Below are 461373 nucleotides of genomic sequence, written 5' to 3'. Positions count from 1 at the left end.
CATGTCGGCGCGGGCGAACTGGACGGCGCCCTGGCCGTGGCCAACATCAAGGACACCGCGCGCCTGCACCGCTGGAAGCCGGACCAGGTGCAGGGCCTGCGCCTGAAGCTCGACGACCTGTTCCAGGCGCCGCGCGTCGCCTGGCAGATCGCCGGGCAGCTCAAGGGCGAGGACTTCTATGCCCGCGACTGGACCCGCACCCACGGCAACCTCTACCAGGCCATCCGCATGGAGAAGACCATGATCGGCCTGCTGCTGCTGCTGATCGTCGCCGTCGCCGCGTTCAACATCATTTCCACCCTGGTCATGGTGGTCACCGACAAGAAGGGCGACATCGCCATCCTGCGCACCCTCGGCGCCACGCCGGGGCAGATCATGGGCATCTTCATGGTCCAGGGCACGGTGATCGGCGTGGTCGGCACCGCCATCGGCTGCGTGCTGGGCATCCTTGCCGCCCTCAATGTCAGCGCCGCCATCTCCTGGCTGGAGGACGTGCTCGGCCACAAGTTCCTCAGCGCCGACGTCTACTTCATCGACTACCTGCCCTCTCAGCTGATGCTGGAGGATGTGGTGCTGGTCTGCGGCGCCGCGCTGGTCCTGAGTTTCTTCGCCACCCTTTACCCGGCCTGGCGTGCCGCGCGCACCCAGCCCGCAGAGGCGCTTCGTTATGAGTGACGTGAAAGATCGCGCGGTACTGAGCTGCCGCAACCTGGGCAAGAGCTACGAGGAAGGCCCGCAATCGGTACAGGTGCTGTCCGGCGTCGAGCTGGAGCTGCACCCGGGCGAGCGCATCGCCATCGTCGGCAGCTCGGGTTCGGGCAAGAGCACCCTGCTGAACATGCTCGGCGGGCTCGACACCCCCAGCACCGGCAGCGTCTGGCTGGCGGGCGAGGAGCTGTCCGCCCTCAACGAGAAGGCCCGTGGCCTGCTGCGCAACCGCGCGCTGGGCTTCGTCTACCAGTTCCATCACCTGCTGCCCGAGTTCACTGCGCTGGAGAACGTCTGCATGCCGCTGCTGATCGGCCGCACGCCGATCGCCGAGGCACGCCAGCGCGCCACGGCCCTGCTGGAGCGCGTCGGCCTCGCCCATCGCCTGTCGCACAAGCCGGCGGAGCTCTCCGGCGGCGAGCGCCAGCGCGTGGCCATCGCCCGCGCCCTGGTCAACAACCCCGAGCTGGTGCTGCTCGACGAGCCCACCGGCAACCTCGACAAGCACACCGCCCAGAGCATCCAGGAGCTGATGCTGGAGCTCAGCGGTTCGTTGCGTACCGCCTTCCTGGTGGTGACCCACGACCTGCAACTGGCCCAGCAGATGGACCGGGTGCTGCGCCTGGAAGAAGGCCGGCTGGTGGCTGCCTGACATGTTCAGACCCCTGGCGATATTCATCGGCGCGCGCTACACCCGCGCGAAGCGCCGCAACCACTTCATCTCCTTCATTTCGCTGACCTCGATGATCGGCCTCGCCCTGGGCGTGCTGGCGATGATCGTCGTGCTCTCGGTGATGAACGGCTTCCAGAAGGAGATGAGTTCGCGGATCCTCGGCATGGTGCCCCATGCCACCCTCGCCGCCGACCGGCCCCTGGATGACTGGCGCAGCGTCGCCAGCACGGCCATGAAACACCCCGAGGTGACCGGCGCGGTGCCCTTCGCCGAGCTGGAGGGGATGCTCTCCTACAAAGGCATGATGCAGCCGGTGCAGATCAACGGCATCGACCCGGCGGAGGAGCCCAAGGTCTCCATCATCGGCAAGCACATCGTCCAGGGCGCGCTGGAAGACCTGGTGCCTGGCGAGTTCGGCATCGTCGTGGGCGAGATCACCGCGCGGCGTTTCCACCTCAATGTCGGCGACAAGCTGACCCTGATCGTGCCGGAGGTCAGCAGCGCGCCGGGCGGCATCACCCCGCGCATGCAGCGCCTCAACGTGGTGGGGGTGTTCAAGGTGGGCGCCGAGCTCGACAGCTCCCTGGCGCTGATCAACGTCGCCGACGCCGCGGCCATCCAGCGCCTGCAGGAAGGCCAGGTGCAGAGCGTGCGCATCGCCCTGAAGGATCTCTACGAGGCGCCGCGCGTCTCCGCGCAGATCGTCAAGGCGCTGGGCGCGGGCTACCGCGCCGATGACTGGACCCACACCCAGGGCAGCCTGTTCAGCGCGATGAAGATGGAGAAGACCATGATCGGCCTGCTGCTGCTGCTGATCGTCGCCGTGGCCGCGTTCAACATCATCGCCACCTTGATCATGGTGGTCGCCGACAAGCGCGCCGACATCGCCATCCTCCGTACCCTGGGCGCCACGCCCCGGCAGATCATGGCCATCTTCATGGTCCAGGGCAGCGTCATCGGTGCGGTCGGCACTCTGATCGGCACGGTGCTGGGCATCGTCACTGCGCTCAATGTCAGCACCTGGATCGCCGCACTGGAGCGTGCCAGCGGGCAGCACATCTTCAGCTCCGACGTGTACTTCGTCAGCTACCTGCCTTCCGACCTGCAGGTGGCGGACGTGGTGTTGATCTGCGGTGCTGCGCTGCTGCTGAGCTTCCTCGCGACCCTCTATCCGGCCTGGCGCGCTGCCCAGACCCAGCCGGCGGAGGCGCTGCGCTACGAATAGGGCCCGACCCTGCACCATGAAAAACGCCGCTCGAAAGCGGCGTTTTTTCGTTTCAGGCCTGGAAACTGGCGCTACTGGTGCCCGGACTGCTGGCGGCGCTTCTGACGTTTGCGCCAGCTGTGGCCGACCCACCAGCGCCAGTAGAGCATGGTCAGCATGTAGCCCAGTGCGCCGACGAGGATGCCGCAGACGATGGAGCCGAGCAGGAAAGGCTGCCAGACGGTCGAGAGTTCCTGGGTGATCCAATGGAAGGTCAGCTCGTCGGGCAGGGTGCGCGGCGGCACACCCATCAGCCAGGCGCCCATCTTGTAGGTGCAATAGAAGACCGGCGGCATGGTGATAGGGTTCGTCAGCCAGACCAGGCCGACGGAGATCGGCAGGTTGGCGCGCACGGTGATGGCCAGGCCGGCGGCCAGCAGCATCTGCAGGGGCAAGGGTATGAACGCGGCGAACAGGCCCATCGCCATCGCCCGCGAGACCGAGTGGCGGTTGAGGTGCCAGAGGTTCGGATCATGGATCAGGGCGCCGAGGAAGCGCAGCGACTTGTGTTCCCTGATCAGGTCCGGGTTTGGCATGTAGCGTTTGAAGAGGCGACGCGGCATGAGGGTTCTCTGGCAGGCTGAAGCGCCGACATTATGCATTCATGGTTATGACATCGCCGGGTCAGTTTGTGTCGATAAATGAATGGAACCGCTCCGATCGACGGTCATTGGCCGTGTCGCGTGGCGGGGCTTCCCAGGGAGGGGAGTGCGATGGCGTGGGCGTTGGTGGCGCTGGGCAGTGGCCTGGCCGCGGTGCGGTTCATGCCGGCGTTGCCGCCGACCGCCTGGTTGCTCGTGGCGGCGGCACTGGGGCTGGCATTGTTGGCTGGACGCGGGCGGGCGCCCGGTCTGTTCCTGCTGGGGATCGCCTGGGGGTGCTGCTGTGCCCAATGGGCCCTGGATGATCGGCTGGACCCATCCCTCGATGGCGAGACCCGCTGGCTGGAGGGGCGGGTCGTCGGTCTGCCGCAACGGGGCAGCGGGGTGGTGCGCTTCGAGTTGGACGATCCGCAGATGCCGGGCACCGAATTGCCGTCGCGTATCCGCCTGTCCTGGTACGGCGGGCCACAGCTGCGCGGCGGGGAGCGCTGGCGCCTGGCCGTGACCCTCAAGCGCCCGCGTGGCCTGGTCAACCCGCATGCCTTCGATTACGAAGCCTGGCTCCTTGCCCGGCATACAGGCGCCAGCGGTTCGGTGAAGGCCGGCAAGCCGCTGGCGTCGGGCACCGGCCCCGCCGCCTGGCGTGACCGCTTGCGCCAGGGCATCGACCAGGCGCCGGCCCATGGGCGCAACGGCGGCATCTCGGCGCTGGTGCTCGGTGACGGCTCGGGACTGACCCCTGCCGACTGGCGGTTGCTGCAGGACACGGGGACGGTGCACCTGATGGTGATCTCCGGCCAGCACATCGCCCTGCTCGCCGCTGTGCTATACGGCGCCGTCGCGCTGCTGGCGCGGATCGGTCTCTGGCCCGGGCGCCTGCCCTGGTTGCCCTGCGCCTGTGCGTTGGCGCTCGTCGGATCGCTGGGCTATGGCTTCCTGGCCGGCTTCGATGTGCCGGTGCAGCGCGCATGCCTGATGACCGCCATCGCACTGCTCTGGCGCCTGCGTTTCCGCCACCTCGGGGTGGTGCGGCCGTTGCTGGTGGCCTTCTGCGTGGTGCTGGCGGCGGACCCGCTGGCTTCCCTGCAGGCAGGATTCTGGTTGTCCTTCGGCGCCGTGGCGTTGCTCATCCTGATCTTCGCCGGGCGGATGGGCGTGCCGCCCTGGTGGCTCAGTTGGTGGCGCGCGCAATGGACCATGGGGCTGGCGCTGTCACCCTTGCTGCTGGCGTTGGCGCTGCCCATCAGCCTGAGTGGCCCGCTGGCCAACCTGGTCGCCGTGCCCTGGGTCAGTCTGGTCTCGGTGCCGCTGTCCCTGCTCGGGGCTGCGCTGCAGGGCGTGCCCTGGTTGGGCACGGGGTTGCTGTGGCTGGCCGGTGGATCGCTGGAGCTGTTGTTCCGGCTGCTGGCCTGGATCGCCGCGTGGATTCCGGCCTGGCAGGCGACGGCCGTTCCTCCATGGGCCTGGCTGCTGGGCATGGGCGGCTGCCTGTTGCTGGTTCTTCCGGCGGGCGTGCCGGTACGCGTCCTGGGCGTGGCGTTGCTGTTGCCGGCATTGTTCCCCCCTCTCGAGCGGCCGCCCTGGGGGAGGGCGGACATCTGGCTGCTGGATGTCGGGCAGGGGCTGTCGGTGCTGGTGCGTACCCGGGAGCACGCGCTGCTCTACGACACGGGCGCCCGTCGCGGCGACTTCGACATGGGCGAGCGGGTGGTGCTGCCGAGCTTGCTGGGTCTGGGTGTGCGGCAGCTGGACCAGTTGCTGCTCAGCCATGCCGACAACGACCACGCCGGCGGTGCCGGAGCGGTGCTGCGTGGCATGCCGGTGGAACGGGTGGTCAGCGGTGAGCCGCTGCGCCTGCCGGCTGCGCTGGGCGCCCAGGCCTGTGGCAACGAGGCGTGGGAGTGGGACGGCGTGCGCCTGCGTACCTGGCGCTGGGACCAGGCACGCAGCGGCAACGACCGGTCCTGCGTGCTCAGCGTCGAGGCGCAGGGCGAGCGCATCCACCTGACCGGCGACATCGGTATCCAGGCCGAGGCCGCCTGGATCGCCAGCGGCGAACCCCTGCGCGCCGACTGGCTGCTGGCACCGCACCACGGCAGCGCCAGCTCTTCCTCGGCGGCGTTGATCGAGGCGGTGTCGCCTCGTGGTGCGTTGATCACCCGGGGCAGCCACAACGCCTTCGGTCATCCGCATCCGTCCGTCGTCGCCCGCTACCGTGCCTCTGGCGTCGCGATCCACGACACCGCGGAGTCCGGTGCGCTGCTGATCCGCCTCGGCGAACGTGACGAGGTGCGTGGACTGCGGACACAGGCACGTTTCTGGCGGGAAAAATGAGAACGGCGACGGTCGGCGGGGCCCTGACCCTGTGCTAGAGTTGCGCCACTTTTTTCAAGGGGATTTGCCACCGTGTGGGAGCTGGTCAAAGCAGGCGGCTGGATGATGCTGCCTATCATTCTGAGTTCCATCGCAGCCACCGCCATCATCGTGGAGCGCCTGTGGACGCTCCGTGCCAATCGCATCGCACCGCCGCAATTGCTCGGCCAGGTGTGGCGGATGGTCAAGGACAAGCAGCTCAACGCGCAGAAGCTCAAGGAGCTGCGTGCATCGTCCCCGCTGGGTGAGATCCTCGCCGCCGGCCTGGCCAATTCCAAGCATGGTCGCGAGATCATGAAGGAGTGCATCGAGGAGGCTGCATCCCGCGTCATTCACGAGCTGGAGCGCTACCTCAATACCCTGGGCACCATCGCGGCCATGGGCCCGCTGCTGGGCCTGCTGGGTACCGTGTTCGGGATGATCGAGATCTTCAGCGGCTTCATGGACAACGGCATGGCCAATGCCCCGGCCCTGGCCGGCGGTATCGGCAAGGCGCTGATCACCACCGCAGCTGGCCTGATGGTCGCCATCCCCGCCGTGTTCTTCCACCGTTTCCTGCTGCGCCGTGTCGACGAGCTGGTGGTGACCATGGAGCAGGAGGCGATCAAGCTGGTGGAAGTGACCCAGGGCGATCGTGAAGTGGACTTCGCAGAGGAAGCCAAAGCGTGAAGTTCCGTCGCCGGGCGGGCAACGTCGCCCGTGAGGAAGTCTTCCTCAACCTGACTTCGTTCATCGACGTGATCTTCGTGCTGCTGCTGTTCTTCGTGGTCACCACCACCTTCAGCCGCCCCAGCGAGTTGAAGATCGAATTGCCGGAAGCCGTCAGCGGCACGCCGGCCCAGGCCACCGAGGTGAAGACCCTGGAGCTGTCCATCAGTGCCGATGGCCAGTACGCGCTCAATGGCCAGGTGCTGGTGAAGAACGACCTGGCGACGGTGATGACGGCGCTGAGCAAGGAGTCCGGTGGTGACAACAGCCTGCCGATGATCATCAGCGCCGACGCCAAGACCACCCACCAGTCGGTGATCACCGCCATGGATGCGGCCGGCAAGCTGGGTTTCAGCAAGCTGCGCATCACCACGGTCGAGGCCCAGCCGGAGAAGCCCTGATGGCCTTCTCCGATCGCCTGCTGGACGCCTGGTACCGGGGGCATCCGGCCCTGGTGCTGCTTCGCCCCCTGGAGGCGTTGTTCCGCCTCGTAGTGCGGCGCAGGCGCGAGGCTTTCCTCGCCGGTGCGGGCCCCATCTACCGGTCCCCGGTGCCGGTCATGGTGGTGGGCAACATCACCGTCGGCGGCACCGGCAAGACCCCCATGATTCTCTGGCTCATCGAGCACTGCCGCGGCCTCGGCCTGCGCGTAGGCGTGGTCAGTCGTGGCTACGGTGCCAACCCGCCGAGCCTGCCCTGGCGGGTGCGGGCGGAGCAGGGGGCCGATGTCGCTGGCGATGAGCCCCTGCTGATCGTGCAGCGCACAGGCGCGCCCCTGATGATCGACCCCGATCGGGGCCGCGCCGTGGCGGCGTTGCTGGCCGACGGGCCGCTGGACCTGGTGCTCAGCGACGATGGCCTGCAGCACTATCGCCTGGCACGGGACATCGAACTGGTTCTGATCGACGCTGCCCGTGGCCTGGGCAATGGTCGTTGCCTGCCGGCCGGCCCCCTGCGCGAGCCGGCGCAGCGCCTCGAGAGTGTCGACGCGGTGCTCTACAACGGCGCCGACGCTGGCCCCGGGGGTGCCTATGGCTTCCGCCTGCGGCCCACCGCGTTGGTCAACCTGCTGAGTGGCGAACGGGTCGGTCTCGAGCATTTCCCCCCTGGACAGGCGCTTCACGCGGTCGCCGGCATCGGTAATCCACAGCGTTTCTTCACCACGCTCGAGGCGCTAAACTGGCGCCCGATTCCGCATGCTTTCGCCGACCACGCCAGCTTTGGTGCCGCCGAGCTGCAATTCAGCCCGGCACTGCCCCTGGTGATGACCGAGAAGGACGCGGTGAAATGCCGGGCCTTCGCCGCTGGCGACTGGTGGTACCTGGCCGTCGATGCCGTGCCCACCGAGGGCTTCGTCGCATGGCTCGACGCGCGCCTGGCACGCCTGGCCAGCGAACGCTCGTAACCCCATCAGCCACCCCTGTAGGTGGCCTCCAAGGACTCCCCATGGACACCAAACTGCTCGATATCCTCGCCTGCCCTCTGTGCAAGGGCGCGCTGAAGCTCGCCGACGACAAGAGCGAGCTGGTCTGCAAGGCCGATGCTCTGGCCTTCCCCGTCCGCGAAGGCATCCCGGTGATGCTGGAGAGCGAGGCGCGCACCCTCAACGTCGATGAACGGCTGGACAAGTGATGGGCCAGGCATTCACCGTCGTCATCCCCGCTCGCTACGCTTCCACGCGCCTGCCCGGCAAGCCGCTGCAGGACATCGGCGGCAAGCCGATGATCCAGCACGTCTGGGAGCAGGCTCGACGCAGCTCGGCGGAACGCGTGGTGGTGGCCACCGACGATCCGCGCATCGTCGAGGCCTGCAAGGCGTTCGGCGCCGATGCGGTGCTGACCCGTGTTGACCACAACTCCGGCACCGACCGCCTGGCCGAGGTCGCCACCCAGCTGGGGCTCGGTGACGATGCCATCGTGGTCAACGTGCAGGGCGACGAGCCACTGATTCCGCCGTCGATCATCGATCAGGTGGCAGCCAACCTGGCCGCCCATCCCGAGGCCGGCATCGCCACCCTGGCCGAGCCGATCCATGAGGTTGAGGCGTTGTTCAACCCCAACGTGGTCAAGGTGTCGACCGACGCCCAGGGCCTGGCCCTGACCTTCAGTCGCGCACCGCTGCCCTGGGCCCGGGACGCCTTCGCCCAAGGGCGCGATGCACTGCCCGAAGGGGTGCCTTACCGCCGGCATATCGGCATCTACGCCTACCGCGTGCGGTTTCTCCATGACTTCGTCGCATGGGGCCCCTGCTGGTTGGAGGACACCGAGTGCCTGGAGCAGCTTCGCGCGCTCTGGCACGGTGTGCGCATCCATGTGGCCGATGCACTCGAGGCGCCGGCTGCGGGGGTCGATACCGCCGAAGACCTGGAGCGGGTCCGCCGCTTGCTGGGGGCCTGATGAAGGTCCTGTTCGTCTGCCTCGGCAATATCTGCCGCTCGCCCACCGCCGAGGGTGTGCTGCGTCACAAGCTGCGCAAGGCGGGCCTGGATGGACGGGTGGAGGTCGACTCCGCCGGCACCGGCGACTGGCATGTCGGCAAGGCGCCGGACATGCGTACCCGCCAGGCGGCCCAGCGCCGTGGCTATGACCTTTCCCTGCTGCGCGCGCGCCAGGTGAGCGTGGACGATTTCGCCCGTTTCGACCTGGTTCTGGCGATGGACCACAGCAACCTGCGCGACCTCGAGGGGCTGCGTCGCGGCGGCAGTGAGCCGGACCTGTTCCTGCGTCGCTACGGCCTGGTGCCCGAAGAGGTTCCGGATCCCTACTACGGGGGCGAGGAGGGCTTCGAGGAGGTGCTGGACCTGATCGAGCAGGCCTGTGACGGCCTGGTCGCCGAGATACGGGGGCGCCTGTGAGCCTGGTCCTTTCCGAGAATGTCTCCCTCAAGCCTTTCAACACCTTTGGCATCGATGTCCGGGCGCGGTTGTTCGCCGAAGCCCGTGACGAGGCCGAGGTGCGCGAGGCGCTGGCACTGGCGGCGGAGCGTGGCGTACCGCTGCAGGTGTTCGGCGGCGGCAGCAACCTGTTGCTGACCCGGGATGTCGACGCGCTGGTACTGCGCATGGCCAGCCGTGGCGTGCATATCCTGAGTGACGATGGTGATTCGGTGGTGGTCGAGGCGGAGGCCGGGGAGGCCTGGCACCCCTTCGTGCTCTGGACCCTGGAGCAGGGCCAGGTGGGGCTGGAGAACCTCAGCCTGATTCCCGGTACGGTCGGCGCGGCGCCGATGCAGAACATCGGTGCCTATGGGGTGGAGATCAAGGACGTGTTCGCCGGGTTGACCGCGCTGGATCGCCAGACCGGCGAGCTGCGTGAGTTTGCTCTGGAAGAGTGCGCCTTCGCCTACCGGGACAGCCTGTTCAAGCGTGAAGCGGGCCGCTGGCTGATCCTGCGAGTGCGCTTCCGCTTGAGCCGCAATGCGCGTCTGCACCTGGACTACGGCCCGGTGCGCCAGCGCTTGCAGGAACAGGGCGTGGATGCCCCGACGGCGCTGGATGTGAGCCGTGCCATCTGTTCCATCCGCAGCGAAAAGCTGCCCGACCCGGCGCAACTGGGCAACGCCGGCAGCTTCTTCAAGAACCCGCTGGTTTCCGCAGAGCTGGCCGAGCGGCTGCGCGGCGAGCACGTGGATCTGGTGGCCTATCCGCAAAGGGGTGGGCAGGTGAAGCTGGCGGCGGGCTGGCTTATCGAGCGCGCGGGCTGGAAGGGCTTCCGAGACGGCGATGCGGGTGTCCACCGTTTGCAGGCGTTGGTGCTGGTCAACTACGGCGGTGCCACCGGGCAGCAGCTTTGGGCTCTGGCGCAGCGCATCCAGGCCGATATCGCCGAGCGTTTCGGCGTGGCGCTGGAGATGGAGCCGAACCTGCTCTGAGGCGGGCTGAACGGCTATGAAAGGGATGCTTCTGCATCCCTTTTTTTTGGCCTGCAGGAGGGCGGGGTGCCGCGCCGTGGCCTGTGCCCGACCCGCAGGCGCGATTGGCGTCATGTGGATCGGGGCCTGGATACCTTTTCCGGCCCAAAGAAAAAGGGATGCCGAAGCATCCCTTTTTCATTCAGGCAGGGCCTCAGACGGTCGGTTTGGACTCGTCCTTGGCTTCTTCCTCTTCCTTCGCTTCTTCAGCAACGGCTTCCTCGGTGGTGCTGCTGGCCTGGGTCACTTCGACCTTCGGCTCTTCAGCGACTTCCGGGGCTTCCACGCTGGCTTCGACGGCAGGCTCGACCTGGGCTTCAGCCACCGGCTCCTGCTCAGCGGCGACTTCGACCACGGCCGGGGCGGCTTCTTCAACCACCGGGGCTGCCACGGCCGGAGCGGCAGCGGCTTCACGTGCCAGGCGCTCGGCTTCCTGCTGGCGACGACGCACTTCACGAGGGTCGTTCGGTGCGCGGCCACCGGCGCTGACCGGCGCAGCGGCGGGAGCGGAGACCGGTTCGGCTTCAACCGGGGCTTCGACCGGGGCCGGAGCCTCGACTTCCGCGACGGTTTCGGCAGCCGGTGCGACGTCAACCGGGGCTTCGACGGCGACGGTTTCGACGGCCGGTTCGGCAACCACGACGGACACTTCGCTTTCGATGACGGCCGGGGCGCTGGTCTCGACCACTGCGGCGGGTTCCTGCTCCTGGGCGATGGTTTCGGCGATGGTTTCGGCAGCCGGGGCTTCGCTGGTGGCGTTTTCGACCGGGGTCGGTTCGCTGCTGGCCTGGCCTTCGGTCTGCTCGGCGATGATGCCGGCAGCGACGGCGGTCACGGCGACGGCGGCGGGAACGCTGCCTTCGACAGTGGCTTCTTCGCTACCTTCCACGCCTTCTTCGCCTTCGACTTCACGCTGGCGCTCGCGGCGGTTGCTGCGACGACGCTGGCCGCGGGAGCGACGACGAGGACGTTCGCCATCGGCGCCTTCCTGATCATCGTCCAGCAGCTCTTCGTTATTCAGCAGTTCTTCTTCGCTGGGCTCGGCAGCCTGCTCGGTGCGCGGTGCGCGCTCTTCACGGGGCTGGCGCTCCTCGCGCGGCGGACGCTCGCCACGTTCGCGGCGGTTTTCCTGGCCTTCGCGGGGCTCGCGCGGCTCACGAGCTTCGCGAGGTGCACGTTCTTCACGCGGTTGGCGCTCTTCACGAGGTTGACGCTCCTCGCGAGGCTCACGCGGTGCGCGCTCTTCACGGGGCTCGCGCGGTTCGCGGGCTTCGCGAGGCTGGCGATCTTCACGCGGTTGACGCTCCTCGCGCGGCGGACGCTCGCCACGTTCACGGCGGTTTTCCTGGCCTTCGCGCGGCTCACGCGTCTCGCGGGCTTCGCGCGGCTGGCGCTCTTCACGTGGCTTGCGCTCTTCGCGACCTTCACGGCTGTCACGACGGCGGTTCTGCTGACGACCGTTACGGCGCTCCTCGGTGCGGGCGGTGCGCTCGCTGGAGGTGCTCTTTTCGGTGGCGGCGGGTTGGGCTTCTTCCTTGCCAGCGAACAGGCCTACCAGCGACTTCACCAGGCCCTTGAACAGGCTCGGTTCGGCCGCGGCGACAGCGGCGGTCGGAGGGGCCAGGGGGGCCGGGGCGGGGCGCTCGGGGGCGACGGTCTTCACCGCGGCTTCCTGGCGGACCAGGGTGCGGGTGGCGGCGGCCGGCTGGTGATCCTCGGTTTCGGTCGGGGTCATCTCGTAGCTGGACTGGCCGTTCATCACTTCCGGGCTGTCATCGCGCAGGCGCTGCACTTCGAAGTGCGGCGTCTCGAGATGGTCGTTCGGCAGGATGACGATGCGGGCGCGGGTACGCAGCTCGATCTTGGTGATGCTGTTGCGCTTCTCGTTGAGGAGGAAGGCGGCAACCGGGATCGGCACCTGGGCGCGAACTTCCGCGGTGCGGTCCTTCAGGGCCTCTTCCTCGATCAGGCGCAGGATCGCCAGCGACAGGGACTCGACGTCACGGATGATGCCCTGGCCGTTGCAACGGGGGCAGACGATGCCGCTGCTCTCGCCGAGGGACGGGCGCAGGCGCTGGCGGGACATTTCCAGCAGGCCGAAGCGGGAGATGCGGCCGACCTGGACGCGGGCGCGGTCGGCTTCCAGGGCTTCGCGGACCTTCTCTTCCACGGCGCGCTGGTTCTTGGCCGGGGTCATGTCGATGAAATCGATGACGATCAGGCCGCCGATATCGCGCAGGCGCAGCTGACGGGCGATTTCCTCGGCCGCCTCCAGGTTGGTCTGCAGGGCGGTTTCTTCGATGTCACCGCCTTTGGTCGCACGCGCCGAGTTGATGTCGATGGACACCAGGGCTTCGGTCGGGTCGATGACGATGGAGCCGCCGGACGGCAGCTTCACTTCGCGCTGGAAGGCGGTTTCGATCTGGCTTTCGATCTGGAAGCGGTTGAACAGCGGAACGCTGTCCTGATAGAGCTTGATCTTGTTCTGGTACTGCGGCATCACCTGGCGGATGAAGCTCAGGGCTTCTTCCTGGGCTTCCACGCTGTCGACCAGTACTTCACCGATGTCCTGGCGCAGGTAGTCGCGGATGGCGCGGATGATGACGTTGCTTTCCTGGTAGATCAGGAACGGGGCGCCGCGTTCGCCGGAGGCTTCCTTGATGGCGCTCCACAGCTGCAGCAGGTAGTCCAGGTCCCACTGCAGCTCTTCGCTGGAGCGGCCCAGGCCTGCGGTGCGTACGATCAGGCCCATGTCGGCCGGGGCGTTCAGGCCGTTCAGGGCTTCACGCAGTTCGTTGCGCTCTTCGCCTTCGATGCGACGGGAGATGCCACCGGCACGTGGGTTGTTCGGCATCAGCACCAGATAGCGGCCGGCGAGGCTGATGAAGGTGGTCAGGGCTGCGCCCTTGTTGCCGCGTTCTTCCTTCTCGACCTGGACGATGACTTCCTGGCCTTCGTTGAGCACGTCCTTGATGTTGACGCGCCCCTCGGGGGACTTCTTGAAGTACTCGCGGGAGATTTCTTTCAGCGGCAGGAAGCCGTGACGATCGGCGCCGAAGTCGACGAATGCGGCCTCGAGGCTAGGCTCGATGCGGGTGATGCGGCCCTTGTAGATGTTGGCCTTTTTCTGTTCACGGGCGCCCGACTCGATATCCAGGTCGTACAGGCGTTGGCCGTCGACCAGGGCAACACGCAACTCTTCGGGCTGAGTTGCGTTAATCAGCATTCTTTTCATGTAGTACCGTCGGTTTCCGGGGCTGCCGGAAACGGCGATCAGCACACACGACTCTCGCGGTCGGTGTCAGGTGCGCGTCAGGAGCGGCATGCCACTCCCGTGTCCAGCGACATCCAGGCCAGTAGGGCCGGGGTCGCGACGACGTCTCCTGCTTGCTGTTGTCGTAACAGAAGCACGTTGTCAGGAGGAGGAATCAGCCATCGGTAGCGGACGAGATAAAGCGTCTTGATTGAAGCGTTTGCTACGCAGTCCGACGGTTGTGCATCTCCACCCTACACTTGTCCCTTGAAAATCGGGTGCCGCTCGCAGAATCCGTAGCGGGTTGCATTTACCGCGACTGCCCCTAGGGGATTGTCGCGCGTCATGGCTCAAGGCGTTTTTCTCTGGATATTCGCGCTCTGTGCGGCGAGATATTCTGAAGGACGGCCTGACGTCCTGAATGGGTTGCACGTGGCTGGGATGGCAGTTTTGGCGATCATCCGGGGCACGGCCGCTTTTGGCGGCGTTCGCGACTATAGCAGTAATCATTAAGTGCTTCAATTCCATAAAAAATTGTTATGATGCCCGCCATGACTACTCCTCCCTCCCCAACCTCCAGCGTCCAGCTGCTTGAGGTTGCGCCGGAATATGCCGGCCAGCGAATCGATAATTTCCTGCGCACACAGCTCAAGGGTGTTCCCAAGACGCTGGTCTACCGCATCCTTCGCAAGGGTGAGGTGCGGGTGAACAAGGGGCGGATCAAGCCCGAGTACAAGCTCCAGGCCGGTGACATCGTTCGTGTGCCGCCCTTGCGGCTGGCCGAGCGTGATGAGGCGGCGCCCGTGGCGCAGGGCATGCTCGAGCGCCTGGAGGCGGCGATCGTCTACGAGGACAAGGGCCTGATCGTGCTCAACAAGCCGGCCGGTATTGCCGTGCACGGCGGCAGTGGGTTGAGCTTCGGTGTGATCGAGGCGTTCCGCCAGTTGCGCCCTGATGCCAAGGAGCTGGAGCTGGTGCACCGGCTGGATCGGGATACCTCCGGCCTTCTGATGATCGCCAAGAAGCGCAGCATGCTTCGTCATCTCCACGAGGCCCTGCGCGGCGATGGCGTCGACAAGCGCTACATGGCACTGGTTCGCGGAAGCTGGCCGACCTCGAAGAAGAAGGTCAGCGCGCCGCTGCTTAAGAACAATCTGCGCTCGGGTGAGCGCATGGTCGAGGTCAATGACGAGGGCAAGGAAGCGCTGACCGAATTCCGTGTGCTGCGCCGCTTCGGCGAGTTCGCCACGTTGGTCGAGGCGAGTCCCATCACCGGGCGGACCCACCAGATCCGCGTACACACCCGTCACGCCGGCCATGCCATCGCGGGTGACCCCAAGTATGGGGACGAGGATTTTTCCCGCGAGATCCGTGAGCTGGGCGGCAAACGCCTGTTCCTGCACGCCTACGCGCTATCGCTGGTGTTGCCGGATGGCGCGCCGCTGCAGGTCGAGGCGCCGGTAGATGAGATGTGGGAGAAGACCCTGGAGCGCCTCGGTGCCTGACTATCGCCTGCTGGTATTCGATTGGGACGGCACGCTGGTGGATTCCATCTCGCGCATCGTTGAATCCCTGCAAGTCGCAGCCGAGGCTTGCGGGTTGCCGCAGTTGGGCGAGTCGGCCCTGAAAGGCATCATTGGCCTCGGCCTGCCCGAGGCGATTCGCGTGCTTTATCCCGGGTTCGACGACCCCGTGGCAGTCCAGCGCTATCGAGAGGTCTACGGAGCCCATTACAGTCGGCTGGAGGCGCAGCCTTCCGCGTTGTTCCCAGGTGTGCTGGGCGCTCTCGAAGGCTTCCGAAATGAGGGATATCTGCTGGCGGTCGCTACCGGCAAGACCCGGCGCGGCCTGGATCATGTGCTGGCTGGTCGTGGCTGGCTCGATTACTTCGATATCACCCGTTGCGCGGACGAGACCGCGAGCAAGCCGGATCCGCGCATGCTGCACGAGATTCTCCAGCATTGCCGTGTGGATGCCGGGCAGGCGTTGATGGTCGGTGACTCGCCCTTCGATCTGCGGATGGCTCGCCGGGCGGGGATGGATTCTGTGGCGGTGGGGTACGGCGCCCAGTCCCTGGATGTGTTGCGTGGGGAGTCGCCGCGACTGGCGATCGAGCATTTCGATGAATTGCGTCACTGGCTCGCTGGTGGTGCGAACAAACACACTATGAAGGTGGATCTGCATGTCGGATGAATGGAAGGCTTCGACGCCTGCGGGCGGTGACGATGACAAGAGCTGGAAGTTGCTGGAAAAGGCCGTGCTGGCGGGTGTTCAGGAGCAGCGTCGCTCGCGTCGCTGGGGCATTTTCTTCAAGGTACTGACCTTCCTCTACCTGTTCGTGGCGCTGGCGCTCTTCTCGCCGCTTTTCGATCTGCAGAAGACTGCGGCGCGGGGCGAGAACCACACGGCGCTGGTCGAAGTGAAGGGCATGATCGCCGATGACGAGGCTGCCAGTGCCGACAATATCGTCGGCAGCCTGCGCGCTGCCTTCGAAGATCCTAAGACCAAGGGCATCGTCCTGCGCATCAACAGCCCGGGTGGTAGCCCGGTGCAGTCCGGCTATATCTACGACGAGATCCGGCGGCTGCGTGGGGAGCACGCGGATATCAAGGTCTATGCGGTGATTACCGACCTGGGGGCCTCTGGTGCCTACTACATCGCCAGCGCCGCCGATGAGATCTATGCCGACAAGGCCAGTCTGGTCGGTTCCATCGGTGTTACTGCCGCGAGCTTCGGTTTCGTCGACCTGATGGGTAAGCTGGGTGTCGAGCGTCGTGTCTACACCTCGGGTGAGCACAAGGCCTTCCTCGATCCCTTCCAGCCACAGAAGGCCGAGGAGACCCAGTTCTGGCAAGGCGTGCTCGATACCACTCACAAGCAGTTCATCGAAAGCGTGAAGAAAGGTCGTGGTGATCGCCTGAAGGTCGAAGGGCATCCGGAGCTGTTCAGTGGCCTGGTCTGGTCCGGAGAGCAGGCCCTCGAGCTGGGCTTGGTGGACAAGTTGGGTAGCACCAGCTTCGTTGCGCGCGAAGTGATCGGCGAAAAGGAGATCGTCGACTACACCAAGCAGGAGACGCCCTTCGATCGCTTCGCCAAGCGGCTCGGTGCCAGCGTGGCGGAGCGCCTGGCCCTATGGATGGGGTTCCAGGGGCCGAGCCTGCGCTGACCCATCGCTGCCTATATATAAGGAAGAGCCCGGCCCGTGCCGGGCTTTTTCGTCAGGGTAGCGCCAGGCCTTCTTCGAGCAGCATGTCGACCAGGCGGATCAGCGGCAGGCCCACCAGGCTGGTGGCGTCCTCCCCCTGGGTGGAACGGAACAGGCTCACGCCCAGTCCTTCGGCCTTGAAACTGCCGGCGCAGTCGTAGGGCTCTTCGGCATGGAGGTAGCGCTCGATGGTTGCTTCGTTCAGGGAGCGGAAGTTCACCGTGAAGGGCACGCAATCCACTTGGCAGCGGCCGCTGCGGGTGTTCAGCAGGGCGAGGCCGGTGAGGAAGGTGACGCTGGTGCCGCTGGCGGCCAGCAGCTGGCTGCGGGCGCGCTCGAACTCCAGGGGCTTGCCGAGTATCTGCTCGCCGAGGACGGCTACCTGGTCGGAACCGATGATCAGGTGCTGGGGGTGCAGGTCGGCCAGGGCGCGTGCTTTTTCTTCGGCCAGGCGGCGTACCAGTTGTTCGGCTGTTTCGTGAGGGTGGCGGGTTTCATCGATGGCCGGCGCGCTCCATGTGAAGGGCAGGCGAAGGCGTTCAAGAAGCTCGCGGCGGTATGGCGAGCTGGATGCGAGCACCAGAGGTGGCATGCTGATCTCCCAGTCAGGAAGCGGGAATTCTATAGCCCTAGCCGCATGGCGGACAGGGCGGAATTTGTTTTGACAGGTGCTGGGTGCATCCCTAGAATGTCGCGCCTATGTTGAATGGGCCGATTCCACCTCACGTCGATCCGCGCAAGATGGCTGATCGCGGCGTAACCCTCCAGGGCGAGCTGCAACTCTCCAGTCTTGAGCGTCTCTGCGACCCGCTTGCCGATAATGCAGGCATCGTACGCACGAAACTTGTTTTCGGGCGCGACGAGCGCAGGACTGCGATTATTCGCAGTGAAATCGATGTCGAGGTCAAGATGGTGTGCCAGCGTTGTCTGGAGCTGGTCGTGCTGCCGATCCACAGTGAATGCACGTACGCCGTGGTGAAGGAAGGCGCAGACAGCGAGTCACTGCCCAAGGGCTATGACGTGCTGGAAGTGGGTGAGGATCCTCTGGATCTTCTGACTCTGGTCGAGGATGAGCTCTTGCTCGCCTTGCCCATTGTTCCGGCCCATGACCCTGAAGATTGCCAGCAGCCGGAGGGGCTTGATGAGCCCGAGCCGAGTGAGAACGAGGTGACGCGGTCCAACCCGTTCAGTGTATTGGCGCAGTTAAAGCGTGACCCAAACGTTTAGGAGTTAATTGATTATGGCTGTTCAGCAGAACAAAAAATCCCGCTCTGCCCGCGACATGCGTCGTTCCCACGATGCCCTCGAGGCCAACGCCCTGTCCGTCGAGAAGAGCACCGGTGAAGTGCACCTGCGTCACCACGTATCCCCGGAAGGCGTATACCGTGGTCGCAAAGTGATCGACAAGGGCGCTGACGAGTAATCCTTGTCCGCTCCGATCATCGCGATTGACGCAATGGGCGGGGACTTCGGTCCCCGTTGCATTGTTCCTGCCAGCATCGCCTGTCTGGCTGAGTTCCCCTCGCTCCATCTCATTCTTGTCGGCCAAGCCCATCTGCTCGAAGAGCTGATCGCCCGTGAAAACGGTGTCGACCGTCAGCGGCTTTCCGTCGAGCATGCATCCGAAGTTGTCGGCATGGACGAGCGCCCGTCCCAGGCGCTGCGCGGCAAACCCGACTCCTCCATGCGCATTGCCCTCGACCTGGTTCGTGCAGGTCGTGCCCAGGCTTGCGTCAGCGCCGGCAATACCGGTGCGCTGATGGCGCTATCCCGCTACATGCTCAAGACCCTGCCGGGCATCGATCGCCCTGCGATGGTCAGTGCCGTGCCCACGGCCAAGGGGCATTGCCATCTGCTGGATCTCGGTGCCAACGTCGATTGCAGTGCCGAGCACCTCTATCAGTTCGCCGTCATGGGCTCGGTCGCGGCCGAAGCGCTCGGGGTGTCGCGCCCGCGTATCGCGTTGCTCAACGTCGGCACCGAGGACATCAAGGGCAATCAGCAGGTCAAGCTGGCGTCCAGCCTGCTGCAGCAGGCCGAGGGCCTGAATTACATCGGCTATATAGAAGGCGACGGTCTGTACCGTGGCGAGGCCGATGTGGTGGTATGCGACGGTTTCGTCGGCAACATCCTGCTCAAGTCCAGTGAAGGCCTGGCGTCGATGATCTCCGCCCGTATCGAGGCGCTGTTCACCGACAACCTGGGCTCGCGCATGGTCGGCGCCCTGGCGCTGCCGTTGCTGCGGCGCTTGCAGGGTGACCTGGCGCCTGCCCGGCATAATGGTGCGAGCTTTCTCGGCCTGCAGGGCATCGTGGTCAAGAGTCACGGCGCCGCTGGCTCCGACGGTTTCCAGAGCGCCATCCGCCGCGCGCTCATAGAGATCCGCGAGAACCTTCCCCAGCGCCTGCACGGGCGTCTCGAGGATCTGTTGCTCTAGGATGTGACCGCCGTCTGCGGCCTGTCATCCAACTGTCAGTTCCTTGCGCTTGGCTATGCCCGGCGCTCCCGTACACCGATCAAGGCAAACAAGGGAATAGTTCCGATGTCCGCATCCCTCGCATTCGTTTTTCCCGGCCAGGGCTCACAGTCCCTGGGCATGCTGGCCGAGCATGGCGCTTCGCAGAAGCTGGTCCTGGATACCTTCGCCGAAGCCTCCGAAGCCCTGGGCTACGACCTCTGGGCTCTGGTCCAGCAGGGGCCGGAAGAAAGCCTGAACCAGACCGACAAGACCCAGCCTGCCATCCTCACCGCCTCCATTGCACTCTGGCGCCTGTGGCTGGCCGAGGGGGGCGCGCGCCCGGCCTATGTCGCCGGTCACAGCCTGGGTGAGTACTCGGCGCTGGTCGCCGCCGGCAGCCTGGGCTTCGCCGATGCGGTGAAGCTGGTCGAGCGTCGCGGCCAACTGATGCAGCAAGCCGTTCCGGCAGGGCAGGGCGGCATGGCCGCCATCCTCGGCCTGGAAGATGCCGACGTGCTCGCTGCGTGCGACGAAGCTGCGCAGGGGGATGTGGTCAGCGCGGTCAATTTCAACGCACCCGGCCAGGTGGTGATCGCCGGTAGCGCCGTTGCCGTCGAGCGTGCCATCGACGCCTGCAAGGCCCGTGGTGCCAAGCGCGCCATGGCGCTGCCGGTCAGCGTACCCTCCCATTGCGCACTGATGCGCCCGGCCGCCGAACGCTTCGCCGAGTCGGTCGAAGCCATCGCCTGGCAGGCTCCGCAGATCCCGCTGGTGCAGAACGTCAGCGCCGCTGTCGTGGCTGACCTCGGCGTCCTCAAGGGCGACCTGCTGGCCCAGCTCTACAGCCCCGTTCGCTGGGTCGAGTCCATGGTCCGCCTGTCGGAGCAGGGCGTGACCGAGTTGGTCGAGTGCGGCCCCGGCAAGGTTCTTTCCGGCCTGAACAAGCGCTGCGTGAAGGGCATCGGTACGCACAATCTGGATACCCCCGACGCTTTCGCAGCCGCTCGTGCTGCGTTGGCCTGAGCAAGGAGAAGACTATGAGTCTGCAAGGTAAGGTCGCCCTGGTCACCGGTGCGAGCCGTGGCATCGGTCAGGCCATCGCGCTGGAACTGGGTCGCCTGGGTGCCGTCGTCATCGGCACCGCCACCACCCCGAGCGGTGCCGAGCGCATCGCCGAATACCTCAAGGAAAATGGCGTCCAAGGCGCCGGCCTGGTGCTCGATGTCAGCAATGACGAGTCCGTCGCCAGCACCCTTGAACACATCCAGCAGCACCTCGGCCAGCCGTTGATCCTGGTGAACAACGCCGGCATCACCCGCGACAACCTGATGCTGCGCATGAAGGACGACGAGTGGTTCGACGTCATCAACACCAACCTCAACAGCCTCTATCGCCTGTCCAAGGCCGTGCTGCGCGGCATGACCAAGGCGCGCTGGGGTCGCATCATCAACATCGGCTCGGTGGTGGGTGCCATGGGCAACGCCGGGCAGGTGAACTACGCCGCCGCCAAGGCCGGCCTGGAAGGCTTCGGCCGCGCACTGGCCCGTGAAGTCGGCTCCCGCGCCATCACCGTGAACTCGGTGGCGCCCGGTTTCATCGATACCGACATGACCCGCGAGCTGCCGGAAGCCCAGCGCGACGCACTCCTGGGGCAGATTCCGCTGGGTCGCCTGGGACAGGCCGAGGAGATCGCCAAGGTGGTCGCATTCCTCGCTTCCGATAGCGCATCCTACGTGACCGGGGCTACTATCCCTGTGAACGGCGGCATGTACATGAGCTGAATGTGACGATTCCCTTCAGGAAACTGTCATAGGAGCTGTCTAAAATCCGGTACATACGTGCAATTGGGTTATGGACGGGTCCAGACGGGGCCTGGAGGGGTTGGCATCCCGCTTGAAATGCGGAAAACCCTTTCTATACACTGCAGCCCAAGCTGCACGGATTTTTCCATAGGAGTGAAAACAAGGTATGAGCACCATCGAAGAACGCGTCAAGAAAATCGTCGCCGAGCAACTGGGCGTTAAAGAAGACGAAGTAACCAACAGCGCTTCCTTCGTCGAAGACCTGGGCGCCGACTCCCTTGACACCGTTGAGCTGGTGATGGCTCTGGAAGAGGAATTCGAGACCGAGATCCCGGACGAGCAAGCTGAGAAGATCACCACCGTTCAGGAAGCCATCGATTACATCAACGCGCACGCGCAATAAGTAATCGTCGATTCCCGACTCGGAAAAGCCGCACGACCGTCAGGTCGTGCGGCTTTTCTTTAAGTGTCATCCAACCGCCGTGTAGAAATTGAGGAGAGCACAGTGTCGCGTAGACGCGTCGTGATCACTGGCCTTGGCATGCTGTCGCCGCTGGGCACCAACGTCCCGGACAGCTGGCAGGGCATTCTGGCTGGCCGCAGTGGCATCGGCCTGATCGAGCATATGGACCTTTCCGCCTACTCCACCCGCTTCGGTGGTTCGGTGAAGGGCTTCGATGTCGAGCAGTACCTGTCCGCCAAGGAAGCTCGCAAGCTCGACCTGTTCATCCAGTACGGCCTCGCTGCCAGCTTCCAGGCTGTGCGTGATTCCGGCCTGGAAGTCACCGACGCCAATCGTGAGCGCATCGGTGTGGCCATGGGCTCCGGTATCGGCGGCCTGACCAATATCGAGAACAACTGCAAATCGTTGATCGAGCAGGGGCCGCGGCGTATTTCGCCTTTCTTCGTTCCCGGTTCGATCATCAACATGGTGTCCGGCTTCCTGTCGATCCACCTGGGGCTGCAGGGGCCGAACTACGCCATCGCCACCGCCTGCACCACGGGCACTCACTGCATCGGCATGGCCGCACGCAACATCGCCTATGGCGAGGCCGACGTGATGATCGCCGGCGGTTCCGAGATGGCCGCCTGTGGCCTCGGCCTGGGTGGTTTCGGTGCCGCGCGGGCGCTGTCCACGCGCAACGATGACCCTGCCGCCGCCAGCCGCCCCTGGGATCGTGGTCGTGATGGCTTCGTGCTTTCCGACGGCGCCGGTGCGCTGGTCCTCGAGGAGCTGGAGCACGCCAAAGCCCGCGGCGCCACCATCTATGCCGAGCTGGTCGGCTTCGGCATGAGCGGCGACGCCTTCCACATGACCTCGCCGCCGGACGATGGCGCCGGCGCCGCGCGCTGCATGCGCAACGCCCTGCGCGATGCCGGCCTGAACGGTGACCAGGTGCAGTACATCAATGCCCATGGCACCTCCACCCCTGCCGGCGACAAGGCGGAGGCCGCAGCGGTCAAGAGCGTGTTCGGCGATCATGCCTACAAGGTCGCGGTGAGCTCCACCAAGTCCATGACCGGCCACCTGCTGGGTGCCGCCGGTGCCGTCGAGGCGATCTTCAGCGTGCTGGCGATCCGCGACCAGGTGGCACCGCCGACCATCAACCTGGATGACCCGGACGAGGGGTGCGACCTGGACTTCGTGCCCCACGAAGCCCGCTCCATGCCCATCGACGTGGTCCTGTCCAACTCCTTCGGTTTCGGTGGCACCAACGGCTCCCTGGTGTTCCGCCGGTTCGCCGATTGATGCTGGCCTGGGTCGACGGCCTGCCGGCCGGCTCGCTGTCTCTCAAGGATCGCGGGCTGGCCTACGGCGACGGGCTGTTCGAGACCATCGCCGTGCGCGGTGGTCGACCCGGGCTGCTGGAGCGTCATCTCGCGCGCCTTGCCGAAGGTGCGCGTCGCCTGTCCCTCGAACTCGACCTGCACCTCGTGCGTGAAGAGCTGCTGGCGTTCTGCGCCCAGCAGGGCGAGGGCGTCGCCAAGCTCCTGGTGACCCGCGGCGACGGCCTGCGCGGCTATGCACCGCCCAGCACGCCGCCCCGGCGCATCCTCATGGGCAGTGCCCACCCCGCTTATCCCGAAGCCAATGCCCAGCAAGGCGTCGAGCTCTTCCCCTGCGCCACGCGCCTGGCCGAGCAGCCCCTGCTTGCAGGCCTCAAGCACCTCAACCGCCTGGAGCAGGTGCTGGCCCGAGCGGAATGGCAGGACGCTCGCTTCGCCGAAGGGCTGATGCGTGACGTATCCGGTCGGGTCATCGAAGGGGTGTTCAGCAACCTCTTCCTGGTCAGTGGCGGCGTAGTGATCACCGCCGATCTCACGCGCAGTGGCGTGGCCGGCGTGATGCGGGCCGAGCTGCTGGAACAGGCATCGGCCCAGGGCATCGCCACGCACGTGCGTGATATCGAGTACGAGGAACTGCTGGGAGCCGACGAAGTCTTCCTCTGCAACAGCCTCTACGGCGTCTGGCCCGTGCGTGCCTTCGCCGGGCGCGACTGGTCGGTCGGGCCGCTCACCCGTAAACTGCAGGCCCTTGCCCGCGCCCTACTGGATTGCTGATTCGTGATACGCAAATTGCTCGTGCTGCTGCACAGTGGCCTGATCCTCGGCGGCCTGGTGTTCGCCTATGCCGGTTGGCAGCAGCGTGAAGCCCTGAAGCAGCCGCTCGTTCTCGCCGGGGAGCAATTGCTCGATGTGCCGGCCGGGTCCACCCCCGGTGGCCTGCTCAACCGGCTGGAAGAGGAGGGCGTGATCCAGGATGCGTTCTGGTTGCGCCAATATTGGCGCTTCAACCTCGCGGGGCAGTCGCTGCACAGCGGCGAATACCGCATGACGCCGGGGATGGACGCCGCTCAATTGCTGGGCCTCTGGCAGCGTGCCGACGTGGTGCAGTACAGCCTGACGCTGGTGGAGGGCTGGAATTTCCGTCAGCTGCGTGCGGCCCTGGCCAAGCAGCCCAAGCTGGAGCAGACCCTGGCGGATGCCAGCGATGCCGAGCTGATGAAGCGGCTCGGCCTGGAGGGGCAGCACCCCGAGGGGCGTTTCTTCCCCGATACCTATCGCTACGTGCGCGGCATGCGTGACATCGACCTGCTCAAGCAGGCCCACCAGCGTCTCGAACAGGTGCTGGAGAGCGAATGGGCGAAGCGGGCGGATGACCTGCCCTACGCCGACCCCTACCAGGCGCTGATCATGGCGTCGATGGTGGAGAAGGAGACCGGCGTGCCCAGCGAGCGCGGCCAGATCGCCGGTGTCTTCGTGCGTCGCCTGAAGCTCGGCATGCTGCTGCAGACCGACCCCACGGTGATCTACGGCCTGGGCGAGCGCTACGCCGGCAAGATCACCCGTGCCCACCTGCGTGAAGCCACGCCTTACAACACCTACGTGATTGCCGGCATGCCGCCGACCCCCATCGCCATGGTCGGTCGCGAGGCGATCCATGCCGCCTTGCACCCGGTGGATGGCAAGAGCCTCTACTTCGTGGCCCGTGGCGACGGCAGCCACGTGTTTTCCGAATCGCTCGCCGACCACAACCAGGCGGTGCGTGAATACCAGTTGAAGCGGCGCGCGGACTATCGCTCCAGCCCCGCTCCCATCACCAACAAGGACACACCGTGAGCGGCCTGTTCATCACGCTCGAAGGTCCCGAAGGGGCCGGCAAGAGCACCAATCGCGACTTCCTCGCCGAGCGCCTGCGCAGCCACGGCATCGACGTGCTGCTGACCCGCGAACCCGGTGGCACGCCGTTGGCCGAGCGCATCCGTGAACTGCTCCTGGCGCCCAGCGATGAAGCCATGGCCGCCGATACCGAGCTGCTGCTGATGTTCGCTGCCCGCGCCCAGCACATCGCCGGGGTGATCCGCCCGGCGCTTGCCCGGGGCCAGGTTGTGCTTTGCGACCGTTTCACCGATGCCACCTACGCCTACCAGGGCGGAGGGCGAGGGCTGCCCGTCGAGCGCATCGCGTTGCTGGAGAACTTCGTCCAGGGCGAACTGCGTCCTGACCTGACCCTGGTCTTCGACCTGCCCGTGGATGTCGGCCTCAGCCGTGCCGCCGCACGCGGTCGCCTGGACCGTTTCGAGCAGGAAGACCGCAGCTTCTTCGAGGCCGTGCGGCAGACCTACCTGCAGCGGGCCGCCGCAGCACCTGAACGCTACCGTGTGCTGGATGCCGCCGCCCCGCTGGCCGACGTCCAGCAGACCCTCGAAGCCCTGCTGCCCGAACTGCTGGAGCGTTGCCGTGGCTGAAGCCTATCCCTGGCAGGAATCGCTCTGGCAGCACCTCGCCGGTCGTCCGCGCCATGCCCACGCCTATTTGCTGCATGGCCCGGCCGGCATCGGCAAGCGGGCCCTGGCCGAGCGCCTGATGGCGCGTCTCCTGTGCCAGAAGCCCGAGGGCCTCGATGCCTGCGGCCAGTGCAAGTCCTGCTACCTGCTGGCCGCCGGTACCCACCCGGACAACTTCGTGCTGGAGCCGGAAGAAGCGGACAAGGCGATCAAGGTCGACCAGGTCCGCGAACTGGTCGAGTTCGTGGTGCAGACCGCACAACTCGGTGGGCGCAAGGTCGTCCTGCTCGAACCCGCCGAAGCGATGAACCTGAACTCCGCCAACGCCCTGCTCAAGAGCCTGGAAGAGCCTTCGGGCGACACCGTGCTGCTGCTCATCAGCCACCAGCCCAGCCGGCTGCTGCCGACCATCAAGAGCCGCTGCGTGCAACAGGCCTGCCCACTGCCGGGCGAGGCCGACAGCCTGGCCTGGCTGGCGAAGGCACTGCCGGATGCCGACGAGCAGGTCCGTCGGGACCTGCTGGTGCTGGCCGGCGGCTCACCGCTCACCGCCCAGCGCCTGCACGGCCAGGCGGTGCTGGAGCAGCGCGCCCAGGTGGTGGACGGGGTGAAGAAGCTGATCAAGCAGCAGGCGGGGGCGAGCCAACTGGCCGAAGGCTGGAACGCCGTTCCGCTGATCCTGCTGTTCGACTGGTTCTGCGATTGGGCACAACTGATGTTGCGTTACCAACTGACGGGCGATGAAGACGGCCTGGGCATGGCCGACATGCGCAAGGTCGTCCAGTACCTCGCCGGCAAGGCACCCCAGCACAAGGTGCTGGGGTTCCAGGACTGGTTGCTGCAGCAGCGGCAGAAGGTGCTGGGCAAGGCCAACCTCAACCGTGTCTTGCTTCTCGAAGCCTTGCTGGTGCAGTGGGCAAGCCTGCCCGGACCGGGCTAGAATCCACCGCTGAGCCAGCTAGCCAGGAAAGCCGCATGAGCCTGCCACCCAATCTGGGCCCGCGTAACGGGATCCTGTCCTTGACCATCAAGGACAAGTCCGTGCTGTATGCCGCCTATATGCCCTTCATCAAGAACGGCGGCCTGTTCATCCCGACGAACAAGAGCTACAAGCTCGGCGACGAAGTGTTCATGCTCCTCAACCTCATGGACGAGCAGGAAAAGATCCCGGTGGCCGGCAAGGTCGTCTGGATCACCCCGAAGGGCGCCCAGGGCAACCGTGCCGCCGGCATCGGCGTGCAGTTCAACGATGGCGACACCGGTGCGCGCAACAAGATCGAGACCTACCTCGCAGGCGCCCTCAAGTCGGACCGCCCCACCCACACCATGTAAAGCCGCGCCGGCCCCTCGTTGGCCGGCGCCTGCTGACGTCAAAGTGATCCGAACCATGCTGGTCGATTCCCACTGCCATCTCGATCGCCTCGATCTCGCCGCTCATGGCGGTTCCCTCGATGCGGCGCTCGAGGCTGCCCGTGCCCGCGGTGTCGGGCAGTTCCTCTGTATTGGCGTCAGCGCCGACAACGCCGCCGCGGTCAAGGACCTGGCCAGCCGCTATGCCGACGTGCATTGCTCCGTTGGCGTGCACCCGCTGGACCTGGCCCCCGGTGAAGCACTGGCGCTGGACTGGCTGCTGGGTGAGCTCGACCATCCCCGCGTTGCCGCCATCGGCGAGACCGGCCTCGACTACCACTACGAGCCCGAAGCCGCCGAGTTGCAGCAACAGGCCTTCCGCCTGCATCTCGAAGCCGCCCGCATCACCGGCAAGCCGGTGGTCGTGCACACCCGCGAGGCGCGCGCCGATACCCTGGCGCTGCTGCGCGAGGCAGCGCTGCCCCAGGCGGGCGTGCTGCACTGCTTCACCGAGGATTGGGAAATGGCCAAGGCGGCCCTGGACATCGGCTTCTATATCTCGCTGTCCGGCATCGTCACCTTCCGCAACGCCGAAGCGCTGCGCGAAGTCGCCCGGCAGGTGCCGGCCGACCGCCTGCTGGTCGAGACCGATTCGCCCTACCTGGCCCCCATTCCCCATCGAGGCAAGCCCAACCTGCCCGAGTACGTGCGGGAGGTCGCCGAGTTCCTCGCCCAGCTGCGCGGGGTGGAGTTCGAGCGCTTCGCCGAGCAGACCACCGCCAACTTCCGGCGCCTGTTCCCCTTGGCGCGCCTGGCGGGTTGAAACTCGCGGGCAAAAAAAACCCGGGTTCTGGGGGATGAATCCGGGTCAAGACCATTAGGAGTAAAACAAAGGTACGCGATCCTCGGTACCTTGACTGGTGGGGCACTTGGGGGGAGATGCCGCACGCCAGTCAATTGAGTATTGGTCAATATCCCCTACCGTCCAGACGCGATTGCTCGTTTTTTAAACAGATTTGGAATACGCGCAGGGCGTCTGAGTCCTCAAGCGTCTGCCGACTGGGCCTGTGCCTGCTGGTGACGGCCTTGCCTCTTCCTGACCGGGCTGCGCTCAATGGTCGCACCCCGAATCCATGCGCTGGCGTGCGTCATCTTATGCGGGTGGTGTGGCGTTGTGATCCGAAAGCCTACTGCGGGCGCGCTTCGCGTTCATCGGTATTACCGCTGCAAGCCATCTGGTTCGCGGTTTCCAGAGCGTTCGAGCGCGCCCTGAAACATGTCGAACCCATCTGGCAATAGGCTCATAGTCGGATGTTCCGTGCATTTTGGCGCTAATTAGGCATAATACGCGGCTTGATTTTTGACCCTACAGTCCCTTTATGCAGAAAGAACCCCGTAAAGTCCGTGAGTTCCGCCGTCGCGAGCAGGAAATCCTCGACACCGCCCTGAAACTGTTCCTGGAACAGGGTGAAGACAGCGTCACCGTCGAGATGATCGCCGACGCGGTGGGCATCGGCAAAGGCACCATCTACAAGCACTTCAAGTCGAAGGCGGAGATCTACCTGCGCCTGATGCTCGATTACGAGCGTGACCTGAACGAGCTGCTGCATTCGGCGGATGTGGACCGTGACAAGGAAGCGCTGTCGCGCGCCTATTTCGAATTCCGCATGCGTGACCCGCAACGCTACCGCCTGTTCGACCGCCTGGAAGAGAAGGTGGTGAAGAACAGCCAGGTGCCCGAGATGGTCGAGCAACTGCACAAGATCCGTGCGTCCAACTTCGAGCGCCTGACCCAGCTGATCAAGGGTCGCATCGCCGAAGGCAAGCTGGAGGACGTCCCGCCCTACTTCCACTACTGCGCGGCCTGGGCCCTGGTGCATGGCGCCGTGGCGCTCTACCACTCGCCGTTCTGGAGCAACGTCCTCGAGGACCAGGAAGGCTTCTTCCAGTTCCTGATGGACATCGGCGTGCGCATGGGCAACAAGCGCAAGCGCGAGAATGACGCTCCATCGGGCTGAGTGATCGCGCCCAGCCGGATGGCAAATGCATGGGACTGGCGATGGGGCGGCGATATACTTCGCCCCATTCCCCGTCGGAGCGTCCCATGATCGTCGACCGCCAAGGCAGGCGCTTCCGCAACCTGCGCATCAGCCTGACCGCCGCCTGCAACTACGCCTGCACCTACTGCGTGCCGGACGGCAAGCGCCTGGTCGCGGCACAGGACGAGCTTTCCGCCGAGGCCATGGTGCGCGGCGTGTCCTACCTGATGGAGGCCGCCGGCATCGAGCGCCTGCGCATCACCGGCGGCGAGCCGCTGGTGAGCCCCAAGCTCGATCACTTCCTTCGCGGCGTCAGCGGCCTCGGCCTCGATGACATCAGCCTCACCACCAACGGCCAGCTGCTCTCGCGCAAGCTGCCGCTGCTGGTCGATTGCGGCATCCGCCGCCTCAACGTTTCCCTCGACACCCTGGATGCCGATGCCTTCCGGGGAATCGCCCGTGGCGGTGACTTGAAGACCGTGCTGCAGGGGCTCGCCGAGGCCCGGGCGGCGGGGCTGAAGATCAAGCTCAACATGGTGCCCCTGCGTGGACAGAACCTGGACCAGGTCATGCCGCTGCTGGAGTACTGCCTGGAGAACGGCTTCGAGCTGCGCTTCATCGAGCTGATGCGCATGGGCCACCTGGCTCGCGATGGCGTCGGCTTCCAGCAGCAGTTCGTCGGCCTCGACGAGCTGCTCCGGCTGATCGGCGAGCGTCACGAATTCGTCCAGGCCGAGGCGCCGGTGGATGCCACCGCGCTGCGCTATGCGATTCCCGGCCAGGGGCATTTCGGCATCATCGCCAACGAGAGCGTGCCGTTCTGCCGGACCTGCTCGCGCCTGCGCCTGTCCTCCACCGGCTGGCTGCATGGCTGCCTGTCATCGAGCAACCGTCACTACGTCGGCGACCTGCTGGACAAGCCTCGCCACCAGGCCCTCCCGGGCCTGCAGCGGCTACTGGTCAAGGCCCTGGCGGACAAACAGGACATCGCCTTCTCCGGCGGCGTCACCGTCATGAAGATCATCGGCGGCTGAACGCCCGATCCCGATGGGCGCGGCGCCGCAGTTCAGGTCGCATGCCTGCGCTCCTCGTAGGCATCGTCCTCCACCAGCAGCGCCTCGATGGCGGGGAAGCAGCTCTCCATCGCGGCGACGAGCGTCGGATCGAAGTGGCTTCCCGCCTGCTCGCGGATGAAGGCCTGGGCGCGAGCGCTCTCCCAGGCCCGCTTGTAGGGGCGGTCCATGCGCAGCGCATCGTAGACATCGCAGAGGGCGACTATCCGCGCCGAGAGGGGGATGGCCTCGCCGACCAGGCCACGTGGGTAGCCGCTGCCGTCCCACTTCTCGTGGTGGCAGTAGGCGATCTCGGCAGCCATCTCGCTGAGCTCGGTGCCGGGGTCCTCGTGCAGGATGGTGTAGCCGATCACCGGGTGTTCCATCATCTGGCTACGCTCCTCCGCCGTCAGCGTGCCCTGCTTGAGGAGGATGCCGTCGCTGATGCCTATCTTGCCCAGGTCATGCATCGGGGCTGCCAGCCGTATCGTCTCGCACCAGGCGCTGGGCATGCCCAGCTTGGCGGCCACCATCGCGGCGGATTCCCCGATGCGCATGATGTGATCGCCAGTGTCGTTGTCGCGGTAGCAGGCGGCCCTGCCCAGCGCGCGTATGGCCGAGCGGTAGCTTTCCTCCAGCTGGGCCGTTCGGGCCTGTACCTTGCTCTCCAGGTCCCGATTGAGCTGCTCGAGGCTGGCGGTGGCGTGCGCCAGGCTCAGGCAGTTGCGCATCCGCAGGAGCAGTTCGGGCAGGTCCACCGGCTTGGTCAGGTAATCGTTGGCACCCAGTTCGAGACCACGCCGACGGTTTTCCGGGTCGTTCAGCGCGGTGAGGATTATCACCGGGCAGCGCGAACGGTTCCGGCCACCCAGATGGCCAAGGATTTCAAAGCCATCGGGTGCCGGCATGTCCAGGTCGAGCAGCAGCAGGTCCCATGGATTGGACCTCAACCATTCCAGGCCCGCTGCGGAATCGGTGAAGCTGGTGACATGGCGCAGGCCGAACGCCTTGACGCTGGATTCCAGGAGCCGGAGGTTGGCCGGGATGTCGTCGATGATGACGATGCGGGTTTCCGGGGGGATGCTAGAGAACATCTGACTCCTCCTGAATCATCAGCGCGCTGACCAGCTCGCGCATCTCGTCGATGTTGATCGGCTTTCTCAGCACCGCCTTGAAGGCGTAGTGCTGCAGGGCGCGATGATCCGGTGCTTCGCTGAGCAGGATGACGGGGATGTCGCCGCCTCCGGGGAGCGTCTTCAGGCGATCGGTCGCTTCGGCGCCCGGCACCGTGCAGTCCATCAGGAGCAGGTCCGGGAGCTCCTTGTCCAGCGCCTGCGCAAGCCCGTCGCCATGCTCGAACGGTGTCACCCGGGCGACACCGCGAAGCGCCTGCGCCACCCGTTGCTGGCTGGCCGGCTGATCATCGAGGTAATACACGCTCAGTGGCCTTGGCCCACACTGCCTGGGCGTCTCCTCGGGAGCGAGGGAGAGCTCGATCCAGAACCGGCTGCCCACGCCCGGCTCGCTGTGCAGGCCCATGCAGCCCTGCATCAGTTCGGCCAGCTCGCGACACAACGACAGCCCGATCCCGGTGCCCTGGATGGACGTGTTCTCCTTGCCCAGGCGCTGGAAGGGTTCGAACAGCGCTTTCTGCAAGGCCGGCTCGATGCCTTCGCCGCCATCTTCCACGTAGAGGCGCAAGCGGCCGCCGATGGTTTCCGTGCCCATCGCCAGCAGGCCGGCAGGGCGGTTGTACTTGATGCCGTTGGACAGCAGGTTGATCAGCACCTGGCGCAGGCGCCTCGCGTCGGCCATGACGTGCACCGGCCCGTCCGGCAACTGCACGTGCAGGTCGAGGCCCGCCGTCTCCGCCTGTGCCCTGATCATCTCGGAGCATTCGAGCATCAGTGCACCGATCTCCACCGAGCGCAGGGTGAGCCGGGGGGCCTCGGCCTGCAGGCTGGACCAGTCCAGCAGATCGTCGACCAGTTGCCCCAGGTGTCCGCTGGCCAGCAGGATCTCGTCCAGGGGCTGCGTATCCGCCTGCTCCTCCTCGGCCTTCATGCGCAGCAGCTGTGCGAACCCGTGGATGGCGTTGAGCGGCGTGCGCAGCTCGTGGCTGATGCTGGAGATGAAGCGCGATTTCGCCTGGCTGGCGGCCTGGGCCTCGCGGGTGCGATGACGGAGGTCCTCCTCCACCTGCTTGAGTACCTGGATGTCCACGAAGGTGCCGGCGGCAAGGCGTCTGTCGGGCTCCTGCTCCAGATGGAGTATCCGGCCGCGGCAGAGCATCCAGATGATCGACTCGTCAGGCCCGAGCACACGCAGCTCGAGATCGATGCGGGTGAGGTTGCCGATCCGCAGCCCCTGCAGTGCGGCGTCGAGCCTGGGAACGTCCTCGGGAGCGATGCGGGAGAACAGGTCCGCCCGGGCCAGCTCGCTGTCAGGCAGTTTGAAGCGTTTGCCGAACTCCCCGCGAAAAAGCAGGCGGTCCTTCGCCAGGTCGTACTCCCAGAGCCCGGCGGTGACGCTTTCGATCACCAGCTCCAGGCGTTGCTGGGTCGAGCTGCGCTGCATTTCGCTGAGATTGAGCTGCTCGCCCATGACCATCACGGATTCGGCCATCTGGTCCAGTTCATGGATAGAGGACACCGCACGCCTCGGGTGCCATTCACCCCTGCCGATCCTTCTCAGCATCTCGGCGATGCCGTCGATCGAGTCCCGCAGCTTCTCGCTCAGGCTTCTCGCCCTTATCCACATGTAGGTGAAGAAGCAGAGATAGAAACCGATCATCCCGGCGATCAGCAGGTAGCCGATCGCCTGGTAGTGGCCGGCCAGCGAGTTCGTCGCCGCCATCACTTCGCTCTTGTCCGCCAGGGCGACCAGGCGCCATCCGGCGGGTTGGATCTCGTCCCAGGCAACCAGGTGCGTCTTGCCGCGCAGGGTGATCTCCGCATGGCCGCCGGGATTTTCCGCGAGCAGCCCGGCCAGGGCCCTGGTATCGGGACGGCGGTCCAGGTTGAAGTCGTCCGGCTTGAAGCGTTCGGTGCGGACCGCCTCCCGGTAGGTGTGCCCCGTCAGTTCCCGCAAGTCGAAGTCATGCTCTGCCGCACGGGGCAGCGCCAGGATGTTCATGTCCTTGCTGACGAGCACCAGATAGCCGCCCCAGCCGATATGCAGCTTGCCGATCTCCTGGAGGATGCCGTCCACCGTGAGGTCCATCCCGACCACCCCCTCCAGGAAGCCGTCGCGGTAGACGGGGAAGATCGAGGATGCCATCCAGCCGTTGCCGGCCGGGTCGAGGTAGACGTCGGTCCAGCGCTGCAGGCGATCCGGGTTGTGGGCCGCATCCGCCAGGTAGTAGAAGTTGTAAGCGGGGATGCGCATGTTGTGCGGGTACAGCAGGTCGGTGCGAAACCACGGGTAGATCCTGTTGTAGCTGTCCCAGGCATTGAAATAGAGGCTGGAGATCAGCGGCTGGTGACGCTTCATCTCCTTCATCAATGGGTCGAGCATCGAGAGCCGTCGCGCCCTTTCCTGGCTGGCCTTGCCGGCGGACGAAAGGCTGGAGTAGAACGATGCCGCCCCGCCCAGGTCCTCGGGGCTGTAGCGGGCGCCATCCTCGGTGGTGGCGAGCTGCTCGATGGGCGCGAGGGAGGCAGTGGAAAGTGCCAGCTCGGCCAGGTGGCCGAACAGTTCGGTGTTGCTCGCGATGTGCGCCAGGTGGTCCTGGATGATCTGGGCGTTCTGGTTGGCCGTAGCCTCCAGGCTGTCGAGTGCGTTCTGCTGCAGGTAGGTGATCTGGGCGTCGCGCATCTGCTGGTTGCTCAGCAGGTAGCAGGCGATCAGTACGGTTTCGACCAGGATCAGCGGCAGCAGCGCGCTCTGCACGAAGGCTTTCCAGATCCACTGGCGCAGGCCGATCTTGCGGGTGATTCCACTCATCTACCTTTCCTTGCGCGGTGCGCCGGGCATTGCCGTATCCACAGGCTAGGCCAGGCGGTCCCCTACCGGGGTGGCGCCGATCCCGAGCGATCAGAACGACTCGAGATAAGCGCAGCGGCGGCTATTGCGATCCGTCACAGGCGGAACGAGGCGACGGCAGACTTGAGCTCCACGGCCAGGCGCGACAGGTTCTGGCTGGAGGCGCGGGTCTGGTTGGCTCCCGCCGAGGTCTGGGTGGACAGGTCGCGGATGTTCACCAGGCTGCGGTCGACCTCGCGTGCTACAGCTGCCTGTTGCTCGGCAGCGCTGGCGACCTGGACGTTCTGTTCGTTGATCGAGGCGATGGTCCGGGCGATGTCGCCCAGGCTGCCATCGGCGGCCTGGGCGAGGTCCACCGTTGTCTGGGCCAGGCGCGAACTGCTCTGCATCGTGGCGACTGTGGCGCTGGCCTCCTGCTGCAGCTGGTTCACCATCTGCTCGATTTCCTGGGTGGATTGCTGGGTGCGCTGTGCCAGCAGGCGAACCTCATCGGCCACCACCGCGAAGCCGCGCCCCTGCTCGCCGGCACGGGCGGCCTCGATGGCGGCGTTGAGGGCCAGGAGGTTGGTCTGCTCGGCGATCGAGCGGATCACATCGAGCACCTTGCCGACGTCCTGCATCTGCCGGGCGAGCTTCTCGACACGCTCGGCGCTACCGGTCACGTCGGTCGCCAGGGCGTTGATCGAGCGCACCGTCTCACCCACCTGCTCGCGGCCATGGCGCGTGGCGGTGTCGGCCTGGCGCGAGGCGTCCATGGTCGTGGCCGCGTTGTGCGCCACCCCATCCACCGCCGCACTCATCTGGTTGCATGCCGTGGCCGCCTGCTCGATTTCCTGGTTCTGCCGCAGGAGGTCCCGGCTGGTGTCTTCGGTCACCGCATGCAGTTGCTCGGAGGCCGAGGCGAGCTGGGTGGAGGAGTCGGCGATGAGGCTGATGGTCTGCCGCAGGTTCTGCTGCATGCCGCGCAGGGCGCTCATGAGGGAGGTCGCCTCGTCGTGCCCTTCAACCGGAATGTCACGGCTCAGGTCGCCCTGGGATACCTGGCTCGCCACTTCGACCGCCTGGTTCAGCGGCCTCACGATGCTGCGCGAGAGGAGGAGGGCAAGGATGACGGCCAGGCCGACGGCCCCGGCGAGGATCAGCCAGACCAGCAGGTTGGCGTGTTGGAATGCGGAGTTGCTGGCCGTCGAGGCCTGCCTGGCTCCCTCCTCATTGATTTCGATCAAGGCCTTGAGGTCGGTGCTGAGCGCACTGCCCAGTTCATTGAGCCTGGTGGTGACGATCGATTCGGCTTCTTCCCGCTCACCGGCTGCCAAGCGTTCTATCACTGCGCGGCGGACCTCCAGGTAGCCGCGCAGGTGCTCGACATAGCGATCGAAGAGCTTCTGCTCCTCGTCGCTCGAAATCAGTTTGATGTAGGTGTCCTGGGCTTTTTGCAGGGTGGCTTCGTCCGTGACGAGGCGGGCTTTGGCCGCTTCATCGAATGTCACCAGGGCCCGCAGCGTGGAGGCTCGAAGCTGGAGGGTCGCCTCGTCCATGTGGCTGATCGCGACGATGCTGGGCAGCCAGTTTCCATCGACCGCTTGGGAGCTGTCATGCATCTGGTGCATCTGCATCAGGGAGCCGCCCCCGACCAGCATCAACAAGGTGACCAGCACCGCAAAGCCTGCATTGATGCGGGTGGAGACACGCAAAGAGCGAATCAGCATGATGATCTCCCACGTTGCACGGGTGTAGCGATGGGTATGCCCGGTAGAAGGTTTAGGTCATGGGCGGATGTTTAACGAGCCGTTCGTGAAAAGTGCGTGAATTCAAGAATACGGCCATCTCAGGGTGACGTTACCGCGATAGCAAGTTCATATGCCTGAGTCACTGATGGCAAAGTGCTTTTAGCGTATTTCCAGTTGTTCCCATGGTATTTCCATTGGCGACAGGCGGTATCAGACTTTAGTGGCTAGTTGAATTGTCGATAATAATTCGCACTGGAATTCGCTTGCCGTTATTGATTGCAGGTAGCGCTCTATTGCGCAGGGCCCGTCTTGTCGAGCTGTGTCGCATCGGCGATTTCAACAGCGCGTTCAATCTTCCAGGCCCTTGTGATCCTTGCACCGCTAGCCTTTCTTGATACCCGAACCACTCGCTGGCAATAACGCTGCAAGTTCGATGTTCCTGAATCGGCTGCAATCCCGTCCCGCTTCCTTGGCCTCGTACAAGGCGGCATCCGAAAACTCGAGAAGCCTTGCGATATCCGGTACGACTTCATTGCTTTCACTGGAATGCGGCCAACTGGGACTTTCTTCATCGAAACTGGCGACGCCGATTGAAACAGTCACTTTCCCGTGGGGGCTGTCGAGATGAGGGATATTCAAGTGCCTGACGCTGTCCCCCAGTTGGTCGGCTATACGGCAGGCACCGACATGGTCGGTTTCGGGCAATAGCACGGCGAACTCTTCGCCGCCATAACGGGCCACCAGGTCGGCGGGCCTGTTGATGCAGGCACGCAGGGCGTGCGCGGCGGCGATCAGGCACTGGTCGCCCTGCAGGTGGCCGTTGCGGTCGTTGTAGCGTTTGAAATAGTCGATATCCATCAGCAGCAACGAGAAGGGTTGCCCGTTGCGGCGGGTCCTGAGCCATTCACGTTCGATGTTCTGGTCGAGGAAGCGGCGGTTGGCCAGGCCCGTCAGGCCATCGGTCTGCGCCAGCAGGTTGAGCCGGTCCATGGCCAGCTTCAGGTGCAGGTGCGTCTTCACCCGCGCGTTGACGATGGCGGGGCGTATCGGCTTGCCGATGAAGTCCACCGCGCCCAGGGCGAGGCCCGCTTCCTCCATGCTCGCCTCGGTGTGGCTGGTGATGAAGATGACCGGGACGTCGCGCAACCCCATTTCGGTCTTCATCCGTTCACAGACCTCGAAGCCGCCCATTCCGGGCATTTCGGCATCCAGCAGGACCAGATCGGGCATTTGCTCCTGTACCGCCCGGAGTGCATCGGGGCCGTTGGTGGCGAAGCGGACCTTGCCGAGGCTGCCGATCGCCTTGCTGAGGATTCGGATCGCCGAAGTGTCGTCATCGACGATCAGCAGGGAGGGTGTGTAGTCCATGGGTGTCACTCCTTGGCCACGAGGCCTGCGGACTCGAGCAGGTGCAACGCCTGTTCGAAGTCCAGGTTGTCGATCGCCTGCCAGACCTGTTCGGCCAGCGCCTGGCTGGAAATCCGGATGGCAGGGTATGCCTGGGCGAACTGCTCCAGCGCGGCCATGTCGTGGTCGCGCAGGTGGTCGATCAGCCTCGCCAGCGCGGGGCCTGCTGCCAGGTGGTCCGCGTCGCTGCGGGGGAGGGTGATCGCCTCGATGACGCCCGTCTGGCGTTCGAGTTCGAGATAGGCCTCCACCAACTGCCCGAGCAGTGCCGGCAGGTGTGGGGCGTCGGGTTCGACCCGCAGCAGGGTCTCCGCCTCACCTGCAAGCTTGTGAAGGCGCCGGGCACCGAGCATGCCCGCCGACCCCCTGAGCTTGTGCAGGCGCGCTGTCAGCCCGGGCGGGTCGTCCTGCAGGCGCCGCCGGGTCGCTTCGTCGTCGCGGAATTCGCCGAACTCGCTGAACAGCCGCCGCAGCGAGGAGTTGAACAGCTCCAGGTCGTGACTCATGCGCTGGGCGACTTCAACGGTATCGATGCCTTCTATCGTCGGCCAGGGGCGGGAAGGCCCGGTGGGCGCCTCGATCGGACGTATGGGCAGGGGAGCGCCCCGGGAGTCCTGGACCGCCCGGCGGATGGCGCGGATCAGCACCTTGGGTTCCAGGGGTTTGCTGAGGAACTCGTCAATTCCGGCCGCCTTGGCCTGGCGACGTTCTTCCGGCAGCGCTCCGGCGGTCAGGGCGAGCACGGGCAGTCGTTGCAGGCCGAGTTCGCCACGCAGTCGGCGGGTGGCCTCGAACCCGTCCATTTCCGGCATGTGCAGGTCCATCAGCACCACATCGAAGGCGGTGGTGTCCTCGCGCAGACAATCCAGCGCCTGGCGGCCGTTCATGCAGGTCTGCACCTCGGCGCCCTGCTGCTGGAGCATGAGACTGGCCACCTCGAGGTTGATGTCGCTGTCATCCACCAGCAGCAGCCTTATGCCCTCCAGCCACCGGGCCTGGGTGATGTCCAGCTCGGTGGCGTGGATCAGTTTCTCGCCGTGGCCGTTGGGATGCCCGAGGCTGGCGGCAGCGATGGCGTTGTAGAGATCGGAGCCGTCCAGTGGCGTTCGGGCGTGATGGTCCACCAGTGCATCTTCCAGGGTGGGTGCAGCCGATGTCCGTGGCGCCGAGAACACCACGCTGCTGGGCATGCGTTCGCGTCCCAGCAATGCCCTGAGCTGTTCGAGCGTCTCCAGCACATCGGCGCCGGCCAAGTGGTCGAGTAGCAGGACATCGGCCAGTGGATGGCGGCGTGCGAGCCGTTGCCCGAGGTGTTCGAGCAGGTCTTCCCGTCTGAAGAATGGGGTGGCTCGCCAGCCCAGCGAGCGGCACAGCTGGGTGAGCCGCTGGCGTTCGCTCTCGTCCTGGCTCACCACCAGCACATCCAGGCTGGACGTGTTATCCGACAGGGCCTGTTCGTCGATGACCGGATCGAACGGCAGGCGTACCCAGAATTCGCTGCCCACCCCGAGGGTGCTGCGCACACCGACCGTCCCGCCCATCTTCTCGGCCAGGCCGCGTACCACCGACAGGCCCAACCCCGTGCCGCCGAAGCGACGGGTGGTGGAGGTGTCTGCCTGGGTGAAGGGGGAGAACAGCCGCTCGATCACCTTGGCATCGATACCACAGCCGGTGTCCCGGACGCTGATGCAGAGCCAGCAGCGTACGTCGGTCTCGTGGGTGCACTCGACGTTGACCTCGATGCTGCCGGCGGCCGTGAACTTGAGGGCGTTGCCGATCAGGTTCATGAGGATCTGATTGAGTCGCAACGCGTCGCCGGCAAGTTGTTCGGGCAGCGCATCGGCCTTGACCTCGAACCGCAGGCCCTTGGCTTCGGCCTGGGGCGCGAACAGTTCGGCGAGGTCACCGAACAGCCGATGGGGACGGAACGGGCTGTTCTCCAGAAGCATCTCGCCGGCCTCGATCTTGGCGATGTCGAGGATGTCGTTGATGATCCCCAGCAGGGAGCGCCCGGCGATCTGCAGCTTGCCGAGCAGTTTCTCCTGCTGCTCGTCCAGGCGCGTGCCCTGCAACAGGTGGGCGATGCCGATGACCGCGTTCATGGGGGTGCGGATCTCATGGCTCATGTTCGCCAGGAACAGGCTCTTGGCGGCGTTGGCGCTTTCGGCCGAGGCTTTGGCCGCAAGAAGCTCGGCGCTGTTGCGCAGGCGCTCGGTGATGTCCTGGGCGATGGCCAGGTGACCGATGAGCGCACCGGTTTCCGTGCGAATGGAGGTGATGACCATGGACACCTGGGTCTGCGAGCCCCCCTTGCGGATGTAGGTCCACTGGCGTGTTTCCGCGCCTTGCTCGTCGGGTTTGCAACGGAATACCTCCATCCCCTCGATGGGGCGGCCGTATTCGCGGCTGAGTTCGACCGCACGTGCCTGGACTTCCTCTGGCAGGTGGAAGTCCAGGAGATTGCGGATGCCGATCATCTCGGCGGCGGTATAGCCCAGCAGCAGTTCCGCGCCTCGGTTGAAGACGACGATCTCGCCCTGCATGTCCACCGCAATGATGGACACCTCGGAGGAGGCGTCGAGCACCGCTTGCAACAGGCCTGCGACCCGGGAGAGCTCGGCGGTGCGTTCGCTGACCTGCTGCTCGAGGCTGGCGTTGAACTGGCGCAGGTAGTCCTCCGCGCGCTTGCGGTCGCTGATGTCGTGCATCAGCTTCGCCGCGCCGAGGATGCTGTCGTCGGCCTCGCGGATCAGGCTGCAGGTGATGGTCACATCGATCAGGCGACCCTCCTTGTGCAGGCGCTGGGTCTCCAGCGTCGGGCCGCGCTCCCCCCGCGCCACGCGTTCGAGCAGCGCTTCGTCCTCGGCCAGGCGCTCCTGCGGAACCAGCAGGGGGGCCAGGGGGCGGCCGAGGATCTCCGCCTCGGTGTAACCGAACATCTGCTCGGCGGCACGGTTCCAGGTGATGATCCGGCCATCCAGTGCCTCGCCGATGATCGCGTCGCTGGAGTTCTCGACGATGGTCGCCAGCCGCGCCTGGCCGGCCATCACCTGGTACTGGCGCTGGCGTGACAGCAGCAGGGTGCCGACCATGCCGGTGACCAGGAGGCTGGCCAGCAGCCCGACCACGAACACCCTGGCGGGATGCACGGGGTCCAGGGACTCGACGAAGGCGGCGTAGGCGCTGACCTCGAACAGCCAGGTCCGCCCGTAGACCTCCCGTTCGAAACTGTAGGTCTGGACCCGCTCGCCGTCCGGGCTCTGGTGGTGGGTTTCGAAGATGAGCTTGCGCTGCGGGGCGTCGGTCTTGTCGTAGATCGCCAGGTGGAGGCTGTCCACGGGCAGGTCGAGGTCGGTCATCACCTCGCTCATCGCCAGCGGGGCATAGCTCCATCCGAGGATTTCCTCATGGCGGGACGGGAGATCGGCAGGGGTATCCGGGGTGCTGTAGACGGGCAGCAGGAACAGGAAGGAGCGATAGGCCTCCCTGGATTCGTTGATGAAGGTGATGGGGGCGGTGAGCGTGGCCTTGCCGCTGAGCATCGAGCGCTGCGCGGCGATCCGGCGCAGGGGCTCGGAGGCGATGTCCAGGCCGATGGCTTCGATATTGACCTCCGGCGGATCGATGTACTGGATCACGTAGCGCTCGCCCTGGGAGGGGGCGAACTGGTGCAGGGTGAAGTTCGGCTGGCCGTCGGCCCTGACCCGGCGCAGGAAGTCCGCCTCCTCGCTGACCTTGACCCGGCGGATGAAACCGAAACCGCGGGCCCCGGGGAACTCTTCCTGGAGGTTGCGCGCCCGGCTGTAGCGGGTGAACAGGTCGAGGGTGACGTTGCCTATGCCCAGCATGTGGATGGCGCCGCGCCAGCCCCTGAGGCGGAACTCGTAGATGCGCAGGCGCGACATGAGGTCGCCTTCGACCTCGCGGCTTTCATCCTTCAGGGCCTGCTGCACGTGGTTGTCGATGGAGCGGACCTGCTGGAGGCTGGCCAGCGCGCTGAGCAGCAGGCCCAAGAGCAGTACCGCTGCCATCCAGATGGCGATGTAAGTCCATGACTTTGCCTTCATCCACTCGGGTCTCTCGCCGGTTGGAGGCCGAGGCGAGCTTGGCGGCGCGCATCGAACCCTGACTTTCCTGTCTTTTTCCGTAAAGGCGGCAGCGTACTTATGCCCAATGTCACGATGACATCATTGGCTCTATGGAGAGGAAGCCGACTCGCTGTTGCCTCCTCACTATAGATGGCCCTTTGCCTGGCTTCCCGGCCAATGACGTCGCCTGCGGCCGACCTGCCGTCGGCCCGGGCTCGCTTCAGACTCCATTCAGATTGGCTGCGGATACTCGCCCCCATCGAAACGCACGTTGGGGGCCAGACATGATCCAGTCGCAATGGGAATCGTTGTTCCCGCTTCACTTCGGCAGCCTGGGGGAGCGCCACGCCTTCCTGGACCTGCACCTGCAGGGGGACCCGGGGCGCGCGGAGCTGGAGCTGTTCGTCCAGCGTGGCTTCAAGCAGGCGCATGGTGCGGATATCCAGCACTTCCTGCCGGAGATGCTCGGCCTCTACGACGGCCGGGCCACCCTCGACGCCGCCGTGGGCATCCGTCTGGCCAGCACCGGGCAACTGTTCCTGGAGCAGTACCTGGATGAGCCGATGGAGGCTGCGCTGGCGCCGCGGGTGGGCGAGGTGTCCCGGGCGGCCCTGGTCGAGGTCGGCAATCTTGCGTCGCTGTCGGCCGGTGGCGCACGGCTGCTGATCATCGCCGTGACCTGGCTGCTGGCCGCAAGAGGCCTGCGCTGGGTGGCGTTCACCGGCACCTCCACCCTGGTCAACAGCTTCCACCGCCTCGGGCTCGAACCCATGGTGCTGGGCCACGCCGATGCCGAGCGCCTGGACGACCCGGGCAGCAACTGGGGCACCTACTACGAGCAGCGCCCGCAGGTGTTCGCCGGGGACATCCAGCACGGCCATTCCGAGCTGGAGCGTCGAGGCATCTTCCAGCGCCTGGGTTTCCCGCTGCTGCAGGGGGAGAACGGTAATGCGGCCTGATACCCGCTGGTTCCGCCAGCTCCTGGAACAGCATGCCGGGAGCGAGCCGCAGCGCTGCGCGATACGTGGCATCGAACACCGCTACACCTATGCGCAACTGCTGGATGAGCTGGCCGTGCGTGAGTCGCGGCTCCGCGCGCAGCCGGCGGGGCCCATCGCGCTGCTCCTGGACAATGGCCCCGAGGCCCTGTTGTGGGACCTGGCCGCGTTGCTCAGCGAGCGCCCCTGCATCGTGCTGCCGCCGTTCTTCACTGCGTCCCAGCGGGCCCATTGCCTGCAATTGAGCCAGGCGCCGCTGGTGCTCGCTGGCGAGGCGCTGACCGACGAGCTGCATGCGCTGGGCTACCTGTTCAGCGAGGGATTCTGGAAGCGCCCGGTCAGCGCGCCGGCGATGCTGCCGGCGGCCACCGCCAAGATCACCTACACCTCCGGCAGCACCGGCACGCCCAAGGGTGTATGCCTGTCGGCCGAGTCGCTGCTGCGTGTCGCGCGGGAGCTCGAAGCCGCCAGTCGCTCCACGGGGCCGAGCCGCTACCTGGCGGTGCTGCCGCTGGGCGTGCTGCTGGAGAACCTGGGCGTCTACGCGGCGCTGATCGCCGGCGCCGAGGTGACGCTGCTGCCCCTGGACCAGTTGGGCATGAGCGGGGCCAGCGGCATCGACCTCAAGCGGCTGCTGAGCTGCATCCTGCTCAGTGGCGCGCAGAGCCTGATCCTCGTGCCGCAGCTGTTGCTGGGCCTGGTCACGGCCATCGAGCGCGGGCTCACGCAGGTCGGTGCATTGCGCTTCGTCGCGGTGGGCGGGGCGCGGGTCTCGGCGAGCCTGCTGGCGCGTGCCCAGGCCATCGGCTTGCCGGTGTTCGAGGGCTACGGCCTCTCCGAGTGCGCGTCCGTGGTCTGCCTCAATCGCCCGGAGGCCAACCGGCTCGGCACGGTCGGGCGTCCGCTGCCCCATGTCGAGGTGCGCCTTGCCGAGGATGGCGAGGTGCTGGTGCGGGGCTCGACCCTGCTCGGCTACCTGGGCGAGCCGCCGCCGGTGTCCGCCTGGTGGCCGACCGGCGACCTGGGGCACTTCGACGCCGACGGCTACCTGCACATCCTGGGTCGCAAGAAGAACCAGTTCATCACTAGCCTCGGTCGCAACGTCAACCCGGAGTGGGTCGAGGCCGAGCTGACACAGGACGGCACCATCCTCCAGGCCTACGTCCAGGGGGAGGGGCTCGCCCACAACCTGGCGCTGCTCTGGCCGCTGTCCCCGGAGACGACCGACGCGCAGCTGGAGGCCGCCGTGCAGCGCTGCAACCGTGCGTTGCCCGACTACGCCCGGGTGCACCGCTGGGTGCGGCTGGCCGAACCCTTTACATCCGCCAACGGCCTGCTCACCGGTAACGGCCGGCCGCGTCGCGAAGCGATCTACGTCCGCTACCAGACCCTTCTCAACCAACTCGCCAACGAATGAGGCCCACCATGTCTTTCTTCGACTCGCTGCACGCTGCAACCCATGAGGAACGCCAGGCGCTGTTCGGCGTCCCGGTGATCCGCGATGCCCTGGGCGGAACCGTCAGCCTGGAGGGCTACATCGCCTTCCTGACCCAGGCCTACCACCACGTCCGCCACACGGCGCCCCTGATGATGGCCTGCGGTGCGCGCCTGCCCAGCCGGCTGGAGTGGCTGCGCAAGGCGGTGTGCGAATACATCGACGAGGAGTACGGCCACGAGCAGTGGATCCTCAATGACATCGAGGTCTGCGGCGGCGACCCCGAGCAGGTGCGCAACGGCAGCCCGTCGCTGCCCATCGAGCTGATGGTGGCCTACCTCTACGACACCATCGCGCGGCACAACCCGGTCGGGCTCTTCGGCATGGTCAACGTGCTGGAGGGCACCAGCATCGCCCTGGCCACCCACGCGGCGGGCAGCATACGCACGTCCCTCGGCCTGCCCGCCAATGCCTTCAGCTACCTGAGCTCCCACGGCGAGCTGGACCAGGACCACATGGCCACCTACCGCCAGTTGATGGACCGCCTCGACCAGCCGGAGGACCAGCAGGCCGTCATCAGGACCTCCAGGGTCGTCTACGGGCTCTATGCGGACATGTTCCGTGGCCTGCCGCGCGCCAGCGTCCGCGACGAGGTGCGTCATGCGCTTGTCTGACTGCCGTGCCGTGCTCACCGGCGCCAGCGGGGGGATCGGCCTGCAGTTGGCCGAGCAGTTGTGCGAGGCGGGGGCCCAGGTCCTGGCGGTGAGTCGCCACGAGGGCAGCCTGGCGGCGCTGCGGCAGCGCTTCCCTAACCAGCTGCGCTGGCAGGAGGCCGACCTCAACCAGGCTTCCGGACGCCAGGACGTGCTGAGCGCTGCCTGGCAGATGGGCGGGACCAACCTGCTGATCAACGCAGCGGGGATCAACCACTTCGCCCTGTTCGAGCAGGCCAGCGAGGAGGGCATCGCGGAGCTGCTCGACCTCAACGTCAAGGCGACCCTGCAGCTGACCCGCCTGTTGCTGCCGCTGTTGCGCCGGCAGGAGCACGCGCTGATCACCAACATCGGTTCCACCTACGGCTCGATCGGCTACCCCGGCTATGCGGCCTATTGCGCCAGCAAGTTCGCCCTGCGCGGCTTCTCGGAAGCCCTGCGCCGCGAGCTGGCGGACACGGCCGTGGATGTCCTCTATGTCGCGCCGCGCGCGACCCGCACCGCGATGAACGGCGCTGCCGCCAGGGCGCTCAACGATGCCCTCAAGGTCGGCACCGACGACCCCGGCGACGTCGCCATCGCGGTGCTCGAGGCGATCGAGCGCAATCTGCGCGAGCTCTACCTGGGCTGGCCGGAGAAGCTGTTCGTGCGCCTGAACCACCTGCTGCCGGGGCTGGTCGACCGCGCCCTGCGCAAGCAACTGCCCTTGATTCGTCACCACAGCCGCCCGGGGGCGGGGGAGATCGGCAAATGAAACGACTGATGCTCATCGGCCTGCTTTTCGCGTCATCCTTCGCCTTCGCCCTGGACGGTGCCGGGCAGCAGCGCCTGGCGGATATCCAGACGCGCTGGGCGCAGATCCAGTACCGCACGGCCGAGTCGGAGCGCGCGGCGGCGTTCGCCAGGCTGGCCGCCGACACCCAGGCCTTCACCCGCCAGCAGCCGACCGCCGCCGAGGCCTGGATCTGGAACGGCATCGTCACCAGCAGCTGGGCCGGCGCCGAGGGTGGCCTCGGGGCGCTGGGCAAGGTGAAGGACGCCCGGGCCAGCCTCGAGAAGGCGCTGGCGCTGGACCCCAAGGCCCTGCAGGGTTCCGCCTACACCAGCCTGGCCGCCCTCTATGACCGGGTCCCCGGCTGGCCCATCGGCTTCGGCGATGCCGAGAAGGCCGAGACGTTGTTGCAGGAGGCGCTGCGCCTGAATCCCGATGGCATCGACAGCCTGTATTTCTGGGGGGACCACCTGTACCGTCAGGACCGCTTCGCCGAGGCGAGGCAGGCCCTGGAGCGCGCGTTGCAGGCCGCTCCCAGGCCTGGTCGCGAGCTGGCTGACCAGGGGCGGCGGGAGGAGATCGATGCTTTACTCAAGACCCTCAAGGACAAATAGGACTGGGCATGCGCCTGTTGCTGGTTGAAGACGACACTGCGTTGGGGGAGGGCCTGCGGACGGGCCTTCGCGAGGAGGGGTACACCATCGACTGGCTGCAGGATGGCGCCAGCGCATTGCATGCACTGACCCAGGAGAACTTCGACCTGGTGATCCTCGACCTCGGCTTGCCGCGGATGGATGGCATCAACGTGCTCAAGCGCCTGCGTGGCAGCGGGTCGGTGCTGCCCGTGCTGGTGCTCACGGCGCGCGATGGCATGGAGGATCGCATCGCCGGGCTCGACGCGGGGGCCGACGACTACCTGATCAAGCCGTTCGACCTCAACGAGCTCAAGGCGCGGTTGCGTGCCTTGCTGCGTCGCAGCAGCGGCCGTGCCAAGGTGCTGATCGAGCATGGCGGAGTCAGCCTCGACCCCGTCTCGCAGCAGGTCCACTACCAGGGCCGGCCGGTCGTGCTGACCCCGCGCGAATACCTGCTGCTGCACGAGCTGCTGGCACAACCGGGGAAGGTGTTCAGCCGCGAGCGCCTGACCCAGCTGTTGTACGGCTGGGACGAGGAAGCGGAGAGCAACACCCTCGAGGTGCACATCTATCACCTGCGCAAGAAGCTGTTCAGCGAGCTGATACGGACCGTCCGCGGGATCGGTTACCTGGTGGAAAACAGACTATGACGTCGTTGCGGCAACGCACCCTCTGGCGGGTGGTGATCCTGCTCATCCTCGGTACCGGCCTCCTGGCGCACTACAACTACCGGGACAGCAGCCACGAGATCGCCGAGGTCTACGACGCCCATCTGGCCCAGAACGCCCGCCTGCTGCAGGGCGTGATGAGCCTGCCGCTCGCGCCCGCCGACCGGGGGCGGCTCTACGATGCCTTCGACGAGGCCCTGCGCCAGGCCGGCAGGCCGGGTGTCGGGCACCCCTACGAGAACAAGCTGGCGTTCCAGGTCTGGCGCGACGGTGGCGAGCTTCTGGTGCATACGCCCAGTGCGCCACGGATCGATCCGTCGCAACGCCTTCCGGGGTTCTCCGACATCGTCATCGAGGGCAAGCAGTGGCGTGGCTTCCTGCTGCCGGTGCCGGCGCAGCAGGTGTCGATCTGGGTGGGCGAGCGCAAGGATGTCCGCGGTGACCTGGTCGGGCGCATCGTCCGCCATACCCTGTTGCCGTTCCTGTTCGGCGCTCTGGTGCTGGCACTGCTGGTGTGGTTCGCCATCGGCTGGGGGCTGCAGCCTCTGCAGAACATGGCGAACGTCATCCGCGGGCGCCATGCCAAGTCGCTCGAGCCCTTGCAGCTGGCGCCCCTGCCCAGCGAACTGGAGCCGATGCAGGCCGCCATCAACCGGCTGCTCAGCCAGGTCGCCGACCTGCTCAGGCGCGAGCAGCGCTTCATCGCGGATGCGGCCCATGAAATGCGCACGCCGCTGGCCATTCTCCGCCTGCATGCGCAGAACGTGGAGGAGGCCCGGACCGAGGAAGACCGGGCTCGGGCGCTGGGCTTTCTGATCGGCGGGGTGGATCGGCTGAGCCGGGTGGTGAACCAGTTGCTCACCCTGGCGCGGATCGAGCCGCGGCTCGGCCAGCGCCACCTGGAGGATGTCGACCTGGCCAAGGTGGCCATGGACACGCTGGTGGAGATGACGCCCTGGATACTGGAGCGCAACGTGGAGCCCGTGCTGGACATCGAGCCGGGCGCCTGCCATGTCCGGGGCGACGCCATGAGCATCGGCATCGCACTGCAGAACCTGGTCAGCAATGCGGTCAATTTCTCCCCGGTCGATGGCGTGGTGAAAGTCGGCCTCACCGTTCGCGAGGGGCATGTCGAGCTGTCGGTGGAGGACGAGGGACCCGGTGTTCCGGCCGATCGCCTGGCGGTGGTGTTCGAGCGCTTCTTCAGCGATGGCCACGAAGGAGGCGCCGGCCTCGGGCTGCCCATCGTGCGGACCATCATGGAGCACCTGGGCGGTGCCGTCCGCCTGGAAAACCGGCCCGGCGGCGGAGCCCGGGCCACCCTGGAGTTTCCCTTCACGGGGGCGGCCGGGCGGCCCGCAGCCTAGTGGGGCTCGTCGTCGCCCGGTAGCGGGCGGCGGCGACCGGTGATCATCGAAAGCGGCAGGTTGTCGCGCACGCGCAGGCTTTCGAACACGGCGGCGGCCATGTGCAGCGACACGAGCAGGGCCAGGCCGTTGGCGATCCAGCGATGCGCATCCTCCGGCCATTCGGCGCCCCACAGCGCATCGACTTCCTGCATCAGGTAGCCGGTGAGCCCGAGCAGCGCCATGGACAGCATCATCAGGATCATAACCAGCGCGCCGAGGGGCGAATGCCCCAGGCGGTGGTGCGGCGCGCGGTTGCGCAGGGCGCGCAGGTGCGCGGCGAGGCGCCCGGGGGTCGGCCAGAAGTCGCGCCAGCGGGCGCTGCGTGGGCCGATGAAGCCCCACGGCACCCGCACCAGCAGGCAGAAGCAGGCGTAGTAGCCCAGCCAGGTGTGCCAGGCGTCGCCTTCCTCGGTGAACAGGTAGTTGGCGAAGAAGGCGCCGGCGACCGAGGCATGGAACAGGCGGACGACGGGGTCCCAGAGCCGGATGGTCGCCCCGCCCATCAGTTTTCCACCCGGCTCTTGACCGGCTGGCCGGTGACCGGGTCGTGATAGATCTCGACCTTGCGCTTGTCCTTGTCGAAGCCGTAGATCTCATAGCAGTTGCCGGAGGTGATCTTGAACTTGCTGATCTGGTAGCCCTGTTCCTTCAGCTGTGCCTGGAATTGCTCGGGGTCCTTCCAGGTGGAGCGTTCGGCGGTGGTGCACTGGGGGGAGGCGAGGGCCGCGGTGCTGGCGATGAGCAGGGCGGGAAGCAGCAGGTAGCGCATGATGAAGTCCTCGATGGAGTTGGGAGGCTTCACTCTGCGCGCCGAAGCTTAAGGGATTCTGAGGGGCGCTATATCGACATTCGGGCGCGGTTGATGGAGGCTGTGCCGCCTGCATCTCTCCTGGCTCCCGGGGTCTGCTCTTGCAGGGGCCGATTCGCGCCAGGGTTTCGACGGTGCCGCGCCCCGGATGGAAAGCCCGCTGCGCACCCTGGCGCAGGGCCGCAATGCGCGGGAGCGGCTTGCGCGGGCGCGCTGGCAGGCGCTCGAGGGGCTGTGCCGGGCTACGGGGGCGACCCGGATTGGCGGCGTGGTACGTGATGGCGCGGAAGCTGCATCGCTGCGCCGAGTGCCGGTTTTTCGTCGCCGGCCGTGGAGGATTTGAGAATGCGTAGTTTGATGCTGTTGCTGGCGCTGCTGGCACTCGGGGGTTGCATGAAGGTCAGCGACATGACCCTCGGCGCTCGCGAGCAGATGAGCGACGCCGGGCTGCTGGATCACAGCGAGACCTATCGCTCGATGTCCTGGCGGCTGCAGCCGGATTCGTTCATTTATATCGCCCAGAGCAGTTTCATGCCCCAGGGCGGCACTCACACCAGGGCGAACGTGGTGGCCGAGGAGGCCTTCAAGGGGTTCGTCGAATACTTCCCGCTGGTGCGCCGTGCGAGCCAGCCGGTGAGCCTGGAGCAGGCGATGAGCGAGGCCCGTTCGCTCGGGGCCAACTACCTGCTCTACAGCCGCTTCGCCGATGCCGATGATCGCATCGGCACGGTGGAGGAGTGGGAGGATCAGGAGGCGGTGGATCGGCTCGGTGTCGATAACGGCGTCATCCAGTTGATGCTGATCGAAACCGGTAACCGCTATCTGGTGGACACGGCACGGATCACCCACCGGGGTGGCCTGTTCACCTTTCATGACCAGAAGCCCGAGGATCTGATCGGGCCGCCGTTGAGACAATACGCGCGCAGCCTCATGGGGCTGGGCCGCTGAGGAGGATGTGATGAACGACCCGGGCAAGGCAGGCGATCTGCTGGCGCAGATTCCCAAGGAGAAGGGGCTGCCGCCGGTGCACCTGTGGAACCCCGATTTCTGTGGCGATATCGACATGCGCATCGCCCGCGACGGGACCTGGTACTACCTGGGCACGCCCATTGGCCGCAAGCCGATGGTCAGGCTGTTCTCCACCATCATCCGCCGCGATGGCGACGACTATTTCCTGGTCACGCCGGTGGAAAAGGTCGGCATCACCGTCGACGATGCGCCCTTCGTGGCGGTGAGCGTCGAGGTGAGCGGGGAGGGCGAGGCGCAGGTGTTGCGCTTCGTCACCAATGTCGAGGACGAGGTGGAGGCGGGCGCCGAGCACCCGATCCGGGTCGAGACCGACCCGATCACCCAGGAGCCGGCGCCCTACGTTCATGTGCGCACCAACCTGGAGGCGCTGATCCATCGCAATGTCTTCTACCAACTGGTGGAGCTGGCGGTGGTGCGCGAGCTCGATGGGCGCAACTGGCTGGGCGTTTGGTCCGGCGGGCAGTTCTTCCCGATCGGCGAGGAGCCTTGACAGGGGCTTTTCGCAGGCAACAAAAAAGGCCCCGAGGGGCCTTTTTCGTTCATCGCGTTTACATGTTGGGGTAGTTCGGGCCACCGGTGCCTTCCGGCGCCACCCAGGTGATGTTCTGGGCCGGGTCCTTGATGTCGCAGGTCTTGCAGTGGACGCAGTTCTGCGCGTTGATCTGGAAGCGCTTCTCGCCGTCTTCCTGGGTCACGACCTCGTATACGCCGGCCGGGCAGTAACGCTGCGCGGGCTCGTCGTAGAGCGGCAGGTTCTTGGCGATCGGGATGCTCGGGTCGGTGAGCTTCAGGTGGCAGGGTTGTTCCTCTTCATGGTTGGTGTTGGAGAGGAATACCGAGCTCAGCTTGTCGAAGCTGAGTTTGCCGTCGGGTTTGGGGTAGTTGATCTTCGGTGCTTCGCTGGCCTTCTTCAGGCAGGCGTGGTCCGGCACGTTGTCGTGCAGGGTGAAGGGGATCTTGCCGCCGAAGATGTTCTGGTCGAGCCAGTTGATGCCGCCGCCGATGACCGGGCCGAACTTGTGCAGCGCGGCACCGAAGTTGCGGCTGCGGAACAGCTCGTCATACAGCCAGCTGGCCTTGAACGCGTCGACGTAGGCAGTCAGCTCGTCGCCGCCTTCCTTGCCGCCCAGCAGCGCTTCGGCCACGGCTTCGGCCGCGAGCATGCCGGACTTCATGGCGGTGTGGCTGCCCTTGATCTTGGCGAAGTTCAGGGTGCCCAGGTCGCAGCCGATCAGCGCGCCGCCCTTGAAGACCATCTTCGGCAGCGAGTTCAGGCCGCCCTTGCAGATGGCACGGGCACCGTAGGCCACGCGCTTGCCACCTTCCAGGTACTGCTTGATCACCGGGTGGTGCTTGTAGCGCTGGAATTCGTCGAAGGGCGACAGGTGCGGGTTGGAGTAGGACAGGTCGACGATCAGGCCGACCACCACCTGGTTGTTCTCCAAGTGATAGAGGAAGGAGCCACCGGTATTGTCGGTGCCCATGATCGACAGCGGCCAGCCGGCGGTGTGCACCACCAGGCCCTGCTCGTGCTTGGCCGGGTCGATGTCCCAGATTTCCTTGATACCGATGCCGTAGTGCTGGGCGTCGGCTTCGGAGTCCAGGTTGTACTTCTTGATCAGTTGCTTGCCGATGTGGCCACGGCAGCCTTCGGCGAACAGGGTGTACTTGCCACGCAGTTCCATGCCGGGGGTGTAGTAGCCTTCCTTCGGATGGCCTTCGCGATCCACGCCGAGGTCGCCGGTGATGATGCCGCGTACCACGCCGTTCTCGTCGATCAGCGCTTCCTGGGCAGCGAAGCCCGGGTAGATCTCGACGCCCAGGCCTTCGGCCTGCTGGGCCAGCCAGCGGCACAGGTTGCCCAGGGAGATGATGTAGTTGCCCTCGTTGTGCATCGTCTTGGGCACGAAGAGGTCGGGGATCTTGATCGCGCCTTCGGCATCCTTGAGCATATAGATGTCGTCGCGCTTGACCGGGGTGTTCAGCGGAGCGCCGAGTTCCTTCCAGTCAGGGAACAGCTCGTTCAGCGCACGCGGCTCGAACACGGCACCCGAGAGGATGTGGGCGCCGACTTCGGAACCTTTCTCGACCACGCATACGCTGATCTCCTGACCAGCTTCGGCGGCCTTCTGCTTCAGTCGGCAGGCGGCGGACAGGCCAGCAGGGCCGGCGCCGACGATGACGACGTCGAATTCCATGTATTCGCGTTCCACAGTCATTCTCCTCAAGGCTCTCTTCGATGTTTTATGTGGGAGGGCTAGGCTCGATCCCTGACCAGAGCTGGCGCATTATATCCACACCCTTTGGCCGGTCCAATACAAACGTTTGTTTGAATTTTGTAGAAGCCTGATAGGATAAGGCTCTGCGGCTTATGGCGGGGTATTTTCCCGTATTGACCGGAATAGGCGTTACGGTCAAGATACGGGCGGTTTTGCGCTCGCCGTATGGGCTGACCGTCGGTTCCGGCCGACGAGCATCACCCGCCAGAGGCTCGTCCTTGGCGACATTCTTATTCACCGGAGAGTAACGAGGAATCCATGAAGGTTCTTGTAGCTGTCAAACGAGTGGTCGACTACAACGTCAAGGTTCGCGTCAAGGCGGACAACTCCGGCGTCGACCTCGCCAACGTCAAGATGTCGATGAACCCCTTCTGCGAAATCGCCGTGGAAGAAGCCGTCCGTCTGAAGGAAAAAGGCGTGGCGAGTGAAATCGTCGTCGTCACCATTGGCCCGGCCACTGCTCAAGAGCAGCTGCGTACCGCCCTGGCCCTCGGTGCTGACCGCGCCATCCTGGTCGAAAGCGCAGAAGAGCTCAGCTCCCTGGCCGTCGCCAAGCTGCTGAAAGCCGTCGTCGACAAGGAACAGCCCCAGCTGGTGATCCTTGGCAAGCAGGCCATCGACAGCGACAACAACCAGACCGGCCAGATGCTGGGCGCCCTCACCGGCTACGCCCAGGGCACCTTCGCCTCCAAGGTCGAAGTCGCCGGCGACAAGGTCAACGTCACCCGTGAGATCGACGGCGGCCTGCAGACCGTAGCCCTGAACCTGCCGGCTATCGTCACCACCGACCTGCGCCTGAACGAGCCGCGCTACGCGTCGCTGCCGAACATCATGAAAGCCAAGAAGAAGCCTCTGGACACCGTCACCCCGGACGCCCTGGGTGTTTCCACCGCTTCCACCGTCAAGACCCTGAAAGTCGAAGCGCCTGCTGCCCGCAGCGCCGGCATCAAGGTCAAGTCCGTGGCTGAACTGGTCGAGAAACTGAAGAACGAGGCGAAGGTAATCTAAATGACTATCCTGGTTATCGCTGAACACACCAATGCCGCCCTGGCCGCTGCCACGCTGAACACCGTTGCCGCTGCCCAGAAGATCGGTGGCGACATCCACGTCCTGGTCGCTGGTGCCGGTGTCGGCGCCGTTGCCGAAGCTGCCGCCAAGGTCGCTGGCGTTTCCAAGGTCCTGGTGGCCGACAACGCCGCCTTCGCTCATCAGCTGCCGGAAAACGTCGCGCCGCTGATCGCCGAACTGGGCAAGGGCTACAGCCACATCCTGGCGCCCGCCACCACCAACGGTAAGAACTTCCTGCCGCGCGTCGCCGCCCAGCTGGACGTCGACCAGATCTCCGAGATCATCGCGGTCGAGAGCGCCGATACCTTCAAGCGCCCGATCTACGCCGGTAACGCCATCGCCACCGTGCAGTCCTCGGCTTCGGTCAAGGTCATCACCGTGCGCACCACCGGTTTCGACGCCGTTGCCGCCGAAGGCGGTTCCGCTGCCATCGAAGCTGTCGGTGCCGGTAGCGACGCTGGCAAGTCCGCCTTCGTTGGCGAAGAACTGGCCAAGTCCGACCGTCCGGAACTGACCGCAGCCAAGATCGTCGTTTCCGGCGGCCGCGGCATGCAGAACGGCGACAACTTCAAGCACCTGTACGCGCTGGCCGACAAGCTGGGCGCTGCCGTCGGCGCTTCCCGCGCTGCCGTCGACGCCGGTTTCGTGCCGAACGACATGCAGGTTGGCCAGACCGGCAAGATCGTCGCTCCGCAGCTGTACATCGCGGTCGGCATCTCCGGTGCCATCCAGCACCTGGCGGGCATGAAGGACTCCAAGGTCATCGTCGCCATCAACAAGGACGAAGAAGCCCCGATCTTCCAGGTGGCTGACTACGGCCTGGTGGCTGACCTGTTCGAAGCCGTACCGGAGCTGGAAAAACTGGTCTGACCCAGCTTTCCGCACCCACGAAAAACCCGCTCATCGAGCGGGTTTTTTGTTGCCCGGGGAATCACCGCGAATCGAGGAAGGCCTGGTAGTGCGCGGCTGTCTCGGCGGGGCGTTCGATCATCGGCACGTGTCCGCAGTCCTTCATCACCACCACGCTGGGCTTGGCCAGCAATGGCTTCATCACCTCGATGCTGGAGACATCCAGGACGCGGTCGCGGTCGCCCCAGAGCAGCAGGGTAGGGGCGGTGATCTTCGGCAGCTCCGGTTCCAGCGGCACATAGCGCTGCACCAGATGCTGGAATACCTGATCGTAATGTTCGCGGTTGGCCGCCGCCTGCTCGGCGAGATAGCGCTTGAGGGGGCCGGGTAGCGCCGGTTTCTCGACGAAGATGAAATCCATCAACGGGTCGTAGTCCGCGACCGATGCCACCACCAGCGGGTTGGCATCGCCGCGCTCCAGCCGCTCGTACAGCTCGCTCTTGTGCGGGGCGGTGATCCCGGCGTTGTCGAACAACGCCAGCGAGCGCACCTGCTGTGGATAGCGCGCGGCGTAGAGGGCGACGATGTGTCCGCCCATGGAATTGCCCACCAGGTGCACCTTGCCCGCGCCCAGCGTGGCGATGAAGGAGGCCAGGCGCTCGGCCTGGGTGCCGACGTCGTAGCTGCCGGCCGGGCGGCTGCTGTCGCCGAAGCCCGGTAGGTCCGGGACGATCACGTGGTAGCGCTCGGTGAAGTGTCGCGCCATGCGCAGCCAGTTGTCCTTGTTGGCCCCGAAACCGTGGACCATGACGATGGTTTCGCCGCTGGCCGGGCCACCCTCGTAATAGGTGATATCCAGGTCGCCGACCGTCACGTCGCGGGTGGAAAGCCCCGCCAGCTGGCACTCCACGAAACGTGCCGTGGTCATCAGGGCGGCGGGGGAGAAGTACAGGGTGGCAGCCAGGGCTGCCAGCACCGTCACAAGTCCGACAAGCAGTTTTTTCATGGCGCGTCCTTATCGCAAAAAATTATTGCAGTTCGCCTAAGCTAGCATGACGCTAGAGCGACGCAGCGCAGTCGCTGCATCGCCCAAACCAAGGTCCGGTCCAGGAAGTCCCTGATGCACATACGCCCCTTCATCGCCCCGTTGTTGCTGGTCCTGGCCACGCTGCCGGGGCTGGCTCATGCAGCCGGCAAGTGCGAGCGCCTGGTCGCCACGGGCAACCCGGAATATCCGCCCTACCTGTGGCGCGACCCGCAGAACCCCAAGCTGCTGGTCGGCGCCAACGCCGATCTGCTCAAGCGCGTGGGCGACGAACTCGGATTGAAGATCGACATCCTCTATACCGGCCCCTGGTCCCGCGCCCAGGATGAGGTGCGCACCGGTCGCGTGGACCTGATCGCCGGCGCCTTCCTCACCCTGCCGCGCCTGGAGACCATGGACTACATCCACCCGGCCTTCCTCGACACGCCCAGCGTCGTATGGGTCAAGCGCGGCCACGGCTTCCCCTACACCCAGTGGCAGGACCTGCTCGGTCATACCGGCGGCACCCTGGTGAACAACAGCTTCGGCCAGGCCTTCGACGCCTTCGCCAAGGCGAACCTGACCCTCGAAGAGGTCCCGAGCCTGACCCAGGCCTACCAGAAGCTGGTGCTGGAGCGCACCGAGTACGTGCTCTACGAGCATTACCCGGGCCTCGCCCTGGCCGACACCCTGGGCATGGCGGACGACCTCGAAGCGCTGGAGCCGCCGATCTCCAGCGAGGGCCTGTACCTGACCCTGTCCCACAATTCGGCCTGCAACGATCCCTGGCTGCGCGGACAACTCGCGAAAAAAATGACAGAATTGACCGCCGCAGGTGTGCCGCAAGTCCTCTTGCAGCGCAATCTCGAGCGTTGGAAGGCCCAGCAGTTGCAGCCGGCCAGCGCCCCGAAACCCTAGGAATCCCTCGTGATCGAACAACGCATTCTGGCCCTCGGCCTGGCCGTCCTCGCCCTGGCCGGCTGTGCCAACGACCCCGCTCCCGTGGAGCAGCTCCGCCTCACCGAGCAGGCCGTGGCCCAGGCCCGTGCCGTGGGTGCGAGCGCCGAGCAGAGCCCCGACATGAAGCTGGCCGAAGAGAAACTCGCCCGCGCGCAGAAGAACATGGGCGAGCAGGACTACAAGCGTGCCCGCATCTTCGCCGAGCAGGCCGAACTGGATGCGCGCCTGGCCGAGTCCAAGGTGCTGACCGAGAAGAGCAAGGCCCAGCTGGTCGACCTCAGTGCCCGCATCAATCGCCTGCGCAAGCAACTGGGAGAGATGCAATGAGCCCTCGCATCGCCCTCGGCGGCCTCCTGCTGAGCCTTGGCCTGTTGGCCGGTTGTGCCAACCCGCAGCGCGCCGAAGACAGCCTGGAAGCCGCGCGTACCCGCTTCCAGCAGGTGAAGGAAGACCCGGACGTGCTGCGCAGTGCGCCCAAGGACGTGATCCGCGCCGGCGAATCCCTGGCCCGCGCCGAGCGCCTGTCCAACTACCTGGGCAACGACCAGGACGTCGAGCACTACGCCTACCTCAGCCAGCGCTACAGCGAGATCGCCAGCCAGCACAGCGAGCTCAACCTCAACCAGGAGCGTGCCGCCAAGCTGCAGATGGACCAGGAGCGCCTGCAACTGGCCCTGCGCGAAGCCAAGCTGCTCAGCGTCCAGCAGCAGGGCGACTGGATGGAAGAACAGATGGTCAGCCTCGCCGCCACCGAGACCGACCGCGGCCTGGTGATGACCCTGGGCGACGTGCTGTTCGACACCGGGCGTGCGGAACTCAAGGCCTCGGCCAACCGCACGCTGCTCAAGCTGGTGCAGTTCCTCCAGATCAACCCGCGTCGCGTCGTGCGCATCGAGGGCTACACCGACAGCAGCGGTGCCCGCGAAGAGAACCTCGCCCTGTCCCGCGATCGCGCGCAGGCGGTGGCCGACGTGCTCGGCGACCTCGGCATCGATGCCAAGCGCATGGAAGTGGTGGGCTACGGCGAAGCCTTCCCCGTTGCCGAGAATGCCTCCTCCCACGGGCGGGCGCAGAACCGCCGCGTCGAGATCGTGTTCTCCGACGAGAAGGGCAAGCTCGGCGAGCGCCGCTGACGGCAATCGTTCGAAAGACCCCGGCGGCTTCGGCCCCCGGGGTTTTTTATTGCCCGTACAGCTGCGCCGGAAGCGGCGGGCCCGTTGGAGTGACACGATACAGTCACTGGCGAAAGCGCACTGTATGGCCCACAATTCAACGCTCTGTACCGGTGCAATTTGTTACTGCTCGGGTACTGTTTCGGTCCAGTGAACCAGGTGCCGCCGCCATGACCAATCTGTTGCTCTATCAACGCATCGCCCAGCAACTGGCCGAAGACATCCGTCGCGGCGTGTACCAGCCTGGCGAGCGCGTGCCCTCGGTCCGCAAGATGAGTTCGCAGCTCAATGTCAGCCACGCCACCGTGCTGCAGGCCTACGCCAACCTGGAGGACCAGGGCCTGATTCGCGCGCGGCCGCAATCCGGCTTCTACGTGCACCAGACCCCGGCCCTGACTGCCTCCACCCCGGACATCGCCCGTGTCGAGCGCCCCGGCCTGGTCACCCGCGCCAGCATCATCAACCAGGTGCTCACCGAGTCCCGCCGCGAAGGCGTGTTCCCCCTGGGCGCCGCCGTGCCCCACGTGGACTACCTCCCCGTGCGCGCCCTGCACCAGCAACTGGCCAAGGTCACCCGCTTCCACAGCCCGCGCGCCTTCAGCTACATGTTCAGCCCCGGCTTCGAGCCGCTGCGCCGGCAGGTGGCGATCCGCATGCGCGACGCCGGCGTGGTGGTCAACCCCACCGACGTGGTGATCACCCATGGCTGCGTGGATGCGCTGCAGATGAGCCTGCGCGTGCTGACCCGTCCCGGCGACCTGATCGCCGCCGAGTCCCCCACCTACTACGGCCTGCTGCAGCTGGCGGACCTGCTCGGCCTCAAGGTCATCGAGATCCCCAGCGACCCCACCACCGGCATCAGCCTCGAGGCGCTGCAGCTGGCCGCCAACCAGTGGCCGATCAAGGCGCTGGTGCTCACCTCGCGCCTGAGCAATCCCCTGGGCGGCACCATCCCCGAGGAGCGCCAGAAGCAGCTGCTGCGCCTGGCGTCGGACTTCGACATCCAGATCATCGAGGACGATATCTACGGCGAGCTGATGTTCGAACAGGGCCCCTCAAAGGCGCTCAAGGCCCACGACCGCGAAGGGCGCGTGGTCTACTGCTCCAGCTTCTCCAAGACGCTGTCGCCGGGCGTGCGCATCGGCTGGATCATCGCCGGCAAGTACCAGGACGAGATCCAGCGCCTGCAGACCTTCAGTACCCATTCCGCCTGCAGCGTCACGCAGATGGGCGTCGCCGCCTACCTGGAGAACGGCGGCTACGACCGGCACCTGCGCTACATCCGCCAGGAGTACCGCAAGAACCTCACCGCCTTCCAGCTGGGGGTGCAGCAATACTTCCCCGAAGGCACGCAGATGAGCCGGCCCAACGGCGGCTTCATCCTGTGGATCAGCCTGCCCGCCAAGGTCAACACCAAGGACCTGCACGTCCGCGCCTTGCAGCAGGGCATCAGCATCGCGCCGGGGCTGATCTTCAGTAACACCGAGCAGTTCAACCACTGCGTGCGGCTCAACTGCGGCATCCCGTGGAACCGCGAGGCGGAGCGCGCCATCATGACCCTCGGCATGCTCGCCAAGCAGCTGTGCCAGGAGGCCGGCAGCTTCTTCTGACACCAGGCGCGCCCCGGGCTGAAGCCCGGTGCCCCTATTGCGGGAGCGGTTTCAGCCGCGATGGCCTGGCACGGCGATCGCGGTTGAAACCGCTCCCACGCCCCGCGCCCAGCCCGGAAATAATTTCATCACCCCTTTAACCCGACCTGATCGCCGCCCCCGTCTACTGGTGCGTATGGACATTCCGTCCCCAGGAGACACGCCATGACCACCCCCGCCGCACTGCTCCGCCAACCCCTCGCCGCCGGTTTCGCCGCCGGCCTGCTGCTCGCCCTGGCCGCCTGCCAGGGGCATGAATCCGGCACCACGCCCGGTGCGAGCGAGACCAAGGCCGAAGCCGAGGTCAGCGGTTCGGTGAGCGCCAACGACGACGCGCGCCTGCAGGAACTGGCCAAGCCCGCCGCCGAGCCGAACGCCGCCTATGCCCCCGCGACAGTGGCCAAGCGCTCGGCCCCGATCGCGGTGGCGGGGTCGATGGCCATGCCCGTGGCCCCCGCGCCCATGAGCGACGCCCTGGCCGCCGGCTACCGCGACGAGGGCCGCGAGCGATACGCGCACCTGGCCGACAACCCCATCCACGCCGTGGCCAGCGACCCGGTTTCCACCTTCAGCATCGATGTCGACACCGGCGGCTACGCCAACATCCGCCGCTTCCTCAACGACGGCCAGTTGCCGCCCAAGGACGCGGTGCGCCTGGAAGAGCTGGTCAACTACTTCCCCTACGCCTACCCGCTGCCCCAGGGCGACGTGCCCTTCGGCATCGGCACCGAACTAGCGCGTTCGCCCTGGAACCCCGAGGCGCGCCTGCTGCGCATCGCCATCAAGGCCTCCGACACCCAGGTCGAGCAGCTGCCGCCGGCCAACCTGGTGTTCCTGGTCGACGTCTCCGGCTCCATGGACCGCCGTGACGGCCTGCCCATGGTGCAGGGCACCCTCAAGCTGCTGGTGGACCAGCTGCGCGCCGAGGACCGTGTCTCCCTGGTCACCTACGCCGGCGAGGCCCGCTTGGTGCTCGAATCCACCCCCGGCAGCGAGAAGGCGAAGATCCGCGCCGCCATCGACCAGCTCGCCGCCGGCGGTTCCACCGCAGGCGAGTCCGGTATCCAGATGGCCTATGCCCAAGCGCAGAAGGGCCTGCTGAAGAACGGCATCAACCGCATCCTCCTGGCCACCGACGGCGACTTCAACGTCGGCATCAGCGACTTCGAAAGCCTCAAGCAACTGGCCGCCGAGAAGCGCAAGGGGGGGGTCTCGCTGACCACCCTGGGCTTCGGCACCGACAACTACAACGAACAGCTGATGGAGCAACTGGCCGATGCCGGCGACGGCAACTACGCCTACATCGACAGCCTGCGCGAGGCGCGCAAGGTGCTGGTGGACCAGCTCAGCTCGACCCTCAAAGTGGTGGCCAAGGACGTCAAGCTGCAGGTCGAGTTCAACCCCGCCCAGGTCAGCGAATACCGCCTGCTGGGCTACGAGAACCGCGCCCTCAAGCGCGAGGACTTCAGCAACGACAAGGTCGACGCCGGCGAGATCGGCGCGGGCCACACCGTCACCGCGCTCTACGAGATCGTCCCGGCCGGCGGCAGGGGCTGGCTGGAGCCGCTGCGCTACCAGCAGGCGCAGAAGGCCGATGGCAAATCCTCCGAGCTGGCCTGGCTGCGCATCCGCTACAAGGCGCCGGGCAGCGAGCAGAGCAAGCTGCTGGAGCGTCCCATCGCCGCCGCCGAGGTGCCCGCGATCGCCGGGGCCAGCGAAGACCTGCGCTTCGCCGCCGCCGTGGCCGCCTTCGCCCAGCAGCTCAAGGGCGGGCAGTACACCGGCAGCTTCGGCTTCAACGACACCCTGGCGCTGGCCCGAGGTGCCCGTGGCGATGATCGCTTCGGCCTGCGCGGCGAATTCGTGCAACTGGTCGAACTCGCACAAAGCCTGCAAAATCCAACTCCTTCACAGGCACGGATCGAGTGACTTGAGCGAACCCATCACGGATGACGACGCCGCGCTGCTGCGGCGCTACCGACACGGCGATGCCGAGGCCTTCGGCGTGCTCTACGCACGCCATCGCCTCGGCCTCTACCGTTTTCTCTGCGGGCTGTGCGGCGACGCCGGCCTGGCCGAGGAGATCTTCCAGGAAACCTGGCTGAACCTGATCCGCAGCGCCACCGAGCAGCGCGAACAGGTGGCGTTCAAGACCTGGCTCTACCAGATCGCCCGCAATCGCCTGATCGACCATTGGCGCAAGCACGGGCGGCTCCATGGCCGCGTCGAGGAGTTCGACGAGCAATTGCACGGCGATGCCCTGCCGGGCAGCAGCGACGACCCGGAGGAACAGTTGAGCCTCAGCCGTGATCGCCAGCGCCTGCAGGCCGCCCTGGAGGAATTGCCCGGTGAGCAGCGCGAAGTCTTCCTGCTGCGCGCCCATGGCGACCTCGAAGTGCACGAGATCGCCAAGATGACCCGCACGCCCGCCGAGACGGTGAAGAGCCGCCTGCGCTACGCGTTGCAGAAGCTACGTCGGTTGCTGGCCGATCCGGCTGCCACCGAGGAGGTATCCACATGAACCAGGAGCCACGCAAGCCGGATGGGCTGGAGCGCGATCTGCTCGCCCACTTCCGTGCCCATGATGCCGGCGAGCCTTCCGCCGAGCTGGATGCGCGCATCCTCGCCGCGGCCCGCGATGCCGTGCGGCCCGCCAGGCCGGGCCTGGGCGAGCGCCTGCACGCCTGGCTGTTCGGCCCCGGTGGCCGCCAGCGCTGGTCCGTGGCCTTCGCCGGCCTGGCCTGCCTGGGCATCGGTGTCAGCCTCACCTGGCGCAACCTCGATCGCCCTGACCTCGACTACGGCAACAGCGCCCCGGCCCCGGCGGCGATGATGATGCCGGCGCCCATCGTGCCCGCCGCGCCCGCTGCTGCACCGATGGCCCGCTCCAGCGTCGCTGCCGGCGACACCGCCGTTGCCGGGAGCATGGAGAGTGCCCCGGAGCCGTCCATCCAGGCCTACGCCGCTCCGGCGCCGGCCGAGGCACCGCAGATGGCCCGCGAGGCGAAGAAGATGGCGGCCTCGCGCCTGGCCGAAGAGGCCCAGCGCCAGGCGCCGGTGGCGGCCCTGAGCGATCAGGCCGACGCGCACGAGCAGGCCGCCGAGGCGCTGAAGGCCGAAGCCTCCACCCTGGCCGCCAAGCCGCGCATGGCACCGGGCAAGGCCAAGGAAGCCACCCTGGTGGAGCAGCTCGAAGAGCTGCTGCAACTGCGCGAGCAGGGCGACACCCAGGCCGCCGACGCGCTGCTGGCGCGCCTGCGCCAGGATCACCCGCAACTGGATATCGAGGCCGAGCTGGAACGGCTCGGGGAACGCCGCTAGTCCGGCTTCGGCGGTGAACCAGCACCGCCGGGACCGCGACCGGAGCAAGGAGCGCGTGATTGTCCCTTTCATCTTCCGGGCACGACGAAAAGAGTCTCGGCCGCCTGCTGCTGGAGCTTTGCGTCCAGCTCGCGCTGACCCTCCTGCCCATCGTCCTCTGCGCCATGCTGCCCCTGCCGCTGTCGGCGGCCCTGGTGCTGCTGCACGTTCTCGCCCTCGGCCTGGCGGCATGCACCGGGCGCGAGGCGCTGGCCCGGCGCATCAGTGCGCAACTGTCCTGCGCCATGATCGGCTTCGGCATCGGTGTGGGGCGGCTGCTGCCTGGCTACTGGGGCATCTTCGCCGGCATCGCCGCGGTCGTCCTCGGCCTTGCCGCAGTGGCGGCGTGGGAGCGTCGCCTGGGCCTTGCCGAGCCCGAGCCGGGCGCCAACGCCTGGGGCAGCGGCGGCCCGTTGCTGACGCCCGAAGGCGAGCCCGTGCGCAGCTTCAACTGGGGCGAGATCGCCATGGGCGGGCCCGCCTGGTGCGACTACCTGCTGCCCGACGGCGTGGTGCTGGAGGGGCTGGGCAGCTCGCTGTGCTTCTCCAGCGACGGCCGCTACCTGGCCGCGCCCATCCCCTCCCGGGGCGAGTGGGGCCTGGTGATCTTCGACCGCCAGCTGCGCCGCCTGCATCACTGCACCAACGCTCCGCAGTTCTGGGAGCTGGATGCCTTCGATGGCGAGGTGCTGCGCGGTCGCCACAGCCCACTGGTGTCCAACCAGGCCGTCGTGGCGCGCCTCGATACCTTGCTGGCCGATGCCCGCAGCGAAGACTTCATCGCCGTGGGCGATCTCTGGCTCAGCCCGGACCGGGCCGCACACCTGCCCGCCGCGCGCGACTTCCCCGCCCCGACGGGCAGCCACCGCCTGCGTGGCGTTCCCCACCTGCCGGGCACCCTGCGCGAGCTGGACAACCCCCTCGCGCCCCTGGCCAACCCCGCCTGCGAACTGGTGCTCGACGACGAGCCCAGCGGCCTGCTGCTGGCCGACGGCGAAGCGGTCATCTGGCGAGAGGATGGCAAGGCGCTGGTATGCCGCGCGCGTCCCGTTGCCGAGCTGGAACGGGGCTGGAGCAACGACTGCTGGTTATGGGCGGAGGGCGAGGGCTGGCGCCTGCTCGACGAGCCCTGGCAATCCCTTGAGGGCGAGCCCCGTCTCAACCTGGGCGCGCCGCTGCGCCTCGACGGTCGCCGCACCTGGCGCGCGGCCTACCTCGACTATGCCGGCACCGACCGCTTGGGCTTCGGCTATGGCCTGTACAGCATCCACGGCGACAGCGAGATCCTGGCCGGGGTCGATGAGCTGGGCCGTGCGCTGGCCGGCGAGCACCGGCTGACGCAACTGTGCCTCGGCGTCTCGCTGGACGGCGCGGGGCGCAGCGGCGCCAGCCTGGAGCTGCAGCCCATGGCCAATGGCGAGGTGCCGCGCCTGGAGTGGCTGCGCGAGGGTACGGACGGCCGTCAGGGCGCATTCGCCTGCCGCATCGGCGACTGGCTGCTCGACGGTGAATGGTGCCTGGATCACCGGGTTTCCGACTGCGGGCGTTACCTGGCCCTGGTGGCGTTCGCCGAGGCGCCGGCCGCTCCCCATCGCCTGGTGGTGGCGGATGTCCGCGAGCGTCGCCTGCTGGCGCTGGAGCGCCCCTTGGCGATCGCCCGGCTGCACGACTTCCGCGAGGGCATCGTCAGCCTTGCCCATGTGCTCGGGCGCCTGCCCGAGGGGTGCGAATCCAATCCCCTGCAGCGTTTCACCGAAGCGGCCCCGGACGCACGGCGGGCTGCCGCCTTCATGGCCGCTGGCGGCGAGCGTTTCTACTACGAGGTGGCGCGGGTGGCGGTCGACCCGGATGCGCTGCGCCTGGTGCCGACCTGGCGGCTGGCCGAGCGCCCGCCGGTCGCCAATGCGCTGGGGGATTTCGTCCTGCCTGCGCCCGGTGGCGTGGATGCCGCCTGGCTGTTCGGCTGCGAGAACCGTTTCGCCGACAGCTACCTGCGCGAGCAGGAGCCCCGCATGGGTGGGTGCCTGCTCACCGCCTCCGGCTGCGCGATCGCCGACCTGGGGCCGGCGATGATCTGGTCGGCCGATGGCCGCTTCCTGGCGCTGACCCGCTTCGGCGAGTACCACGATCCACGGGCCGGCAGCCATCCGCTCTGGCACCTGCTGGTGCTGGATACCCACGAACACCGCCTGTATCGCTGCGCCGACCCCATCGGCCTCATGCCGCGCTTCGAAGGCTTCGATGGCGCGGGCCTGTGCATGCGCGTCCACGCCTACGCCCATGAGGTGGAAGACGATGCCGGCGAGCCGAGTCGTTTCAGCCTCGATGAGCTGCTGGCGCTGCGAGCGGAACCGCTGCGCCGCGAAGGGGGCCTCTGGCTGCCCGATGCGGAGCGGGAGCGCATCGACCTCTGGCAGCACCTGGATTCCACCCACCTCGACCCCTGGAGAGCCCCATGACCGACAGCCCTTCCGCCATCTTCTCTCTGCTCAGCTCCATCGGCCTGCTGCCCCTGGTTGTGACCTGGCTCCTGGGCTGCGCCATGGCCGCGCGCTTCTGGCGTGCCCAGCCCCGCGCCGCCGGCCTGTGCCTGGCCAGCATGCTGATCCTGCTGGTGTGGCAGGGCATGACCATCGGCCTGCACGCGCTGATCCCGATCCTGGCCTTCGATATCTGGCCCGACGCGGAGCCCATGTATTTCTACGCGGCCATCAACCTGCTCGGCAGCCTGGTTCACACCCTGGCCTTTGGCCTGCTGATCTGGGCGGTGTTCACCGGCCGGGAAGGGGTGTAAAACTTTGGCAAGTTCCCGGCCCCGGGGTTGCCAGGGCGGGATCGAGGGGCGAGCATGGCCCTTCATGCCTTGCCCTGCACACTGCCCATGACCCGTTTTCCCTTCTACCTGCCGTTGCTCCTGGGCCTGCTCGCCGGCTGCGAGCAGGACGCACCGCCCCCGCAGAAACCACCCGCCAGCCCGCCTCCGGTGACCGAGGTCGCGAAGCCCGAGCCTGCCGCCCCGGCCAGGGAGGCACCTGTGGCCAAGCCGGCCAGCGAGCCCCCCAGGGTGGCGAGTGAGGCGCCCAAGCCCGTGGCCAAGGCCGAGTCCAAACCCGAAGCCAAACCCGAAGCCAAGTCGCAAGCCAAGCCGCAAGCCAAGCCCAAGGCCGAGGCCAAGCCCGTGGCCAAGGCAGCCCAGCCCGCCACCAGCCCGGCCGGCAATGCGCGCAAGCCGGAGAAGACCGAACTGCCCAAGGCCCAGCTCGACCTGCGCCTGCCCAGGCACCTGGTGGAAAAGCTCGAGCCCGAGATAGTCGAGGAACGCAAGGCCGAGGAGCCCCTGCTGCCGCCGATGTTCACCGAGAAGGCGCCCGAGCAGGGCCCCTTCCAGCTCAACGGCAAGCTGCTGACCAACGAGAAGGAAGACGACTACTGGCGCTCCGTGGAAGGCGCCGAGCTGCAGTTCGAGTTCAAGCAGTAACGGCGCTAGTCGCAGCGCAAGGTGGACCCCGTTTCACCGGTCCACCTTTCGTGCTCGCCGGCGACCCCGCTGGTGGATGGAAAGGGCGCCATCCACCCTACACGCCGGTTGGCACTGGGGTTCGGGTTGGGCGCGGTGCCGTAGGTTGGCGCCGAGCGCAGCGAGGCCCAACACAGCCAGGTCCGGTCTTGCGGCGGGCTCTCCCTGTGGGAGCGGCTTGAGCCGCGAAAGATCTGCAGCCGGCACAGGGCGGCGAGTCGCCGGGTATTGCATCGCGAACGGATTCGCTCCCACGAGGCGGGCGCCGGTGCTTGCTGCAGGATCTCCTGGTGGATGAACAGAGCGTCATCCACCCTACGTCCGGCCCAACTCCGCGTTGCCAGCCCTGGCCCGCGAACCCGCGTCGAAGGGTGGGGTCAGAAGCGGTACTCCCCGCTCTGGATCGCCTGGTGCAGCGTGCTGTCCAGGGGGCGGAACGCGTCTTCGCCGGGCAGGCGCACGAACAGCGGTTCGCTGACCTGGTTGGGGTCGAAGCCGTTCTTCTTGAGGTCGGTCTTCTTGTACTTGAAGGTCCCGGTGGTCTCGATTTCCTCCAGCAGGCGGATGAACAGCGGCGCCGCGTAAGGCGGCAGTTCACGGTCTAGGTGGGCGGCCACGGCCTGGGCGTCGAGCTGCGAACCGCTGCCCAGGCGTAGCGCGGCCATGCCGCAGCGACCGTTGGTCCCGGGGATCTCCACGCCATAGACCACCGCGTCCTCGACGCCGCCGAAGGCGCCCAGCACGCTTTCCACCTCGGTGGTGGAGACGTTCTCGCCCTTCCAGCGGAAGGTGTCGCCGAGGCGGTCGACGAACTGGGCGTGCTTGCAGCCGATGTCGCGCATCAGGTCGCCGGTGTTGAACCAGGCATCGCCCTTCTTGAACACGTCCCGCAGGATCACCGACTCGCTCTTGGCCGGGTCGGTGTAGCCGTCGAAGGGCCATTTGGCGCTGATCTCGCTGATCAGAAGGCCCGGTTCGCCCTTGCCGACCTTCTCCAGGTAGCCCTTGTGGTCGCGCACCGGCCGGTCGTTTTCCAGGTCGTAGCGGACGATGGCATAGGTGGCCGGCGAGAAGCCCACGGTGTTGTCGAAGTTGAAGACGTTGGTGAAGCCGATGTTGCCCTCGCTGGAGGCGTAGAACTCGGTGATGCGCTCGATGCCGAAGCGCTCCTTGAACTCGGCCCAGATGGCCGGTCGCAGGCCGTTGCCGATCATGCAGGTGAGGGTGTTGTTGCGTTCCTCCTCGCTGGGCGGCTGGTTCAGCAGGTAGCGGCACAGTTCGCCGATGTAGCCGAAGCAGGTGGCCCGGTACTGCGCGACGTCCTTCCAGAAGCTGCTGGCGGAGAACTTGCGGCGCAGGGCGATGGCGGCGCCACCGGCCAGCACCGAGGCCCAGCTCACGGTGACCGCGTTGTTGTGGTAGCAGGGCAGGGTCAGATAGAAGACATCGCTATCCGTCAGCCCCAGGCCGGAGTGGCCGAAGCCGCCATAGGCCTTGATCCACTTGCCGTGGCTGAGGATAGAGGCCTTGGGCAGGCCCGTGGTGCCCGAGGTGTAGATGTAGAAGCAGGGGTCCTTGAGGCGCACCCTGGCGGTTTCCGCCGGATTGTCGGCGCTGTGCTCGCCCGCCATGCGCATCAGGTTGTTCCACCCGCGCGGTGCCTGGCCCGGGTCGCGACGGGTGTCGGCGTCGTCGATCCAGTAGCGACGCCCGCTCGTATTGCCCAGTTCGGCCTCCACTTCCTCGAAGGCTTCGCGCAGCTCCTCGCCGACCAGGTAATGGGTGGCCTTGACCAGGGTCAGGCTGTGGGCCAGGACCTTGCCGCGCTGGGTGGTGTTGACCAGCGCGCCGATGGCGCCGAGCTTGGCCAGCGCCGCCAGCAGCGCGAGGACCTCGATGCGGTTCTCCAGCATCACCGCCACCACCTTGCCGTGGGACATGCCCTCGGACTTGAGCGCGTGCGCCAGGCGGTTGGCCCAGGCGTTGAATTCGGCATAGGTCAGGCGCCGGGTCTCGTCGATCACCGCCGGGCGCTGGGGGAATTTCTGCGCGGCACGCTCCAGGGCCCAGCCCAGGGACAGCGACTTCTCGCGGTTGCGGATGCCGGTGTAGTACAGGCCCAGCAGCATGCGCGGTACACGTGGCAGATTGCCCGGGAGGCGGGCGAGGAAGCGGAACGGGGAAATCAGATCGGCCTGGGTCATGGCTCTCGCACTTTGTCGTTGTTGTGGGCAGGCAATGGCGCTTTCACGACTGTAGAAGCCGCTCGGGCAAAGCGGTATGACCGTGGCGCGGGGAACGCCGGGCAGATGGGCAAATAGCGACGCCCGCCCCGCGCGGCGTCCGGCACGGGGCAGGCGTGGCCCGGGCGTCAGTCGAGGAACAGGTCCGGCACCAGGCTGCCGCCCTCGGGATCGAAGCGGTAGCGCTCGAAGTCGGTCTGGCCCTGTTCGCGGAGGATCTCCTCGTCCACCAGCAGGCGGCCGGTGATGCTGCGGCCGGTGCTGGAGAGGATGGCGTGGGCGGCGTCGGCCATGATCGCCGGGGTGCGCGAGCGCTTGAAGGCGTCGCGGCTGCCCAGCTCGAACTCGATGGCGGCGGTGGCGATCATGGTCTGCGGCCACAGCGAGTTGACGCTGATGCCGTACTTCTTGAACTCCTCGCTCATGCCCAGGGTGAGCATGCTCATGCCGTACTTGGTGACGGTGTAGGGGCCGTGCTGGGCGAACCACTTGGGCGCGAGGTTGAGCGGCGGGGAGAGGTTGAGAATGTGCCCGCCCGCGCTCTGCTTCAGGTAGGGCAGGGCGGCCTGGCTGCAGACCATCACCGCGCGGGTGTTGATCTGGTACAGCAGGTCGAAGCGCTTGGGCTCCAGTTGCTCGACGCCCACCAGCTTGATGGCACCGGCGTTGTTCACCAGGACGTCGATGCCACCGAAGTGCCCGGCGGCCTGGGCCATGGCATCACGCACCGCGGCTTCGTCGCGCACGTCCAGTTGCAGGGCCAGGGCCTTGCCACCAGCGGCCTCGACCTCCTCGGCCACGCTGAAGATGGTCCCGGCCAGCTTGGGATGGGGCTCGGCGCTCTTGGCGGCGATGACGATGTTGGCGCCATCGGCAGCGGCGCGCAGGGCGATCTCGCGACCGATGCCACGGCTGGCACCGGTGATGAACAGGGTTTTGGCAGAAAGGCTCATTGCAGTGCTCCTGAATTGTTGTTGTCGGGTATGAAAGCCGGAAGCCGGAAGCTAGAAGCTAGAAGCTAGAAGCTAGAAGCCCGCCCGCACCAGCCTGCTCTTGTCTTCCAGCTTCAGGCTTCAAGCTTCAAGCTGCTCTTCCACTTCCACCAACACCTGGCGGCTCTTGACCTGGTCGCCGGCGGTGGCCTGGACGCGGCGGACGATGCCGTCCACCCCCGCCTTGAGCGGGTGTTCCATCTTCATCGCTTCCAGCACCACCAGCAGTTGGCCCTTGGCGACGCGATCGCCTTCGCCCACGAGGACGTCGACGATGGCGCCGTCCATGGGGGCCTTGACGGTGCCGGAGCCGGCGCCGCCCTGGCCGCCGGCGGGTTCGTGGGTGATGTCCAGCAGTTCGACGTTGCCCTGCCGCCCATGCAGCCACAGGCGCGGGCCGTCCAGGTGGTAGGCCAGGCGGCGGCGAATACCGTCCAGCTCCAGGGTGGCCCAGCGGCCATCGCTGGCGAGCAGGTGCAGGGCGATGGCCTGTCCGCCGATACGGGCCAGCAGGCGCGGTTGCGGGCCGCTGGCTTCGACTTCCAGCTCCACCGCCAGCTTCTGTTCGCCCTGGCGCAGGACGAAGCGCCAGGGCGCGCTGCCGGCGCTGCGCCAGCCGGCGAGGCCGGGCTGGTGGGCGCGGGATTGGGCGGAGGCCTGGTAGAGCAGAGCGGCCGCGACGGCCAGCTCGCCGGCCGGCAGCACCTGCGGGGCGAGGCTCGGGTCGTTGGCGAAGTGCTCGCCGATGAAGGCCGTGGTGGCGTGGCCGGCGGCGAACTCCGGGTGGGCCAGCAGGTTGGCGAGGAAGCGCTGGTTGCCCTTGACGCCCAGCAGCACGCAATCCTCGACGGCGCGTACCAGCTTGCGTCGGGCTTCGTCGCGGGTGGCGCCCCAGGCGATCACCTTGGCCAGCATGGGGTCGTAGAAGGGCGTCACCGGCTGGCCTTCCACCAGGCCGTGGTCGATGCGGATGCCCGGCAGGAGGGCAGGCTCCCAGCGCAGCACGTCGCCGGTCTGCGGGAGGAAGTTGCTGGCCGGGTCCTCGGCGTACAGGCGCACCTCCATGGCGTGGCCGTCGAGGCGGATGTCGTCCTGGGCCAGGGGCAGCGGCTGGCCGGCGGCGACCTGGATCTGCCAGGCCACCAGGTCGAGCCCGGTGACCAGCTCGGTGACCGGGTGCTCCACCTGCAGGCGGGTGTTCATTTCCAGGAAGTAGAAGCGGCCCTCGGCGTCGAGGAGGAATTCCACGGTGCCGGCGCCGGTGTAGTTGACCGAGGCTGCGGCCTTGACCGCGGCCTCGCCCATGGCACGGCGCAGTTCCGGGGTCATCACCGGACAGGGTGCTTCCTCCACCACCTTCTGGTGGCGGCGCTGCACCGAGCAATCGCGCTCGCCCAGGTAGAGGAGGGTACCCTGCTGGTCGCCGAACACCTGGATCTCCACGTGGCGCGGGCGGATCACCGCGCGTTCGAGGATCAGCTCGCCGGAGCCGAAGGCGTTCTGCGCTTCGGAGCGCGCGGTGCGGATCTGCGCGGCCAGCTCGCCGGCTTCGTGCACCAGACGCATGCCGCGACCGCCGCCACCGGCGCTGGCCTTGATCATCAGCGGGTAGCCGATGCGCTCGGCCTCGCGGGCGAGGGTCGCGTCGTCCTGCTCGGCACCCTCGTAGCCGGGGATGCAGGGCACGCCGGCTTCGAGCATGGCGATCTTCGACAGGCGCTTGCTGCCCATCAGGTGGATGGCTTCGACGCTGGGGCCGATGAAGACGATGCCGGCGGCCTCGCAAGCGCGGGCGAACTCGGCGTTCTCGGAAAGGAAGCCGTAGCCGGGGTGCACGGCGTCGGCGCCGGTGCGCCGGGCGGCGTCGATGATCGCCTCGACCTTGAGGTAGGACTGCGCCACCTGGGCCGGGCCGATGCACACCGCCTCGTCGGCGAGCTGCACGTGGCGGGCGTCGCGGTCGGCTTCGCTGTACACCGCCACGGTGCGGTAGCCGAGCGCTTGCGCGGTGCGCATCACCCGGCAGGCGATCTCGCCCCGGTTGGCGATCAGGATCTTGTTGAATGCGGGCATCTTCGTGCTCCTGCTGGGGGCCGGAGGGTGTCCGGGGCCCGGGCTGTGTGCGTTCGGTGTTGCGGTGGATGTGAAGAGCGACATCCACCCTACGGGGTGCCTCGGTGTTGCGTGGGGATCGGGTTGGGTCGATCCGCCTGTTGTGTTCGGTGTTGCGGTGGATGTGAAGAGCGACATCCACCCTACGGGTGCCACGGTGTTGCTTAGGGTGGGTCGCGCTTTATCGATCCACCGCTGGTGTTCACTGGGCCCAGGTCGGTTTGCGCTTTTGTACGAAGGCCATGGTCCCTTCGGCGCCTTCGGCACCGGTCACGGCGTCGGCGAACCATTGGGCGGCGTCGTCCAGCAACGGGCCCAGCTCGCGTTCCTCGGTGGCCAGCAGCAGTGCCTTGGTCCGTGCGTTGGCCCCGGGGGCGCAGCGGCGCACCTGCTCCAGGGTGGCGCCGAGGCGTGCGTCGACGGCGGCGTCGTCGGCCTCGGCGAAGTGCACCAGGCCCAGGCGCAGCGCCTCGTTGCCGTCGAAGCGCGCGGCGGTGAGGGCCAGGCGGCGGGCCTGGGTCAGGCCGATGCGCTTGACCACGAAGGGGGCGATCTGCGCGGGCAGGATGCCCAGGCCGGTTTCCGGCAGGCCGAATTGCGCGCCCTGGTGGGCGATGGCGATGTCGGAGATGCAGGCCAGGCCGAAGCCGCCGCCGAGCACGGCGCCTTCCAGTACGGCGATCACCACCTGCGGGGCGGCCTGGGCTTCCTCCAGCAGGCTACCGAAGGCACGGTTCAGCTCGCGGTAGGCCTCGGCACCGGCGGCGCGCGCCGAGGCCATGTCCTTGATGTCGCCACCGGCGCAGAAGTGCCCATCGGCGCCACGCAGCACCAGGGCGCGCACGTCACCGCCCTGGCGCACGGCGGCCAGCACCGCGCGCAGTTCGCCGACCATGGCCAGGCTCATGGCGTTGCGCGCGTCCGGGCGGTTGAGGGTGACGTGGAGCACGCCGCCCGCCTGCTCCAGCAGCAGGGTTTCGCAGGCGGGCAGGCTCATTTCTTCTTACCGGGCAGGATGCCCATCAGCTTGCTGATGATGCCCAGCATGATCTCGTCGGCGCCGCCGCCGATGGAGACCAGGCGGGTGTCGCGGTAGGCGCGGGAGATGTGGTTGTCCCACATGAAGCCCATGCCGCCCCAGTACTGCAGGCAGGAGTCGGTGACTTCGCGGCCCAGGCGCCCGGCCTTGAGCTTGGCCATGGAGGCGAGGCGGGTGACGTCCTTGCCCTTCACGTACATTTCGGTGGCCTGGTAGACCAGGGCGCGCAGGCATTCCACCTCGGTCATCATCTCGGCCATGCGGAAGTGGATGACCTGGTTGTCGATCAGCGCGTTGCCGAAGGTCTTGCGCTCCTTGCAGTACTCGATGGTGGCGTCGATGCAGTGCTCCAGGCCCTTGATCATGTTGGCCGCGCCGAACAGGCGCTCTTCCTGGAACTGCAGCATCTGCATCATGAAGCCGGCGCCTTCGTGGCCGATGCGGTTGCGCTGCGGCACGCGGACGTTGTCGAAGAACACCTGGGCGGTCTCCGAGCTGCGCATGCCGAGCTTATCCAGGTGCGGGCTGACGCTGACGCCGGGGGTGTTCATCGGCACCATGATCAGCGACTTGTTGACGTGGGGCTTGTCGTCGGAGGTATTGGCCAGCAGGCAGATGAAGTCGGCGGACGGGGAGTTGGTGATCCACATCTTGCTGCCGTTGATCACGTAGTCGTCGCCGTCCTTGCGGGCGCTGGTCTTGAGGCCCGCGACGTCGGAGCCGGCGCCCACTTCGGAGACGCCGATGCAACCGACCATCTCGCCGGCGATGGCCGGGCGCAGGAACTCCTCGCGCAGCTCGTCGGAGCCGAAGCGCGCGAGCGCCGGGGTGCACATGTCGGTCTGCACGCCGATGGACATGGGGATGCCGCCGCAATGGATGGTGCCGAACTCTTCGGCGGCGACGATGGAGTAGCTGTAGTCCAGGCCCATGCCGCCGAATTTCTCGGGCTTGGAGATGCCCAGGAGGCCCAGCTCGCCGGCCTTCCTGAAGATGTCGTGGATGGGGAAGCGACCTTCCTTCTCCCACTGGTCGACGTGCGGGTTGATTTCCTTGTCGACGAAGTTGCGGACGGTACGGCGAAGCTCTTCGTGTTCCTGGGTAAAGATCATCCTGTCGTTCTCCTCTTGGGGTGCGTCGTGCGCACCGTGATCGTTCGGTTCAGAAACGGGCGACGCCGAAACTGTTGGCTTTCAGCGGTCGCCGCTGGGCTTCCGCGCAGATGTCCAGCAGGTAGCCCAGCAACTGGCGGCTGTCGCGGGGGTCGATCAGGCCGTCGTCCCAGAGGCTGGCGGTGCCGTAGAGCGCGGTGGACTGGCTGTCGAGCTTCTGCGCGGTGACCTGTTCGAGCATGTCGAGCATCTTCGGGTCGGCTTCCTTGCCCTCCTTGGCGTGCTTCTCCTCGGTGACGATGCGCAGCACCTTGCCGGCCTGGGCGCCGCCCATCACGGCGGTGCGGCTGTTGGGCCAGGCGAAGATGAAGCGCGGGTCCAGCCCGCGGCCGCACATGGCGTAGTTGCCGGCGCCGTAGGAGCCGCCCACCACCAGGGTGAGCTTGGGCACGGTGGCGTTGGCCACCGCCTGGATCATCTTCGAGCCGTGCTTGATCACCCCCAGCTGTTCCGACTCGGTGCCGACCATGAAGCCGGTGGTGTTGTGCAGGAACAGGATGGGCGTGTTGCTCTGCTCGCAAAGCTGGATGAACTGCGCCGCCTTGGCGGCGCCGCGCGGGGTGATCGGGCCGTTGTTGCCGATCAGGCCGCAGGGCTGGCCCTCGATGCGCAGGTGGCCGCAGACGGTCTGGCTGTCGAACTCGTTCTTGAAGTCGAGGAACTCCGAGCCGTCGGCGATGCGCGCGACGATCTCGCGCACGTCGTAGGGCTTCTTCGGATCGGCCGGCACCAGGCCCAGCAGGTCGCTGGCCGGGTACAGCGGCTCGCGCCACTGGCGCTGCTCACGCGGCGGCAACTGGGCGTTCCACGGCAGCATGGCGAGGATGTCGCGGGCGATGCGCAGGGCGTCGGCGTCGTTCTCCGCCAGGTACTCGGCGGTGCCGGCGACCTGGGCGTGCATCTCGGCACCGCCCAGCTCCTCGTCCGTGGCCACCTCACCGGTGGCGGCCTTGAGCAGGGGCGGGCCGGCGAGGAACATCTTGGCCTTGCCGCGTACCACCACCACATAGTCCGAGAGGCCCGGCTGGTAGGCCCCGCCGGCGGTGCTGGAGCCGTGCACCACGGTGATCTGCGGCAGGCCCATGGCGGACATGCGCGCCTGGTTGGCGAAGCCGCGCGCACCTTCGACGAAGATCTCCGCCGCGTAGTTGAGGTTGGCGCCGCCGCTCTCGGTCAGGGCGATCACCGGCAGCTTGTTCTCGAAGGCGATCTGCTGCAGGCGCAGGGTTTTCTTCAGGCCGGTGGGGGAGATGGTGCCGCCCTTGATGGCGCTGTTGCTGGCGGTGACCAGGCAGCGCACCCCGGCCACGTAGCCGATGCCGGCGATGATGCCGCCGCCGGCCTGGGTGCCGTCCTTGTCGTCATGCAGCTTGTAGCCGGCCAGCGACGAGAGCTCGAGGAAGGGCGCCCCGGGGTCAAGCAGCAGGTTGAGGCGCTCGCGGGGCAGCAGCTGGCCACGCTTCTCGAACTTGGGCTTGGCCTCGAAGGCCTTGTCCAGGACCTTGCGCTCGACATCGCGGAAGCTGTCGATGGCGGCGAGCATGGCCTGGCGGTTGCGGGCGAACTCTTCGCCCTGGGTGTCCAGTTCGGAGTGGATGACGGCCATGGCTTACTCCTCGTCCTTGAACACGGCGGGCATGTAGGCCCGGTGGAAACCGTTGTAGGACTCGCTGGCGCGGGCCTTGCCCAGGGTCCAGGCGCGGGTGCCCTGGCTGGCGGCGCCGTCGATGCGGATGGTGTTGCCGCTGATGAAGTTGGCGCCGGGGGTGAGCAGGAAGACGATGGCGGCCGCCACCTCGGATTCGGTGCCGATGCGCTGCAGCGGGACGTGGTCCTTGAGGGAGCGGATCATCGACTTCATGGATTCAGGGTAGGTGTCCATGCCGCTAGAGGCGATCCAGCCCGGCGCCACGGCGTTGACCCGCACCCCGGCGTGGCCCCACTCGTAGGCGGCGGTCTTGGTGAAGTTCTCCATGCCGGCGCGGGCGGCGCCGGAGTGGCCCATGCCGGGCATGCCGCCCCACATGTCGGCGAGCATGTTGACGATGCTGCCGCCGGTCTTGCTCATGCTCTGCAGGAAGACCTCCTTGGCCACCAGGAAGCCGCCCACCAGGTTGGTGCGCACCACGGTCTCGAAGCCCTTCTGGTTGATGCCGATGAGCGGCGCGGGGAACTGGCCGCCGGCGTTGTTGACCAGGTGGTGGATGGGGCCGCGCTCGGCCACCACGGCCTTGACCATGGCCTTGACCGCTTCTTCGTCGCGGATGTCGCAGGCCTGCCAGCTGGCGCTGCCGCCGTCCTCGATGATCTCGCCGGCGGTGGCTTCGAGCTTTTCCGCCTTGCGCCCCACCAGCACCACGTGGGCGCCGAGGTGGGCGAGCTCGTGGGCCACGCAGCGGCCGATGCCGCTGCCGCCGCCGGTGACGAGGATGGTCTGGCCGCTGAACAGGCCGGGTTTGAACACGGAATCGTAGGCCATCGCGTGCTTATCCTTTCAGGCTGTCGGCCAGGGCGCGGGGCACCGGGACCGGGAATTCGAGCAGTTGCTGGGCGAAGGCCTTGCCTTGCGGGTCGATGCGCAGGCTGGCGACGCCACCGCCGCCCAGGGCGTTCTCCAGGAGGAAGTTGAGGCTGTGGCTGCCAGGCAGGTACCAGCGCGCCACGCGGCCGATCTGCGGGTCGAGCACATGGCCCATCCAGTCGACCACCGCCTCGGGGGTCAGCGCCTCGGCGATCCAGGGCAGGTAGTCGCTCTGGCGCGCCATGACGCCGATGTTGCTGTGGTTGCCCTTGTCGCCGGAGCGCGCCACGGCCAGCTTCACCAGCGGCACGCTGGCCTCTGCCGGGCCCTGGGGCGCGGGCGGGGCGATGTCGTCGGCCAGGCTGGCGGCGTCGAAGGCTTCCAGCACGGGCAGGGCCACGGGGTGGCGTTCGCCGGCCAGTTCCACGTCCAGGTCGCAGGCGGCCTTGTCCACCAGGAAGGAGAACAGGCGGATCACCGGGTACACGGTCGGGCGCCCGCCGACGATGCCGGTGAGGCCCGGCGCCATGCCGGTGGCGGCCTGGGCGATCTCGCGGGAGAAGAGGATCAGTGCTTCCTTCTTGGCGTGGCGCACGGCCAGCTTGACCACGATCTCGCGGCTGTCCTGCCTCCGGCCGTGCGGCCCGTAGGTGGCCTCGCTGCCGAGCAGCTCGATGCTCACCTCGCGGTAGGGGCCCCAGCCGCGTGCGGCGAAGATCTCCTCGGTCTTGGCGATGATGGCGCGGCTCACGCGGTCGGCCTTCTTCACCGCGTCGATGCCGGCGATCAGGCAGCTGGCGGTGCAGCGGAAGCCGTCCGGGTGGGTGGCACTGACCTTGTACTGGTCGGTGGGCGGCAGGCCATGGGCACCCTCGACGCTGACGCGGTGCTCGCCGACCTGGGCCAGGCGCACCCGGGTGAAGTCGCAGACCACATCCGGCAGCAGGTAGGCACGGGGGTCGCCGATCTCGTAGAGCATCTGCTCGCCGACGGTGAAGGGCGTCACCAGGCCGCCGGTGCCGGCGGGCTTGGTCACGGTGAAGCGGCCATCGGCCTCGACTTCGACGATGGGGAAGCCGATGTGCTCGTAGTCGGGCACCTGCTCCCAGTCGGTGAAGTTGCCACCGGTGCACTGGGCGCCGCATTCGATGATGTGGCCGGCGAGGGCGGCCTGGGCCAGGCGGTCGTAGTCGTTCCAGCTCCACTTGAATTCATGCACCAGGGCGGCGCTGACCACCGCGCTGTCCACCACCCGGCCGGTGATGACGATATCGGCGCCTTGCTCCAGCGCGGCGACGATGCCCGGCGCGCCGAGGTAGGCGTTGACCGAGACGCACATGGGCGGCAGCGGCGCGCCGCTGAACATCTCGGTGACGCCGGCCTTGGCCAGGGCGGGGAGCTTGGGTTGCAGGTTGTCGCCATGCAGCACGGCGATCTTCAGGGTGACGCCGGCCTTCTCGCAGGCGGCGGCGAGGGCGGCTGCGCAGGCCTGGGGATTGACCCCGCCGGCGTTGCTGATCACCCGGATGCGTTTATCGGCGATGGCCGGCAGCAGTGGCGCCAGGACCTCGACGAAGTCGGTGGCGTAGCCCTCGTCGGGCTTCTTCATGCGAGCGCCGGCGAGGATCGACATGGTGATCTCCGCCAGGTAGTCGAATACCAGGTAATCCAGCGGCGCACCGTTCACCAGCTGTGCGGCTGCGGTGGAGGTATCGCCCCAGAAGGCGGAGGCGCAACCGATGCGTACGGTTCTAGTCATTGTTCGGGCCCGTATCACTCGAAGGAGGTGTTGGTGACATTACCAAGCAAGCGCTTGGTTGAAAAGTATGCCCGAGCAGTTTTTTACCCAAGCGCTTGCTTGGGCGGCGGGTGCAGCATAGATTTCACGAATCAAGACAGAGACTTGCGCCCCATTCTTAAGTTGGATGGGCAAGCGCCGTGCAGCCGAGGTAGTGGGGATAGATGAGCCTGGACGACCAAAAAGCCCAAGAAGTGATGCGCGAACTGGTGGCCACCGGGCAGGTGACCGATCCCGAGAGCGCCCGCGGCAAGCTGCTGCAGACCGCCGCTCACCTGTTCCGCAGCAAGGGCTACGAACGCACCACGGTGCGCGACCTGGCCGGCGCCGTGGGCATCCAGTCGGGCAGCATCTTCCATCACTTCAAGAGCAAGGACGAAATCCTCCGCTCGGTGATGGAGGAGACCATCCTCTACAACACCGCGCTGATGAAGGCCTCCCTGGCCGATGCGACCAACCTGCGCGAACGGGTGCTGGCGCTGATCCGCTGCGAGCTGCAATCGATCATGGGTGGCACCGGCGAGGCGATGGCGGTGCTGGTCTACGAATGGCGCTCGCTGTCGGAGGAGGGCCAGCGCTACATCCTCGAGCTGCGCGATGCCTATGAGCTGCTCTGGCTGGATGTGCTGGGCGAGGCCAAGGCCCAGGGCTACTTCAATGCCGATCCCTTCATCCTGCGGCGCTTCCTCACCGGCGCGCTGTCCTGGACCACCACCTGGTTCCGCCCCGAGGGCGCGATGTCCCTCGACCAGCTCTGCGAGGAAGCCTTGTCGCTGGTGATCAAGGAAGTCTGAAGGCCCTTGAGCTAGTCTTGCCAGCGTGCGGGTTTCCTCTTCTCCGGGGCTTCGATGTCTGCCGTTCGGCTTGTGTTTTCGGGTGTTGTACTGCTTGCGTTGTGCCTTTGCTGCACCAGCGCGTCAGCGGCACGGCCCCGGGAAATACTGGTCGGCGGCTACCACTTCCCGCCCTACCTGATAAAGCCCGAAGAGCAGGGCCAGGGCCTGGTTCCCGACCTGGTGGCGCAGCTCAACCGGCTCCAGGGGCGGTTCCACTTCAGCATCGTGCCCACGTCGGCCGCTCGCCGTTACCGCGATCTGGAGCAGGGCCGCTATGACCTGATGCTGTTCGAGGACCCGGACTGGGGCTGGAACGGCGTGCGCTACCAGGGCATCGACATGCGCACCTCCGACGCCGAGGTCTACATCGCACGCAAACAGCCGGGGCGCGGGCAGGCTTTTTTCGATGACCTGGCCGGCAAGCGCCTGGCGCTCTACAGCGGCTATCACTACGGTTTCGCCGGCTTCAATGCCGATCCCGAGTACCTCTTCAAACGCTTCTCCGCCACGCTGACCTACTCCCACGACAGCAATCTGCTAATGGTTTTGCACGGTCGTGCCGATATAGCCGTGGTCACGCGCTCCTACCTGGATCTGTTGTTCGCCAGGGAGCCGGCGCTGCGCGACAACCTGCTGGTTTCCCGTCGGATCGATCAGGAATACCATCTGCACGCGATGCTGCGTCCGGATGCGCCGATCACCCGCGATGAGATGGCCGGCTTGCTCCAGAACTTGCAGGACGACGAGGCATTCCAACGGCTGCTGGCCAAGTACCAGCTGACGTTCAAGAAAAACGACCGACGATGAACGAGCGGCGCGATATCGGGGACACCATGGTTTTTGCATCAGCCTGCCAGGCAGGCCTTCGCTACGGATCGGCGAGATGGGGATTTAGGGATTCTTTCTGCCATGCACTGTTGGCCGTGCTGTTTCTGGCCGCTTGTGGCAGCGCCCAGGCGACCGAGCTGGTGCGGGTCGGCGGCGCGCACTTTCCACCCTATGTGATCAAGCCCGAGTCCGCCGAGGCCACCGGCCTGCTGCCGGAGTTGCTGGCGGCGCTCAACGGTCAACAGCACGAGTTCGAATTCGTCATGCTGCCGACGGCCATCCCCCGGCGCTTTCGCGACTTCCAGGCCGGTCGCATCGACATGGCGGTGTTCGAGAACCCCGACTGGGGCTGGCAGGACATCCCCGGCGCGCGCATCGACATGGGCCTGGAGGATGCCGAGGTGTTCGTCGCCCAACGACGCGTCTCCCGTGACCAGGAGTACTTCCGCACCCTGGTGGACAAGCGCCTGGCGCTCTACAGCGGCTATCACTATGGGTTCGCCGGCTTCGATGCCGACCCCGAGTACCTGACCCGCGAATTCAACGCGCTGATGACCTATTCCCACGACAGCAACCTGCTGATGGTGCTGCGGGGCAGGGCGGACATCGCCCTGGTCACCCGGTCCTACCTGGGCATGTACCTGGAGAAGAACCCCGATCAGGCCGGGCAGTTCCTGGTGTCCACCCGTGTCGACCAGCATTACCGTCACTACGCGCTGCTGCGCCCCGGCGCGCCGATCAGCCCCGAACGCTTCACCGCGCTGCTGGAGCAATTGCGCGCCAAGGGCGACCTGCAACGCATCTTCGGGCGCTACCAGATCCAGGTCAGCCCAGCTTCACTGGATAGCTCAGCATTGCCAGATGGCAGAGATTGACCGCCAGGTGCAGCGCGATCGCCACCCCCAGTCGCCCGCTGAAGTGGAAGGCCAGCCCGTAACCCAGGCCTGCCACGGCTGCCACGGCCGCGAACAGCGGGCTGAACGGCAGGTGCACCGCGCCGAACAGCAGGGCGGTGATCGCCACCCCTGCCGACGCGCCCAGGCGTGACACCAGCGCGCTCTGCAGCAGGGCGCGGAACAGCAATTCCTCCGCCAGCACCACCGCCAGCAGGTTGACCGGCAGCCAGCGCCACACCAGCTCCGGCCATTTCGGCATCCAGTCCACCAGGCCAAGCCCCAGGGCCAGCACCGGCACCGCCAGCAGCGTGGCCACCGCTGTCAGCGCCGTGGCGCGCCAGCGAGCCGCCATCACCTGCGGCGGTCGGCCCAGCCACCAGGCCAGCAGCGTCATGCCCACCAGCGTCTTGTCCCAGGACAGGCGCAGCGCGTAGAGCGGCGCGTCGGCACTCAGGCGCAGCGGCTCGGCCAGCGGCAGGGGCGAGAACCCGGGGACCAGATGCGCGGCGAAGGCGATGCTGCCCAGCAGGGTGACGGGGAACCACAGGCGCGCCGGGAGTTTCGGCGCGGCCAGGACCCAGAAGGCATAGGCCAGCCCGCAGGCCAGCCCGTTAGTGGACAGCTGCCCGAAGCCGTGGCCCAGGGCGAGGGTGAAGAGCGGAAGCAGGATCTGCAGATGGAGCGGCATGGCACCTCCTTGTAGCGGTGCCGCACTGTAACCGCCGAGCGGGCGGGTGTCAGCGCTCCTTGGCTTCCTTGGCATCCATCTCGGCATTGCGTTCATGGATGCGCTTGAGCTGCTCCTCGGTCAGGGGCAGTTTCTTTGCCGTGTCGCGCAGCATCATCAGGCCGCCGACTATGGAGCCGATGGCGAGAATCAGGATCAACCAGGCATACCAGGGCATGGGAATCTCCTTCGAGGTGGGGCCGCTACTGTAATTCGAACGCGCCGCGCTTGCCGCGTTCCCTTGGCGACCGATGATTGCTTGCACGACCGATCGCGAATGAATTCCCACGAAGAGCGGGCGAATGAATTGGCTCTGTCTGCGTTAAGTGTTGCTAGAAGAATTGAGCCCTGCTGATTGCCGAGCTCTGGTGATGTTTCTGGTTTCGCCCCCCGGGCGAGTCTCTTTTGGCAGTCGCCCCAAAAGAAACCAAAAGGGCTTGCCCCATCATCCGGCCCCGGCTTCGCCGGGGTTCCCTCACTCCATCGTCGCTCTGGGGGCCGGCGCGATGGGCCATCCATGGCCTGGCGCGCCTCTCGCGGCATCCATGCCGCTCGTCCCCCGGCGCAACGACTGCGTTCGGCCTCCTGGAGGGGCGTTGGCGGCTGCTCCAACTTCTTCGTCCAGCGCATCGCCACGTGGTGCGCACGGGCTTTCGTAGGATGGTGTAGAGCGAAGCGAAACCCATGGGGTGGCGGTGGCGCGAACCCTTGGGCGCCCGGAAAGCACCGTGCTTGAGCGCTTGCATCAAAACCACAACAGCTAACGCAGACAGAGCCAATGAATTCGCCCCTACAGGAAGCCGCCAGGACTGCGTGCGCACACCCTGTTCTCCAGATCCAGCGACGCGGGCCGGGCAGGTGGGGGGGCCGCCTTAGTCCAGTTGCGCCACCGGCTGCAGGTTGCTGTCGTCCTTCAGGCTCACCCCGGACAGCTGCAGGCGCAGCGCCTCGCGGGCCAGGTAGTCGAGCTTGATCGCCGCCAGGGCATAGGGCAGCCCCTCGGGGCGCACGTTGGAGATGCAGTTGCGTTCGCTGTCCATGCGCCCGACGCGGGGCTGGTAGGTGAGGTACAGGCCCAGGCTGTCCGGCGAGGTGAGGCCCGGGCGCTCGCCGATCAGCACCGCCACCAGTTGCGCCCGCAGCGCTTCGCCGATGCCATCGCCGATGGCCACCCGACCCTGTTCGGCCAGCACCACCGGGGTATTGGCCCAATCGGTGGAAAAACGTTCGCGGAAGGCTTCCAGCAGGGGCAGGGCATGGCGCTGCACGGCGATGGAGGAAAGCCCGTCGGCGATCACCACCGCCAGCTCCGGTGCCGGGGCCTCGGCCTGCAGGCGGGCCTGGCAGTCGTCGTGCAGGCGGCGGCCGCGGTCCGGGCGCAGCAGGTAGGCCTGGCGGTCCTCGGCGTCGCTGCGCACCTGCAGGGTGCGGAAACCGGCGGCCTTGAGCTGCGTGTCGAGGGCGGCGAAATCCAGCGGGTGGTGCACCGCGTCGCGGGCCTGGGCGTGGGCCAGGCCGAAGCGCAGCACCTCGGCGGTGGGCAGGCTGGAGCCGACGCGGCCGAGGGCGATGCGTGCGGAGGTGTGGGCACGGAGTTCGTCCCAGGGGTTGTGCTGCACCAGTTTCATCAGGCGGCTCCCAGTCGTGGCAGGTCCTTGAGCAGGGCGTGGCCCTTGCCGATCTCGCGCAGGCGCCCGGAGGGCTCGGTGATGGCCATGCGCAGCAGCCAGTCCTCGTACTCCGGCGCGCGCTTCAGGCCCAGCACGGAGCGCAGGTAGAGGGCGTCGTGGAAGGAGGTGCTCTGGTAGTTGAGCATGATGTCGTCGGCACCGGGGATGCCCATGATGAAGGTGATGCCCGCTGCGCCCAGCAGGGTCAGCAGGGTGTCCATGTCGTCCTGGTCGGCTTCGGCGTGGTTGGTGTAGCAGACGTCGCAGCCCATGGGCACGCCGAGGAGCTTGGCGCAGAAATGGTCCTCCAGCCCGGCACGGATGATCTGCTTGCCGTCGTAGAGGTACTCCGGGCCGATGAAGCCGACCACGGTGTTGGTCAGCAGCGGGCGGAACTCCCGGGCCACCGCATAGGCGCGCACTTCGCAGGTCTGCTGGTCGACGCCGTGGTGGCCGCCGGCGGAGAGGGCGCTGCCCTGGCCGGTCTCGAAGTACATGACGTTGTCGCCCAGGCTGCCGCGCCCCAGCGAAAGCGCCGCTTCGTGGGCTTCCTTGAGGATGGCCAGGGAGACGCCGAAGCTCGAGTTGGTCTTCTCGGTGCCGGCGATGGACTGGAACACCAGGTCGATGGGCGCGCCGGCCTCGATGGCCTGGATCTGCGTGGTGACGTGGGTGAGCACGCAGCTCTGCATGGGAATGGCGAAGTGCTCGCGCACCTCGTCCATCATCTGCCACAGGCGCATCAGGGTCGGCAGCGAGTCGCTGGCCGGGTTGATGCCCACCACCGCGTCGCCCGAGCCGTAGAGCAGGCCGTCGAGCATGCTGGCGGCGATGCCGCGCACGTCGTCCGTGGGGTGGTTGGGCTGCAGGCGCACCGAGAGGTGGCCCGGCAGGCCGATGGTGTTGCGGAAGCGGGTGACCACGCGGCATTTCTTCGCTACCAGGATCAGGTCCTGGTTGCGCATCAGCTTGCTCACCGCGGCGACCATCTCCGGGGTCAGGCCCCAGCGCACGGCCTCCAGGGCGGCGGAATCGGTGCTGTCGAGCAGCAGCCAGTCGCGCAGGTCGCCCACGGTCAGGTGGCTGATGGGGGCGAAGGCGGCGGTGTCGTGGCGGTCGATGATCAGCCGGGTGACCTCGTCCTCCTCGTAGGGGATCAGCGCCTCGTCGAGAAAGCGCTTGAGCGGCACCTCGGCCAGGGCCAGCTTGGCGGCCATGCGTTCTTCATAGGTGGCGGCGGCGACCCCGGCCAGGTAGTCGCCCGAGCGGGCGGGGCTGGCCTTGGCCAGCAGGGTCTTGAGGTCGGCGAAGCGGTAGACCTGGGCGCCGACTGTGGTCTGGTAAGGCATCACGGCCTCCGGCGGTTGCAACGGGGCAGAAAAGACGAGGCCCGGCGGACCGGGCCTCGCGGGTTCAGCATAGAGGCTTTGTCAGGCGGCATCACCTGTCAGCAATGCATCGGCCGGCGCGTTGGCGCGGTGGTGGGCGGTGAACTGGAACCAGACGAAACCGACCGCCATGAAGCCGAGGAAGATCAGGCCGATGGTGGTGTTGAACCAGGCCATGGCGATCAGGCACACCACCGCCAGCACCAGGGCGATGCCCGGGACGATCGGGTAGCCCGGCGCGCGGAAGGTGCGCTCCAGGTTCGGCTCGCTCTTACGCAGCTTGAACAGGCTGAGCATGCTCATGATGTACATCACGATGGCGCCGAACACGCTCATGGTGATCATCGCGGCGGTCAGGCTCATGCCCTGCAGGTTGATCAGGCCGTCGCTGTAGATCGCGGCGATGCCCACCAGGCCACCGGCGATGATGGCGCGGTGCGGGGTCTGGAAGCGCGACAGCTTGGCCAGGCCACGGGGCAGGTAGCCGGCGCGGGCCAGGGCGAAGAACTGCCGCGAGTAGCCGAGGATGATGCCGTGGAAGCTGGCCACCAGGCCGAACAGGCCGATCCACACCAGCATGTGCAGCCAGCCGGAGTTCTCGCCCACCTCGGCCTTCATGGCCTGGGGCAGCGGGTCGTTGATGTTCGACAGTTGGGTCCAGTCGCCCACGCCGCCGGCGAAGATCATCACGCCCATGGCCAGGCTCACCAGGGTGAGGATGCCGGCGATATAGGCCTTGGGAATCGTGCGTTTCGGGTCCTTGGCTTCCTCGGCGGCCATGGCCGCGCCCTCGATGGCGAGGAAGAACCAGATGGCGAAGGGGATGGCGGCGAAGATGCCGGAGATGGCCGCGCCGCCGAACTCGTTGCTGCCGGCCCAGCCATTGAGCACGAAGTTGCTGAAGCTGAAGCCCGGCGCCACCACGCCCATGAACACCAGCAGCTCCGCTACGGCGAGCACGGTGACCACCAGTTCGAAGGTGGCGGCGATGCTGACGCCGAGGATGTTCAGGGTCATGAACACGAAGTAGGCACCGACCGCCGCGTGCTTGGGATCGAGCCCGGGGAACTGCACGTTGAGGTAGGCGCCGATGGCCATGGCGATGGCCGGCGGGGCGAAGACGAACTCGATCAGGGTGGCGAGGCCGGCCACCAGCCCGCCTTTCTCGCCGAAGGCGCGACGGCTGTAGGCGAAGGGTCCGCCGGCGTGGGGGATGGCGGTGGTCAGCTCGGTGAAGCTGAAGATGAAGCAGGTGTACATGGCCGCGACGATCAGCGCGGTCACCAGGAACCCGAGGGTCCCCGCCACGCCCCAGCCGTAGCTCCAGCCGAAGTATTCGCCGGAAATCACCAGGCCGACGGCGATGCCCCAGAGGTGCAGGGTGCCGAGGGTCGGCTTGAGTTGCAGGGTCATAAAGCCTCCATGGATGGAATGAACGCAGACGAGGCTGTGTTTGCAGTGCCCATGCCAGGTCCCCGAACGGCGTCGCAAAGTCCCGTGAAACGTCGTTTGCGGGATGCTTCGCGACCTGATCGCCGCCGTTCGTGACTCGCAATGGTGCGCGCAAGGGATGTAACCAATCGTTTCGGTGCACTGGTCTAGGCCAGTGTGACGGTTGTGTGACTGCTACATGGCGGCTACCCGGTAACCCTGTAGGGACGAATTCATTGGCTCTGTCTGCGTTAGCTGTTGTGGTTTTAATGCAAGCGCTCAAGCACGGTGCTTTCCGGGCACCAAAGTATTTCTGCCACCGCCACCGCATGGGTTTCGCTTCGCTCTACGCCATCCTACGAAAGCCGCCGCTACGTGCACGTTGGGTTGGTGCGCACATCAATGTGTGGATTTGAGCGAAGAAAGTTGGAGCAGCCGCCAACGCCCCTCCAGGAGGCCGAACGCAGTCGTTGCGCCGGGGGACGAGCGGCATGGATGCCGCGAGAGGCGCGCCAGGCCATGGATGGCCCATCGCGCCGGCCCCCGATAGCGACGATGGAGTGAGGGAACCCCGGCGAAGCCGGGGCCGGATGATGGGGCAAGTTTTTTGGTTCCTTTTCACCGGGCTGGCGTTCCAGCGATTGGAAAAGGGACTCGCCCGGGAGGGCGAAACCAGAAACATCACCAGAGCTCGGCAATCAGCTGGACTCAAATCCTCTAGCAACATTCGCCCGAGGGTACGGAGCGATCCTCCGGCTGGGAGGTGTTTGCAGGGGCAGCATGGGTTTCGCTTCGCTCTACCCATCCTACGGACTCGCCATCATTCGTAGGATGGGTAGAGCTCCGCGAAACCCATCGATGCAGGCATGCCAGGTCCCCGGGAGACCAGGAAAATCGCGTTCTTTACGCTTTCTTTATGCCCCGTCCCGGGTCCCCGTCTCGTCCCTTTACGCCCCTGATGCCGAGAATTCCTCCAAAGCGGCGCAGTCCGCATACCGGAGCAACAGTCATGAGCATTCTCGACGGGTTGTCCCTGGCAATGGCCACGGGGCTTTTCATCTACTTGCTGGTCGCGCTGCTGCGCGCCGAACGCAGCTAGGGGGCGTCATGCAAGTACAGGACTATGGGCTGATTCTGGCCTTCTTCGTGCTGGTGCTGGTGCCAGCGCCTTTCATCGGCCGCTTCATCCACCGCGCGATGGAGGGGCAGCGCACCTTCCTCACGCCGCTCTTCGCTCCCGTCGAGCGTTTCTGCTACCGCATCGCCGGGGTCGATCCCCATAGCGAGCAGGACTGGAAGACCTACACCGTCGCGCTGCTGCTGTTCAACGCAGCCGGCCTGGCGCTGCTGTTCGCCATCCTCATGCTGCAGGGCATGCTGCCGCTCAACCCGCAGAAGCTGCCGGGCCTGGAATGGACCCTGGCGTTCAACACCGCCGTGAGCTTCGTCACCAACACCAACTGGCAGGCCTACAGCGGCGAGGCGAGCCTGAGCTATTTCAGCCAGATGGTCGGTCTGGGTGTGCAGAACTTCGTCAGCGCCGCCGTCGGCCTCTGCGTGCTGGTGGCCCTGGCGCGTGGCATCAGCCGTCGCAGCACCGACAAGCTCGGCAACTTCTGGGTCGACCTGACCCGCGGCACGCTCTACGCGCTGCTGCCGCTGTGCCTGCTGCTGGCGCTGTTCCTGGTCTGGCAGGGCGTGCCGCAGACCTTCCTCGACTACGTCAGCGTCCACACCCTGGCCGGCACCGACCAGGTGGTCCCGCTCGGCCCGGCGGCCAGCCAGATCGCCATCAAGCAACTGGGCACCAACGGGGGTGGTTTCTTCGGCGTCAACTCCGCGCACCCGTTCGAGAACCCCAGCGCCTGGAGCAACCTGCTGGAAATGGCGTCGATCATCCTGATCCCCGCCGCCCTGGTGTTCACCTTCGGCCACTACGTCAAGGATCTGCGCCAGAGCCGCGCGCTGCTGGCGACCATGCTGATCCTGTTCGTCATCGGCCTGGGCGTGACCCTGTACAGCGAGTTCCAGCCCAACCCGGCCCTGGCCGCTCTGCCCATCGAGCAGTCCGGTTCCCTGGAGGGCAAGGAGAGCCGCCTCGGCATCACCGCCTCGGCACTCTGGGCGGTGACCACCACGGCTGCGTCCAACGGCTCGGTGAACTCGATGCACGACAGCTTCAGCGCCATCGGCGGGATGATCCCGATGTTCAACATGATGCTCGGCGAGGTGATCTTCGGCGGCGTCGGCGCGGGCCTCTACGGCATGCTGCTGTTCGTGCTGATCGCCGTGTTCCTCGCCGGCCTGATGATCGGCCGCACCCCTGAATACCTCGGCAAGAAGCTGGAGGCCCGCGAGGTGCGCCTGCTGGTGGCGACCCTGCTGGTGATGCCGATCGGCGTGCTGGTGTTCTGCTCCCTGGCGGTTAGCCTGCCAGGCCCGGCGGCCTCCATCACCAACCCCGGCGCCCACGGTTTCAGCCAGGCGCTGTACGCCTACACCTCGGGCTCCGCCAACAACGGCTCGGCCTTCGCCGGCTTCGGCGCCAACACGCCGTTCCACAACCTCATGATCGGCCTGGCGATGCTCCTCGGCCGCTTCGGCTACATCCTCCCGGTACTGGCCATCGCCGGCAGCCTGGCGGCCAAGCAGCGCGCGCCGGTGGGCGGCAACAGCTTCCCCACCCACGGCCCGCTGTTCGTCACCCTGCTGACCCTGACCATCCTCCTGGTCGGTGGCCTGACCTTCCTCCCGGCATTGGCCCTGGGGCCGATTGCCGAACACCTCGCGCTGATCGGCCTTTAAGGGAGACCCGCATGAACGCCCCTATCCAGGCGCCGAAGAATGGCGCCAAGCAGCAACAACCCCGTACCGCCATCGCCGCGCTGTGGAAGCCGGCGCTGGTGCAGGCCTTCGCCAAGCTCGACCCGCGCCAGCTCAAGCGCTCGCCGGTGATGCTGGTGGTGGAACTGACCGCCGTGGTCACCACGGTGCTGTGCTTCATCCCCAACCCGGCGGTGTCCACCGGCCTGGCGGTGCAGATCGCCCTGTGGCTGTGGTTCACCGTGCTCTTCGCCAACTTCGCCGAGGCCCTCGCCGAAGGCCGTGGCAAGGCCCGCGCCGACAGCCTCAAGGCCGGCAGCCAGGGCCTCAGCGCCCGCCGTCGCGCTGCCTCCGGGCAGTTCGAGACGGTGGCCGCCAGCAGCCTGCGTCGTGGTGACGTGGTGCGCGTCGAGGCCGGCGAGCTGATCCCCGGCGACGGCGAGGTGGTCGAAGGCATCGCCGCGGTCAACGAGGCCGCCATCACCGGCGAATCCGCGCCGGTGATCCGCGAGTCCGGCGGCGACCGCTCGGCGGTCACCGGCAACACCCGCGTGGTCTCCGACTGGCTGCTGGTGAAGATCACCGCCAACCCGGGCGAGTCGACCCTGGACCGGATGATCGCCCTGGTGGAGGGCGCCAAGCGCCAGAAGACCCCCAACGAGGTGGCGCTGGACATCCTGCTGATCGGCCTGACGCTGATCTTCCTGCTGGTGGTCGCCACCCTGCAGCCCTTCGCCCGCTTCGCCGGTGGCGACCTGCCGCTGGTGTACCTGGTGGCGCTGCTGGTGACCCTGATCCCCACCACCATCGGCGGCCTGCTTTCGGCCATCGGCATCGCCGGCATGGACCGCCTGGTGCGCCTCAACGTCATCGCCAAGTCCGGCCGTGCCGTGGAGGCGGCGGGCGACGTGCACGTGCTGCTGCTGGACAAGACCGGCACCATCACCTTCGGCAACCGCCGTTGCAGTGCGCTGGTCAAGGCACCGGGCGTGAGCGGCAAGGAACTGTCCGATGCCGCGCTGCTGGCATCGCTGGCCGACGACACGCCGGAAGGCAAATCCATCGTCGAGTACCTGCGCGCCCTCAGTGCCATGGTCGAGCCGGCTCGCGATGAGGTCACCGCCATCGCCTTCAGTGCCGAGACCCGCCTCTCCGGGGTGGACTGGAACGGCCGCAGCTACCGCAAGGGTGCGGTGGACGCGGTGCTGGCCTGGGTCGGCATGAGCCGTGCCGAGATGCCCGAGCAGCTGTCCCGCGAGATCGACCGGATCGCCCAGAGCGGCGGTACCCCGCTGCTGGTGGCGGCCGATGGCAAGCTGCTGGGCGGCATCCACCTCAAGGACGTGGTCAAGCCCGGCATCCGCGAGCGCTTCGCCGAGCTGCGGCAGATGGGCATCCGCACCGTGATGGTCACCGGCGACAACCCGCTGACCGCCGCCGCCATCGCCGCCGAGGCAGGTGTGGACGACGTGATCGCCGAGGCCACGCCGGAGAAGAAGCTGGCGCGCATCCGCCAGGAACAGGGCGAGGGCAAGATGGTCGCCATGTGCGGTGACGGCGCCAACGACGCCCCGGCGCTGGCCCAGGCCGACGTCGGCCTGGCGATGAACGACGGCACCCAGGCCGCCCGCGAGGCCGCCAACCTGGTGGACCTGGATTCCGACCCGACCAAGCTGCTGGACGTGGTGCAGGTGGGCAAGGAGCTGCTGGTGACCCGTGGGGCACTGACGACCTTCTCGGTGGCCAACGACGTGGCCAAGTACTTCGCCATCCTCCCGGCCCTGTTCGCCGGCATCTACCCGCAGCTGGGCGTGCTCAACCTGATGCAGCTGCACAGCCCGCAGAGCGCCATCCTCTCGGCCATCGTGTTCAACGCGCTGATCATCATCGCGCTGATCCCCCTGGCCCTGCGCGGGGTGCGCGTGCAAGCCGCCGACGCCGCCAGCCTGCTGCGCCGCAACCTGCTGATCTACGGCCTGGGCGGGCTGGTGGCGCCCTTCATCGGCATCAAGCTGATCGACATCCTGCTCACCGCCCTGCACCTGGTCTGACGCCTTTCCCCTCTCCACGGAGAGGGGACTTAATCCGAGGAACTGAATATGCTTACGCAACTCCGTCCCGCCCTGAGCCTGCTGGCCCTGATGACCCTGATAACCGGCGTTGCCTACCCGCTGTCCGTCACCGCTGTCGCGCAACTGGCCTTCCCGGCGCAGGCCAACGGCAGCCTGGTGCGCGACGCCAAGGGCGATGCACGCGGCAGCCTGCTGCTGGCGCAGCAGGTGGAGGGGGCCCAGTGGTTCCAGCCACGCCCCTCGGCCGGTGGCTACGCCACGGTCGCCAGCGGTGCCAGCAACCTGGCCCCGAGCAACCCGGCGCTGGCCGAGCGCATCGCCAAGGACGCCGCCGAGCTGGGCGCGCTGGGGCAGGGCCCGGTGCCCATGGCCCTGGTCACCACTTCCGGCAGCGGCCTCGATCCGCACCTGCCGCTGGCCGCTGCGCGCTACCAGATCCCGCGCATCGCCGAGGCGCGGGGCATTCCTGCCGCGACCCTGGAGCGCCTGGTGGAACAGCAGGCCGAGCGCCCGCTGATCGGGCCTGCGGTGGTCAACGTGTTCGCCCTCAACCTGCGACTGAACGAGATGCCTGAATGAGTGATGCCGGCCGTGCCGATGCGTTGTTGGCCGAACTGCCGCGCGAGGGGCGCGGCCGGCTGAAGGTCTTCCTCGGCGCCGCACCGGGCGTGGGCAAGACCTTCGCCATGTTGCAAGCCGCCCAGGCGCAGTTGCGCCAGGGCGTCGACCTGCGTGTCGGCGTGGTCGAGACACACGGCCGCGCCGAGACCGAGGCGATGCTCACCGGGCTGCCCCAGCAGCCGCTGCGGCGCCTGGAATATCGGGGCGTGCCGCTGACCGAGATGGACCTGGACGGCATCCTCGCCGCGCCGCCGAAGCTGGTGCTGGTGGACGAGCTGGCCCACAGCAACGCCCCCGGCAGCCGCCACGCCAAGCGCTGGCAGGACGTGCAGGAGCTGCTCGCGGCCGGCATCGACGTCTACACCACCGTCAACGTCCAGCACCTGGAAGCCCTCAACGACCAGGTGTTCGACATCACCGGCGTGCAGGTGCGCGAGACCCTGCCGGACTGGGTGCTGCAGGAGTCCGACGAGATCCTCCTCGTCGACCTGCCGCCCCGCGAGCTGCTGGAGCGCCTGCGCGAGGGCAAGGTCTACGTGCCCGAGCAGGCCCGCGCGGCCATCGACGCCTTCTTCTCCCAGACCAACCTCACCGCCCTGCGCGAGCTGGCCATGCAGACCGCTGCCGCGCGGGTCGATGCCGATCTCAACCGCCGCTACCGCCAGCAGGGCCAGGAGGCGCCGACGGTGCGTGGCCGCCTGCTGGTGGGCGTGGACGGCAGCGAGCAGGCCGAGCGCCTGGTGCGCCACGCCTGCCGCGTGGCCGAGCGCCGCCACCTGCCCTGGAGCCTGGTGCACGTGGACACCGGCGGCACCCAGAGCGAGGAGGCCCGTACGCGCCTGCAGGCGGCCCAGCAACTGGCCGAGCGCCTGGGTGGCGAAGTGGTGACCCTGCGCGCCGAGGGCGTGGCCAGCACCCTGATCGAACACGCCAACGAGCGCCGCGCCAGCCTGCTGCTGGTGGGCCGCAGCCGCCAGCGCCTGCGCCGTCGCTGGCTCGGGCGTGGGGTGGCGGAGCGCCTGCTGCGCCAGGCCGAGGGGCTGGAGATCAGCGTGCTGGACACGGACGCCGACGCGAGCGCCCCCAGCGCCCGGTCGCGTCACCCGGTGCCCCTGGCCGACTACGGCATGGCCCTGGGCGCCGCGCTGGCGGCCACTGCCCTGGCCTGGGGCGCCTACCAGGTGCTGGCGCTGCCGAACATCTCCCTGGTGTTCCTCGCCGCCGTATTGCTGGTGGCGGTGCGCAGCAGCCTGGGCCCGGCACTGCTCTGTGCCGGTGTATCGTTCCTGGCCTACGACTTCCTGTTCATCCCACCGACCTTCTCCCTGACCATCGCCCGCCAGGAAGACGTGCTGACCCTGCTGTTCTTCCTGCTGATGGCCGGGCTCACCGGCAACCTGGCCTCGCGCCAGCGCCGCCAGTTGCAGGCCCTGCGTGCCACCCAGACGGAAACCACCGCGCTGCTCGACCTCTCGCGCAAGCTCACCGCCGCCACCGACCGCCAGGCCGTGCTCAGCGTCGCGGCACAGCAGTTCATCCCCTGGACCGACGTCGAGGTGTGCCTGCTGGCGCGCAGCCGTGACGGCGTGTGGAAGGTCGAGGCCGGCGTGCAGCGCCTGCTGGCCGACCAGGAGCGTGCGGCGGCGGAGTGGTCCTGGCAGCACGATCAGGTAGCCGGGCTCGGCACCGGCACCCTGCCCAGCGGGCGCTGGTGGTGGCTGCCGCTTTCCGGCGAGGAGGGCCCGCTGGCGTTGCTCGGGGTCAGCCCGCGCGACGGTGCACCGTTGCCCGCCGAACGCCGCCGTTTGCTGTCCGCCCTTGGCCAACCCCTGGCCCAGGCGCTGGCACGCGCGCAGCTCGCCGAGGACCTGGAGGCTGCGCGCCTGCATGGCGAGACCGAACAGCTGCGCAGCGCGCTGCTGGCCTCCGTGTCCCACGACCTGCGCACGCCGCTGACCGCCATGCGCGGCTCCATCGACAGCCTGTTGGCCCTGGGCGAGGCGATCCCCCTGGAGGACCGCCGCGAGCTGCTGGAAGGCACACGGGATGAGGCCGAGCGCCTCGACCGCTACATTCAGAACCTGCTGGACATGACCCGCCTCGGCCACGGCGGCCTGAAGCTGGCCCGCGACTGGGTCGCCCCGGTGGACATCGTCGCCAGCGCGCTGCAGCGCCTGCGTCCGGTGCTGGCGCCGCTGAAGGTGGAAACCGAACTGCCCACCGAGTTGCCCCTGCTCTACGTCCACGCCGCACTGATCGAGCAGGCGCTGGTCAACGTGCTGGAGAACGCCGCGCGCTTCTCGCCGACCCAGGGCCGCCTGCGCGTGGCGGTGACGGCCGACACCGAGGAGCTGCGCTTCGCCGTCAGCGACCAGGGGCCCGGCATCCCGGCCGCGGAGCGGGAGAAGATCTTCGACATGTTCTACACCGCCGCCCGTGGCGACCGGGGCGGGCAGGGCACCGGCCTGGGCCTGGCCATCTGCCAGGGGATGGTCGGCGCCCACGGTGGCCGGGTGACGGTGGGCGAGGGGCTGGACGGCAAGGGCACCACGCTCACCCTGCACCTGCCGCTGCACCCGCAGCCGGTGCTGGAGGAGGAGGCGAGTGATGGCCCGCTGTAGGGGCGAATCCATTCGCCGTGCGGGCCCCAGGACCGCCGCGTGCGACCCGGTGCGGCGTTGCCGCCCTGGGCGAATGAGTTCGCCCCAACACGATGCGGTAGCCAACGGATGTCGAAGGACAAGATGACGACCAACCAACCGACCCTACTGGTCATCGACGACGAAACCCAGATCCGCAAGTTCCTGCGCATCAGCCTCGCGGCCCAGGGCTACAAGGTGCTGGAGGCCGCCAACGGCACCGAAGGCCTGGCCCAGGCGGCCCTGGCGCGGCCGGACCTGGTGGTGCTCGACCTGGGCCTGCCGGACATGGACGGCAAGACGGTGCTGGCCGAGCTGCGCGAGTGGTCGACGGTGCCGGTGCTGGTGCTTTCCGTGCGCGCCAGCGAAGGCGAGAAGGTGCTGGCCCTGGACGGCGGCGCCAACGACTACGTGACCAAGCCCTTCAGCGTGCAGGAGTTCCTCGCCCGCGTACGCGTGCTGCTGCGCCAGGCCGGTGGCGGCGAGCAGCAGGAGGCCGTGGTCGAAAGCGGCCCGCTGAGCGTCGACTTCGCCTACCGCCGGGTGACCCTGGACGGCGCCGAGGTGGCGCTGACCCGCAAGGAATACGCGGTACTCGCCCAACTGGCGCGGCACCTGGGACGGGTGGTGACCCAGCAGCAACTGCTCAAGGACATCTGGGGCCCGACCCATGTCGAGGACACCCACTACCTGCGGGTGGTGGTCGGCCACCTGCGGCAGAAGCTCGGCGACGACCCGACCGAGCCGCGCTTCATCGTCACCGAGGCTGGGGTCGGCTATCGCCTGCGCGAGGGCTAGCAGGATTCACTTCATAGGTTGGCGCCGAGCCTGCAAGGCCCAGCGCCGCGAGGCAGTGCCCCCACCGATGAGGCCCCACTTGCGTGGGAGCGAGCTCTGCTCGCGAAGCTTCACGACGGGCACGATGACGGACGCTGCGTAGAGTGGATGGCGCTTCTTGCATCCACCAATCGGCGCTTCACCTCACGCATTCCCTGAGGGCGAACGCCTTGTCGAGCCCGCTTCAGCCCACTGCTCCGCTTCGACGGTGCCTTTGCCGCCTGGCCCACCTTCACCCCCCATTGCGAGCTGCACCTCATCTGCCTGTGTTGCGCGGCGCGAATCCGTCGTCTAGCGCTTAATCCAGGCGCCTGGCGCCATTCGTTGCCGGAAGGAAGACATGCAACAACTGCTCGACGAGATCCTCGATGAAGTCCGCCCGCTGATCGGGCAGGGCAAGGTGGCCAGCTACATCCCGGCACTGGCCGGGGTGCCGGCGAACCAACTGGGCATTGCGGTGTACAGCAATGAGGGCCAGCTCTATTGCGCCGGTGACGGGCGCACGCCGTTTTCCATCCAGAGTATTTCCAAGGTCTTCAGCCTGGTGCAGGCGATCCAGCATTCGGGCGAGGACATCTGGCAGCGCCTGGGCCACGAGCCGTCGGGGCAGCCGTTCAATTCCCTGGTGCAGCTGGAGTTCGAGCGCGGTGTGCCGCGCAACCCCTTCATCAACGCCGGGGCCTTGGTGATCTGCGACATCAACCAGTCGCGTTTCGCCGCGCCGGCGCTGTCGATGCGCGATTTCGTGCGGCGCCTGAGTGCCAACCGCGACGTGGTGGCGGACGAGGTGGTGGCGCGCTCGGAGTACCAGCACCGCGCGCGCAACGCCGCGGCGGCCTACCTGATGCAGTCCTTCGGCAACTTCCACAACGATGTCGAGGCCGTGCTGCGCAGCTACTTCCACCACTGTGCGTTGCGCATGAGCTGCGCGGACCTGGCCCTGGCCTTCAGCTTCCTGGCCAACGAGGGGGTGAGCCCGCACAGCGGCGAGGCGGTGCTGAGCGGGCGGCAGACCAAGCAGGTCAACGCGCTGATGGCCACCAGCGGCCTGTACGACGAGGCCGGCAACTTCGCCTACCGGGTCGGGCTGCCCGGCAAGAGCGGGGTGGGGGGCGGCATAGTCGCCGTGGTGCCGGGGCGCTTCACCGTCTGCGTGTGGTCGCCGGAGCTCAATGCGTCCGGCAATTCGGTGGCGGGCATGGCGGCGCTGGAGAAGCTCTCCGAGCGCATCGACTGGTCGATCTTCTGACTCAGTCCTGCTCGTACTTCTCCAGGGTGTCGCGGGCGATCTGGCGGCCCAGCTGGATCAGCTCCGGCGCCTTGTAGAACTCGAAGAAGCGGCATACGCGCTTGGGCACGTTGATCAGCACGTCCGGCGGGTAGCCGGCGATCTTGTACTGCGCGAGCGAAGTCTGCATCACCTCGAAACTCTGGTTCACCAGGTCCAGCAGCGAGGCCGGGCCGACGCTGGCGACCACCTGCGAGCCGCTGGCCGAACTCGGCGCGCCTTCCTTCTGCGGCGCTGCGGCCGGCTGCTGGGCGCCGGGTGCCGCAGCGTCCTCGACCCAGGGATTGGCGATGGGCGCGGTGGCGCCCTCGAGCAGCAATTCCTCTTCGATGCCGCGCTTGCGGAAGGGCAGGCGCTCGCCGAGGGAGCTCATCATCTGGTCGATGCGGCCCTTGAAGGCCGGTGGCCGTTCGATCACCGGCAGCTGGTACTGCTTCTGGTTGGTGGAGTTGAGGTTGACGGCGATGATCAGGTCGCAATGGCTGGAAACCACCGGCACGATCGGCAGCGGGTTGAGCAGGCCGCCGTCCACCAGCATGCGCGAGCCCTGCATCACCGGGGTGAACAGGCTGGGAATGGCCGCCGAGGCGCGCATGGCCTGGTGCAGGCAGCCTTCCTGGAACCAGATTTCCTGCTGGTTGGTGAGGTCGGTGGCGACGGCGGTGTAGGGGATGGCCAGGTCTTCGATATCGATCTCGCCGACGATCTCGCGGATGCGCCCGAACACCTTTTCGCCCCGGATGGCGCCAAGGCGGAAGCTGACGTCGAGCAGGCGCAGCACATCGAGGTAGTCGAGGCTCTCGGTCCATTCGCGGTATTCATCCAGCTTGCCGGCGGCGTAGATGCCCCCGACCACCGCGCCCATGGAGCAACCGGCGATGCAGGCGATCTCGTAGCCCCGCGCCTCGATTTCCTGGATCACGCCGATATGGGCATAGCCCCGGGCCCCGCCGGAGCCGAGGACCAGTGCGACACGCTTGCTCATGACTTCACCTTTTCCTACACAAGGGGCAGACGATACCTGTGGGAAAGGGCGAGGCCAAGTGAATGGACGTCTCTGTGTCGCGCGCATGCGACGACGGCCTGGAAAGCGTCGGAGGAAGGGCACTGCGCGGAATTTTTCCTGTTCCGTACCGTCTTAACCCCCATTAGACTCATGGCCATTTCACATCCCGAGGAGAACCCCCATGAAAGCCTGGATCAGCCTGCCCTTGATCGTGCTGGTGCTCGCCGGTTGCGCTGGCAAGACGGCCTACCGCGACAGCTGCGGTTCCCAGCTCGACGCTGCCTGGAGAGAGCTCGACCTGGCCAAGGCCGAAGGCTTCGCCGGCACCGTCAGCTACTCCAAGGCGCTGGGCCTGCTCACCGCAGCCAAGACCGAACAGCAGTTCGAGCGCTTCGAGGGCTGCACTGCCAAGGCCGACAAGGCGCGCTTCTACATCCGCGAGTCCCGCGCCGGGCGCTGAGGCGCCGGGGTGGCAAGAGCCGGGGCATGCCCCGGCTTTTTTGTGGGCGCCTGCCGGCCTGAGAACGCGGGGACGCAGTGGAACCTCTCGCCTCAGTGCCCGCCGGCATCGCGCATAGCCCTTTCCTATCCGTATTATCAAAGAAATATCTTGTTTAATTTGTCACCTTGCTCCTAATATCCAAGTCATTACTTGTGTAAATGCCTGGAGAGACACCTGATGGACACCACTGCCTCCCTCGATTCCCAGCCCACCGCCAGTTGGGGCGAACTGCTCAGCGGGCGCAACGGCCTGATGGCGGTGGCGCTCACCGGCGGTGTCGCGCTGCACGCGATCAACGTGCACATCGTCACCACGGTGCTGCCCTCGGTGGTGCGCGAGATCGGGGGGCTGGACTGGTATGCGTGGAATACCACCCTGTTCGTGGTGGCCTCCATCGTCGGTGCCGCGCTGGCATCGCGCCTGCTCGCCGTCGGTGGGCCGCGTGGCGCGTGCCTGGCGGCGCTGGTGGTGTTCGCCCTGGGCTCGGTGGGCTGCGCGACGGCGCAGACGATGCCCTGGATGCTCGCTGCGCGGGCGGTGCAGGGGTTGGGCGGTGGCCTGCTGGCGGCCCTGAGCTATGCGCTGATCCGCGTGGTGTTCGCACCGCCGCTGTGGCCGCGCGCGGTGGCGCTGGTGTCCGGCATGTGGGGCGTGGCGACGCTCTGTGGCCCGGCCGTGGGTGGCTTGTTCGCCGAGGCCGGGCACTGGCGCTGGGCCTTCTGGTCGCTGCTGCCGGTGGCCCTGTTCCAGGTCCTGCTGGTAATGGCCCAGTTGCGCCCGCGCGCCGATGACGCCGAGGCGGACGCGCTGCCGGGCATCCCGGTGCTGCAGATCGGCCTGCTGGCCGCCTCTGTCCTGGCGGTGGCGGCGGGCAGCCTGTCGCCGCAGCTGCCCCTGCAAGCCCTCGGCGTGGCCGTGGGGCTGGCCCTCGGGGCGCTGGCGCTGGGCTGGGATCGTCGCGCGACCGTGCGCCTGCTGCCGTCCGGTGGCGCTTCGCTGGGCAGCGCGCTGGGCGCCGTCTATGCCTGCGTGGCCTTGCTGCTGGCGGGCACCACCACCGAGATCTTCGTGCCCTATTTCCTCCAGGTGCTGCACGGCCAGACACCGCTGCTGGCGGGCTACCTGACGGCGGCCATGGCCGGGGGCTGGAGCCTGGGGTCGCTGCTGTCGTCCGGACACCACGGCGCCGGGGCGGCGCGCCTGCTGCGCGGCGGGCCGCTGCTCTGCGTGGCCGGGCTGCTGGCCCTGGCCTTGCTGATTCCGCTGGCGGGGGAGCTGGCCCATGCGCTGCGTACCCTGCTGGTGGGCGTTGCACTGGCGGCGGTGGGTGCGGGCGTGGGTATCGGCTGGCCGCACCTGCTGACCCGGGTGCTGGAGCTGGCGCCGCGTGGCGAGGAGAGTGCGGCATCCACCGCGATCACCACGGTGCAGCTCTACGGCATGGCCATCGGCGCGGCGCTCGCCGGCCTGGTGGCCAACGCCTCCGGGCTCAGCGTGCCGGGGGGCGTGGCCGGCGCCCAGTCGGCGGCGGTCTGGCTGTTCACAGGCTTCGCCCTGGCACCGCTGCTGGCCGCAGTGCTGGTCCGGCGCGTGGTCGGGCGGGCGCACTAGCAGGCTGCGTCGTCGGCATGCTTCAGCGGCCTGTTAGACGATCGCCGACTTTCCACGCGGGGGAGGGCGCGGGGCATAATCCACCCATCCCCCTCTCGCTTCCCCGGAGCCCCCGATGCAGCTCGACTTCACCACCCTCAGCCCGCTGGACGCCTATCGCTGGCTGGCGTCCACCGTCACTCCGCGCCCCATCGCCTGGGTTTCCAGCCAGGCCGCCGATGGCACCCTGAACCTCGCCCCCTTCAGTTTCTTCCAGGTGATCAGCGACGCGCCGCCGACATTGATGGTGAACGTCAACAACCGCGCCGACGGCAGCCTCAAGGACACCCTGCGCAACGTGCAGGAGACCGGTGAGCTGGTGATCCAGCTGGTGTCCCATGCGCTCGCCGATGCGATGAACGCCAGCTCCGCGCAGTTGCCGAGCGAGGTCAGCGAGTTCGAGGCCTGCGGCATCGCCAGCGAGCCTTCCGTGCGCGTGGCCCCGCCCCGGGTCAAGGGCGCGCCGGTGGCCTTCGAGTGCCGGCTGGTGGACGTGCAGCCCTACCCGCGCGAGAACCCCAACTGCCACCTGATCTTCGCCGAGGTGCTCCTGGCCCATGTCGACGAGTCGGTGCTCAACGAGCAGGGACGTGCCGACCCACACAAGCTGGACCTGGTGGGCCGTCTGGGCGGCAGCGCCTATGTACGCACCCAGGACACCTTCAACCTGGTGCGTCCGAGCTGAACGGGCACCGTCTTCGGGCGCCGGGGTGATGATTCTGGCGCCGATTCCCTGGCGTTCGCTCTGAAAGCGACCTCGACTTAGCTAAAACCTCCAATCGACCGGCCCCTGGCAGGGTTATGGCTTGTCGCCAGCATGGTCTCGCTCCTAAGTTCACGCTGTTGTCCCGGCAGCCTGTGAGGCGAGGCCGGCCATCCGGCGAGGAGGAGTCTCCATGGCATCGGTTCTGCAACGTGGTATCGCCAGCCTCGGTACGGCGAAGAAGCTGACCCTGGGGTTCGGCGTGGTGCTGCTGCTCACGGCGGTGGTGGCTGCCACGGGCTTCTCCGCGCTGCGCAGCGTGGCCGACGGCGCCGCCCTGCTGGAGCGCACCAACGCACTGGGTGGCGAGGTGCTGCGCATCCGCCTGATCGAGAAGGACTACGCCCTGACCGGCGATGCCAAGCAGGCCGAGGCGCTGCGCCAGGCGACCCAGGCGTTGCAGGAGCACGGCCAGGCCTTGGGGGCTGACCTCGGTGGCGCCAGCCAGCAGACGCTTGGGCAGGTGGAGCAGGCGGTGACCACCTACCGCGCGGCCTTCGACCGCTATGTGGAGCTCACCGACAACATGCGCCTGTCCCTGGAGGCGGCCAACTGGCTGGTGGTCAGTGCCTCCAACAGCCTCGACGTGCTGCAGTCGGGTCTCAACGAGGATGGGGTCGACCTGCTGAAGAGTTCCCAGGGCGCGGAAGGCGCCGAGATGGTCGCCCAGGGCGGCGAGATCAGCCGTGTCTACCAGTCCCTGCTGCTGGCGTTGAACCAGGCCCGCGTGCGCCTGGAGCAGAGCCGCAGCAGCGGCGATATCGACGAGAGCGCCATCCAGGAGGCGCTGGACGCACAGAAGCTCGCAGGCGAGCTGCGCGAGAGCATGAAGGACCCGGGCTACGCCGCGGTGCTCACCGAGGTGATCGGCAATATCGATTCGTTCAACGACCGACTCAAGGAATACACCGGCCACCTGCGCCAGCAGAAGGTGGAGTACCAGGCCCTGGTCGGCGCCGCAGAGCTGATAGTCGGCGCCGTCGACCAGGCCTATGGGCAGCAGAAGGAGGCGATGCTCGCCCAGCAGCGCGCGAGTTCCCTGCTGATCCTCTCGGCTAGCGCCCTGGCCCTGCTCATCGGCCTGGCGGCCACGGTGCTGATCGCGCTGCTGATCGTGCGGCCGTTGCAGCGGGTGATCGCGGTGGCGCGGCAGATTTCCGCCGGCGATCTGAGCGTCGAGATCGAGGTCGATCGCAGCGACGAGGTGGGCCAGTTGCTGGAGGCCATGCGCGGCATGTCGGCCAATCTGCGCGACATGGTCGGGCGCTTGCAGGGCGGGGTGGCGCAGATTTCCTCCTCGGCCCAGGCATTGTCCTCGGTCACCGAGCAGACCCGCGTCGGCGTCAACGGCCAGAAGCTGGAGACCGACCAGGTGGCCACCGCCATGAGCCAGATGACCGCCACGGTGCATGAGGTGGCGCGCAATGCCGAAGCGGCCGCCGCCTCGACGCAGAGCGCGGACAGCAAGGTCAGCAGCGGCAGCGAGGTGGTGCGCCAGACCCTGGGGCGGATCAACCAGCTGGCGGCGGCCATGCAGGCGGCGACCCAGAGCATCGAGCACCTGAGCCATGAAACCCAGAGCATCGGTTCGGTGCTGGACGTGATCAAGAGCGTGGCCGAGCAGACCAACCTGCTGGCCCTCAACGCCGCCATCGAGGCGGCACGTGCCGGCGAGCAGGGGCGCGGCTTCGCCGTGGTGGCCGACGAGGTGCGCGCGCTGGCCAAGCGCACCCAGCAGTCCACTGCCGAGATCGAGCGCCTGGTCGTCACCCTGCGCGATGGCGTGCGGCGCTCGGTCGAGCGCATGCAGGAAAGCGGGACGCTGGTGGAGATGACGGTGCAGGACGCCAACCACACCGAACTGGCCTTGAGCGGCATCGCCGAGGCGGTGTCGGTGATCCACCAGATGAACCAGCAGATCGCCGCCGCCGCCGAGCAGCAGAGCGCCGTGGCCGAAGAGATCAACCGCAGTGTCACCAGCATCCGTGACATCGCCGACCAGTCCGCGCTGGCCATGGAGGAAACCGCCAATTCCAGCACCCAGCTCGCCTCCCTGGGTCGGGACCTGCAGGCGATGGCGGGGCACTTCCGCCTCTGATACCCGGGCTGAAGCCCGGGCTACGGGCTGCCTGGTGGGAGCGGTTTCAACCGCGAATGGCAGGGTGGCTGGACCCTCGCGAATGCATTCGCGCTCTCTGCGTCAGCTGTTGTGGCTGTGAAGAAAGCGCTCAAGCGCGGTGTTTTCCGGGCATCCAGGAGTCTCAGCCACCTCTACCGCCCGGGTTTGCTTCGCTCTACACCACCCCAAGGAAGCCGCCAGCCTCGGCGCACGCAAGCGGTGATGCGCATATCAACGCAAAGCATGAGCATCCGTGACGGACCTGGCGCACGGTTTCGTCAGCAAAAATTGCAGGGCGCTTTGCCATCCCCGTGCCCACCGGTAGCATCGGCCCATTGTTTCGGGAGCCTGCGATGCGAACCAGACTGGATGCCTGCCTCAACGCCGTGAACCAGGTCGTGCTGGGCAAGGAGCCCCAGGTACGCCTGGCGCTGACCTGCCTGCTGGCCCGCGGTCACCTGTTGATCGAAGACCTGCCCGGCATGGGCAAGACCACCCTCAGCCATGCCTTGGCACGGGTGCTGGGGCTGAGCTTCCAGCGTATCCAGTTCACCTCGGACCTCTTGCCCGGCGACATCCTCGGTACTTCGGTGTTCGACAAGGACACCGGCCAGTTCGTCTTCCACCCCGGCCCGGTGTTCGCCGAGCTGGTGCTGGCCGACGAGATCAACCGCGCCACCCCCAAGAGCCAGAGTGCGCTGCTCGAAGCCATGGAGGAGGGCCAGGTGACCATCGAGGGGGCGACCCGGCCGCTGCCCGAGCCCTTCTTCGTCATCGCCACGCAGAACCCGGTGAGCCAGGGCGGCACCTTCGCCCTGCCGGAGTCGCAGCTGGACCGTTTCCTCATGCGCCTGTCGCTGGGCTACCCGGCCCGCGCGGCGGAAAAGGCGTTGCTGCTGGGCGAGGCGCGCCGCGAGATCCTGCCACGCCTGGACCCGGTGCTGGATCACGCCGAGCTGGCGCTCCTCCAGGCCGAGGTGCCGAAGATCCGCGTCAGCGACGCCCTGGTGGACTATGTGCTGCGCCTGGTGGAGGCGACCCGTTCCCACACCCGGTTCGCCTGGGGCCTGTCGCCACGGGCCAGCCTCGCACTGCTGGCCGCTGCCCGGGCCTGGGCGCTGCTGGCGGGGCGCGACTACGTGATCCCGGAGGACGTGCAGGCCGTGCTGCCCTCGGTGGTCGGCCACCGCCTGCGTGAACAGGCCGACCCGGCCGGCCACGGCGGCGGCGCCCTGGTGCAGTGGCTTCTGCGCGAAGTCCCGGCGCTCTGATGCTCAAGCAGCGCGTGCGGCCGCGCTGGAACCGCTGGCTGGCGAAGCGGATCCCGCCTGCGGCCGAGGTGCGCCTCAACCAGCGGCGCATCTTCATCATCCCCACGCGCACCGGGCTGGCCTTCGGCATCGCCCTGGTGCTGATGCTGCTGGCGGCGATCAACTACCAGAACAGCCTGGCCTACGGCCTGACCTTCCTGCTGCTGTCGGTGTTCATCCTGACCATCCTCCACACCTTCCGTAACCTCGCCGGCATGACCCTGCGCGCGGCAGGAGCCCCGGCGGTGTTCGTGGGCGAGCGTGCGCGCTTCCAGGTGCGCCTGGAGAGCGAGCGCCAGCCGCACCAGGCGATCGCCCTGGGCTGGCCCCCGGCCGAGCTGCAGGCGCAGGATGTGCCCGCCGCCGGTTCCTGCGACTGCGAGGTCGACCTGCCGGCCGAGCGCCGTGGCTGGCTGCGGCCCGGGCGCCTGCGAGTGGAAAGCCGTTTCCCCCTCGGCCTGCTGGTGGCCTGGAGCTGGGTGGACCTCGACCAGGCGGCGCTGGTCTATCCGCGCCCGTTGCCCGGCGACCTGCCCATGGGCACCGGTGGCCGCCGGGATGACGAAGAGGACGGCGTGCGGGTGCTCGGTCGCGGCGCAGACGACTACCAGGGGCTCAAGCCCTATCAGCCCGGCGACTCGCGGCGGCGCCTGCACTGGAAGGCCTATTCCCGGGGCCAGGGCCTGTTCATCAAGGATTTCGCCGTCCTCGCCGGGGCCGATCTGTGGCTCGACCTGGACGGCCTGGAGGGCGAGCTGGAAAGCCGCCTCTCGCTGCTCTGCCACTGGGTGCTGACCTTCACCGAACGCGGCCAGCCCTTCGGCCTGCGCCTCGGCGGCGAGGAGTTGCGCCCGGCCACCGGCGAGCCGCACCGCGATGCCTGCCTGCGCGCGCTGGCGCTCTACGGGGTGGCGCGATGAGCACGGTGCAGCCGATCCCGCGCATCGCCCTGACCTGGTTGCTGGTGGCCCAGGTGCTGGTGATCCTGCCGCACCTGTTCCACCTGCCGTTGTGGATCATCGGGCTTTGGCTGGTCTGCGCCGGCTGGCGGATACAGGTGTTCCGCATGCGCGCGCGCTACCCCAGCGGCCTGGCCAAGGTGCTGATGATGCTCGGTGCCGGCGCGGGGGTGCTGCTGTCCCGGGGCAGCCTGATCGGCCTCGATGCCGGCGTGGTGCTGCTGGTGGCGGCCTTCATTCTCAAGCTGGTGGAGATGCGTACGCGGCGCGATGCGCTGGTGTTGATCTTCCTCGGCTTCTTCACCGTGGTGACGGCCTACCTCTTCGACGACGGCATGCTCGCCGCCCTCTACAGCCTGCTGCCGGTGATTGCGTTGCTGGCCGCGTTGATCGGCCTGCAGCAGAGCGCCTTCGCCGCCCGCCCGCTGGCCACCCTGCGCCTGGCGGCGACGCTGCTGGCCCAGGCACTGCCGCTGATGCTGCTCTTGTTCCTGTTCTTCCCGCGCATGGGGCCGCTGTGGTCCCTGCCGCTGCCCAGCGACAAGGGCGTCACCGGGCTGTCCGACAGCATGGCGCCGGCCGATATCGCCGAGCTCAGCCAGTCCGCCGAGCTGGCTTTCCGCGCCAGCTTCGAGGGCGCGCCGCCGCCGCGCCGCGAGCTGTACTGGCGTGCGCTGACCCTGGAGCGTTTCGACGGCCGTCGCTGGTCGCAGTCCGAAGCCAGCCAGTTCAACTCCCCCGCGCAGTGGGTAAAACGCGGCGAGCCGCTGGACTACAGCGTGGTGATGCAGCCCAGCGCACGGCCCTGGTTGTTCACCCTGGACGTGGGCGAGACCCGCCTCGAAGACACCCGCCAGATGATCGACTACCACCTGCAACGGCGGCTCCCGGTGGACCGCTCGCTGTTGTACCGGGTGACCTCCTGGCCCGAGGCGGTGCGTGACCCGGAGCTCGACGAGCGCGTGCGCCGGCGCACCCTGCAGTTGCCGGAACAGGGGGACCCGCGCAGCCGCGCCTGGGCCGCCGAGCTCAAGGCCCGGCACCCGGCGACGGAGGACCTGGTGCAGGCGCTGCTGCAGCATTTCAATCGCGAGCCCTTCGTCTACACGCTGAAGCCACCGCCGGGCGGGGCGAACAGCGTGGACGAATTCCTCTTCGACAGCCGCCGCGGCTTCTGCGCCCACTACGCCGGCGCGATGACCTTCGTGCTGCGTTCCGCCGGTGTGCCCGCGCGGATCGTGGCCGGCTACCAGGGCGGCGAGATCAACCCGACGGGCAACTATGTGGCGGTGCGCCAGTTCGATGCCCACGCCTGGGTCGAGTACTGGACCCCGGAGAAGGGCTGGAGCAGCGTCGACCCGACCTTCCAGGTGGCGCCCAACCGCATCGAGCAGGGGCTGGAGGAGGCGGTGGCCGGGGAGCAGAGCTTCCTCGAGAACTCGCCCTTCTCGCCGCTGCGCTATCGCCAGGTGAGCTGGGTGAACCAGCTGCGCCTGACCTGGGACCAGCTCAACTACGGTTGGCAGCGCTGGGTCCTGGGCTACCAGGGCGAGGTGCAGATGCAGGTGCTGCAGCGCTGGTTCGGTGCCCTCGACGGCCGCACCTTCGCGCTCTTGCTGGTGGGCGGTGGAGGCGTGCTGGTGGGCCTGGTGGCGCTGTTCATGTTCAAGCCCTGGCGCCGCGAGCGCGACCCGCAGCTGCGCCTGTTCCAGGGATTCGAGCGTGCGCTTGGCCGCCAGGGGGTGCGTCGGGGCAAGGGCGAGGGCCCGCGTGACTACGCCGCACGTGCGGCGCGGGCGCTGCCGGCACAGGCCGGGCTGATCGAGGAATTCGCGCGCCGCTACGAGGCTCTGCGCTATGCTGGCGAGCCATTGCCACCGGCAGAGCTCGCGCAGGCGCTGAAGGCCTTGCGCAGGGCGCTGCCCTGGCGCCTTACCCGCGTGGAGCGCTGATCGGAAGCGCGCCCGCCTGCCCGGATGACCCTTCCATGCCTGCCATGCTCGACGACCTGATCGCCCAGGTGCTGACCCTCGAAATCAAGCTGCTGTCGTGCCGTGCGCGCCTCGAAGCCGGCACCGATGGCGAGGCCCTGCACGACCTGCGCATCAACACCCGGCGCCTGCGCAGCCTGCTGCGCCCCCTGCGGGACCTGCCCGCTGCCCAGGTGCTGAACGAGGCGGCCCGCGAGGTCGGGGCACTGAGCACGCCGCTGCGTGACCTGGAAGTGCTGATCGTCGAACTGGAAAGCCAGGGGCTCGCCGCTCTGGCCGAGCCGCGCCGCCAGCGGTTGCGCGAAGGCCATGCCGCGCTGCTGGCGAGCCCGGCCCTGGTGCAGTTGTTCCGCGTGCTGGATGCCTGGCCGCAACTGCTGCGCATCTCCCATCGCGAAGGGTTGCTGGTGAAGCCGCGCAAGACCGTGCGCAAGCACCTGGCCCGGGACTGGAAGCGCCTGGAGCGGGCGCTGGCCGACCCGGCCCACGACCGCCATCGCCTGCGCCTGCTGATCAAGCGCGTGCGCTACGGTGGCGATGCCTACCCGCAGTGGGTGGAGGCTTCCGCCAAGGCCCAGCGCCTGCTCAAGGGCGCGCAGGCCGCTCTCGGCAAATGGCATGACCGCCTGCAATGGCTGCTCATCGCCGAGCAGGAGCCTGACCTCGCCCCGCGGGTGAAGGCCTGGCGCGTCGCCATGCACGCCGCCGAGGTGCGTTCGGACCGGGTGCTGGACAAGCTGCAGGCGAGCCTGGGCTGATCCCTTCCTCGCCGTTGATTCCTTTGTAGGTCGGGTGCAACCCGACTGCTCCCTGCAGGGTTGCTTCGTGGGTTCACCCGCCCGGCGGTGGGTGTTCCGGGAGGCCCCGCATCGATGGGATTCGCTTCGCTCTTCCCATCCTGCGTCGCGGGTGCGATCCCGAAGGCGCCATCAGCGCGCCTGATGCCCTGGCATTTTTCCCCTCCCCGTTGTCGCTACCCGCTTGAAGGTCGGCTTTCTAGCGCCTGGGCAATCCCCTAACATCCCTCCACTTTCGAATTCAGCGGGTGAGTGGACCATGAAGTTTTCCCAGTTGATCCAGGCCGTTCGCAACAATCCTGGCGAGGTCCTGGTGCCCAGCGCCTGGGCCCAGGGCCGAGCCAGTTTCGGTGGCCTGGTGGCCGCGCTGGCCTATGAGGCGATGAGCGCCAAGGTGGGTGAAGGACGCCCGGTGCGGTCGCTGGCGATCACCTTCGTCGGCCCGCTGGAAGCCGAGGTGCCGGCGAGCTTCGAGGCCGAGGTGCTGCGCGAGGGGCGGGCGGTGAGCCAGATGTTCTGCCGCGCGGTGCAGAACGGCCAGACGGTGGTGGTGGTGCAGGGCAGTTTTGGCGCCTCGCGTGAGTCGGCCATCGATGTACAGGCCGACCCGGCACCGGTGATCAAGCCGGCGGAGGAGTGCCAGGAGCTGCCCTTCCTGCGTGGCGTGACCCCCGATTTCACCCGTTTCCTGGCCATGCGCTGGGGCATCGGCAGCATGCCGTTCACCAACAATCCGGCTCGCGAGATGGGCGGCTGGGTGCGCTTCCGGGGCGAGCTCGAGGATGAGCCGGCCGGAATCGCCCACCTGCTGGCGCTGGTGGACGCCTGGCCGCCGGCGGTGCTGCCGCACCTGCGCAGCCCGGCACCGGGCAGTTCGCTGACCTGGACCATCGAGTTCGTGCAGCCGTTGCCGACCGTGGGCACCCTGGACTGGTGCCTGTACCGCGCCGAGATCGACCACGCCCGTGACGGCTATGGCCATGTCTCGGCGCGCCTCTGGTCGCCTTCCGGCGAGCTGGTGGCGCTGAGCCGGCAGACGGTCACCGTCTTCGGTTGAGGCGTCAGAGGGACGCCACCTCCACCCGGTTGCGTCCGGCCTGCTTGGCGGCATAGAGCGCCGCATCGGCGCGGCCGAGCAGGGATTCCAGGGTTTCTCCGGGGCGCTTCCCGGCGATCCCCAGGCTGAGCGTCAGGCGCAGTACATCACCCCCGGCGAGGTCCACGCGCAGGGCCTCGACTCCGGCGCGAAGGCGCTCGGCCACCAGCGCGGCCTTGCCGTCCCCGGTCTCCGGCAGGATGGCCGCGAACTCCTCGCCACCCAGGCGCCCGAGGACATCGACGCCGCGCAGGCATTCACGCATCACCCGTGCGACGGCGCGCAGCGCTTCGTCGCCGATGGCGTGGCCATGGCCGTCGTTGACCGACTTGAAGTGGTCGATGTCCATCATCAGCACCGAGCACGGATGGCCGAAGCGTTCGGCCTGGCGCAGCATGTCTTCGGCGCGCTGCATGAAGGCGCGGCGGTTGTCGAGGCCGGTGAGGCCGTCGGTGGTGGCCAGGGTCAGCAGCTCGTGCTCCATGCGCTTGCGCAGGCTGATGTCGTAGCTCCAGACCAGGTGCGCAGGCTCGCCCTCGAGCTCGACGATACGGCCGAACACCACGCCCCAGTAAGGGGCGGTCTTGCCCAGCAGCGCCTCCCAGTCATCGATCTGGCGACGTGCCTCCAGGGCGGCGCGGAAGCGATGGGCTTCGGATTCGGCGGCGAACAGCCGGTCCAGGGAGAACTGCGAGCCACGCTGCAGGCCCTGGCGGACGATCAGGCGCTGGTTGACGAAATGCACCCGGCCGGATTCCGCGCCGATCAGGGCGACGTCGCTGGGGCTGGCCTCGAGGATGTGCTTGAGCAGTTCGCGGCCTTCGCTGAGGGCGAGGGTGCGCGCCTCGACGCGGCTTTCCAGGGTGTGTGCGAGTTCGCCAAGGCTCTCGCTCAGGCGCCGGGCCTCGCGGAAGCTGTAGATCAGGTGGGTGACCAGCAGGGCGCCGCCCACCAGCAGGCCGAGCAAGGCCCAGGCGAGCTTGCTGAAGTAGCCGTAGAGACGCTGGCGTTCTTCGTCCAGTTCGTTGGCCAGGGAGATGTTGGCGGCCACCATGACCTCGTGCATGGCGCGTTGCAGCGGCGGCAGCTCGCTGAGGATTTCGGCGCTGGTGGCGCGGGCCGAGGCCTGGTCGTTCCAGTCGACGCGCTCCAGCCAGCGCTGGCTGAGTTCGGAGACGCGTTGCAGGGTGCGGGTTGTTTCCGGGCGCGCCGTGGGCAGGAAGTCGAACAGGTGATGGCCTTCGACGGGGCGCGACAGGCTGCGCAGCACACCGAGGCGGACCACCAGTTGCGTGGCGCCGCTGTGGCCCTGTTCGATGTGCTGCGCTTCCTCCAGCAGGCGGTCCATGCCGTTGCGGATCTGGTAGACCTGCCACAGCTCGCCATGGGAGCCGGGGCGGCCGAGCTGCCGTGCCTCGTTCACCACCAGCCACAGCGAGCCCCCGGCGGTGATCGCCATGACCAGCATGAGAACCAGGAGGACCGCCATCACCAGCCGCTTGCGCGGCAGGGAAATACTGTCGGCAAAACTGTCGGGCATGGTCGCTACTCGATGTAGATATCGCTCAGTTGCCAGATGGCACGGTTGTAGTACTTCTGCACGCGCAGTTCGGCGTGGGTATCGAAGGGGTACATGAGGAAGAGCGGCCCATAGGCTTCCACGGCCATGGGTTGGCCATCGCGGGAGTAGGCGATCACCGGCTGGTAGCGCTCGATGTCGCTGGCGGGGATCACCACCGAATAGTCGTTGAGGGCCCGCAGGTGCAGTTCGGCGGTGTGCCGCGCAACCGGCAGCCGCTCGAGGAGTTGGCCCAGGGGCACGCCGTGCCAGTCGGACACCCGGTCATCACTGGGGCCGCGGGCGCGCAGGGTGACGCTGGGCATGGCCTGGAGATCGCGCAGGGTGAACACCTGGGGAGCGGTGCCGGGCAGGTGAAGACGCAGGGCGGGTATATCCAGGGGGTAGGCGGACTGCTCCCCCCGGGCGAGGGCGCTCAGGGTGACTGCCAGGAAAATGGTGCCAAATATCTGTCGCTTTGACGGCATGCGACGACCCTCATACAGCGTGGTGCCAGCATATCGTCATTCCTTTGGCGAGCTTGAATATTTTCCGACGAAAGTAATGGCTCTTTGCTGGCAGGTGGAGGTCAGTGGCGGTTCCGCCAGTTGCGCCACCAGGCGCCGCTGAGGAAAAAGCGTGGGAAGGTGACGAACTGTTCGGTGAGCAGGCGGCCCACGGCGTCCTTGCGATCGGCGAACGGCTCCGGTGCCTCGGCTTCGAGTCGGTGCCCGTGGGATTGCAGGCCGAGGGAGGCGGCCAGGCCGATGACGCCGAGGGCGATGTTCAGGACGCTCAGGGTGAACAGGCCGTCGAGCAAGACCAGGGTGGCGACGATGAACAGCGGCACGGCCAGCAGGTGCAGCACCAGGTTGGTGGGGTGGCGGTGGTTCCTGGCGTAGGTCTTCCACTGCCAGGCGCGGAGGTTGGGATGACGTTTGCCCATGGTGCGGATTCCTCTGAGGATTGCGGGCAAGTCTAGGCCGGCCCTGGAGGGGCCGGCGAATGGGTTGTGTCTATGGGCGGGATAGCCAGCTCAGAGCTTGAGCTGACGAATGGCGCGGGAGAGTTCGCTGGCGAGGCTGGCCAGTTCGGCGCTGGTGGAGGCGGAGCCGAGGGTCTGGCTGACGGTGAGTTCGGTGACGTCGCGGATGCCGACCACGGCGCGGGTCATCTCCTCGGCGACCTGGCTCTGCTGTTCCGCTGCCACGGCGATCTGCGTGTTGCTCTGGCGCATCTGCGCCACGGCGCCGGTGATGGCGGCCAGTGCTTCGCCGGCTTCGTGGGCCTGTTGCACGCAGCTGTCGGCCTTGAACGAGCTTTCCTGCATGAACTCCACGGCGTCGCGGGTGCCGGACTGCAGGGCGAGGATCATGCTGGTGATCTCGTCGGTGGAATCCTGGACGCGCTTGGCCAGGTTGCGCACCTCGTCGGCCACCACGGCGAAGCCACGGCCCATCTCGCCGGCGCGGGCGGCCTCGATGGCGGCATTGAGGGCGAGGAGGTTGGTCTGCTCGGCGATGCCATGGATGACGCTGACCACGCTGCTGATCTTCTGGCTGTCCTCGGCGAGCTTCTCGATCATCTCGGCGGTCTGCTGCACGCCGCTGGAGAGCCCGGCGATGGACTCGCCCACGCGGCTGACCACGCTCTGGCCGGCTCCGGCGAGCTGGTCGGCGGTCTGCGACTGGTCGCGGGTGTCGGCGGCGTGCTGGGCGATGTGATGCACGGTGGCGGACATCTCGTTGATGGCGGTGGCGGCCTGGTCGGTCTCGCTCTGCTGGCCGAGCATGCCCTGGCGCACCTCGCCCATGCTCGAGGCCAGTCGCGCGGCGCCTTCGTCGAGGCGCTCGGTGACCTGGGCGACGGTGCCCACCACGCGCTGGAAGCCCGCCTGCATGGCGTTGAATGCGCTCGCCATCTGGCCCACCTCGTCGCGGCTGTCCAGCGGCACGCGGGCAGACAGGTCGCCGCTCTTCTCCACGTGCAGCATCACGTCCTTGAGGGTGTTGAGGTGGCTGAGGAGGAAGCGGATCAACAACTGCGAGGACGCCAGCAGCGCCATCATCAGCAGGAAAACGGTGACCGCGTAGTTGAGCATGCGCGAGGTGAACACCTCGGCGAAGCTCGGCGCATGGGCGAGTACGGCGATGCGCGGGCCGTCGGCGGTGTCCTGCACCTGGGCACCCACCACCGGATCGCTGCCGAACAGGGCGTCGTGGTCCAGGTCGACCCAACCGGTGGCGCGGCTCAGCGCGCTGGTGTCGATCCCCTGCAGCTGCGGGGCGCTGCCGGCCGCGAAGCGCACGATCTCCTTGCTGGCAGGCAGCGCCTGCCCGGCGGGCCAGGCACGCAGCAATGCTGCCTGCGCCACGGCCGCATCGCGGGCCGCCTCGACGCGGGCATCGCGCTCGAGGCTGATGGCGTGCAGCACCAGCAGCAGCGTGGTGACGAAGGCGACGGCGTTGACCGCCCAGAACTTGTACTTCAGGGAAAGATCGCGCATCCAGTTACCCATGTTCTGTTCTTTTTTCTCTGAGGCTTGGCAAGGTGCCAGCATTGTTTCGCAGCACTGTGACCGGATCGTTGATCCGTATCAATCAGCCTCTTTACTGGAACAGGTTAGGCGATGTTCGGCAGCCCGAAAAACGCGCGTGCGCAGGCGGTGGTGTGCTGGGCCAGGTGCTCGGGTGTTTCGCCCCGGTGGCGGGCGACTTCATGGAGCACCTCGGGCAGGAAGGCCGGCTCGTTGCGACCGCTCTTGGGCTTCGGTCGCAGGCTGCGGGGCAGCAGGTAGGGGGCGTCGCTTTCCAGCATCAGCCGGCCCGCCGGGATTTCACGCACCAGCGGGTGCAGGTGGGTGCCCCTGCGTTCGTCGCAGATCCAGCCGGTGATGCCGATGTGCAGGTCCAGATCGAGGTAGGCGAAGAGGGCGCGCTTCTCGCCGGTGAAGCAGTGCACCACGGCGGCCGGCAGGCGATCGCGGAATGGCCGCAGGATGGCCAGCAGGCGCTCGTCGGCGTCGCGTTCGTGGAGGAACACCGGCAGGCCCAGCTCGACGGCCAGGGCCAGTTGTTCCTCCAGGGCCTTCTCCTGCTGCGGGCGCGGGGAGAAGTCGCGATTGAAGTCCAGGCCGCATTCGCCCACGGCGCGTACCTCCGGCTCGGCCAGCAGTGCCTGCAGGTGGCGGGCGCTGTCGGCATTCCACTGGCTGGCTTCGTGGGGGTGCAGGCCGGCCGTGCTGAACAGGCGGCCGCCTTCGGGGTCGAGCTGGCGGACCAGGGCCAGTGCTTCTTCGGCATCGGCGATGCTGGTGCCGGTGAGTACCAGTTGCGCCACGCCTGCGGCGAAGGCGCGTTCGAGCAGTGCTTCACGCTCTGCCGCAAAGCTTGAATGGGTCAGATTGACGCCAATGTCGATGAGTTGCATGGTGCTACCTCGGACGCGAGCGGAGCAGCATAGCAAAGCTCGATTCATTAAAGAAAACTCAATAAATACAGTTAGTTATGGTTGTTTGTTGAAGTTGTTACAGCGTTTTGGCTGGTGTCGACGGCCGAGCTGTGACACTCTCCGCGCCCCTCGCACCGCCCGGAACTCCGTCCGGGGGCTGCGTTCTCAGACGGTCGGCTCGCTTCTTGCGGCCTGATCCCGGAGATTCGATGACCCGAACGCTGCTGCTTCTGTTGTGCCTGCTCGCCCTGTCGCCGTTCCCGGCTGCAGCGCGCCTGGCCGGCCCGCCGGAAGCCTGGCAGCAGCCGAGCGAGGCGCGTGACCTGGCGCAGATCCGCCGCAGTGGCGTGCTGCGGGTGCTGGTCAACCAGAGCCGCAACAGCTCCGGCGAGGTCAAGGGCGAGGCCATCGGCATCGAATACCACCGCATCCGCGCCTTCGAGCAGTACCTCAACCGCAACGCCCGCGACGGCCGCGAGCTGGACGTGAAGATCATCCCCAGGGCCAAGGACCAGTTGCTCGCCGCCCTGCAGCGCGGCGAGGGCGACCTGGTGGCCCCCGGCGAGCTGGTGGACCCGCGCAGCGGCGGTGAGGTCAGCGCCAGCGCCCCCATTCGCCGTCATGTGCCGCTGCTGCTGGTCAGCCGCAGTGGCGACCGCCGCTACCAGCGCCTGGAGCAGCTCGCCGGGCGCAGCATCGCGTTGCCGGCCGGCAGCGCGGCGGCCGAGGCGCTGCGCCGGGTCAACCAGCAGTTGGCGCAACGCAAGCTGGCGCCGATCGTCATCGAGTGGGTCGACCCGACCCTGGCGGTGGAGGATGTGCTGGAGATGGTCCAGGCCGGCATCTTCCCGCTGACCGCTGTCGAGCAGCCCATCGCCGAGCGTTGGGCCAAGGTCATGCCCAAGCTGCGTATCGAGAAGCACCTGGTGCTGGACAACCAGCGCGACATGACCTGGTTCGTCCGCCGCGACGCGCCGATGCTGCGCGCCAGCATCGACCGCTTCCTGGCCGGCTACAACGCGCCTTCCGACCAGGACGCCACCTTCCAGCGCGTGTACCGCCGCCTGTACAAGGTGCACAGCCCCCTGGCCCGGGCCGATCGGCAGCGCCTGGAGAAGGTGCGCCCGGTGCTGCAGCGCTTCGCCGACCAGCATGCCTTCGACTGGCTGAACCTGGCCGCCGTGGCCTTCAAGGAATCCAGCCTCAACCCGGCCGCCCGCGGCGCCAGCGGTGCCACCGGGCTGATGCAGATCACCCCCGGCGCAGCGCGTACCGTCGGGGTCGGCAACATCCATGCGCTGGAGAACAACGTGCAGGCCTCGGCCAAGTACCTGGCCATGCTGCGCAAGGGCTTCTTCAACAGTTCGCAGCTCAATGAGCGCGAGCGCATGGCCTTCACCCTGGCCGCCTACAACGTGGGGCCGCAGCGGGTGCAAAGCCTGCGGGCGGAGGCGCGGCGCCGCGGGCTCAATCCCAACCAGTGGTTCTTCCAGGTCGAGCGTATCGCCGCCGAGCAACTGGGCATGGGTGTGGTCAGCTATGTCAGCGCAGTGAACAAGTACTACCTGGCCTATGACCGGGAGCGTTATCTGCTGGAACCGCAGAGAAAAGTCGCAAGCAGGGGTAAATAATCGATTTTATCGATTTCAATTCTGCATTTTTTGCGGTTTTCATATCGAAAAAATCAACTAAGATTGCTCTCGTCTGAACCAACACCTCCTCACTCGAAAGGAAACGCGACATGAGCAACCCGATCAAACGCCTTCTCTCCACCAACGCCGGCATCGGCATCACCCTGCTGCGCGTGGTGACCGGCCTGACCTTCGCCGCCCACGGCTCGCAGAAGCTCTTCGGTCTCTTCGGCGGCTATGGCCTGGAAGGCACCGGCCAGTGGATGGAAAGCATCGGCCTGGCGCCCGGCTACCTGCTGGCCCTGATGGCGGGCAGCGCCGAGTTCTTCGGTGGCCTGGCCCTGGTGATCGGCCTGCTGGTACGTCCCGCCGCCGCGTCGCTGATCGTCGCCATGGTGGTCGCCATCTTCAGCGTGCACTGGGCCAGCGGGTTCTTCATCACCAACGGTGGCTACGAGTACGCGCTGATCCTCGCCCTGATCTCCGGCACCTTGCTGATCGAGGGCGCGGGCCGCTTCTCCCTGGACCGCTCTTTCAGCCAGTAACCACTGCGAACCCGAAGAAGGCCCGCCATGAGCGGGCCTTCTGCGTTTCAGGGCTGCTGCGCGCGCGCTGCGGCCAGTTCCAGGGCGGCGTCCAGGCGTTGGCGCTCGTGCTCGTCGAACTTCTCCTCGGCCAGGCGCTGGATCGCGGCACGGCGATCGCCATCGCTGAGCCCGGGGTTGGACTCGATGCGCGCCTTCTCGGCCTGGAAGGCGCCGATCCGCTGCTTCCAGCCCTGGCGACGCTGGTCCAGGGCCTCCAGGCGCTCGGTGGCTTGGGCACCGACCAACTGCTGGCGCAGGCGGCGGATCTCGGCGGGCGTGGCGCCCTGTGCCTGCAATTGAGCGGTCTGGGTGCGGAGTTCGGCCTGCAGCTGCGGCAGCACGCTGTCCTGCAGGGCCTCGGGCAGGCCCTGGCGCAGGCGGTCGACGGCGGCAGCCTTGGCGGCATCGTCGAGGGAGGCGTCATGGGCGATGGCCAGGCGCTCCAGGGTGAAGCGGTTGTAGGTTTCCTCGCCAGCGAAGAACACCTGGTGCACCTCGGCGCTGAACAGGCGCGCGCGCAGGGCGCTCACCGCGGCTTCGCGCTGGCGCATGGCGTCCAGGTCGGCCATCTGTGGCAGGTCCTTCTCCAGCTGCACCAGCTGTCGCTTGTAGTCCAGGTACTGTTCCAGCAGCGCCAGGGCCTGGCCTTCGGCCGGCTCCTGCAGCTGGGCGGTGATGTAGCCGCGCAGGCGCTGGATGGAGATGCCGATGGGCTCCTCGCCGATGGCGCTGAGGAAGTAGTCGAAGATGCGGCGGATGTCCTCGGTGATCAGCAGGTTGCCCGCTGCGTCCAGCTGGAAGCGGCCGTCGACCTGGGTGCCGGCGAAGGAGGCGGGCAGGGCGGGCAGTTGCGCCGGCAGGGCGGGTGCGACGCCGGGGCCTTGTATCGGGTCGTCGGCAGCGGCGGCATCGGGGAGCGGCTGTCGGGGGCTGTCGGGAGCCTGCGGCGCCGGGCTGTCGGTGGCGGATTGCAGGTAGAGGATCGCGGCCAGGCAGCCGGCGAACACCAGGGGCAGGGACAGCAGGAATTTCTTCACGGTGGCCTCTCGTCAGGGGGCGGGGCCCGCAGGCCCCGCCGGGGCGGCTTACAGGCCGTCGTTCTTCAGGCGGTTGGCGTGCTGGCGGTAGACGGTCACCGGGTCGGTCTCGAACAGGCTGGTGAGGCCGAAGGTCTGGTTGACCTCGTCGAGGTGGTTCATCCGGTAGTTGTCACGCACCACCTTGCCCAGGTGGGAGCTGCAGCGGCCGACCAGGCCGTCGGTTGCTTCGCCCTTGAAGGTGAGGGAGGTGGCGCCGAGCAGTGCATCGCTGACGTCGAGCACATTGGTCAGCGGGCTGGTGCCGCTCCAGGAGTAGTAGCGCACGCCATTGACCTGGTAGGCGCCCTCGCCGCAGGCGCTCGTGGGGATGCCCTGGGGGAACTTGGCGTTGAACCGGGCCGCGCCCTGGCTGTTGAGCGATTCCAGCGAGCCGAGGCCGTTCTGCGGCAGGGTGCTCCTGCTGCCGGAGAGGAAGTTGATCAGCGAGCCGAGGCCGTTGACGATGCCGGCGACGATCGTCTCGCCTGCCGAGCCGGGCGGGATCTGCCGCAGGAAGTCGGCGGTGGCCGAACCCTTGTGCGGGCCGCCGACGCTGGTGGCGGAGGCGACCAGGTCCGGACGCACGCCGGCGACGTAGCGGATGGTCGGGCCGCCGTGGCTGTGGCCGATCAGGTTGACCTTGGGTTTGCCGCTGATGGCGACGATTTCCTCGACCTGCTCCAGCAGCTCTTCGCCGCGGGCTTCGGAGGTATTCAACTGGCTCACCTCGGTGACGTAGACCGAGGCGCCGTCGCGGCGCAGGGCCGAGGGGATGCCGTACCAGTAGTCGATGCCGAGGATGCTGTCGAAGCCGAGCATGCCGTGGGCGAGGACCACGGGGTACTTGGTCTGGGTGTAGCCGGTGGCGGCGAGGGCTTCGCCGGAGGCGGCGAGGCCGACTCCAAGGGCGAGGGCGAGCAGGATCTTGTTGTTGTTCATTGGTTGCTCTCGGTGATGGTGGAACAGGCAGTGGGTGCCTCCCTGCGAAGCCGCCGCGCCCATCCTGGGCGCGTACATCAGCGGATGGGCAGGGGCAGGAACCATGCCAGCGTCGCGATTGGCACGAAATGGCGTCTGCGCCGCAGGTTTCACCGTTGTTTACAGCCGTTCACCGAATGTTCGCGGGCGTTTCCCTGTTACTGAGTGAAACGCTCGTTTGAGGCCCGAGGCAGCAGTGGCCAGTGCGCGAGGGCGCGGTAGTGCGCGCCGGACGCGGTATTTTCCGAGGCGAAGAGGGTGAACTGGTTCACAGGCCAATCGAAGGTTGGGGCGGCTGCGGCCGGCAGGTGGGCGCAGTGGCGCGCGAGCGTCAGGTGTGGGTGGAAGGGCCTTCGCTCCAGCGCGAAGCCTGCGCCCCGCAATCTGTCCTGGAGGCTGGCGGCGAGGCTCATCAGGGCCAGCGGTGGATGGGCGGGGGCGAGGTGCAACAGGCCGTTCTGCCAGCAACGGAGGTGGTCGAGGCGCAGTTCGAAGGCTTCGCCGACGAGGCTCGCGGCCAGGTTTTCGAGTTCGCCGACGCAGCCCCGAGGCTGTTCGCCGAGGAAGGCGAGGGCCAGGTGCAGGTTGCGCCTCGCCACGGCTTTGCCACCGCAGGAGGCGGCTTCGCGCCACAGGGCTATGCTCGTTGCCAGCGGCTCGCTGCAAGGCAGGGCGAAGAACAGGCGCAAGGGAGGTGTGGACATGGTCGCGGAGGCTCCAGGACGACGTCTTGGTCGTATTGACAGTATTGCGGGCGCTTCTCTAGGATGCCGCCCCATGCGCCGATTTAAGACAGCTACTTGCGGGGCGCGGAGATGGAGTCCATCTCGAAATACCGCTAAAGCGCTGGTTCGGTGTCGCCTCTCACCGCTGCCCAGCGGGATCAACGAGGCGGAGACATGACACCATGACCTGTCCCCAACCGCTCATTCGCCTGGCGCCCATCACTTCGGGCCCGGTATTGCGCAACCCCAGGGTTCTTCTCAGCGGCCCCCACCAGCCGACCATGCTGCGTTATCTCGACGGCTGGCCGAAGCGCTGGGCCGGCCCGCGCAACCTGCTCATCCAGTTCGCCGTCGATGCCGGGTCCTTGCAGCGCTATGCCGCCGACAGCTTCGACATGGCCGTGGTGCAGGCGCCCGCCCGGGAGGACGTTGCGCTGATGGTGCGCGAGCTGGTGCGCGTTTCGCGCCAGGGCCTGATCACCCTGCGCTGAGGCGCATCAGGGGTATTCGATCTCCACCACGTACCAGCTCTTCTCGCCGGTCGGCGTGTGCACCAGCACCTCGGCGTCCAGCGCCTTGCCCACCAGGGCACGGGCCAGCGGCGAGTCGATGCTGATGTGGTTCTGCTTCAGGTCGAGCTCGTCCGGGCCGACGATGCGGTAGCGCGATTGCTCGCCGTCGTCGTCCTCGAGGGTCACCCAGGCGCCGAAGTAGACCTTGTTCGGGTCGGACGGGCGTTCGCTGACCACCTTGAGGCTTTCCAGGCGCTTGGTGAGGAAGCGCACGCGGCTGTCGATCTCCCGCAGCATCTTCTTGCCGTAGGTGTATTCGGCGTTCTCGGAACGATCGCCCTGGGCGGCGGCCTCGCTCACCGACTGGGTGACCTTGGGCCGCTTCACGTGCCATAGCTCGTGCAGTTCGGCGCGCAGGCGGGCTTCGCCTTCGGGGGTGATCAGTGGGGTGCCGGCGGTACGTGGGGGGCGATAGCGACTCATGTTCGGGGCAGCGGCTCTGTGCGCGACGGGAGGGGCCGGAGTCTAGCAAGAGGCCGGCCCGCCTTGTACAGGCGGGCCGGGCGATCAGGCTTCGCGCAGTACCTGCAGCGGGCTGGCGTTGAGCGCGCGGCGGGTGCCGATCACACCGGCGCCACCCACCAGCAGCGCGCCCAGGGGCGGCAACAGCAGCAACCAGGGATGAGGGTGCCATTGCAGGTCGAAGGCCAGGGTGTAGAGCAGGGCGCTGACCAGCTCGCAGCCCAGGGCGGCGAGCAGGCCGGCAGCGGCGCCGAGCAGGGCGAACTCGGCGCGGCGAGCCCGCTGCAGCAGGCTGCGTTCGGCGCCCAGGGCCCGCAGCAGCGCGCCCTGGCGGATGCGCTCGTCGAGGGTCGATTGCAGGCCGGCGAAGAGCACGGCGAGGCCCGCTGCGAGCACGAACAGCAGGACGAATTCCACCGCCACCGTGACCTGGGCGAGGATGCTGCGCAGCTGCGCGAGGATGGCTTCCACTTCCAGCAGGGTCACCGCCGGGAAAGCGCGGGCCAGCTCCACCAGCTCACGGTCATGCTGCGGCGGCAGGTAGAAGCTGGTGAGGTAGGTGGCGGGCAGGTCGGCGAGGGAGCCGGGGGCGAAGATCATGAAGAAGTTCGGCTGGAAGTTGTCCCAGTCGACTTCGCGCAGGCTGGTGATGCGCACGTCACGGCTGATGCCGCCGACGCTGAAGCTCAGACGGTCGCCCAGTTGCAGGCCGAGGTTGCCGGCGAGCTTGGCCTCCACCGAGACGCCGGGCAGGTCGCTGGCCGGGGCCTGGTCCCACCATTGCCCGGCCACCAGGCGGTTGCCATTGGGCAGGTCGGCAGCCCAGGTGAGGCTGAGGTCACGCTGCAGCGCGCGTTCGCCCTGGGACTCCTTGCTCGCATGTTCCTTCGCCGGTTCGCCATTGATGGCGGTGAGGCGGCCGGGCACCACGGGGAACAGCGGTGCCGGGTGGGGCGAGAGCTGGGCGAGGCGTTCGGCGAAGGCGTCCTTCTCGCCGGGCAGGACGTTGAGCACGAAGTAGTTCGGTGCGTCGGCGGGCAGCTGGTCCTGCCAGGTGTCGAGCAGTTCGCCACGTAGCAGGGCGATCAGCGCCATCGCCAGGAGGATCAGACCGAAGGCCAGGGATTGCCCGGCGGCGGCCAGGGGGTGGCGCAGCAACTGCCCGAGGCCGAGACGCCAGGGCAGGGCGGCACGGGCCAGCAGGCGACGCAGGGCATTGAGGCCCAGGAGCATCAGGCCGCCAAGGATCAGGGTGGCGAGCAGGCCGCCGCCGAGCAGGGCGAGGGTGAGCTTCAGGTCCAGGCTCAGGCGCCACATGATCAGCCCGAGGGCGAGCAGGGCTGCGCCGTACACCAGCCAGGAGCTGGGCGGTACGGGCAGCAGGTCGCGCCGCAGCACGCGCAGCGGCGGTACGCGGCCGAGGGCGGCCAGCGGCGGCAGGGCGAAGCCGGCGAGGGCCACCAGGCCGGTGGCGATGCCGGCGAGTGCGGGCAGTACGCCGCCGGACGGCACTTCCGCCGGCAACAGTTCGCGCAGCAGGTGGAACAGGCCGAGCTGGGCGAGCCAGCCGATCAGCGCGCCGAGGAAGGCGGCGGCGATGCCGAGCAGGCCCAATTGCAGGGTATAGAGGAGCAGCGCTTCGCGACGCGACAGGCCCAGGCAGCGCAGCAGGGCGCTGGCGTCGAAGCGGCGTGCGGCGAAGCGGGCCGCCGACAGGGCCACGGCGACCCCGGCCAGGAGTACGGCTGCGAGGCTGGCGAGGTTGAGGTAGCGCTCGGCGCGGCTGAGGGCGCCGCCGACCTGGCGGTTGCCGTCGCGGGCGTCCTCGATGCGCTGGTTGGCAGCCAGGGTGGGCTCCAGGGTTTCGCGGTAGCTCTTCAACGCTTCAGCCGGGCCGCTCCACAGCTCCCGGTAGCGCACCCGGCTGCCGGGCTGTACCACGCCGGTGGCGTCGAGGTCGGCGAGGTTCATCAGGAGGCGCGGGGTGAGGCTGTAGAAGTCCCCGGCGCGATCGGGCTCGTAGGTGAGCACGCGGGTCAGGCGCAGGGTCTTCTGGCCGACGTCGACCGTGTCACCGGGCTTGATGTCCAGGGCGGTGAACAGGCGCGCCTCGGCCCAGGCTTCGCCGGGGGCTGGGCCGGCGCCTGGTTCTTCGGGCGCATAGGGGGCGGGTGCGCTCTTCAATTCGCCGCGCAGCGGGTAGGGCTCGTCTACCGCCTTGACGCTGGCGAGCTGGATGCCGGCGTCACCGGCGATGACGCTGGAGAATTCGACGGCACGGGCATGACGCAGGCCGAGCTGTTCGCCCGCCGTGATCTGCTCAGGGGTCGCGGGGGAGGAGCCGCCGAGCAGCAGGCCGGCGCCGAGGAATTCGGTGGCGCGCAGGAGCATGGCGCCGTTCAGCCGGGCACCGAAGTAGCCGATGGCGCTGCTGGCGGCCACGGCGACCACCAGGGCGAAGAACAGCACGCGCAGCTCACCCGCGCGGGCATCGCGGAGCAGTTGCCGGGCCGCCATGCCCAGCAGGCGCGTGAGCGGCAGGCGCATCAGGGTTCCACCTGGTCGACCAGGCGCCCGGACTCGAGGCGGATCAGTCGGCGGCAGCGATGGGCGAGGCGCTCGTCGTGGGTGACCAGCACCAGGGTGGTGCCGCGTTCCTGGTTGAGCTGGAACAGCAGGTCGCTGATGCGCTCGCCGGTGTGGCTGTCGAGGTTGCCGGTGGGCTCGTCGGCGAACAGCACGTCGGGTTCGGCGGCGAAGGCGCGGGCGATGGCGACGCGCTGCTGCTCGCCACCGGAGAGCTGGCGCGGGTAGTGCCCCAGGCGCTGGCCGAGGCCGACGCGATCGAGCAGGTGGCGGGCGCGTTCGCGGGCGTCCGCGCGGCCTTCGAGCTCCAGCGGCAGCATGACGTTCTCCAGGGCATTGAGGCTGTCGAGCAACTGGAACGACTGGAAGACGAAGCCGACGTGCTCGGCGCGCACGCGGGCACGCTGGTCCTCGTCGAGGTGGGCGAGGGCGTGGCCGGCCAGGCTGATGTCGCCGGAACTGGGCAAATCGAGCCCGGCGAGCAGGCCGAGGAGGGTGGATTTGCCGGAGCCGGAACTGCCGACGATGGCCAGGCTGTCGCCCTGGGCCAGGTCCAGATCCAGGTCGTGGAGGATGGTCAACTCGCCTTCCGCGCTGGGAACCACTTTGCTAAGGTTCCGCGCATTGAGAATGCTTGCGCTCATGGAGAATCCGATGCGTGCTTGGTTGTTGGGCAGCTGCCTGGCGTTGATGGTGATGGCTCAGGAGGCGGCGGCGGGGACCGTGCTGGTCGTCGGCGATAGTATCAGCGCCGCTTTGGGGCTGGAAACCAGCCAGGGCTGGGTCTCCCTGCTGCAGAAACGCCTGGATGACGAGGGGTTCGAGCACCGTGTGGTGAACGCGTCCATCAGTGGCGACACCAGTGCCGGCGGTGCTTCCCGGCTGCCTGCGCTGCTTGGCGAACACAAGCCTGCGCTGGTGATAATCGAGCTCGGTGGCAACGATGGCCTGCGTGGCCAACCCCCCGCACAATTGCAACAGAATCTTGCCGGTATGGTGGAGCGGTCGCAGCAGGCAGGGGCCAAGGTGCTGCTGCTGGGCATGCGCCTGCCGCCCAATTACGGCAAGCGCTATACCGACGCCTTCGCCCGGGTCTACCAGGATCTGGCGGCCTCCCGGCAGGTGCCGCTGGTGCCGTTCTTCCTCGAAGGCGTGGGGGGCGTCGAGGGGATGATGCAGGCCGATGGCATCCATCCGGCGGCGGGTGCCCAGGGCAAGTTGCTGGATAACGTCTGGCCGAGCCTGAAACCGCTGCTCTGAGCCCTGTCGGAAGGCTTTTCCAGGCCTGGCCTTTCGGCTAATGTTGCGCACCCGTCCTGGAGTCCTTCATGCCGCGCCCCGCCTGGTCCCTGCATGCCTACAAGCTGATCGAGCCCGATGAGCAGCTCGACCTGTTCGCCTGTCGCGAGGTGCGCCTGCACCTGGTCGCGCGCCAGCTCGAACTGGGTGGTCATGCGGACAGGACCCTGTGCGGCGGCCTTCTGCCGGCCCAGCCGCGCTGGTGCGAACTGGAAAGGCCGCAACTGCAGGATCGGAGGTTGTGCCCTGCCTGCCGGGCCGAGTTGAACGCCCAGCGTGACGGCCAGCGGCCCGAATGGTCCGACGGCTGAGCCCTCCCGGCGCATTGTGTGCCGGTGTACAATCCCGAGTCTTTTAATCAGCCACTTTTTGCCAAGGATTACCGGATGTTGTCGCGCGTTCCCGCCGTCGCCCGTTCCCTGTCTCTGGCCGCGTTCGCGCTGGCCGGTCACGCCGCAGCACTGGAGCTGCCCCTGCCGCCCCCGGGCGAGGATATCGTCGGCCAGGTCCAGGTGATCAAGGCCAAGTACGAAGACACCTTCGCCGACATCGGCGTGGCCAATGACCTGGGCTATCTGGAGATGGTCGCCGCCAACCCGGGCGTCGATCCCTGGCTGCCGGGCACTGGTACCGAGATCCTCCTGCCGACTCGTTTCATCCTGCCGCCGGGCCCGCGCGAGGGCATCGTGATCAACCTGGCCGAGTACCGCATGTACTACTTCCCGAAAGGGGAGAACGTGGTGCACACCTTCCCGCTGGGCATCGGTCGCGAGGGCTGGGGCTCTCCGATCAACACCACCAAGATCACCGCCAAGACGCCCAACCCGGCCTGGTACCCGCCGAAGTCGATCCGCGAAGAGCACGCCGCCGACGGCGACCCGCTGCCCACCGTGGTGCCGCCGGGCCCGGATAACCCGCTGGGGCCGTTCAAGTTCACCCTGGGCCTGCCCGGTTACCTGATCCACGGCTCCAACAAGAAGTTCGGTATCGGCATGCGTGTCAGCCACGGCTGCTTCCGCATGCTCAACAACAACGTGCTGGAGCTGGCGAAGATGGCGCCGGTCGGTACCCCGGTGCGGATCATCAACGAGCCCTACAAGTTCGGTGTGAGCGGCGGCAAGGTCTACATCGAGGCACACACTCCGCTGAACGACCATGGCGATCCGTCGGTGGTGGACAAGCACACCGCGGTGATCAACGCGCTCCTCAAGCGTGAGGACCTGGTCAACAGCATCCGCCTGGACTGGGAAGTGGTGCGTGAAGTCGTGGCGGCCGAGGATGGCCTGCCGGTGGAGATCGCCGAGCCTTCCGCCGCCGTGGCCACAAGCGCCCCCGCGCCCAGCTTCTGATCCCCATCGAGAAGCCCGCCGCGCGCCCTTGGCCCGGCGGGCTTTTTCATGCCTGGCGAAAATCCCGGGAGAGCAGGGCGTTGATTCGCAGGCACAAAAAAACCGACCCAGTGAACTGGGTCGGTTTCGAGTAAAAGCCTTGTGGGCTATTACTTGCGGCTGGCTTTTTCCAGCATACGCAGAGCGCGCTCGTTAGCCTCGTCAGCGGTTTGCTGGGCTTTCTGAGCGGCGGCCAGAGCTTCGTCAGCCTTGCGGTAGGCTTCATCGGCACGGGCTTGAGCGCGAGCGGCTGCATCTTCAGTTGCAGTCAGACGGGCTTCGGTTTCTTTGGAGACGCTGCTGCAACCGGTGGCCAGAACTGCTGCCAGAGCCAGAGCAGAGAATTTCAGAACGTTGTTCATCGTGTTCCCCTTAAGGTGGACATTTCCATAAAAGCAATTCCCCGAGCTTGGGAAATTAGCCGGCGTACATACTACCCATAACTTGTAGTAAGTAAACTGACGCGGTGCAAGGAGGCGAGTTTTTTTTCACCTGATCCGCTATTCCCTTGCGCAAGTCCTGGTGCATCTGTGCAAAAAGCATCCAGTTGGATAGTCCTTGAGCAGGCGAAGTTCAAAGTTTAGCCGCCGGTGGGGAAAGTGCCCTGGCGACCCCGGCCCGGTTGGTGGGGTGGAAGTAGTCGGGATGTGATTGGTGAAGGTCGCTTTTGCATCTTCGCTCGCTTGCGGGATGTAAAGCCCACAACTTCCCAATCGTTACAGTGAACTGGTTCTTCATATTGTAGGAAATGCCGTGGAAGGCCTTCAGGCGCACTGATAAGCTGCGCCGATTTCCTCCCGCATTCCAGGACATCAAGGACGGCGTTATGGCAAGACTACTTAAGTGGGTGGTGCTCGCAGCGCTCGCGCTGGCGTTAATCATCAAACTCTCTCTGTACCTCTCGGTCAGGTCGATCATGAATGATGCGATCCAGCAGCTTTCGCCGATCATGGACATCAGCTACGGCGGGATCACCTCCTCCTTCGACGGCCGTGTCGGCCTCGAGAACCTCAAGCTCCGCGTCCCCGCGCTGAACGACAGCGTGCAGGTGGCCCATGCCGAGCTGAAGTTCAATGGCCTGCGCGAGCTGCTCAGCTTCAAGGAGCGCCTGGACGAGGGCAAGTTCCCGAAGCAGATGGCCGTGCGCCTGAAGGGCGTGATGCTGGAAGTACATGGCCCCTTCATGCAGCAGCTCTACGACGCGCCGACCGAACGCAGCATCTTCACCGCGATGAGCGAAGTGGCGTGTGGCAAGGTCAGCCACATCGGCACCAACGAACTGCTCGACATGGGCTATCGCACCTTCGAGACGGATGCCGAATTCTCCTACCTGTTCGAGCCGGGCGCGCAGAAGCTCACGTTCAATCTCACTTCCGATACCCGTGACATGGGCGAGACGCGCGTCAGCATGGCGCTGTCGAACATGTCCGAGAAGCCGGGTGACTTGCGCGTCAACCCGCCGCGCCTGTCCAGCGTCGTCTTCGAGCTCAACGACAACCAGTATCAGCGCAAGGTGCAGGAGTACTGCGCCGGTAAACTCGGGCAGTCGACGGACGTCTACCTGAAAACGGCAGTGGAGCAACTCGACCGCGTGCTGCGTTCGCAGAAGATCGCCCTCGACCAGTCGCTGCTGGATGCCTATTCGCGCTACCTGAAGGACCCGCAGTCGCTGCGCGTCGAGCTGACACCGACCGAGGGCATGAGTTGGGACGGCCTGCAGTTCTTCGAGCCCAAGGATGTGGTCGGCATGTTGCGCCCGGCGCTGCTGGTCAACCAGCAACCGGTGCAGCCGATCGCCTTCGCCTGGGTCGACCCGGACAAACGCGCCGAAATGGGCGTGAACGAGAAGGTCTCGGTGACGGCGGAAAAAGCCGACGATGCCGGTGCCTCGCCGCAATACGAGTTCGTCAACGTATCCAGCCTGCAGGACTACGCGGGCAAGCGCTTGCAGTTCATCACCTTCGATGGCGCCTATTACCAGGGTGTATTACATAAGGTGGAGAACGGTAAGGCTTTCCTGAGTGCCCAATTTGGCTCCGGCTCCGCCGAAATGTTTCTTCGGCTGGAAAAGATAGATAAGGTACGGGTGTTGTTCTAAAAACCCCCTGAGGAGTTGCGATGAGCGAGGCGCTGTCCATCCACCATGACCAGGCAGGTCATCAGTTCGAGACCACCGTGGACGGTCATCGTGCATACCTTGCCTACATGGACCTGGGCAAACAGACATTGGACATCTATCGCACCTTCGTGCCGAACGCGCTGCGTGGCCGGGGCATCGCCGCAGCGCTGACCGAGCGCGCACTGGGCTTCGCCGAAGACCAGGGCTATACGGTGATCCCCTCCTGTTCCTACGTGGAGCGCTACATCGAGCGCCGCCAGCGCCACGCCCCCAAGGGCTGAGCTGGGGCCGAAACGAAAACGCCGGGCAGATGCCCGGCGTTTTTCGTTGTGCGGTCGATCAGCCGCGCTGGCGCTTGGGCAGCACGTCCTTGAGCTTGGCGTGCATGCTGCGCAGGGTCTTCTCGGTGGTTTCCCAGTCGATGCAGGCGTCGGTGATGGAGACGCCGTACTTGAGCTGGTCCAGGTCCTTGGGAATGGACTGGCTGCCCCAGCCGAGGTGGCTCTCGACCATCAGGCCGACGATGGAACCGTTGCCTTCGAGGATCTGGTTGGCGACGTTGTCCATCACCAGCGGTTGCAGGGCCGGGTCCTTGTTGGAATTGGCGTGGCTGCAGTCGACCATGATGTTCGGCTTGATGCCGGCCTTGGTCAGTTCCTGCTCACAAATGGCAACGCTCACCGAATCGTAGTTGGGCTTGCCGTTGCCGCCGCGCAGCACGACATGGCCGTAGGCGTTGCCCTTGGTGGTGACGATGGAGACGCCGCCTTCCTGGTTGATGCCGAGGAAGCGGTGCGGGCTGGAGACGGACTGCAGCGCGTTGATCGCCACGGTCAGGCTGCCGTCGGTGCCGTTCTTGAAGCCGACTGCCGAGGACAGGCCGGAGGCCATCTCGCGGTGGGTCTGGGATTCGGTGGTGCGGGCGCCGATGGCGGACCAGCTGATCAGGTCCTGCAGGTACTGCGGGGAAATCGGGTCAAGCGCCTCGGTGGCAGTGGGCAGGCCTTTTTCGGCCAGGTCGCGCAGCAGTTGGCGACCGATATGCAGGCCGTCCTGGATCTTGAAGGAGTCGTCCAGGTACGGGTCGTTGATCAGGCCTTTCCAGCCGACGGTGGTGCGCGGCTTCTCGAAGTACACGCGCATGACCAGGAACAGGGTATCGGACACTTCGGCAGCCAGGCCCTTGAGGCGATCGGCGTACTCGTGGGCGGCCTTGATGTCGTGGATCGAGCAGGGGCCGACCACCACGAACAGGCGATGATCCTTGCCATCGAGGATGTTGCGCACCACTTCACGGCCATTGGCCACGGTACGCAGGGCAGCGTCGGTGAGCGGAATCTCGCGTTTCAGTTGCTCCGGCGTGATCAGGGTCTCGTTGGAGGCAACGTTCAGGTCGTCGATCGGTAAATCAGCCATCGTGCTAGTCATCAGGTCAGTCGTCAGGTCACAGGTGCGGGCCGCCAGCCATCCCGGAGCTGCGGGGCACGGCATTTGAGTGCGCGTCGGGGACGCGGAACCTTAACGCGTTACACGCTGGCTCGACAATGGCACCAAGGGGGCAAATAGGCGGAAAATGCTCAGTTCAGGCTGGCTGCGGAGAACTCGGCGGCGTGACGGGCGATCCATTCCTGGGCGATGCGCTCGATCGGCAGCTCCTCGCCGGCCTCGAGTTCGCGTTGCTTGCGGTAGACCTCGATCTGGCAGACCTGCTCGACCATGCGGGCGCGGAACAGGGTTTCCTCGTCGGTGAAGCAGATGCCCACCAGGTAGTCGTCGGGCTGCTTGCGGCACCAGGCGACGATGCCGGCGTAGCGTGCCTCGTCACCCAGCAGGGGGATGCGCAACTCGATCGCGGTGCCCTTGCGAAAGCCTCGGATCGAGTTGCAGGCAACGCCGCCGAGACTGATATTGTGCAGCCGCTGTCGCGGCAGGAAGCTGTGCTTGCGCAGTACCAGCTCTACAGGCATATCGCTGGGGTGACGCAGGAATCGACGCATTTTTCATGGACTCCGGGTGCCATTTTTCCGGCATCGCTAAGGGCAGTATAGTGCGCGAACTCGAACTGACTGATTTCGATGCGGACCAGCAACTGCTGGCTCTGCCGGGTATCTCGCTCATCGTATTCACGAGCATAGGTTGTGCCAGTTGCCGCTGGGCGCGGCGCCACTTGTCGCAGATGCCCCTGGGCGTCGACAGATTGTGCTGGATAGACGCCGGCAATAATGGTGGCCTGGTGCAGCGCTACGAGGTATTCCACCTGCCCGCGCTCTTCGTGGTGCGGGACGGACAATTTCTTGGCGCCCTGCGCAGCACGCTGCAGGGCGAGGACCTGAACCACAACCTGGACGACGCCCTGGCCCGCCAGGCAGAGGAGCTTCCCTGATGACCCAACCCTCGCAGCCACGCATCGGCATCATCGGCACCGGTGCCATCGGCGGCTTCTATGGCCTTTTGTTGGCCCGCGCCGGCTTCGACGTGCATTTCCTCTTGCGCAGCGAGTACGAGGCGGTGCGCGCCAACGGCCTGCAACTCAACAGCGCGGTGCACGGCGCCCTGGCGCTCGAGCCCGTGCAGGCCTATCGCGAGGTGGCCGAGATGCCGCCCTGCGACTGGCTGCTGGTGGGCGCCAAGACCACCAGCAACGCCGATCTGGCGCCGCTGATCGCACGGGCCGCCGCGCCGGGCGCCAAGGTGGTGTTGCTGCAGAACGGGCTGGCGGTCGAGGACGCGCTGCGCCCGCTGCTGCCGGATTCGCTGCATCTGCTGGGGGGGCTCTGCTACATCTGCGTCCATCGCCATGCGCCGGGGGTGATCGAACACCAGTCCCTGGGCGCAGTGAACCTTGGTTACCACTCCGGTCCGGCTGGTGATGACGCTGCACGCCAGGCGCTGGTGGAGGAGGGCGCCGGACTGTTCCGTGCGGCAGGACTGGACTCCACCGGGATGCCCGACCTAGAGCAGGCGCGTTGGCAGAAGCTGGTGTGGAACGTGCCTTATAACGGCCTCTCGGTGCTCCTTGACGCGGGCACCACCGCGCTGATGCGCAACGCCGACAGCCGCGAGCTGATCCAGGCGATCATGCAGGAGGTGGTGGAGGGTGCACTGGCCTGCGGTCATAGCCTTCCGGACGGCTTCGCCGGTAAATTGCTGGCGGCCACCGACCGGATGCCCGACTACCTGCCGAGCATGTACCACGACTTCGCCCAGCGCCGCCCGCTGGAGCTCGAAGCCATCTATGCTGCACCCCTGGCAGCGGCCGCTGCGGCGGGCCGGGACCTGCCGCGCATCCGCGCGATGTACCAGGCCCTGCGCTTCATCGACGCGCGCAACCAGGAGTAAGGAGACAGGCATGGCGGGAGGACTGGCGGACAAACTGGTGCTGGCGATTTCCTCGCGGGCGCTGTTCGACCTCAACGAAAGCCATCGGGTCTACGAGTCCGAAGGCATCGAGGCCTACCGCCAGTACCAGATCGACCATGAGGACGAGGTGCTCGACCCAGGCGATGCCTTTCCCCTGGTGCAGAAGCTCCTCGGCCTCAACAGTGCACTGGGCCAGTCGCGCGTCGAGGTGATCCTGGTGTCGCGCAACAGTGCCGATACCGGGCTGCGTGCCTTCAACTCCATCCAGCAGCACGGCCTTGCCATCTCCCGCGCAGCCTTTTCCGGTGGCCGCAGCCCCGGGCCCTATCTCAAGGCTTTCGGTTGCCACCTGTTCCTTTCCACCCATGTGGACGATGTCCGTGCGGCGCTGCAGAGTGGTTTCGCTGCGGCCACCATCCTGTCCGGCGGGCCGCGCCGAGCCGCCAGCAACGAACTGCGTATCGCCTTCGATGGGGATGCGGTGCTGTTCTCGGACGATTCCGAGCGGGTCTACCAGCAGGGCGGGCTCGAGGCCTTCCAGGCCTACGAGCGTCAGGCGGCGTTGACCCCGCTGGACGGCGGCCCCTTCAAGCCATTCCTTTCAGCGCTCAACAGCCTGCAGCAGGAGTTCCCCGCCGACGCCTGCCCGATCCGCACGGCGCTGGTCACCGCACGCTCGGCGCCGGCCCATGAGCGGGTCATTCGCACCCTGCGCGAATGGAACATCCGCCTCGACGAGTCCTTCTTCCTCGGCGGGCTGGAGAAATCCTCCATCCTCGACGCCTTCGGCGCCGACGTGTTCTTCGACGACCAGGCGGGACATTGCGAGAAAGCCCGCGAAGTGGTCGCCACCGGCCACGTTCCCCACGGCGTGAGCAACGAACCGCTGATATCTGACTAAGCTGAGACGAGGCCCGCCACCCAGGCAGTAGGAGGCCTCATGATCCGTTCGATTCTCTACGCCACCGACCTCGGTCTGTACGCCCCCTATGTGCTGCAGCACGCCCTTTCGCTTGCCCGGGTCTACCAGGCCGAGCTCTACGTGGTGCACGCCGTCGAGCCGCTCGGGCTGTTCGCCGAGTCCGTCCTGCAGACCTACCTCGATGAAGAGCGCCTTGCTGAACTACGGACCAAGGGGCTGGGCACCGTCATGGCCAGCATCGAGCTGCGTGTGCTGGAGGGGTTCCGCGATGAGATGGGGGACGCGCAGAGCGAGCTGGAAATGATCCGCGCGGTGCGTGTGGTGCAGGGGGACCCGCCGCAGGTGATTCTCGAGGAGGCACAGAAACTCGGGGTGGATTTGCTGGTCGTAGGCAGTCACAGCCATGGCGCTGCACTCGATACGCCCCTGGGGCGGACCTCGGCACGCCTGGTGCAGCTGTCCGACGTGCCCGTGTACCTGGTGCCCATGCTTCAACACCGTGGGCGGGGCGAGCTGTGACGACGACTACGAATGGCGTGCAAAACTGAAAAAAACGTCTAGTTTTATCCATCAAACCATTAATATGGTTATAAACGTCGCTGACCATCCAATGCGTCGTCATTTGCTTTGAGGGATATCTATGAAGCTTCAGCAATTGCGCTACATCTGGGAAGTGGCGCACCACGACCTCAACGTGTCGGCCACCGCGCAAAGCCTTTACACCTCGCAACCGGGTATCAGCAAGCAGATCCGCCTGCTCGAGGATGAACTGGGCGTGGAAGTCTTCGCCCGCAGTGGCAAGCACCTGACCCGGGTCACTCCCGCAGGCGAACGCATCATCACCACTGCCGGGGAGATCCTGCGCAAGGTGGAGAGCATCAAGCAGATCGCCCAGGAGTTCTCCAACGAGAAGAAGGGCACCCTGTCGATCGCCACCACCCACACCCAGGCTCGTTACGCACTGCCGTCGGTGATCAGCGGCTTCATCCGCCAGTACCCCGACGTAGCGCTGCACATGCACCAGGGCACGCCGATGCAGATCGCCGAGATGGCCGCCGACGGCACCGTCGACTTCGCCATCGCCACCGAGGCGCTGGAGCTGTTCGGCGACCTGGTGATGATGCCCTGCTACCGCTGGAACCGCTGCGTGATCGTGCCCCAGGGGCACCCGCTGGCCAAGCTGCCGAAGCTCACCCTGGAAGCCCTCGCCGAGCACCCCATCGTCACCTACGTATTCGGTTTCACCGGCCGCTCCAAGCTGGATGAAGCCTTCAGCCATCGTGGCCTGACGCCGAAGGTGGTGTTCACCGCGGCCGACGCCGACGTGATCAAGACCTATGTACGCCTGGGCCTGGGCGTGGGCATCGTCGCCAAGATGGCGGTCGATCCCAAGCTGGACAGCGACCTCGTGGTGCTGGACGCCAGCGAGCTGTTCGAGTCCAGCGTGACCAAGATCGGCTTCCGCCGCGGCACCTTCCTGCGCGGCTTCATGTGCGACTTCATCGAGAAGTTCGCCCCGCACCTGACCCGCGACATGCTGGCCAAGGCGGTGCAATGCCACAACAAGGCCGAGCTGGACGAGCTGTTCCACGACGTCGAGCTGCCGACCTACTGAGTCGGTCGCGGTAACGAAAAGCCCGGCATCCGCCGGGCTTTTTCATTGCGCTTCGAGCACCTGGTGCAGGAACTCGTGGAACACGGTGTAGACCTGCTCGCTGCCGTCGTCGTGGCGCACCACGAAGAAGGGCGCGGTGTCGACGCCATAGTGCTGGGCGACCATCCAGCCGGCACTGGCCGGATTGCGTTCGTCGGCCACCATCACCCGGTCGATGCGTTGCAGATGGCCGCCGCGCTCCAGCAGGCGCTGCACGTCCTTGCACTTGTCGCAGTCCTCGCCGTCGGCCAGGACCTTCTTCACCAGGGTGATCTTCATCGGCTCAGTTCTTCGCGATCAGGTTGCCGGCATGCAGCCCGCATTCCTTCTGGGTCGCTTCTTCCCACCACCAACGGCCTTCGCGCTCGTGCTGGTTGGGCAGCACGGGGCGGGTGCAGGGCTCGCAGCCGATGCTGATGAAGCCGCGCTCGTGCAGCGGGTTGTAGGGGATCTCCAGCATGCGGATATAGGCCCAGACTTCGTCGCTTGGCATCTGCGCCAGCGGGTTGAACTTGTACAGCGGGTTGTCGGGCGTGGAGAAGGCGCCGTCCAGCTCCACCACCGCCACATTGCTGCGGGTGCCAGGGCTCTGGTCGCGGCGCTGGCCGGTGGCCCAGGCGCGCACGGTGGACAGCTTGCGGCGCAGCGGCTCGATCTTGCGGATGCCGCAACACTCCTCGTGGCCGTCCTTGTAGAAGCTGAACAGGCCCTTCTCGCGGACGAAGGGTTCCAGCCGGGCTGCGTCGGGGGAAAGCACCTCGATGGCGATGCCGTAGTGCTCACGCACCTTCTCGATGAAGCGGTAGGTTTCCGGGTGCAGGCGGCCGGTGTCGAGGCTGAACACCTTCACGTTCCTGTTCAGTTTCCAGGCCATGTCCACCAGCACCACATCCTCGGCGCCGCTGAAGGACAGCCACAGCTCATCGCCGAAGTGTTCGAAGGCGAGCTTGAGGATGTCCTGGGGGGACTTGCTGGCGTAGGCCGCAGCAATCTCGGCGACGTCGAAAGGTTGGCTCATCAGGCGGTTTTCCTAGTTGAAATGGCGCTACGCGCTCTGTGGCGCGGATGGTAGCAAAAGCAACTTATGCGCCTAAATAACCAGAAGGAAGGTGGACTGCCATGTTCGGATATAAGCGCCGCGTTGCGTGGCTGCGGGTGAAAAGCTAGAGTGCCGCCTCCCCAACAAACCAATACCGAGGAATGTCTCGTGGAAATCGCCTGTCTCGACCTGGAAGGTGTGCTGGTTCCGGAAATCTGGATCGCCTTCGCCGAAAAAACTGGAATCGACGCGCTCAAGGCCACCACCCGCGATATTCCCGACTACGACGTGCTGATGAAGCAGCGCCTGCGCATCCTCGACGAGCATGGCCTGAAGCTCTCCGACATCCAGGAAGTGATCGCCACCCTCAAGCCGCTGGAAGGTGCCGTCGAGTTCGTCGATTGGCTGCGCGAGCGTTTCCAGGTGGTGATCCTCTCCGACACCTTCTACGAATTCTCCCAGCCCCTGATGCGCCAGCTCGGTTTCCCGACCCTGCTGTGCCACAAGCTGATCACCGACGAGACCGACCGCGTGGTGGACTACCAACTGCGCCAGAAGGACCCGAAGCGCCAGTCGGTGATCGCCTTCAAGAGCCTCTACTACCGCGTGATCGCCGCCGGCGACTCGTACAACGACACCACCATGCTCTCCGAGGCCCATGCCGGCATCCTCTTCCATGCCCCGGAGAACGTGATCCGCGAGTTTCCGCAGTTCCCGGCCGTGCATACCTACGAAGACCTCAAGCGTGAGTTCCTCAAGGCCTCCAACCGCTCGCTGAGCCTCTGAACCCAGCCATGAAAAAGCCCGCGACAGCGGGCTTTTTCATTTCCGTGCCTGCAGGGCACCAGGCGATGATTCAGCCTTACAAACCTTCCAGCGTCCGCAACAGCACCTGCACCTTGGTGATGGATTCGCGGTACTCCGCTTCCCAGTCCGAGTCGGCGACGATGCCGCCGCCGCCCCAGCAACTGGCCACGCCGTCCTTCACCAGCAGGGTGCGGATGGCGATGGAACTGTCCATTTCCCCGCGCACGTCGAGGTAGAGAAGCGAGCCGCAGTAGATGGAGCGACGGGTCGGCTCCAGCTCGTCGATGATCTCCATGGCGCGGATCTTCGGTGCGCCCGTGATGGAGCCGCCGGGGAAGCTGCCCATCAGCAGGTCCAGCGCATCCTTGCCCTCGGCCAGCTCGCCGCGAACGGCGCTGACCAGGTGGTGCACGTTGGGGTAGCTCTCCAGCGCGAACAACTCCGGCACCTTCACGCTGCCGGTGCTGCAGCTGCGGCCCAGGTCGTTGCGCAGCAGGTCGACGATCATCAGGTTCTCCGCCCGGTCCTTCGGGCTCGCCAGCAGTTCCTGCGCCTGCTCGGCGTCTTCCTCGGGCGTGCGTCCGCGTGGGCGGGTGCCCTTGATCGGGCGAGTCTCCACCTGGCCCTTGCTGAGCCTGATGAAGCGCTCCGGCGAGAGGCTGAGGATGGCGCCGCCGTCGGCCAGGGCCTGGTAGGCGGAAAAGGGCGTGGAACAGGCCTCGCGCAAGGCGAGATAGGCGCTCCAGGGGTCGCCCTGGCACTGCGCCTGAAAGCGCTGGGCGAAATTCACCTGGTAGCAATCACCGGCTGCAATGTAGGACTGGATCCGCTCAATCGCGTTTTTGTAAGCCGCCTGAGTCAGATCCGCCTGAAAGGCGCTCTTAAGGCGAAATTCATCGACTTTGTAGGGATTTTCCGAACAGCTGAACAGGTCTACCAGGCGTTGGCGCTCGCTCTGAGCGAGGCTCGGATGGAATACCAGTTGGCTGGTGCGCTGCTGGTGGTCACTGACGAGGGCCCAGGCGTAGAGGCCGAGCTGGGCGTCGGGCAACCGGCGGTCATCGCGCGCCCGGGCGGGCAGCGCTTCCAGGCGGCGGCCGAAGTCATAGGAAAAATACCCCATCAATCCGCCCGTGAATGGCAGTTCCACGGCATCGGGCGTTTCGGCGAATCCCAACTGCCGCAAGGCCTCGCGAAGGCGGTGGATAAAGTCGTTGGCCGATTCGTCGGGTCCCGGCGCCAGTTCTGCCAATGGCCAGGCGCTGAATAGGTCATAGCGTCCACGACTGGCAATGGGCCTGCCGGCGTCGAGCAGCACCGCTCCGGGTGCATGGCGGACGAGGGCGAAGCGCTGTCCCGGGTGTTCGTGGTAGGGCAGGGGGTGTACGAGGCTATTGGGCATGATGGACGCAAAGAGGGCGCGAGTGAGGATTCTAGACCGCCTAAATTGTCGATCCTAGAGCCGTTTCTTAAGTTTACGCAGGAAATGCATTCTGATAATTATGGATAAATCCCGCGGGGTCATATCCCCGTCCCACAACGATAAAGATACAGGGATACAGGCCGTGGATGCAGTTCTCGACCCCGCAGCCGGCAGCCTACTGCGCTCAAAACTGATGACGCCCCAGGCGTCTGCCGACTATTTGCCACGACCGCAGGTGCAGGCGGTGTTGGCAGCACATCCCCATGCCAGGCTTCTGCTGTTCTCGGCACCCGCCGGCTTTGGCAAGACCACCGCCCTCGCGCTCCTGGCCGAACAGCGCCGCGCGGCGGGCTCCGCCGTTGCCTGGTTCTCCCTTGGCAAGGAGGACGACAATCCCTCGCGTTTCTTCCAGCAACTGATCAAGACCCTGGGCGCCGCCGTGCCCGGCCTCGGTACGCACGCTTCGGGCTTCCTGCAGAACACCATGCAGGTGCCGGTCGCAGCGGTGCTGGAGAGCCTGCTGGTGGAACTGACCGGCCTGGAAGGGCCCCTGCTGCTGGTGCTGGATGATCTGCACCTGCTCAGTGACGCGGAAATCTTCGGCGCCCTCGGCCGCCTGGTGAAGATGGCCCCGGCCCATTTCACCCTCGCCATCGGCAGCCGCTCCCTGCCGCCGATGAACCTTGCGACCCTGCGTGCCAAGGGCTGGTTGCTGGAAATCGGGCTGGACGAGCTGCGCCTGACCGAGGAAGAAACCCGCCACTACCTGGACCGCAGCGGCCTCGCGCTGGACGAGGCGACCCTGGCCGCGCTGCACAGCCAGACCGAAGGCTGGCTGATCGGCGTGCACCTCGCCAGCCTCTGGCTGCGCCACCAGCCCCAGGCTTCCGACCAGGTCCTGGCGATGGGCGGTGACCAGGCCGCAGTGGGCGACTACCTGCTGACCACCGTCTTCGAGCAGTTGCCGGCGGACCTGCAGGACGCCCTGCTGGCCCTCGGCATCGCCAGCCAGCTGAGCGGCGACCTGGCCAACGCGCTCACCGGGCGCAACGATGGCCAGGCCCTGCTGGAGCGGCTGGAGACCATGCAGCTGTTCCTCCTGCCCCTGGACCGCGAGCGCCAGTGGTACCGCTTCCACCACCTGTTCGCCGACTTCCTCCGTGCGCGCCTCCAGTCCCAGGACCCGGAGCGTTTTCGCCAACTGCACTTCAACGCCAGCCTGTGGTTCACCAACCACCACATGCAGAACCTCGCCATCGAGCACGCCTGCCTGGCCGAAGACCCGGAGATGCTCGCGGCGCTGGTGGACGGCTGTGGCCTGGAACTGATCAACCGTGGCCAGTTGAACCAGATCTACCGCTGGCGCCAGTTCGTGCCCGACGACATCGCCGAGCGCTACCCGACGCTGATCCTCGCCGACGTATGGAACCGCGCCACCGAGCTGGCGCTGCCCGAAGCCAACCAGATGCTCGACGAGCTGCTGGCGCGCTGGGGCGGCGCCGGTGTCCAGGCGCCGTTGAGCGACAAGTACCTGGCGGCGCTCGCGGTGAAGGCCGCGATCGCCCTGCAGAAGGATGACCTCGACCTGTGCGTCAACCTGGCGCGCAAGGTGGAGGGCCTGCTCGGCCAGCACGAGGCCTTCCTCGAAGTGGCCATGCTGGTCATCGGTGCCCTGGCGCTGGTGATCCTCGCCCAGCCGGAACAGGCGCGCCGCCTGCTGGCGCTGGCGCAGCAGCGCAACCACTTCCTCGAGGGCCGCTACCTCGACATGCAACTGGGCAATGTGGAGATCCTCCTGTCTCTGGAGCAGGGCCAGGTCAAGCAGGCCCAGTTGCTCCACGAGCAGATGCGTGCCCAGTTGATGCCGTTGTTCGGTGAGAAGTCCCGGGCGCTGGCCCTGCCGGTGATCATCGAGTCGCTGATCGCCTACCAGCAGGGGCGCCTGGATGGCCTGGAGGAGCGCCTGCGCTGGGCGCTCAATCATGTCGACGTGATCAAGCCCATCGATATCTACGCCCAGGGCATGCTGTTCCTCGCGCGCATCCAGCGCATGCAGGACAAGCCCAAGGAAGCCCTCGCCAGCCTGGTGCTGATGCAGAACCTGGCGGCGCGCAACCAGTCCTGGCGCTTCTACGTCCAGGCGGTGGCCGACGAGGTGACGCTGATCCTCCAGGAGCCGGCGACCGACCGCATCAAGCGTGCCGAACTGCGGCTGAAGGCGGTGGATTGGGCCAAGCTCGCCGCCGACTATGCCAAGCGGGGCTTCAACCCGGTGCTGTGGACCCAGGGCCTGATCCGCGTACGCCTGCAGCAGGCGCGCGGGCATTACAGCGAGGCGCTGCACGAGATCAACCAGTTGCGTGCCCAGCTGCAACCCGGCTGGCATGGCCTGCAGCGCCTGCGCCTGGACCTGCTGGCGGCCCTCAGCTACCAGCGCCTGGGTTACCAGGAGCGTGCCCAGAGCCTGCTGGTGCAGTGCCTGCTCAGCGCCGAGCGCGAGGATGTGCGCAGCCTCTTCGTCGAGGAGGGTGACGCCATCCGCCTGCTGCTGCAGCAACTGGAAGCCGCCGAGCGCCAGCCGGCATTGCAGGGCTTCATTCGCAGCCTGCTGGCCATTTGGCCGGGTCAGGACATACGCAAGTCACAGGATGTGCTGGAGGAAGGGCTGACCGATCGCGAGCGCGAGGTGGTCCTGCTGGCTGCCAAGGGGCTTTCCAACGAGGAGATCGGCCAGCAGCTCTCGCTGGCCCTGGGGACCGTCAAATGGCACCTGCACAACATCTACGAGAAGCTCAAGGTGCGCAATCGCACCCAGGCGATACGCCGTGCCCGGGAACTGGGGTTGCTGGAGTCATGAGCACCCCCTCCACCGATGCGCTGCCGTTCCCGATACTGCGCACCAAGCTGTTCCCGCCGGACTCAGGTGGCCGCCCGCGCCTGGCGCGACAGGCCCTGATCGACCGCCTGTTCGAGGCGCGCGGCCAGCGCGTGCTGGTGCTCAGTGCGCCCGCCGGCTTCGGCAAGAGCACGGTGCTCAGCCTGTTCCGCGAAGCCCTGCAGCGCGCCGGGGCGCGGGTCGCCTGGCTGTCCTGCGATGATTCCGACAGCGAGCCCCAGCGCCTGCTGCAGTACCTGGTGGCCGCGGTCGAGGCGGTCACCCCGGGCTTCGGCAGCAACACCGCCGGGCTCCTGCGCGGCGAGGTGAACTGGCCGGTGGAGGCGATCATCGATGCCTTCGTCAGCGACCTGCAGCGTCTCGACGGCGAACTCTACGTGATGCTCGACGACTTCCATCGCATCCGTCACGCCAGCCTGGAGCAGGGCGCCCGCCACCTGGTGGAGCGCCTGCCGAGCAACGTCCACCTGATCAGCGCGACCCGCTTCACCCCGCGCAGCCTGTTCGTCGAGGGCGATGCCTTCATGCTCCAGGCCGAGGACCTGCGCCTGTCCCTGGAAGAGGCCGAGGCCTATTTCCGCGAAGTGCGCGAGCTGGAACTGAGCCGCAGCGAGCTCAAGCAACTGCATGCGCGCACCGAGGGCTGGATCACCGCGCTGCACCTGGCCAGCCTGGCGCTGGCGCGGCACCCGGATCGCGCGGCCTTCCTCGCCAGCCTCTCGGGGACCGAGCGCAACATTGCCGACTACCTGGCCGAGGACGTGGTCAACAGCCTGCCCCTGGCCCTGCAGCAGTTCCTCGACCAGACCTCGGTGCTGGACGAGTTCTGCGCCGACCTGTGCAACGCCCTGACCGGCCGCCGCGATGGCCTGGACATGCTGATGCGCCTGCAGCGCGAGCAGTTGTTCGTCATCCCGCTGGACGAGCAGGGTGAATGGTTCCGCTATCACCACCTGTTCGCCGAGTTCCTCCAGGGCCGCCTGCAGCGCCATACCGACAGCGCCACGCTGCTGCACGCCGCGGCCCGCTGGTGCGAGAGCCACGACCTGCCGGACCGTGCCATCAAGTACGCCCTGCGCGGCCGCGACTACGGCTTCGCCGCCGAGTTGCTGGAGCGCCAGGGCGCGCGGCTGATCGCCGGCAATCGTGTCTACGGCATCCTGTCCATGCTCAAGGAAGTGCCCGCCGAGGTGATCCGCGAGCATCCCGTGTTCCAGATCTTCTATGCCTGGCAACTGGCCTTCGAGCAGAAGTTCGCCGAGTCCGAGGCGCTGATCGAAGAGGTCAGCACCCGCCTGTTGCAGGGGCGCGGCAAGGTCATCCACTTCGGCCTCGGCGAACTGCTGGCGGCCTCCCAGGTACTCAAGGCGCTGGTGCTGCTGTACCAGGACAAGCTGGAAAGCTGCCTCAAGGTCGCCCGCCAGTGGCTGGCCATGGTGCCGGACAACCAGCCGGTTTTCCGCGCCAGCCTGTCCTGCGTGCAGGCGGCGGCCTATGCGCTGCTCGGCGAGTTCGGCGATGCGGCGAAATCCATCGCCACCGCGCGCGATTGCCTGCGCATCGTCGACAGTGAATACCTGCACGTGATGACCAGCCTGATCGAGTCGCTGATCTGCAAGGAGAGCGGCGAACTGGAGCGCGGGCGCTCCATCGCCGAGATCGCCCGGGGCCGGGTCGAGCGGGTGTTCGGCCGTCGCAGCCGTGTTGGCGGACCGCTGGTGCTGGCCTACGCGGACCTGCTCTACGAACAGGACCGCCATGCCGCAGTGCTCGCCGAGCTGCCCCTGGCCACCACCTGGCGTGACGTGGCGACGCCGGTCGAACTGATCAGCCGGGGCCAGTTGGTGATGGCCCGCGCGCGTTTCTTCGCCGGCGAATCCGAGCAGGCCCTCAATCAGCTGGACGACTGGCTGGCCGGCCTCCAGGGCCCGGGTTACGAGCGGGTCTTCGCCCATGGCATGGGCTGCAAGGTGCAGTTCCTGCTGTGGCTGCGTCGCCCTAATGAGGCCGAGCGCGTCTGCCTGCAGCTGGAGCGCCACTTGTCGGCTCTGCCACTGGCGCGCTATGCCGATGCCCACACGGCGCTGGCGCTGTCCGTCGCCCGCCTGGCCCTGGCCGAGCGGCGCCCGGAGAAGGCACAGAGCGCGCTGGAGACCTGCCTCGCCCGGCAGGGGGCCGAGCACCAGCGCGACCGGCGCCTGCGCCTGTCCCTGTTACTTTCCGTGGCCTACTGGCGCAAAGGTAACAGCGACAAGGCCTTCGCCCTGTTCCTGCCCACCCTCGAGGAAGCCTGGAACCGTGGCTACCGGCGCCTGTTCCAGGACGACGCCCTCTGGCTGCTGCCGCTCTGGGAAGCCTGGCGCGCCGCCGAGCCCAAGAAGGCCGGGGCCTGGCAGGGCATCGCCGAGACCTTGCGCGAGCAATGCCGGCGCCTGGCGGTGGACCCGGAAACCTTCGACGAGAACCAGGACGTGAGCCACCGCGAGCGGGAAATCCTGCGTTTCGTCGCGGCGGGCCTGTCCAATCGGGACATCGCCCAGGCGGTGCACCTGTCGGAAGCGACCATCAAATGGCACCTGCACAACCTGTTCGCCAAGCTGGGCGTGCGCAGCCGTACCCAGGCGGTGCTCAAGGGCAAGAGCCTGGGCCTGCTCAGCGAGGCCTGATGCCATTAAATAACTAGCGACTTGCCATCCTCCATCCCTTGGATGGGCTGGCAGCGAGGCGGGGCCTCAGTAACGTAAGAACCAGGTCGAGGAGCCTTGCGCTTCACGAGTCCAGGGCGGCGCGCATAGGGAAGCAGCGTTCGTTCTGGAGGTCGGCGAAAGCCGGCTCAACTGTCGCTGACAGGAGGTAGGCGGCAGGCCCCCGGGGCAACCCACCTGTGAACCTTGGAGATAACAACAATGAAAAGCTTCAAACAACTGGCTCTCGCCGCTGCTGTGCTCGCTGCTCCGTTCATGGCCCAGGCCGACCTGAAAGCCATGGATGACTCCGCTCTCTCCAGCGTTACCGGTCAGGATGGCATCAGCATCTCCGGTAACTTCAACGGCACCATCGGCAGTGTGGTCTACAACGACAAGGAAGGCAGCGCCACCGGCAGCCTGCGCCTTGAGACCATCGCCTTCTCCGGCTTCAACATCTCCGACAGCGCGCCGATCCTGGTCGACGTGATCGACGGCGGCTCTGGCGCCGGCGCCAGCGACAAGCTGCAGATCACCCTGCCGACCATCACCGGCGAGCTGAGCGTGGGCGCCATCCGCATGGGCGACGCCTCCGCCGCCAGCATCGGTTCCCTGGCCGTCAGCGATCTGAACCTGGCCGGTACCACCATCAAGGTTTGGGGCCACTGACAGGTCGCTCCACCCCGTGATGTGGAAGGTCCCGTCGGCTTCGGCCGGCGGGCCTTTCTTTCGTCAGCCCTGCATTCGGAACGGCAATGATCGAGATCCTGGTCGGCAGTCTGCTGGGGTTGTTCGGGTTCACCCAGGCCGTGGATACCAAGCCACAGCCCAAGGGCTCCGTGAACATCACCCAGGCCATGGTGCCCAACGGTCCCTACCGGGAGACCGTCAATCCGGAGCCCATGAGCCAATTGCAGTTCCGCAACGTCATCCGCCAGGCCTACGACTACAGCTGCGGTTCCGCCGCGTTGACCGGCCTGCTGGATTACTACCTGGGTCGCAACCTCGAGGAGCGCCAGGTGATGGAGGGGCTGTTGCGTTATGGCGAGGCCGACAAGATCGTCGAGCGACGCGGTTTCTCGCTGTTGGACATGAAACGCTTCGTGGCCGCGCTGGGCTACAAGAGCGGGGGCTTCCGGGCCGAGTTCGAGGACCTCGACCAACTGGAGCATCCTGCGCTGGTGCCCATTCACTACGGTGGCTTCAAGCACTTCGTGGTGGTGCGCGATGTGTACAACGATCACGTGTTCATCGCTGATCCCGCCCTGGGAAACATCAGCTTCACCCGCACCCGGTTCGAGGAGGTGTGGGATGGGAACGTGCTGTTCGTGATCTACCCGACTGGAAACGAGCCGCCCAACGCCATGGCCCTGACCGAGCGTGACCTGCGCCTGGTGGACGATCGCACCGTCAGCCTGCTGGCGTTCCAGCAGTTCCCGCAGATCACCAAGTTCACCGAGAACCAGATCGACCAACTGGGCTCGGGAGGCGACATCCAGTACATCAGACGCAAATAGAAAAACCCGCATAAGTAAGAATAAAACCAGGGGTAAAAGTGCCATGGGAGTGAGGGGATACGCATGGCTGGCCGTGCTGGCGCTGGGCGCCTGCGGGCCGCTGTGGGCCGAGGAGAGCTCGGTGGACGATGCGCGTGAGGCGCTGACCAAGAAGGAAGGGGATGCCGACAGCGCCAAGGCGCTGGAGCAGGTATTCCAGGCATCGGAGAAGAGCTACACCCTGCTGAAGAAAGGCGAGCGCACGCTCACCTACGGCTTCGACTATTCGCTGGTGCGCGACGTGCAGATCGAGCAGGTGCGCACGGGCAGCAACGTCTACAGCGTGATCCCCCGCAGCGAAGCCCAGCACACCTTCACCAACTCCTTCACCTTCGACTACGGCATCTGGGACAACCTGACCTTCAGCGTGCGCCTGCCCTTCGTGGCCAAGTACGACACCGAGCGCGACGTCAACGTCTACAGCCTCGGCGACATCTCCGGCAGCCTGCGCTGGCAGCCCTGGTCCGCCACCCGTGGACGGCCGGTCACCACCCTGTTCGCCACCCTCGGCCTGCCCACCGGCGAGAGCCCCTTCGACATCAACAACGAGACGGACCTCTCCACCGGCAACGGCTACTACAGCCTGGGCGTGGGGGCCAACACCTCCTATGTCATCGACCCGGTCGTGCTGTTCGGCTCGGTCGGCTACACCTACAACATGCCGGTGCACGGCATCCACCAGAACCGTGGCGGCCGCCTGCTGGAAGATGTCGACCCGGGCAATACCCTGTCCCTGAGCATGGGCTTCGCCTATGCGCTGTCCTACGACGTGTCCCTGGCCACCTCCTACCAAATGGCCTACACCACCAAGCCGACCTACACCTTCGGCGACACCGAGTTCGAAGGCACCGAGCAGACCAGCGCGATCATGAACTTCTCGCTCGGCCTGCGGACCTCTCCCGATTACATCGTCAACGTCAACGCCGGTTTCGGCATGACCGAGGACTCCCCGGACGTGATGCTGGGGTTCTCCGTACCTCTGGACATAAAAGGCCTGAAGGCCCAGTAACCGGCGAGGCGACGACATGACGATGCGAATTTCGCCGCTGGCCCTGGCGCTGGCGGGGTTGGGGGCCGGTTGGGCGGGCGGCGTGCAGGCGCAACTGGCCAACGACCTGACCATTGGCAACCCCAAGGCGATGGCCATGGCCAATGCCGTGACCGCCGACTCCACCGGGATCGACGCGGTGCACTACAACCCGGCGGCGCTGACCAAGCTCAAGGGCCGCCAGACCACGGTGAAGATGATCGCCGGGGTGATGGATATCCGCGCCGAGTTCGATGCGCCCGAGGGCTACAACGTCATGGGCTACCGTGACGACCCGGTGAGTGGCGCCAGCAGCCGTACCCTCACGCCTGCCATGTACCTGCCGGGCATGGGCGGCATGACCGACATGCCACTGCTGGTGGCGCCCCTGGCGGGCCTGTCGATCAACCCGCCGGGCTCCAAGTTCACCTTCGCCACCAACGTCTACGCGCCCATGGCCCTGGGCTATTCGCGGGACTCGGACAGCGACCCGGCGCGCTTCCAGGGGCGCGAGGTGGCGATCCAGCGCATCACCTACTTCTCGCCGTCGGTGGGCTACCAGGTGAACGACGAGCTGTCGGTGGGCCTGTCGGTCGGGTTCTCGCACCAGGCCCTGGCACTGAACGAGGATTTCCGTAACCCGAGCATGCTCACCGGCCTCGCTCGCATGCTCAACGAGGTGCTCTGCCGGCCAGGGATGGACGAGATGATCGGTCCGATCTTCAACGTCTGCGGCGGTCGAATCGGCCCCTACGATAGCCTGGCCAATATCGATCTGGACCTGCAGCAGTCACTGTCACCCACTTGGAACATCGGTGTGCTCTGGGAGCCCACCGACTGGTTCGCCTGGGGCGCCACCTACCAGAGCGAGGCGCGCATGCACCTCCAGGGCAAGTACCGGGTGGATTATTCCAAGGATTGGCAGGGCTTCTGGACCGGCTTCCAGGGGGCGGTCTTCGGGCAGATCCTCAGCCCGCTCTTCCCCTATGGCAATGTCGACGAGGAAGTGGGCAACGCCAGCCTGACCATGACCTACCCGGACAACTTCTCCACCGGGATCAAGATCAGGCCCTTCGAGCGCTGGCAGTTCAACGCCGACCTGAAGTGGAGCGACTACAGCGACTGGAACGAGTTCGAGATCGAGTTCGACCGCGAGCTGGACGTGCTGCGCATCGCCAAGATCTTCGGCGGTGGCAAGGCCACCGCCACCACCCTGACCCTGGACCGCGGCTACCGTGCGACCTGGAGCTGGGCGCTGGGGGCGCAGTACGACGTGACCGACCGCCTGGCCCTGCGCGCCGGCTACGAATGGCGCCCTTCGGCCATTCCCGACGACAAGGCCGATGTGCTGGCGCCCATCGGCGACGCCCAGCTCTACGGCCTCGGGCTGGGTTACCGCTGGGACAAGGACACCACCATCGATATCGGCTTCAACTACTTCGTCACCTCGCAGAGCACCAAGGCAGATACCAGCTGCAACCTCAACTGCACCGGCATCGACAACCTGGTCTACAACCCCTACGCGGGCCAGGATGTGAAGACCTCGGTAAAGGCCTACATCGTGGCCATGACCTACACGACGACATTCTGATGAAGACCCACGCCGCGCTTTGCCTCATCACCGCCCTGGCGGCCCACACCCAGGCCCAGGCCGCCAGCGGCCGCTACCTGACCTGGATCGACGACAACGGCCGGGTGCACAACAGCTTCGTCGGCGAGCGCTACGGCGAGCAGCAGCGCCAGGCGGCCCAGCGCATCAGCCGCAGCGACCTGGCACGCCTGCAGGAGCAGGGCGCAGCGGGCGGGACGGGCGGCAACACCGGTGGTGAGCAGAAGCGCCGTTACTTCACCTGGGTGGATGCCAGCGGCAACCTGCAGAACAGCTTCTACGCGGCGGGCCAGGTGCCGGCCGGGGAGCGCGACTACCTGCTGCCCAGCGGCAAGCGCTCGACCGAGTACATCGACGCCGATGTACTGGAAGGGCGCGGCTACTCGCGGCCCGAGAACGGTGCGGCCTACTTCACCTGGGTGGACGAACAGGGCCGCACCCACAACTCCAGGGTCCCGGCCAAGGGCAGTGAGCCGCAGGCGGAGGAGGGCATTGGCCAGCCCGTGGCCTACACCGAGAGCCGCCAGGTCGAATTCGAGCGCAAGGCCGCCATCCTGCCGTCGCTGGACGGCCAGCCCAGCGAGGCGATGAAGGCCCTGCTGGAAGGCAGCGAGGAGCGCAGCCAGTCGCTGTACCAGGGGCTGGTCGACCAGTGCTGCGGGCAGCTGCCGGAGGGGGATTTCACCGAGTTGTCCGCCGAGGAGCCGCGCTACGAGGAGCTCAACCGTTTCTCCCCCAGCTTCGCCTTCCCCATGGGTCGCAGCTACTACGCGGCCCTCAAGCTGCCGCGCTCCGGACGTGCCTACGGCCTGCGCATCCGCAGCTTCGCCAACCGCCAGGTGGTCTATCCTTCGATCCTCTTCCTCGACGAGGCCAAGCGCCCGACGCGCCTGGTGAGCGACGCCGTCTACCAGCTGCATGGCGAGACCTGGTACCGCTACGCCTACATCGAAGGCACCGTGCAGGTCCGCGCCAACCAGGGCGAGCGCTACGCGCTGCTGCTGACCACCGACGAGGACCGCAGCCTCAACACCCTGGACAACAAACCCTTCAAGCGCCCGATGCAGGACCTGGCCGTCAGCGAGGCCGGCATGCAGGTGCACGAGCACGTGGACGAGGGCGCATTCGAGCTGGCGATCGTCAGGTAGTGGGGCTGAGGTGGATGGCGTAGGTCGGGTGCAACCCGACGAGCTCGCAGCGATGGGTTTCGCTCCGCTCGCGGAACGCCGCCCGACCCATCCTACGGACTACCCATCCCACGGATTGAGCACCTCTACCCCGAATCCCTGGCATGAAAAAGCCCGGCACATGGCCGGGCTTTTTTGTTGCCGCAGGGCGGATCAGAGTTCGGCGGGGTGCACGTGGCCGAACAGTTCCTGGGAGAAGCGCACGCGTTCCTCCGGGGTTTCCACGATGCCTTTTTCCTGCAGCTCGGCGATGCGGGCTTCCACCGCGTGGGCGCGATGGGTCAGCCCGCAGTCGTTGGCGATCTGGATGTTCAGGCCGGGGCGGGCGTTGAGTTCGAGGATCAGCGGGCCCTTTTCCTGGTCCAGCACCATGTCGACACCGATGTAGCCCAGGCCGCACAGCTCGTAGCAGCCGGCCGCCAGCTTCATGAAGCCGTCCCAGTTGGGCAGCTGCACGCCGTCCACCGCGTTGGTGGTGTCCGGGTGCTTGGCGATCTTGTTGTTCAGCCAGGTGCCGCGCAGGGTGACGCCGGTGGCGAGATCGACGCCCACGCCGATGGCGCCCTGGTGCAGGTTGGCCTTGCCGTTGGACTGGCGGGTGGGTAGGCGCAGCATCGCCATCACGGGGTAGCCCATGAGCACGATGATGCGGATGTCCGGTACGCCTTCGTAGCTGATGCTCTTGAAGATCTGGTCCGGGGTCACGCGGTACTCGATCAGCGCGCGGTCGCGGTGCCCGCCGAGGGAGTAGAGGCCGGTGAGGATCGAGGAGATCTGATGCTCGATCTCCTCGTGGCTGATGATCTTCCCGGAGACCGTCTTGTAACGGCCTTCGAAGCGGTCGGCGATCACCAGGATGCCGTCGCCGCCGGCGCCCTGGGCGGGCTTGATCACGAAATCGTTGCGCTCGCCGATGATCTCGTCGAGCTTGTCGATCTCCTTCTCGGTGGAAATGATCCCGTACATTTCCGGCACGTGGATGCCCGCCTCGATGGCGCGCATCTTGGTGATGATCTTGTCGTCGACGATCGGGTACAGGTGCCGTTTGTTGTACTTCAGCACGTAGTCCGCGTTGCGACGGTTGATGCCCATGATGCCTTTGGCTTCGAGGGCTTTCCACGTCTTGATCAGGCCGAACATGGCTCAGTCCTTCAGGAAGGCTTTGAAGCGGAACAGCTCCGTCAGGCGGTAGCCGCGGTAGCGACCCATCGCCAGCATGAAGCCCACCATGATCAGCAGCACGGCCGGGAAGGTGAAGATGAAGTAGGTCAGCTCCGGCACGGTCATCAGCAGGTGCGCCAGGGTGGCGGCGAACAGCGTGCCGATGGCGACCTTGAAGGCATGGCCACCGCCGCGCTCTTCCCAGGTGATGGACAGGCGTTCGATGGTCATGGTCAGGATCACCATCGGGAACAGCGCCACGGACAGGCCGCGCTCCAGGCCCAGCTTGTGGCTGAGCAGGCTGATCACCGCGATCAGGATCACCACGAACGTCAGCACCACCGACAGCCTGGGCAACATCTGCAACTTCAGGTGTTCGAGGTAGGACCGCAACGACAGGCCCAGCGCCGTGATGATGGTGAACAGGGCGATGCCGAAGCCCAGTTGCGTCTCGCGGAAGGCGAGGGCGATCAGCACCGGGGTGAAGGTACCCAGGGTCTGCAGGCCGCCGAGGTTGCGCAGGATGAGGATCACCAGCACGCCGATCGGGATCATGATCATGATCTGGTAGGTCTGCTGGGTCTGCAGCGGCAGGCCGTAGAGCGAGTATTCGAGGAAGTCGGCGTCGGTGTTCTCGTCGGTCAGCTTGGCCAGGCGGATGGCGTTCATCTCGCTGTTGTTCAGGCTGAAGGTCACCTGGGCCTTCTTGCCGCCGTCGACGGTGATCAGGTTGTCGTCACCGGTCCACCACACCAGGCGGTCGGCCGGCAGGCCCTGCTCGCCGGTCTCGGGGTTGAAGTACAGCCAGTTCTCGCCGTTGAAGCTGCGCAGCCAGAGCTCGGGGCTCTGCGGCTGGTCGGCGGCGAGGCGGATGGTGTGCACGCGCTCCATCGGTACGTGGGCGATGGACAGCAGCAGCTCGATGGCCTTGGCCTTGTTCTGCGTGCTCTGGTCGCCGGCGAGGAGCAACTTGACGTTGTCGTCGTTCAGGTTGTTGGTGCGCTTGATGGTTTCGCTGATGAAGGTCTCGACGTCGGCCGAGTGCTGGCGGATGGGCGCCAGCAGGGCTTCGGCGGCGATCTTCTCGGCCCCTTCGACCGGGATGCTGTCACGGAAGATCGGCCCCTTGTCCTTGGGCTTCTCGCCGCTGTAGCGCTTGGTCAGCACCAGGCGGTAGTAGAGGGTCTGGTTGCCGCTGGCGCGGCGGGCGGACCAGGTCACCTTGCGGTTGCCGTCCACGCGATTGATGCTCACGCCGTAGTTGTTGGAGATGAAGCTCTCGTTGAGGCTGACGTAGTCCCGGTTCAGCGGCGGCACGAACATCTGCACCTTGATCGGGTCGCGCGGGCTGGCCTGGAATTCGACCTTGGCGTCGATGTTCCAGAGGTCGTCGGTCTCATCCTCGGTGATCGGGATGCCCTGAATGAAGATCTGGTAGGCCGTTATCAGAATGCCCAGGCTCACCAGCAGGGTGATCAGGACTTTCAGATGCAGGGTAAGAGAGCGCATGTGAGTTACTCGGCAGAGTTTGCGTCAGTGGCACAGCCGGGTTGGCCGGCAGCGTATTTAAGGCTCGGGTCGACCAGTGCATCGAAGCGCTTGAGCGCCTCGGAACCGATCAGAAGCGGGTATTGGAAAGCGCTACGGTCGGTGAGGTTCACTTCGATCGTGCGCAGGGCGCTGCCCATGCAGACGTCGAGTTCGATCACCGGGCGTGCCGTGTAGGTCTTGTCTTCATCCGGATCGTAGTCGCCGGCACGGCGCTTGATCTTGCTGATGCGCGCCAGGGGCCGCTCGATGGGATGCGCGTGGGCATCGTCGATGGCCAGGTAGAAGCGTACCCAGGTTTCGCCATCACGCTTGAAGCGCTTGATGTCGCGGGCACTCAGGGAGGCTGTCTTGGCGCCGGTGTCGAGCTTGGCGGCGACCACCAGGTCGAGGCCGGAGAGACGGGCGTATTCGTTCAGGCCATAGATGGTCTTGTCGGCGGCAAGGCTGAGGCCTGGCAGTGCTAGCAGGCATATGAGCAATGCGAAGGGCTTGAGAGTCATGGGTCCTTGGAGAACGTTCGAGGTCCTGATGCCCGATGCCTGGCCTGATGGCCTCGGCGCCTGGCGTACGAGTCTAGCAGCGCCCCGCCAGGCGCATGAGCGGCGCATTCTAACACGCAGGTTTTCCGGGGCGACAGACGCTTATGACGCTTTGTTAAGGCTGTGACGGGTTCAAATGAATTTTTTGCGATCTACGACGATTGTCGACAATGGCTGTGTTTTGGTTTGACTGAAATGGTCTGCGGCGGTAGTTTGTCGATGTTAATTTTCAATGTGTCGACAATCATGCTGGATGCCGCTGAAGAACCCGTCGCCCAAACCGAAGATTCGGAAACCCTGTCCGAGCACGTCTTCCGGCGCATCCAGGCGGCCATCGTCAAGGGCGAGATCGCGCCCGGCAGCAAGATTTCCGAGCCCGAGCTGGCGCGTGCCTACGGCATCAGCCGCGGCCCGCTGCGCGAGGCGATCCATCGCCTGGAAGGGCAGAAGCTGCTGGTGCGCGTCCCCCACGTCGGTGCGCGGGTGGTGTCCCTGAGCCATGCCGAGCTGATCGAACTCTATGAAATCCGTGAATCCCTCGAGGGCATGGCCTGCCGCCTCGCGGCCGAGCGCATGACCCAGGCGGAGATCGACGAGCTGCGCGCGGTGCTGGAGACCCATGAGCGCGACGAGGCCTTCCAGGCTGGACGTGGCTACTACCAGCAGGAAGGCGACTTCGACTTCCACTACCGGATCATCCAGGGCAGCGGCAACCAGACCCTGACCCGCATGCTCTGCGGCGAGCTGTACCAGCTGGTGCGCATGTACCGCCTGCAGTTCTCCAGCGTGCCCAATCGCCCGCGCCAGGCCTTTGCCGAGCACCACCGCATTCTCGATGCCATCGCCGACCGTGACGGTGAACTGGCCGAGCTGCTGATGCGCCGTCACATCGGCGCCTCCAAGCGCAATATCGAGCGCCACTACCAGGGCGCCGTCGCCAACCCCTCCCAGACCCGAGGTGATTCATGACCCAGCTCTCCGCCGGCCAGCGCTTCCGCCAGGCCCTTGCCGAAGAAAGCCCGCTGCAGGTGATCGGTGCGATCAACGCCAACCATGCGCTGCTGGCCAAGCGTGCCGGCTACAAGGCCATCTATCTTTCCGGTGGTGGCGTGGCGGCGGGTTCGCTGGGCCTGCCGGACCTGGGCATCAACACCCTGGACGACGTGCTCACCGACGTGCGCCGCATCACCGATGTCTGCGACCTGCCGTTGCTGGTGGACATCGACACGGGCTTCGGCCCGAGCGCCTTCAACATCGAACGCACGGTGAAGAACCTGATCAAGGCCGGCGCCGCCGCGGCCCACATCGAGGACCAGGTCGGTGCCAAGCGTTGCGGCCACCGCCCGGGCAAGGAGATCGTCTCCTGCGAGGAGATGGTCGACCGCGTGCGCGCCGCCGCTGACGCCCGGACCGACCCGGACTTCTTCCTCATCGCCCGCACCGACGCCATCCAGGCCGAGGGCGTGGACGCCGCCATCGAGCGCTGCAAGCGCTACGTCGAAGCCGGCGCCGACGGCATCTTCGCCGAGGCCGCCTACGACCTGCCCACCTACGCGCGCTTCGTCAAGGAGCTGAACGTGCCGGTGCTGGCCAACATCACCGAGTTCGGCGCCACCCCGCTGTTCACCCGGGACGAGCTGGCCTCGGTTGGCGTGGCCATCCAGCTCTACCCGCTGTCGGCCTTCCGCGCGGCCAACAAGGCGGCGGAAACCGTGTACACCGCCATTCGCCAGAGCGGCCACCAGAAGGACGTGATCGAGCTGATGCAGACCCGCGCGGAGCTGTACGACCGCATCGGCTACCACGCCTTCGAGCAGAAGCTCGATGCGCTGTTCGCCGCCGGCAAGAAGTAATCAGGGCAGGGTGGGCCGGGCGGCGATCCGCTTCAGCCCACCCCATCAGCGTCGCTGGTAGGGCTTCATCGGATCACCTTCCGGCCCGCCATACAGCGCAACAGAACAAAAAGACTCGAGGAGATACCGATGAGCACCACCGAAACCACCACTCCGGGCTTCAAGCCGAAGAAATCCGTGGCCCTTTCCGGCACCGCCGCCGGCAACACCGCCCTGTGCACCGTGGGCCGTACCGGCAACGACCTGCACTACCGGGGCTACGACGTGCTGGATTTCGCCAATCGCTGCGAATTCGAAGAGATCGCCCACCTGCTGGTCCACGGCAAGCTGCCCAATGTGGCCGAACTGGCCGGCTACAAGGCCAAGCTCAAGGCCCTGCGCGGCCTGCCCGCTGGCGTCAAGGCTGCGCTGGAGCAGCTGCCGCCTTCCGCCCACCCGATGGACGTGATGCGCACTGCCGTCTCCGTGCTGGGCTGCCTGTCGCCGGAGAAGGACGACCACAACCACCCTGGCGCCCGCGACATCGCCGACAAGCTGATGGCCTCCCTCGGTTCCGCGCTGCTGTACTGGTACCACTACAGCCACAACGGCAAGCGCATCGAGGTGGAGACCGACGACGACTCCATCGGCGGCCACTTCCTGCACCTGCTGCATGGCGAGAAGCCCCGCGAATCCTGGGTGCGCGCCATGCACACCTCGCTGAACCTGTACGCCGAGCACGAGTTCAACGCCTCCACCTTCACCTCGCGGGTGATCGCCGGCACCGGCTCGGACATGTATTCCTGCATCGCCGGCGCCATCGGCGCGCTGCGCGGGCCCAAGCATGGCGGCGCCAACGAAGTGGCCTTCGAAGTGCAGAAGCGCTACGACAGCCCGGATGAGGCCGAGGCCGACATCCGCGCCCGTGTCGAGAAGAAGGAAGTGATCATCGGCTTCGGCCACCCGGTCTACACCGTCTCCGACCCGCGCAACAAGGTGATCAAGGAAGTGGCTCGCGAGCTCTCCGTGGAGCAGGGCAACACCAAGATGTTCGACATCGCCGAGCGCCTGGAAAGCACCATGTGGGACATCAAGAAGATGTTCCCCAACCTCGATTGGTTCAGCGCCGTCAGCTACCACATGATGGGCGTGCCCACCGCCATGTTCACCCCGCTGTTCGTGATCGCCCGCACCTCGGGTTGGTCCAGCCACGTCATCGAACAGCGCATCGACGGCAAGATCATCCGCCCGAGCGCCAACTACACAGGCCCCGAAGACCTGAAGTTCGTGCCGCTCAAGGACCGTAAATAACAATGACCACGACCGTGAACAGCCAATACCGCAAGCGCTTGCCCGGCACCGCGCTGGATTACTTCGACGCCCGCGAGGCGGTCGAGGCGATCCAGGCCGGCGCCTGGGACAAGCTCCCCTACACCTCCCGCGTGCTGGCCGAGCAGCTGGTGCGCCGTTGCGAGCCCGCCGACCTGACCGCATCGCTGGAGCAGCTGGTTTATCGCAAGCGCGACCTGGACTTCCCCTGGTACCCGGCGCGCGTGGTCTGCCACGACATCCTCGGGCAGACCGCGCTGGTGGACCTGGCCGGCCTGCGTGATGCCATCGCCGAGCAGGGCGGGGACCCGTCCAAGGTCAACCCGGTGGTGCCGACCCAGTTGATCGTCGACCACTCCCTGGCAGTGGAAGCTGCCGGCTTCGACCCGGATGCCTTCGAGAAGAACCGCGCCATCGAGGACCGCCGCAACGAGGACCGCTTCCACTTCATCGAGTGGACCAAGACCGCGTTCAAGAACGTCGACGTGATCCCCGCCGGGAACGGGATCATGCACCAGATCAACCTGGAGAAGATGAGCCCGGTGATCCAGGCGCGCGGCGGCATCGCCTTCCCCGACACCTGCGTCGGCACCGACTCGCACACCCCGCACGTGGACGCCCTGGGCGTGATCGCCATCGGTGTCGGCGGCCTGGAAGCCGAGACCGTGATGCTCGGCCACCCGTCGATGATGCGCCTGCCCGACATCGTCGGCGTCGAGCTGACCGGCAAGCGTCAGCCCGGCATCACCGCCACCGACATCGTCCTGGCGATCACCGAGTTCCTGCGCAAGGAGCGTGTGGTGGGCGCCTACGTCGAGTTCTTCGGCGAGGGGGCGGACAGCCTGTCCATCGGCGACCGCGCGACCATCTCCAACATGTGCCCGGAATACGGCGCCACCGCCTCGATGTTCTACATCGACGAGCAGACCATCGACTACCTCAAGCTCACCGGCCGCGAGCCGGAGCAGGTGGCGCTGGTGGAGCACTACGCCAAGACTCTGGGGCTGTGGAGCAGCGCGCTGAAGACCGCCGAGTACGAGCGCGTGCTGAGCTTCGACCTGGGCAGCGTGGTGCGCAACATGGCCGGCCCCTCCAACCCGCACCGCCGCCTGCCCACCTCGGCGCTGGCCGAGCGCGGCATCGCCGACGAGGCCAAGCTGCAGGCCGGTCGTGACGAAGAGGCGAAGGGCCTGATGCCCGATGGCGCGGTGATCATCGCTGCCATCACCAGCTGCACCAACACCTCCAACCCGCGCAACGTGATCGCTGCCGGCCTGGTGGCGAAGAAGGCCAATGCCCTCGGCCTGGTGCGCAAGCCCTGGGTGAAGACCTCCTTTGCGCCGGGCTCCAAGGTCGCCAAGCTGTACCTGGAGGAAGCCGGTCTGCTGCCGGAGCTGGAGAAACTCGGCTTCGGCATCGTCGCCTACGCCTGCACCACCTGTAACGGCATGTCCGGCGCGCTGGACCCGGTGATCCAGAAGGAGATCATCGACCGCGACCTGTACGCCACCGCCGTGCTCTCGGGCAACCGCAACTTCGACGGGCGCATCCACCCCTACGCCAAGCAGGCCTTCCTCGCCTCGCCGCCGCTGGTGGTGGCCTATGCCATCGCCGGCACCGTGCGTTTCGACATCGAGCAGGACCCGCTGGGCACCGATGCCCAGGGCAACCCCGTCACGCTGAAGGACCTGTGGCCAAGCGACGAGGAGATCGACGCCATCGTCGCGGCCTCGGTGAAGCCCGAGCAGTTCAAGCAGATCTACATCCCGATGTTCGACCTGGGCAGCGTGCAGGAAGCGGAAAGCCCGCTGTACGACTGGCGTCCGATGTCCACCTACATCCGCCGCCCCCCGTACTGGGAAGGCGCGCTGGCCGGCGAGCGCACACTCAAGGGCATGCGGCCGCTGGCGATCCTGCCGGACAACATCACCACCGACCACCTGTCGCCGTCCAACGCCATCCTGGCGGACTCGGCCGCCGGCGAGTACCTGGCGAAAATGGGCCTGCCGGAGGAGGACTTCAACTCCTACGCCACCCACCGTGGCGACCACCTGACGGCCCAGCGCGCCACCTTCGCCAACCCGCAGCTGGTCAACGAGATGGCCGTGGTCGACGGGCAGGTGAAGAAGGGCTCGCTGGCCCGCGTGGAGCCGGAAGGCCAGGTGATGCGCATGTGGGAAGCCATCGAGACCTACATGAACCGCAAGCAGAACCTGATCATCGTGGCCGGTGCCGACTACGGGCAGGGCTCGTCCCGCGACTGGGCGGCCAAGGGCGTGCGCCTGGCGGGTGTGGAAGTGATCGTGGCCGAAGGCTTCGAGCGCATCCACCGCACCAACCTGGTGGGCATGGGTGTGCTGCCGGTGGAGTTCAAGCCGGGCACCACGCGCCTGACCCTGGGCCTGGACGGCACCGAGACCTACGACGTCGAAGGCGACATTTCGCCGCGCTGCGACCTGACCCTGGTGGTCAATCGTCGCAACGGCGAGGTGGTGCGGGTGCCGGTCACCTGCCGCCTGGACACTGCCGCCGACGTCAGCGTGTACAAGGCCGGTGGCGTGCTGCAGCGCTTTGCCAAGGACTTCCTCAAGGGCGAGGTCGCCTGACTGCGTGGGGTGGAGGGCGCCTCATCGATCCACCGTGGTGCTTGCCATTGGTGGACGGAAAAGCGCCATCCACCCTGCGGCTCATCGAGGACTTAGCCCGGATGCAATCCGGGGAGTACCGAACATGGTCATGCCCGGATGGCATCCGGGCCCTTTCTCAGGACTGCACTCATGGCTCATCTGCCGCAAGTGAAAATCCCCGCCACCTACATCCGTGGCGGCACCAGCAAGGGCGTGTTCTTCCGCCTGCAGGACCTGCCCGAGGCCTGCCAGGTGCCGGGCGAGGCCCGTGACCGGCTGTTCATGCGGGTGATCGGCAGCCCCGATCCCTACGCTGCGCACATCGACGGCATGGGCGGGGCGACCTCAAGTACCAGCAAGTGCGTGATCCTGTCGAAGAGCAGCCAGCCCGGGCACGATGTCGACTACCTCTACGGGCAGGTCTCCATCGACAAGGCCTTCGTCGACTGGAGCGGCAACTGTGGCAATTTGTCCACCGCGGCGGGCGCCTTCGCCATCCATGCCGGGCTGGTGGACCCGTCACGCATTCCGGCCAACGGCACCTGCGTGGTGCGCATCTGGCAGGCCAACATCCAGAAAACCATCATCGCCCACGTGCCGGTCACCGATGGCCAGGTGCAGGAAACCGGCGATTTCGAGCTGGACGGGGTGACCTTCCCGGCGGCGGAGATCGTGCTGGAATTCCTCGATCCGTCGGATGACGGGGAGGAGGGCGGTTCGATGTTCCCCACCGGCAACCTGGTGGATGAGCTGGACGTGCCGGGCGTGGGCACCTTCAAGGCGACCCTGATCACTGCCGGCATTCCCACGGTGTTCGTCAACGCCGAAGACATCGGCTACACCGGCACCGAGCTGCGCGAGGCCATCAACGGCGACCCCGAGGCGCTGGCGCGCTTCGAGAAGATCCGTGTCGCCGGCGCGCTGCGCATGGGGCTGATCAAGGCCCCCGAAGAGGCGCTGACCCGCCAGCACACGCCGAAGGTGGCGTTCGTCGCGCCGCCCAGGGACTACCGGGCCTCCAGCGGCAAGACGGTGAAGGCCGACGAGATCGACCTGCTGGTGCGGGCGCTGTCCATGGGCAAGCTGCACCACGCGATGATGGGCACGGCGGCGGTCGCCATTGGCACCGCGGCGGCCATCCCCGGCACCCTGGTGAACCTGGCGGCCGGCGGCGGCGAGCGCACGGCGGTGCGTTTCGGACACCCTTCGGGCACCCTGCGCGTGGGCGCCGAAGCCCGGCAGGTGGACGGCCAGTGGCAGGTGACCAAGGCGATCATGAGCCGCAGTGCGCGGATATTGATGGAGGGAGTGGTAAGAGTTCCGGGGGAGGCGCTCTAGAGCATTAGCTGGAAGCCTGAAGCTTGAAGTCGAATGCTTTCCAGCTTCCAGCTTCCAGCTTCCAGCTTCCAGCTTCCAGCTTCCAGCTTCCAGCTTCCAGCTTCCAGCTTCCAGCTAAAGACTTACTTGAGCCTCCGCTCGACGCCTTTCTCGACGAGGATCTTCGCCGAGATTTCCTCGACCGAGAAATGCGTGGAGTTGATGAAGTTGATGTTCTCGCGGCGGAACAGGTTCTCCACCTCGCGGACCTCGAACTCGCACTGGGCGAAGCTGGCGTAGCGGCTGTTGGGCTTGCGCTCGTTGCGGATCGCGGTGAGGCGATCGGGGTCGATGGTCAGGCCGAACAGCTTGCTCTTGTACTTCTTCAGGGCGGCCGGCAGTTGCAGGCGCTCCATGTCCTCTTCGGTCAGCGGATAATTTGCCGCACGAATTCCGTATTGCATTGCCATATACAGGCAGGTCGGCGTCTTTCCGCAGCGGGATACGCCAACGAGGATGAGGTCGGCCTTGTCGTAGTAATGGGTGCGGGCGCCGTCGTCGTTGTCGAGGGCGAAGTTCACGGCCTCGATGCGCTCCATGTAGTTGGCGCTGTGGGCGATCGAGTGCGACTTGCCCACCGAGTACGAGGAGTGCGAGGTGAGTTCCTGTTCCAGCGGGGAGAGGAAGGTCGAGAAGATGTCGATCATGAACCCGTTGGACGTGGCGAGAATGTCACGGATTTCCTGGTTCACTATGGTGTCGAAGATGATGGGCCGGGCCCCGTCCGCCTCGGCAGCTATATTGATTTGCTGTACCATGGCGCGCGCTTTTTCGACGCTGTCTATATAAGGCCGCGTGAGCTTCGCGAAGGTAATGGTCTCGAACTGCGCCAACAGGCTCTGCCCGAGGGTTTCAGCGGTGATGCCGGTACCGTCGGAGATGAAAAAAGCGGTTCGTTTCATGCGCCAAAGGCCTTAAGTCGGGATCGATTCTTGGCTATCATAGGCCCGTTTTTGCTGGCCCATTGCCGGCCCGCATTGTGACTCATTTTTCCGGCCTCGCGCCAGAACACGGCGGAACCGCTCCGCACGAGCTTTTCCAACAGATAGTGGAGAGATCACCTTGGTAGAGTACGTAGTTTCCCTCGATAAGCTCGGCGTCCACGATGTTGAGCATGTGGGGGGCAAGAACGCATCCCTGGGCGAGATGATCAGCAATCTGGCTGGCGCCGGGGTATCCGTTCCCGGTGGTTTCGCCACTACTGCGCAGGCCTATCGCGACTTCCTCGAGCAGAGCGGCCTCAATGATCAGATCCACGCCGCGCTGGATGCCCTCGATGTCGATGATGTCGCTGCCCTGGCCAAGACCGGTGCGCAGATCCGCCAGTGGGTGATGGACGCCGAGTTCCCCCCGCGCCTGGATGCCGAGATCCGTTCCGCCTTCGCCACCATGGCCGGTGGCAATGACAACATGGCCGTGGCCGTGCGCTCCTCCGCCACCGCCGAGGACCTGCCGGATGCGTCCTTCGCCGGCCAGCAGGAAACCTTCCTCAACATCCGTGGCGTGGACAACGTGATCCGTGCCGCCAAGGAAGTCTTCGCTTCCCTCTTCAACGACCGCGCCATCGCCTACCGCGTGCACCAGGGTTTCGACCACAAGCTGGTCGCCCTGTCCGCCGGCGTGCAGCGCATGGTGCGCTCGGAAACCGGCACCGCCGGCGTGATGTTCACCCTGGACACCGAGTCCGGCTTCCGTGACGTGGTGTTCATCACCGGTGCCTACGGCCTCGGCGAGACCGTGGTGCAGGGCGCGGTGAACCCCGACGAGTTCTACGTGCACAAGCACACCCTGGAAGCCGGCCGCCCCGCGATCCTGCGCCGCAACCTGGGCAGCAAGGCGATCAAGATGATCTACGGCGACGAAGCCAAGGCCGGCAAGTCGGTGAAGACCGTCGACGTCGACCGCGCCGAACGCGCCCGCTTCTGCATCACCGATGCCGAGGTCACCGAGCTGGCCAAGCAGGCCATGATCATCGAGAAGCACTACGGTCGCCCGATGGACATCGAATGGGCCAAGGACGGTGACGACGGCAAGCTGTACATCGTGCAGGCCCGTCCCGAGACCGTTAAGAGCCGCGCCAGCGCCACCGTGATGGAGCGCTACCTGCTGAAGGAAAAGGGCACCGTCCTGGTGGAAGGCCGCGCCATCGGCCAGCGCATCGGCGCCGGCCCGGTGAAGGTGATCCACGACGTTTCCGAGATGGACAAGGTCCAGCCGGGCGACGTGCTGGTCTCCGACATGACCGACCCGGACTGGGAACCGGTGATGAAGCGCGCCAGCGCCATCGTCACCAACCGTGGCGGCCGTACCTGCCACGCCGCGATCATCGCCCGTGAACTGGGCATCCCGGCTGTCGTCGGCTGCGGCAACGCGACCCAGGTGCTGAAGGATGGCCAGGGCGTGACCGTCTCCTGCGCCGAAGGCGACACCGGCTTCATCTTCGAAGGCGAACTGGGCTTCGACATCCGCAAGAACTCCGTCGACGCCATGCCCGAGCTGCCGTTCAAGATCATGATGAACGTCGGCAACCCCGACCGCGCCTTCGACTTCGCCCAGCTGCCCAACGAGGGTGTCGGCCTGGCGCGCCTGGAATTCATCATCAACCGCATGATCGGCGTGCACCCCAAGGCGCTGCTGAACTTCGCCGGCCTGCCCAGCGAGATCAAGGACAGCGTCGAGAAGCGCATCGCCGGCTATGACGATCCGGTCGGCTTCTACGTCGAGAAGCTGGTCGAGGGCATCAGCACCCTGGCCGCGGCCTTCTGGCCGAAGAAGGTCATCGTGCGTCTCTCGGACTTCAAGTCCAACGAATACGCCAACCTGATCGGCGGCAAGCTCTACGAGCCGGAAGAAGAGAACCCGATGCTCGGCTTCCGTGGCGCCTCGCGCTACATCAGCGAATCCTTCCGTGACTGCTTCGAGCTGGAATGCCGTGCGCTGAAGAAAGTGCGCAACGACATGGGCCTGACCAACGTCGAGATCATGGTGCCCTTCGTCCGTACCCTGGGCGAAGCCAGCCAGGTGGTCGAGCTGCTGGCCAGCAACGGCCTGAAGCGCGGCGACAACGGCCTCAAGGTCATCATGATGTGCGAGCTGCCGTCCAACGCGCTGCTGGCCGAGGAGTTCCTCGAGTTCTTCGATGGCTTCTCCATCGGTTCCAATGACCTGACCCAGCTGACCCTGGGCCTGGACCGTGACTCCGGCATCGTCGCCCACCTGTTCGACGAGCGTAATCCGGCGGTCAAGAAGCTGCTGGCCAATGCCATCGCCGCCTGCAACAAGGCCGGCAAGTACATCGGCATCTGCGGCCAGGGCCCGTCCGACCATCCGGACCTGGCCAAGTGGCTCATGGAGCAGGGCATCGAGAGCGTGTCGCTGAACCCCGACTCGGTCCTCGATACCTGGTTCTTCCTGGCCGAAGGCCAGGCGTGACCTTCTAACCGCAACCAGAAGAAGGGCGGGCTGCAAACCCGCCCTTTTTCGTGCAAGTAGCATTCATGCAAAGCAGCAGTGATCTATTCCCCGTCGCGCTGATCAGCGCGGAACTCCGTGGCGACATCACGGAAGACGTCTATCGCCTCAAGCCCGGAAACAGCCCCGACTCCAGTGTCGAGCTGGTCATCACCCGGCTGGGGCTGCCCGGCCACGAGGAGCAGCGTGGCGTACCCGTGGTCCTCCTGCACGGCAGCTTCTCCAATCGTCGCTTCTGGTACTCGCCCAAAGGCCTCGGGCTCGGCCCGCACCTGGCCCGTGCCGGCTTCGACGTGTGGATCGCCGAGATGCGTGGCCACGGCCTGTCGCCGCGCAACCAGGACTACCGGCGCAACCGCGTCGCCGACTACGCGCGCTACGACCTGCCGGCCATCGGGGCCTTCGTCCGCGAACAGGCGGCGCAGGCGCCCCACTGGATCGGTCATTCCCTGGGCGGGATCACGCTTGCGGCGGCGTTGGGCGGTCATTACCTGGCGGGGGAGCACGTTGCGTCCGTCGCATTGTTCGGCAGCCAGATCAGTCGCGTCTACTGGCCCCTGAAGGTTCCGCCGGTGGAGTGGAGCGGACGCTTCCTGCTCAAGCGCCTGGCCGTGCTGTCCGGGCCTGGCCTCAAGCGCGGGCCCGAGGACGAGCCCATCGGCATCGGCCTGGAAAGCCTGCGCTGGCACGGCCTGTTCGGTCGCTTCGGCGATGCCGAGCGCGACTGGTGGAAGGGGCTCGCCGAGGTGAATGTGCCGGTATTGGCCGTCGGTGCTGCCGGCGACCGGCAGGACCCGGCCTGGGCCTGCCGCAAGCTGCTGGAGCAGTTCGGCAGCGAGGCGAAGCAGTTCCTCTGCCTGTCCCGAGAGAATGGCTTCGCCGACGACTACGGTCATATCGAGATGCTGGTCAGCAAGCATGCCCAGCAGGAGGTCTGGCCGCTGGTGGAGCACTGGCTCGGTCAGTTGCAGTTGCCCGGCTCGTTCGGCCAGGCGGTGCCCGCCGTCTGAAGCCCCATTCCAGGCGCTATGGCGCTGTGCTAAAGATGCAGGGGCCGTATCGAGGCGGAGGGTGCAGGCTCGTCGCGCTGGAGCGCCGGATCGATCAGCAGGATGGCCAGTGCGGGACTTGCCAGCCGAGTGGCCGTCAATTGCTGCTGATCGTCGGTGATCAGCAGGGCATCATCCTGGAAAACCCACGCCGGCGCAGGGGCGCGCCCTTGCACAACGGCACGCTCGAAGGTAGGGTGCTGCGCTGTTCCCGCCACGGGATCGCCTTCGATCCGGACAGTGGCCGCGCCCTCGATGCGGCCTGTTCGCCGCCGCTTCGGCTGACGCTGGCTCATGACGGTGATCGTGTCGGCCTCGACCTGTAAACCCATCAAGGAGCCTTGCCATGCAATACGTCACCCCTGATCTGTGCGACGCGTACCCGGACCTGGTGCAGGTCGTCGAGCCGATGTTCAGCAACTTCGGCGGCCGCGATTCCTTCGGTGGCGAGATCGTCACCATCAAGTGCTTCGAGGACAACTCCCTGGTCAAGGAGCAGGTCGACCTGCCGGGCCAGGGCAAGGTGCTGGTGGTGGACGGCGGCGGCTCCCTGCGTCGCGCCCTGCTGGGCGACATGCTGGCCGAGAAGGCGGCGAAGAACGGCTGGGAAGGCATCGTCGTATACGGCTGCATCCGCGACGTCGACGTCATCGCCCAGACCGACCTGGGTGTACAGGCCCTGGCCAGCCATCCGATGAAGACCGACAAGCGCGGTATCGGCGACCTCAACGTGGCCGTCACCTTCGGCGGCATCACCTTCCGCCCGGGCGAATTCGTCTATGCCGACAACAACGGCATCATCGTCTCTCCGCAAGCCCTGAAGATGCCGGAATGACCGGACGGGGTACTCGCTGAGGATGGTCGAGGAACGCAACGTACGCTGGGGGCTGGTGCACGCCTATGTCCTGGATGGCCGGGGTGGGGCGCGCTCCATCACCAAGGACGAGCTGGATGTCATCGAGCTGCAGGAACCGGAAAGCCTCTGGCTGCACTGGGACCGCGGCCACGCGCTGGCGCGCCAGTGGCTGCGCGAGGCCAGCGGGCTGAGCGAGTTCGCCTGTGACCTGCTGCTGGAGGAAAGCACCCGCCCGCGCCTGGTGAGCCTGCCGGAGAACCAGCTGCTGCTGTTCCTGCGAGGCGTCAACCTCAACCCGGGTGCCCAGCCCGAGGACATGGTCGCGGTGCGCATCTTCGCCGATGCGCAGCGCGTCATCTCCCTGCGCCTGCGACCGCTGCACGCCACCGACGAGCTGATCGAGCAGTGGAATGGCGGCACCGGGCCGAAGACCGCCTCCGAGGTGCTGCTCTACCTGGCCGAGCACCTGACCGACAAGGTCGATGCCCTGGTCGCCTCGCTTTCCGAGGAGGTCGACGAGCAGGAGGAGCGCCTGGATGCCAGCGAGCGCTACAACCCCGATCACGACCTGATGCTGCACATCCGTCGTCGCGCCGCCGGCCTCAAGCGTTTCCTGGCGCCGCAGCGGGACATCTATGGCCAGCTGATGCGCAACCGCATGAGCTGGTTCGCCGCCGACGACACCGATTACTGGAACGAGCTGAACAACCGCCTCACCCGCTACCTGGAAGAGCTCGAGCTGATCCGCGAGCGCGTCGGCCTGGTGCTGGAGTCGGAGAACCGGCGCATGAGCGAGCGCATGACCCGCACCATGTACCTGCTGGGCATCATCACCGGTTTCTTCCTGCCGATGAGCTTCATCACCGGCCTGCTGGGTATCAACGTCGGGGGTATCCCTGGTGCCGACGCGCCCTATGGCTTCGTCGTCGCCTGCCTGCTGATTCTCGGCGTCGCCGCGTTCCAGTGGTGGCTCTTTCGTCGCCTGCGCTGGCTCTGATGTGACCCGCTGATCGCTGGCCTCGTCTAGCCGACATATCCACGTGAGGTGCGCATGCACGATCCGTTCGAAGAATCCCTGCGGGACCTGCTCAAGCGTTCGTCATCCGAGCACGATGACAACGCCGCGCTGGGCCGCGTGCTCAAGACCGCCAACCGCCAGGTTGGCGTCGGCGACCTGTTCAGCCTGCTCGGCCATTGGGCCGAGGCACTGATGATCGCCCTCAACAACGGCTCGGCCCACGTGGCGCCGGTCTCTCGTCGTACCTCATCGAAACGCTCCGCTGACAAGGCTGATTGAACATGGAATTCGACCCCTGGACCCAAGGTATCGTTAACGCCATGACCACGGTGTGGACACCGGTGGCCGGCTTCATCCCGCGCCTGTTCGGTGCCCTGGTCGTGGTCCTGCTGGGCTTCGTCGTGGCCAAGCTGCTCGACACCCTGCTGTCCAAGCTGCTGGCCAAGCTCGGCCTCGATCGCCTGATGGGCGGTACCGGCCTGACCAAGATTCTCGCCCGCGTCGGCATCCAGGTGCCGGTCTCCACGCTGATCGGCAAGATCGTCTACTGGTTCGTGCTGCTGATCTTCCTGGTTTCCGCCGCCGAATCCCTCGGCCTCGACCGCGTCTCAGCCACCCTCGACATGCTCGCCCTCTACCTGCCCAAGGTGCTCGGTGCAGCCCTGGTGCTGCTGGCCGGCGTGCTCCTGGCGCAGCTGGTCAGCGGCATCGTCCGTGGCGCCGCCGAAGGGGTGGGGCTGGACTACGCCCACGGTCTGGGGCGCATCGCCCAGGGCCTGGTGATCATCATCAGCATCTCGGTGGCCATCGGGCAACTGGAGGTCAAGACCGACCTGCTGAACAACGTCATCGCCATCGTGCTGATCTCCATCGGCCTGGCCGCCGCGCTGGCGCTGGGCCTTGGCAGTCGCGACATCGCCGGGCAGATCATCGCCGGCATCTACGTGCGCGAGCTCTACCAGGTGGGGCAGGACGTGAAGGTGGGTGACGTCGAGGGGCAGATCGAGGAAATAGGCACGGTGAAGACCATCATCCTCACCGACGAGGGCGACCTCGTGTCGGTGTCCAACCGGACATTGCTCGACCAGCGGGTAACGAGCCGCTAACGCGGCTCCTCAACCCTTGCTAATGTATGCCGCCATAGCGGAGCGCTGCCTCGCGTTCCGGCGGCTCCTGACCTGACTGTCGGCCCGACCCGTTTTGAACAAGCCCCAATCGCTTTCCTTGCGCTACGACCCTCGCGAGCTCTCCGATGAAGAGCTGGTGGAGCGCGCCCATGTCGAGCTGTTTCATGTCACGCGCGCCTATGAAGAACTCATGCGTCGCTACCAGCGCACCCTGTTCAACGTCTGTGCCCGATATTTGGGGAACGAACGAGACGCCGACGATGTCTGTCAGGAGGTGATGCTGAAGGTGCTGTATGGATTGAAGAACTTCGAAGGGAAGTCCAAGTTCAAGACATGGCTCTATAGCATCACGTATAACGAATGCATTACCCAATATCGGAAAGAGCGTCGTAAACGTCGCTTACTTGATGCCTTGAGTCTCGATCCTCTCGAGGAGGCCTCGGAGGAGAAGGCACCCAAGCTCGAAGAGCGTGGGGGCCTTGAAAGATGGCTGGTGCATGTGAACCCGATCGATCGTGAAATCCTGGTGCTGCGCTTTGTCGCAGAACTGGAATTTCAGGAAATTGCTGACATTATGCATATGGGTCTGAGCGCGACGAAGATGCGTTACAAGCGCGCGCTGGATCGCTTGAGAGAAAAATTTTCAGGTCTGACCGAAACTTAGTTGGGCAAAATTAATCTCTTAGATCAGCGAGTTCTGGTAAACTTGCCGACCAAGTTGTCTTCCGAGATTGTTCGACAACTTACTGACAACCAAGATGGGGATTTACGGATGAAACTGAAAAACACCTTAGGCGTAGCCGTTGGCTCTCTCGTTGCCGCATTTTCTCTGAACGCGCTGGCGCAAGGCCAAGGCGCTGTCGAGGTGGAGGCTTTCGGCAAGCGCTACTTCACCGACAGCTCGCGTGATCTGTCCAACGGCAACCTGTTCGGTGGTTCGGTTGGTTACTACCTCACTGACGACGTCGAACTGGCTCTGTCCTATGGCGAGTTTCACGACATTCGTTCCGAAAACGACACCGGTAACAAGAACATCAAGGGCAGCCAGGCTGGCCTCGATGCCATCTACCACTTCGGCACCCCGGGTGTCGGCCTGCGCCCGTACGTTTCCGCTGGCTTCGCTCACCAGAGCATCAGCAACGTGCCGGCCCGTACCGGTCGTGACCACAGCACCTTCGCCAACATCGGCACCGGCCTGAAGTACTACTTCACCGAGAACTTCTACGCCAAAGCCGGCCTGGACGGCATGTACAACATCGATGTGGGCGAGTCCGAGTGGGCCGCTGGCGTAGGTGTTGGCGTGAACTTCGGTGGTGGCTCCAAGCCCGCTGCCGAGCCGGCCCCGGCTCCGGTTGCCGAAGTCTGCTCCGACAGCGACAACGACGGCGTCTGCGACAACGTCGACAAGTGCCCGGACACCCCGGCCAACGTCACCGTTGACGCCGATGGCTGCCCGGCCGTTGCCGAAGTGGTTCGCGTCGAGCTGGACGTCAAGTTCGACTTCGACAAGTCCAAGGTCAAAGAAGAAAGCTACGGCGACATCAAGAACCTGGCTGACTTCATGAACCAGTACCCGTCGACCACCACCACCGTTGAAGGCCACACCGACTCCGTCGGCACCGACGCCTACAACCAGAAACTGTCCGAGCGTCGTGCCAACGCCGTTCGTGAAGTCCTGGTCAACCAGTACGGTGTAGGTTCCGAGCGCGTCAACTCGGTTGGTTACGGTGAGTCCCGCCCGGTTGCCGACAACGCCACCGACGCTGGCCGCGCTGTCAACCGTCGCGTAGAAGCTGAAGTAGAAGCCCAAGCCAAGTAATTGGTCTGAGCTTTGGAAAAACCCGGCCTCGGCCGGGTTTTTCTTTGCCTGGAGAAAAGTGCCGAGAGTCCTGGTTTGGCTCGTTGGGCCTCGCACGCTCGGCACCAACCTACAGGGAACACGTAGGTTGGGTAGAGGTACGAAACCCAACGTTGCGATGCCGAGCCGTGGAATGCCGCCCGATCAGGCGCTCAGCGCCTCGGACACTGCCACGGCCTCACCGGCCACCTCGCCGATCACCAGGATCGCCGGGCTCTTGAGCTGGAAGGTGCCGGCGTCGGCCTGCATCCGTGCCAGCGTGCTGCGGCATTCGCGCTGATGGGGCAGGGAGGCGTTCTCGATCATCGCCACCGGCATATCCGCCGCCATGCCGCCGGCCAGCAGGCCTTCACGGACCGCCGCCAGGCGCGCCACGCCCATGTACACCACCAGCGTGGTGCCGCTGCGGGCCAGGGCCTGCCACTCGGGTTCGCTGTCGTCCTGGGTGTGGGCGGTGACCAGGGTTACGCCCCGGCTGATGCCGCGCAGGGTCAGGGGGATGCCGCACTGTGTGGCCCCCGCCAGGCCGGCTGTGATGCCGTTGACCAGTTCGCTCTCTACCTCACGTTCGGCCAGCCACTGCGCCTCCTCGCCGCCCCGGCCGAAGATGCAGGGGTCGCCGCCCTTGAGGCGCACCACGTGCCTGCCCTGGCGTGCGTAGCGCAGCATCAGGCGATGGATGAAGGCCTGCGGCGTCGAGCGACAGCCCCCACGCTTGCCGACGCGGATCACCCGGGCGCCCGGGCAGTGCTCCAGCACCGCCGGGTTGACCAGGTCGTCGATCATCACCACCTCGGCGCCGTTGAGCACCCGCACCGCTTTCAGCGTCAGCAGCTCCGGGTCACCGGGCCCCGCACCCACCAGCCAGACCTTGCCATTCATGGGCGTCTCCTCAGGCGTTCACTGCGGTCGGCACCGGTGGCGCCGCCAGCATTCTCTTGATTTCCGGTACGCAGGAGCCGCAACGCGTGCCGCACCCCAATGCTTCTTTCAGCCCCGCCAGGTCCAGCCCCTGGGCGATGCCCGCCTGCACGGCTTGCAGGCTGACGTTCATGCAGTTGCACAGGGTGCGATTGGCGCCGGCCGCAGCACTGGCACCTGGCGGTGCACTCAGGGGGGCCAGCAGCCAGCGCCGCAGTTCCGCGTCCATGCGGCCTTCCTGCCACAGGCTCTTTAGCCAGCCCCAGGCGGCGGTTTCGCCAGCCAGGCGCAGCGCAGTGATGCGCCCCTGCTCGATAAGCACGCGCTTGCCCACCGCGCGCTGCGGGTCGTCGTAACTCATCACCGGCCCCTGATCCAGTTGCAGCAGACGGTCGATATGCGCCAGTAGCTCCGTATCCGGTGCCTGCCCGTGGGCCGCGCGCAGCACCAGGGCAGGGCGCTCACGCCCGGCCAGGGCCAGGTTGGCGTAGGTGAAGGCCTCGCACAGTGGTCGGAGGGCTTCGAAGCGCGCTTGCACATCACCTTCCACCAGTACGAAGAGCTGCCAGGGCAGGTCTGCCCGCTCCACCTCGACACCGGCGTGCTTGAGTTCCGGCTGCTTCGAGAGCGGATCGCAGGCCGGCGTGGTCAGCACATTGACGCCCAGCCCCTTGAGGAAGCGATCGCCCCAGTGCATGGGCAGGAAGGCCTGGCCGGGGCGCAGGGCCTCGTCGCCCATGACCGGCACCACCAGCTCGCCGCGACGGCTCCTCACCCGCACCAGATCACCATCCTCGAGCCGGCGGCGGCGCATCTCCACGGGGTGCAGCCCCAGTTGCGCCTGCTCCACGTGGCCGAACAGCTGGGCGGCGGTGCCGGTGCGGCTCATGCCGTGCCACTGGTCGCGCAGCCGGCCTGTGTTCAGGGTCAATGGGTAGCGCAGTTCGCGGCGCTCCTGGGGGGCGAGGTAAGGGTCGGCGACGAACTGTGCACGACCGCTCGGCGTGGGAAAGCGGCCGTCGCAATAGAGGCGCGCTGTGCCTTGCCGGGCGCCGGCGGGGTAGGGCCACTGCTGCGGGCCCTGGGTGTCGATCAGGCCGTAGCCGATGCCGGTCAGGTCCAGGTCGCGGCCGGCGGTGAGCGGCTTGTACTCTTCGAACAGCGCTTCGGGGCCTGCGAAGTCGAACAGGCTGGGCTCGCCCGGGCGCAGGTGGTGTTCCAGGCGCCGGGCGAAGTCGCAGGCGATGGCCCAGTCCGGGCGCGCCTCGCCCGGTGCCGGTACGGCGCGGCGCACATGGCTGATGCGGCGCTCGGAATTGGTCACGGTGCCTTCCTTCTCGCCCCAGCTGGCGGCGGGCAGCAGCAGGTCGGCGTGGCGGCAGGTCTCGGTGGTGAAGAAGGCCTCCTGGACTACCACGAAGGGGCAGGCGGCCAGCGCCGCGTGCACCCGCTGCTGGTCGGGAAGGGACTGGGCCGGGTTGGTGCAGACGATCCACAGCGCCTTGATGCGCCCCTCGCCCACGGCGTCGAACAGGTCGATGGCCGACAGCCCCGGCGTCTCTGGCAAGCGCTCCACCCCCCAGTAGGCCGCCACCTCGGCGCGGTGTTCGGCATTGCCCGCCTCACGGTGGCCGGGCAGCAGGTTCGACAGGCTGCCCGTCTCGCGGCCGCCCATGGCGTTGGGTTGGCCGGTGAGGGAGAAGGGCCCGGCACCCGCTCGGCCGATCTGCCCGGTGGCCAGGTGCAGGTTGATCAGCGCGCTGTTCTTGGCGCTGCCGGCGCTGGACTGGTTCAGGCCCATGCACCAGAGCGAGAGGAAGCTCGGCGTGCGGCCGATCCACTCGGCGCAGCGCAGCAGGTCGGCGCTGTCGATGCCGCACAGCTCGGCCACCCGTGCCGGGCCGAAGTCGCGTACGCGTTCCTTGAGCGCATCGAAGCCTTCGGTGTGGCGTTCGATGAAGCGCCGGTCCACCCAGCCCTCCCACAGCAGGATGTGGAGGAGGCCGTGGAACAGCGCCACGTCGCTGCCCGGGGTGATGGCCAGGTGCAGGTCGGCCAGCTCGCAGGTGTCTGTGCGGCGCGGGTCGACCACGATCACGCGCATGTCGGGGCGCCTGGCCCTGGCTTCCTCCAGGCGGCGGAACAGCACCGGGTGGGCGAAGGCCATGTTGCTGCCGGCGATCAGCACGCAGTCGCTCTGCTCGATGTCCTCGTAGGAGCAGGGTGGCGCGTCGGCGCCCAGGCTGCGCTTGTAGCCGACCACGGCGGACGACATGCACAGCCGCGAATTGCTGTCGATGTTGTGGGTGCCCACCAGGGCGCGGGCCAGCTTGTTGAAGGCGTAGTAGTCCTCGGTCAGCAACTGGCCGGAGACATAGAAGGCCACGCTGTCCGGCCCGTGCTCGGCGATGGTCTCGGCGAAGCGGGCGGCGGCGTGGTCCAGCGCGCTGTCCCAGTCCATCCGGGTACGTGCCAGGCCCTTGCCCAGGCGCAGTTCCGGGTACAGCGCGCGGGCCTGGAGGTCGCCCGTCAGGTGCAGTGTGGAACCCTTGCTGCACAGGCGGCCGAAGTTGGCCGGGTGCGTCGGGTCGCCGGCGACGCCGAGGATGTGCGTGCCGTCGTGCTCGATCAGCACGCCGCAGCCGACGCCGCAGTAGCAGCAGGTGGAGGCGGTGGTCTGGCTCATGGCGAAGGCTCCCTTGGAGAGAAGGTCAGGCGCTCTGCAGAAGGCGCACCGGAACGCGCGCAGGCTCGGCGCGATGGGGGCCGGCGGCCGGCTCGACCGCCTGTGCGGCCACGGCCTCGCCGAACATCAGGCGATCGCGGATGCCGCTGATATCGGCATGCTCCTGCACCTGGCGGAAGTACCAGCCACCGTCGGCGGTGTCGCCGAACAGGCAGGCGCCCACCAGCACGCCGCCCCTGATCACCAGCTTCTTGTAGATGCCGCCGATGGGGTCGGAGAGGGTGATGCTCTCGGTGCCTTCGCCGCCCATGAAGTCGCCGGCGGAAAACAGGTCGATACCGGTGACCTTGAGCTTGGTGGAGACCACCGAACCCTGGTAACGGGCGAAGCCGAGCCGCGCCAGGTGGTTGGCGCACACCTGCGCCTGTTCGAACAGCGGCGCCACCAGGCCGTAGGCGATGCCGCGGTGGCTGGCGCATTCGCCGATGGCATAGATGCGCGGGTCGTTGGTCTGCAGGGTGTCGCTGACCAGGATGCCGCGCTCGCAGGGCAGCCCGGCGCGTTCGGCCAGGGCGATGTTGGGGCGGATGCCGGCGGCCATCACCACCAGGTCGGCGGGGATCACCTCGCCGCCGCGCACTTGCACCGCGCAGACGTGGCCGGTGCCGTGGTCCAGCAGCTCCTCGGTCTGGGTGCCCAGGCGGAAGTGGATGCCGCGCGCCTCCAGCGCCTGTTGCAGCAGGCGGCCGGCGGTGCGGTCCAGCTGGCGCTCCAGCAGCCAGTCGGAGATATGCACCACGGTCACCTCCATGCCGCGCTGGCGAAGGCCGTTGGCCGCCTCCAGGCCGAGCAGGCCGCCGCCGATCACCACCGCGTGGCTGCGGGTACGGGCGCTGTCGATCATCTGCCGGGTATCGGCGATGTCGCGGTAGCCGATCACCCCCGGCAGGCGGTTGCCCGGCACGGGCAGGATGAAGGGCGAGGAACCGGTGGCGATCACCAGGCGATCGTAGCCCGCCTCGGTGCCATCCTCGGCGATGACCAGGCGACGGCGGCGATCGATCTTCACCACGGTGCGGTTGAGCAGCAGGCGGATGCCGTGCCCGGCGTACCACTCCAGGTCGTTGAGCACGATGTCCTCGAAGGCCTGCTCACCGGCCAGCACCGGCGACAGCATGATGCGGTTGTAGTTGGGGTGGGGCTCGGCGCCGAACACCGTGATGTCGTAGAGATCCGGGGCGAGCTTGAGCAGCTCCTCCAGGGTACGGACCCCGGCCATGCCGTTGCCGATCATCACCAGCCTGGGTTTGTTCATGGTCACGCTCCTGCATGAATGCCGGGCAAACAAAAAAGGCGTCCCGCTGTTGCCAGCAGGACGCCTTTGTCCAAGTCCCGTTCTATCGGGAAAGTGCCATCTCTACGTTGAGGTGGGCGCTTTTGTAGATTGTGATCGAGTCTTTGCAGGGCCTGTGCCAACTCCTTCGGGCCCCGCTTTCCGGGGTTCCGCCGAGCCTGCACGGGGCGGGCGGGAGCCGCTGGCGCACCGCTTCGGGGCGGCGTGCCCGGCAACGGTGCGTCAACCGTGCAGGCAGAGCACCAGCAGCGCCAGGTTGCCCAGCAGGGAAAGCAGGGCGATACCGCGCCAGACCTTCAGCGGCTCGCGCTCCAGCAAGGGGCGCGGGTTTACCGACAGGGCCCTGCGCTCGCCCTGTTCCAGGGCCAGCAGCCATTCTTCTGCCGTCTCGTAGCGTTGCGTGGGCTCGCTGGCCAGGGCGCGGGCGAGGCATTCGTCGAGCCAGGCGGGCAGGTCCGGGCGGTAGCGGCTGGCGGGCGTCGGTGTGCCGAAGCGCGGGCGCTGGAAGGCCTCGATCTCGCCGAAGGGGTAATGCCCGGTCAGCAACCGGTAGAGGGTGACGCCGGCGGCGTAGAGGTCCTGGCGCGTGGTGGGCGGCGCGCCATCGAAGGCCTCGGGGGCGATGTAGCTGGGCGTGCCCGGCAGGCTGTGCGCCTCGTCCTGGGACAGGCCCGGGCAGTAGGCCAGGCCGAAGTCGAGCAGGCGCAGCTCGCCGTCTTCGCCGCGCAGCAGGTTCTCTGGCTTGATGTCGCGGTGCAGGATGTTGCGCCGGTGCAGCATGCCCAGGGCCTTGAGCAGGCGCGGGGCGAGGTCCAGCCAGTCGGTCAGCGCCAGCGGCCCATCCTCGCGCAGCTGCTGGGCCAGGGTGCGGCCCGGGTATTCGCGCTGCAGGTAGTACAGGTGCTGGCGCTGCGGCAGCGGATGCACCTCGGCGAAATGCCGTCCCGCCACGCGCCGCAGGAACCATTCCTCCTGCAGCAGTGCGGGCCCGGCGCCGGGGTCGGCGTGCCGGGCGGGCGGCAGGGTCTTCAGCAGCCAGGGTTGGCCGGCCTCGTCGAGCACGCGGTAGAGCAGCGACTGGCGCGACTCGACCAGCCGCCCCTGTACCCGCCAGCCCTCGAACAGCTGGCCGGGGCGCAGTTCCGGCGGCAGCGGCCACGCCTCCAATTGCGCCAGGGCGTCGGCCAGGCCACTGGGCGGCAGCCCGTCGACCCGTACCAGCAGCGCGCTGGCATTGTCCTGGCCGCCCGCCAGGTGCGCGGCGGCCACCAGGGCGCGGCTGGCCGCCCCGGGCTCGGGTTCGTCCTGGAGGATGCGCAGGATGCCGGCATCGCCCAGCACCGCCCAGATGCCATCGCTGACCAGGAGGAAGTGCTCGTCCTCCTGCAGCTCGCCCTCCAGGTAATCCACCACCAGGTGCTGGTCCAGCCCCAGCGCGCGCTTGAGCACGTGCTGCATGCCGGGCTGCTCCCAGACGTGGTCTTCGCTGAGGCGGTCGAGCTGGCCGGCGTGCCAGCGGTAGGCACGGCAGTCGCCGACATGGGCGAGGGTGAAGCGGCGGCCGCGCAGCACCAGCGCGGTGAGGGTGGTCAGCAGCGGCTGGCCGCCGCCGTTGGCCTGCAGCCAGCGGTTGTGGGCCAGCAGCAGGCGGTCGAGGGATTGCGCCACCGCCCAGGTTTCCGGCGTGGCGTAGTAGTCCAGCGCCAGCGCCTGCAGGGTGGCGCGTGCGGCCAGGCCGCCGTCGGCGCACTGGCTGACGCCATCGGCCAGGGCGAACAGGTAGCCCTTGCTGGCGGCCAGGGCCGGTGCGGGCGTCACCACCCGCAGGGCGTCCTGGTTTTCGCGGCGCGGGCCGATGGCGCTGGCCTCGCCGAAGCTCAGTTGCAGCCCCATGGCGCTCAGACGCGCGCCGCGGTGACGGCCGCCGAGCCCCAGGTGGTGCGCCAGCGCAGCTTCACGCCGTAGAGACCGAACCAGGCCAGCACGCCGAGGCTGGCGAACAGCCACAGGCCCAGCTGGTAGTCGCCGGTGTGCTGCTTGATGGCACCCAGGCCTGCGGTGAGGCAGAAGCCGCCCATGCCGCCGGCCATGCCGATGAGCCCGGTCATCACGCCCATTTCCTTGTGGAAGCGCTGCGGCACCAGTTGGAATACCGCGCCGTTGCCGGCGCCGAGGCTGAGCATGGCCACCACGAACAGGGCCAGCGCCGCCGTGGCGCTGGCGATGTGGAAGCCCACCGCCGCGATGCAGAGGGCGGCCAGGGTGTAGACCACCAGCAGGGTGCGGATGCCGCCGATGCGGTCGGCGAAGGCGCCGCCCAGGGGGCGCATCAGGCTGCCGGCGAAGACGCAGGCGGCGGTGTAGTAGCCGGCGGTCACCGGCTCCAGGCCGTACTGGTCGTGGAAGTAGCCGGGCAGGGTGCTGGCCAGGCCGAGGAAGCCGCCGAAGGTGACGCTGTAGAAGAACATGAACCACCAGCTGTCACGGTCGCCCAGGGCCTTCATGTAGTCGGCGAGGGATTTCGGCGCGGGGCGGTCGGGGGCGTTGCGCGCGGCCAGGGTGAAGATCGCCAGGGTCAGCACCAGCGGGATCAGCGCCAGGCCGAACACGTTGTTCCAGCCGAACAGCGCGGCCAGGCCCGGGGCGAACAGCGCCGCCAGCACGGTGCCGGAGTTGCCCGCGCCGGCGATGCCCAGGGCCTTGCCCTGGTGCTGCGGCGGGTACCACTGCGAGGCCAGCGGCAGCGCCACGGCGAAGGAGGCCCCGGCGAAGCCGAGGAACAGGCCCAGCAGCAGCGCCTGCTCGTAGTTGTGGATGCCCAGTTGCCAGGCGGTGAACAGCGCGGCGATCACCACCACCTGGCCGAACAGCCCGGCGGATTTCGGTGAGGTGCGGTCGGCCAGCAGGCCCAGCAGGAAGCGCAGCACGGCCCCGGCGAGGATGGGCGTGGCGACCATCATGGCGCGTTGCTGGGTGGTCAGCTGCAGGTCGGCGGCGATCTGCACGCCCAGCGGGCCGAGCACGTACCAGACCATGAAGCTCAGGTCGAAATAGAGAAATGCGGCGAACAGGGTGGGGGCGTGGCCGGCCTTCCAGAAACTCGTAGTCATCGAACACCTCATCTGCGTCAGGGGGCCGGAAGGGCGCGCCGCGGGACAGCCCCGGCGGTCGCACCCTCCCGGAACACGTCGCGCTCGTGGCGCTTCGTGCCACGGCCTTGGCCGTGGCTGGGTAGGGTGGGTCGCATGCGGGCGCCCGGATCACGGCACGCCTGCCGCCCCATCGCTGGGGCCGGAACGAAAAAAGCGCCGCGCACTGGCTGCATTTCTGCGCAGTGACGCGACGCCTTTGTCGTTCAGTCGGGCAACCGCCGTTGGCTACCTGTGCAGGCGATGGAGCAAGAGATGGGCCAAGCAGGGCACGGGGCGGGTCCCCCACGGGGTGGGCAGGGGCAAGTGCCTGATTCGACAGGCCCTTGCCGGCGTGGGCGCGGTTGTGGAGTGGTGCGCGTCATCCCCGTTCAGGCCGTGGATGACGCCGGGGGCCGATGCAAAAGGGGGCGCGATGCGGTGGCCATGCACCGGGTCGGGGCCAGGTAGCTCGTCGCTCAGTCCAGCCAGTTGACCTTGGGGAAGGTGCTGCGGAATTTCTCCGGCATCTCCACCACCTTCGACTGGCGGTAGTCGAAGAACACGAAGCCGGACTTGGCCATGGCCACCAGCTTGCCGTCGGCGGGGCGGGTGATGCGGAAGGTGATGTCGCCGCCGTAGCGGTTGAAGTCCATCACGCCGACTTCGAACAGCAACTGGTCGCGGGCGTGGGCCTCGGCACGGTAGGTGGTGGCCAGGTCGGTGACGATGATGCCGGTGCCGTCGCCCTCGGTCTCGGTGATGCCGAAGTCGAAGAGGAAGCGCGCGCGGGCCTCGGAGATCATCGAGATCATCGAGTCGTTGCCCAGGTGGTTGGCGCCATTGATGTCGGTGACCCGCACGGTCAGGTGGGTGGAGTAGCAGAACTGGTCTTCGGGGAAGTTCAGGGTCAGGCGGGCCATCGGGGTGCAAACCTCGTACGTCGGTAGGGAAGGGGCCGTGGCAACGGCGGGCGGATTCTACCCGCGCCGCCGCCGCTATGTGGCCATTCGCCGACTGAATGAGGCTTAGCGGTGCAGGCCGTTGAGCCAGTAGAAGGTCACCCGGCCGCCTTCGTTGCTCGGCCCGCGGTTGTCCTGGATATAGGCGCCGGCCTTGAAGTAGAGCTGCTGGTTGCCCCAGTAGCCGCTCAGCTGGCGGAACAGGCCACCGTCGTCGCCCTTGCTGGTGACGGTGATGCCCAGGCGCCCGCTGGGGGTGAGGCGCAGGTCGTAGCCGAAGCGCTCGCCCAGGTCGACATTCTCGGCCAGCAGGATGTTCTCCACCTCCTTGTCGCCGGGGCGCTTGCGCAGCAGGGCCTCGAGGCGGCCGGTGCCGTCCTTGTAGTGGTACTGCAGCTTCAGCAGCGGGTCGTTCTCGCTGCCGGCTTCGTCCTTGCTGTGGATCTGCCCGATGATGATCTTGTTCTTGCTTGGCACCTGCTGCACCGAAAGCACCGCGCTCAGGTAATTGTCGGCGCTCTGGTAGTTCCAGTAGCTCAGGGTGCCGTCGGCCTGGGTCTCGCGCAGCTCGCTGCGGGGGTAGCGGGCGTCTTCGCTGGTGCTGCCGGTGACGGGCACCCAGAAGGTCACGCTGCCGTCGTCGTTGTGGCGGAAGTACTGGCTTTCATAGCCGTTGTTGAGGCGCTGGGTGGTGATGAGCGTGGCGGATTGGTGGGCGGGGATGTCGAGTTTCCAGGTGCTGAGATCGATCACGGGCTGTCCTTGAGGCCGGGGGAATAAGCCCCTGTTGGGACCGGCACGATCCCGGAAGTTCAGCGAGGTTCCACTTAGGCGACGAACTGCATCGTCGCGGGCCAGTGAGGCGGCACGGTGCCATCAGCCGGGCGGTGCTGGACCGCCCGGCCACAGGCCGGCGGCCGGCAACCCCTTACAGCGTCAGGCGGTAGACCCGCAGGCGGTGGCCGTCGGGGTCGATGCCGCTGAAGGTGTAGCCGAAGTCCATGGCCTCCGGCGCCTGGACGATCTCCACGCCCTGCTCCTGCCAGAGCCGATGCAGGCGATGCACGTCGTCGTCGCTGTCGACGTGGAAGCACAGCTCGCCGCCCCCGCCCGGCACGGTGGTCGCCGGCTTCACGCCGTCGCGGGCCCAGAGGCCGAGCTTGAAGCCGTTGTCGAAGACGAACAGGGCGAAGCCCGGGCTGTGCTCGACGGTCTCGCGCGCCAGCAGGCGCCGATAGAAAGCGGCGCTGCGCACGGGGTCGTCGACGTACAGGTTGAGCAGGTTGGGGGCGATCATCGGATGGGTCTCCGTTGCGGAGCGACGGGTGTCGTCACTCGATACGCGCAGGCTAGGCCCACCCCCTGTCAGTTTCTGGCAGCAGCTTCACTGCTCGGCGATGCCATGCAGCGCGCGCCACTCTCGCAGCAGCACCTGGCGCCGCCGTGGGTAGCGCCGGCCCAGGTCGAGCAGCTCGGCCACCCGGTCCAGGCGGAAGTGGCGCATGCCCTGGCGCAGCTCGCACCAGGCGGCCAGCACCCGGGTCTGCTCGAAGTAGCCCAGGGCGAACGGCCAGACCACCCGTTGCGACGCCTGGCCCTCGGCATCGCGGTAATCGAGCTGCACGCGGTGCTCGAGGCGGATGACCTCGCGTACCTGCTGCAGCAGCGCATCGGGGATTTCGCTGGCCGGTGCCGGGCCGATCAGCAGGGTGCTGGTCTCCAGCTCCTCACGCAGGGCCGGGGGCAGCACCGCGCCGACCTTGGCCAGCACATCACGCGCGGCACCCATCAGTTGGCGGTCGCCCCGGCGGGCGACCCAGCGCATGCCGAGCACCAGGGCCTCGATCTCGCCCAGGGAGAACATCAGCGGCGGCAGCTCGAAGCCGGGCCGCAGCACGTAGCCCAGCCCGGCGCCCCCTTCGATGTTGGCGCCCTGCTGCTGGAGCGTGGCGATGTCGCGGTAGAGGGTGCGCAGGCTGATGCCGAGCTCGGCGGCCAGGGCATGCCCGGCGACGGGGTAGCGGTGACGGCGGAGGATCTGCAGCAAGTCGAGCAGGCGCTGGCTTCGGGACATGGTGCTAGCCGGCTCAGAGACTCAGCAGGCCGACGCTGCGCAGGAAGCGTTCGACGTCGGCGGTGTAGCCATTGTCCTGGCCGAGTTCGTGGTTGATCTGCCGGTGCGACATGTCCACACCCATCACTTCCACGCGCTTGCCCAGGTCGCGGCCCTTGGCGGCGAAGCCACGGGCCTGGGGGCAGGCGTCGTCGCGACGGGTGGAGCACACCGCCAGCAGCGGCGCGCCGGCCCGTTCCAGGCGCAGGGTGGGGGAAGCGGCGCGCCAGGTGGCGGGGTCGTCGCCGAAGGCGCGGTCATAGAGCTTCAGGTGCGGGCCGCGCATCACCGTCTCGACGTTGAAGGCGGCGCTGTCCAGCGCCACGGTGCCGATCCACGGGCGCGCGCCCTGCTGGGCGGCGATCTCCGGCGCGGCGTCGATCAGCGCCACCAGGTGGGCGCCGGCGGAGTGGCCCATCAGCACGAAGCGCGCCGGGTCGGCCTGCCAGCCGCTGGCCAGTTGCTGGGCCTGGGCGAGGGCGCGGGCTACGTCGTCGGCCTGGGCCAGCGGCGGGGTGTCGGGGAGCATGCGGTAGTTGGTGGAGACCAGCACCACGCCCTGGGGCACCCAGCGCAGGGCCTTGTTCAGGGCGACGCTGCCGTTGTCCTTGTCGCCATTGGCCCAGCCACCGCCGTGGACCATGAAGATCACCGGGGCGGGTACGCGCGGCGCCACCTTGGGCAGGTAGACGTCGAAGCGCTGGCGCTCGTCGTTGCCATAGGCGACATCGCGCTGCACGCGGATGCCGGCGTCGTCGAGCTGGCGGGCTTCGCGGCGCTCCTGGAGCAGGCCGGCACTGGCGGTCTGCAGCGTGAGGGCGCCGAGCAGGGCGGCGCAGAGGAACAGCAGGCGGCTGGGCTTCATCGTTGGGTCCTTCGCTGATGGGCCGGGACGGCGCCCGGTACAGCCTTGATACGCCGCCGGGGCACTAACCCCTGCGGGGAAATGAAAACGGCGCCCCGTGGGGCGCCGCTGCCTGTCACTCGGCCTTGCGGGGCTTGCCCGGCTGGATCAGCCCGTCGGCGCGGAACATCGCCTTGATGCCGCGGATGGCCTGGCGAATGCGGTCCTGGTTCTCGATCAGGGCGAAGCGCACGTGGTCGTCGCCGTATTCGCCGAAGCCGATGCCGGGGGAGACGCAGACCTTGGCCTCGGCCAGCAGCTTCTTGGCGAACTCCAGGGAGCCGAGGTGGGCATAGGGCTCGGGAATCTTCGCCCAGATGTACATCGAGGCCTTGGGGTTCTCGACCATCCAGCCCGCCTCGTGCAGGCCCTTGACCAGCATGTTGCGGCGCTGGCGGTACTGCTCGGCGATGTCGCGCACGCACTGCTGGTCGCCTTCCAGCGCGGCGATGGCGGCCACCTGCAGCGGGGTGAAGGTGCCGTAGTCGTGGTAGCTCTTGATCCGCGCCAGGGCGCTGACCAGCTCGGGGTTGCCGACCATGAAGCCGATGCGCCAGCCGGCCATGTTGTAGCTCTTGGACAGGGTGAAGAACTCCACCGCGATGTCCTTGGCGCCGGGCACCTGCATGATCGACGGGGCCTTCCAGCCGTCGTAGACGATGTCGGCGTAGGCCAGGTCGTGGATCACCAGTACGTCGTACTGCTTGGCCAGGGCCACCACGCGTTCGAAGAAGTCCAGCTCCACGCACTGTGCGGTGGGGTTGGAGGGGAAGCCGATGATCATCATCTTCGGCTTGGGGATGGATTCGCGGATGGCGCGCTCCATCTCGGCGAAGAAGTCGACGCCTGGCACCAGCGGCACCGAGCGCACTTGGGCGCCGGCGATCACCGCGCCGTAGATGTGGATCGGGTAGCTGGGGTTGGGCACCAGCACCGTGTCGCCGTGGTCCAGGGTGGCCAGCATCAGGTGCGCGAGGCCTTCCTTGGAGCCGATGGTGACGATGGCTTCGCTTTCGGGGTCGATCTCCACGTCGTAGCGGTCCTTGTACCAGCGCGAGATGGCGCGGCGCAGGCGGGGAATACCGCGGGAGGTGGAGTATCCGTGGGTGTCTTCGCGCTGGGCGACCTGCACCAGCTTCTCGACGATGTGCGGCGGGGTGGCCCCATCGGGGTTGCCCATGGACAGGTCGATGATGTCCTCGCCACGACGGCGCGCGGCCATCTTGAGTTCGGCGGTGATGTTGAAGACGTAGGGGGGGAGACGATCGATGCGCGCGAAACGGCGCGGAGAACGCGTGTCAGCCATGCTTTCCTCGGATACGTAAGCGCCCGGAACCGTCCGAGCGACGTTGGCCACATGGGTGGCCTGGCGGCGAAGATAAGCGCAGCGGCGGGGCGTTGTCGAGAAAAATCCGAGGCGTTGCGGGGCGTTTTCTTTCAGGGCGAATGGGTGTGCCACAGGGCGGCGCGTATCGCGGATGAATCCGCTCCCACATGGCGTCAGCCTGCACCGGGTGCCGACCCGGGCGCCGTTGCGGTGGGCCGGTACAGGCTCCACCGCAACGATTGCCTGGCGTTATTGCGAGATGAGGATGGAGAACTTCTTGTGGTGGGTGCTGCCGTTGACGTCACGCACCTGGGCCACGAACCAGTGGGCGGTGGTGGAGGCGGTGCCGGCCTCCGGGGTGCCGCTGACCAGGCCGTCGGCGGCCAGCGTCAGGCCGGCCGGCGGGTGGCCGCTGACCAGCTTCCAGGTGGCGCCACCGAGGCCGCCGGTGGCGTACAGCTGGGCCTGGTAGGGCTGGCCGACGCGGGCTTCGGGCAGGGCGGCGGGGCTGTTGACCAGGAGGCCGTCGTTGGGGTGGCTGGCGGCCAGGCGGTAGAACTTCACCCGCGCGCCTTCGGTGGCGCTGTCGCCGTGCATGTGCAGGTAGGCGCCGGCCTTGAAGTAGAAGGTCTCGCTGTTCCACGCCGGGTCCATCGCCATGGTCGCCACCGGGCCGCCGTTGGCCGAGGCCATGGCGACGTTGTGGCTGACCTTCATCTGGTAGCTGAAGGTTTCGCCCAGGGCGATGTCCGTGGCCAGCACGTGGTTGGTGAAGGGCGGGCCCTGTTCCGGCAGGCCCTGCAGCTTGGCGATGACGCGGCCGGTCTTTTTGGCGAAGTCGTAGCGGTAGTAGAGGAGGATCAGCGGCGCGCTGCCGTAGCCGTGCACCTGGCCGACGATGACGAGGCCGTCGCTGGGCACCTGCATGACCTTGAGCAGGGCGTCCTGCACCGATTCGCCGGCGCCGCTCCAGGTCAGCCCGAGGTTGCTCGGGTCGAGCATCTCGCGCAGTTCCGAGCGCGGGCTGCTGGAGCCCCCGGCGGTGGCGCCGTTGAGCGGGGTCCAGAAACTCATGGAGCCGTCGGCCGCGTCGGTGCGGAACCAGCGCGACTGGTAGCCGTCGGGCCCGCTGAGCTGGTCGGGGCGCACGGTGATGGCCTTGCCCTCGGTGCCGCCCTCGGCGTCCTGGGGCACGGTGATGTTCCAGTTCTCCAGGGCGAAGTTGCCGCCCGGGGCGACGCCCTTGTAGAGCTCGGCCTGGGCTTCGCCGAGCAGCAGGCAGCCCAGCAGGCCGAGCCAGTGGGTGTTGCGGTGGCGGTGGGGGACGGGGTGGAGCGATTGAAGCCTGTGCATGCCTTGCATCCTCGTTGTCGGGCCGCACTCCGCTCGAGACCGCCTTCCTTCGACGCGTACGTGCCTTCCCTGTGCTTGTTCAGGGCCTGCCGCGTGGCAGGCCTTTCACAGACTCGTCGTCTTCAGGGAAGGTTCTGCCGCTGCGTTGCAGCGGCGACCGGTGGCGCACTGGCAGCGGTGCATCGGGCGGGCCTGTCAGGCCGTGTGCCGGGCCTTGAGGGCGATGAGCAGCTCGGCGAGGCGCTGGATATCGGCGTCCGTGGTGCGCCAGGAGGAAACGCTGAGGCGGAAGGCCGGGCGCCCCTGCCACAGGGTGGGGCCGAACCAGACATCGCCCGAGGCCTGGGCGGCGAGGCGGATGGCCAGGGTCTGTTCGTCGCTGTCGGCGCGCACCAGCACCTGGTTCAGCACCACGCGGTTGAGCACCTGGTAGCCGGCGCCGCGCAGGCGTTCGGCGAGGTACGCGGCCTGGCGCAGGTGGCGGTCGATCAGCTCGCGCAGGCCGTCGCGGCCGAGGCTGGCCAGGGCTGCCCAGATGGGCACGCCACGGGCGCGGCGGGAGAATTCCAGGTTGAGGTTCTTCTGCGCATCGCGGGAGGCGCTGGCATAGGCGGCGTCGCTGTTCATCGCCGTGGCCAGGGCCTCGGCGTCGCGGCAGATGGCCATGGCGCCGTCGTAGGGGGTGTTCAGCCACTTGTGGCCGTCGGTGGTCCAGCTGTCGGCCTGCTCGACGCCTTCGGCCAGCGCGGCGGCGGAGCTGGCCCGGGCCCAGAGGCCGAAGGCGCCGTCCACATGCACCCAGGCGCCAGCGGCGCGGGCGCGGGGGATGAGCTCGGCGAAGGGGTCGAATTCGCCGGTGTTGACCTCGCCGGCCTGCAGGCAGAGGACGGTCATGTCGTCCAGCGGCGGGAGCTGCGCCGGGTCGATCCGGCCCAGTTCGTCGACGGGCGCCACCCGCAGGCGATTGATGCCGAAGCCGAGGATGCGCAGGGCTTTCTTCACGGTGATGTGCACGCTGGCGGAGACCACCACACGCACCTCGGGCGCGCCCATCAGGCCGTCGCCGTCGAAGTCCCAGCCCTTGCGTGCGAGCAGGGCGCGCCGGGCTGCGCTGAGGCAGGCCAGGGTACAGGCGGTGGCGCTGGTGCCGAAGCCCACGGCGCTCTCTGCGGGCAGGCCGAGGCTCTCCAGCACCCAGCGCGCGGCGGCCTTCTCGATGCGGTCGGCGGCGGGGGAGTTGTCGAAGGAGGAGGCGCACTGGTCCCAGGCCAGCACCAGGCGTTCGGCAGCGGCGGCGGCCGGCAGGGTGGCGCCGATGACGAAGCCGAAGTAGCGCCCACCGTTGGAGGCGGTGGTGGCGGGGGAGCCCAGCTCATCCAGCAATTGCAGGGCCTGGTGGGCGGGCAGGCCCTGGGTGGGCAGGGGGCCGTCGAAGCCGGCCAGGGCGGCGATGGCGTCGGCATCGGGAAATACGCGGCGCCCGGGGATGCCGTCGAAGTAGGCGAGGGCGCGGCGGTCGGCGTCTTCGAGGAGCTGGCGTTCGGTGTCCATGGGCGTGTCCGGGCGGTGGCTGCGATGGGCCTACCTTAGCCGTCGCCACGGCGTGCCAGCAGATACACGCCACGCCCGCGATGGCCGTACAGTCGCGGTCGACGGACCCCGGACAGCAGAACAGTTACAACTCCCACCCGTACAGTTGCCCCTCAGTGCCCCAACATGTCGTGCATGGCGATGATCTGTTCGGCCACCTGGATGAGCTTCTGCTGGCGGCTCATGGCCTGGCGGCGCATCAGGGTATAGGCCTCTTCCTCGTTGCAGCTCTTCATCTTCATCAGCAGTCCCTTGGCCAGCTCCACGCGCTTGCGCTCGGCGAGCTGCTGCTCGCGGGCGTTGAGCTGCGCGCGCAGGGCCTGGTCGCTCTCGAAGCGGGCGATGGCGACGTCGAGGATCGGTTGCAGGCGCTGGGCGTGGATGCCTTCGACTATGTAGGCGCTGACGCCGGCCTGGATGGCCTGGCGCATGACGCCGAGGTCGTGCTCGTCGGTGAACATGACGATGGGGCGGGGCTGGTCGCGGCTGACCAGCACCACCTGTTCCATGACATCGCGCCCCGGGGATTCGGTGTCGATGAGCACGACATCGGGGCGCACGGCCTCGACCCGTGCGGGCAGGTCGATGGTCAGCCCGGATTCGTCGATGACCTCGAAGCCGGCTTCGACCAGGGCGGTGCGAAGACGACCGACTTTCTTCGCGGTGTCGTTGATCAGCAGGATGCGCAGCATAGGGTGGCCGTCCGGTTACAGGGCGAGGGCGGAGGGTGTGCCGGCGAGGGCGTGCAGGCGGAAACCGCGCGCGTAGCCGGCCGGGTCGCTGCCATCCCAGGTGATGCCGTCCATCAGCGTGGCGCTGCGCATCGGCCCGGGGACTTCGATGCCAAGGGCCTCGGCGGCCTGGCGATAGAGGTCGAGGCGCTGCACCTGGCGGGCGACGCCGAGGTAGTCCGGGTCATCGCGCAAGAGGCCCCAGCGGCGGAACTGGGTCATGAACCAGATGCCGTCGGAGAGGTAGGGCATGTTGACCCGGCCACCGTCGAAGAAGCGCAGCGGGTGGGCGTCTTCCCAGGCGTTGCCCAGGCCGTCGCGGTAGTGGCCGAGGAAGCGCGGCTCGATGGCCGAGAGCGGTGCGTCGACGTACTCGGCGCCGCTGATGAGTTGTGCCGCGCTGCGGCGGTTTTCCTCGCTCTGTTCGATGAAGCGGCTGGCTTCGAGCACGGCCATGGTCAGGGCGCGGGCGGTGTTCGGGTAGGCCTCGGCGAAGGCGGCGGTGACGCCGAGGACCTTCTCCGGGTGGTCGGGCCAGATCATCTGGCTGGTGGCGAGGGTGAAGCCCTGACTCTGGTCCACCGCCAGGGCGCCCCAGGGGCCGCCGGCGCAGAAGCCGTCGATGCGCGCGGCCTGGAGGTGGGCGACCATCTGCGAGGGTGGCACCACCACGCTGTTGACGTCGTGCAGCGGGTGGATGCCATGGGCGGCCAGCCAGTAGGCGAGCCACATGGCGTGGGTGCCGGTGGGGAAGGTCTGGGCGAAGGTCAGCCGTGCACCACCCTGGCGCACGTGGGCGGCCAGTGCCTCGGCAGTGGTCACGCCAGCGCGCCGCAGGGGTTCGGAGAGGTTGATGGCCTGGCCGTTCTGGCACAGGCCCATGAGGATGGCCATGGCGGTGGCGCTGCCGCCGATGCCCAGGTGGATGCCGTAGACCTGGCCATAGAGTGCCTGGGCGGCGTCCAGCTCGCCGGCCAGCAGCTTGTCGCGCAGGGTGGCCCAGGAGGCCTGGCGCTTGAGGTTGAGGGTCAGGCCATAGGGTTGGGCGAAGCCCTGGGTGGCGGCGACGACCAGCGAGGCCGAGTCGGTGAGGGCCATGAAGCCGAGATCCAGCGTGCTCTTTTCCGGTGCATCGCTGCCGGTGACCCAGGCCAGGTTGTCATTGCGTGTGTGCAGTCGGTCGTCGCTCATGCTGTCGCCATCCCATCAACGAAAAGGCGCCGCCCCGGTCTATCGCGGGGTGCGATGACCGATGACGACGCCATTGTCCGGCGGCCCGCCCCGCCGTTGGAGCGGGCCTGATGCGAGTGACGAAGCAAGCGATGTGCCAGGGGCAGAAAGCAAAGCCCCCGCCGGAGCGGGGGCTGAGTGGAGCGGGGCGGATCAGCGTTCGATGATCTGCTTCACCTGGGTCTGCGGGATCTGCTGCTTGCGGCCTTCGCTGTCCTCGAATTCGAGCATGCCGGTGTCTTCGTCCAGCTGCGGCTTGCCATCGCTGGTGAGCATCTGGCCGTCGGTGGTGTTGATCAGGTATTCGCTGGAGCAGCCGGAGAGGCCGACCAGGCAGAGGGCGATGAGGATCCAGTGCTTCATGGTGTTACTCCTTGGAATGAGCGGTTGGGCGCTTCTCCTTGGAACATAGCCGCTGGCGGTGGGCTGGCAAGGCGGGGGAGGGCGAATTCGTGGTGTGCGGCACGGTTCGGCGAGGTGGCGTTTCTTCGGTTCGGTTCTCGGTTCGACGGACCTGGGGCAGCGAAGCGTTTCGCGAATGAATTGGCTATGTCTGCGTTAAGTGTTGCTAGAAGATTTGAGTCCAGCTGATTGCCGAGCTTTGCTGGTGCTTCTGGTTTCGCCCCCCCGGGCGAGTCCCTTTTCCAATCGCTGGAACGCCAGCCCGGTGAAAAGGAACCAAAAAACTTGCCCCTCCATACGGGTCTGGCTTCGCCAGACTCCCCTCGCTCCATCATCGTTACTCGCTACGCTCGCCCTTCGGGCCAGCCTTCGGCTGTTACTACGCTTCGCTTCGTTTCACGACGATTCGCTCGGCCTCCTGGGAAGGGGCGTTGGCGGCTGCTCCAACTTTCTTCACTCGAATCCTCACATCGATGTGCGCATCACCAGCGGGTGTACACCGCGGCTGGTGGCTTTCGTAGGATGGTGTAGAGCGAAGCGAAACCCATGCGGCGGAGGTGGCACGAACCCTTGGGCGCCCGGAAAGGGCCGTGCTTGAGCGCTTGCATTAAAACCACACCAGCTAGCGCAGACAGAGCCAATGAATTCGCTCCCACGGGGTTTGTGAGTGTGGTGCTCGGCGCAAATCGCGCCCATGAAAAAGCCCCGCACGGGGCGGGGCTTCTTCATGGCCGGTGAGGCTTAGGCTTGAACGACCGGGATCTTGGCGTTCGCAGCGGCTTCGCGGTACTCGGCGATCTGGTCGAAGGACAGGTAGCGGTAGACGTCGGCCGCCATGCTGTCGATGTTCTTCGCGTACTCCATGTACTCCTCGACGGTCGGCAGCTTGCCCAGGATGGACGCGACTGCCGCCAGTTCGGCGGAGGCCAGGTAGACGTTGGCGCCATCGCCCAGACGGTTCGGGAAGTTGCGGGTGGAGGTCGAAACCACGGTGGAGTTCGACGCCACGCGTGCCTGGTTACCCATGCACAGCGAGCAGCCCGGCATTTCCATGCGCGCGCCGGCCTTGCCGTAGATGCCGTAGTAGCCTTCCTCGGTCAGCTGGTGCTGGTCCATCTTGGTCGGCGGCGACAGCCACAGGCGGGTCGGAATCGAGCCCTTGACCTTGTCCAGCAGCTTACCGGCAGCGCGGAAGTGGCCGATGTTGGTCATGCAGGAACCGATGAACACTTCGTCGATCTTGTCGCCGGCGACGGTGGAGAGCAGGCGGGCATCGTCCGGGTCGTTCGGAGCGCAGAGAACCGGCTCCTTCACGTCGGCCAGGTCGATCTCGATGATCTCGGCGTACTCGGCGTCCTTGTCGGCTTCCATCAGTTGCGGGTTGGCCAGCCAGGCTTCCATCGCCTGGGCGCGACGCTCCATGGTGCGGGCATCGCCGTAGCCTTCGCCGATCATCCAGCGCAGCAGGGTGATGTTGGACTGCAGGTACTCGGCGATGGCCTTTTCCGGCAGCTTGATGGTGCAGCCCGCAGCGGAACGCTCGGCGGAGGCGTCGGACAGCTCGAACGCCTGCTCGACGGTCAGGTCGTCCAGGCCTTCGATCTCGAGGATGCGGCCGGAGAAGATGTTCTTCTTGCCCTTCTTCTCGACGGTCAGCAGGCCCTTCTGGATGGCGTAGTAGGGGATGGCATGGACCAGGTCACGCAGGGTGATACCGGGCTGCATCTTGCCTTTGAAACGCACCAGGACGGACTCGGGCATGTCCAGCGGCATGACGCCGGTGGCGGCGGCGAAGGCCACCAGGCCGGAGCCGGCCGGGAAGGAGATGCCGATCGGGAAGCGGGTGTGGGAGTCGCCACCGGTGCCGACGGTGTCCGGCAGCAGCATGCGGTTCAGCCAGCTGTGGATGATGCCGTCGCCAGGACGCAGGGACACGCCGCCACGGGTGCGGATGAAATCCGGCAGGGTGTGGTGGGTGGTGACGTCGATGGGCTTCGGATAGGCCGCGGTGTGGCAGAAGGACTGCATGACCAGGTCGGCGGAGAAGCCCAGGCAGGCCAGGTCCTTCAGCTCGTCGCGGGTCATCGGGCCCGTGGTGTCCTGGGAACCGACGGTGGTCATCTTCGGCTCGCAGTAGGTGCCCGGACGGACGCCGGCTACGCCGCACGCCTTGCCGACCATCTTCTGCGCCAGGGTGTAGCCCTTGCCGCTGTCGGCGGGCTGTTCCGGCTTCTTGAACAGGTCGGAGGAGCCCAGGCCCAGTTCGGCACGGGCCTTCTCGGTCAGGCCACGGCCGACGATCAGCGGGATACGGCCGCCAGCGCGGACTTCGTCGAGCAGCACCGGGGTCTTCAGTTCGAAGGTGGTGATGACTTCGTCGGTGCCGTGCTTGCACACCTTGCCGGCGTGCGGGTAGACGTCGATCACGTCGCCCATGTTGATGTTCGACACGTCGAACTCGATCGGCAGGGCGCCGGCGTCTTCCATGGTGTTGTAGAAGATCGGGGCGATCTTGGAGCCGAAGCAGAAGCCGCCTGCGCGCTTGTTCGGCACATAGGGGATGTCGTCGCCGAAGAACCACAGCACCGAGTTGGTGGCGGATTTGCGCGAGGAGCCGGTGCCGACCACGTCACCGACGTAGGCGACCGGGAAGCCCTTGGCCTTGATCTCTTCGATCTGCTTCAGCGGGCCGATGGCGCCTTGCTGCTCGGGGACGATGCCGTCACGGGCCATCTTCAGCATGGCCAGGGCGTGCAGCGGGATGTCCGGGCGGGACCAGGCGTCCGGAGCCGGGGACAGGTCGTCGGTGTTGGTTTCGCCGGTGACCTTGAACACGGCCAGGCTGTATTTGTCGGCGATGGCGGGCTTGGCGGTGAACCACTCGCCGGCGGCCCAGGATTCCAGGACGGCCTTGGCGTGGGCGTTGCCAGCCTTGGCTTTCTCGGCGACGTCGTGGAAGGCGTCGAACATCAGCAGGGTGTGCTTGAGCTGTTCGGCAGCGGTGGCTGCCAGCTCGGCGTCATCCAGCAGCTCGACCAGGGTGGCGATGTTGTAGCCGCCCTGCATGGTGCCGAGGAGTTCGGTGGCGCGTTGCTTGGAGATCAGTGGGGACTTGGCTTCACCCTTGGCGAGGGCGGAAAGGAAGCCGGCCTTGACGTAGGCGGCTTCGTCCACGCCCGGCGGAACGCGGTTGGTGATCAGGTCTACGAGGAATTCTTCTTCGCCGGCCGGCGGGTTCTTCAGCAGCTCTACCAGGCCTGCGGTCTGTTCGGCGTTCAGCGGCTGGGGCACGATACCCTGGGCGGCACGCTCTTGTACGTGTTTGCGATAGGCTTCAAGCACAGTTTTACCCTCATCAGTGGTCCCAAGGAGTTGTCCGGGACGCTCATCCAGGAATCCAGCGAACCCGTGCGCCGCGCAGCTTTGTGAGCTGCCTGGCCAGGGTTTCGATGGTTCCATCCAGAAGCTGTTTTCAAAGTTTTACGCCGGAAGGAAGGCCTGATGAGGGCTGGCGTTGGACACTCGCCGGGGAGTGCCCAGCGCCAAGATTTCCTGCCGGGTGGACTGTGCTCGTGACGCTTTGAAAACAGCTTCCAACGGACATTGGCGCCTAAAATGGCGGGCCGATTCTAAAGGAAAGCTGAGCCGAAGTTAAGACAAAAGCCCCGGGTTTCTTGGGGTGACCCTGCTTAGACAAAGGGCTAAGATGCCGCCCTGTTCGTGCTTTTCCAGACCTTCCCGCCATGTCCAATCAGCGCATCAAGACGCCTTGCGTCGGCCTCTGCTCCACCGTTTACGGGGATCTCGTATGCCGTGGCTGCAAGCGCTTCCACCATGAAGTGGTGAACTGGAACCTCTACAACGAGGAGGAAAAGCGCGCCGTCTGGCGGCGCCTGGAAATCCTCCTGGTGCAGGTGATGACCGCCAAGCTCGAGGTTTTCGACGAAGATCGCCTGAGAATGCAGCTCGAGCAACGCCAGGTCCGCTTCGTTCCCGAGCAGTCGCCCTATTGCTGGGCCTACCAGTTGATCGCCCGCGGCTCGCGCATGATCAATCGCCTGGATGCCTATGGCGTGGCGCTGCTGCCGGAGTTCCGCGGCTGGGCCTTGCCGGAGCTGCGCGAGGCCATCGATCGGGAGTTCTTCCTTCTGTCGGAAGCCCACTACGAGCGCTACATCGCCCCGCGTTTCCTGCTGGAAGGGATGGAGATCCGCGTCTGAGCGCATCCCCACCCTCGGTGAACGCCAGGCATGAAAAAGCCGCCCATCGGGGCGGCTTTTTCGTTCGGGGGTTCAGCGTTGGGCGACCAGTTCCTCCAGGTGGGCGATGATCTCGTCCGGCTTGAGCACCAGCACATCGCTTTCCAGGGAGTCCAGCACCACCTCGGCGGTGTTGCCGATCAGGGCACCGGAGATGCCGGTGCGGGCGACCGTGCCGATCACCGTAACCGCCGCCTTGAGCTTGTGGGCGACATGGGGGATGAGTACGTCGGCCGGCCCTTCCTCCACATGCAGGCGCTCGTCGCTGATGTCGAACTCTTCCTGGAAGGCCCGGCATTCGGCGCGGTAGCGCGCCTCGATGCTCTCCTTGAGCTGGAAGGTCGGGTCTGCCGCCGACAGCATCGGCGAGGGGTGGGCGCTGATCACGTGCAGGGTGCCCTTGGCCAGCCCGGCGATGTCGTAGCCGTGGCTGATGATGCTGGCGTGCAGGGTGCGGTGCTCGCCATCGCTGTTGCCGACGTCCACCGCCGCCAGGATGACGCCATTGGTCCAGGGCGAGTCGGTCTTGACCATCAGCACCGGACCGGGGCAGTAGCGCAGCAGTTTCCAGTCGTCCGGGGTGAGCAGGAAGCGCTTGAGCGGGTTGTCCGGCACATGCTGCTTGATCACCAGGCCGCAACCCTCGGCCTGCTGCACGGCGATCACGGTCTGGTGCAGGTTCTCGTTCCAAGCCTGCTGGGTGGTGACGCTGTAGCCTTCGCTGGCGAGCGAGCCGGACAGGTCGGCAAGGTAGGCGGCGTGGTCCGCCTTGCGGTCGCAGACCAGCAGGTGCAGGTGCGATTGAGTCACCCCGGCGATGAGCTTGGCGCGCTTGAGCGCCAGGCCGCCGGGGTGGTTCGGATCAACTACCACGAGGATGCTGCGGATGGCTTGCATGGTCGTGCTCTCCCTGGAAGACATATAGCTGGATCCACTGTAGCTGCCCTGGGCGCCCGGTGTTCTTGACATATATCAGTGCATCACGCTGGCTGCGCCCTGCAGCCCCCGTATAATGCTCCGCCATTGCCCGCCCGACCAGATCGCCATGCCTGCATCCGCCCTGTCCGCCGTTCCGTTTCCCCCCGTCATCGCCCGCCAGGGAGCACCACGTCCATGAACCTCCCGGAAATCCACGACTTCCTCGGCTGCCGCACGCCCTCGGCCTGGGTGGAGGCCGCGCTGGCGGACCAGGAAACCCTGCTGATCGATCACAAGAACAACGAGTTCAAGGCCGCCTCGACGGCCATGGCGTTGATGGCCAAGTACAGCCTGCACCTGGACCTGATCAACTTCATGTCGCGCCTGGCCCGTGAGGAACTGGTCCACCACGAACAGGTCCTGCGCATCATGAAGAAGCGTCGCGTGCCGCTGCGCGCCGTATCCGCCGCGCGCTACGCCTCCGGCCTGCGCAAGGTGGTGCGCAACCACGAGCCGGCCAAGCTGGTGGACACCCTGGTGGTGGGGGCCTTCATCGAGGCGCGCTCCTGCGAGCGCTTCGAGGCGCTGGTGCCGCACCTGGATGAGGAACTGGGCAAGTTCTACTTCGGCCTGCTCAAGAGCGAGGCGCGTCACTACCAGGGCTACCTGAAGCTGGCCTACCAGTACGGCGAGGCGGCGGACGTGGATGCGGGGATCGAGAAGGTGAGGGCCGTGGAGCGTGAGCTGATCGAGAGCCCGGACGAGGCGTTCCGCTTCCACAGCGGTGTGCCGGCCTGAGTCCGGCCTTAACTGAAAAGCGCCCCGAGGGGCGCTTTTTTTGTGGCCGGGGAGGGCTCAGTCCTTCACTTTCAGGTCCAGTGCCAGGTCGCGGGCGGCCTTGGTGGCGAGCACGCCCATCAACTGGCCGATCTCGTCCTGGCGACTGCTGGCGCCATTCTGCCCGGCACCCATCATCACGCTGGGGACCGGCGCCTGGGCGGCGGCCTCGGCCCAGACCTTGTTGATGGCGATCAGCGCGTCGAGCTTGGGCTGCAGCGCGCCGTCCGCCTTGATCACCGCTTCACGGGCATAGGCCTCGGCGTCGGCGGTGATCTTGGTGGCCTGGGCGGTGATGCTGGCCTTGTCACGCAGCAGCTCGGCGGTCTGCTTCTCGATCTCGGCGCGACCCTTCTCGCGTTCGGCGTTGATGCGCGCCAGCTGCTTCTCGGTCTCGGCCTGGGTGGTGCGCTCGATCTGGTCGCGCAGGGTTTCCTGGCGGCGGGCTTCCACTTCCTTCTCGCCGCGGGCGGTGACCAGCAGCTTCTCTTCCTCTTCCTTCAGGCGGTTCTGCCGGGCCACGGCCAGCTCGGCCAGGGCTTGCTGAACCTTGACCATGCGCTGCTTGTACTGCGGGTTGGGGTCGACGTTGGTGATGCGGGCCTCGACCACTTCGACGCCGTACTTGCGGAACTGCTGCTGCTTGCGCACCGGCATGCCCTTGGCGTCGATCACCTTCTCGGTGACGAACTGGCTGGCGTTGTTGTCGCCGAAGGTGCCCTGCTCGGTGCCGGCCTGGAGGATGGCGGTCTGCTGCGGCACGTGGCCACGCGGGCCGCGGACTTCCTTGCGCTTGATCAGGTAGAGGCCGTCGTTGAGCTGGTTCTCGAACTCGGCGGCGAATTCGCTGCGGGCGCCGGCGTAGAAGTCGTCGGCGGTCATCAGGGATGCGGTGGCCTGCAGGGTTTCCTTGATCGCCGGCACCAGCGCGGTGCGGATGAAGTTCTCCGGGTTGCGGTATTCCTGGGCGATCTTGAGGAACTGCTCGCCGCTGGGCAGGCGGAAGCGTGCGGAGGACTCGACCTTGGCGTCGACGTTGCCGAGGAAGACGATGGGGAAGGCCTCGATGGTAGCGCCGAGGGAGTCGTTGTCGCTGGTGTCGTCGATCTGGTTGAGCGCTTCGGTGAGCACCGACTGTACGCTCAGGGCCTTCTTCCAGGGGGTGGCGCGGCCGAACCACTTGGTGGCGTAGCCGACGTCGTCCACCACTTTCTCTTCGCCGAAGATGGTGCGCACATGGGTGGCGAAACCGGCTTCGTTGTAGAAGAAGATGCCGTTGAACAGCACGAAGGCGGCGGCCGTGCCGGCGACGGCGCCGACCAGGTACTTGATATAGGGGGAATCGCTGAACGGCATGGTCGCTCCTTGACGGGTACAGGTGAGCGGCGATGCTGCTGGCCGCGTGCCATCCCGTCAAGGACAGCTGGTGCGGCCTGCGGAGGAGTTCGCGTTGCGCGGCTCAGTCGAGGGCGAACGGTGCCTGGCGGAAGCCATTCTCGTCGACTTCCAGGGCCCAGCCCTGGCGATCCCAATCCCCGAGGACGATGCGCTGGGCGGGCAGGCCGCCGGCCTGCAGTTCGTGCACGGCGGGGCGGTGGGTATGGCCGTGGATCAGGGTCGGCACGCCCTGTTCGGCCAGCAGGCGCGGGATCTCTTGCGGGGTGACGTCGGTGATCTCCGCCGCCTTCTGCCGGGTCTGCATGCGGCTCTCGCTGCGCAGCTTGCGCGCCAGCTTGTGGCGGGTGGCCAGCGGCAGGTGGCGCAGTATCCACAGCACGACGGGGTTGCGCAGGAAGCGCCGCATGCGCATGTAGGCCTCGTCGCGGGTGCACAGGCTGTCGCCGTGCATCAGCAGCACCGGGTGGCCGGCCAGCTCGACGCGGCTCGGGTCCGCCAGCAGGGTGCAGCCGGCCTCGCGGCAGAAGCGCGTGCCGATCATGAAGTCTCGGTTGCCGTGCATCAGGAAGATGCGCGTGCCGCCATCGGCCACCTGGCGCAGGGCCTGGGCGATGGAGCGCTGGAAGGGGGTCATGGCGTCGTCGCCGATCCAGGCCTCGAAGAAGTCACCCAGTATGTAGAGCGCTTCGGCCTGGCTGGCGCGGGTCTGCAGGAAACGAAGAAACGCCCGGGTGATGTCCGGGCGCTCCTCTTCAAGATGCAGATCGGAGATCAGCAGGATCACTCGACGATCTCGGCCTTCTCGATGATCACGTCCTCGACCGGTACGTCCTGGTGGCCGGACTTCATGGTGGTGGCCACGCCCTTGATCTTGTTGACCACGTCCATGCCTTCGGTCACTTCGCCGAATACGGCATAGCCCCAGCCCTGCACGGTCGGTGCGCTGTGGTTGAGGAAGCTGTTGTCGGCGACGTTGATGAAGAACTGCGCGGAGGCGGAGTGCGGCTCCATGGTGCGGGCCATGGCGACGGTGCCGACCTTGTTCGACAGGCCGTTGTTGGCCTCGTTCTTGATGGGGGCGCGGGTGGTCTTCTGCTTCATGCCCGGTTCGAAGCCGCCGCCCTGGATCATGAAGTTGGAGATCACGCGGTGGAAGACGGTGCCGTCGTAGTGGCCGGCCTTCACGTATTCCTTGAAGTTGGCCACGGTTTCCGGGGCTTTGTCTTCGAAGAGTTCCAGGGTGATGACGCCATGGTTGGTGTGCAGCTTGATCATTTCGGTATCCGCTCGGTCGAGAATTCGAAGGCCTGTCAGGGGGTTGACAGCTTCGGCTATGATAAGCGCTTTGATTTGACCGGCCTACCCTGTGCCGCGCACCCGTAGACCTAAGGATCCCATGAGCAAGCCTGAGACCCCCGCCGCCGCGAACTTCCTCCGCCCGATCGTCCAGGGTGACCTGGATGCCGGCAAGCACGCCAAGATCGTCACCCGCTTCCCGCCGGAGCCCAATGGCTACCTGCACATCGGCCACGCCAAGTCGATCTGCCTGAACTTCGGCCTGGCCCAGGAATTCGGCGGCGACTGCCACCTGCGCTTCGACGACACCAACCCGGCCAAGGAAGACCAGGAGTACATCGACGCCATCGAGAGCGACGTGAAGTGGCTGGGCTTCCAGTGGTCCGGCGAGGTGCGCTACGCCTCCAACTATTTCGACCAGCTGCACGCCTGGGCCATCGAGCTGATCAAGGCCGGCAAGGCCTTCGTCTGCGACCTCAACGCCGAGGAGATGCGCGAGTACCGCGGCAGCCTGCACGAGCCGGGCAGGAACAGCCCGTTCCGCGACCGCTCCGTCGAGGAGAACCTGGACCTGTTCGCCCGCATGAAGGCCGGTGAATTCCCGGACGGCGCCCGCTCCCTGCGCGCCAAGATCGACATGGCCTCGCCGAACATCAACCTGCGCGACCCGATCCTCTACCGCATCCGCCACGCCCATCACCACCAGACCGGCGACAAGTGGTGCATCTACCCCAGCTACGACTTCACCCACGGTCAGTCGGACGCCATCGAGGGCATCACCCACTCCATCTGCACCCTGGAGTTCGAGGACCATCGCCCGCTCTACGAGTGGTTCCTGGCCAACCTGCCGGTGCCGGCGCAGCCGCGCCAGTACGAGTTCTCGCGCCTGAACCTGAACTACACCATCACCAGCAAGCGCAAGCTCAAGCAACTGGTGGACGAAGGGCACGTCAGCGGCTGGGACGACCCGCGCATGTCGACGCTCTCCGGCTACCGTCGTCGCGGCTACACCCCGGAATCGATCCGCAACTTCTGCGAGATGGTCGGCGTCAACCGCGCCAGCGGCGTGGTCGACATCGGCATGCTGGAGTTCAGCATCCGTGACCACCTGGACGCCACCGCATCCCGTGCCATGTGCGTGCTCAAGCCGCTCAAGGTGGTCATCACCAACTACCCGGAAGGCCAGGTCGAGAACCTCGAACTGCCGCGCCACCCGAAGGAAGACCTCGGTGTACGTGCGCTGCCCTTCGCCCGCGAGATCTACATCGACGCCAGCGACTTCGAAGAAGTCCCGCCGGCCGGCTTCAAGCGCCTGATCCCAGGTGGCGAAGTGCGCCTGCGCGGCAGCTACGTGATCCGCGCCGACGAAGCCATCAAGGACGCCGCCGGCAACATCGTCGAGCTGCGCTGCTCCTACGACGAGAACACCCTCGGCAAGAACCCCGAAGGCCGCAAGGTCAAGGGCGTGATCCACTGGGTGCCGGCCGAGGCCAGCGTCGAGTGCGAAGTGCGCCTCTACGACCGCCTGTTCCGTTCGCCGAACCCGGAGAAGTCGGAGGAGGGCGGCAGCTTCCTCGACAACATCAACCCCGAGTCGCTGGTGGTGCTCACCGGCTGCCGCGCCGAGCCGTCCCTGGCCAATGCGCAGCCCGAGGAGCGCTTCCAGTTCGAGCGCGAAGGTTACTTCGTCGCCGACATCAAGGATTCGCAGCCCGGCAAGCCGGTGTTCAACCGCACCGTCACCCTGCGTGATTCCTGGGGGCAATGATGGCGCTGTCGATCTACAACACCCTCACCAAGGTCAAGGAAGCCTTCCAGCCGCTGGAAGGCAACAGCGTGCGCATGTACGTGTGCGGCATGACCGTGTACGACTTCTGCCACATCGGCCACGCCCGCGTGATGGTCGCCTTCGACGTGGTCACCCGCTGGCTGCGCGAGCGCGGCTATGACGTGACCTACGTGCGCAACATCACCGACATCGACGACAAGATCATCCGTCGTGCCCAGGAGAACGGCGAACCGTTCGAAGCCCTGGTCGACCGCATGATCGCCGCCATGCACGAGGACGAGGCGCGCCTCGCCGTGCTGCGTCCGGACATCGAGCCCCGCGCCACCGGCCACATCGGCGGCATGCACACGATGATCCAGACCCTGATCGACAAGGGCTTCGCCTACGCCCCCGGCAACGGCGACGTCTACTACCGCGTGGGCAGGTTCGAAGGCTACGGCAAGCTGTCCCGTCGTCGCATCGACGAGCTGAAGATCGGCGCGCGCATCGAGGTCGACGAATCCAAGGAAGACCCGCTGGACTTCGTGCTGTGGAAGGGCGCCAAGCCCGGTGAGCCGAGCTGGGAATCCCCCTGGGGCCCCGGCCGTCCCGGCTGGCACATCGAGTGCTCGGTGATGTCCACCTGCTGCCTGGGCGAGACCTTCGACATCCACGGCGGCGGCCCGGACCTGGTGTTCCCCCACCACGAGAACGAGATCGCCCAGAGCGAGGCGGCCACCGGCAAGCTCTACGCCAAGGCCTGGATGCATGCCGGCGCGGTGCGCGTGGACGGCGAGAAGATGTCCAAGTCCCTGGGCAACTTCTTCACCATCCGCGAGGTGCTGGAGAAGTACCACCCGGAAGTGGTGCGCTACCTGCTGGTTTCCAGCCACTACCGCAGCCCGATCAACTATTCCGAAGACAACCTCAAGGAAGCCAAGGGCGCGCTGGAACGCTTCTACACCGCCCTGCGCGGCCTGCCCGAGGCGCCCGCCGCCGAGGGCGAAGCCTTCGTCGAGCGCTTCAATGCCTCCATGGATGACGACTTCAACACCCCCGAAGCCGTCGCCGTGCTGTTCGACATGGCCCGCGAGGTCAACCGCCTGCGCGACACCGACACGGCCGCCGCAGCGGCCCTGGCGGCCCGTCTCAAGGCGCTGGGCGGCCTGCTCGGCCTGCTCCAGCTGGATCCGGACGCCTTCCTCCAGGCCGGCGCCACCGGCAAGGTCGATGCCGCCGAGGTCGAAGCCCTGATCCAGGCCCGCCTGCAGGCGCGCGCGGAGAAGAACTGGGCCGAGTCCGACCGCATCCGCGACCAGCTCACCGCCCTGGGCGTGGTGCTGGAAGACGGCAAGGGTGGCACCACCTGGCGCCTCGCCGAGTAGTCGCATGCGTCATGAACGAGGCCGCTTCCGAGCGGCCTTTTTCTTGGGCGCCGGAACCTTCATCGAAACTCCACGGCAACTCCATCTGCGGTCCACGCAGCCAGCACGGCGCGCGTGCATAAAGGCGTCCCGCCCCGAGCAAAAGGACGTCGCCGTGGACATCACCCTGATCAACCCGCCCCACACCGCCATCGGCAGTCGCATGCCCCGCGAGCACCTGCCGCCCCTGGGGCTGCTCGCCATCGGCGGGCCGCTGCTGGACGCGGGCTTCCACGTCTCGCTGCTGGATGCGGACCGCGAGGGACTGAGCGTCGCGCAGATCGTGGCGCGCATCCAGGCGACGGCGCCGGATGTGGTGATGCTCGGGCACTCCGGTTCCAGTTCGGCGCACCCGACGGTGGTGGACATCTGCCGCGCCCTCAAGGCCGTGCTGCCCGGGCTGGTCATCGTCTACGGCGGGGTGCACCCCAGCTATCACTGGGACGAGATCCTCCAGCAGGTGGCGGAAGTTGATTTCATCGTACGCGGGGAGGGCGAGCAGACCGCCCTCTCGCTGATACAGGCGCTGGCGCAGGGGGGCTCGCCGCTGGAGGTCCACGGCATCGCCTTGCGCTACCTGGGCGAACCCTACGCCACGCCCGCTGCCGCCATGTTGCGCAACCTCGACGACTACCGTGTGGGCTGGGAGCTGATCGACCACGCCGACTACGCCTATTGGGGTGGCAAGCGGGCGGTGGTGGTGCAGTTCTCCCGGGGGTGTCCCTACCTGTGCAACTACTGCGGGCAGCGCGGGTTCTGGACCCGCTGGCGGCACCGCGACCCGGTGCGCCTGGCCCGGGAGCTGGCACGCCTGCACCGGGAGCAGGGCGTGGAGCTGATCAACTTCGCCGACGAGCTGCCCACCGGTTCGCGCAGGATGTGGAAGGCCTTCCTCGAGGCCCTGATCGCCGAGGACGTGCCGCTGCTGCTGGTGGGTTCCACCCGTGCCGGGGACATCGTCCGCGACGCCGACATCCTCCACCTGTACCGCAAGGCCGGGGTGATCCGCTTCCTGCTGGGCATCGAGAGCTACGACGAGGGCACCCTGGAGGCGATTCGCAAGGGCGGCACCACCCGCGAGGACCAGGAGGCGATCCGCCTGTTGCGCCAGCACGGCATCGTCTCCATGGCCACCTACGTGATCGGCTTCCAGGAGGAGACCGACCTGGACTACTGGCGCTCCCTGCGCCACCTGCTGCGCTACGACCCGGACCAGATCCAGCTGCTCTACGTCACCCCGCACCGCTGGACGCCCTTCTACGAGACGGCGGCGCAGCGCCGGGTGATCCAGACCGACACCCGCCGCTGGGACTACAAGCACCAGGTGCTGGCGGTGCAGCGTGTGCCGGCCTGGCGGGTGTTCCTCTGGTTCAAGGCCATCGAGGTCTGCATGCAGGCCCGCCCACGGGCGCTTGCCCGGCTGGTGTTCCATCCCGATGCCGACTTCCGTCACGCCATGCGCTGGTACACCCGCATCGGCCGGCGGGTCTGGTTCCACGAGGTGGCGGAGTTCCTCTTCGCCACCCGGCTGATGAAGATGGGGCCGACGCTCAGGGAGTTTTTCGGCGCCTCCCTGGTGGATCGCGAGTACCTGCTGGACAAGCGCAAGGGCCGTGCAGTGGAGGTGATTGCGCGGGGATGAGCGTCATGGCGCGCCGGGTGCAAGGCCCTGCCGTCGTGTGGAGCCCGGCATCGCTGTGGTGGGCAATCGCGCTTGAATCCGTTCCCACGAGGTCGCTGCCCCTGGGATTGTCCAAACCGTATCCGCGCGGTGCACCGGCATCAGCCGCCCGGATACAGGCCCTGTTCCCGCAGGCGCTTGTACAGGGTGTTGCGGCTGAGGTTGAGGCGCCGGGCGAGGTCGGAGATGTTGCCGCCGCAGGCCTGGAGCTGGGCGGCGAGGCTTTCGTCCGTTGGCTGCGCTGGCGTGGCGCCGGGGTTGGGCTGCGGGGCGTCTGGCAGATCGGCGAAGAAGTCATCCGGCAGGTGCTCGCGGCGGATGGGGTGTTCCTCGGCCATGGCCAGGGCGACCTGGATCACGCTGCCGGCCTGGCGCAGGTTGCCGGGCCAGGGGTGGGCCATGAACAGCTCCAGCACGTCGCGGCTGAAGCCGGCCCATTGGCGCGGCTCGCGGTGCTGTTCCCAGAGGCGGAGGAACAGTTCGCCACGGTCGCTGCGTTCGCGCAGGGGCGGCAGTTCGAGGTTGAGGCCGCTGACACGGTAGTAGAGGTCCTGGCGGAACAGCCCGGCGTCCACATCCTGGCGCAGCGGGCGGTTGGTGGCCGACACCAGGCGGATGTCCACCGGGTAGGGCTCGCCGCCGCCGAGCGGCTGCACGCTGCGTTCCTGCAGCACCCGCAGCAGGCGGGCCTGGACGTTGAGGGGCATGTCGCCGATCTCGTCGAGGAACAGGGTGCCCTGGTGCGCCTTGCGGATCAGGCCGACGCTGCCCTTCTGGTTGGCGCCGGTGAAGGCGCCCTTTTCGTAACCGAACAGCTCCGACTCCACCAGTTCGGCCGGGATGGCCGCGCAGTTCACCGCCACCAGCGCCTTGCCGGCGCGGGAGCTGGCCTGGTGCAGGGCCTTGACGAACACCTCCTTGCCGACGCCGGTTTCGCCCTGGATGAGGATGGGGATGTCCTTTTCCAGCAGCCGTTGTGCCTGTTGCACCACGCGGTCGACGCGGGCATCGCCGAGGCTGATGGCGCCCAGGGCCAGCTCGCCGGTCGGCGCTTCGCCCGATGCGGCCGGGGCCGGGCGGAAGTCGCGGGCCTCGATGCGCGGCTTGCGCGGGCGCAGCAGGCGGCCGTGGAAGCGGTAGCGGCCGGCGGCGCGAAGCGGGAAGGGCAGGTTGTCCGGTTGCGCCAGCAACTGCGGCAAGCTGAGGTCGAACAGGCTCTCGATGTTCATCCACGACAGGCCAATGCCCAGCAGCGAGTCGGCGCGGCGGTTGGCCGAGACCACCTGGCCGGCCTCGTCGAACACCAGCAGCCCGGCCCACTGGCTGTCGAGGTTGTCCAGGCTGGTATTGAAGCTGAGCTGGAAGTAGTCGTCCTTGAAGCGCCCGAGGATCAGCCGGTTCTCCACCGACTGGCTCATCATCTTGACCATGCCCAGGGTGTGCGAGGGCGGCAGGTAGCTGTCGCTGGAGACGTCGAGCACGCCGATCATCTGCCGCGTGGCGTCGAAGATCGGCGAGGCGGAGCCGGTCATGAAGCGGTTGGCCTTGAGGAAATGCTCGTCGCGCTGGATGTGCACGGCCTGGCCGCAGGCCAGCGCGGTGCCGATGGCGTTGGTGCCGGTGGTGCGCTCCTGCCACAGGGCACCGGCGACGAAGCCGGCGGCCTGTGAGGGTTCGACGAAGCGGCGGTCGCCCCAGGACTGCAGCAGCTGGCCCCGGCTGTCGGCGAGCATGATCAGGCAGTTGGAGTTGGCGAGGATGTTTTCGTAATAGGGCAGGACCTCCTGATGGGTGGTCTGCACCAGGAAGTGCCGGCTTTCCAGCAACGCCGAGACATCGCCCGCAGCCGCGTCGCCGAAGCTCGGCCGGCTCTGGTGGGTAAGGCCGAAGTCGCGGCAGCGGTTCCACGAGTCGCGGACGATCGCATCGTGGTTCGGCGCCGGGGCGGGCGCCTGGGCAGGAGTGGCCATGTGAGCCTCGCAGCGTTCTTGTTGTTATGGGGCATTCGCTCTGCGGCGATCCGAGCAGTGTTGTTCATGACTGTTCAAAGTCAACGCCCGAGATGTTCAGTTGTTCACATTCGAATGTTCAATTCTGTTCAAGTGAACATCCCTGCGGGGCGCTGATTGCGCTCTAAGTTCTTATAAATCAACGGGATGAAGTGGATTTTCGTGTCCTGGCACGGAAGTCGCCTTGTGGTAGTGCGGCCCAGAGCCGCCAATGGCTGAGAACAACCACAAGGACACGCCATGTCGTTAACGCTGGAGCATGTCTGCCGCGTCGTCGACCACCAGGTCTACATCGACGACGCCTGCCTGAGCTTCGAGCCGGGCTCCTTCAACGTGCTGGTCGGCCGGACCCTGGCCGGCAAGACGTCGCTGATGCGCCTGATGGCCGGGCTGGACAAGCCCAGCAGCGGGCGCATCCTGCTCAACGGCGTCGACGTGACCGGTGTGCCGGTGCGCCGCCGCAACGTGTCGATGGTCTACCAGCAGTTCATCAACTACCCCAACCTCACGGTGTTCGAGAACATCGCCTCGCCGTTGCGGCAGAACGGCGTGGGCCGCGAGGAGATCGAGCGCAAGGTGCGCGAGACGGCGCAGATGCTGCGCATCGAGAAGTTCCTGCAACGCCACCCGCTGGAGCTTTCCGGCGGCCAGCAGCAGCGCACGGCCATGGCCCGCGCGCTGGTCAAGGATGCCGACCTGGTGCTGTTCGACGAGCCCCTGGTCAACCTCGACTACAAGTTGCGCGAGGAGCTGCGCCAGGAGATGCGCGAGCTGTTCCGTACCCGTCGCAGCATCGCCGTGTACGCCACCACCGAGCCCAACGAGGCGCTGGCCCTGGGCGGCACCGCGACCATCCTCCACGAGGGGCGGGTGATCCAGAGCGGGCCGACCACCGAGGTCTACCAGCGGCCGCAGCAGGTGCTGGCCGCCGAGCTGTTCTCCGAGCCGCCGATCAACCTGGTGGACGGGCGCATCAGCGAGGGCGAGGTGAGCTTCCGCGACTTCGTGCACTTCCCCCTGACCACCGAGCTGCGCGAGCTGGGCGAGGGCGCCTACCGCTTCGGCGTGCGCCCCGGCCACATCGGCCTGGTGCCGTCCAACGACGACGACCTGGAACTGGCGGTGAAGGTGGAGCTGGCCGAGATCAGTGGCTCCGAGACCTTCCTCCATGTGCGCAGCGAGCACTTCGCCCTGGTCCTGCACCTGCAGGGCGTGCACGAGTACGACGTGGATGCGCCGATCCGCATCTACATCCCCACCCACAAACTCTTCGTCTTCGACGCCCAGGACCGCCTGGTCCTGGCGCCGAGCCGTCGTACCTGAGGAGCCGCCCATGGCCGAGATACGCCTGCAGAGCCTCGCTCACAGCTACGCCAGCCAGCCGAAGGGGCCGGAGGACTACGCCATCCTGGCGATGGACCACGTCTGGGAGCAGGGCGGCGCCTATGCGCTGCTGGGGCCTTCGGGCTGCGGCAAGTCGACCCTGCTGAACATCATCTCCGGGCTGCTCAGCCCGTCCGAAGGGCAGGTGCTGTTCGACACCCGCGAGGTCAACCTGCTGCCGCCGGAGGCACGCAACATCGCCCAGGTTTTCCAGTTCCCGGTGGTCTACGACACCATGACGGTGTTCGACAACCTGGCCTTCCCGCTGCGCAACCAGGGCCTGCCCGAGTCGCGGGTGCTGAGCAAGGTCAGCGAGATCGCCGAGGTGCTCGACCTGCACCACCTGCTCAAGCGCAAGGCGCGCAACCTGACGGCGGACGAGAAGCAGAAGGTGTCGATGGGGCGCGGGCTGGTGCGCGACGACGTGTCGGCGATCCTCTTCGACGAGCCGCTGACGGTGATCGACCCGCACCTGAAGTGGAAGCTGCGGCGCAAGCTCAAGCAGATCCACGAGCAGTTCAACATCACCATGATCTACGTGACCCACGACCAGTTGGAGGCCTCGACCTTCGCCGACAAGATCGCGGTCATGTACGAGGGCCGCATCGTCCAGTTCGGCACCCCGCGCGAGCTGTTCGAGCGGCCGCTGCACACCTTCGTCGGCTTCTTCATCGGCAGCCCTGGGATGAACCTGATCGAGGTGCGCCCGGAGGGTGAGGCGCTGGTCTTCGGCGCCACCCGGGTGCCCCTGGCCCCTGCCATGGCGGCGCACCTGGCCAGGGGTGGCTGGAGCAGCCTGAAGCTGGGCATCCGCCCGGAGTTCGTGCACGTCAGCGACGAGCCTTTCGTCGACGCCCTGGCCGGCGAGGTGACCCACGTGGAGGACCTGGGCACCTACAAGATCCTCACCCTGAACCTGGATGGGCAACGCCTCAAGGCGCGTATGCAGGAAGACCAGGCGGTACCGCGCGGCACGGCGTGGATCGGCTTCCCCTCGCAGTGGCTGATGCTCTACGCCGATGACTTGCTGGTGGAGGTGGCGCCATGACCGACAAGGTGATCAACAACAAGGCCTGGTGGCTGGTGCTGCCGGTGTTCCTGCTGGTGGCCTTCAGCGCCATCCTGCCGATGATGACTGTGGTGAACTATTCGGTGCAGGACATCTTCGATGCCTCCACCCGCACCTTCGTCGGCACCGAGTGGTACAAGCAGGTGCTGCAGGACCCGCGCCTGCACGACTCGCTGTTGCGCCAGTTCATCTTCTCCGCCTGCGTGCTGCTGATCGAGATCCCGCTGGGCATCGGTATCGCCCTTTGCATGCCGACCCGGGGGCGCTGGGCTTCGGCCAGCCTGATCGTGATGGCCATCCCGCTGCTGATCCCGTGGAACGTGATCGGCACCATCTGGCAGATATTCGGCCGCGCCGACATCGGCCTGCTGGGCTGGGCCCTGAGCAAGCTGGGCATCAGCTACAACTACGCCTCCAACACCATGGATGCCTGGGTGACGGTGCTGGTGATGGACGTGTGGCACTGGACCTCGCTGGTGGCGCTGCTGTGCTATTCCGGCCTGCGCGCCATCCCCAATGCCTACTACCAGGCGGCGCGCATCGACCGTGCCTCGGGCTGGGCGGTGTTCCGCCACATCCAGCTGCCGAAGATGAAGAGCGTGCTGCTGATCGCCGTGATGCTGCGCTTCATGGACAGCTTCATGATCTACACCGAGCCCTTCGTGCTCACCGGCGGCGGGCCGGGCAACGCCACCACCTTCCTCAGCCAGACGCTGACCAAGATGGCGGTGGGGCAGTTCGACCTGGGACCGGCGGCGGCATTCTCGCTGGTGTACTTCCTCATCATCCTGCTGGTGTCCTGGCTGTTCTACACGGCCATGACCCACGACGACTCGAAGAGCTGAGGCCGCCCATGACGCCACGCAAAACCCTGGTGCTGCTCGCCTACATCCTGTTCCTGCTGGTGCCGATCTACTGGCTGCTGAACATGTCGTTCAAGAGCAACACCGAGATACTCGGCGGCCTGACGCTCTGGCCCCACGAGTTCACCCTGCGCAACTACCAGGTGATCTTCACCGACCCGAGCTGGTACGAGGGCTACCTCAACTCGCTCTACTACGTGTGCCTGAATACGGTGATCTCCCTGGCGGTGGCGCTGCCGGCGGCCTACGCCTTCTCGCGCTACCGCTTCCTGGGGGACAAGCACCTGTTCTTCTGGCTGCTGACCAACCGCATGGCGCCGCCGGCGGTGTTCCTGCTGCCGTTCTTCCAGCTGTATTCGTCCATCGGCCTGTTCGACACCCATATCGCCGTGGCCCTGGCCCATTGCCTGTTCAACGTGCCGCTGGCGGTGTGGATCCTCGAGGGCTTCATGTCGGGGGTGCCGAAGGAGATCGACGAGACGGCCTATATCGACGGCTACAGCTTCCCGCGCTTCTTCGCCAAGATCTTCATCCCGCTGATCGGCTCGGGCATCGGCGTGACGGCGTTCTTCTGCTTCATGTTCTCCTGGGTCGAGCTGCTGCTGGCACGCACCCTGACGTCGGTGAATGCCAAGCCGATCGTGGCGGTGATGACCCGCACCGTGTCCGCCTCGGGGATCGACTGGGGCGTGCTGGCGGCGGCGGGGGTGCTGACCATCCTGCCGGGCGTGCTGGTGATCTGGTTCGTACGCAACCACGTGGCCAAGGGCTTCGCCCTCGGCCGGGTATGAGGTGACTTATGGAATGGATGGCCTGGACCCTGCCCACCGCGACCTTCTTCGGCAGCATCGCGCTGGTGCTGTTGCTGATGGGTATCTGGGAGCTGCGTTCGCCCTGCGTCGAGCGCAAGGGCTTCCTGCCGATCGTCACCACCCGTGGCGACCGGCTGTTCATCGGGCTGCTCGGGAGCGCCTACCTGCACCTGCTGGTGATAGGCGCGACCAGCTGGAACCTGTGGGTAGCGTCTGCGCTATCCGTCGTGTGGTTGTTGGTCGTGATGCGCTTCGGCTAGTTGCGACCGTTCAAAATCCCCAAGGAGGTGTCTATGTTCGAAAACAATTACAAGACCCGACATAGCATGGCGATGGCGGCCCTGCTGGCGTTGTCTGGATTGAGTGGCGCGGCCTGGGCCGATGCCTATGAGGATGCGGCGAAGAAGTGGATCGACGCGGAGTTCCAGCCCTCGACCCTGAGCAAGGAGCAGCAGCTGGCGGAGCTGAAGTGGTTCATCAAGGCCGCCGAGCCGTTCCGCGGCATGGAGATCAACGTCGCCTCGGAGACCATCGCCACCCATGAGTACGAGTCCAAGGTGCTGGCCAAGGCCTTCAGCGAGATCACCGGCATCAAGCTCAAGCACGACCTGATGCAGGAAGGCGACGTGGTGGAGAAGCTGCAGACGCAGATGCAGTCGGGCAAGAACATCTATGACGGCTGGGTCAACGACTCGGACCTGATCGGCACCCACTTCCGCTACGGCAAGGCGGTCTCGATCACCGACATGATGGCCAACGAAGGCAAGGACGTGACCTCGCCGACCCTGGACCTCAACGACTTCATCGGCATCTCCTTCACCACCGGGCCGGACAAGAAGATCTACCAACTGCCCGACCAGCAGTTCGCCAACCTCTACTGGTTCCGCGCCGACTGGTTCGAGAAGCCGGAGCTGAAGGCCAAGTTCAAGGAAATCTACGGCTACGAGCTGGGCGTACCGGTGAACTGGTCCGCCTACGAGGACATCGCCGAGTTCTTCAGCAAGCACGTGAAGGAGATCGACGGCAAGCGCGTGTATGGCCACATGGACTACGGCAAGAAGGACCCGTCCCTCGGCTGGCGCTTCACCGACGCCTGGTTCTCCATGGCCGGCGGCGGCGACAAGGGCCTGCCCAACGGCCTGCCGGTGGACGAGTGGGGCATCCGCGTCGAGGGTTGCCGCCCGGTGGGCTCCAGCGTCACCCGTGGTGGCGATACCAACGGCCCGGCGGCGGTCTATGCGACCCAGAAGTACGTCGACTGGCTGCACCAGTACGCGCCGCCGGAAGCCCAGGGCATGACCTTCTCCGAGGCTGGCCCGGTGCCCGCGCAGGGCAACATCGCCCAGCAGATCTTCTGGTACACCGCCTTCACCGCCGACATGACCAAGCCCGGGCTGCCGGTGGTCAACGCCGACGGCACGCCGAAGTGGCGCATGGCGCCGTCGCCCAAGGGCCCGTACTGGGAGGAGGGCATGAAGCTGGGCTACCAGGACACCGGTTCCTGGACCTTCCTCAAGTCCACCCCCGAGAAGCAGCGCCTGGCGGCCTGGCTCTACGCGCAGTTCGTCACCGCCAAGACCGTTTCGCTGAAGAAGACCCTGGTGGGGCTGACGCCGATCCGCGAATCGGACATCAACTCCCAGGCGATGACCGACGCGGCACCGAAGCTCGGCGGGCTGGTGGAGTTCTACCGCAGCCCGGCGCGCCTGCAGTGGTCGCCCACCGGCACCAACGTCCCGGACTACCCGCGCCTGGCGCAGCTGTGGTGGCAGTTCATCGCCGAAGCCGCCAGCGGCGACAAGACCCCGCAGGAAGCCCTGGATGGCCTGGCCGCCGCGCAGGACACCATGATGGCGCGCATCGAGCGCTCCGGCGTGCAGGGCGAGTGCGGGCCGAAGCTCAACGAGGAGCGTGACGCCCAGTACTGGTTCGACCAGCCGGGTGCGCCGAAGCCGAAGCTGGCCAACGAGAAGCCGAAGGGCGAGACCGTGAGCTACGACGAGCTGGTCAAATCCTGGCAGAAGAAATAAGGCGGGAAGGCAGGTCCCGGACGCCCGGGGCCTGTTCGCTGAAACGAGAAACGGCACCCGAGGGTGCCGTTTTTCATGGTGCTGCCGCTGCTCAGTCGTGCAGGGTTTCCGCCGCGTGGAGGGTGTTTTCCAGCAGGCAGGCGCGGGTCATGGGGCCGACGCCGCCCGGGACCGGGGTGATCCAGCTGGCGCGTTGCAGGGCCGGCTCGTATTCCACGTCGCCCACCAGCTTGCCGTCTTCCTGGCGGTTGATGCCGACGTCGATGACGATGGCGCCTTCCTTGATCCACTCGCCCTTGACCAGGCCCGGCTTGCCGGCGGCGACCACCACCAGGTCGGCGCGGCCCACGTGGCCGGCCAGGTCCTTGGTGAAGCGGTGGGTGACGGTGACGGTGCAGCCGGCCAGCAGCAGCTCCAGGGCCATGGGGCGGCCGACGATGTTGGAGGCGCCGACGACGACCGCGTCCATGCCGTAGAGATCGGCCCCGGTGCTTTCCAGCAGGGTCATGATCCCCTTCGGCGTGCAGGGGCGCAGCAGCGGCATGCGCTGGGCCAGGCGGCCGATGTTGTAGGGGTGGAAGCCGTCCACGTCCTTGTCCGGGCTGATGCGTTCGAGCAGCAGGGACGCGTCCAGGTGCGCAGGCAGCGGCAGTTGCACGAGGATGCCGTCGATGGTCGGGTCGACGTTGAGGCGGTCGATCAGCGCCAGCAGGTCTTCCTGGCTGGTGCTGGCCGGGAGGTCGTGGGCCTCGGAGATGAAGCCGACTTCCTCGCAATCCTTGCGCTTGTGCGCGACATAGACCTGAGAGGCCGGATCGCTGCCAACCAGGATGACGGCCAGGCCGGGAATGCGCAGGCCTTGCTGGCGGCGCTCGTCGACGCGCTGGGCTATCTGTTGGCGGAGGCGGGCGGCGATCGTTTTGCCGTCGATCAGTTGTGCGGTCATGTCGCGTGATTAACCATCGGAAGGGGCTAAAAAGGGCGCATATTCTCGCATGGCGTGGCTTTCGGGCAAAGGCGGCTGGTCAGCATTTTCCCGTAACCCCTTTATCTTTATAAATATTTTTTAAAATCCTGTTGACGAGGTAGGGGCCCCTCTATAACATGCGCCCCGCTTGTCGAGCACAGCACCTAGCTGGGTAAGACGGCAAACGTAGAAGTCTACAGGCTTCTGCTGAAGCCGAAGCTTTTAGTAATCTGTTCCACAGATGAATAAGCGCCCGTAGCTCAGCTGGATAGAGCATCCGCCTTCTAAGCGGATGGTCGCAGGTTCGAGTCCTGCCGGGCGTGCCAATTTGGCAAGTTTGGCTCAAGCAAGACGTAATATGGTGGGCGTAGCTCAGTTGGTAGAGCACAGGATTGTGGCTCCTGGTGTCGTGGGTTCGATTCCCATCGTCCACCCCATATTCGAGAAAGCGCCAGGCCTAGTGCCTGGCGTTTTCGTTTCAAGCGTTGCAAGCGGACGTGGTGAAATTGGTAGACACACCAGATTTAGGTTCTGGCGCCGCAAGGTGTGAGAGTTCGAGTCTCTCCGTCCGCACCATGTAAGCAGTCGTAGTCCGGGTTGCGCGAGGTGAGCCTCCAAAGATCACGGATACGCAGTTAGAGAAAGGCAGCTCCCTCGGGGCTGCCTTTTTTCGTTTTAGGGCGCGGTTCGTGCGCCAACCGGCCGCAGTGCCGTTCCCTGGGGGCTGTGTTCTACTCGAGTCTCGCCGCCCGCCCGGCCGCAAGGCATCGGGCAGGGATGCTGGTCGGGTGGGGCGGTCTGTTCATTCCACGTTCTTGTAGAGCCTTTCCTGGGTGCATCCGCCCGGTTGGTTTTCTCGTGCGCGTAGTTTGCAGGCCGGCTGGGTGGTCAGGGATTGGCGTCATTGCGTACGAAGCGGTAGCCCAGGGCTTCGAAGCCGTCCGGGCGCAGGGTGAGGGTGTCGCCGAGGCTGCGGCCGCTCCCGGCGAGGATGGCGTGGGCATTGTCCTGTGGCTGCAGGATGTAGTCGCCGATGGGTTCGCCGTCGGAGCGACCGCTGGCCAGGAGCAGGCCGTCTTCCAGGCGCAGCCTGAGGCTCAGGGTGCTGTCGTCGCTCGCGTCACCGGCAATGCGATAGTCGCCAGCCAGCTCTGCCCATTCGGGAGTGATGGGGGCGGCATCTACGCGTTCACCGATGAATAGCGTCTGCCCGTGTCGGCGGCCGACCAGCACCTGGCGCTCTTGCAGTTCCACCACATCCAGCTGCAATTGGCCCAGCTCGCCCAGATCCTGGGGCCAGAGGCCGAGGAGTTTCTTGCGGGCCCTCAGCCAGCCGGCTTCGTCCCGCAGCAGTTCGACGCGAAGGCCGGGGAGCTCCGCGTACAGGCGTTCGCCCCTGGGATGGATATGGATCAGGCCGGCGCCTGTGGCGTAGCGCCCGCTCAGGCGTCGGCGATCCTGTGGGTGCGGGCGTTGCAGGCCGGCAATGCCGGAAGGCTTCGCCGGGTTGTTTTCGGGGTGGGCTGCCATGCCATCGCGCGCCTGCAGCATCAGTCGCATCGACAGGCTGGTGAGCTGAGCTGTGAAGGCTGCGGCACTGTCCGAGTTGGCGAGGACGACGACGCCGAGGCGCTGTTCAGGCAGCAGGATCATCTGGGCATTGAAGTCGCCGGTCGAGCCGCTGTGTTCGACGATGCTCAAGCCCGGGATGGCCAATTCGCCGCCGCAATCATCGAGGAACCAGCCGAGGCCCACCGAGCAGTCCAGGTCCAGCGCGTTGCCGACGTTCTGCGGGCGCAGCATCTCGCGGATGGAGGTTGGCTGTAGTACCTGTCGGCCCTGGTAACGGCCCTCGGCGAAGATCATCTGCATGAAGTGGCTGAGGTCGACCGGGCTGGCCCAGAGGCTGCCCGCGGAGAGGTCCCTTATGTTGAGATCCGCCGAGGGCTTGCCTCCTTTATAGCCGTGTGCGCGGTAGGGCTGCTGGGCGCTGTTGCCGAGGAAGCTCGCATGGCGCATGCCCAGCGGTTGCAGCAGGGCTGCCTGGGCACACTGCTCGAAGTCGCAGTCACTGCTGCGTTCGATAGCCGCGCCGACCAGGGCGTAGCCGAGGTTGGAATAGACGGTCTGGGTACCGGGCTTATGGCTCAGCCAGGTGCCGCTGGCGAGGGCGGGCAGTTCGCCCAGGGGCCGCGGGTGCTCGGCGACCTGGCCTTCGAGGCGGTCGGTCGGCAGGCCCGATTGGTGGCTGAGCAGGCGGCGCAGGGTGATCGCCCGGTCGGCTGCCGCCTGATCCGTGTGGAAGCGCGAGCGCACGTAGAACTCGCGCAGGCTGGATTGCAATGGGGCGTCCAGGTCCAGGGCTCCCCGTTCGCGCAATTGCATGGCGAGGCTGGCGGTGATCGGCTTGGACAGCGAGCCGACGCGGAAGGCGGTGTGCTCGTCGGCGGAGAGGCGTCGCTCGCGGTTCGAGTAACCGAAGCCCCGGGCCCAGATCACCTGCTGGTCGTCCACCAGCGCCAGGGCCAGGCCGGGTATTTCGTGGATCTGCATCTGCTGACGGATGTGCTCCTGCAGGAAGACGATCAGTTCGCTGTAGTCGCCCTGGCGGATATCCGGCGACGGTGTGCTCGGCAGGCCCTGGCAGCCAGCGCTGCCCAGCAGGCAACCGAGCAATGGCAGGCGCAACGCGTGGAACATGGGGGTCTCCCTGGGTGATCAGGGAGCCGATGCTAGGGGCGGTGGGGTGGGGCAGTCCGCCTGGCTTTGTCTGCAGTCTGTGAAAGATTGTGAAGCGGCGCCTCAGCCCTGGCGGGCCCAGCTGAGGCGGAAGGAGGCGCCGCCCTGTGGTGCGTCCAGCACTTCGGCTCGGCCACCGTGCCATTGCGCGACACGGTGGACGATGGCCAGTCCCAGGCCGAAGCCGCCGGTGCGACGGTCGCGGCTCTCGTCGAGGCGGGAGAAGGGTTCGAAGACCCGCTGGCGGGACTCCTCGGGGATGCCCGGGCCGTCGTCGTTGACCTGGATCTGGTAGCTGTCACCGTCCTGGAGGAGGGCGACATCCACCCGGCGGTCGGCATGGCGGATGGCATTGCGCAGCAGGTTGATCACTGCGCGGGCCATGAAGCGTGGCTCGATGCGCAGGCTTTCTACCGTGCAGGTGCTGATCTCGCAGCGCACGCCGGCCGCTTCGGCTTCCAGGGCCACGTCGGCGACCACGCTTTCCAGCCAGCTGGCGGCGTCGATGTTCTCGCGGTGCGAGCCTATGGCGCTGTGCTCCAGGCGCGCATAGGTGAGCAGTTCGGAGACCATCCCTTCCAGCTCGCCCAGGTCGGCACGCATGTCGTCCACCAGGGCCTGGTGGTCGGGGTGGTCGGAGCGGCGGGCCATCTGTTCCAGTTCGAAGCTGAGGCGGGAAATGGGGGTGCGCAGTTCGTGGGAGACGGCGTTGGTCAGCTCGCGCTGGTTGCTGATAAGGCTTTCGATGCGATCGGCCATCTGGTTGAAGTGCTCCGCCAGCTTGCGGCAGTCGGAGCCACGGAATACCGGCGTGCGGGTGCCGAGGTCGCCGTCGCCGAAGCGCTGGGCGGCCAGGCGCAGGGTCTCCAGGTTGCGCCAGTGTGGGCGGACCCAGAGGAACAGCACCAGGCCCACCAGGAAGCCCAGCAGCAGGTAGGCGCCGATGGTGTAGAGCAGGGTGCCGGCCGGCTCCGCGGGCAGGTCGATCACCAGCAGCTGCGGGCCGTCATCGATGCGGCTTATATAGCGGGTGTAGTTCTCGCGGGTGACCAGCAGGTCGTTGAGGATCAGCTTGCGCTCGCGCTCGTCCAGGGCGAGGTCGCTGGCGTCCTTCAGCTCCAGGCGCAGGCCGTAGTGGGGGCGCCAGTCATCCATCTGGCGCGCGCGGCCGGTGGCGTCCAGTTGGCGCAGGCGCTCGGTGAGGGCGTAGGCCTGGCCGCGCACCGCTTCGCGGTTGTATTCCTCGAGGCTCGGGGCGAAGAGGGTTGAGATGACGTGGTCGACCACGAAGATGGCGCCGCCGAAGCCCACCGCGAGCAACAGATAGAGGCGCAGGAACAGGCGCAGCATGGTTCAGCTCTCCCAGCCCAGGGGGTTGAACAGGTAGCCCTTGCCCCAGACGGTCTTGATCCGCACCGGCTCGCGTGGGTTGTCCTGCAGCTTGGCGCGCAGCTTGCTGATGCAGACGTCGACGCTGCGGTTGAGGCCGTCGAAGCCGATGCCGCGGGTGCGGTTGAGAATCTCGTCGCGGGAAAGGATCTCGCCAGCCTGGCCGGCCAGCAGCCAGAGCAGTTCGAACTCCATGGTGGTGAGTTCGATGTCCTGGCCGCCCAGTTCGGCACCTCGGCGGCGGCGATCGATGTTCAGGCGGCCGAATTCCAGGCTGTCGCGCTCGCCGCCGGCTGGGGCATGGCGCCTTAGCAGCGCGCGCAGGCGGGCGAGGAGGACAGGGGGCTCGATGGGCTTGATCACGTAGTCGTCGGCACCGGATTCGAGGCCGAGGATGTGGTCGAGGTCGCTCTCCTTGGCGGTGAGCATCAGGATCGGCGTGTCGGCGATGCGGCGGATCTCGCGGCAGACGTGCAGGCCGCTCTGGCCGGGGAGCATCAGGTCGAGCATCACCGCCTGGGGGCGGAATTCGACGAAGTTGTCGAGCGCGGTGTCGCCACGGTGCACCTGGCGAACCTCGAAACCGTGTTCGGAGAGGTACTGGGACATCAGGCGGGCGAGCTTCTGATCGTCCTCGACCAGCATTACCTTGCTGAGGGCGTGGCTTTCCATGGTTGTTTCGTCGGTCGGCGGGAGGCGTCGCGCATTATAAGCACCCTCCGCGGTCGTCGCTCCAGTGGTGCGCCAGGCGGCGTAGTCCCTGGCCTTGAGGCCTTCTCGGGGAGGCCTGCCGGGTCCAGGCGGAGCACGGGAAAAGCGCTGTTGCATCTGCCGTCGCCGCTGGGGTGACTTCTGCATTTCGCTCCTCTAGAATGCATGCCCTTGATTATGGGGCCGGTCCGGCCGGCTAACGTCTGCAACGAGGAATATCCATGCAAGTTTCTGTTGAAAGCACCTCCGCTCTCGAGCGCCGTATGACTGTTGGCGTTCCGGCTGAGCGGATCGAGACTGAGGTCACCAAGCGTCTTCAGCAGACTGCTCGTCGCGCGAAAGTCGCTGGCTTCCGTCCGGGCAAGGTGCCCATGAGCGTGATCCGTCAGCGTTACGAAGATTCCGCTCGTCAGGAAGTTCTGGGCGATCTGATCCAGTCCTCCTTCTATGAAGCCGTCGTCGAGCAGAAGCTCAACCCGGCGGGCCAGCCTTCCGTAGAGCCGAAAGTGTTCGAGAAGGGCAAGGACCTCGAGTTCATCGCCACCTTCGAAGTGTTCCCCGAGTTCCAGGTTGCCGGTTTCGATTCCATCGCCATCGAGCGCCTGCAGGCCGACGTGTCTGACGCCGATGTCGACAACATGCTGGAAATCCTGCGCAAGCAGAACACCCGCTTCGAAGCCGTCGAGCGTGCCGCCGAGAACGGCGACCAGCTGAACATCGACTTCGTCGGCAAGATCGACGGCGAAGCCTTCGCCGGAGGTTCGGCCAAGGGCACTGCCCTGGTTCTGGGTTCCGGCCGCATGATTCCGGGCTTCGAAGAGGCACTGGTCGGCGTCAAGGCCGGCGAAGAGCGCGTCATCAATCCGACCTTCCCCGAGGATTATCAGAACCTCGACCTGGCCGGCAAGACCGCTGAGTTCACCGTCACCGTGAACAGCGTTTCCGCTCCCCAGCTCCCGGAGCTGAACGACGAGTTCTTCACCCTGTTCGGCATCAAGGAAGGCGGTCTGGAAGGTTTCCGCGCCGAAGTCCGCAAGAACATGGAGCGTGAGCTGCGTCAGGCCATCAAGTCCAAGGTCAAGAACCAGGTGATGGACGGCCTGCTGGCTGCCAACCCGATCGAAGTGCCGAAGGCCCTGATCGGCAACGAAGTGAACCGTCTGCGCGTGCAGGCCGTCCAGCAGTTCGGTGGCAACATCAAGCCCGACCAGCTGCCGGCCGAACTGTTCGAAGAGCAAGCCAAGCGCCGCGTCGTGCTGGGCCTGATCGTCGCCGAAGTGGTCAAGCAGTTCGAGCTCAAGCCCGATGACGCCCGTGTTCGCGAGCTGATCGAGGAAATGGCTTCCGCTTATCAGGAGCCCGAGCAAGTCGTGGCCTGGTACTACAAGAACGACCAGCAACTGAACGAAGTGCGTTCTGTTGTGCTGGAAGAACAAGTTGTAGATACTGTCCTGCAGAAGGCCAACGTGACCGACAAAGCGGTCTCCTACGAAGATGCAGTCAAGCCGGTAGAAGCTCCGCAAGCCGCCTGATCGTTTCGCCTCGTTCGAGCACACCATAAGCCAGCCTCCGCGCTGGCTTATGCGTCTTTGAGACATGACATTAGTTAGGGAGTGATCGCTGGACATGTCCCGCAATTCTTATATGCAGCAACAGGTCCCTGATATCCAGGCCGCCGGTGGCCTCGTGCCCATGGTGATCGAGCAGTCCGCCCGTGGCGAACGTGCCTATGACATCTACTCACGCCTCCTGAAGGAGCGGGTGATCTTCCTGGTTGGCCCGGTAGAGGACTACATGGCCAACCTGGTCGTGGCGCAGCTCCTCTTCCTCGAGGCGGAGAACCCCGACAAGGACATCCACCTCTACATCAACTCCCCGGGCGGTTCGGTGACGGCTGGCATGTCGATCTACGACACCATGCAGTTCATCAAGCCCAACGTTTCCACCACCTGCATCGGCCAGGCCTGCAGCATGGGCGCGCTCCTGCTCGCCGGTGGCGCTGCCGGCAAGCGCTACTGCCTGCCGCATTCGCGGATGATGATCCACCAGCCGTTGGGCGGTTTCCAGGGCCAGGCTTCGGACATCGAGATCCACGCCCGCGAGATCCTGACCATTCGTGAGCGCCTGAACAAGATCCTCGCCGACCACACCGGTCAGCCGATCGACGTCATCGCCCGCGATACCGACCGCGACAACTTCATGAGCGGTGAAGAGGCGGTCAAGTACGGCCTCATCGATCAGGTCCACAGCAAGCGCCAACTGGCGAGCTAAGCGGTTCCGCAATACCGCGGCCGGAACATCTCCGGCCGCTTCGCGGGCTTGAAAATGCCCGCATTTGCCTTCATCTTGTGTTTCATGCCTATCCCGATTGGATTGATCGAATGACTGACACCCGCAATGGCGAGGACAACGGCAAGCTGCTCTATTGCTCCTTCTGCGGCAAAAGCCAGCACGAAGTGCGCAAATTGATTGCCGGCCCCTCGGTCTTTATCTGCGACGAGTGCGTGGACCTGTGCAACGACATCATCCGCGAGGAGGTGCAGGAAGCCCAGGCCGAGAACAGCGCGCACAAGCTGCCCGCGCCCAAGGAAATCCGCACCATCCTCGATCAGTACGTCATTGGTCAGGAACGTGCCAAGAAGGTGCTGGCCGTAGCGGTCTACAACCACTACAAGCGCCTCAATCAGCGTGACAAGAAAGACGATATCGAACTCGGCAAGAGCAACATCCTGCTGATCGGCCCGACCGGCTCGGGCAAGACGCTGCTGGCCGAGACGCTGGCTCGTCTGCTCAATGTCCCCTTCACCATCGCCGATGCCACCACCCTCACCGAGGCGGGCTACGTGGGTGAGGACGTCGAGAACATCATCCAGAAGCTGCTGCAGAAGTGCGATTACGATGTCGAGAAGGCCCAGATGGGCATCGTCTATATCGACGAGATCGACAAGATTTCGCGCAAGTCCGACAACCCGTCCATCACCCGTGACGTTTCGGGCGAGGGCGTGCAGCAGGCGCTCCTGAAACTCATCGAAGGTACTGTCGCTTCGGTTCCGCCCCAGGGTGGTCGCAAGCATCCACAGCAGGAGTTCCTGCAGGTCGACACGCGCAATATCCTGTTCATCTGCGGTGGTGCGTTCGCTGGTCTGGAAAAAGTCATCCAGAACCGTTCCGCTCGCGGCGGTATCGGCTTCAATGCCGAGGTCCGCAGTGTCGAGCTGGGCAAGAAGGTCGGCGAAGCCCTCCGTGACGCAGAGCCGGAAGATCTGGTGAAGTTCGGGCTTATTCCGGAGTTCGTGGGTCGTCTGCCGGTCATCGCCACGCTGGACGAGCTCGACGAGGCCGCGCTGATGCAGATCCTCACCGAGCCTAAGAATGCTCTGACCAAGCAGTACGCCAAGCTCTTCGAGATGGAGGGGGTCGATCTCGAATTCCGTCCCGATGCGCTGAAGGCAGTTGCCCACCGCGCTCTGGAGCGTAAGACCGGCGCCCGTGGCCTCCGCTCCATCCTCGAAGGCATCCTGCTCGATACCATGTACGAAATCCCCTCGCAGACCGAGGTGAGCAAAGTGGTAATCGACGAGAGTGTCATCGAAGGTACTTCCAAGCCCTTGCTGATCTACGAGAACAGCGAGCAGCCGGCCAAGGCCGCGCCTGACGCTTGATGAAACAAAGGGGCCTCCGGGCCCCTTTGCATTTCCTACTACAGCGCTTGTTTTTTCCCGGACCTGCCCCCATCTTAGGTCCCAGGGTTATCCCATCTGTTACCGGCCATTGGCCGCTGTAGAGCTGAAATCATGAAGACAACCGTTGAATTGCCTCTCCTGCCATTGCGTGATGTCGTGGTCTATCCGCACATGGTCATCCCACTCTTCGTGGGCCGTGAAAAATCCATCGAGGCCCTCGAAGCCGCGATGACCGGGGACAAGCAAATTCTTCTGTTGGCGCAGAGGAATCCGGCCGATGACGATCCGGGCGAAGACGCCCTTTACCGGGTCGGCACCGTAGCGACCGTCCTGCAGTTGCTGAAATTGCCCGACGGCACCGTGAAGGTGTTGGTCGAAGGCGAGCAACGTGGTTCGATCGAGCGTTTCACCGAGGTCGATGGCCACTGCCGCGCCGAGGTCTCCCTCATCGATGAGGTGGACGCTGGCGAGCGCGAGTCCGAGGTCTTCACCCGCAGCCTGCTCAGCCAGTTCGAGCAGTACGTGCAACTGGGCAAGAAGGTGCCTGCCGAGGTTCTTTCCTCGTTGAACAGCATCGACGAGCCCGGTCGCCTGGTGGACACCATGGCTGCTCACATGGCGCTGAAGATCGAGCAGAAGCAGGAAATCCTCGAAATCACCGAGCTTCCCGAGCGCGTCGAACACGTGCTGGCGTTGCTGGATGCCGAGATCGACCTGCTGCAGGTCGAGAAGCGTATCCGTGGCCGCGTGAAGAAGCAGATGGAACGCAGCCAGCGCGAGTACTACCTGAATGAGCAGATGAAGGCCATTCAGAAAGAACTGGGTGACATCGATGAGGGCCACAACGAGATCGAGGAGCTGAAGAAGCGCATCGATAACGCCGGCCTGACCAAGGAAGCATTGGCCAAGGCCAATGCCGAACTGAACAAGCTGAAGCAGATGTCGCCGATGTCTGCGGAAGCCACCGTGGTGCGTTCCTATATCGACTGGCTGGTCAATGTGCCGTGGAAGGCTGAGAGCAAGGTGCGTCTCGACCTCGCCAAGGCCGAGGATATCCTCGATGCCGATCACTACGGCCTGGAGGAGGTCAAGGATCGTATCCTCGAGTACCTCGCCGTGCAGAAGCGCGTGAAGAAGGTCAAGGGCCCGGTGCTTTGCCTGGTCGGCCCGCCCGGCGTCGGCAAGACCTCGCTGGCCGAGTCCATCGCTCGTGCCACCAACCGCAAGTTCGTACGCATGGCCCTCGGTGGCGTGCGTGACGAGGCGGAAATTCGCGGCCACCGTCGGACTTACATCGGCTCCATGCCGGGTCGCCTGATCCAGAAGATGACCAAGGTCGGCGTACGTAACCCGCTGTTCCTGCTGGACGAGATCGACAAGATGGGCAGCGACATGCGTGGCGACCCCGCTTCGGCGCTGCTGGAGGTGCTCGATCCCGAGCAGAACCACAACTTCAACGACCATTACCTGGAAGTCGACTACGACCTTTCCGACGTGATGTTCCTTTGCACAGCCAACTCCATGAACATTCCGGCGCCGCTGCTGGATCGCATGGAGGTGATCCGTCTTCCGGGCTACACCGAGGACGAGAAGGTCAATATCGCCACCAAGTACCTCGCGCCCAAGCAGACCCAGGCCAACGGCCTCAAGAAGGGCGAGCTGGAGTTCGACGAGGCCGCGATTCGCGACATCATCCGCTACTACACCCGCGAGGCCGGGGTGCGCAGTCTCGAGCGGCAACTGGCCAAGGTGTGCCGCAAGGCGGTCAAGGAACATGCCCGCGAGAAGCGTTTCAAGGTGCTGGTAACGGCCGAGTCGCTCGAACACTTCCTCGGTGTGCGCAAGTTCCGCTATGGACTTGCCGAGCTGCAGGACCAGATCGGGCAGGTCACCGGCCTGGCCTGGACCCAGGTCGGCGGCGAACTGCTGACCATCGAAGCCGCCGTGGTCCCTGGCAAAGGCCAACTGACCAAGACCGGTTCGCTGGGTGATGTGATGGTGGAATCCATCACGGCTGCATTGACCGTCGTGCGCAGTCGCGCGAAGAGCCTCGGTATTCCTGCAGACTTCCATGAGAAGCGTGACATCCACATCCACATGCCGGAAGGGGCGACCCCCAAGGATGGCCCGAGCGCGGGTATCGGGATGTGCACCGCATTGGTTTCGGCCATGACCCAGATCCCCGTGCGGGCCGATGTGGCCATGACCGGGGAGATCACCTTGCGTGGTCAGGTACTCGCCATCGGGGGGCTGAAAGAGAAATTGCTGGCTGCTCACAGGGGCGGGATCAAGACCGTGATCATCCCCGAAGAGAATGTGCGTGATCTGAAAGAGATTCCCGAAAATATCAAGCAGGACCTGGCCATTAAACCTGTTAAATGGATTGACGAGGTCCTGCAAATTGCGCTGCAATACGCCCCGGAGCCCTTGCCCGATGCGGCTCCCGAGATGGTTGCAAAGGATGACAAGCGCGAGTCTGATTCCAAGGAGCGAATCAGCACGCATTAGCCGGGGGGCTTTCTTGACACATTTTTCTAGCCCTTGTTATAAAGCGGCTCTTATGTGTCGGCAGGCCATCCAGCACCCGCTTTGCTTACACCAAACAACTAAGAAACAAACTCAACAGAAATAAGGGGACTTAAGAGTGAACAAGTCGGAACTGATCGATGCCATCGCCGCATCTGCTGATATCCCGAAAGCTGTCGCTGGCCGTGCGCTGGACGCAGTTATCGAATCCGTCACTGGCGCTCTGAAGGCTGGTGATTCCGTGGTGCTGGTAGGTTTCGGTACTTTCGCTGTGAAAGAGCGCGCTGCTCGCACTGGCCGTAACCCGCAGACTGGCAAGCCGATCAAGATCGCTGCTGCCAAGATCCCTGGCTTCAAAGCTGGTAAAGCTCTGAAAGACGCCGTCAACTAAGCGTCTTTCGGGCTTTGCCCTTCCAGCCGGGGCCTTGCCCTGGCTGGCAGCGGAGCGGTAGACCACGGGGAATACCCCGCGTCCAGGAAGCCCAGCTTCCGACCGCTCCGCCAGTTACGAGAGAAGGCGCATCCTCGGATGCGCCTTTCTTATATCCGGACTCTACCCGCGCTGCGCGGCTGTTTTATTCGGTACAGCCGTTTCTGGGGGACGCATGCTGCAGAACATCAGGGACAATTCACAGGGATGGATTGCCAAGACCATTATCGGCGTCATCATCGCGCTGCTCGCGCTGACCGGTTTCGACGCCATCTTCAATGCCACCAGCAATCGCCAGGATGCCGCCAAGGTCAACGGTGAGGAGATCACCCTCGACCAGTTGAGCCAGGCCGCAGACATGCAGCGCCGCCAGCTGATGCAGCAATTGGGCAAGGACTTCGATGCTTCCCAGCTCGACGACAAGCTGCTGCGCGAAGCCGCCCTCAAGGGGCTGATCGAGCGCAAGCTGCTGTTGCAAGGTGCCAAGTCTTCCGGTTTCGCCTTCTCGCAGCCTGCCCTGGATCAACTGATCCTGCAGACCCCCGAATTCCAGGTCGATGGCAAGTTCAACCCTGATCGCTTCGATCAGGTGATCCGCCAGATGAGCTATACCCGCCTGCAGTTCCGCCAGATGCTCGAGCAGGAAATGCTCGTCGGCCAGTTGCGCGCAGGCCTTGCCGGCAGTGGCTTCGTCACTGACGAGGAAATCCGTGCCTTCGCCCGCCTTGAGAAACAGACCCGCGACTTCGCGACCCTGACCTTCAAGGCTGATCCCAAGGCGGTCACTGTCAGCGACGACGAGATCCAGGCCTACTACGACGAGCACAAGGGCCAGTTCATGAGCCCCGAGCAGGTCGTGCTCGAATACATCGAACTGAAGAAGGAGGCTTTCTTCAGTCAGGTCGAAGTCAGCGAGGACGACCTCAAGGCCCAGTACGACAAGGAGATCGGCAACCTCTCCGAGCAGCGCGACGCGGCCCACATCCTGGTCGAGATCAACGACCAGCAGACCGAAGAGCAGGCCAAGGCCAAGATCGAGGAGATCAAGCAGCGCCTGGACAAGGGCGAGGCTTTTGCTGCCCTGGCCAAGGAGTTCTCCCAGGACCCTGGTTCCGCTGCCAACGGCGGTGACCTCGGCTTCGCCGGTCGTGGTGTCTACGAACCGGCGTTCGAGGACGCGCTCTACGCCCTGAAGAAGGACGAAGTCTCCGCTCCGGTACGCACGCCCTACGGCCTGCACCTGATCAAGCTCCTCGCCATCCAGGCCCCCGAAGTGCCGAGCTTCGACAGCCTGAAGGAGAAGATGGTCCGCGAGCTGAAGACCCAACAGGTCGAGCAGCGCTTCGTCGAGGCCACCAAGGAACTGGAGGACTCCGCATTCGAGGCATCCGACCTGGCCCAGCCGGCCCAGGAGCTGAACCTCAAGGTCCAGACCAGCGCGCCCTTCGGTCGTGAAGGTGGCGAAGGCCTGACTGCCAATCGCCAGGTCCTGCAGGCTGCGTTCAGCCCCGAGGTCCTGGAAGACGGTGGCAACAGTGGCGCCATCGAACTTGATCCGGATACCGTGGTTGTCCTGCGTGCCAAGGAGCACCGCAAGCCCACGCAGCTCGAACTGGCTTCCGTCAGTGACAGCATCCGCCAGCACCTGACCCAGGAGAAGGCCAGCGAAGCGGCCAAGGCCAAGGCCGACGAGCTGTTGGCCAGCCTGCGTGAAGGCAAGACCCCGGCTACCCAGGCGCCGCAAGGCCAGACCTGGAACGTGGTCGAGGCCGCCACCCGCAGCCAGGAAGGTGTAGACCCCGCCCTGTTGCAGACGCTGTTCCGCATGGGCAAGCCCGAGTCCGCCGACAAGCCGACCTTCTCCACCCTGAAGCTGAGCAATGGCGACTACGTGGTGATCCGCCTGAATGGCGTGAGCCAGCCCGAGGACGCGCTGTCCGAGCAGGACAAGGCCATGTATGGCCGTTTCCTGGCTTCGCGCAGTGGTCAGCAGGACTTCGCTGCCTACCGTCGCCAGCTGGAAGCCGAAGCCAAGGTCGAGCGTTTCTGATCGACCTGGCGTGATTGACCAAGGCCGCTGCGAAGCGGCCTTTTTCATGCCTGGCGAAAAGGGGAGGGCTGTGGTTCCTGAGCGTTCCCCGGACTGAAGTCCGGGCTACAGATTGAGCAGCGACACGTTTCGAGCGTCCATGAAAAAGCCCGCCATCAGGCGGGCTTTTTCACGTCCGGGGCGATCAGTCTTCGATCGCGCCCATGGCGGTGGTGTTGAAGCCGCCGTCGACGTAGAGGATCTCACCGCTGATGCCCGAGGCCAGGTCGGAGCAGATGAAGGCGCCGGCGTTGCCGACCTCCTCGATGGTCACGTTGCGGCGCAGCGGAGTCTGCTTCTCGTTGGCGGCGAGCATCTTGCGGAAGCTCTTGATGCCGGAAGCGGCCAGGGTGCGGATCGGGCCAGCAGAGATGGCGTTGACGCGGGTGCCTTCCGGGCCGAGGCTGCCGGCCAGGTAGCGGACGCCGGCTTCCAGGCTGGCCTTGGCCATGCCCATCACGTTGTAGTTGGGCATGGTGCGTTCCGCGCCCAGGTAGGACAGGGTCAGCAGGCTGCCATTGCGGCCCTTCATCAACTCGCGGCCGGCCTTGGCCAGGGCCACGAAGCTGTAGGCGCTGATGTCGTGGGCGATGCGGAAGCCCTCGCGGGTGGTGACCTCGGTGAAATCACCGTCCAGTTGGTCGCCCGGTGCGAAACCGACGGAATGGACGATGCAGTCCAGGCCGTCCCACTTCTTGCCCAGGGCCTCGAATACGGCTGCGATCTCATCGTCGTTGGCGACGTCGCAGGGGAAGCACAGGTCGGCGTTGGAGCCCCAGCCTGCGGCGAACTCTTCCACACGGCCCTTCAGCTTTTCGTTCTGGTAGGTGAAGGCGAGCTCGGCGCCCTCACGGTGCATGGCAGCAGCGATGCCCGATGCGATGGACAGTTTGCTGGCGACGCCAACGATCAGTACGCGCTTACCGGCGAGAAAACCCATGTGCGTTCTTCCTCTTCTGGTTAATTGGCAGTTTCCGGAGCCAGGAATGCGGCTTCCAGCAACTGCTTCGTATAAGTGTGCTGCGGTGCGGCGAAAACCGTCTCGGCAGGGCCTTGCTCAACCACCTTGCCGTGCTTGACCACCATCAGGTGGTGGCTCAGGGCCCTGACCACCGCCAGGTCGTGGCTGATGAACAGGTAGGTCAGGTTGTACTTGGCCTGCAGCGAGCGCAGTAACTCCACCACTTGGCGCTGCACCGTCCGGTCGAGCGCCGAAGTGGGCTCGTCCAGCAGGATCAGCGCCGGTTTCAGCACCAATGCCCGGGCAATGGCGATCCGTTGCCGTTGCCCGCCGGAAAACTCATGGGGGTAGCGGTTCCGGGTTTCCGGATCCAGCCCCACCTCCAGGAGCGCGTCGATGATGGCCTGTTCCTGCTCCGCCTCGGTGCCCATGCCATGGATCTTCAGGCCTTCCCCGACGATCTGGCCCACGCACATGCGTGGACTCAAACTGCCGAAGGGGTCCTGGAACACCACCTGCATCTGGCGCCGGAACGGACGCACCTCTTTCTGCGAGAGCCCCTCCAGGGCCTGGCCCTGGAAGCGGATGGCGCCCTGGCTGCCGAGCAGCCGGAGGATCGCCAGGCCCAGCGTGGACTTGCCGGAACCGCTTTCACCCACGATGCCCAGGGTCTGGCCCTGGTGCAGGGTGAAGTCGATGCCGTCCACGGCCTTCACATGATCGACCGTGCGGCGCAGCAATCCCTTCTTCACCGGGAACCACACACGCAGGTCGTCCACCTCCAGCAACGGCGGCCCCTCCAGGCTGTCCACCGGCTTGCCCGAGGGCTCGGCGGCGAGCAGTTCCCGGGTGTAGGGATGCTGCGGTGCACGGAACAATTCTTCACACGACGCCTGTTCGACGATGCAACCGCGCTGCATGACACATACGCGATGCGCGATACGTCGCACCAGGTTCAGATCGTGGGTGATCAGCAGCAGCCCCATGCCCAGGCGGGCCTGCAATTGCTTGAGCAACTCGAGGATCTTCAGCTGCACGGTGACGTCCAGCGCAGTGGTCGGCTCGTCCGCGATCAGCAGCTCCGGCTCGTTGGCCAGGGCCATGGCGATCATCACCCGCTGGCGCTGGCCGCCGGAAAGCTCGTGCGGGTAGGCCTTCAGCCGCTTGGCCGGTTCGGGGATGCCCACCAGCTCCAGCAGTTCCAGGGTGCGCTGGGTGGCGGCCTTGCCGCTGATGCCCTTGTGCAGGGCCAGCACTTCCTTGATCTGCTTCTCGATGCTGTGCAGCGGGTTGAGGGAGGTCATGGGCTCCTGGAAGACCATGGCGATGCGGTTGCCGCGGATGCCGCGCAGCTTGGCCTCGGGCAGCTTGAGCAGGTCCTTGCCGGCGTAGGTGATGCTGCCGGCCGGGTGGCGGGCGAGCGGGTAGGGCAGCAGGCGCAGGATGGAGTGCGCGGTGACCGACTTGCCCGAGCCGGACTCGCCGACCAGTGCCAGTGTCTCGCCCTTGCGGATGTCGAAGCTCACGCCCTCGATCACCCGCTGGGTGTGTTGCCCGGTGACGAATTCGACCGCGAGGTCGCGGATTTCAATCAGGTTCTCGCTCATCTCACTTCCTCGGGTCGAAGGCATCGCGGGCGGCTTCGCCGATGAACACCAGCAGGGTCAGCATGACGCCGAGTACGGCGAAGGCGCTTATGCCCAGCCAGGGCGCCTGCAGGTTGGCCTTGCCCTGGGACACCAGCTCGCCCAGGGAGGGCGCGCCGGGTGGCAGGCCGAAGCCAAGGAAGTCCAGGGCGGTGAGGGTGCCGATGGCGCCGGTGAGGATGAAGGGCATGAAGGTCATGGTCGAGACCATGGCGTTGGGCAGGATGTGGCGGAACATGATCGCGCCGTTCTGCATGCCCAGCGCCCGGGCAGCGCGCACGTACTCCAGGTTGCGACCGCGGAGGAACTCCGCGCGCACCACGTCCACCAGGCTCATCCACGAGAACAGCAGCATGATGCCCAGCAGCCACCAGAAGTTCGGCTGCACGAAGCTGGCGAGGATGATCAGCAGGTAGAGCACCGGCAGGCCCGACCAGATTTCCAGAAAGCGCTGCCCGGCCAGGTCCACCCAACCCCCGTAGAAGCCCTGCAGGGCGCCGGCGATGACGCCGATGATGGAACTGAGGATGGTCAGCGTCAGGGCGAACAGCACCGAGATGCGGAAACCGTAGATGACCCGCGCGAGCACGTCGCGCCCCTGGTCGTCGGTGCCCAGCAGGTTGTCGGCGGAGGGCGGCGCGGGGGCCGGCACCTTGAGGTCGTAGTTGATGGTCTCGTAGCTGAAGGGTACCGGCGGCCAGATCATCCGCCCGTCCTTGGCCGCGATCAGCTCGCGGATGTAGGGCGTCTTGTAGTTGGCCTCCAGGGGGAACTCGCCGCCGAAGGCGGTTTCCGGGTAGCGCTTGAACACCGGGAAATACCACTGGCCGTCATAGCGCACGGCCAGCGGCTTGTCGTTGGCGATCAGCTCGGCTCCCAGGCTGGCGACGAACAGCACGAGGAACAGCCAGAGCGACCACCAGCCCCGCTTGTTGGACTTGAAGCGCTCGAAGCGACGTCGATTGATTGGCGAGAGTTGCATGTCAGCCCTCCCGGCTTTCGAAGTCGATGCGGGGATCGACCAGGGTGTAGGTGATGTCGCCGATCAGTTTCACGATCAGTCCCAGCAGGGTGAAGATGAACAGGGTGCCGAACACCACGGGATAGTCGCGGTTCAGCGCCGATTCGAAGCTCAGAAGACCCAGGCCGTCGAGGGAGAAGATAACCTCGATCAGCAGCGAGCCGGTGAAGAACATGCCGATGAAGGCGGCGGGGAAGCCGGCGATGATCAGCAGCATCGCGTTGCGGAACACGTGGCCGTAGAGCACGCGTCTCTCCGACAGGCCCTTGGCGCGGGCGGTGATCACGTACTGCTTGTTGATCTCGTCGAGGAAGCTGTTCTTGGTCAGGAAGGTGAGGGTGGCGAAGTTGCCGATCACCAGTGCCAGTACCGGCAGCGCCAGGTGCCAGAGGTAGTCCAGGATCTTGCCGCCCAGGCTCAGCTCGTCGAAGTTGTTGGAGGTCAGCCCGCGCAGGGGGAACCAGTCGTAGTAGCTGCCGCCGGCGAACAGCACGATCAGCAGGATGGCGAAGAGGAAGGCGGGAATGGCGTAGCCGACGATGATCGCGGTGCTGGTCCAGACGTCGAAGGCATTGCCGTGGCGCACCGCCTTGGCGATGCCCAGGGGCACCGAGACCAGGTACATGATCAGCGTGCTCCACAGGCCCAGCGAGATCGACACCGGCATCTTCTCGATGATCAGGTCGGTGACCTTGGCATCGCGGAAGAAGCTGTTGCCGAAGTCGAAGTGCAGGTAGTTCTTGATCATCAGCCAGAAGCGTTCATGGGCCGGCTTGTCGAAGCCGTACATCTTCTCGATTTCCTTGATCAGTTCCGGGTCCAGGCCCTGGGCGCCACGGTAGTTCGAGCCAGCCACCGAAACCTCGGCACCGCCGCCGGAGATGCGACCGGTGGCGCCGCCGGCGGCGGCATCGAAGCCTTCGAGCTTGGCGATCATCTGCTCAACGGGGCCGCCGGGGGCCGCCTGGATGATGATGAAGTTGATCAGCAGGATGCCGAACAGGGTGGGGATGATCAGCAGCAGGCGCCGCAGGATGTAGGCGAGCATTACTGCGCTTCCTCGCTCTGTGCGGCGTCGGCCGGGGCGTCTTCGGCATCGGCCTCCTCGGCAGCGGGGGGCTTGGCGCCGGGCTTCTGCCACCAGGTGAGCATGCCGAAGTCATACAGCGGCGTGGTGGCGGGGCGGTCGAACTGGTTCCAGTAGGCCACGCGCCAGGTGTCCACGTAGTAGTTGGGCACCACGTAGTTGCCCCACAGCAGCACCCGGTCCAGGGCGCGGGAATGGTCGATCAGGCTCTGCCGCGAGTCGGCGCGGATCAGCCCTTCGACCAGCTTGTCGATGGCCGGGTCGCGCAGGCCGATGAAGTTGCGGCTGCCAGGGCTGTCTGCGCTGCGCGAGTGCCAGAACTCCATCTGCTCGTTACCCGGCGAGTTGGATTGGCCCCAGGTCCCGGGGATCATGTCGTAGTCGCGCGAGCGCAGGCGGTTCATGTACTGCGAGACGTCGACGCGGCGGATGGTCAGGTCGATGCCCAGCTCGGAGAGGTTGCGCTTGAACGGCAGGATCACGCGCTCCAGGTTGGCCTGGGCGATCATGATCTCGAAGGCCAGGGGCTTGCCGTCGGGGCCGACCATCTTGTCGTTCTCGATGCGGTAGCCGGCGTCGGTGAGCAGCTTGTAGGCGCGGCGCTTCTGCTCGCGGATGATGCCGCTGCCATCGCTGACCGGTGGCTTGAACTCCTGGGTGAAGACCTCGTCGGGAATCTGCCCGCGCAGCGGTTCCAGGATCTTCAGTTCGGCCTCGCTGGGGAGCCCGGTGGCGGCCATCTCCGAGTTCTCGAAGAAGCTCCGGGTGCGCTTGTAGGAGCCGAAGAACAGCTGCTTGTTGGTCCATTCGAAGTCGAACAGCGAGGCGATGGCCTCCCGTACCCGGCGATCCTGGAACACCGGCCGGCGGATGTTGAAGGCGAAGCCCTGCATGCCTACCGGGTTGTGATTGGGAATGGCCTGCTTGATGATCTTGCCGGCGCGCAGGGCGGGGCTGTCGTAGCCGGTGGCCCAGTCCTTGGCGGAGTACTCGAGGTTGAAGTCGAACTGGCCGGCCTTGAAGGCCTCCAGCGCCACCGACATGTCGCGGTAGTAGTCGACGGTGATGACGTCGAAGTTGTAGTAGCCGCGGTTCACCGGCAGGTCCTTGCCCCACCAGTCCTTGACCCGCTCGAAGCGGATCGAGCGTCCGGCGTCCACCTTGGTGATGCGATAGGGGCCGCTGCCCAGCGGCGGCTCCAGGGTGTTCCGGGAGAAGTCGCGGGTCGCCCACCAGTGCTTGGGCAGCACCTGGATCTGCCCGAGGATCAGCGGCAGTTCACGGTTGCCCGGGTGCTTGAAGTCGAAGCGCACGCGTTGCTTGTCCTCGGCCACCACCTGGGCCACGTCGGAATAGTAGTGGCGGTACATCGGGTCGCCATGCTCGACCAGGGTGTTGAAGGTGAACACCACGTCGTCAGAGGTCACCGGGGTGCCGTCGTTGAAGCGCGCCTTGGGGTTCAGGTAGAAGCGCACGTAGCTGTTGTCCGGGGCCTTCTCGATCTTCTCGGCGAGCAGCCCGTACTCGGTAAAGGGCTCGTCGGGGGAGTGGTAGGTCAGGGTGTCGTGGATCAGCCCCAACTGGCCTGCCGCCGTGCCCTTGGGGATGAACTCGTTCAGGCTGTCGAAGCCGCCGAAGCCTGAGAGGCGCAGGGTGCCGCCCTTGGGGGCGTCCGGGTTGACCCAGTCGAAGTGCTTGAAGCCCGCCGGGTACTTGGGCGGCTCGTCGTAGAGGGTGATCGCGTGGCGGGGCTCGGCATGGGCGAGGCCGGCGAGGGTCAGCAGCAATGCGCCGCAGCCGCTCAGGCAGAGGGAGCGCAGGGTCTTGCTCATCGGGATTTCTCCGTGGGCTTCAGCCACCAGGCGCGCAGGCCCAGGGTATAGGGCGGCGTGGTGACGAAGGCGAACCTGTTGCGGTACGCCAGGCGGTGGTAGTTGATGTACCAGTTGGGAATGCTGTAGTGCTGCCAGAGCAGCGTGCGGTCCAGTGCGCGTCCGGCGGCGACCTGCTCGTCGCGGCTCTGGGCACCGAGGAGCTTCTCGACCATGGCGTCCACCACCGGATCGGCGATGCCCGCGTAGTTCTTGCTGCCTTTCACGGAGGCCTGGCTGGAGTGGAAGTAGAGCGACTGCTCCAGTCCGGGGCTGAGGGTCTGGGCCAGGGTCATGAGGATCATGTCGTAGTCGAAATGGTCCAGGCGCTGCTTGTACTGGGCGCGGTCGACGGTACGCAGGGTGACGTCGATGCCGATGCTGGCGAGGTTTTCGCTGTAGGGCTGGAGGATGCGTTCAAGGTTCGGATTGACCAGCAGGATTTCGAAACGCAGCGGTTCGCCACGGCTGTTCACCAGACGCTGGCCGGAGAGCTTCCAGCCGGCGTCGGCCAATAGACCCAGGGCGCGGCGCAGGGTTTCCCTGGGGATGCCACGGCCATCGGTTTCCGGCACCTTGAAGGGCTCGGTGAACAGCCTGGCCGGCAACTGCTCGCGGTAGGGGGAGAGCAGCAGCCATTCCTGGCCCTCGGGTTTCCCGCTGGCCTCGAACTCGCTGTTGGGGTAGTAGCTGCGGGCTCGCGCATAGGCATTGTTGAACAGCGCGCGGTTGGTCCATTCGAAGTCGAACATCAGGCCCAAGGCCTCGCGCACGCGGCGATCCTGGAAGGTGGCGCGGCGGGTGTTCATGAACAGCGCCTGGGTCTGGGTGGGGATCTGGTGCGGTATCTCGGCGCGGATCACATCCCCGCGTGCGATGGCCGGGAAGCGGTAGCCATTGGCCCAGTTCTTCGCCTGGTGCTCGATGTAGAAATCGAACTCGCCGGCCTTGAAGGCCTCGAAGGCCACGTTGCTGTCGCGGTAGAACTCCACCTCGACGCGGTCGAAGTTGTACTTGCCACGGTTCACCGGCAGCTTCTCGCCCCACCAGTCCTTGACCCGTTCGAACACCAGCCCGCGCCCGGGGCGAACCTGGGTGATGCGGTAAGGCCCGCTGCCCAGTGGCGCCTCGAAGCTGGTGGCCTTGAAGTCGCGGTTCTTCCAGTAATGCTGCGGCAGCACCGGCATCTCGCCCAGGCGCAGGATCAGCAGCGGGTTGCCCGCGCGCTTGAGCACGAAGCGGATGCGGTGGCGGTTGAGGATGTCGACCCGCTGCACCTCCTGCAGGCTAGTGCGGTACTGCGGGTGACCGCTGCTCACCAGGGTGCGGTAGGAGAAGGCGACGTCATAGGCCGTGATCGGCTGGCCGTCGTGGAAGCGCGCTTCCGGGCGCAGGTTGAACACCACCCAGCTGCGGTCCTCGCTGTACTCGACGCTCCTGGCGATCAGCCCGTAGCTGGAGGCCGGCTCGTCGCCGGAGGGGTCGTAGGCGCCGGTGCCCGCCATCAATGGCTCGTTCAGCTCGGTGACGCCGTACTGTAGGAAGTTTGGCGTCGATACCGGGCTGCTGCCCTTGAAGGTGTAGGGGTTGAGCGTGTCGAACGTGCCAAAGGCCATCACCCTCAGCGTGCCGCCCTTGGGGGCATCGGGATTGACCCAGTCGAAGTGGGAGAAGCTTTCCGGGTACTTGAGGGTGCCGAACTGGGCATAGCCATGGCTCTCGCTGATGGTCGCGGCCACCGGGCCGCTGGCCAGGCTGATCATCAGGAGCAAGAGGCGGCGCATCAGGCGTGTATCCGGTCCATGGCAGGGTGGTCGTGGGTGGGATCGTGAGCCTGGCTGGGCATGAACACCTCGGACGGGCGTGCCGCCGGCTGCATCTCGGGCCCTCGGCGGGAGCCGTCGGGCGGGCATTTTGTCCGGTACAGTAACAGCTTGTATCCACTGGAAAAAGAGCTGGTTCAGGGCCGGATGGCCAGCATTTTGACTACACTTCCGGAAAACGTGCAGGGGTTCCTATCTTGGGTTCACGTAGCCATGGTTTGCAGTCATGGATCGACAGGCTCAATCAGGCGGATTTGCCCGCTCTCGCCGCGGTGGTGCAGGACCTGCACAAGCTGGCGCAACACGACAAGGCGTCGGTCCAGCAACTGGCCGACGTGCTCCTGCGCGACGCCGCGCTCACCTCGAAGGTGCTGCGGGTCGGCAATAGCGTCTACTACAACCCTTCCCAGGAAACGATCCGCACCATCTCGCGGGCGATCGTGCTGATCGGCTTCGACAACGTGAGGCTGATCGGCCTGTCGCTGTCGCTGATCGACGGCCTGCTCACCCGCGCCCCGCGCGAGCAGCTGCAGGAGTTGCTCGCACGCTCCTTCCATGCCGCCGTGCAGGCCCGCAACATCGCCGGCTACGTGCTCACCCGCGATCAGGAGGAAGTGTTCATCGCCGCCTTGCTCTACCACCTGGGCGAGCTGGCTTTCTGGGGGTGCGGCGGCGAGCAGGCCGACGAGCTGGCCAGCGCCCTGGCCCAGGCGGGCGTCGACGAGGACGAGGCGGTGCGCCAGGTGCTGGGCACCAGCTTCCGTCAGCTCACCGGTGGCCTGGTGAAGAGCTGGAACCTCGGCGAGATCGTCGCCCTGGCCCAGGGCGGCGGCGCGCAGAACGACCCTTCGGTAAAGGCCGTCAGCCTCGGCGTGCGCATCAGCGAGGCGGCTCTCGAAGGCTGGGATTCGGCGTCCATGGGCAAGCTGGTGGAGCAATTGGCGAGCTTCATCGGCGTCACCCCCGAGGAAGCGATGCAGCAGGTACTGTCCAGCGCCGACGAGGCGGTGAAGGTGGCGGCGACCTTCGGTGCCAGCAAGCTCTGCGCGCTGATCCCCAATACCGATCCCGAGCAGTTGCTGCAACAGCAGGCCCAGCGCAAGGCGCGGCTGCTGCAGCCGGACCTGCTGCTGATGCAGCAGGCCTTGCAGGACCTGGGGATGATGGTTTCGCGCAATGCGGATGTCAGCCTGATCCTCGATACCCTGACCAAGGGCCTGCACCAGGGCGTCGGCCTGGAGCGGGTGATGATCGCCGTGCTTGCCGATCGGCAGACACGCTTCCGCGCCAAGCGCGCGGTGGGCGAGGGCAGTGCCCACTGGCTCAGCGAGTTCGAGCTGCCGGCGGAACTGCCCGAGCAGCCGCATCTGTTCAGCTATGTGCTGCGCAGTCGCGAGGCGTTGTGGATGGGAATTCCGGCGAGCTACAGCCTCAGCGACCTGGTGACCCAGCCCATGCGCCGCTGGTTCGGCCAGGGCATGTTCTTCGTCGCACCGCTGCGGGCGGGCAGCCGCGAGATCGGGGTGATCTACGCCGACTGCCGGCTATCGGGAAGGGCGCTCAAGCATGAACAGTTCATCGCCTTCCAGCGCTTCGCCCAGTTGGCCGGGCGATGCCTGGAGGCCCTGACTCAGGGAAGGTAGAGCGTGAGGGTCTGGCCGGGCTTGAGGGCGTGGCCGCTGCGCGGGTTCCAGCGCTGCAGGTGCTTCATCTCGACGTTGAAGCGCTTGGCGATCACGTAGAGCGAATCGCCTTCCTTGACCTTGTAGTAGGTCACCGCATCGCGGCCGGGCTTGTCGATCGAGGCGACCATGCGCGCGGTGCCCTTCGTTGCGGTTGACTGGCCGGGAGCTTGCAGCGCCAGGCTCTGGCCAACCTTCAGGGCGTTACCGGAAAGACGGTTCCAGCGCTTGAGATCAGCCACATCGACCCTGGTCTGCTTGGCGATCTGCCAGAGGTTGTCGCCATTCTTCACCTTGTAGGTACGCGGTGCGCTGCTCGGGCGCTCCTCGGCACGGGCCAGGTTCTGGAACAGCGGCTGGCTCGGCTTGGCGCCCGGCTCCACCGGGATGCTCAGGGCCTGGCCCACGCGCAGGTGGTTGCCGGAAAGACCATTGATCTCCTTCAGAGTGTTAACCGTCACGTGGTAGCGGTTGGCGATGCCATGCAGGCTGTCGCCGTTGCGCACCTTGTACTCCTGCCACTCCACCAGGTCCTGCGGCTTCATCATCGACAGGTTGGCGGCCAGCAGCTCGGCCTTCTCGGTCGGCACCAGCAGCTGTTGCGGGCCGTCCACGGTGATGCGTTTCTTGAAGGCGGGATTGAGCTGGTAGAGCTCGTCCTCGTCCACTTCTGCCATGGCGGCCACGCGGGACAGGTCCATGCGCTGCTTGAGCTCGACCACTTCGAAGTAGGGCTCGTTGGCGATGGGGCTGAGGTTCACGCCGTAGGCTTCGGGCGCCAGCACCACCTGGGACAGGGCCAGCAGCTTGGGCACGTAGTCACGGGTTTCCTGGGGCAGCGGCAGGTTCCAGTAGTCGGTGGGCAGCCCCAGCTTCTGGTTGCGTTCGATGGCACGGCTCACGGTGCCTTCGCCGGCGTTGTAGGCGGCCAGGGCCAGCAGCCAGTCGCCATTGAACATTTCGTGCAGGCGGCCGAGGTAGTCCATGGCCGCATTGGTGGAGGCGGTGATGTCACGGCGGCCGTCGTACCAGCTGGTCTGGCGCAGGTTGAAGTGACGGCCGGTGGAGGGGATGAACTGCCACAGCCCCACCGCATCGGAGCGGGAATAGGCGAAGGGGTTGTAGGCGCTCTCGATCACCGGCAGCAGCGCCAGTTCCAGCGGCATCTTCCGCTCTTCGAGGCGCTCGACGATGTAATGGATGTACAGGCTGCCGCGCTGGCTGGCGTTCTCGACGAAGGAGGGATTGCTGACGAACCACAGGCGCTGTTGCTCGATGCGCGGGTTGACGCCGATCTCGTCCTGCAGGGCGAAGCCCTTGCGCATGCGCACCCAGATGTCCTGGGGTTCGCGCTCGACGGGCACCTCGTCCAGCCACTGGTTCTGCTGCTGCATGCCGACGGCGAGGTCGGTGTCCTGGCCCTCGTCCTCGGGCTTGTGGGCGGCGCTCTGGCATCCAGCCAGCGCGGCGGCGCACACCAGCACGAGCGCCCGGGAGGCTCGAACCAATGCGTCTAGATCAAGGGTTTGGTACGACTTGGACGGCATTGGTCAGGGTGCTTTTCCGGGCAAAAAGATCGGGCGATTCTAGAAACCGACCCGGGGGTGGTCAAGTTTTCACCAGCTCAACTGTGACCTGAGAGGGGTTTCAGAAGCCGTCTTTCCAGGCCCGGATGACGGCGAAGACCTGTGCGGGTGCGGGATTGTGGGTCCCGGTCCGCTTGTCGGCTATTTCTTTTACGGATGTTTCGTTCACCCGCAGGAAGGGATTGGTAAGGCGTTCCAGGCCGATGGTCGTGGGCAGGCTGACGCCGTCCTGCTCGCGCAGTCGGGTGATTTCCTCGAAACGTCGCGCCACATCGGCATTGCCGGGCTCCACCGCACGGGCGAAACGCAGGTTGCTCAGGGTGTATTCGTGGGCGCAGTACACCAGGGTTTCCGGCGGCAGCGCGGCGAGGCGGGCGAGGGCATCCTGCATGCCTTCCGGGTCGCCCTCGAACATGCGCCCGCAGCCCGCGGCGAACAGGGTGTCGCCGCTGAACAGCAGCGGCCGCGTGGCATCCGCGTGGAAGAAGGCGATGTGGCCGAGGGTGTGGCCGGGCACGTGGATGACGCGGAACGAAAGACCCAGCACCTGCACCAGGTCACCTTCGCCCAGGGCCTGGTCGCGACCGGGGATGCGCTCGCTGGCCGGGCCGAGCACGCGGGCCCCGGTGGCCGCCTTGATGCGCTCGACGCCGCCGACGTGGTCGGCGTGGTGGTGGGTGATGAGGATGTCCGACAGGGTCCAGCCGGGGTGGGCCTCGAGCCAGGCCAGCACCGGTGTTGCGTCACCCGGGTCGACCACCGCGCAACGGCGTTCCGTCGCATCCTGCAACAGCCAGATGTAGTTGTCGGAGAAGGCACGCAGGGGGTCGATCTGTATCATGATCCGGTCGCCAATCAGTGAGCAAAGGAGCATCTTAGGGCTCCCATGCAGGAGATTTCCATGACCGAGAAAGCCTTCGCCCAGGCCGACCCCGCCTGGATCGAGCTGATCGACGATGCGCGCACCTGGTTCGAAGGCCCGCTCGGCGGCCTGATGCTGTTCGAGGAGCAGCGCCTGCTGGAGGACGAACTGGCACGTTATTTCGGTGGCTACCTGGTGCACTACGGCCCGCGCGCCGAACTGCCGCCGGGGGCGAAGCAGATCCAGCGCAGCGTGCACCTGGGCGCGCCGCTGTCCGGCGTCGAGATCGTCTGCGAGGAAAATGCCTGGCCGCTCAGCGAGCACGCCGCCGACGTGGTGGTGCTGCAGCACGGGCTGGATTTCTGCCTGTCGCCCCATGGCCTGCTGCGTGAAGCCGCGCGCAGCGTGCGGCCCGGCGGGCACCTGCTGATCGTCGGGGTCAACCCCTGGAGCCCCTGGGGGCTGCGCCACTACTTCGCCGGGGACGCCCTGGGCAAGGCCCGCTGCATCTCGCCGACGCGGGTCGCGGACTGGCTCAACCTGCTGGGCTTCGCGCTGGAGAAACGCCGCTTCGGGTGCTATCGTCCGCCGCTCGCTTCGGCGGCCTGGCAAGCGCGCCTGGCCCGGCTGGAGCGCTGGGGAGGCGCCGGGCAATGGTTCGGCGCCGGCTTCTATCTATTGGTGGCGCGCAAGCTGGTGGTCGGCCTGCGCCCATTGCGTCCGGCACGCCGCGAGCCCATGGGCAAGCTGGTGCCGATGCCGGTGGCCAAGGTCAGCCGGCGCGATTCGAAACACGAGGCATAAGTGACCGATCAAGTCGAGATGTACACCGACGGCGCCTGCAAGGGTAATCCCGGTCCCGGTGGCTGGGGCGTATTGCTCGTCTACAAGGGCGTCGAGCGCGAGCTCTGGGGGGGCGAGCGCGACACCACCAACAACCGCATGGAGCTGATGGCCGCCATCAGTGGCCTGGCCGAGCTCAAGCGGCCGTGCAAGGTGCGCCTGGTGACCGACTCCGAATACGTGATGCGTGGCATCCGCGAGTGGATGCCGAACTGGAAGAAGCGGGGCTGGAAGACCGCCGCCAAGCAGCCGGTGAAGAACGCCGACCTGTGGCAACTGCTCGACGAGCAGGTGAACCGCCACGAGGTGGAGTGGCAATGGGTGCGCGGCCATACCGGCCACCCGGGCAACGAGCGCGCCGACCAGTTGGCCAATCGGGGTGTCAGCGAGCTGAACGCCCGCTAGAATGCCGCCTGCGGCTTCCCCTCCTTATATACAGAGCCATTCATTCACGGGCCCGAACATGCGTTATGTAGTACTGGATACCGAAACCACCGGCATGCCGGTGACCGATGGTCACCGCATCATCGAGATCGGCTGCGTCGAGCTGGAGGGCCGCCGCCTGACGGGGCGTCACTTCCACTATTACCTGCAGCCCGATCGCGAAGTGGACGAGGGCGCCATCGCGGTCCACGGCATCACCAACGAGTTCCTGGTGGGCAAGCCGCGCTTCAAGGACATCGCCGACGAGTTCTTCGAGTTCATCAAGGGCGCCGAGCTGATCATCCACAACGCGGCGTTCGACATCGGCTTCATCAACAACGAATTCGCCCTCTTGGGCCAGAGCGACCGCTCGGACATCGCCGAACACTGCGGCGTGCTGGACACCCTGCTGATGGCTCGCGGTCGCCACCCGGGCCAGCGCAACAGCCTGGACGCCCTGTGCAAGCGCTACGACGTCGACAACTCCGGCCGCGACCTGCACGGCGCACTGCTCGACGCCGAGATCCTCGCCGACGTCTACCTGGCGATGACCGGTGGCCAGACCAACCTGTCCCTGGCGGGCGAGAGCGGCGAGGACAGCGGCAACGGTCCGCAGGCCAGCCCCATCCGTCGCATCACCGGCCGCGCGCCGGGCCGCGTGATCCTCGCCAGCGAGGCCGAAGTCCAGGCCCACATGGCCCGCATGGCGGTGATCGAGAAGTCCTCCGGCGCCCCCGCGCTCTGGGTGCAGATGGAGCAACCGGCGGCTCCGGAAGCCTGAGCCGGCCGAGTTCCAGAGGCGCGACCTTTTCTTACAGGCTGAGGCAGTCGGGGTTCCGTCGACTCCGGCAAGCTTCTACCCTGAGGGCACAGGCGGGACGACCCCCGCCGCCCTCGGGAAGCCTGCATGTACAAAGACCTGAAGTTCCCCATCCTCATCGTCCACCGCGACATCAAGGCCGACACGGTCGCCGGTGATCGCGTGCGCGGCATCGCCCGCGAGCTGGAGCAGGACGGCTTCGCCATCCTCTCCACCGCCAGTTCCGCCGAAGGGCGCATCGTCGCCTCCACCCACCATGGCCTGGCCTGCATCCTCGTCGCCGCCGAAGGCGCGGGCGAGAACCAGCGGCTGCTGCAGGACGTGGTCGAGCTGATCCGCGTGGCCCGGGTGCGCGCACCACAACTGCCGATCTTCGCCCTGGGCGAGCAGGTCACCATCGAGAACGCCCCGGCCGAAGCCATGGCCGACCTCAATCAACTGCGCGGCCTGCTCTACCTCTTCGAAGACACCGTGCCCTTCCTCGCCCGGCAGGTCGCCCGCGCCGCGCGCAACTACCTCGAAGGCCTGCTGCCGCCGTTCTTCCGCGCCCTGGTGGAGCACACCGCGCAATCCAACTATTCCTGGCACACGCCCGGCCACGGCGGTGGCGTCGCCTACCGCAAGAGCCCGGTCGGGCAGGCGTTCCACCAGTTCTTCGGCGAGAACACCCTGCGTTCGGACCTTTCCGTCTCGGTGCCCGAGCTGGGGTCGCTGCTGGACCACACCGGCCCGCTCGCCGAGGCCGAGGCCCGCGCCGCGCGCAACTTCGGTGCCGACCACACCTTCTTCGTGATCAACGGCACCTCGACGGCGAACAAGATCGTCTGGCACTCCATGGTCGCCCGCGACGACCTGGTGCTGGTGGACCGCAACTGCCACAAGTCCATCCTCCACTCGATCATCATGACCGGCGCCATCCCGCTGTACCTCAGCCCGGAACGCAACGAGCTGGGCATCATCGGGCCCATCCCGCTCAGCGAGTTCAGCCGCGAATCCATCCAGGCCAAGATCGACGCCAGCCCCCTGGCCCGGGGCCGGGCGCCGAAGGTGAAGCTGGCGGTGGTGACCAACTCCACCTACGACGGCCTCTGCTACAACGCCGAGCTGATCAAGCAGGCGCTGGGCGATGTGGTGGAGGTGCTGCATTTCGACGAGGCCTGGTACGCCTACGCCGCCTTCCACGAGTTCTACGACGGGCGCTACGGCATGGGCACCCGGCGCACCGACGACGGCCCGCTGGTGTTCACCACCCATTCCACCCACAAGCTGCTGGCGGCCTTCAGTCAGGCCTCGATGATCCACGTGCAGGACGGCGGCAGTCGCCAGCTGGACCGTGACCGCTTCAACGAGGCGTTCATGATGCACATCTCCACCTCGCCCCAGTACGGCATCATCGCCTCGCTCGACGTGGCCTCGGCGATGATGGAAGGCCCCGCCGGGCGCTCGCTGATCCAGGAGACCTTCGACGAAGCGGTGAGCTTCCGCCGCGCCCTGGCCAACGTTTGGCAGACCCTCGATGCCCAGGACTGGTGGTTCGATATCTGGGAACCGCCGCAGGTGGAGGGCGCCGAGTCGGTGGCGACCCGCGACTGGTTGCTGCAGCCGGGCGCCGACTGGCACGGCTTCGGTGACGTGGCCGACGACTACGTGCTGCTCGACCCGATCAAGGTCACCCTGGTCACACCCGGCCTCAGCGCCGATGGCAAGCTGTCCGAGCAGGGGATTCCCGCCGCCGTGGTGGGCAAGTTCCTCTGGGAGCGCGGGCTGGTGGTGGAGAAGACCGGGCTCTACTCCTTCCTCGTGCTGTTCTCCATGGGCATCACCAAGGGCAAGTGGAGCACGCTGCTCACCGAGCTGCTGGAGTTCAAGCGCTCCTACGACGCCAATGCCCCGCTGACCAGCGCGTTGCCCTCGGTGGCCCGTGCCGGTGGTGCCCGCTACCAGGGGCTGGGCCTGCGCGAGCTGTGCGACGAGCTGCACGCCTGCTACCGCGACAACGCCACCGCCCGCGCCATGCGGCGCATGTACACCGCGCTGCCGGAGCTGGCGATCAAGCCCTCGGAAGCCTACGACAAGCTGGTGCGCGGCGAGGTCGAGGCGGTGCCCATCGAACAGCTCCAGGGGCGCATCGCCGCCGTCATGCTGGTGCCTTACCCGCCGGGCATCCCGCTGATCATGCCGGGCGAACGCTTCACCGCCGAGACCCGCTCGATCATCGACTACCTGGCCTTCGCCCGGACCTTCGACACCTGCTTCCCCGGCTTCGATTCCGATGTCCACGGCCTGCAGCACGACGACAGCCCCACGGGGCGCTGCTATACCGTTGACTGCATCAGGGAATGACGAGCCTGGGGGCGCGATGAGCGAGGAAAGACCGGCGAGCCGGGCAGGCACCATGGGGTTCTGGACCTGCACCGCGCTGGTGGTGGGCAACATGATCGGCTCCGGGGTCTTCCTGCTGCCCTCCAGTCTCGCGGCCTATGGCGGCCTGAGCCTGTTCGGCTGGCTCATCTCCAGCACCGGGGCGGTGATCCTGGCCCTGACCTTCGCCCGCCTGGCCCGGCTCAACCCCGGTGCCGGCGGGCCCTACGCCTATACCCGCGACGGCTTCGGCTCCTTCGCCGGCTACCTTTGCGCCTGGACCTACTGGAAGGCCGCCTGGATCGGCAACGCGGCCATCTCGGTGACCCTGGTGGGCTACCTGCAGGTGTTCTTCCCGGCCCTGCGCGACCCGCTGCTGACAGTCGCCACCGCCATCGGTGCCATCTGGCTCTGCACCCTGATCAACCTGCGCGGCATCGGCGCCTTCGGCCTGGCGCAGAACATCCTCACCGCCCTCAAGCTGATCCCCTTGCTGCTGGTGGGCGTGCTCGGCTGGTTCTCCTTCCACCCCGAGTACCTGCGCATCCCCGCTGTCAGCGAGCTGCCGCCCGGTTCCGGCGGCTACGCCAAGGCCATCGCCACCACGGCGGCGCTGACGCTCTGGTCCTTCATCGGCCTGGAGTCCGCCACCGTGCCGGCCGATCACGTGCGCGACCCCAAGCGCACCATCCCCCGTGCCACCGTGTTCGGCACGCTGGTGGCGGCGGCGGTCTACATCCTCTCCATCACCGCCGTGCAGGGCGTGCTGCCGCCCGAGGTCCTGGTGCGCTCCACGGCGCCCTTCGCCGATGCGGCGCGGGTGCTGATCGGCGACTGGGGCTACCACCTGGTGGCGGCCGGCGCGGTCATCGCCTGCCTCGGCGCGCTCAACGGCTGGGTGCTGCTGCAGGGGCAGATCCCCATGGCCACCGCGCGCGACGGCCTGTTGCCCGAGTCCCTGGCCAGGACCAACAAGCACGACGTGCCGGCCAACGGCCTGCTGATCTCCGGCGTGCTGGTCACCGCCCTGGTGCTGGTGGACGGGCAGGGCGACCTGGTGGACGTGTTCAACGTGATCATCCTGCTCGGCACCATGACCGGCGTCGTGCCCTACGCCTTCTGCACCGCCGCGCTGCTGCAGCAACTGGCGGTGCAGCCGGGGGACTTCTCCGCCAGCGAGCGGGGCCGCCTGGTGGCCATCGGTGTGCTCGGTTTCGCCTACTCGATCTGGGCGCTCTACGGCACGGGCGAGCAGGCGATCTTCTGGGGATTCCTCGTGCTCATGGCCGGCATCCCGCTCTACACCTGGCGCCAGTGGCGCAACCGGGTGCACGGGGAGGCCCTTGGCTCGCGTCGTTGAGCGGCGTTGCAAGCGGCTTGTCACTGCCATGGCGTGTCCTGCATCACAGAGGTCGCCTTCGACTTTCATCGAACGCTTGATATAGTTGCCGGATTCAAAAAACCTGAAATTTCTGACAGGCCAGCACCAGAACTGGCGAGGATGACTGCCGTGTCCGACTACAAAGCCTTTCGCGTAGAACTGGCAGACAAGATTGCCCACGTCGAAATAAACCGCCCCGAGAAAATCAACGCCATGAACGCGGATTTCTGGGTCGAGATCATCGACATCTTCCGTTGGGCGAGCGAGAACGACGAGGTCCGCGTGGTGGTCCTCTCCGGCGCCGGCAAGCACTTCTCCTCGGGCATCGACCTGATGCTGCTGGCGTCGGTCGGCGCCCAGCTGGGCAAGGATGTGGGGCGCAACGCCCTGGCGCTGCGGCGCAAGATCCTCGAACTGCAGGCCTCCTTCAATGCGGTGGACACCTGCAGCAAACCGGTGCTCGCTGCCATCCAGGGCTACTGCCTGGGCGGCGCCATCGACCTGATTTCCGCCTGCGACATGCGCTACTCCACCACCGATGCCCAGTTCTCCATCAAGGAGATCGACATCGGCATGGCCGCCGACGTCGGCACCCTGCAGCGCCTGCCGCGCCTCATCGGCGACGGCATGATGCGCGAGCTGGCCTACACCGGGCGCACCATCGACGGCGAGGAGGCCCGCTCCATCGGCCTGGTCAACCGTACCTACGCCGACCGCGACGCGCTGCTGGAAGGGGTCTTCGCCCTGGCCCGCGAGATCGCCGCCAAGTCGCCGGTCGCCGTGCGTGGCACCAAGGAAATGATCCGCTACATGCGTGACCACCGTGTCGACGACGGCCTCGAATACATCGCCACCTGGAATGCGGCGATGCTGCAATCCGCCGACCTGCGTGTGGCCATGGCCGCCCATATGAACAAACAGAAGCCGGAATTCGCCGACTGATGCTGTACGAGAACTCCGCGCGGGAGGCGCGCTAGACCCATGGTCACTGGAGCCACTTCCCTGAGCCTGGTGCGCGACGAGCTGTTCGCCACCATTGAACAGGCCGAACAGAGCCTCGAGCAGTTCATCGTCGAGCGGCAGAACGGCAGCCTGCTGCAACAGGCCGTGGAAAGCCTGCAGCAGGTGCGCGGCACCCTGAACCTCATCGAACTCACCGGCGCCGAACTGCTGGCCCAGGAAGTCCTGGACCAGGCGACCGACATCCCCGCCGGTGTCGGCGAGGAGCGTGACACCCAGCTGGCGGCCCTGAGCAATGCGCTCTACGTCCTGCGCCGTTACCTGGAGAACGTCGACGCCCATCGCCAGGAAATGCCCGAGCTGCTCCTGCCGGCGATCAACGAACTGCGCCAGGCCGCCGGCCAGCCGGCGCTGCCGGAAAGCTTCTTCTTCAGCGTGCGCCTGGACCAGGCGCGCGTTCCCGCCGCCGCCAACCTGCCCGAGACCGGCGCCCAGGACCTCCTGGCCCGCCGCCTGCGGCAGATGTACCAGGTGGGCCTGCTGGGCTTCATCCGCGAGCAGAACACCCAGGCCAGCCTGAAGCTGATGGGCCGCGCCCTCGGTCGCCTCGACAGCCTCTACGCCATCGATCCGCGCGCACGCCTGTGCTGGATCGGCGCCGCCGCCGTCGAGGCCGTCCTGGACGGCCAGCTGCTGCCGCGCAAGGCTCGCAAGCAGCTGTTCTCGCGCATCGACCGCGAGCTGAAGCAGCTGCTGGCGAACGAGCTCTACGAGGCGCCCCGCAGCCTGCAGAAAGAGCTGCTCTACCTCGTCGCCCTGGCCGATACCCAGGGACCCCGTGCGAGCGAGCTGCGCACCGTCTTCGGCATGACCGCGCTGCCCTTCACCGACCACCTGCTGGAAGAGGAATACCAGCGCCTGGCCGGCCCGGGGCAGGCAGTGATGCGTTCCCTGTCCTCGGCCATCCGCGAGGAACTGGCCAGCGTCAAGGATGTGCTCGACCTGATCGAGCGCGGTACCGCCCAGGCGGACAGCTTCGGCAGCCTTCACGCGCTGCTGGGCAAGCTGGCCAAGACCCTCGGCATGGTCGGCCAGACCTCCGCCGCCAATGCGCTGCACGCCCAGTTGCCGGTGGTGGCGGGCTGGAGCGAGGCGACGCCGGCCGCGCCCGAGTCCCTGCACAAGCTGGCGGACGCGGTGCTCTACGTGGAAAGCATGGTCGCCGACCTGGAGCGTGGCGAGCGCCGCGAAAGCCGCCAGGCCGCCGCCCAGGCGATGACCGAGTCCGAATCCTTCGCCCAGCACCAGCTGACCGAGGCGCGCATTGTGGTCATCGATGAGGCCCAGGCGGGCCTGGCCATGGCCAAGCGCGCCATCACCGCGTACCTCGAGTCCAACGGCGACAAGCTGCACCTGGCCAACGTGCCCCTGACCCTGCAGGCGGTGCGTGGCGGCCTCTGGTTCCTCGGCCAGGAACGTGCGGCCCTGCTGGTGGGCGCCTGTGGCGACTTCATCCAGAAAGACATGATCGAAGCGCCGCAGATGCCGTCCGAACAACTGCTGGAAACCCTGGCCGATGCGCTGACCAGCCTCGAGTACTACCTCGAGGGGGGCGGCGTGCTGCGCCCCGACGCCCAGCCGAGCGTGCTCGACCTGGCCGCCGAGAGCGTTCGCGCCCTGGGCCTGTCGGTGGCTGCCTGATGGCTGGCGAACGCTGGCAGCCCGGCCTGCTCGATGCCGGTCGCACCGGTGGCTGGGCCCTGGCCCATTGCCGCCAGCAGTTCCTCGCCGATGGCAACGGCGTGCTGTTCCCCCGGGAATGGCTGAAGCGCCAGGACCTGCCGATCCTCTCCGAACACGGTATCGGCCATTTCGATGGCGACGAGATCTACCTGCTTGAGCTGGCGAGCACCGCCGATGTGCCCGGCAGCGCCTGGGTCGGCCTGCGCCAGCTGATGATGCAGGGCGATCCGGACACCTTCCGCATGCTCGGCTTCGCCACCCAGATCGGCACCTGGGCCGACCATCACCGCTTCTGCGGCAGCTGCGGCGCGCGCATGAGCCAGGTGAGCGGCGAGCGTGCCATGCATTGCCAGAGCTGTGGCGTGCACCATTACCCGCGCCTGTCGCCGAGCATGATCGTGCTGGTGACCCGTGGTGATGAGCTGCTGCTGGCGCGTTCGCCGCGCTTCGTCAGTGGCGTCTACAGCACCCTGGCCGGTTTCGTCGAGCCGGGCGAATCGGTGGAGCAGTGCGTGGCGCGCGAGGTGCGCGAGGAAGTCGGCGTGGAGATCGCCACGCCGCAGTACATCGGCAGCCAGAACTGGCCGTTCCCGCATTCGCTGATGCTCGGCTTCCACGCCGAGTACGTCAGTGGCGATATCGTCCCGCAGCCCGGCGAGATCGAGGACGCCCAGTGGTTCTCCATCCATGACCTGCCGCCGTTGCCGGCGAGCAAGTCCATCGCGCGCTACCTGATCGACCTCTACCTGGCGCGTCGCCTGGGCCACTCAGAACCAGTGCTGCCAGGCTAGCCGCGCAGTCAGCGCCAACACCACGCAGATGAATACCGGGCGGATGAACTTCGCCCCGCCGCTGATGGCCGTGCGTGCGCCGAGGAAGGCGCCCGCCATCAGGGCGATGCCCATGCTGATGCCCAGCAGCCAGGCCACCTGGCCACCGACCACGAACACCGCGAGTGCCACGCCATTGCTGACGAAGTTCATGGTGCGGGCCACGCCGCTGGCGCGCACCAGGTCGAGGGGGTAGAGCAGCAGGCTGCTGACGGTCCAGAAGGCGCCCGTGCCAGGGCCGGCGACGCCATCGTAGAAGCCCAGGCCCAGGCCCTGGGGCCACTGGCGACGGCGGGGAATGGGAGCGTCCACGGCGTGCTGGGCGTCCGGCACCTTGCCGAACAGCAGGTACAGGCCACAACCGAACACCACGGCGGGGAGCATCTGGTTCAGCCAGTGGGCCGGCAGCCAATGGGCGATGACGGCGCCGATGGCCGCGCCCAGGGCCGTGGCGATCAGCGCGCCGCGCCATTTGGCCGGCTCGAACAGCTTGCGCCGGTAGAAGGTGTAGCTGGCGGTGGCCGAGCCGAAGGTGGCGCACAGCTTGTTGGTGCCCAGCACCAGGTGGGGCGGCAGGCCGGCGGTGAGCAGGGCGGGAATGGTCAGCAGGCCGCCGCCGCCGGCGATGGCATCGATGAAACCAGCGATGAATGCGACCGCCGCCAGCACCAGAAGGGTGACGGGGTCGACGGCGAAGTCGAGAGGGAAGGGCATAAATGCTCGATCTGTGTCCGATTGCGCAGCGCGGCAACTGGTCGCTGCGCCGGGAGGTCCGCATAATGCCGGCTATTTTGCACAGAAGGAAAGGGTTCCATGCAGTACGACGGCCTGGCCTGGGGCATTGCCCTGCTGGCTCTACTCGCGGCGGTGGTCGCCGCTCGCATCCTCTTCGATCGCAGCTGGTTCCTCGGCTGGCTGCGCGGCACCGTCGGGCTGGCATTCCTCGCCCTGGCGCTGCTGGTGGGCACCGTGGCCTGGGACCTGACGCGCTACGAGCCGTTGCATGCCGACAAGCCCATCGTCACCCTCAATTTCAAGGCCCTCGGCCCGCAACGCTACGAGGTGACCCTGCTCGAGGGGGGCAACGAGCGCAGCGTGCTGCTGGACGGCGACCTGTGGCAGCTGGACGCGCGCCTGCTGCGCCTGAAGGGCCTGGCCGAGCTGATCGGGCTGCAGCCGGGCTACCGCCTGGAGAAACTCTCCGGCCGCTTCCTCGCCATCGAGGAGCAGCAACTGGCGCAGCACCCCGAGGCGGAGCTGGCTGCCAGCCCCTATGGCATCGACCTGTGGCGCTGGCTGCGGCTGAACCAGCGCGACCTGTTCCTCTTCGATCCGCAGGCGCAGCGGGTGACCTACCTGCCGATGGCCGATGGCGCGGTCTACTCCGTCGCTCTTTCGCCCACCGGCCTGCTGGCCCAGCCGCTCAACCCGGTCGCCACCCAGGCGCTCAAGGACTGGCGCTGATCGGCCCTGCATCACCCGTGTCGATGCGCAAACAAAAAGGGAGCCCGGAGGCTCCCTTTTTCATGGGCGGGGTGGCCTCAGGAGAGGAAGCCGCCGTCCACGTTCAGTGCCACGCCGGTGGTGTAGCTGGAGGCGTCGCTGGCGAGGTAGAGCACGGTGCCGGCCATCTCGCTCGGATCGGCCACGCGTTTGAGCGGGATGCGCTGCAGGGCGACGTTGAGGATGGCGTCGTTCTTGGTCAGGGCCGAGGCGAACTTGGTGTCGGTCAGGCCCGGCAGCAGGGCGTTGCAGCGGATGCCGAACTGCGCGCATTCCTTGGCGAAGACCTTGGTCATGCTGATGACGGCGGCCTTGGTCACCGAGTAGATGCCCTGGAACTCGCCCGGGGAGACGCCGTTGATGGACGCGACGTTGATGATGCTGCCACCCCCGTTCTGCTTCATCAGCTTGCCGCCTTCGATGGACATGAAGTAGTAGCCGCGGATGTTGACGTCGACGGTCTTCTGGAAGGCCGACAGGTCGGTGTCCAGCACGTTGCAGAACTGCGGGTTGGTGGCGGCGTTGTTGACCAGGATGTCGAGGCGGCCGAACTGCTCGCGGATCTGCGCGAAGACGCTCTGGATCTGTTCCATCTCGCCGATGTGGCAGGCGATGGCGGTGGCCTTGCCACCCTCCGCGATGATGGCGTCGGCGACGGCCTGGCAGCCGTCGATCTTGCGGCTGGAGACGATCACGTGGGCGCCCTGCTGGGCCAGCAGCTTGGCGATGGCCTCGCCGATGCCGCGGCTGGCGCCGGATACGAAGGCGATCTTGCCGTCGAGGTCGAACAGGTGGGTCTTGGACATGGGGTTCCCCTTGTTGTGAGCCGTGTTACAGCCGTGATTTGCCGATGACCTGCAGGCTCATCTGCTCCAGCAGCTTGTTCATGTGGATGAACTGTGCGAAGCGCTTGTCCTGGGTCTGGCCGTGGAAGAAGCGGTAGTAGATCTGCTGCACGATGCCGGCCAGGCGGAACAGGCCGTAGGTGTAGTAGAAGTCGAGGTTGGTGATCGGCGGCAGGCCGGCGCGCTCGGCGTAGTAGTCGGCGAACGCCTGGCGGCTGAGCATGCCCGGCAGGTGGCTGGGCTGGCGGCGCATCAGTTGCACCGGCGCCGGGTCGGCGGCTTCGATCCAGTAGGCGAGGGTGTTGCCCAGGTCCATCAGCGGGTCGCCGATGGTGGTCAGCTCCCAGTCGAGCACGCCGATGATGTTCATCGGGTTGGCCGGGTCGAGGATCACGTTGTCGAAGCGGTAGTCGTTGTGCACGATCGCCGGCTTGTGGTGGTCGGCGGGCATCTTCTCGCGCAGCCAGGCCTTGACCGGCTCCCAGGTGGGGGCGTCGGGGGTCAGGGCCTTCTCGTAGCGGTCGCTCCAGCCCCCGATCTGGCGCTGCACGTAGCCTTCCGGCTTGCCCAGGTCACCCAGGCCGCAGGCGTTGTAGTCGACGTTGTGCAGCTCGACGAACTTGTCGATGAAGTTCTTGCACAGCTCGCGGGTCTTGGCTTCGTCGAGGTTCAGCTCGGCCGGCACGTCCGCCCGCAGGATCACGCCCTTGACCCGGTCCATCACATAGAACTCGGCGCCGATCACCGACTCGTCGGTGCAGTGCACGTAGGCTTTCGGGCAGTAGGGGAAGCCGTCGTTGAGCTGGTTGAGAATACGGAATTCGCGGCCCATGTCGTGCGCGGACTTGGCCTTGTGGCCGAAGGGCGGCCTGCGCAGGACGAACTCGCGCTCCGGGTATTCCAGCAGGTAGGTCAGGTTCGAGGCGCCACCGGGGAACTGGCTGATGCGCGGCGTGCCGGTCAGGCCGGGGATATTGGCCTTGAGGTAAGGATCGATGGCTGCGGCGTCGAGCTCTTCGCCTTCGCGGATGCGGGTGGACTGATCAGTAAGCGTCATGCTTATCCCTTCTACTTATGATGAGGGCCCGAGATTATTCGCTAATCTAATGCCGCCCCGAGGGCGTCACAAGGGCGAAGGGCCGTTATAGGCAGGCGTGTTGCAGCACAATCAAACTGCCTGATTAGCCCGGATTCACCTGCGCCGGGCGAAAAAAAAACCGGAGCCCTGGGACTCCGGTTTCCTTTGTTCCTGGTCAGCTCGAAAGCTTAGACCGGGAAGAGCTCGCCGAGCTTCATGGCGAGCATCATGTCGCCTTCGGCGCGCAGTTTGCCGCCCATGAAGGCCTGCATGCCGTCGGTTTCACCGGTCATGATGCCGACCAGGGTCTCGGTGCTCATGATCAGGGTGACGTTCGGGTTCGGGGCATCGCCTTGCTGTACGTCGCAGGTGCCGTCCTTGACGACCAGGTAGTGGTTGTCGCCATCTTCGATGTTGAACTGGAATACCAGGTCCAGGCCAGCGGCGGCACCGGCGTTGAACTTGGACTGCATGTTTTTGACGATGTCAGCAACTGTGGTCATGGTTCTATCCTTTATTTTTCAGGTTTTTCTAGCGGCCCGGGAGCCGCAGTGGGCCGTGCTCATCGATAGGTGATGAGCTCCGGCGCCCTCAACAGTTCCAGATGCACATGACTGTTGAAGGAAGCTAGCGCCACTTCGCTGCCACGGAACTTCAGGCGCGAGAGCGAAGTATTGACGATCTGCCAGTTGAGTTCGAATGCGCGGTCCGCCGGCACGCCGGCCACATGGTGGAGCAGGGCGGTGATGGTACCGCCGGAGGTGAAGACCGCGATGTTCTGTTTGCTTTCGGCGTGTTGCAGCACACGTTCCAGCCCGCCCGCGACCTGGTCGTGGAAGGCCTGCCAGCTCTGCAGCTCGGTGCTGTCGTAGTCGCCCGCCACCCAGCGCAGCACCAGCTTGGAGAACAGGCGCTGGAACTCGGCGCGGTTCTGCGGGGCGTTGCGCATGATGTGCAGGGCTTCGGGCTCCTGCTCCAGCAGGCTGGGCAGCAGTGCGCGTATCACGGCGTCTGCGTCGAATTCGTTGAAGGCCGGGTCGGTGTCCACGGCGGGTGCGTCCAGGCCGGCGGCACGGAAGCGCGAAAGCGCGGCTTCGGCGGTGTGTTGCTGGCGCTGCAGGCTGCCGGCGACGCAACGGTCGAGGCGCAGTCCGAGGCCGGCGAGATGGTCGCCGAGGACTTCGGCCTGGCGAACTCCGACGGCGGAAAGCACGTCGTAGTTATCGGCGCCGAATGAAGCCTGGCCATGTCGGATCAGGTAGATGCTGCCCACGTACGCTGCCGTCCCGGGACGTTGAAAGTTTCGCGAGGTTATGGGGAAGCTCTGGGGCTGTCAACGAAAAAACATACGCTTGTTTGAATGCATTCCCGCTATTTATTAAGCGGTTTTTCCGTCTCTGGTGGATGACCGATGGGGGCGGGTATGCTTGGCCGGTTTCGCGCCTGCCACAGCGGGCGTCAGTCGATCCCAAAGGGGGTGTTGTGGAGTTCCTAGCCGATTACGCGAGCTTTCTCGCCAAGACGATAACGCTGGTGGTGGCCATCCTGGTGGTCCTGGTGGCGATAGCTGCCGTGCGCGGGCGAGGGCGTCGCGCGGGCGGTGGCCAGCTGGTGGTGACCAAGCTCAACGATTTCTACAAAGGGCTGCGCGAGCGCCTGGAGCACTCGCTGCTGGACAAGGACCGCATCAAGGCCCTGCGCAAGGAAGAGGCCAAGGCCGCCAAGGCGGCGAAGAAGGCCGGCGAGCAGAAGCCGCGGGTCTTCGTCCTCGACTTCGACGGCGATATCAAGGCCTCGGCCGCCGAGCAGATGCGCCACGAGATCACTGCGCTGCTGACCCTGGCCACCCCCGCTGACGAAGTGGTGCTGCGCCTGGAAAGCGGCGGCGGCATGGTGCACAGCTACGGCCTGGCCTCCTCGCAGCTGGCGCGCATCCGCCAGGCGGGCATCCCGCTGACCGTGTGCGTCGACAAGGTCGCTGCCAGCGGCGGCTACATGATGGCCTGCATCGGCGACAAGGTGCTCTCCGCGCCCTTCGCCATCCTCGGTTCCATCGGCGTGGTGGCGCAGCTGCCCAACGTGCACCGCCTGCTGAAGAAGCACGACGTCGACTTCGAGGTGCTCACCGCCGGCGAATACAAGCGCACCCTCACCGTGTTCGGCGAGAACACCGAGAAGGGCCGGGAGAAGTTCCAGGAAGACCTGGAGACCACCCACGAACTGTTCAAGAACTTCGTCGCCCGCTACCGCCCGCAACTGGCCATCGACGAGGTGGCCACCGGCGAGGTCTGGCTGGGCATGGCCGCGCTGGACAAGCAGCTGGTGGATGAGCTCAAGACCAGCGACGAGTACCTGGCCGAGCGCGCCCGCGAGGCCGACCTGTTCCTGCTCAACTTCATCGAGAAGAAGAGCTTGCAGGAGCGCTTCGGCCTGGCCGCCAGCGCGGCCGTCGACCGGGTGTTGCTGAACGGCTGGGGTCGCCTCAGCCAGCAGCGCTTCTGGCAGTGAATGAAAGAGGCCCGGAGTGATCCGGGCCTCTGCGCTTTCACGCCTTGCTCAGGTACATGGTGATCTCGGCGCGCAGCACGGCGGTGTCGCCGACATAGGCCATGACCGGGACCTTGATATCGCCCAGCACCGACCAGTCCACCGCGCTGCCATCGGCCACCGCGCGCACGTCGCCATTGGCCTTGGCCAGGTATTCCACGGTCATGCCGCGGGGAATCCAGCGGGTGCCGGCGGGGATGGAGGCGTCGGTCATGGTGCCGGCCACCAGCTCGGCGGCGTTGCACAGGGCGATGGCGTGCACGGTGCCGATGTGATTGAGCACCTCGCGACGCTTGGGAAAGGTGATCTCGGCGTAGCCCGCGCGCAGTTCGACAAACTGCGGGGCGATGCTGGCGAAGTAGGGGGCGACCTGGCCGATCATCGCGCTGAACTGCGCTGCACCGGCCTGCTGGAACATCTGCAACATCTGGCTCATGGGTTCCGATTCTCTCGTGAGTGGATTGAAGATGAGCGCGCGCCGCAGCAGTATACGAGTATTAGAAAAGAATTCTAGAATTATATTCTAGTCATTTCACCGGGAGTTCCATGGCTCGTTCCTCGCGCAAAGACGACATCCTCCAGGCCGCCCTCCGGTGCTTCACCGAGGAAGGCGTGGACGCCACCACCATCGAGATGATCCGCGACCGTTCCGGCGCCAGCATCGGCAGCCTCTACCACCACTTCGGCAACAAGGAGCGCATCATCGGCGCGCTTTACCTCGCCGGGGTCGGCCAGTACGCCGCGCTGCTGCAGGAGGGGCTGGCCAGGGCCGCCGATGCCGAGGCCTGCGTGAAGCTGCTGGTCACCGCCTATATCGACTGGGTGGTGGCCAACCCCGATTGGGCGCGCTTCGTCCTGCACAGCCGCTCGCGGGTGGAGGCGGGGGAGGTGGGCGACCAGTTGCGCGAAGCCAACCGCGAACACCACGCGCGCATCCTCGCGGCGTTGCAGGGGCACCGTGAGGCGGGTGCATTGCGGGCCCTGCCCGAGGACTGCTTCGCCTCGGTGGTGATCGGCCCGACCCACGACTTCGCCCGCAACTGGCTGGCCGGTCGCACCCGCACGAGCCTCGCCGACTGTCGCGACCTGTTGGCCCAGGTGGCCTGGGAAAGCGTGCGGGCGTGAAGCGGTGATCGGCAGGCCAGGTTGAGGACGCAGACACGATCCACGCACCGTTGGGCCTCGCTGCGCTCGGCGCCAACCTACGGTGCCACACCCACCTAAGGAGCTGGCCGGTGCGTAGGGTGGATGACGCTCCTTTCATCCACCAGGCGGTGCTGCAGGGAGGCGCGGAGTCAAGGCAGCCCTGCGGCCTGCTTGGCGACTGAAGTCGCCCCTACAGGCTGTGTTTGGCCTGTAGGTCGGGTGCGAGCCGGCGTTTGCTGTGATGGGTTTCGCTACGCTCTACCCATCCTGCGGCGCCGAGCCAACCCACGGTGCCGACCGGTGTGTAGGGTGGATGACGCTCCTTTCATCCACCAGGCGGTGCTGCAGGGAGGCGCGGAGTCAAGGCAGCCCTGCGGCCTGCTTGGCGACTGAAGTCGCCCCTAGAGGCTGTGTTTGGCCTGTAGGTCGGGTGCGAGCCGGCGTTTGCTGTGATGGGTTTCGCTACGCTCTACCCATCCTGCGGCGCCGAGCCAACCCACGGTGCCGACCGATGCGCAGGGTGGATGGCGCTCTTTGATCCACCAGGCGATGCCTGGCCTGGCACAGGGTCCGCCCCATGAAACGGCGTGCGCCCCGGGCTGAAGCCCGGTCCACGTTGGCGGGTTCACGCCCAATAAAAAGCCCCGCAGGTGCGGGGCTTCTTCTTCTTCTTCGGCTGCGCGGCTCAGGCCGAGCGGCGGCGGAACAGCGGCAGGGGCTGGTCGCTGGACGCCTGGTAGACCTCGGAGTAGTCCTCGAACGCCTTGAGCGCGTCGTAGGGGTCCTTGTCCGCGCGCAGGGCGAAGGCATCGAAGCCGCAACGCTTGAGGGCGAACAACTGGTCGCGCAGCACGTCGCCGATGGCGCGCACTTCACCCTTGTAGCCATAGCGCTCGCGCAGCAGGTAGGCGGTGGAGGAGTGGCGGCCGTCGGTGAAGGCCGGGAAGTTCAGGGCGATGACCTTGAAGTTGTCCAGCTGGTCGGCGATCTCCTCGATCTCCTCGTCCGCGTCGAGCCAGACGCCGAGGCCACCGTCGCGGGCCTTCAGCGCATGGGCGTGATCGCGCCACAGGGACAGCGGCACGATCAGGTCGTCGCAGTTGGACAGGCCGTCGAGGGTCGCGTCCTTGTCCAGCAGGTGCCAGGTCTCGTCGATGACCTGGTTGTTCTTAATGATTCGCTGCATAAACGCGCTCCTTGAAGGGGTCGATGCCGATGCGGCGATAGGTGTCGAGGAACTGTTCTTCCTCGGTGCGCTTCTCCACGTAGACGTCGATGATCTTCTCGATCACATCGGGCATGGCTTCCTGGGCGAAGGACGGGCCGAGGATCTGCGCCAGGCTGGCGTCGCGGCCGGCGCTGCCGCCGAGGGACACCTGGTAGAACTCCTGGCCCTTCTTGTCCACGCCGAGGATGCCGATGTGGCCCACGTGGTGGTGGCCGCAGGCGTTCATGCAGCCGGAGATGTTCAGGTCCAGGTTGCCGATGTCGAACAGGTAGTCCAGGTCATCGAAGCGACGCTGGATGGCTTCGGCCACCGGGATCGACTTGGCGTTGGCCAGGGAGCAGAAGTCGCCGCCCGGGCAGCAGATGATGTCGGTCAGCAGGCCGACGTTCGGCGTGGCGAAGCCCAGCTCGCGCAGCTCGTTCCAGAGGGTGAACAGCTGAGCCTGCTCGACGTCGGCGAGGATGATGTTCTGGTTGTGGCTGTTGCGCACTTCACCGAAGGCGTAGCGGTCGGCCAGGTCGGCGACGGCATCCAGCTGCTTGTCGGTGATGTCGCCGGGGGCGACGCCGGTGGGCTTGAGCGACAGGGTCACGGCGGCGTAGCCGGGGCGCTTGTGGGCGATCACGTTGCGCTGGCGCCAGCGGGCGAAGCCCGGGTGCTCGGCATCGAGCCGGGCGAGGGCGGCGCTCTGGTCGTCCAGGGCCTTGTAGGCGGGGTCGACGAAGTGCCTGGACACGCGCTCGACTTCCGCCTCGGTCAGGGTGGTCGGGCCGTCCTTCAGGTGCGCCCACTCGGCGTTGACGCGCTCGGCGAACACCTCGGGGGTCAGCGCCTTGACCAGGATCTTGATGCGCGCCTTGTACTTGTTGTCCCGGCGGCCGTAGCGGTTGTACACGCGCAGGATTGCGTCCAGGTAGCTCAGCAGGTGCTGCCAGGGCAGGAATTCGTTGATGAAGCTGCCGACGATCGGGGTACGGCCCAGGCCGCCGCCGACGGAGACACGGAAGCCCAGCTCGCCGGCTTCGTTCTTCACCGCTTCCAGGCCGATGTCATGCACTTCGATGGCGGCGCGGTCGGTCACGGCGCCGTTGACGGCGATCTTGAACTTGCGCGGCAGGTGCGAGAACTCGGGGTGGAAGGTGGACCACTGGCGGATGATCTCGCACCAGGGGCGTGGGTCCACCAGCTCGTCATGGGCGACGCCGGCGAACTGGTCGGTGGTGGTGTTGCGGATGCAGTTGCCGCTGGTCTGGATCGCGTGCATCTGCACGGTGGCCAGCTCGGCGAGGATTTCCGGCACGTCTTCCAGCTCCGGCCAGTTGAACTGGACGTTCTGGCGGGTGCTGATGTGGGCGTAGCCCTTGTCGTAGTCGCGAGCGATCTGCGCCAGCTTGCGTACCTGGGTGGAGGAGAGCAGGCCATAAGGCACCGCCACGCGCAGCATCGGCGCGTAGCGCTGGATATACAGGCCGTTCTGCAGGCGCAGGGGGCGGAACTCCTCGCCTGAGAGTTCCCCGGCCAGGTAGCGGCGGGTCTGATCGCGGAACTGCTTGACGCGGTCCTCGACGATCCGTTGATCGTACTCGTCGTATACGTACATGAAATGTCCTGTTGTCAGGCTGCTTGCAGCTTTTCTGCGCGCACGGCCGCGCACTCCTGTCGGAGCCGGGGGAAGATACCAGCTCAGGGTTATGCGCAAAAGTGATGTTTGAGTATATGTAAAGAACTGGAATGCATAAGGGCGGCGCCGAGCATAACCACGGCGCGCTGCCACCGGGATCAGCGCCGGAATGGTTCCCGACGGGCAGTTCCAGACGCCTCTGGCCTTACCCCAGGGCCAGCAGCCGGACCATCAGATGGCTGCTGGCCAGCAGCGCTTGCGGGGACACGTCGGCGGGCTCGCGCAGCTGCCGCAGGTGCTGGGCGAGCAGTTCGACGCCGGCGGCGCTGGCCAGTGTTTCCTGCTGCTGGAGCACCTCGCGCTGGTGCCGGGACAGCCGCTGGCGGCCGCAACTGGCGAAGGACTCCAGCACGTCCAGGGCCGGCTCCACCAGACGTGTGGCCAGGCTGGGCGTTTCTGCAGCGACGGCCAGCGGGCGCTGGCGGTCGAGCAGGCGCTGGATGCGCTCGAACAGCCGTCGGTTGAGGCTCAGGCCGCCACGGATCACCGACTCGAAATCCAGCGACAGGCAGCGCAGCTCGCCGCTGTCGGCGATCAGCAGCGCCAACGGCTCCAGGGTGCGGCGCCGGCCATCCAGGCGCGGCCGGACCAGCACCGCGCGGATGTCGTCGCGGGCCTTCTGGGCGCGCTCCAGGTTGTCCAGGCGATCGCGACGCTCCGCCGTGCAGGGCAGCTCCAGGGTGATGGCCTCGCCCTGGTCGTCCTCCAGCGTCCAGCACAGCGCCTGGTGCACCTCGTCGAGCACCGCCTCGTGGCATCGGGTTGGGCGCAGCAGCAGGCTGGTCGGGGCCTCGGCGCTGAGCGCGGCGCTGTCCTCCAGCCGTTCGCGAAGCGTGCTCCAGCGCCCGATGCCCAGGGTGCCGAGGCGCGGGTCCTGTCCGGCCCAGTGCGGCTGGGCTTGGCTGCGGCTGTCGCCATGGCTGGCCAGGCGTCCGTCGTCGGCCTGGCGGGGCGAGAGGAGGCGCAGCGGCGACTGGCACAGCAGCTGCGGCGTGGATTTCCACAGTGCCTGCTGGCTCCAGGCCGATTCGCGGCGAAAGCCCGGGTCGTTGTTGTCAGGGCGTGCCAGGCTGGCTTCGCGCACTTCACCTTCCTGCAGGTCCCAGAACGCCAGGGTCAGGCCGCGAGCGCCGCCGGGCGTGGTCCACCAATGCCCGCCCAGGGGCAGCAGGTCGAGCGTGGCACCGGCCTGGTAGTCGCGACGCAGGCGGCCACGCAGCGCGGGCAGGCGTGCGGCGTCGGCCTGTTGCAGCGCGGTTGCCAGGGCGTGCACCTGGGCCATCTGCACCAGGACCTCCCGTTCGCCGATGTGGTCATCGCGGTCGGCAAGGCGGCCGATCTGCCCACCCAGGGTGCGCAGCTGGGCGGCGAGACGCGGCAACCCCTCGGTACGGGCGGATAGGTTGAGCATGCGCAACTGCACGGCGCTGGCCTGGCTGGCGTGGGACAGCCCCTGGCGCAGCAGCTCCTGCAGCAGCGCCTGGATGCTGGCGAGCAGCTCGCGCTCCGCCGGGCTCAGTTGCACGGGGTCGAGCGCTGGTGCGTCGCTGTCGGCCGGCCACTCCCAGGGCTGGCCCAGCCCCTGGAACAGCAACGCCAGCGCGGCCAGGTGCAGGGCCTTGCGTTCGTTTTCCCGGCCCTCCGAAAGCATGCCGTCGAAGCCGCCTCCGGCCAGGTAGATGACCTCGCAGGCCAGCGCCGGCAGGTGGATCACCAGGCGCCGGCCGTGGCTCTGGTGGCGGGCCTCGCCCAGCTCCCCCAGCCATTGCCGGGCCTTGCGCGTGGCCGCCTTGCCGGCCTGCTTCTGCAGCCGTTGCGGTTCCAGCGCCAGGGCCTCGCGCAGCGCGATGTCGGCATCGCCTGCCGGCGCTTCTTCGCCGGCGGGCGCCGTGGGGTGTTCACGCAGCCAGATCACGGCCGCGAGGATGTGCTTGCAGCAGCCGTTGGCGGGGCAGGTGCAGCGCGCCGCGTCGATGCCGGTCGCATCCAGGCGCACCTGTTGGCCATCGGCTTCCACCAGGCCGCCCCGCTCGTCGTTCTCCAGCCAGCGCAGCTTGCCGGCCTCCACGTCCTTGGTGGCGCGGCGCAGCAGGCCGGCGTTGGCCAGCACCTCCAGCGCGGCATCGTCGTAGCTGCGGTAGCGGTCCTGCCAGGCGCTCATTGCATCACCTCGGCCAGCCACTGGGCGAAGTGCTCCGGGGTCAGCGCGGCGATCTGCATGCCGCGGTCGGCGAGGCGTTGCCCCATGGCCGGGTCGTAGACCGGCTGTGCGCCGTCATCCAGGGCGGCGAGGCCCAGCAGCCTGACCCGCGCTTCGTTGAGGCGTGCCACGCAGGCCAGCAGCGGACCCACGGCGGCGCCTTCCTCGAAGTCGCTGATCAGGGCGAGCACGGTGCGCTGCGGGTTCTCCACCAGCTGCTCGCAGTAGCGCATGGCCTTGCCGATGTCGGTACCACCGCCCAGTTGCACGGTCAGCAGCACTTCCACCGGGTCGTGGGCCAGGTGGCTGAGGTCCACGACCTGGGTGTCGAACAGCACCAGGCGCACGCGCACGCTGGGCAGGCTGGCGAGAATGCTGGCGCAGATGGCGCTGTACATCACCGAGTCGAGCATCGAGGCGCTCTGGTCGACGCAGAGGATGATGTCCCAGGGCAGTTGCCGGCGGACGCGGGCGTTGAAGCGCGGCGATTCGATCAGCAGGCGTTTGCGCTGCGGGTCGTAGTGCTTGAGGTTGGCGGCGATGGTGGCGCGCCAGTCGAAGTTCTGCGCGTTCTTCACCAGCGAGCGGCGGAAGCGGTTGCGCCGTCCGTGCAGGGCGTTGGTGAAGCGGTTGCGCAGGCGCTGGAGGATTTCCTCCACCACGCGGGTGATCAGCTGGCGCACGGCATCGCGGGTTTCCGCGCCCAGGCGCCCGCGCACGCCGAGCAGGGCCTTGGCCAGCGCCGGGCTGGGTTCGAGGGTGGCCAGGCTGTTCGGGTCGGTGAGCAGGGCGCTGATCTCGTAGCGCTCGATGGCCTGCACCTGCAGGCGCTCGAAGGTGGAGCGGGGGAACAGCGTGCGCGCCTGCTCCAGCCAGTTCAGCGCGGTCAGCTGGCTGTCGTCCAGCGAGCCGCCACGCCCGCCCTGGACGTGGCCGCGACGCTGGTATTCACGGTTGTAGAGGTAGTCGAGGGTCTTCTCCAGGCGCGCGTCGGCGGCGTCGAACTTCGCTTCGTGCAGCGCACGGTCGGCGTAGCGGCCGAGGATCAGGCGCCAGCGGCGGGCGGCTTCCAGGTCACTCATGGTGGGTCTCCTGGGCCCAGGCCAGCAGCCCGTCGCGCTCCAGCGAGCGCTTGAGCGCCAGCTGCAGGGCGGCGCCGGCGAGCAGGTCGTGGCTGTCGAGTTCGTGGTGGGCGCTGTCGAGGGCGGCCCCGGTGATGCCGTTCAGCTGCGCCAGGTGGTCGGCCAGGCGCCCGGTTTCGCGGGGCTTGAGGCGGGTGAAGGCGAGGCGCAGGTCCGGCAGGTGACGGACGAAGGTGGCCTCGTCCCAGTCCGCCACCAGGGCGTTGAGCCGGTGGGCCAGGTCACCCACCCGCAGGATCAGCTCCGGTGCGGCCTGCAGCAGCCCGTTCAGGTAGCGCACCGCGCCTTCGCTGTCGGCGCCGGTGCCGAAGCGCCGTTGCAGGGCGTCGGCCAGTTGCTCCTCGCTGCTGCGCCCGTCGATGAAACGCAGCGCGTCGAGCGCCCCGGCGATGCCGGCGGGGGCCACTGCCTGCAGGCGGTCGAGCGTCTCGTGGAGCGATGCCGCCTGCAGGGCCAGGCCGGCCTGGCTGCCGCCCAGGTGGAGGAACTCGCGCAGGCCGAGCAGGGCGTCGGTGGCGGCGCTTTCGCGTTCGGCTTCACAGGTGGCGAGGCCGGGTAGCAGGAACAGGGCGGCGGGGAGGATGCGTTGCAGCAGCGCCGGGAGCTGCGGGTACTCGTCCAGGCCGAGCAGTTCGCGGCCGCGCCAGAGGTGCAGCAGGCGCTGGCCGCAGGTCACCACGGAGGCCAGCTCCGGGTCTTCGTCCAGGTGCTCGGCCAGGCGGTCGAACAGCCGTGGCAGTTGCTCGCCGAGGCCGATCGACCCGGCTCGGGCGAGCAGTTGCGCAGCGCGGCTGGCACTGCGGCCCTGGCCGCTGGCCTGCAGCGCCTGCTCTTCGTCCAGCAGGCGGCGGATGGCGACCTCACGCAGGCTGCAGCCCAGCTCGGAGCGTTCGATCAGGCGGGCTTCGACCACCGGTGACCAGGCGTAGTCCCACTCCTCGAAGAGCAGGTCCAGCCCGGTGCCGTTGACGAAGTCCGGGCCGCCCTGGTGGCGGGCGAAGCCGCTGTCCAGGTAGGCCATCAGGTGCAGGAAGCGGCTCCGCGCGCGGTGCCGGGGCTTGCGGTAGAGGTCCAGTCGGGCGCGGCGCTGGAGGCTGTCGCTGAGGTCGAGGCGGTGGCCCAGGGCCAGGCGCCGGGCTTCTTCCACCAACGGTGGCGCCAGGCTCGACGGGGGGATGTCGCCCAGGCGGTTGCCGCCCAGCTGGTTCTTCACGGCGTCGAGGAAGGCTGCCTGGCCGTCGTCCAGGCTGCCCTTGACGAAGCAGGAGTGGATGGCGTCGAGCAGGTCGTAGCGCCCCGGCCCGGGGTGCTGGCGCAGGGCGGCGAGGCCAGCGGCCTGCTGCGCGGCCTGGCTGACGCTGGCGAAGGACAGGGCGTCGGCCAGCTTCCGCTCGCGGGTTTCGGCGGCGATGGCGCTGAGGATGCGCGCGGCGATGCGCTGGCGCGCCAGGGCATCGGCCGGGTGTTCCAGCAGTGCCTCCCAGACCCGCTGGTGGTAGGCCGGCGAGGGCATGCCCGAGGCGTAGCCGTTGAGTGCGTCGAGGCGGTCGAAGCTGTAGCGGATCAGCCAGGCCTGGCTGTCGCCGGTGGCGGCGGGTGTGGCGGCGGGCGGACTGTCGCTGGCCAGCGCCTCCACCAGGGCGAGGGTGTGGAAACCGCCGGTGACCACCAGCAGGGGGCCGTCGCAACGCGCCCGCCAGTCGCGGATGCAGGCGAGCATGTGCGCCTCGCGGGGCAGGGAGCCCTCGGCGGCGAGCACGTCGTCCTCGTAGTCGAGGCGTGCCATGGAGCACCAGGCGAAGGCGTCGCCGAACAGCGTGCGCCAATCCTGCAGGGCGTCCGCGCCGCGCAGTTCGAACAGGTGCTCCCAGAGTTCGTCATGGTCACGGCAATGGGCTTCGCGGGCCAGCGCCGCGAGGTAGGCGCTGTGGGCCAGGTAGCGCTCGGCCATCAGGCTGCGGCTCTGCTGCGGGTCGTCCTCGACGGCCACCTGGCGGGCCCAGGGCAGGTCGATGAAGGCCAGCCGTGCGCCGAGGCGATGACCTTCGCGCAGGGCCTGCCATTCCGGCGAGTAGTCGCAGAAGGGGAAGAACGCCGAGCGCGGTGGTGCGTCTGCCGTAGAGCCGCTGCGGTGCTGGGAGAGGATGGCCAGGGGCGGGCGGCTGCGCGGGTCGAGCAGGTCGGGAATCAGGGCGTCGAAGTCGGCCGGCCCCTCGATCAGCACCGCTGCCGGGCGCAGTTCGTCCAGCTGCGCGCGCAGGGCGAGGGCGCAGGCCGGGCTGTGGTGGCGCAGCGGCGCGAAGTGCACGCCGGCTGCTGCCAGCGCCCGGCGGTTGCGCTCGGCGGCCTGCAGCCGCGCGGGCAGGCGCGGATCGGCGGCGGGGCTCGATTCGGGCGGCATGGGTCAGTCCAACAGGCCCTTGCTGGCGTCGAAGAAGTGCTTCCACTGGCCGTCGCGGCGGGCGCGCTCACGCACCACGCTGTCCAGGTAATGGCGCAGGCGCTTGGCGTCGTCGCGGTTGTCCTTGAACACCACGCCGAGCAGTTGCCGCGCCAGCTCGGCCGGGCCCAGGCGGCCGTCGCCGAGGTAGCGGGCCTCCAGCGCGGCGGCGTAGGCCACGCTGACCGCCTCGGCGGTGGACATGACCGCGTCCGGCGCCTTGATCGCGGTGCCCTCGCGGGTGGTGCCGCCGCGCAGCTCCTGGAACACGGTGACCAGCAGGCCGATGACGTCGCGCTCGACCACCACCTTGCCGGCCTCCTCGCCCAGTTCCCGCAGCAGCTGGCGCATCACCAGTTCCACCTCGAACTCGCCGTCGGCGATGGGGCGCACCGTCTCGAAGTTGAAGCGGCGCTTGAGGGCGGCGGACATCTCGTGCACGCCCCGGTCGCGCAGGTTGGCGGTGGCGATCAGGTTGAAGCCGGGGCGGGCGTGCAACCGCCCGGTCTCGCCCAGCTCGGGGATCATCATCTGCTTTTCCGAGAGCAGGGAGATCAGCACGTCCTGGATCTCCGGCGGGCAGCGGGTGATCTCCTCGAAGCGCACCAGCTTGCCCTGGCTCATCCCCTGGTGCAGCGGCGAACCCACCAGGGCGCGCGGGGTCGGGCCCTCGGCCAGCAGCAGGGCGTAGTTCCAGGAGTACTTGATGTGGTCTTCGGTGGTGCCGGCGGTGCCCTGGATGGTGAGCATCGAATCACCGCTGATGGCGGCGGCGAGCAGCTCGGAGAGCATCGACTTGGCCGTGCCCGGCTCGCCCACCAGCATCAGGCCCTGGCGGCCGAGCAGGGTGACGATGGCGCGGTCCACCAGGGCATCGTCGCCGTAGAACTTGCGGCTGACGCCGAGCGCCTCGTCACCGAGGATGAAGCGTCGCACCGAGCGCGGCGAGCGCAGCCAGCCGGGCGGCAGGTCGGCGCCGGCCTGCTGGTCGGCCTGGGCCAGGCGTTGCAGTTCCTCGGCGAAATGCTGTTCCGCAGCCTGGCGGAGAACGGTGCTTACCATGGGGTCTTCTTCTCCCACTGGGGATCGAAGCCGACGCAGGCATCGGCGGCGGCTCGGTAGTCGGCGTAGGTTTCGGCGAGCAGGACCGGCGGGATGTCGGCCAGCGGCAGGCTGTCGCCACCGGACCAGCGACGGCCCATCTTCTCGAAGGTAAGCCGGGTCAGCGCGGCGGGGACGTTCTCCTCCGGCAGGCAGTTGCCGGTGAAGCCGATGTTCACGCGCAGGCCCAGGCTGGTGAATTCCTTGAAGTAGTGGTCGAAGAAGCCTCCATCCTCGGCGGCCGCGCGCTGGTAGCCGAGCTTGGTCAGCACGCCGCGCAGGGTGAAGGTGTCGCTCAGCCAGCCCAGGCGGTCGCCGATGGCGTTGCCGCTCTCCTGGTCGGCGACGGCTTCGGCGCTGATCTCCGGCAGCTGGCGCGACATCTGCGCGAACAGCGGCTTGACCTTGTAGTCCTTGAAATGGCGGACCCAGCCCTTGGCCGTTTCGCCATCCACCAGGGCGGCGTGGGCGAGGCGCACGAGGCTGCCGTCGGCCAGCTCCACCTCGTCATCGTCGAGGTCGATCAGGCTGCCGTCCTCGGTGGGGCGGAACAGGCGCGTCGCCCCCTCGGCGCCCACCTCGGCCCAGACCAGGCGCTGCAGCAGGTGGCGCATGATCGGGTGCTGCTGCAGGTACTCGCGCCACTCGGCCACGGGCCACAGGCGCGCTGCGCACATGGCTTCGTAGAGGCGCTGGCTCTGCAGGTCGATCACCTGCTTGAGCTCCTTCTTGCTGGTGGAGAGCTGCGTCTTGGCCTCCTTGATCAGCGCCGGGTCGTCGCTCTTGCGCGGCTCCGGCAGGGCCTTGACCACCTTGCCGTCGGGGTTGCACAGCTCCAGCTTGAGCGCGGCATCGAGGCGCGCGGTGAACAGGCGCTCGCCGTACTGCAGGGCGAGCACGCCGTTTTCGTCGAAGCCGGCGCTGGGGATGGTGCGGTCGGCCAGTTCGTCGGCGCTCCAGCCGTTGCGCTGGGCGATCTGCTCCACCAACTCGCGGGCGCGGGTCTGGACCGAGGCGGTGCGGTGGCGGCGGGCGATGGACAGCAGCAGCTGGATCACCAGCGGCTCGTTGCTGTTGGCGGCGGCGCTGAGCATGGCTTCGATCTGCGAGCGACGCGGGTAGTGGTCGCGCATGTAGGCCTGGATCAGGCTCACCTGCTCGTGGCCGGTGGTGTGCCAGGTGAGGGCGAGGATGCCCTTGTCGGCGATGGCGCTGCCCAGGTAGGTGCCCAGGTGCTCGCGCTTTAGCGATTCGAAGGCCTGTTCCTGGGTGATGTCGGCGTACTCGGGCGAGTACTTCGCCCAGGCCTGGTAGTTCTGCATCTGCCGCGCGACATTGGCCTGGGCGTAGGCGATGGCCTCTTCCAGGGTCGGGTTGCGGGTGTCCTGGGCGATGAAGGCCAGCAGCAGGCTCTTGCCCAGGGCGTTGCGGCTGGCAGGGGCGAGGCGCTCCAGGTAGCGGTTGAGCAGGCCGTTGCCGGCGGGCTCCTTGAGCTTGCAGGCGAGGATCACCCACCAGCGCAGGATGGCCGGTTCCACCGGGGTGCCGTCGAGCCACCGGCAGGCGGGCAGGTGGTCCAGGTCGAGCCACGCGAGGCTGGCCGGCGGCTTGGTTTGCAGGCCTTTCTGCGCCTCGGCCAGCAGCACGTCCGGGGCCAGGTGGCCGGAGATGTCTTCGCCGAGGCTTTCCAGGGTGGTGAGCAGGGCGGCGCGTACGGTTTCGCGCTTTTCCTTGGCCAGGGTCGCCTTCAGCGCGGGAATCGCCTCGCGGTAGCCCAGGCGCTGCAGCCATTCGGCGGCCAGGGTGCGGATCTCCTGCTTGCTCGAAGCCAGGGCCTCCACGGCGCGGTCGCCAATGTCCGGCAGGGTCTCCAGCAGTTGCTGGGCTTCGGCGCGGTTGGTCTTGCTGCTGCCCAGGGCCAGCTCCAGCAGCACGGGGATGAAGCGCGCCGGCAGGACGGGGAACTGCTCGAGCAGGGTCAGCGTGGTGGCCACGCTGTAGCTGTAGCGGCCCGGAGCGGGGCGCAGGCCGAAGGCCTCTTCGATGAACTCGGGGTGCGCGGCGAAGAAGGGCCAGACGCGCTCCGGGGCGATCTGCCCGATGGGCGAGTTCCAGCCGAAGCAGATATCCGCCGTGGCCCGCGCCGGGTCTTCATGGCCGCTGCGTTGCAGGGCGTCTTCCAGGGTGCGCAGGTCCAGGCGCTGCAGGGCGTCGCCCTTGAGCCACTGGGCGACCTGGTACCAGTTGAAATGGCGGTTGGCCGGGGAGCGGAGGATGTGCAGCAGGTTGACGTCGGCATTGGCCGCCAGGCGCCCCTTGTAGTGCAGCACCGCGTCGATGCCGTTCGGGACTTTGCCGCGCGCCGCGCCGTTGAGGCGCTCCAGGGCGTTGCGCAGGTCCGACTCGCCCAGTGCCTGCAGCGACTTGTAGGTCTTCTGCTGCCAGTCCCACTTGCGCTTGTGTTCGAGGTTCTGGCGCACCTCCTCCTCGGCGGCGATGCGGCTTTCCTCCAGCAGCTCCACGAGGTTCTGGCGCAGCAGCTGCAGCACCGCATCGCCGAGCTGGACCTCGGCGCAGCGCTCGAAGTCGCCGGCCTCGGGCAGTTCCTCCTGCTGGGCGCGGGTCTGGCTGTCCAGGCGCGCCAGGGCATTGGCCAGCGCCTGTTGCACGGGCTTGGAGCCCTCCACCTCCAGGCGGGCCTGCAGCAGGGGGCGCGCTTGCTCGCCGGCACGGGCGAGCATGTCGGCGGCCTGGGCGCGTTCGGCGTTGTTGCCTGCTTCCAGCAGCTGCTGCAAGTGGGTGAGCTTGACCTGCAGCGGCAGTGTCTCCACCTGGGGCGCGGCTTCGGCGCGAACGCTCTTGGCGTTGCTCACCGCCAGGCGCACCAGTACGTCGGCGTAGGCGTCTGCGAGGGTGCGCTGGCTGCCCAGCAGCTTCACCAGGGTCAGGCAACCGCTCGCCGACAGCCGCGAGGGCAGGGCGCGGGTGCTGGAGGGGTGCTGCAGCAGGTAGTCGCCGGTGCCGGGCAGGTCGAGCAGCGCGGCGAGGTCGCGCCAGTGGTATTCGTTGAGGTCGCGGCGGTCGAGGAGCAGCAGCAGGGCGTCGTCGGCCGGCAGGTCGTCCACCGCCAGCAGGCGCACCAGCAGGTCGAGGGTCCAGTGCTTGCGCAACTCCTCGCCGTGCTTGTTGCCGAGGTTCTTCATCGTCGTGTGCAGGGCGTCGACCACCAGGTAGATGAGCCAGTCGGGCACCTTGGCGATGCGCACCAGGTTGGCGCCCTGGCAGGCGGCTTCGAGCACCTTGCCGAAGCGGGCGAGGGCGAGCACGTCGGTCCCGGGGGTTACGACATAGAGCCGGGCACGGGCATTGGCGGCGGCGTTGATGCGCTTCTTGTGCTTCTGCGCGTCGTTGCGCAGGTTGCCGGAGGGGTGCCACCAGCCCAGCGTGGCGGGCATGTCGAGGAGCACGACGGCCTCTTCGGCCGGCACCTTGCGCAGGTCGAGCAGGACGCCTTCGTCCTGGCCGCCGAGCACGTAGGTGGCGGCGCGCTCGGCCAGGCCGGGAGCCAGGATGTCGAGCACCTCGAGGCTTTCGACGACGTGCTTGGCAAAGGGCGTGGCCGGGGCGGCGGCGGTGGAAAGGCCGATTTTTTCCAGCAGCTTCTGAAACATGGTGAACCTGTCCTTGGCGATGCGGTGCCCGATGGTAATTCATCGGGGCGGTTCAAGGCCTCTGCCACGGGCGGTCCAATGTGCATTTCTGTTGCTCAGCTCATGTTTTTCCGGCGCGGGGCCACCTTGGGGATGTGCGAGGTCGATGGGTGCCTTGAGAGGTTGCCGGTCCTGGTCTTAACTCGTGGACGTAGCGCCCATAACCACAGCAAGGGGATGCCATGAGCGATCACACCGAGCAATCCAGTACTGACAGCGGCATCGACGCCGTCGCCATCTTCTGCCTGATCCTGATCGCGGTGGCCACTGCGGTGTTCTGGGTCAGCCACCAGTAACGAACCCGCCGCCGAACCCTCTGGCGGCCAGCCACGGGGCCCCCAGGGCGATGCCGTCCTGTGCGGGCTGCGGGCCGAGTCCATGGGCTCTGTCTGCGTTGGCTGTTGCGGACTCAACAGGCTCGGGCACGGTGCCTTTCGGCTATGCATGGCGCCTCTGCCACGCCCCCCGCGTGGGTTTCGCTTCGCCCTACGCCACCCTACGGATGCGCTGCGCGCGCACATCGATGACGACTCTGGTCAGGCGTGGGGGCTTCCGACGCAGTCGGTCGGGGCATCAGAGCCCGGCGAGGTGCAGCACCAGCTTGACCACGCCGAACAGCGTCAGCGCGAAGACCAGGGTGAAGAGCACCCCGAGGATGATGAAGTGGCTGGGCTTGCCGCGGCTGAAGTCCCGCGAGCGATTCTTGCCGCTCTGTACCCCGAAGGCGGCGGCCGCGACGCTGTGCAGCATCTCGCGGAACGTCAGGGGGCGTTGGTTTTCGTCGTTGCTGTCGTCCATGGTGCACCTCCGTGGGGCACAAGCTTAGCTCGCCCCCGGCAGGCTGCCCGGATCAACGTGCGCGATGCAGCAACTGGCGGGTATCGAGCGTCCCGGCGCGGGCGCGCAGTTGGCCGCAGCCTCCGTCGATGTCCTGGCCGGCGGAGTTGCGCACCTTGGTCAGCACGCCACGGCTGTGCAGGTAGCGCACCAGTTCGACGATGCGTTCGCCGCCCGGGCGCTGGTAGTCGTCGGCTTCCAGGCTGTTGTAGGGAATGAGGTTCATCACCGCGAACTTGCCCTTGAGCAGGCGCAGGATGCCGTCCGCTTCCTCCAGGCTGTCGTTGATGCCGGCGAGCAGCGTCCATTGGTACTGGATGGGGTAGTCGGTGGTGCGGGCATAGGCCTCGCCCAGCTCGACCAGTTCCTCGGGGCTGATGCGCGGCGCCTTGGGCAGCAGGCGTTCGCGCAGTTCGGCGCGGCTGCTGTGCAGCGACAGCGCCAGGGCCGGCTTCACCCGTTGCTGCGGCAGGCGTTCGAACACCCGCGGGTCGCCCACGGTGGAGAACACCAGGTTCTTGTGGCCGATGCCGCCGTCGGTGCCCAGCAGGTCGATGGCCTCCAGCACGTTGTCGAGGTTATGGGCCGGCTCGCCCATGCCCATGAACACCACCTTCTTCACCTTGCGATAGCGTCGCGCCAGGGCTACCTGGGCGACGATCTCCAGGCTGCCGACCTGGCGCAGCAGGCCGCTCTTGCCGGTCATGCAGAACACGCAGCCCACGGCGCAGCCGACCTGGCTGGAAACGCACAGGCCGTCGCGCGGCAACAGCACGCTTTCGACCATCTGGCCATCGGCCAGGCCTACCAGGAGGCGCGCCGAACCGTCGGCGGCGGGGTGTTCCGAGCGCAGCCGCGCTAGGTTGTCCAACTCCTCGGCCAGGGCCGGCAGGCCTTCGCGCACGCTGATGGGCAAGAAGTCCTGGGCCTGCTGGCGCAGGGTGCAGGCGTCGAGGGGCTTGCCCTGCAGCCAGGCGCGTATCACCCGGCCCTGGTGGATGGGCTTGGCGCCGAGGGCGGCGAGGCGGTCGTGCAGGTCTTGGATGCGCATGGGGCGCGAATCCTACCACCGGCATCGGCGCTTAAGTAGGGGCGCCCCTCTGTGTATGGCGGCCTTCAGCGGCCCCGGCTCAGCTCCGCCAGGCGCGTCGCCGACTGGCGCATCGCCTGGCCGAGGGCGTCGAGGTCGACGGCATCGCGGGCGTTCTCCTCGCTGGCCGAGTGGATGCGCACCGCCAGTTCGTTGATCTCCTGGGTCACGTGGCTCTGTTCCTGGGCGGCGACGGCGATCTGCTGGGCGCGCTGGGAAATGTCATCGAAGCTCTGCACCGTGGTCGACAGCGCCGCGGCGGCGCCTTCGGCTTCCTCCACCGCGTGGCGGGTGCGTGCCTCACCGGCCTGCATCGCCTGGACCGCCTGGCGCGAAGCCTGCTGCAGGTTGGCGATCATGCCGCTGATCTCGTTGGCCGAACTCTGGGTCTTGGCTGCCAGGGAGCGCACCTCGTCGGCCACCACGGCGAAGCCGCGCCCCTGCTCGCCGGCCCGCGCGGCCTCGATGGCGGCGTTGAGGGCCAGCAGGTTGGTCTGCTCGGAGATGGCCTTGATCACGTCCAGCACGGCGCCGACCTGCTGGCTGTCCTGCTCCAGGCGGGCGATCACCGTGGCGGCCGCCGCCATTTCGCTGGACAGCGACTGGATGGCGCGGCTGTTGGAGGCGACCTTCTGCTGGCCTTCGTTGACCACGGCCTGGGAGCGTTGCGCGGTGTCGGCGCAGTCGTTGGTGTTCTGCGCCACTTCGTTGGCGCTGGAGGACATCTCGGTGATGGCCGCCGCCAGCTGGGTGTTCTCCTGGCGCTGCTGTTCGGCGCGCTGGAGCAGGGCGCCGCTGAGGCGGCCCAGGCTGGTGGCTTCCTCCTGCATGCGCCGGGATTCGTCGGCGATCACCTGGAGCATGCCCTGCAGCCGGCCGGCGTACTGGTTGACCGAACGGCGCAGGCCGCCGATCTCGTCGTCGCGCAGGATGGTCAGCGCACCGCCATCGCCCTGGCCGCTGCCCAGTGCGTCGATCTGTGCGGTGGTCTCGCCCAGTTGCTCGAGGATCTTGCGCCCGGCCAGCCAGACGAAGAACAGCAGCAGGCCGAGCAGCGGCAGGAGGAAGGCCAGCAGTTCATAGGTGAGCGCCTGGGCGAGCCCGGTGACCCGTGCCCTGGGCGTGACCAGGCCGACGGTCCAGTGGGTTTGCGGCATGACGAAGAGATTGGCCTGGCTGGCTTCGCCGAGCACCGCGTCGTCATCCAGGGGCACGCTGGCGGTGCCGCCGGAGCCGAGCTTGCGGCGTGCTTCGGCCAACGGCGCCAGCCAGTCTTGGCGACCGGCGAGTTCGTCGAACTTCTGCATGCTGGCTTCGGCGCCGCTGCCGGGCAGGGGGAAGAACAGGATGTTGCCGGCAGGGTCGAGGGCGAAGGCGTAGCCCCCGGTGACCTTGCCCTGGTCGCGGAGGAAGGCGGCCAGGTCGTCGAGGCGCAGGTCGATGGTGCTGACCCCGGCGAAGCGGCCCTGCAGCTTGTACGGCACGCTGCAGGTGACCATGGGCACCTTGCTCACCGGGTCCTGGTAGGCCTCGGACCAGACGCAGGCGTTGCCCGCTGCGCTGCGCGCGCCGGTGTACCAGGCGTCGTTGTGGTAGCCGGGGCCGTCGGGCTTGTTGTAGTCGTCGGAGTATTCCAGCGCGCCTCCGGCGCCACGGGCCCAGAAGAAGCTGCGGCGGTCGGTGCCGTCGGCGAAGGCGTTCGGCTCCGGCCAGATGCCGCCACCGGCGATGGCCGCATCGCCGCCGTTGTCGATCAGGTTGGGGAAGTTGTCGCGGTACAGCGCCTCTTCACGGGGCAGGACCTCGGCCAGGTGCGCCATGCTGACGGCCAGGCCTTCGATGCCGGCCAGCTTGAGGCCGAGCTGGCGGACGATGGCGCTGCCGGTCTGTTCGATCAGGGCGTTGCTTTCCGCCACCACCCGGGGCTGGCCGCGGAACACCATGATGGCGAAGACGGCGAGGGCGGTGAGCAGCAGGAGGAAGATCGCGCCCAGGGTCAGGCGGCTGGATATGCGGTCAGGCAGCAGAGACATTCGGTACTCCTCGATTCCCGATCTGGAAGGCGGCGCACGGCAGAGGCGCGGCAGGCACTTGATATGCAATAGCAGTGCCCGGGCCGTTGCGCCTCTGAAAGGCATGTCGGCAGATGTCGGGGTTCCTGCAGTGGTTTCGGAGGAGTGGTCGTTCGTAAGGGAGAGGAGGGGCCTTTCGGAAAGGCTGAGTGTAGCATCGCGGTGATGGGTTTCGCTTCGCTCGCGGAACGCCGCCCGACCCATCCTACGAAGAGCACCAAGCCCCGCGAAACCCATCGTTGCGCCGCTGGGAGCCAGAAAGAACCAGGCCCGCATTGCGCGGGCCCGTTCGGGGTCAGTAGTCGTAGCCGAGGTTCGGCGCCAGCCAGCGTTCGCTCACGGCCTGGTCCTGGCCCTTGCGCCTGCTGTAGCTCTCCACCTGGTCGCGTTCGATCTTGCCGACGGCGAAGTACTGCGCCTCGGGGTGGGCGAAGTACCAGCCGCTGACGGCCGCCGCCGGGAACATGGCGTAGTGCTCGGTGAGGAACACGCCGCTGACGCCGGCCTTGTCGAAGCTGGCGCTCGGGTCCAGCAGGTCGAACAGGGTGCCTTTCTCGGTGTGGTCCGGGCAGGCCGGGTAGCCGGGGGCGGGGCGGATGCCGTTGTACTGCTCCTTGATCAACGCCTCGTTGTCCAGGTGCTCGTCGGCGGCGTAGCCCCAGTAGTCCTTGCGCACGCGCTCGTGCAGCCATTCGGCGCAGGCTTCGGCCAGGCGGTCGGCGAGGGCCTTGACCATGATCGAGTTGTAGTCGTCGCCCTTGGCCTCATAGGCCTTGGCCACTTCCTCGGCACCGATGCCGGCGGTGGTGATGAAGCCGCCGACATAGTCGACCACGCCGCTCTCCTTGGGCGCGACGAAGTCGGCCAGGCACAGGTTCGGCTTGCCGTCGGGCTTGATGGTCTGCTGGCGCAGGTGGTGCAGGGTGGCCAGCGGCTTGCCCTGCTCGTCACGCACTTCGATGTCGTCGTGGTTGACCTGGTTGGCCGGCCAGAAGCCGAACACGGCGCGGGCCTTGATCAGTTTCTCGTCGATCAGTTTCTTCAGCATCGCCTGGGCGTCGGCGAACAGCGCGGTAGCGGCTTCGCCCACCACCTCGTCGGTGAGGATGCGCGGGTATTTGCCGGCCAGGTCCCAGGAGATGAAGAAGGGCGTCCAGTCGATGTACTCGGCCAGCACGGCCAGGTCGATGTCTTCCAGCACGCGCACGCCGGTGAAGCTGGGCTTGGGCGCACGGTAGCCGGCCCAGTCGAAGTCCGGCTTGTTGGCGATGGCGTCGGCGTAGGCCAGGCGCTCGGTGCGGGCGGCGCGGTTGGCGGTGCGTTCGCGGGTTTCGACGTAGTCGGCGCGGGTGCGCTCGACGAAGCCGGCCTTGAGCTCCTTGGACAGCAGCTGGGTGGCCACGCCCACGGCGCGCGAGGCGTCGGTGACGTAGACCACGGCGTCATTGCTGTACTGCGGGTCGATCTTCACCGCGGTGTGGGCCTTGGAGGTGGTGGCACCGCCGATCATCAGCGGCAGCTGGAAGCCCTGGCGCTGCATCTCGCGGGCGACGTGGACCATTTCGTCCAGCGACGGGGTGATCAGGCCGGAGAGGCCGATGATGTCGCATTTCTCGTCGCGGGCGGTCTGCAGGATCTTCTCCGCCGGCACCATCACGCCGAGGTCGACGATGTCGTAGCCGTTGCAGCCGAGCACCACGCCGACGATGTTCTTGCCGATGTCGTGGACGTCGCCCTTGACGGTGGCCATGAGGATCTTGCCCTTGGCCTCGGGCTTGTCGCCTTTCTCCGCTTCGATGAAGGGAATCAGGTGGGCCACCGCCTGCTTCATCACGCGGGCGGACTTGACCACCTGCGGGAGGAACATCTTGCCCGAGCCGAACAGGTCGCCGACCACGTTCATGCCGGACATCAGCGGGCCTTCGATCACTTCGATGGGGCGCGCGCACTGCTGGCGGCATTCCTCGGTGTCTTCGACGATGAAGGCGGTGATGCCCTTGACCAGCGCGTGTTCCAGGCGCTTGTCGACCGGCAGCGAACGCCACTCCTCGTTCTCCACTTCCTTGGCCGCGCCGTCGCCCCGGTACTTGTCGGCGATGGCCAGCAGGGCCTCGGTGGCGTTGGGGTTGCGGTTGAGCACCACGTCCTCGACGGCGTCGCGCAGCTCTTTCGGGATCTCGTCGTAGATCTCCAGCTGGCCGGCGTTGACGATACCCATGGAGAGGCCGTTCCGGATGGCGTAGTAGAGGAAGACCGAGTGGATCGCCTCGCGTACCGGGTTGTTGCCGCGGAAGGAGAACGACACGTTGGACACGCCGCCCGAGCTCAGGGCGTGGGGCAGGTTGTCGCGGATGTAGGCGCAGGCGTTGATGAAGTCGACCGCGTAGTTGTTGTGTTCCTCGATGCCGGTGGCGACGGCGAAGATGTTCGGGTCGAAGATGATGTCTTCCGGCGGGAAGCCCACTTCATTGACCAGGATGTCGTAGCTGCGCTTGCAGATTTCTTCCTTGCGCGCCTGGGTGTCGGCCTGGCCGACCTCGTCGAAGGCCATCACCACCACGGCGGCACCGTAGCGCTTGCACAGCTTGGCGTGGTGCTTGAACTGCTCGACGCCTTCCTTCATCGAGATGGAGTTGACGATGCCCTTGCCCTGGATGCATTTGAGGCCCGCCTCGATCACTTCCCACTTGGAGGAGTCGATCATGATCGGCACGCGGGAGATGTCCGGCTCGCCGGCGATGAGGTTGAGGAAGCGCACCATCGCCGCCTTGGAGTCGAGCATGCCCTCGTCCATGTTGATGTCGATGACCTGGGCGCCGGCCTCGACCTGCTGCAGGGCGACTTCCAGCGCCTCGGTGTAGTTCTCCTCGCGGATCAGCCGGGCGAACTTGGCGGAGCCGGTGATGTTGGTGCGCTCGCCGACGTTCACGAACAGCGAGCTGCGGTCGATGGTGAAGGGCTCCAGGCCCGACAGGCGGCAGGCCTTGGGAATCTCCGGGATCACGCGTGGCGGGTGCTTGGCCACGGCCTTGGCGATGGCCTCGATGTGCCCCGGGGTGGTGCCGCAGCAGCCGCCGATGATGTTGAGGAAGCCGCTGGCGGCGAACTCCTCGACCACCACGGCCATCTCCGCCGGGGTTTCGTCGTACTCGCCGAAGGCGTTGGGCAGGCCGGCGTTGGGGTGGGCGGAGACGTGGGTGCCGGCCTTGCTCGCCAGCTCGGCGAGGTAGGGGCGCAGTTCCTTGGCGCCGAGGGCGCAGTTCAGGCCCACGGAGATCGGCTTGGCGTGGCTCACCGAGTTCCAGAAGGCCTCGGTGGTCTGGCCGGATAGGGTGCGGCCGGAGGCGTCGGTGATGGTGCCGGAGATCATGATCGGCAGCTCGACGCCCAGCTCCTCGAACACGCCCTGCACGGCGAAGATCGCCGCCTTGGCGTTGAGGGTGTCGAAGATGGTTTCGATCAGGATCAGGTCGGCGCCGCCTTCCATCAGGCCACGGGTGGCCTCGGTGTAGTTCTCCACCAGTTCGTCGAAGGTGACGTTGCGGTAGCCCGGGTCGTTGACGTCGGGGGAGATGGAGCAGGTGCGGCTGGTCGGGCCGAGGACGCCGGCGACGAAGCGCGGCTTGTCCGGGGTTTCCAGGGTCTTGGCGTCGGCCACTTCACGGGCCAGGCGCGCGCCCTCGACGTTCAGCTCGTACACCAGGGATTCCATGCCGTAGTCGGCCTGGGACACCTGGGTGGCGTTGAAGGTGTTGGTCTCGAGGATGTCCGCGCCAGCGTCCAGGTAGGCCTTCTCGATGGCCTGGATCACGTCCGGGCGCGAGAGCAGCAGCAGGTCGTTGTTGCCCTTGACGTCGCTCGGCCAGTCGGCGAAGCGCGTGCCCCGGTAGTCCTCCTCCTGGAGCTTGTAGCTCTGGATCATGGTGCCCATGCCGCCGTCGAGGATCAGGATGCGTTCCTTGAGGGCTTGGTGAAGGGCGTGCAGGCGGGCGCTGCGATCGGTGAGCGGGCTGGACATGGAGGACCTGACTAGCTGGGCGGAAAAGGTCGCAAAGCATAGCAAAGATGAAGGGGATCGACCGCCCACCGGCTGTTGCATGAATATGGCTCATGTTGCTGTGGGCCGAAGCCGGCCGGCGCCCTGGCGGGCATGGAGTGCGGGGAGGCGGGCGGGGCGGGGGTGTGCGGGGAGCGCGGCCGTGGATGAGGCGGGGTCATCCACGGCGCGGGTGGATCAGCCGCGGCAGCTGGCCGTGGCGTAGACGAAGTACTTCACCAGGTCGCGGTCGGTGCGGTTCCAGACCTCGCCCACCGAGCGCAGGCCCTGGCTCTGGCCGACCGCGCCGGCGATGCTCCCGCACCAGACGCGCGGGTACTTGCCGCGGTACAGGGTGCCGCCGATGACCACGGCGACGTGGCCGTTGTTGCGCGCCGGGTTGTGGTCGCTGCCCTTGATGCCGGCGATCACGAAGTAGCCCTGGGAGGCCTTCTGCGCGGCTTCGTCACCGCTGGCCAGTTCCTTCCAGCCGGTGGCCTGGGGCAGGCCGCCCATGATGGCGTCGGCGTTGCCGCCGGGAATCGGTACGCCGAGGGTGGCGGCCACCGATTGCAGGAAGCCGGAGCAGTTGTTCTTGTTCTGGGTACCGGCGATGAAGCTCTGGTCCCAGGCCGCGGTGCAGGCGTTGACGATGCAGGTGTCGAGGCTCATTGACTATCCCTATCAGGGTTTGCAGAAAGGCTGTACGGGTTGCTTTGCTTGGGTCTTGCAGCTGCCGCTGTCGTCGCAGTCGGCACCGAGCACCAGCTCCTCGCCCTCGACGCTGGCGCGCTTGCCGGTGATGTCCTGGCGGTGCAGCACCTTGCAGGTGGCGGTGTCGTAGGCCACCAGTTCGCCGTTCGAGCCGCTGAACTCGTAGGTCACCAGGCGCGTTTCGTCGCGGCTGAGGAACAGCGGGTCGCGGGCCCAGATGCCTCCGTCCTCGATGTTGCAGCGCTTGCCGCTGGCCTTGTCCAGCAGCACCACTGGCGGCTCGGGGAAGGCGTCGGGCTCGGCGATGTCCGGGTTCTCGTTGACGAAGCGCACCTGCAGGCGCTGGCCGTCGCCGACGAATGTGCTGGGCGCTTCGGGGCTGGCCACCAGCTTGAGCGGCGCGAAGCCGCAATCGGAGGCCTGGGCGCAGGCGCTGAGGGTCAGGGCGGCGAGGGCGCCGGCGAGGGGTTTCATGGTCAGGATCTCCTGTGGCATGGCTGGGGCCGGCCCGAGGGGGCGATCGGTTGCAGTCAGGAGGGGTGGGCGTGCCGGACGGCGGCCCTGGAGCACGTTCCCTGTAGCTGCGCCGACATCGTCCCTGGTGGCCTGGCGTGGCGGCAGGATACGCCGGTGGCCCGCCACGGGGGATGACGGCGTTCACGTCTGCGCGGCTTTGCGGGCCCCGGCGGACGGACGGCGGCGCTGGTGGACTGCATCGGGCCGCTGCGGGCCAGCGGGGTGAGGCCGGCTGTGTGGATTGTCGATGTGGGTCACGAAAGCGGGCTCCTGCCCTTCCCAATGCAGGTGCGGCTGTTGCAGATTGATGCTGGCACCTGGCTAGTGCAGCCGGCGAGGCCTTCGACGTCACGGTTGACGTCCTCCCGCACGACAGACTGAACGCATACAAGGAAGCAGTTCGATGGAACACGCGAAGAAAGTGATGGAAATGGCCGGCTACTTTGCTGGACATGCGGTACAAGGCGTCGCCAGCGGGGAGATGCTGATCCCCATCGTCGGCTACCTGGGCACCGACCAGCAGACCAGCATGGTGCGGCTGCTATCGGACAGTTCCGTGGAGGCCATGCAGCAGGGCGAGGCGCGCATCACCAGCCTGGAAGAGGACAAGCTGGGCGCGGTGTTCATCCGTGACGGCCTGGTCACCCTGCCCACCGGCAAGACCGACTGCCTGATCGTCGACATCCGCTTCGCCTCGGACAAGCAGCGTCATTTCCAGTGGCTGTTGCCCTACCGCAACGCCGGCCATGAGGCCGGCTTCGCCGTGCACAAACCCAAGGCCTCGGCTGGCGCGGGTTTCTCCAACGACCAGTTGCAGGAGCTGGCCGCAGCCTTCTTCGATGGCCTGGAGAACAACGAGGAAGCCCTGGAGGTGTGGAATAGCAACTTCGTCGAGCAGGCGGGCGAAAGCTCCGGGTTCCAGGGCCAGGAGAACACCCAGTTCACCGCCGAGGAGTTCCAGGCCCTGCGCCGGGCGCCCTTCATGGTGTTCCTGCTGGTGGCGGCCGCCGACGGCAAGCTCGACAACAAGGAGGCGCAGGCCTTCGTCAAACAGCTGGGGGATTCGGCCAAGAACGGCGGCCAGCTGTATTCGCGCATCATCACCAACGTCATCACCGACGTGCCGTCGCTGCTGACCGAACTGCTGACCACCCCCCTCAACCATGCCCAGGAGCTGCTGCGCATCCGCCTGATCGTGGAGACCAAGGTGGCGCCGGACGAGGCGCAGGCCTTCAAGCAGGCGTTGCTGGGCCTGGGCAAGGCGGTGGCTTCGGCCTCCGGCGGCTTCCTCGGCTTCGGCAGCAAGATCAGCAAGGAAGAGAAGGCCACCCTGGAGCGCATCGCCGCCTGCCTGGGCCTGACCTACGCCTGAGAGGCGGCGGGGCGATGGGCTGTGCCGCGAGGGGCCGCCCATCACCACCCTGGCTGCCGCTTCGCTGCAGCGCAGCGCGGATGCCGGTAGAATCGGCCGATTTCGTTCGCCAAGGAAAAGGTCCATGCCGTATCGCGCATTGTTCGCCGCAGCCCTTCTTTTCATGAGCGCTGCGGCGCATGCCGAGGGAATTTCCTACACCCGCGACATCCAGCCGATCTTCACCGAGAAGTGCGTGGCCTGCCATGCGTGCTACGACTCGCCCTGCCAGCTCAACCTGGGCAGCGGCGAGGGAGCGGTGCGCGGGGCGACCAAGCTGCCGGTGTACGACGGTACGCGCACCCGCGCGCAGGCCACCACGCGGCTGTATTTCGACGCCCAGGGTGAGGCGGCGTGGCGCGACAAGGGGTTCTACTCCGTGCTCCAGGGCCAGGCCCCGCAGGCGGCGCTGATGGCGCGCATGCTGGAGCTCGGGCACCGCACGCCGCTCACGCCCAATGCCAAGCTGCCGGAAGACCTGGACATCGGCATCAATCGCCAGAACCAGTGCCCGACCCCGGACGAGTTCGACGACTACGCGAAGAAATTCGCCCACGCCGGCATGCCCTTCGCGGTGACCGGCCTGGACGACCAGCAATACCAGACGCTGCAGCGCTGGCTCGCCGCCGGTGCGCCGGTGGAGGCGAGCGCGGTGACGCCGACACCGGACGAGGCACGGCAGATCGCCGAGTGGGAGGAGCTGCTCAACGCCCGGGGTGCCCGCGAGGTGCTTGTGGGGCGCTGGCTGTTCGAGCACCTGTTCCTTGCACACCTGTACTTCGACGAGGGCAAGAGCGGGCACTTCTTCCAGCTGGTGCGTTCGCGCACGCCCAGCGGCAAGCCCATCGATCCGATCGCCACGCGCCGGCCCAACGATGATCCGGGCACCGATTTCTACTACCGCCTGTGGCCCATCCAGGGCGTGATCGTGCACAAGACGCACATCACCTACCCACTGAGCGATGCCAGGCTGGCCCGGGTCAACGCGCTGTTCTTCGGCAGCGACTGGACCACCGACAAGGTGCCGGGGTACGGCGCGCAACGCCGGGCCAACCCGTTCGAGACCTTCGAGGCCATCCCGGCCCAGGCGCGCTACCAGTTCATGCTGGATAACGCCGAGTACTTCGTGCGCACCTTCATCCGTGGGCCGGTGTGCCGCGGGCAGATCGCCACCGACGTGATCCGCGACAACTTCTGGGCGCTGTTCCAGGACCCGCAGCACGACCTCTACGTCACCGATGCCGCCTACCGGGGCGAGGCGACGCCCTTGCTGGCGATGCCCGGGCAGTTCGACGAGATCGGCGGGTTGCTGAGCCTGTGGCACAGCTACCGGGACAAGCGCAACGCCTACGAGGAGCTGCGGCGCGACGCCTACGCCGATGCCCCGGTGCCCACCTGGGCGGATATCTGGAGCGGCAACGACAATGCCCTGCTGTCCATCTATCGCCAGTTCGACAGCGCCTTCGTGCGCAAGGGGCTGATCGGCGAGGTGCCGCAGACGATGTGGCTGCTGGACTACCCGCTGTTCGAACGCACCTATTACCAGTTGGTGGTGAACTTCGACGTGTACGGCAACGTCTCGCACCAGGCGCAGACGCGGTTGTATTTCGACCTGATCCGCAATGGTGCCGAGGTCAACTTCCTGCGCCTGATGCCGGCCGAGTCGCGCACCGCGATCCTCGACGACTGGTACCAGAACAGCGGCAAATTGAAGATGTGGCTGGACTACGAGGACATCGACGACGACACGCCCACCGGGCTGTTCCTGCCGGTCGAGCGCGCCAAGGGCTCCTTCGCGGCGCAGCTGCTCAAGCGCTACGCCGACCTCAACGCCAGGCCTGACCCGATCAACCGCTGCACCACCGGCAATTGCTACCGCCCGGACATCGACCCGGCGCTGCAGCAGGCCGAGCAGGCGCTGAGCCAGCTGGTCAGCCGGCCGGCGGCGGGGCTCAAGGTGATCGACCAGATGCCGGAGGCGACGCTGTTGCGCGTCGAGCTGGCGGACGGGCGCCGCGAGGTCTACAGCGTGCTGCGCAACCGCGCGCACAGCAACGTGGCCTTCATGATGGGCGAGGAACTGCGCTACCAGCCCGGCCTGGACACCCTGACCATCTACCCCGGCGTGCTGACCAGCTACCCCAATTTCATGTTCAACCTGCGCGCCGAGGAGGTGCCGGCGTTCGTCGCCGCGCTCGGCCAGGTGAAGGACACGCCGGCCTTCGACAAGGTGGTGGAGCGCTGGGGTATCCGGCGTAGCCATCCGCAGTTCTGGCGTTATTTCCACGATCTCTCGGCCTACATCCACGAGACCGACCCGGTTGAGGCCGCAGTACTGGACATGAACCGCTATCAGAACTTCTGAGGATTTGTCGCGAATTATTCCTACTAAAACACTAGGACTTTATCCGTAGGACCTGATTGGCGTACACTGCGCCCCATGTTTGCGAGGAGTTGCCATGAGCGCCATCACCATTACCCAGGCGGCCGAAGACTATCTGGCTGACCTGCTGTCGAAGCAGAACACCAGCGGTATCGGTATCCGTGTCTTCATCACCCAGCCGGGCACCCAGTACGCCGAAACCTGCATCGCCTATTGCAAGCCGGGCGAACAGAAGCCCGAGGACACCCCGCTGGCTCTCGCGTCCTTCACCGCGTGGATCGACGGCCTGAGCGAACCCTTCCTCGAGGACGCCGTGGTCGACTACGCCACCGACCGCATGGGCGGCCAGCTGACCATCAAGGCCCCGAACGCCAAGGTGCCGATGGTCAACGAGGACAGCCCGTTGAACGAGCGCATCAACTACTACCTGCAGACCGAGATCAACCCCGGCCTCGCCAGCCACGGCGGCCAGGTGAGCCTGGTGGACGTGGTCGATGAAGGCATCGCCGTGCTGCAGTTCGGCGGCGGTTGCCAGGGGTGCGGCCAGGTCGACCTGACCCTCAAGGACGGTGTCGAGCGCACCCTGCTCGAGCGCATCCCGGAGCTGAAGGGCGTGCGTGACGTGACCGACCACAGCAACCGCGAGAACGCCTACTACTGAGGCGTTGAAGCGGTAAGGAAAAAGGCAGCCCCCGGGCTGCCTTTTTCATGTCCGCAATTCCCCCGTAGGATGGCGTAGAGCGCAGCGAAACCCATGCTGGCCGAGGTTTGTCGGATACACCGGATCGATGGGATTCGCGAAGCTCTTCCCATCCTACGGTCATGATGCGGTTTGGGCCTGGGCGGCCCTGCCGCGACGCACCATGAACAGCGCCAGCAGGACGACCGCCACCAGCGGCAGCATGCCGAGGTTCACTGCACCCCAGCCGAGCCCGGTAATCAGGGCGCCGGAGGCGAAGGAGGCGCAGGCGGCCACCAGGCTGTTGCACAGCTCCATCAGCGCCTGGGCCTGGCCGCGCTCCTCGGTGGCATGCCCTTCCGCCAGCAGCGTGGTGCCGGCCACCAGCATCAGGTTCCAGCCCAACCCGAGCAGGAACGAACTCACCAGGAAATACGCCATGCCCAGCCCGGCCAGGGCGATGCCGGCGCTCAAAAGCAGCAGCACGGCGCCCGACAGGGCCACGCGGCGGCTGCCGAAGCGGTCCACCAGCGGGCCGGCGGCGAAGGCGGGGAGGAACATGCCGAGCATGTGCCAGCGGATCACCTCGGAGCCGGCTTCCAGCGGCAGGCCGCAGAAGCTCATGGCCAGGGGCGTTGCGTTCATCACCAGGATCATCAGCCCATGGCCGATGGCGGTGGTGGCGATGGCGGCGCGGACCAGCGGACGCTTGAGCAGGGCCTGGGTGGCCGCCCAGCCGGCCTTGGGCGGCCGGGGCGCCTGGCCTTCACGCAGCAGGCGCAGCAGTGCGAGGGCGACCAGCGCCAGGGCGGCGATGGCCAGGTAGGCGCCGACGAAGGGCGTCTCCAGGGCATTGCGCGACCAGAGCGCCAGGCTCGGCGCCAGCAGCGCGGCGCAGATTCCGCCGCCGACCACATAGGCAGTGGCGCGGCCCTTGTGCCTGTCGTCCACGGCTTCCTGGGCGGCGAAGCGGTAGTACATGGCCGAGGCCTGGTAGGCGCCGATGGGCAGGGCGCCCAGGCACAGCAGGGTGAAGTCGCCTAGCCAGACGCCCAGGGCACTGACCAGGCCGCCGAGCACGCCGGCGGCGGCGCCGAGCATCAGCCCCGGGCGGCGACCGTTGCGCTGCATGAACAGCGACAGCGGCTGCACCGCCAACAGGTTGCCCAGCACCAGCAAGGCCAGGGGCAGGGTGGCCAGGGCGTTGAGCGGCGCCAGTTGCAGCCCCACCAGCGAGGTGAGGGTGATGCCGATCATCGAGCAGCTCCAGTACAGGGCCTGCCCGGCGAACAGCAGGCGGATGCTCGGGTTGCGCAGCAGCATGGGGGCCTCGGCGGCTTACCAGTACTTGGGGTAGCGGGCCTCGCGGCTCGCGTTGTTGTAGACCAGTGCCACCAGCACCAGCAGCAGGGCCCCGCTGAGGGTGGGGTAGAGCAGGAAGTCCCAGCCCGGCTGCAGGAGGAAGACGATCACCGGATTGGAGCCGGCCGGCGGGTGCACGGTGCGGGTCAGCATCATCAGGGCGATCGCGCTGCCCACCGCCAATGCCACCGCCCACCAGTGCGGGCCGCAGACGTGCAGGAAGGCAAGGCCCGTGAAGGTGCTCAGCAGGTGGCCGAAGACGACGTTGCGCGGCTGCGAGAAGGGCACGTCGGGGAAGCCGAAGACCAGCACGCAGGAGGCGCCGAAGGAGCCGAGCAGCAGGCTCAGGGTCAGCGCGTCGCCCAGGCCGGCGATGCTGGCGATGGCGAGGACGCCGCCGAGCCAGGCGATGAACACCTGGCGCGTGGCGGGGCGAGGGGGCAGGGCGACGGCGTCGCCACGGAGTTTCTTCACCAGTTCGAGCATGGTCGTCTTCCGGGTTCAGGCGCGCTTGGCGCAGCCAGTGGGGTTGTGGATGCGCTGGCTCGACGGCGGATTGGCGGCGAGCTTGGCGGCGGGACGGATGGGGCGCTCGACCAGCTTGCCGGCGCAGTTGGGGCAATGGCCGGCGAGGTGGGTTTCGACGCAATCGCGGCAGAAGGTGCACTCGAAGGAGCAGATCATCGCCTCGGCGGAGTCGGGCGGCAGGTCCTTGTCGCAGCATTCACAGTTGGGGCGCAGTTCCAGCATGGCGGTTTCCTCAGGGCGTGGTGGGGCGTCCGAAGCGCTCCGCATATTCCTGCGGGCTGATGGACAGGTGCTTGTGAAAGGTGCGACGCAGGTTCTCGGGATGGCCGAAGCCGGTGAGGCGGGCCACGGTGGCGATGGAGGCCTGGGCGTCCTGGAGCAATGCGCGGGCGGCCTCCAGACGCACCCGCTCGACGTACTTGCCGGGCCCCATGCCCAGCTCCTGGACGAAGGCCCGGGACAGGCTGCGCGGTGCCATGCGCGCCTGGGTGGCCAGTGCCTCCAGCGACAGGTCGCCACCGAGGTTGCCGGGAATCCACTCCAGCAACGCGGCCAGGCGCGGTGTGCGGCTGGGCTCGCAGTTGAGCAGCGCGCTGAACTGCGCCTGGCCGCCGGGGCGGCGCAGGAACAGCACCAGCCGGCGTGCGACCGCCAGCGCCATGGTGCGGCCGAGGTCGGCTTCCACCAGTGCCAGCGCGAGGTCGATACCGGCAGTGACCCCGGCGGACGTGAATACGTGCGGGTCGCCGTCGCGGCCGTCGGGGGCATAGGTATGCAGGCGATCGCCCTGCACGTCGATGTCGCAATAGCCGCCGAGGGCGGGCACGTCGGACCAGTGGGTGGTGGCGCTGCGTCCGGCCAGGAGGCCGGCGGCGGCGAGGATCAGCGCGCCGGAGCAGATGGAGCCGAGCCGCCGCACCCGGGGCTCGGCCTCACGCAGCCAGGCCAGCAGGGGTGGGTTGCGGCACAGGCGCTCGACGCCCAGGCCGCCGGCCACCAGCAAGGTGTCGAGGCTGGCCGGGTCGACTTCGTGATAGGCGGCCTCGGCGACCAGGGCGAAGCCGGCGGAGGTTTTCACCGCGCCGGCCTCGGTGCCGATCAGGCGGATCCGGTAGGTATCGGGGAGGCCCTGGCGCTGGCGTTCGACGTTGGCCGAGGCGAAGACCTGCAACGGGCCGGTCACGTCCAGGCTCATCACATCGTCGAAGGCCAGGCAGGCAATGGTGCGCAGGGTGTCCATGGCGTAGTCCATCAGGTTGATGGCGCCAGTCTGCGTCCTGTCGGGTTTGGCGACAATGACAATAACCCCACAGATATTGCCAAGGCGTTGGCCGGGCCGTTCAGCCCTCCGGGTCGGCGTGCAGCGCCTGGAGGAAGTTCATCAGCGACGCTTCCTCGGCGCTGAGGCCCTTGCGTTTGCGGGCTTTCTTCAGGCCCTGCAGCTCGCCGGCGAGGAAGGCGTCGATGATGGCCGGGTGGACGTAGCACTTGCGGCAGACGGCGGGTGTATTGCCCAGCTCGCGGGAGACCTGGCGGATCACCTCCACCAGGTGCTTCCTGGCGCTCGCCTCGTTCTGCCAGCGGTGCTTGCGCAAGTGCTCCAGGGCCAGGGCGCTGCCGGCCCAGGTGCGGTAGTCCTTGGCGGTGAAGTCCTCGCCGGCATGGCCGCGCAGGTAGTCGTTGATGTCGTGGGAGCTGACGGTGCGGCGTTCGGCTCCATCGTCGAGGTACTGGAACAGGTGCTGGCCGGGGAGCTCCAGGCAGCGCCGGAGGATGCGCGCCAGCCGCGGATTGCTGAGCTTCACGCTGTGCTCGACGCCACTCTTGCCCTTGAACTCGAAGCGGATGCTGCTGCCCTTCACATCGACGTGGCGGGTGCGCAGGGTGGTGAGGCCGAAGGATTTGTTGTCCCGCGCGTAGCGGCTGTTGCCAATGCGGATCAGGGTGCGGTCGAGCAGGGCGACCACGGCGGCCATGACCTTGTCGCGGCCCAGGCCGGGCTCTTCCAGGTGCAGGTCGATCCGCCGGCGCAGGGCCGGCAGGGCCTGGCCGAAACGCAGCAGGCGCTCGTACTTGGCGGCGTCGCGTATCTCGATCCACAGCGGGTGGTAGCGGTATTGCTTGCGCCTGCGGGCATCCCGGGCGGTGGCCTGGATGTGGCCTTGGGGGTCGGCACAGATCCACACCTCCTGATAGGCGGGCGGGATGGCCAGTTTGTTGATGCGCTGGATCTCCAGCTCGTCGCGGATGGGCTTGCCGGCCAGGTCGATGTAGACGAACTTGCCGCGGCTCAGGCGGCGGGCGAAGCCGGGCATGCTGTCTTCGACGTAGCGCAGCTGCGGCGGCAGGGCGGGCGGCGTTGCGGCTGTCATGCGTGCGCCTCCACGGGGGAAGCCTGGTGCTTGCGGCCCAGGGCGCGTGACCAGGCGTGGCCGTCGCAGCGGGGGCAATGGGCGTCCTGCCCCTGAGCGAGGCGCTGGGTGAACCCGCACCGGTTGCAGGCGTAGAGGCCGTCCTCGCTGGGGCGCTCCACGGTCTGGCGCAATTGGCGGGGGAGCACGGAGAGGCCTTCGCGCGCCTCGCTGTCATCGAAGAAGTAGAGGCTGACGTCGCCATTCACTTCGAGTATGGCCAGGCGTACCTGGCCCAGGTGCTCGACGCTCTGGCGGCGCAGCTCCATGAAGAACTCGTCGCTGGAGATGTTGTTGCGGGCCAGGGCGTCGATGTCGTAGAGGCCGTCGCGGATGATTACGACCGGCTCGCCCTCCAGCCAGGCGCCGAAGCGGCGGCTGTGCTCCATGGCGTAGGTGGTGACGCGGTACAGCACCAGCAGGGTGACGAAGACCACGAGGATCGGCAGCAGGGGCACGTCTTCGTAGAAGGAGACGTCGCCGGCTGCGGAGCCGAGGGTGAGGATCACCAGGACCTCGAACAGGGATATCTGGCGGACACCGCGCCGTCCGGAAATCTTCAGGAACGCGAATACCACGACAAAGGCGAAGAGGGCGCGCAACGCGACTTCGGCGAGGAAGGCGAGGGGGAACTGATCGATGAGGATTCGCTGCCAATCGAATGGGCTCATGGCCTGTGTGCTCCTTGCGCGGGTCGAAACGAGCCGTCGCGGGCGGTTGCCGCGTGTGCTCGGGGCTGCAAGGTTATGGACAGCGGAGGCGGGGAAATTTCGTCAGTGACAGACGAGGCGGCGTCGCGATGACGCCAGGGCGGGCAGCCGGGAAGCTGCCCGCCGCGCAGTGGGCACAGCGCTGGAAGGTGTTACTCGGGCATTTTCCAGGGGTCGAGGCTGTAGCCCTTGCGGCTCAGCTCCTCACGGGACTGCTTGAGGATGCTGGCCAGCTGTTGGGGATCGCAGTAGGTGCTGCTGGCGATTTTCGAGCGGCCCAGCAGGCGCGTGCTGGTGCGGTCGATGACGCTCAGGCTGAGCTCGCCGTTGCCATCCTGAGGGGCCCAGGCCACGCACTGGAAGGGTTGGAAGGCGCGGCCAGCGATGATCAGGGCTTCGTTGACGCGAAGTGTTGCGTTCATGGGGTGGGTCTCTCCGTATTGTGCCCAATGAGGTCGACGGGGCGGGTCGTATCGACCGTTGCCTGCCGTCGTGGATATGGATGGCGAAACCTGACCAGGAAGTCACAGCGGGTCGTGAATAAATAATTATTTGTCGCGGCAATGAATGGATTGGCAATAACGCTCTCGAAAAACCGTCATTTCCGTGCGCTCGACGACCCGCCTCGGGTATACAGATGCGCCGTGTACCGGGCCATCCGCGCCGGTATGATCCCTTCCATATCCATCATGATCCTGTGAACCCCTGGGGTAGATGCAGTGCCTATTCGCCGTAACCGATCCCTTGCCGGCTGTGCCGTGCTCGCCTTTTCCGTCCTGCTGGCCGCCTGTTCCGCCCAGCCCACCTCGCCGGCGCTGCGTGGCCTGCCCGAGGCGGTTGAGCTGAGCAACGTGCCGTTCTTCGCCCAGCATGCCTACCAGAGCGCGCCGGCGGCGTTGGCTGCGCTTTTCACCCTGCAGGGGGAGACGGTGACGCCGGGCATGGTGGAGAAGGAATTGCGCCTGCCGGAGCGCGAGGAGGGGCTGCAAGGGAACCTGGCCGATGTGGTGCACCGTCACGGGGTGCTGGTCTACCCGCTGGGCGACCAGGTGGAGGACCTGCTGGTGCAGGTAGCGGCAGGCAATCCGGTGCTGGTGCACCTGCGTCAGGGCTATGGCTGGCTGCCGTCGTGGCGTTATGCGCTGGTGGTGGGCTATGACCGCCACAAGCAGGTGTTGCTGCTGCGGGCCGGCGGTGAGCGGCGCCTGCCGATGGGCTTCTCGGAGTTCGAGTCGGACTGGGCGGGGGCGGGCCACTGGGCGGTGCTGCTGCAGGCGCCGAACCAGCTCCCGGCGCAGGTCGATGCCGAGCGCTGGAAGCAGGCGGCCGACGCCCTGGCGGGTGCCGGCCAGGCGGATGCAGCGAATATCGCGAGGAAGCAGCTGCGCTGAATGCCCGTACGGAGCTCGGAGTTTGGACGTAGGTGCACCACGCGTACCTCGGAGCCTGCCGGAAGCACTGGGCACAGCCTGTGGCATGCGTTCACTCAACTCAAATCGTTGCAGGCGGAACCGTGGCTGATGACCACGCCCTGAAGACGTGGTTTCCCACGATCAAATGAAAAACGGCGCCCTCGGGCGCCGTTTTCATGTCGCGAGGATCAGATCCCCAGCTTGTCACGCAGGCTGTAGTACCAGGCACCGATGGCGCTGAACGGGACCTGGAACAGGCGACCGCCCGGGAAGGGGTAGTGCGGCAGGCTGGCGAAGGCATCGAAGCGTTCCGCCTGGCCGCGCAGGGCTTCGGCCAGTACCTTGCCTGCCAGGTGGGTGTAGGTGACGCCGTGGCCGCTGCAGCCCTGGGAGTAATAGATGTTGTCGCCGATGCGGCCGACCTGGGGCAGGCGCGAGAGGGTCAGCAGGAAGTTGCCGGTCCAGGCGTAGTCGATCTTCACGTCCTTGAGCTGCGGGAAGGTCTTGAGCATCTTCGGGCGGATGATCGCCTCGATGTTCGCCGGGTCACGCGCGCCGTAGACCACGCCACCGCCATAGATCAGGCGGCGGTCGCCGGAGAGGCGGTAGTAGTCCAGCAGGTAGTTGCAGTCCTCGACGCAGTAGTCCTGCGGCAGCAGGCTTCTGGCCATTTCTTCCGACAGCGGTTCGGTGGTGATGACCTGGGTGCCGCAGGGCATGGACTTGGACGCCAGTTCGGGCAGCAGGTTGCCCAGGTAGGCGTTGCCGGCCACCACCACGAACTTGGCCTTCACCCGGCCTTTCGGGGTGTGCACGACCGGGTTGGCGCCACGCTCGACACGGATGGCGGGGGATTGCTCGTGGATGATGCCGCCGAGGGATTCCACCGCCGCTGCCTCGCCGAGGGCCAGGTTCAGCGGGTGGATGTGGCCGCCGCTCATGTCGAGCATGCCGCCGATGTAGTTCTCGGTCGATGCGACTTCACGGATGCGCTTGGCGTCCAGCAGTTCCAACTGGGTATGGCCGTAGCGTTCCCACAGCTTCTTCTGGGCTTCCAGATGGCCCATCTGCTTGGGCGTGATGGCCGCGAACACGCCGCCGTCCTTGAGGTCGCACTGGATGTCGTACTTCGCGATGCGCTCGCGGATGATGCGGCCACCCTCGAACGCCATCTGGCCGAGCAGTTGGGCATCCTTCGGATTGGTGGTGCGCTCGATCACGTCGATGTCGCGGCTATAGCTGTTGACGATCTGGCCGCCGTTGCGACCGGACGCGCCGAAGCCGACCTTGGCCGCCTCGACGATGGTGACCTTGAAGCCGTTCTCCAGCAGGAAGAGTGCAGTGGACAGGCCGGTGTAGCCGGCGCCGATGATGCAGATGTCGGTCTCGGTCTCGCCGACCAGCTCCGGGCGCTGCGGTACCGGATTGGCCGATGCTGCGTAATAGGATTGGGGGTAGGGAGTGTGCGTCATCTTGAATCTCTGTTTTTTATTTTTTACGGATGGCGTGATGCTACCCGAGTTGAAAATAGCCGGCTAGGGGCTGTGCAAGATATTTAACGCAACGCCGAACAACAAAAACTTCACTTTTTCAGTCAGTTAGCGAAAAAAGTTGTTGACGCCGAAATGCATCGCTGTAGAATGCGCACCCATCGAAGGCACATAGCTCAGTTGGTTAGAGCACCACCTTGACATGGTGGGGGTCGTTGGTTCGAGTCCAATTGTGCCTACCAAATCGAAGCCGCTCTGGCGGTGCAAAGAAGGCGATCCGAAAGGGTCGCCTTTTTTGTTGCTTGCAAAAAATCAAGCATACGGCAGGGTGCAAGCCCTGCCTCCAATATCCTTCCGCTGCTCCTCCTTCCCTTGCCCGATGTCCATATATCGGAAACATGCTGCCGCTTCGCTTGGTTATGGTCGTGCGCTATCTAATCTTCATGGGCATTCACCGGCGAGGAGGCGGGTGTCATGGGGAGTCGAGTCGGGTTCGTGCGCCGGGCGGCAATGGCGGCTGCCGGGGCGTTGCTGTTCTCGTTGGGTGGGGTCGCCCAGGCGGGTGATATTGGTTTCGGAATCGGTGTCAGCTATGTCTTTGGCGGCGGCGTTGCGGCAGGGATAAAGGCCTTCGGCGATGACGAGGACGCTGTCGCGGTTGGCTCGGTCGGGCTCGACTATCTATTCGCCTCGTCTGCCTTTCGGCCAAACATAGGGATGACCTACCAGGGCGAGGGTTATTTCAGTGGCGGTGATGTTGGCTACAACTTCAGCACTGAAATGGTCGATTTTGCTGCGGGGGCGGGTTGGTCGGATAAGGATGATGCCCATGCCCTATTCGCTGCGGAGGAGCCAGTCTTGATTCCGTGATGCCTCGTTCGGTCCTGGGGTGCCGGCGTGGCAGTGAGGGTTCCGGCGAAGATTTCGATGAATAAAAGGACGGAAGCAGTGCGGCATCACCGCGCTGTCGAGGGTGTGGTGCGATGCGGTCGCTGGGTTCAGATATCGGCGATGAGCATGCCGTGCATTACACGGTAGAGGCCGTCGTTGATCCTGATTGTCAGTGGCTCCCGGCCGATGATCCGTGCCCCTTCCTTGAGCAGTTCATCGATGTGCGCACGCAATGCATGGAAGTTCCGTTGTTCCTTCACGGAGTGGTCTCCCCTGGAGAAGATGCAAGCAGAATAGCAGTAGCTGTGACAGGGCTCGTATTCTGAAATTCCGTTGCGCTTCGAAGGTTTCAGCTGTCGCGTGGAAGCATGGTGTGGAGATGGGCGCCAGTTAGGGCGAAAGGAGTGCCGGGCGTAACGCCCGGACTGGATCAGGCAGCTGCGGAGTGGCTGATCAGCATGCCGCAGTTAACGCGATACAGATGGCCGCTGACCTTCAGGGTCAAAGGGTCGCGGCTGATGATACGGGCTCCATCCCTGAGCAGCTCATCGATGTGAGCGCGAAGAGCAAGGAAAGTACGTTGTTCCTTCATCGTATGACTCCTTGGTCGGTTTATTTGGCGGAGCATATCAGTGCAACTGTGAACTGATCTGAATTCTTGTGTGATTGTTGTCACATTTCGATGGTGGCGAATGAATGTCAGTTCCGGGCTGGGGCGCGTCCCGGCTGTGAGTCATGGGGCGGCGTTCGATGAGTATCGCGCCGAAGTCGTGTCGCTTGCTTCTAAGTCACTGATTCTTTTGTGCTAGAGTGCCGCGCTCCGCGATTCTTCCTGTTTCTTCCGTGTTCTTCGCATCGCCAGCGTCAGTCGTCCTGCCTATATATAGGTGTGCCGCTCGCGTCGGTGCTTGTCACTGTCACGTGTTTCTGGAAGCATCCGCGGTTCTCGACACCTCCAGTGACCCTGGTTCGGCTCGGTTGGCCTTCGGGCTCTGTCATCGTGTGGCAGGCATACCACCGGATCAATTACTGGCTCATCCCAACCCATGTGGCCTTTGGTAGAGGTCACCACTAGGAGAGGAGGCGCCATGCCCATCATTACTCTTCCCGACGGCAGTCAGCGTTCGTTCGATCACCCGGTATCCGTACTCGAGGTGGCGCAATCCATTGGTGCCGGCCTGGCCAAGGCCACCGTCGCCGGCAAGGTCGACGGCAAGCTCGTCGATGCCTGCGACCTGATCGAAAACGACGCGACCCTGCAGATCATCACCCCCAAGGACGAGGCTGGAGTCGAGATCATTCGTCACTCCTGCGCCCACCTGGTCGGTCATGCCGTCAAGCAGCTCTATCCGACCGCCCGCATGGTGATCGGCCCGGTCATCGATGAAGGCTTCTATTACGACATCGCCTTCGAGCGTCCCTTCACGCCCGAGGACATGGCCGCCATCGAAAAACGCATGGCCGAGCTGATCGACAAGGATTACGACGTCATCAAGAAGGTCACCCCGCGCGCCGAGGTGATCGAAGTGTTCAAGGCCCGTGGCGAGGACTATAAGCTGCGCCTGGTCGAGGACATGCCGGATGAGAAGGCCATGGGCCTGTACTTCCATGAGGAGTACGTGGACATGTGCCGGGGCCCGCATGTGCCCAACACCCGCTTCCTGAAAGCGTTCAAGCTCACCAAGATTTCCGGTGCCTACTGGCGTGGCGACTCGAAGAACGAGCAGCTGCAGCGCGTCTACGGCACCGCCTGGGCCGACAAGAAGCAACTGGCCGCCTATGTCCAGCGCATCGAAGAGGCCGAGAAGCGTGATCACCGCCGCATCGGCAAGCAGCTCGACCTGTTCCACCTCCAGGAAGAAGCCCCGGGCATGGTGTTCTGGCACCCCAACGGCTGGACCCTGTACCAGGTGCTGGAGCAGTACATGCGTCAGGTCCAGCGCGAGCACGGCTATGTTGAGGTGCGTACGCCCCAGGTTGTCGATCGCATCCTCTGGGAGCGCTCGGGCCACTGGTCCAACTACGCCGAGAACATGTTCACCACGGCCTCCGAAAGCCGCGACTACGCCGTCAAGCCGATGAACTGCCCGTGCCACGTGCAGATCTTCAACCAGGGCCTGAAGTCCTACCGCGACCTGCCGCTGCGCCTGGCCGAGTTCGGTGCCTGCCACCGCAACGAGCCCTCCGGTGCCCTGCACGGCATCATGCGCGTGCGCGGCTTCACCCAGGACGACGCCCACATCTTCTGCACCGAAGAGCAGGTGAAGAAGGAAGCGGCCGACTTCATCAAGCTGACCCTGCAGGTGTATGCGGACTTCGGCTTCAGCGATATTTCGATGAAATTGTCGACTCGCCCGGCCAAGCGCGTGGGATCCGACGAGCTGTGGGATCGCGCCGAAGGTGCACTCGCGGACGCCCTGAACGAGTCCGGCCTGGCCTGGGAATACCAGCCGGGGGAGGGTGCTTTCTACGGTCCGAAGATCGAATTCACCCTCAAGGATTGCCTCGGTCGTAACTGGCAGTGCGGCACACTGCAGTACGATCCGAACCTCCCGGAGCGACTGGATGCCAGCTATATCGCCGAAGATAACAGCCGTACTCGCCCGGTGATGTTGCACCGCGCCATCCTCGGCTCCTTCGAGCGCTTCATCGGCATGCTCATCGAGCACTACGCGGGCCTGTTCCCGGCGTGGCTCGCTCCGACCCAGGCGGTGATCATGAATATCACCGACAAGCAGGCCGATTTTGCCCTCGAAGTCGAAAAAACCCTCAACCAAAGCGGGTTCCGTGCCAAGTCCGACTTGAGAAACGAAAAAATCGGCTTTAAAATCCGCGAGCATACTTTGCTCAAGGTTCCCTATCTCCTGGTTATTGGAGATCGGGAGGTTGAGACACGATCCGTTGCTGTGCGAACCCGTGAAGGTGTCGATCTGGGCTCCATGCCCCTCGACCAATTCGTCACTACGCTTGCGCAGGCGGTTTCCCGGCGTGGTCGCCAAGAATTGGAGTAATCACTATTAAGCGTGAAATGAGACAAGATAAACGAGCTGCACCCAAGGCCCCGATTAACGAGAATATCTCGGCTCGAGAGGTGCGACTGATTGGTGCAGACGGCCAGCAAATTGGCGTCGTCTCGATTGATGAAGCGCTTCGCGCTGCTGAAGAAGCAAAGCTGGATCTGGTGGAGATTTCCGCTGATGCAGTGCCGCCCGTCTGCCGAATCATGGACTACGGCAAGCACCTGTTCGAGAAGAAGAAGCAGGCTGCTGCGGCGAAGAAGAATCAGCACCAGCAACAGATCAAAGAAATCAAGTTTCGTCCAGGGACGGAAGAAGGGGATTACCAGGTAAAACTACGCAACCTGGTACGTTTCCTTAATGAGGGAGACAAGGCCAAGGTATCGCTTCGATTCCGTGGTCGTGAGATGGCTCACCAGGAGCTGGGCATGGAGCTGTTGAAGCGGGTCGAAGCCGACCTCGCCGAACTCGGCACCGTTGAACAGCATCCTAAGCTGGAAGGACGCCAGCTGATGATGGTCATCGCTCCCAAAAAGAAAAAGTAACCACCAGGGCACTGGCAGGCCTTGCGGTTATGCGTAATCACTCAATGCGGAGTATCCGAACATGCCAAAGATGAAAACCAAGAGCGGTGCAGCCAAGCGTTTCCTCAAGACCGCTGCTGGCTACAAGCACAAACACGCTTTCAAGAGCCACATCCTGACCAAGATGTCCACCAAGCGTAAGCGTCAACTTCGCGGTAGCGAACTGATGCATCCGTCGGACAAGGCAAAAGTCGAGCGCATGCTGCGCGTTCGTTAATCGGTCAAGATTCTAGAGGAAATTACTCATGGCTCGTGTAAAGCGCGGCGTCATCGCTCGCAAGCGTCACAAAAAGATTCTGAAACTCGCCAAAGGCTACTACGGCGCACGCAGCCGCGTGTTCCGCGTTGCCAAGCAGGCGGTGATCAAGGCTGGCCAATACGCCTACCGTGACCGTCGTCAGCGCAAACGTCAGTTCCGCGCTCTGTGGATCGCTCGTATCAACGCTGGTGCTCGTCTGAACGGTCTGTCCTACAGCCGTCTGATCGCTGGCCTGAAAAAAGCGGCCATCGAGATCGATCGTAAGGTTCTGGCCGATCTGGCAGTGAACGAAAAAGCGGCGTTTGCTGCGATTGTCGAGAAAGCGAAAGCCGTACTGGCTTAAGTCCCCGACAATCACCGGGCCATCCCGGTGCTGAACGTCACCAATAGGGGAAGAGCCTTGCGCTCTTCCCCTATTTCGTATCTGGAGTCTGTACATGGAAAATCTGGATGCGCTGGTCTCTCAAGCGCTTGAGGCAGTGCAACAAACCGAAGACGTGAATGCCCTCGAGCAGATTCGCGTCCATTACCTTGGCAAGAAAGGCGAACTGACTCAGGTGATGAAGACCCTGGGCGACTTGCCGGCCGAGGAACGCCCCAAAGTCGGCGCGCTGATCAATACCGCCAAAGAGCGCGTTCAGGACGCCCTGAATTCCCGCAAGGACTCGCTTGAGCAGGCCGCCCTCGGCGCCAAGCTCGCGGCCGAGCGTATCGACGTTACCCTGCCTGGCCGTGGCCAGGTCTCCGGCGGCCTGCACCCGGTCACCCGCACCCTGGAGCGCGTCGAGCAGTTCTTCACCCATATCGGCTACGGCATCGCCGAAGGCCCCGAGGTCGAAGACGACTACCACAACTTCGAGGCGCTCAACATCCCAGGCCATCACCCGGCCCGCGCGATGCACGACACCTTCTATTTCAACGCCAACATGCTGCTGCGTACCCACACTTCGCCGGTCCAGGTGCGCACCATGGAATCCCAGCAACCGCCGATTCGCATCGTCTGCCCGGGTCGTGTCTATCGTTGCGACTCGGATATCACCCACTCGCCGATGTTCCACCAGGTCGAAGGCCTGCTGGTCGACGAGGGCATCAGCTTCGCCGACCTCAAGGGCACCATCGAGGAATTCCTCCGCGTGTTCTTCGAGAAGGACCTGGGCGTGCGCTTCCGTCCCTCATTCTTCCCCTTCACCGAGCCTTCGGCCGAAGTCGACATGCAATGCGTCATGTGCTCCGGCAAAGGCTGCCGCGTGTGCAAGCAGACCGGCTGGCTGGAAGTGATGGGCTGCGGCATGGTGCACCCCAACGTGCTGCGCATGTCCGGCATCGACCCGGAGAAATACCAGGGCTTCGCCTTCGGAATGGGTGTCGAGCGTCTGGCCATGCTCCGCTATGGCGTCAACGACTTGCGTCTGTTCTTCGATAACGACCTGCGGTTCCTCGCGCAATTCCGCTAGGCCCGCCGTTAGAAACGCGACCCTTGCCCGCATCGGCGTCGCGCAGTTCAGTTGAGTGACCCCCGCGCATGCGGGGTGGCGTTGACCAGGCCCGCCATCGGGCTTTCCGTCACCCCCGCGATGCGGGCCCGCTGAACCGCCGACCACCGATGCACGCAAGGCCGAAACGAATCCTTAGGAGAGCTGGATGAAATTCAGTGAACAGTGGCTGCGGAGCTGGATAAGCCCGCAGGTATCCCGCGACGAGCTGGTGGCCCGTCTGTCGATGGCCGGCCTGGAAGTGGACAGCGTCACCCCCGTTGCCGGCGCCTTCAGTGGCGTGGTGGTGGGCGAGGTGCTGAGCACCGAACAGCACCCCGACGCCGACAAGCTGCGCGTATGCCAGGTGAGCAACGGCAGCGAGACCTTCCAGGTCGTGTGCGGCGCCCCCAACGTGCGCCCCGGCCTGAAGATCCCCTTCGCCATGATCGGCGCCGAGCTGCCGGGCGACTTCAAGATCAAGAAAGCCAAGCTGCGCGGCGTCGAATCCTTCGGCATGCTCTGCTCGGCCAACGAACTGCAGATCAGCGAAGACCACGGCGGCCTCATGGAACTCGCCGCCGATGCGCCGGTGGGTGAAGACTTCCGCCGCTACCTGGAGCTGGACGACGTCGTCATCGAACTGGGCCTCACCCCCAACCGTGGTGATTGCCTCAACCTCTCCGGCCTCGCCCGTGAAGTCGGCGCGCTGTACGACGCCCCGGTCACCCGCCTGGCCATCGCCCCGGTCGCTCCGGCCCACGACGAAGTGCGCCCGGTCGAAGTCCTCGCGCCCAAGGCCTGCCCGCGCTACCTCGGCCGCGTCGTGCGTAACGTCGACCTCTCCAAGCCCACCCCGCTGTGGATGGTCGAGCGCCTGCGTCGTGCCGACGTGCGCAGCATCGACGCTGCCGTCGACATCACCAACTACGTGATGCTCGAACTCGGCCAGCCGATGCACGCCTTCGACCTCGCCGAAATCAACGGCGGCATCCGCGTGCGCATGGCGGAGGAGGGCGAGAAGCTCGTCCTGCTCGACGGCCAGGAAGTCAGCCTGCGTGCCGACACCCTCGTCATCGCCGACCACACCCGTGCCCTGGCCATCGCTGGCGTGATGGGTGGCGAGCACAGCGGTGTGAGCGACAAGACCCGCGACCTGTTCCTCGAAGCCGCCTTCTTCGACACCATCGCCGTTGCCGGCAAGGCCCGCTCCTATGGCCTGCACACCGACTCCTCGCACCGCTTCGAGCGTGGCGTGGACTGGCAACTCGCCCGCGAAGCCATGGAGCGCGCTACCGCACTGCTGCTGGACATCGTCGGCGGCGAAGCCGGCCCCATCATCGAAAGCGTCAGCGAAGCCAACCTGCCGAGCGTCGCTCCGGTCACCCTGCGCGCCGAGCGCATCGCCCAGATGCTGGGCATGGAGATGGACGCCGCCGAAGTCGAGCGCCTGCTCACCGCGCTGGGCCTGGGCGTCACCTCTATCGGCCAGGGCCAATGGAAGGTGGAAGTCCCCAGCCACCGCTTCGACATCAGCCTGGAAGTCGACCTGATCGAAGAGCTCGGCCGCCTTTATGGCTACAACCGCCTGCCGGTCCGCTACCCGCAAGCGCGCCTGGCGCCCAAGGCCCGTGCCGAATCCGCCGTCGAACTGCCGGCCCTGCGTCGCCTGCTGGTTGCCCGTGGCTACCAGGAAGCGATCACCTACAGCTTCATCGATCCCAAGCTGTTCGAGCTGTTCAACCCCGGCGTGCAGCCGCTCATGCTGGCCAACCCCATCTCCGCCGACATGGCTGCCATGCGCTCCTCCCTGTGGCCGGGCCTGGTCAAGGCGCTGCAGCACAACCTCAACCGCCAGCAGAGCCGCGTCCGCCTGTTCGAAAGCGGCCTGCGCTTCGTCGGCCAATTGGAAGGGCTCAAGCAGGAAGCCATGCTCGCCGGCGTCGTCTGCGGCAAGCGCCTGCCCGAAGCCTGGGCCCATGGCCGTGACGGCGTGGACTTCTATGACGTGAAGGCCGATGTCGAAGCGCTGCTCGGCGCCGCCGGCGCGCTGGACGACTTCGACTTCGTGCCCGGCGAACACAACGCCCTGCACCCGGGCCAGACCGCCCGCATCGAGCGCGACGGCCAACTGGTCGGCTACCTCGGTGCCATCCACCCGGAGCTGGCCAAGGCCCTGGACCTGGATCAGCCGGTCTACCTGTTCGAGCTGGTACTGGCCGAAGTCATGCGCGGTCGCCTGCCCAAGTTCCGCGAGCTTTCGCGCTTCCCCGAAGTGCGTCGCGACCTGGCCCTGCTGGTGGACCGTGAAGTGGCCGCCGAGGCCGTACTCGACACCATCCGCGAGGCGGCAGGCGAGTGGCTGACGGACCTCAGGCTATTTGACGTCTATCACGGTAAAGGCATTGATCCGCTTAGAAAAAGCCTGGCCGTCGGCTTGACCTGGCAGCATCCATCGCGCACTCTTAACGACGATGAGGTGAACACCACAACGCAAAACATCGTCACCTCGCTGGAAGAAAGGTTCAACGCCACGTTAAGGAAGTAGCGTATGGGGGCTCTGACGAAAGCTGAGATGGCTGAACGTCTGTACGAAGAGCTTGGCCTGAATAAACGGGAAGCCAAGGAACTGGTGGAGCTGTTTTTCGAGGAAATCCGTCAGGCGCTGGAGCATAACGAGCAGGTGAAATTGTCGGGTTTCGGCAACTTCGATCTGCGGGACAAGCGTCAGCGTCCGGGGCGGAACCCGAAGACAGGAGAGGAAATCCCGATCACGGCTCGCCGTGTCGTGACGTTCCGTCCGGGGCAGAAACTGAAAGCCAGAGTTGAAGCTTATGCTGGAACCAAGTCATAACGACGAGTTGCCGACGATACCCGGCAAGCGTTACTTCACCATTGGCGAGGTCAGCGAGCTCTGCGCAGTCAAGCCCCACGTGCTGCGTTACTGGGAGCAGGAATTTCCCCAGCTCAACCCGGTAAAGCGGCGCGGCAACCGGCGCTACTACCAGCGCCAGGATGTGTTGATGATTCGGCAGATCCGGGCGCTGCTTTACGATCAGGGCTTTACCATCGGCGGGGCGCGCCAGCGCCTCTCCGGCGACGAAGCGAAGGACGACACCACCCAATACAAGCAGCTCATCCGGCAGATGATCGCCGAGCTAGAAGACGTCCTCCTGGTTCTGCGTAAGTAAAAAAACCTGAAAAAAACCTTCCACAATTCAAAAGCTTAAAGTATAGTTCGCTCCGTTCCGCAAAGCGGGGCAAGCAACAAAGTCGGGGCGTAGCGCAGCCTGGTAGCGCACTTGCATGGGGTGCAAGGGGTCGAGTGTTCGAATCACTCCGTCCCGACCAAAAAACCCTAGAAAATCCAGTCACTTAACGGTGGCTGGATTTTTTTATGGTCGATGGTTTTTGAATATCTCTGAATTTTGCCCCACTTTTTACCCCACCGCTGAAAATGGCATGGCGGAAAGGGGATAGAGGCGTTAGCTCATCTGCTGCTGCAGGAGATGAAGTCGGCGAACAGAAAGAGTTGCTGACACAGCCCCACGAACTGCCGACAAACGCCGCGTATGGCCTTGCCGTTGTCCTTGCGGAAGTTGGCGTTGGTCTTGAAGTCCGGCATCAAACACCAAGTCAGCCGTATCAGCTCGATGTTGCGCTGAGCCTCTCGCTCAAGGTGGCGACTGGATTGGATGCGATTGGAGTAGCCGTAGATGTAGATCTTCAGCCGGTCGGGAGGATGGTAGGCGGCTGACTAGTTTCAGCTAGGACAACACCCTCGAAGCCCAGTTGGGCAAGGTCGAGTCCATCGACGAAAACATCAACCTCTCGCCCCGGGTTGGTGTCCGCCACGTAGTCATCCAGGCTCTCGGGAAGCAGCGCGCTTTGGCCTTGATGCTTTCCCTGGATAAAACGCTTCATCGGCATCCCCCACTGATTTAAACCCATCAAACCACAGCAATGTCGATGCCAGCGCTTTTACACAGCCTGGGCCGGAAGTTGACGCTGGTGACAGGCACCTATCACTTGGGTATTGGCTGATGCATTCGAATTACCGATACTGCCAAACGGCCAGCATGGCTTTAGAGGGAGTCGAGGTGATGGCAAGGAAGCGTAGGCGCAGCAGCAAGTCCGGTTTATCTGGAGTGATGGTTCTGGGCGCCATAGTGATCGGGCTGCTTGCTTCCATTCCCAAGGGTGTGTGGGTTGTCTTGGGAGGAGTAGCCATTATTGGTATGGGTGGGTGGCTGATCATCAAGGCTTTCAGCAAACCACCAGCCGTATCTTCGCCACCGACTAAGCAGCCGCTCCGTCGAGAGGTCGCTCGTTCAAGCTCCTCTGATGCCCCCACGAACACGGGTCTGACGTTCTCTTTGGACGAGGTTTTTCCTCTAGGTGAGCCGTCTGTATCGGCTCAGGTCTCGGCCTCGCCCCAGCAGGTTTCGGCAAAGCGGGACAGCTCTGGTTTCTTTACCGTAACACTGGAGGTCGCTGAGCGGCCTTCCCACCGAATTCCGAGTGCGCCGGCGGACCTGGCTGGTGCCAAGGTGCGCTGGCTTTCCGCTGGCGAACCCATTGAGGTTGCTGGCGAGAAGATCTCTGGCGGCTTGATCTATGTCGGTGAAGATCGAAACAGCCGCTATGGATCTTCGGAACCCTCACTGATCAACCCGAAGCTGAAGGTCGCACGGGGCATCGTTGATATTGCTGAGCGTCTCACTTCCTACTGGCCCAGTTACGACAACATCACCCCTGAGGCTCGGCGCGCATACCTGCAATGGCTATCCAGTGGTCGGAAGGCTCCGCATGCCAACATTGGCTACGTGTTCCTGTTCTTCTATGGACTGGAACGCAGGGTATTCGTCGATGCGAAGACGAATCAGGCTGCCGCCGCCGAGATACCTAGCATTATTGCCGAGGTCGAAAGACTGCTTTCGATCTACGACGAGAACCATTCGTTCAATACCTATGCCAGTCGCTTCGTAGACTTCCTCCGTCAAGGTCAAGTGCTTGCCCGCCGTTATCAAAAGGCGCCGCCGATGCCGTTGTCTTATGGCTATGAAATGCCCATAGAGCTACGGATTGGCCTGGGCCAGTTGGCTGCTGACAAGCAGCCAATGCCGGCTGACTGGGCGTTGGCCTGGGTGCTGTCTGATCACAGCATCGGGAAGCGGACACCTGTAACCCGCTGTAAAGAAGCGTTCGCTCAGTTGTTCTGCACGCGCTACGAGGAACGTTATGGCGCCGGTATGGTGCTCCCTCAGAACAAGACCCGTCTGAGACTTCAATACAACACCGCTTCTGCGGGGCTACCACCCCAAGAGCTGGATGGTTTATCCGGTCTTCCTGATGTCACTGCGACCAGTGCAGCTCGAAAGAAGCTGCAGCAGTTGGTTGACGAATGCACGGTGCAGTTGGAGCCCTACAGTCGTTATCTCGGTCGCAACCCCAGCAATCCTGATGCGCTAGAAGGGCTGTTACAGCTGCCTGTAAACCTGTGGCCGCCAGCAGCTCGAACAGCGCTCGACGAACTGAAGCAACGCATCGGCGACGGTATGGTGGTCATGAGCTTCGGTGAGCTGGCAGGGCGACTGCAGAGTGCAGGTAGCCTGTCGCGAGACAAGGTTCTGACGCTCGCCCGCGCGCTGGAATCATTGCACATCGGTATCGAGCCGGATGTTCTGGCAGGCAGTCGAACACCCAAGGCAGAGGATAATGTGGCGCTCTTTGCGACCCAGGCTGAAGATGGTGATCTGCGGTCTTCGCCGGCGTATAGCGCAGCCTCTGTTACGTTGGAACTTGCCTGTGCTGTGGCGGCGGCCGATGGTGACACGTCGCCGCAGGAAATTATGCTGCTATCCCAGCATATCGACTCTTGGAGTCACCTGAGCGGTGCTCATCGGAAACGCCTGAAGGCGCACCTGCGTCTGCAGCTTAACCAGCCGCCAACCCTGCAAAGTCTGAAGAAGAAACTGGAGCCCCTGGCCGAGCCGGCGAAGAGGGTTGTGGCGGCTTTTCTCGCTCACTTGGCGCAGGTCGACGGCGAGGTTAGCCCCGCAGAGGTGAAGTTGCTGGAGCGCGTCTACAAGACCCTGCAGCTGGATCCGCAATCGCTATACAGCGACCTTCATGTGGCCGCCAGTGGTAGCCCCGTTGGCTCATCGCAGACAACGCCTTCCATACCCGGAGCAACTCCGTCCAAGCCCGTTGGTGGATTTGTTCTGGACCAAGAGCGCATCGCTCAGTTGCAGCGTGAAACGGAGCAGGTATCCGCGCTGCTGGCTCAGGTTTTCGTTGATGACAAGTCTGTTGAGTCGGATGAGGTCGTTGTCGAAGAGACCGTCGAGGATACTTCCTCCATCTGTGGATTGGACGCCGATCACTCAGCCTTCCTGCGTGTACTCGTATCCCGTACCGAGTGGGCTCGCGACGAGTTGGAGGCGGTTGCAAGCGATATGGAGCTCATGCTCGATGGAGCATTGGAGCAGATCAACGACATGGCCTTCGAGCATTTCGATATGCCAGTCACCGAGGGGGAAGACCCCTTCGAAATCAACCCTGAAATCATGGACAAACTACCGCTATGAGCAGCATCAGAGCCAAGGACCGCGATGCGGTCATCCAGTCCCTGCGCGCCGGCGTCGTTCCCCGTGCCGGCCAGCACTTGATTCAGGTGGGGCGTGTCGGTGAGCTGGAGGCGCTCATCCGTGATGTGGAGCGCCTCGCGGAAAGTGGTTCCGCGTTCCGCGTAGTGATCGGTGAATATGGCGCAGGCAAGACGTTCTTCCTCAACCTGGTTCGCTCTATTGCGATGGAGCGCAAGCTCGTCACCATGCATGCGGATCTGAACCCGGATCGTCGTCTCCATGCTACTGGCGGCCAGGCTCGCTCGCTGTATGCCGAATTGGCCAAGAATATGTCCACCCGGACTAAGCCTGATGGCGGCGCTCTGCAAGGAATAGTCGAGAAGTTCATTGCACAGACCAAAACGGAAGCCAAAGCGTCCGGCAAAGACAGTGAGGCTGTGATTCGTGAGCATCTCGAGCAACTGACAGAGATGGTCAACGGCTATGACTTTGCTGATGTAATCGCGGCTTATTGCAAAGGCTTCGAAGAGGGCAACGAGCAGCTCAAGGCGGATGCTATCCGCTGGTTGCGTGGCGAGTTCACTACTAGGACAGATGCCCGCACCGCACTGGGTGTGCGAACCATCGTCGACGATGCGTCGGTCTACGATCAGCTCAAGTTGCTCGCGCGATTCGTTCGGTTGGCCGGCTTTAGCGGATTGATGGTATGTCTCGATGAGCTGGTGAACCTGTACAAGCTCTCCAACACCCAAGCCCGCAACGCTAACTACGAGCAGATTTTGCGTATCCTCAATGACTCCCTGCAGGGTTCCGCTGAGGGGCTTGGTTTTGTGTTGGGTGGTACCCCCGAGTTTCTCATGGATACTCGCCGCGGCCTCTACAGCTATCCGGCTCTGCAGTCGCGTTTGGCGGAAAACAATTTCGCCAAGTCCGGGTTAGTAGATCTGTCCGGCCCTGTCATACGCCTCACCAGTCTGACTCCTGAGGATTTCTACGTGCTGCTGCAGAAGCTGCGTCATGTATATGCGGCAGGCGTGAGCGAGCGCTATTTGTTACCCGACGAAGCATTGCCGCTGTTTATGGCCCACTGCAACCAGCGGATGGGCGAGGCCTACTTCCGGACCCCGCGGACGACCATCACCGCATTCATCAACCTGCTAGCGGTGCTGGAGCAGAATCCGGGCGCTGATTGGCGAACCCTGCTGGGGGCCGTAGAGATTGCACCGGATCGAGGTGGTGAGACTGATACCCAGGTAGATGCGGACGATGAGCTTGCCACCTTCCAGCTCTGAGTCGGCTGGGTTCGCACTCCTTGAGCCGCGAATCCAACGCTGGATATGGTCTGAAGGCTGGACCTCCCTACGCGATGCCCAGGAGCGCGCTATCCCTGCGCTTTTGGGCGCGGATCAGGATGTCATCATCGCGGCGGCTACAGCTGCAGGGAAAACCGAAGCCGCGTTTCTACCCATCCTTACCAATCTCCTGCAGGACACGGAAAGGCCTGGGGCGGTGCTTTACATAAGCCCACTAAAGGCTCTCATCAATGACCAGTGGGATCGTTTGGCGAGACTTTGCGATGAGCTTGAACTTCCAGTCATTGCTTGGCATGGGGATATCTCAGCGAGCCGCAAACATCGCTTCCTCAAGTCCCCGGAAGGCATTCTGCTGATCACGCCGGAGTCGCTCGAAGCTCTTTTCGTCAACAGGGGGACCAGTCTAGCGGGATTGTTTGCCAACCTACGGTACCTGGTGGTGGATGAGCTCCATGCCTTTATCGGTAGTGAGCGAGGCAAGCAGCTACAGTCACTCATGCATCGAGTGGAAACAATCATTGACCGCCCCCTGCCCAGGGTTGGTCTTTCCGCCACGCTGGGCGACATGATGCTGGCCGCTGCCTTTTTGCGTCCCAATGCCCCTCATCATGTGTCGGTGATCGAGTCTAAGGGGAGTGGCCAGATACTTAAGGTTCAGATCAGAGGGTATGTGGAGTCCAAGCAGGCGCTCCCGATACAGCCTGAAGATGATGAGGTTTTTTCTCCGGACCATGCCATCGCAGAGCACCTCTTTCAGGTACTACGGGGCAGCAACAACCTGATCTTCCCCAACAGTCGAACTCAGGTGGAGTGGTTCGCTGACAATCTGCGGCGCCGTTGCGAGCAGGATGGTGTACCGAACGAGTTCTGGCCGCATCACGGCAGCTTGGCGAAGGACATTCGAGAGGAAACCGAGAAAGCGCTGAAAGCCGGTGACCGGCCTGCCACTGCAGTTTGCACTACGACGTTGGAGCTTGGGGTCGATATCGGCAGCATCAAGACGGTGGTGCAGATCGGGGCGCCGCCATCGGTAGCCAGTTTGCGTCAGCGCTTGGGTCGATCCGGACGTCGCCCGGGAGAAGCAGCTATTCTCCGAAGTTACTGCAAGGAGCGTCAGCTAGACGATGGCTCGCCATTGTCGGATCGACTCCGCCAGGGCTTGGTGCAAAGCATTGCCATGATCAGGTTGTTGATGCAGGGCTGGTTCGAGCCCCCACGCGTTCAGGGCCTTCATTTATCGACCTTAGTGCAGCAGTGTCTCTCAGTGATAGCTCAACGAGGGGGCGCAACAGCTGCGGAGCTTTGGAGCACCTTGATACGAAGTGGTCCGTTCGCAGGGGTGGAGCAGGGCAGCTTCCTCAGTTTGCTTCGTGCCCTCGGTGAGCGCGATTTGATAACCCAGGAAACATCAGGGCTCCTGCTGCCCGGCGTGGTGGGGGAACGCATGATCAACCACTACGACTTCTACAGTGCATTTGTCAGCAATGAAGAGTTCCGCCTGGTATGCGATGGCAAACCACTTGGAGCATTGCCCGTCTCCAGGCCACTAACCGTTGATCAGCGCATCATCTTTGCAGGACGGCGCTGGCGGGTCACGAATGTGGACACTGATGCCAAGGTCATCGTCGTGAGATCCGATCCAGGTGGTGCTCCGCCATCCTTCGACGGGCTTGGAGCCCGTGTACATGATCGGGTTCGGCAAGAGATGAAGGCCGTCTTGTTGGAGACGGACGTCTACCCCTATCTCGATGCTACGGCACAGGAACTACTGGCCCAGGCACGTAGCGCCTTCTCGGACCTTGGGCTGGCACATTCGAGCATGACCGAAAGCGGAGGCAAGACTTACCTTTTCACCTGGCAAGGCGATTGGACGAACGATGCCCTGGCTATCTTGCTGACGTACACCGGGCTAGCCAGTGAGAACAGTGGGTTGGTCATTGAGGTTGATGGTGATCGGACGTCGCTTGAAAACAAGCTGCGCGAGATTGCCGAGTGGGATGGTATTGATGAATCCAGTGTTCTGGCGGATGTACAGAACATGGTTCAAGAGAAATGGGATTGGGTGCTTCCTCCAGCGTTACTCATGCAGTCATATGCAACGATGCAGCTGGACTTGGGGGGAGCAAAGGCATTGGCGTTGGGGCTGGTGAGCCAGTCCACGGTGACGGTTTGACGTTTAACTTATTCACGTGAAGTCTGCTTTCGGCGATTCTGTTGAAAAATTCGATGTGCGACAGCGCTGCTTGTTCGCAGCCTTAAAAGCGTCCATATCGAGCGTTTCCACGTGAAATTTAGAGCATCGATTTAGGAAGTAGGAAGCTTTGAGTTCGTTTGAGCGCAACGGAAAACCCACGGGAGCGAGCAGCACCCCCGTAAGGGAGCATCGTCATCCTGTAGCAAAAGCAACTGAGTGGCTTTTAGGAGTCGTTGGATTTGAGCAGGTTTCCGCATTACTAAGGGGTTACTCGCTCGGATATGACGCGGGTCTCAGGGAGGCTCGACTGCGCGCCAAAATCGAGGTTGCCCAAAAAACTAACGCTGCCAGTGCTGCGCCATCAAGTACTCTCTTTAGCGATACTCGCCTTGAGATCACTGCTCAGATGGAAGCCTTAATCAAGGCCGATGTTGCATCGCGCATACCAAAGGAGGAGCAGCCATCTGAAGATCAGTGGAAGCTTATCCTGTCTCGTACTCCCACTACCTCCGTGATCGCAGGTGCCGGTAGTGGTAAGTCGACAACTATGGTGCTTCGCCTAGTCGTTCTCAGGCACTACCTTGGGATTCAGTTTTCGAGCATTACCGTGGTGACTTTCACAAGGGAGTCGAAACGTGATTTTGCCGAGAAGCTTCGCAAGGTTTTCTTGCTTTGGGGCCATGATGTTTCGGTGAAGCAGTCGGAACGGATCGTTCGAACGTTTCACTCTCGAATACTTTCATTCGCCCGATGCCTTCCTGGGCTGACAGGTGTCCAGCCTTTCGAGTTTTTGAAAGACCGGGTAGAGACAGACAACAAACACCAAGAGCTGGCTGTTGAGGAGTTATCCGCGTCTGAGTCACACGAGGCTGGGGTGCCGGTAATTAGAGATAATTGGGGGGGCGAGGATGATCTTGATGAGGATCTCGAAGAGCCAGACACGCCTGTTATTCAGCTAAAACTGAATCTGCGGCAGATCGGTTTGCTACGCCAAGTTTACTCGGATCTTTACAGGGAAAATTCAGTTTTCAAGAAGTTGATCCTAAACCTGTACATTCGTAGCATTTCCCTCCGCCCCTTAGACTCCACGGCCCTCGAGGTGGCTGCACAACTGGCCAAATCAGGTCGTCAGGCATACTTTGATGATGCACTGTGCGTCAAGATGGCCGAGCTTTGGAGCGCTGCTGGGAAATGGCCGATAGATGGGATTGATCCCGCCGGGAAGTTAATCCAGCTAGGCGGCCAGAAGCTTCGAGCTGACGGATACATTGAGGCCTTGGACGCCTACGTCTTGCTCGGGTTAGATGAGAGTGAGCCGAAAGACCTCGCGATCGAAAATCGCAAATCTTGGCTACAGCAGGATCTGGCCAAAAAGCAGCTGCTCTTCCAAGTCCACTCCACGCGGCCAGTTCTCTTACTGAACAGCTACCACGAAGCAAGTAAGTCGATTGAAGAGCTCAAAGGCTCTATGACCTCCTGCCCTGTATTCGATTACAAAGTGAAGGGGGAGTTATCCGCTAGCCACATACTTGAAGCCTTTTACTCTGCGGCTTCGTTCATTGAGAACCTTGGGCTGGATGTTGAGCATGCCGTTAAAAATATGCAGCTCCCCCAACGAGATCTGGACAAAATTTTCTTCGAGGCCCTTGGGATCTTTTGGCGTCGCTTCAATCAGCAGCTGAAGGATACGAGCCCGCCGATTATGACATTCAATACCATGTTCGCTCTGTTCAACGAGCAGAATCAGGATAGCTTTCAGTATGTGCCTGACGGTGTCCTACGGCCCATGACAACCCTTCTGATCGACGAGTTTCAAGACGTCGGTGCGAACACTATGTCATGGGTAAAAGCGACCTTCGCTGAAATTGGCCGGCGAGAACTGCAACCTGAGACGCGTGGGGTTCCATCACCCCCATCCCTGATTGCGGTTGGAGACGATTGGCAAAGCATCTACGGTTGGAGGGGGAGCTCTCCAGAGTTCTTTGTCGACTTCGACAAACATTTCACGGCGCTGAATTCAACTCGCGTCATCATGAATGAGAACTACCGCTCCCACCAATGGATCATCGATGCTGCTGAATCGCTGGTCGCCAAAACCGCTCTTTTCGAGAATAAAAGCGGAATCGCAGCTAACGAAAAAGTCACTCGGCATCGCGAGCCCGTCTGCGTCTTCCCCTTCGATCCTGAGGATTGGAAAGGGAATGTCAAAGGAACGCAAAACTCATCGGGTCGCGGATGTGCTATCGCTCAGGGTAACGATCTGAATAAGCACCAGATAGAGGCAGGTGGCTTGATCGAGGGGCCGCAACAGTCGGCAAATGGCACGGTGCTGAGCTGTCCTCCTGTAACACCTGAGGTCCTAGCTGACTTGGTGCGAAAGCATTATGAGCAGGGAGATAGCATTCTGATCCTTTATAGAACCAGGAAATATCGGAAAGCTCTGCAGGCCGCTACCGCTGATTTGATTGCGCGGTCAAAGGAAGAGGATCGTGAGAAAGACCTGATGTTCCTGACGTATCACGCCTCAAAGGGACTGCAGGCCAAAGCCGTTTTCTTGCTGGGCGACTGCGAGACCAAAACGAGTTCACCTTACAAGAATGACATTTTGCGGCAGGCGCGCATGGGGGCACAGGGAGATGCTCGACCTTATGATTCGGCTCAGGACGAAGAGGCACTGCGCACGGCATACGTCGCTGTCACACGTGCCATCACGTACTGCTATTGGTTCGTCGAGGTAAGCGGCAAGGGGGGGGAGGGACGGGTAAAAGCGAGCAAGCTGATTGATGCAGCAAGGGAGTATTGGCGGGTCTATCGCGCAGATAATTGAGGCTTCACCTGAATTGCCCCAGATTTCCTAGAGATCTTGAGTCGTCAAATAGCAGTTGCTGATTGCTGCTGCGTCAAATAGGCACTCCCAGACGTGGTCGGTCGCACAGATGGTGGTTAAAGGCCCTCGTGCGGTTTTCTACTGTGATGGCGAAAGGTTGTGGACTGCAAATTGGAGAGCTTCTACGTCTCAAGCAGGCTGAGCTAATCTCGGTGCTCTTCAGATGCCAATGAAAAGGGCCTGCAACGCTGGCCCTTCTGTAATTACCGGGTTATTGCCTTTCTTTTTCCGGCGACAACCTCTGTTATGACTAACTCTGCATCTGCAAATTCCTGCCTAATCGGGGATCCATCATTTGGGATATAGAGTTTCCGGTGGGTATCAAGTGCCGCCTGCAGTTCGAAGGGACATTGGGGTAGAGTTGCAGCATGGAGCTTGAAAGCCATGATTGGATCAAGTTGAATGCTGATAGTCGATTTGTCCGCCTTGTTGATATAGCGCTCGATCATCCAGCCGAATTTTCGATTTGTTGTTGAGTTGACCGGGGCAAGCATTACCCATGCATCAGGTAGCTCAGTCAGTGATTTGCGGTTAACCACATGATCAGCGTCAACTACGCGATCTAGAAGATCAAGCTTTAAACGGTCATTAACCGCAAGGGTTGGGCACTGAGATGCTTTAAGAAAGTCGTTTTTCAATGACTCGAAGCCGCTAATCAATTGCGATCTTCTCGCGTCGGAGACGTACTTTCGAATTATTTTTTCTTTAAGTGCCTTGATGATGCCGTCGCAATACTCTGCTGCATATCCGTGGTTTCTCTGGGCAGTTTTGGCTGTTTTATCAATACGCGTCCTGTCAAGCTCAGCTAGGAATGCCAGCCGGTAGTTGTTCGAACTGGCCCTTACCCAAATGAAAACTTGGCCATAGTAGATCTGAGGGGAGCTGTTGCTGCCAACTAGCCGTAGTGCTTCGTCTCTAGAAATCCCGGCGCCGACATTCTGGACGTCGAAATGGTTGTTCGCTGCCCAGCCTAGAAGCTGGGTCTGGGATGAAAAAGCGACCGGCAGAGTTTTGAAGGAGGCTGTCTCGGCAACAATTGTCCGAATCTGCGATTGAAATTGCAGATAGAAATAGCTGAGGCTAGAGAATCTGCGATTGTTGTTGGTGATAGCGTCGTGCTCAGCAAACTCGATGAGCGTTTGAATGTTTGCGAATTTAGTCACGTGCGACCTTTTGGGTTGGCTATGAGCAAACTATACAATCGGGAAAGTGCGGATGCAAATGCTGCCCAGTACATGCTTATAACTTCGGAGGTGTTATTTGTAGTTTATGGAAAATATAGAAGATCTATATGTGCCCCATAATTTACATCACCGCAACTTCCAATGCGGCTATTTAAAGGGGTCAGAGGCCGGGTGAGGCTAGCTTGATGAGATTGGAGGAGGCAGAGTACGACCTCTAATTTACTGATGCCGTGCCCTAAATCCTCATCTTGTGTGTTTTTGTGTTCGGCATGCATGCGGGGGGCTCCAGAAATATTCCCCCCTAGGGCCATGTCTAATCTGCACTCAGCCAAATTAACAAAGGTCAGCGCTTAACGGCCCGACATCAGCACCTTTCGTTAGGCATTAAGGTCATGACATCTGGTCAGCGACGCACTTCTACTTTGTAAAAATAATCTTCAATAGAAAGCCGTCTACGATCAGATGTAACCGCATCTGGAATCAGATTTTTAATGCGTACATAGTGACGACAGTTTAATTTTCGACTCAAATCAGAAATGGGTTTGACTGCATCTAGGAATCTTGGGTAATCAGATGAGGCTGCCGCCATCACCGACTGGATATTGGGTAACGCATGAGCATCAGCCTCCCGAGTATCTGGCCAGGCCCGTGCTACATTCAACTCGTGCTCATGAAGCTCGACACTAAAAAGATACTGTATCTTTCCCTGCTCATCTGCCCAGCAAGGTGGGTAATCTAGCCCACCTTTGGCTTCGAGCTTGTTCTTCAAGAACTGAATTTGGCCTTTCAAGTCAGTGTTTTCTTTCCGAACCATAACGGGATCAGCCCCTTCCTTTTTAAGAACAGCGACTTCTCGATACTCTTTGATAAGGCTTTCAAGTTTCTGCCCAGGGGAGTCACCTGCTAAGGCTGCAAGCAACGGGTCATTAGTAAAGGTTTGATCGATTTTTGCCTTGTCAGCAAGCTGCTGCTTTGCAGCCTTGGCAATGTAGTCTGGATCCTCAGATAGAGCTTTTTCATCTGTCTTTTCGAGCTTTTCTTGGAGCTGCTCTTTGATCGTCTTGGTCAGGGCCAGTGCTTGCTCAATCCGCTGCTGAACCAAAGCCCCATCACCTTGCCCCTTAGCTGCCTCATCAATAGCTTTCTGTAATTCACTCAGCGCGGTGATCTTAGCCTCTTGGTCAACCAGTTGCTTTTTTAATCTGATGATCTCGTTTTGACTTCGCACAGAGTCTACTAGGTTTTTAATCACTTCTTGGGGGTTATCGATATTTTTGCTAACCAGCTTATCCTCAAGAAATTGCTCGGCTTTCTTTAGGTCAGCCTGCTTTTGCTCTATTCCTACATATGATCTTAGTCGCTCTAAAAGTCGTTGGTTTTCTTGATGTCCCCAAGCAACCATAGAGCCTAGTAGAAACATCAGAATAAAGACCAAAATAAAAGCAATTTCAGTCAATGATAGTTGAAAAATCTGGTCGTTTTTATCGGCCATATTTCATACTCAATTTGCCGATAAAGGAGTAGAAGGTTCGCTGAGCGGAGTCACAGTCTGTGAGGCGGCTGCAATAGAGTTCTCTACAACAGCATCGAGGGCAGAGTATTTGTCTCCGCTCGGAATAAGATGCTGAAGATTTGCATTAAGTACCCGTATTTGCTCATTTAACTCAGCAACCCCCTGAAGCTGATATGCGGTTGACGCACCGTGATCTAGCTGAGTTTTATTTAGCTCAAGCAACTGCACCATTAAGCTACCAAGTGACGCAACCGACGCGGTGGTAGACCTAGAGTCATGCACTGATTGCTGTGTCATTTTCTCAATCGAGACAATAGCGGGTGTAAGCTTTTCCATTGAGTCTTTGACGGTTCCAGCCATTTCACTAGCAACCTGTGTCATACCCAGCCATGCCTTATGGAAATCCTTGGCAACTTCACGATTTTCGCCGATCTGATCAACCAATTTGCTCATCACGCCATTGGTGTCCGCAATTAGATCCGCGTGCTCGTGCAACTTACCAAGCATAGACTCCTGCTGCGCCGAAAACCCCTTCAGCATTTCTTCTTGATAGGCTTGAAGTTGATCGATTACTGCCTGCTGTTGGCGCTTAATGGCAAACAGCAACTCTTGCTGCTCCGCCGACAACGCTTGAGCCGTCGACAACACCTCACTCAGAGACTCGGCTTTGGTATTAATTTTATCCACAGTTGTGGAAACGCTCTTTGCTGCGCTTTTAACGTGCTCAGAGACTAGTTTCACGCTATTGCTAGCATCTGCCGTAGTCCCATTCAGCTGCGCAATTGGTGCCTCCAAACGGCTAGAAAAAATATCTGGCGGGAACTCAACAGCCGTTAGGCGCTCTATCAGCGTCGTGATAAAGCTTTGCAGGGTTTTATCAATTCCTTCGCTGGTTTCGGATGCCCGCTCTTGGTACTGCTCCAAGATACGGTTTAGTCCCATTGATGCAGTTCGCACATCCTGAATCAAACCCAGAATTGTGGTTTTGTTATGTTCTGTCATTGCACTGAAGAACGTCTCGATCTCTTGGCGATGGGCCTCTGACATCGAGTCAATCTGCTCCTTCACTCCAGCGACGGCTATTCGTGACGCTTCGACTGCTTCGCTACGAAAAACTACTAGCTGGTCAAACGAGCGAGAAAACTCATCCGTCAAACGCCGGGAAGCTGTAAGTACGCTATCTTCAACATTTTTTAAGGCGTCCTCTGCGTTTTGACGGAAACTCACGAGTACCACGCGAACAATCACACCAAGACAAGTGCTAATCATTGCTGCGCCAAATCGAGCAGCTACGTCCCCCAAGCCTGATCCAATGTTGTGCAAATCAAAAAGCGAGGCAATGATCGAAGCAATAGTAAAAATAAAGCCAAGATAGTAGCAGGAGTCTGCAAACTTCTCGTCGGAGACACTGTCGTCGCGCTTATAAATACCAAGCCCAATATAAAGCACCATTACCAGCAAGGGCAAAATCAAACCGCAAATATATGGGCTGCCAAGAGCAACACTAAGAGCCGCCAGGGCAGTTTTAATGCTGACTGCTGTTATAAATAATTTTTTGATGTCGAGTTTGACGGTCATAATCTAGCCCTCCATCGTGTTAACGCCGGTTAAGCGTGCGCCAGCACCCTCAAAATAAAGTTCCCAAAAATTCAACTGTTTCATTGTCTGTAACTTCGGGTATTTCATTAAGTAATGGATTTCCACTTTTACCCCAGATAGATCCGTCTTGCTGCGCTCGCCATAAGGCGTTTTAGAGAAGTCGTTATAATCTGGAATGCCCTTGAACATCGAGTATTCAGGCGTATTCGGTAGCATGTCCGAGAAAATAATCAGTTTGCGGGGGCCTCGTACGTTTTGCGTTCTAAAACCATTTATCGAGGCGAGCTGGATCATCTCAAATATGGGTGAGTATTGCGCCGGAGTATCTGACAGCAGGGAGTCTTCTAGTTTTTCAATGGGCGCTTTAAAGGACTCGTGATAACGTAGATCAATCCGTTTCAGGTTTGCAGTCATCTCTGACTTACCTGCGCTGGTGCCTGGGTTGCAGCGCTCGAAGAGCGGCTTGGCATTGTTCTCGAAGCTTTCGCCCAACGAAAACACCGACAACAAATATCCTTCGGGAACAACCTCGTCACTGAGTGCTCGCAGCGCCTGACTGAACGCTTCACGCTGAATGAAGGAGTAGGGGTCGGTGTTATCAACTAGTACCACCACATGCCCGAGAGGGCCCTCCGCCGGACACAGCGTAACTCTATCCGGGCCCTTGGGCTGGTTGTAGAGGTAATACCCCCCTATACCTAGAGCCGCCAAGATAACCCCGGCCGCCCCTACAATCTTTATCCAGTCACCCGCATTACTACTTTTCTTGGTGTATTTGTTCTTGGCGGTATACCGAGATTTATGTGCCATATCCCCGACTCCTACAGCTGCTGATGGATAGCTTTGAGCTGGTCAAAGCGGCTCTCATGGGCAGATTGGATAGACCCCCGTACTTGCTCCACGTCAGCCAACAGCCCATTCAGAAGGGACTCTTGCTCTCTGTGCTTGGCCAGCTCAGTCGAGGTGTCAAAGATTGGGAGCTCTATTTTTTGTAGCGCTGGCGGGCTATCGAAATACCTAGGGCGAGGCACTCCGTTTCGATGCATTTTATTTTCATCGCGGAAAGCATCGATCAGCGCCTGCAGCATGTTTTCGGCTTTGCTGAGGTTCAATTTCAGTCGATGCCCGCACGAGGCTTTGTCTTCCACTAGCTTGCCGAAATCCAGCACACAAACCTTGGCACGCTCAACATCATGCTCCAGAGACTCCAGCAACATTTCCTTAAGGCCGGAAATTTCCCCGCGCACTTGATCAACTAGAGCGTGGTATGCATTGATCGCCTCATGCGTCTTGCGGTGTCGGCGACCATATCCGGGGTAGGGATCGTCCAACTTGTAGCCATCGACCAGCCCTACCAGCGCAAAAAAAATGCTGATACAGAACAACAGCCAGGATGAGATCTCTGTTAGCCCAAATGGAGCTGCTTGCAGAGTTTGCAGGGATAGCGCTGCAGCATTGATATTTTCATCTACAGCTTGGCCCATAGCCTCTCGGTAATGCGCGATGGCAAGTGCCGAAACTGTCATGAACGCAATCACAAATAGCCAGCCGAGGTAGCCAATCAGGCGACGTCCTAGATGATGGTGATTGACGTTGGGAAGCCACAAACGGCCTAAGAATGCCGGTACTGTAAAGTTAATAGTCGCCAAGATTAGGGCCTGAAAAAAACCACCGACTAAGCCACTATCTAATCCTTGGGCGAAGAAGAAGGCGTTCACAAAGCCTTCAATCGCAATGAGTGCTAGACCGACCAAAATCAGGCTGGCTTTAGCGAGTCCCTGTGGATAATGGGCCTCACGACTCAGTTTATTTTCCTTACAGAATGTATCCAGATCATCCTGCTGGCGCGCTGCCGCATTACGGCGTCGGCCTAGCTCTACCTCGGCGTCAGAAATCTCCTTATTGGCAAGGCGTTCGTATTCGTCAGCATATTGTTTGGCGCGATTCACGTACTGGGTGATATCAAACGAGTTGAGTCGCTCGTGGATGCTGTTAATCCGGGTCAATGCCCACTTGCTATAGTTAGCGCGAACTGCCTCAAGCCGTTGAATGATCTTCCTCTCGGGGAAAGACAACGCGGTCGCATCGGCCTCAGGCAACCCCGCTCGACCAAGCTTTCTGGCTTCTATCTCTACATCCAGCTCCTTTTTAAGGTCTTCAAAGACCAACGGAACAAGGTCGGGATGGTCGTCCGCATCCGTCGACGGATGCGAGGCAAACAACCACGAGAACAGTTTTCCAATTGCCTTCATTACAGAATTCCTAAGCGCGCTTCAGCGCGACGCATTGTTATCGGCAGAGACTTTCACAGGGCACACCATCGCCGTCCCGGTCTAGGGAGGTGACGCCGCACTGCTGCAGATGAAACAGGGCATCCGCGCAATTGTTCATTTGCCCGCATAGTCGTTTGCTACAACCGCCGCCTGCGGCTGTAGCCGGAGTCAATGCAGACTGCTGTTTCCGCGCGGTAAATTCCGAATTGAGACTCCGCCCCAATTTGCGCCACTCCCAGGGCGCAATGATCTGCGCCTGTGGCAATCCCCAGACTCCGCGCTTAGTCGCTTGAGCCTCCTGCTCTACGCGGGGTAAAGAGTGGTCTTGGTTGTATTGGGGGTAAACCCAGGCGGCGCCACGCGCAACCATTTCACGGTTGACGTTCACGCCAGAGACACTGACCACGCCAATGGTGCGTCCATATCGGTCAGTACCCTGCGATTCGACCTTGACCTGCTTGGCGAAGATAAGGGCACTCAAGACCTGTTTCGATTTGGCCCCGTAGGGCTGATCCTTTTCTGGGGTATCGATATTGGCAAGGCGAATCTTGTGCTGACTTTTGTACACGTCTAGGCAGGTGAACGTATCGCCATCACTTAGCGCGACCACACGGCAGGTGTGCACTTCTGCGTGCAACACAGGGGCGGTGCTTAACAACGCCGCTGCCAGCCATGCCCTCAAGCTCATCCCTGACCCCTCTGACTGCCTTGAGCAGAACGAACGTCCTAGTTTGGTGAACCTAAATAGTAACGCGGACTGTGAACTAATTCATATTAGATGGAGGCGATCTGCCAGCTCCATCAGTCGCCGCTACGCGGAATAGGACGCTCTGTTCAACTCACCCGCTTCTGCCTCTAGATCGGTACCGCATGGCCTAGAGCAGTCACCGGCCTGCGGCCCGGCGCTATACCAGATCCTTGGTGACTGACTGCTTGAAGAGTTTGGGACATGAAAAGAGCGGTCGAGTAGGAGGCACTGTAGGCATCGGTCGAGACTGGAGCAGTATGAGAATTTCGCGTATTGCGCGAAGGAGGAGCCTGGCGCCTAGAACTGCGCGTTAGGGGGAAAATGGCTGCCCGTACGCTCACGGCACGAGTCGGTGAGACTCTGGCACTCGCTGATGGCAGTAGGCGGTTTTGCAATGGCGTGGGGGCAAGATGCTTATGCAAGGCTATGAATCCCATGCTGATACCGCCACTCCCCCTGCCGACAGCAGAATTAGCCTCGGTAGGTCACTGGTTCGACGTGCCAGAGGGCAGCGCACTCGAGTGCTTGGCTATAGGAGGCGAGCAGCAGCGGGTCTACGTAGTGACCATCGAACCACCCGTAGAATACGAATGAATTATGATCACTGGCCATGCTGGTGAAGCATCAAGATGCACAACTACCAGCCCATGTAATCTCTGCTTTGGCCGAAAGCAGACGCTGGTGATAGGTAGCTATCGGCCAAGAGGTGGACACTCGATCCGCTTTACCTTGAAGTACCCAGACTCGCCAGTGCGAGAGAGCATAAGACTTGAATGAGCTTGCGCGTCCCGCTGTCTGCCCTTATCGCGATTTTGATACTTAGTGAGAGGCTTTCACTTGCCTAGGATGGCGACGACTTCTCTTCAAGGAAATAGCGATGCTACCAACCACAGATCAACTGCCAACTTTAGGTTACCTCCACAAGGTCGTGTGCGACTGCCTTGGGCTTTGGAGTAGCGACAACCAAGATATAACCTTTCAAGTAGCTGCCACAGAGAAAGACCGGCGCGCTGCACTGCGGCAAGCTTTCGACGCAATCAAGAAGGAGGATGGCAAGTATGGATCTCTCAGCGACCTGGTGGCTGTGACTGCTCAGCTTGCCCCAAGTGATGAGCAGAAGGTCAAGAAAAGCCGGACGATTCAAGCCTATGTCAACCATCTCTCCAAAACCGACTTTGAATCCCTCGACGAATATGTAGAGTTACGCCAATACATTGAGTCCCTGATCACTGAGCGCTACTCCCGTTGGGGCGTATCTGAATTGGCTGTTGGCTTTTACGTGTCGGCGCTTTCGCACTACAGGGAGTTTGTCAGGGAGCACGCTTGCAACGCGGAGAGCCAGACATACAGCTATCAGTTCTTTCTCAGCAATGATCTTCGCTCGCTGACGGCGACACTAGTCGGCGCGTTGTTGCCGGATGATGCCTGGCCAACTGCCGAGAGGGATGAGCAATGGCCACTGAGAGGCTTTGCCGATGCTGCTTGCCGAATCACCGGCGTTTCGCTGCATAAGCTTCATCAGTACCACGAGTTCCGGAAAGAGGGGCCGCTCGATGAGCGGGCCTGGAGTCGTGAGTTCACCTCCCAGCCGATCAATACTCAGTCCAAGCAGGTGGTAGACCGACTTCGTAAGCCTAGTCGTATGAAGTGGGAAACTTTCTATCCGACTCTTCGACCACTGGTTCATCACCTGCCGCAGCACATCCACGAAGAGGCATTCGCGATTCACGCCTTTTCGGCCATGATCGCTCATAACCTCAACGCCCATATCGCGGATTGCGGGCCATTCGAGCCACAGGGGCGCTTGATGTGTGACCAAGCTGAGCTAGGCCACTCAATACCCAGCAGTGACTTGCTTGATCTTTTGTTTAACGACTATCCCATTGGCCAGCAGGTCTATGCCCAGCAGGCGCCCAACCGCTATCAATCCCTGCTCAACCGAATTAGGGCCTTACCGGGCTCACTAAACCTTGTGGCAGAGGTTCCCAATAGCCTTGAGCTAATTTACAAAAATGAACACAGGCGATTCATCGACGGGGGCCGGCATCTTACGTTCGTGAACGGTCCCGCATGGCTCAATGAGTGGGTGCGTGCCCAGGATGCGATGCAGGCAGGCGATAGCCTGCTGACCCTCAGCCACCTCACTACAGCGCTCGAAAAGGCAAAGTATGTGGCCGGGCCATTATTCATCCCGTTTTACATTCAGGTCTGTGCGTTCTGCAAATCACAATACCGGCTGCTGTCAAAGCAAAAGGATGAAGAGTTGTTCGAACGATTCTACGAAAGCTTGGGTAGCAATGCGGCGAGCTATGCAGGCCTACTGGGCTACACCCCTCGTCATGTGCGAGATCCTGAAACCTTGATACCTCAGACCATGCTGCCGCTGAGGTCAAAGTTGATCATCAGTGAAATCGATGCACTGGCAAACACTCTGGAGCCCTTGCTTGCCGGAGATAACGCCTCTACCTAGCTCGGCAGGCGATGCCGATGACTCCATTAGGGCGACGGCTTGAGTGATATCTCGAGCAGCAGGCGCTTGGTTGACAATACAAATCCAGATTTTTGAATTTTATCTGGTGTTTTTCGAGGTAAGCCTCGGTTTTCTGAGGTTGCCTCTCTACCGGGGTTCGATTTAACTCTATAATTCTAAATGTTAAATGCGATTCTATGGTTTAAGACTCAAGATGATGAATTTAGGCCTTATCAAGCCAGAAGAAGTCGTCAAGCTGCTCTGTGCGCGTCTGCGCCAAGAGCGCCTGGCTCAGCAGATGACTCAGGCCGAGGTAGCTGCCCGTGCTGGCATCGGAGTTGGCACTCTGTCCAATCTAGAGGCGGGGCGCAGCGTGGCATTCGACAGCGTGATTCGGGTGGCCATGGTATTGGGGCGTCTTAACGAGCTGGAGCAGTTGTTCATGCCGCGATTGGACAGCCTGGACGACATTCTCCGTTATGAGCAGGGCGCTCAGCGTCAGCGTGTCAAAAGGAAGTCCGACAATGCCTAAGCGAGTCGACGTCTACTACGATGGCTGGGGGGAGCATTGGCGCTGGGGTTCGCTCGTGTCCTCGACCGCGCTCACCGGGCGCCCACTGATTGCCTTTGAGTACAGCGAAGAGGCGTTGGAGCGGGGGTTAGAGTTGTCGGCCCTGCGCCTACCTTTGAAGGGGTCAAGACTGCGTAGGGACTTTCCCGATCATCAGCTGTGGTTGCCAGGGCCAGTCTATGACTCGTTGCCAGATGGTTGGGGCATGCTGCTGATGGACCGCCTGTTCAAGCGCCGTGGTCTCAATCCTGCGCATATTGGCCCCTTGGAGCGTTTGGCTTACATCGGTCCCCATGCCATGGGGGCGATGTCGTTCGAGCCTGTGGCGCCGGAGCTGTCCGCATCGCCCGAAGAGATTGCCCTTGAGAAACTGGCTGCGGAAGTCCAGGACGTGCTCAAAGGTGAGGGCGGTGAGTTCCTGCAGCAACTGCTGATGATGGGCGGCTCGCCACACGGCGCGCGGCCAAAGGCATTGCTCTATCGCGATGCAGAGCACGGCCGTTTCAGTACGGCGGCGGCACCTGGTCTGGAAGCCTGGTTGGTCAAGTTTCCTGCGGCAGGTGAGCATCCCGAGGTTTGTGCCATCGAGGCCGTTTACGCGCAGTGCCTGCGCGATTGCGCTATCGACACCCCGGATACCGAATACTTCGAGTTACCGAGTGGGCAGGCCGCTTTTGCTACTCGCAGATTCGACCGGCAAGAGGGCATGCGTGTCCCCATGCAAAGCCTCGCTGCTTTTACCGGCGCGGACTTCCGTGCCCCCGGTACGCTGGATTACACCAATTTCCTGCGGGCGACCCAGTTCTGCTGCAATGACGTACGGGAGAAGGCGATCGCTTTCGAGCGGATCGTGTTTAACGTGGTGTTTAACAATCGCGACGATCATTCCAAGAATTTTGCTTATCTCATGTCGTCGAGCGGCCAATGGAGGTTGGCTCCGGCTTACGACGTGACCTTCTGCGAAGGGCCTGGTGGATATCACCAGATGGACGTAATGGGCGAGGCGTTTCGCATCACGCGCAAGCATCTACTCAAGCTTGCAGTCGAAGAGGCGGATCTGTCAGCGAAAAGCGCTGCCGACATCATTGAGCGGATCTGCCATGTAGCCAGCGGTTTCGCGGAGAGCGCTAGGCGACAGTTCTCCAGTGGCATAACCCGGGATACCTTGCGCACGATTCAGGTGCGAATTGAAAAGAATATTGAAAGCCTCATTTAGGTATCGTCAGCAGGATCTCTCCGAAGAGATTGGAGTTTGAGGTGCCTAATTTTAAGGTTGGGTTAGAGTTTTTTGTGTAACACATAGGGCACATGTATGACCGTGCTGGGTAATTACTCGATTTTAATGTAATAAGTTGGCCGGCTCCAGCGGTCTGATCGCTCGGGCACCCATTGCACCTGCTCGCTGAAAAGTGGAAGTTCTTTAATGGTGACTGTCTTCCCATTTTCTAATTTAGGCTTATTCCCTTGGAGCAAGATTGTTTCTTTAAATTGATAAACACTTCCCTCCTTTTTGATATGTCCAAGCTTGGTTAGTAACTCGATCGCTGCCTCCAGTCGTTCGGAATTTGCCCGGCCTCTAAGGCTGCTGGGGCCAAGTTGCTTAACTTTGGTTAGTGTGAAGGAGGTTGTTGTCCCTGCTTTCAGATTATTTGGCGGCTGCTGTTGGTCTGAGGTTATGAAGGGTGATTTGTTGTTTTGATTGGTTATGTTCTTTTCTTCCTTGTAAGCCTCCTTCAGCAGGTAGTGCGCCAAATTATTTGCATCTGAAATAATTTGCGGTTCACTGGCCAGATTCTCAATAAAGTGCCCTGAGCAACGCCGCGTAAAATCCCAGCAAAACTCTAGAGTGGCTTTATCGATCTCGATATCGTTGTCTGTGCTGCGCTCAAAGGTATGTAGTATTGCAGCCAGGCGACTCGTGTTTTCCAGTAACTTGGACGCGTGATCTTTCAGGTAGTGGTACAAACCGTTTTCTTGCATCTCCTGCTCAAGCTGCCGACTGTACTGGTACCATAGGTTTGCGGCCGGCTCCGAGAACTGTATGACTTGGCGTTTAGATGAGCTGTCGGAACCCAATCGTTCACGGATGCGGGCATTGAAGGTTTTCTGGCGTGGTAGTTCTGACAGCTTTTGTTGGTCACGCTGCCCGGCCATAGGGCGGGGCTTGACGACTAAGAAGCGGGCGAGAAAACCTGTGCCGCGAGCCTCCTCTCCTCGTTTTCCTAGAAATCGACTGACCACGCTTGGTTGCGCCATTAGCGATAAGGTGAGGCGAGCATCTTGTAAAACGAAACCCTCCCTTGAAATGCGGTCGACAATCACGCTGCTGCCATCCCATAGCGTATTAAGTTTGTCGAGTTCGCCTAACGCTTTTCCACTGAAAATGCTGTTGGCTTCACTGGTTAATAGGCAGCCGCTGGGTGTGTTTTCATAAAGCATTTGCATGAGTGCTTGCGGGGTGGTGTCCTCGTAGAGAAATTTGCCTGAGCGGCTGGGTTGCGGTTCGGCTCTGACATGTTTCGCGACCTCTTCTATGGCTGCCTGTGTAGCTGCTTTGTCTTCTTGGGCTGCGCATTTACTGTACATACGTTCGAGGTGTCGCTTATGAGCCTTCCACAGTTCATGACTAACTCGGTGCTCTCCTAAGGATTCTTCGTTGGCTTTGTAAGCAGCATCATTTGCGGTGCTAATCGCTTCGAAAAAATACTTCTGTGTGGTGGTCTTGCGCTCCCCGGAGTCTGCGATGGTCAGCAGCATTAGCGAGGTCGGTACTTTATGGCCGGTGGGCATTTGTAGGTCGACAAGTCCCTGACAGGCTGTAGCCATCGCACCGAAAGCACTCATCATTGCCATCTCTCGAGAAACCTGTAGTTCTCGAGCGGCTTCTATTACCGCGGCCTCCACCAAGCTGTGCTCACGAAAAGAGGGCCAGTGGCTGTCATGGTTGGAGGTTGATTCGCTGTTCACTGATTCATTTTCAGTAGGGCACATTTCTCTAAACCTCGCTATTTTCGCTATTAATAGCGAAAATAGCATGGTTTTCAGAATTTATGCTGTGTATTTCTATACAACCTAGAGCAGCAGAGTCGAGTGATTCGCTGCGCGTCCAGGGGGATTGGAGAGAAATATCTGGAGGGCAGGGGCGTTCGGGAGCTTCCGGGTCTTGCTGCTTTCTTGGGGATGGGCATGTGCACCAAATTATTAGTGCGGTCTAGATAAAATTGGAATGTGACTTTCAGTTTGATGGGTTGATATAGAGCTATTGGGGCACTTAATTGCGGTGGGTGATTGTTGTGGGCTGGTTGTGCTGTGTTGTTGGCTAGTATAGTGTTGACTTCTTGTGTCTGTGTCTATCTCTCGTTATTTTGATGGGCTATAAAGTGATGGATGCGGCCTAGTTATTTTGAGGTAAGTTCGGAGTGGTTTTTTTGAGTGAGTGCTCATTAAACTGGCTGTTCACGCATGATTCACGTATCTGAAGAGATGTGAAATGGGTGTTTTTGTGTTGGTTAGTTAATATTATTCGTCTCAATGTTAAAGTGAATGCTTTGTTTGGTAATTGGTGACAGGTATGAGAACTCCTATGAAACACATCATAGGAGTTCCTCATGTACATACAGCCACCACAAGAGTCGCCTACTTGGCGAGGCCTGCCAGTTCAATTGTCATCGTATGAAGTCGAGTCAAGCTATCTGCAGCGTATCTACGACTTGATGACTGACTGTTTGACGATTCATCCTCGCTGGAGTGTCTTTCGTTTTGATTTGCGAGTGCCGCAAGGCAATATTTTGCCTCTTGGTGCAATAACCGATTTCTTTGAGTCGTTAAGAAGTCAGCTTGAGAGTGCGTTAGCAACTAACTTGCGCCTTGGTAAGCGAGGCTATGATCCAATGCTTCGCTATGTATGGGTTCGCGAATGGAATAATGCATGCTTCCCGCATTATCACGTTGCGTTGCTGCTTAATCGTGATGCTTACTTTAGTTTGGGGGATTATTCTCGCTTGCATTTGACTGACTGCAACTATGACGAAATGCTCTCGGGGCGAATTTGCAAGGCTTGGGGTGCTGCGTTGGATATCGACTGGAGGCAGGCTCAGGTGGGAGTTTACTTCCCGGTTCGGCCGGTTTCTGCACTGACGCGTCATGGGCCTCTATCCGACAGACAGTTCTATGGAGTTTTTCATCGACTCAGTTATTTCGCCAAGTTGCACACCAAGCGATATGGTGAAGGCGGGAGGAACTTCGGCATGAGTCAAGTCAGTCGCATTCAAGCCTCACAGGACTGAGCCATCTCATGGGACAAGCTAATGGAGTTTCGATCATGAGACTGATTCGACTGAAAGAAGTAATGCGGGTAACAGGGCTGGCACGCTCAACGGTCTACAAGTACATCGCGGAGGAATCCTTCCCGAAGCCCGTCTCCTTGGGGGAGCGGTGTGTCGGCTGGGTGGACGATGAAGTGCAGGACTGGATTATGGCCAGAATCGAAGAACGCAATGTGGCTCAGAGCACAGTAGTGAAGCCAGGTCGACTGAGTCTGGCGTGCTAGTGCCACCCCATGTGCGCCATGACCCGTTAATGATTGGTCATGGCGCTTCTACATGGCCATCATCATGGGTGTAGAGCCATACGTTGCCTCAGCCCGCTCAGATCAGGTGCAAGTCATTTAGTGTCGGCAGTTTGGCTATCTGTAGATCGCGACATGGACGTCGTTCTTGAAGAGATCCCTCCAGCATAGCTTTGAGAATATGTCGTTTGATGCAAAAAAAATCCCTCACGAGGTTGAGGGATTCCGCAGGCCGTGGCACTCGCCTCTCGTGACGCACGTTGAGTGCGCCATGAGGCTTTCGAGCGCTATTGGCTCTTTACGACGATCACATAAACAATCCAGGCCAGTATAGGGTCGATGATCATTCCAAGAATGAACCATATCCAGAATGATCTTCCGCTCCCTTTGGCGGCTAGACCGAGTACCACGGCCAAGGTGATCCAAACTATGGCTATCAGCATTTACTGCACTCCGTTTTTAAGTGATGCCGATGGTTTTGTTCATCTGCATTGATTGAGCATTTCGCCTCGGCAAATGAGGCCAACGCCCAGACCTTTTTGTGCGGTGAGAGACCTTCGGTATTGGGGCCCCATCTGCGATTAGTGGGACCAGGTGTTTCTCAGTGATCGAGCAATTTGAGGTGATTATCAACCTTTAGGGTTGAGTCTCGGTTCTTTGAGTCCTTCATGTCAACAGGTTGTGACACGACCATCTGGGGTGACTGGAGGGTGTGATGTCAAAGACCGAATCGAAGAGACTGGCTGATGTGGTGGGGCGGGCGATTGCACGGCAGCGTCTGCAATCTGGACTCAGCCAGGAGCAGGTTGCCGAGCGACTGGGGATAGGCAGTGAAGCGGTGTCGCGAATAGAGCGTGGGGTGGTGATGCCCAACATCGAGCGACTGGTTGAGCTGGCCGCTGTCTTTGGATGCGAAACCGCTGAACTACTGACAGAAGCGAGTGATCGCCCAGAAGATCAGGCGCGTCGTCTCCACGCTTTGCTTTCCTCCCTGGGCGGAGACGACAGGCAACTGGTGATGGAGGTTGTAGAGCGTTTGGTTGAAAGGTTGGCACGCAGTTGAGCTAAGGGCTGGATTGGGGCGCATCGAACAGTGCTCCGCAGCGCAAGCAAAGACACGTGTGCCCCATGAACTGATACCTCTGCATGTCCTGAATCCAGGTGTTGATACCCTCCCAGTCGGACGAGATCGCTGATATTCCGCCAGTGATCATATTCAGCGCCTGCGCCAGTGGCTGAACGTCTGCTGAGCTGGCACTGACGGCGACTCGCTGAGCTCCCTTGATGACGCTCTCCGCCATTCCGAGCACGCATGCAATGGCACTTGCAGCGTCTCGGGTCAGAACTGCCGAGGAGTTGCATATCAAGCATTCCATGGTGGTCCCCTCACAAGTAGCCAGACTCGGCTAGCGATACGCAGCCTTCTTTGCCTACCACGACATGGTCGAGCGTTCGTACGCCGACCAGGTTCAGCGCCTCCTGCAGTTTGTGTGTCAGGTTGCGGTCCGCATGGCTTGGCTCGGGATCACCTGAAGGGTGGTTGTGGACCAGGATGATCGCTGCCGCGTTGTGCGCCAGTGCCATCTTGACCACCTCTCTCGGGTAAACGCTTGCGCCGTCCAAGGTGCCTCGGAACATTTCGTGAAACGTGATCACCCGGTTCTTGCTGTCGAGCAGCAGCAGAGCAAAGACCTCGTGCTCGTAATCGGCCAGCAGTGCTTGCAGATGGATAAAAACCTCCCGTGGAGAGGTCAGTGCCCGTCCCCGACGAAGGCGTTGATTGGCGAGTTGCCGAGCCATCAGCAGGATGTCAGCTTCAGTGACAGGCGATTCAACCAGGTAGGTGCCGGTTGGCTCACTGGCCTTCAGTTTGTGCAGTTTCATGATGGTGTCCTTGGTCCTGATTAGATGTGGCGCAGAGCCGTTGAGCCTGTGATTCCAACTTCTCGCTCAAGCTGGTTTTCGTTGCGGCTTGGCAGGTGTCGGCAGGACTGCCGCTATCGGTGGGGTAGAACTCCTCGGCGATGGCGCCCGCGTCTTCCTCACTGTCTTCGAAGGCGCCATTGGCAAAGCCTCGACGTGCTGCGTCATCCAGCGCAGCCTGATCGAAGCCCGTAGCTTGTCGTTGTGCATCGAGTTCTTGGGTCGCCTGCAGCGTTTGGGTCATGTCCATGCTGTGGCGGACTGTCAGGTCAGCGTAAAAGATCGGTGTGCCGTGGCTCTGGCGAGTGGACTTGCCACGCAGGCGCAGTTCCAGCGGCAGGCAGGCCAGGCGATTGCCCGAGATGGCCTGGAAGTAATGCAGCCGAGCGGCGAGGGTGCGGATGCTGTTGAAGCCGGTGGTACGGAAGACGAAGCTGCCCAGCGGATCCTCGTCCCCAATCACCACGTTGAGTCGGCCATAGGGCTTGCACGCTCCGCCCTTGGCCAAGGAGCAGGCATCTGGTGAAGGGCAGGGCAGAGACTGCATGCCGTCCTGCGTGACGCGCTTGCAGGTCTCGCCATTACCAACGCACAGCGGTCGCCCGGACTGCCGATCGAACAGGGTGTAGTCGGCGCGGAAGTTCAGCTCTGGCTCGTTGAACAACAGGCGTATGGGGATGCTGCGCAGCTTGTCTCCATCGCTTTGGCGCAGCTCATCATTCAGTGGGTGCAGGAGCCAGCCATCCTTGCCCTGCACCTGAGAGGTGATGGTGAACTGATCATCCTTTTCCGGCAGACGCTTGCCGTTCTTCTCGATGACCTTGCCGATGGAAATCCGCCCGAGTACCGGCGGGGTGATAGCCAGACCTTTGAGCATGGTGGTTCTCCTGGAAATAAAAAAGGCCAGCCACGCAGTGCGAACTGCATGGACTGGCCAAGGGGGAAGGGCGTGAGAGGGTGAAGGGAGTCAACCGACGAGAAAGCGCCGTGCTCCGGTTTTCAACAGCGGGTACTTGGCCTGCAGGTATGGCTTGTCCTTGAGCAGTTGGGCGACATCGAGCCCTACGCTGTCCTTGGCCTTGCGCCAACTGACATAGCCATTGGAGAACTCCGCCCGGCTGGCGTCGCCCATGGCCTGCTGCAGCATCTGCTTGAGTTCGGCCTCGCGCTTTTCCTTATCAGCAATCGACTGCCGAACGGCTTTCAACTCGATATAGGCCGCGGTCAGGCCAGCATGCTGGCTGAGGTCGACGGTCTGCCCGCTGTCCTCTGGGTAGAGGCAGCGCAGGGCGGCTTCAGCGGAGGCCGTACCATCGGCTGGCGGTGGCGTGTCGCTTTCCACGTAATGCCAGAACTGGCGCTCCAACTCGATCAGGCGAGCGATCATCTGCTCGTCCCGCTCGATGCGATGGATCTCCAGCGTCTGGCCACCCAGCAGCACCGCCACATCAGCAGCTTGCTTGCCAGTAACGGCGAGTTGGTGCATCACCTGGAGCTGTACATACTCCGGCACACCCTCTTTCCAGAGGCGTGCGCCATTTATGCCGGCGGTCTTGCATTCGAGGATCTGCACATCGTCAGCGCCGATCACTTCGCGGTCGATGTTGGCCAGCATCCAGGGCAACTCGGAGTGCTGCAATACGGCATTGATCCGCCGTACCTTGTGCTTCGTGCGCTTGCTGTAGTGCCAGGCCACGATGGGCTCCAGGACGTTGCCCCAGTACATCGGGCTCTCCTTATCCTGAGGGTCGGCCTTGGGCATGCCAGCATCGCGCCCGGTCTTTTCCAGCCACAGCTCTAGCTGCGACTTGTACGGATTCAGGCCGACTGCCGCGGCAGCATCGGAGCTTCCGATACCTTGCTTGCGAATTGCCAGCCAGTCCTCGCGAGGTAGCTCCTTGGTGCTCACTAGACGCAGGGCAGGGCGGGTCTTGCGGGTGTTGCCGTTCAATGAAGTGGCTTTCATGTGCATACCTCAGAGACATAAAAAAGCCCGGTCAGCGCGAAGCTGACCGGGCGTGGTTTTAGGGGGTAAGAGGCGGGCGCTTTTAGATAACTTTGCCGTTGTAAACGACGGTGGTTGCCCCTTCTTTCTTGATGCTTAGCTTGTTGCCTTCAGCAAAGGCTTCGACGGTTTCCGAGCAGCCATCAATGCTGGCTTTGCCATCGACAATTTCGCTCTTGGTGTCGTAGCTAAAGACGTATGTCGTTGCCGGGCAGGAGTTGCCGCTCTCGCCGGTTGAGACAATCAGGACAAATTTGTCTGGGCCAAAGGCATAGGCTTTTTCGATTGCGACGTAGCCGGTGGCTTCGGGATCCTGCACGACCGACTCCATGAGGTTGACCACCCCAGCTCTGGATTGGTAGTTGAGTGCAGTGCCGAGATCCATGTGGGCGATGCTGAAGGGACCCGCTGCATCGTCCGAAATCAGTAGCGCCTCGTAGGCAATGCTGGGGGCTGCTGGTGCAAGTAACTCAGGTTTGGTAGCCGCGGCTGGCTGTGGTGTGGGGGACATGCACTGTCCGCTTTCGCAGATGCGGTCGCCTTTGCAATCCGTATCCTTGGTGCACATTGCCGGAGGTTGATTTGTCTGTACGGTTTCTTCTTTGGGTTTGTCGCATCCGCTGATGGCGAGTGCGAGCAACGCAATGATAGCTATCTGTTTCAACGTGAAGATCCTTCTAGATGGTGGTGTGTGATTATTGACGAACTCCGGTCCGAGGTCGAACAGCCACCCAGCCCAGATAGGCCGGGTATGCCGTAGTACCGCGGTCAGGCTGCTAACCTCAAAGCAGCATCCAGCGCACGCTGCTTAATCTGTGCACCCTGGCCGAACCAGGCCGAGTCCATGCGGTACTCGTTGCTGCGCGCACGACGCTCGTGGTCGACGAACTCGGTCACGGCGTTGAGCAGCCCCCAAGCAGTTCCGTTGGCTGACTCCAGCGCGCTACCGCGTCCGCGGCCCTGGTACAGGCTTTCCACCTTCTGCATAGCGCGGATGTTGGGCACTACTTCAGCTTGCTGGCTCTTGGGCGAGCTGTCGCCCAGCACTGCAGTGATAAAGCTAAGCGCCTCCTTGGGCTTCACTTTGCGCTCGGCCAGGGTGCGCATGCGGTACATGAAGTCATCCCATTGCGAGACGGCAATACCGAGTTGCTTCTTCACTGCCGTTGGATCGAAGCGGGTGTTGTGCGGCACCTTGATCGCTCGGCTGGTGCCGTCCAGGGCTATGGTCAGTGTGTTATTGCAGACCACGCGCACCGTGGTGGGTGTTGCGGTGGTAGCCAGGGTGCCGTCGCAGGAGGTTGCGAGCAGCAGGTAGCCGTTGACCTGGTCGTTACCTTTGAGTGCCGCACCTTGCCCGGTGCGCGCTAGAGCCCAGAACTTGCGCCCGCCCTTGAGCACGCCAGCAGTTTCCAACTCGTAGCCGGAGACCTCGGTGAGGTCACGATAAAACTCCAGCACCTCGCGCGGTTGGACGGTGTGATAGCGGCTGGAGACCACGGACAGTGGTGTTTTGGTGTCAGAGCGGAAAAGCACTTTCTGCTCGGGGAACAAATGGATGGTACCCAAGTGGCCAATGGCATCCGATTTAAAGTGAACCGGGCTTTCAAGGATCTGCCAGTCCATGCCGGCTTCGCGTTGCCATACCTCGATGGGCTGTTGCTGGGTGAGTTGATTGCCGAGGCCGTGCCACGGAGTGGCGCCAGCGTAAGCCATGGTTTCAATGAGATGAGCCATAGAAACTCCTTGCCAGGTTTTCTGGCGGGCGCATCGAATCCCGGTTCCAGTACCGAGTTAAAGCGCCTGGAAACATGAGTGGGATAAGTCGTGAGGGGGCAAAGGGCTCTAGCTATCGGTCGCCGAAAAAACATGACCGCAGGCTTGGCACTCGAAGTTGTCGAGTACGCGGGCATCGATTTCTTCACCCATATGGGCGCCGGCGAGACTGCCCACGGCACCGCCTGCCAGACCGCCGAGAATTGCGCCAGCAAGGCCACCTAGCGCGGCGCCCAATGGTCCAGCTACCGCGCCTATGGCTGCGCCGCTTTGCGCTCCGCTGACTGCACTGGCCGCGCCTGTTGCGGCACCGCCGACAGCACCGACGGTTCCGCCCAGCTTGCGAGCGATATTGCGGGTGGTGATGTGCCCGGAGCGACACGCAGGGCAATAGATCGACATTGTTCAGACTCCTAAATCTAGGGAAGGGGCTGAAGCGGGTGATACCTGCCCGTCTTCCCTTTAGTGATCTAGGTCTGAAATATTCTTCAATCGATCTATCGCTTTCATTCCATCGCGGAGCCAGGTTCCATGGCGAGGCATGACGCCTCAGCCTGACATTCGGTTTGCTTCTCAGTGTTAAATTTGCCCTCGACAACCAACACGTTTCAGAAGTAGCAAGGAAGAAACTCGTGCTCGAAGCCGATAAGCGCTGTCAGGAGTATTTTCAGGGGCAGTACGCACAGTATCGGCGGCACCATAGTGCTGCTGAGGCGCTCAATGAGTGTCTACACGACTTCCTGGATCAGCGACCCCAGGGAAAGTACTCGGCGCGCAATCGTGCTGCTGGTCTTGTCGCTGCTCATTTCTGGTGGGAGCAAGATAGCGTCGCTGGAGCTGAGTTGGTCAGCCAAGCGATAGCACGCGTGCTGCATTTCGACGATGTGATGAGTACGGAGCTGCTGGATCATTTGGCTGCCCATCATGCTGACCAGTTGCGCTGGGCCATCCGCTACTCAAAGCTCTTCACTCGCGTTGATTCTCAGCCCTGGCGTCATCTCCATGAGTCACTCTCTAGCGCTGAGTGGATGGAGTTTTTTGGGGTTTGTGGGCGTCTGTTGCAACAGCTGGAACCGTTTGATGAGGCGATCGTTCAGGCTGAGAAAAAGCTTAAATCGCTTTCTCTGATTGAGCTGCTTTCCTATCTAAGTGTGCTGGCCTACAGCCGCTTGGCAGAGGTTGACGCTGAGATGGCAGGCCGCGATTGGGGCGTTTATGAACGGGTCATTTTGCGCAAGTTGGAAGCAAGCGAGGAGTCTGATTTCCGGCTCTCCGAGGAGGTGCTTGGACGCTCCCTAAGGCGACATCTGTCACCTATGTTGTTTCCCCAGCCTGGCGAGGAGCGTCAATGCCTAGCCAATCTGGAGACTGTCGCCATTCTGGTCGCTGCGATGCGCGAACGAATCGATTACGAAGGGTCCATTGATTGGTTTTGCTTCGACGAGGAGTGCTCGTATCAGCTCAAGCCTGGGCAATCTGTAATCTTCAATAAGACTGATGAAGGTACGCTGCGCTGGCAGCGCACGGAGCGTAAGAGCCAGTTGCTCTGGTGCTATTGGATGTACCGTGCGATTGATTTGTTTGCCGTTTCGGATCTTGCCGGGCAGATCATTGGCAGCCCTGAAAACCATGAGGTAAATCAGCTCGCTTACATCAAGGCCATGCGCAGTCAACTCTACTTGCAAGTGGTCTTCGGTATTGGAGAGAGGGTCAGGCTGAATAATGGAGTGGAGGTTCAACTGAGGCACGCCATGCTTGCAAGCGAGCTCACCATGGCTTTTTTCGAGCAGGCATATCTGCAACCCTACTATCAGTACCTAGAAGAGCTCGATTCGCCCCTGGCGGCACTCGGGCGGCTTGCTTTTGACGGGCTGGTAGCGGGCGAGAATCGCTTTCCCATGACCTGGTCGGATCAGCCGGCAAAAGTTCAGCGGATCAGCGGCTGGACGGTTAGCGATAGGCATCCTTCAGGCGATCTTGAGGCTGCCAAAGCAATTTTGCAGTTCTGGACCAGTGATCTGCAGACGCTATCCGCTCAGATCAAGCAAACACCGAACATGCCAACGCCGCGCTTGTACGAGCGTCCTTTTTACAAGGTTGGTCGTTTCAGCTTTCAGTTTCCCTGGGTTGCCGGTCGGCAGAATAGCCTGACGGCTGCGGTGAATAATTTGCGGCGCGTTGAGGGGCGTCGGACGGAACTGCGTAGCGAAACAGAAAGGGTTGAGCACGAACTGGCTGAGTCGCTCAGGCGCCGAGGGTTCAATGTCCTGGTGGGCTTCCAGCCGCCTATAAGTGGCGAGCCAGATGCCGGAGAAGTTGATGTGTTGGCGCATCTAGACGGTGTGCTGCTTTTGCTTGAAGTGAAGTCGGGATTTATCCGCTCATCACGTCATGAGGTCTGGCTGCACCGAACCAATACCCTACGCAAGGCAGCTAGGCAGTTGAAGCGTAAACGGCCAGAGGTGCTTCAGGCGTTGCAGATGGTCCCTGATTTACGCTCCCGATTGGGGATCGGCGAGCTTGATAGCATCCAGGCGCTGCATTGCTGGATCGTCGATACATCGATTGAGCTCGATGGTGAGACTGTCGATGGCTTTCGTGTTGTCTCGCGGGAAGTAATGGAGGTCGCGTTGCGCGATGAGCAGCACTACCTGAGGCCTTTTGACCAAGAGGAAGAGCCTGGCTCTCTTTATCCCCATGGATTCAGCGCTCAGGCGTTTACACAGGTTATTGAGGGCAACGAGATCTGGCAGGGTGTGCATTAACGTCTTCACACGGCGCTTCAGGACCGTTGTACGGGCTTAAAGGTGGCCGGCGTTACGCCGGCCACTTCGCTCAGTTGTGCAGACAGAGCTCCACGATTTTCTGAAGGATCGAAGTCTTGGCCGATTCCCGGAGCTTCACTATGTCGAAGGTGAACGTAGAGAAGAACATCTCGCCCAGCGGGTGGCTCAAGACGGGAACCTTCGCTCCGGAGTCGTTCGTGATTACTACGTTGTAGACGAGGCTCTGTTTCGGGATGGTGTTGTTGGCCGCTTTGTTAGACGCAACAAAGAACCAGGCCCCTTCAGTACCGTTATCTTGGATGAAGATGCTATGGCGCTGTTTCTGCCTGGTTGGCGTGAGGTAGTACGGGAGGGCAGATATTTGGATGCCGACCTCTCGTGACGGAGGCATGCCGTTGTCCTGACGCTCCTGGTTGTCGAACAGGGTGTTCCCGATGATCGAGGGTATCCGGTCGGTTCTGTAAGCGCTTAGCCAGGCGTTTGTTTCTTTGTCGCGGATCAGGAACGCCCCATCCCAAATGACATCGAAGGGCTTCGCATCGCCTTTACCGAGAGTGGTACTGAGCTTCTTGAATTCGTAGTTGAACTCCCCCTTGGAGGCATCGTCGTATCGGCGCGATTGCTCAATTTTGATTGTCTCGCCGGCAACGGATACATCCAGAACCTGGATATAGACGTTCTCCTTCCAGTCCCTCCGGCAACTCATCAGCTCTAGGGACATCGTGGGCAGCGTTGCTTCGCTGATGGTTACGGCTTTGTCCTTATGGATTGCCTCTTTCAGGGCTAGTTCCTGCAAGGACTTTTCAATGGCTGCCTCAGATGGCAGCTTGCTGGCGACTACGTTGAACCCTTGGCAGATGCTGCCGATAGACTGGACGAAGCGATGCAGCTTCACCGACGTGTAGTAGTCGAACTCCGCTGTGGGGTTGCGTTGCTTGGCAGCAAGAGCTTGCCAGAAGGAGTTGAAGGACTCGTCGATGGAGGTGTCAAAGATGCTGGATCCGTTCTTGCTCCCCCCAACGGTTTTGACCTTCTCACTAAGAACCAGATAGTTCGTTGTGCCCACATTCAGTTGTGTGGGGTCTGGAAGGGAGTCGGCGGTCAGTACTTTTGATGCTCCAAACCTGTCGACGAGCTCGCTGATGAAGCCAAATCGGGCCTCATCACTTGAATAGCTCGTGACAGTGTCGAGCAGCCAAAGTGGGTTGGACATGGTCGGAAGCCCTTCCAAGAAGGCTTTGACTTGGTGAGTGGCTTCGTACACGACAGGGATAAATTCAACCCCTGAGAGATCCAGTAAGCGCTCGATTCGATTGATACAGTCGGTTTGATGGTAGTTGATGCTGTTTTCATAGCGATCGCAGGCCTTGGCATTTTCATTGTTCGTGGCGAAGGCCATGTAGTTGCGATCACTGTTCGTTGTCGCGCTGAGCCGGCGGGTGCGCTCGAATCGCTTCCCGGCCCAGTCGAACATGAGCTCGCCGCTGTCTGTGATCGATCGGCTGATGGAATCCTGTGTGGAGGAGCATTCCATGACCACTCGATTGAGCTTAATGGCGAGCTCCTGTTCTTTGGAGAAGAACAGGTCGTACGCCAGTGCATCGAAGACAAATTTTCCGTCCCTGGATGTGCGGCTCAGCATCAGTCCAATGTACAGGTCAGCATTGAACTCGACCGGGGCAATTACGTAGTGCTTGTCTACGTCCATGAGGAACGAAAGTTTGAGTTTCAGGTCCAGCAGGGCCTGAATCGCGTAGAGAGGATTCAGCGAATGCTCAGCGATGACCTCACGAACTTGGCCAGGCTCGGGGGGGAGGGCGCTCAGATATAGGAAACCGAAAACCCCCTTCCTCGCGTTGAATTTGCTGTAGTGCACGTTGGTGGAGGCAGAAAGGCCAAGCTTCTTGCGGATGAAGTCCTTGATGGTCGAGTCAACGCGCTGGTAGTACCTCTCGGTCCTCTCGTCGGAGTTACGGGTTACCTCAACCACGGCTGCCTGAATATGCCCAACCCCTTCGGTGGGGGCCGACAAGCGATCAATGATGGTCTCCAGGTCACCGGGTAGCTTCAGCATGTTGGTGCGGGCCTTGGCGGCTGCTCCTGGTTCCAGGACGTTGAAGATGGTCATTCCGCGCTCCTTAGCAGCAGTTCCAGAGTAGGGTTGATCATCAAGCGGTCATCGACTTTAAAGATGCGGTTCTTGTCCTTGGTAGGGACGTAGCTAGTGATCGTCTTGAAAGCGTTTAGGAAGTGGATTGACTCCCCGAAATTAAACTCGCGCTCGGCATTTAGGTCGTTGTGGTTGGGTTGCGTGTTGACATAGAGGAAGCGTGGAGTCAGGTTCAGTGCTCTACACAGCTCATACATGTCCCGCCTTTTTTTCTCCGCTCTGTGAAGGGTTTTGAGAGATTGTTCGTGGTTGTCCAGGGTACCCGACCACCGCTTCACGTCGATGCAGATGATGGTGTCATCAACGTGGATGTAGCTGTCGTAGTACTCGTACACCGCGGGTCCTAGAAGATCGATCAACTGATTCAGGTTCAGTGGTTTGATCCCCAGTGCGGAGAGCACCTTCGAGAAAATGAATTCCCCCACGTTCCCCTTCAGGAGCGGGATGAGGGCCGGGTTAGGTAGGTGCACATCAACCCCATCACTGGCCATGTTGCACGCTAGATTAACGATGCCAGGCCCTGAGTCAGTGTTTTTTCCGTCGGTGCGCACGTAGTCAGGAACCAGCCATTTACCGGGCTGATAGACAGCTTGCCCATGAAGCAGGTCGGTGAGGTGGTAGAAGCTTTCCGATGTCGTGCAGACGGTGACTCGATCTGTTACCTGCCTCGGAAGGTAAAAGGCACTAATGACTTCTTGGTAGTAGTTGGAGGCTTTTACAAGAGGAGAGGCCAGGAGCTTGCGAACGTACTTTTCAGGGGCGGTGATGCTCTCGGGTGACCTGAGCAGCTCATTGAGCTCAATGGCATCCCGGTTGCCTTCACGCGCGCTGCTGAGAATCTTGTTTCGGAATGCCCCGCTGAAGAAGTTTTCGATGTCTTCAGCAGCGGCGGCTACGTTGGCGGTGAACTGCTCGCGTTCTACTTCGGATGGGAAGCAGCGTTTCTCCGCTTGTTCCAGGCAGAACTGCATGAGCCTGTGATTCAGTAGCGAAAGGCTGTTGATGAGAAGGTCGTTACCTTCACGGCGAAGCCGGCTATACCTCACCACCAAGTCGTCGATGACGTCACTCGGTAGGAAGATTTCGGTGTGGAGATAGCTATCCCGTCTTTCAACGCGACCTACAGCCTGGATGATGGCCTTGAGCACGGCTAGATCATGCTCGTGGTTCAGGATGCGGCGATTCTTGGGCTGCATCAGGTTTGAGTCGAACTCAGATAAACGAACGGCCTCGTTCTCCCCGGATGAGATGTGTTTTAGCAGGAGAATATGGTTTTTGACGGTGTTGAGGCCGGTGTCCTTCTCGCGGATCGCGCTATAGAAGGGGGTATTGACTAGCACCAGACGGTCGAAATCTTGGTGGAAGTTGTCCTCGCTTCGCTCAATGAACAGATTGAGGCCGGTGCCAGCACTGCCATATGCGGAGATCAGGCAAATGCGAGTATCTGCATCAACCTTAAGGTACTCGTCGATATCGACCTCTTTAGCCAACTGGGAGCTGAAGAGGATGACCCTGATCCTAGTTTTGTCCTCAAAAGGTTTCAGCTCGAAAATCTTATCCTTGTGCTTGCTCCGAAAACCCTTCAAACGACCCTCAAGGCCCTGTGCCAACAAGGCTCTAAAAAGATCTGCAAAACGGTTGTTCAGGGAGAGAATGAAGGTGTTCTTTCCATCCCAGGCGGCCATGAGCATGGCCTCGATCTGCCGGCGGTAGGCTGACATTCGATACTTGCTTTCACGGTAGCCCTGAGGAAGCAGGGCGTTTGACCAGAATTTGTAAGCATTCTGGAAGGCAGGATCGCTGCGCAGACCGCTGATGTCATCTGCAGAGGTGTTGTGGAAGGGCCTGACTTGCATCGTTCTGGCTTTGGCCCGGGCCTCACGGAGGTCTTCCATTGCACTTACGTCCGCTACAGACCGCTGAATGACTCGTACACCAAGGTTATCGCCAAGCGCTTCCCCATAGCGGCTCAGCATTTTCCTGGAGAAGTTCCCTGAGTAGGAGTCCTTGAAGCCCGTTGTGGCGCTCAGGCACATCGCGCTGTTCTGTGTTCCATGCAGGATACGAAGTAGTTTGACCTCAGGTAGTTCCAGGATCAGGTCGAGGTGGAAGTCGACAAAAATACGGTTCTTCACCGCGTCATTTCCGAAGGGAATCTTGTCCACCTTGACCAGTGAAAACACGATTTTGGGAGCGAAGAAGGTGAAGAACGCATCTACGAAAATCTCGGCGTCCTTAGCGCGGTCGAAGATGGATGCGACATATGAGCTATGCTGACGAGCCTTCGTGATGAACTCAGAAAGTGGGGCGTTCTGACTGGCATCCTCGCCCAGCGCCAGCAAATGTCTTAGCGAGCTGTTTTGAGGGATCTTGGAGCAGGCGTAAAGAGCACAAAGCATGACTTGCAAGAAGTCGTGCAAAGTTGGGTCTGTGCTGGGGCCACCATCATTGAAGGACAGGCGGATCTCGCTCTTGCCGCAGACAGACTGCATTCGAATACGCTTGAGGGCATCCTCGTTGTAGAAGCGCCTTGGCGTCATGCTGAAGATGTTGCGTGACAAAGCGAGGATCTGCTCGACATCACGGTTGTCGATGGTGATGTGTCCGACATTCCCGGAGCACATTTGCAGAATGGAGTCCAGGCTGACGCTGGTTTCGCAGTCCTCATCGTAATGCCGGCGGAGATCATTCATCAGCTCAACAGCTTCGTTGAACGCGATGGGCTCCTCCTCGTCAGGGCCATACGTTGCCGAAATCATTTCCATCAGGCGGTGGAGGCCGGCAATAACATGAGGGGGCTTGACCTTCTCGCTGATCAGCTTCTTCTTACCGTCCTCAAAAATCCGGTCGTAGCTGTCGTGCTCCTCGTCGATGACGAGGTTGAAGGTGATTCCGTTCAGCTGGAAATAGTTGGCCTCGTCGGGGAGGAAGAAGTCACTCTTCAGGTACGCAATTTGCTCATCATGGCTCAGGCTGCAGGCTGCCCCAATCGGGGCAGCGGCTTCCTCATCCGCATCGGTTGGGCTGCGCTTAGCTCCGAGAATTTCGTCAAAACCCAGCTTCTTGATATTGGGTTCTTTCTTGTTGTCTAAATACCCGATGAACGCGCGCTTCAGAAATCGGGCGGTGGTGGCAACGAAGATGGTAGGTCCCACCTTGGCCCGCTCGAACGGTAGAACGTGATCGATGATTTGGATCTTGGCCCGATCACGGTCGTCCTTGGCACGCTGAAAACGCTCGTGGATGGTTTGGAAATCAAAACCATTCTTCTCCCGGATTGCAGCCTTGGCCAAGTCTTGCAACGCATAGAGCAGCCGGCTTTTAGCGGCATCAATCCGACGCTCAAGGTCAGCTTCTCGCAGATAGTCGGTGACCCCTGACTTCAGGAATCGAGTCTGCTCCGCCTCAGTGATCTTGAGTCCACTAATCGCGCTACTCAGTTCGCCAATAGTCTCGCGGTAGTAGTCAGTTTTGAGAGCCCTCGTCCAGCCGACGTATAGATCTTCATTGCAAACACCCGATACCCAACCGACAAAATTGAGGTCGGATAAGTCCTGTTCCGCCAGGAAGCTGAGGATACTGACGCCCCGAGCGGCCGCCTTCTCCTGGGTTGCCTTAGAGACGTCTATCTGTGCCTTGTGCGGGGTGATAAAGAACAGATTGCGGTGGCCACCACGTTCGCCACGTACTGCCGCGTGCTCGATGAACTGGTCGAACACGTTGTAGGACTTCCCGAAGCCAGTGCCGTCGTTAGCGAAACTTACCGAAGGGTTAGGCTTGGCGTGCCCATTGAAAAACGGCGCTAGCCTGGCCCGGTGCGAATTTATCTCGTCGCTAAGCGCAGCACTGACCTCCCCCTTCTGCGGAGAGGAGAGGTCAGTGAACAAGTCGTCATTGTGCAAGCGGGAAGTTTCTGGAGGTCGGCTATCGCCCCTGGTCTCCCTGGGTTTCTTCGGCATGGCGGCAATCCTGTGCTTATCGATGCGTGCGGTGTCGCTTTGAATTAGTTAGTGCATTTGGGGGGCTAGCCGTAGGGGATGGCATACGGTTGAGTCCACACTGATAACTGGCCAGTCTCAGTGGTAAAGCCAGTCCTGTAGTTCATCCAGATTTACTACCACAATCTGCTGTGCCGCCGCCTTGGTATGTACCTTGGTTGGGTCGATCTGGTAGCGCTGTAGAACGTACTGCACCAGCGCACCTTTGGTTTCGATAATCAGGCGACCATCCTGCATCCCATAGTCAGTTTCGATGATGGCCTGCTGCACCGCTTTTAGGCGGGTGTCCGGTTCTATGATGACCTGTACTTGGGTCGTCCAGCCTGGATCTTGTTCTCGTGTGTTTTCGGTCTCATCGTCTATCAATTCAGGCTCGCCGCGGAAACGGCTCAGAACGAAGTCGCGGTAGTCCCGGTTCTTCTCGCAGTAAGCGCGTACATGCCAACGCATACCTGTGTAGATCAGTGTGTGTGGAGCAATCAACCTGGTCTCAACGTCCGGGGTGCTGAAAGACACATACTCGCATTCCAGTCGCAGCCCCTCTCGGCAGGCTTTGAGCAGGGGACGCAACACCTCTGGGCGAACAGATCGATCCGGTACGCCCAGTACTTCGGTGTGGGCATAGGCTAGGGCTAGCCCATCGATATGGGGTGCCCGCTCATAGTTTTGATTAAGCAGATGTAGATAAGCGCTGGCGCTGTCGTCAATGAACAGTGGCTTGAAGTGGCGGCTCGGCACATACCCTTTCAAGTGCTTGTCGTATTCCAGGTTCTTCGGCGCGTACTCGTTAATGTAGGAGTTGATGTCTTTCGAGGCTTGTTGGCGACTGATACCGAAGCTCTGTATCAGGTGGCCTGTGGTCAAACGGCCTTCCCACCAGGCGACTGTCTCGATCAGTCGGTAGCGCAGTGCCAGATCCCAGCGCACGGATTCGATTGCTTGCTTGCGTTTCATGGCCTCTCCATCTGCTCGAAAACTTTACCTGTACGAGTAAACACTGTGGATGCGTCGTCTTAAGCTACATATTCTGGTGGCGTCATTCAAGTTGGCGCAGTGACCGCCACGAAAAGGAGAAGCATCGTGAACGGTATTGGAATGTCTTGGGGAGTAGCGGGTATCGCTCTGCTGTCGGTATGCGTGATGGCGCTGGCATTGTTCTGGCAAATCATGCGCCGTCGAGAAGCCGTGGCCACTCTGCAGCATTACCAGCTACAGCTGGGGCAGTTGCAGCAGCAGAATCAGCAGCAAGAAGCTGATCTGCGTGAGCAGACGGCTGCCGCACGAGCGGAAAAGGCCCATGCCGAACAGCTACAGCGACAGCTGGACTTTGCCCAAGAAGAGCTCGCTGGCCTGCGCGATGAGCAGAAACAACTGCTCACCCAGTTGGCCGATGCGCAAAGCCAGGCCAGCGCGGCGCGTGCTCAGCATGGCCAGCTGCTGCAGCAGCACGCCGAGCTCAAGCAGGCCCATGAGCGCCTGCAAAACAGTCACGAGGTGATGCAGGACAAGTTCGCTAGCCTGTCCAAGGAGCACGCCACCCTCAGCAGCAGCCTGGAGCAGAAGCAGCAACACTTCGCCGAGCAACAGCAACTGCTCAAGGAAAACCGCGATCAGCTCAAGCTGGAATTCGAGCAGCTTGCTGGGCAAATCTTCGAGGCCAAAGGCCAAGCTTTCTCGCAACACAGCCAGCAGTCGCTGGATGCGCTGCTCAAGCCCTTCCGCGAGCAGATCGACGGCTTCCGCGCCAAGGTCGAAGACATCCACCACAAGGATGTCCAGCAGCAGGCCGCGCTGACCCAGGAGCTGCTGCACCTCAAGGAACTCAACCAGCAGATCACTCGGGAGGCGCATGACCTGGCCACCGCACTCAAGGGCCAGAAGAAGACCCAGGGCAACTGGGGCGAGCTGGTGCTGGAAAACGTCCTAGAGCGCTCCGGGTTGGTCAACGGGCGCGACTTCAAACGTGAGGTCAGCATCAATGGCGAGGAGAATCGCCAACGCCCGGACGTGATCGTCTACCTGCCGCAGGGCAAGCACCTGATTATCGATGCGAAGGTCTCGCTTAACGCCTATACCCGTTACATCAATGCCGAGGATGATGCCGAGCGGCGCCTGGCTCTCAATGAGCACGTCACGGCCATCGGCCAGCGCATCAAGGAGCTGTCTGACCGCCATTACTTCGATCTACCGGGTCTGAATGCTCCAGAGATGGTGTTTATGTTTGTCCCCATCGAGTCGGCCTTCGTCGAGGCGCTCAAGGCGGACGAAACTCTGTTCCAAAAAGCTATCGAGCAGAACGTACTGGTCGCAACTCCGACCACCTTGCTCACCAGCCTCAACATCGTCCGTCAGCTCTGGCGTTTCGAAGACCAAAACAAACACACCGCCGAGCTGGCCGAGCGTGCCGGCAAGGTGTACGACAAGCTGCGCACCTTCCTCGGCAGCATGGATGCCATCGGCAACAGCCTGGACAAGGCCCAGGACGCCTACCGCAAGGCGCGTGATCAACTGGTCAGCGGCAAGGCCAATCTCGTCAAACAGGTCAGCGACTTCCGTCAGTTGGGTGTGGCAGTTAAAGGTGAGCTGGACGAAACCTGGGTGGATCGAGCAGATCTTGAACTGGCTTTGGTTGGGCATGAGCCCAGCGAATTGGCACAGTAAGCGCATCGGGGCATAGGAGGTGGTGTGTGCAGGAGTCGTACGACTTTGCGTTCGAGAGTTTTCGGTTGGCGCAACTGTGCGAGCAGTTTTTGAAGGGAACCGCTGTGGACGGGGAAATCGTGTTCCACAGCGTGGCCGCTGAAAATCGACTCGACGCAGCCTCTTTCTTCTTTTCGGGCGCTGATCTTGAAACCCTGGATGCGTCAGGTTTTAAAGACTCTGTACTCGCTCTTCTGGATGACCTGATCATCTATCGAGCGCGATGTCAGGAGCAAAATTGCCGCGATGGTGTTTTGCGGTTGGAGCAGTCCAGACCATCTGTCGTCTGGCTGCCGAATGGGGGTGGTGACGTTATGGTTCGGGCCCGTCGAGGTTGGTAGCCAGGGAGTAGTGTTAATGCAGTCGGTGCATATAAAACAGCGTCTTGGGGATGCCTACCAAACGGTACTTAGCCAAGAGATGCTTGCCAAGTTTGAAGGCTGTAGCGAAGGGTTGACCGGAGTGTTCTTGCCCTCGGCAGCAGAAAAGCCGATGAGGCTCATGATCGTTGGCATGGAGACCCGAGCCTGGAATGGCTCTTTCAAGCAGATCCATGACGGAGATCTGAGAGACTACATTGAGGATTCCATGCGTAAGCACCAGGCGTATCTAGACGTGCCGCCTGGTCGATCCTGCTTTGGGCGCTTTCACCAATATGCCGCGGAAAAGCTTGGCTGCCCGCGTGAGGAAATCGGCTGGGGCAATTTATTCGCGGTGGCCTATAAGAAGGGTTCACCCAAGAGGGACTCCACGTCTTTTGCAGCAGTGCAGGAGCTGTCTATACAGTTGCTGCGTGAGCAGTTGAGGATCATACGGCCTCGGTCGATCATATTTGTCACGGGCTGGCGTTATGACGCGGATCTAAAACGATCCTTGGATGGGCTGATAGACCGTAGTCGAGTGCTGGAAAAGAAGGCACTGTGGGAGTTTTATCTGGGCGATACCTTGTGTTATCGCACGAGTCATCCTCGCCATGTCGCAGCTGCAAAACATCGGGAGGATGCTCTCCGCAATATTTCGGCGCATCTGCTCGCCGGCCACGGATGATGAGAGTGCAAGGATGGCGCTTTATCCATGCCCACACACGGGCTTTGACTCGTGTCGTGTGCGTCTTATTTTGTCGCATCTGCTGGTGACCATACGCCAGCTCCCTACCAGTGAGGTGTCCAATGACCAACCCTGCGCCAAGCCGCATGCAGCAGAGCGAAGAGCTGGAAAAGATGCTGACGCAAAGTCGGCAGATGATTTTTGATAGGCGCTCGTTTGAAGGCATCAGTGAGTGGATCGAGCAGGCTTCTCGGATTGCTGAGGTGTTCCAGGCGTACGCCGGAGCAATAGAAGAGGGTTGCTCCGAAGAGGAGGCATGGAGTGATGCCGAGTCTGATCTTGCAGAGTTCAGGCAGGTGGTAAATCACCTGGATGCCCCCAGTTTTCTTGATGATGTATACGGGGATACAGAGGTGGTTGGCAGCTTGTCTGATCTTTCCAGGCACATTCTGCTGGGGTATGCCGAGCTGCTTGAGAGCCGTCTAACCCAAATTCACAATCTACTGCTGCAATTGGCCGAAGATCTTGAGTCTGTTGATGGCTTGCAGGGGTCGCTTCGTTAGAAACCTTGAGAGGCGATGTCCTGCAGGGAGCTGCACTTTTTCTTAATGCTCAGGAGGTCGAGGGTTGTTTTACTCGAGCCTCTTGCGCTACCGATGACCTTTAGGCCTAGGTTGATCTGGAAGGGGATGGTTTTGAAAACTGAGGGAACATACGAAATTCACGCCACGTCTCCGTCCCGGGATAGGCCGATTTCACGCATGTTTCTTTTTTATGTTTGTAGCCATTGTGGCTATAAGCGATCGTTGATGAAGGGTGGCACTCCTCATCGCACCGTTACTGTTGAGTTGAGTCCTGAGGGGTATTTGCTGAGCTGTGAGTATCTGCATCCAGATGGTGTAGGGACACGACCAGAAGCCCCGGCAGAGCCATTTCCAGCCCGCGCACGTTGCCCTGATTGCCTTCATGACAGTTTGCTCCCAGAAACAATCGCGACGATGTGTTGAGCGCTAGGGCGTTTCGGCTTCTTACCGAGAGCTCTTGGTCGCGCAGCTGCCAGTGCTTGGATAGGGTAAACATGGAGTTTCGAACACATCGAGAGGCGCGCCTGCAGCAGATTGAGAAAGTCCTGCAGTGGCGCTTCGCAACTGTCGAAGTGTCTGATGGGGGCGATAGCAGAGGGCGTGTTGAGCAGTTGCTGCTCGGTCAGGACGATCTGTTTTGCATGCGTGTGGGGCGAATGGCATGGCGCTATGAACGGCGCTTTTTTATGAGCTATCCCTTGCCTCATCCCATGTGGGTCAAGAGACGACTGGCCTATTCATACTCCCTGCATTTTTTCCATGAGCTAGCCAATTGCACGCAGGCAGCGCGAGACGAGCTTCTCCGCGAAGTAATCGTGCAAGGACTAGAGCCCTGCCCATAGAGGAAGCCCCTTGCTCGAGTACCCGTTTCAAGCATGCCTGCTCTTTGCAGACTGATAAAAGGAGGTTGTGAGTATGCAAACCATGTTGGTGAGCCCGTTGTTCAAGGCGTCAGCTGAAGGGCCGGTATCCTCTGAAAGTGAAGAGCTGATCCATCTGCGTCAGGGAGATTTGGATGGGGCCTGTGGCCCGTATTGCATGATTTCAGCGCTTATTGCCCTAGGGCTTATGACGCGCAAGTCGGCCAAGAGCATGGATCTGTGGGATGGTCGTACTCGTCAGGGGCGTTTTAGAGACGGGCTATACGCTTTTGGCGTGATGAGCAGTGAGGGGACGGATGGTGGTGACCTGAAATGGCTGACCGATCACTTCAAGGGGGCTGGCTTACGGGCCCGACATGTCGATGGCTCGAAAAAGCAGATCCTCAACAATGTGGCAGACGCCATTGAGTCGGGAGACATGCCAATTATTGGTGTTGAGTGGCCTGGTGGCGGTGGCCACTGGATGTTAGGAGTGGGGTACCAGGGCGTGCTGCAGGATGGCGAGCTCCAACTGACCCATCTGTTATGTCTCGATCCTGGTCATGAACTCCCCAAAGTGAGTCTCTGGAATGCCGTACTGGAGGTATTTGATGGTCATGGCTCGTCGGTAAATCAGGGGCGCATGTCATCTAATCACTGGGGCATGAGCGGTGAGCTAGGCAAGTGTCAGATCAAAGACACGGTCATCCTCACGGTGTCCAGAAAATAAGCCGCGATTAGTTTCCTTGCTAGGTGTGTGCCGAAAGTTGGTGTATGAACCGGTCCATGCTCTGTAAGGTGGGCTTTTGTCTAGCTCAACTCCGTTGACCCGTCTGAAAACTTGACCTGTATGAAAGCCCATTATTGGTGTGTCCAGTTGGGCGACATATCCTTCAGCTATGCCCACTGAATGGGCTAGATGGATCCGCTGGCAGGGATGCCTAACTCAGACAGGATTGGGTCGGTATAGCGCAGAGGAGAAGGGCAATGGAGTACACCGCACATGCCATACAGCGATGCAGCCAACGCGGAATTCGGCAGCAGCAGGTTCTGTGGCTCTTGGATTTTGGCTGCCATACCTGGAATCGTGGAGCCCAGGTGTACTTCTTTGATCGGGCTCGGTTTAAGCGGTTGTTGCTCACGCTCTCTTCTGCCGAACGGCAATTGGCCGAGAAGGCTCAGAATGCCTATGTGGTCGTAGCAGATGGCGCAGTGGTGACTGTTGGGCATAGGAGCCCCGACTTCTGCGTCAGCAAGCCTGGCGCTCACCACCATAGAGGTCGCTCGCACCATCAAGCAGCCTGAGCCGCGAAAGATGACAGTTCCTGGCTAATTCGGCAGGATGTAAGTAGTGGCCAATTGATGTTGTTTGCCTCGTCCCAGCCAATTTAGCGTCGCTAAGAGTCATCAGCGTGATAAGCGCTTGCGAGCACAGCTGCGGGGAAAGGATGACCTGAAGCCGGACACAAAGGGGCGGCTAAGGGATAATCCGGCGTGAATGGGCATCGGAGCTGAGTGGACGGCGTCTTCGCCTTCAAGTCTCCCTTCTGGATGGCAAAAAGGCTCACTCCAGTCTGCTTTGCAAGAAAGCCTAAATCTAAAAGGATCTGTTTTCCAAATGATCTACAGCCCATACCAAGCAAAGTACTTTGCGCACTTCTTAACGCGTGAAGGTATCGGTGCCGACGAGTCTTTGACCCAGTCTTTATCCTCGGCCCGTGTGGATCTGAACCCGCACCAGGTCGATGCGGCTATGTTTGCCTTGCGTTCGCCATTATCCAAAGGCGTGCTGCTGGCAGATGAGGTAGGGCTTGGCAAAACCATCGAGGCGGCGTTGGTGCTCAGCCAGCGTTGGTGGGAGCAGCGTCGAAATCTTCTGTTGATTGTGCCGGCCTCTCTTCGCAAGCAGTGGGCCACTGAGCTACGTGAGAAGTTCTCATTGCCCTCGGCCATCCTTGATGCCAAGCGCCTTAAAGACTTGGCGTCCTGCGGGCAACCCAATCCCATTGGGCGTAAGGAAGGCATCATCATCGTCTCTTACGAATATGCAGCTCGTATCGCCCATCAGCTGCAAAAGGTTGCTTGGGACCTGGTCGTATTTGATGAGGCGCACAAGCTGCGTAACGTCTTTAAGGCAGCTAACAATTCTCGAGCTGCAGTCCTGCGCGACGCTTTGCAGGGTTGTCAGAAGCTTTTGCTCACGGCAACACCGTTGCAGAACAACCTGATGGAGCTTTACGGCCTCGTCACGATCATTGATGAGGCTTACTTTGGTTCGGAGCAGGCTTTCAGGGCCGAGTTCGGTGGCAAGGGAAACCTTGCGGCGATGGCCTTGCTGCAACATCGCTTGGAGCCCATCTGTAAACGCACCTTGCGTCGTCAGGTCCAGAAGGCGGGACTGATCAACTACACCAACCGTTTACCGAAAACCTTTGACTTTACTCCCAGCAAACTTGAGCTGGATCTGTACGACTCAGTATCGGCTTACCTGCAGAACCCAGGCACCATCGCCCTAGGTAAAAATGGCCGGCACCTGGTGACTTTGTCCTTGCGCAAGATCCTGGGGTCATCCTCATTTGCCATTGCTAAAACCTTGGACAAGATGGTCAATCGCCTGCAAGCGAAGTTAGCGGTTGATGACGATACCCTGGATGATCTTGATGGATTTGCTGAGGAGGCCGAGGATTGGCGTGACGCAGGTTCTATCGCCGCAACCGAAGCGGATGCTGTCGAAGACCATTCGGATGATGATCTTGATGAGATCGACCCAGAAAAACTTCGGGCTGAGATCGCCGAGCTGACTCATTACCGGGATATTGCTACCTCAATTAACGACAACGCAAAGGGGCGAGCACTCCTGGAGTGCTTGCCCATCGTTATGGCCGAGATAGAAGGTAAAGGCGGCCAGCGCAAGGCAGTAGTCTTTACGGAGTCGGTGCGTACCCAAGCCTATCTGCGGGATCTACTGGAGCAAAACGGCTTTGCCGGTCAAGTCGTGATACTCAACGGCTCAAATACTGACAAAGACAGCACAGCCATTTACAAAGAGTGGCTTGCCAAAAATAAAGACACTGAGGTTGTCTCCGGCTCTAAAACCGCCGATATGAAGGCGGCGATTGTCGATGCTTTCAAACATGACCGCTCCATCCTCATTGCCACGGAGTCCGGTGCCGAAGGTATCAACCTGCAGTTCTGCTCGCTGCTAATCAACTATGACTTGCCCTGGAATCCACAGAGGGTTGAGCAGCGCATTGGCCGTTGCCATCGTTACGGGCAAAAGATCGACGTCACTGTCATCAACTTTCTCAATCGCAAGAACCAGGCCGAGGAGCGCATCCACCAGCTCTTAGAGCAGAAGTTCAAGCTCTTTGAGGGGGTGTTTGGCTCATCCGATGAGGTCTTAGGTGCCATTGAGTCTGGGGTGGATATCGAGCGGCGCATTTTGGAGATCGTCCAGACGTGCCGCTCGAATGATGAAATCAATGAGGCCTTTGATCGCCTGCAAGAAGAGTTCAGTGTCGAGATTGATGCTGCCAAACAGGATGCACGCAACAAGATCTTGGCTGAGATGGATGAAAAGGTAATTGAGCGCCTGATGAGCCGTAAGGAGGGTGTTCATGCTGCTCTCGGCGACTTTCGCCGGGCTCTGCTGAGCCTTGTCCGCGCTGAACTGCCGGAAGCCCGTTTCCATTCAAACCATGTTGAGCGCTTTGATTACCAAGGCAGCACCTGGTCTACCGAATGGCCTGAGGCAGAGGAAAACGGCTGGCGCTTCTTCCGCTTAAGTGATGGTGGTTTGGCTGACCAATTGGTGGCACAGGCAAAAGCACGATCAACCCCCACGGCAATGCTTGAGTTTGACTACAGCGCCTATGCCGGCAATCTGGCGGATGTGTCCAGCTTGCGTGGCCAATCAGGTTGGATGCGACTCTCGCGTCTATCGCTGCAAACCCCTGCTCGCATTTGGGATGAGCTTATCTGCGCAGCCTTTAACGATGACGGCAGCATGCTTGACCCGAGTACCGCGGAACGCTTGCTGCACATTCCTGCCCGAGAGATTAGCGCACCGATGGGGCAGGCCCCAGAGTCAGAGTTGGCGAGTGTGACTGAGGCGCGGCAAACGGACCTTGTCGGGCGTGCGCAAGAGCGTTTGGGCGAGTTTCTCAACGAGGAAGAAGACCGTCTTGATGCGTGGCGTAATGACGCCCATGTGGCCTATGACCAGCAGATTAAAGAGCTGACTAAGCAGGCCAATGAAAAAAATAAACTCGCCCGTGCAACCGCTAACTTAGCCGCCAAGCTTGAGTTACAGCACGAAGCCAAAGCCTTAAAGCGCCAGGTAGATGATCTTCAGCATCAGCTTTATACCCGCTTGCGTGAAATCGATACTGAGCGCGATGCCATGCTCGATGCCATTGCCGAAAAACTTAATCTGACGCCACAGGTGGATCACCTGTTTACGATTCGATGGAGCCTGATCTAATGGCTGGTAAAACCAAACTTGAACTGACCTGGATTGGCAAGGATGATCGCCCGCGCCTAGAGCCGCGCATCCTAATTGAAGAAGCTGAGTTTTCCTATCACGCAGAAACACGGCGGGAGAATGATAACTTCGACAATATGCTGGTTCATGGGGATAACCTTCTGGCGCTAAAAGCGCTGGAGACGGATCCAAATGTGCGCGGCAAGGTGAAATGTATTTTTATCGATCCTCCGTATAACACTGGGTCGGCGTTTGAGCATTATGACGATGGAGTTGAGCATTCACTTTGGCTAAGCATGATGCGAGATCGCTTAGTTATTCTCAAAGATCTGCTTCGCGATGACGGCTCCATCTGGATTGCAATTGATGAGAACGAAGGGCATTACTTAAAAGTTATTTGTGATGAGATTTTTGGTCGCCAGGCATTTGTGGCTTCAATCATTTGGGAGAATTTCTACGGGCGCAGCAATGCTGCCGCAATCTCCCCTGCACATAATTACATCCTCATCTATTCACCTCTAGGAAATAAATTTAAGTATCACAGAAATTTATTGCCTAGAGATGATAAGGCAGTAAGTAAGTACAAAAACCCAGATAACGATTCACGTGGGCCATGGCGTTTGGGGCCGATTTTCGCATCAGGTGAGCGACATGCTGGGCTTATGTATGCTATCGAAACACCCTCGGGGCGGGAGATACGTCCTCCGAAAGGTAGTCACTGGCGTATGACTGAGCCAGATTTTTGGGCAATGGTGGATGAGGGAAGAATTGTTTTCGGAGAAAATGGAGACAATGCCCCTGCAGTTAAGTTGTTTCTACAGGATGTTCAGGACGGGGTAGTTCCTCGATCAATTTGGCCGCATAGCGAAGTTGGACACTCTCAGGAGGCTAAGCGTGAAATCCACGCATTGTTCCCTGATACATTGCCGTTTGATACGCCGAAGCCAGAGCGATTGTTGAAACATGTCATACAAATCGCTTCCAATCCGGGGGACCTCGTCCTCGACTCCTTCGCAGGTTCAGGCACAACCGGTGCTGTAGCCCACAAAATGGGCCGCCGCTGGATTATGGTCGAGCTGGGGGAGCACGCTAAAACTCATATTGTGCCACGTATGCAAAAGGTCATCGACGGCTCTGATAAAGGGGGAGTGACTGAGTCTGTGAATTGGCAGGGTGGAGGCGGCTACCGTTTCTTTAAACTCGCCCCTTCATTGCTGCAAAAGGACAAGTGGGGCAATTTGGTAATCAATAAAGATTACCAGCCAGAAATGCTGGCCGAGGCCATGTGTAAACACTTCAATTACACCTACGCACCATCCCCCGAACACTACTGGATGCATGGTAAGGCCACAGAAAGCGCTTTTATCTACGTGACAACCAACAGCTTAACCTTTGATCAACTCAAGGCCCTGTCTGATGAGGTGGGGGAAGAGCGCAGTTTGCTGGTTTGCTGCATGGCCTATGAGGCCGCTGGCGATAACTTAGCGAACCTAACTATTAAGAAAATCCCCCGCGTGGTGCTGGATCGTTGCGAGTGGGGTAAAGACGATTACTCCTTAAAAATCGCAGCCTTGCCTTTGCAAGATGAGGACGTCGAAAACGCAGACGGCACTCCAAACAAATTAAAAAAAATTAAAGCATCAGTAGTGCAGGCCAGCCTATTCGATGACTCTGAAGGAAATTGAGATGACTGGAATGAGCAGGGATCGTGTAGTTACGCAAATTAGTCAGCGCCTCTCGTTGCGCAAGCCTCAGGCAGAGGCACTTCGTCGTCTCGACACTATCGTAGGATTGGTTGACCCGAAAAAGGGTACTGATGTAGACATCGCTCGGGATCAGGTGCGTCAGGCATTCAATGAGGTTACTGATGCGGACTTTGCAGAATTTGAACGCGACTTTCCGTCAGTTTGTTTCTCCGTTGCCACCGGTGTTGGCAAGACCCGCTTAATGGGTGCATTCATCAGCTATTTGCAGATGATCGGCAAGAGCCGAAATTTCTTTATTTTGGCACCGAACCTGACGATCTATGAGAAGTTGCTGTTCGACTTCGATCCGCGCAGTCCTAAGTATGTGTTCAAGGGCATTGAGGCCTTTGCCCATACCCCGCCTTTGATTGTTAACGCGGAAAACTATGAAGAAGGCCGTGGCGTACGCGGTGGGGATCTATTCGGTCGCGAAAGTGTGATCATCAATATCTTCAACATTTCGAAGATCAACTCTGAGGTACGAGGCGGTGCCGCCCCTCGCATCAAGCGCCTGCAGGAGTACATTGGCGACAGCTATTTCTCGTACCTATCTGAGCTTGATGACCTGGTACTCCTAATGGATGAAGCGCACCGTTATCGCGGTAGTGCTGGATTCAAGGCTATTGCCGAGCTGCAGCCGATTATGGGGCTTGAGGTGACGGCGACACCGAAAACCACCGGTAGCAAGCCCCAGCCATTTAAGAATGTGGTGTACCGCTACGATCTGCCGGACGCGATGGAAGATGGCTACGTCAAAGAGCCTGCTATCGGCACCAGGGCAAATTTTGATCCCAAATCGGTGGATGCCGAAACGCTTGAGCGCATCATGCTCGAGGACGGCATTAACTACCACGAGCACGTCAAGGTTGCCCTCGAAACCTACGCTAAAAACCACGACAAACCGATTGTGCGGCCCTTTATGCTGGTGGTGACTAAAGACACGACCCATGCCTCTGAGGTGAAGCAGTTCGTTGAGTCAGATGACTTTTTTGCTGGCCGCTATCGGGGCCGGGTGATTGAAATTCACTCGAAGACCTCGGGTGAGGAGAGCGACGAGAATGCTCAGCGCCTGCTTAACATTGAAAGAAGCGGCGACACGGACATTGTCATCCACGTTAACAAGTTGAAAGAAGGCTGGGACGTAACCAACCTATTCACCATCGTGCCGTTGCGGGCTTCAGCTTCAGACATTCTGACCGAACAGACCTTGGGGCGTGGATTGCGTCTGCCTTACGGTCGGCGCACGGGCGTGGCTGAGGTCGATCAACTGACGGTGATCGCCCATGACCGCTTCAATGCACTTATTGAGTTGGCCAAAACCGAAAACGGTGTCACCAAGAGGCTCAAGCAGGTGTTTATCGGCGACGGCGGTGATGTGCCCTCAAGCAAGCCGCAAACGATAACAGCACAAAATACCCTGCAACATTTGGTTCAGAGCTTGGCGAAGCCATCTTCTGAGCCCAGTCCTCAGCTTAGCTATGGGGCTAGTGCACCTGGTGCCCCACTGCAGGCCAAGGAAGCTCCAGCTAGCTTTACGTTGGATAGTGCGCAAGAGGTAGAGCTGGCTGAGGCAGCGATACAAGTTGTCGTGCAGCAAGCGGCTAAAAAGGTAGGCGGACTGACGGACCTGAAAAAGCCAGAAGTACAAGACTTCGTCTTAAAGGCAGTACAGTCAGTTCAAGTGCCGCAGCAAGCACTGTTCCCTGTCTCTGTTGAAAAGGCCCAGGAGATCGTTAAGGCTATTTGTGAGCAGTTCGTCGAGAAAATTATTCCCATACCGGCGCTGACCATTACGCCTACTGAAGATGTGTCCTTTGGCTTCAAGTCTTTCACGCTGGATCTAAAGCAGTGGAATTATCAGCCGCTGGCGCAGGAACTGTTGATTCAGGTTTTGCGCACGGAGAAAACCCAAACCATCATCGGGGATGCCAATGCGGAACAACAGGTAAGGCTTGAGGACTTTATCGTCTCAAAGCTGATCGACCTTCCCGAGATCGATTACGAAACACATGCAGAGGTGCTGTATGACTTGGCTGGTCAGGTTGTTAAGCACTTTGCCGAAAAGTATGAAAAGCCCGAAGAGCTGCGCAGTGTTTTGCAGGGGCACTCCAAGCAGATGGCGGCCGCCATTTTTGCCGAGATGAAGAAAAACATGTGGCGTGGGCAGACAAAATATCGGGTAACGGTTGATGCTGCCTTCCAGGATTTGCGCCCGCAAAATTTTGAGGATGTGGGTACTAAGTACGCTTCTGACTTCCGTAAGGCACCTGAGAAGCTGAATGAAATAAAAAAATACATATTCAGCGGTTTCAGTAAGTCTTGCTATCACTTGGCCAAGTTTGACTCGGACTCAGAGCGGCAGATGAGTGAGCTTTTGGAGAGAGACTCAAGCGTTAAGCTCTGGATGAAGCCTGGGCCGAATCAATTCAAACTGTATAGCTCTGATGGTCTTCCTTATCAGCCAGATTTTGTTGTCGAAAGTAATGATCGTCTTTTGATCGTTGAGACAAAGCGTGCTGACCAGATGAAGGAAGCGCCTGTAGTTCAAAAGGCAGAGCTCGCTGCACTTTGGGCCCACATTGCCACTGTCTGCCACAGCCAGAAGGTTGGGGGTAAGCCTTGGACCTATCTGCTGGTGCCGCATACGGCGGTAGCGCCTAACGCCACCTTGTCCGGTCTAGTAGCAAGCTTTACCTGCCTGGCTGATGCTGAGCTTCTGACACGATATGAGTTATCAGCTGAGTAGGACTCAACCTGCATATTGGCAGTGAGGGGGCTTCGTTGGGAGGCTGCTAGATGAAGCCCCTTGAGAGATATGTTGTGTTCAAGTGCAGCTTTCACTGCTTCGCACTCAACAGCCCAGGGTTTGCAACGCTTTGAGCTCGGAGGGGGGATGCTCCACTGTCGCTCCAAGGCCGTGCCGAGCTGCATGTGGAGCGTCGCATTTCGTCGCAGCATGGAGATACAGTCCGTACCACTTGAGCTCCAGCCCGCCAACTACCAGTTGCTTACTTACCCTTGCTCCGTTACCAAGGAAGGACCCAGAAGTTCAATGTTGTCTGTACTGTCGCTGTTTGATGAGCGATCGCGTCCGAAGGGTACGCGAGATCCGCTCGGGGCTGAGGCCATCTGGAGCTCCATCGGCCGCAAGCTGGTCGGTAACCTGACTACGGTCACCAGCAATCTCGACAACTTCATCGTGGCCCTGTTGTGCTGTCGCTATGCTAGTGAGTGCTCGGATAACTCGTGGGAGATGCAGGAGCATTTCCTGCGCTTCGAACAGCTTGCAGCGTATCTGCGCTGCCAGTCCGGCCGGGACAGCCTGCTGGGCATCACTCGTGCGCGCAATAATCTCGGCAAGTCGGAACTGAAGGTGCTGCCCCTCGGCCGGGGCAGCCAATCCGAGATTCTCAGCAACCAGCTCAGTTACGGCCTCTGGGGACTCTATAGCACGGCCTTACAGTTGGCGGATCTGTTGGAGCCAGGTCAGCGCAAGCCCACTGCTGCGGGTCAGGAGTTCATTGACAGCCTGGTCGCTGGGTTGGGCAAGGCGGAATGGACGGCACTGGCCGGCATCTGCCAGCGCAGAAAAGTCAGCCGGGTTGAGATCGAGAGCCATGCTCCTGCCTTTGCCGCGCTGCTCGACCAGCAGTCGCTGCGCCAGCGCCTGGTCAACCTGCTGCTGGATGGCCGACTTGCCAGCCCGTTGCAGCGTGAGCTGTTCTTGCTGGCACACAGCTATCTGGCAGAAGTGTCCGAGTGGGAGGTTTCGGGCTTCTGTGGCTGGCTGCAGCAGCGTGCCGGTATCAGTGACGAGCTCAGGCGAGTCGTGCTGGCGATTCAGAGCATCGAGCCGTTGCTAGTGCTGGCCGCGACCATTTTCGGCTGGCTGCAGGGCCAGCAGAACTGCGAAGCTAGCAAGCTGGTAGAGGTTCTGCCCCCGCGGCTGGAGAACCTCGGGCTGCGCGATCACTGGATGCAATTGAGCGCATTGCCGCACCGCGACTTCCTGCAGAAGCTACACAAGTATGCGATTGCCGGTGACAGTCTGCAGGTCATCAATACCCTGCTCGAGCACAACCGCAGCATCATGGCAGGCCGCAAAGGTGCACCTTGGCTGGAGTGGGAGGGGCGGCGCCTGAAGGTGCGCGTGCGTAATGACCGCGCCTTGTTGCCTGAACAGTTGGATGAGGCCAACCTCGGCTGGCACAACACTTACTTCATCGGTTCCTTTCTGGCCATCGCGGCGGAGGCCGTCTGATGGAGCAGCTGACCATTAGTGAAGCCTTCGTGCAGCAATTGGCCGGCCGGAGAGTGTGCGCCGGCTTTTTCTCCACCTTCAGTTTCGAGCCAGAGTTTTTCGAGCTTGAAGTTTTGCCCCTGATGCTGGGCAATGATGTCTGGTCCCCTAGCGACGAACTGCGCTACGGCCAGCTGCAGCTGAAGATGCAGGAGCCCGAACAACCGGCCACTCACTGGGCCGTGGCTTACGACCGTGACATCTTCGAGTCGCAGACCGCGCCCCGGCTGGAAGTGGACTACCTGCCTGTTAGTCTGCTGCCGGCCTGTCAGCATGCCAAGCTAAGCGTGCTATTGCTGGAAAACCCTGCTGAGGATGGCAAGTCGGATGACCAGCCCGGCTACAGCATCCTGCTGTGTGCTGGCTCCTTTAACCTGACCCGAGCCGGCTGGTGGGAGAACATTGAAGTAGGCCACTGGGTCGAGCTGGATGCACAGTATGCCCCGGCCAATATCCGTCGCCCGCTGCACCAGGCTCTGAAGTTCTACCGCAATGTTCGGCCTGCAATGCCAGTACAGGCACTGCAGCGCTTGCTGGACGCGCTTGAGGAGTTGCCGGAAACCGAGGCTGATGCGAACTGCAGCTTCTATTTTTCTTTCTCCGCCAATGGCCAGCATGTTCAGTCGTTCCCGCAGTTTCTTGCGCAGGCCGAAGCACAGGGAACACTGGAAATCGTTAGCCCGTTCTTTGCCGAGGATGGTAACAATCGGGTGGTGGCGAGCTTGCTCGAAGCATTCAAGAAAGTTCAGTTATTTCTGCCCAGGGACGAAGCTGGCCGGGCGCTCATCAGCAAGGATGTCTACGGTGCGCTGAGCGAACGGGTGGAGTGGGCTGAGTGGCTGCCGGAGATACACCGGCAGTTGATGGGCGCCGATGGCTATCGTCGGCTGCACGCCAAGATCTACCACTGTACGGGGCGTGATGGCTGGCACTTCATCGGCTCGGTCAACCTTAGTGAGCAGGCGTTTAGTCGCAATGTCGAGGCTGGTTTCCTGCTGCGTAGCCCATGTCCAGCCCTGCTGCAACCGCTGGCAAATGCAAGTGTACCGCAGGTTTTCGACTGTCCTGTCGAGGCGGACAGCCTGCTGGATTCTGCCGCCGCGGTCATGCCGCTGCTGCACCTGATCTTCGACTGGCAGGATGCTTGTCTGCTGCTGCTGTCGCCTGAGACGGGGCGTCTTTCCTTGCTTGATGCCAACTCTGACTGTGTGAGCGAGCACGAGCTGCAGGCAGCGACACCGCTGAAGGTCAGCTTTACCGAGGGTCGACAGCTGTTTGCCCGCTCCAGCTTGGTACATGCCCGCTGGCAGTCCTCCATACAACCTCCAGGCGAGCAGCCTGTCGCCAGCGGTGTGCTACTGGTCAGCCAGCGTAATCTGTATGGCCGCCCGCTCGACATGCCGGGCATGGATCTGGCGAGCCTGTTGCGTTTGCTACATGCCATGGGGCATGAGGCGCGCATGTCCAGCATGAGTGCAATGCTGGAAGCCGCGCTGCGTCAGAACTTTGAGAATCCGGACCAATATCTCATTCAGACCGGTGATATCCAGGACGTGGCCAGCTTCTTTTCCGAGTTTTCCGAGGTCAATGGCGCATTTTGGGCGCTCGGCCAGCGATTGGAGAGGGCTTCGCAGGGCGGCGATAAACGCACCTTGGACTACTTCCTGCGCGGGGCCCAGCCCGACTCGCTGGCAGGTCTGCTGGCTGCGGTGCAACCGCAGCAGGGGGCGACTATTCCCGGTCTGATTGTGCGCTATCTGACCCTGCTGGGAATTGAGGAATTGCTGCTGCGTCATGCTGAACAGGCCGCTCCTGGGTTGTTGTCAGAGGTGCAACGCAGCTTGGCCACGCTTGAGCGCAACGAACTCACCCCCTGCTTACAGGACGAGGGCATGGACGCCAGACGTTTCATCGACTGGTACCGCCGGCAGTTCCTCGCGGGGCTAGGTGCTCAAGCCAGCCCATGCGTGGAGGGCGGCGATGCAAGCCATTGATTTGCAAACGGCCAAAAGGCTGATCGATTTCTCTGGAGGACGGGACGAGCTGCGCGGGCTGGGCGAGCAGCAACTAGAGGGCACGCTGGCCCTACACAATAAGCTGGCACAGCATCGGGTTGCCTATCTGGCCGACGAGGTTGGAATGGGCAAGACCTATGTCGCGCTGGGAGTGGTCGCGCTCATGCGTCGCTTCAATCCGGATCTGCGCGTACTTTACCTGCTGCCATCGGTCAACGTGCGCGACAAGTGGATAAAGGATTTCCAAAGTTTCATTGAGCATAACTACCTTAACGACGACATCATCGTCCGGGGCATCGGCAGCTTGGCCGGACCGGCTGCACCCCAGATTACCTGCGACAATCTAGCGGATCTTGTGCATGCGCTAGCCAGCAGTACCGCGCGTGATTACTTCATTTGCACTTCGGCTTTCAGCTTCGGTCTTGGCGCCACTGTCGCCGAATTGGAAGCTAGCCTTGACCGTCTGGTGGCCCTGCTGCCGCAGACTCGCAACGAGGAGCAGATCCTCGGCCTGCGCCAGCAACTCAAGCGCTGCCGGGATGACAGCGGCGTGGAGGCCCTGAAGGAGTCGGTCAAACATTGCTGGGCAGCAGCCATCTACCGCGTACTGCCGCATTTCGATCTGGTGCTGGTCGATGAGGCGCATAACCTGCGCAAGTCCCGTGACAGCAGTGCTCGCAACCGCATGCTTGCTACTGCGCTACTGGGGCAGGAGGGCGAGGCTTCCCGGATCAGGCGCCTGTTGCTGCTGTCCGCCACCCCCTACGACCGTGACCTATCTCATCTGCGCAACCAGCTGGCGCTTTTCGGTATGACGCAAGCGGCAGCTTTGCCGGAAAGGGCCGAACTGCACAGCACAGAGATGCAGCAAGCGCTGCATCGGCTGATGGTGCGCAGGCTGAACGAACTTCAGTTGGACAACGTGCCGCATACCCGCAACATGTACCGCGACGAGCTGCGCACCGGCGCCGAAGCCGAAGTGAAGATGGGGATCTCTGAACAATTGTTTAGTGCGCTGGTTCAGAAACGGGTCAGCCAGCACCTACAGCAGAACTTCGCAGGCCGTTTCGAGCTGGGTATGTTGGCCTCTTTCGAGAGCTACCTGCCTGGCCAGGTTCAATTCGATGGTGATCTGCAAGAAGTGGCCATCAGCGACAGCAACCAGCCTGATGCCCGTGATCGGAACGTGGTCGAGCAACTGGTTCGTTCCTGGAAGGATACTTTTGATAACCGTCTTCCACCGCATCCGAAGATGAGTTGGGTCAGTACTCAGCTGTCGCGCCTTGCCTTCGTAGAGGGAAGTAAGCAGCTGGTGTTCGTGCGCCGGGTAAGTAGCGTGAGCGAGCTGAAGGGAAAGCTGGACGAGGCCTACGATGACTGGTTGGCCCACCAAGTGACACAAGATCAGGCGGTTATGGCCTGGTTCGAGCGTTATCGCACGCAGTACTGCGAACGCTCCGGCGAAGTGACCTCGGAAGAGGCTGATGAAAATGGAGAGCCTTCGGCTCGTTCCGACAACTTCTTTACTTGGTTCTACCGTGGTCGCAATGCCGAGCTGAACGAGCAGCAGCCACCGGCGCTGGGTACGCTGCCCAGCTCGTTCCGCAATATGCTGGGTCGTACCAGTTGTTTATTTGAGGCTGGCTGGAGTCGTTTGCCCGGTATGCCGCGCAACTTGGTGGTCGACTGGTCGCGCTGGGTCGTCAATTCGAATGATAAGCCGTCGGCCCAGCGCCGCTTCCGGGTGGCTCAGTATGCTTGGCTGCAGACCGTGGCAAGTGTATGCACAGGGACCGCTGCGTCTTTGGTAGCGGGTCGCATCCTGCGCTATGCCTACCCAGACTGGTCCATCACTGATCGTCCAGGCATTGAACTGAGTGACCTAAGCAGTCTGCAGAATGACCTCGACCGACTCACTCTCTGGGATGACCTGCGCCAGCAGCCCAAGCTGCAGACGCTGGCGCCGGAATGGAGTGTGCAGACTTTTGAGCTTCTGAGTGGCGACGTAAAGCAAGCCCTGCACGAGCTCAAACGTCAACTAATCCATATGGAGCTTATTGCGCTGGTTTGTCGTTTGGATCATCCATTTATCGATCTGTACAGCCTGCGTGGCGTGCGACGCGATGAGGGCAATGCCGACGATGCGCTAAGGGTGGCGTTCAGCGAACTGCTTGCCCGGCAAGCCGAGCAGCAGGTGCAATTCTGCTCCTGGCGGATTTTGCATGACATCGCTAGCAACCTGGATCTACTGGTCAAGCTCAACTTCCCGGCGGCCTGGCAAAAAACCAGTACTGAGCTGACACGCTACCTCAGTAATCAGATCAGCCCGCTGCAGCCAATCGCTGGTGCTAGTGGTGAGAATCGTACTGAGCGCAGTCCACTGGCCCGTCGTTTTCGTATGCCTGGTTATCCTCGCATCCTGGTTTCCACAGATGTTTTTCAGGAAGGAGAAGATCTGCATACCTTTTGTGACAGCGTTATGCATTACGGCATTCCGCGTAGTCCGATTGCTCTAGAGCAGAAGGTAGGAAGGGTCGATCGTGTGGCTTCGCTGTCGCACCGACGCATGCTGGCTAACCAGCGCGATAGCGCCAATCACTTCATCAAGGTGCGCTATCCGCATATCCGTCAGAGCCTGGAGTTCCTGCAGGTACGGGAGTCGGCACGCAGTTTGAACGATTTCATGCTCTCGCTTGGCCGCATCCAGACTGCTGGGGCGAGCGAGCGGGAGCTGCAAATTACACAACAGCTAACCGATACCTCCCCGGTGCAGCCGCCACTGCGCGAGCGCCTAAGTAGCTTGTTCCCAGTACAGCCTGATGATCTAAAAGGCAGAAGCCAGCTTGCACAGATCGAGAAGCATCAGACGGCCCTGCAGCGGCGGCTCCAGCACATACGTCAGCAACTGACGGCCTTGCTGGGTGCCCCACCGGAGGAGCGTCCTCTGCACTGGCGAACAGGTAATGTCGAGCTGGAGTTGCGTACGATCGCCGGTTTGCCGGAGCTGCTGCTATCTGCCAGCTGTGAACATGAAAATGCCCCCGGCTGGCTGGTCGACAGTGGCAGGGGGTGGGCCAGCAAGCGAATCGAGCGCATGCAGGAACTGCAGGCCGATCCGTTGCGCCGATTGCAGTTGCACTACAGTCGCGACCAAGGCTGGATGCTGCGCGCTAATAGTGAAATCTATGCTGGCAGTCAGCACATCCTGCAGCATGAAGAGTTGCTCAGCTTGCTTGGCCGAACTAGGGGGGAGTCGGTAGTCAAGCCTTTGGCCGAATCGCTAAGTCTGCTGGAAAGCATGCTGGACAATCTGCCTTGCCCGGATGGCATACAAGTTCTACGCAGCAGCAGCCAGATGCTGTGCTACAAGTTTGAGCACTTGGGGCGCAGCCAGCGTGTGCGGGTAAAGGCTCGTCAGGGCCATGTGCAACTCAGTTCGCGGGTACTGGATGCCGCCGCAACCGAGGAGCTTGCAAGAGGAGGCGATAATCTGCTCGATTCGGCACTGGTGCGTTATACCCTCAGACGTAACGCTAGTTTCGACTTGGTGGACTTTCACGTCAACAAACAGGGTGAGCTCGCTGTGCGCGCCTGCCATCCGCTGCAGTGGCTGAACCGAGAGGAGCTGGGTTGCATAGCTTTACTGGTTGCTGCCGAGGCTGACCGGTTGGAGCACATCATTCGAGGTGGTGACGATCATGAGTGAGCCGTATCCATGGCTCGCCAGAGATCAATCACCATTACCTGGCTCAGTTGTAGGTAGGTGTGCGCGAGGAAGGTCAGACTAGTACTGCCCTTGCATAGCGAGCGCCAGACTAAGACGATGTGTTATCTCAGCGGCAAGTTTTTTGGGCTCTCGGATTTGTATTGATCCCGCGTGCGACAAGATCCACCAGCGTAGCTCCCAGCTATCCGTAACTGTAGCCACTAACACTGACCCATCGGCTTCATCTGTTAGGGTCATATCGTCTGATAGAGGCGTCTCCCTGAGCAGCCTAGCAAGCCCATCGTTGATCCAAGCAACGATCCTGGTCTGAGACGCGGTGCCAAATTGCATGGCGCCACTTTCTAGGTAGCTCTTCAGATTGAATTCGGCCGGCCCAGTAGTCACGAAATCCAGCACCTGTGCGGAGCTGAATCTATGCAGGGCAAACTGGCGGACGTCATCGAATGGCTCCACGGTGGCTAGCAGATAGGTCACTTGTCCGCGTTGCACCAGAGCCAGTGGATTAAGGGTGAAGTGATGTACCTGATCCTTGTGCGCGGCGTAATACACACAGCTCAGCTGCTTCTCATACAGCAATGCTTCTTGGATCGTCTCGAGGATGCCTTCATCGACTGTCGGCGGTAAGAGCGAGAGATCTGGATGCACGCTGGCCACTTTATGAATCCATCGTGCTGCCGGTACCTCGTCGCTCAGGGAGTGCAGCTTCTGATGGGCTTGTCGAAAACGGGGTTCGAGGGCCTTCAACATGTGGTTGGGAATCAGCGCATGCAGGCTATCTTCAACCAACCTAAGTGTCAGAGCTTCGCCCAGGGAAAGCCCCGGAAGCTCGCTTGCACAGCCCGGCATCCAGTGCCACCCGTATGGCATCCCCTTGTCGTTGCATTGAAGAGGGAAGAGCTGAGAGAGCTCTAGCAGGTCGCGTTCGATAGTACGTTTACTGGAGTCATGCCCAGCATCTTGTAAACGCGTGTGCAGTTCCGTTGCGGTCAGCCCGGGGGCCTTGTTTGGAAGCAGGCGGAGGAGCTCCCACTGGCGAGCCAGTGTGCGGCGAGATGTATTACTAGGCACCCAAGCATTCCCGATAGTAGTGATTGAGTGAGAATGGAGGAAAGCTGACTGCCCAGGCAAGCATCATGCTTCTCGAGTGCTTGGCATGGACATCGACTCTATTCGATGCAGGCACACTCGGCATCTATACCCGCCCAGGAAATCGCTCAATTTCTCCGAACAGCAGAGCTTTGGCTGGCTCGTCGGGCAGTATCACGGTACTGAGAACCATGGCCTCTAAATTCGGACTGAGCTCCTCAATGGCTTCTGTGAGCTCGCTTGTTTCGCCCAGGCTTGGCCACTCGTTGTTAATCAGCAGCAGATAGAGCGTTCGGAAACCTTGGCTAGGCAGTTGTTGCAGTGGTAATGGGTTTGAGTAATCGATATCGACCAGCTCGCAGCGAAGCTGCCGGCTGGTGCTGCAGCTCAAAAAACTTCGGAAGTCGGCATAGTCACGTCCGGGCCAATCTCCGCCGAAGGCGGCGTGGCGTATGTAGCGAATAATCTGCTCCGCCCACAAAATGAACCCTGTTGAGGCAATGTGCAGGGTGGGGGCGACCTGGTAGCCCCTTCGTCCCAGGTCTCGTGAGCGGAGCGTCTGATCAATGAAGATCACGCTGTCTGCGCCGTCCTCATCTGCCAAGTATTCCAACGGGGCGTTTACAACGAAGGAGATATCGCTCGCCCCGAGCAAGGTGCGACGCTCCTCCCACTCCAGTCGGGTATGCATGGACTCGCAGCGTGCGTGGAAATCCATCACGCGTATACGAAGTGGTAGTGGAGGAATAAAGCCGCCCAAGTCGGACATGGTCAGGACTCTTTCTCCGGCGATTTCATGCGCACGATCTTGCGCGCTTGAGCCTCACTCACCAGCCATGAGATGAGTTCTGGATAGTTCACGTCTCCCAGCTCAGCGATGTTTTGCCGCGCCGCCTCCAGGCTGGCGGTCATTGCTTGAAGTGCTTGAGCATCGAGCATGCGGGAGAGCCCGGCTCGAGACAGGAGGGTTACAGGCTCCAGTAGGGCATCGAATGCGTCTTGCAGCACCACCAGTCGTGACAGGCGGCTGAGCTGCTCCTGGATATGCGGTGGTGGCTCTGTTGTGCCAAGAAAGCCCGCCAAATTGATCAGTCGCCTGCCCAGCCTTTTACTGCCTGCAATGTCCTGCAATATGGCTTCTAGGTTTTCTTTAATGAGGCGATCCATGGGGTACTCCCTTCACTGCGGTGAAGTAAGCATGGAGCATGGGGGCGACAGAATGTGTCGCGATGATTTGGGTCGGACACCGCTCTACGATGGGCTGAATACCAGAAGCTTCAGGCCATAGCCTGAGTAGTTGGAGATCATCCAGCCAGTGGGGACGACGTTGTGCCCGATGGCCTTGCCAACGTGCTCCATTACGCTGGCATAGTCGCCCCACGTGAGGTCGTAATTGGCTTCGATTACGAGTAAGGCATCCAGGGCAAAGTTACGCATCGCTAGCGGCGTGTTGGCTAGTAAAGAGGCGACAGCAGCAGTGGGGGTGGAACCCCAGCCAGCAGCCGTTTGGCCAACGGTCTGGCCAGAGAGGTATGAGGCAAAGCTGTCCCATTTGAGCCCGGGAATACCGCGGATTTCTCGAGCCAAGTAAAGGCTTGCCCAGAAGGCGGCCAGCTCTCGTTGGCTTTGCCATTTATAGCTGCGAAAGGGTGGGTAGACCTGCGTTTTGGTTTGTGTGAAGTGATGGATATGGATTGTGTCTGCCAAACCAGATAAGTGCTCCCAAGGCATTGCGCTGCTTGGTGAGGTGCACAGCCAATGGAGCTCATCAAAGCGTTTGTCAGGCCAAGTCTGGTTCTGGCCAAGAGCGGTAAAGTGGAGCTGGCCGCAGTGCCCTCCATCTACTGGGAGCGCAGTGCTGCAGTGCTGCAGAATGCAGCTCACGAGTTGCTTGGCCTCGGCTTCCGTTGCCGCGATCAGGGCTACTTCGAAATTGCTCGTGCTTAGCTCATGGCTGTCAGTGAATTGGTGCTCCACGCTTTTGCGCGCGCTTTCAACGTCTTCGCCCAGCCCCAGCAGATGGTAGAGATAGTCGCGAGGGCCCCAGCCCTTATTTCGGTGAAAAAGACAGCGGGAGCTGGTCATGATCAGCGCACCTGAACCGGTGCATTAATACACCTGTATCCGGGGTACTGGGCTTCAGCTGTGACCCGGGCCATTTCTGAACTGACGGCCTGGACGGTGAGCGTGAAGTTGGCGCGAGGCCCGGCATTGGGGACAACACGTTGCAGGAAGGCAGAGTAGGTTTTCATCGTCAGATCTCTTGGTTCAAATGGCAGGAGACAGGATGAAGGGTGCTTACGACACCCTGTGTCGCAAGGGCTATTCGTTCTCGTAGAGCATTGTCATGCGTCTTGCCGTTGTTGCGATTTGCTCACGTAACTCCGCAGGCTCAAGTACTTCCAGATGCTCACCCTGACTCAGCAACCACAGATCCAGCCCTTGGCTGAGGTGCAGGCTGCCAGTCATCAACCACCAGCCATCAGCAGAGGCTTCCAGCTGTTGATCAGCGGTGAGTGCGTTCTCCAGTAAGCGCTCGTAGAGCGTGTGGCTCACACGGAGCTTCAGTTGGGCAGGTAAGTCCGTTTTCAGGCTCACCAGGCTTCTCTGAGCAGCGACAGAGTTAATGTCGTAGTCCTTAGGGGCCGGGAGATCTTCAAAGGTCGTGCGGGCTGAAATAAAGCGATGCAGGGGCAGCGCGGCAATATTGCCTTGTGGCAATCCCTTGAAGATGCAGGACAGATAGATATTGGAGTCCTGGTAGGACAGACCCAGTGGTTTGAGATGTAGCAGCCGGGGCTCACTGGCTCCGCGCTTCAAATACTGGGCTTCAACGGTTGCATCGTCCAAGAGTGCTTGTTGTATCACTTCCAGTGTTTCAGGGTTCACAGTGCTTGGAGACAGGGTCACGAAGCGAGTGTTGCTGATGATCTTGCCTGAGCAATCCTGGGCTGGTCGTTTTCCCTTCAGTAGGGATGTTGCGTACTCCCGCAATGGGGTGAGCTTTTGTACCTGCGCCTCCATTCCGAAGCGAGCGGCGTGATCCATGATCATGACGAGATTCATCGCGTCGGTCGGCAACATGCTTAAGCGTGAAAGCGATTTCTCTGCCCACCATAGCTTGGCTTTGCCCTTAGGGCGGCTGTGCACATGGGGATAGTTCAGTTCGAGGTCACTCAAGTCTCGCAGGATGGTGCGCTTGTCGACATCAATGCCTTGGTTGGTCACGCGCTCGTGAATGGCGGAGCTGTTGAGAGCGTTTTCCTTGTTGGGGAGGAGGCCAAGTATCAAGTCCTGGCGATAAAGCTGCTCCATGAGGTCGTCCCTGCTCGTATGCGACATGAACTGTCGTAAAACTATTGAAAATGAGCTGACATGGTCAGTCACGAGACAGCAGCATGAGCAAATCTGCCGATGTGTTCAATCTGATGGATAGCCTTCTTGCACCAAGTGACCAGGTTGAAATCAACGAGCCTGGAGAGGTGCAACGCCTATATGCCGGTATCGGTATGCCAGCGTTACGGGCCGCTGAGCTAGCCGAACAGAGTCGTTTATTCACCTACCACGAAATCAAGGCTGCCAATCCGCTTCTGCGGTTGAGCGATCCGATCCGGCTTCGTCGACAGTATGAGCAACTGCGAGCAGAGGCACTGCAGGGTGATGCTGATGCGCTAAACGACTTGGGTTGGCTTTGGCTCAACGGCTCCCGGTTAAAGCCTGAACCGCTCCTGGCCAGACGCCTCTTCAAAATTGCAGCGGTGTTGGGTTCTTCAGAGGCGCTTTTCAATCTTGCGGAGCAGGCCTTCTATGGCAAAGGTGTGAGAGCTAACCCGCTCTTGGCCATCGATTATTACGAGCAGGCTTTTGAGTCTGGTATTCCCTGTGCTGCGCAGGCTCTAGGTGGCTTGTATGAGCGCGGGGATGAAGGTGTGTGCATTGATCATGCGAAAGCCATCGCTTGGTATAAGCGAGGCGCGGATGAGCAAGACACGATGGCGTGTTTTCTTCACGGCCGGTTGGCTTTGGACGAGTCGTCCTCTGAATACAACCAGGCCATAGGCCTCTATTGGCTGCAGTGGGCTGCCATGAGTGGCGAGGTGCTTGCGAGTGAGCGGTTGGCTGATTTTTACCGCTCTACCTTCGACTCCCCACCTGACCGGGATGGCCGGCTGTACTGTTTCTGGCGAGATATAGCGATCAGCCAAGGGAGTAGGTTGGCGGAGGAGATGCTAGCGCTGGATGGGCAATGCCAATTGGCCAGTAATCGATAGTAGGATGCCAGCGCATGCTGGTTATACGGCTATATCGAGGCCAGAGTTCTGGTCCTGTATTTTCTGGAATGGAAATGGTTGGGGGAAGGAATGAAGTCCACAGGTCTATCAGCAAATCAACTTGGCTTCGCCCACTATTTGGCGGGGTTGTGGGACAAAAAAGAACAGCCTGTGGATCAAGATGGATGTGTCCTGGAAGTGGGGAAAGGCAGGATGCTTCATTGCTACCGCATTACTCGCTCCAGGCATTGGAAGCCTTGGCGAGCACGCGTTGCGTCACCAATTCAGCACTGGTGGTGCCGGTCTTTGGCGGAGGCTGCGCATCACTACTCCTGGCCTGACAGCCTACCGCCGGACTCTTTTGCCTGCATCGCAGGACGTCTACGGCAGGCACTTTCTACGAGCGATGAAGACGCGGCTCGTCAGGCATGTTTGGACATTTTCACCTGGGGCGGGGTTGCGCAGAAGCCAACTGACAAGTCGCGAGTTTGGTTGGAGTTTCAGTACGCACAACGGACGCTCTGTCAGTCAATCAAAGATGCGGTCCATCTTCTGCAGCCAGGATCTGCACTCAGCCTTGCGGCGTTCGATGGAAAAAGGCTTCTGATGAATGCGGCGATGACGAAAGTCTATGCCGCTGCGGACCCCGACAACATCATTATCTATGACGGGCGGGTAGGCGCTGCGCTGGGTCTCTTGGCTCGATACTGGCTCGAAATGACTGGCATCGGGAGTGTGCCGAATGACTTGGCATTTCGCTGGGGAGCGGGCCGTAGTGAGGTTAAGCGTGATCCATCGTGCAGGGGTTATCAGTTTTCCTCGTTGTATCTGCCCAGCACAAAAACAGCTCATCAGGACGAGGTTTGGGGGACTCTGGTTCGTAAGAGTGGCGAAATTCTTAAGCAGATGAGCGCTCTTCGCGGGGATATCACCTCTATTGGCGACGTCGAAAAGGCTCTCTTCATGATCGGCTTCAATATCGAGCGTGATGTGCCACCGTCACCGATACCTGCTGTGGTGGGATAGGTAAAGTGGGCGGACTGATTCCAGATCAGATTATCAAAAAGGTTCAGCGCTCCCGTCATTTGTTGATTTTTACGGGGGCGGGTGTTTCTGCGGAAAGTGGTATCCAAACTTTTCGCGAAGCTCAGGCCGGTTTGTGGGAACGCTTTGAACCTGGGGAGCTGGCAACGCCAGCTGCATTTCGACGTGACCCTGCTCTGGTCTGGGGGTGGTATGAGTGGCGGCGATTGCAGGTGCTAAGCGCGCGCCCCAACCCAGCTCACATTGCTATTGCCGAGTTGGCCAGGCGGGTACCGAAGCTGACAGTGATTACCCAGAATGTTGACGATCTGCATGAGCGGGCGGGCAGCGCTGAGGTCATTCATCTGCACGGCAGTCTGCATGAGCCTCGTTGCTTTGCCTGTGGCCGGCCCTACGCAGGTGTGGTCGCTGAACTGACGGCTCCATCTGCCTCTGAGCGCTGTGAGCCACCACGTTGCGAGCGATGCAACGGCAGAGTAAGGCCAGGTGTTGTCTGGTTTGGAGAGCCTCTACCTGAGAGTCCAATGCGCTCGGCGTTGGCTGCTGCCCGCCATTGCGACTGCCTGCTTTCCATTGGCACATCAGGTGTTGTGATGCCGGCGGCCCGTATCCCGGAAGTGGCTTTGGAGAGCGGGGCTGCTGTTATCCATGTAAACCTCCAAGCCGTTGAGGTGAGTGCTCCAAATGAGTTCTCCCTGATCGGCCGGGCCGGCGAATTACTCCCGTCCCTATTGCAGCAAGCTTTTCCTAGTTCATGAGGCTGGTGGTTGCGACACGAAATGTCGCGACCACCATGCACTATTGCACCTTACGGTGCATGCGCAGGAGTTTTACCCATGCAGGAGCTTTCCCCAGGTCTAATCGTTATCCATGGCAATCGTCTCGAGGAGCTGAGAGCTCTTGCGGTGGAGTGGATGCGTAGTCATCCACTAAACCCGCTTGAGAACGAGGTACTGCTGGTACAGAGCAACGGTATCGCTCAGTGGCTGAAGATGGCGTTGGCTGAGCGGGAGGGCTGTGGCATTGCTGCTGCACTGGACGTGGGTCTGCCAGCACGCTTTCTTTGGCAGGCGTACCGCACTGTATTGGGTAATGACGCGATTCCGCAGCAGTCGCCCTTGGACAAGGCGCCACTCACCTGGCGTCTGATGCGCCTGCTGCCTGGCTTGCTGGCGGGCGAAGCCTTCGCACCGTTGCACCGCTTCCTGGCCGATGACAGCGATCTGCGCAAGCGTTATCAACTGGCAGAGCGGCTGGCTGATCTATTTGATCAGTACCAGGTTTATCGTGCTGACTGGTTGGCGGACTGGGCAGGGGGGCATGATCGTCTACGCACGTCGCGTGGTGGCTATCAGGAGTTGAGCGACGAGTCGCGCTGGCAGCCGGCACTTTGGCGTGCCCTGTTGGCTGAGGTTGGGGATGAACAGTTGGCGCAAAGTCGCGCCGGGGTTCACCCGCGTTTTGTAGCGCGACTGAATGAGTTGGGCTCCCCGCCGCCCGGCTTGCCGCGCCGTATTACGGTGTTTGGTATCTCGTCGTTGCCAGCCCAGGTACTAGAAGCGCTTGCTGCCATAGCGCGTTTCAGCCAAGTCATGCTCTATGTGCACAATCCCTGTCAGCACCACTGGGGGGACATCGTTGAAGACAAAGATCTGCTGCGTCATGAGTACCGCCGCCAGCAACGTAAACCTGGTCTGGCTGCTTTGGGCGAGGCGGATTTGCATCAGCATGCTCAGCCGCTGTTAGCTGCTTGGGGCAAACAGGGGCGCGATTACATCAACCTGTTGGATCAGTACGACGAGCCGCAACGCTATCGCGAGCAGTTCAAGCGCATCGATCTATTCAACCCGGCGCCTGAAGGCTGCTTGCTGAGCCAATTGCAGAACGACATCCTCGACCTGCGCCCTCTGGCGGAGACCCGCGAAGCCTGGCCACCGGTGGATCCGGAACGCGACAACTCGCTGCGCTTTCACGTCGTCCACAGTGCACAGCGTGAAGTGGAGGTACTGCACGATCAGCTCTTGGCCTGCTTCAGCGCAGACCCAACCTTGCGCCCGCGTGACGTGATCGTCATGGTGCCGGATGTAAACACCTACGCGCCCCACATCCAGGCGGTGTTCGGGCAATTTGGTAAAGATGATCTCCGCTACATTCCCTTTACCCTTGCCGATCAAGGGTTGCGTGGTAAGGATCCGCTGGTTATCGCCTTGGAGCATCTGCTGCAACTACCAGATAGCCGCTTCAGTGTCAGCGAGGTGCTGGACCTGCTGGATGTCCCAGCACTGCGTGCGCGCTTTGGTATCCAAGAAGACGAACTACCGACCCTGAGGCGCTGGTTAGAGGGAGCTGGTGTTCGTTGGGGACTGGATGCTGACCAACGTGAGGCCCTCGGTGTTGGTCAGGGCTTGGAGCAGAACACCTGGCGTTTTGGTCTGCGGCGCATGCTGTTGGGGTACGCCGTTGGGCGCTCTGGTGCTTATGTAGATATTGAGCCTTACGATGAGATTGGTGGTCTGGATGCGGCGCTGATCGGTCCGCTAACGCGCCTGCTGGACTCCCTTGAATATCATCTTGAACAACTGCGTGCGCCCTTGACGCCGATGCTCTGGGGGGAGCGGTTACGTGGGCTGATAGAGGCATTTTTCTTGCCTCAGGGCGAACGTGACGAAGTGCTGCTCAACCAGTTGCAGGATGGCCTCGACAGTTGGCTGGCGCTCTGTGAGTCCGCTGGGCTGGAAATACCTCTGACCCTGCCAGTGGTGCGCGAGGCATGGCTTGGTGAGCTTGATCAGGGGCGTCTCAGCCAGCGCTTTCTTGCTGGCTCTGTGAACTTCTGCACATTGATGCCGATGCGTGCCATTCCATTTCGCCATGTCTGCCTGCTGGGCATGAACGACGGCGACTATCCGCGGAGCCAGGCGCCGCTGGATTTCGATTTGATGGCCAGCGACTACCGGCCTGGCGATCGCTCTCGTCGAGAGGATGACCGCTACTTGTTGCTGGAGGCGCTGCTGGCTGCGCGAGACCGGCTCTACATCAGCTGGGTAGGGCGCAGTATTCGTGACAACAGCGAGAGGCCTCCATCTGTACTGGTTGGCCAGTTGCGCGACCACCTCGCTGACGCCTGGACTCTGGCAGGTGGCGGAAAGTTGCTGCACGCCCTGACTACCGAACACCCGCTGCAACCTTTCAGCCGCCGCTACTTCGACAGCAGGACTGAGCTTTTCAGTTATGCCCACGAGTGGGCTGCGCTGCATGGTCAGTCCTCTGCCGGCGGTTCTGGTGAAAGCCTGTCAGCCTGGGAGGAGGGGCTGCTGCTGAGTCCTGAGCTATTGCAAAGCTTCTTGCGCGACCCAGTTAAGTTTTTCTTCACTCGCCGCCTCAAGGTGCACCTGGACGAGGAAGTGCAAGCTAGGCTGGACAGCGAGCCGTTCACCCTGGATGGGTTGGAGCGCTACCAGTTGCAGGACAACCTGCTGAAGTCCGCCGTGCTGGCTCGGGATGGAGATGCGCAAACCGCACTGTTTGGTGCTGCTGACCGCTTGCAGCGCAGTGGCGTGTTACCGCTGGCAGGCTTCGGCGAGCACTACCGCACTACGTTGCTGGAGCCTTTGCCTGCCCAGCTTCAACGCTACGAGAGTCTTTGCCAGCTTTGGTCCGTGCCCGTGGAGTCGCCACGTCAGTTGAGTTTTTGTGCTGCCGACGTGCAACTGGAGGGTTGGCTTGGTGGTCTGCGGCAAAAGGCTGATGGCAGCCTGGCACGCTTAGAGCTGTCGCCTGGTGTTCTGGCTAAGAAGGGCTCCCTAAAGTGGCACCGTCTGTTGCGGCCTTATGTGTTGCATGTAGTGGCGGCTGCTTGTGGCGTGCCAATCACCACCTTGCTGGTGGGCGAAGATAAGGCACTGACTTTTGCCCCGTTACCGTCTGAGCACGCGTCGCGGATTCTTGTGACCTGGTTGCAGGGCTGGAGCGCCGGCATGCAGGCGCCCCTACCTGTGGCGCTCAAGACCTCTATGGCCTGGTTGCAGGAGCAGAGCGATGACAAGGCTCGAACCGTCTATGAGGGCGGTTACAACTTCACCGGTGAGACGGCAAGTAGTGCCAGTCTGGCGCGGCAATTCCCCGATTACACCAGACTGACTGCCGACGGCCAGTTCCCCAAATGGAGTGAGCGGCTCTATCAGCCGCTGCTTGAGAGCAACCCGGCCACCATCAAGGAGGATCTGGCATGAGTCAGTCCCAGCGTCCCCTGGCCCTCAGTTTCCCGCTACATGGCAGTCGCCTGATTGAGGCCAGTGCGGGTACCGGCAAAACCTACACGATTTCCGCGCTCTACCTGCGCTTGATCTTGCGCCACGGGGGTGAGGCCGCCTTCCGCGAGTCGCTATTACCGCCACAAATTTTGGTCGTGACCTTCACGGATGCAGCCACCCGCGAGCTACGTGACCGCATCCGTGCACGTTTAGTGGAAGCGGCGTCGGTTTTTCGCGGTGATGGCCAGCCGGATGATTTGCTGGCTCAGCTTCGTGATGAAATCCCCGAGGGTGAATGGGCGGGCTGCGCCCGGCGGCTGGAGTTGGCTGCGCAGTGGATGGATGAGGCCGCTGTGTCCACTATCCACGGCTGGTGTCAGCGCATGCTGCGCGAACACGCTTTCGACAGCGGCAGCTTGTTCAACCAGACCTTAGAAACCGACCACAGTGAACTGCTGGCCGAAGTCATACGGGACTATTGGCGGCAGCATTGCTATCCGTTGAAGGGGGGGGCACTGGACTGGGCTGTGGGCAACTGGGGGGCTCCTGCCAGCCTGGGTGACCAATTGCGCCCGTTGCTGAATGAGGCTGCTGTTGTTTCAACGCATCGGTTAAGCGAGTTGCTGGAGAGCGCCCTGCTGGACCGTGAGAGTGCGTTGGCGATGCTCAAGTCTCCCTGGGTTGCCTGGGCTGATGAGCTGCAAGGGCTTCTCGACAAGGCGGTCGCCGGTAAGCAAGTTGACGGCAGGAAAATTCAGGCACGGTACTACAATCCCTGGTTCGACAAGCTGCGTGAGTGGGCAACCAGCACGGAGGCCTCCCTGGAGCTGGCTACAGGTTTTACTCGTCTGACTCCTGACGGCTTGGCCGAAGCTTGGAAGGGTGACCCTCCCAAACATCCAGCGCTGGATGCAATGGTCAATCTCAAACAGCAGCTTGATAGCCTGCCCGACCCCGCTGAGGCAGCGCTGCGTCATGCCGCTGCCTGGGTGCGTCAGCGCTTTGATCGCGAGAAGCGTCAGCGTGCGGAAATGGGCTTTGACGACATGCTCACTCGTCTTGATGCCGCACTACAAAGTGAGAACGGACTACGTCTGGCCGAAGTTATTCGCCGTCAATTTCCAGTAGCGCTGATCGACGAGTTTCAGGACACCGATCCGCTTCAGTACCGCATCTTCGACACCCTTTATCAGGTTGAAGCCAATCGCGACGACTGTGGTTTGTTTATGATCGGTGACCCCAAACAGGCCATCTATTCCTTCCGCGGCGCGGATATTCACACCTACCTGAGTGCGCGCCGCGCTACTCTTGGCCGGCACTACAACCTAGATACCAACTTCCGCTCAAACCAGGACATGGTTGATGCTGTGAACGAGGTATTTCTGCGCGCTGAGAGACGCGAAGGCGGGGAGGGTGCGTTCCTCTTTCGCGACGATTTACCCTTCATCAAGGTAGGCGCTAAGGGGCGCGAGGAAGTTTGGACGGTGGAGGGAGAGGCCCAGCCTGCACTAACTGTCTGGCAGCTTCCCACTGACGAGCCAGTGGCCAAGGGGGCCTACCGTAGTGCCCTGGCCGAAAGTTCTGCCAGTGAGATAGTGCGGCTACTCGACCTTGGTCAGCGGCAAAGGGCTGGGTTCAGCAAAGATGGCCAGCTTGTGCCATTGCAGCCTAGCGATATTGCCGTCCTAGTGCGGGACTTCAAAGAGGCCCAGGCCATTCGCGGTGCACTGGCTTCACGTGGAGTACGCAGTGTCTACCTGTCGGATAAGGACTCGGTATTCGCTGGTCAGGACGCTCGTGATCTGCTGCTGTGGCTGCGTGCTTGTGCCGAACCGGACCAGGAGCGTACGTTGCGCGCCGCATTGGCCACCGCCACCCTGGGGTTAGAGCTTACCGAGCTGGAGCGGCTAAATCTTGATGAGCGCAGTTGGGAGCGCTATGTCATGCAGTTCCGCGGTTACCGCCAGTGCTGGCAGCGTCAAGGCGTGTTACCCATGCTGCGTCAGCTGCTGCAAGACTTCGAGCTACCCCAGCGGCTTCTGGAGCGTAGCGATGGCGAACGGGTCCTGACTAACCTGCTGCACTTGTCTGAACTGCTGCAGCAGGCGGCTACTGAGCTAGACGGAGAGATGGCGCTGATTCGCCATCTGAGTGAGTTGCTGTCTGGGGAGGGGAAAGCGGAGGAGCAAGTGTTGCGCCTGGAGAGTGACGAGGCTCTGGTGCGTGTGGTGACCATTCATAAATCCAAAGGGCTAGAGTATCCGCTGGTATTCCTGCCTTTCATTTGTGCCTTCCGTGCAGTGGATGGTAAGAAACCGCTGCAGGTGCATGACGGTGAGCGCCGCCAGCTTGTGTTCAAAGCTGACACCGACACTGTGGCTCGCGCTGATAAGGAGCGTTTGGGTGAAGATCTTCGGCTGCTTTATGTGGCCCTGACCCGTGCCCGTCACGCCTGCTGGCTCGGCGTCTCTGATCTGAAAATCGGCAAGACCAAAGAGTCACGGTTGCATCAATCGGCCCTAGGTTATTTGCTGGGCGGCGGTGAAGCGTTGGTGCAGAGTACGGATTTGCAGCGTTGGCTCTCTCCCTTCGAGGACAAGTCGCACAGTGCGATGCTGCAGGTGCCTGACGCTACAGAGCAGCAGTATCTGGTGTTAGACGGTGCCGAGATCGAGGCACGTTGGCGAGTCCCTCAGCGACATGCCGCAGAACATTGGTGGATCGCCTCCTACAGTGCGTTACGTCTGGAGGAGGGTGAGGTGCAGCAGCCAGGTCGTTATGACGATGCCGCGCCGGATAGCCCTGCGATGCAGAACTCAACTGATGACGAAAAAACTGCTCCGGTGCAGACGCCGATACCTGTCTCTGCACAAGGACTGCACCGTTTTCCGCGTGGGCCGAACCCCGGAACCTTCCTCCACGGTTTGCTTGAGTTAGCAGCCGTTGAAGGTTTCGGCCACCTAGCTAGCTCTCCTCAGCAGCTGCGTGAGCTGTTGGCGCGCCGCTGCCAACGGCGTGGTCTGCAACTCTGGATTGATCCATTACACCAGTGGGTGCAAACGCTGCTGGTACAACCACTACGCCTCGGGGATGGGCGGTCGGTGAGTCTGGCGGAGCTGAAGCAGTATCAGCCTGAGCTCGAATTCTGGTTCGAAGCTAGCCAGGTGGATGTCCTTCGCGTTGATGAACTGGTGCAGCGTTTCGAGCTACCTGGTGTGCCCCGGCAACCACTATGTGCGGACACGCTGAATGGCATGTTCAAGGGGTTTATTGACTTGGTGTTTGAGCACGAGGGGCGTTACTACGTGGTTGACTACAAGTCTAATTGGCTGGGAGTCGATGAGGCCTCTTATACCCTGGAGGCGATGACTTCCGCCGTGGCCAGTCATCGCTATGACCTGCAGTACGTGCTCTACATACTGGCTATGCATCGGCAGCTGCGCTTGCGTTTGCCTGACTACGACTACGACCGTCACTTGGGTGGTGCGCTCTACCTGTTTCTCCGTGCACCTGTGACGGGAGCCTACCTGGCGAAACCTTCCCGCGAACTGATTGAGTTGCTGGATGCTTTGTTCCTGGGCGAGTCTGAGGAGGTGGCGGCATGAGCGCGATTCTAAATGACCGCGGCGAGCTCATTGCACTGCTTACAACGTGGAGTGAGCGTGGCTGGTTACGCGAGCTGGATTTCGCATTGGCGCAGTTTTTCGCGGAGCTAGATCCGGCTGCTTCGCCACTCCTGATTCTTGGCGCCGCACTGGCCAGCCATCAACTCGGCAAGGGGCATGTGTGCCTTGACCTGGGCGCGACCTTGGCTGACCCAGACTTCGCTTTATCACTTCCACCAGAGGGTGAAAGTGCCGAGCAAGCTACGTTGCTGCCGTCCCAGGTGCTGGCGGGTTTGACGCTGAAGGATTGGCTGGCGAGCTGCATGGGCAGTGAGCTGCTACAGAATCGTGAGCATGCTGTTGCACCGCTGGTACTGGAGGGGAGCTGTCTCTATCTGCGTCGTTACTGGGACTATGAACGCCGCGTGGCTGCGCGTATCATCGAGCGTCTGCGTGCTGTGTCTGACATACCGGCTGATTTGGCGCAGCGCCTGGACACGCTCTTTCCTGAACCATTGGTGTTGGATGGTGAGCGTCTAGCGGATTGGCAAAAGCTGGCCTGTGCATTGGCCGTGCGCAGTACCTTCACCATGATCACCGGTGGCCCTGGTACCGGAAAGACCACCACTGTTGTGCGTCTGTTGGCACTGTTGCAGGAGGCCGCTATGGCCACCGGCGCGCCACTGCGTTTAAGCCTTGCTGCACCAACCGGCAAGGCTGCGGCCCGGCTGACCGAATCGATCAGCGGGCAGGTGGCATCCCTGGCTGTGGATGAAGCTGTAAGACAGCAGATCCCTAGCAATGTGACAACGTTGCATCGTCTGCTCGGCAGTCGGCCAGACAGTCGCCATTTCCGCCACGATGTTGGCAACCCGCTACCGCTCGACGTACTGGTGGTGGACGAGGCTTCAATGATCGACTTGGAGATGATGGCCAACCTGCTGGATGCTCTGCCGGCTCATGCACGTCTGATCCTGCTGGGTGACAAGGACCAACTGGCCTCGGTGGAGGCTGGTGCAGTGTTGGGCGACCTGTGTCGTGACGCAGAGAGTGGTGGTTACAGCGCAGCGACCTGCGCTTGGCTTCAAGACAATACCGGCGAGCACTTGGGCGATCCGGCGCTGTTTCCAGGTGAACAGGCGCTTGCTCAGCACATTGTCATGCTGCGCCATTCGAGGCGCTTTACTAATACTTCCGGTATTGGCCGCCTGGCCCTTGCGGTAAACGACGGTGATGCGGAAATCGCTCGTGCCACATTGACCGAGGGCGCGGAGAGTCTGCATGTGCTGCGTCTATCGGGGGAGCAGGATCGTGCACTTGAACAGCTATTGCTGGATGGCTTGCCTGGTGATGATGAGCGACCGATCGGGTATGCACATTTCCTAGAGTTGATGCGGGAAGAGCGGCCAATCTTAGACGCTGCTCCTGAAGCATGGGACGTTTGGGCTGGTAAGGTATTAAAGGCCTTCGATCAGTTCCAGTTGCTCTGTGCTGTACGCAAAGGCCCTTGGGGTGTCGAAGTGCTGAACGAGCGTATTGCCCATGCACTGCAGAGCCGCGGTCTGCTGGAGCAGGATCACGGGTGGTACGAGGGGCGCCCTGTGTTGGTGACGCGCAATGACTACAGCCTGGGATTGATGAATGGCGATATCGGTATTGCTCTTCGTCTACCGGAACCACCTGATTCACCTGGTGCTCTCCCACGCCAAGTTTTGCGTGTGGTGTTCCCGCGCAATGATGGCAGTGGTGCGTTGCGTTACATCCTGCCGAGTCGGCTGAGTGCGGTCGAGACGGTATTCGCGATGACTGTGCACAAGTCCCAGGGCTCAGAGTTCGCTCACTGCGCGCTGATCCTGCCGGATGTCCTGAACCCGGTGCTGACTAAGGAGCTGGTGTACACCGGCATAACTCGTGCACGGCACTGGTTCAGTTTGGTGGAGAGTCATGCCGGGGTATTTGAGCAGGCAGTACAGCGTCGCGTCGAGCGACGTAGTGGCTTGAGAGAGGCGTTGGTGGGCGTGAAATAATTATGTTGGTGGGTGCGACACAAGCTGTCGCACCTGTCAGGCAATTTGGCTGCACCTAAGTTGTTATGAGTGCTTGTCATGCCAATACCTCCTCAGCCCTTTACGTTCAGTTGCTCCCGCTGCTCCTGGCAGAAAACCACTATTCCTCTCAGCGATGCGCTGGTGCTCGGGCGTGACTGGTTCGCGCAGTGCCCTCAGTGCAACTGCGAATTACAGCGGCGAGCGGCTACAAAGACCGAGGTCCTGAGGGCGCGATTGGAGCAGTTTTTTCAGTGAGCGCCAGCGATAGAAGCCTGCCTGAACTTACCGCATTAGTAGCAAGCTACGCTGGCATCTCATGGGGCAAGTGATGTTGGTGCACCGTTTTGGGCTTGTCAGCTATGGCAATGAGCCACTAGGTGAGTTATGGTCGTCAAATTAATGGCGACATTCGATTGCCGTAATCCGCTTTTGAACAAGGACGTTTTGATGCGCCAAGCGAGGGACATGCTTTTTGGGCAGCTTGCACTGCTGCTCATGCCTCGGGAGTTGCAGCGCTGTGCCTCTGCCAGCTTGTATGGAAAACAGGGCGATGAAGGCCTTTCAGAGGTATGCGTACGCCGCAAGGCGGCCTGGAGACTCCGTCGCGCTCCATGGCTCTTCAGTGTAAAAGCCGTACCGCTGGAGCATTGCCCGCAACGGGCTCAACTGTGCGGTCTTGGATACATCCAAGGCTCTCGCGCTTTTTTTGACCAGCATCCATCCCAAGTCATTTCTGCCGCTGATTGCATGGCCCGTAATTCAATGGGAATCGCAGTTACCTACTCGGCATCGTGGGCGGCTGCTCAGATGTGTCCCAGCGTAGGAGTGATCCAGGAGACGTTTGTGAGGTGCACTTGGCCTGGCCAAAAAGCGGTCACCTGCTAGGGCCCACGAGATTCAGTATCAAGCCAATGGAGCGAGGACGTTGTATGGCTCGAGGTGATTTATGGGCGTTCTAGTGGGCGTGGTGGTGTTCTTTATTGTGTTGGCCGTGCTTGCCAGCCTGATCGAGCGGGGTGCCGCTTCGCGGATGTTGCGACCCTACATCGGTTTGCTGCTGATTGCTGCAGTGATTGCCGGCATGGGCGTGCTACTGGGCTTTTTGTCCCGTGACGTACAGGCGCTTTTCTTTGTGGTCGCCAAGGTTGTAGCGGTATTGGTGGGTGTGGCTCTTTGTCTGCACTTGATCATCGTGATCGCTAAGCGTTGGTTGTCGTAGTACTTAGGACGAGAGCTTCATGAGTAGACGATTTACCTTCAGTAGTCTGTCAGCTGAGCATTGTGGTTCCAATGAAGCGAACATCTTCATTCACGGTTACAGCGCCGGTCATACCGTTGAAGATCGCAATACGTTGTTGGCGAGCATTCCTGAATCCATTCGGAACCATACGAATATTTTCGCCTTCTGGCCGTCCAGCCATTTCAGCCGCTTCAACGGCAATTCAATACATGTGCTGAGCAATTCAACCCGAGCTCACTGGGGGCTGGGCGCAGCCGCACTGGTCGGTGATCGAACCCTTCACTTCCTCCGCATTCGCTCGAGGGCAGAGGAAATGGGTGAAATGCTGCTGGACCAGTTAAGCGAGCATTTACGCAGGTATCACTTGGGTGTCGACACCATTAATTTGATCGGCCACTCGCTCGGCGGGCGTCTGGTTATTAGCTGCCTTAAAAAGCTGTCAAAAGGACAGCGTCATCCTCTCGTTATCAATGACGTGTTGTTGATGGCGGCAGCAGCCACCGTTGAACCGGATACCGCGCAAAGCATGCGGGGTGTGGTTAAAGGTCGGTTGATCAACGCCTACTCTAAATCTGACTGGACGTTGTTCATGAATCCTGGAGAGGTTTGTCTGGGAAGGAACCCGGCTGAGCATTTCGAAAACATTAAGATCAAGGATTTTGGTCATGGCGATTACTGGAAAAAGCTGCCTCACGTTCTGACTCATGTGCGGTTCAAAACCCCCGCTCAAGAGCATGATGCCGAGGTTATGGAGGAGGTGTCCGTAGACCCTGATCCCGAGCTCTCGCCTGCACCACTACAGGAAGTAAACCTCATGTCACTCGAACTCAAAACGCCCGGCGATATTTACCAAAGAGTCAATGATGAACTGGAGCGTATTGTTCTTTCACTGAGTACTCAATCGACCGATCCCGCGTTGAACTTGGCACAGCAGGACGCCCGAGCGATGCTGGGCGAGCAGCAAGCTACGTTGACGGCGCAGCTCAAGGAGTTGCAAGAAAACGCCGAGTGGAAAACGTTCACCATTGCGGTGTATGGCGAAACCGGGGCTGGTAAGTCGACGTTAATTGAAACCTTGCGCATTCTGTTGCAAGAGCCGACCAAGGTGGCGCATCAACAGGCATTCCGTGAGTTGCAAGGCAAGTACCAACTCAGTGAAGCTAGCCTACAGCGTCTGCAACAGAGCATTGAGCAAGTCGACACTCAATTGGCTGCGTTGGCGCAGCAGCTCCACGCCACGACCGAGCACCATAATCGGCTGCACACCGAAGCACTTAATGCTGTAACTGGTTTGCGCTCGTTGATAGCTGAACGCAAGGAAACTGCCTCACTCTGGCAGAAGCTGATTCGCCTGTTCAAACCCATGCCCGAAGAGGCACAACTGATGCTTGCCGAACAGCATCTACCGCGAGTATCCGCTGCCCGTGATAGTGCCATCGAACTATTGAGCGACCAGCACAGTGTGGCAGAGCAAGCAAGACAGGACCTAGAGCAAGAACTGGCACAGCGCACGGAGGAAAGTGCTAGTCACCTGGCAACGCTGGAAACGCTGGGTGATGGCGAAATCATTGGCGATGGTCGTGCCGATTTCACTCGTAAAACTCAACGCTATGACATGAGACTGAACGGCCAGCCTTTTGCCTTGCTAGATGTGCCTGGCATTGAGGGCAATGAGGGGTTGGTGGTTAATCAGATCGAGAAAGCTGTGCAGATCGCTCATGCGGTGTTCTATGTCACCAACCAGGCGGCACCGCCGCAAACTGGCGACGCCCAACGCAAGGGCACCCTGGAAAAAATCAAAGAACATCTCGGTGCACAAACCGAGGTCTGGACGATCTTCAATAAGAAAATCACCAACCCCAAGCACTCGCTAACCGATCGTCCGTTAATTTCAGAAGACGAAGCTGTGAGTCTGGTAGGGCTGAACGAGAAAATGCGCGAGCAGCTTGGCGACCACTACCGCGACGTATTCTCGCTTTCTGCCTTGCCTGCGTTTTTGGCCTCAACCGATCACTTTGCCCCGAACTCGCAAAACGCCACTCGGCGTAACAAGATTCTTGCGGACTTCAATGCTGAAGAGCTGTTGGAAAAAACGCGTTTGCGTGCATTTTTGTACCTGCTCAATGCCAAGCTGCTTGATGGCTGTGACGCCAAGATCACCCGTGCCAACTTCCACAAGGCTAAGGATGCGCTGGACCAGACCGTCACAGCTCTGAAAGAGGTCAAGGGGAAGTTCAGCCAGCTATTGGAGAGCCTGCGCTTGGACGGCCAGAGTGCCCAGGTGCAATTGAAGGGCAGCTTTAAATCCCTGAAAAGACGCCTGGAGTCAGCTGGTGAAGCTGAGATAGATACATTTATCAGCGACGTGCGAAAAACGATGTATGAGCGCATCGACGCCGATATCGGTAACGATGAGTTCAAGCAAGCGTTCAGTGACACCATCGATGCTCAGCAGAAAAAATTAAGCAAGCGCCTGCCAGTCGCAATCAGTCAAGAAGTCGAGCGTTTCCAAAAGGAAGCCGAAGACATTCTTGCCCGATTCGAAGCGCAGGCCCGCGAGCTCACAGGTATCTACGCCAAGCTCGGTAAAACCAATCTTCAGAGCCAGTTTGATCTCAGAATCAAGATCGATAGTGGGATCAAGGTTGGCACCTTGCTGGTTGGTCTGGCAGGTACGATTGCCACGGCGATTTTTACCGGCGGCACTAGCTTGTTAGTGCTGGCACCGGCGCTTGCCGGACTTGTGCTGTCTGCCTACAAAGCCATACGAAGCGCTTTCAGCTCCGACTACAAGAAGTCACAGCAACGCGAAGCCATCGATAGCAATCTGCGCGAAGCCGCGGGCCAATTACGCACCTTGCTACACGACGGATTGAAAACCTCCTTGGCAGACATGGAGAAAAAAATCCGCGTGCTAGAGCAGGCCCTCGAAGACCCTATCAAGCAGACCACTGGCCTGGTGCAGCTGCTGGGGCAGTCGACTGATCAGCTAAACATCCTTTCCCGCCAAATCGACAACGCAGGCACTCTGTAATGGAAAACACCCTCGACTCATTCAAGGCCCAGCAAGCACGCTCGGTAGAATTGCTCGGCAAGCTGCTCAAGTTCCTCGATCAAGGTGAAGCTGCCGGCGTACTCGTTGACCCTGCTTTGAAGGGAAAACTACAAACAGCTATCGAGAGCGTGGCCGGCGAAAAGCTCAAAGTGGCGCTAATCGGCGGTTTCTCTGAAGGCAAGACTTCTATTGCTGCGGCATGGATGGAAAAGCTGGATAAGTCCAGCATGAAAATCAGCCACCAGGAATCTTCCAATGAGGTAAAGGTCTACGAAGTGGGCGATGACTTCGTACTGATCGATACCCCCGGGCTATTTGGCTTCAAAGAGCAGGTGAACGCTGAAACCAACGCCATCGAAAAGTACAAAGACATCACCAAGAAATACGTAAGCGAAGCCCATTTGGTGCTCTACGTAATGAACTCCACCAACCCGATCAAAGAGAGCCATCAGGACGATCTGGTATGGCTGTTCCGTACCTTGGATCTGCTGCCCCGCACGGTTTTCGTACTCAGTCGGTTCGATGAAGTGGCCGACGTCGAGGATGAACAGGACTACCAGAGCAACCTAGCAGTGAAGCGGGCGAACGTTATTGGTCGTTTGCGTGAGTTAGTGGGGCTGGACGACGCAGAGGTTGACCAGCTGTCTATTGTGGCGGTGGCGGCTAATCCGTTTGATCTGGGGTTTGATCATTGGTTGGCCAATATCGGTCAATTCAAGGCGTTGTCTCATATCGCCAACCTGCAGACGGCGACTACCAGCAAAATCCAAAGCAATGGTGGCAGCATCGCGCTGGCCGGCGAAATGCACCGCAGCGTGATTCGTGATGTCTTGAACAAGCAGCTGCCGGTTGCGATCGAAAATGACCAGAAAATCTCACAGGAAGTGACCAAGCTCCGAGAGCTGAAGCGGCGTTCGGAAGATCAGTTGGAAAAGACTGGGGTGGAGATTGAAGCGGTTCGTAGAGGCTTGAGCACCTTCGTAGAGCGCTATTTCTCTGATCTGATCAGGCAGGCCAAGGGCTGCAGCTTGGAGACGTTCGATGATTTTTTTGAGCGGGAAGTCGGTGCCGAAGGCATCGTGCTGGCCACTCGGTTACAGAACGAGTTCAGCCGTCAAACCGAGTCCGTCAGACTTGATATGGCGAAGATGCAGCTCGGCTTTGATACCGAGATCAATCATTTCAACACTACTGTCAGAGCGTTCGGCAAGCAGGGGGTGAACCACCTGCTTAAGGGGAATGTGATCAACAACACCACCGTTTTGGCTGCGCGGGACACCATAGTCAGCGCTGGAAAAATGGTGGGTATGGAGCTGGGGTCACTGCTGAAATTCAAGCCTTGGGGAGCTGTGAAATTCGCCAAAGGCGCCAACGGCGCGCTGGCCGCTCTCGGTATTGCTATCGAGGTATGGGACAGCTGGGAGCAATACAAGCGTGAAGAGGCGTTCAGGGGCTCTATTGCGAAGATGGTTGAAAACTTCGAGCAGCAGCGTAAGGAGCTACTTGGCCTGATCAGCTCCGAACAGTTCAGGGAGCAGTTCTTCGGCAAGTATCTTGAGCTGAAAAGCAGCGTCGCTGTGCTTGAGGAAAGCTTGAGAGACAGCCATGAACGTCAGCAACGCTTTCAGGCATGGCGTGTTGAGGCAGAGGCAATCGACGCGGAATTCAAGTCCGTAAATTGAGAGCCAGTTTCTGGTTGGCGTGTATCAGGAGGAGCTGCTGGATAGTCGGCTCCTCCATGTTGCTCTAGCGGGCATCTCATAGATGAGGTCCTAAGTGACCGATCAAGTAATGCTGCTTGTGGCTAGTGCCGATGGGCCTGTGATGCACTGTTCCAGCCTTTCCCCCAGAATCCGCCAAGCCTCGGTTTTCTCTTTCGCATAGTCGTGATGCAGGTAGTGCCTGCGCACTTTGGAACCGCCGAGTAAGTGGTTCTGGCAGCGGTCAATGATCTCCAGAGTGACTCCGAGTTCCTGCATCATCGTTGCACCGGTACGGCGCAGGTCATGCGGAGTCCACTCACCCTTGGTGCCCTTGCTCAGCACCAGTGAGTCGTCATGATGGCGGCCCGCTAAGGGCTTGCTGCGTTTTTTGAAGCGGCACTGCCGATCGCCGATCAGCTTGCTGACCGTCTTGGTATCGACGTGGCTATCGCCATTCTTGCTGGGGAAGCAGAACGGCGTATTGCCGGTTTCTTTCTGCAGGCGTTTGAACTGCTCGATGGAAAACGCTGACAGGAACACATGGTGATCCTGGCGCTTTCCTTTATGACCTTTGGTGGCTTCGGCAGGTATGAACCAGGTGCCTTTATCTAAGTCCACGTACCGCCACTCAGACTTGAGCAATTCTCCAATACGGCACAGGGTGCTTAGGCAGATCCATAGGGCACATTGGACACGCGTATTGACTGGCCGAATGCCTGAATACTTTTGGCCGGCGGGTAGGGTTTCGTAGTCTTTCTCCAGGCGCTCGAGGATGTCATGCAGCTCGCGAATCTCGTCAGGTGAGAGCAGTCGGTCCCGTTGTTCTTCGTAGTCGTGATCGAGCAGCTTGTTGACGTCTATTAGGTCGGCTGGGTTGCCGTCCGTCATTAGGCCTCGCCATGGTTTGCGTTTCTCGGCCCAGCGCAGCATCTGGCCAATGTCGTTGTTGCGGATCACGACGGTGCGGTTCAGGCCGCGTGCTTTGACTGAGCGCAGGACGGCGAGCAGGTCTTTCTCGGTGAGGTTGCGTAGCGGCTTCTTGCCAATGAGCGGCAGCACGTCCTTGGTGAAGCTGCGGCGCAGTTCGGCGTTGCCATCCTGGCGTGAGACACCATCGCGTAGCCACTCATCAAACAGGTCTGCAACCGTCTTGTTTTCCGCTGCCTGGCGTTCAGCTTCGGCAATGGTTGCTGCGACAGCGGCTTGGGCTTCTATCTTGGCAGCCTTGCGGGCTGCAGTGGGGTTGATGCCTTTGGCGGCTGTCGCTTTCACCTCATCGCGTTCAGCGCGAATCTGCGCCAGCGACTTCTTTGGCCAGCTGCCCAGGCTTTGGTCACGCTTCAATCCATCCTGCTTGAACTCGTAACGGAACTGCACCGTCACGCCACGCAAACCTGAGCGGACTTTGGCGACCAGGCCACCGTCTTCGCGAAGGATCTTGCCGTCATCGGCGGCGGTGAGCGCTTCCAGTTGCTTGGCTGTCAGTTTGGCCATGTTCTACCCCTTGCATAATTCCGTCGCCTGGATTTTTACCCCACTTTTACCCCACCGAATCGCTTGGCTGTCGGTGGGGGCTGGTGGATCGTGATGGACGCAAATATAGCCTGTATGCCCCGTATTTACTAGGTTTTAGGCGTTCTAATAGCGTCCATGGACTTCCATGGAAATCCACCTAATAAGCGCATGGGGTGCAAGGGGTCGAGTGTTCGAATCACTCCGTCCCGACCATATTTAGAGAAAGGCCCAAGTCGAGAGACCTGGGCCTTTTTCGTTTTCGGCGTTCTGTATCTTTTTTGCTTTCGGAGTGCTTCATAAGGTGAGGCCGGTCCTGCCAGTCGTTGCTCTGGCATACCCATTAGCCCCGAATTAGAGCTGACTCACTGCTTTGAGCCAGCTGAGTAGTGCCTGATAGGCGTATACCGCTAGTTGGACGCTGTCATAAAATCCCGAGCGAAATTTGCTCAGGATCGGATGAGGTCAATGCAAGGCAAGCAGCAATACATGGAGGTATTGGAGGGGTGGCGTGCTTTTGTAGAAGCGGCCGGCTTAGCCAAGAGTCGTATTCGTGATGCCGATATACACGAGCATCAGCAGATCAAGCTTAGTAGGCGAAGCCTGCAGGAAGACGACTCGGGGTTTCATCTTGCTCTTCCCGATGCGCAGGCAACCAGCCTGATAGAGCGCTACACATCTCTGGACGAGCAAGGGCGAGCACGTGCGGAGTCGCTGCAACTCGGCTTCCCCCTATTGCGTATCGTCGAGGGGCAGAAGACATCTTTCGTTCCGCTGTTCCGCTACTCATTACCGGATACTTGGCATAGCGCGATGCCGCTGGAGCTAACCGTTCCAGTCAAACAAGGCTCTGAAGTTTCACCAAACGTCGATGCTTTCCGCCTCTACCTGGATATCGACATACAGGAGCTGGGCGCTGAGCGGCACATGATGAGCATCGCCGCGGCCTGCATAGATGACTCACACGAAAGCTTTGGAGCACTGTTTGAGGCTTTTTTGCGTTGGGTCAAGCAACGTTTGGCCGATCACAACCGCTCGGCCAATAGTACTGGGGCTGAGCTGGAAACAGCCTTTACGGCGATTATCTCTCCGGAAGTGAACACTGACTTCAACACCAAAGAGCAGCTCAGGGATTACAAAGTTCTTCTCCAGCGCTCTGAGCTTCAGGCGCCTTTGCTTCAGCGCTACATCGAACATCGTTCTGGTGCAGTTGCCACGTCTTCTTTGGCTGCCCGTACACCCTATGGACTGTTCGAGCGCCAGCATCCACTAGGGCGCGGGCAAATGATCGCGCTGACCCAGATCTCCGCTGGGGCCGAATTGTTGGCTGTACAGGGCGCTCCGGGTACCGGCAAGACGACTCTCTTCAAGTCCCTTATCGCCAGCCAGATTGTGGAGCGAGCGCTGGCATGCATCGCCGGAAAAGATCGCAACCTGGGTTTAGTGGTCACATCCACAGCGAAGAAAGCTGTAGAAAACGTTATCGACGACCTGCGCAAGGACTCCTGCTTACAAGACGTCAACTGGCTTTATTTCCAAGGTGGAGATAGCGAGCAGATAAGCAATGAGTCTAAGCGCGTAAGTGCATTGCTACGGCAGTTGGATGGTCAGGTTCACGACCAGGACAAACAAAATGAGCTCGCTGCGCAAATCATCGTAAAGCAGCAGCTGATCGATGATTCCTCATCCCGTTTCGAAGCCCTACGAAAAGCGATCGAAGACTTAAAAGCGCCAATGAAGGGTGTGGCTCCTGAAGAGTTCGTTAAACAAACCGATCTTCTAAGGAGCAATGCGCTGCAAATGAGCATGAGGCTCGGCCTTTGCTCTCAACAGGGGCGGCCCGAAAGCGTCGCTTGGTTGCGAGAGGCATGCGTGGGAGTGCTCAAGAACTTTGCCGCCCAACGGGCGCAACACATACAAGCCAAAGAGCGTTTGTCCCGCAACTACAGCAAATTGCTCGACGCACCTTTCGCTCTGGAAAGCTATCGCGAGTGGTTAGGCTGTGCGCTTAGCGAAAGCCTCGAACATCATTTCTCTGACCATCCAACCCGTGGCTTTAGCTTGCTATGGGCGACATGGTTCAAGGGGAAATACACCAAAGCCCGGCAGCACTTGCAGAAATCCTACTCTGCCGAGTTCTCGAAATATGGCCTCGCCAGTCTCGACCATCTGCAATTGGCCAAGCTCGCACAGAATCGCAAGGAGCTATTCGCTACTGGCAACGCAGAAGCATTGCTGGAGGCTGCAAAGCCGGATGCTCTCGATACCCATAGGGAAGGGGAGTTAGCGCAGCTGTCCAAGGATGTGGATGAACTTGAGCGTCGTACAGGTAACTGGCAGCGCTACGCAGCAGCAGAGCGTGCGTTAAAGGATGAGTTCCCCGAAGGGGATTGGCTCGAAGTCTTGCGCAAGCGATTCATAGCCGAGCAACGTGCGCTGTTCGAATGCGCAATCGACTACCTCTGGCAGGAGTTGCTTCGGCAGAAGGCGTTGTTGCAACAAGTGCTGCCGCTATGGAGCGACATGCTAAAAGGCGAGAAGAACAGCGGCTTCTACGCCTGGAAAGACAAGCTTGAAGAGTTCTACCGCCTCCTTACTTTGGCCTATCCGGTGATGGCCTCGACGCTGGCATCGGTGCATAAGTTAGCCGGCTACAAGCTGGATGCTCTGAATGGACTCACACCCTATCAGCTGAGTTTGGTGGATGAGGCCGGCATGATTTCGGCGGAATCCCTGGTGCCGCTGCTGGCTCGCAGCCAGAGGGCGATAGTGGTTGGAGACCCTCTACAGATCGAGCCCATACGTTCATTGGATGCAACCACCGCAGAGAAGCTAAAAGACAAGTACTTCGCAAGCAACACGCTTTACGAAGCTGTATCGCCGATGTTGGTCACCGGCTATCACCGCGCGGCCGGCACCTTGAGCGGAAGCATTGCCGATATAGGCAATGGCATCGTTCTGGATGAGCACAGGCGCTGCCAACTGCCCATTGCTGCGCTCTTCATGAGTATTGCCGAGTACTCGGGCGTGCAGGTCTGTACTGCCGCTCCCGATGCAAACATTCAGGCAGCTTGCAACAACATGGGGGGCTTCAACCTGATGTTCTACGGTGTGCAGGGGCGTCGGGGGGCGCTACGTAATACCAACATTGACGAAGTTGAAGCCATCGGGCTGCTATTGGACAAGCTGGAGGCTGCCGGATACGACCTCACCCAGGATGTGGGCATCATCACGCCTTACTCCAATCAGAAGAACCTGCTGATCAAGGCCTATGGCGAGCGTCTCAAACAGCGCGCAGCGCTCAAGATCGGTTCGGTTCACCAATTCCAGGGTGTTGGATTCGAAGTCATCATCTACTCCCCAGTGATTTTCCAACGCACTGATCCAGATGCATTCCAGAACAGCAAACCCAATCTTCTGAACGTTGCGGTATCACGTGCCAAGCAACAGTTCATCGTGGTCGGCAATCAAAACCGCCTTCTGAGTGCTGGCAAATCTTTGGGGAGGATGGCGGAGGTTTGTTCGGAGTCGTTCTTCGTCAATATGGAGCACCAGAGTCCTCTCTTCGAAAAGGTCTGCACCGACACCGCTAAACACTATTTGGATTGCGAACACATCGCTGCGTTTGAGGCGTTGGTCAGTTCCAGCCAGCGCTCCTTTACGGCAGTCGTCCCGTGGATTCGCCAGAGCTCTAATCCCAATCATCCCCCGTTGAAGATGTTGCGAGCAGCACAGGAGCGTGGTGTAGCGGTCAAGGTCTACTACGGCTATGAGGAGGCAGGGAAGGCTGATGCGGATGACGGTGATCCTGGGCTGATCCTGGCTTATCGACGTCATCTAGGCTCTGAGAATGTTATCCGCCTGCCTGAGGGCACTCACGAGAAGATTCTTCTGGTAGACGATCAAGTGATAACGGTTGGGAGCTGGAACTGGCTCTCGCACAGCTACTACCGCTATTGCTCGATGCCGAGTCAGGAGCGCCTGGCATTGCGTAGGGAAACCACAGTGGAGTTACGCGATCCCAAGCTGATTGCGGAGCTCAAAGCGCGCATTACCCAATAGCCCAGCGAGACTCCAGACGCTCCCCAAGAGAACAATCATGCCTGCAGGCAATGCTACGCCCACGTCCACATCATCACTCTTCATCGGTTGGGCCGTTGGCGGCTGGAGCTGCAATAAATAGCATGCCAGCTGTAACACCCTATTCGTGCTTGATACCCAGCGCCAACTCACCTGCTCGAAAACTTTACCTGTACGTGTAAACACTGTGGATGTGTCTATTCTGACTACATATTCTTGTCTGCGAGCAAGTGCCAGCTATCTGTCTTCCAAGGCCTGAATTGGTGTTTGCGTTTCTGTCCGGTGGGCATTGGAGGTTGAATGCAATCCGTCACTTATCGAGTGGATCAGAGTCATGTGGCTCTGTACCAGTATTTGCAGGATGTCGAGAAGTACGCAGGGAACATTGAGTGCATCGATTGTGAGGCGCGGGCTTGGTACGTCAGAGGTTCGATAAGCGGTGGGCGAGAGCGCTCGGCTTGTTTCGCCGCACACCACACGGAGGAGTGTGAAATCCGCACTGTCGTGCTGGTGGTGGATGATCCGGATGTTGCACCGGATGAAGGAATGGATACTGCGCGCATCGTCGTCGATCTCGACAAGCGCAAGGCCCAAGACATCATGGTCGCTGAGCCTAAGGATCGCCAGCCAACGGATACGCCATGGGGAGCGATCCAGAAGAGATATGCCAACGCTGCTGATTACCCAATCAACAAATCGCTTCGGCAGATTCTGTCATGCCTGATCAAGAACCCGAACTATCCCGAGGACGACGCCACGATCCGTATTGTTTGTGATGGTGGGCGTATCGCCTTGGAGGGCGAGGTTCGCCGGCTGCTCTCGTACCAGACCCAGTTAGCGGGGATTGAGTCTGGGGTTGTACGGCTTTACTGGGGGCTGATTACCAACGTCAATCGCAAAGACGGCAACACTTGGCTCAATTGCGGTGACTATCGTACCGAACCAAGTCTGTTGATTCGCGATGATGAGTTGGAAGAGGAAATGCTCAAAGCTTTCCGACTCAAAAGCTTGGGTGACCTGGAGGGGGCCTACTTCATCGCGATGGGGTGGCTATCCGGGTCCGGAACCAAACCGATCATTAACTTCGGATTTGCGAAATACATTGCCTTCGTGAAGTACCGCGTGAGGGATGAAGGGGATGTGTGAGCGAGCGTGAGCTGATTGGGCCGGCCTATTCGCAATAGATGTCTTTACCCCTACCTGAACAGTGGATAAGGTGACGCACATCGCAAATGGCAGGTCGCGGTATCCCAGGGATGGCCCTCCAGACGTGCTTTGGCATTCGCTGCTTGGCGCTCAGCTTCCCTCCGGTTTTCTGTTGTTTCGTTGCCACCCTTATTTGAGTTGGGCTGGCCCGCTTTGCTGCGGGCGGCTGTGGAGTGTTGTGTATGAGTGAGTTGGAGCAGGCCCTGCTGGCCTTAGTGCCGGTTGATGGCTCGAGCATTGGCAATCAGTCGCTGCTGGAGCGCCTCAAAGGGCAATTCCCACAGCTGAGCGAAGACGCCTTCTGGGTAGTGCGCGATGGGCTGATTGAGCAGGGTGTGCTGCAAAAGGGCCGTGGTCGTGGCGGCTCGGTGCTGCGTGCGCAGGCTGCAGGCGGCAGCCTGGCCGATCAGGCGCTGAACAAAGCGCGTGAACGCTTTGAGCCGACAGCTGCGGCAGAGGTGTCTGCCGATTATTTGGTTGAAGCCGCGGCAGCGGTGAAAAAGGGCAGGGCGGCCAAGGTGCAGCAAGCCACCAGCATCGAAGCCATGGAGAAAACCCTCTGGGCCACCGCCGACAAGCTGCGCGCCAATATGGACGCCGCCGAGTACAAGCACATCGTGCTCGGGCTGATCTTCCTCAAGTACATCTCCGACAGCTTCGCCGGTCGCCGCGCCGAGTTGGAGCGCAAGCTCACCGACCAAAATGACGACTACTACTTGGGCGAAGACGACCCAGAGGCGCTCAACGCCGAGCTGGAAGACCGCGACTACTACCGCGAGGTCAACGTCTTCTGGGTGCCGGAAGTGGCGCGCTGGGAGTCGATTCGCGCCGCCGCCAAACAGGTGGATATCGGCAAGCGCATCGACGAGGCCCTGGCTGCCATCGAGGCGGAAAACCCCAAGCTGAAGAACATCCTCGACAAGCGCTACGCCCGCGCCCAGTTGCCGGACGGCAAGTTGGGTGAGCTGGTGGATCTGATCTCCACCGTCGGCTTCGGCGACGACGCTGGCAAGGCGCGCGACCTGCTCGGCCAAGTCTACGAATACTTCCTCGGCCAGTTCGCCAGCGCCGAAGGCAAACGCGGCGGGCAGTTCTACACGCCGGCCAGCATCGTAAAAACCCTGGTGGCGGTACTTAATCCGCATCATGGCAAGGTGTACGACCCCTGCTGCGGCTCGGGTGGAATGTTCGTGCAGTCGGAGAAGTTCATCGAAGCCCACGGCGGCAAACTGGGCGATGTGTCCATTTACGGTCAGGAAGCCAACCCTACCACCTGGCGCCTGGCAGCGATGAACCTGGCCATTCGTGGCATCGACTTCAACCTGGGCAAAGAGCCGGCGGATACCTTTATCCGCAACCAGCACAGCGATCTGCGTGCCGACTTCGTCCTGGCCAACCCGCCGTTCAATATCAGTGACTGGTGGCACGGCAGCTTGGAAGGTGACCCGCGCTGGGTCTATGGCACTCCGCCACAGGGCAACGCCAACTACGCCTGGTTGCAGCACATGCTTTACCACCTCAAACCCAACGGTCGCGCTGGTATCGTGCTGGCCAACGGTTCGATGAGCTCCAGCCAGAACAGCGAAGGCGACATTCGCCAAGCCATGGTCGAGGCCGACGTGGTGGAAGTGATGGTCGCTCTGCCCGGCCAGCTGTTCTTCAACACTCAGATTCCCGCCTGCCTGTGGTTCCTCGCCAAGGACAAGTGCCATGCCCTGAGCACGGGCGGCATCGACCGCAGCGGTCAGGTGCTGTTTATCGATGCGCGCAAGCTGGGCACCAGCGTCAGCCGTGTGCAGATCGAGCTCACCGGGACTGACATCGAGCGCATTGCCAGCACCGTGGCGGCCTGGCGTGGCGAAGCGCTGGATGAAGGCGGGCAGGTTGGTGAGTACGCCGATGTTCCCGGTTTCTGCCGCAGCGTAATTCTCGCGGAGATCGCCGAGCACGGCCATGTGCTGACGCCGGGCCGCTATGTCGGTGCTGAAGAGGTGGAAGACGACGACGAAGCCTTTGCTGAGAAGATGCAGCGGCTGACCCAGCAGCTGGGTGAGCAGATGCATAAGGGGATGGAGCTCGATCAGTTGATCCGGCAGAAGCTGGGGGGGCTGGGGTATGAGTTCTGAGTGGGCATCTTTTACTGACCTGCTATCAGCGATAGTCGATAATAGGGGGCGGACCTGTCCAGTTGGGGATGCTGGATTGCCATTGATTGCTACAAATTGTATCGACTCTAGCACTCTCTATCCACGATACGAGACAACTCGCTATGTGTCAGATGAGACTTATAGAACCTGGTTTCGCGGGCATCCGAAGCCGGGTGACATTCTCTTCGTGTGTAAGGGGAGTCCAGGCAGAACTAACTGGGTGCCAGACCCAGTAGATTTCTGTATTGCTCAGGATATGGTTGCTGTCCGGGCAGACCCGAAAAAGATTTACCCAAAGTATCTATTTGCAGTGTTGCGATCCTCGGTGGTGCAGTCTCAGATCGACAACATGCATGTAGGGACAATGATTCCGCATTTTAAAAAAGGCGATTTTGGGAAGCTAAGGATTCCAGTTCTAAGGTTGGATGCTCAGCGGATGATAGGGGATTTCTACTTCACTGTATCTGAGCGCATCACCCTGCTACGCGAAACCAACGCCACCCTGGAAGCTATCGCTCAGGCGCTGTTCAAATCCTGGTTCGTCGATTTCGACCCCGTGCGCGCCAAGGGCGAAGGCCGCCAGCCGGAAGGCATGGACGCTACCACCGCCGCTCTGTTCCCCGACAGCTTCGAAGAGTCCGAACTGGGCTTGGTGCCGAAGGGGTGGTCGGTAATGCCCATCGGTGAGGCTGTTGAGTGTGTCGGCGGTGGTACGCCAGATACGAAAAACGAAGCTTACTGGCAACCAGAAGAGTTTTCGTGGTCATCGCCGAAAGACCTTTCAGGCTTGCAATCACCGGTACTGCTATCGACCGAGCGCAAATTATCCGCTCAGGGTTTGGCAAAGGTGAGTTCCGGCTTGCTTCCGTGCGGAACACTACTGATGTCTTCTAGGGCCCCAATCGGCTATCTGGCTATCGCGAAAACCCCGCTGGCAGTGAATCAGGGGTATATCGCCATGTTGCCAGGGGGCAGGTTGCCACCGTTGTACTTGCTGTTCTGGTGCAGGGAGAAAATGGAAGTCATCAAAGGGCGAGCCAACGGTTCAACCTTCATGGAGATCAGCAAAAAAGCCTTTCGGCCAATTCCTGCTTTGGTGCCATCCGCTGCGGTGTTGGAGGCATTCGCAGATATTGCTGATCCACTGTTTGAGCGTTTGGTCAAAAATGAACGCCAGGCCCAAACCCTCACCCAACTCCGCGACACTCTCGTACCCCGCCTGATCTCTGGCCAGCTGCGCCTGCCGGAGGCGCAGGCTCTGCTGAACGATAGGGATATTGCCCAATGAACGAGCCCATTGCCGAGCGCGAAGCGCTGTGGTCGCAGTTTCTCGAACGCTGGCCGCTGGAAAGCCTGCATCAGATGACCCTTGAGCAGTACAACCTTGCCGGCTCGGACGACCACTTTTGCCGCTGGCTGGAGAAACATACTGAGTCTTTGGGCTCGATTTGGGGTGGGTCATCCTTTAAGTTCGGCGTGTTTTCCCGGCTGGACAAGAAGGAAAAGAGCAATCCCCATCGTGTGTTCACCGACGAGCACGCCTGGCTGAAGAAGTACGGCAGCAGCGCAGAGCAGGCCTTTTCCGCAGTGCGCCAGCACATCGTTACTGTGGCTGAGGCGGCACACGCGGGTGATCTGGAGACAATCGAGCAGGTCGATCTCGGGCCGGTGGTGAAATGGAAGATCGCCTTCCTTTATCAAAATCGGCAAGACCCTAGCATCCTCTGTGTTTTCGCAGCCCGTGACCTGTGCGCGGCGGTGGGCCGTAAGGCCAGCCACAATGAGCAGCTGGCGCCTTTGCAGCGTCAGTTGATGGCCCAGCGGCAGGGGCAGAATCTTTTTGCCTACTCCGACCAGGTGTGGGCGCAGGCGCAAGAATGGCATCGCAAGCACAGCCTGACCGAGCAGGCGCTGGATTTTTTCAGTGCCGACCCTGAGCGGTTCACCGAGATCAATGTCACCAAGAAAATGGCTGGCTTTCGCCTGAGCAATGACCGCGAACTGGCCTTACTGCGCGAAAACGGAAAGCTGAGCCTGTTCGTTGCGCCTGGTAACTGGCAGCAGGCCATTGCGGGGCTGGACTGCGAACCATACTCACCCCAAGACACACGCCACAGCGGTCTTGCTTCCTGTGCGCCGGCACTGGCTGTGGGCAACCCGGCTCTGTCCATCAAGCTCGCCGATATGGCGGCGCTGGAAGCTTTCTGTTTGGCCTATGAGACCGACTCCATGGATGAGGTAACTGCAGTGCGATCACTAACTCCAGGTGGTGAGCGGCAGGTAGCACCGTTCAATCAGATCCTGTACGGCCCGCCGGGCACCGGCAAGACCTACGGAACAATCGACGCGGCGCTGGAAGTTCTCGCGCCGCAACTCCTTTCGCTGCCGCGTGAGCAGCGCAAGCGGCATTTCGATGAGTTCGTTGCCCAGAAGCGCATTCGCTTCGTCACCTTCCACCAGAGCTTCAGCTACGAGGATTTCGTCGAGGGGCTGAGGGCTTTGCCTCCGAACAGCGAGGGTAACCCTGGTGGAGCGCTGGCTTACGATGTGGCCAAGGGGGTGTTTGTCCAGCTGTGTTTGGATGCCAGCGGCGACCCGGTGCTGGAGCAGAAGCTGGGGCTGAAGAAGGATCCGACCATCTGGAAGATTTCCATCGAGGAGGCTAGCAGCGACGGGCGCACCCGACGCTACTGCTTCCAGCATGGTGAAGCCCGTATCGGCTGGCACAAGGTGGGTGATATTCGCCAAGCCGATCTGGCCGATCCTTCGCTCAAGCTTGGCAGCAATGACCAGAGCTCACTGGCCAGCTTCGGGAATGAGATCGAAGAGGGTGATGTGCTGGTCTGCCTGGGTACTCGCAAGAGTATCTGTGCGGTGGGGGTGGTTACCGGCGAGTATGAGTACAACCCCGAGGTGCCGGAGGGGGTGCGCAAGGATTATGTGCATCGTCTGCCGGTCAACTGGCTGCTGACCGATATTGACTTCGACATCACCGAGCTCAATGGCGGTCGTGGCCTGACGCTGAAAACCGTGTACCCCATGAGCCGCATCAGTTGGCCTGAATTGCAGCAGGGGTTACAGCAGACCGGTCTCAGCCTGGTGGGCGAAGCTAAGCGGCCCATGGTTGGGCCGAAGTTGCCGCATGTGCTGATCATCGACGAGATCAACCGCGGCAACATCTCGCGCATTTTCGGTGAGCTGATCACTCTGATCGAGCCGTCCAAGCGCGCCGGGGCCTCAGAGGCGCTTGAGGCAGTATTGCCATACTCGAAGCGGCATTTCAGCGTGCCGGACAATGTCTACCTGATCGGTACCATGAACACTGCCGACCGCTCACTGGCCGGGCTGGATATTGCCCTGCGTCGTCGCTTCGTATTCCGCGAGATGCCGCCGCGGCCGGAGTTGCTGGATGCTGTAGAAGTGCAGGGGCTGAACATCGGCAAGCTGCTGCGGGTGATGAACCAGCGTATCGAGGTGCTGCTAGATCGGGATCATTGCCTGGGGCATGCCTATTTCATGTCGCTCAAGAGTGGAGACACGTTGCAGCAGTTGGAGGTGATTTTCCGCAATCAGATACTGCCGCTGCTGCAGGAGTATTTCTTCGAGGATTGGCAGCGTATCCAGTGGGTGCTTAATGACCACCGTAAGCCTGCGGCTGACCGCTTCGTGGAGCAGGGCAAGCAGGATGTGGATGCTTTGTTTGGCAACATTAGCGTGCCGGCACAAGGAGGTGTATGGCGAATCAATGATGCTGCGTTCCAGCGAGTTTCTGCGTATGAGGGCGTCATCGCGGTGAATACCAAGGTCGAGGTTCCCGCAGAAGCGCTAGAGGAGGCGAGTGCTTGAGCGCAGTCGTCACGGTTCGTGAATACGCCCGCCTGACCACGGCGGCGGTTGCGCCCGGCAACCTCGACTGTGCGCAGATTTCCGAAAGCGCCTTCGACTGGCTCAGTGAGCTGAGCGCCAGCTTCAAGCGCAATGGCGCCACGCTGCTGCAGGTGGAGGGGCGGCGCGCGCTGAAGTGGGATTCCTACGTGGGCGTATTGGAAACGCCCTGTGGCACGCGCTTGGAGATTCTGCCCAAACATCATGAGCAGGGCGATTGGCGGGTCAAGGGCCGCCTGTTGCTGCGTAATTTGATTCAAAGTGCCTTGCAGCTCAAGCCGCGCGAGGCTTCGCTCGCCAGCCTTGAGCTCTTCGATGCGCCGCTCAGCGAGTGGGTAATGGGGCAGTTTCTGGCTGAGCTGGATGTGCTGGTGAAGCGTGGCGTGCGCTTCGACTACCAGCGTATCGAGGAGGAACAGCGTTTTCTCCGTGGGCAGCTCAACGTGGTGGCGCAGATACGTCAGCCGCCGGGGCGCCAGCATCACTTCCAGATTCGTCACGATGTGTTTCTGCCGGACCGTGCCGAGAACCGTTTGCTCAAGCTGGCGTTGGAGCAGGTCGCAAAGAGCACGCAGGATGCCGCCAACTGGCGTCTGGCCTGCGAGCTCAGGGCGATGCTGGCCGAGGTGCCGTCCAGCAAGCAGGTGAGCCAGGATCTGCGCGCCTGGAGCCGCGACCGGCTGATGGCGCATTACCAGGCGATCAAGCCCTGGTGCGAGCTGATCCTCAACCAGCAGATGCCGATTGCCGTGAGTGGTGAGTGGCGCGGGATGAGCTTGCTGTTTCCGATGGAAAAGCTGTTCGAGTGCTATGTGGAGGGCTGGCTGCGGCAACGCTTGCTGCACGGTGCGAAACTGACCTCACAAGCCAGCCGGCACCACCTGTGCGGGCATGACAGCGGAAAGATGTTCTGCCTGAAACCGGACTTGCTGATCGACACGCCGGAGCAGCGTTGGATTCTTGATACCAAGTGGAAGCGCATCGATGCCGGTAAACCTGAGAAGAACTACGACCTGAGTCAGAGTGATTTCTATCAGCTGTTTGCCTATGGGCATAAATACCGAAGAGGCGACGAGGTGCCGAGGCTGGTACTGATTTATCCGTATTGGTCTGGTCTTCAGAAAGCGCTGCCGATGTTTGATTACGGCAAGGGCATGCAGTTATGGGTGTTGCCCTTCGAGCTAGATAGCGACCATCTGCGGGACGCTGAGTCCGTTGGAGTCCCTGTGCGACAGGAACGTGAGGTCGTTGCGGAGCGCAGTGAGTTAATGGCTGTTTGAATCACCTGATTTAAGAAAAAGGCCCGCAGAGGCCGCTGAAAAACAAGCAAGGCTAGGGCTATGGACTATTCGAAGTGGTTGGACCTTTGGGATAAGGCAACACCCGAGCAGCTGATTGCTCCCGTGTTCGTATTTAGTCTGGTGACGGTGCTGTGCCTTTGGTATTTGCTGCGTTACTTCGTGCGCTCATTTGCATTGAGTCGGCGCTTGAAGAAGCTCACGCGGCAGGTGCGGGCAATCAAGGAGCTGCAGCCGGCCAAGCGCCGTAGCGAGCTGGAGCAGCTGTTCCAGGAGCATACGCTGGGGCATGCCTGGCAGGAGTATGCCGAGACGCTGCATGACCAGTTTGAGGTGCGCGAGGGTGAGCAGCGCATGCTGTGCTCCCGTGCCACGGCGGGCGCGGGGCATTTCTTCACCGCACAAACGGTGGTGGAGACACCGCTGGGGACCGAGTTTTACAAGCACTTGCCGGGCATCCTGACGGGGATCGGGATTGTCGGCACCTTCTTCGGCTTGATGCTGGGCCTGCAGCACTTCGACCCCAGCACTCCCGAGCAGGTCAGCTCCAGCGTCGATCAGTTGCTCAAGGACGTGCTATTTGCCTTCCTCGGCTCCTTCTTCTCGATCTTCGCTTCTATTGGCGTGACTCTGACCGAAAAGTGGCGCCTAGGCCGCTGCTACAAGCATCTGGAAACCCTGACTGAGAGTATCGATGGGCTTTTCGATAGTGGTGTGGGCGAGGAGTACCTGGCGGAGCTGGTGAAGTCGAGCAACGAAAGCTCGATCCAGACCCGTCAGCTCAAGGACAGCCTGGTTACCGACCTGCGTGAGATGCTGCAGAACCTGGTAGATACCCAGGTGCGTGAGAACCTCAAGTTGGCTGATACCCTTTCGGCAAGTTACCGCGACTCTGGTCAGGTGCTGGCCGAGCAGATTGGCGGTGCCATCGAGAACAGCCTCAAGTCTCCCCTGGAGGCCATAGCCGGAGCCGTGAATACTGCCAGTGGCGATCAGAGCAACCAGGTGCAGAGTCTACTCACCGATGTGCTCACAGCCTTTATGAGCAAGCTGGAAAGTACCTTTGGCCAGCAGTTCAACGGTTTGCACGAGATGCTGGGGCAGTCGGTAGCGGCCATGCAGTCCATGCAACAGGGCTTCAATGAACTGGTCGGTGACATGCGCTCGGCCAGCGAGGCTTCATCGCAGAACAGCGCCAAGATGATCGCGCAGTTGCTGGCCGATATGCAGGCCGGGCAAAACAGCATGCAGGCCGGGATGAACGAGATGCTGGCCAATCTGCAGACGTCCATCGCGCGTATCGGCAGTGAAGGTGAGGGAGCTGGTGAGCGGATGGCCAAGCAGTTGGAGAAGCTGTTTGCCGATAGCGAAGCGCGCCAGCAAGCCATGGCGGTAAATCTGCAGGCTTTTGTCGAGTCCATGCAGCAGAGCATGGGCCAGGGTCAGCAGGAAACCATGGCCAAGATCGCCGGCTCGGTAGATGTGCTGGGCGAGCAGTTGGGCGGCCTGTTCAAGCAGCTTGAGCACAGCCGTACGCAAATGGACCAGGCCAGCAAGGTCGCCCAGGTCGAACTGCACCGTGGTACGCGCGAGATGGTTGGCGGGCTGGAAGAGCAGGTGAAAACCCTGCTGGATGCCGTCGCCGATCAGCAAGGCGCGATGCATGACAGCCTCAAACTGCTGGGAGCGCAAACCGAGCAACACCTGCAGAGCATGCAACAAGGCGCCGAGAAGATGCGCCTGGCAGCCGAGCGCTTCGACAGCGCCGGGCAGAGCGTGAGTAAAGCCGGCGAGGCGACTGCGGGCGTGTTGGGTGCGCTGCAGGGCACGAGCGGCGATTTGGTCGACGCTTCCCGTGAACTGACCAGTGTGGTGGCCGACTATCGCAATAACCGTGAAGCACTGAATCAGACGCTTGCGGTCATTCAAGGTGTGGTCGCCACTGCTCAGGGCGAGTCCGCGGGGCGCAGCCAATACTTGCAGGATTTGAAGCAGCAAGGTGAGCGGCTACAGGCGCTCAATCGTGAAGTGAACGACTACCTAGAGCAGATCAGCGCAGTGCTGGGCAAGGGCTTCAACGAATTTAGCGAGGGGGTAGATCGTAGCCTGCGGCAGACGCTGGGCAGTCTGGATGCCGAGTTGCACAAGGCGATGACCAGCCTGGCCGGTGGTGTCGAAGGGGTCAAGGAAAGCCTGGAAGACTTCAGTGAAATCATGGAGCGCGTTCAGCGCCGCTGAGGGGGTAGAGCATGTTCGGCAAATCAGCCGCTCCCGCTCGGGCGCGTGACGAGGGCGAGAAGCCTTTCTGGATTTCATTCGCCGACCTGATGACGGCGATGATGATCTTGTTTCTGGTGGTGATGGTGGCCTCGCTGAGCTCGGTGACGCAGCGCATTCAGCAGGCTGAACAAGGTGAGAAACAGCGTGGCAACGAAATCGCTAAGCTCTGCCAGGAGCTCAAACTGAGGGCGGGGGATCTTAACTCCACCATCGTGGTGGACTGCCGGGATAACCGCATTAGCTTCGGTGAGGCTGGGCGCTTTGGCCACAATCAATACTTTCTCAACAGCCAGGGGCAGCAGGCCCTGCAGGATGTTGTGCCGTTGATCTTGGATGCCGCTGACAGCGAAGAGGGACGCAAGTGGCTCAAGCAGGTGGTGATCGAGGGCTTCACCGATACGGACGGCTCTTACCTGTACAACCTGCACCTCTCGCTGCAGCGCTCGGAATGGGTGATGTGCAGTCTGCTCGATAGCCGCAGCCCGGTGCAGAAAGGGCTTTCAGCTGAGCGTCAACAGCAGATTCGCTCCATGTTCCTGGCTGGCGGTGTGTCGTTCAACAATGCCAAGGAGAGCAAGGAGGAGAGCCGGCGGGTTGAGCTGCGTATGCAGTTCTTCGGGCTCAAGGACCAGGGGCATGAAGGTCAGGAACCGGCGCTTGAGTTTGCTTACGCGGCAAACGAGAAATGCCAATTGGAGATGCGCTAGATGAGCCGGGCACTGTCGTCTCTGTCGGCGGCCATCGCCTCGGGCCTAGAGCGCCAGAGTGAGCGCAGCGGCGATGTCGGGCTCAGTGCTTTGCCATCGCTGAAGCGCGCCAGCAGTGAGCTTTCTCGGCGCTTTGATCAGGTCGAAAAAGCCCTGGCACCGCCCCGTGAGAAGCGTTTGCTGGCACTTGGCAAGTTCAAGCGCGAGCAGGCACTGACTTCATCGGAGTGGCGCCTGGTTTTCGCCGGGCTGGCCGATGACGATGAGGTCAGTGTTCCGGTGCTGGAAGACGATCACCTGTTTGACCGTGTTCATCGGGAGGTGACTGGCCGTATCGAGCAGCGGTCACTTAGCCGCCGCGACTGGCTGGCGCTGTGTTTCAGCTACTTTGCTTACGATGAGCACAAGCCTGATGACAACGCGAACTGGCGGGTGCTGCGTGACGATATTGATCGCGGCTTCGATGCTGTCAGGCAGCGTATTGGTCGCGAGAAAGAGTGGATGCGCATTGTAGCTGAGCATCGCGAACTGTTCGGCGCTCAGGCTGGAACCCGTCTGGCGGAGGAGATATTCGAGGCCAGGGCGCGCGACCTTTCCTCTCTGCAGGCCATTGCCCAGGTGCCGGATGGTAGTTGGTTGTGGCAGCGGATTTTTGCGGTTCTGCTTTCGCGTATTTTCCTGCTGGATGACGAAACCTTCCTAAAGCGCCTGCCGGAGTTGGTAGCTCTGGGGCAGTTGAATACGCGCTATCTCAATCAGGTACTAAGTGCCTGCCTGACTCGTTATCACCGTTCGCGATATCGCGAGCAGTCGTCCTCGCTACTCAAGCAGGCTGCGTTAGAGCACTGGGGCAGCCCACAGATGCGCTCCAAGCAGAACGCCTGGTTGCAGTATGTGGAGCAGCCTGTCTGCGCCATGGTGGTGGCCTGGTTCGCCAAGGAAGATCTGGAGCACTTCTTCACCTTGCTCAAGGGCGAGGCGGAGGTTGACCAGTCGCGCCTGTTCTATTGGCTACGCTTTGCCAATCAGATGAGCTACACGCGGATTGTGATGGGCGGCGATGCGTGGCATGACCGGGGTAGTGATTTCGTGGCTTTTCGTGAGAAGAACAAAGGCCGCTTGAGCCAGCTCGCGGGAGGGCCTAGCCACAACAATGCCGTGGTGATGCAGATCGGCAATTACTTCTTCGTGGAGTTCTCCGGTACTGGCAATGCGTGCTACGTCTATCGTGCCGATGCCGCTCCATTCAATCCTGACAAAGAGGTGCTGGGGCTGGCAACTGAGCTGAAGCAGCAAGTACGGGCGCTGAAGCGTATGTCCCACTCTCCAGCCCCGCGAAGACCCAATGTGGTCGAAGGGTGGCTGGAGAAGTTTGATGACGAGCTCAGAGCGCTGGGAATCGTAGCGCAGCGTCCAGCGTCATATACGCAACCCCGCGTTTCTGAAGACAAGCCCGCCGCCCATAGTGCTGCGTCTGCATCTGTCGCGGGTGATTCGCTGGACGTGCAGGTTAAGTCGATGTTGGGCAGTGTGCCCTATAAGACGTTCGACCACCGCTCGACCAGCGGGGTCTACCAGGTTTTGCTTGCCAGGGATGATGCGGCTGCCAAAACAGCGCTGCTGCGCCTCGGCTTCAAGGCTGTGAAAAACAATGCACTCATGTTCTGGAGGCTTTGATGCTCGGCCGATTTTTTTCCGGGAAGGATCGTTCTCAGCCCGCCAAGGGGGCAGTGCCTGGTGCTTACCAGATCGAAGAACAAGGTCTTTGTTATGCCTTGAGTCTGGCCGATGACGATGCAAGCTGGCCCGTCGCTGCCTACCTGGACCAGCTTTTCGAAGAAGACTATGCCAGCCAGCTGAGTGATCGCTGGTTGTTGCCTTGGGAGTCGATCTATCAGCTTTTGGATGATCCGGAGCACGCTAGCAGCCTTCCTTTACTTGGCTTGCCCGCGATTTCCGACCTACAGCCACAGTTGGCCAGTACTGGTGGCTTGTCGGATCCGGATTTCAAGGTGTTTATCCAGTCCTGGCGTAACCCGCAGACGGGCAACCCGATTACTTTCGAGCGTGTTGGCGCCGTGGTGCGCTACGCCAGCACCACTGAGCTGCTTCCGCGAGCGGTCTGGGAGCTTTTGAAGGCCATTCGGGATCTGCATGCCACTCAGCAGCAGGCTCCGGGAGAAGTCGCCAACCAGATCGGTTGGGCCAATATCCGTAAGTTGGCCAAGCGCGCTGGTGCGGGATTGGACGGGTTCCTCGACAAAACTGTGGTGGTCAAGCCTCAGCACTTGAAGCTGAAGCCGCGTAAGGCCGTTGTCGCCGGTATGCCGATTATCGAGTTGGATGTCGCGTTTGATGGGCAGCCTGACAATTGGTTGGCCAGCTTCGATGGTTACAAGCAGGTGCAGGATAAGTACAGGGTGCCGGGTGCCGATGGAACGGTGACGCACGTGCTGATTGAGCCGGATGTAAAGGCGGTGCTTGAATCTGTTCGCGCGTTACCGGGGCGGCGGGTAGCCGGTGATGAAGCGCTATCACTCGTGCGCAACCCCTACAGCGTGATCGGGGATGCGGCCGAGAAGGTTGTTGATGCGGACGAGTACGAGGAGCAGCTGGCTGACGCGGGCATCTACTTCCATCGCTTTCGCCTGGAACCTTTTCTAGGCGAAGACGGCAAACATATTCAGTCGATTAGTCTGTTCCTTGAGCCTATCTCGTCCAAGCCGCTACCCGAAATTGAGCTGCGCTTCGATTTTGCCCATGAGTTCGCACCATTCGTGAATGAGCTGCAGGTGAAGTTGGCAGTTGGTATGCCCGCGGGATTCTGGCAGGGCTATGAGCTGGAGCTGAGTGACTTCGATCTCGCGCAATTGGCAGGGGTCAATGAGCTTTTGCGCCACTGGCAGCGCCAGGAGGCCGGGCAGACATTCGAGGCGGTGCTGGATTTGGCCTCGTATGGTGATCGCGTCGTCGGCATTGGTGAGGCGGAACGCATTACATCCCCATTTTTGGTGAAAGAGGCAACGGAAAACTGGTTGCCGGCGGATGTGAAAGGGCTTGGGGTGGATAGCGAACTGCTCAGCCAGTGGGATCCTGCCAGCCGCGAAGATTTTGAAGAGTTTGAGCACCGCATCGACCAGGCGCGTATGGTGGGTGATGAACAGGTATGTCTACCGGGTACTGAAATCCCGCTACCTTTCCAGGTCGCGGAGCAGCTTTATGAAGCCTGGTCGAAGAAGCTTAATCCGGTCGAGCCAAAACCACCTGTTGTGACTGAGCCCGTAGCTGGTCGTGCGGTGCTGCATATCGAGCACAACATTGAGGAAGCAACCTATGCCCAGCGCCGTGAGGCGGCTCTGCTGGCGGGGCGGCATGCCAACGCGGATATTCCAGAACTGCTTCGCCCCGAAGTTCAACTGCGCGATCATCAAATGAAAGGTGTGGCGTGGATGCAGCACCTGTTTGGCTTATCACCCGATCATGTCGCGGGTTGCTTGCTTGCCGATGACATGGGCTTGGGTAAGACCATTCAACTGCTGACCTTCGTGGTCTGGTATTTGGAGCAGAATCCTCAGGGTAAACCGGTCCTGATTGTTGCCCCCGTTTCCCTGTTGGATAACTGGGAGCGTGAGCTGCAGCGATTCTTCTATGCGGATGCATTGCCGGTATTGAAGCTTTATGGCGGCGCGCTCAGCGCTGTGAAGTTCAAGAAGGACGAGATTCCCGGGGATCTGCAGGCCAAGGGGATAAAAAATCTTCTGCGGCCGGGTTGGATGGGCGATGCTCGTATCGTGCTGACCACCTATGAAACCTTGCGTGATCAGGAACTCTCCTTGGCACGGCAGCAGTGGGCCATCGTGATCTGCGACGAGGCGCAGAAGATCAAGAACCCGGCGGCGCTGATCACGCAAGCGGCGAAAGCTATCCCCTCGCGATTCCGTATCGCCTGCACGGGGACGCCGGTGGAGAACACGCTGATCGATTTATGGTGTCTTTTCGACTTTATCCAACCGGGCTTCCTGGGGGGGCTGAATCAGTTCGGTCGTGAGTATCAACGCCCCATCGAGGCCGGCATGGAGCGGGACACGGCGGCGCTTGAACGCCTGCGTGGGCTTATCGAACCCCAGACATTGCGGCGTACCAAGCAGGATGTGGCGAAGGATCTCCCGGCCAAAATCGAGGACCAGGGGTGCCGCAAGCTGCTGATGCACACATTGCAGCGCAATCTCTATTTGTCTGAGGTGGCCCAGTACACACAGAAGCAGCAGATGCAGGAGCAATTGGAGCAGCGGGAGAGCGGCATGCTTGGCCTATTGCACAGGCTCAAGTTGGTGTGCGCGCACCCGTTCAGCGTGCAGCCTGATCCACGCTTGAGGGAGCACTCGCCGAAACTTCAATGGCTCTTAAGCACGCTGGATAACATTGCGCGTTCGGGCAGCGGCGATAAGGTCATCCTTTTCACCGAGTTGCGGGACATCCAACGTGAATTGCAGCATGCAATTCAGGAACGCTTCGGCTTCAAACCCACTGTAATCAATGGTGATACCAGCACCAGCAGCCAGAGTGCGCACAGCCGGCAGCGCTTGATTGATCGTTTCCAAGAGCAGCAGGGTTTCTCGGTGATAATCCTCTCCACTGTTGCGGTTGGGTTTGGTGTGAATGTGCAGGCGGCCAACCACGTTATCCATTTCACTCGCTGCTGGAACCCGGCCAAAGAGGATCAGGCAACCGATCGCGCTTACCGGATTGGTCAGGAGAAGGACGTGTACGTCTACTACCCGACCGTGCGTGATGCGGGGATGCCTACATTTGAGGCGACGCTGGATGAGCTGCTACAGAAGCGACGCGCGTTAGCGCGGGATATGCTGCATGGGGCATCTGAGCTTCAGGTATCTGAGTTTGGGGAACTGTTAAGGGCGCAAGGATGAGATTGAACAATGACTGAAGATCAGCTGGAGCAGGAAACCCTCGGCTGGCTCAGTGGACTGGGGTACGCGCATCTGTATGGCCCGGATATCGCCCACGACGGCGATAACCCCGAGCGCGAGAGCTATCGCGACGTGCTGTTGACCATGCGCCTGCGCACGGCCATCGCCCGGCTCAACCCGCAGATCCCGCTGGCGGCGCGTGAGGACGCCTTGCGCCAGGTGCTGGAGCTGGGCGTGCCAGTGCAGCTGTCGGCCAACCGCCTGTTTCATCGTCTGCTGGTCGGCGGTGTGCCGGTGCAATACCAGAAGGACGGCGAGACCCGCGGCGATTTCGTGCGGTTGATCGACTGGGCCAATGTACGGGCCAACGAGTGGCTGGCGATCAACCAGTTCAGCATCCAGGGGCCGAAGCATACGCGCCGGCCGGACATCATCCTGTTCGTCAACGGCCTGCCGCTTGTACTGCTGGAGCTGAAGAACCCGGCGGATGTGAATGCCGATTTGGTAAAGGCGTTCGACCAGCTCCAGACCTACAAGGAGCAGATTTCGGACGTCTTTCACTACAACGAGATTCTGGTGATCAGCGATGGCAGCGAGGCGCGCATGGGCTCGCTGTCCGCGGATATCGAGCGCTTCGCCCGCTGGCGCACCATCGATGGGGTCACGGTGGATCCGCTGGGTGACTTCAACGAGCTGGAGACGCTGGTGCGTGGCATGCTGCAGCCGGCGATGCTGCTGGATTACCTGCGCTACTTCGTGCTGTTCGAGGATGACGGCCGGTTGGTGAAGAAGATTGCCGGCTATCACCAGTTCCATGCCGTGCGTGCGGCGATACAGCAGGTGGTCAGTGCCTCGCGCCCTGGCGGCACGCACAAGGGCGGGGTGGTCTGGCATACCCAGGGCTCGGGCAAGAGCATCACCATGACCTGCTTCGCCGCCCGGGTGATGCAGGAAGCGGCGATGGAGAACCCGACCATCGTGGTTATCACCGACCGCAACGACCTGGACGGCCAGTTGTTCGGAGTGTTTTCGCTGTCGCAGGATTTGCTGCGTGAACAGCCGGTGCAGGTGGCCACCCGCGGCGATCTGCGCGAGAAACTGGCCAATCGCCCTAGTGGCGGCATTGTCTTCGCCACCATCCAGAAGTTCATGCCGGGCGAGGATGAAGACAGCTTCCCGGTGTTGTCCACGCGCTCGAATATCGTGGTGGTGGCCGACGAGGCGCACCGCACCCAATATGGCTTCAGTGCTTCGCTGAAGGTGCCGGACTTAAAGGTGGCCGAGGCCAGTGCCCGCTATCAGGTGGGTTATGCCCAGCATCTACGCGACGCTCTGCCCAACGCTACCTTCGTGGCCTTTACCGGCACGCCGGTGTCCAGCGAAGACCGTGACACCCGGGCGGTATTCGGCGACTACATCCACGTCTACGACATGCAGCAGGCCAGGGAGGATGGCGCCACCGTGGCCATCTACTACGAGTCGCGGCTGGCCAAGTTGTCGCTCAAAGACTCGGAGCTGGCGCATATCGACGACGAGGTCGACGAGCTGGCCGAGGATGAGGAGGAGGATCAGCAGTCACGCTTGAAATCGCGCTGGGCCGCGCTGGAAAAGGTGGTGGGCGCCGAGCCGCGTATCAAGAGTGTGGCGGCCGACCTGGTCGCGCACTTCGAGGAGCGGAACCAGGCGCAAAGCGGCAAGGCCATGGTGGTGGCCATGAGTCGCGAGATCTGCGTGCACCTGTACAACGAGATCATCGCCCTGCGCCCCGAATGGCACGATGAGGATCCGGAGAAGGGCGCGGTGAAGATCGTCATGACCGGCAGTGCCTCGGACAAGGCACTGCTGCGCCCGCATATTTATCCCGGCCAGGTGAAGAAGCGCCTGGAGAAGCGTTTCAAGGATCCTGCCGATCCGCTGCAACTGGTGATCGTCCGAGATATGTGGCTGACCGGTTTCGATGCTCCCTGCGTGCATACCCTGTACGTCGACAAGCCGATGAAGGGCCACAACCTGATGCAGGCTATCGCCCGGGTAAACCGGGTGTTCAAGGACAAGCAGGGCGGTCTGGTGGTGGATTACATTGGAATCGCCAATGAGCTTAAAGCAGCCCTCAAGGAGTACACCGCCAGTAAGGGTAGGGGGCGTCCCACCGTTGATGCCCATGAGGCCTATGCGGTTCTTGAAGAGAAGCTCGATGTGCTGCGTAGCCTACTGTATGGCTTCGATTACAGTAACTTTCTGACTGGTGGGCACAAGCTGCTAGCCGGTGCGGCCAACCATGTTTTGGGTCTGGAAGACGGAAAGAAGCGCTTTGCCGACAACGCGCTAGCCATGAGCAAGGCCTTCACCCTGTGCTGCACGCTGGATGAGGCTAAGGCAGTGCGTGAGGAAGTGGCCTTCCTACAAGCCATCAAGGTGCTGCTCACTAAGCGCGAGATCAGCGTTAAAAAGAAAACTGATGAAGAGCGCGACTTGGCGATCCGACAGATCATTGGGAATGCGGTGGTTTCCGGCGAAGTTGTGGATGTGTTCGAAGCAGTGGGGCTGGATAAGCCCAATATAGGCCTACTGGATGATGAGTTCTTGGCCGAGGTGCGCAGTCTTCCAGAGAAAAACCTTGCCGTGGAACTGCTGGAGCGGTTACTGGAAGGTGAGATCAAGAGCAGGTTTTCCAGCAACCTAGCTCAGGAGAAGAAGTTCTCCGAGCTATTGGATAGTGTGATCAAGCGTTACCAGAATCGCTCTATCGAAACTGCTCAGGTCATCGAAGAGCTTATAGAGATGGCCAAAAAATTTGCCGCAGCTAGTAAGCGTGGCGATCAGTTGGGTCTCAATAATGATGAGCTAGCTTTCTACGATGCCTTGGCAAATAACGAGGCCTCTGTTCGTGAGTTGGGCGACGAAACGCTAGCTAAGATTGCGCACGAGCTAACTGATAGCTTGCGGCAGAACGTGACGGTGGATTGGAACAATCGAGATAGCGTACGTGCCAAGCTGCGTTTGCTGGTCAAGCGCATCCTGCGCAAATACAAATATCCGCCGGATCAGCAGGAAGAAGCTGCGCAATTGATACTGGCGCAGGCTGAGTCGCTTTGTGAGGCCTGGATGTAGAGTTTTGATGCATTACGTTTTTGGCGAGCATCGCTTAATACTTTGCTGCGCGTTAACGCCACTCTCAGGCTGTTCAGCGGACAGACTTGCGATGCCAGATGTTGTTCTGAGCGAGCCAAGATGTTAGCGCGTAGTGGATCAGAACTTCCTGATCGCAAACCCCACCAACACCCGCCCACGCACTTCCACATCCGCCATCGGCACCGTGCGCGGCTTGTGGCTCGGGTTGTCCGCAATCAGTTCGAGCTGCTCTTGTCCCGCCAATTGCAGGCGGCGGATGAACAGGTGGCCGGCCCAGTTGATCAGGTAGATGCCGTCTCCGCTGAAGGCGGTCACGCCGCAGTCGACGATGACGACGTCGCGGTCGTTGAGGGTATCGGCCATGCTGTTATCCCACAGGATGACAATGGCCAGTTGCTCCGCACTCGAATACGCCGCAGCTTTTTCCTGCAGGAAGGCTTCATTAAGCGTCAGGCTTCTGATGGTCTCACTGTAATCAGCCGGCCTCGGAGCGCTGGAGGGCGATTGATTGAAGTTGAAGTGAGAGACTGAAATCTCTTTGCGCTCGCCACTAGTTGGGTGAGTGGCGGCCACTTTCAACTCTTCCAGCACAGCTTGAATCATGTCTGCCGTGATGGGCTCTTCGAGTTTGCTGAATCTGGCCTGCGCAGTGGTTAACCAGGACTGGATATCCACCGAAGCGGTGTCTCTGCGTGGCGGGGCGCCGGTGCCGGTCAGCAGCCAGTCGATGGTGGTGTCGTACTTCCTGGCAATGGCGATGAGGTTGTCATTGCGCAGGTTCTCGGTATTGCCGCTGTACCACCTACGCACCGCTTCGTAGCTGACTCCACATGCATCGGCAATATCCCTCTTTATCCGCCGTACATCGATATCCGGCTTCCGTGCCTGCACGAGTAGATCTAAGCGGTCAGTAATTTTCATGCGGCGCAATCTACAAGAGCGCACAGCAAGCAAGATTGTGTTTATTTCACAACTATGATTGTATTTTGAGGTGCATGTTTTCTAAATGAGAGGGAGCTCAATTTTATGAACGCGCGTCTCGCTGAATGGACCCAAGCCATCACCACCATCCTCACCCAACCCCCGGGCCAACCCCAGCTGCAGGCGCTGACCGACTGGCTGCAGCGCACCGCTCCTGTCGATCACGTCTTGCTGTTCCTCTTCGAAGGCAACGATGCGCCCTTGCCGCTGTTCCACACCTTGCCCGCCGAGCTGCAGGCCACCTTCATCGATGACTACCGTGGTGGCGCGTACCTGTTCGATCCGTTCTTCCTCGGCTGCACCTTCGAGCGGCCGGATGGCCTCTACAGCATGCGCACGCTGGCGCCGGGGAGCTTTCGGGACAACCACTACTTCCAGCTCTACTACCACCGCCTTGAGCTGAGCGAGGAGCTGGGCTTCTTCACCACGCCGGCGCCGGGTTGCCGCGCGGTGTTGTCGCTGATGCGCGGGCAGGGCGGGGCGGCGTTCAGCGAGGAGGAACTGGAGCTCCTGGGCATCGCGGCGCCGGTGGTGCAGGAGGTGGTGCGCCTGGCCTGTGAGGCGCGGGGCCAGCCGCCGGTGGATGCGCTGCAGCCCAGCGACCATGTGCGCGAGGTGTTCAGCCTGTTTGCGCGGGAGCTGCTGACGCCGCGCGAGTGCAAGGTGGTGCAGCTGCTGTTGCAGGGCTATTCCAGCAGCGAGATCGCCCAGCAGCTGCGCATCACCCGGGGCACGGTGAAGGTTCACCGGCGCAACCTCTATGACAAGCTGGAGATCGGCACCCAGGCGGAGCTGTTCGGGCTGTTCGTGCGCGAGCTGATGGGCGCACGGATGTTCAGCCGGCCGCAGCGACGCAGCCGCGCTCAGTCGCGCTCTGCTGCCAGCCGGAGCGAATGATTCCCATCCTTGCTCGCCATCGAGCGCTGCATCCATGCATCTTCCTGCCTGCCTTGGCGGGCCCGCTCCAGGCGTATTGATAAATTCCATGCATCAATGGATGCAAACAAAGCACTTATCGTTTCAAAGTGTGTCAATCAGAATCCGGCGGCAGAAAGCGCTAATAAGCCCAAACAAGACCGCTGGAGAAACACCTCATGCATGCCTCCCCCAAGCCAGGCTCGTCTGCCGCCCGTTCCAAGGCGGGCGCTGTATTCCGAGTCACGTCCGGCAACTTTCTCGAACAGTTCGACTTCTTCCTCTTCGGCTTCTACGCCACGCAGATTGCGGCCGTCTTCTTCCCTGCCTCGAGTGAATTCGCCTCGCTGATGATGACCTTCGCCGTGTTCGGTGCTGGCTTCCTGATGCGCCCGCTGGGGGCCGTGATCCTGGGCGCCTACATTGATGATGTCGGCCGCCGGAAGGGGTTGATCGTCACGCTTTCCATCATGGCCAGCGGTACGCTGCTGATCGTTCTCGTGCCGGGCTATTCGAGCATCGGCCTGTGGGCTCCGCTGCTCGTGCTCGTGGGGCGGCTGCTCCAGGGCTTCTCGGCGGGCGCCGAGCTGGGCGGTGTGTCGGTCTACCTGGCGGAGATGGCCACACCGGGGCGCAAGGGCTTCTACACCAGCTGGCAGTCCGCCAGTCAGCAGGCGGCCATCGTCGTAGCCGCCGCCCTGGGGTACGGCCTCAACCAGCTGATGGCGCCGTCGATGGTCGCCGACTGGGGCTGGAGGATTCCGTTCGCCATCGGCTGCATCATCATCCCCTTCATCTTCTTCCTCCGTCGCAGCCTCCAGGAAACCGAGGAGTTCACCAACCGCACCCAGCGCCCGACGATGAAGCAGGTCTTCGCCACCCTGGCCGCGAACTGGAGCAGCGTCCTGGGCGGCATGCTGATGGTGGCGATGACCACGACCGCGTTCTACCTCATCACCGTGTATGCGCCCACATTCGGCAAGACGGTGCTGAATCTCAGCACCACCGACGCCTTGCTCGTCACCCTGCTGGTCGGCCTCTCGAACTTCTTCTGGCTCCCCATCGGCGGGCACCTGAGCGATCGCTTCGGGCGCAAGCCCATCCTCATCGCCATGACCACGCTGGCCATCTTCACGGCCTACCCGGCGCTGTCGTTCCTCGCCCAGGCGCCGAGTTTCGAGCACATGCTGGAAGTGCTGCTGTGGCTGTCGTTCATCTATGGCCTGTACAACGGCGCGATGATCCCGGCCCTCACCGAAATCATGCCGGTGGAGGTCCGTGTCGCCGGCTTCTCGCTGGCCTACAGCCTGGCCACTGCCGTGTTCGGCGGCTTCACCCCTGCGATTTCCACCTGGCTCATCCACCTGAGCGGCGACAAGGGCGCGCCGGGCTACTGGGTGACCTTCGCCGCGCTCTGCGCCCTCTGTTCCACCCTCGTGCTCTACCGCCGGAGCGCCTCGCGCGCGCCCGTCCCCGCTTGCTGAGGATTCATTTCGATGAAGGTATTTTCAAAACGTCTCGTCGCGCTCGCCTTCGGCCTGTGCGCGATCCACGCAACCGCACGCGCGGAAGAGCTGAACGTCATGACCTCGGGCGGCTTCACCGCGGCCTTCAAGTTGCTGAGCCCGCAGTACGCGCAGAGCAGCGGCGACACGGTGAACACCATTCTCGGCCCCTCCATGGGCAATGCTCACGAGGCCATCCCCAATCGCCTGGCGCGAGGGGAGCACGCCGACGTGGTGATCATGGTCGGGTATGCGCTGGATGAGCTCATCAAGCAGGGCAAGGTGGACCCGGCTTCCAGGGTGGAACTGGCGGATTCGCGCATCGGCATGGTCGTGAAGCAGGGCGCCCCTAAGCCGTCGATCGATACCGAGCAAGCGCTGAAGCGCACGCTGCTGAACGCCCGCTCGCTCGCCTATTCCGATAGCGCCAGCGGGGTCTACATCAAGAACGAGTTGTTCAGGAAGCTCGGCGTCCAGCAGCAGGTCGGCCCGAAGGCAAGAATGATCGAACGGATTCCGGTTGCCTCCACCGTCGCCTCGGGTGAGGTCGAGATGGGCTTCCAGCAAGTCGCCGAGCTGCTGCCCGTGCCGGGTGTCACCTTCGTCGGCAAGATCCCGGAGTCGCTGCAGTCCGTAACCCGATACTCCGCCGGTATTCCCCGCAATGCCGAGCACCCGGAGCGGGCGAAGGCGTTGCTGGCCTACCTGTCCTCGCCGGCGGCACAACCCGTCGTTCGTTCCACCGGCCTGGATTCAATCCCCCGCTAGCCTGGCCGGCATGCTCCGGACCAGCCGTTCCAGCTCGAGCGCGGCGGGCGTCAGCGTACGCCCGCGCCGCTTGATCAGGCCCACGTTGCGCAGCACCTGCGGCTCCTCCAGCGGTACGGCCTTGAGAATCGGGTGAGGGGTACGCGGCATGGCGATCGAGGGAACGGCCGCCACGCCCAACCCGGCCTCCACCAGGCCTATCGCCGTGGTGACGTGCCGGGTCTCGCAGATGCTGTCCTTTGCGGGGTGCAGGCGCTTCAGCGCCTGGCTCATGATGAGGCGGTTCCCGGATGTCTTGTCCAGGGCGATGTAGTCGTGCTCATACATCTCCGACCAGGTCACCGAGGCCCGCTCCGCCAGGGGATGATCACGCCGGCAGGCCATCACATAGCGCTCTTCGAGCAGCAGGTCGAACGTCACTTCCGGGCTCAAGTGCCCACTGAAGCTGACGCCGAAATCCGCCTCGCCACTGGCCACGGCGCCGTTCACTTCATGGGCGCTCGCATCCACGACCGTGATCCTGATGCGTGGATACAACCGATGAAACTCGCTGATCGCCTGCGGCATGAAGTAATAGGCCGCCGAAGGCACGCAGGCGACCGTGACGCGCTCCGTCCTGCTGGATGCGATATCGCTGATGCTCATCAACGCGTTGTCCAGCTCGTCGAGCACCCGCTCCACCTCGGGAACGAAGGCACGCCCGATCGCCGTCAGGCTCACCCGGCGGGTCGTCCGCTCGAACAGCTTCACGTTGAGTGCGGATTCGAGTTTCTCGATGCGGCGGCTCAGTGCCGGCTGGGTGATCTTCACCGCCTCGGCCGCCTTGCGAAAACTGCCGTTCTCCACCACCGCCCGAAACGCCTGGAGGTCGTTCAAATCGAAGTTGATGCTCATCCGAGTCACCGTATTGATAACGGGGGTGCATCAATACCATGTTTGGAAATGTCCGGGTCGATGGATTCGGTTCGGTTCCGCACCAGGGTTGTGCAGGTGGGGAAGGGGGCTTCGGCCAGACGGCTCGCTGATTTCGGCTTAGTGGTTTGCGGGCTCCCTGGCCGTATCGCTCGTCCGGCCTCGGCCAGGTCCACTTTCCCTGTTCGCCGGCTATTGACCTCAACTTAGCTTGAGGTTTTATCGTCCTGCCCGTTCTTGCCCGCCACCCAGAGCGCGGCAAGCGTCTTTTGCAACCAACAAGGACCCGGAATGGACACCCAGACTTCATTGATGATCTTCCAGGCCACGTGCTTCCTCGGGTTTGCGCTGTGGCTCGGTATTGCCCTGGTCAACAACCTGCACGGTTTCGCCAGCTCGGTGGGGGCGGTGGGGGCGACGCTGTCGATGGCGCCCTTGCGCCAGCCGCCCGTGGTCGACATCCCCTTGCTCAGCCGGGCACTGGTTTCGCCGACGCTGCATCGCCTGGCGCTGGGGGTGATCGTGGTGCTGCAACTGGTGGCCGTTCTCGCCGTATGGGCGGGTTGCTACCTCCTGCTGTTCGGCGGTGGCCTGGAGGCCGCTCGACCCTGGTTGAACCTGGCGCTGAGCGTGGCCCTGGCCTCGCTCTTCGCCATGCTGCTGGGCGGGCTCTGGTTCGCCTACTGGATACGCCAGGAGGGCCTGCAACTGACGCACCTGGTGCTGGTGATCTGGGTGTTGCTGAACTTCCTCGTGCTCAATCTGCGCTGGAGCTGACCTGATGAAGATGATGGTGATAGGCGCCAGCCGGGGCCTGGGTCGTGCGTTGGTGGAGGGGTTGGGCAAGCCGGGGGACCGGGTCGTGGGCGTGTCGCGCAGTCGGCCGGATCGGCTGGCGGTCGCCGCAGGCGTCGACATCCAGTGGATCGAGGCCGACCTGGCCGAGCCGAAGGTAGCCGTGGCGCATATCGAGGCCCAGGCACCGGCGGAGCTCGATGTGCTCATCTGCAACATCGGCATCTGGGAGCCGCAGGCCTTCAGCGAGGGGTACGACTTCCTGAACGACAGCGATGAGACGCTCGCCAGGTTGGTGGAGGTGAACATCACCGCCACGCTGTTGTTGCTCAAACGCCTGGTGCCACGGCTGCTCGGCTCTGCCAGGCCACAGCTGATCCTCACCGGCTCCACCTCCGCCCTGCATCGCAGCGGGCGGCCCGAGGTGGCGTTCGGTGCCTCCAAGTTCGCGCTGAACGGGATGGCCGATGCATTGCGCGAGGGCTTCCGCGAGCAGCGGCTGGCGGTGACGGTGCTGCAGCTGGGCTACCTGAATACCGATGACGGCCTCGCCACTCCGCTGGATGAGGCGGCGGCACGAGGGGAGGGGCAACTGATCCCGGTGCACGACGTGGTCACCCTGGTCGACGCATCGTTGCGCCTTTCGGCGTCTTCCTTCGTGCGCGAGCTGGTGCTGCCAGCGATGGCGGACGAGCGCTTCTGAGGCGGATCGGGGAAGGGGTAGAGGGCTTGCCATGAGAGCGGACGCCGCCAACGGGCGCGGAGACGCGTGGGGCAATCCGCTAGAGTCGTGCGGTTGCCGACGGGAGGTTCACCGATGCCAACGCCATCCCTGCAAGCCAAGAAGGCTTATTACGCCAAGGCGCGCCAGTCCAACTACGCGGCCAGCCTGCGCCTGGAAGGGGTCGAGACCACGCCAGCCGATGGCGAGCGAAAGCTGCCCTCACGTGAGTCCGTACTGAGTGCCTACCGCTCCAGGCAAGACTGATGGTCGACACGTACGGTACGGGCCAGGCCCCGTACTGCCACCCCGCCCCCGGGTCCTGCGCAATCGCCTGGGGCTGACCAGCGACGCGGCTCTGAACCGAGCCGAACGCTCCCTCTCCGAGATCGCTGCCAGCGAATCTTCGAGCGCTGCATGGGCGGGCCCATCGCTTAGCGTGCGGCGGGTCTCTCGCGAGCGGGCTTCCGCCTCCGCTCTGGCAGGCGCCCCTTCCGTGTGTGTCCGTGTTTCCAACGCCACCCGCACCGCGCCTTACACCCGCGCCATCGCCTCTCTACCGCCCACGCCATAGCGCCCGTTCTCCCTGCATTGCTAGCGTCGCTTTCGCCCATCCGGGGCTCGCTTCAGGGAGAAGCCTTCATGCCGAAAATCGTGCGCATAGCGGACATCATCGACGACAGCCCGCTCTCCTGGTTGCAGGTGCGGGTGCTGGTCCTGTGTTTTCTCATCGTGTTGCTGGATGGCTTCGACACGGCCGTGATCGGCTATATCGCGCCGGAGCTGATCCTCGAGTGGGGGCTTCAACGCAGCGAGCTGGCGCCGGCCTTTGGCGCGGGGCTGTTCGGCATGTTGCTGGGGGCGGTGTGCTGCGGGCCGCTGGCCGATCGCTTCGGGCGCAAGCGCGTGTTGCTGGCCGGCATCCTGATATTCGCCCTGGGCACGCTGGCGGCGGCGTTCTCCACCTGGCTGGGGCAACTGGTGGTGTTGCGCTTCGTCACCGGCATCGGCCTGGGCGGCGTGCTGCCCAACTGCATCACCCTGTCATCGGAGTATTCCCCACGGCGCCGGCGGATGCTGCTGGCCACCCTGAGCTACTCGGGGTTCATCCTCGGCCTCGCCCTGGGTGGCAGCGTGGCGGCCTGGCTGATGCCGGCACTGGGCTGGGAGGGGATGCTCGCCCTCGGCGGCCTGGCGCCGCTGGTCCTGGTGCCGGTGCTGATGCGCTGGCTGCCGGAGTCGCTGTACTTCCTGGTGGGCCACAAGCGCCAGCGCAAGACCCTGTTGCGCCTGGTCACCGCCATCGGCGGCAGGGACAGCTGGCGCGGCGCGATCCTGGTGGGCGACCTGCCCGAGCAGCCGCGCTCGCCGGTGTCCGTCCTGTTCCAGCGGGAGCGGGTACTGCGCACGCTGATGCTCTGGCTGACCTTCTTCTGCGGGCTCTTCGTCTTCTACCTGCTGACCAACTGGCTGCCCACCATCCTCCGTTCCAGCGGCTACGGAGCGAGCGAGTCGGCGCATATCGCCTCGATGATTCCCATGGGCGGGGTGCTCGGCAGCATCGTCATGGCGCTGGTGCTGGACCGCGTCGGGCCGCGTTGGGTGCTGCCGTTGCAGGCGGCGTTCTCGGCGCTGGCCCTGGGGATGATCGGCTCGCAGCTGGGCAGCGCCAGTGAGCTGATGCTGATGGTGTTCATCGCGGGCTTCGGCCTCAGCGGGCTGCTGTCCAACCTGAGCATCTTCGCCGCCACGCTGTACCCGGTGGACGCGCGGGCCACGGGGGTGAGCTGGGCCCTCTCGGCGGGGCGCGCCGGGTCCATCGTCGGCTCCATGATGGGTGCCTGGCTGTTCGCCCAGGCGGGCAGCCTGCCCGATTTCTTCATCTGGCTCGCGGTACCCGTGCTGGTGGCCAGCCTCGCGCTGGCGGTGCTGGGCTATCGCCGCCGCGCCCTGCTGAGCGTGGCGCCGGAATGACGCTTCCCGATCGGCCGGCGCGCGCTCTTTTGCGTCGGTCGCCTTTCTACCCGGCTCGCCAGCGGCCCGCCTCGGCCGAGCACCCCTCTGGCGAGGCCGGAGGGGAGTGGGCCGTGCTGAACGTCGCCGCCACTGCGCGTCGCCAGGGGCTTGCCCCAGGCGACGCTCACAGCCAGGCCCCATGCAGGGCCATGAGTGAAGGAACCACCATGAACGACACAACGCTCTACATCGACGGCTGCTGGGTCGGCCCGAGTCGCCCCAACCGCTTGAGCAGCATCAACCCCGCCACTGAAATGACCCTGCAGGAGCTGTCTGCGGCCGGCATCGAGGAGGTGGACCTGGCGGTGCAGGCCGCGCGCCGTGCCTTCGAAGGGGAGTGGGGCCACACCCGGGGTGCCGTGCGTGCGCGCTTCCTGGAGGCCATGGCCGATGACCTCGAGCGCCGTGCCGAGGAGCTGGCCCTGCTGGAGGTGCTCGACAACGGCAAGCCGCTGCCCGAGGCCCGGCAGGATGTCACCGAGGCCATCGCCTGCTTCCGCTACTACGCCGCTCTGGCCTGCGAACTGGACGAGCGCCAGGAGCAGCCACTGGTGCTGGACGACCCACGCTTCAGCTGCCGCATCCGCCACGAGCCGGTGGGCGTGGCCGCGCTGATCGTGCCCTGGAACTTCCCCCTGCTCATGGCCGCCCGCAAGGTGGCGCCGGCCCTGGCGGCGGGCGCCACCTGCGTGCTCAAGCCCTCGGAGCTGACACCGCTGACCGCCCTGCAACTGGGCCATACCGCCCATGCGGTGGGCCTGCCGCCGGGCGTGCTGAACATCCTGCCCGGCCGGGGCCAGGAGACGGGGCAGGCCCTGGCGCAGCACCCGGAGGTGGACAAGCTGGCCTTCTCCGGGAGGCTGATCACCGGAGCCAAGCTGGTGGCCGGCACCGCTGCCGACTTCAAGAACCCGACCCTGGAGCTGAGCGGCAAATCCTCCCTCATCGTCTTCGACGACGCCGATCTCGATGCCGCCGTGGAGTGGGCCCTGTACGGCATCTTCCACAACCAGGGCCAGGCCAGCAGCGCCACCTCGCGCCTGCTGGTGCAGCAGGACATCGCCGAACGCCTGCTGGAGCGGCTGGTGGAGGCCGTGCGGGCTATCTGCATCGGCCCCGGCACCGAGCCGGGCGTGCAGATGGGGCCGCTGGTCAGCGCGGCCCGCTACAGCCAGGTGATGGAGGTCATCGCCCAGGGCCGGCAGGACGCGCGCCTGCTCACCGGCGGCCGCCGCCCGCCGGGCTTGCACATCGGCTACTTCATCGAGCCTACCGTCTTCGACGAGCCCCACACCGGCAGCCCCCTCTGGCGCCACGAAATCCTCGGGCCGGTGCTGAGCGTGAAGCGCTTCGGCACCGAGGAGCAGGCCGTGGCGATGGCCAACGACAGCCTCTACGGCTTCGCCGCCGCCGTGATGAGCACCGACCTGGACCGCGCCCGCCGCGTCGCCGGTCAGCTGCGGGTCGGCGTGGCCTGGATCAACTGCTCGCAACCGGCCCTCGTCCAGGCTCCCTGGGGCGGCACCCGCCTCAGCGGCCTCGGCCGCGAGCTGGGCCCCTGGGGGCTCGACAACTACCTGGAGGTGAAGCAGGTGACCGAATACATCAGCGAGGAGCCCTGGGGGTGGTACCGGGGCTGAGGTGCGTTCCCCGTGCGCGTGGGGTGGCTGTGGCCATCAAGACCAACAAGAACAACCCATCTGTCGAGTTCGGCCCGACGTGGCCGGGAGGCATGCATGCCCCAGAACCCCCGCAAGGACTCCTTTCTCATCGCCGCGAGCCTGATCGCCGTGTCCATCACCGTGGCCGGTCTCGCGCTGTTCCCCCAGGAGTCCGAGGCCTTTGCCGATCGCCTCTTCGACTCCTCGACCCGGACCTTCGGCACCCTGGTGCAGCTCTTCGTCTTCGGTTGCGGCGTGGCGGTGTTCTACCTGGCGTTCAGCAAGTACGGGCAGATCCGCCTCGGCGCCGGGCGGCCGGAATTCGGCAACACCACCTGGGTATTCATGTTCATCTGCGCGGGCCTGGGCTCCTCGACCCTCTACTGGGGAATCATGGAGTGGGCCTACTACTACCAGACGCCGGGCCTGAACCTCGCGGCCGGCTCGGCCCAGGCGCTGGAGCACAGCGTCAGCTTCACCTTCTTCCACTGGGGCATCAGCGCCTGGGCGGTCTATGCGCTGTCGTCCCTGGCGCTGGCCTACCACTTCCATGTGCGCAAGCGCAGCGGCCTGGGGCTGGCATCGATCGTCGAGGCGGTGACCGGGTTCCGCGCGGCCGGGCCCATGGGCCGCCTGGTGGACCTGACCTTCCTGCTCACCATGTTCGGCGCGCTGACGGTACCGCTCGCCGTCACCGCCACCACCCTGACCCGCGGCCTGGCCAGCCTCACCGGCATTCCCGATACCTTCATCACCCAGGTGTTGATCATCGGCCTGGTGGCGCTGGTGTTCTCACTCAGCTCCTACGTCGGCATCGATGGCGGCATGCAGCGCCTGGCCAGGCTGGTGGGCTTCGGTGTGCTCGGTTTCGCCGGCCTGATACTGGTGATAGGGCCGACGCGCTTCATCCTGGACAACACCGCCAACGCGTTCGGCATCACCCTGCAGAACTTCGTGCGCATGAGCCTGTTCACCGACCCGGCCGGCGAGGGCGCCTTCACCCGTAACTGGACGGTCTTCTACTGGCTCTGGTGGGTGTCCTACGCACCGGGGGTGGCGATGTTCGTCACCCGCGTTTCCCGAGGGCGCACGGTACGCGAAGTGATCGCCGCGCTCATTCTCGGCGGCACCGCTGGCTGCTGGTTCTTCTTCGGTGTGCTCGGCAGCTACGGCGTTCATCAATTCGTTGCCGGCGTGGTCGATGTACCGGGTGTCCTCGCGACGCAAGGCGGCGAGGTGGCCGTGGAGCTGCTGTTCAACGCCTTGCCCCTGGGCAAGCTGTTCCTTGCGGCTTACCTCGTCCTCATGGCGGTGTTCTGCGCCTCGCACATGGACGCCGTCGCCTATGCCGTGGCCGCCACCAGTACACGCAACCTGCGCGAGGGGCAGGACCCGACGCCCACGCATCGGTTGTTCTGGTGCGTGATGCTGACGCTGATCCCGCTGGCGATGCTGTTCGCCAAGGCTTCCCTGCCCACCATGAAGACGGCGGTGGTGCTCACGGCCATCCCGTTCACGCTGATCCTGCTGGTCATGATCTGGGGCCTGTTCCGCTGGCTGCTGGAGGATTACGGCCAGGTGCCCGCCCAGCGCATCGCCGAGGAGTCCCGCGCGGCGCGCGAGGAGGGCGGAGGGGCCGCCATCGCCCCGGCACCCTGACCCGACGTCATGCCCGGATGGGGGCGGGCATGGCCAGCAAGCCCCCCTAATCGAGCGATACCACAAGAAGCTGCCTACGCCCGGGCTTGCCCGGCCAGGCGCCATAGAGGAGTACCGATGATGAACAGCATCCAGCGACTGCCCGCCGACTTCTGCGCTGATCCCGAGTTCGCCCATACGCTGCCCGCCAGCTACTACACGCACCCGGACATCTTCGAATACGAGAAGGAGGCCATCCTCGCCCGCAGCTGGATCTGCGTGGCGCACCGAAGTGAGCTGGCCGAGAACAATGCCTATGTCACCCGCGAACTGATCGGCGAGAGCATCCTCATCGTGCGGGGGCGGGATGCCGAGCTGCGCGCCTTCTACAACGTCTGCCCCCATCGCGGGCACCAGTTGCTGCAGGGCAGCGGTATGGCGAGGAACGTGATCACCTGCCCCTACCACGCCTGGGCCTTCCGCCTCGACGGGGAGTTGGCCCATGCGCGCAACTGCGCCGAGGTGGCCGGGTTCGACAAGAGCGCTTCGAGCCTGGTGCCGTTGCGGGTACAGGAGTACGCCGGCTTCGTCTTCATCAACATGGACAGCGACGCCGGCCCGGTGGAGCAGCAGCTGCCGGGGCTGGAGGCCGCCATGCGCAAGGCCTGCCCGGTGATCGACGACCTGCACCTGGCCGCCCGCTTCGTCACCGAGACGGCGGCCAACTGGAAGTCCATCGTCGACAACTACATGGAGTGCTATCACTGCGGGCCGGCCCACCCCGGCTTCTCCGACTCGGTGGACATCAATCGCTATACCCACAGCCTGCACGGCAACTGGACGCTGCAATACGGCGAGGCCAAGCCCTCGGCCCGGTCCTTCAGGTTCGACGACTCGGTGCAGAACCCATCCTTCGCCGGCTTCTGGGCCTGGCCCTGCACCATGTTCAACGTACCGCCGGGCGCGGATTTCATGACGGTGATCTACGAGCTGCCGGTCAGCGCCGAAGTCACCCTGCAGCAGTACGACATCTACTTCCTCGACAAGCAGCTCACCGCCGCGCAAAGGGCGTTGATCGAGTGGTACCGCGATGTCTTTCGCCCCGAAGACCTGCGCCTGGTGGAGAGCGTGCAGAAAGGCCTGCGCTCGCGGGGTTATCGGGGCCAGGGGCGCATCATGACCGACCGCAAGCGCAGCGGTGAGAGCGAACACGGCATCGCTCACTTCCACCGCCTGGTCGCACAGGCGCACCAGGGGCGTTGACCGCGCGCGGCGCTTCACGGCCTCGCCGGCGCCCCGCTGCAGGCAGGAGGTTGAGGATGGTCGACGATTCCAAACCGATAGCGGTGCGAAACCCGCATCCACGAGGGCGAGGCGGAACACCAGGACCGGTACCGGAGCGACGCAGAAAAGGCGGCCCAGCGCACCTTGATGCCGTGCCTGTCGCGGGCCAGGGGCGAGCGGCTGGTGCCGCACCTGTGACGCCGACACTGACGAACAACAACAAGAAAGGGGTAACGCAATGCACAACTCGACAATGCGCCGTGGGCTCAATGCCCGGCATATCCGCTTCATGGCCCTCGGCTCCGCCATCGGCACGGGGCTGTTCTACGGTTCGGCGGCGGCCATCCAGCGCGCCGGCCCCTCGGTGCTGCTGGCGTATCTGATCGCCGGCGCGGCGGTGTACCTGATGATGCGCGCCCTGGGCGAGATGGCCGTGCGCACGCCGGTGGCCGGCTCGTTCGGCCACTATGCCAACCGCTACCTGGGGCGCTTCGCCGGCTTTCTCACCGGCTGGACCTACGTCTTCTCGATGCTGATGGTGTGCCTCGCCGACGTCACCGCCTTCGGCATCTACATGGGCCTGTGGTTTCCCGATACCCCGCGCTGGGTCTGGGTGCTGGGCATCGTGTTCGTCATCGCCGCGATCAACCTGTGCAACGTGCGGGTGTTCGGCGAACTGGAGTTCTGGCTCTCGCTGCTCAAGGTGGTGGCCATCGTCGCGATGATCCTCGCCGGGCTCACGGTGCTGGTGTTCGGCATCCGCCTGGGCGATGCGGGCGGGGTGGCCTCCTTCGCCAACCTCTGGGCCCATGGCGGCTTCTTCCCCAATGGGCTGGAGGGCATGGTGGCGTCCTTCACCATCGTCATCTTCGCCTTCGGCGGCATCGAGGTGATCGGCCTCACCGCCGGTGAAGCGCAGGATCCGCAACGGATGATCCCCAAGGCCATCAACTCGGTGCCGCTGCGCATCCTGCTGTTCTACGTGCTGACCCTGCTGGTGCTGATGGCCATCTACCCCTGGCCGAAGATCGGCAGCCAGGGCAGCCCCTTCGTGCAGATATTCAGCGGGCTGGGCATCGACGCCGCCGCCACCCTCCTCAACCTGGTGGTGATCTCGGCGGCCATCTCCGCCATCAACAGCGACATCTTCTGCACCGGCCGCATGCTCTACGGCATGGCCGGCAATGGCCAGGCGCCGGCCTCCTTCGCCCGGCTCTCACCTGCCGGCGTGCCCTGGATGACGGTCCTGGTGATGACCCTCGCGCTGCTCGTCGGCGTGCTGCTCAACTACCTGCTGCCCAACGAGCTGTTCCTGCTGTTCGCCTCCCTGGTGACCTTCGCCGTGGTCTGGGTGTGGCTGATGATCCTGCTTTCCCAGGTCGCCATGCGCCGTCGCCTCGACGCGCAGGAGGTCGCCGCGCTGCGCTTCCCGGTGCCGTTCTGGCCCTGGGGGCAGTACCTGGCGATCGCCTTCATGCTGTTCGTCTTCGCCGTGATGGCGAGCTTCCCCGACACCCGTACCGCGCTCTATATCGGCAGCCTCTGGCTCATGCTCCTGGGCATCGCCTACCTCATGAAGGGGCCTGGCGACGAGCCGGCGGATGCGGCATCGACCCTTCGTCCCTGATCACGCACGCAAAGGAAACCTCCATGACCCGGCACCCCTATGAATTCGAGCTGCCCCATTCGCTGATCGAAGACTTCCACCGCGACGGCGCCATCTGCGTGCGCCAACTGTTCAAGGCCCAGGAGGTGGCGCTGCTCAAGCAGGGCATCGAGCGCAACCTCGCCAACCCCAGCGAGCGCGCAAAGGTCGCCAGCCGTCCCGACGACCCGGGCTGGTTCTTCGAGGACTTCTGCAACTGGCGGGAATTCGACGAATACCGCCGCTTCATCTTCGAGAGCCGTGTCGGCTCCGTCGCCTCGCAGCTCATGGGCGGCGGCACCGTGCGCCTCTACCACGACCACCTGCTGGTCAAGGAGCCCAACACCCGCCAGCGCACGCCCTGGCACCAGGACCAGCCCTACTACAACGTCGAGGGCCGGCAGAACTGCAGCATGTGGATGCCCGTCGACCCGGTGGCGCGCGTCTCCACCCTGGAGTTCGTCGCCGGCTCCCACCTCGGCCCCTGGTTGATGCCGCGCACCTTCCTCGACAACCAGGCCCGCTGGTTCCCCGAGGGCACCCTGGCCGACCTGCCGGATATCGAGGCCGATCGCTTCCGCTGGAACATCCTCGGCTGGGAGCTGGAGCCGGGCGACGCGGTGTTCTTCCACATGCTCACCCTCCACGGCTCCGGTGGCGTGGGCGGCAAGAGCCGACGCCGCGCCTTCTCCCTGCGCTTTCTCGGTGAAGACATGGTCCACGCCCCAAGGCCCTGGAAAACCTCCCCGGAATTCCCCGGGCTGGCGGACGAGTTACCCGCCGGCGCGGCGATGGAGCACCGATTGTTCCCGGTGCTCTGGCCGAGGGTTTGAGGGGGAGAGATGTAGGTTGGGCCGGGGCACGAGGCCCAACGCGCGGGGTTGAGCGTCACGGCGGTGGCTCATATGAGGTTCCGCAGCCCTGGGATGTCGGGACAGCCGCCGCTGCTCACGCTGACGGCGGCAGTTGGGTCGCCTGAATGACGTCGTTCTCGGTGCGTGAGGGCGATGCTGGTTCGCTTTGATCTTTCCATGAGTCAGGTATACGTTACATTCAATACCATTTGTTACGTATATAGAACATGGATCATTCCCTTATCACGGCACGCCTTGGCGAGAAGATCCGGCAGTGCCGCCTGAATCGCGGGCTCACGCAGGCCAGGCTGGCTGAGCTGGCGGGTATCACCCGGCAAAAGGTCATCGCTATCGAGAGAGGCGATTTGTCGGTTGGCATGCTGGCCTACGCGCGAGCGCTGGGAGCCATGGACTGTGAGTTCGCGCTGGTACCTGCGGCCATGCCGACGCTGGACGAGATCCAGGGAGTGTTCGCCTGATGACAGCCGTGCTGCGGGTGGCAACGCCGGAGGGCGAGAGCGGGAGGGTTCTCGACTCCAACGGGGACTATCTGTTTCGCTACCACGAAGAGGCCAGGGCGCAGGCGTCCATCAGCCTGCTCATGCCTGTGCGTGTTGATGAATACCGCTACCGGGAGCTGCATCCCATCTTCCAGATGAACCTGCCGGAAGGCTATGTCCTGGAACAATTGCGCAATCGCCTGGCCAAGATGGTGCGTGTCGATCCCATGTTGCTGCTGGCGCTTTCCGGCAGCAGTTCGCCTATCGGGCGGGTAGCCGTCAGCTCGGATGAGGTCGATGCGCTTCTGCGGCGACAGCAGTTCCCGGGCGAAAGGCTGGAGGAAATCCTGGCTTGGGATGGTACTGAGGATATTTTTGCCAGCCTGGTGGATCGTTACATTCTGCGCGCCGGGATTTCGGGCGTGCAGCCGAAGGTGCTGGTTCCAGAACAGTCGGGCGCAGCTTCACAGCGGCTCAAGTCGAAAACCTCCGAACTGATCATCAAGAGTGGCCGAGACGAGTTTCCTGGGCTGGCTATCAACGAGTTCCTCTGCATGTCCGTGGCCAGGGAGGCGGGGATTGTGGTGCCGGAGTTCTACCTGTCCGACAACACCAGGCTGTTCGTCATGCGCCGTTTTGATCGGGACGAGCAACTCGATCCCATCGGCTTCGAAGACATGGCCGCGTTGATGGGCCTGGCTGCAGAGCAGAAGTACAGCAAGAGCTACTCGGCCATCGCCAAGGCCATCCGTCTGTTCTGCTCGCCGGAGCAGGTGCAGGATTCATTGGCGCAGTTGTTCGCGATGGTCAGCTTGAGCTGCATCGTTGGAAATGGTGATGCCCATCTGAAGAACTTCGGACTGCTGTATTCCGACCCTACGCAGCGTGATGCACGGCTGGCGCCTGCCTACGACATCGTCAACACCACGGCCTACATTCCCGAGGACGTACTGGCACTGGATCTGGTCGGTAACAAGTCACTGCTCGCTTCCAGGCAGGGGTTGCTCGAGTTCGCCAGCGTTTGCGACGTAGCTCGGCCGGAGGAGGTCATTCGTGGGCAACTAGCAGCGCTGGAGCGTGTGCTGGCGCGTTCGACCGAACTGTGTGAGCGGGCGCCGAACGTGGTTGCCGCTATCCGCCTGAATGCTGGGCCGTACATGCAGACCTTCAGCTAGCAGGCTGTTAAAAACTGACGGTGTTGCCGTTGCGGCGCCCTGGGTTACACACGAAGCCAACGCGCCCTATGTGGATGGCTGGGCTCCATCCCACTTCTGGAGCACCGGTGGAGTGGATCGAAACCGCCGGCGCCCTATTTGTTTCCGCTGACCAACAGTCAAGTCGGCAGCAGCCGCGCCCTGGCCTCGGCATATTCGCGCTTGAGCTGGGCGATGTACTCCGCCGCCTTCTGCACCTTGCCGATCGGGGCGATGCCCTGGCCGCAGCCCCAGATGTCCTTCCAGGCCTTGGCCTCGCTGCTGCCGAAATTCATCTTGCTCGGGTCGCTCTCGGCGAGGTTGTCCGGGTCCAGCCCCGCCGCCAGGATCGAGGGCTTGAGGTAGTTGCCGTGCACGCCGGTGAAGAGGTTGCTGTAGACGATGTCATCGGAGGAGCACTCGACGATGGCGCGTTTGTAGTTCTCGCTGGCGTTGGCTTCCTCGCAGGCGATGAAGGCCGAGCCGATGTAGGCGAAGTCGGCGCCCATGGCCTGGGCGGCGAGGATGGCGCCGCCGGTGGCGATGGCGCCGGAGAGGGCCAGTGGGCCGTCGAACCACTGGCGGATCTCCTGGATCAGCGCGAACGGGCTCTTCACCCCGGCATGGCCGCCGGCACCGGTGGCGACCGCGATCAGGCCGTCGGCGCCTTTCTCCACCGCCTTGCGGGCGAAGGCGTTGTTGATCACGTCATGCAGCACCACGCCGCCATAGGAATGCGCGGCGGCGTAGATGTCCTCGCGGGCACCCAGGGAGGTGATGACGATGGGCACCTTGTACTTCACGCACAACGCCATGTCGTGCTCCAGGCGGTCGTTGCTCTTGTGCACGATCTGGTTGATCGAGAAGGGCGCCGCCGGGTTGTCGGGGTTCGCGCGGTTGTAGGCATCCAGCGTCTCGGTGATCTCCGCCAGCCAGTCCTCCAGCAGCGAGGCGGGGCGCGCGTTGAGTGCCGGCATCGAGCCGACCACGCCGGCCTTGCACTGTTCGATCACGAGTTTCGGGTTGCTGATGATGAACAGCGGCGAGCCGATGACGGGGAAGGGCAAGCGATCCAGCGGGGCGGGGAGCCGGGACATGTGAACTCCATTAGATCCGTTAATGAGAAAGATTCGCAGATTGTGGTGGCGCGCCCCTTCCGGTCAAGCACCGCCTCACGGTTCGGCATGAAGGCCCCCGGGGTTGGCGGGAGTGCAATGCCCGCCTGGCTTCTTCAGGGGCGATACAGCTGCAGCCGACCGCTGTCGATCATCCAGCGGGTGAACTCCGCCAGCGGCACCTGGTAGCTGTACACCACCCGCACGTCGTAGCCGGGGCGATAGTTCTCGAAGTAGTAGCTGAGCACCAGCGCCAGGCCGTCTTCCGACAGGCTCAGGCCCTGCTCGCGGTACTGCAGTTCGTCGGCGTTGCGCTCGATGTCCTGGCGCAGCAGCAGAGGGGCCTGGCGCGGGTCGTTCATGGGTTACTCCGCCTGCGTCTTGCAGCCCAGCCACAGGCGGCTGCTGTCCACTTGGCCCGCCCGGCCCTCGGCCACCAACTGTGCGCGCTGCTCGGCGATGTACTCGCGCAGGGCGGCGTAATAGTCGGGGTGTTGCTCCAACTGGTCGGTGAGGGGCAGGGCGGTGGCGCGCTGGTCCACGGTGTCGCCGACCGATTGCGCGGTGTCGATGGCATCCACCGTGTCGCTGTTGCCGCTGCCGAAGGGCGAGAACATGAAGTTCGCCACGCGGCCCACGCTGTCGCGGCTGTTGGCCGAGCCCAGCAGCGGCCACTCGACGGTGGGGCCGTTGCCGATGCCCCAGACGGCGAAGGTCTGGCCGAAGTCCGCCTCGTGGTGCGGCAGGCCCATGCGCCCGGCGGTATCGAACACCCCGCCGACGCCGAGAATGGTGTTGAAGGTGAAGCGGCCCAGGGTGTTCATCGCCCGCTGGCCGTTGCCCTGCAGCAGGTCGTTCACCAGCACCTTGGGTTCGGCGAAGTTGGTGGCGAAGTTGTGCACGCCATCGCGCACCGGCTCCGGCAACCGCGCATAGCCCCGTGCCACGGGGGCCAGGGCGTAATCGTCGACCACCCGGTTGACGGCGAACACCTTGCGGTTGAGCCCCTCGGCCGGGTCGCTCACACCGGGTGCCAGATCCGCGCAGTCAGCCTGGGTGGTCACCTGGCTGCTGCACCCCACCAGCGGCAACAGGCAGCCGCACAACACCCCGATACGCATCCCGTTTTCGAATCTTTTCTGCATCACCGACATACCGCCTACCTCCCAATGAATGGCGGCGAGGATGGCCTGGCGGCTTTGCTGGAAGATGTCCCGTTGATGCCGGCGTTGAAGGATTGTTGCCCGATTGAAATATATGACCGCCCGGCGCAAATGGTTTTAGATGAGCGACCCCAGCCAACCCGAACCGAGCATCGTGAACAGACTGTTGATCGTGGACGACGATGTGGAAATCCTCGCCCTGCTGAAAAAATTCTTCCTGCAGCACTCCTACGAAGTGGAAGTCGCCACCGACGGCGCCGCCATGTGGGCTGCCATCGCCCGGCAGCGCCCGGACGTGATCGTGCTCGACGTGATGCTCCCCGGGCAGAGCGGCCTCAGCCTGTGCCAGCGGGTGCACGGTGAGCTGGGCATCCCCATCGTCATGCTCACCGCCATGGGCGAATTGAGCGATCGCATCATCGGCCTGGAGCTGGGCGCCGACGACTACCTGACCAAGCCCTTCGACGCCCGTGAGCTGCTGGCCCGCGTGCGCGCCGTGCAGCGCCGCACCGGGGCCGCGGTGAAGGCCGGCGGCGACGAGGCGCGGCCGGTGATCGTCTTCGCCGGCTGGCAGCTGGACGTCGCCCGCCGCGAGCTGCGCTCGCCCGATGGCGTGATGATCCCGCTCTCCGGCGGCGAGTTCGACCTGCTGCTGGTGTTCCTCGAACACCCGGGGCGCATCCTCAGCCGCGAGCAACTGCTCGACCTCTGCCACGGCAACGCCCACGACGCCTTCGACCGCAGCATCGACGTGCAGGTCAGCCGCCTGCGCCGCAAGATCGAGCCCGACAGCAAGCGCCCGGACATCATCCGAACCGTGCGCAATGGCGGCTACCAGTTCAGCCCCGAGGTCAGCCGCCGATGAACTGGCCACGCGGCAGCGACACCATCGCCCGCTGGATCGCCCTGACCATCGTCATGGCCATGCTTGCCTCGCTGTTGCTCAACTGGCTGTTCGTGGAGCTGGCCGGCGTCTGGGCGCAGCCCTCCTTGCTCCGCAGCGGGGTGCTGGAGCGGGCGGCGCTCGCCACCCAGATCATCGAGGCCGCCCCCGAGGCCCAGCGTCCGCTGCTGGCCCGGGCCGCCAGCGCGCCGAATTTCTCCGTGCGCTGGGTCACCGGCCGCAACCAGTTGACTCTGCCGCCGGGCTTTGACGACGGCTTCCAGGACGATAGCGGGCTGATCGAGAAGCTGTTCGGCGAGGCCCGCCACCTGGAGGCCTACGACCCCGAGGACTGGCCGCCACCCAATGCCGATCGCCCCTATCAGTTGCTGGTGAAGCTGCATGACGGCAGCTGGCTGGAGTTCTCCGCGCGCTACCGCAGCTGGGGCCTGGACCCGGAGATACGCCTGGGCATCATCGTCGCCCTGGCGCTGATCGCCTCGCTGGCCGTGGCCTGGGTCGCCACCCGCCGCCTGGCCCGGCCCCTGGAGAGCTTCGCCCATGCCGCGCGGCGCTTCGGCAGCGACTTCCGCGCCCCGCCCATCGAGCCCCTCGGCCCGCGTGAAATCCGCCAGGCCATTCTCGCCTTCAACACCATGCAGGCGCAGATCCGCCATTTCGTCGCCGACCGCTCGCAGATGCTCGCCTCTATCTCCCATGACCTGCGCGCGCCGCTCACGCGCATGCGCTTGCGCGGCGAATTCATCGACGACCCCGAGCAGCAGCGCAAGCTGTTCCGCGACGTGGACGAGATGCAGGGCATGATCAACGCCGCCCTCGACTTCTTCCGCGACGACGCGCGCCTGGAGCCCGCCACCCCCTTCGACCTCGCCGAGCTGCTGCAGACCCTGATCGACGACTACCGCGACCAGGGCATCGACATCCCCTACAGCGGCCCCACCAAACTCGTCTACCTGGGCCGCCCACTGGGGCTCAAGCGCGTCTTCACCAACCTGCTGGAGAACGCCCTGAAGTACGCCCGCGCCCCGGCGATCACGCTCCACACCGACCCGCACGGCATCCTCATCGACATCAGCGACCAGGGCCCCGGCATCCCCGAGCAGCACCTGGAGGAGGTCTTCGAACCCTTCTACCGGCTCGAACCCTCGCGTAATCCCGCATCCGGCGGCGTCGGCCTCGGCCTCTCCGCCGCCCGCGCCATCGCCCGCGAACACGGCGGCGAACTGCACCTGCACAACCGCCCCGAAGGCGGCCTGCGTGCGCGGGTGGAGTTGCCGTGGGGGTGATGGGCGCCGAAGCCCGCTCTTGTAGGTTGGGCTGAGGCACGAAGCCCAACGAGCCAGGCCGAGCCTTGCTCCGTTGGGCCTCGCTAGGCTCGGCGCCAATCTACGGCGCTTAAAGCTCCTATTGCTCCCACCCTTCGCTCTGCTGGCAATGTGCCAATAAGCGGCTATTCCTATATCCAGTGCCTCAACTGGCACACAGTGGTGATGGAATACTTCACAGGGAGCGTGCAATGAAACTGAATTGGCCAAGCGTTGGACCTATTGTCGGAGCGACCGGCCCCGACGAGACACGTGTCTTCATCAGGGCTGGGAAAGAGGTGCTCGGACAGGATCAGCGGCGCTGTTTTGGGGCTTTGCGTTGGCGCCAGGCAGGGAGCGCCGCCTGGTCCTTGCCCATCTTCAACAAGCTCTCTCCTATCTTCGACTTCAGTTGCGTATTCGTGATTCAGGGGCTCGCCCCTGAGACCTTGTACGAGTACCAGGTCGGCTGGTTCTTTGCCGAGGCTGAATTGGCAGGCGTCCAGGCCCTTGCCGGCGATCTGCAATGGCCGGCTCCAGAACCGGATTTCAAACTGAGCTTCACGACGGGCCCATCAGGGAATACAGCCCCGCGCCGCTACATCGTGGGTTCCTGCCGCTATGTACTGCGGCTATTCGGTGGCAACTTCTTTGATGATCGGGGCGACAAAGCCTTCCGTTCTGTTCTGGAGCAGATCGCCGGTGGCCAATCCGTCGATGCATTGTTGATGATCGGCGATCAGATCTACGCGGACGACCTCAAGGGGCTGGCACCGGACCAGACCCTGGATCAATTCCTTGAGCGTTATCGAGCTGTTTTCGCGCAGGAATACATACGCAAGCTCATGGCGAGAGTGCCGACCTACATGATCCTCGATGACCACGAAATCGAGGACAACTGGCCGGTTGAAGCCACGAGCAGTGACCGGACTTCGAAGTACATCTGGGCAATGCATGCCTACCAGATTTACCAGTGCAGCCACAGTCCACTTTTTCCGAGCAACGGCGAGCGTATCGAGGGGACGCTCTCGCATTTCTGGTACAGCTTCCGGGACGGCTGCGCCGACTGGTTTGTCATGGATTCTCGGACCGAGCGGGTACTCGAGGCGGGCGCTCGGAGAATGGTCAACGACGGGCAAATGGGCGCGCTGCTCAAATGGCTGGATGATGGCTCCGGGAACGTCAAGTTCATCGTGACCTCGGTGCCGATGTTCCCCGATATGAAAAGCGACAAGAACGACAAGTGGGATGCATTCCCTGAACAACGCCAGCAGATCCTCGACTTCATTCACAGCAAGCGGATCAGGAAAGTGGTCTTCGTTTCCGGTGATGTGCACTGTTCGTTCACCAGTGAATTGCGCCTGGAAGGAGACGACGACTTCCTCGTGCACCAGATCGTTTCCTCATCGTTCTTCTGGCCTCTGCCGCACATGCGCCAATCAAGCTTCGGTTTTGGTGACGTACTGAAGGGCAAGGGGAACCAGCGCTACGTCGGCGCTCTTACTTCCGAGATGCACTCCAAAGACAACTTCGCGCGTATCGAAGTCGACCAGGCGTCTGCCGTGGTGACGTTCTATGAACGCAAGGGCAATGCGCTTGGAAGCGCCACACTCGTTTTCTAGTTGCCAGACGTGGAAAGGGCCGAGCCAGCCTTTCGGTACATGCGGTTTGTGCTTTTCAACAGCGAGGATTCTTTATGGACGAGCAGATCACCCAGGCAGCGGATGCGTTGGCTTCTACCCCGACGGCGATTGGCACCGCCCGGACAGCTACGTCTCAATCCACCGAGTTGTATGACTTGCTTAAAGTCGTCGTAACCGATGTGAGCCTGTCGACCGATGAGAAGAAGATTCTCATCGACGAACTGCGCAAGAGCACCCCGGCCAGTGACCGCTGGACCTTTCGATGGGCCATCTGGATTCTCGGGGTCGCGGTATTGCTGACCATCCTGGCCCTTTGGAACCTCAGCTTTGTCAACATGGATATTCCGGATGGGCTTGTGGCCATTGGGTCAGCTGCAGCTGGTGGGCTGGCAGGCTTGCTAACCCCCAGCCGACGTGAGTGATTCAACGGCGTGCGGTTGATATGGAGTAGGCGATGAACAGTGCTTGGTTCGTTCTGTAGCGACCCGCCACTCGGGCTTTTCAATGCTTCAGCTGCTCAGCGCTTTACCCGCAATCCACCGGTGAAATAAGGTGGCCTGCATGAAGCCCTATCACCCCCCACTCACCCTGACACCGCGCATGCTGCAGCTTGTAGCCGATATCGGCGAGCGCGTCGGGCGTTTGGCGATTCAGCAGGACGGCTCACTGGCACCCCAGTTACGTCGTGGCAATCGCATTCGAACCATCCAGGCATCCCTGGCCATCGAAAACAATACGTTGAGCGTCGAGCAGGTGACAGCCGTGCTGGATGGCAAGCGGGTACTTGGGTTGCCGCGGGAAATTCAGGAGGTGCGTAATGCTTTCGCGGCCTACGAGGCCATGGAGCATTGGCAGCCCGGCCAGCGAGCAGACTTGCTCGAGGCTCATCGTGTGTTGATGCAGGGGCTGATCGATGAGCTAGGTCAGTACCGCCAGGGAGGCGTCGGCATCTATCGAGATGGCCAGCTTCTGCACATGGCTCCCCCTGCGGATCGTGTACCGACACTGGTGGGGGATCTGTTGCAGTGGCTATCGAACTGCGAGCTGCATCCCCTGATTGCCAGCTGCGTATTTCATTACGAGTTCGAGTTCATCCACCTGTTCGCGGACGGCAATGGGCGTATTGGCCGGTTGTGGCAGACATTGATCCTGAGCCGCTGGCGGCCGGTGTTGGCCTATCTGCCTGTCGAATCGGTTATCCGCGAACAACAGGGTGCTTATTACGCGGCCCTGGCGGCTGCCGACCGAGCGGGGGAGGCAACGCCTTTTGTCGAGTTCATGCTGGCGGCGCTGCATCAGGCGTTGCTCGAAGTGGCTCTGACCGATCAAGTAACCGATCAAGTAGTGCAACTGCTTCAGGTACTCGCACCGGGTGTCAGCATGAAAACGAGTGAGCTGATGCAGCATCTGCAGTTGAGTCACCGACCGACCTTTACGCAGAACTACCTGAAGCCAGCACTGATGGCGGGTTTGATCGAGATGACCGCCCCGGACTCCCCACGAAGTCCTCAGCAGCGTTATCGCAGAGCCTTCTGATGCAGTAACCCTGGGCTGAAGCCCAGGCAACGGCCCTGTAGGGGCGACTTGAGTCGCCCAGCAGCCCAAAGGGCTGCCGTGGGAGCGGATTCATCCGCGATAAGGCTCGGCCATTGCACGAGGCTCAGCACCCCCTGTTGGGCCTCGCTGCGCTCGGCGCCAACCTACGGCGAGTCGGGTGCTTGCCTAGAGCTTGCCAAGAATCGCCTGCAGCCCTTTCTGGTCCGCCTCGCTCACCGTGCCCTCCAGCCCGCAGCTGCTGAACGCCACTTTTCCGCCGGTGGCGAGGGTCTTGAGCAGGCCGAGGTCCACCATCATCACCACCTTCTCGCTGGAGGTTTCATCGTCGAGCTGCAGCTCGCCATAGCCTTCGTTGGCGACAGCGCCATCGACCGTCCAGGTGATCACACCGCAGGGCTCGATGACGGGTTTGTGGGTGCGGTGGACGATCGCCAGCGTGGCGTAGTTGGCCTTGCCGTCCTTGGGTACTACTACCGTGGCGTTGAGCCCGGCGGGGCCTTCGAGTTGGGTGTCGCTGGTCCAGTTCAGCACCGTGCCGCCGAGCATTTCTTCGGCCTGCTCGGTGAGCGTGCCGGCGAAGGCAGGGGTGGTGGCGAGGGTGAGGAGCAGGGCAGAGGTGGTGCGCAGCATGGGGTGATCGTCCTTGGTCGAGGGAGCGGATTGGGACGCGCAGTGTGCGGTGCTGAACGCCGCTGGGGCTATCTCTTTTGTCGGCGGGTGAGAAGCAAGAGGCCCAACCTGCGGGTTGGATTTCGCAGCGTTGGGCCTCGCTGCGCTCGGCGCCAACCTGCAGGTTGCTCCGTGCGCCATATGCGCTGGGGTTTACCAGCGATAGGCGACGCCGGCCGTGACCTGGCGTTCGGCGCCGTAGAAGGCGGCGTAGGTGTAGCTGAGGTAGTCCTCGTCGGTGAGGTTGGTGACGTTGAGGGTGAGGTCCCAGGGGCCCATGGCGTAGCCGAGCATGGCGTCCACCAGGGTGTAGGAGGGCGCGACGATGCGGGTGCTGAACAGCCCCGGCACTTCGTCGACGTAGCGCACGCCGGCGCCGGCGCGCAGTTCGCCCGGGCCGACCTGGCCGAAGCGGTAGTCGCCCCAGGCGGAGAACATGTTGCGGGGCATGCCGCCGGTCTTCTGGCCTTCATTGCCGCTGTTGCTCTTGGTCACTTCGGCCTGGGTGTAGGCATAGGAGGCGGTGACGCTGGCGTTGCTGCCGATGTCGGCCTTGGCCTCCAGTTCCAGACCACGGGAGCGTATCTCACCGGTCTGCACCTGGAAGTTGGTGTCCACCGGGTCGGTGGTCAGTACGTTGCTGCGGGTCAGCTGGTACAGCGCGGCGGAGTACAGGGCGTTGCTGCCGGGTGGCTGGTAGCGGATGCCGAGTTCGTATTGCTCGCCTTCGGTGGGGTCGAAGTCCTGGCCGGCACGGCTACGGCCTGCCTGGGGCTCGAAGGATTCGCTGTAGCTGACGAAGGGCGCCAGGCCGTTGTCGGCGAGGTAGACCAGGCCCACGCGCTTGGTGAAGGCGTCGCTGTCCTGGCGTGAGCGTTCGTTGCCGTACAGCGCATCTTCCTTCTGCTTGGCCCAGTCCTGGCGGCCGCCGAGCAGCAGCACCCACCTCTCGTCGAACTTGATCTGGTCCTGCAGGTACACGCCACTCTGGCGGGTGCGGTTCCTGGAGCTGTACGGCGCAGGGCCCCTGGCGGTGAAGGTGCCGCCGTAGACCGGGTTGAAGACATTCAGCGGGGTCATGTCGTAGTCGTAGCGATCGGTCTGCAGGTGGCGATCGCCGTAGTCGACGCCGGCCAGAACCGTCTGCTCGACGCGCTGGTGGTGGAAGCGCGCCTCCAGCTGGGTGTCGACGACGAAGTTGCGCGAGTCGTCGACGCGGTCCTGGGCGCCGCGTGCGACGGTGGTCATCTGCGGGTCGATGAAGCTGTCGAGCCACACCGACGGCATCTCGTTTTCCGATTCGAAGTAGCGCAGATTCTGGCGCACCTTGAGGTCGTCGTTGAAGGCGTGCTCGAAGCGGTAGCCGATGTCCCAGGCGGTGATCACCGATTTGTCGTAGCCCGGCTCGCCGGTGAAGGTGTGGCGCGAGATATGGCCGTTGGGGTTGGGCAGCACGGTGCCTTCGGCGGGCAGGCCGTAGACATAGGCGGTGCGGCTCTTCTGGTAGGTGGCCAGCAGGGTGAGGCTGGTGGCGTCGTCCGGTTGCCAGGTGAGGGACGGGGCGATGTAGGTGCGGTCGTCCGGCACGTGGTCGGTGGTGGTGTCGCTTTTGCGCTGCAGGGCGGTGAAGCGGTAGCTGAGGGTGTCGGTGAGGGCGCCGCCGTGGTCGGTGGCCAGTTGGTGGCGGTCGTTGCTGCCGGTTTCGGCCTTGATCTCGTGCAGCTCTTCGCGGGTCGGCAGCTTGCTCACCACATTGATGATGCCGCCCGGCGCGGCCTGGCCGAACAGCACCGAGGAGGCGCCACGCAGCACTTCCACGCGCTCCATGCCGTAGGGCTCCTGGGTGCCGTCGTAGATGTTGCTCATGTAGCGCATGCCGTCGCGGAAGGTGCTGCCGCTGATCTGGAAGCCGCGCAGGACGAAGGTGTCGGTGAGGCGGTCGTCGGCCTCGGTGGCGATCACCCCGGCGGTGTAGCCGAGGACGTCACGCAGGCTCTGGGCGTGGATGTCGGTGATCTGGTCGCGGGTCACCACCGAGATGGATTGCGGCGTCTCGATGATCGGCGTGTCGGTCTTGGTGGCGGTGCCGGCGGCCGTGGCCACGTAGCCGCTCACCGGGCCGAAGGCGGACTGCTGGCCGCTGGCGTTGATGTCGATCTGCGACAGGTCGAGGGTGCCGTCGCCGCTCGGGCGTTCCAGGGTGATGCTGCCCGCGCCGTGGCGGAAGCTCAGCCCGCTGCCCAGGAGGAGCAGGCCCATGGCCTGGTCGGCGGTGTAGCGGCCGCGCACCGCAGGAGCCTGGCCGGCGAGCTGCTCCTCGGTGGTGCGCAGCACGGCGATGCCGGTGGTGGCGGTGAATTCACCGAGGGCGTCGAGCAGCGGCTGGCTGGGGATATCGAACTGGAACTGCGGCTGGCGCTGCTCGCTGGCGGCCTCGCTGCTATGGGCCTGCATGGGCGCGGCGAAGGTGGTGAGCAGGGCGCTGGCGAGCAGGGTCCGGGCCAGGCGGTGGCGGTTGGTCATGCGGTGGTTCTCCCCCGGGAATGGCAAATGCGAATGATTCACTGCCGATACAACGGGCGAGACCGGGAAACCCCTCAAGAAATTTTCAGATTTTTTGCATCAGCGATGCAGGACCACCGCCAACCCAGGGATCTGCGTGGTCTTCAGGCCCAGTTCGATGCTCAGGGCGCTGAGCACCGCCTGGGGATCGCTGGTGCGGAAGGTGCCGGAGATGCGTTGGTTACGCAGGGTTTCATCCAGCAGCACGACGGGCGGGTGGCCGAGGTGGCGGAGGCTGTCGAGCACCTCACCGAGGCGGGTGCGATCGAAGATCAGCAGCCCGCGCTGCCAGGCCAGGGCGCGCTCGCTGTTCACCGTTTCCGGGCCGTGCAGGCCGCTGCCATCGAGGCTGGCCTGCTGGTTGGGGATCAGGGTGACGAGCGAGTCGGCGGCGTTGCCCCGGACCTCCACCCGTCCACGGCTGACCGTGACCCGCTCGCCCTGGCCGCTGGCGTCGACGGCGAAGGCGGTGCCGAGCACCCGGGTGCGGAGCCCCGGGCTTTCCACCACGAAGGGGCGATTGGCGTCGTGGCTGACGTCGAACCAGGCACGGCCGCGCAGCAGGGTGACGCGGCGCTCGCCATCGCTGAAGTGCAGGTCCAGGGCGCTGTCGGCATCCAGCAGCACCTGGCTGCCGTCGGCCAGGGTCAGCTGTTGTTGGGTGCCGGGGGCGCTGGCGTGGTCGGCCGCGTAGCGTTGCAGCAGGCCGGGGTCGCGCCAGAACAGCGTGCCCACCGCCAGGCCGAGCACGCAGGCGGCGGCCAGTGCCGGCCAACGCTGGCGTTGCACGGGGCGGCGCCGGTGCCAGCCATCGCCAGCCAGTTGCCGGGCGGGTTCGCCGAGTTTCTGCCAGAGCTGGTCCACCGCCTGGAAGGCTTCGGCGTTGGCCGGGTCGCTGTCCAGCCAGCGGCGGAAGTCCAGGCGTTCGCTCGCCGGCAACTGCGGGTTCTGCAGGCGCACGTACCAGCGGGTCGCCATGTCCTGGCGATCCTGCCGTGCTTGCTGTTCGGGCGAGGTCTTCACTCTGCTTGCGTTCCACGAATCGAGGGGGCTGCCATTACAACGTGCGACACCGGGTCAGCCCTCAGTGCGCTGGCAATGTTGGAGGACGCGAATGATGTCCTTCTCCACCGTGCTCAGGGAAACCCCGAGCCGTTCGGCGATGCTCGCATAGGAGAGGCCATCCAGGCGACTGAGGAGAAAGACCTGCTGGCAACGGCGGGGCAGGCCTTGCAGGCGGCGCAGCAGGTGTTCGAGTTCCTGGTGCGCTTCGGCCTGCTGCTGCAGGTCGAGGCCGTCGCCTTCGTCCTCCGCCTCTTCGCGGGCATGGCGGTTGCGCACCTGGCGCGCCCGCAGGTGGTCCAGGGCAAGGTTCTGCGCCGTGCGGAACAGCAGGCTGCGGTCACCGTCGCCCAGCTCCCGGTCCCAGAGCCGCAGGAAGGTGTCCTGGGCCAGGTCCTCCGCCGTGCTGCGATCGCCGACGATGCGCCGGATCAGCTGCAGCAGCCGGTTCTGTTCACGCAGGTAGAGGGCCAGGAAGGGCGACGGCTTGCTCATGGGTGGGCAGGCAGCGACTCGTTGGAAGGGATTGCGAGATTAATGCGTATGCAATCACTTCTCAATTACATCTTTGTGCGCCGCTCTGCCTTGCGCGTTCAACCGGTGGCGAGGCTTTCGGGCTGCACCGGCAGGCTCAGGCGGAAGCAGATGGGGCCGTCCTTGCCGGTGCTTTCCAGGGCGATCTCGCCACCGTGCAGGGCCGCGATGCGCTTGACCAGGTACAGGCCCAGGCCGGCGCCGGGGGATTGCTGGGCCTGGCTGCCACGGAAGTACTTCTGGAACAGCAGCGGCGCCTGTTCACGGGGGATTTCCGGGCCTTCGTTGACCACGCGGATGTCGAGCATCCCCGCGTCCGCGCGCTCGCGCACGTCGAGGCGGATGACGCTGTCGGCCGGGGCGTGGCGGTCGGCGTTGGCGATCAGGTTGCGCAAGGCGATGCGGGTCAGGCCGGTGTCGCAATGCAGCGTCTGGCGCTGGCTGTGGTACTCGATGCGGGCGCGACCGGGGGGCACGTCGCTGGTGCTGCGCGCCAGCAGCTCGGGCAGGTTCTCTTCGGTGCGGCGCAGCTCGGTGCTGGTCTCGGCCATGCGGTCGTGGTTGAGGTAGTTGTCCACCAGGGTCAGCAGGCGGGTGGTGGATTCGCGGATGTTCTGGCAGCGCTGCTCGTTGCGCTCGGGGGCGCTGCCGAGGTTGCGGGCGATCTGCTGGGCCGAGGTGGCGATGATCGCCAGTGGCGTGCGGAATTCATGGGAGACCATCGCCACGAAGTCGCGCTGCTCCTCGCGGATGCGCTGCTCCTGGCGCAGCAGCTCGCGCAGCTCGCCTTCCAGCTCGGTGCGCCGGCGGATCTCGTCGCGCAGTTCCAGGGTACGGGCGTCGATCTGCCGTTCGAGGTGGGCGTTCTGGTCCTGCAGCACGTGCTTGAGCCTGCTTTCGGCGCGGCTCTTTTCGTCCTTCAGCTTCCGGTAGTGGTTGATGATGCGCATGCTCATCAGCAGCATGTGCAGCAGGGTGCCGAGCGCGGCGGCGTTGTCGGTGGCGAAGGAGGTGGGGACGATGCCGAGGTTGCGCAGGAAGCTGACGATCACCCCGGCGTAGTAGATGCCGAAGATCAGCAGGAACACCCGCGCCGAGGCATGGCCCTGGAACAGCATGCGCACGGCCATGCCGATCAGCAGCGGAATGGTCAGCAAGGAGGCGATCTGCACCAGCGGTGCGCCGGTCTGGTAGTGCCCGGCGAGCACTGCCGTGGCGGAGGCGAGGCCGATGACCACGCTGAGTACCGTGAGCACGCGCCGCAGGTTCACCATGTCCCTGGGCCTCAGCTGGCGCTGGGCGAAGATGAAGCCCAGCGGCAGGCTGGCGGCCAGGCCGCAGCCCAGCATGCGGTCGCTGATGCTCCCGGGGATGCCGAAGACCTGTTGCGGCAGCCCGTAGCTGAGGCTCTCGATGGCGATGCAGCAACTCACGTAGATCAGGTACCAGCCGCTTTCCGGCGCGCGGGTCATGCGCCAGAACACGCTGTGGAAGACGATCAGCGCCAGGTAGATGCCGAAGTACAGGCCCGAGCCCAGGTATTCCACGCGGGTGCGGTCGCCGAACTCGGCGGTGGGCATCAGGCGCACGCTCACCGACATGGCGTTGCGCGCTTCCAGCCGCAGCAGCAGCCAGCGCGGCTGGTCGGGTTGCAGGGTGAGGGCGAAGGAGGGCGTGCGGTAGTCCACCTCCCAGTTCTTGCGGTTGATGGATTCGCCGCCCTGGGCTACCCGGGGTGCGCCGCCCGTCTCGTAGTCGTAGAGGGTCACGCCGTCGATCAGGGCGTTGTTCAGCGTCAGCATCCAGCGCTCGGGTGATTCGGGGCCGGCCTGCACCTGCAGGCGCAGCCAGATCACGCTGCGGGTGAAGCCGGCATTCAGCGCACCGGGCAGCGCCTTCCAGCCTTCGGCCTGCATGGCGCCAGCGGCGTCGAGGCGGCCATCGGGGTCGTCCAGGCGCTCCAGGTAGCCCCGGGTGTCGTGCGTGCGCTCGCCCAGTTGCAGGGTGTCGGCGCCTGCCTGCCAGGGCAGCAGCAGGCACAGGCAGAACAGCAGGAAGTGCAGGGGACGGGTCATCGCTGGGCGCCGGGGCTTTTCGGAAGCCGGGGATTCTAACCGGGCAGCGACGCGATTCGCTGCGCCGCTCAGATTTGCTCGGTTTTGCCGGGGCCTGCGTGGGGTAGGGTGCCGCCGTGTTTCGGGCTTGCGGCCTCCGGAACGCCGTTCGTCAGCAAGGGGCCGCCAGGGTGCATCGCCGTGCAGGAACACAGCCGGGCAAACTCGCCGATATCCGTCCTGCGCATGGCTGGCGGGGCCGCCGCATCGCTCGCGCACATGCGCCTTCTGGTGGTGGAGGCCGCGCCGGACAGCCAGCCGGACCTGTGCCTGCGCCTGCTCGGCAAGGTCGGTTTCGTGACCATGAGCACCGTCGGTGCCCTGCAGGACGCCGAGATCGCCCTGTTCGGGCCGCACATCGTCCTCCTGGAGCTGGAGGGTGAGGGCCGTGCCGGGCTCGAGCTGGCCGCCCGCATCCGAAATCTGTGGCCGGGCATCGGGCTGATCCTGCTCACCGAGCCCGGCCGGCTCGACCAGCGCCTGGCGGGCTACACCCTGGGGGCTGACCACTGCCTGGGCCGCGCCGTGGCGGAAGACGAACTGCTGTCGGCCATGGAAGCGCTGATGCGGCGCCTCGGCATGCAGGCCGCACCGCTGGGCTACTGCTGGGTGATCGACGCGAAACGCCAGGCGCTCAGCGCACCGGATGGCCAGCAACTGGAGCTGAGCCGCAAGGAATGCCGGATCCTGGGGCTGCTGCGTGAAGCGCCGGAACAGACCGCCAACCGCCGCGTGCTGGCCGAAGGGCTGGGCGAGGACTACCTGACCTACGACGAGCGCCGCCTGGAGGCCATCGTCAGTCGCCTGCGCCGCAAGATCGCCGGGCTCGATGGTGCGCCAGCGCCCATCCGCTCGCTGCGCAACCAGGGGTATGCATTCATCGGTCGCCTGCTCTGCGCGGGCTGATCCCGGGCCGCTCAGGCGACGATGCGCACCTTCTCGTAGAAGCAGTAGCCGGTGTTGCGCAGGGTCTTGAGCGGCAGTTCCAGGCCGGCGGCCTGCTCCACGTTACGGCGCAGGCGGCGGATCTGCGTGTCCAGCCGGCGCTGGTCGTAGGTCATGTAGTCCTCGTCGAGGGCGTGGACGATCTCGCGCCGCGAGACGATGTCACCGGCGCGCTGCATCAGGCACTGCAGCACCAGCATGTCCTGGTGCGACAGGCGCAGGCGCTGCTGGTTGGGCGTGCGCAGCTGGCGCGAGGCCAGTTCCAGTTCCCAGCGGGTGCCGCCGCGTTGCAGGCCGAGGCGTCGACGCAGGGCTTCGAGCACCGCCGTCAGTTCCTCGAGGTCGCAGCCCTTGGCCAGGTAGTGGTCGGCGCCCACGCGAAAGCCGGTGACCCGGTGGTCGGTGGAGCCCCGGGCGGTGAAGGCGACGATGCCGAGGGTGCTGCCGCGTTCGCGCAACTGCTGGATCAGATCGAGGCCGTCGCCGTCCGGCAGGCCCAGGTCGATGACCGCGAGGTGGTGGCGCTGCTCGTCGAAGGCCTCGGCGAAGCTCGCCAGGCTGTTCGCCGGGGTCACGCGGTAACCACTTTCACCGAGGAACTCGCTGAGTTCCCGGGCGAGGATCGGTTCGTCTTCGAGCAGGATCAGATCAATCATTCACGGGGTTCGATACGGCATCTTCCCTGGTTCGAATTCCGCTTTACCTACATCCATTCGGTAAAGCGCTGTCCTTCAAGTGACAACATTTCCTGCAGCTTATCGAACCTTCATGGGGATGGAAAAGCACGGATTGGTGCCGCTCCGCTTGCCCGAGCGCAGCGGCAGGGTGCTGTGTGAGCCCGTTCCAGAGCGCCGCAAGCGATGGATAAAGGGCGCGCGAGGGGGTGAATGTCAGCATTTGTCAGTTTCGCGAGGTGGCATAAAGCTACCATCGCGATGCCCGGTGCCCTGCCGCCGGACCATCACGATGACCTGTAGCGGTGAGCCCTCCATGCTTTCTACTTTGAAACCCGTCCTTCAAGCGCGGCGAGAGTTGCTCGCCACCTGCCTGCTGCTGTGCTCGGCCAATGCATCCGCGGAACAGGGGTTCGCCGACAGGCTCGAACGCATCCTGCGCGAGCACCAGCTGGTGCGCATGGTCGATGCCGACGTCGAGACCGCCCGCGAGCAGGTCGCCGTCGAGAAGACCGCCTATTTCCCCAAGCTCACCGTCAACGGCAGCGCCGGCAAGCAGCACATCGACCGTGAAAACGGCGGCAACGGCAGCTACGACCCGTCCGAGGCCAGTGTCGGCATCAACCAGCTGATCACCGACTTCGGCGCCACCTCGTCCCGCGTGCAGGCCGCCAAGGTGGTGCTGGTCAAGGAAGAGGCCGAGCGCGAGCTGCAGGTGCAGAACCTGACCCTGGCCGCCATCGAGGCACAGCTGCAGGTGATCCAGGCCCAGCGCACCCAGGCCTACGCCCGCCAGTCGGAACAGAACATCAAGCAGCAGACCTCCCTGGAGAACGCGCGCATGGAGGCGGGCCGCGGCTACGCCACCGACGTGCTGCAGGCCAAGTCGCAGCTGGCCGGTGCCGAGGCGCGCCGCGTCATGGCCGACAGCCGCATGCGTGAAGCGCTGAACCGCTACCGGGTGATCTTCGGCGAAGCCGCCATCGCCGCCGACAGCCTGGAGGGCCTGGCCATTCCCGGTGCGCGCCTGCCGGCCTCCGAGGTGGACATCATCGAAAGCGTGCGCCAGCAGAACCCCGACGTGCTGGCCGCCATCAAGCGTGCCGAGGTGACCCTCGCCGAGCGCGACGCCGCCCGCAGCAAGGAGCTGATGCCGCGCCTGTCGTTCCGCCTGAGCCAGGCCCACTTCGACGACTACGACGGCTCCCCGGGTCGCCGCGACGACACCAAGGCCATGGTCAATTTCGACTGGCAGTTCGACCTCGGCATGCGTGCCGACCACGTCACCCGTGCCGCCGACCAGGCCGTGCTGAGCGCCGAGGAGAAGGCCGACTACGTGCGCATCCAGGCCATCGAGGAAGCCCGCAACGCCTGGGACTCCTGGCAGACCTCCCGCGAGCGCTCCGAGCACCTGCGCAACCAGGTGAACATCGCCGAGAGCTTCCTCGACCTGGCGCGCAAGGAGCGCGAGATGGGCCGCCGTTCGCTGCTGGACATCCTCAACGGCGAGATCGGCCTGATCAACGCCCAGAGCGACGCGACCGCCGCCGGTATCGACGAGATCATCGCCGCCTACCGCCTGTTGCGCGCCACCGGCCGCCTCAGCCCCGAGCTGTTCCGCCAGCCCGGCATCGTGCTCCCGGCCGATCGGGCACTGCCCGTGGCCGCCCTCGATGCCGGCCAGGCCGACGCCCGCTGAGGCCCGTTGCACGACCGATCCGTCCAGCGCACGCACCTGTCCCGGGTGCGTGCGTGTTTTTCCCAGTACAGGCTGTAAACAGCATCCGCAGGAGTAGCCGAGATGGCTGAATTGACGAGCGCGCAGATCGAAACCCTGGTACGTGCCGTTCAGGTGGTCACGGACTTCCTGACCGGCCATGCGCCCGCCGAGGTCACCTCGCTGGAGCAGGCCCTGCAGACCATGCACGACATGCTCCTGGCCGCCGGCGTCCCGCTGCAGATGGCCGCCGCGCTGCGCCAGGCGATGGCGGCCCAGGCCAACGCCGCCGTCGCCGGCAACGCTGCGGTGGACGCCAGTGCCTGGGTCAAGGGCTGGCTCGCGGAGGCCCCGTTCACCGCCCAGCCGGACGCACCGGCCGAGCGCCACGATGGCGTCCAGGCCCTGGAGGCGACCCCGCTCCCCGGCCAACCGGACGGCTCGACCATTCCCGGCCCCGCGCCCTTCGACAGCACCTACCGCCCGGAGATCACCGGCCTGTTCGGCCAGGACATCGACCTCGACCAGCCCAACGTCACCTTCCGCCCCGAGCAGGCCGCGCTCACCGGCGACATGACCGGCAGCGGCATGCTGCCGCCCGGCGTACCGCCGGAACTGGCCATGCTCAACCTCGACGGCATGGGCCCGGGCCTGCTCGGCGGCGTCAGCTCCGGCATCGGCACCGGTGCGGCCAGCCAGGGCACCTCGGGCGTGGCCGGCGGCGGCCTCGGCGTGTTCCCCAACCTGCGCGGCGACACCGGCATCGGCAGCAGCCTGTCCGCGGGCACCAACAGCGAGCTGCCGGCGGGCTTCGAGCCGACCCCCGCACCCACCCTGCGCGATACCAGCGAGCCGGTCTCGGTGCTCAGTGTCGCCGGCGCCCCCGAGGTGCTGGAGGGCGACGACGGCGACACCCTGGTGCTGGTCTTCACCGTCAGCCGCAGCGGCGGCACCGGCGCCAGCCAGGTGCAGTGGAACCTCGATGGCCTGGACCCGGCCCTGTTCGGCGGCAACCTGCCCGGCGGTCTGCTGTCCTTCGCCGAAGGGCAGATGACCCAGGAGATCCGCATCGAGGTGCCTGGCGACTACTTCGCCCAGGGCGACCGCAGCGCCACCGTGACCCTCAGCGGCCCCAGCGCCGGCAGCCAGCTCGGCGGCCAGGCCAGCGCCAGCACCCAGATCCTCGACAACGAAGCCACCGTCAGCGTCGTCGCCACCCGCCTGCAGGTGCTCGAGGGCGACGAGGGCGACCAGCAGTTGCTGACCTTCGTCGTCACCCGTGACAACGGCCGTGCCGCCGCCACCGTGGACTGGAGCGCCAGCGGTCTGGACGCGGCCGACATCGGCGGCCCGCTGCCCTCCGGCAGCCTGGTCTTCGGCGTCGGCGAGGTGAGCAAGACCATTACCATCCCGCTGCTGGGCGACCGCGTGGTCGAGCCCAGCGAAGTGCTCACGGTCACCCTGGGCAACCCCAGCGCCAACCTCATCATCGGCACCGCCAGCGCCAGCACCACCGTGGTCAACGACGACGGCCTGGTGTCCATCCGCGCCAACCAGGCCCAGGTCACCGAGGGCGACAGCGGCACCACCACCACCGTCAGCTTCACCGTCACCCGTACCGACGCCCAGACCGCCGGTTCGGTGCGCTGGTCGGTCAGCGGCGTCGATGCCGACGACATCGTCGAAGGCATCGACGGCGGCACCCTGGAGTTCGCCGCCGGCGAGACCAGCCGCGACATCGTCCTCACCGTGCGCGGCGACCGCGATGTGGAGGATGACGAAACCCTCACCGTCAGCCTGCAGAGCGACCAGAGCAACCTGCGGGTTTCCGGCGGCAGCGCCAGCACCCAGCTCGTCAACGACGACACCGGCGTCAGCCTGCGCGGCGTGACCCTGGACGTGGTCGAGGGTGGCCAGGGCCAGCAGACCGCGATCACCTTCCTGGTGACCCGCTCCGAGCTGCTGGGCCAGGACCTCACCATCGACTGGCGCTTCGTGCGGGTCGGCGCCCACGCCGCCGACGCCAACGACTTCATCGCCGGGCAGAACCAGCTCGGCATGGCCGATGGCATGCCCAGCGGCAGCGTCACCTTCGCCGCCAACGAGACCCAGAAGCTGGTCACCGTCTGGGTCAAGGGCGACAACCTGGCGGAAACCGACCAGACCTTCGGCATCGTGCTGCACAACCCGCCGGCCGGCGTGCAGGTCATCAACGGCGAGGCCTACGGCACCATCCGCACGGACGAGTCCACCTACAGCATCGAGGCGCTGACCGCGTCCACCACCGAGGGCAACGGCACCGGTGGCGTGCAGGCCTTCGTCATCACCCGCACCGGCAACACCAGTGGCGCCGGGCAGATCGGCTACCAGATCGCCGGCTACGGCGAGCTGCCGGCCGACGTCAACGACTTCGCCGCCGACCAGCCCATGAGCGGCGTGGTGCAGTTCGCCGCCGGCGAGAGCAGCAAGGTCATCTACGTGCGCCTCAACGGCGACAGCCTGATCGAGGGCACCGAGAGCTACACCGTGGCCCTGCAGGCCCAGGACGCCAACAGCCAGATCGACGTCGGCGCGGCCCTGGCAAGCATCGACCCGGACGACCAGGCGGTGTCCATCACCGCGCGCAGCGCCAACGTCCGCGAGGGCACCAGCGCGGCGCCGGTGCTGGAATTCGTGGTCACCCGCAGCGGCGAGCTGTCGCTGCCGGGCACCGTGCAGTGGCAGGTGCAGGGCTACGGCAACAACCCGGTGGACGCCGCTGACTTCGGCGGCACCCTGCCGTCCGGCACCATCGAGTTCGCCGCCGGCCAGAGCAGTGCGGTGATCCGCTTCAGCCCCAGCCCGGACAGCCACTACGAGCCCACCGAGGGCCTGCAGGTGGTGATCGCCACCAGCACCCCGGGCATGACCGTGGTCCAGGACCGCGCCACCGGCAGCCTGATCAACGACGACGCGCGCCTCGCCCTCGACGGCAGCGGCCTGACCGCCGCCGAAGGCAACAGCGACACCCCGCGCCAGCTCAACTTCACCGTGCAGCGCCAGGGCGACCTGACCCAGAGCGTCAGCGTCGACTGGCGCCTGGTGTTCGGCAACGACGCCGACTCCGCCAGCCTCGCCGACTTCCTCTCCGGCACCGTCTTCAGCGGCACCCTGGAGTTCGGCCGCGGCGTGCAGAGCCTGGTGGTGACCCTGCCGCTGTCCCCGGACAATGTGCTGGAGGCCAACGAAACCTTCCAGGTGGTGCTGAGCAACCCCAGCGCCGGCGCCGAAATTTCCGTCGGCCAGGCCACCGGGGTGATCCGCAACGACGACGTGGTGTTCAACCTGCTGCCCCAGGCCGACAGCTTCGAGGGCAGCGGCGGCACCCGTGAGCTGCGCTACGTGGTCGAGCGCAGCGGCGACCTCGCCGGCAGCGACACCATCACCTGGAGCCTCGCCCCCGGCGCCATCAACGGCGTGGACGGCAGCGACTTCGTCGGCGGCGTGCTGCCCAGCGGCACCCTGGTCTTCGCTGCGGGCGTCGATCGCCTGGAGATCGTCCTGCACATCGCCACCGACTCCCAGCTCGAAGGCGACGAGAGCTTCGTCCTCAGCCTCGGCACGCCGAACCCCGGCGCCACGGTGGGCAACGGCAGCATCAACGGCCAGCTGCTCAACGACGACCAGCAGTTCGCCATCCAGGCCCAGGCCAGCAGCGTCAACGAAGGCGGTGATGGCCAGGTGGCCGAGCTGAGCTTCGTGGTCAGCCGCAGCGGCTACCTCGGCGGCACCGGCAGCGTCGCCTGGCGCGTGGTGGGCGAGGGCGGCAACCCGGTGGACGGCGCCGACTTCGTCGGGGGCGTGCTGCCCGGCGGCATTCTCGACTTCGCCAACGGTGACACCAGCCAGACCATCACCCTGCAGATAGCCGGCGACTACCGCCTGGAGGCCAGCGAAGGCCTGCGCGTGGAGCTCTACGACCCGGCGACCGGCTCCAGCCTGGGCACCGCCACGGCGTCGGCCAGCGTCACCAACGACGACACCGGCCTGGCCATCGCCACCACCCGCAGCGGCCTGGTGGAAGGCGACAACGGCAGCGTCATCCATGAATTCACCGTGACCCGCTCCGGCGTCACCAGCGGCACCACCACCGTGGACTGGAGCCTTTCCGGCCAGGTGGATGCGGCCGACTTCGCCGGTGGCGTGCTGCCGGCCGGCACCCTGACCTTCGCCCCGGGCGAGACCAGCAAGGTGATCCAGGTCGCCGTGCGTGGCGACCGCGACGTCGAGGGCGACGAGGCCTTCACCCTCACCCTGGGCAATGCCAGCGGCCACGCCGAGATCCTCACCGGCCAGGCCCAGGGCAGCATCGTTTCCGACGACGTCGGCATCCGCATCCAGGCGCAGCAGGCCGAGGTGGCCGAAGGCGCCACGGGCGAGACCCAGGTGCTGCGCTTCACCGTCACCCGCAGCGGCGACCTGTCCGGCCCGGTCAGCGTGACCTGGACCGCCAGCGGCCTGCAGGCCGACGACTTCGCCGCCGGCACCGCCCTCAACGGCCTGGTGCAGTTCGCCGCCGGCGAGACCAGCAAGGTGATCGAGCTGACCCTGGCCGGCGACGCCGTGCTGGAAAGCGACGAGACCCTCACCCTGACCCTGGGCAACCCGGCGGAGAACCCCGCCCACGACCAGACCCAGCTGCTCACCGGCAGCGCCAGCACCCTGGTGCGCAACGATGACGTCGGCCTGTCCATCGTCGCCGACCAGGCCAGCGCCGCCGAAGGCGATGCCGGCCAGGAACGCAGCTTCACCTTCACCGTGACCCGCGCCGGCGACCTGCGCGCCACCAGCGTCGACTGGAAGGTGGCGGTGGGGCAGGGCGTCGACGCCGCCAGCCTCGCCGACTTCATCAGCGGCCAGGACGCCCTGGGCGCGAACGGCGGCCTGCCGTCCGGCACCCTGCAGTTCGCCGAGGGCCAGACCAGCGCCCAGGTCACCGTGCGCGTGTCCGGCGACGGCCACATCGAACTGGACGAGACCTTCGGCGTCAGCCTGGAGGCCCGCGACGGCAACACCGAACTGACCGTCGGCAGCGCCGACAGCCGCATCGACAACGACGACCTGGGCTTCTCCATCAGCCCGCTCGCCGCCGACAAGGCCGAAGGTCACAGCGGCACCACCGCCTTCACCTTCACCGTGACCCGCGCCGGCGACCTGGGCTCGGCCGCGCTGGTGGACTGGTCCCTGGCCGGCATCGCCAACGCCGCCGACTTCGACGCCAGCACCGGCACCCTGAGCTTCGCCGCCGGCGAGGCCAGCAAGACCCTGACCCTCCTGGTCAAGGGCGACCTGGTGGTGGAGGCCGACGAGACCTTCAGCGTCAACCTGGGCAACGCCCGCCTGGGCGACGGCACCCCGCAGAGCGTGGTGGACGGCAGCGCCGAAGGCGTGATCCGCAACGACGACCAGGGCTTCGCCGTGGTCGCCGAGCGCGCCACCGTCAGCGAAGGCACCGGCGGCAGCCAGACCGTGATCTACCGCATCGTGCGCAGCGGCGAGCTGTCCGGCAGCGCCACGGTCGATTACGCCGTCAGCGGCGCCAATGGCGGCGACGCCAGCGACACCCTGGGCGGCCTGCCCAGCGGCACCCTGACCTTCGCCCCGGGCCAGTCCGAGCTCACCGTCAGCTTCGAGCTGGTCGGCGACAGCCGCGTGGAGGGCAGCGAGGCCTTCACCCTGACCCTGAGCAACCCCAGCGCCGGCCTGGTGACCGGTGCCACGGCCACCACCACGGTGCAGGACGACGACACCAACTTCAGCATCAGTGCCCCGGCGGCGCAGGCCGAAGGCACCCAGGGTGCCTTCACCGACATCACCTTCACCGTGACCCGCAGCGGCCTGAGCAATGCCGCCGGCTCCGTGCAGTGGCGCCTGAAGAGTGCCACCGGCCTGGACACCAGCGACTTCGCCAGCGGCCAGGACGGCAACGGCAACAACGGTGGCCTGCCCAGCGGCACCGTGACCTTCGCCGCCAACGGCAGCGACACCCAGACCATCACCCTCCGCGTGCGCGGCGACATCCTGGTCGAGGCCGACGAGGTGCTCCAGGTGGAGCTGTTCAACCCGCAGGGCGGCACCGTCGAAGCGGGGCAGGGCAGCGCCAGCACGCGCATCCTCAACGACGACGCCAGCTTCGCCATCGCCGCCGATGCCGCGAGCCTCGCCGAAGGCAACGGTGGCGAGCGCCTGGTGAGCTTCACCGTGACCCGCAGCGGCTCGCTCACCGGCAGCCGCGACCTGACCTGGACCCTCAGCGGCGGCCTCGACGCCAGCGACCTGGGCGCCGGCCAGGGCAGCACCGGCACCCTCAGCTTCGCCGACGGCCAGGCCACCGCCACCCTGGTCATCCGCGTCAAGGGCGACTCGGTGTACGAGGGCGACGAAGCGGTCACCGTGACCCTGTCCAACCCGCCGGCCAACAGCGTGATCGGCACCGCCAGCGCCACCACCGCCCTGACCAACGACGACGCCACCCTGAGCATCAGCGCGCTGTCGGCGGACAAGGGCGAGGGCAACAGCGGCTACGTGGACTTCACCTTCAGCGTCAGCCGGGGCGGCTACCTGAGCCAGGCCAGCAGCGTGCAATGGCGTGTCGACCCGAGCGTGGCCAATGCCGTGGACGGTGCCGACTTCTATGGCAGCCAGCCGGGCGGCGTGCTGCTCGATGGCGACGGCATCCCCTACGGCACCCTGAACTTCGCTGCGGGGGAGAACAGCAAGACCATCACCGTGCGCATCGCTGCCGACAGCAAGCTGGAGGCCAACGAGGTGCTCAAGCTGGTGCTGGAGAACGCCTCCGCCGGCACCGAGATCACCACCGGCAGCGCCACCGGCACCGTGCGCAACGATGACTCGGAGCTGAACATCACCGCCGGCACCACCAGCCGCAGCGAGGGCGACGGCGCCCACGGCACCGGTGCGCCCTTCACCTACACCGTGACCCGCACCGGCAACCTGGACCAGGCCAGTACGGTGAACTGGAGCGTCCAGCACCTGGACACCAACGCCGCCGACTTCACCAACGGCTCGGCCTACCTGACGCCCTCCGGCACCCTGAGCTTCGCCGCCGGCGAGAGCAGCAAGACCATCACCGTCTACGCCTACGGCGACACCGGCGTGGGCAGCGTCGAGGGCAACGAGCGCTTCAACCTGGTGCTCAGCGGCGCCAGCAGCGGCACCTCCATCGGCGCCAGCGGCAGTTACCAGAGCACCATCACCAACGACGACACCCGCGTCACCGTCGAGTGGGCCCAGGCCCGCCAGGCCGAGAAGGTCGCCGGCGAGAACACCACCTACACCATCACCCTGACCCGCAGCGGCGACTTGGCCAAGACCTCCACGGTCAACTGGAGCACCACCGGCCAGGACATCTGGGAATACGGCAGTGGCCGCTGGGAATACGCGGCCGACGGGGCCGACTTCAACGGCGGCACCCTGCCGTCGGGCAGCGTGACCTTCGCCAGCGGCGAGACCAGCAAGACCATTACCCTCACCGTGCGCGGCGACGACACGGTGGAGGACGACCAGTGGTTCAAGGTGCTGTTCAGCAACGCCGGCGGCATCGACGAGCTGGTGGCCCCGCAGACCGGCAGCCAGAACATCTACACCAGCGACACCACGCTGCAGGCCAACACCAGCGCCAGCGGCGTTTACCTGTTCGGCGAGATCCAGCGCGACGAGGCGGAGTTCTACATCCAGGACACCCCGACCACCGGGCGCACCCGGGTCGAGGGCGACACGGTGGCCGACGGCGGCAGCGCGGCCGATGGCTACATCGAGCACACCTTCGCCGTGTACCGCACCGTTTCCACCGCCGGCAGCGCCTGGGTGGACTGGGCCGTGCAGACCAGCGTCAGCGGCTACACCGCCACCGATGCCAGCGACTTCTGGAACGACACCGTGCCGTCCGGCCGCGTGGAGTTCGTCGATGGGCAGTCGGTGGCCTACGTCACCATCCGCACCAAGGTGGACGATGCCGGCGAGCAGGAGGAGGCCTTCCGCCTGTACCTGACCCAGGCCAGCCCGGGCAGCAGCATCCAGGGCGGCTCCACCGCCAACCCCGGCTACGTCGACAACCACGTGGTGCTGCAGAACGACGACACCCGCTTCGACGCCAGCGTGGCGCATGTCAACGAAGGGCAGGACCTCGTCTACACCATCACCCGCAGCGGCGACCAGCGCGGCACGGATTCGGTGGACTGGTCCATCCAGCTGGGCGGCTCCGAGAGCACCAACGAGACCAGCAACACCCGCAGCACCTGGTACAAGCTCGACCCCGCCGACCTGGACATGGACTGGATCCTGGCCAACAACCCGGGCCTGTCGTGGAACGCCGGCACCCGCACCCTGAGCGGCAGCTTCACCTACACCGACGGCGAGCTGACCAGGACCGTCACCCTGCGCACGATCAACGACGGCCTCGCCGAGACCTGGCGCGAGGAAGCCACCCTGGTACTGGGCAACCCGCAGAACCTGGACGGCGACATCGAGACGCCTTCCATCGGCTCCAGTGCCACGGGCCGCGTCTACGACGACGAGCCGGCCGCATTGCTGGGCGTCAGCGCCGGCAGCACCCAGGTGTTCGAGGGCAGCGCGGCCAGCACCAGCGTGACCTTCACCATCACCCGCACCGTGCAGCCGGGCGGCAGCATCGACTACGCCAGCTCCGTGGCCTGGCAGCTCGTCGGCAACAACATCAACTGGGGCGGCAACAACGGCGGCCAGGTGAGCGGCTATGGCGGCAACACCGTCTGGTCCAGCTCGCCCTACTCCAACACCACCTACGGCGTGGTGAGCTTCGCCGCCGGCGAGACCAGCAAGCAGGTGACCGTGACCTTCGGGGGCGACACCGTGATCGAGCCGGACACCGGCCTGACCATGACCCTGCTGGACCCGCGGACCGCCTACGACAACGGGTTCATCAGCGGCAGCTACCGCGACGAGTACGGCCCCACCAACATCGACCCGGCCCAGGCCAGCGCCAGCACCACGCTGCGCAACGACGACATCCGCCTGTGGGTGGGCAGCTTCGGCAACGCCACCCCGAGCGTCGCCGGCTACGAAGGCCAGCCGCTGAACTTCACCCTGGTGCGCTCCGGCCGCCTGGATAACGACGTGACGCTGAACTACACCCTGGTCAGCGGCACCGCCGGCAGTGCCGACTTCGTCAGCACCAGCGGCAGCTTCACCCTGGCCGGTGGGCAGAGCAGCTACGCCATTTCCCTGGCCAACCTGCTCAAGCTCGATGGCAGCATCGAGAGCACCGAAGGCTTCACCCTGCGCCTCAGCGCGCCGGGCGACAGCACCGGCTCCACCGTGCGCTTCGGCATCGACTCCATCGCCGCCAGCACCGCTACCAGCATGGACATCGGCGGCACGCTGTACGACGGCGACACCGCCTACAGCATCACCCCCACCGCCACCAGCCTGGCGGAAACCGGCGCCGGCCAGTCCGCGACCTTCTCGCTGAACGTGGTGCGCAGCGGCTACATCGGTTCCGGCACGGTGAAATGGCGCGTGGAAGGCATCGGCGGCAACCCGGCGGACGCGGCCGACTTCACCGGCGGCGTGCTGCCCAGCGGCACCCTGGGCTTCGCCGATGGCGTCACCACCGGCACCATCACCTTCAGCGTGCGCGGTGACGGCACGGTGGAGGCCAACGAGACCTTCCGCGTGGTGTTCTACGAGGAGACACTCAACGGCCCGGGCGTGACCCGCAGCCTGTCGCAGAACAGCGCGACCCTGACCATCACCAACGACGACACCGGCATCAGCATCGCCGACGCCTCGATCACCGAGAGCGACGCCAATCAGGTGCTGGTCTTCACCGTCACCCGTTCCGGCGTGACCAGCGGCAGCTCGTCGATGAGCTGGTCGCTGCTGCACGACAGCACCAGCGCCGCCGACTTCAGCGGCGCCACCAGCGGCACCCTGAGCTTCGCCGCCGGCGAGACCAGCAAAACCATCAGCGTCACCGTGGTCGGCGATGTCACGCCCGAGCAGGTGGAGCAGTTCCGCATCGTCCTGGGCAGCTTCAGCGGCGACATCAGCGACCCGATCCGCACCACCGCCACCGGCACCCTCCGCAACGACGACGCGACCTTCTCCATCTCGCCGCTGCAGGGCGCCACCAGCGAGGGCCAGGCGCAGACCTTCGTCATCACCCGCAGCCACGGCACCGAGCAGAACCAGACCATCAACTGGCAGATCCTGCTCAACGGCAGCGCCGATGCGGCGGACCTCAATGGCCAGGCGATGTCCGGCTCGGTGACCTTCGCCCCGGGCGAGCTGACCAAGACCATCAGCATCCAGTCCAGCCAGGACGCCGTGGCCGAGGTCGACGAGACCTACAGCGTGCAGATCAGCCTGGGCGCCGGCACCACCGGCGACACCATCGCCCAGGGCACGGCCGAGGGCACCATCCTCAACGACGACGCGGCCTTCAACATCAGCGCCGACCAGGTCAGCCGTGGCGAAGGGCAGGGCGGCACCACCGCCTTCACCTTCACCGTGACCCGCACCGGCGACACCAGCGGCAGCGCCTCGGTGGCCTGGCGCCTGGGCTCGAGCGCGGCCAACGCGGCGGACTTCGCCAGCGCCGACCTGCTGGGTGACAACGCCGGCCTGCCCAGCGGCAGCCTGGTGTTCGCCGACGGCGAGTCGAGCAAGACCATCACCGTGCTGGTGAACGGCGACACCCAGGTGGAGGGCGACGAGGCCTTCAACCTGGTGCTGGGCAACGCCAGTGGCGCGCAGATCCAGACCGGCAGCGCCAGCAGCACCATCCTCAACGACGACGCCAGCATCAGCATCGCCGCCACCGACGCGAGCAAGGCCGAAGGCAACGGCGGCACCACCGCCTTCACCTTCACCATCACCCGCACCGGCTCGCTGGAGCAGGCCAAGACCGTCGACTGGGCGGTGGTGGGCAGTGGCGCGCACCCGGCCGATGGCAGCGACTTCGCCTTGGGCGTGCTGCCCTCCGGCTCGCTGGTGCTGCCGGCCGGCCAGGCCAGCGTCACCCTCACCGTCAACGTGCGCGGCGACCTGCTGGCCGAAAGCGACGAGGGCTTCAGCCTGGTGCTGAGCAACCCGTCCAGCGGCCTGGTGATCGGCCAGGCCAGCGCCGACGGCATGATCCGCGCCGACGACGTGGTGATCGACGTCGCCGCCCCCGCCGCCCAGGCGGAAGGCGACGACGGCCAGACCACCTGGTTCGACTTCGTGCTCACCCGCAGCGGCAAGCTCAGCGGCACCGAGACCATCAACTGGAGCGTCGCCGGCATCGGCGCCAACCCGGCCTCGGCGGATGACTTCCTCGCCACCAGCGGCAGCGTCACCTTCGCCGCCGGCCAGGAGCAGCTGACCATCCGCGTGCCGGTGCGTGGCGACTACAGCGGCGAGGCCAACGAGGACTTCCGCCTCAGCCTGAACAGCGCCGACGGCGTGGTCTTCACCCAGGCCACGGCGGACGCCACCATCGTCAACGACGACGTTTCGGTGACCCTCGTCGCCACCGACGCGCGCCACGTCGAAGGCCACGACGGCGTGCAGACCGTCTACACCTTCACCGTCAGCCGCAGCGGCAACCTCGACCGCGCCACCAGCCTCGACTGGAGCCTGCAGGGCCTGGCCGATGCCGCCGACTTCCTCGGTGGCGTGCTGCCCAGCGGCAGCCTCAGCTTCGCCTCGGGCGACGCGGCCAGCCAGACCATCAGCATCGTGGTCCTCGGCGACCGCACCCTGGAGGGCGACGAGTCCTTCCAGGTGGTGCTGGGCAACGCCTCCGCCGGCACCGACATCAAGGTGGGCAGCGCCACCGGCACCATCGTCAGCGACGACGTGCAGTGGAACCTCGCCGTGGTCGCCACCCCGGTGGAAGGCGACAACGGCTCCACCGGCTACAGCTTCCTGGTCACCCGCAGCGGCAGCGGCCTGGCCACCAGCCTGGCCTGGAGCGTCGCCGGCAGCGGCGCCAACCCGGCTTCGGCGGACGACTTCGTCGGCGGCCAGCTGCCCTTCGGCGAGCTGACCTTCGCCGAGGGCCAGATGAGCCAGACCGTGATCGTCTGGGTCGCCGGCGACAGCCGCCTGGAAGCGGACGAGGGCTTCACCCTCAGCCTGCAGGCGCCCGGCGACAGCCTCAGCCACACCTTCTCCAACCAGCAGGTGGACGCGGTGATCCGCAACGATGACGACGTGTTCGCCATCGTCCCGCGCGCCGCCGAGGCCAGCGAGGGCACCGCGCTGACCTTCACCGTGACCCGTACCGGCAGCACCGAAGGCACCTCCACCGTGAACTGGCGCATCGTCCACGGCGACACCGATGCCGGCGACTTCAGCGTCACCAGCGGCACCCTGACCTTCGCCGACGGCCAGAGCGAGATGGTGCTGAGCATTCCGGTGCGCAGCGACCGCGACGTGGAGCTGGACGAAGGCTTCAGCGTCGAGCTGTACCAGCCGGGCGCCGGCAGCAGCATCGACCCGGCCGCCTCCAGCGCCGCCGGCACCATCCGCAACGACGACGTCGACCTGACCCTGGCCAGCGTCACCGCCCAGGCCTACGAAGGCGACGCCGGCACCCCGGGCCGCCTGCACTTCACCGTGACCCGCAGCGGCGACTCCAGCGGCGAGACCCGCGTCGACTGGGCCGTGCAGGCCGGCAGCGCCAGCGCCGCCGACTTCCCGGGGGGCGTGCTGCCCAGCGGCCAGTTGGTGTTCGCCGCCGGCGAGACCCACAAGGACATCTACATCGACGTGCTGGGCGACGGCCTGGACGAGGGTGACGAGCAGTTCACCCTGCAGCTGTCCAACCCCAGCGCCAACGCCGACATCCTCGGCAACGGCCAGGTGGGCACCCTCCGCAACGACGACGACAGCCTGGCCCTGAGCGCGGTGACCCGCGAAGCGGTGGAAGGCGACGACGGCCTGACCCTGTTCACCTTCCGCATCGACCGCAGCGGCAGCTCGGTGGGCGCCGCCAGCGTCGACTGGCGCGCTGCCGGGGTGGGCACCCACGCCCTGAGCGACGCCGAGTTCGCCGCCCTCAGCGGCACCGTGCACTTCGCCGACGGCGAGACCAGCAAGACCTTCACCGTGGCCGTGCGCGGCGACGAGCTGGGCGAGGAGGACGAGGGCTTCCAGGTGTGGCTGGAGAACCCCAGCTACGGCTCCACCATCACCACCGGCCCGGTGGAATCGGTGGTGCTCAACGACGACCCGGTGCTGTGGATCGCCGCTGACGCCGCCCAGGTGGTGGAGGGCAGCGACGGCCAGCAGACCGCGGTGACCTTCACCGTGACCCGTGGCGGCGACCTCTCCGGCCCGGCCAGCGTGCTCTGGGACCTGCTGCCCAGCGGCGCCAACCCGGTCAACGCCGAGGACTTCGGCGGCATCTTCCTCAGCGGCGTGGTGGCCTTCGGCGCCGGCGAAACCACCAAGACCATCACCGTCTACGTGGATGCCGACACCCTGGGCGAGCGCGACGAGACCTTCTCCGTGGTGCTCAGCGACGCCGAGGGGGCGACCATCCTCACCGGCGAGGCCAGCGTCACCCTCCTCAACGACGACCGTGGCCTGAGCATCGCGGTGCTCGGCAGTGATCGCCAGGACGAGGGCAACCAGGGCCAGGTGACCGAGTTCGTCTACCGCGTGGAGCGGGTGGGCGACAGCAACGGCAGCGTCAGCGTCGACTGGGCGCTGCAGGGCGCAGGCACCTACCCGGCCAACGCCGGCAGCTTCGTCGGCGGCGTGCTGCCGTCGGGTTCGCTGGTGTTCTCCGACGGCGAGACCTACAAGGACATCGTCATCCGCGTGCAGGGCGACGACGTGCTCGGCCCGGACCAGGGCTTCGAGGTGGTGCTCAGCGGCCCGCAGGGCATCGACCTGATCAACGACCGCGCCAGCGGCACCCTCGTCAACGACGACAACCAGTTCGCCATCCGCGTGGTGGACAGCGTGCTGGCCGAGGGCAACGGCGGGGCGACCACCATTTTCCGCTTCACCGTGACCCGCAGCGGCGACACCAGCTCGGCGGCGAGCATCGACTGGTCGGTGGCCGGCAATGGCTCGGCGCCGGCGGATGCGGCCGACTTCGTCGGTGGCGTGCTGCCCGGCGGCGTGCTGCAGTTCGCCGCCGGCGAGACCAGCAAGGTGCTGGAAGTGGCGGTGTACGGTGATGACCTGGGCGAGTCCGACGAGCAGTTCACCGTGCAGCTCTCCAGCAGCGGCGGTGGCAGCAGCGTCAACCCGCTGCAGGGCAGCGCCCGCGCCACCATCCAGGGCGACGACGTGGCCCTGACCGTGCTGGCCATGGACAGCAGCCGCCTGGAGGGCGGCCCCGGCACCACCACGCCGCTGACCTACCGCATCCTGCGGGCGGGCCCGGACGACGCGGCGCTGACCCTCACCTACAGCATCGCCGGTGCGGTGGACGCCAACGACTTCAGCGTGCCGCTGACCGGCACCATCACCCTGGCCGCCGGTGTGTCGGAGATGGTGTTCAGCCTGCCGATCCGTGGTGACTCCCTGCGCGAGGGCGACGAGTCCTTCACCCTGACCTTCAGCCACCCGGCCATCGCCGGCGGTTCCACCAGCCTCGGCGGGACCATTCGTGACGACGACCTGGGCCTGGGCATCAGCGGCCCGGACAGCGTGCTGGAAGGCGACGCGGGCGCCACCCTGGTGACCTACCAGGTGACCCGCAACCCGTCCGCCAGCGCCGAGACCTTCTACTGGAGCCTGCAACCGGGCGCCGGCCAGGGCGTGGACGCCGATGACTTCGGCGGCGCCTGGCCTTCCGGCAGCGTGACCTTCGCCGCCGGCAGCACCACCGCGAGCTTCAGCTTCTCGGTGAACGGCGACCGCGCGGTGGAGGCCGATGAGCTGATGTCCATCGTCCTGCGCTCGGCGGCCAACAGCCCCTATGTGCTGATCAGCAAGGACGTGACCCTGCGCAACGACGATGTCGCCGGCGCTGGCGATGACCTGCTCACCGGCACCTCGGGTGCTGACAACCTGGCTGGCCTGGGCGGTAACGACCGTCTGTTCGGCGGGGCCGGCAGCGACGTGCTCGACGGTGGCGACGGCGACGACCTGCTGGTGGGTGGCAGCGGCGCGGACGTGCTGCGCGGTGGCGCCGGTGCGGACCGCTTCCACTACACCTCGCCGGGCGACGGCATGGACGCGATCCTGGACTTCCAGGCCGGCGTCGATCACCTGACCTTCGACCCGACGGCCTTCGGTGGGCTGAGCAACCTGACCTCGGTGTCCCAGGCCTTCACGGGGGACGTGATGGACACCCTGGCGCAGCTCGCGGCCCAAGGCGATGCCGACGTCTACCGGGTGAGCTTCGCCTCCGGGCAGTTCCAGTTCGGAACCGGCAGCAACGGCCAGCTCGACGAGCTGGAGGCGATGATCAGCGGCAGTGGCCAGCACAGTGGCTCGGCCTTCTTCCTGATCTCCAACGGCGACGTCACCCGGCTGTACTACGACGCCGACACTGCCAGCGGCACGGACGGCAGCGGACTTGTCGCCCTGGCCGAGCTGGCCAACCAACCCGATGCGCACAACCTGCCACAGGACGTGATCCAACCCCACACGGTGTGACCCGATCCCCTCCGCGCTGCAACGCGGAGGGGATTTCCGCTTTTACCGAGTAGTACCGAGATGAACGAGTTTCTCCGCCGCATCGCCCTGCAGCCCAGGCTCCGCCTGGAATTGCTGCTGTCTTCGCTGTTGATCAACCTGCTCGGCCTGGCCAGCTCGCTGTACAGCATCCACGTGCTCAACCGCTACCTGGCCCTGGGGGTGGACGCGACCCTGCTGACCCTGACCCTGGGCGCGCTGCTGGCGGTGGGCTTCGAGGTGCTGCTGCGCAACGCCCGCCTGCGGGTGGCGCAGTGGCTGTGCGCCCGCGCCGATGCCGAGCTGGGCGAGACCCTGTTCGAGAGCAGCGCCCGTGGTCAGTACGCGCTGGTGGAGCAACTGCCCCACAGCGCCCGGCGCGAGATCCTTTCCGGGCAGGGCACGGTGCAGCAGTGCTTCGGCGCGCCGAACCTGGTGACCCTGCTGGACACGCCCTTCGCCTTCGTCTTCGTGGTGGTGCTGGGCATGCTCAGCCCCTTCCTCGCCGGCATGACGCTGCTGGTGATGGCCGGCGTGGCGCTGGTCTCGCTGCTGGCCCAGCGCCGCCTGCGCGAGCCGATGGAAGCGCAGAGCCGCATCGCCATCCAGATGGCCGGCTACCAGCACAACCTCACTGCCGGCGGCGAGATGGTGCGCGCCTTCTCGGCGGCCGATGCGCTCAAGGAAAAATGGCGCGCCTGCGCCGACGACCAGGCCGAGCAGCGTGCGCAACTCAACCGCCTGCAGAACACCATGCAGAACGCCAGCTACGCCGGGACGCTGATCCTCGGCATGGTGATCATGGGCCTGGGCGCCCGCCAGGTGCTGGCGGGCAACCTCGATGTCGGTTCGCTGATCGGCTGCAACATCCTCGCCAGCCGCGCCCTGGCGGCATTGACCCGGGCGCTGGGCCTGGGCGAGCAGATCGGCCGCGGCCAGCGCGCCCTGGACCTGGTGCGCCAGCTCTGCGCCATCCCCCGCGAGCGCGCCGAGGGCGTGCGCCTGGGGCAGATGCAGGGCGCCCTGCGCTTCGAGGACATGGCGTTCTCCTATCCCAAGCAGGCGGTGCCGGTGCTGGAGCACTTCGACTACCAGCTGGAAGCCGGCAAGGTGCTGGCCTTCACCGGCGCCAACGGCAGCGGCAAGACGACCATGGCGCGGCTGCTGGTGGGCCTGCTGGAACCCCTGCGCGGGCACCTGCTGGTGGACGGCATGGACCTGCGCCAGGCCGACCCGCAATGGTGGCGCCGGCAGGTGGCCTACCTGCCCCAGGAGCCGCAGTTCTTCGACGGCACCCTGCGCGAGAACCTCTGCGTGCTGGCGCCGGAAACCCCGGACGCGCGCGTGCTGGAGCTGTGCCGCGAGCTGGCCGTGGGCGCCTTCGTCGAGGGCGGTGCCGAAGGCCTCGGCCTGGCGCTGCGCAACGGCGGGGCGAACATTCCGCTGGGCATCCGCCGGCGCCTGGCGCTGGTGCGCGCGGTGCTGGGGGAGGGGCGCCTGGTGGTGCTGGACGACCCCACCGAGGGCGTCGACGCCGAGGGCTGCAAGGCCATCGCCGCGCTGCTCAGCCGCCTGGTGCGCGAAGGCCGCACGCTGGTGGTGATGAGTAACGAACCCTTCATCCTCGGGGCCGCCGGCGTGGTCATCGACCTCAACCAGAAGCCGGTGCCGCGCGTGCTGCGTGAACCCGCCCGCGAGCCCGCTCGCGCAGGAGCCAGCCATGTCTGAACAGAGCCTGCCACTGGACGACCAGCCGACCCGCCTCGGCCGCGCCACTGATCGCGTGCTGGGCGCCTTCGAGAACAACCCGGTGCTGCGCCGCCTGATCGGTGTCTTCCTGCCTGGCAGGGGCGATGCGCTGCCGGGTGACGAGCTGCTGGGCAGCCGCCTGACCATCCGCCTGCTGGCGTTGCTGCTGGGGGCGTTGCTGCTGTGGTCGGTGCTGTTCACCCTGGACATCGCCAGCCATTCCACCGGCGAGGTGGCCTCGATGGGGCAGACCAAGCTGGTGCAGCACCTGGAGGGCGGCATCGTCCGGCGCATCCTGGTGCGCGAGGGGCAGCGCGTGGCCGCCGGCGAGCCATTGGCCGAGGTGGAGCGCGTGGCGATGCTCTCCGAAGGCCGCGAGACCGAGGCGCTGCTGAGCTCGTTGCGTATCCGCGCCATCCGCCTGGAAGCGCAGCTCGCCGGTGCCGACGCCATGCAGGTGCCGGAGGAGCTGGCCAGGGACTACCCCGAGCAGGTGAAGGTCAACCGCGACCTGTTCATCGCCCAGAAGAGCCGGTTGGGCAGCCGCTACGAGGAGCAGCAGCAGAAGATTCTCCAGCGTGATGCCGAGGAGAAGGAGCTCAAGGCGCGCAGTGCGCACCTGAACGCCAAGCTCAAGCTGCTGCGGCAACAGATCGCCATCAGCGAGAAGCTGATGAAGGAAGGCCTGGCCAACCGCTACGAGCACCTGGAGCTGCTCAAGGACGAGGAGCAGCTGCGCGGCACCCTGCAGGAAACCCAGGCCTCCCTCGGCCGCGTGCTGGCGGCACAGCGCCAGGAGCAGGCGGCGCTGACCTCGCTGGATTCCGGCGGCAACGAGGAGCTGCAGAAGGAACTGGCCGAAGCGCGCCGGCAGATCACCGAGCTGCAGGAGCGCCTGCGCAAGTTCTCCGACAGCCGCGAGCGGCAGGTGGTGCGCTCGCCCATCGAGGGGGTGGTGATGACCCTGCAGGTGGTGACCGAGGGCGGTGTGATCCAGCCCGGCGGCACGCTGATGACCCTGGTGCCGGCCGACGAGCCGCTGATGATCGAGACCCGCCTGCCGGTGGGCGACATCGGCATGGTCAACCCGGGCCAGCAGGCGCGCATCCAGCTGGTGTCCTCGATTGCACGGGGCTTCCAGCCCATCGATGGCGAGGTGGTGGACATCAGCCCGGACTCGGTGCTCGACGAGCAGAAGGTGCCTTACTACCGCGTGCGCATCCGCCCGGCCCAGGACGCCTTCGTCCACCGTGGCACGCGCTACCCGCTGCTGCCGGGCGTGCCGGTGAGCGTGGCGATCCTCACGGGCGAGCGCTCGCTGTTCAACTACATCGCCGGCCCGCTCACCGACGGCATGCACCGTTCGTTCAGCGAGCCGTGATGGGGGCTTGAGGAGCCGCAGGCGCAAGGCCGGCGGCTCCGTGGTGATCAGGGCAGGCGGCGGTACATCACGTCGCTGCGCAGCACGTACTTCACCCCGGCCCTGATGGCGGCGCCCTGGTGCATGACCGGGTGGGGGAAGACCAGCAGCATGCCGGCCTCGGGGCGGATGCGGTCTTCGTCGCGGAACTGGGTCTCGCCGCCTTCGTAGTCGTCGTTGAGGTAGAGCAGGAAGGTCAGCTGGCTGATCTCGTCCTGGCTGCGGCGGTAGAAACCGTCGCGGTGCCACTTGAAGTACTGCTCGGGCGTGTAGCGGTAGAAGCGGAAGCGCTCGTTCAGCCCCGCCAGTTGCCATTCGTTGTCCAGGCAGGCCGGCAGCCAGGGACGCGCGCGCTCCAGCAACTGGCTGGCCAGTGCCGGGTCGTCGAAGAGGATGCGGTCGTTGTTGCGGATGTTCTTGTGGATCTCGTGCGCACCGTCGCGCATCTGGATGGCCGCCTCCTCGTAGCCCATGGCTTCGCTCATGCGGATATGGGCCTGGCATTCCTCGCGGGACAGAAAGCCCCGGATGAGAAAGCGAGCGACGCCGAGATCGGTCTTTTCCATGTTTTGTCTTCCTTGTCGGGGCCTGGCCCTCGTTCCTCTATGGCGCGGCCTCGAGCCGCCGGCGGATGCTAGGGGCGCGGCGGGGTGCTTGTCGAGAAGAGGAGGAGGGCGCTGTGATGCGCTGTCTATCGTGTCGCGTTGTGCTCGACTTCGGTGAGCCGGCGGGTGCCGGAGGCGAGGTCGTAGACGTGGAAGTTGTGCATCAGCCGGCCGTAGAGGTGCAGGCTCACGGCGCGCTGGCGACCGCCGGGCACGCCGGTGATGTGGATGTGGTCGGGGTTGGGCACGAAGCTGGTGACGGCGCCGGGTGGCAGCAGGAGGGTGCCGCCGCGTGCCAGTTCGATGCCATCGTCGCGATCGTTGGCGGAGGAGGTGCAGATGAAGGTGTGCTCTTGCAGCATGCCTTCGAGGATGCCGACCACGCCCCAGCTGCCGTGGTCGTGCACGGGCGTCCACTGGCCCGGCAGCCAGACGATGGCGTAGAGCGAAAGTTCGTCGTTCGCGGCGCAGTGGATGAGGTTGCGGGCGTAGTGCGTGGGGTCGCTGCGGTAGTGCCCGGGTTCGAGGAAGCCGGGAGCGTTGTGCAGCAACTCGGCCATGGCGGGCGCGAGGGCGGCGACGCAGTCGCAGGGGGAGGCTTGCTGGTGGCTCAGTTCGGTGGCGTGTTCGATGAAGCGGTTCAAGGCGGTCTTCGGCATGTGCGGCACCCTCCAGTGGTTGCTCCCGGCTCGTGGCCGGGGCCGAAACGGTCGCCGCCGGTAGGGCGACGACGGGATTGTCGGCGGGACGCCGGGGTGGCCGGCGCGCCTCCGGACTCACTGTAGACGCTTTGCGACGCGCCGCCCGGGGAGGGGTTCAGCGGGCGAAACGGCGCGCGCCGGCGACGCAGAGGATCACCGCCAGGGTGACGCCGAGCATGGCGGGGCTGACCCGCTCGTGGAGCAGCCCGGCGGCCAGCGCCAGGCCGAAGAAGGGCTGCAGCAATTGCAGTTGGCCGACGGCGGCGATGCCGCCCTGGGCGAGGCCGCGGTACCAGAAGACGAAGCCGATCAGCATGCTGAACAGCGACACGTAGGCGAGGCTGGCCCAGGCCGGCGCGCTGAGGGTGGCGAGGCTCGGCGGCATCAGGGCCACGGTGAGCAGGAGCATCACCGGTAGCGACAGGACCAGCGCCCAGCAGATCACCTGCCAGCCTCCGAGCGTGCGCGAAAGTCTCGCGCCTTCTGCATAACCGAGCCCGCAGACGACGATGGCCAGCAGCATGAGCAGGTCGCCCCGGGGGGAGGCGGTCAGCCCCTGTGACAGCGCGAAACCCACCACCAGCAGGCTGCCCATTGCCGAGAACGCCCAGAAGGCGGCGGGTGGTCTTTCGCCACCGCGCACCACGCCGAATAGGGCGGTGGCCAGGGGCAGCAGGCCGAGGAAGACGATGGAGTGGGCGGAGGTCACGTATTGCAGGGCCAGCGCGGTGAGCAGGGGGAAGCCGAGGACGACGCCCAGCGCGACGACGATCAGGGGCAGCAGTTGCTGGCGGGTGGGCCGCCGCTCGCCGGATGCGAGGAGCAGGCACAGGGCGAGAAGCCCGGCGATGCTGGCGCGGGCGACGGTGAGGAAGGTGGGGTCGAGCTCCTGCACGGCCACGCGGGTCGCCGGCAGCGAGCCGCTGAAGATCAGTACGCCGATGAAGCCGTTGATCCAGCCACGGGTGGCGTTGGCCTGGGGGTGGGAGGCGGTGAGGGGCGATGGGGTGGCTTTCATCCTGGGCGCTCGTTGCGGGTCGCGGGGGCCGCTGGGTCAGCCTTTTCGGGCGCTGCGCGGCTTGATGAGGCGGATGCTAGGAGCAAGAATCAGCACAATCAAAATATTGTCATGGATACATCGGATGCCACGTTCGCGCTACAAGGCCCTGGTCGATGCGTTTGCCGCTGATATCCGCGCGGGGCGCCTGCTGCCCGGCGCGCGCCTGCCGACCCATCGCCAGTTGGCGGCGGCGGAGGGGCTGGCGTTGGTCACGGCGTCCCGGGTGTATGCGGAGCTCGAGGCGATGGGGCTGGTGAGTGGGGAGACGGGGCGCGGGACGTTCGTCAGGGAGGTGTCGCTGCCGCCCGGGCTGGGGGTGGACCAGCGGGATGTCGAAGCCGGGATGGTCGATCTCAACTTCAACTATCCCTCGGTGCCGGGGCAGGCGGAGCTGTTGCGCACCGCGTTGCGCCAGCTGGCGCTGAGTGGGGACCTGGAGGCCTTGCTGCGCTATCAACCCCACGGCGGGCGTTCGCACGAGCGGGCGGTGATGGCGCGTCATCTGCTCTGCCGGGGGCTGGCGGTGGCGGCGCAGCAGGTGCTGATCGTCAATGGCGCGCAGCACGGGCTGGCGGTGGCGATGATGGCGCTGCTGCAGCCGGGTGATGTGGTGGCGGCGGATGCCCTGACCTATCCGGGCTTCAAGGTACTGGCGGAGGCGTTGCGGGTGGAGCTGGTGGCCATCCCCTGTGGCGCGGCGGGGCCGGATCTCGCGGCGCTGGAGCGGCTCTGCCGGGAGAGGCCGGTGCGGGTGCTGTATACGATGCCCACGCTGCACAACCCCTTGGGCTGGGTGATGGCGGTCGAGCAGCGGGAGCGATTGGTGGCGATCGCGAGACGCCATGATCTGCGCATCATCGAGGACGCGGCCTATGCCTTTCTCGTCGAGGACTCGCCGCTGCCTGTGGCTGCGCTGGCGCCGGAGCGGACCGTCTATGTCTCGGGCTTTTCGAAGAGCGTGGCCACGGGGTTGCGGGTCGGCTTCGTGGCGGCGCCCGCATCCCTGGTGGCGTCGCTGGAGCGCACCATCCGTGCGACTGCCTGGAATACCGCCGGCGTGCTGACGGCGATTGCCTGCGGCTGGGTGGAGGACGGCACCGTGGAGCGTCTGGAGTCGGAGAAGCGCCAAGACGCCCGGGCTCGGCAGGCGCTGGCCGGCGAGCTACTGGCGGGGCTGCGCGTTGTGGGTCATCCCGATTCGTACTTCCTCTGGCTACCGCTATCCGAGGATGCCCGGGCCGACCAGGTGGCGATGGCGCTGATGCGTGAGCAGATCTCGGTATCGACCGCCGAGCCTTTCGCAACGTCCGCCCAGGTACCCCATGCGCTGAGGCTGGCATTGGGGTCTGTGGGAATGGGGGCGTTGCGTGATGCGCTGGTGAAGGTGCGCTCCACCGTGGAGGCCTTCACCTAGCCAGGCTCTTGACGGCGGCAGGAGGAGGGGGGCGCTGCGCACTGCGTCGTCTTCTATATATAGAGACTCAGCAGGTGGTCGATCGCTGCCGCTCCTTGCAGATGCGCTCGTAGATCTCTTCGCGGTGTACGGCTACATCCCGGGGGGCTTCGATGCCCAGCTTGGTCTGCGAGCCCTGGGTGGCAATCACTCTGACGACGATGCCATCGCCAATCTGGAAGTGCTCACCGACTTCGAATGTCAGCTCGTGCATGGAGATTCCTCTTATATAGGGCTGTGCCGGGGTGGCAAACGGTTCGGACCTTTGAGTAGCAAGTCGGTCATCGGTTCAGCGATTCGTTCGGCAAGGCTCCAGGAAGCGGCGGCTGTCGCACTCCAGGGCGGTCTCGCGAAAAGATTTCAATAAAGTGTTGACGTGCCGTTTCGTATCCCTATAATGCGCACCACTTCCACAGCGGAATCCAAGAAAAACCTCTTGTAAATCAATAGGTTGAGTAGATGGAGGGTGGTCAGGCCAAGGCTTGATCGATGCGGTGGAAGGGTGGCGCCAGGTTGGTTTCAGGTGTCGCCAGTTTCGTTCGGATGACTCCGAAAGAAACTGAAAAAGAGGTGTTGACAGCGAGTTGAAACGCTGTAGAATTCGCCTCCCGTTGGTGTGAAGCGAAAGATTCACTGAAGCGCAAGTCGTTGAGTAGAAAGAAAAAATTCTTCGAAAAACAGCTTGACAGAAAGAAAGGCTGCTGTAGAATGCGCGGCCTCGGTTGAGG

Annotated in this window: 361 protein-coding genes, 5 tRNA genes and 7 pseudogenes (1 of these 373 only partly in view); 219 read left to right on the top strand and 154 right to left on the bottom strand. The window is 64.0% G+C overall.

The window, feature by feature from the left end:
* The 3 genes in view from ACYJSS_RS10525 to ACYJSS_RS10515 are tightly spaced (at most 1 nt apart) and all read left to right on the top strand, a layout consistent with a single transcriptional unit that may run on beyond the window.
* A protein-coding gene (locus ACYJSS_RS10525; RefSeq protein WP_111262766.1) for a lipoprotein-releasing ABC transporter permease subunit crosses the window boundary here: on the top strand, positions 1-675 show its 3' portion. It extends 576 nt beyond the left edge of the window; 675 of the gene's 1251 nt are visible here — the last part of the coding sequence; its start codon lies off the left edge, out of view; the stop codon is at positions 673-675.
* A gap of 1 nt (position 676) precedes the next feature.
* Complete coding sequence (lolD, locus tag ACYJSS_RS10520; protein WP_178082989.1) at positions 677-1360, top strand: lipoprotein-releasing ABC transporter ATP-binding protein LolD; 684 nt, start codon at positions 677-679, stop codon at positions 1358-1360.
* A gap of 1 nt (position 1361) precedes the next feature.
* Positions 1362-2606, top strand: a complete 1245-nt coding sequence (locus tag ACYJSS_RS10515) for a lipoprotein-releasing ABC transporter permease subunit (RefSeq protein WP_111262768.1) — start codon at positions 1362-1364, stop codon at positions 2604-2606.
* Positions 2607-2677: 71 nt separating this feature from the next.
* On the opposite strand, the gene ACYJSS_RS10510 is transcribed toward ACYJSS_RS10515, so the two are convergent.
* The gene (locus ACYJSS_RS10510; protein WP_111262769.1) at positions 2678-3208 is read right to left on the bottom strand and encodes a DUF2062 domain-containing protein; all 531 of its coding nucleotides are present in this window, start codon (positions 3206-3208) and stop codon (positions 2678-2680) included.
* A 150-nt stretch (positions 3209-3358) separates the two neighbouring features.
* Here ACYJSS_RS10510 and ACYJSS_RS10505 point away from each other — a divergent pair, with 150 nt between their 5' ends.
* The 8 genes from ACYJSS_RS10505 to murB all read left to right on the top strand — a co-directional run bounded on the left by ACYJSS_RS10505 (position 3359) and on the right by murB (position 10198).
* Positions 3359-5581: a DNA internalization-related competence protein ComEC/Rec2 gene (locus tag ACYJSS_RS10505; protein ID WP_236205744.1), complete on the top strand. Its 2223-nt coding sequence runs from the start codon at positions 3359-3361 to the stop codon at positions 5579-5581.
* A gap of 72 nt (positions 5582-5653) precedes the next feature.
* Positions 5654-6289 carry a MotA/TolQ/ExbB proton channel family protein gene (locus ACYJSS_RS10500; protein WP_111262770.1) on the top strand — a complete coding sequence of 212 codons (636 nt, stop codon included), beginning with the start codon at positions 5654-5656 and terminating at the stop codon, positions 6287-6289.
* Positions 6286-6729 carry an ExbD/TolR family protein gene (locus tag ACYJSS_RS10495; RefSeq protein ID WP_111262771.1) on the top strand — a complete coding sequence of 148 codons (444 nt, stop codon included), beginning with the start codon at positions 6286-6288 and terminating at the stop codon, positions 6727-6729. The genes ACYJSS_RS10500 and ACYJSS_RS10495 overlap by 4 nt, the downstream gene beginning before the upstream one ends.
* Positions 6729-7733: a tetraacyldisaccharide 4'-kinase gene (gene lpxK / locus ACYJSS_RS10490; RefSeq protein WP_111262772.1), complete on the top strand. Its 1005-nt coding sequence runs from the start codon at positions 6729-6731 to the stop codon at positions 7731-7733. The genes ACYJSS_RS10495 and lpxK overlap by 1 nt, the downstream gene beginning before the upstream one ends.
* 41 nt (positions 7734-7774) lie before the next feature.
* Positions 7775-7960, top strand: coding sequence for a Trm112 family protein (locus tag ACYJSS_RS10485; RefSeq protein ID WP_111262773.1), 186 nt, complete (start codon positions 7775-7777; stop codon positions 7958-7960).
* A complete protein-coding gene (gene kdsB / locus ACYJSS_RS10480; RefSeq protein ID WP_111262774.1) occupies positions 7960-8724 on the top strand; it encodes a 3-deoxy-manno-octulosonate cytidylyltransferase in 765 nt (254 codons plus the stop codon). Before ACYJSS_RS10485 ends, kdsB begins: the two co-directional genes overlap by 1 nt.
* Positions 8724-9182, top strand: a complete 459-nt coding sequence (locus ACYJSS_RS10475; RefSeq protein WP_111262775.1) for a low molecular weight protein-tyrosine-phosphatase — start codon at positions 8724-8726, stop codon at positions 9180-9182. Before kdsB ends, ACYJSS_RS10475 begins: the two co-directional genes overlap by 1 nt.
* Positions 9179-10198 carry a UDP-N-acetylmuramate dehydrogenase gene (gene murB, locus ACYJSS_RS10470; protein ID WP_236205745.1) on the top strand — a complete coding sequence of 340 codons (1020 nt, stop codon included), beginning with the start codon at positions 9179-9181 and terminating at the stop codon, positions 10196-10198. The genes ACYJSS_RS10475 and murB overlap by 4 nt, the downstream gene beginning before the upstream one ends.
* Before the next feature lie 193 nt (positions 10199-10391).
* Here the strand turns inward: murB and rne are convergent, their stop codons facing one another.
* Entirely contained in the window at positions 10392-13472 is a 3081-nt protein-coding gene (rne, locus tag ACYJSS_RS10465) for a ribonuclease E (protein ID WP_236205746.1), read from the bottom strand.
* Positions 13473-14041: 569 nt separating this feature from the next.
* Between rne and rluC the strand changes: the two genes are divergently transcribed.
* The 3 genes from rluC to sppA are packed head-to-tail and all read left to right on the top strand — an operon-like array spanning position 14042 to position 16656.
* The gene (rluC, locus tag ACYJSS_RS10460; protein ID WP_111262441.1) at positions 14042-14995 is read left to right on the top strand and encodes a 23S rRNA pseudouridine(955/2504/2580) synthase RluC; all 954 of its coding nucleotides are present in this window, start codon (positions 14042-14044) and stop codon (positions 14993-14995) included.
* On the top strand, positions 14988-15683 hold the full coding sequence (locus ACYJSS_RS10455) for an HAD-IA family hydrolase (RefSeq protein WP_111262435.1): 696 nt from the start codon (positions 14988-14990) through the stop codon (positions 15681-15683). The genes rluC and ACYJSS_RS10455 overlap by 8 nt, the downstream gene beginning before the upstream one ends.
* Positions 15673-16656, top strand: coding sequence for a signal peptide peptidase SppA (gene sppA / locus ACYJSS_RS10450; protein ID WP_111262434.1), 984 nt, complete (start codon positions 15673-15675; stop codon positions 16654-16656). Before ACYJSS_RS10455 ends, sppA begins: the two co-directional genes overlap by 11 nt.
* Positions 16657-16708: 52 nt before the next feature.
* Here the strand turns inward: sppA and ACYJSS_RS10445 are convergent, their stop codons facing one another.
* Positions 16709-17287, bottom strand: coding sequence for a Maf family protein (locus ACYJSS_RS10445; protein ID WP_111262433.1), 579 nt, complete (start codon positions 17285-17287; stop codon positions 16709-16711).
* Between the two features lie 107 nt (positions 17288-17394).
* Between ACYJSS_RS10445 and ACYJSS_RS10440 the strand changes: the two genes are divergently transcribed.
* From ACYJSS_RS10440 to ACYJSS_RS10370, 15 genes are all read left to right on the top strand, one after another.
* Positions 17395-17922, top strand: coding sequence for a YceD family protein (locus ACYJSS_RS10440; protein WP_111262432.1), 528 nt, complete (start codon positions 17395-17397; stop codon positions 17920-17922).
* Positions 17923-17935: 13 nt separating this feature from the next.
* Positions 17936-18118 (top strand): 50S ribosomal protein L32, encoded by a 183-nt coding sequence (gene rpmF, locus ACYJSS_RS10435; RefSeq protein ID WP_013791824.1) that lies wholly within the window; start codon positions 17936-17938, stop codon positions 18116-18118.
* Positions 18119-18121: 3 nt separating this feature from the next.
* Positions 18122-19132 (top strand): phosphate acyltransferase PlsX, encoded by a 1011-nt coding sequence (gene plsX / locus ACYJSS_RS10430; protein ID WP_111262431.1) that lies wholly within the window; start codon positions 18122-18124, stop codon positions 19130-19132.
* 105 nt (positions 19133-19237) lie between these two features.
* On the top strand, positions 19238-20176 hold the full coding sequence (gene fabD / locus ACYJSS_RS10425; RefSeq protein ID WP_111262430.1) for an ACP S-malonyltransferase: 939 nt from the start codon (positions 19238-19240) through the stop codon (positions 20174-20176).
* 14 nt (positions 20177-20190) lie between these two features.
* On the top strand, positions 20191-20934 hold the full coding sequence (gene fabG, locus ACYJSS_RS10420) for a 3-oxoacyl-ACP reductase FabG (protein ID WP_111262429.1): 744 nt from the start codon (positions 20191-20193) through the stop codon (positions 20932-20934).
* Positions 20935-21121: 187 nt separating this feature from the next.
* A complete protein-coding gene (gene acpP, locus ACYJSS_RS10415) occupies positions 21122-21358 on the top strand; it encodes an acyl carrier protein (protein WP_016493661.1) in 237 nt (78 codons plus the stop codon).
* 102 nt (positions 21359-21460) lie between these two features.
* Positions 21461-22705: a beta-ketoacyl-ACP synthase II gene (gene fabF, locus ACYJSS_RS10410; protein WP_111262428.1), complete on the top strand. Its 1245-nt coding sequence runs from the start codon at positions 21461-21463 to the stop codon at positions 22703-22705.
* Positions 22705-23517 (top strand): aminodeoxychorismate lyase, encoded by an 813-nt coding sequence (gene pabC / locus ACYJSS_RS10405; RefSeq protein ID WP_236205748.1) that lies wholly within the window; start codon positions 22705-22707, stop codon positions 23515-23517. Before fabF ends, pabC begins: the two co-directional genes overlap by 1 nt.
* 3 nt (positions 23518-23520) lie before the next feature.
* A complete protein-coding gene (gene mltG / locus ACYJSS_RS10400; RefSeq protein WP_236205749.1) occupies positions 23521-24576 on the top strand; it encodes an endolytic transglycosylase MltG in 1056 nt (351 codons plus the stop codon).
* Entirely contained in the window at positions 24573-25205 is a 633-nt protein-coding gene (gene tmk / locus ACYJSS_RS10395) for a dTMP kinase (protein WP_111262425.1), read from the top strand. The genes mltG and tmk overlap by 4 nt, the downstream gene beginning before the upstream one ends.
* On the top strand, positions 25198-26184 hold the full coding sequence (locus ACYJSS_RS10390; RefSeq protein ID WP_236205750.1) for a DNA polymerase III subunit delta': 987 nt from the start codon (positions 25198-25200) through the stop codon (positions 26182-26184). The genes tmk and ACYJSS_RS10390 overlap by 8 nt, the downstream gene beginning before the upstream one ends.
* A 35-nt stretch (positions 26185-26219) precedes the next feature.
* On the top strand, positions 26220-26576 hold the full coding sequence (locus ACYJSS_RS10385; protein WP_021217603.1) for a PilZ domain-containing protein: 357 nt from the start codon (positions 26220-26222) through the stop codon (positions 26574-26576).
* Positions 26577-26631: 55 nt separating this feature from the next.
* Positions 26632-27417: a TatD family hydrolase gene (locus ACYJSS_RS10380; RefSeq protein WP_111262423.1), complete on the top strand. Its 786-nt coding sequence runs from the start codon at positions 26632-26634 to the stop codon at positions 27415-27417.
* Between the two features lie 556 nt (positions 27418-27973).
* Positions 27974-28612, top strand: coding sequence for a TetR/AcrR family transcriptional regulator (locus ACYJSS_RS10375; protein ID WP_021217601.1), 639 nt, complete (start codon positions 27974-27976; stop codon positions 28610-28612).
* Positions 28613-28698: 86 nt separating this feature from the next.
* Complete coding sequence (locus ACYJSS_RS10370; protein ID WP_111262422.1) at positions 28699-29667, top strand: GTP 3',8-cyclase MoaA; 969 nt, start codon at positions 28699-28701, stop codon at positions 29665-29667.
* Positions 29668-29699: 32 nt separating this feature from the next.
* On the opposite strand, the gene ACYJSS_RS10365 is transcribed toward ACYJSS_RS10370, so the two are convergent.
* The 6 genes and pseudogenes from ACYJSS_RS10365 to ACYJSS_RS10340 form a co-directional block, all read right to left on the bottom strand.
* The gene (locus ACYJSS_RS10365; protein WP_236205751.1) at positions 29700-30779 is read right to left on the bottom strand and encodes a response regulator; all 1080 of its coding nucleotides are present in this window, start codon (positions 30777-30779) and stop codon (positions 29700-29702) included.
* Positions 30769-33630, bottom strand: coding sequence for a hybrid sensor histidine kinase/response regulator (locus tag ACYJSS_RS10360; RefSeq protein ID WP_236205752.1), 2862 nt, complete (start codon positions 33628-33630; stop codon positions 30769-30771). The genes ACYJSS_RS10365 and ACYJSS_RS10360 overlap by 11 nt, the downstream gene beginning before the upstream one ends.
* A 134-nt stretch (positions 33631-33764) precedes the next feature.
* Positions 33765-34628 carry a methyl-accepting chemotaxis protein gene (locus tag ACYJSS_RS10355; protein WP_459479866.1) on the bottom strand — a complete coding sequence of 288 codons (864 nt, stop codon included), beginning with the start codon at positions 34626-34628 and terminating at the stop codon, positions 33765-33767.
* Positions 34620-35378, bottom strand: a pseudogene (locus ACYJSS_RS10350) (MCP four helix bundle domain-containing protein); the annotation flags it as partial. The gene ACYJSS_RS10355 and the pseudogene ACYJSS_RS10350, both read right to left, overlap by 9 nt.
* Before the next feature lie 402 nt (positions 35379-35780).
* Positions 35781-36767: a GGDEF domain-containing response regulator gene (locus tag ACYJSS_RS10345; protein WP_236205754.1), complete on the bottom strand. Its 987-nt coding sequence runs from the start codon at positions 36765-36767 to the stop codon at positions 35781-35783.
* Positions 36768-36772: 5 nt separating this feature from the next.
* On the bottom strand, positions 36773-40873 hold the full coding sequence (locus ACYJSS_RS10340; RefSeq protein WP_236205755.1) for a CHASE domain-containing hybrid sensor histidine kinase/response regulator: 4101 nt from the start codon (positions 40871-40873) through the stop codon (positions 36773-36775).
* 305 nt (positions 40874-41178) lie between these two features.
* On the opposite strand from ACYJSS_RS10340, the gene ACYJSS_RS10335 reads away from it, so the two are divergent.
* Genes ACYJSS_RS10335 through ACYJSS_RS10305 form a run of 7 tightly spaced genes read left to right on the top strand, consistent with a single transcriptional unit; the run spans position 41179 to position 47482 of the window.
* Entirely contained in the window at positions 41179-41853 is a 675-nt protein-coding gene (locus tag ACYJSS_RS10335; RefSeq protein WP_236205756.1) for a thermostable hemolysin, read from the top strand.
* Positions 41843-43309 carry an AMP-binding protein gene (locus ACYJSS_RS10330; RefSeq protein ID WP_236205757.1) on the top strand — a complete coding sequence of 489 codons (1467 nt, stop codon included), beginning with the start codon at positions 41843-41845 and terminating at the stop codon, positions 43307-43309. The genes ACYJSS_RS10335 and ACYJSS_RS10330 overlap by 11 nt, the downstream gene beginning before the upstream one ends.
* 8 nt (positions 43310-43317) lie before the next feature.
* Complete coding sequence (locus ACYJSS_RS10325; protein ID WP_236205758.1) at positions 43318-44001, top strand: TenA family transcriptional regulator; 684 nt, start codon at positions 43318-43320, stop codon at positions 43999-44001.
* Positions 43988-44794, top strand: a complete 807-nt coding sequence (locus ACYJSS_RS10320; RefSeq protein WP_111262414.1) for an SDR family oxidoreductase — start codon at positions 43988-43990, stop codon at positions 44792-44794. Before ACYJSS_RS10325 ends, ACYJSS_RS10320 begins: the two co-directional genes overlap by 14 nt.
* Positions 44791-45426, top strand: coding sequence for a tetratricopeptide repeat protein (locus ACYJSS_RS10315; protein WP_111262413.1), 636 nt, complete (start codon positions 44791-44793; stop codon positions 45424-45426). The genes ACYJSS_RS10320 and ACYJSS_RS10315 overlap by 4 nt, the downstream gene beginning before the upstream one ends.
* Positions 45427-45434: 8 nt before the next feature.
* A complete protein-coding gene (locus tag ACYJSS_RS10310) occupies positions 45435-46097 on the top strand; it encodes a response regulator (RefSeq protein ID WP_111262412.1) in 663 nt (220 codons plus the stop codon).
* The gene (locus ACYJSS_RS10305; RefSeq protein WP_111262411.1) at positions 46094-47482 is read left to right on the top strand and encodes a sensor histidine kinase; all 1389 of its coding nucleotides are present in this window, start codon (positions 46094-46096) and stop codon (positions 47480-47482) included. The genes ACYJSS_RS10310 and ACYJSS_RS10305 overlap by 4 nt, the downstream gene beginning before the upstream one ends.
* Here ACYJSS_RS10305 and ACYJSS_RS10300 read toward each other — a convergent pair.
* Together ACYJSS_RS10300 and ACYJSS_RS10295 are read right to left on the bottom strand one after the other, a co-directional pair.
* Positions 47479-48027 carry a cytochrome b/b6 domain-containing protein gene (locus tag ACYJSS_RS10300; protein ID WP_111262410.1) on the bottom strand — a complete coding sequence of 183 codons (549 nt, stop codon included), beginning with the start codon at positions 48025-48027 and terminating at the stop codon, positions 47479-47481. The genes ACYJSS_RS10305 and ACYJSS_RS10300 overlap by 4 nt on opposite strands.
* Entirely contained in the window at positions 48027-48293 is a 267-nt protein-coding gene (locus tag ACYJSS_RS10295) for a PepSY domain-containing protein (protein ID WP_111262439.1), read from the bottom strand. The genes ACYJSS_RS10300 and ACYJSS_RS10295 overlap by 1 nt, the downstream gene beginning before the upstream one ends.
* 384 nt (positions 48294-48677) lie before the next feature.
* Here ACYJSS_RS10295 and ACYJSS_RS10290 point away from each other — a divergent pair, with 384 nt between their 5' ends.
* Both ACYJSS_RS10290 and ACYJSS_RS10285 read left to right on the top strand, forming a co-directional pair.
* The gene (locus tag ACYJSS_RS10290; protein WP_111262409.1) at positions 48678-49280 is read left to right on the top strand and encodes a DUF4823 domain-containing protein; all 603 of its coding nucleotides are present in this window, start codon (positions 48678-48680) and stop codon (positions 49278-49280) included.
* Positions 49281-49290: 10 nt separating this feature from the next.
* Complete coding sequence (locus ACYJSS_RS10285; protein ID WP_111262408.1) at positions 49291-49851, top strand: DUF1285 domain-containing protein; 561 nt, start codon at positions 49291-49293, stop codon at positions 49849-49851.
* A 58-nt stretch (positions 49852-49909) separates the two neighbouring features.
* On the opposite strand, the gene ACYJSS_RS10280 is transcribed toward ACYJSS_RS10285, so the two are convergent.
* Positions 49910-51574, bottom strand: a complete 1665-nt coding sequence (locus tag ACYJSS_RS10280) for an electron transfer flavoprotein-ubiquinone oxidoreductase (protein ID WP_111262407.1) — start codon at positions 51572-51574, stop codon at positions 49910-49912.
* Between the two features lie 324 nt (positions 51575-51898).
* On the opposite strand from ACYJSS_RS10280, the gene ACYJSS_RS10275 reads away from it, so the two are divergent.
* Together ACYJSS_RS10275 and ACYJSS_RS10270 are read left to right on the top strand one after the other, a co-directional pair.
* A complete protein-coding gene (locus tag ACYJSS_RS10275; RefSeq protein WP_111262406.1) occupies positions 51899-52648 on the top strand; it encodes an electron transfer flavoprotein subunit beta/FixA family protein in 750 nt (249 codons plus the stop codon).
* Positions 52649-53578 (top strand): electron transfer flavoprotein subunit alpha/FixB family protein, encoded by a 930-nt coding sequence (locus ACYJSS_RS10270; RefSeq protein WP_236205759.1) that lies wholly within the window; start codon positions 52649-52651, stop codon positions 53576-53578.
* A 61-nt stretch (positions 53579-53639) separates the two neighbouring features.
* Here ACYJSS_RS10270 and ACYJSS_RS10265 read toward each other — a convergent pair whose 3' ends face one another.
* Positions 53640-54563, bottom strand: a complete 924-nt coding sequence (locus ACYJSS_RS10265) for an alpha/beta fold hydrolase (protein WP_236205760.1) — start codon at positions 54561-54563, stop codon at positions 53640-53642.
* A gap of 114 nt (positions 54564-54677) precedes the next feature.
* Between ACYJSS_RS10265 and ACYJSS_RS10260 the strand changes: the two genes are divergently transcribed.
* From ACYJSS_RS10260 to ACYJSS_RS10215, 10 genes are all read left to right on the top strand, one after another.
* Entirely contained in the window at positions 54678-55499 is an 822-nt protein-coding gene (locus tag ACYJSS_RS10260; protein WP_111262403.1) for a substrate-binding periplasmic protein, read from the top strand.
* Between the two features lie 39 nt (positions 55500-55538).
* Positions 55539-55868, top strand: a complete 330-nt coding sequence (locus ACYJSS_RS10255; RefSeq protein WP_111262438.1) for a DUF4398 domain-containing protein — start codon at positions 55539-55541, stop codon at positions 55866-55868.
* A complete protein-coding gene (locus ACYJSS_RS10250) occupies positions 55865-56674 on the top strand; it encodes an OmpA family protein (RefSeq protein ID WP_111262402.1) in 810 nt (269 codons plus the stop codon). Before ACYJSS_RS10255 ends, ACYJSS_RS10250 begins: the two co-directional genes overlap by 4 nt.
* 209 nt (positions 56675-56883) lie before the next feature.
* Positions 56884-58323, top strand: coding sequence for an aminotransferase-like domain-containing protein (locus ACYJSS_RS10245; protein WP_111262401.1), 1440 nt, complete (start codon positions 56884-56886; stop codon positions 58321-58323).
* Between the two features lie 204 nt (positions 58324-58527).
* Positions 58528-60291 carry a vWA domain-containing protein gene (locus ACYJSS_RS10240; RefSeq protein ID WP_236205761.1) on the top strand — a complete coding sequence of 588 codons (1764 nt, stop codon included), beginning with the start codon at positions 58528-58530 and terminating at the stop codon, positions 60289-60291.
* A 1-nt stretch (position 60292) separates the two neighbouring features.
* On the top strand, positions 60293-60883 hold the full coding sequence (locus tag ACYJSS_RS10235; RefSeq protein WP_236205762.1) for an RNA polymerase sigma factor: 591 nt from the start codon (positions 60293-60295) through the stop codon (positions 60881-60883).
* Positions 60880-61683 carry a hypothetical protein gene (locus tag ACYJSS_RS10230; RefSeq protein WP_111262398.1) on the top strand — a complete coding sequence of 268 codons (804 nt, stop codon included), beginning with the start codon at positions 60880-60882 and terminating at the stop codon, positions 61681-61683. The genes ACYJSS_RS10235 and ACYJSS_RS10230 overlap by 4 nt, the downstream gene beginning before the upstream one ends.
* A gap of 59 nt (positions 61684-61742) precedes the next feature.
* Positions 61743-64181, top strand: coding sequence for a hypothetical protein (locus ACYJSS_RS10225; RefSeq protein ID WP_236205763.1), 2439 nt, complete (start codon positions 61743-61745; stop codon positions 64179-64181).
* Complete coding sequence (locus ACYJSS_RS10220; protein WP_111262396.1) at positions 64178-64516, top strand: hypothetical protein; 339 nt, start codon at positions 64178-64180, stop codon at positions 64514-64516. The genes ACYJSS_RS10225 and ACYJSS_RS10220 overlap by 4 nt, the downstream gene beginning before the upstream one ends.
* Positions 64517-64603: 87 nt before the next feature.
* On the top strand, positions 64604-65200 hold the full coding sequence (locus ACYJSS_RS10215) for a hypothetical protein (protein WP_275672239.1): 597 nt from the start codon (positions 64604-64606) through the stop codon (positions 65198-65200).
* 416 nt (positions 65201-65616) lie between these two features.
* Here the strand turns inward: ACYJSS_RS10215 and ACYJSS_RS10210 are convergent, their stop codons facing one another.
* From ACYJSS_RS10210 to ACYJSS_RS10175, 8 genes are all read right to left on the bottom strand, one after another.
* The gene (locus tag ACYJSS_RS10210) at positions 65617-67443 is read right to left on the bottom strand and encodes a long-chain-acyl-CoA synthetase (RefSeq protein WP_236205764.1); all 1827 of its coding nucleotides are present in this window, start codon (positions 67441-67443) and stop codon (positions 65617-65619) included.
* Between the two features lie 167 nt (positions 67444-67610).
* Positions 67611-68435, bottom strand: coding sequence for an SDR family oxidoreductase (locus ACYJSS_RS10205; protein WP_111262393.1), 825 nt, complete (start codon positions 68433-68435; stop codon positions 67611-67613).
* Positions 68436-68555: 120 nt separating this feature from the next.
* Positions 68556-70547, bottom strand: coding sequence for a geranyl-CoA carboxylase subunit apha (atuF, locus tag ACYJSS_RS10200; RefSeq protein ID WP_236205765.1), 1992 nt, complete (start codon positions 70545-70547; stop codon positions 68556-68558).
* A gap of 241 nt (positions 70548-70788) precedes the next feature.
* Complete coding sequence (atuE, locus tag ACYJSS_RS10195) at positions 70789-71583, bottom strand: isohexenylglutaconyl-CoA hydratase (protein WP_111262391.1); 795 nt, start codon at positions 71581-71583, stop codon at positions 70789-70791.
* Positions 71580-72737: a citronellyl-CoA dehydrogenase gene (atuD, locus tag ACYJSS_RS10190; RefSeq protein ID WP_111262390.1), complete on the bottom strand. Its 1158-nt coding sequence runs from the start codon at positions 72735-72737 to the stop codon at positions 71580-71582. The genes atuE and atuD overlap by 4 nt, the downstream gene beginning before the upstream one ends.
* 49 nt (positions 72738-72786) lie before the next feature.
* Positions 72787-74403, bottom strand: coding sequence for a geranyl-CoA carboxylase subunit beta (gene atuC, locus ACYJSS_RS10185; protein WP_111262389.1), 1617 nt, complete (start codon positions 74401-74403; stop codon positions 72787-72789).
* A 3-nt stretch (positions 74404-74406) separates the two neighbouring features.
* Positions 74407-75276, bottom strand: a complete 870-nt coding sequence (locus tag ACYJSS_RS10180) for an SDR family oxidoreductase (protein WP_111262388.1) — start codon at positions 75274-75276, stop codon at positions 74407-74409.
* Positions 75277-75283: 7 nt separating this feature from the next.
* Positions 75284-77077: an acyclic terpene utilization AtuA family protein gene (locus ACYJSS_RS10175; protein ID WP_111262387.1), complete on the bottom strand. Its 1794-nt coding sequence runs from the start codon at positions 77075-77077 to the stop codon at positions 75284-75286.
* 209 nt (positions 77078-77286) lie between these two features.
* Here ACYJSS_RS10175 and ACYJSS_RS10170 point away from each other — a divergent pair, with 209 nt between their 5' ends.
* The 3 genes from ACYJSS_RS10170 (at position 77287) to ACYJSS_RS10160 (ending at position 79655) form a co-directional block, all read left to right on the top strand.
* Complete coding sequence (locus tag ACYJSS_RS10170; protein ID WP_197970226.1) at positions 77287-77910, top strand: TetR/AcrR family transcriptional regulator; 624 nt, start codon at positions 77287-77289, stop codon at positions 77908-77910.
* Positions 77911-77964: 54 nt separating this feature from the next.
* The gene (locus ACYJSS_RS10165; protein WP_111262386.1) at positions 77965-78759 is read left to right on the top strand and encodes a substrate-binding periplasmic protein; all 795 of its coding nucleotides are present in this window, start codon (positions 77965-77967) and stop codon (positions 78757-78759) included.
* A 110-nt stretch (positions 78760-78869) separates the two neighbouring features.
* On the top strand, positions 78870-79655 hold the full coding sequence (locus ACYJSS_RS10160; RefSeq protein ID WP_371921705.1) for a substrate-binding periplasmic protein: 786 nt from the start codon (positions 78870-78872) through the stop codon (positions 79653-79655).
* Here ACYJSS_RS10160 and ACYJSS_RS10155 read toward each other — a convergent pair.
* The 5 genes from ACYJSS_RS10155 to eat all read right to left on the bottom strand — a co-directional run bounded on the left by ACYJSS_RS10155 (position 79606) and on the right by eat (position 84874).
* Complete coding sequence (locus ACYJSS_RS10155; RefSeq protein WP_236205766.1) at positions 79606-80364, bottom strand: CPBP family intramembrane glutamic endopeptidase; 759 nt, start codon at positions 80362-80364, stop codon at positions 79606-79608. The two genes, ACYJSS_RS10160 and ACYJSS_RS10155, sit on opposite strands and share 50 nt — an antisense overlap.
* A 49-nt stretch (positions 80365-80413) precedes the next feature.
* A complete protein-coding gene (locus ACYJSS_RS10150; protein WP_111262384.1) occupies positions 80414-80581 on the bottom strand; it encodes a DUF2897 family protein in 168 nt (55 codons plus the stop codon).
* A gap of 694 nt (positions 80582-81275) precedes the next feature.
* On the bottom strand, positions 81276-82031 hold the full coding sequence (gene eutC, locus ACYJSS_RS10145; RefSeq protein ID WP_236206478.1) for an ethanolamine ammonia-lyase subunit EutC: 756 nt from the start codon (positions 82029-82031) through the stop codon (positions 81276-81278).
* Positions 82031-83422: an ethanolamine ammonia-lyase subunit EutB gene (locus ACYJSS_RS10140; protein WP_111261387.1), complete on the bottom strand. Its 1392-nt coding sequence runs from the start codon at positions 83420-83422 to the stop codon at positions 82031-82033. Before ACYJSS_RS10140 ends, eutC begins: the two co-directional genes overlap by 1 nt.
* Before the next feature lie 81 nt (positions 83423-83503).
* On the bottom strand, positions 83504-84874 hold the full coding sequence (gene eat, locus ACYJSS_RS10135) for an ethanolamine permease (protein ID WP_236206477.1): 1371 nt from the start codon (positions 84872-84874) through the stop codon (positions 83504-83506).
* Positions 84875-85901: 1027 nt separating this feature from the next.
* Here eat and ACYJSS_RS10130 point away from each other — a divergent pair.
* The 7 genes from ACYJSS_RS10130 (at position 85902) to glsB (ending at position 95133) form a co-directional block, all read left to right on the top strand.
* Positions 85902-85991 carry a K(+)-transporting ATPase subunit F gene (locus ACYJSS_RS10130; protein ID WP_021220384.1) on the top strand — a complete coding sequence of 30 codons (90 nt, stop codon included), beginning with the start codon at positions 85902-85904 and terminating at the stop codon, positions 85989-85991.
* An 8-nt stretch (positions 85992-85999) separates the two neighbouring features.
* Positions 86000-87697 (top strand): potassium-transporting ATPase subunit KdpA, encoded by a 1698-nt coding sequence (gene kdpA / locus ACYJSS_RS10125; protein ID WP_111261389.1) that lies wholly within the window; start codon positions 86000-86002, stop codon positions 87695-87697.
* 11 nt (positions 87698-87708) lie between these two features.
* A complete protein-coding gene (kdpB, locus tag ACYJSS_RS10120; protein ID WP_021220382.1) occupies positions 87709-89766 on the top strand; it encodes a potassium-transporting ATPase subunit KdpB in 2058 nt (685 codons plus the stop codon).
* A gap of 48 nt (positions 89767-89814) precedes the next feature.
* A complete protein-coding gene (kdpC, locus tag ACYJSS_RS10115) occupies positions 89815-90366 on the top strand; it encodes a potassium-transporting ATPase subunit KdpC (protein ID WP_021220381.1) in 552 nt (183 codons plus the stop codon).
* Positions 90363-93029, top strand: coding sequence for a sensor histidine kinase (locus tag ACYJSS_RS10110; RefSeq protein ID WP_111261390.1), 2667 nt, complete (start codon positions 90363-90365; stop codon positions 93027-93029). Before kdpC ends, ACYJSS_RS10110 begins: the two co-directional genes overlap by 4 nt.
* A gap of 123 nt (positions 93030-93152) precedes the next feature.
* Positions 93153-93845 (top strand): response regulator, encoded by a 693-nt coding sequence (locus ACYJSS_RS10105; RefSeq protein WP_111261457.1) that lies wholly within the window; start codon positions 93153-93155, stop codon positions 93843-93845.
* A gap of 379 nt (positions 93846-94224) precedes the next feature.
* On the top strand, positions 94225-95133 hold the full coding sequence (gene glsB / locus ACYJSS_RS10100) for a glutaminase B (protein ID WP_111261391.1): 909 nt from the start codon (positions 94225-94227) through the stop codon (positions 95131-95133).
* Between the two features lies 1 nt (position 95134).
* Here the strand turns inward: glsB and ACYJSS_RS10095 are convergent, their stop codons facing one another.
* Positions 95135-96157, bottom strand: a complete 1023-nt coding sequence (locus ACYJSS_RS10095) for a patatin-like phospholipase family protein (protein ID WP_111261392.1) — start codon at positions 96155-96157, stop codon at positions 95135-95137.
* A 202-nt stretch (positions 96158-96359) separates the two neighbouring features.
* On the opposite strand from ACYJSS_RS10095, the gene ACYJSS_RS10090 reads away from it, so the two are divergent.
* From ACYJSS_RS10090 to ACYJSS_RS10045, 10 genes and pseudogenes are all read left to right on the top strand, one after another.
* Positions 96360-96638, top strand: a complete 279-nt coding sequence (locus ACYJSS_RS10090) for a hypothetical protein (RefSeq protein ID WP_111261393.1) — start codon at positions 96360-96362, stop codon at positions 96636-96638.
* A 219-nt stretch (positions 96639-96857) separates the two neighbouring features.
* Positions 96858-98291, top strand: a complete 1434-nt coding sequence (locus ACYJSS_RS10085) for an MFS transporter (RefSeq protein ID WP_236206476.1) — start codon at positions 96858-96860, stop codon at positions 98289-98291.
* Positions 98292-98406: 115 nt separating this feature from the next.
* A complete protein-coding gene (locus ACYJSS_RS10080) occupies positions 98407-99015 on the top strand; it encodes a flavin reductase family protein (protein WP_111261395.1) in 609 nt (202 codons plus the stop codon).
* A gap of 211 nt (positions 99016-99226) precedes the next feature.
* A pseudogene (locus ACYJSS_RS10075) lies at positions 99227-100336 on the top strand (HAMP domain-containing protein); the annotation flags it as partial.
* Between the two features lie 345 nt (positions 100337-100681).
* A pseudogene (locus ACYJSS_RS10070) lies at positions 100682-101191 on the top strand (methyl-accepting chemotaxis protein); the annotation flags it as partial.
* A gap of 374 nt (positions 101192-101565) precedes the next feature.
* Positions 101566-102483, top strand: coding sequence for an AAA family ATPase (locus ACYJSS_RS10065; protein WP_111261397.1), 918 nt, complete (start codon positions 101566-101568; stop codon positions 102481-102483).
* Positions 102453-103442, top strand: coding sequence for a DUF58 domain-containing protein (locus tag ACYJSS_RS10060; RefSeq protein WP_178082947.1), 990 nt, complete (start codon positions 102453-102455; stop codon positions 103440-103442). Before ACYJSS_RS10065 ends, ACYJSS_RS10060 begins: the two co-directional genes overlap by 31 nt.
* The gene (locus ACYJSS_RS10055) at positions 103439-105433 is read left to right on the top strand and encodes a transglutaminase TgpA family protein (protein WP_111261399.1); all 1995 of its coding nucleotides are present in this window, start codon (positions 103439-103441) and stop codon (positions 105431-105433) included. Before ACYJSS_RS10060 ends, ACYJSS_RS10055 begins: the two co-directional genes overlap by 4 nt.
* 35 nt (positions 105434-105468) lie before the next feature.
* Entirely contained in the window at positions 105469-106230 is a 762-nt protein-coding gene (locus ACYJSS_RS10050) for a CHAD domain-containing protein (RefSeq protein ID WP_236206475.1), read from the top strand.
* Between the two features lie 298 nt (positions 106231-106528).
* Positions 106529-107326, top strand: coding sequence for an acyl-CoA thioesterase (locus tag ACYJSS_RS10045; protein WP_111261401.1), 798 nt, complete (start codon positions 106529-106531; stop codon positions 107324-107326).
* Positions 107327-107330: 4 nt separating this feature from the next.
* On the opposite strand, the gene ACYJSS_RS10040 is transcribed toward ACYJSS_RS10045, so the two are convergent.
* From ACYJSS_RS10040 to ACYJSS_RS10020, 5 genes are all read right to left on the bottom strand, one after another.
* A complete protein-coding gene (locus tag ACYJSS_RS10040; RefSeq protein ID WP_236206474.1) occupies positions 107331-108905 on the bottom strand; it encodes a GGDEF domain-containing protein in 1575 nt (524 codons plus the stop codon).
* Positions 108906-108910: 5 nt separating this feature from the next.
* Positions 108911-109411, bottom strand: a complete 501-nt coding sequence (locus ACYJSS_RS10035; protein WP_236206473.1) for a putative pterin-binding protein — start codon at positions 109409-109411, stop codon at positions 108911-108913.
* A 101-nt stretch (positions 109412-109512) separates the two neighbouring features.
* A complete protein-coding gene (locus ACYJSS_RS10030) occupies positions 109513-109869 on the bottom strand; it encodes an Mpo1-like protein (RefSeq protein ID WP_111261404.1) in 357 nt (118 codons plus the stop codon).
* A gap of 90 nt (positions 109870-109959) precedes the next feature.
* Positions 109960-111441: a methyl-accepting chemotaxis protein gene (locus ACYJSS_RS10025; protein ID WP_236206472.1), complete on the bottom strand. Its 1482-nt coding sequence runs from the start codon at positions 111439-111441 to the stop codon at positions 109960-109962.
* Positions 111442-111545: 104 nt separating this feature from the next.
* Positions 111546-112352: a TatD family hydrolase gene (locus ACYJSS_RS10020; RefSeq protein WP_236206471.1), complete on the bottom strand. Its 807-nt coding sequence runs from the start codon at positions 112350-112352 to the stop codon at positions 111546-111548.
* Positions 112353-112582: 230 nt separating this feature from the next.
* On the opposite strand from ACYJSS_RS10020, the gene ACYJSS_RS10015 reads away from it, so the two are divergent.
* Entirely contained in the window at positions 112583-114004 is a 1422-nt protein-coding gene (locus ACYJSS_RS10015) for an MltF family protein (RefSeq protein WP_111261407.1), read from the top strand.
* Between the two features lie 110 nt (positions 114005-114114).
* Complete coding sequence (locus tag ACYJSS_RS10010) at positions 114115-114549, top strand: DoxX family protein (protein ID WP_111261408.1); 435 nt, start codon at positions 114115-114117, stop codon at positions 114547-114549.
* A 47-nt stretch (positions 114550-114596) separates the two neighbouring features.
* On the opposite strand, the gene ACYJSS_RS10005 is transcribed toward ACYJSS_RS10010, so the two are convergent.
* The 3 genes from ACYJSS_RS10005 to thpR all read right to left on the bottom strand — a co-directional run bounded on the left by ACYJSS_RS10005 (position 114597) and on the right by thpR (position 117352).
* A complete protein-coding gene (locus tag ACYJSS_RS10005) occupies positions 114597-115628 on the bottom strand; it encodes a lipase secretion chaperone (protein WP_111261409.1) in 1032 nt (343 codons plus the stop codon).
* A 48-nt stretch (positions 115629-115676) separates the two neighbouring features.
* A complete protein-coding gene (locus ACYJSS_RS10000) occupies positions 115677-116609 on the bottom strand; it encodes a triacylglycerol lipase (RefSeq protein WP_111261410.1) in 933 nt (310 codons plus the stop codon).
* Between the two features lie 197 nt (positions 116610-116806).
* On the bottom strand, positions 116807-117352 hold the full coding sequence (gene thpR, locus ACYJSS_RS09995; protein ID WP_459479812.1) for an RNA 2',3'-cyclic phosphodiesterase: 546 nt from the start codon (positions 117350-117352) through the stop codon (positions 116807-116809).
* A 203-nt stretch (positions 117353-117555) separates the two neighbouring features.
* Here thpR and ACYJSS_RS09990 point away from each other — a divergent pair, with 203 nt between their 5' ends.
* A complete protein-coding gene (locus ACYJSS_RS09990; RefSeq protein ID WP_111261412.1) occupies positions 117556-117864 on the top strand; it encodes a class I SAM-dependent methyltransferase in 309 nt (102 codons plus the stop codon).
* Positions 117865-117870: 6 nt separating this feature from the next.
* On the opposite strand, the gene greB is transcribed toward ACYJSS_RS09990, so the two are convergent.
* From greB to ACYJSS_RS09975, 3 genes are all read right to left on the bottom strand, one after another.
* Positions 117871-118368, bottom strand: a complete 498-nt coding sequence (gene greB / locus ACYJSS_RS09985) for a transcription elongation factor GreB (protein WP_111261413.1) — start codon at positions 118366-118368, stop codon at positions 117871-117873.
* Positions 118369-118452: 84 nt separating this feature from the next.
* Positions 118453-120957, bottom strand: coding sequence for an ABC transporter permease (locus ACYJSS_RS09980; protein WP_236206479.1), 2505 nt, complete (start codon positions 120955-120957; stop codon positions 118453-118455).
* Positions 120954-121637: an ABC transporter ATP-binding protein gene (locus tag ACYJSS_RS09975; RefSeq protein ID WP_111261415.1), complete on the bottom strand. Its 684-nt coding sequence runs from the start codon at positions 121635-121637 to the stop codon at positions 120954-120956. Before ACYJSS_RS09975 ends, ACYJSS_RS09980 begins: the two co-directional genes overlap by 4 nt.
* A gap of 10 nt (positions 121638-121647) precedes the next feature.
* Here ACYJSS_RS09975 and ACYJSS_RS09970 point away from each other — a divergent pair, with 10 nt between their 5' ends.
* The 3 genes from ACYJSS_RS09970 to ACYJSS_RS09960 all read left to right on the top strand — a co-directional run bounded on the left by ACYJSS_RS09970 (position 121648) and on the right by ACYJSS_RS09960 (position 123641).
* Positions 121648-122253 carry an arylesterase gene (locus ACYJSS_RS09970; RefSeq protein WP_236206470.1) on the top strand — a complete coding sequence of 202 codons (606 nt, stop codon included), beginning with the start codon at positions 121648-121650 and terminating at the stop codon, positions 122251-122253.
* A 68-nt stretch (positions 122254-122321) separates the two neighbouring features.
* Entirely contained in the window at positions 122322-122603 is a 282-nt protein-coding gene (locus ACYJSS_RS09965) for a hypothetical protein (protein ID WP_111261417.1), read from the top strand.
* A gap of 75 nt (positions 122604-122678) precedes the next feature.
* Positions 122679-123641, top strand: a complete 963-nt coding sequence (locus ACYJSS_RS09960) for a L,D-transpeptidase family protein (RefSeq protein WP_236206469.1) — start codon at positions 122679-122681, stop codon at positions 123639-123641.
* 149 nt (positions 123642-123790) lie between these two features.
* Here the strand turns inward: ACYJSS_RS09960 and oprI are convergent, their stop codons facing one another.
* Positions 123791-124042, bottom strand: coding sequence for an outer membrane lipoprotei OprI (gene oprI, locus ACYJSS_RS09955; RefSeq protein WP_003448337.1), 252 nt, complete (start codon positions 124040-124042; stop codon positions 123791-123793).
* A 211-nt stretch (positions 124043-124253) separates the two neighbouring features.
* On the bottom strand, positions 124254-124598 hold the full coding sequence (locus ACYJSS_RS09950; protein ID WP_178082946.1) for a hypothetical protein: 345 nt from the start codon (positions 124596-124598) through the stop codon (positions 124254-124256).
* Here ACYJSS_RS09950 and ACYJSS_RS09945 point away from each other — a divergent pair.
* Both ACYJSS_RS09945 and ACYJSS_RS09940 read left to right on the top strand, forming a co-directional pair.
* Positions 124507-125778 (top strand): hypothetical protein, encoded by a 1272-nt coding sequence (locus ACYJSS_RS09945; protein ID WP_459479863.1) that lies wholly within the window; start codon positions 124507-124509, stop codon positions 125776-125778. The two genes, ACYJSS_RS09950 and ACYJSS_RS09945, sit on opposite strands and share 92 nt — an antisense overlap.
* Positions 125779-125798: 20 nt before the next feature.
* Positions 125799-126080 (top strand): GNAT family N-acetyltransferase, encoded by a 282-nt coding sequence (locus ACYJSS_RS09940; protein ID WP_021220347.1) that lies wholly within the window; start codon positions 125799-125801, stop codon positions 126078-126080.
* Positions 126081-126138: 58 nt separating this feature from the next.
* Here ACYJSS_RS09940 and ACYJSS_RS09935 read toward each other — a convergent pair whose 3' ends face one another.
* Positions 126139-127215 carry a 3-deoxy-7-phosphoheptulonate synthase gene (locus tag ACYJSS_RS09935; RefSeq protein ID WP_111261420.1) on the bottom strand — a complete coding sequence of 359 codons (1077 nt, stop codon included), beginning with the start codon at positions 127213-127215 and terminating at the stop codon, positions 126139-126141.
* A gap of 161 nt (positions 127216-127376) precedes the next feature.
* Positions 127377-127796 carry a PilZ domain-containing protein gene (locus ACYJSS_RS09930; protein WP_111261421.1) on the bottom strand — a complete coding sequence of 140 codons (420 nt, stop codon included), beginning with the start codon at positions 127794-127796 and terminating at the stop codon, positions 127377-127379.
* 5 nt (positions 127797-127801) lie between these two features.
* Here ACYJSS_RS09930 and ACYJSS_RS09925 point away from each other — a divergent pair, with 5 nt between their 5' ends.
* The 5 genes from ACYJSS_RS09925 (at position 127802) to cysB (ending at position 131696) form a co-directional block, all read left to right on the top strand.
* Positions 127802-128182, top strand: a complete 381-nt coding sequence (locus ACYJSS_RS09925) for a YbbN family protein (protein ID WP_236206468.1) — start codon at positions 127802-127804, stop codon at positions 128180-128182.
* Positions 128182-129138, top strand: a complete 957-nt coding sequence (locus ACYJSS_RS09920) for a putative 2-dehydropantoate 2-reductase (RefSeq protein ID WP_236206467.1) — start codon at positions 128182-128184, stop codon at positions 129136-129138. The genes ACYJSS_RS09925 and ACYJSS_RS09920 overlap by 1 nt, the downstream gene beginning before the upstream one ends.
* A 10-nt stretch (positions 129139-129148) precedes the next feature.
* The gene (locus ACYJSS_RS09915) at positions 129149-130060 is read left to right on the top strand and encodes a 5'-nucleotidase (protein WP_111261424.1); all 912 of its coding nucleotides are present in this window, start codon (positions 129149-129151) and stop codon (positions 130058-130060) included.
* A gap of 39 nt (positions 130061-130099) precedes the next feature.
* On the top strand, positions 130100-130600 hold the full coding sequence (locus ACYJSS_RS09910) for a universal stress protein (protein WP_111261425.1): 501 nt from the start codon (positions 130100-130102) through the stop codon (positions 130598-130600).
* A gap of 121 nt (positions 130601-130721) precedes the next feature.
* A complete protein-coding gene (cysB, locus tag ACYJSS_RS09905; protein WP_111261426.1) occupies positions 130722-131696 on the top strand; it encodes an HTH-type transcriptional regulator CysB in 975 nt (324 codons plus the stop codon).
* Positions 131697-131738: 42 nt separating this feature from the next.
* Here the strand turns inward: cysB and ACYJSS_RS09900 are convergent, their stop codons facing one another.
* Entirely contained in the window at positions 131739-132014 is a 276-nt protein-coding gene (locus tag ACYJSS_RS09900; protein WP_111261427.1) for a hypothetical protein, read from the bottom strand.
* A gap of 4 nt (positions 132015-132018) precedes the next feature.
* Positions 132019-132753: a phosphoadenylyl-sulfate reductase gene (locus ACYJSS_RS09895; protein ID WP_111261428.1), complete on the bottom strand. Its 735-nt coding sequence runs from the start codon at positions 132751-132753 to the stop codon at positions 132019-132021.
* Between the two features lie 189 nt (positions 132754-132942).
* On the opposite strand from ACYJSS_RS09895, the gene thrH reads away from it, so the two are divergent.
* A complete protein-coding gene (gene thrH / locus ACYJSS_RS09890; RefSeq protein ID WP_111261429.1) occupies positions 132943-133560 on the top strand; it encodes a bifunctional phosphoserine phosphatase/homoserine phosphotransferase ThrH in 618 nt (205 codons plus the stop codon).
* A gap of 76 nt (positions 133561-133636) precedes the next feature.
* Here thrH and pabB read toward each other — a convergent pair whose 3' ends face one another.
* Positions 133637-134983 (bottom strand): aminodeoxychorismate synthase component I, encoded by a 1347-nt coding sequence (pabB, locus tag ACYJSS_RS09885; protein WP_111261430.1) that lies wholly within the window; start codon positions 134981-134983, stop codon positions 133637-133639.
* A gap of 163 nt (positions 134984-135146) precedes the next feature.
* On the opposite strand from pabB, the gene ACYJSS_RS09880 reads away from it, so the two are divergent.
* From ACYJSS_RS09880 to ACYJSS_RS09850, 7 genes are all read left to right on the top strand, one after another.
* A complete protein-coding gene (locus ACYJSS_RS09880; RefSeq protein ID WP_236206481.1) occupies positions 135147-137861 on the top strand; it encodes a LuxR C-terminal-related transcriptional regulator in 2715 nt (904 codons plus the stop codon).
* The gene (locus tag ACYJSS_RS09875; RefSeq protein WP_111261432.1) at positions 137858-140566 is read left to right on the top strand and encodes a helix-turn-helix transcriptional regulator; all 2709 of its coding nucleotides are present in this window, start codon (positions 137858-137860) and stop codon (positions 140564-140566) included. The genes ACYJSS_RS09880 and ACYJSS_RS09875 overlap by 4 nt, the downstream gene beginning before the upstream one ends.
* Before the next feature lie 240 nt (positions 140567-140806).
* On the top strand, positions 140807-141253 hold the full coding sequence (locus ACYJSS_RS09870; RefSeq protein WP_021220333.1) for a DUF6160 family protein: 447 nt from the start codon (positions 140807-140809) through the stop codon (positions 141251-141253).
* Between the two features lie 86 nt (positions 141254-141339).
* Entirely contained in the window at positions 141340-142101 is a 762-nt protein-coding gene (locus ACYJSS_RS09865) for a C39 family peptidase (protein ID WP_111261434.1), read from the top strand.
* Between the two features lie 43 nt (positions 142102-142144).
* The gene (locus tag ACYJSS_RS09860) at positions 142145-143149 is read left to right on the top strand and encodes a transporter (protein ID WP_111261435.1); all 1005 of its coding nucleotides are present in this window, start codon (positions 142145-142147) and stop codon (positions 143147-143149) included.
* Positions 143150-143165: 16 nt separating this feature from the next.
* Entirely contained in the window at positions 143166-144758 is a 1593-nt protein-coding gene (locus ACYJSS_RS09855) for an outer membrane protein transport protein (RefSeq protein WP_236206482.1), read from the top strand.
* Positions 144758-145924 (top strand): MalM family protein, encoded by a 1167-nt coding sequence (locus tag ACYJSS_RS09850; RefSeq protein ID WP_236206483.1) that lies wholly within the window; start codon positions 144758-144760, stop codon positions 145922-145924. The genes ACYJSS_RS09855 and ACYJSS_RS09850 overlap by 1 nt, the downstream gene beginning before the upstream one ends.
* 192 nt (positions 145925-146116) lie before the next feature.
* On the opposite strand, the gene ACYJSS_RS09845 is transcribed toward ACYJSS_RS09850, so the two are convergent.
* Genes ACYJSS_RS09845 through rloA form a run of 3 tightly spaced genes read right to left on the bottom strand, consistent with a single transcriptional unit; the run spans position 146117 to position 149175 of the window.
* Positions 146117-147103: an alpha-L-glutamate ligase-like protein gene (locus ACYJSS_RS09845; protein ID WP_043243282.1), complete on the bottom strand. Its 987-nt coding sequence runs from the start codon at positions 147101-147103 to the stop codon at positions 146117-146119.
* A gap of 3 nt (positions 147104-147106) precedes the next feature.
* Complete coding sequence (rloB, locus tag ACYJSS_RS09840; protein WP_111261437.1) at positions 147107-148633, bottom strand: osmotic stress tolerance membrane protein RloB; 1527 nt, start codon at positions 148631-148633, stop codon at positions 147107-147109.
* Between the two features lie 5 nt (positions 148634-148638).
* The gene (gene rloA / locus ACYJSS_RS09835; protein WP_111261438.1) at positions 148639-149175 is read right to left on the bottom strand and encodes a retropepsin-like aspartic peptidase RloA; all 537 of its coding nucleotides are present in this window, start codon (positions 149173-149175) and stop codon (positions 148639-148641) included.
* A gap of 285 nt (positions 149176-149460) precedes the next feature.
* On the opposite strand from rloA, the gene ACYJSS_RS09830 reads away from it, so the two are divergent.
* The 5 genes from ACYJSS_RS09830 (at position 149461) to prpF (ending at position 156340) form a co-directional block, all read left to right on the top strand.
* On the top strand, positions 149461-150183 hold the full coding sequence (locus ACYJSS_RS09830) for a GntR family transcriptional regulator (protein ID WP_111261439.1): 723 nt from the start codon (positions 149461-149463) through the stop codon (positions 150181-150183).
* Positions 150180-151067 (top strand): methylisocitrate lyase, encoded by an 888-nt coding sequence (gene prpB, locus ACYJSS_RS09825; RefSeq protein ID WP_111261440.1) that lies wholly within the window; start codon positions 150180-150182, stop codon positions 151065-151067. The genes ACYJSS_RS09830 and prpB overlap by 4 nt, the downstream gene beginning before the upstream one ends.
* Before the next feature lie 129 nt (positions 151068-151196).
* A complete protein-coding gene (prpC, locus tag ACYJSS_RS09820) occupies positions 151197-152357 on the top strand; it encodes a bifunctional 2-methylcitrate synthase/citrate synthase (RefSeq protein ID WP_111261441.1) in 1161 nt (386 codons plus the stop codon).
* Between the two features lie 14 nt (positions 152358-152371).
* Positions 152372-154981 carry a Fe/S-dependent 2-methylisocitrate dehydratase AcnD gene (acnD, locus tag ACYJSS_RS09815; protein WP_178082949.1) on the top strand — a complete coding sequence of 870 codons (2610 nt, stop codon included), beginning with the start codon at positions 152372-152374 and terminating at the stop codon, positions 154979-154981.
* A 171-nt stretch (positions 154982-155152) separates the two neighbouring features.
* Positions 155153-156340, top strand: a complete 1188-nt coding sequence (gene prpF, locus ACYJSS_RS09810; RefSeq protein ID WP_111261443.1) for a 2-methylaconitate cis-trans isomerase PrpF — start codon at positions 155153-155155, stop codon at positions 156338-156340.
* A 122-nt stretch (positions 156341-156462) separates the two neighbouring features.
* On the opposite strand, the gene ppsR is transcribed toward prpF, so the two are convergent.
* On the bottom strand, positions 156463-157281 hold the full coding sequence (gene ppsR / locus ACYJSS_RS09805; protein WP_111261444.1) for a posphoenolpyruvate synthetase regulatory kinase/phosphorylase PpsR: 819 nt from the start codon (positions 157279-157281) through the stop codon (positions 156463-156465).
* Positions 157282-157441: 160 nt separating this feature from the next.
* Between ppsR and ppsA the strand changes: the two genes are divergently transcribed.
* Positions 157442-159811 carry a phosphoenolpyruvate synthase gene (ppsA, locus tag ACYJSS_RS09800; RefSeq protein ID WP_111261445.1) on the top strand — a complete coding sequence of 790 codons (2370 nt, stop codon included), beginning with the start codon at positions 157442-157444 and terminating at the stop codon, positions 159809-159811.
* Positions 159812-159876: 65 nt separating this feature from the next.
* Positions 159877-160860: an alpha/beta fold hydrolase gene (locus ACYJSS_RS09795; protein WP_111261446.1), complete on the top strand. Its 984-nt coding sequence runs from the start codon at positions 159877-159879 to the stop codon at positions 160858-160860.
* A 29-nt stretch (positions 160861-160889) separates the two neighbouring features.
* On the opposite strand, the gene ACYJSS_RS09790 is transcribed toward ACYJSS_RS09795, so the two are convergent.
* On the bottom strand, positions 160890-161231 hold the full coding sequence (locus tag ACYJSS_RS09790) for a hypothetical protein (RefSeq protein WP_158545601.1): 342 nt from the start codon (positions 161229-161231) through the stop codon (positions 160890-160892).
* Between the two features lie 14 nt (positions 161232-161245).
* On the opposite strand from ACYJSS_RS09790, the gene rraA reads away from it, so the two are divergent.
* The 6 genes from rraA to ACYJSS_RS09760 all read left to right on the top strand — a co-directional run bounded on the left by rraA (position 161246) and on the right by ACYJSS_RS09760 (position 165719).
* Positions 161246-161734: a ribonuclease E activity regulator RraA gene (rraA, locus tag ACYJSS_RS09785; protein WP_021220316.1), complete on the top strand. Its 489-nt coding sequence runs from the start codon at positions 161246-161248 to the stop codon at positions 161732-161734.
* Between the two features lie 22 nt (positions 161735-161756).
* Positions 161757-162752: a zinc transporter ZntB gene (locus ACYJSS_RS09780; protein WP_111261448.1), complete on the top strand. Its 996-nt coding sequence runs from the start codon at positions 161757-161759 to the stop codon at positions 162750-162752.
* 54 nt (positions 162753-162806) lie between these two features.
* Positions 162807-163052: a CrfX protein gene (locus ACYJSS_RS09775; RefSeq protein ID WP_111261449.1), complete on the top strand. Its 246-nt coding sequence runs from the start codon at positions 162807-162809 to the stop codon at positions 163050-163052.
* A gap of 2 nt (positions 163053-163054) precedes the next feature.
* The gene (locus tag ACYJSS_RS09770) at positions 163055-163879 is read left to right on the top strand and encodes a mechanosensitive ion channel family protein (protein ID WP_111261450.1); all 825 of its coding nucleotides are present in this window, start codon (positions 163055-163057) and stop codon (positions 163877-163879) included.
* A 94-nt stretch (positions 163880-163973) separates the two neighbouring features.
* Positions 163974-164564: an RNA polymerase sigma factor SigX gene (gene sigX, locus ACYJSS_RS09765; RefSeq protein WP_021220312.1), complete on the top strand. Its 591-nt coding sequence runs from the start codon at positions 163974-163976 to the stop codon at positions 164562-164564.
* Between the two features lie 108 nt (positions 164565-164672).
* Positions 164673-165719: an OmpA family protein gene (locus ACYJSS_RS09760; RefSeq protein ID WP_111261451.1), complete on the top strand. Its 1047-nt coding sequence runs from the start codon at positions 164673-164675 to the stop codon at positions 165717-165719.
* Between the two features lie 183 nt (positions 165720-165902).
* Here ACYJSS_RS09760 and cobA read toward each other — a convergent pair whose 3' ends face one another.
* The 17 genes and pseudogenes from cobA to acnB form a co-directional block, all read right to left on the bottom strand.
* Positions 165903-166640: a uroporphyrinogen-III C-methyltransferase gene (cobA, locus tag ACYJSS_RS09755; RefSeq protein WP_111261452.1), complete on the bottom strand. Its 738-nt coding sequence runs from the start codon at positions 166638-166640 to the stop codon at positions 165903-165905.
* Between the two features lie 10 nt (positions 166641-166650).
* Positions 166651-169365 (bottom strand): nitrate reductase, encoded by a 2715-nt coding sequence (locus ACYJSS_RS09750; RefSeq protein ID WP_111261453.1) that lies wholly within the window; start codon positions 169363-169365, stop codon positions 166651-166653.
* 115 nt (positions 169366-169480) lie between these two features.
* Positions 169481-170680 (bottom strand): annotated as a pseudogene (locus tag ACYJSS_RS09745) (NAD(P)/FAD-dependent oxidoreductase); the annotation flags it as partial.
* A gap of 261 nt (positions 170681-170941) precedes the next feature.
* Positions 170942-172612, bottom strand: a complete 1671-nt coding sequence (locus tag ACYJSS_RS09740) for a bifunctional protein-serine/threonine kinase/phosphatase (RefSeq protein WP_111261455.1) — start codon at positions 172610-172612, stop codon at positions 170942-170944.
* Between the two features lie 5 nt (positions 172613-172617).
* A complete protein-coding gene (locus ACYJSS_RS09735; RefSeq protein ID WP_111261456.1) occupies positions 172618-173829 on the bottom strand; it encodes a NarK family nitrate/nitrite MFS transporter in 1212 nt (403 codons plus the stop codon).
* Between the two features lie 497 nt (positions 173830-174326).
* Positions 174327-174770 carry a thioesterase family protein gene (locus ACYJSS_RS09730; RefSeq protein ID WP_111261294.1) on the bottom strand — a complete coding sequence of 148 codons (444 nt, stop codon included), beginning with the start codon at positions 174768-174770 and terminating at the stop codon, positions 174327-174329.
* Positions 174771-174875: 105 nt separating this feature from the next.
* Positions 174876-175562, bottom strand: a complete 687-nt coding sequence (locus tag ACYJSS_RS09725; RefSeq protein ID WP_111261295.1) for a polysaccharide lyase family 7 protein — start codon at positions 175560-175562, stop codon at positions 174876-174878.
* A 175-nt stretch (positions 175563-175737) separates the two neighbouring features.
* Complete coding sequence (locus tag ACYJSS_RS09720; RefSeq protein ID WP_111261296.1) at positions 175738-176106, bottom strand: VOC family protein; 369 nt, start codon at positions 176104-176106, stop codon at positions 175738-175740.
* An 87-nt stretch (positions 176107-176193) separates the two neighbouring features.
* Positions 176194-176883, bottom strand: a complete 690-nt coding sequence (locus ACYJSS_RS09715) for a helix-turn-helix transcriptional regulator (RefSeq protein WP_236206484.1) — start codon at positions 176881-176883, stop codon at positions 176194-176196.
* Positions 176884-176896: 13 nt separating this feature from the next.
* Positions 176897-177787 (bottom strand): alpha/beta hydrolase, encoded by an 891-nt coding sequence (locus tag ACYJSS_RS09710; RefSeq protein ID WP_111261298.1) that lies wholly within the window; start codon positions 177785-177787, stop codon positions 176897-176899.
* 115 nt (positions 177788-177902) lie between these two features.
* Positions 177903-179132: an alanine transaminase gene (gene alaC / locus ACYJSS_RS09705; RefSeq protein ID WP_111261299.1), complete on the bottom strand. Its 1230-nt coding sequence runs from the start codon at positions 179130-179132 to the stop codon at positions 177903-177905.
* Positions 179133-179402: 270 nt separating this feature from the next.
* Entirely contained in the window at positions 179403-180506 is a 1104-nt protein-coding gene (locus ACYJSS_RS09700; RefSeq protein ID WP_158545598.1) for a polysaccharide lyase family 7 protein, read from the bottom strand.
* Between the two features lie 195 nt (positions 180507-180701).
* Positions 180702-182057, bottom strand: coding sequence for a pyridoxal phosphate-dependent decarboxylase family protein (locus ACYJSS_RS09695; protein ID WP_111261301.1), 1356 nt, complete (start codon positions 182055-182057; stop codon positions 180702-180704).
* Between the two features lie 152 nt (positions 182058-182209).
* Positions 182210-182788: an ANTAR domain-containing response regulator gene (locus ACYJSS_RS09690; RefSeq protein WP_111261302.1), complete on the bottom strand. Its 579-nt coding sequence runs from the start codon at positions 182786-182788 to the stop codon at positions 182210-182212.
* Between the two features lie 15 nt (positions 182789-182803).
* Positions 182804-184018: a CmpA/NrtA family ABC transporter substrate-binding protein gene (locus tag ACYJSS_RS09685; protein ID WP_111261303.1), complete on the bottom strand. Its 1215-nt coding sequence runs from the start codon at positions 184016-184018 to the stop codon at positions 182804-182806.
* A 192-nt stretch (positions 184019-184210) separates the two neighbouring features.
* Positions 184211-184420: a YgdI/YgdR family lipoprotein gene (locus tag ACYJSS_RS09680; RefSeq protein ID WP_021220295.1), complete on the bottom strand. Its 210-nt coding sequence runs from the start codon at positions 184418-184420 to the stop codon at positions 184211-184213.
* 780 nt (positions 184421-185200) lie between these two features.
* Entirely contained in the window at positions 185201-187801 is a 2601-nt protein-coding gene (gene acnB, locus ACYJSS_RS09675; protein WP_111261304.1) for a bifunctional aconitate hydratase 2/2-methylisocitrate dehydratase, read from the bottom strand.
* 401 nt (positions 187802-188202) lie between these two features.
* Between acnB and ACYJSS_RS09670 the strand changes: the two genes are divergently transcribed.
* Positions 188203-188679: a DUF1289 domain-containing protein gene (locus ACYJSS_RS09670; protein WP_021220293.1), complete on the top strand. Its 477-nt coding sequence runs from the start codon at positions 188203-188205 to the stop codon at positions 188677-188679.
* 72 nt (positions 188680-188751) lie between these two features.
* On the opposite strand, the gene ACYJSS_RS09665 is transcribed toward ACYJSS_RS09670, so the two are convergent.
* Positions 188752-189615, bottom strand: coding sequence for a universal stress protein (locus ACYJSS_RS09665; RefSeq protein WP_111261306.1), 864 nt, complete (start codon positions 189613-189615; stop codon positions 188752-188754).
* 216 nt (positions 189616-189831) lie between these two features.
* Here ACYJSS_RS09665 and ACYJSS_RS09660 point away from each other — a divergent pair, with 216 nt between their 5' ends.
* Positions 189832-190434 (top strand): MiaE family protein, encoded by a 603-nt coding sequence (locus ACYJSS_RS09660; protein WP_236205673.1) that lies wholly within the window; start codon positions 189832-189834, stop codon positions 190432-190434.
* A gap of 57 nt (positions 190435-190491) precedes the next feature.
* Here ACYJSS_RS09660 and ACYJSS_RS09655 read toward each other — a convergent pair whose 3' ends face one another.
* From ACYJSS_RS09655 to ACYJSS_RS09645, 3 genes are all read right to left on the bottom strand, one after another.
* A complete protein-coding gene (locus ACYJSS_RS09655; RefSeq protein ID WP_021220290.1) occupies positions 190492-191829 on the bottom strand; it encodes an SPFH domain-containing protein in 1338 nt (445 codons plus the stop codon).
* A 103-nt stretch (positions 191830-191932) separates the two neighbouring features.
* Positions 191933-192655 carry a UDP-2,3-diacylglucosamine diphosphatase gene (lpxH, locus tag ACYJSS_RS09650; RefSeq protein WP_236205672.1) on the bottom strand — a complete coding sequence of 241 codons (723 nt, stop codon included), beginning with the start codon at positions 192653-192655 and terminating at the stop codon, positions 191933-191935.
* On the bottom strand, positions 192652-193146 hold the full coding sequence (locus tag ACYJSS_RS09645; RefSeq protein WP_021220288.1) for a peptidylprolyl isomerase: 495 nt from the start codon (positions 193144-193146) through the stop codon (positions 192652-192654). Before ACYJSS_RS09645 ends, lpxH begins: the two co-directional genes overlap by 4 nt.
* Before the next feature lie 121 nt (positions 193147-193267).
* Between ACYJSS_RS09645 and ACYJSS_RS09640 the strand changes: the two genes are divergently transcribed.
* The 3 genes from ACYJSS_RS09640 (at position 193268) to bchE (ending at position 198001) form a co-directional block, all read left to right on the top strand.
* Positions 193268-194935 carry a glutamine--tRNA ligase/YqeY domain fusion protein gene (locus tag ACYJSS_RS09640; RefSeq protein WP_236205671.1) on the top strand — a complete coding sequence of 556 codons (1668 nt, stop codon included), beginning with the start codon at positions 193268-193270 and terminating at the stop codon, positions 194933-194935.
* Positions 194935-196320 (top strand): cysteine--tRNA ligase, encoded by a 1386-nt coding sequence (cysS, locus tag ACYJSS_RS09635; RefSeq protein WP_111261310.1) that lies wholly within the window; start codon positions 194935-194937, stop codon positions 196318-196320. The genes ACYJSS_RS09640 and cysS overlap by 1 nt, the downstream gene beginning before the upstream one ends.
* 154 nt (positions 196321-196474) lie before the next feature.
* Entirely contained in the window at positions 196475-198001 is a 1527-nt protein-coding gene (gene bchE, locus ACYJSS_RS09630; protein ID WP_236205670.1) for a magnesium-protoporphyrin IX monomethyl ester anaerobic oxidative cyclase, read from the top strand.
* 140 nt (positions 198002-198141) lie between these two features.
* Here the strand turns inward: bchE and ACYJSS_RS09625 are convergent, their stop codons facing one another.
* A complete protein-coding gene (locus ACYJSS_RS09625) occupies positions 198142-200010 on the bottom strand; it encodes a sigma-54-dependent Fis family transcriptional regulator (RefSeq protein WP_236205669.1) in 1869 nt (622 codons plus the stop codon).
* 279 nt (positions 200011-200289) lie between these two features.
* On the opposite strand from ACYJSS_RS09625, the gene ACYJSS_RS09620 reads away from it, so the two are divergent.
* From ACYJSS_RS09620 to ACYJSS_RS09595, 6 genes are read left to right on the top strand one after another with little or no spacing between them, the layout of a single operon-like run.
* Complete coding sequence (locus ACYJSS_RS09620; protein ID WP_213629038.1) at positions 200290-201372, top strand: ABC transporter ATP-binding protein; 1083 nt, start codon at positions 200290-200292, stop codon at positions 201370-201372.
* Between the two features lie 10 nt (positions 201373-201382).
* On the top strand, positions 201383-202480 hold the full coding sequence (locus ACYJSS_RS09615) for an ABC transporter ATP-binding protein (protein ID WP_111261314.1): 1098 nt from the start codon (positions 201383-201385) through the stop codon (positions 202478-202480).
* On the top strand, positions 202477-203346 hold the full coding sequence (locus tag ACYJSS_RS09610; RefSeq protein ID WP_236205668.1) for a carbohydrate ABC transporter permease: 870 nt from the start codon (positions 202477-202479) through the stop codon (positions 203344-203346). Before ACYJSS_RS09615 ends, ACYJSS_RS09610 begins: the two co-directional genes overlap by 4 nt.
* Positions 203347-203354: 8 nt before the next feature.
* The gene (locus ACYJSS_RS09605; protein WP_111261316.1) at positions 203355-204155 is read left to right on the top strand and encodes a carbohydrate ABC transporter permease; all 801 of its coding nucleotides are present in this window, start codon (positions 203355-203357) and stop codon (positions 204153-204155) included.
* Between the two features lie 8 nt (positions 204156-204163).
* Complete coding sequence (locus ACYJSS_RS09600) at positions 204164-204436, top strand: DUF2160 domain-containing protein (protein WP_111261317.1); 273 nt, start codon at positions 204164-204166, stop codon at positions 204434-204436.
* A gap of 33 nt (positions 204437-204469) precedes the next feature.
* Entirely contained in the window at positions 204470-206206 is a 1737-nt protein-coding gene (locus tag ACYJSS_RS09595) for an ABC transporter substrate-binding protein (protein ID WP_111261318.1), read from the top strand.
* A 91-nt stretch (positions 206207-206297) separates the two neighbouring features.
* Here the strand turns inward: ACYJSS_RS09595 and folD are convergent, their stop codons facing one another.
* Entirely contained in the window at positions 206298-207152 is an 855-nt protein-coding gene (gene folD / locus ACYJSS_RS09590) for a bifunctional methylenetetrahydrofolate dehydrogenase/methenyltetrahydrofolate cyclohydrolase FolD (protein ID WP_111261319.1), read from the bottom strand.
* Positions 207153-207422: 270 nt separating this feature from the next.
* Here folD and ACYJSS_RS09585 point away from each other — a divergent pair.
* The 3 genes from ACYJSS_RS09585 (at position 207423) to ACYJSS_RS09575 (ending at position 207749) form a co-directional block, all read left to right on the top strand.
* Positions 207423-207499 (top strand) — tRNA-Arg (locus ACYJSS_RS09585).
* A gap of 35 nt (positions 207500-207534) precedes the next feature.
* Positions 207535-207610: transfer RNA gene (locus tag ACYJSS_RS09580), tRNA-His, on the top strand.
* Between the two features lie 54 nt (positions 207611-207664).
* A tRNA-Leu gene (locus ACYJSS_RS09575) sits at positions 207665-207749 on the top strand.
* Between the two features lie 312 nt (positions 207750-208061).
* Here ACYJSS_RS09575 and ACYJSS_RS09570 read toward each other — a convergent pair.
* From ACYJSS_RS09570 to ACYJSS_RS09560, 3 genes are all read right to left on the bottom strand, one after another.
* Positions 208062-209873, bottom strand: a complete 1812-nt coding sequence (locus ACYJSS_RS09570; RefSeq protein ID WP_236205667.1) for a serine hydrolase domain-containing protein — start codon at positions 209871-209873, stop codon at positions 208062-208064.
* A gap of 102 nt (positions 209874-209975) precedes the next feature.
* Positions 209976-211262, bottom strand: coding sequence for an ATP-binding protein (locus tag ACYJSS_RS09565; protein ID WP_111261321.1), 1287 nt, complete (start codon positions 211260-211262; stop codon positions 209976-209978).
* Positions 211263-211265: 3 nt separating this feature from the next.
* Positions 211266-211973, bottom strand: a complete 708-nt coding sequence (locus tag ACYJSS_RS09560) for a response regulator (RefSeq protein ID WP_111261322.1) — start codon at positions 211971-211973, stop codon at positions 211266-211268.
* Between the two features lie 260 nt (positions 211974-212233).
* Here ACYJSS_RS09560 and tig point away from each other — a divergent pair, with 260 nt between their 5' ends.
* From tig to ACYJSS_RS09530, 6 genes are all read left to right on the top strand, one after another.
* Entirely contained in the window at positions 212234-213544 is a 1311-nt protein-coding gene (gene tig / locus ACYJSS_RS09555) for a trigger factor (RefSeq protein ID WP_111261323.1), read from the top strand.
* Positions 213545-213638: 94 nt separating this feature from the next.
* Positions 213639-214283, top strand: a complete 645-nt coding sequence (gene clpP / locus ACYJSS_RS09550; RefSeq protein ID WP_111261324.1) for an ATP-dependent Clp endopeptidase proteolytic subunit ClpP — start codon at positions 213639-213641, stop codon at positions 214281-214283.
* Between the two features lie 110 nt (positions 214284-214393).
* Positions 214394-215674 carry an ATP-dependent Clp protease ATP-binding subunit ClpX gene (clpX, locus tag ACYJSS_RS09545; protein ID WP_111261325.1) on the top strand — a complete coding sequence of 427 codons (1281 nt, stop codon included), beginning with the start codon at positions 214394-214396 and terminating at the stop codon, positions 215672-215674.
* A 132-nt stretch (positions 215675-215806) separates the two neighbouring features.
* Positions 215807-218203 carry an endopeptidase La gene (lon, locus tag ACYJSS_RS09540; RefSeq protein WP_173178813.1) on the top strand — a complete coding sequence of 799 codons (2397 nt, stop codon included), beginning with the start codon at positions 215807-215809 and terminating at the stop codon, positions 218201-218203.
* Between the two features lie 136 nt (positions 218204-218339).
* The gene (gene hupB / locus ACYJSS_RS09535; RefSeq protein ID WP_003087931.1) at positions 218340-218612 is read left to right on the top strand and encodes a nucleoid-associated protein HU-beta; all 273 of its coding nucleotides are present in this window, start codon (positions 218340-218342) and stop codon (positions 218610-218612) included.
* A gap of 214 nt (positions 218613-218826) precedes the next feature.
* Complete coding sequence (locus ACYJSS_RS09530; protein ID WP_111261327.1) at positions 218827-220701, top strand: SurA N-terminal domain-containing protein; 1875 nt, start codon at positions 218827-218829, stop codon at positions 220699-220701.
* 184 nt (positions 220702-220885) lie between these two features.
* On the opposite strand, the gene fabI is transcribed toward ACYJSS_RS09530, so the two are convergent.
* The 6 genes from fabI to ACYJSS_RS09500 are packed head-to-tail and all read right to left on the bottom strand — an operon-like array spanning position 220886 to position 229110.
* On the bottom strand, positions 220886-221680 hold the full coding sequence (fabI, locus tag ACYJSS_RS09525) for an enoyl-ACP reductase FabI (RefSeq protein ID WP_173178811.1): 795 nt from the start codon (positions 221678-221680) through the stop codon (positions 220886-220888).
* 20 nt (positions 221681-221700) lie between these two features.
* Entirely contained in the window at positions 221701-223308 is a 1608-nt protein-coding gene (locus ACYJSS_RS09520; RefSeq protein WP_111261329.1) for an ABC transporter ATP-binding protein, read from the bottom strand.
* A gap of 1 nt (position 223309) precedes the next feature.
* Positions 223310-224329, bottom strand: a complete 1020-nt coding sequence (locus ACYJSS_RS09515; protein WP_111261330.1) for an ABC transporter permease — start codon at positions 224327-224329, stop codon at positions 223310-223312.
* 1 nt (position 224330) lies between these two features.
* Positions 224331-225416 (bottom strand): microcin C ABC transporter permease YejB, encoded by a 1086-nt coding sequence (locus ACYJSS_RS09510; protein ID WP_111261331.1) that lies wholly within the window; start codon positions 225414-225416, stop codon positions 224331-224333.
* Positions 225416-227287 (bottom strand): extracellular solute-binding protein, encoded by a 1872-nt coding sequence (locus ACYJSS_RS09505; protein WP_111261332.1) that lies wholly within the window; start codon positions 227285-227287, stop codon positions 225416-225418. Before ACYJSS_RS09505 ends, ACYJSS_RS09510 begins: the two co-directional genes overlap by 1 nt.
* Entirely contained in the window at positions 227284-229110 is a 1827-nt protein-coding gene (locus ACYJSS_RS09500; RefSeq protein WP_111261333.1) for an extracellular solute-binding protein, read from the bottom strand. The genes ACYJSS_RS09505 and ACYJSS_RS09500 overlap by 4 nt, the downstream gene beginning before the upstream one ends.
* Positions 229111-229367: 257 nt before the next feature.
* Here ACYJSS_RS09500 and ACYJSS_RS09495 point away from each other — a divergent pair, with 257 nt between their 5' ends.
* Positions 229368-230792 carry an HDOD domain-containing protein gene (locus ACYJSS_RS09495; protein ID WP_111261334.1) on the top strand — a complete coding sequence of 475 codons (1425 nt, stop codon included), beginning with the start codon at positions 229368-229370 and terminating at the stop codon, positions 230790-230792.
* On the opposite strand, the gene ACYJSS_RS09490 is transcribed toward ACYJSS_RS09495, so the two are convergent.
* Positions 230780-232378 (bottom strand): lytic transglycosylase domain-containing protein, encoded by a 1599-nt coding sequence (locus ACYJSS_RS09490; RefSeq protein WP_111261335.1) that lies wholly within the window; start codon positions 232376-232378, stop codon positions 230780-230782. The genes ACYJSS_RS09495 and ACYJSS_RS09490 overlap by 13 nt on opposite strands.
* A gap of 100 nt (positions 232379-232478) precedes the next feature.
* Positions 232479-233258, bottom strand: a complete 780-nt coding sequence (gloB, locus tag ACYJSS_RS09485) for a hydroxyacylglutathione hydrolase (protein WP_236205666.1) — start codon at positions 233256-233258, stop codon at positions 232479-232481.
* A 60-nt stretch (positions 233259-233318) separates the two neighbouring features.
* Here gloB and ACYJSS_RS09480 point away from each other — a divergent pair, with 60 nt between their 5' ends.
* The 8 genes from ACYJSS_RS09480 to nudC all read left to right on the top strand — a co-directional run bounded on the left by ACYJSS_RS09480 (position 233319) and on the right by nudC (position 242601).
* Positions 233319-234083 (top strand): methyltransferase domain-containing protein, encoded by a 765-nt coding sequence (locus tag ACYJSS_RS09480; RefSeq protein WP_111261361.1) that lies wholly within the window; start codon positions 233319-233321, stop codon positions 234081-234083.
* A gap of 18 nt (positions 234084-234101) precedes the next feature.
* Complete coding sequence (gene rnhA / locus ACYJSS_RS09475; RefSeq protein WP_111261362.1) at positions 234102-234527, top strand: ribonuclease HI; 426 nt, start codon at positions 234102-234104, stop codon at positions 234525-234527.
* A gap of 58 nt (positions 234528-234585) precedes the next feature.
* The gene (dnaQ, locus tag ACYJSS_RS09470; protein WP_111261336.1) at positions 234586-235326 is read left to right on the top strand and encodes a DNA polymerase III subunit epsilon; all 741 of its coding nucleotides are present in this window, start codon (positions 234586-234588) and stop codon (positions 235324-235326) included.
* Between the two features lie 126 nt (positions 235327-235452).
* Complete coding sequence (locus ACYJSS_RS09465; protein ID WP_236205665.1) at positions 235453-237708, top strand: arginine/lysine/ornithine decarboxylase; 2256 nt, start codon at positions 235453-235455, stop codon at positions 237706-237708.
* A 52-nt stretch (positions 237709-237760) separates the two neighbouring features.
* Positions 237761-239086 carry an amino acid permease gene (locus tag ACYJSS_RS09460; RefSeq protein WP_178082944.1) on the top strand — a complete coding sequence of 442 codons (1326 nt, stop codon included), beginning with the start codon at positions 237761-237763 and terminating at the stop codon, positions 239084-239086.
* 150 nt (positions 239087-239236) lie between these two features.
* Positions 239237-240049: a crotonase/enoyl-CoA hydratase family protein gene (locus ACYJSS_RS09455; RefSeq protein ID WP_111261339.1), complete on the top strand. Its 813-nt coding sequence runs from the start codon at positions 239237-239239 to the stop codon at positions 240047-240049.
* A 39-nt stretch (positions 240050-240088) separates the two neighbouring features.
* Positions 240089-241768, top strand: a complete 1680-nt coding sequence (locus tag ACYJSS_RS09450; RefSeq protein ID WP_111261340.1) for a ferrous iron transporter B — start codon at positions 240089-240091, stop codon at positions 241766-241768.
* Positions 241768-242601, top strand: a complete 834-nt coding sequence (gene nudC, locus ACYJSS_RS09445) for an NAD(+) diphosphatase (RefSeq protein ID WP_236205664.1) — start codon at positions 241768-241770, stop codon at positions 242599-242601. The genes ACYJSS_RS09450 and nudC overlap by 1 nt, the downstream gene beginning before the upstream one ends.
* Here the strand turns inward: nudC and ACYJSS_RS09440 are convergent.
* Complete coding sequence (locus ACYJSS_RS09440) at positions 242578-243354, bottom strand: TSUP family transporter (RefSeq protein ID WP_236205663.1); 777 nt, start codon at positions 243352-243354, stop codon at positions 242578-242580. The genes nudC and ACYJSS_RS09440 overlap by 24 nt on opposite strands.
* A 99-nt stretch (positions 243355-243453) precedes the next feature.
* Here ACYJSS_RS09440 and ACYJSS_RS09435 point away from each other — a divergent pair, with 99 nt between their 5' ends.
* Positions 243454-244104, top strand: coding sequence for a hypothetical protein (locus ACYJSS_RS09435; protein WP_236205662.1), 651 nt, complete (start codon positions 243454-243456; stop codon positions 244102-244104).
* 77 nt (positions 244105-244181) lie between these two features.
* Here the strand turns inward: ACYJSS_RS09435 and ACYJSS_RS09430 are convergent, their stop codons facing one another.
* The 4 genes from ACYJSS_RS09430 to ACYJSS_RS09415 form a co-directional block, all read right to left on the bottom strand.
* On the bottom strand, positions 244182-244949 hold the full coding sequence (locus ACYJSS_RS09430) for an SDR family oxidoreductase (RefSeq protein ID WP_173178796.1): 768 nt from the start codon (positions 244947-244949) through the stop codon (positions 244182-244184).
* Between the two features lie 25 nt (positions 244950-244974).
* Positions 244975-246045, bottom strand: coding sequence for a phosphotransferase family protein (locus ACYJSS_RS09425; RefSeq protein WP_236205661.1), 1071 nt, complete (start codon positions 246043-246045; stop codon positions 244975-244977).
* A 209-nt stretch (positions 246046-246254) separates the two neighbouring features.
* Complete coding sequence (locus ACYJSS_RS09420) at positions 246255-246569, bottom strand: SCP2 sterol-binding domain-containing protein (RefSeq protein WP_021221784.1); 315 nt, start codon at positions 246567-246569, stop codon at positions 246255-246257.
* Positions 246570-246628: 59 nt separating this feature from the next.
* A complete protein-coding gene (locus ACYJSS_RS09415) occupies positions 246629-247339 on the bottom strand; it encodes a histidine phosphatase family protein (RefSeq protein ID WP_111261346.1) in 711 nt (236 codons plus the stop codon).
* Positions 247340-247548: 209 nt separating this feature from the next.
* On the opposite strand from ACYJSS_RS09415, the gene sohB reads away from it, so the two are divergent.
* Positions 247549-248574 carry a protease SohB gene (gene sohB / locus ACYJSS_RS09410; protein WP_111261347.1) on the top strand — a complete coding sequence of 342 codons (1026 nt, stop codon included), beginning with the start codon at positions 247549-247551 and terminating at the stop codon, positions 248572-248574.
* A 37-nt stretch (positions 248575-248611) separates the two neighbouring features.
* Here sohB and ACYJSS_RS09405 read toward each other — a convergent pair whose 3' ends face one another.
* The gene (locus ACYJSS_RS09405; RefSeq protein ID WP_111261348.1) at positions 248612-249049 is read right to left on the bottom strand and encodes a hotdog fold domain-containing protein; all 438 of its coding nucleotides are present in this window, start codon (positions 249047-249049) and stop codon (positions 248612-248614) included.
* A 110-nt stretch (positions 249050-249159) separates the two neighbouring features.
* Here ACYJSS_RS09405 and ACYJSS_RS09400 point away from each other — a divergent pair, with 110 nt between their 5' ends.
* Positions 249160-249738 carry a TetR/AcrR family transcriptional regulator gene (locus tag ACYJSS_RS09400; RefSeq protein ID WP_111261349.1) on the top strand — a complete coding sequence of 193 codons (579 nt, stop codon included), beginning with the start codon at positions 249160-249162 and terminating at the stop codon, positions 249736-249738.
* A gap of 706 nt (positions 249739-250444) precedes the next feature.
* Here the strand turns inward: ACYJSS_RS09400 and ACYJSS_RS09395 are convergent.
* From ACYJSS_RS09395 to ACYJSS_RS09330, 14 genes and pseudogenes are all read right to left on the bottom strand, one after another.
* Entirely contained in the window at positions 250445-250945 is a 501-nt protein-coding gene (locus ACYJSS_RS09395; protein WP_111261350.1) for a DUF934 domain-containing protein, read from the bottom strand.
* Positions 250929-252587: a nitrite/sulfite reductase gene (locus ACYJSS_RS09390; RefSeq protein WP_111261351.1), complete on the bottom strand. Its 1659-nt coding sequence runs from the start codon at positions 252585-252587 to the stop codon at positions 250929-250931. The genes ACYJSS_RS09395 and ACYJSS_RS09390 overlap by 17 nt, the downstream gene beginning before the upstream one ends.
* A gap of 226 nt (positions 252588-252813) precedes the next feature.
* A complete protein-coding gene (locus tag ACYJSS_RS09385) occupies positions 252814-254829 on the bottom strand; it encodes an SWIM zinc finger family protein (RefSeq protein WP_236205660.1) in 2016 nt (671 codons plus the stop codon).
* On the bottom strand, positions 254826-255950 hold the full coding sequence (locus tag ACYJSS_RS09380) for a VWA domain-containing protein (protein WP_236205659.1): 1125 nt from the start codon (positions 255948-255950) through the stop codon (positions 254826-254828). Before ACYJSS_RS09380 ends, ACYJSS_RS09385 begins: the two co-directional genes overlap by 4 nt.
* Positions 255943-258411 (bottom strand): DUF5682 family protein, encoded by a 2469-nt coding sequence (locus ACYJSS_RS09375; RefSeq protein WP_236205658.1) that lies wholly within the window; start codon positions 258409-258411, stop codon positions 255943-255945. Before ACYJSS_RS09375 ends, ACYJSS_RS09380 begins: the two co-directional genes overlap by 8 nt.
* Positions 258412-258414: 3 nt before the next feature.
* A complete protein-coding gene (locus ACYJSS_RS09370) occupies positions 258415-259512 on the bottom strand; it encodes an AAA family ATPase (RefSeq protein WP_111261354.1) in 1098 nt (365 codons plus the stop codon).
* Complete coding sequence (locus ACYJSS_RS09365; protein ID WP_275672236.1) at positions 259506-263222, bottom strand: DUF4132 domain-containing protein; 3717 nt, start codon at positions 263220-263222, stop codon at positions 259506-259508. The genes ACYJSS_RS09370 and ACYJSS_RS09365 overlap by 7 nt, the downstream gene beginning before the upstream one ends.
* A gap of 612 nt (positions 263223-263834) precedes the next feature.
* Positions 263835-264059: a DUF2970 domain-containing protein gene (locus tag ACYJSS_RS09360; RefSeq protein ID WP_111261356.1), complete on the bottom strand. Its 225-nt coding sequence runs from the start codon at positions 264057-264059 to the stop codon at positions 263835-263837.
* A gap of 52 nt (positions 264060-264111) precedes the next feature.
* Positions 264112-265149 (bottom strand): RNA methyltransferase, encoded by a 1038-nt coding sequence (locus ACYJSS_RS09355; protein WP_173178786.1) that lies wholly within the window; start codon positions 265147-265149, stop codon positions 264112-264114.
* Positions 265150-265214: 65 nt separating this feature from the next.
* On the bottom strand, positions 265215-266495 hold the full coding sequence (locus ACYJSS_RS09350; RefSeq protein WP_373875125.1) for a methyl-accepting chemotaxis protein: 1281 nt from the start codon (positions 266493-266495) through the stop codon (positions 265215-265217).
* A 120-nt stretch (positions 266496-266615) separates the two neighbouring features.
* Positions 266616-267008, bottom strand: a pseudogene (locus ACYJSS_RS09345) (cache domain-containing protein); the annotation flags it as partial.
* Between the two features lie 547 nt (positions 267009-267555).
* On the bottom strand, positions 267556-271278 hold the full coding sequence (gene metH / locus ACYJSS_RS09340) for a methionine synthase (RefSeq protein WP_236205656.1): 3723 nt from the start codon (positions 271276-271278) through the stop codon (positions 267556-267558).
* Between the two features lie 216 nt (positions 271279-271494).
* On the bottom strand, positions 271495-271968 hold the full coding sequence (locus ACYJSS_RS09335; RefSeq protein ID WP_111263772.1) for a hypothetical protein: 474 nt from the start codon (positions 271966-271968) through the stop codon (positions 271495-271497).
* Positions 271969-271980: 12 nt separating this feature from the next.
* Positions 271981-272484 carry a hypothetical protein gene (locus tag ACYJSS_RS09330; RefSeq protein ID WP_111263773.1) on the bottom strand — a complete coding sequence of 168 codons (504 nt, stop codon included), beginning with the start codon at positions 272482-272484 and terminating at the stop codon, positions 271981-271983.
* 445 nt (positions 272485-272929) lie between these two features.
* Between ACYJSS_RS09330 and ACYJSS_RS09325 the strand changes: the two genes are divergently transcribed.
* From ACYJSS_RS09325 to nfuA, 3 genes are all read left to right on the top strand, one after another.
* Positions 272930-273898, top strand: coding sequence for a hypothetical protein (locus tag ACYJSS_RS09325; protein ID WP_111263774.1), 969 nt, complete (start codon positions 272930-272932; stop codon positions 273896-273898).
* Positions 273899-274022: 124 nt separating this feature from the next.
* The gene (locus tag ACYJSS_RS09320; RefSeq protein ID WP_236205655.1) at positions 274023-276302 is read left to right on the top strand and encodes a fatty acid cis/trans isomerase; all 2280 of its coding nucleotides are present in this window, start codon (positions 274023-274025) and stop codon (positions 276300-276302) included.
* A 94-nt stretch (positions 276303-276396) separates the two neighbouring features.
* Positions 276397-276981 (top strand): Fe-S biogenesis protein NfuA, encoded by a 585-nt coding sequence (gene nfuA, locus ACYJSS_RS09315; RefSeq protein WP_111263776.1) that lies wholly within the window; start codon positions 276397-276399, stop codon positions 276979-276981.
* Between the two features lie 159 nt (positions 276982-277140).
* Here the strand turns inward: nfuA and ACYJSS_RS09310 are convergent, their stop codons facing one another.
* The 7 genes from ACYJSS_RS09310 to ACYJSS_RS09280 all read right to left on the bottom strand — a co-directional run bounded on the left by ACYJSS_RS09310 (position 277141) and on the right by ACYJSS_RS09280 (position 282432).
* Complete coding sequence (locus ACYJSS_RS09310) at positions 277141-278322, bottom strand: MFS transporter (RefSeq protein WP_236205654.1); 1182 nt, start codon at positions 278320-278322, stop codon at positions 277141-277143.
* Between the two features lie 15 nt (positions 278323-278337).
* On the bottom strand, positions 278338-278847 hold the full coding sequence (locus ACYJSS_RS09305) for an HPP family protein (RefSeq protein ID WP_111263778.1): 510 nt from the start codon (positions 278845-278847) through the stop codon (positions 278338-278340).
* A gap of 15 nt (positions 278848-278862) precedes the next feature.
* Positions 278863-279111 carry a DUF1272 domain-containing protein gene (locus ACYJSS_RS09300; RefSeq protein ID WP_111263779.1) on the bottom strand — a complete coding sequence of 83 codons (249 nt, stop codon included), beginning with the start codon at positions 279109-279111 and terminating at the stop codon, positions 278863-278865.
* A gap of 10 nt (positions 279112-279121) precedes the next feature.
* Entirely contained in the window at positions 279122-280129 is a 1008-nt protein-coding gene (locus ACYJSS_RS09295; protein WP_111263793.1) for a GlxA family transcriptional regulator, read from the bottom strand.
* A 100-nt stretch (positions 280130-280229) separates the two neighbouring features.
* Positions 280230-281261: a DNA topoisomerase IB gene (locus tag ACYJSS_RS09290; protein WP_236205653.1), complete on the bottom strand. Its 1032-nt coding sequence runs from the start codon at positions 281259-281261 to the stop codon at positions 280230-280232.
* Positions 281258-281971, bottom strand: a complete 714-nt coding sequence (locus ACYJSS_RS09285; RefSeq protein WP_236205652.1) for a DUF421 domain-containing protein — start codon at positions 281969-281971, stop codon at positions 281258-281260. Before ACYJSS_RS09285 ends, ACYJSS_RS09290 begins: the two co-directional genes overlap by 4 nt.
* Positions 281972-282162: 191 nt before the next feature.
* Positions 282163-282432 (bottom strand): hypothetical protein, encoded by a 270-nt coding sequence (locus ACYJSS_RS09280; protein WP_111263782.1) that lies wholly within the window; start codon positions 282430-282432, stop codon positions 282163-282165.
* Between the two features lie 336 nt (positions 282433-282768).
* On the opposite strand from ACYJSS_RS09280, the gene ACYJSS_RS09275 reads away from it, so the two are divergent.
* The gene (locus ACYJSS_RS09275) at positions 282769-283401 is read left to right on the top strand and encodes a PA2778 family cysteine peptidase (protein ID WP_236205651.1); all 633 of its coding nucleotides are present in this window, start codon (positions 282769-282771) and stop codon (positions 283399-283401) included.
* A 209-nt stretch (positions 283402-283610) separates the two neighbouring features.
* Here ACYJSS_RS09275 and ACYJSS_RS09270 read toward each other — a convergent pair whose 3' ends face one another.
* Entirely contained in the window at positions 283611-284894 is a 1284-nt protein-coding gene (locus ACYJSS_RS09270) for an NAD(P)/FAD-dependent oxidoreductase (RefSeq protein WP_111263783.1), read from the bottom strand.
* A 183-nt stretch (positions 284895-285077) separates the two neighbouring features.
* On the opposite strand from ACYJSS_RS09270, the gene ACYJSS_RS09265 reads away from it, so the two are divergent.
* Both ACYJSS_RS09265 and ACYJSS_RS09260 read left to right on the top strand, forming a co-directional pair.
* A tRNA-Val gene (locus tag ACYJSS_RS09265) sits at positions 285078-285154 on the top strand.
* Between the two features lie 232 nt (positions 285155-285386).
* Positions 285387-285782, top strand: a complete 396-nt coding sequence (locus ACYJSS_RS09260; protein WP_111263785.1) for a hypothetical protein — start codon at positions 285387-285389, stop codon at positions 285780-285782.
* Between the two features lie 128 nt (positions 285783-285910).
* On the opposite strand, the gene ACYJSS_RS09255 is transcribed toward ACYJSS_RS09260, so the two are convergent.
* Both ACYJSS_RS09255 and ACYJSS_RS09250 read right to left on the bottom strand, forming a co-directional pair.
* The gene (locus tag ACYJSS_RS09255; RefSeq protein ID WP_178083011.1) at positions 285911-286063 is read right to left on the bottom strand and encodes a hypothetical protein; all 153 of its coding nucleotides are present in this window, start codon (positions 286061-286063) and stop codon (positions 285911-285913) included.
* Positions 286064-286233: 170 nt separating this feature from the next.
* On the bottom strand, positions 286234-286395 hold the full coding sequence (locus tag ACYJSS_RS09250; protein ID WP_173178431.1) for a hypothetical protein: 162 nt from the start codon (positions 286393-286395) through the stop codon (positions 286234-286236).
* Positions 286396-286891: 496 nt separating this feature from the next.
* On the opposite strand from ACYJSS_RS09250, the gene thrS reads away from it, so the two are divergent.
* The 9 genes from thrS to ACYJSS_RS09205 all read left to right on the top strand — a co-directional run bounded on the left by thrS (position 286892) and on the right by ACYJSS_RS09205 (position 294486).
* The gene (gene thrS, locus ACYJSS_RS09245) at positions 286892-288814 is read left to right on the top strand and encodes a threonine--tRNA ligase (RefSeq protein WP_111263786.1); all 1923 of its coding nucleotides are present in this window, start codon (positions 286892-286894) and stop codon (positions 288812-288814) included.
* Entirely contained in the window at positions 288814-289365 is a 552-nt protein-coding gene (gene infC, locus ACYJSS_RS09240) for a translation initiation factor IF-3 (protein ID WP_178083013.1), read from the top strand. Before thrS ends, infC begins: the two co-directional genes overlap by 1 nt.
* 61 nt (positions 289366-289426) lie before the next feature.
* Complete coding sequence (gene rpmI / locus ACYJSS_RS09235; protein WP_021701550.1) at positions 289427-289621, top strand: 50S ribosomal protein L35; 195 nt, start codon at positions 289427-289429, stop codon at positions 289619-289621.
* Positions 289622-289649: 28 nt separating this feature from the next.
* On the top strand, positions 289650-290006 hold the full coding sequence (rplT, locus tag ACYJSS_RS09230) for a 50S ribosomal protein L20 (RefSeq protein WP_004422590.1): 357 nt from the start codon (positions 289650-289652) through the stop codon (positions 290004-290006).
* A 94-nt stretch (positions 290007-290100) separates the two neighbouring features.
* On the top strand, positions 290101-291117 hold the full coding sequence (gene pheS, locus ACYJSS_RS09225; protein ID WP_111263788.1) for a phenylalanine--tRNA ligase subunit alpha: 1017 nt from the start codon (positions 290101-290103) through the stop codon (positions 291115-291117).
* A 187-nt stretch (positions 291118-291304) separates the two neighbouring features.
* Positions 291305-293683, top strand: a complete 2379-nt coding sequence (gene pheT, locus ACYJSS_RS09220) for a phenylalanine--tRNA ligase subunit beta (RefSeq protein ID WP_236205650.1) — start codon at positions 291305-291307, stop codon at positions 293681-293683.
* 3 nt (positions 293684-293686) lie between these two features.
* Positions 293687-293989 carry an integration host factor subunit alpha gene (gene ihfA / locus ACYJSS_RS09215; protein ID WP_003282572.1) on the top strand — a complete coding sequence of 101 codons (303 nt, stop codon included), beginning with the start codon at positions 293687-293689 and terminating at the stop codon, positions 293987-293989.
* On the top strand, positions 293970-294326 hold the full coding sequence (locus ACYJSS_RS09210) for a MerR family transcriptional regulator (RefSeq protein WP_111263790.1): 357 nt from the start codon (positions 293970-293972) through the stop codon (positions 294324-294326). Before ihfA ends, ACYJSS_RS09210 begins: the two co-directional genes overlap by 20 nt.
* Positions 294327-294409: 83 nt before the next feature.
* Positions 294410-294486: transfer RNA gene (locus ACYJSS_RS09205), tRNA-Pro, on the top strand.
* 163 nt (positions 294487-294649) lie between these two features.
* Here ACYJSS_RS09205 and ACYJSS_RS09200 read toward each other — a convergent pair.
* A pseudogene (locus ACYJSS_RS09200) lies at positions 294650-295059 on the bottom strand (transposase); the annotation flags it as partial.
* Between the two features lie 179 nt (positions 295060-295238).
* Between ACYJSS_RS09200 and ACYJSS_RS09195 the strand changes: the two are divergent.
* The 4 genes from ACYJSS_RS09195 (at position 295239) to ACYJSS_RS09180 (ending at position 304059) form a co-directional block, all read left to right on the top strand.
* Complete coding sequence (locus ACYJSS_RS09195) at positions 295239-297725, top strand: tellurite resistance TerB family protein (RefSeq protein WP_271661336.1); 2487 nt, start codon at positions 295239-295241, stop codon at positions 297723-297725.
* Positions 297722-299017, top strand: a complete 1296-nt coding sequence (locus ACYJSS_RS09190) for an ATP-binding protein (RefSeq protein ID WP_271658428.1) — start codon at positions 297722-297724, stop codon at positions 299015-299017. The genes ACYJSS_RS09195 and ACYJSS_RS09190 overlap by 4 nt, the downstream gene beginning before the upstream one ends.
* Complete coding sequence (locus tag ACYJSS_RS09185; RefSeq protein ID WP_271658427.1) at positions 298992-301211, top strand: DEAD/DEAH box helicase; 2220 nt, start codon at positions 298992-298994, stop codon at positions 301209-301211. The genes ACYJSS_RS09190 and ACYJSS_RS09185 overlap by 26 nt, the downstream gene beginning before the upstream one ends.
* Positions 301212-301359: 148 nt before the next feature.
* Complete coding sequence (locus ACYJSS_RS09180) at positions 301360-304059, top strand: UvrD-helicase domain-containing protein (protein WP_459479685.1); 2700 nt, start codon at positions 301360-301362, stop codon at positions 304057-304059.
* A gap of 263 nt (positions 304060-304322) precedes the next feature.
* On the opposite strand, the gene ACYJSS_RS09175 is transcribed toward ACYJSS_RS09180, so the two are convergent.
* From ACYJSS_RS09175 to ACYJSS_RS09150, 6 genes are all read right to left on the bottom strand, one after another.
* The gene (locus ACYJSS_RS09175) at positions 304323-305282 is read right to left on the bottom strand and encodes a hypothetical protein (RefSeq protein WP_271658425.1); all 960 of its coding nucleotides are present in this window, start codon (positions 305280-305282) and stop codon (positions 304323-304325) included.
* Between the two features lie 424 nt (positions 305283-305706).
* Complete coding sequence (locus tag ACYJSS_RS09170; RefSeq protein ID WP_271658424.1) at positions 305707-306795, bottom strand: coiled-coil domain-containing protein; 1089 nt, start codon at positions 306793-306795, stop codon at positions 305707-305709.
* Positions 306796-306804: 9 nt separating this feature from the next.
* Entirely contained in the window at positions 306805-308394 is a 1590-nt protein-coding gene (locus ACYJSS_RS09165) for a YhgE/Pip domain-containing protein (RefSeq protein ID WP_271658423.1), read from the bottom strand.
* 3 nt (positions 308395-308397) lie between these two features.
* The gene (locus ACYJSS_RS09160; protein ID WP_271658422.1) at positions 308398-309225 is read right to left on the bottom strand and encodes a hypothetical protein; all 828 of its coding nucleotides are present in this window, start codon (positions 309223-309225) and stop codon (positions 308398-308400) included.
* 11 nt (positions 309226-309236) lie between these two features.
* Positions 309237-310667, bottom strand: coding sequence for a hypothetical protein (locus ACYJSS_RS09155; protein WP_271658421.1), 1431 nt, complete (start codon positions 310665-310667; stop codon positions 309237-309239).
* Positions 310668-310704: 37 nt separating this feature from the next.
* Positions 310705-311376 (bottom strand): thermonuclease family protein, encoded by a 672-nt coding sequence (locus tag ACYJSS_RS09150; RefSeq protein ID WP_187806449.1) that lies wholly within the window; start codon positions 311374-311376, stop codon positions 310705-310707.
* Between the two features lie 937 nt (positions 311377-312313).
* Between ACYJSS_RS09150 and ACYJSS_RS09145 the strand changes: the two genes are divergently transcribed.
* The 3 genes from ACYJSS_RS09145 to ACYJSS_RS09135 all read left to right on the top strand — a co-directional run bounded on the left by ACYJSS_RS09145 (position 312314) and on the right by ACYJSS_RS09135 (position 315693).
* Positions 312314-313906: an SGNH/GDSL hydrolase family protein gene (locus ACYJSS_RS09145; protein WP_271658420.1), complete on the top strand. Its 1593-nt coding sequence runs from the start codon at positions 312314-312316 to the stop codon at positions 313904-313906.
* A 214-nt stretch (positions 313907-314120) separates the two neighbouring features.
* Positions 314121-314438, top strand: coding sequence for a helix-turn-helix domain-containing protein (locus tag ACYJSS_RS09140; RefSeq protein WP_061904596.1), 318 nt, complete (start codon positions 314121-314123; stop codon positions 314436-314438).
* A complete protein-coding gene (locus ACYJSS_RS09135) occupies positions 314431-315693 on the top strand; it encodes a type II toxin-antitoxin system HipA family toxin (RefSeq protein WP_271658419.1) in 1263 nt (420 codons plus the stop codon). The genes ACYJSS_RS09140 and ACYJSS_RS09135 overlap by 8 nt, the downstream gene beginning before the upstream one ends.
* 113 nt (positions 315694-315806) lie before the next feature.
* Here ACYJSS_RS09135 and ACYJSS_RS09130 read toward each other — a convergent pair whose 3' ends face one another.
* Positions 315807-317444: a YfjI family protein gene (locus tag ACYJSS_RS09130; protein WP_271658418.1), complete on the bottom strand. Its 1638-nt coding sequence runs from the start codon at positions 317442-317444 to the stop codon at positions 315807-315809.
* 641 nt (positions 317445-318085) lie between these two features.
* Between ACYJSS_RS09130 and ACYJSS_RS09125 the strand changes: the two genes are divergently transcribed.
* From ACYJSS_RS09125 to ACYJSS_RS09115, 3 genes are all read left to right on the top strand, one after another.
* On the top strand, positions 318086-318763 hold the full coding sequence (locus ACYJSS_RS09125) for an inovirus Gp2 family protein (RefSeq protein ID WP_271658417.1): 678 nt from the start codon (positions 318086-318088) through the stop codon (positions 318761-318763).
* A 35-nt stretch (positions 318764-318798) separates the two neighbouring features.
* Positions 318799-319026 carry a helix-turn-helix transcriptional regulator gene (locus ACYJSS_RS09120; RefSeq protein ID WP_271658416.1) on the top strand — a complete coding sequence of 76 codons (228 nt, stop codon included), beginning with the start codon at positions 318799-318801 and terminating at the stop codon, positions 319024-319026.
* A 733-nt stretch (positions 319027-319759) separates the two neighbouring features.
* Complete coding sequence (locus tag ACYJSS_RS09115; protein ID WP_271658415.1) at positions 319760-320107, top strand: helix-turn-helix domain-containing protein; 348 nt, start codon at positions 319760-319762, stop codon at positions 320105-320107.
* A 323-nt stretch (positions 320108-320430) separates the two neighbouring features.
* Here ACYJSS_RS09115 and radC read toward each other — a convergent pair whose 3' ends face one another.
* The 5 genes from radC to ACYJSS_RS09090 all read right to left on the bottom strand — a co-directional run bounded on the left by radC (position 320431) and on the right by ACYJSS_RS09090 (position 324709).
* Entirely contained in the window at positions 320431-320928 is a 498-nt protein-coding gene (radC, locus tag ACYJSS_RS09110) for a RadC family protein (RefSeq protein WP_271658414.1), read from the bottom strand.
* Positions 320900-321844 carry a recombination directionality factor gene (locus ACYJSS_RS09105; protein ID WP_271658413.1) on the bottom strand — a complete coding sequence of 315 codons (945 nt, stop codon included), beginning with the start codon at positions 321842-321844 and terminating at the stop codon, positions 320900-320902. The genes radC and ACYJSS_RS09105 overlap by 29 nt, the downstream gene beginning before the upstream one ends.
* Before the next feature lie 90 nt (positions 321845-321934).
* Positions 321935-322933, bottom strand: a complete 999-nt coding sequence (locus ACYJSS_RS09100; RefSeq protein WP_271658412.1) for a YqaJ viral recombinase family nuclease — start codon at positions 322931-322933, stop codon at positions 321935-321937.
* 82 nt (positions 322934-323015) lie between these two features.
* Positions 323016-323636, bottom strand: a complete 621-nt coding sequence (locus ACYJSS_RS09095) for a hypothetical protein (protein ID WP_271658411.1) — start codon at positions 323634-323636, stop codon at positions 323016-323018.
* 104 nt (positions 323637-323740) lie between these two features.
* On the bottom strand, positions 323741-324709 hold the full coding sequence (locus tag ACYJSS_RS09090; protein ID WP_271658410.1) for a DUF932 domain-containing protein: 969 nt from the start codon (positions 324707-324709) through the stop codon (positions 323741-323743).
* Positions 324710-324841: 132 nt separating this feature from the next.
* Here ACYJSS_RS09090 and ACYJSS_RS09085 point away from each other — a divergent pair, with 132 nt between their 5' ends.
* Both ACYJSS_RS09085 and ACYJSS_RS09080 read left to right on the top strand, forming a co-directional pair.
* Positions 324842-324973, top strand: a complete 132-nt coding sequence (locus tag ACYJSS_RS09085) for a hypothetical protein (protein ID WP_333945553.1) — start codon at positions 324842-324844, stop codon at positions 324971-324973.
* A gap of 407 nt (positions 324974-325380) precedes the next feature.
* Positions 325381-327513: an NERD domain-containing protein gene (locus tag ACYJSS_RS09080; RefSeq protein ID WP_271658408.1), complete on the top strand. Its 2133-nt coding sequence runs from the start codon at positions 325381-325383 to the stop codon at positions 327511-327513.
* Positions 327514-327583: 70 nt separating this feature from the next.
* On the opposite strand, the gene ACYJSS_RS09075 is transcribed toward ACYJSS_RS09080, so the two are convergent.
* The 3 genes from ACYJSS_RS09075 to ACYJSS_RS09065 form a co-directional block, all read right to left on the bottom strand.
* Positions 327584-329662 (bottom strand): hypothetical protein, encoded by a 2079-nt coding sequence (locus ACYJSS_RS09075; RefSeq protein ID WP_271658407.1) that lies wholly within the window; start codon positions 329660-329662, stop codon positions 327584-327586.
* Positions 329659-333663 carry a hypothetical protein gene (locus tag ACYJSS_RS09070; protein ID WP_271658406.1) on the bottom strand — a complete coding sequence of 1335 codons (4005 nt, stop codon included), beginning with the start codon at positions 333661-333663 and terminating at the stop codon, positions 329659-329661. The genes ACYJSS_RS09075 and ACYJSS_RS09070 overlap by 4 nt, the downstream gene beginning before the upstream one ends.
* A gap of 117 nt (positions 333664-333780) precedes the next feature.
* The gene (locus tag ACYJSS_RS09065) at positions 333781-334656 is read right to left on the bottom strand and encodes a WYL domain-containing protein (protein WP_271658405.1); all 876 of its coding nucleotides are present in this window, start codon (positions 334654-334656) and stop codon (positions 333781-333783) included.
* Between the two features lie 126 nt (positions 334657-334782).
* Here ACYJSS_RS09065 and ACYJSS_RS09060 point away from each other — a divergent pair, with 126 nt between their 5' ends.
* The 5 genes from ACYJSS_RS09060 (at position 334783) to ACYJSS_RS09040 (ending at position 339623) form a co-directional block, all read left to right on the top strand.
* A complete protein-coding gene (locus tag ACYJSS_RS09060; RefSeq protein WP_271658404.1) occupies positions 334783-336363 on the top strand; it encodes a DNA recombination protein RmuC in 1581 nt (526 codons plus the stop codon).
* Between the two features lie 26 nt (positions 336364-336389).
* Positions 336390-336743: a hypothetical protein gene (locus ACYJSS_RS09055; RefSeq protein ID WP_271658403.1), complete on the top strand. Its 354-nt coding sequence runs from the start codon at positions 336390-336392 to the stop codon at positions 336741-336743.
* Between the two features lie 16 nt (positions 336744-336759).
* Complete coding sequence (locus ACYJSS_RS09050; RefSeq protein ID WP_271658402.1) at positions 336760-337449, top strand: hypothetical protein; 690 nt, start codon at positions 336760-336762, stop codon at positions 337447-337449.
* A gap of 122 nt (positions 337450-337571) precedes the next feature.
* Positions 337572-338012, top strand: coding sequence for a hypothetical protein (locus ACYJSS_RS09045; protein ID WP_271658401.1), 441 nt, complete (start codon positions 337572-337574; stop codon positions 338010-338012).
* A 936-nt stretch (positions 338013-338948) separates the two neighbouring features.
* Positions 338949-339623 (top strand): hypothetical protein, encoded by a 675-nt coding sequence (locus ACYJSS_RS09040; RefSeq protein ID WP_271658400.1) that lies wholly within the window; start codon positions 338949-338951, stop codon positions 339621-339623.
* A 185-nt stretch (positions 339624-339808) separates the two neighbouring features.
* On the opposite strand, the gene ACYJSS_RS09035 is transcribed toward ACYJSS_RS09040, so the two are convergent.
* The gene (locus ACYJSS_RS09035; RefSeq protein ID WP_271658399.1) at positions 339809-340123 is read right to left on the bottom strand and encodes a hypothetical protein; all 315 of its coding nucleotides are present in this window, start codon (positions 340121-340123) and stop codon (positions 339809-339811) included.
* A 388-nt stretch (positions 340124-340511) separates the two neighbouring features.
* On the opposite strand from ACYJSS_RS09035, the gene ACYJSS_RS09030 reads away from it, so the two are divergent.
* The 6 genes from ACYJSS_RS09030 to ACYJSS_RS09005 all read left to right on the top strand — a co-directional run bounded on the left by ACYJSS_RS09030 (position 340512) and on the right by ACYJSS_RS09005 (position 355142).
* Entirely contained in the window at positions 340512-343376 is a 2865-nt protein-coding gene (locus ACYJSS_RS09030) for an SNF2-related protein (protein WP_271658398.1), read from the top strand.
* Complete coding sequence (locus ACYJSS_RS09025; RefSeq protein WP_271658397.1) at positions 343376-345061, top strand: site-specific DNA-methyltransferase; 1686 nt, start codon at positions 343376-343378, stop codon at positions 345059-345061. Before ACYJSS_RS09030 ends, ACYJSS_RS09025 begins: the two co-directional genes overlap by 1 nt.
* A complete protein-coding gene (locus tag ACYJSS_RS09020) occupies positions 345042-347867 on the top strand; it encodes a DEAD/DEAH box helicase family protein (RefSeq protein ID WP_271658396.1) in 2826 nt (941 codons plus the stop codon). The genes ACYJSS_RS09025 and ACYJSS_RS09020 overlap by 20 nt, the downstream gene beginning before the upstream one ends.
* A gap of 306 nt (positions 347868-348173) precedes the next feature.
* Positions 348174-349382, top strand: a complete 1209-nt coding sequence (locus tag ACYJSS_RS09015) for a hypothetical protein (RefSeq protein WP_271658395.1) — start codon at positions 348174-348176, stop codon at positions 349380-349382.
* Positions 349382-351415, top strand: coding sequence for a phospholipase D-like domain-containing protein (locus tag ACYJSS_RS09010; protein WP_271658394.1), 2034 nt, complete (start codon positions 349382-349384; stop codon positions 351413-351415). Before ACYJSS_RS09015 ends, ACYJSS_RS09010 begins: the two co-directional genes overlap by 1 nt.
* Positions 351402-355142 (top strand): DEAD/DEAH box helicase family protein, encoded by a 3741-nt coding sequence (locus ACYJSS_RS09005; RefSeq protein ID WP_271658393.1) that lies wholly within the window; start codon positions 351402-351404, stop codon positions 355140-355142. The genes ACYJSS_RS09010 and ACYJSS_RS09005 overlap by 14 nt, the downstream gene beginning before the upstream one ends.
* A gap of 78 nt (positions 355143-355220) precedes the next feature.
* On the opposite strand, the gene ACYJSS_RS09000 is transcribed toward ACYJSS_RS09005, so the two are convergent.
* From ACYJSS_RS09000 to ACYJSS_RS08975, 6 genes are all read right to left on the bottom strand, one after another.
* Positions 355221-356231: a helix-turn-helix transcriptional regulator gene (locus tag ACYJSS_RS09000; protein WP_271658392.1), complete on the bottom strand. Its 1011-nt coding sequence runs from the start codon at positions 356229-356231 to the stop codon at positions 355221-355223.
* Between the two features lie 124 nt (positions 356232-356355).
* Complete coding sequence (locus ACYJSS_RS08995) at positions 356356-357018, bottom strand: hypothetical protein (protein ID WP_271658391.1); 663 nt, start codon at positions 357016-357018, stop codon at positions 356356-356358.
* Between the two features lie 2 nt (positions 357019-357020).
* On the bottom strand, positions 357021-357416 hold the full coding sequence (locus ACYJSS_RS08990; protein ID WP_187806367.1) for a hypothetical protein: 396 nt from the start codon (positions 357414-357416) through the stop codon (positions 357021-357023).
* 84 nt (positions 357417-357500) lie between these two features.
* Positions 357501-358334 carry a hypothetical protein gene (locus tag ACYJSS_RS08985; protein ID WP_271658390.1) on the bottom strand — a complete coding sequence of 278 codons (834 nt, stop codon included), beginning with the start codon at positions 358332-358334 and terminating at the stop codon, positions 357501-357503.
* A 2-nt stretch (positions 358335-358336) separates the two neighbouring features.
* Entirely contained in the window at positions 358337-358501 is a 165-nt protein-coding gene (locus ACYJSS_RS08980) for a hypothetical protein (RefSeq protein ID WP_282888055.1), read from the bottom strand.
* A 70-nt stretch (positions 358502-358571) separates the two neighbouring features.
* Complete coding sequence (locus ACYJSS_RS08975) at positions 358572-359564, bottom strand: helix-turn-helix transcriptional regulator (protein ID WP_271658389.1); 993 nt, start codon at positions 359562-359564, stop codon at positions 358572-358574.
* An 83-nt stretch (positions 359565-359647) separates the two neighbouring features.
* Here ACYJSS_RS08975 and ACYJSS_RS08970 point away from each other — a divergent pair, with 83 nt between their 5' ends.
* The 9 genes from ACYJSS_RS08970 (at position 359648) to ACYJSS_RS08930 (ending at position 377447) form a co-directional block, all read left to right on the top strand.
* The gene (locus tag ACYJSS_RS08970; RefSeq protein WP_271658388.1) at positions 359648-360520 is read left to right on the top strand and encodes a tetratricopeptide repeat protein; all 873 of its coding nucleotides are present in this window, start codon (positions 359648-359650) and stop codon (positions 360518-360520) included.
* Between the two features lie 90 nt (positions 360521-360610).
* Positions 360611-361546 (top strand): hypothetical protein, encoded by a 936-nt coding sequence (locus tag ACYJSS_RS08965; protein ID WP_271658387.1) that lies wholly within the window; start codon positions 360611-360613, stop codon positions 361544-361546.
* Between the two features lie 14 nt (positions 361547-361560).
* Positions 361561-362322 carry an SIR2 family NAD-dependent protein deacylase gene (locus ACYJSS_RS08960; RefSeq protein WP_271661335.1) on the top strand — a complete coding sequence of 254 codons (762 nt, stop codon included), beginning with the start codon at positions 361561-361563 and terminating at the stop codon, positions 362320-362322.
* Between the two features lie 78 nt (positions 362323-362400).
* Positions 362401-365796 (top strand): exodeoxyribonuclease V subunit gamma, encoded by a 3396-nt coding sequence (gene recC / locus ACYJSS_RS08955; protein WP_271658386.1) that lies wholly within the window; start codon positions 362401-362403, stop codon positions 365794-365796.
* Positions 365793-369422, top strand: a complete 3630-nt coding sequence (gene recB, locus ACYJSS_RS08950; protein WP_271658385.1) for an exodeoxyribonuclease V subunit beta — start codon at positions 365793-365795, stop codon at positions 369420-369422. Before recC ends, recB begins: the two co-directional genes overlap by 4 nt.
* The gene (gene recD, locus ACYJSS_RS08945; RefSeq protein ID WP_271658384.1) at positions 369419-371449 is read left to right on the top strand and encodes an exodeoxyribonuclease V subunit alpha; all 2031 of its coding nucleotides are present in this window, start codon (positions 369419-369421) and stop codon (positions 371447-371449) included. Before recB ends, recD begins: the two co-directional genes overlap by 4 nt.
* A gap of 967 nt (positions 371450-372416) precedes the next feature.
* Positions 372417-372689, top strand: coding sequence for a hypothetical protein (locus ACYJSS_RS08940; RefSeq protein ID WP_187806348.1), 273 nt, complete (start codon positions 372417-372419; stop codon positions 372687-372689).
* Between the two features lie 19 nt (positions 372690-372708).
* Positions 372709-375744, top strand: a complete 3036-nt coding sequence (locus ACYJSS_RS08935) for a DUF726 domain-containing protein (RefSeq protein ID WP_271658383.1) — start codon at positions 372709-372711, stop codon at positions 375742-375744.
* Positions 375744-377447, top strand: a complete 1704-nt coding sequence (locus ACYJSS_RS08930; RefSeq protein ID WP_271658382.1) for a LeoA/HP0731 family dynamin-like GTPase — start codon at positions 375744-375746, stop codon at positions 377445-377447. The genes ACYJSS_RS08935 and ACYJSS_RS08930 overlap by 1 nt, the downstream gene beginning before the upstream one ends.
* A gap of 102 nt (positions 377448-377549) precedes the next feature.
* Here ACYJSS_RS08930 and ACYJSS_RS08925 read toward each other — a convergent pair whose 3' ends face one another.
* Positions 377550-378962, bottom strand: a complete 1413-nt coding sequence (locus ACYJSS_RS08925) for a tyrosine-type recombinase/integrase (protein WP_271658381.1) — start codon at positions 378960-378962, stop codon at positions 377550-377552.
* Between the two features lie 486 nt (positions 378963-379448).
* Between ACYJSS_RS08925 and ACYJSS_RS08920 the strand changes: the two genes are divergently transcribed.
* From ACYJSS_RS08920 to ACYJSS_RS08870, 11 genes are all read left to right on the top strand, one after another.
* The gene (locus ACYJSS_RS08920; RefSeq protein ID WP_236205649.1) at positions 379449-383042 is read left to right on the top strand and encodes an AAA domain-containing protein; all 3594 of its coding nucleotides are present in this window, start codon (positions 379449-379451) and stop codon (positions 383040-383042) included.
* A gap of 318 nt (positions 383043-383360) precedes the next feature.
* Positions 383361-384206, top strand: coding sequence for a hypothetical protein (locus tag ACYJSS_RS08915; RefSeq protein ID WP_236205648.1), 846 nt, complete (start codon positions 383361-383363; stop codon positions 384204-384206).
* Between the two features lie 242 nt (positions 384207-384448).
* Positions 384449-386392 carry a class I SAM-dependent DNA methyltransferase gene (locus tag ACYJSS_RS08910; protein WP_236205647.1) on the top strand — a complete coding sequence of 648 codons (1944 nt, stop codon included), beginning with the start codon at positions 384449-384451 and terminating at the stop codon, positions 386390-386392.
* A 241-nt stretch (positions 386393-386633) separates the two neighbouring features.
* Positions 386634-387701 carry a restriction endonuclease subunit S gene (locus ACYJSS_RS08905; protein ID WP_236205646.1) on the top strand — a complete coding sequence of 356 codons (1068 nt, stop codon included), beginning with the start codon at positions 386634-386636 and terminating at the stop codon, positions 387699-387701.
* Positions 387698-390259: an AAA family ATPase gene (locus tag ACYJSS_RS08900; protein ID WP_236205645.1), complete on the top strand. Its 2562-nt coding sequence runs from the start codon at positions 387698-387700 to the stop codon at positions 390257-390259. Before ACYJSS_RS08905 ends, ACYJSS_RS08900 begins: the two co-directional genes overlap by 4 nt.
* Positions 390256-391578: an McrC family protein gene (locus ACYJSS_RS08895; RefSeq protein ID WP_236205644.1), complete on the top strand. Its 1323-nt coding sequence runs from the start codon at positions 390256-390258 to the stop codon at positions 391576-391578. Before ACYJSS_RS08900 ends, ACYJSS_RS08895 begins: the two co-directional genes overlap by 4 nt.
* Positions 391579-391638: 60 nt before the next feature.
* Entirely contained in the window at positions 391639-393834 is a 2196-nt protein-coding gene (gene zorA1, locus ACYJSS_RS08890; RefSeq protein WP_236205643.1) for a type I Zorya anti-phage system protein ZorA1, read from the top strand.
* 11 nt (positions 393835-393845) lie between these two features.
* On the top strand, positions 393846-394583 hold the full coding sequence (gene zorB1 / locus ACYJSS_RS08885) for a type I Zorya anti-phage system protein ZorB1 (RefSeq protein ID WP_236205642.1): 738 nt from the start codon (positions 393846-393848) through the stop codon (positions 394581-394583).
* Positions 394584-396260, top strand: coding sequence for a type I Zorya anti-phage system protein ZorC (gene zorC / locus ACYJSS_RS08880; RefSeq protein ID WP_236205641.1), 1677 nt, complete (start codon positions 394584-394586; stop codon positions 396258-396260).
* Positions 396260-399511: a type I Zorya anti-phage system protein ZorD gene (gene zorD / locus ACYJSS_RS08875; RefSeq protein ID WP_236205640.1), complete on the top strand. Its 3252-nt coding sequence runs from the start codon at positions 396260-396262 to the stop codon at positions 399509-399511. Before zorC ends, zorD begins: the two co-directional genes overlap by 1 nt.
* 9 nt (positions 399512-399520) lie before the next feature.
* Positions 399521-402622, top strand: coding sequence for a type I restriction endonuclease subunit R (locus ACYJSS_RS08870; RefSeq protein ID WP_236205639.1), 3102 nt, complete (start codon positions 399521-399523; stop codon positions 402620-402622).
* A 138-nt stretch (positions 402623-402760) separates the two neighbouring features.
* Here the strand turns inward: ACYJSS_RS08870 and ACYJSS_RS08865 are convergent, their stop codons facing one another.
* Complete coding sequence (locus ACYJSS_RS08865) at positions 402761-403564, bottom strand: XRE family transcriptional regulator (protein WP_236205638.1); 804 nt, start codon at positions 403562-403564, stop codon at positions 402761-402763.
* Positions 403565-403669: 105 nt separating this feature from the next.
* Here ACYJSS_RS08865 and ACYJSS_RS08860 point away from each other — a divergent pair, with 105 nt between their 5' ends.
* The 3 genes from ACYJSS_RS08860 (at position 403670) to ACYJSS_RS08850 (ending at position 406812) form a co-directional block, all read left to right on the top strand.
* Positions 403670-404521, top strand: coding sequence for a response regulator transcription factor (locus ACYJSS_RS08860; RefSeq protein ID WP_236205637.1), 852 nt, complete (start codon positions 403670-403672; stop codon positions 404519-404521).
* A gap of 197 nt (positions 404522-404718) precedes the next feature.
* The gene (gene tcuC, locus ACYJSS_RS08855) at positions 404719-406023 is read left to right on the top strand and encodes an MFS transporter (RefSeq protein WP_236205636.1); all 1305 of its coding nucleotides are present in this window, start codon (positions 404719-404721) and stop codon (positions 406021-406023) included.
* Between the two features lie 12 nt (positions 406024-406035).
* Positions 406036-406812 (top strand): substrate-binding domain-containing protein, encoded by a 777-nt coding sequence (locus tag ACYJSS_RS08850; RefSeq protein ID WP_236205635.1) that lies wholly within the window; start codon positions 406036-406038, stop codon positions 406810-406812.
* On the opposite strand, the gene ACYJSS_RS08845 is transcribed toward ACYJSS_RS08850, so the two are convergent.
* Positions 406798-407706 carry a LysR family transcriptional regulator gene (locus ACYJSS_RS08845; protein ID WP_236205634.1) on the bottom strand — a complete coding sequence of 303 codons (909 nt, stop codon included), beginning with the start codon at positions 407704-407706 and terminating at the stop codon, positions 406798-406800. The genes ACYJSS_RS08850 and ACYJSS_RS08845 overlap by 15 nt on opposite strands.
* A 309-nt stretch (positions 407707-408015) precedes the next feature.
* Between ACYJSS_RS08845 and ACYJSS_RS08840 the strand changes: the two genes are divergently transcribed.
* The 11 genes from ACYJSS_RS08840 to ACYJSS_RS08790 all read left to right on the top strand — a co-directional run bounded on the left by ACYJSS_RS08840 (position 408016) and on the right by ACYJSS_RS08790 (position 420013).
* Entirely contained in the window at positions 408016-408501 is a 486-nt protein-coding gene (locus tag ACYJSS_RS08840; protein ID WP_236205633.1) for a DUF2165 family protein, read from the top strand.
* A 4-nt stretch (positions 408502-408505) separates the two neighbouring features.
* Positions 408506-409222 (top strand): SDR family NAD(P)-dependent oxidoreductase, encoded by a 717-nt coding sequence (locus ACYJSS_RS08835; protein WP_236205632.1) that lies wholly within the window; start codon positions 408506-408508, stop codon positions 409220-409222.
* Between the two features lie 114 nt (positions 409223-409336).
* Complete coding sequence (locus tag ACYJSS_RS08830) at positions 409337-409507, top strand: YhfG family protein (protein ID WP_236205631.1); 171 nt, start codon at positions 409337-409339, stop codon at positions 409505-409507.
* A 375-nt stretch (positions 409508-409882) separates the two neighbouring features.
* Positions 409883-411214: an MFS transporter gene (locus tag ACYJSS_RS08825; RefSeq protein ID WP_236205630.1), complete on the top strand. Its 1332-nt coding sequence runs from the start codon at positions 409883-409885 to the stop codon at positions 411212-411214.
* Between the two features lie 209 nt (positions 411215-411423).
* Positions 411424-412896 (top strand): aldehyde dehydrogenase family protein, encoded by a 1473-nt coding sequence (locus ACYJSS_RS08820; RefSeq protein WP_236205629.1) that lies wholly within the window; start codon positions 411424-411426, stop codon positions 412894-412896.
* Between the two features lie 96 nt (positions 412897-412992).
* A complete protein-coding gene (locus tag ACYJSS_RS08815; protein WP_236205628.1) occupies positions 412993-414576 on the top strand; it encodes a BCCT family transporter in 1584 nt (527 codons plus the stop codon).
* Between the two features lie 120 nt (positions 414577-414696).
* A complete protein-coding gene (locus ACYJSS_RS08810; protein ID WP_236205627.1) occupies positions 414697-415818 on the top strand; it encodes an aromatic ring-hydroxylating oxygenase subunit alpha in 1122 nt (373 codons plus the stop codon).
* Between the two features lie 259 nt (positions 415819-416077).
* Positions 416078-417466, top strand: coding sequence for an amino acid permease (locus tag ACYJSS_RS08805; RefSeq protein ID WP_111262201.1), 1389 nt, complete (start codon positions 416078-416080; stop codon positions 417464-417466).
* 23 nt (positions 417467-417489) lie between these two features.
* Positions 417490-418317 carry a phytanoyl-CoA dioxygenase family protein gene (locus ACYJSS_RS08800; RefSeq protein WP_459479658.1) on the top strand — a complete coding sequence of 276 codons (828 nt, stop codon included), beginning with the start codon at positions 417490-417492 and terminating at the stop codon, positions 418315-418317.
* 248 nt (positions 418318-418565) lie between these two features.
* Complete coding sequence (locus tag ACYJSS_RS08795) at positions 418566-418817, top strand: helix-turn-helix transcriptional regulator (protein WP_236205625.1); 252 nt, start codon at positions 418566-418568, stop codon at positions 418815-418817.
* A complete protein-coding gene (locus ACYJSS_RS08790) occupies positions 418817-420013 on the top strand; it encodes a type II toxin-antitoxin system HipA family toxin (protein ID WP_236205624.1) in 1197 nt (398 codons plus the stop codon). The genes ACYJSS_RS08795 and ACYJSS_RS08790 overlap by 1 nt, the downstream gene beginning before the upstream one ends.
* Positions 420014-420171: 158 nt before the next feature.
* Here the strand turns inward: ACYJSS_RS08790 and ACYJSS_RS08785 are convergent, their stop codons facing one another.
* The 3 genes from ACYJSS_RS08785 to ACYJSS_RS08775 form a co-directional block, all read right to left on the bottom strand.
* Positions 420172-421128 carry an NAD(P)H-dependent flavin oxidoreductase gene (locus ACYJSS_RS08785; protein ID WP_236205623.1) on the bottom strand — a complete coding sequence of 319 codons (957 nt, stop codon included), beginning with the start codon at positions 421126-421128 and terminating at the stop codon, positions 420172-420174.
* Between the two features lie 134 nt (positions 421129-421262).
* Complete coding sequence (locus ACYJSS_RS08780) at positions 421263-421508, bottom strand: hypothetical protein (protein WP_236205622.1); 246 nt, start codon at positions 421506-421508, stop codon at positions 421263-421265.
* A gap of 3 nt (positions 421509-421511) precedes the next feature.
* Positions 421512-422267: an MlaA family lipoprotein gene (locus ACYJSS_RS08775; RefSeq protein ID WP_459479654.1), complete on the bottom strand. Its 756-nt coding sequence runs from the start codon at positions 422265-422267 to the stop codon at positions 421512-421514.
* Between the two features lie 163 nt (positions 422268-422430).
* Between ACYJSS_RS08775 and ACYJSS_RS08770 the strand changes: the two genes are divergently transcribed.
* From ACYJSS_RS08770 to ACYJSS_RS08750, 5 genes are all read left to right on the top strand, one after another.
* Positions 422431-423174 (top strand): response regulator, encoded by a 744-nt coding sequence (locus ACYJSS_RS08770; RefSeq protein ID WP_236205620.1) that lies wholly within the window; start codon positions 422431-422433, stop codon positions 423172-423174.
* Positions 423171-424499, top strand: a complete 1329-nt coding sequence (locus tag ACYJSS_RS08765) for an ATP-binding protein (RefSeq protein ID WP_236205619.1) — start codon at positions 423171-423173, stop codon at positions 424497-424499. Before ACYJSS_RS08770 ends, ACYJSS_RS08765 begins: the two co-directional genes overlap by 4 nt.
* A gap of 230 nt (positions 424500-424729) precedes the next feature.
* Positions 424730-426139 carry an alkaline phosphatase D family protein gene (locus ACYJSS_RS08760; RefSeq protein WP_236205618.1) on the top strand — a complete coding sequence of 470 codons (1410 nt, stop codon included), beginning with the start codon at positions 424730-424732 and terminating at the stop codon, positions 426137-426139.
* 74 nt (positions 426140-426213) lie between these two features.
* Entirely contained in the window at positions 426214-426582 is a 369-nt protein-coding gene (locus ACYJSS_RS08755) for a hypothetical protein (RefSeq protein WP_111262192.1), read from the top strand.
* A 139-nt stretch (positions 426583-426721) separates the two neighbouring features.
* The gene (locus tag ACYJSS_RS08750; protein WP_236205617.1) at positions 426722-427696 is read left to right on the top strand and encodes a Fic family protein; all 975 of its coding nucleotides are present in this window, start codon (positions 426722-426724) and stop codon (positions 427694-427696) included.
* 186 nt (positions 427697-427882) lie between these two features.
* On the opposite strand, the gene ACYJSS_RS08745 is transcribed toward ACYJSS_RS08750, so the two are convergent.
* The 5 genes from ACYJSS_RS08745 to ACYJSS_RS08725 form a co-directional block, all read right to left on the bottom strand.
* Positions 427883-428347, bottom strand: a complete 465-nt coding sequence (locus ACYJSS_RS08745) for a hypothetical protein (protein ID WP_236205616.1) — start codon at positions 428345-428347, stop codon at positions 427883-427885.
* A 192-nt stretch (positions 428348-428539) separates the two neighbouring features.
* Entirely contained in the window at positions 428540-430909 is a 2370-nt protein-coding gene (locus tag ACYJSS_RS08740) for a TonB-dependent siderophore receptor (protein ID WP_275672234.1), read from the bottom strand.
* A gap of 99 nt (positions 430910-431008) precedes the next feature.
* Complete coding sequence (locus ACYJSS_RS08735) at positions 431009-431971, bottom strand: FecR family protein (RefSeq protein ID WP_236205615.1); 963 nt, start codon at positions 431969-431971, stop codon at positions 431009-431011.
* A gap of 54 nt (positions 431972-432025) precedes the next feature.
* Positions 432026-432505, bottom strand: coding sequence for an RNA polymerase sigma factor (locus ACYJSS_RS08730; RefSeq protein ID WP_236205614.1), 480 nt, complete (start codon positions 432503-432505; stop codon positions 432026-432028).
* A 98-nt stretch (positions 432506-432603) separates the two neighbouring features.
* Positions 432604-434619, bottom strand: coding sequence for a sensor histidine kinase (locus ACYJSS_RS08725; RefSeq protein ID WP_111262187.1), 2016 nt, complete (start codon positions 434617-434619; stop codon positions 432604-432606).
* A 258-nt stretch (positions 434620-434877) separates the two neighbouring features.
* Between ACYJSS_RS08725 and ACYJSS_RS08720 the strand changes: the two genes are divergently transcribed.
* Positions 434878-435564: a response regulator transcription factor gene (locus ACYJSS_RS08720; RefSeq protein WP_236205613.1), complete on the top strand. Its 687-nt coding sequence runs from the start codon at positions 434878-434880 to the stop codon at positions 435562-435564.
* Between the two features lie 11 nt (positions 435565-435575).
* Here ACYJSS_RS08720 and ACYJSS_RS08715 read toward each other — a convergent pair whose 3' ends face one another.
* Complete coding sequence (locus ACYJSS_RS08715) at positions 435576-436259, bottom strand: response regulator transcription factor (protein ID WP_111262185.1); 684 nt, start codon at positions 436257-436259, stop codon at positions 435576-435578.
* A 376-nt stretch (positions 436260-436635) separates the two neighbouring features.
* On the opposite strand from ACYJSS_RS08715, the gene ACYJSS_RS08710 reads away from it, so the two are divergent.
* The 4 genes from ACYJSS_RS08710 to ACYJSS_RS08695 all read left to right on the top strand — a co-directional run bounded on the left by ACYJSS_RS08710 (position 436636) and on the right by ACYJSS_RS08695 (position 456787).
* Complete coding sequence (locus ACYJSS_RS08710; RefSeq protein ID WP_459479649.1) at positions 436636-437976, top strand: TolC family protein; 1341 nt, start codon at positions 436636-436638, stop codon at positions 437974-437976.
* A gap of 102 nt (positions 437977-438078) precedes the next feature.
* On the top strand, positions 438079-453639 hold the full coding sequence (locus tag ACYJSS_RS08705; protein WP_275672233.1) for a Calx-beta domain-containing protein: 15561 nt from the start codon (positions 438079-438081) through the stop codon (positions 453637-453639).
* Between the two features lie 60 nt (positions 453640-453699).
* Entirely contained in the window at positions 453700-455385 is a 1686-nt protein-coding gene (locus ACYJSS_RS08700; protein WP_236205611.1) for an ATP-binding cassette domain-containing protein, read from the top strand.
* A complete protein-coding gene (locus tag ACYJSS_RS08695) occupies positions 455378-456787 on the top strand; it encodes an HlyD family type I secretion periplasmic adaptor subunit (RefSeq protein ID WP_236205610.1) in 1410 nt (469 codons plus the stop codon). Before ACYJSS_RS08700 ends, ACYJSS_RS08695 begins: the two co-directional genes overlap by 8 nt.
* Positions 456788-456834: 47 nt before the next feature.
* Here the strand turns inward: ACYJSS_RS08695 and ACYJSS_RS08690 are convergent, their stop codons facing one another.
* The 3 genes from ACYJSS_RS08690 to ACYJSS_RS08680 form a co-directional block, all read right to left on the bottom strand.
* On the bottom strand, positions 456835-457392 hold the full coding sequence (locus ACYJSS_RS08690) for a prolyl hydroxylase family protein (protein ID WP_111262180.1): 558 nt from the start codon (positions 457390-457392) through the stop codon (positions 456835-456837).
* Positions 457393-457517: 125 nt separating this feature from the next.
* Positions 457518-458090, bottom strand: coding sequence for a cysteine dioxygenase family protein (locus tag ACYJSS_RS08685; protein ID WP_111262179.1), 573 nt, complete (start codon positions 458088-458090; stop codon positions 457518-457520).
* 157 nt (positions 458091-458247) lie between these two features.
* Positions 458248-459150, bottom strand: coding sequence for a DMT family transporter (locus tag ACYJSS_RS08680; RefSeq protein ID WP_236205609.1), 903 nt, complete (start codon positions 459148-459150; stop codon positions 458248-458250).
* A gap of 124 nt (positions 459151-459274) precedes the next feature.
* Between ACYJSS_RS08680 and ACYJSS_RS08675 the strand changes: the two genes are divergently transcribed.
* The gene (locus ACYJSS_RS08675) at positions 459275-460606 is read left to right on the top strand and encodes an aminotransferase-like domain-containing protein (RefSeq protein ID WP_236205608.1); all 1332 of its coding nucleotides are present in this window, start codon (positions 459275-459277) and stop codon (positions 460604-460606) included.
* Positions 460607-460673: 67 nt separating this feature from the next.
* On the opposite strand, the gene ACYJSS_RS08670 is transcribed toward ACYJSS_RS08675, so the two are convergent.
* The gene (locus ACYJSS_RS08670; protein ID WP_111264887.1) at positions 460674-460859 is read right to left on the bottom strand and encodes a carbon storage regulator; all 186 of its coding nucleotides are present in this window, start codon (positions 460857-460859) and stop codon (positions 460674-460676) included.
* A gap of 256 nt (positions 460860-461115) precedes the next feature.
* Positions 461116-461373: pseudogene (locus ACYJSS_RS08665) on the bottom strand (hypothetical protein); the annotation flags it as partial.

The organism is Pseudomonas sp. No.21 (assembly GCF_054558415.1).
Note: the sequence above shows the minus strand (reverse complement) of the source record. Positions and strands in the feature narration are given on the sequence as shown.

Bases quoted from the DNA above. Each gene is read 5' to 3' on its own strand.
- ACYJSS_RS10515 (WP_111262768.1), top strand. From the start codon at position 1,362: ATGTTCAGACCCCTGGCGATATTCATCGGCGCGCGCTACACCCGCGCG.
- ACYJSS_RS10510 (WP_111262769.1), bottom strand. From the start codon at position 3,208: ATGCCGCGTCGCCTCTTCAAACGCTACATGCCAAACCCGGACCTGATC.
- ACYJSS_RS10505 (WP_236205744.1), top strand. From the start codon at position 3,359: ATGGCGTGGGCGTTGGTGGCGCTGGGCAGTGGCCTGGCCGCGGTGCGG.
- lpxK (WP_111262772.1), top strand. From the start codon at position 6,729: ATGGCCTTCTCCGATCGCCTGCTGGACGCCTGGTACCGGGGGCATCCG.
- ACYJSS_RS10485 (WP_111262773.1), top strand. From the start codon at position 7,775: ATGGACACCAAACTGCTCGATATCCTCGCCTGCCCTCTGTGCAAGGGC.
- kdsB (WP_111262774.1), top strand. From the start codon at position 7,960: ATGGGCCAGGCATTCACCGTCGTCATCCCCGCTCGCTACGCTTCCACG.
- ACYJSS_RS10475 (WP_111262775.1), top strand. From the start codon at position 8,724: ATGAAGGTCCTGTTCGTCTGCCTCGGCAATATCTGCCGCTCGCCCACC.
- rne (WP_236205746.1), bottom strand. From the start codon at position 13,472: ATGAAAAGAATGCTGATTAACGCAACTCAGCCCGAAGAGTTGCGTGTT.
- rluC (WP_111262441.1), top strand. From the start codon at position 14,042: ATGACTACTCCTCCCTCCCCAACCTCCAGCGTCCAGCTGCTTGAGGTT.
- sppA (WP_111262434.1), top strand. From the start codon at position 15,673: ATGTCGGATGAATGGAAGGCTTCGACGCCTGCGGGCGGTGACGATGAC.
- ACYJSS_RS10445 (WP_111262433.1), bottom strand. From the start codon at position 17,287: ATGCCACCTCTGGTGCTCGCATCCAGCTCGCCATACCGCCGCGAGCTT.
- ACYJSS_RS10440 (WP_111262432.1), top strand. From the start codon at position 17,395: ATGTTGAATGGGCCGATTCCACCTCACGTCGATCCGCGCAAGATGGCT.
- rpmF (WP_013791824.1), top strand. From the start codon at position 17,936: ATGGCTGTTCAGCAGAACAAAAAATCCCGCTCTGCCCGCGACATGCGT.
- fabD (WP_111262430.1), top strand. From the start codon at position 19,238: ATGTCCGCATCCCTCGCATTCGTTTTTCCCGGCCAGGGCTCACAGTCC.
- fabG (WP_111262429.1), top strand. From the start codon at position 20,191: ATGAGTCTGCAAGGTAAGGTCGCCCTGGTCACCGGTGCGAGCCGTGGC.
- acpP (WP_016493661.1), top strand. From the start codon at position 21,122: ATGAGCACCATCGAAGAACGCGTCAAGAAAATCGTCGCCGAGCAACTG.
- pabC (WP_236205748.1), top strand. From the start codon at position 22,705: ATGCTGGCCTGGGTCGACGGCCTGCCGGCCGGCTCGCTGTCTCTCAAG.
- ACYJSS_RS10385 (WP_021217603.1), top strand. From the start codon at position 26,220: ATGAGCCTGCCACCCAATCTGGGCCCGCGTAACGGGATCCTGTCCTTG.
- ACYJSS_RS10380 (WP_111262423.1), top strand. From the start codon at position 26,632: ATGCTGGTCGATTCCCACTGCCATCTCGATCGCCTCGATCTCGCCGCT.
- ACYJSS_RS10375 (WP_021217601.1), top strand. From the start codon at position 27,974: ATGCAGAAAGAACCCCGTAAAGTCCGTGAGTTCCGCCGTCGCGAGCAG.
- ACYJSS_RS10370 (WP_111262422.1), top strand. From the start codon at position 28,699: ATGATCGTCGACCGCCAAGGCAGGCGCTTCCGCAACCTGCGCATCAGC.
- ACYJSS_RS10365 (WP_236205751.1), bottom strand. From the start codon at position 30,779: ATGTTCTCTAGCATCCCCCCGGAAACCCGCATCGTCATCATCGACGAC.
- ACYJSS_RS10360 (WP_236205752.1), bottom strand. From the start codon at position 33,630: ATGAGTGGAATCACCCGCAAGATCGGCCTGCGCCAGTGGATCTGGAAA.
- ACYJSS_RS10355 (WP_459479866.1), bottom strand. From the start codon at position 34,628: ATGCAGCAGAACCTGCGGCAGACCATCAGCCTCATCGCCGACTCCTCC.
- ACYJSS_RS10345 (WP_236205754.1), bottom strand. From the start codon at position 36,767: ATGGACTACACACCCTCCCTGCTGATCGTCGATGACGACACTTCGGCG.
- ACYJSS_RS10340 (WP_236205755.1), bottom strand. From the start codon at position 40,873: ATGAAGGCAAAGTCATGGACTTACATCGCCATCTGGATGGCAGCGGTA.
- ACYJSS_RS10335 (WP_236205756.1), top strand. From the start codon at position 41,179: ATGATCCAGTCGCAATGGGAATCGTTGTTCCCGCTTCACTTCGGCAGC.
- ACYJSS_RS10330 (WP_236205757.1), top strand. From the start codon at position 41,843: ATGCGGCCTGATACCCGCTGGTTCCGCCAGCTCCTGGAACAGCATGCC.
- ACYJSS_RS10325 (WP_236205758.1), top strand. From the start codon at position 43,318: ATGTCTTTCTTCGACTCGCTGCACGCTGCAACCCATGAGGAACGCCAG.
- ACYJSS_RS10320 (WP_111262414.1), top strand. From the start codon at position 43,988: ATGCGCTTGTCTGACTGCCGTGCCGTGCTCACCGGCGCCAGCGGGGGG.
- ACYJSS_RS10315 (WP_111262413.1), top strand. From the start codon at position 44,791: ATGAAACGACTGATGCTCATCGGCCTGCTTTTCGCGTCATCCTTCGCC.
- ACYJSS_RS10310 (WP_111262412.1), top strand. From the start codon at position 45,435: ATGCGCCTGTTGCTGGTTGAAGACGACACTGCGTTGGGGGAGGGCCTG.
- ACYJSS_RS10305 (WP_111262411.1), top strand. From the start codon at position 46,094: ATGACGTCGTTGCGGCAACGCACCCTCTGGCGGGTGGTGATCCTGCTC.
- ACYJSS_RS10300 (WP_111262410.1), bottom strand. From the start codon at position 48,027: ATGGGCGGGGCGACCATCCGGCTCTGGGACCCCGTCGTCCGCCTGTTC.
- ACYJSS_RS10295 (WP_111262439.1), bottom strand. From the start codon at position 48,293: ATGCGCTACCTGCTGCTTCCCGCCCTGCTCATCGCCAGCACCGCGGCC.
- ACYJSS_RS10290 (WP_111262409.1), top strand. From the start codon at position 48,678: ATGCGTAGTTTGATGCTGTTGCTGGCGCTGCTGGCACTCGGGGGTTGC.
- ACYJSS_RS10285 (WP_111262408.1), top strand. From the start codon at position 49,291: ATGAACGACCCGGGCAAGGCAGGCGATCTGCTGGCGCAGATTCCCAAG.
- ACYJSS_RS10275 (WP_111262406.1), top strand. From the start codon at position 51,899: ATGAAGGTTCTTGTAGCTGTCAAACGAGTGGTCGACTACAACGTCAAG.
- ACYJSS_RS10270 (WP_236205759.1), top strand. From the start codon at position 52,649: ATGACTATCCTGGTTATCGCTGAACACACCAATGCCGCCCTGGCCGCT.
- ACYJSS_RS10265 (WP_236205760.1), bottom strand. From the start codon at position 54,563: ATGAAAAAACTGCTTGTCGGACTTGTGACGGTGCTGGCAGCCCTGGCT.
- ACYJSS_RS10260 (WP_111262403.1), top strand. From the start codon at position 54,678: ATGCACATACGCCCCTTCATCGCCCCGTTGTTGCTGGTCCTGGCCACG.
- ACYJSS_RS10250 (WP_111262402.1), top strand. From the start codon at position 55,865: ATGAGCCCTCGCATCGCCCTCGGCGGCCTCCTGCTGAGCCTTGGCCTG.
- ACYJSS_RS10245 (WP_111262401.1), top strand. From the start codon at position 56,884: ATGACCAATCTGTTGCTCTATCAACGCATCGCCCAGCAACTGGCCGAA.
- ACYJSS_RS10240 (WP_236205761.1), top strand. From the start codon at position 58,528: ATGACCACCCCCGCCGCACTGCTCCGCCAACCCCTCGCCGCCGGTTTC.
- ACYJSS_RS10230 (WP_111262398.1), top strand. From the start codon at position 60,880: ATGAACCAGGAGCCACGCAAGCCGGATGGGCTGGAGCGCGATCTGCTC.
- ACYJSS_RS10220 (WP_111262396.1), top strand. From the start codon at position 64,178: ATGACCGACAGCCCTTCCGCCATCTTCTCTCTGCTCAGCTCCATCGGC.
- ACYJSS_RS10215 (WP_275672239.1), top strand. From the start codon at position 64,604: ATGACCCGTTTTCCCTTCTACCTGCCGTTGCTCCTGGGCCTGCTCGCC.
- ACYJSS_RS10210 (WP_236205764.1), bottom strand. From the start codon at position 67,443: ATGACCCAGGCCGATCTGATTTCCCCGTTCCGCTTCCTCGCCCGCCTC.
- ACYJSS_RS10205 (WP_111262393.1), bottom strand. From the start codon at position 68,435: ATGAGCCTTTCTGCCAAAACCCTGTTCATCACCGGTGCCAGCCGTGGC.
- atuF (WP_236205765.1), bottom strand. From the start codon at position 70,547: ATGCCCGCATTCAACAAGATCCTGATCGCCAACCGGGGCGAGATCGCC.
- atuE (WP_111262391.1), bottom strand. From the start codon at position 71,583: ATGAGCCTGCCCGCCTGCGAAACCCTGCTGCTGGAGCAGGCGGGCGGC.
- atuD (WP_111262390.1), bottom strand. From the start codon at position 72,737: ATGATCTTTACCCAGGAACACGAAGAGCTTCGCCGTACCGTCCGCAAC.
- atuC (WP_111262389.1), bottom strand. From the start codon at position 74,403: ATGGCCGTCATCCACTCCGAACTGGACACCCAGGGCGAAGAGTTCGCC.
- ACYJSS_RS10180 (WP_111262388.1), bottom strand. From the start codon at position 75,276: ATGGCCTACGATTCCGTGTTCAAACCCGGCCTGTTCAGCGGCCAGACC.
- ACYJSS_RS10175 (WP_111262387.1), bottom strand. From the start codon at position 77,077: ATGACTAGAACCGTACGCATCGGTTGCGCCTCCGCCTTCTGGGGCGAT.
- ACYJSS_RS10165 (WP_111262386.1), top strand. From the start codon at position 77,965: ATGTCTGCCGTTCGGCTTGTGTTTTCGGGTGTTGTACTGCTTGCGTTG.
- ACYJSS_RS10155 (WP_236205766.1), bottom strand. From the start codon at position 80,364: ATGCCGCTCCATCTGCAGATCCTGCTTCCGCTCTTCACCCTCGCCCTG.
- ACYJSS_RS10150 (WP_111262384.1), bottom strand. From the start codon at position 80,581: ATGCCCTGGTATGCCTGGTTGATCCTGATTCTCGCCATCGGCTCCATA.
- eutC (WP_236206478.1), bottom strand. From the start codon at position 82,031: ATGAAACTGGTGCAGCACAACCCCTGGGACGAACTCCGTGCCCACACC.
- ACYJSS_RS10140 (WP_111261387.1), bottom strand. From the start codon at position 83,422: ATGCCTTACCAGACCACAGTCGGCGCCCAGGTCTACCGCTTCGCCGAC.
- eat (WP_236206477.1), bottom strand. From the start codon at position 84,874: ATGACCCTGCAACTCAAGCCGACCCTCGGCACCCTGCACCTCTGGGGC.
- ACYJSS_RS10130 (WP_021220384.1), top strand. From the start codon at position 85,902: ATGAGCATTCTCGACGGGTTGTCCCTGGCAATGGCCACGGGGCTTTTC.
- kdpA (WP_111261389.1), top strand. From the start codon at position 86,000: ATGCAAGTACAGGACTATGGGCTGATTCTGGCCTTCTTCGTGCTGGTG.
- kdpB (WP_021220382.1), top strand. From the start codon at position 87,709: ATGAACGCCCCTATCCAGGCGCCGAAGAATGGCGCCAAGCAGCAACAA.
- kdpC (WP_021220381.1), top strand. From the start codon at position 89,815: ATGCTTACGCAACTCCGTCCCGCCCTGAGCCTGCTGGCCCTGATGACC.
- ACYJSS_RS10110 (WP_111261390.1), top strand. From the start codon at position 90,363: ATGAGTGATGCCGGCCGTGCCGATGCGTTGTTGGCCGAACTGCCGCGC.
- ACYJSS_RS10105 (WP_111261457.1), top strand. From the start codon at position 93,153: ATGACGACCAACCAACCGACCCTACTGGTCATCGACGACGAAACCCAG.
- glsB (WP_111261391.1), top strand. From the start codon at position 94,225: ATGCAACAACTGCTCGACGAGATCCTCGATGAAGTCCGCCCGCTGATC.
- ACYJSS_RS10095 (WP_111261392.1), bottom strand. From the start codon at position 96,157: ATGAGCAAGCGTGTCGCACTGGTCCTCGGCTCCGGCGGGGCCCGGGGC.
- ACYJSS_RS10090 (WP_111261393.1), top strand. From the start codon at position 96,360: ATGAAAGCCTGGATCAGCCTGCCCTTGATCGTGCTGGTGCTCGCCGGT.
- ACYJSS_RS10085 (WP_236206476.1), top strand. From the start codon at position 96,858: ATGGACACCACTGCCTCCCTCGATTCCCAGCCCACCGCCAGTTGGGGC.
- ACYJSS_RS10080 (WP_111261395.1), top strand. From the start codon at position 98,407: ATGCAGCTCGACTTCACCACCCTCAGCCCGCTGGACGCCTATCGCTGG.
- ACYJSS_RS10065 (WP_111261397.1), top strand. From the start codon at position 101,566: ATGCGAACCAGACTGGATGCCTGCCTCAACGCCGTGAACCAGGTCGTG.
- ACYJSS_RS10055 (WP_111261399.1), top strand. From the start codon at position 103,439: ATGAGCACGGTGCAGCCGATCCCGCGCATCGCCCTGACCTGGTTGCTG.
- ACYJSS_RS10050 (WP_236206475.1), top strand. From the start codon at position 105,469: ATGCCTGCCATGCTCGACGACCTGATCGCCCAGGTGCTGACCCTCGAA.
- ACYJSS_RS10045 (WP_111261401.1), top strand. From the start codon at position 106,529: ATGAAGTTTTCCCAGTTGATCCAGGCCGTTCGCAACAATCCTGGCGAG.
- ACYJSS_RS10040 (WP_236206474.1), bottom strand. From the start codon at position 108,905: ATGCCCGACAGTTTTGCCGACAGTATTTCCCTGCCGCGCAAGCGGCTG.
- ACYJSS_RS10035 (WP_236206473.1), bottom strand. From the start codon at position 109,411: ATGCCGTCAAAGCGACAGATATTTGGCACCATTTTCCTGGCAGTCACC.
- ACYJSS_RS10030 (WP_111261404.1), bottom strand. From the start codon at position 109,869: ATGGGCAAACGTCATCCCAACCTCCGCGCCTGGCAGTGGAAGACCTAC.
- ACYJSS_RS10025 (WP_236206472.1), bottom strand. From the start codon at position 111,441: ATGGGTAACTGGATGCGCGATCTTTCCCTGAAGTACAAGTTCTGGGCG.
- ACYJSS_RS10020 (WP_236206471.1), bottom strand. From the start codon at position 112,352: ATGCAACTCATCGACATTGGCGTCAATCTGACCCATTCAAGCTTTGCG.
- ACYJSS_RS10015 (WP_111261407.1), top strand. From the start codon at position 112,583: ATGACCCGAACGCTGCTGCTTCTGTTGTGCCTGCTCGCCCTGTCGCCG.
- ACYJSS_RS10010 (WP_111261408.1), top strand. From the start codon at position 114,115: ATGAGCAACCCGATCAAACGCCTTCTCTCCACCAACGCCGGCATCGGC.
- ACYJSS_RS10000 (WP_111261410.1), bottom strand. From the start codon at position 116,609: ATGAACAACAACAAGATCCTGCTCGCCCTCGCCCTTGGAGTCGGCCTC.
- thpR (WP_459479812.1), bottom strand. From the start codon at position 117,352: ATGTCCACACCTCCCTTGCGCCTGTTCTTCGCCCTGCCTTGCAGCGAG.
- ACYJSS_RS09990 (WP_111261412.1), top strand. From the start codon at position 117,556: ATGACCTGTCCCCAACCGCTCATTCGCCTGGCGCCCATCACTTCGGGC.
- greB (WP_111261413.1), bottom strand. From the start codon at position 118,368: ATGAGTCGCTATCGCCCCCCACGTACCGCCGGCACCCCACTGATCACC.
- ACYJSS_RS09975 (WP_111261415.1), bottom strand. From the start codon at position 121,637: ATGAGCGCAAGCATTCTCAATGCGCGGAACCTTAGCAAAGTGGTTCCC.
- ACYJSS_RS09970 (WP_236206470.1), top strand. From the start codon at position 121,648: ATGCGTGCTTGGTTGTTGGGCAGCTGCCTGGCGTTGATGGTGATGGCT.
- ACYJSS_RS09965 (WP_111261417.1), top strand. From the start codon at position 122,322: ATGCCGCGCCCCGCCTGGTCCCTGCATGCCTACAAGCTGATCGAGCCC.
- ACYJSS_RS09960 (WP_236206469.1), top strand. From the start codon at position 122,679: ATGTTGTCGCGCGTTCCCGCCGTCGCCCGTTCCCTGTCTCTGGCCGCG.
- oprI (WP_003448337.1), bottom strand. From the start codon at position 124,042: ATGAACAACGTTCTGAAATTCTCTGCTCTGGCTCTGGCAGCAGTTCTG.
- ACYJSS_RS09945 (WP_459479863.1), top strand. From the start codon at position 124,507: ATGGCAAGACTACTTAAGTGGGTGGTGCTCGCAGCGCTCGCGCTGGCG.
- ACYJSS_RS09950 (WP_178082946.1), bottom strand. From the start codon at position 124,598: ATGATCGACCTGACCGAGAGGTACAGAGAGAGTTTGATGATTAACGCC.
- ACYJSS_RS09940 (WP_021220347.1), top strand. From the start codon at position 125,799: ATGAGCGAGGCGCTGTCCATCCACCATGACCAGGCAGGTCATCAGTTC.
- ACYJSS_RS09935 (WP_111261420.1), bottom strand. From the start codon at position 127,215: ATGGCTGATTTACCGATCGACGACCTGAACGTTGCCTCCAACGAGACC.
- ACYJSS_RS09930 (WP_111261421.1), bottom strand. From the start codon at position 127,796: ATGCGTCGATTCCTGCGTCACCCCAGCGATATGCCTGTAGAGCTGGTA.
- ACYJSS_RS09925 (WP_236206468.1), top strand. From the start codon at position 127,802: ATGGACTCCGGGTGCCATTTTTCCGGCATCGCTAAGGGCAGTATAGTG.
- ACYJSS_RS09920 (WP_236206467.1), top strand. From the start codon at position 128,182: ATGACCCAACCCTCGCAGCCACGCATCGGCATCATCGGCACCGGTGCC.
- ACYJSS_RS09915 (WP_111261424.1), top strand. From the start codon at position 129,149: ATGGCGGGAGGACTGGCGGACAAACTGGTGCTGGCGATTTCCTCGCGG.
- ACYJSS_RS09910 (WP_111261425.1), top strand. From the start codon at position 130,100: ATGATCCGTTCGATTCTCTACGCCACCGACCTCGGTCTGTACGCCCCC.
- cysB (WP_111261426.1), top strand. From the start codon at position 130,722: ATGAAGCTTCAGCAATTGCGCTACATCTGGGAAGTGGCGCACCACGAC.
- ACYJSS_RS09900 (WP_111261427.1), bottom strand. From the start codon at position 132,014: ATGAAGATCACCCTGGTGAAGAAGGTCCTGGCCGACGGCGAGGACTGC.
- ACYJSS_RS09895 (WP_111261428.1), bottom strand. From the start codon at position 132,753: ATGAGCCAACCTTTCGACGTCGCCGAGATTGCTGCGGCCTACGCCAGC.
- pabB (WP_111261430.1), bottom strand. From the start codon at position 134,983: ATGCCCAATAGCCTCGTACACCCCCTGCCCTACCACGAACACCCGGGA.
- ACYJSS_RS09875 (WP_111261432.1), top strand. From the start codon at position 137,858: ATGAGCACCCCCTCCACCGATGCGCTGCCGTTCCCGATACTGCGCACC.
- ACYJSS_RS09870 (WP_021220333.1), top strand. From the start codon at position 140,807: ATGAAAAGCTTCAAACAACTGGCTCTCGCCGCTGCTGTGCTCGCTGCT.
- ACYJSS_RS09865 (WP_111261434.1), top strand. From the start codon at position 141,340: ATGATCGAGATCCTGGTCGGCAGTCTGCTGGGGTTGTTCGGGTTCACC.
- ACYJSS_RS09860 (WP_111261435.1), top strand. From the start codon at position 142,145: ATGGGAGTGAGGGGATACGCATGGCTGGCCGTGCTGGCGCTGGGCGCC.
- ACYJSS_RS09855 (WP_236206482.1), top strand. From the start codon at position 143,166: ATGACGATGCGAATTTCGCCGCTGGCCCTGGCGCTGGCGGGGTTGGGG.
- ACYJSS_RS09850 (WP_236206483.1), top strand. From the start codon at position 144,758: ATGAAGACCCACGCCGCGCTTTGCCTCATCACCGCCCTGGCGGCCCAC.
- ACYJSS_RS09845 (WP_043243282.1), bottom strand. From the start codon at position 147,103: ATGTTCGGCCTGATCAAGACGTGGAAAGCCCTCGAAGCCAAAGGCATC.
- rloB (WP_111261437.1), bottom strand. From the start codon at position 148,633: ATGCGCTCTCTTACCCTGCATCTGAAAGTCCTGATCACCCTGCTGGTG.
- rloA (WP_111261438.1), bottom strand. From the start codon at position 149,175: ATGACTCTCAAGCCCTTCGCATTGCTCATATGCCTGCTAGCACTGCCA.
- ACYJSS_RS09830 (WP_111261439.1), top strand. From the start codon at position 149,461: ATGCTGGATGCCGCTGAAGAACCCGTCGCCCAAACCGAAGATTCGGAA.
- prpB (WP_111261440.1), top strand. From the start codon at position 150,180: ATGACCCAGCTCTCCGCCGGCCAGCGCTTCCGCCAGGCCCTTGCCGAA.
- prpC (WP_111261441.1), top strand. From the start codon at position 151,197: ATGAGCACCACCGAAACCACCACTCCGGGCTTCAAGCCGAAGAAATCC.
- prpF (WP_111261443.1), top strand. From the start codon at position 155,153: ATGGCTCATCTGCCGCAAGTGAAAATCCCCGCCACCTACATCCGTGGC.
- ppsR (WP_111261444.1), bottom strand. From the start codon at position 157,281: ATGAAACGAACCGCTTTTTTCATCTCCGACGGTACCGGCATCACCGCT.
- ACYJSS_RS09795 (WP_111261446.1), top strand. From the start codon at position 159,877: ATGCAAAGCAGCAGTGATCTATTCCCCGTCGCGCTGATCAGCGCGGAA.
- ACYJSS_RS09790 (WP_158545601.1), bottom strand. From the start codon at position 161,231: ATGGGTTTACAGGTCGAGGCCGACACGATCACCGTCATGAGCCAGCGT.
- rraA (WP_021220316.1), top strand. From the start codon at position 161,246: ATGCAATACGTCACCCCTGATCTGTGCGACGCGTACCCGGACCTGGTG.
- ACYJSS_RS09780 (WP_111261448.1), top strand. From the start codon at position 161,757: ATGGTCGAGGAACGCAACGTACGCTGGGGGCTGGTGCACGCCTATGTC.
- ACYJSS_RS09775 (WP_111261449.1), top strand. From the start codon at position 162,807: ATGCACGATCCGTTCGAAGAATCCCTGCGGGACCTGCTCAAGCGTTCG.
- ACYJSS_RS09770 (WP_111261450.1), top strand. From the start codon at position 163,055: ATGGAATTCGACCCCTGGACCCAAGGTATCGTTAACGCCATGACCACG.
- ACYJSS_RS09760 (WP_111261451.1), top strand. From the start codon at position 164,673: ATGAAACTGAAAAACACCTTAGGCGTAGCCGTTGGCTCTCTCGTTGCC.
- cobA (WP_111261452.1), bottom strand. From the start codon at position 166,640: ATGAATGGCAAGGTCTGGCTGGTGGGTGCGGGGCCCGGTGACCCGGAG.
- ACYJSS_RS09750 (WP_111261453.1), bottom strand. From the start codon at position 169,365: ATGAGCCAGACCACCGCCTCCACCTGCTGCTACTGCGGCGTCGGCTGC.
- ACYJSS_RS09740 (WP_111261455.1), bottom strand. From the start codon at position 172,612: ATGGGGCTGCAACTGAGCTTCGGCGAGGCCAGCGCCATCGGCCCGCGC.
- ACYJSS_RS09735 (WP_111261456.1), bottom strand. From the start codon at position 173,829: ATGACTACGAGTTTCTGGAAGGCCGGCCACGCCCCCACCCTGTTCGCC.
- ACYJSS_RS09730 (WP_111261294.1), bottom strand. From the start codon at position 174,770: ATGGCCCGCCTGACCCTGAACTTCCCCGAAGACCAGTTCTGCTACTCC.
- ACYJSS_RS09720 (WP_111261296.1), bottom strand. From the start codon at position 176,106: ATGATCGCCCCCAACCTGCTCAACCTGTACGTCGACGACCCCGTGCGC.
- ACYJSS_RS09715 (WP_236206484.1), bottom strand. From the start codon at position 176,883: ATGTCCCGAAGCCAGCGCCTGCTCGACTTGCTGCAGATCCTCCGCCGT.
- ACYJSS_RS09710 (WP_111261298.1), bottom strand. From the start codon at position 177,787: ATGAAGCCCAGCCGCCTGCTGTTCCTCTGCGCCGCCCTGCTCGGCGCC.
- alaC (WP_111261299.1), bottom strand. From the start codon at position 179,132: ATGGCTGACACGCGTTCTCCGCGCCGTTTCGCGCGCATCGATCGTCTC.
- ACYJSS_RS09700 (WP_158545598.1), bottom strand. From the start codon at position 180,506: ATGCACAGGCTTCAATCGCTCCACCCCGTCCCCCACCGCCACCGCAAC.
- ACYJSS_RS09695 (WP_111261301.1), bottom strand. From the start codon at position 182,057: ATGGACACCGAACGCCAGCTCCTCGAAGACGCCGACCGCCGCGCCCTC.
- ACYJSS_RS09690 (WP_111261302.1), bottom strand. From the start codon at position 182,788: ATGCTGCGCATCCTGCTGATCAACGACACCGCGAAGAAAGTCGGTCGT.
- ACYJSS_RS09685 (WP_111261303.1), bottom strand. From the start codon at position 184,018: ATGAGCGACGACCGACTGCACACACGCAATGACAACCTGGCCTGGGTC.
- ACYJSS_RS09680 (WP_021220295.1), bottom strand. From the start codon at position 184,420: ATGAAGCACTGGATCCTCATCGCCCTCTGCCTGGTCGGCCTCTCCGGC.
- ACYJSS_RS09670 (WP_021220293.1), top strand. From the start codon at position 188,203: ATGTCCAATCAGCGCATCAAGACGCCTTGCGTCGGCCTCTGCTCCACC.
- ACYJSS_RS09665 (WP_111261306.1), bottom strand. From the start codon at position 189,615: ATGCAAGCCATCCGCAGCATCCTCGTGGTAGTTGATCCGAACCACCCC.
- ACYJSS_RS09660 (WP_236205673.1), top strand. From the start codon at position 189,832: ATGAACCTCCCGGAAATCCACGACTTCCTCGGCTGCCGCACGCCCTCG.
- ACYJSS_RS09655 (WP_021220290.1), bottom strand. From the start codon at position 191,829: ATGCCGTTCAGCGATTCCCCCTATATCAAGTACCTGGTCGGCGCCGTC.
- ACYJSS_RS09645 (WP_021220288.1), bottom strand. From the start codon at position 193,146: ATGATCAAGCTGCACACCAACCATGGCGTCATCACCCTGGAACTCTTC.
- ACYJSS_RS09640 (WP_236205671.1), top strand. From the start codon at position 193,268: ATGAGCAAGCCTGAGACCCCCGCCGCCGCGAACTTCCTCCGCCCGATC.
- cysS (WP_111261310.1), top strand. From the start codon at position 194,935: ATGGCGCTGTCGATCTACAACACCCTCACCAAGGTCAAGGAAGCCTTC.
- ACYJSS_RS09625 (WP_236205669.1), bottom strand. From the start codon at position 200,010: ATGGCCACTCCTGCCCAGGCGCCCGCCCCGGCGCCGAACCACGATGCG.
- ACYJSS_RS09620 (WP_213629038.1), top strand. From the start codon at position 200,290: ATGTCGTTAACGCTGGAGCATGTCTGCCGCGTCGTCGACCACCAGGTC.
- ACYJSS_RS09615 (WP_111261314.1), top strand. From the start codon at position 201,383: ATGGCCGAGATACGCCTGCAGAGCCTCGCTCACAGCTACGCCAGCCAG.
- ACYJSS_RS09610 (WP_236205668.1), top strand. From the start codon at position 202,477: ATGACCGACAAGGTGATCAACAACAAGGCCTGGTGGCTGGTGCTGCCG.
- ACYJSS_RS09605 (WP_111261316.1), top strand. From the start codon at position 203,355: ATGACGCCACGCAAAACCCTGGTGCTGCTCGCCTACATCCTGTTCCTG.
- ACYJSS_RS09600 (WP_111261317.1), top strand. From the start codon at position 204,164: ATGGAATGGATGGCCTGGACCCTGCCCACCGCGACCTTCTTCGGCAGC.
- ACYJSS_RS09595 (WP_111261318.1), top strand. From the start codon at position 204,470: ATGTTCGAAAACAATTACAAGACCCGACATAGCATGGCGATGGCGGCC.
- folD (WP_111261319.1), bottom strand. From the start codon at position 207,152: ATGACCGCACAACTGATCGACGGCAAAACGATCGCCGCCCGCCTCCGC.
- ACYJSS_RS09570 (WP_236205667.1), bottom strand. From the start codon at position 209,873: ATGTTCCACGCGTTGCGCCTGCCATTGCTCGGTTGCCTGCTGGGCAGC.
- ACYJSS_RS09565 (WP_111261321.1), bottom strand. From the start codon at position 211,262: ATGCTGCGCCTGTTCCTGCGCCTCTATCTGTTGCTCGCGGTGGGCTTC.
- ACYJSS_RS09560 (WP_111261322.1), bottom strand. From the start codon at position 211,973: ATGGAAAGCCACGCCCTCAGCAAGGTAATGCTGGTCGAGGACGATCAG.
- tig (WP_111261323.1), top strand. From the start codon at position 212,234: ATGCAAGTTTCTGTTGAAAGCACCTCCGCTCTCGAGCGCCGTATGACT.
- clpP (WP_111261324.1), top strand. From the start codon at position 213,639: ATGTCCCGCAATTCTTATATGCAGCAACAGGTCCCTGATATCCAGGCC.
- clpX (WP_111261325.1), top strand. From the start codon at position 214,394: ATGACTGACACCCGCAATGGCGAGGACAACGGCAAGCTGCTCTATTGC.
- lon (WP_173178813.1), top strand. From the start codon at position 215,807: ATGAAGACAACCGTTGAATTGCCTCTCCTGCCATTGCGTGATGTCGTG.
- ACYJSS_RS09530 (WP_111261327.1), top strand. From the start codon at position 218,827: ATGCTGCAGAACATCAGGGACAATTCACAGGGATGGATTGCCAAGACC.
- fabI (WP_173178811.1), bottom strand. From the start codon at position 221,680: ATGGGTTTTCTCGCCGGTAAGCGCGTACTGATCGTTGGCGTCGCCAGC.
- ACYJSS_RS09520 (WP_111261329.1), bottom strand. From the start codon at position 223,308: ATGAGCGAGAACCTGATTGAAATCCGCGACCTCGCGGTCGAATTCGTC.
- ACYJSS_RS09515 (WP_111261330.1), bottom strand. From the start codon at position 224,329: ATGCAACTCTCGCCAATCAATCGACGTCGCTTCGAGCGCTTCAAGTCC.
- ACYJSS_RS09510 (WP_111261331.1), bottom strand. From the start codon at position 225,416: ATGCTCGCCTACATCCTGCGGCGCCTGCTGCTGATCATCCCCACCCTG.
- ACYJSS_RS09505 (WP_111261332.1), bottom strand. From the start codon at position 227,287: ATGAGCAAGACCCTGCGCTCCCTCTGCCTGAGCGGCTGCGGCGCATTG.
- ACYJSS_RS09500 (WP_111261333.1), bottom strand. From the start codon at position 229,110: ATGCGCCGCCTCTTGCTCCTGATGATCAGCCTGGCCAGCGGCCCGGTG.
- ACYJSS_RS09490 (WP_111261335.1), bottom strand. From the start codon at position 232,378: ATGCCGTCCAAGTCGTACCAAACCCTTGATCTAGACGCATTGGTTCGA.
- gloB (WP_236205666.1), bottom strand. From the start codon at position 233,258: ATGATACAGATCGACCCCCTGCGTGCCTTCTCCGACAACTACATCTGG.
- ACYJSS_RS09480 (WP_111261361.1), top strand. From the start codon at position 233,319: ATGACCGAGAAAGCCTTCGCCCAGGCCGACCCCGCCTGGATCGAGCTG.
- rnhA (WP_111261362.1), top strand. From the start codon at position 234,102: ATGTACACCGACGGCGCCTGCAAGGGTAATCCCGGTCCCGGTGGCTGG.
- dnaQ (WP_111261336.1), top strand. From the start codon at position 234,586: ATGCGTTATGTAGTACTGGATACCGAAACCACCGGCATGCCGGTGACC.
- ACYJSS_RS09465 (WP_236205665.1), top strand. From the start codon at position 235,453: ATGTACAAAGACCTGAAGTTCCCCATCCTCATCGTCCACCGCGACATC.
- ACYJSS_RS09460 (WP_178082944.1), top strand. From the start codon at position 237,761: ATGGGGTTCTGGACCTGCACCGCGCTGGTGGTGGGCAACATGATCGGC.
- ACYJSS_RS09450 (WP_111261340.1), top strand. From the start codon at position 240,089: ATGGTCACTGGAGCCACTTCCCTGAGCCTGGTGCGCGACGAGCTGTTC.
- nudC (WP_236205664.1), top strand. From the start codon at position 241,768: ATGGCTGGCGAACGCTGGCAGCCCGGCCTGCTCGATGCCGGTCGCACC.
- ACYJSS_RS09440 (WP_236205663.1), bottom strand. From the start codon at position 243,354: ATGCCCTTCCCTCTCGACTTCGCCGTCGACCCCGTCACCCTTCTGGTG.
- ACYJSS_RS09435 (WP_236205662.1), top strand. From the start codon at position 243,454: ATGCAGTACGACGGCCTGGCCTGGGGCATTGCCCTGCTGGCTCTACTC.
- ACYJSS_RS09430 (WP_173178796.1), bottom strand. From the start codon at position 244,949: ATGTCCAAGACCCACCTGTTCGACCTCGACGGCAAGATCGCCTTCGTA.
- ACYJSS_RS09425 (WP_236205661.1), bottom strand. From the start codon at position 246,045: ATGACGCTTACTGATCAGTCCACCCGCATCCGCGAAGGCGAAGAGCTC.
- ACYJSS_RS09420 (WP_021221784.1), bottom strand. From the start codon at position 246,569: ATGACCACAGTTGCTGACATCGTCAAAAACATGCAGTCCAAGTTCAAC.
- ACYJSS_RS09405 (WP_111261348.1), bottom strand. From the start codon at position 249,049: ATGAGCCAGATGTTGCAGATGTTCCAGCAGGCCGGTGCAGCGCAGTTC.
- ACYJSS_RS09400 (WP_111261349.1), top strand. From the start codon at position 249,160: ATGGCTCGTTCCTCGCGCAAAGACGACATCCTCCAGGCCGCCCTCCGG.
- ACYJSS_RS09395 (WP_111261350.1), bottom strand. From the start codon at position 250,945: ATGCAGCGAATCATTAAGAACAACCAGGTCATCGACGAGACCTGGCAC.
- ACYJSS_RS09390 (WP_111261351.1), bottom strand. From the start codon at position 252,587: ATGTACGTATACGACGAGTACGATCAACGGATCGTCGAGGACCGCGTC.
- ACYJSS_RS09385 (WP_236205660.1), bottom strand. From the start codon at position 254,829: ATGAGCGCCTGGCAGGACCGCTACCGCAGCTACGACGATGCCGCGCTG.
- ACYJSS_RS09380 (WP_236205659.1), bottom strand. From the start codon at position 255,950: ATGAGTGACCTGGAAGCCGCCCGCCGCTGGCGCCTGATCCTCGGCCGC.
- ACYJSS_RS09375 (WP_236205658.1), bottom strand. From the start codon at position 258,411: ATGCCGCCCGAATCGAGCCCCGCCGCCGATCCGCGCCTGCCCGCGCGG.
- ACYJSS_RS09370 (WP_111261354.1), bottom strand. From the start codon at position 259,512: ATGGTAAGCACCGTTCTCCGCCAGGCTGCGGAACAGCATTTCGCCGAG.
- ACYJSS_RS09365 (WP_275672236.1), bottom strand. From the start codon at position 263,222: ATGTTTCAGAAGCTGCTGGAAAAAATCGGCCTTTCCACCGCCGCCGCC.
- ACYJSS_RS09360 (WP_111261356.1), bottom strand. From the start codon at position 264,059: ATGGACGACAGCAACGACGAAAACCAACGCCCCCTGACGTTCCGCGAG.
- ACYJSS_RS09355 (WP_173178786.1), bottom strand. From the start codon at position 265,149: ATGCGCATCCAAGACCTGCACGACCGCCTCGCCGCCCTCGGCGCCAAG.
- ACYJSS_RS09350 (WP_373875125.1), bottom strand. From the start codon at position 266,495: ATGCAGAAGTTCGACGAACTCGCCGGTCGCCAAGACTGGCTGGCGCCG.
- metH (WP_236205656.1), bottom strand. From the start codon at position 271,278: ATGTCCAGCCCGCTCACCGATCGCAGCGCCCGCCTGCACGCCCTTCAC.
- ACYJSS_RS09335 (WP_111263772.1), bottom strand. From the start codon at position 271,968: ATGAGCCTCGACACCTGCATCGTCAACGCCTGCACCGCGGCCTGGGAC.
- ACYJSS_RS09330 (WP_111263773.1), bottom strand. From the start codon at position 272,484: ATGAAACCCCTCGCCGGCGCCCTCGCCGCCCTGACCCTCAGCGCCTGC.
- ACYJSS_RS09325 (WP_111263774.1), top strand. From the start codon at position 272,930: ATGGAACACGCGAAGAAAGTGATGGAAATGGCCGGCTACTTTGCTGGA.
- ACYJSS_RS09320 (WP_236205655.1), top strand. From the start codon at position 274,023: ATGCCGTATCGCGCATTGTTCGCCGCAGCCCTTCTTTTCATGAGCGCT.
- nfuA (WP_111263776.1), top strand. From the start codon at position 276,397: ATGAGCGCCATCACCATTACCCAGGCGGCCGAAGACTATCTGGCTGAC.
- ACYJSS_RS09310 (WP_236205654.1), bottom strand. From the start codon at position 278,322: ATGCTGCTGCGCAACCCGAGCATCCGCCTGCTGTTCGCCGGGCAGGCC.
- ACYJSS_RS09305 (WP_111263778.1), bottom strand. From the start codon at position 278,847: ATGCTCGAACTGGTGAAGAAACTCCGTGGCGACGCCGTCGCCCTGCCC.
- ACYJSS_RS09300 (WP_111263779.1), bottom strand. From the start codon at position 279,111: ATGCTGGAACTGCGCCCCAACTGTGAATGCTGCGACAAGGACCTGCCG.
- ACYJSS_RS09295 (WP_111263793.1), bottom strand. From the start codon at position 280,129: ATGGACACCCTGCGCACCATTGCCTGCCTGGCCTTCGACGATGTGATG.
- ACYJSS_RS09290 (WP_236205653.1), bottom strand. From the start codon at position 281,261: ATGACAGCCGCAACGCCGCCCGCCCTGCCGCCGCAGCTGCGCTACGTC.
- ACYJSS_RS09285 (WP_236205652.1), bottom strand. From the start codon at position 281,971: ATGAGCCCATTCGATTGGCAGCGAATCCTCATCGATCAGTTCCCCCTC.
- ACYJSS_RS09280 (WP_111263782.1), bottom strand. From the start codon at position 282,432: ATGAACGCAACACTTCGCGTCAACGAAGCCCTGATCATCGCTGGCCGC.
- ACYJSS_RS09270 (WP_111263783.1), bottom strand. From the start codon at position 284,894: ATGACGCACACTCCCTACCCCCAATCCTATTACGCAGCATCGGCCAAT.
- ACYJSS_RS09260 (WP_111263785.1), top strand. From the start codon at position 285,387: ATGGGGAGTCGAGTCGGGTTCGTGCGCCGGGCGGCAATGGCGGCTGCC.
- ACYJSS_RS09250 (WP_173178431.1), bottom strand. From the start codon at position 286,395: ATGAAGGAACAACGTACTTTCCTTGCTCTTCGCGCTCACATCGATGAG.
- thrS (WP_111263786.1), top strand. From the start codon at position 286,892: ATGCCCATCATTACTCTTCCCGACGGCAGTCAGCGTTCGTTCGATCAC.
- rpmI (WP_021701550.1), top strand. From the start codon at position 289,427: ATGCCAAAGATGAAAACCAAGAGCGGTGCAGCCAAGCGTTTCCTCAAG.
- rplT (WP_004422590.1), top strand. From the start codon at position 289,650: ATGGCTCGTGTAAAGCGCGGCGTCATCGCTCGCAAGCGTCACAAAAAG.
- pheS (WP_111263788.1), top strand. From the start codon at position 290,101: ATGGAAAATCTGGATGCGCTGGTCTCTCAAGCGCTTGAGGCAGTGCAA.
- pheT (WP_236205650.1), top strand. From the start codon at position 291,305: ATGAAATTCAGTGAACAGTGGCTGCGGAGCTGGATAAGCCCGCAGGTA.
- ihfA (WP_003282572.1), top strand. From the start codon at position 293,687: ATGGGGGCTCTGACGAAAGCTGAGATGGCTGAACGTCTGTACGAAGAG.
- ACYJSS_RS09210 (WP_111263790.1), top strand. From the start codon at position 293,970: ATGCTGGAACCAAGTCATAACGACGAGTTGCCGACGATACCCGGCAAG.
- ACYJSS_RS09195 (WP_271661336.1), top strand. From the start codon at position 295,239: ATGGCAAGGAAGCGTAGGCGCAGCAGCAAGTCCGGTTTATCTGGAGTG.
- ACYJSS_RS09190 (WP_271658428.1), top strand. From the start codon at position 297,722: ATGAGCAGCATCAGAGCCAAGGACCGCGATGCGGTCATCCAGTCCCTG.
- ACYJSS_RS09185 (WP_271658427.1), top strand. From the start codon at position 298,992: ATGAGCTTGCCACCTTCCAGCTCTGAGTCGGCTGGGTTCGCACTCCTT.
- ACYJSS_RS09170 (WP_271658424.1), bottom strand. From the start codon at position 306,795: ATGGCCGATAAAAACGACCAGATTTTTCAACTATCATTGACTGAAATT.
- ACYJSS_RS09165 (WP_271658423.1), bottom strand. From the start codon at position 308,394: ATGACCGTCAAACTCGACATCAAAAAATTATTTATAACAGCAGTCAGC.
- ACYJSS_RS09160 (WP_271658422.1), bottom strand. From the start codon at position 309,225: ATGGCACATAAATCTCGGTATACCGCCAAGAACAAATACACCAAGAAA.
- ACYJSS_RS09155 (WP_271658421.1), bottom strand. From the start codon at position 310,667: ATGAAGGCAATTGGAAAACTGTTCTCGTGGTTGTTTGCCTCGCATCCG.
- ACYJSS_RS09150 (WP_187806449.1), bottom strand. From the start codon at position 311,376: ATGAGCTTGAGGGCATGGCTGGCAGCGGCGTTGTTAAGCACCGCCCCT.
- ACYJSS_RS09145 (WP_271658420.1), top strand. From the start codon at position 312,314: ATGCTACCAACCACAGATCAACTGCCAACTTTAGGTTACCTCCACAAG.
- ACYJSS_RS09140 (WP_061904596.1), top strand. From the start codon at position 314,121: ATGATGAATTTAGGCCTTATCAAGCCAGAAGAAGTCGTCAAGCTGCTC.
- ACYJSS_RS09135 (WP_271658419.1), top strand. From the start codon at position 314,431: ATGCCTAAGCGAGTCGACGTCTACTACGATGGCTGGGGGGAGCATTGG.
- ACYJSS_RS09125 (WP_271658417.1), top strand. From the start codon at position 318,086: ATGTACATACAGCCACCACAAGAGTCGCCTACTTGGCGAGGCCTGCCA.
- ACYJSS_RS09120 (WP_271658416.1), top strand. From the start codon at position 318,799: ATGAGACTGATTCGACTGAAAGAAGTAATGCGGGTAACAGGGCTGGCA.
- ACYJSS_RS09115 (WP_271658415.1), top strand. From the start codon at position 319,760: ATGTCAAAGACCGAATCGAAGAGACTGGCTGATGTGGTGGGGCGGGCG.
- radC (WP_271658414.1), bottom strand. From the start codon at position 320,928: ATGAAACTGCACAAACTGAAGGCCAGTGAGCCAACCGGCACCTACCTG.
- ACYJSS_RS09105 (WP_271658413.1), bottom strand. From the start codon at position 321,844: ATGCTCAAAGGTCTGGCTATCACCCCGCCGGTACTCGGGCGGATTTCC.
- ACYJSS_RS09100 (WP_271658412.1), bottom strand. From the start codon at position 322,933: ATGAAAGCCACTTCATTGAACGGCAACACCCGCAAGACCCGCCCTGCC.
- ACYJSS_RS09090 (WP_271658410.1), bottom strand. From the start codon at position 324,709: ATGGCTCATCTCATTGAAACCATGGCTTACGCTGGCGCCACTCCGTGG.
- ACYJSS_RS09085 (WP_333945553.1), top strand. From the start codon at position 324,842: ATGACCGCAGGCTTGGCACTCGAAGTTGTCGAGTACGCGGGCATCGAT.
- ACYJSS_RS09075 (WP_271658407.1), bottom strand. From the start codon at position 329,662: ATGACCATCTTCAACGTCCTGGAACCAGGAGCAGCCGCCAAGGCCCGC.
- ACYJSS_RS09070 (WP_271658406.1), bottom strand. From the start codon at position 333,663: ATGCCGAAGAAACCCAGGGAGACCAGGGGCGATAGCCGACCTCCAGAA.
- ACYJSS_RS09065 (WP_271658405.1), bottom strand. From the start codon at position 334,656: ATGAAACGCAAGCAAGCAATCGAATCCGTGCGCTGGGATCTGGCACTG.
- ACYJSS_RS09050 (WP_271658402.1), top strand. From the start codon at position 336,760: ATGCAGTCGGTGCATATAAAACAGCGTCTTGGGGATGCCTACCAAACG.
- ACYJSS_RS09045 (WP_271658401.1), top strand. From the start codon at position 337,572: ATGACCAACCCTGCGCCAAGCCGCATGCAGCAGAGCGAAGAGCTGGAA.
- ACYJSS_RS09040 (WP_271658400.1), top strand. From the start codon at position 338,949: ATGCAAACCATGTTGGTGAGCCCGTTGTTCAAGGCGTCAGCTGAAGGG.
- ACYJSS_RS09035 (WP_271658399.1), bottom strand. From the start codon at position 340,123: ATGCCCAACAGTCACCACTGCGCCATCTGCTACGACCACATAGGCATT.
- ACYJSS_RS09030 (WP_271658398.1), top strand. From the start codon at position 340,512: ATGATCTACAGCCCATACCAAGCAAAGTACTTTGCGCACTTCTTAACG.
- ACYJSS_RS09025 (WP_271658397.1), top strand. From the start codon at position 343,376: ATGGCTGGTAAAACCAAACTTGAACTGACCTGGATTGGCAAGGATGAT.
- ACYJSS_RS09020 (WP_271658396.1), top strand. From the start codon at position 345,042: ATGACTCTGAAGGAAATTGAGATGACTGGAATGAGCAGGGATCGTGTA.
- ACYJSS_RS09015 (WP_271658395.1), top strand. From the start codon at position 348,174: ATGTTGTCTGTACTGTCGCTGTTTGATGAGCGATCGCGTCCGAAGGGT.
- ACYJSS_RS09010 (WP_271658394.1), top strand. From the start codon at position 349,382: ATGGAGCAGCTGACCATTAGTGAAGCCTTCGTGCAGCAATTGGCCGGC.
- ACYJSS_RS09005 (WP_271658393.1), top strand. From the start codon at position 351,402: ATGCAAGCCATTGATTTGCAAACGGCCAAAAGGCTGATCGATTTCTCT.
- ACYJSS_RS08995 (WP_271658391.1), bottom strand. From the start codon at position 357,018: ATGTCCGACTTGGGCGGCTTTATTCCTCCACTACCACTTCGTATACGC.
- ACYJSS_RS08990 (WP_187806367.1), bottom strand. From the start codon at position 357,416: ATGGATCGCCTCATTAAAGAAAACCTAGAAGCCATATTGCAGGACATT.
- ACYJSS_RS08985 (WP_271658390.1), bottom strand. From the start codon at position 358,334: ATGACCAGCTCCCGCTGTCTTTTTCACCGAAATAAGGGCTGGGGCCCT.
- ACYJSS_RS08980 (WP_282888055.1), bottom strand. From the start codon at position 358,501: ATGAAAACCTACTCTGCCTTCCTGCAACGTGTTGTCCCCAATGCCGGG.
- ACYJSS_RS08975 (WP_271658389.1), bottom strand. From the start codon at position 359,564: ATGGAGCAGCTTTATCGCCAGGACTTGATACTTGGCCTCCTCCCCAAC.
- ACYJSS_RS08970 (WP_271658388.1), top strand. From the start codon at position 359,648: ATGAGCAAATCTGCCGATGTGTTCAATCTGATGGATAGCCTTCTTGCA.
- ACYJSS_RS08965 (WP_271658387.1), top strand. From the start codon at position 360,611: ATGAAGTCCACAGGTCTATCAGCAAATCAACTTGGCTTCGCCCACTAT.
- recC (WP_271658386.1), top strand. From the start codon at position 362,401: ATGCAGGAGCTTTCCCCAGGTCTAATCGTTATCCATGGCAATCGTCTC.
- recB (WP_271658385.1), top strand. From the start codon at position 365,793: ATGAGTCAGTCCCAGCGTCCCCTGGCCCTCAGTTTCCCGCTACATGGC.
- recD (WP_271658384.1), top strand. From the start codon at position 369,419: ATGAGCGCGATTCTAAATGACCGCGGCGAGCTCATTGCACTGCTTACA.
- ACYJSS_RS08940 (WP_187806348.1), top strand. From the start codon at position 372,417: ATGGGCGTTCTAGTGGGCGTGGTGGTGTTCTTTATTGTGTTGGCCGTG.
- ACYJSS_RS08935 (WP_271658383.1), top strand. From the start codon at position 372,709: ATGAGTAGACGATTTACCTTCAGTAGTCTGTCAGCTGAGCATTGTGGT.
- ACYJSS_RS08930 (WP_271658382.1), top strand. From the start codon at position 375,744: ATGGAAAACACCCTCGACTCATTCAAGGCCCAGCAAGCACGCTCGGTA.
- ACYJSS_RS08925 (WP_271658381.1), bottom strand. From the start codon at position 378,962: ATGGCCAAACTGACAGCCAAGCAACTGGAAGCGCTCACCGCCGCCGAT.
- ACYJSS_RS08920 (WP_236205649.1), top strand. From the start codon at position 379,449: ATGCAAGGCAAGCAGCAATACATGGAGGTATTGGAGGGGTGGCGTGCT.
- ACYJSS_RS08915 (WP_236205648.1), top strand. From the start codon at position 383,361: ATGCAATCCGTCACTTATCGAGTGGATCAGAGTCATGTGGCTCTGTAC.
- ACYJSS_RS08910 (WP_236205647.1), top strand. From the start codon at position 384,449: ATGAGTGAGTTGGAGCAGGCCCTGCTGGCCTTAGTGCCGGTTGATGGC.
- ACYJSS_RS08900 (WP_236205645.1), top strand. From the start codon at position 387,698: ATGAACGAGCCCATTGCCGAGCGCGAAGCGCTGTGGTCGCAGTTTCTC.
- zorA1 (WP_236205643.1), top strand. From the start codon at position 391,639: ATGGACTATTCGAAGTGGTTGGACCTTTGGGATAAGGCAACACCCGAG.
- zorB1 (WP_236205642.1), top strand. From the start codon at position 393,846: ATGTTCGGCAAATCAGCCGCTCCCGCTCGGGCGCGTGACGAGGGCGAG.
- zorC (WP_236205641.1), top strand. From the start codon at position 394,584: ATGAGCCGGGCACTGTCGTCTCTGTCGGCGGCCATCGCCTCGGGCCTA.
- zorD (WP_236205640.1), top strand. From the start codon at position 396,260: ATGCTCGGCCGATTTTTTTCCGGGAAGGATCGTTCTCAGCCCGCCAAG.
- ACYJSS_RS08870 (WP_236205639.1), top strand. From the start codon at position 399,521: ATGACTGAAGATCAGCTGGAGCAGGAAACCCTCGGCTGGCTCAGTGGA.
- ACYJSS_RS08865 (WP_236205638.1), bottom strand. From the start codon at position 403,564: ATGAAAATTACTGACCGCTTAGATCTACTCGTGCAGGCACGGAAGCCG.
- ACYJSS_RS08860 (WP_236205637.1), top strand. From the start codon at position 403,670: ATGAACGCGCGTCTCGCTGAATGGACCCAAGCCATCACCACCATCCTC.
- tcuC (WP_236205636.1), top strand. From the start codon at position 404,719: ATGCATGCCTCCCCCAAGCCAGGCTCGTCTGCCGCCCGTTCCAAGGCG.
- ACYJSS_RS08850 (WP_236205635.1), top strand. From the start codon at position 406,036: ATGAAGGTATTTTCAAAACGTCTCGTCGCGCTCGCCTTCGGCCTGTGC.
- ACYJSS_RS08845 (WP_236205634.1), bottom strand. From the start codon at position 407,706: ATGAGCATCAACTTCGATTTGAACGACCTCCAGGCGTTTCGGGCGGTG.
- ACYJSS_RS08840 (WP_236205633.1), top strand. From the start codon at position 408,016: ATGGACACCCAGACTTCATTGATGATCTTCCAGGCCACGTGCTTCCTC.
- ACYJSS_RS08835 (WP_236205632.1), top strand. From the start codon at position 408,506: ATGAAGATGATGGTGATAGGCGCCAGCCGGGGCCTGGGTCGTGCGTTG.
- ACYJSS_RS08830 (WP_236205631.1), top strand. From the start codon at position 409,337: ATGCCAACGCCATCCCTGCAAGCCAAGAAGGCTTATTACGCCAAGGCG.
- ACYJSS_RS08825 (WP_236205630.1), top strand. From the start codon at position 409,883: ATGCCGAAAATCGTGCGCATAGCGGACATCATCGACGACAGCCCGCTC.
- ACYJSS_RS08820 (WP_236205629.1), top strand. From the start codon at position 411,424: ATGAACGACACAACGCTCTACATCGACGGCTGCTGGGTCGGCCCGAGT.
- ACYJSS_RS08815 (WP_236205628.1), top strand. From the start codon at position 412,993: ATGCCCCAGAACCCCCGCAAGGACTCCTTTCTCATCGCCGCGAGCCTG.
- ACYJSS_RS08810 (WP_236205627.1), top strand. From the start codon at position 414,697: ATGAACAGCATCCAGCGACTGCCCGCCGACTTCTGCGCTGATCCCGAG.
- ACYJSS_RS08805 (WP_111262201.1), top strand. From the start codon at position 416,078: ATGCACAACTCGACAATGCGCCGTGGGCTCAATGCCCGGCATATCCGC.
- ACYJSS_RS08800 (WP_459479658.1), top strand. From the start codon at position 417,490: ATGACCCGGCACCCCTATGAATTCGAGCTGCCCCATTCGCTGATCGAA.
- ACYJSS_RS08795 (WP_236205625.1), top strand. From the start codon at position 418,566: ATGGATCATTCCCTTATCACGGCACGCCTTGGCGAGAAGATCCGGCAG.
- ACYJSS_RS08790 (WP_236205624.1), top strand. From the start codon at position 418,817: ATGACAGCCGTGCTGCGGGTGGCAACGCCGGAGGGCGAGAGCGGGAGG.
- ACYJSS_RS08785 (WP_236205623.1), bottom strand. From the start codon at position 421,128: ATGTCCCGGCTCCCCGCCCCGCTGGATCGCTTGCCCTTCCCCGTCATC.
- ACYJSS_RS08780 (WP_236205622.1), bottom strand. From the start codon at position 421,508: ATGAACGACCCGCGCCAGGCCCCTCTGCTGCTGCGCCAGGACATCGAG.
- ACYJSS_RS08775 (WP_459479654.1), bottom strand. From the start codon at position 422,267: ATGCGTATCGGGGTGTTGTGCGGCTGCCTGTTGCCGCTGGTGGGGTGC.
- ACYJSS_RS08770 (WP_236205620.1), top strand. From the start codon at position 422,431: ATGAGCGACCCCAGCCAACCCGAACCGAGCATCGTGAACAGACTGTTG.
- ACYJSS_RS08765 (WP_236205619.1), top strand. From the start codon at position 423,171: ATGAACTGGCCACGCGGCAGCGACACCATCGCCCGCTGGATCGCCCTG.
- ACYJSS_RS08760 (WP_236205618.1), top strand. From the start codon at position 424,730: ATGAAACTGAATTGGCCAAGCGTTGGACCTATTGTCGGAGCGACCGGC.
- ACYJSS_RS08755 (WP_111262192.1), top strand. From the start codon at position 426,214: ATGGACGAGCAGATCACCCAGGCAGCGGATGCGTTGGCTTCTACCCCG.
- ACYJSS_RS08750 (WP_236205617.1), top strand. From the start codon at position 426,722: ATGAAGCCCTATCACCCCCCACTCACCCTGACACCGCGCATGCTGCAG.
- ACYJSS_RS08745 (WP_236205616.1), bottom strand. From the start codon at position 428,347: ATGCTGCGCACCACCTCTGCCCTGCTCCTCACCCTCGCCACCACCCCT.
- ACYJSS_RS08740 (WP_275672234.1), bottom strand. From the start codon at position 430,909: ATGACCAACCGCCACCGCCTGGCCCGGACCCTGCTCGCCAGCGCCCTG.
- ACYJSS_RS08730 (WP_236205614.1), bottom strand. From the start codon at position 432,505: ATGAGCAAGCCGTCGCCCTTCCTGGCCCTCTACCTGCGTGAACAGAAC.
- ACYJSS_RS08725 (WP_111262187.1), bottom strand. From the start codon at position 434,619: ATGACCCGTCCCCTGCACTTCCTGCTGTTCTGCCTGTGCCTGCTGCTG.
- ACYJSS_RS08720 (WP_236205613.1), top strand. From the start codon at position 434,878: ATGCGCCTTCTGGTGGTGGAGGCCGCGCCGGACAGCCAGCCGGACCTG.
- ACYJSS_RS08715 (WP_111262185.1), bottom strand. From the start codon at position 436,259: ATGATTGATCTGATCCTGCTCGAAGACGAACCGATCCTCGCCCGGGAA.
- ACYJSS_RS08705 (WP_275672233.1), top strand. From the start codon at position 438,079: ATGGCTGAATTGACGAGCGCGCAGATCGAAACCCTGGTACGTGCCGTT.
- ACYJSS_RS08700 (WP_236205611.1), top strand. From the start codon at position 453,700: ATGAACGAGTTTCTCCGCCGCATCGCCCTGCAGCCCAGGCTCCGCCTG.
- ACYJSS_RS08695 (WP_236205610.1), top strand. From the start codon at position 455,378: ATGTCTGAACAGAGCCTGCCACTGGACGACCAGCCGACCCGCCTCGGC.
- ACYJSS_RS08690 (WP_111262180.1), bottom strand. From the start codon at position 457,392: ATGGAAAAGACCGATCTCGGCGTCGCTCGCTTTCTCATCCGGGGCTTT.
- ACYJSS_RS08685 (WP_111262179.1), bottom strand. From the start codon at position 458,090: ATGCCGAAGACCGCCTTGAACCGCTTCATCGAACACGCCACCGAACTG.
- ACYJSS_RS08680 (WP_236205609.1), bottom strand. From the start codon at position 459,150: ATGAAAGCCACCCCATCGCCCCTCACCGCCTCCCACCCCCAGGCCAAC.
- ACYJSS_RS08675 (WP_236205608.1), top strand. From the start codon at position 459,275: ATGCCACGTTCGCGCTACAAGGCCCTGGTCGATGCGTTTGCCGCTGAT.
- ACYJSS_RS08670 (WP_111264887.1), bottom strand. From the start codon at position 460,859: ATGCACGAGCTGACATTCGAAGTCGGTGAGCACTTCCAGATTGGCGAT.